Annotated in this window: 388 protein-coding genes, 7 tRNA genes and 1 pseudogene (2 of these 396 cut by a window edge); 245 read left to right on the top strand and 151 right to left on the bottom strand. The window is 57.6% G+C overall.

Annotated features, from left to right (window positions below):
- The 8 genes from porU to purB all read left to right on the top strand — a co-directional run.
- Positions 1–3045: the 3' portion of a type IX secretion system sortase PorU gene (gene porU, locus ACYVAC_RS06060; protein ID WP_461096703.1), read on the top strand. The gene continues 414 nt to the left of window position 1, outside the view; the window shows 3045 of its 3459 coding nt (coding positions 415–3459); the start codon falls outside the window, past its left edge; it ends in the stop codon at positions 3043–3045.
- 112 nt (positions 3046–3157) lie between these two features.
- A complete protein-coding gene (porV, locus tag ACYVAC_RS06055) occupies positions 3158–4357 on the top strand; it encodes a type IX secretion system outer membrane channel protein PorV (RefSeq protein WP_461096702.1) in 1200 nt (399 codons plus the stop codon).
- A 187-nt stretch (positions 4358–4544) separates the two neighbouring features.
- The gene (locus ACYVAC_RS06050) at positions 4545–5825 is read left to right on the top strand and encodes a M16 family metallopeptidase (protein ID WP_461096701.1); all 1281 of its coding nucleotides are present in this window, start codon (positions 4545–4547) and stop codon (positions 5823–5825) included.
- 147 nt (positions 5826–5972) lie between these two features.
- The gene (gene plsY, locus ACYVAC_RS06045; RefSeq protein ID WP_461096700.1) at positions 5973–6629 is read left to right on the top strand and encodes a glycerol-3-phosphate 1-O-acyltransferase PlsY; all 657 of its coding nucleotides are present in this window, start codon (positions 5973–5975) and stop codon (positions 6627–6629) included.
- A 191-nt stretch (positions 6630–6820) separates the two neighbouring features.
- On the top strand, positions 6821–8182 hold the full coding sequence (locus tag ACYVAC_RS06040; protein ID WP_461097008.1) for a dipeptidase: 1362 nt from the start codon (positions 6821–6823) through the stop codon (positions 8180–8182).
- 68 nt (positions 8183–8250) lie between these two features.
- Positions 8251–9648, top strand: a complete 1398-nt coding sequence (locus tag ACYVAC_RS06035) for a DUF1207 domain-containing protein (RefSeq protein ID WP_461096699.1) — start codon at positions 8251–8253, stop codon at positions 9646–9648.
- A 76-nt stretch (positions 9649–9724) separates the two neighbouring features.
- Positions 9725–10567: a sugar phosphate isomerase/epimerase family protein gene (locus tag ACYVAC_RS06030; RefSeq protein ID WP_461096698.1), complete on the top strand. Its 843-nt coding sequence runs from the start codon at positions 9725–9727 to the stop codon at positions 10565–10567.
- A gap of 42 nt (positions 10568–10609) precedes the next feature.
- Positions 10610–11950, top strand: coding sequence for an adenylosuccinate lyase (purB, locus tag ACYVAC_RS06025; protein WP_461096697.1), 1341 nt, complete (start codon positions 10610–10612; stop codon positions 11948–11950).
- Positions 11951–12039: 89 nt separating this feature from the next.
- On the opposite strand, the gene proC is transcribed toward purB, so the two are convergent.
- The 7 genes from proC to ACYVAC_RS05990 all read right to left on the bottom strand — a co-directional run bounded on the left by proC (position 12040) and on the right by ACYVAC_RS05990 (position 20039).
- The gene (proC, locus tag ACYVAC_RS06020; protein WP_461096696.1) at positions 12040–12843 is read right to left on the bottom strand and encodes a pyrroline-5-carboxylate reductase; all 804 of its coding nucleotides are present in this window, start codon (positions 12841–12843) and stop codon (positions 12040–12042) included.
- A 129-nt stretch (positions 12844–12972) separates the two neighbouring features.
- Entirely contained in the window at positions 12973–14100 is a 1128-nt protein-coding gene (locus tag ACYVAC_RS06015; protein WP_461096695.1) for a redoxin domain-containing protein, read from the bottom strand.
- Positions 14097–15608, bottom strand: a complete 1512-nt coding sequence (gatB, locus tag ACYVAC_RS06010; protein WP_461096694.1) for an Asp-tRNA(Asn)/Glu-tRNA(Gln) amidotransferase subunit GatB — start codon at positions 15606–15608, stop codon at positions 14097–14099. Before gatB ends, ACYVAC_RS06015 begins: the two co-directional genes overlap by 4 nt.
- A 65-nt stretch (positions 15609–15673) precedes the next feature.
- Positions 15674–16510: a phytoene/squalene synthase family protein gene (locus tag ACYVAC_RS06005; RefSeq protein ID WP_461096693.1), complete on the bottom strand. Its 837-nt coding sequence runs from the start codon at positions 16508–16510 to the stop codon at positions 15674–15676.
- 41 nt (positions 16511–16551) lie between these two features.
- A complete protein-coding gene (locus ACYVAC_RS06000; RefSeq protein ID WP_461096692.1) occupies positions 16552–18024 on the bottom strand; it encodes a phytoene desaturase family protein in 1473 nt (490 codons plus the stop codon).
- Positions 18025–18179: 155 nt separating this feature from the next.
- Positions 18180–18695, bottom strand: a complete 516-nt coding sequence (locus ACYVAC_RS05995; RefSeq protein WP_461096691.1) for an RNA polymerase sigma factor — start codon at positions 18693–18695, stop codon at positions 18180–18182.
- Between the two features lie 375 nt (positions 18696–19070).
- Positions 19071–20039 (bottom strand): KpsF/GutQ family sugar-phosphate isomerase, encoded by a 969-nt coding sequence (locus tag ACYVAC_RS05990; protein WP_461096690.1) that lies wholly within the window; start codon positions 20037–20039, stop codon positions 19071–19073.
- A gap of 107 nt (positions 20040–20146) precedes the next feature.
- Here ACYVAC_RS05990 and recQ point away from each other — a divergent pair, with 107 nt between their 5' ends.
- From recQ to ACYVAC_RS05975, 3 genes are all read left to right on the top strand, one after another.
- Complete coding sequence (gene recQ, locus ACYVAC_RS05985) at positions 20147–22354, top strand: DNA helicase RecQ (RefSeq protein WP_461096688.1); 2208 nt, start codon at positions 20147–20149, stop codon at positions 22352–22354.
- Between the two features lie 69 nt (positions 22355–22423).
- Positions 22424–23710, top strand: coding sequence for a phosphoribosylamine--glycine ligase (gene purD, locus ACYVAC_RS05980; RefSeq protein WP_461096686.1), 1287 nt, complete (start codon positions 22424–22426; stop codon positions 23708–23710).
- A gap of 97 nt (positions 23711–23807) precedes the next feature.
- Entirely contained in the window at positions 23808–25037 is a 1230-nt protein-coding gene (locus ACYVAC_RS05975) for a PSP1 domain-containing protein (protein ID WP_461096685.1), read from the top strand.
- Between the two features lie 40 nt (positions 25038–25077).
- Here ACYVAC_RS05975 and ACYVAC_RS05970 read toward each other — a convergent pair whose 3' ends face one another.
- From ACYVAC_RS05970 to ACYVAC_RS05960, 3 genes are all read right to left on the bottom strand, one after another.
- Positions 25078–25515: a hypothetical protein gene (locus tag ACYVAC_RS05970; protein ID WP_461096683.1), complete on the bottom strand. Its 438-nt coding sequence runs from the start codon at positions 25513–25515 to the stop codon at positions 25078–25080.
- A 65-nt stretch (positions 25516–25580) separates the two neighbouring features.
- Positions 25581–26438 carry a hypothetical protein gene (locus tag ACYVAC_RS05965; RefSeq protein ID WP_461096682.1) on the bottom strand — a complete coding sequence of 286 codons (858 nt, stop codon included), beginning with the start codon at positions 26436–26438 and terminating at the stop codon, positions 25581–25583.
- Positions 26439–26704: 266 nt separating this feature from the next.
- Positions 26705–27067, bottom strand: a complete 363-nt coding sequence (locus tag ACYVAC_RS05960; RefSeq protein WP_461096680.1) for a BlaI/MecI/CopY family transcriptional regulator — start codon at positions 27065–27067, stop codon at positions 26705–26707.
- Between the two features lie 111 nt (positions 27068–27178).
- Between ACYVAC_RS05960 and ACYVAC_RS05955 the strand changes: the two genes are divergently transcribed.
- Positions 27179–27658, top strand: coding sequence for a gliding motility lipoprotein GldH (locus ACYVAC_RS05955; RefSeq protein WP_461096678.1), 480 nt, complete (start codon positions 27179–27181; stop codon positions 27656–27658).
- Positions 27659–27666: 8 nt separating this feature from the next.
- Positions 27667–28305: a phosphatase PAP2 family protein gene (locus ACYVAC_RS05950; RefSeq protein WP_461096677.1), complete on the top strand. Its 639-nt coding sequence runs from the start codon at positions 27667–27669 to the stop codon at positions 28303–28305.
- Positions 28306–28338: 33 nt separating this feature from the next.
- Here ACYVAC_RS05950 and ACYVAC_RS05945 read toward each other — a convergent pair whose 3' ends face one another.
- Complete coding sequence (locus ACYVAC_RS05945; RefSeq protein WP_461096676.1) at positions 28339–28848, bottom strand: DUF4293 domain-containing protein; 510 nt, start codon at positions 28846–28848, stop codon at positions 28339–28341.
- A 54-nt stretch (positions 28849–28902) separates the two neighbouring features.
- Here ACYVAC_RS05945 and mnmC2 point away from each other — a divergent pair, with 54 nt between their 5' ends.
- The 19 genes from mnmC2 to ACYVAC_RS05850 all read left to right on the top strand — a co-directional run bounded on the left by mnmC2 (position 28903) and on the right by ACYVAC_RS05850 (position 48523).
- Positions 28903–29571, top strand: coding sequence for a tRNA (5-methylaminomethyl-2-thiouridine)(34)-methyltransferase MnmC2 (gene mnmC2 / locus ACYVAC_RS05940; RefSeq protein ID WP_461096675.1), 669 nt, complete (start codon positions 28903–28905; stop codon positions 29569–29571).
- A gap of 85 nt (positions 29572–29656) precedes the next feature.
- Positions 29657–30244, top strand: coding sequence for a thioredoxin family protein (locus ACYVAC_RS05935; protein WP_461096674.1), 588 nt, complete (start codon positions 29657–29659; stop codon positions 30242–30244).
- Between the two features lie 114 nt (positions 30245–30358).
- Positions 30359–32425: a M13 family metallopeptidase gene (locus tag ACYVAC_RS05930; RefSeq protein ID WP_461096673.1), complete on the top strand. Its 2067-nt coding sequence runs from the start codon at positions 30359–30361 to the stop codon at positions 32423–32425.
- A 104-nt stretch (positions 32426–32529) separates the two neighbouring features.
- Entirely contained in the window at positions 32530–33045 is a 516-nt protein-coding gene (locus ACYVAC_RS05925; RefSeq protein WP_461096672.1) for a hypothetical protein, read from the top strand.
- A 237-nt stretch (positions 33046–33282) separates the two neighbouring features.
- Positions 33283–33368: transfer RNA gene (locus ACYVAC_RS05920), tRNA-Tyr, on the top strand.
- A gap of 102 nt (positions 33369–33470) precedes the next feature.
- Positions 33471–33546, top strand: a tRNA-Gly gene (locus ACYVAC_RS05915).
- Between the two features lie 105 nt (positions 33547–33651).
- Positions 33652–33723, top strand: a tRNA-Thr gene (locus tag ACYVAC_RS05910).
- A gap of 159 nt (positions 33724–33882) precedes the next feature.
- Positions 33883–35070: an elongation factor Tu gene (gene tuf / locus ACYVAC_RS05905; RefSeq protein ID WP_461096671.1), complete on the top strand. Its 1188-nt coding sequence runs from the start codon at positions 33883–33885 to the stop codon at positions 35068–35070.
- A 131-nt stretch (positions 35071–35201) separates the two neighbouring features.
- Positions 35202–35275 (top strand) — tRNA-Trp (locus tag ACYVAC_RS05900).
- A gap of 15 nt (positions 35276–35290) precedes the next feature.
- Complete coding sequence (gene secE / locus ACYVAC_RS05895; protein ID WP_461096670.1) at positions 35291–35482, top strand: preprotein translocase subunit SecE; 192 nt, start codon at positions 35291–35293, stop codon at positions 35480–35482.
- Between the two features lie 76 nt (positions 35483–35558).
- A complete protein-coding gene (gene nusG / locus ACYVAC_RS05890; protein WP_461096669.1) occupies positions 35559–36119 on the top strand; it encodes a transcription termination/antitermination protein NusG in 561 nt (186 codons plus the stop codon).
- Between the two features lie 156 nt (positions 36120–36275).
- A complete protein-coding gene (rplK, locus tag ACYVAC_RS05885) occupies positions 36276–36719 on the top strand; it encodes a 50S ribosomal protein L11 (protein ID WP_461096668.1) in 444 nt (147 codons plus the stop codon).
- Positions 36720–36744: 25 nt separating this feature from the next.
- Positions 36745–37443 (top strand): 50S ribosomal protein L1, encoded by a 699-nt coding sequence (rplA, locus tag ACYVAC_RS05880; RefSeq protein WP_461096667.1) that lies wholly within the window; start codon positions 36745–36747, stop codon positions 37441–37443.
- Positions 37444–37446: 3 nt separating this feature from the next.
- Positions 37447–37980 (top strand): 50S ribosomal protein L10, encoded by a 534-nt coding sequence (gene rplJ, locus ACYVAC_RS05875; RefSeq protein ID WP_461096666.1) that lies wholly within the window; start codon positions 37447–37449, stop codon positions 37978–37980.
- Positions 37981–38038: 58 nt separating this feature from the next.
- Positions 38039–38425, top strand: a complete 387-nt coding sequence (gene rplL, locus ACYVAC_RS05870; RefSeq protein ID WP_461096665.1) for a 50S ribosomal protein L7/L12 — start codon at positions 38039–38041, stop codon at positions 38423–38425.
- 251 nt (positions 38426–38676) lie between these two features.
- Positions 38677–42546: a DNA-directed RNA polymerase subunit beta gene (gene rpoB / locus ACYVAC_RS05865; protein WP_461096664.1), complete on the top strand. Its 3870-nt coding sequence runs from the start codon at positions 38677–38679 to the stop codon at positions 42544–42546.
- Between the two features lie 118 nt (positions 42547–42664).
- On the top strand, positions 42665–47035 hold the full coding sequence (gene rpoC / locus ACYVAC_RS05860; protein ID WP_461096663.1) for a DNA-directed RNA polymerase subunit beta': 4371 nt from the start codon (positions 42665–42667) through the stop codon (positions 47033–47035).
- Between the two features lie 189 nt (positions 47036–47224).
- Positions 47225–48034: a transglutaminase domain-containing protein gene (locus tag ACYVAC_RS05855; RefSeq protein WP_461096662.1), complete on the top strand. Its 810-nt coding sequence runs from the start codon at positions 47225–47227 to the stop codon at positions 48032–48034.
- A gap of 48 nt (positions 48035–48082) precedes the next feature.
- Positions 48083–48523 carry a hypothetical protein gene (locus ACYVAC_RS05850; protein WP_461096661.1) on the top strand — a complete coding sequence of 147 codons (441 nt, stop codon included), beginning with the start codon at positions 48083–48085 and terminating at the stop codon, positions 48521–48523.
- Between the two features lie 69 nt (positions 48524–48592).
- Here the strand turns inward: ACYVAC_RS05850 and ACYVAC_RS05845 are convergent, their stop codons facing one another.
- A complete protein-coding gene (locus ACYVAC_RS05845; protein ID WP_461097007.1) occupies positions 48593–49531 on the bottom strand; it encodes a hypothetical protein in 939 nt (312 codons plus the stop codon).
- A gap of 336 nt (positions 49532–49867) precedes the next feature.
- On the opposite strand from ACYVAC_RS05845, the gene ACYVAC_RS05840 reads away from it, so the two are divergent.
- The 4 genes from ACYVAC_RS05840 to rpsJ all read left to right on the top strand — a co-directional run bounded on the left by ACYVAC_RS05840 (position 49868) and on the right by rpsJ (position 54417).
- The gene (locus ACYVAC_RS05840) at positions 49868–50689 is read left to right on the top strand and encodes an Fpg/Nei family DNA glycosylase (RefSeq protein ID WP_461096660.1); all 822 of its coding nucleotides are present in this window, start codon (positions 49868–49870) and stop codon (positions 50687–50689) included.
- 177 nt (positions 50690–50866) lie between these two features.
- Positions 50867–51556 carry a LexA family transcriptional regulator gene (locus ACYVAC_RS05835; RefSeq protein ID WP_461096659.1) on the top strand — a complete coding sequence of 230 codons (690 nt, stop codon included), beginning with the start codon at positions 50867–50869 and terminating at the stop codon, positions 51554–51556.
- A 326-nt stretch (positions 51557–51882) separates the two neighbouring features.
- Positions 51883–54000 carry an elongation factor G gene (gene fusA / locus ACYVAC_RS05830; protein ID WP_461096658.1) on the top strand — a complete coding sequence of 706 codons (2118 nt, stop codon included), beginning with the start codon at positions 51883–51885 and terminating at the stop codon, positions 53998–54000.
- A 111-nt stretch (positions 54001–54111) separates the two neighbouring features.
- Complete coding sequence (rpsJ, locus tag ACYVAC_RS05825) at positions 54112–54417, top strand: 30S ribosomal protein S10 (protein ID WP_077922220.1); 306 nt, start codon at positions 54112–54114, stop codon at positions 54415–54417.
- Positions 54418–54504: 87 nt separating this feature from the next.
- Here rpsJ and tsaB read toward each other — a convergent pair whose 3' ends face one another.
- The 4 genes from tsaB to rpmH form a co-directional block, all read right to left on the bottom strand.
- Positions 54505–55194 (bottom strand): tRNA (adenosine(37)-N6)-threonylcarbamoyltransferase complex dimerization subunit type 1 TsaB, encoded by a 690-nt coding sequence (gene tsaB / locus ACYVAC_RS05820; RefSeq protein WP_461096657.1) that lies wholly within the window; start codon positions 55192–55194, stop codon positions 54505–54507.
- Between the two features lie 33 nt (positions 55195–55227).
- Complete coding sequence (locus ACYVAC_RS05815) at positions 55228–56886, bottom strand: S41 family peptidase (protein WP_461096656.1); 1659 nt, start codon at positions 56884–56886, stop codon at positions 55228–55230.
- A gap of 82 nt (positions 56887–56968) precedes the next feature.
- Complete coding sequence (locus ACYVAC_RS05810) at positions 56969–57349, bottom strand: ribonuclease P protein component (protein WP_461096654.1); 381 nt, start codon at positions 57347–57349, stop codon at positions 56969–56971.
- Positions 57350–57430: 81 nt separating this feature from the next.
- A complete protein-coding gene (gene rpmH, locus ACYVAC_RS05805; RefSeq protein WP_077920829.1) occupies positions 57431–57598 on the bottom strand; it encodes a 50S ribosomal protein L34 in 168 nt (55 codons plus the stop codon).
- A 238-nt stretch (positions 57599–57836) separates the two neighbouring features.
- On the opposite strand from rpmH, the gene ACYVAC_RS05800 reads away from it, so the two are divergent.
- Together ACYVAC_RS05800 and ACYVAC_RS05795 are read left to right on the top strand one after the other, a co-directional pair.
- Positions 57837–59405, top strand: coding sequence for a M61 family metallopeptidase (locus tag ACYVAC_RS05800; RefSeq protein ID WP_461096653.1), 1569 nt, complete (start codon positions 57837–57839; stop codon positions 59403–59405).
- Between the two features lie 74 nt (positions 59406–59479).
- Complete coding sequence (locus ACYVAC_RS05795) at positions 59480–60973, top strand: amidase (RefSeq protein ID WP_461096652.1); 1494 nt, start codon at positions 59480–59482, stop codon at positions 60971–60973.
- 60 nt (positions 60974–61033) lie between these two features.
- Here the strand turns inward: ACYVAC_RS05795 and ACYVAC_RS05790 are convergent, their stop codons facing one another.
- On the bottom strand, positions 61034–61522 hold the full coding sequence (locus ACYVAC_RS05790; protein ID WP_461096651.1) for a sterol desaturase family protein: 489 nt from the start codon (positions 61520–61522) through the stop codon (positions 61034–61036).
- A gap of 231 nt (positions 61523–61753) precedes the next feature.
- Between ACYVAC_RS05790 and ACYVAC_RS05785 the strand changes: the two genes are divergently transcribed.
- Positions 61754–62422, top strand: a complete 669-nt coding sequence (locus ACYVAC_RS05785; RefSeq protein ID WP_461097006.1) for an AlbA family DNA-binding domain-containing protein — start codon at positions 61754–61756, stop codon at positions 62420–62422.
- Here ACYVAC_RS05785 and bioA read toward each other — a convergent pair.
- The 4 genes from bioA to ACYVAC_RS05765 form a co-directional block, all read right to left on the bottom strand.
- Positions 62419–63726: an adenosylmethionine--8-amino-7-oxononanoate transaminase gene (gene bioA / locus ACYVAC_RS05780; protein WP_461096650.1), complete on the bottom strand. Its 1308-nt coding sequence runs from the start codon at positions 63724–63726 to the stop codon at positions 62419–62421. The two genes, ACYVAC_RS05785 and bioA, sit on opposite strands and share 4 nt — an antisense overlap.
- Entirely contained in the window at positions 63692–64306 is a 615-nt protein-coding gene (gene bioD, locus ACYVAC_RS05775; protein WP_461096649.1) for a dethiobiotin synthase, read from the bottom strand. The genes bioA and bioD overlap by 35 nt, the downstream gene beginning before the upstream one ends.
- Before the next feature lie 14 nt (positions 64307–64320).
- Positions 64321–65466, bottom strand: coding sequence for an aminotransferase class I/II-fold pyridoxal phosphate-dependent enzyme (locus tag ACYVAC_RS05770; protein ID WP_461096648.1), 1146 nt, complete (start codon positions 65464–65466; stop codon positions 64321–64323).
- 175 nt (positions 65467–65641) lie between these two features.
- The gene (locus tag ACYVAC_RS05765) at positions 65642–66673 is read right to left on the bottom strand and encodes a quinone oxidoreductase family protein (RefSeq protein ID WP_461096647.1); all 1032 of its coding nucleotides are present in this window, start codon (positions 66671–66673) and stop codon (positions 65642–65644) included.
- A gap of 113 nt (positions 66674–66786) precedes the next feature.
- Between ACYVAC_RS05765 and ybeY the strand changes: the two genes are divergently transcribed.
- Entirely contained in the window at positions 66787–67227 is a 441-nt protein-coding gene (gene ybeY, locus ACYVAC_RS05760; protein ID WP_461096646.1) for an rRNA maturation RNase YbeY, read from the top strand.
- Here ybeY and ACYVAC_RS05755 read toward each other — a convergent pair.
- On the bottom strand, positions 67224–67982 hold the full coding sequence (locus tag ACYVAC_RS05755) for an SDR family NAD(P)-dependent oxidoreductase (RefSeq protein ID WP_461096645.1): 759 nt from the start codon (positions 67980–67982) through the stop codon (positions 67224–67226). The two genes, ybeY and ACYVAC_RS05755, sit on opposite strands and share 4 nt — an antisense overlap.
- Positions 67983–68541: 559 nt before the next feature.
- Here ACYVAC_RS05755 and rplC point away from each other — a divergent pair.
- The 30 genes from rplC (at position 68542) to carA (ending at position 85530) form a co-directional block, all read left to right on the top strand.
- Positions 68542–69162 (top strand): 50S ribosomal protein L3, encoded by a 621-nt coding sequence (gene rplC, locus ACYVAC_RS05750; protein WP_461097005.1) that lies wholly within the window; start codon positions 68542–68544, stop codon positions 69160–69162.
- A gap of 3 nt (positions 69163–69165) precedes the next feature.
- Positions 69166–69795: a 50S ribosomal protein L4 gene (rplD, locus tag ACYVAC_RS05745; protein ID WP_461096644.1), complete on the top strand. Its 630-nt coding sequence runs from the start codon at positions 69166–69168 to the stop codon at positions 69793–69795.
- A 4-nt stretch (positions 69796–69799) separates the two neighbouring features.
- Positions 69800–70087 (top strand): 50S ribosomal protein L23, encoded by a 288-nt coding sequence (gene rplW / locus ACYVAC_RS05740; RefSeq protein WP_461096643.1) that lies wholly within the window; start codon positions 69800–69802, stop codon positions 70085–70087.
- A 30-nt stretch (positions 70088–70117) separates the two neighbouring features.
- The gene (gene rplB / locus ACYVAC_RS05735) at positions 70118–70942 is read left to right on the top strand and encodes a 50S ribosomal protein L2 (RefSeq protein WP_461096642.1); all 825 of its coding nucleotides are present in this window, start codon (positions 70118–70120) and stop codon (positions 70940–70942) included.
- Between the two features lie 9 nt (positions 70943–70951).
- A complete protein-coding gene (gene rpsS, locus ACYVAC_RS05730) occupies positions 70952–71230 on the top strand; it encodes a 30S ribosomal protein S19 (RefSeq protein WP_461096641.1) in 279 nt (92 codons plus the stop codon).
- A gap of 103 nt (positions 71231–71333) precedes the next feature.
- Positions 71334–71726, top strand: coding sequence for a 50S ribosomal protein L22 (gene rplV / locus ACYVAC_RS05725; protein WP_461096640.1), 393 nt, complete (start codon positions 71334–71336; stop codon positions 71724–71726).
- Positions 71727–71731: 5 nt separating this feature from the next.
- Positions 71732–72625, top strand: coding sequence for a 30S ribosomal protein S3 (rpsC, locus tag ACYVAC_RS05720; RefSeq protein ID WP_461096639.1), 894 nt, complete (start codon positions 71732–71734; stop codon positions 72623–72625).
- Between the two features lie 92 nt (positions 72626–72717).
- Positions 72718–73149, top strand: a complete 432-nt coding sequence (gene rplP / locus ACYVAC_RS05715; protein ID WP_461096638.1) for a 50S ribosomal protein L16 — start codon at positions 72718–72720, stop codon at positions 73147–73149.
- A 21-nt stretch (positions 73150–73170) separates the two neighbouring features.
- On the top strand, positions 73171–73356 hold the full coding sequence (rpmC, locus tag ACYVAC_RS05710) for a 50S ribosomal protein L29 (RefSeq protein ID WP_461096637.1): 186 nt from the start codon (positions 73171–73173) through the stop codon (positions 73354–73356).
- A gap of 12 nt (positions 73357–73368) precedes the next feature.
- Positions 73369–73701 (top strand): 30S ribosomal protein S17, encoded by a 333-nt coding sequence (rpsQ, locus tag ACYVAC_RS05705; protein ID WP_461096636.1) that lies wholly within the window; start codon positions 73369–73371, stop codon positions 73699–73701.
- 3 nt (positions 73702–73704) lie between these two features.
- Positions 73705–74073: a 50S ribosomal protein L14 gene (rplN, locus tag ACYVAC_RS05700; protein ID WP_018618706.1), complete on the top strand. Its 369-nt coding sequence runs from the start codon at positions 73705–73707 to the stop codon at positions 74071–74073.
- 3 nt (positions 74074–74076) lie between these two features.
- Positions 74077–74430, top strand: a complete 354-nt coding sequence (rplX, locus tag ACYVAC_RS05695; protein WP_461096635.1) for a 50S ribosomal protein L24 — start codon at positions 74077–74079, stop codon at positions 74428–74430.
- Between the two features lie 21 nt (positions 74431–74451).
- Complete coding sequence (rplE, locus tag ACYVAC_RS05690) at positions 74452–75006, top strand: 50S ribosomal protein L5 (RefSeq protein WP_461096634.1); 555 nt, start codon at positions 74452–74454, stop codon at positions 75004–75006.
- Between the two features lie 12 nt (positions 75007–75018).
- Positions 75019–75288 (top strand): 30S ribosomal protein S14, encoded by a 270-nt coding sequence (gene rpsN, locus ACYVAC_RS05685; RefSeq protein WP_080238304.1) that lies wholly within the window; start codon positions 75019–75021, stop codon positions 75286–75288.
- A gap of 89 nt (positions 75289–75377) precedes the next feature.
- Positions 75378–75776, top strand: a complete 399-nt coding sequence (gene rpsH, locus ACYVAC_RS05680; RefSeq protein ID WP_461096633.1) for a 30S ribosomal protein S8 — start codon at positions 75378–75380, stop codon at positions 75774–75776.
- A gap of 13 nt (positions 75777–75789) precedes the next feature.
- The gene (rplF, locus tag ACYVAC_RS05675) at positions 75790–76347 is read left to right on the top strand and encodes a 50S ribosomal protein L6 (protein ID WP_461096632.1); all 558 of its coding nucleotides are present in this window, start codon (positions 75790–75792) and stop codon (positions 76345–76347) included.
- Between the two features lie 102 nt (positions 76348–76449).
- Positions 76450–76800, top strand: coding sequence for a 50S ribosomal protein L18 (rplR, locus tag ACYVAC_RS05670; protein ID WP_461096631.1), 351 nt, complete (start codon positions 76450–76452; stop codon positions 76798–76800).
- A 3-nt stretch (positions 76801–76803) separates the two neighbouring features.
- On the top strand, positions 76804–77322 hold the full coding sequence (gene rpsE, locus ACYVAC_RS05665; RefSeq protein ID WP_077133495.1) for a 30S ribosomal protein S5: 519 nt from the start codon (positions 76804–76806) through the stop codon (positions 77320–77322).
- Between the two features lie 18 nt (positions 77323–77340).
- Entirely contained in the window at positions 77341–77520 is a 180-nt protein-coding gene (rpmD, locus tag ACYVAC_RS05660) for a 50S ribosomal protein L30 (protein ID WP_461096630.1), read from the top strand.
- A gap of 96 nt (positions 77521–77616) precedes the next feature.
- Positions 77617–78093, top strand: coding sequence for a 50S ribosomal protein L15 (gene rplO / locus ACYVAC_RS05655; protein WP_461096629.1), 477 nt, complete (start codon positions 77617–77619; stop codon positions 78091–78093).
- Between the two features lie 30 nt (positions 78094–78123).
- Positions 78124–79443, top strand: coding sequence for a preprotein translocase subunit SecY (gene secY / locus ACYVAC_RS05650; RefSeq protein ID WP_461096628.1), 1320 nt, complete (start codon positions 78124–78126; stop codon positions 79441–79443).
- 7 nt (positions 79444–79450) lie between these two features.
- Complete coding sequence (gene map, locus ACYVAC_RS05645; protein ID WP_461096627.1) at positions 79451–80290, top strand: type I methionyl aminopeptidase; 840 nt, start codon at positions 79451–79453, stop codon at positions 80288–80290.
- A gap of 8 nt (positions 80291–80298) precedes the next feature.
- Positions 80299–80517, top strand: coding sequence for a translation initiation factor IF-1 (gene infA / locus ACYVAC_RS05640; protein ID WP_009284801.1), 219 nt, complete (start codon positions 80299–80301; stop codon positions 80515–80517).
- 77 nt (positions 80518–80594) lie between these two features.
- Positions 80595–80711 carry a 50S ribosomal protein L36 gene (gene rpmJ / locus ACYVAC_RS05635; protein WP_046577847.1) on the top strand — a complete coding sequence of 39 codons (117 nt, stop codon included), beginning with the start codon at positions 80595–80597 and terminating at the stop codon, positions 80709–80711.
- Between the two features lie 2 nt (positions 80712–80713).
- The gene (gene rpsM / locus ACYVAC_RS05630) at positions 80714–81091 is read left to right on the top strand and encodes a 30S ribosomal protein S13 (RefSeq protein ID WP_012930220.1); all 378 of its coding nucleotides are present in this window, start codon (positions 80714–80716) and stop codon (positions 81089–81091) included.
- A 107-nt stretch (positions 81092–81198) separates the two neighbouring features.
- Complete coding sequence (gene rpsK, locus ACYVAC_RS05625; protein ID WP_093827728.1) at positions 81199–81594, top strand: 30S ribosomal protein S11; 396 nt, start codon at positions 81199–81201, stop codon at positions 81592–81594.
- A gap of 96 nt (positions 81595–81690) precedes the next feature.
- Positions 81691–82296, top strand: a complete 606-nt coding sequence (gene rpsD, locus ACYVAC_RS05620; protein WP_461096626.1) for a 30S ribosomal protein S4 — start codon at positions 81691–81693, stop codon at positions 82294–82296.
- Positions 82297–82476: 180 nt separating this feature from the next.
- Entirely contained in the window at positions 82477–83466 is a 990-nt protein-coding gene (locus ACYVAC_RS05615) for a DNA-directed RNA polymerase subunit alpha (protein WP_461096625.1), read from the top strand.
- A gap of 77 nt (positions 83467–83543) precedes the next feature.
- Positions 83544–84332 (top strand): 50S ribosomal protein L17, encoded by a 789-nt coding sequence (rplQ, locus tag ACYVAC_RS05610; protein WP_461096624.1) that lies wholly within the window; start codon positions 83544–83546, stop codon positions 84330–84332.
- Between the two features lie 94 nt (positions 84333–84426).
- A complete protein-coding gene (gene carA / locus ACYVAC_RS05605) occupies positions 84427–85530 on the top strand; it encodes a glutamine-hydrolyzing carbamoyl-phosphate synthase small subunit (RefSeq protein WP_461096623.1) in 1104 nt (367 codons plus the stop codon).
- Positions 85531–85570: 40 nt separating this feature from the next.
- Here the strand turns inward: carA and ACYVAC_RS05600 are convergent, their stop codons facing one another.
- Both ACYVAC_RS05600 and ACYVAC_RS05595 read right to left on the bottom strand, forming a co-directional pair.
- Positions 85571–89509: an AAA domain-containing protein gene (locus tag ACYVAC_RS05600; protein WP_461096622.1), complete on the bottom strand. Its 3939-nt coding sequence runs from the start codon at positions 89507–89509 to the stop codon at positions 85571–85573.
- Between the two features lie 63 nt (positions 89510–89572).
- Positions 89573–90649 (bottom strand): TerC/Alx family metal homeostasis membrane protein, encoded by a 1077-nt coding sequence (locus ACYVAC_RS05595; protein ID WP_461096621.1) that lies wholly within the window; start codon positions 90647–90649, stop codon positions 89573–89575.
- A 149-nt stretch (positions 90650–90798) separates the two neighbouring features.
- On the opposite strand from ACYVAC_RS05595, the gene ACYVAC_RS05590 reads away from it, so the two are divergent.
- Positions 90799–91539, top strand: a complete 741-nt coding sequence (locus ACYVAC_RS05590; protein WP_461096620.1) for a glycosyltransferase family 2 protein — start codon at positions 90799–90801, stop codon at positions 91537–91539.
- Here the strand turns inward: ACYVAC_RS05590 and ACYVAC_RS05585 are convergent.
- Positions 91499–92701: a type III polyketide synthase gene (locus ACYVAC_RS05585; RefSeq protein WP_461096619.1), complete on the bottom strand. Its 1203-nt coding sequence runs from the start codon at positions 92699–92701 to the stop codon at positions 91499–91501. The two genes, ACYVAC_RS05590 and ACYVAC_RS05585, sit on opposite strands and share 41 nt — an antisense overlap.
- A 257-nt stretch (positions 92702–92958) precedes the next feature.
- Between ACYVAC_RS05585 and ACYVAC_RS05580 the strand changes: the two genes are divergently transcribed.
- The 3 genes from ACYVAC_RS05580 to ACYVAC_RS05570 all read left to right on the top strand — a co-directional run bounded on the left by ACYVAC_RS05580 (position 92959) and on the right by ACYVAC_RS05570 (position 93763).
- A tRNA-Gly gene (locus ACYVAC_RS05580) sits at positions 92959–93034 on the top strand.
- A 149-nt stretch (positions 93035–93183) separates the two neighbouring features.
- A complete protein-coding gene (locus ACYVAC_RS05575) occupies positions 93184–93510 on the top strand; it encodes a hypothetical protein (protein ID WP_461096618.1) in 327 nt (108 codons plus the stop codon).
- Positions 93511–93526: 16 nt separating this feature from the next.
- Positions 93527–93763, top strand: coding sequence for an HNH endonuclease signature motif containing protein (locus ACYVAC_RS05570; protein WP_461096617.1), 237 nt, complete (start codon positions 93527–93529; stop codon positions 93761–93763).
- 205 nt (positions 93764–93968) lie between these two features.
- On the opposite strand, the gene ACYVAC_RS05565 is transcribed toward ACYVAC_RS05570, so the two are convergent.
- The 3 genes from ACYVAC_RS05565 to ACYVAC_RS05555 form a co-directional block, all read right to left on the bottom strand.
- Complete coding sequence (locus tag ACYVAC_RS05565; protein WP_461096615.1) at positions 93969–95339, bottom strand: hypothetical protein; 1371 nt, start codon at positions 95337–95339, stop codon at positions 93969–93971.
- Positions 95336–96826: a cellulose synthase family protein gene (locus ACYVAC_RS05560; RefSeq protein ID WP_461096614.1), complete on the bottom strand. Its 1491-nt coding sequence runs from the start codon at positions 96824–96826 to the stop codon at positions 95336–95338. Before ACYVAC_RS05560 ends, ACYVAC_RS05565 begins: the two co-directional genes overlap by 4 nt.
- A gap of 114 nt (positions 96827–96940) precedes the next feature.
- The gene (locus tag ACYVAC_RS05555) at positions 96941–97624 is read right to left on the bottom strand and encodes a glycosyltransferase family 2 protein (RefSeq protein WP_461096613.1); all 684 of its coding nucleotides are present in this window, start codon (positions 97622–97624) and stop codon (positions 96941–96943) included.
- Positions 97625–97764: 140 nt separating this feature from the next.
- On the opposite strand from ACYVAC_RS05555, the gene ACYVAC_RS05550 reads away from it, so the two are divergent.
- From ACYVAC_RS05550 to ACYVAC_RS05530, 5 genes are all read left to right on the top strand, one after another.
- Entirely contained in the window at positions 97765–98589 is an 825-nt protein-coding gene (locus tag ACYVAC_RS05550) for a Rossmann-like and DUF2520 domain-containing protein (protein WP_461096612.1), read from the top strand.
- A 186-nt stretch (positions 98590–98775) separates the two neighbouring features.
- A complete protein-coding gene (locus ACYVAC_RS05545) occupies positions 98776–99228 on the top strand; it encodes an RNA polymerase sigma factor (protein ID WP_461096611.1) in 453 nt (150 codons plus the stop codon).
- Positions 99229–99267: 39 nt separating this feature from the next.
- The gene (locus ACYVAC_RS05540; protein WP_461096610.1) at positions 99268–99756 is read left to right on the top strand and encodes a hypothetical protein; all 489 of its coding nucleotides are present in this window, start codon (positions 99268–99270) and stop codon (positions 99754–99756) included.
- 74 nt (positions 99757–99830) lie between these two features.
- Entirely contained in the window at positions 99831–100850 is a 1020-nt protein-coding gene (locus ACYVAC_RS05535; RefSeq protein WP_461096609.1) for a WD40/YVTN/BNR-like repeat-containing protein, read from the top strand.
- 111 nt (positions 100851–100961) lie between these two features.
- Positions 100962–102074 (top strand): MORN repeat-containing protein, encoded by a 1113-nt coding sequence (locus tag ACYVAC_RS05530; protein ID WP_461096608.1) that lies wholly within the window; start codon positions 100962–100964, stop codon positions 102072–102074.
- 74 nt (positions 102075–102148) lie between these two features.
- Here the strand turns inward: ACYVAC_RS05530 and rocD are convergent, their stop codons facing one another.
- Positions 102149–103396: an ornithine--oxo-acid transaminase gene (gene rocD, locus ACYVAC_RS05525; RefSeq protein WP_461096607.1), complete on the bottom strand. Its 1248-nt coding sequence runs from the start codon at positions 103394–103396 to the stop codon at positions 102149–102151.
- Between the two features lie 111 nt (positions 103397–103507).
- Here rocD and ACYVAC_RS05520 point away from each other — a divergent pair, with 111 nt between their 5' ends.
- From ACYVAC_RS05520 to ACYVAC_RS05505, 4 genes are all read left to right on the top strand, one after another.
- Complete coding sequence (locus tag ACYVAC_RS05520) at positions 103508–103708, top strand: DUF5522 domain-containing protein (RefSeq protein WP_461096606.1); 201 nt, start codon at positions 103508–103510, stop codon at positions 103706–103708.
- 42 nt (positions 103709–103750) lie between these two features.
- Positions 103751–103990: a 50S ribosomal protein L28 gene (gene rpmB / locus ACYVAC_RS05515; RefSeq protein ID WP_461096605.1), complete on the top strand. Its 240-nt coding sequence runs from the start codon at positions 103751–103753 to the stop codon at positions 103988–103990.
- A gap of 157 nt (positions 103991–104147) precedes the next feature.
- Positions 104148–104867, top strand: a complete 720-nt coding sequence (locus ACYVAC_RS05510; RefSeq protein WP_461096603.1) for an RluA family pseudouridine synthase — start codon at positions 104148–104150, stop codon at positions 104865–104867.
- 59 nt (positions 104868–104926) lie between these two features.
- A complete protein-coding gene (locus ACYVAC_RS05505; protein WP_461096602.1) occupies positions 104927–105226 on the top strand; it encodes a Dabb family protein in 300 nt (99 codons plus the stop codon).
- Between the two features lie 79 nt (positions 105227–105305).
- On the opposite strand, the gene ACYVAC_RS05500 is transcribed toward ACYVAC_RS05505, so the two are convergent.
- Entirely contained in the window at positions 105306–105719 is a 414-nt protein-coding gene (locus ACYVAC_RS05500; protein WP_461096601.1) for an Ohr family peroxiredoxin, read from the bottom strand.
- Positions 105720–105984: 265 nt separating this feature from the next.
- On the opposite strand from ACYVAC_RS05500, the gene ACYVAC_RS05495 reads away from it, so the two are divergent.
- From ACYVAC_RS05495 to ACYVAC_RS05475, 5 genes are all read left to right on the top strand, one after another.
- Entirely contained in the window at positions 105985–107772 is a 1788-nt protein-coding gene (locus ACYVAC_RS05495) for a tetratricopeptide repeat protein (RefSeq protein ID WP_461096600.1), read from the top strand.
- Positions 107765–108607, top strand: a complete 843-nt coding sequence (locus ACYVAC_RS05490; protein WP_461096599.1) for a DUF4292 domain-containing protein — start codon at positions 107765–107767, stop codon at positions 108605–108607. The genes ACYVAC_RS05495 and ACYVAC_RS05490 overlap by 8 nt, the downstream gene beginning before the upstream one ends.
- 67 nt (positions 108608–108674) lie before the next feature.
- A complete protein-coding gene (locus tag ACYVAC_RS05485; RefSeq protein ID WP_461096598.1) occupies positions 108675–110108 on the top strand; it encodes a murein hydrolase activator EnvC family protein in 1434 nt (477 codons plus the stop codon).
- 155 nt (positions 110109–110263) lie between these two features.
- Positions 110264–111082 carry a 3-methyl-2-oxobutanoate hydroxymethyltransferase gene (panB, locus tag ACYVAC_RS05480; RefSeq protein ID WP_461096597.1) on the top strand — a complete coding sequence of 273 codons (819 nt, stop codon included), beginning with the start codon at positions 110264–110266 and terminating at the stop codon, positions 111080–111082.
- Positions 111083–111171: 89 nt separating this feature from the next.
- Positions 111172–111903: an RluA family pseudouridine synthase gene (locus ACYVAC_RS05475; RefSeq protein ID WP_461096595.1), complete on the top strand. Its 732-nt coding sequence runs from the start codon at positions 111172–111174 to the stop codon at positions 111901–111903.
- A 73-nt stretch (positions 111904–111976) separates the two neighbouring features.
- Here ACYVAC_RS05475 and ACYVAC_RS05470 read toward each other — a convergent pair whose 3' ends face one another.
- The 3 genes from ACYVAC_RS05470 to folK all read right to left on the bottom strand — a co-directional run bounded on the left by ACYVAC_RS05470 (position 111977) and on the right by folK (position 114370).
- Positions 111977–112171 carry a hypothetical protein gene (locus ACYVAC_RS05470; RefSeq protein ID WP_461096594.1) on the bottom strand — a complete coding sequence of 65 codons (195 nt, stop codon included), beginning with the start codon at positions 112169–112171 and terminating at the stop codon, positions 111977–111979.
- A 414-nt stretch (positions 112172–112585) separates the two neighbouring features.
- Positions 112586–113803 carry a pyridoxal phosphate-dependent aminotransferase gene (locus tag ACYVAC_RS05465; protein ID WP_461096593.1) on the bottom strand — a complete coding sequence of 406 codons (1218 nt, stop codon included), beginning with the start codon at positions 113801–113803 and terminating at the stop codon, positions 112586–112588.
- 57 nt (positions 113804–113860) lie between these two features.
- Positions 113861–114370, bottom strand: coding sequence for a 2-amino-4-hydroxy-6-hydroxymethyldihydropteridine diphosphokinase (folK, locus tag ACYVAC_RS05460; protein ID WP_461096592.1), 510 nt, complete (start codon positions 114368–114370; stop codon positions 113861–113863).
- A gap of 628 nt (positions 114371–114998) precedes the next feature.
- On the opposite strand from folK, the gene ACYVAC_RS05455 reads away from it, so the two are divergent.
- Positions 114999–116474, top strand: a complete 1476-nt coding sequence (locus ACYVAC_RS05455; protein ID WP_461096591.1) for a hypothetical protein — start codon at positions 114999–115001, stop codon at positions 116472–116474.
- 41 nt (positions 116475–116515) lie between these two features.
- On the opposite strand, the gene ACYVAC_RS05450 is transcribed toward ACYVAC_RS05455, so the two are convergent.
- Positions 116516–117517 carry a formylglycine-generating enzyme family protein gene (locus ACYVAC_RS05450; RefSeq protein ID WP_461096590.1) on the bottom strand — a complete coding sequence of 334 codons (1002 nt, stop codon included), beginning with the start codon at positions 117515–117517 and terminating at the stop codon, positions 116516–116518.
- Between the two features lie 127 nt (positions 117518–117644).
- Here ACYVAC_RS05450 and ACYVAC_RS05445 point away from each other — a divergent pair, with 127 nt between their 5' ends.
- Both ACYVAC_RS05445 and ACYVAC_RS05440 read left to right on the top strand, forming a co-directional pair.
- Positions 117645–119537 (top strand): ABC-F family ATP-binding cassette domain-containing protein, encoded by a 1893-nt coding sequence (locus tag ACYVAC_RS05445; RefSeq protein WP_461096589.1) that lies wholly within the window; start codon positions 117645–117647, stop codon positions 119535–119537.
- An 82-nt stretch (positions 119538–119619) separates the two neighbouring features.
- Entirely contained in the window at positions 119620–120258 is a 639-nt protein-coding gene (locus tag ACYVAC_RS05440) for a DedA family protein (RefSeq protein WP_461096588.1), read from the top strand.
- A 122-nt stretch (positions 120259–120380) separates the two neighbouring features.
- Here ACYVAC_RS05440 and ACYVAC_RS05435 read toward each other — a convergent pair whose 3' ends face one another.
- The 3 genes from ACYVAC_RS05435 to ACYVAC_RS05425 all read right to left on the bottom strand — a co-directional run bounded on the left by ACYVAC_RS05435 (position 120381) and on the right by ACYVAC_RS05425 (position 124782).
- The gene (locus tag ACYVAC_RS05435) at positions 120381–122816 is read right to left on the bottom strand and encodes a 3-hydroxyacyl-CoA dehydrogenase/enoyl-CoA hydratase family protein (protein ID WP_461096587.1); all 2436 of its coding nucleotides are present in this window, start codon (positions 122814–122816) and stop codon (positions 120381–120383) included.
- A gap of 81 nt (positions 122817–122897) precedes the next feature.
- Positions 122898–123368: a MarR family winged helix-turn-helix transcriptional regulator gene (locus ACYVAC_RS05430; protein WP_461096586.1), complete on the bottom strand. Its 471-nt coding sequence runs from the start codon at positions 123366–123368 to the stop codon at positions 122898–122900.
- A gap of 151 nt (positions 123369–123519) precedes the next feature.
- A complete protein-coding gene (locus ACYVAC_RS05425) occupies positions 123520–124782 on the bottom strand; it encodes a peroxiredoxin family protein (protein ID WP_461096584.1) in 1263 nt (420 codons plus the stop codon).
- A 190-nt stretch (positions 124783–124972) separates the two neighbouring features.
- Between ACYVAC_RS05425 and ACYVAC_RS05420 the strand changes: the two genes are divergently transcribed.
- The 3 genes from ACYVAC_RS05420 to ACYVAC_RS05410 all read left to right on the top strand — a co-directional run bounded on the left by ACYVAC_RS05420 (position 124973) and on the right by ACYVAC_RS05410 (position 128656).
- Entirely contained in the window at positions 124973–126070 is a 1098-nt protein-coding gene (locus tag ACYVAC_RS05420; protein WP_461096583.1) for a hypothetical protein, read from the top strand.
- A 61-nt stretch (positions 126071–126131) separates the two neighbouring features.
- Complete coding sequence (gene rsmH / locus ACYVAC_RS05415) at positions 126132–127037, top strand: 16S rRNA (cytosine(1402)-N(4))-methyltransferase RsmH (RefSeq protein WP_461096582.1); 906 nt, start codon at positions 126132–126134, stop codon at positions 127035–127037.
- Positions 127038–127114: 77 nt separating this feature from the next.
- On the top strand, positions 127115–128656 hold the full coding sequence (locus ACYVAC_RS05410; protein WP_461096581.1) for a YifB family Mg chelatase-like AAA ATPase: 1542 nt from the start codon (positions 127115–127117) through the stop codon (positions 128654–128656).
- A 162-nt stretch (positions 128657–128818) separates the two neighbouring features.
- Here the strand turns inward: ACYVAC_RS05410 and ACYVAC_RS05405 are convergent, their stop codons facing one another.
- Positions 128819–132877: a S8 family serine peptidase gene (locus ACYVAC_RS05405; RefSeq protein ID WP_461096580.1), complete on the bottom strand. Its 4059-nt coding sequence runs from the start codon at positions 132875–132877 to the stop codon at positions 128819–128821.
- A 284-nt stretch (positions 132878–133161) separates the two neighbouring features.
- On the opposite strand from ACYVAC_RS05405, the gene ACYVAC_RS05400 reads away from it, so the two are divergent.
- The 4 genes from ACYVAC_RS05400 (at position 133162) to ACYVAC_RS05385 (ending at position 137567) form a co-directional block, all read left to right on the top strand.
- Positions 133162–134598, top strand: coding sequence for a DUF1800 domain-containing protein (locus tag ACYVAC_RS05400; protein ID WP_461096579.1), 1437 nt, complete (start codon positions 133162–133164; stop codon positions 134596–134598).
- Positions 134599–134792: 194 nt separating this feature from the next.
- Positions 134793–136007, top strand: a complete 1215-nt coding sequence (locus tag ACYVAC_RS05395) for a DUF1501 domain-containing protein (RefSeq protein ID WP_461096578.1) — start codon at positions 134793–134795, stop codon at positions 136005–136007.
- Positions 136008–136251: 244 nt separating this feature from the next.
- Positions 136252–136737, top strand: coding sequence for a 5-(carboxyamino)imidazole ribonucleotide mutase (gene purE, locus ACYVAC_RS05390; protein ID WP_461096577.1), 486 nt, complete (start codon positions 136252–136254; stop codon positions 136735–136737).
- A gap of 11 nt (positions 136738–136748) precedes the next feature.
- Positions 136749–137567, top strand: a complete 819-nt coding sequence (locus ACYVAC_RS05385) for a LysM peptidoglycan-binding domain-containing protein (protein WP_461096576.1) — start codon at positions 136749–136751, stop codon at positions 137565–137567.
- A gap of 80 nt (positions 137568–137647) precedes the next feature.
- Here ACYVAC_RS05385 and ACYVAC_RS05380 read toward each other — a convergent pair whose 3' ends face one another.
- On the bottom strand, positions 137648–138439 hold the full coding sequence (locus ACYVAC_RS05380; RefSeq protein ID WP_461096575.1) for a DUF481 domain-containing protein: 792 nt from the start codon (positions 138437–138439) through the stop codon (positions 137648–137650).
- 184 nt (positions 138440–138623) lie between these two features.
- Here ACYVAC_RS05380 and ACYVAC_RS05375 point away from each other — a divergent pair, with 184 nt between their 5' ends.
- The 3 genes from ACYVAC_RS05375 (at position 138624) to ACYVAC_RS05365 (ending at position 142033) form a co-directional block, all read left to right on the top strand.
- On the top strand, positions 138624–139592 hold the full coding sequence (locus ACYVAC_RS05375; protein WP_461096574.1) for a Gfo/Idh/MocA family protein: 969 nt from the start codon (positions 138624–138626) through the stop codon (positions 139590–139592).
- 79 nt (positions 139593–139671) lie between these two features.
- Positions 139672–140835: an AIR synthase related protein gene (locus ACYVAC_RS05370; protein ID WP_461096573.1), complete on the top strand. Its 1164-nt coding sequence runs from the start codon at positions 139672–139674 to the stop codon at positions 140833–140835.
- A 58-nt stretch (positions 140836–140893) separates the two neighbouring features.
- Positions 140894–142033: a hypothetical protein gene (locus ACYVAC_RS05365; protein ID WP_461096572.1), complete on the top strand. Its 1140-nt coding sequence runs from the start codon at positions 140894–140896 to the stop codon at positions 142031–142033.
- 65 nt (positions 142034–142098) lie between these two features.
- On the opposite strand, the gene ACYVAC_RS05360 is transcribed toward ACYVAC_RS05365, so the two are convergent.
- From ACYVAC_RS05360 to ACYVAC_RS05345, 4 genes are all read right to left on the bottom strand, one after another.
- Positions 142099–145197 (bottom strand): efflux RND transporter permease subunit, encoded by a 3099-nt coding sequence (locus ACYVAC_RS05360; protein ID WP_461096571.1) that lies wholly within the window; start codon positions 145195–145197, stop codon positions 142099–142101.
- Between the two features lie 37 nt (positions 145198–145234).
- Entirely contained in the window at positions 145235–146290 is a 1056-nt protein-coding gene (locus tag ACYVAC_RS05355) for an efflux RND transporter periplasmic adaptor subunit (protein WP_461096570.1), read from the bottom strand.
- Between the two features lie 75 nt (positions 146291–146365).
- Positions 146366–147739 (bottom strand): TolC family protein, encoded by a 1374-nt coding sequence (locus ACYVAC_RS05350; RefSeq protein ID WP_461096569.1) that lies wholly within the window; start codon positions 147737–147739, stop codon positions 146366–146368.
- 49 nt (positions 147740–147788) lie between these two features.
- A complete protein-coding gene (locus tag ACYVAC_RS05345; RefSeq protein ID WP_461096568.1) occupies positions 147789–148409 on the bottom strand; it encodes a TetR/AcrR family transcriptional regulator in 621 nt (206 codons plus the stop codon).
- 147 nt (positions 148410–148556) lie between these two features.
- Here ACYVAC_RS05345 and ACYVAC_RS05340 point away from each other — a divergent pair, with 147 nt between their 5' ends.
- The 3 genes from ACYVAC_RS05340 (at position 148557) to ACYVAC_RS05330 (ending at position 152151) form a co-directional block, all read left to right on the top strand.
- Positions 148557–149189, top strand: coding sequence for a thioredoxin family protein (locus ACYVAC_RS05340; protein WP_461096566.1), 633 nt, complete (start codon positions 148557–148559; stop codon positions 149187–149189).
- Between the two features lie 53 nt (positions 149190–149242).
- Positions 149243–149785 carry a sll1863 family stress response protein gene (locus tag ACYVAC_RS05335; RefSeq protein ID WP_461096565.1) on the top strand — a complete coding sequence of 181 codons (543 nt, stop codon included), beginning with the start codon at positions 149243–149245 and terminating at the stop codon, positions 149783–149785.
- Positions 149786–150036: 251 nt separating this feature from the next.
- A complete protein-coding gene (locus ACYVAC_RS05330; RefSeq protein WP_461096564.1) occupies positions 150037–152151 on the top strand; it encodes a peptidylprolyl isomerase in 2115 nt (704 codons plus the stop codon).
- A 95-nt stretch (positions 152152–152246) separates the two neighbouring features.
- Here ACYVAC_RS05330 and ACYVAC_RS05325 read toward each other — a convergent pair whose 3' ends face one another.
- Positions 152247–152690, bottom strand: a complete 444-nt coding sequence (locus tag ACYVAC_RS05325; RefSeq protein WP_461096563.1) for a peptidylprolyl isomerase — start codon at positions 152688–152690, stop codon at positions 152247–152249.
- A gap of 341 nt (positions 152691–153031) precedes the next feature.
- On the opposite strand from ACYVAC_RS05325, the gene ACYVAC_RS05320 reads away from it, so the two are divergent.
- From ACYVAC_RS05320 to ACYVAC_RS05295, 6 genes are all read left to right on the top strand, one after another.
- A complete protein-coding gene (locus tag ACYVAC_RS05320) occupies positions 153032–156214 on the top strand; it encodes an efflux RND transporter permease subunit (protein ID WP_461096562.1) in 3183 nt (1060 codons plus the stop codon).
- Positions 156211–156531, top strand: coding sequence for a DUF952 domain-containing protein (locus ACYVAC_RS05315; protein ID WP_461096561.1), 321 nt, complete (start codon positions 156211–156213; stop codon positions 156529–156531). The genes ACYVAC_RS05320 and ACYVAC_RS05315 overlap by 4 nt, the downstream gene beginning before the upstream one ends.
- Positions 156532–156585: 54 nt before the next feature.
- Positions 156586–157686, top strand: coding sequence for an efflux RND transporter periplasmic adaptor subunit (locus tag ACYVAC_RS05310; protein WP_461096560.1), 1101 nt, complete (start codon positions 156586–156588; stop codon positions 157684–157686).
- Positions 157683–159161 (top strand): efflux transporter outer membrane subunit, encoded by a 1479-nt coding sequence (locus ACYVAC_RS05305; protein ID WP_461096559.1) that lies wholly within the window; start codon positions 157683–157685, stop codon positions 159159–159161. The genes ACYVAC_RS05310 and ACYVAC_RS05305 overlap by 4 nt, the downstream gene beginning before the upstream one ends.
- Positions 159162–159300: 139 nt before the next feature.
- The gene (locus ACYVAC_RS05300) at positions 159301–160371 is read left to right on the top strand and encodes a mannose-1-phosphate guanylyltransferase (protein WP_461096558.1); all 1071 of its coding nucleotides are present in this window, start codon (positions 159301–159303) and stop codon (positions 160369–160371) included.
- Positions 160372–160438: 67 nt separating this feature from the next.
- Positions 160439–160900 carry a hypothetical protein gene (locus ACYVAC_RS05295; protein ID WP_461096556.1) on the top strand — a complete coding sequence of 154 codons (462 nt, stop codon included), beginning with the start codon at positions 160439–160441 and terminating at the stop codon, positions 160898–160900.
- A gap of 96 nt (positions 160901–160996) precedes the next feature.
- Here the strand turns inward: ACYVAC_RS05295 and thiL are convergent, their stop codons facing one another.
- Both thiL and ACYVAC_RS05285 read right to left on the bottom strand, forming a co-directional pair.
- The gene (thiL, locus tag ACYVAC_RS05290; protein WP_461096554.1) at positions 160997–162025 is read right to left on the bottom strand and encodes a thiamine-phosphate kinase; all 1029 of its coding nucleotides are present in this window, start codon (positions 162023–162025) and stop codon (positions 160997–160999) included.
- An 83-nt stretch (positions 162026–162108) separates the two neighbouring features.
- Positions 162109–162558, bottom strand: a complete 450-nt coding sequence (locus tag ACYVAC_RS05285; RefSeq protein WP_461096553.1) for a hypothetical protein — start codon at positions 162556–162558, stop codon at positions 162109–162111.
- Between the two features lie 135 nt (positions 162559–162693).
- On the opposite strand from ACYVAC_RS05285, the gene ACYVAC_RS05280 reads away from it, so the two are divergent.
- From ACYVAC_RS05280 to ACYVAC_RS05270, 3 genes are all read left to right on the top strand, one after another.
- A complete protein-coding gene (locus ACYVAC_RS05280) occupies positions 162694–162915 on the top strand; it encodes a cytochrome b5 domain-containing protein (protein WP_461096552.1) in 222 nt (73 codons plus the stop codon).
- A 39-nt stretch (positions 162916–162954) separates the two neighbouring features.
- Positions 162955–163803, top strand: coding sequence for an N-acetylglucosamine kinase (locus ACYVAC_RS05275; RefSeq protein ID WP_461096551.1), 849 nt, complete (start codon positions 162955–162957; stop codon positions 163801–163803).
- Positions 163804–163932: 129 nt separating this feature from the next.
- Entirely contained in the window at positions 163933–165003 is a 1071-nt protein-coding gene (locus ACYVAC_RS05270) for a 2Fe-2S iron-sulfur cluster-binding protein (RefSeq protein ID WP_461096550.1), read from the top strand.
- An 87-nt stretch (positions 165004–165090) separates the two neighbouring features.
- Here the strand turns inward: ACYVAC_RS05270 and ACYVAC_RS05265 are convergent, their stop codons facing one another.
- The gene (locus ACYVAC_RS05265) at positions 165091–167262 is read right to left on the bottom strand and encodes a M56 family metallopeptidase (protein ID WP_461096548.1); all 2172 of its coding nucleotides are present in this window, start codon (positions 167260–167262) and stop codon (positions 165091–165093) included.
- On the bottom strand, positions 167249–167626 hold the full coding sequence (locus ACYVAC_RS05260) for a BlaI/MecI/CopY family transcriptional regulator (RefSeq protein WP_461096547.1): 378 nt from the start codon (positions 167624–167626) through the stop codon (positions 167249–167251). The genes ACYVAC_RS05265 and ACYVAC_RS05260 overlap by 14 nt, the downstream gene beginning before the upstream one ends.
- Positions 167627–167781: 155 nt before the next feature.
- Between ACYVAC_RS05260 and ACYVAC_RS05255 the strand changes: the two genes are divergently transcribed.
- From ACYVAC_RS05255 to ACYVAC_RS05220, 8 genes are all read left to right on the top strand, one after another.
- Positions 167782–169530 (top strand): M3 family oligoendopeptidase, encoded by a 1749-nt coding sequence (locus ACYVAC_RS05255; RefSeq protein WP_461096545.1) that lies wholly within the window; start codon positions 167782–167784, stop codon positions 169528–169530.
- Positions 169531–169700: 170 nt separating this feature from the next.
- On the top strand, positions 169701–169979 hold the full coding sequence (locus tag ACYVAC_RS05250) for a hypothetical protein (RefSeq protein ID WP_461096544.1): 279 nt from the start codon (positions 169701–169703) through the stop codon (positions 169977–169979).
- Between the two features lie 201 nt (positions 169980–170180).
- Positions 170181–171254, top strand: coding sequence for an NAD-dependent epimerase/dehydratase family protein (locus tag ACYVAC_RS05245; RefSeq protein ID WP_461096542.1), 1074 nt, complete (start codon positions 170181–170183; stop codon positions 171252–171254).
- 117 nt (positions 171255–171371) lie between these two features.
- Positions 171372–173039, top strand: coding sequence for a hypothetical protein (locus ACYVAC_RS05240; protein WP_461096541.1), 1668 nt, complete (start codon positions 171372–171374; stop codon positions 173037–173039).
- A gap of 21 nt (positions 173040–173060) precedes the next feature.
- Positions 173061–174008, top strand: coding sequence for a glycoside hydrolase family protein (locus tag ACYVAC_RS05235; protein ID WP_461096539.1), 948 nt, complete (start codon positions 173061–173063; stop codon positions 174006–174008).
- A gap of 143 nt (positions 174009–174151) precedes the next feature.
- Positions 174152–174976: a hypothetical protein gene (locus tag ACYVAC_RS05230; protein ID WP_461096538.1), complete on the top strand. Its 825-nt coding sequence runs from the start codon at positions 174152–174154 to the stop codon at positions 174974–174976.
- A 79-nt stretch (positions 174977–175055) separates the two neighbouring features.
- Positions 175056–176012: a glycosyltransferase family 2 protein gene (locus ACYVAC_RS05225; RefSeq protein WP_461096536.1), complete on the top strand. Its 957-nt coding sequence runs from the start codon at positions 175056–175058 to the stop codon at positions 176010–176012.
- A gap of 76 nt (positions 176013–176088) precedes the next feature.
- On the top strand, positions 176089–176859 hold the full coding sequence (locus ACYVAC_RS05220; RefSeq protein ID WP_461096535.1) for a glycosyltransferase family 2 protein: 771 nt from the start codon (positions 176089–176091) through the stop codon (positions 176857–176859).
- A gap of 95 nt (positions 176860–176954) precedes the next feature.
- Here ACYVAC_RS05220 and ACYVAC_RS05215 read toward each other — a convergent pair whose 3' ends face one another.
- The gene (locus ACYVAC_RS05215) at positions 176955–177476 is read right to left on the bottom strand and encodes a hypothetical protein (protein ID WP_461096534.1); all 522 of its coding nucleotides are present in this window, start codon (positions 177474–177476) and stop codon (positions 176955–176957) included.
- Between ACYVAC_RS05215 and ACYVAC_RS05210 the strand changes: the two genes are divergently transcribed.
- Both ACYVAC_RS05210 and ACYVAC_RS05205 read left to right on the top strand, forming a co-directional pair.
- On the top strand, positions 177461–178426 hold the full coding sequence (locus tag ACYVAC_RS05210; RefSeq protein WP_461096533.1) for a YheT family hydrolase: 966 nt from the start codon (positions 177461–177463) through the stop codon (positions 178424–178426). The genes ACYVAC_RS05215 and ACYVAC_RS05210 overlap by 16 nt on opposite strands.
- A 12-nt stretch (positions 178427–178438) precedes the next feature.
- On the top strand, positions 178439–179392 hold the full coding sequence (locus tag ACYVAC_RS05205) for a D-2-hydroxyacid dehydrogenase (protein WP_461096532.1): 954 nt from the start codon (positions 178439–178441) through the stop codon (positions 179390–179392).
- Here the strand turns inward: ACYVAC_RS05205 and ACYVAC_RS05200 are convergent.
- From ACYVAC_RS05200 to ACYVAC_RS05175, 6 genes are all read right to left on the bottom strand, one after another.
- The gene (locus ACYVAC_RS05200) at positions 179389–180267 is read right to left on the bottom strand and encodes a MerR family transcriptional regulator (RefSeq protein WP_461096531.1); all 879 of its coding nucleotides are present in this window, start codon (positions 180265–180267) and stop codon (positions 179389–179391) included. The two genes, ACYVAC_RS05205 and ACYVAC_RS05200, sit on opposite strands and share 4 nt — an antisense overlap.
- A 343-nt stretch (positions 180268–180610) precedes the next feature.
- Positions 180611–180686 (bottom strand) — tRNA-His (locus ACYVAC_RS05195).
- A 112-nt stretch (positions 180687–180798) separates the two neighbouring features.
- Positions 180799–181413, bottom strand: coding sequence for a superoxide dismutase (locus tag ACYVAC_RS05190; RefSeq protein WP_461096530.1), 615 nt, complete (start codon positions 181411–181413; stop codon positions 180799–180801).
- Between the two features lie 56 nt (positions 181414–181469).
- Positions 181470–181904: a nucleoside deaminase gene (locus tag ACYVAC_RS05185; protein ID WP_461096528.1), complete on the bottom strand. Its 435-nt coding sequence runs from the start codon at positions 181902–181904 to the stop codon at positions 181470–181472.
- A 44-nt stretch (positions 181905–181948) separates the two neighbouring features.
- On the bottom strand, positions 181949–186385 hold the full coding sequence (locus ACYVAC_RS05180) for an Ig-like domain-containing protein (RefSeq protein WP_461096527.1): 4437 nt from the start codon (positions 186383–186385) through the stop codon (positions 181949–181951).
- Positions 186386–186526: 141 nt separating this feature from the next.
- Positions 186527–189598: a glycoside hydrolase family 3 N-terminal domain-containing protein gene (locus ACYVAC_RS05175; RefSeq protein WP_461096526.1), complete on the bottom strand. Its 3072-nt coding sequence runs from the start codon at positions 189596–189598 to the stop codon at positions 186527–186529.
- Positions 189599–189840: 242 nt separating this feature from the next.
- Between ACYVAC_RS05175 and ACYVAC_RS05170 the strand changes: the two genes are divergently transcribed.
- Positions 189841–190341, top strand: coding sequence for a rhodanese-like domain-containing protein (locus tag ACYVAC_RS05170; RefSeq protein WP_461096525.1), 501 nt, complete (start codon positions 189841–189843; stop codon positions 190339–190341).
- A gap of 9 nt (positions 190342–190350) precedes the next feature.
- On the opposite strand, the gene ACYVAC_RS05165 is transcribed toward ACYVAC_RS05170, so the two are convergent.
- Both ACYVAC_RS05165 and ACYVAC_RS05160 read right to left on the bottom strand, forming a co-directional pair.
- Positions 190351–190596: a hypothetical protein gene (locus ACYVAC_RS05165; RefSeq protein WP_461096524.1), complete on the bottom strand. Its 246-nt coding sequence runs from the start codon at positions 190594–190596 to the stop codon at positions 190351–190353.
- 152 nt (positions 190597–190748) lie between these two features.
- Complete coding sequence (locus ACYVAC_RS05160; RefSeq protein WP_461096523.1) at positions 190749–191567, bottom strand: T9SS type A sorting domain-containing protein; 819 nt, start codon at positions 191565–191567, stop codon at positions 190749–190751.
- Between the two features lie 180 nt (positions 191568–191747).
- Here ACYVAC_RS05160 and ACYVAC_RS05155 point away from each other — a divergent pair, with 180 nt between their 5' ends.
- The 5 genes from ACYVAC_RS05155 (at position 191748) to ACYVAC_RS05135 (ending at position 197172) form a co-directional block, all read left to right on the top strand.
- Positions 191748–193622 (top strand): sensor histidine kinase, encoded by a 1875-nt coding sequence (locus ACYVAC_RS05155; protein ID WP_461096521.1) that lies wholly within the window; start codon positions 191748–191750, stop codon positions 193620–193622.
- Positions 193623–193682: 60 nt separating this feature from the next.
- Entirely contained in the window at positions 193683–194381 is a 699-nt protein-coding gene (locus tag ACYVAC_RS05150) for a response regulator transcription factor (RefSeq protein ID WP_461096520.1), read from the top strand.
- A 311-nt stretch (positions 194382–194692) separates the two neighbouring features.
- Positions 194693–195664 carry a porphobilinogen synthase gene (gene hemB, locus ACYVAC_RS05145; RefSeq protein WP_461096519.1) on the top strand — a complete coding sequence of 324 codons (972 nt, stop codon included), beginning with the start codon at positions 194693–194695 and terminating at the stop codon, positions 195662–195664.
- A complete protein-coding gene (locus ACYVAC_RS05140) occupies positions 195661–197007 on the top strand; it encodes a dihydroorotase (RefSeq protein WP_461096518.1) in 1347 nt (448 codons plus the stop codon). Before hemB ends, ACYVAC_RS05140 begins: the two co-directional genes overlap by 4 nt.
- Before the next feature lie 78 nt (positions 197008–197085).
- A tRNA-Leu gene (locus ACYVAC_RS05135) sits at positions 197086–197172 on the top strand.
- A gap of 126 nt (positions 197173–197298) precedes the next feature.
- Here the strand turns inward: ACYVAC_RS05135 and ACYVAC_RS05130 are convergent.
- Positions 197299–197661: a hypothetical protein gene (locus tag ACYVAC_RS05130; protein WP_461096517.1), complete on the bottom strand. Its 363-nt coding sequence runs from the start codon at positions 197659–197661 to the stop codon at positions 197299–197301.
- Between the two features lie 610 nt (positions 197662–198271).
- Here ACYVAC_RS05130 and ACYVAC_RS05125 point away from each other — a divergent pair.
- Together ACYVAC_RS05125 and ACYVAC_RS05120 are read left to right on the top strand one after the other, a co-directional pair.
- Positions 198272–200695 carry a TonB-dependent receptor gene (locus ACYVAC_RS05125; protein WP_461096516.1) on the top strand — a complete coding sequence of 808 codons (2424 nt, stop codon included), beginning with the start codon at positions 198272–198274 and terminating at the stop codon, positions 200693–200695.
- Between the two features lie 32 nt (positions 200696–200727).
- Positions 200728–201684 carry a DUF4249 domain-containing protein gene (locus ACYVAC_RS05120; RefSeq protein WP_461096515.1) on the top strand — a complete coding sequence of 319 codons (957 nt, stop codon included), beginning with the start codon at positions 200728–200730 and terminating at the stop codon, positions 201682–201684.
- A gap of 8 nt (positions 201685–201692) precedes the next feature.
- Here the strand turns inward: ACYVAC_RS05120 and ACYVAC_RS05115 are convergent, their stop codons facing one another.
- Positions 201693–202436 carry an FkbM family methyltransferase gene (locus ACYVAC_RS05115; RefSeq protein ID WP_461096514.1) on the bottom strand — a complete coding sequence of 248 codons (744 nt, stop codon included), beginning with the start codon at positions 202434–202436 and terminating at the stop codon, positions 201693–201695.
- A 216-nt stretch (positions 202437–202652) separates the two neighbouring features.
- Between ACYVAC_RS05115 and ACYVAC_RS05110 the strand changes: the two genes are divergently transcribed.
- The 21 genes from ACYVAC_RS05110 to ACYVAC_RS05010 all read left to right on the top strand — a co-directional run bounded on the left by ACYVAC_RS05110 (position 202653) and on the right by ACYVAC_RS05010 (position 223699).
- Complete coding sequence (locus ACYVAC_RS05110) at positions 202653–204161, top strand: UDP-N-acetylmuramoyl-L-alanyl-D-glutamate--2,6-diaminopimelate ligase (RefSeq protein ID WP_461096513.1); 1509 nt, start codon at positions 202653–202655, stop codon at positions 204159–204161.
- Positions 204162–204342: 181 nt separating this feature from the next.
- The gene (gene mraY / locus ACYVAC_RS05105) at positions 204343–205551 is read left to right on the top strand and encodes a phospho-N-acetylmuramoyl-pentapeptide-transferase (protein WP_461096512.1); all 1209 of its coding nucleotides are present in this window, start codon (positions 204343–204345) and stop codon (positions 205549–205551) included.
- 124 nt (positions 205552–205675) lie between these two features.
- A complete protein-coding gene (gene rplM, locus ACYVAC_RS05100) occupies positions 205676–206119 on the top strand; it encodes a 50S ribosomal protein L13 (RefSeq protein ID WP_461096511.1) in 444 nt (147 codons plus the stop codon).
- 10 nt (positions 206120–206129) lie between these two features.
- A complete protein-coding gene (gene rpsI / locus ACYVAC_RS05095) occupies positions 206130–206516 on the top strand; it encodes a 30S ribosomal protein S9 (RefSeq protein ID WP_461096510.1) in 387 nt (128 codons plus the stop codon).
- A gap of 159 nt (positions 206517–206675) precedes the next feature.
- Entirely contained in the window at positions 206676–207509 is an 834-nt protein-coding gene (rpsB, locus tag ACYVAC_RS05090) for a 30S ribosomal protein S2 (RefSeq protein WP_461096509.1), read from the top strand.
- Positions 207510–207718: 209 nt separating this feature from the next.
- A complete protein-coding gene (tsf, locus tag ACYVAC_RS05085; protein WP_461096508.1) occupies positions 207719–208552 on the top strand; it encodes a translation elongation factor Ts in 834 nt (277 codons plus the stop codon).
- A gap of 339 nt (positions 208553–208891) precedes the next feature.
- Positions 208892–209503: an RNA polymerase sigma factor gene (locus tag ACYVAC_RS05080; protein WP_461096507.1), complete on the top strand. Its 612-nt coding sequence runs from the start codon at positions 208892–208894 to the stop codon at positions 209501–209503.
- A gap of 3 nt (positions 209504–209506) precedes the next feature.
- Positions 209507–209704, top strand: a complete 198-nt coding sequence (locus ACYVAC_RS05075) for a hypothetical protein (protein ID WP_461096506.1) — start codon at positions 209507–209509, stop codon at positions 209702–209704.
- Positions 209705–209721: 17 nt separating this feature from the next.
- Positions 209722–210549 (top strand): mechanosensitive ion channel family protein, encoded by an 828-nt coding sequence (locus ACYVAC_RS05070; protein ID WP_461096505.1) that lies wholly within the window; start codon positions 209722–209724, stop codon positions 210547–210549.
- Between the two features lie 128 nt (positions 210550–210677).
- Positions 210678–211553 (top strand): DUF3078 domain-containing protein, encoded by an 876-nt coding sequence (locus tag ACYVAC_RS05065; protein WP_461096504.1) that lies wholly within the window; start codon positions 210678–210680, stop codon positions 211551–211553.
- 108 nt (positions 211554–211661) lie between these two features.
- Positions 211662–211994 (top strand): large-conductance mechanosensitive channel protein MscL, encoded by a 333-nt coding sequence (mscL, locus tag ACYVAC_RS05060; protein WP_461096503.1) that lies wholly within the window; start codon positions 211662–211664, stop codon positions 211992–211994.
- An 89-nt stretch (positions 211995–212083) separates the two neighbouring features.
- The gene (gene murD / locus ACYVAC_RS05055; RefSeq protein WP_461096502.1) at positions 212084–213454 is read left to right on the top strand and encodes a UDP-N-acetylmuramoyl-L-alanine--D-glutamate ligase; all 1371 of its coding nucleotides are present in this window, start codon (positions 212084–212086) and stop codon (positions 213452–213454) included.
- A gap of 21 nt (positions 213455–213475) precedes the next feature.
- On the top strand, positions 213476–214621 hold the full coding sequence (locus ACYVAC_RS05050) for an FtsW/RodA/SpoVE family cell cycle protein (protein ID WP_461096500.1): 1146 nt from the start codon (positions 213476–213478) through the stop codon (positions 214619–214621).
- Between the two features lie 50 nt (positions 214622–214671).
- Positions 214672–215763 (top strand): undecaprenyldiphospho-muramoylpentapeptide beta-N-acetylglucosaminyltransferase, encoded by a 1092-nt coding sequence (gene murG, locus ACYVAC_RS05045; RefSeq protein WP_461096499.1) that lies wholly within the window; start codon positions 214672–214674, stop codon positions 215761–215763.
- On the top strand, positions 215760–217163 hold the full coding sequence (murC, locus tag ACYVAC_RS05040; RefSeq protein WP_461096497.1) for a UDP-N-acetylmuramate--L-alanine ligase: 1404 nt from the start codon (positions 215760–215762) through the stop codon (positions 217161–217163). The genes murG and murC overlap by 4 nt, the downstream gene beginning before the upstream one ends.
- A 37-nt stretch (positions 217164–217200) precedes the next feature.
- Positions 217201–217977: a cell division protein FtsQ/DivIB gene (locus tag ACYVAC_RS05035; RefSeq protein ID WP_461096496.1), complete on the top strand. Its 777-nt coding sequence runs from the start codon at positions 217201–217203 to the stop codon at positions 217975–217977.
- A complete protein-coding gene (gene ftsA / locus ACYVAC_RS05030; RefSeq protein WP_461097004.1) occupies positions 217977–219389 on the top strand; it encodes a cell division protein FtsA in 1413 nt (470 codons plus the stop codon). Before ACYVAC_RS05035 ends, ftsA begins: the two co-directional genes overlap by 1 nt.
- Before the next feature lie 71 nt (positions 219390–219460).
- Positions 219461–220909 (top strand): cell division protein FtsZ, encoded by a 1449-nt coding sequence (gene ftsZ / locus ACYVAC_RS05025; protein ID WP_461096495.1) that lies wholly within the window; start codon positions 219461–219463, stop codon positions 220907–220909.
- 69 nt (positions 220910–220978) lie between these two features.
- Positions 220979–221686 carry a DNA alkylation repair protein gene (locus ACYVAC_RS05020; protein WP_461096494.1) on the top strand — a complete coding sequence of 236 codons (708 nt, stop codon included), beginning with the start codon at positions 220979–220981 and terminating at the stop codon, positions 221684–221686.
- Between the two features lie 105 nt (positions 221687–221791).
- Positions 221792–222634, top strand: coding sequence for an acetyl-CoA carboxylase, carboxyltransferase subunit beta (accD, locus tag ACYVAC_RS05015; RefSeq protein WP_461096493.1), 843 nt, complete (start codon positions 221792–221794; stop codon positions 222632–222634).
- Between the two features lie 87 nt (positions 222635–222721).
- A complete protein-coding gene (locus tag ACYVAC_RS05010) occupies positions 222722–223699 on the top strand; it encodes a radical SAM protein (protein ID WP_461096492.1) in 978 nt (325 codons plus the stop codon).
- Between the two features lie 4 nt (positions 223700–223703).
- On the opposite strand, the gene ACYVAC_RS05005 is transcribed toward ACYVAC_RS05010, so the two are convergent.
- Positions 223704–224825: a T9SS type A sorting domain-containing protein gene (locus tag ACYVAC_RS05005; RefSeq protein WP_461096491.1), complete on the bottom strand. Its 1122-nt coding sequence runs from the start codon at positions 224823–224825 to the stop codon at positions 223704–223706.
- A 112-nt stretch (positions 224826–224937) separates the two neighbouring features.
- Here ACYVAC_RS05005 and ACYVAC_RS05000 point away from each other — a divergent pair, with 112 nt between their 5' ends.
- A complete protein-coding gene (locus ACYVAC_RS05000) occupies positions 224938–225753 on the top strand; it encodes an enoyl-CoA hydratase-related protein (RefSeq protein ID WP_461096490.1) in 816 nt (271 codons plus the stop codon).
- A gap of 3 nt (positions 225754–225756) precedes the next feature.
- Here ACYVAC_RS05000 and ACYVAC_RS04995 read toward each other — a convergent pair whose 3' ends face one another.
- The 3 genes from ACYVAC_RS04995 to ACYVAC_RS04985 form a co-directional block, all read right to left on the bottom strand.
- On the bottom strand, positions 225757–226218 hold the full coding sequence (locus ACYVAC_RS04995; protein WP_461096489.1) for a nuclear transport factor 2 family protein: 462 nt from the start codon (positions 226216–226218) through the stop codon (positions 225757–225759).
- Positions 226218–226976, bottom strand: coding sequence for a putative periplasmic lipoprotein (locus ACYVAC_RS04990; RefSeq protein WP_461096488.1), 759 nt, complete (start codon positions 226974–226976; stop codon positions 226218–226220). The genes ACYVAC_RS04995 and ACYVAC_RS04990 overlap by 1 nt, the downstream gene beginning before the upstream one ends.
- A 109-nt stretch (positions 226977–227085) precedes the next feature.
- On the bottom strand, positions 227086–228561 hold the full coding sequence (locus tag ACYVAC_RS04985; RefSeq protein ID WP_461096487.1) for a xylulokinase: 1476 nt from the start codon (positions 228559–228561) through the stop codon (positions 227086–227088).
- Between the two features lie 237 nt (positions 228562–228798).
- Here ACYVAC_RS04985 and ACYVAC_RS04980 point away from each other — a divergent pair, with 237 nt between their 5' ends.
- On the top strand, positions 228799–229794 hold the full coding sequence (locus ACYVAC_RS04980; RefSeq protein WP_461096486.1) for a bifunctional heptose 7-phosphate kinase/heptose 1-phosphate adenyltransferase: 996 nt from the start codon (positions 228799–228801) through the stop codon (positions 229792–229794).
- An 87-nt stretch (positions 229795–229881) separates the two neighbouring features.
- On the opposite strand, the gene hemE is transcribed toward ACYVAC_RS04980, so the two are convergent.
- The 9 genes from hemE to ACYVAC_RS04935 form a co-directional block, all read right to left on the bottom strand.
- Positions 229882–230910, bottom strand: a complete 1029-nt coding sequence (gene hemE, locus ACYVAC_RS04975; protein WP_461096485.1) for a uroporphyrinogen decarboxylase — start codon at positions 230908–230910, stop codon at positions 229882–229884.
- Between the two features lie 57 nt (positions 230911–230967).
- The gene (locus tag ACYVAC_RS04970; protein ID WP_461096484.1) at positions 230968–231915 is read right to left on the bottom strand and encodes an FHA domain-containing protein; all 948 of its coding nucleotides are present in this window, start codon (positions 231913–231915) and stop codon (positions 230968–230970) included.
- A gap of 14 nt (positions 231916–231929) precedes the next feature.
- On the bottom strand, positions 231930–235898 hold the full coding sequence (locus ACYVAC_RS04965) for an FtsW/RodA/SpoVE family cell cycle protein (protein ID WP_461096483.1): 3969 nt from the start codon (positions 235896–235898) through the stop codon (positions 231930–231932).
- A gap of 23 nt (positions 235899–235921) precedes the next feature.
- Positions 235922–237238 carry a serine/threonine-protein kinase gene (locus ACYVAC_RS04960; RefSeq protein ID WP_461096482.1) on the bottom strand — a complete coding sequence of 439 codons (1317 nt, stop codon included), beginning with the start codon at positions 237236–237238 and terminating at the stop codon, positions 235922–235924.
- A 9-nt stretch (positions 237239–237247) separates the two neighbouring features.
- Positions 237248–238783: a serine/threonine-protein kinase gene (locus ACYVAC_RS04955; RefSeq protein WP_461096481.1), complete on the bottom strand. Its 1536-nt coding sequence runs from the start codon at positions 238781–238783 to the stop codon at positions 237248–237250.
- Positions 238780–240219: a PP2C family protein-serine/threonine phosphatase gene (locus tag ACYVAC_RS04950; protein WP_461096480.1), complete on the bottom strand. Its 1440-nt coding sequence runs from the start codon at positions 240217–240219 to the stop codon at positions 238780–238782. Before ACYVAC_RS04950 ends, ACYVAC_RS04955 begins: the two co-directional genes overlap by 4 nt.
- A gap of 140 nt (positions 240220–240359) precedes the next feature.
- Entirely contained in the window at positions 240360–241361 is a 1002-nt protein-coding gene (locus ACYVAC_RS04945) for an FHA domain-containing protein (RefSeq protein WP_461096479.1), read from the bottom strand.
- Between the two features lie 265 nt (positions 241362–241626).
- Positions 241627–242094: a hypothetical protein gene (locus tag ACYVAC_RS04940; RefSeq protein ID WP_461096477.1), complete on the bottom strand. Its 468-nt coding sequence runs from the start codon at positions 242092–242094 to the stop codon at positions 241627–241629.
- A gap of 88 nt (positions 242095–242182) precedes the next feature.
- Positions 242183–242752 (bottom strand): hypothetical protein, encoded by a 570-nt coding sequence (locus ACYVAC_RS04935; protein ID WP_461096475.1) that lies wholly within the window; start codon positions 242750–242752, stop codon positions 242183–242185.
- A 188-nt stretch (positions 242753–242940) separates the two neighbouring features.
- Here ACYVAC_RS04935 and ACYVAC_RS04930 point away from each other — a divergent pair, with 188 nt between their 5' ends.
- Complete coding sequence (locus tag ACYVAC_RS04930) at positions 242941–243807, top strand: SDR family NAD(P)-dependent oxidoreductase (RefSeq protein WP_461096474.1); 867 nt, start codon at positions 242941–242943, stop codon at positions 243805–243807.
- 56 nt (positions 243808–243863) lie between these two features.
- Here ACYVAC_RS04930 and ACYVAC_RS04925 read toward each other — a convergent pair whose 3' ends face one another.
- From ACYVAC_RS04925 to ACYVAC_RS04915, 3 genes are read right to left on the bottom strand one after another with little or no spacing between them, the layout of a single operon-like run.
- Positions 243864–244220 carry a hypothetical protein gene (locus ACYVAC_RS04925; protein WP_461096473.1) on the bottom strand — a complete coding sequence of 119 codons (357 nt, stop codon included), beginning with the start codon at positions 244218–244220 and terminating at the stop codon, positions 243864–243866.
- A gap of 32 nt (positions 244221–244252) precedes the next feature.
- Positions 244253–244597, bottom strand: a complete 345-nt coding sequence (locus ACYVAC_RS04920) for a hypothetical protein (protein ID WP_461096471.1) — start codon at positions 244595–244597, stop codon at positions 244253–244255.
- A gap of 22 nt (positions 244598–244619) precedes the next feature.
- Positions 244620–244958: a hypothetical protein gene (locus tag ACYVAC_RS04915; protein ID WP_461096470.1), complete on the bottom strand. Its 339-nt coding sequence runs from the start codon at positions 244956–244958 to the stop codon at positions 244620–244622.
- Between the two features lie 168 nt (positions 244959–245126).
- Here ACYVAC_RS04915 and arfB point away from each other — a divergent pair, with 168 nt between their 5' ends.
- Positions 245127–245531: an alternative ribosome rescue aminoacyl-tRNA hydrolase ArfB gene (gene arfB, locus ACYVAC_RS04910; protein ID WP_461096469.1), complete on the top strand. Its 405-nt coding sequence runs from the start codon at positions 245127–245129 to the stop codon at positions 245529–245531.
- 6 nt (positions 245532–245537) lie between these two features.
- Here the strand turns inward: arfB and ACYVAC_RS04905 are convergent, their stop codons facing one another.
- The 6 genes from ACYVAC_RS04905 to ACYVAC_RS04880 all read right to left on the bottom strand — a co-directional run bounded on the left by ACYVAC_RS04905 (position 245538) and on the right by ACYVAC_RS04880 (position 253732).
- Positions 245538–246230 carry a 3-keto-disaccharide hydrolase gene (locus ACYVAC_RS04905; protein ID WP_461096468.1) on the bottom strand — a complete coding sequence of 231 codons (693 nt, stop codon included), beginning with the start codon at positions 246228–246230 and terminating at the stop codon, positions 245538–245540.
- A gap of 96 nt (positions 246231–246326) precedes the next feature.
- A complete protein-coding gene (locus ACYVAC_RS04900; RefSeq protein ID WP_461096467.1) occupies positions 246327–247295 on the bottom strand; it encodes a hypothetical protein in 969 nt (322 codons plus the stop codon).
- 66 nt (positions 247296–247361) lie between these two features.
- Complete coding sequence (locus ACYVAC_RS04895) at positions 247362–250331, bottom strand: FAD-binding and (Fe-S)-binding domain-containing protein (protein ID WP_461096466.1); 2970 nt, start codon at positions 250329–250331, stop codon at positions 247362–247364.
- A gap of 62 nt (positions 250332–250393) precedes the next feature.
- Positions 250394–250759 (bottom strand): hypothetical protein, encoded by a 366-nt coding sequence (locus ACYVAC_RS04890; RefSeq protein ID WP_461096465.1) that lies wholly within the window; start codon positions 250757–250759, stop codon positions 250394–250396.
- A gap of 66 nt (positions 250760–250825) precedes the next feature.
- The gene (locus ACYVAC_RS04885) at positions 250826–251899 is read right to left on the bottom strand and encodes a DUF4097 family beta strand repeat-containing protein (protein ID WP_461096464.1); all 1074 of its coding nucleotides are present in this window, start codon (positions 251897–251899) and stop codon (positions 250826–250828) included.
- 66 nt (positions 251900–251965) lie between these two features.
- Positions 251966–253732, bottom strand: coding sequence for a S41 family peptidase (locus ACYVAC_RS04880; RefSeq protein WP_461096463.1), 1767 nt, complete (start codon positions 253730–253732; stop codon positions 251966–251968).
- Positions 253733–253890: 158 nt separating this feature from the next.
- Between ACYVAC_RS04880 and ACYVAC_RS04875 the strand changes: the two genes are divergently transcribed.
- Complete coding sequence (locus tag ACYVAC_RS04875; protein ID WP_461096462.1) at positions 253891–255078, top strand: DUF819 family protein; 1188 nt, start codon at positions 253891–253893, stop codon at positions 255076–255078.
- A gap of 130 nt (positions 255079–255208) precedes the next feature.
- Here the strand turns inward: ACYVAC_RS04875 and ACYVAC_RS04870 are convergent, their stop codons facing one another.
- Positions 255209–256264, bottom strand: a complete 1056-nt coding sequence (locus tag ACYVAC_RS04870; protein ID WP_461096460.1) for an OmpA family protein — start codon at positions 256262–256264, stop codon at positions 255209–255211.
- 290 nt (positions 256265–256554) lie between these two features.
- On the opposite strand from ACYVAC_RS04870, the gene ACYVAC_RS04865 reads away from it, so the two are divergent.
- On the top strand, positions 256555–258174 hold the full coding sequence (locus tag ACYVAC_RS04865) for a hydrolase (protein WP_461096459.1): 1620 nt from the start codon (positions 256555–256557) through the stop codon (positions 258172–258174).
- A gap of 94 nt (positions 258175–258268) precedes the next feature.
- On the opposite strand, the gene ACYVAC_RS04860 is transcribed toward ACYVAC_RS04865, so the two are convergent.
- On the bottom strand, positions 258269–259180 hold the full coding sequence (locus ACYVAC_RS04860; RefSeq protein WP_461096457.1) for a LysR family transcriptional regulator: 912 nt from the start codon (positions 259178–259180) through the stop codon (positions 258269–258271).
- A 144-nt stretch (positions 259181–259324) separates the two neighbouring features.
- On the opposite strand from ACYVAC_RS04860, the gene ACYVAC_RS04855 reads away from it, so the two are divergent.
- On the top strand, positions 259325–259939 hold the full coding sequence (locus ACYVAC_RS04855) for an NAD(P)H-dependent oxidoreductase (protein WP_461096456.1): 615 nt from the start codon (positions 259325–259327) through the stop codon (positions 259937–259939).
- Here ACYVAC_RS04855 and ACYVAC_RS04850 read toward each other — a convergent pair.
- From ACYVAC_RS04850 to ACYVAC_RS04840, 3 genes are all read right to left on the bottom strand, one after another.
- The gene (locus tag ACYVAC_RS04850) at positions 259891–261324 is read right to left on the bottom strand and encodes a hypothetical protein (RefSeq protein ID WP_461096455.1); all 1434 of its coding nucleotides are present in this window, start codon (positions 261322–261324) and stop codon (positions 259891–259893) included. The two genes, ACYVAC_RS04855 and ACYVAC_RS04850, sit on opposite strands and share 49 nt — an antisense overlap.
- A 133-nt stretch (positions 261325–261457) precedes the next feature.
- Entirely contained in the window at positions 261458–263143 is a 1686-nt protein-coding gene (locus tag ACYVAC_RS04845; RefSeq protein WP_461096454.1) for an ArnT family glycosyltransferase, read from the bottom strand.
- Positions 263144–263273: 130 nt separating this feature from the next.
- Entirely contained in the window at positions 263274–264020 is a 747-nt protein-coding gene (locus ACYVAC_RS04840) for a lysophospholipid acyltransferase family protein (RefSeq protein ID WP_461096453.1), read from the bottom strand.
- Between the two features lie 162 nt (positions 264021–264182).
- Between ACYVAC_RS04840 and ACYVAC_RS04835 the strand changes: the two genes are divergently transcribed.
- Together ACYVAC_RS04835 and ACYVAC_RS04830 are read left to right on the top strand one after the other, a co-directional pair.
- Entirely contained in the window at positions 264183–265160 is a 978-nt protein-coding gene (locus ACYVAC_RS04835; RefSeq protein WP_461096452.1) for an acyl-ACP desaturase, read from the top strand.
- A 365-nt stretch (positions 265161–265525) separates the two neighbouring features.
- Positions 265526–266365 (top strand): helix-turn-helix transcriptional regulator, encoded by an 840-nt coding sequence (locus ACYVAC_RS04830; protein WP_461096451.1) that lies wholly within the window; start codon positions 265526–265528, stop codon positions 266363–266365.
- Here ACYVAC_RS04830 and ACYVAC_RS04825 read toward each other — a convergent pair.
- Complete coding sequence (locus ACYVAC_RS04825; protein WP_461096450.1) at positions 266362–267042, bottom strand: hypothetical protein; 681 nt, start codon at positions 267040–267042, stop codon at positions 266362–266364. The two genes, ACYVAC_RS04830 and ACYVAC_RS04825, sit on opposite strands and share 4 nt — an antisense overlap.
- A gap of 156 nt (positions 267043–267198) precedes the next feature.
- Positions 267199–268563 carry an MATE family efflux transporter gene (locus tag ACYVAC_RS04820; RefSeq protein ID WP_461097003.1) on the bottom strand — a complete coding sequence of 455 codons (1365 nt, stop codon included), beginning with the start codon at positions 268561–268563 and terminating at the stop codon, positions 267199–267201.
- Between the two features lie 159 nt (positions 268564–268722).
- On the opposite strand from ACYVAC_RS04820, the gene ACYVAC_RS04815 reads away from it, so the two are divergent.
- Together ACYVAC_RS04815 and murA are read left to right on the top strand one after the other, a co-directional pair.
- Positions 268723–269487 carry a DUF4290 domain-containing protein gene (locus ACYVAC_RS04815; protein ID WP_461096449.1) on the top strand — a complete coding sequence of 255 codons (765 nt, stop codon included), beginning with the start codon at positions 268723–268725 and terminating at the stop codon, positions 269485–269487.
- Positions 269488–269580: 93 nt separating this feature from the next.
- A complete protein-coding gene (murA, locus tag ACYVAC_RS04810; RefSeq protein WP_461096448.1) occupies positions 269581–270888 on the top strand; it encodes a UDP-N-acetylglucosamine 1-carboxyvinyltransferase in 1308 nt (435 codons plus the stop codon).
- Positions 270889–270960: 72 nt separating this feature from the next.
- On the opposite strand, the gene ACYVAC_RS04805 is transcribed toward murA, so the two are convergent.
- Together ACYVAC_RS04805 and ACYVAC_RS04800 are read right to left on the bottom strand one after the other, a co-directional pair.
- Complete coding sequence (locus ACYVAC_RS04805) at positions 270961–272007, bottom strand: T9SS type A sorting domain-containing protein (protein WP_461096447.1); 1047 nt, start codon at positions 272005–272007, stop codon at positions 270961–270963.
- Positions 272008–272098: 91 nt separating this feature from the next.
- Positions 272099–273106: a lysylphosphatidylglycerol synthase transmembrane domain-containing protein gene (locus ACYVAC_RS04800; RefSeq protein ID WP_461096446.1), complete on the bottom strand. Its 1008-nt coding sequence runs from the start codon at positions 273104–273106 to the stop codon at positions 272099–272101.
- 254 nt (positions 273107–273360) lie between these two features.
- Between ACYVAC_RS04800 and ACYVAC_RS04795 the strand changes: the two genes are divergently transcribed.
- From ACYVAC_RS04795 to ACYVAC_RS04780, 4 genes are read left to right on the top strand one after another with little or no spacing between them, the layout of a single operon-like run.
- Complete coding sequence (locus ACYVAC_RS04795; RefSeq protein ID WP_461096445.1) at positions 273361–275448, top strand: DUF7657 domain-containing protein; 2088 nt, start codon at positions 273361–273363, stop codon at positions 275446–275448.
- Complete coding sequence (locus ACYVAC_RS04790) at positions 275445–276200, top strand: glycosyltransferase family 2 protein (protein WP_461096444.1); 756 nt, start codon at positions 275445–275447, stop codon at positions 276198–276200. The genes ACYVAC_RS04795 and ACYVAC_RS04790 overlap by 4 nt, the downstream gene beginning before the upstream one ends.
- A gap of 1 nt (position 276201) precedes the next feature.
- Positions 276202–276609 (top strand): DUF2304 domain-containing protein, encoded by a 408-nt coding sequence (locus ACYVAC_RS04785; protein WP_461096443.1) that lies wholly within the window; start codon positions 276202–276204, stop codon positions 276607–276609.
- On the top strand, positions 276609–277376 hold the full coding sequence (locus ACYVAC_RS04780; protein WP_461096442.1) for a glycosyltransferase family 2 protein: 768 nt from the start codon (positions 276609–276611) through the stop codon (positions 277374–277376). Before ACYVAC_RS04785 ends, ACYVAC_RS04780 begins: the two co-directional genes overlap by 1 nt.
- A gap of 1 nt (position 277377) precedes the next feature.
- On the opposite strand, the gene ACYVAC_RS04775 is transcribed toward ACYVAC_RS04780, so the two are convergent.
- Positions 277378–278268, bottom strand: a complete 891-nt coding sequence (locus tag ACYVAC_RS04775; protein WP_461096441.1) for an alpha-1,2-fucosyltransferase — start codon at positions 278266–278268, stop codon at positions 277378–277380.
- Positions 278269–278303: 35 nt separating this feature from the next.
- On the opposite strand from ACYVAC_RS04775, the gene ACYVAC_RS04770 reads away from it, so the two are divergent.
- The 5 genes from ACYVAC_RS04770 (at position 278304) to ACYVAC_RS04750 (ending at position 284210) form a co-directional block, all read left to right on the top strand.
- The gene (locus ACYVAC_RS04770; RefSeq protein ID WP_461096440.1) at positions 278304–279077 is read left to right on the top strand and encodes a DUF268 domain-containing protein; all 774 of its coding nucleotides are present in this window, start codon (positions 278304–278306) and stop codon (positions 279075–279077) included.
- 178 nt (positions 279078–279255) lie between these two features.
- The gene (locus ACYVAC_RS04765; RefSeq protein ID WP_461096439.1) at positions 279256–279903 is read left to right on the top strand and encodes a response regulator; all 648 of its coding nucleotides are present in this window, start codon (positions 279256–279258) and stop codon (positions 279901–279903) included.
- 58 nt (positions 279904–279961) lie between these two features.
- Positions 279962–281698 carry an ATP-binding protein gene (locus ACYVAC_RS04760; protein WP_461096438.1) on the top strand — a complete coding sequence of 579 codons (1737 nt, stop codon included), beginning with the start codon at positions 279962–279964 and terminating at the stop codon, positions 281696–281698.
- 27 nt (positions 281699–281725) lie between these two features.
- A complete protein-coding gene (locus ACYVAC_RS04755) occupies positions 281726–282883 on the top strand; it encodes a glycoside hydrolase family 26 protein (RefSeq protein WP_461096436.1) in 1158 nt (385 codons plus the stop codon).
- An 88-nt stretch (positions 282884–282971) separates the two neighbouring features.
- Positions 282972–284210: a glycosyltransferase family 9 protein gene (locus ACYVAC_RS04750; protein WP_461096435.1), complete on the top strand. Its 1239-nt coding sequence runs from the start codon at positions 282972–282974 to the stop codon at positions 284208–284210.
- Here ACYVAC_RS04750 and ACYVAC_RS04745 read toward each other — a convergent pair.
- The gene (locus tag ACYVAC_RS04745; protein ID WP_461096434.1) at positions 284177–285073 is read right to left on the bottom strand and encodes a nucleotide-diphospho-sugar transferase; all 897 of its coding nucleotides are present in this window, start codon (positions 285071–285073) and stop codon (positions 284177–284179) included. The genes ACYVAC_RS04750 and ACYVAC_RS04745 overlap by 34 nt on opposite strands.
- A 140-nt stretch (positions 285074–285213) precedes the next feature.
- On the bottom strand, positions 285214–285963 hold the full coding sequence (locus tag ACYVAC_RS04740; RefSeq protein ID WP_461096433.1) for a class I SAM-dependent methyltransferase: 750 nt from the start codon (positions 285961–285963) through the stop codon (positions 285214–285216).
- Between the two features lie 281 nt (positions 285964–286244).
- Between ACYVAC_RS04740 and gcvP the strand changes: the two genes are divergently transcribed.
- The gene (gene gcvP / locus ACYVAC_RS04735) at positions 286245–289148 is read left to right on the top strand and encodes an aminomethyl-transferring glycine dehydrogenase (protein WP_461096432.1); all 2904 of its coding nucleotides are present in this window, start codon (positions 286245–286247) and stop codon (positions 289146–289148) included.
- A gap of 75 nt (positions 289149–289223) precedes the next feature.
- On the opposite strand, the gene ACYVAC_RS04730 is transcribed toward gcvP, so the two are convergent.
- The 7 genes from ACYVAC_RS04730 to atpD all read right to left on the bottom strand — a co-directional run bounded on the left by ACYVAC_RS04730 (position 289224) and on the right by atpD (position 298182).
- Entirely contained in the window at positions 289224–291644 is a 2421-nt protein-coding gene (locus tag ACYVAC_RS04730; RefSeq protein ID WP_461096431.1) for a TonB-dependent receptor domain-containing protein, read from the bottom strand.
- Complete coding sequence (locus ACYVAC_RS04725; protein WP_461096430.1) at positions 291625–292977, bottom strand: HTTM domain-containing protein; 1353 nt, start codon at positions 292975–292977, stop codon at positions 291625–291627. The genes ACYVAC_RS04730 and ACYVAC_RS04725 overlap by 20 nt, the downstream gene beginning before the upstream one ends.
- 6 nt (positions 292978–292983) lie before the next feature.
- A complete protein-coding gene (locus tag ACYVAC_RS04720) occupies positions 292984–294141 on the bottom strand; it encodes an imelysin family protein (protein WP_461096429.1) in 1158 nt (385 codons plus the stop codon).
- Between the two features lie 86 nt (positions 294142–294227).
- The gene (locus ACYVAC_RS04715; protein WP_461096428.1) at positions 294228–295388 is read right to left on the bottom strand and encodes a DUF4856 domain-containing protein; all 1161 of its coding nucleotides are present in this window, start codon (positions 295386–295388) and stop codon (positions 294228–294230) included.
- 199 nt (positions 295389–295587) lie between these two features.
- On the bottom strand, positions 295588–295833 hold the full coding sequence (gene atpC, locus ACYVAC_RS04710; protein WP_461096427.1) for an ATP synthase F1 subunit epsilon: 246 nt from the start codon (positions 295831–295833) through the stop codon (positions 295588–295590).
- A gap of 11 nt (positions 295834–295844) precedes the next feature.
- On the bottom strand, positions 295845–296531 hold the full coding sequence (locus ACYVAC_RS04705) for a hypothetical protein (RefSeq protein WP_461096426.1): 687 nt from the start codon (positions 296529–296531) through the stop codon (positions 295845–295847).
- A gap of 127 nt (positions 296532–296658) precedes the next feature.
- The gene (atpD, locus tag ACYVAC_RS04700; RefSeq protein ID WP_461096425.1) at positions 296659–298182 is read right to left on the bottom strand and encodes a F0F1 ATP synthase subunit beta; all 1524 of its coding nucleotides are present in this window, start codon (positions 298180–298182) and stop codon (positions 296659–296661) included.
- 280 nt (positions 298183–298462) lie between these two features.
- Between atpD and malQ the strand changes: the two genes are divergently transcribed.
- The 3 genes from malQ (at position 298463) to ACYVAC_RS04685 (ending at position 304022) form a co-directional block, all read left to right on the top strand.
- Positions 298463–300040, top strand: a complete 1578-nt coding sequence (gene malQ, locus ACYVAC_RS04695) for a 4-alpha-glucanotransferase (RefSeq protein ID WP_461096424.1) — start codon at positions 298463–298465, stop codon at positions 300038–300040.
- A gap of 95 nt (positions 300041–300135) precedes the next feature.
- Complete coding sequence (locus tag ACYVAC_RS04690; protein WP_461096423.1) at positions 300136–303165, top strand: tetratricopeptide repeat protein; 3030 nt, start codon at positions 300136–300138, stop codon at positions 303163–303165.
- A 128-nt stretch (positions 303166–303293) separates the two neighbouring features.
- Positions 303294–304022: an ABC transporter ATP-binding protein gene (locus ACYVAC_RS04685; RefSeq protein WP_461096422.1), complete on the top strand. Its 729-nt coding sequence runs from the start codon at positions 303294–303296 to the stop codon at positions 304020–304022.
- Positions 304023–304097: 75 nt separating this feature from the next.
- Here the strand turns inward: ACYVAC_RS04685 and ACYVAC_RS04680 are convergent, their stop codons facing one another.
- Entirely contained in the window at positions 304098–307814 is a 3717-nt protein-coding gene (locus tag ACYVAC_RS04680; RefSeq protein ID WP_461096421.1) for a sensor histidine kinase, read from the bottom strand.
- A gap of 464 nt (positions 307815–308278) precedes the next feature.
- The gene (locus ACYVAC_RS04675) at positions 308279–311743 is read right to left on the bottom strand and encodes a pyruvate carboxylase (protein WP_461096420.1); all 3465 of its coding nucleotides are present in this window, start codon (positions 311741–311743) and stop codon (positions 308279–308281) included.
- A gap of 328 nt (positions 311744–312071) precedes the next feature.
- Between ACYVAC_RS04675 and ACYVAC_RS04670 the strand changes: the two genes are divergently transcribed.
- A complete protein-coding gene (locus ACYVAC_RS04670) occupies positions 312072–313007 on the top strand; it encodes a homoserine kinase (RefSeq protein WP_461096419.1) in 936 nt (311 codons plus the stop codon).
- On the opposite strand, the gene ACYVAC_RS04665 is transcribed toward ACYVAC_RS04670, so the two are convergent.
- Entirely contained in the window at positions 313004–314254 is a 1251-nt protein-coding gene (locus ACYVAC_RS04665) for a lytic transglycosylase domain-containing protein (RefSeq protein ID WP_461096418.1), read from the bottom strand. The genes ACYVAC_RS04670 and ACYVAC_RS04665 overlap by 4 nt on opposite strands.
- 254 nt (positions 314255–314508) lie before the next feature.
- Positions 314509–315180 carry a DUF6134 family protein gene (locus tag ACYVAC_RS04660; RefSeq protein WP_461096417.1) on the bottom strand — a complete coding sequence of 224 codons (672 nt, stop codon included), beginning with the start codon at positions 315178–315180 and terminating at the stop codon, positions 314509–314511.
- Between the two features lie 49 nt (positions 315181–315229).
- Between ACYVAC_RS04660 and ACYVAC_RS04655 the strand changes: the two genes are divergently transcribed.
- Positions 315230–317590 carry a glycoside hydrolase family 20 protein gene (locus ACYVAC_RS04655; protein ID WP_461096416.1) on the top strand — a complete coding sequence of 787 codons (2361 nt, stop codon included), beginning with the start codon at positions 315230–315232 and terminating at the stop codon, positions 317588–317590.
- A 15-nt stretch (positions 317591–317605) separates the two neighbouring features.
- Here the strand turns inward: ACYVAC_RS04655 and ubiG are convergent, their stop codons facing one another.
- A complete protein-coding gene (ubiG, locus tag ACYVAC_RS04650) occupies positions 317606–318379 on the bottom strand; it encodes a bifunctional 2-polyprenyl-6-hydroxyphenol methylase/3-demethylubiquinol 3-O-methyltransferase UbiG (protein WP_461096415.1) in 774 nt (257 codons plus the stop codon).
- A gap of 113 nt (positions 318380–318492) precedes the next feature.
- On the opposite strand from ubiG, the gene ACYVAC_RS04645 reads away from it, so the two are divergent.
- Together ACYVAC_RS04645 and ACYVAC_RS04640 are read left to right on the top strand one after the other, a co-directional pair.
- A complete protein-coding gene (locus ACYVAC_RS04645; protein ID WP_461096414.1) occupies positions 318493–319959 on the top strand; it encodes an APC family permease in 1467 nt (488 codons plus the stop codon).
- 73 nt (positions 319960–320032) lie between these two features.
- Positions 320033–321382: a peptidoglycan DD-metalloendopeptidase family protein gene (locus ACYVAC_RS04640; protein ID WP_461096413.1), complete on the top strand. Its 1350-nt coding sequence runs from the start codon at positions 320033–320035 to the stop codon at positions 321380–321382.
- 6 nt (positions 321383–321388) lie between these two features.
- On the opposite strand, the gene ACYVAC_RS04635 is transcribed toward ACYVAC_RS04640, so the two are convergent.
- The 4 genes from ACYVAC_RS04635 to atpA all read right to left on the bottom strand — a co-directional run bounded on the left by ACYVAC_RS04635 (position 321389) and on the right by atpA (position 325304).
- Entirely contained in the window at positions 321389–321736 is a 348-nt protein-coding gene (locus ACYVAC_RS04635; protein ID WP_461096412.1) for a hypothetical protein, read from the bottom strand.
- A 98-nt stretch (positions 321737–321834) separates the two neighbouring features.
- Positions 321835–322404: a DUF4136 domain-containing protein gene (locus ACYVAC_RS04630; protein WP_461096411.1), complete on the bottom strand. Its 570-nt coding sequence runs from the start codon at positions 322402–322404 to the stop codon at positions 321835–321837.
- A gap of 332 nt (positions 322405–322736) precedes the next feature.
- The gene (gene atpG / locus ACYVAC_RS04625; RefSeq protein ID WP_461096410.1) at positions 322737–323621 is read right to left on the bottom strand and encodes an ATP synthase F1 subunit gamma; all 885 of its coding nucleotides are present in this window, start codon (positions 323619–323621) and stop codon (positions 322737–322739) included.
- Between the two features lie 108 nt (positions 323622–323729).
- Positions 323730–325304, bottom strand: a complete 1575-nt coding sequence (gene atpA / locus ACYVAC_RS04620) for a F0F1 ATP synthase subunit alpha (protein WP_461096409.1) — start codon at positions 325302–325304, stop codon at positions 323730–323732.
- Positions 325305–325658: 354 nt separating this feature from the next.
- Here atpA and ACYVAC_RS04615 point away from each other — a divergent pair, with 354 nt between their 5' ends.
- From ACYVAC_RS04615 to ACYVAC_RS04605, 3 genes are all read left to right on the top strand, one after another.
- Positions 325659–326423, top strand: coding sequence for an FKBP-type peptidyl-prolyl cis-trans isomerase (locus tag ACYVAC_RS04615; RefSeq protein WP_461096408.1), 765 nt, complete (start codon positions 325659–325661; stop codon positions 326421–326423).
- 103 nt (positions 326424–326526) lie between these two features.
- The gene (locus ACYVAC_RS04610) at positions 326527–328602 is read left to right on the top strand and encodes a carboxy terminal-processing peptidase (RefSeq protein WP_461096407.1); all 2076 of its coding nucleotides are present in this window, start codon (positions 326527–326529) and stop codon (positions 328600–328602) included.
- A 54-nt stretch (positions 328603–328656) separates the two neighbouring features.
- Positions 328657–328896 (top strand): hypothetical protein, encoded by a 240-nt coding sequence (locus ACYVAC_RS04605; protein ID WP_461096406.1) that lies wholly within the window; start codon positions 328657–328659, stop codon positions 328894–328896.
- Between the two features lie 8 nt (positions 328897–328904).
- Here the strand turns inward: ACYVAC_RS04605 and ACYVAC_RS04600 are convergent, their stop codons facing one another.
- Positions 328905–330302, bottom strand: coding sequence for a vanadium-dependent haloperoxidase (locus tag ACYVAC_RS04600; RefSeq protein WP_461096405.1), 1398 nt, complete (start codon positions 330300–330302; stop codon positions 328905–328907).
- 165 nt (positions 330303–330467) lie between these two features.
- On the opposite strand from ACYVAC_RS04600, the gene dnaG reads away from it, so the two are divergent.
- Entirely contained in the window at positions 330468–332525 is a 2058-nt protein-coding gene (gene dnaG, locus ACYVAC_RS04595; protein ID WP_461096404.1) for a DNA primase, read from the top strand.
- Positions 332526–332730: 205 nt separating this feature from the next.
- Here dnaG and ACYVAC_RS04590 read toward each other — a convergent pair whose 3' ends face one another.
- Positions 332731–333135, bottom strand: coding sequence for a hypothetical protein (locus ACYVAC_RS04590; RefSeq protein WP_461096403.1), 405 nt, complete (start codon positions 333133–333135; stop codon positions 332731–332733).
- 243 nt (positions 333136–333378) lie between these two features.
- Between ACYVAC_RS04590 and ACYVAC_RS04585 the strand changes: the two genes are divergently transcribed.
- Complete coding sequence (locus tag ACYVAC_RS04585; RefSeq protein ID WP_461096402.1) at positions 333379–334074, top strand: LuxR C-terminal-related transcriptional regulator; 696 nt, start codon at positions 333379–333381, stop codon at positions 334072–334074.
- Positions 334075–334087: 13 nt separating this feature from the next.
- Here the strand turns inward: ACYVAC_RS04585 and ACYVAC_RS04580 are convergent, their stop codons facing one another.
- Positions 334088–335104, bottom strand: a complete 1017-nt coding sequence (locus ACYVAC_RS04580) for a LytTR family DNA-binding domain-containing protein (protein WP_461096401.1) — start codon at positions 335102–335104, stop codon at positions 334088–334090.
- 187 nt (positions 335105–335291) lie between these two features.
- On the opposite strand from ACYVAC_RS04580, the gene ACYVAC_RS04575 reads away from it, so the two are divergent.
- The 5 genes from ACYVAC_RS04575 to ACYVAC_RS04555 are packed head-to-tail and all read left to right on the top strand — an operon-like array spanning position 335292 to position 337229.
- Entirely contained in the window at positions 335292–335453 is a 162-nt protein-coding gene (locus tag ACYVAC_RS04575) for a hypothetical protein (protein ID WP_461096400.1), read from the top strand.
- Between the two features lie 52 nt (positions 335454–335505).
- Positions 335506–335667: a hypothetical protein gene (locus tag ACYVAC_RS04570; RefSeq protein WP_461096399.1), complete on the top strand. Its 162-nt coding sequence runs from the start codon at positions 335506–335508 to the stop codon at positions 335665–335667.
- A gap of 54 nt (positions 335668–335721) precedes the next feature.
- Positions 335722–335883 carry a hypothetical protein gene (locus ACYVAC_RS04565; RefSeq protein ID WP_461096398.1) on the top strand — a complete coding sequence of 54 codons (162 nt, stop codon included), beginning with the start codon at positions 335722–335724 and terminating at the stop codon, positions 335881–335883.
- Between the two features lie 52 nt (positions 335884–335935).
- Positions 335936–336097 (top strand): hypothetical protein, encoded by a 162-nt coding sequence (locus ACYVAC_RS04560; RefSeq protein WP_461096397.1) that lies wholly within the window; start codon positions 335936–335938, stop codon positions 336095–336097.
- A gap of 19 nt (positions 336098–336116) precedes the next feature.
- Positions 336117–337229, top strand: coding sequence for a hypothetical protein (locus ACYVAC_RS04555; protein ID WP_461096396.1), 1113 nt, complete (start codon positions 336117–336119; stop codon positions 337227–337229).
- Between the two features lie 79 nt (positions 337230–337308).
- On the opposite strand, the gene ACYVAC_RS04550 is transcribed toward ACYVAC_RS04555, so the two are convergent.
- The 3 genes from ACYVAC_RS04550 to ACYVAC_RS04540 form a co-directional block, all read right to left on the bottom strand.
- A complete protein-coding gene (locus tag ACYVAC_RS04550) occupies positions 337309–338871 on the bottom strand; it encodes an Rne/Rng family ribonuclease (RefSeq protein ID WP_461096395.1) in 1563 nt (520 codons plus the stop codon).
- A 366-nt stretch (positions 338872–339237) separates the two neighbouring features.
- A complete protein-coding gene (locus ACYVAC_RS04545) occupies positions 339238–340095 on the bottom strand; it encodes a tetratricopeptide repeat protein (RefSeq protein WP_461096394.1) in 858 nt (285 codons plus the stop codon).
- Between the two features lie 33 nt (positions 340096–340128).
- On the bottom strand, positions 340129–340431 hold the full coding sequence (locus ACYVAC_RS04540) for an HU family DNA-binding protein (protein ID WP_461096393.1): 303 nt from the start codon (positions 340429–340431) through the stop codon (positions 340129–340131).
- A 140-nt stretch (positions 340432–340571) separates the two neighbouring features.
- On the opposite strand from ACYVAC_RS04540, the gene mutY reads away from it, so the two are divergent.
- From mutY to gldE, 3 genes are all read left to right on the top strand, one after another.
- Positions 340572–341660 (top strand): A/G-specific adenine glycosylase, encoded by a 1089-nt coding sequence (mutY, locus tag ACYVAC_RS04535; protein ID WP_461096392.1) that lies wholly within the window; start codon positions 340572–340574, stop codon positions 341658–341660.
- A gap of 69 nt (positions 341661–341729) precedes the next feature.
- Positions 341730–342251 carry a single-stranded DNA-binding protein gene (locus ACYVAC_RS04530; RefSeq protein WP_461096391.1) on the top strand — a complete coding sequence of 174 codons (522 nt, stop codon included), beginning with the start codon at positions 341730–341732 and terminating at the stop codon, positions 342249–342251.
- A 36-nt stretch (positions 342252–342287) separates the two neighbouring features.
- Positions 342288–343628: a gliding motility-associated protein GldE gene (gldE, locus tag ACYVAC_RS04525; protein WP_461096390.1), complete on the top strand. Its 1341-nt coding sequence runs from the start codon at positions 342288–342290 to the stop codon at positions 343626–343628.
- A gap of 64 nt (positions 343629–343692) precedes the next feature.
- On the opposite strand, the gene ACYVAC_RS04520 is transcribed toward gldE, so the two are convergent.
- Positions 343693–344784 (bottom strand): LBF_2804 family protein, encoded by a 1092-nt coding sequence (locus ACYVAC_RS04520; RefSeq protein ID WP_461096389.1) that lies wholly within the window; start codon positions 344782–344784, stop codon positions 343693–343695.
- Between the two features lie 76 nt (positions 344785–344860).
- Here ACYVAC_RS04520 and ACYVAC_RS04515 point away from each other — a divergent pair, with 76 nt between their 5' ends.
- Positions 344861–345955, top strand: a complete 1095-nt coding sequence (locus ACYVAC_RS04515) for a DUF3500 domain-containing protein (RefSeq protein ID WP_461096388.1) — start codon at positions 344861–344863, stop codon at positions 345953–345955.
- A gap of 75 nt (positions 345956–346030) precedes the next feature.
- Positions 346031–347632, top strand: a complete 1602-nt coding sequence (locus ACYVAC_RS04510) for a S8 family peptidase (protein ID WP_461096387.1) — start codon at positions 346031–346033, stop codon at positions 347630–347632.
- Positions 347633–347719: 87 nt separating this feature from the next.
- Here ACYVAC_RS04510 and ACYVAC_RS04505 read toward each other — a convergent pair whose 3' ends face one another.
- From ACYVAC_RS04505 to ACYVAC_RS04490, 4 genes are all read right to left on the bottom strand, one after another.
- Positions 347720–349321: a lytic transglycosylase domain-containing protein gene (locus ACYVAC_RS04505; RefSeq protein WP_461096386.1), complete on the bottom strand. Its 1602-nt coding sequence runs from the start codon at positions 349319–349321 to the stop codon at positions 347720–347722.
- Between the two features lie 81 nt (positions 349322–349402).
- Entirely contained in the window at positions 349403–350839 is a 1437-nt protein-coding gene (gene gatA, locus ACYVAC_RS04500; RefSeq protein WP_461096385.1) for an Asp-tRNA(Asn)/Glu-tRNA(Gln) amidotransferase subunit GatA, read from the bottom strand.
- Between the two features lie 199 nt (positions 350840–351038).
- Positions 351039–351251 (bottom strand): Sec-independent protein translocase subunit TatA/TatB, encoded by a 213-nt coding sequence (locus ACYVAC_RS04495; RefSeq protein WP_461096384.1) that lies wholly within the window; start codon positions 351249–351251, stop codon positions 351039–351041.
- Between the two features lie 71 nt (positions 351252–351322).
- Positions 351323–351781: a YkvA family protein gene (locus ACYVAC_RS04490; RefSeq protein WP_461096383.1), complete on the bottom strand. Its 459-nt coding sequence runs from the start codon at positions 351779–351781 to the stop codon at positions 351323–351325.
- A gap of 229 nt (positions 351782–352010) precedes the next feature.
- On the opposite strand from ACYVAC_RS04490, the gene mdh reads away from it, so the two are divergent.
- The 4 genes and pseudogenes from mdh to ACYVAC_RS04470 all read left to right on the top strand — a co-directional run bounded on the left by mdh (position 352011) and on the right by ACYVAC_RS04470 (position 357533).
- Positions 352011–352952, top strand: a complete 942-nt coding sequence (mdh, locus tag ACYVAC_RS04485) for a malate dehydrogenase (RefSeq protein ID WP_461096382.1) — start codon at positions 352011–352013, stop codon at positions 352950–352952.
- A gap of 263 nt (positions 352953–353215) precedes the next feature.
- Positions 353216–354511: pseudogene (locus tag ACYVAC_RS04480) on the top strand (trypsin-like serine peptidase); the annotation flags it as partial.
- Positions 354512–354999: 488 nt separating this feature from the next.
- Positions 355000–356709, top strand: coding sequence for a putative Ig domain-containing protein (locus ACYVAC_RS04475; protein ID WP_461096381.1), 1710 nt, complete (start codon positions 355000–355002; stop codon positions 356707–356709).
- A gap of 164 nt (positions 356710–356873) precedes the next feature.
- Entirely contained in the window at positions 356874–357533 is a 660-nt protein-coding gene (locus tag ACYVAC_RS04470) for a hypothetical protein (RefSeq protein ID WP_461096380.1), read from the top strand.
- Between the two features lie 309 nt (positions 357534–357842).
- Here ACYVAC_RS04470 and ACYVAC_RS04465 read toward each other — a convergent pair whose 3' ends face one another.
- The 5 genes from ACYVAC_RS04465 to ACYVAC_RS04445 form a co-directional block, all read right to left on the bottom strand.
- On the bottom strand, positions 357843–360992 hold the full coding sequence (locus ACYVAC_RS04465; RefSeq protein WP_461096379.1) for an efflux RND transporter permease subunit: 3150 nt from the start codon (positions 360990–360992) through the stop codon (positions 357843–357845).
- A 104-nt stretch (positions 360993–361096) separates the two neighbouring features.
- The gene (locus ACYVAC_RS04460; RefSeq protein ID WP_461096378.1) at positions 361097–362167 is read right to left on the bottom strand and encodes an efflux RND transporter periplasmic adaptor subunit; all 1071 of its coding nucleotides are present in this window, start codon (positions 362165–362167) and stop codon (positions 361097–361099) included.
- A 13-nt stretch (positions 362168–362180) separates the two neighbouring features.
- Positions 362181–363545 carry a TolC family protein gene (locus tag ACYVAC_RS04455; protein ID WP_461096377.1) on the bottom strand — a complete coding sequence of 455 codons (1365 nt, stop codon included), beginning with the start codon at positions 363543–363545 and terminating at the stop codon, positions 362181–362183.
- A 33-nt stretch (positions 363546–363578) separates the two neighbouring features.
- Positions 363579–364211 carry a TetR/AcrR family transcriptional regulator gene (locus tag ACYVAC_RS04450; protein ID WP_461096376.1) on the bottom strand — a complete coding sequence of 211 codons (633 nt, stop codon included), beginning with the start codon at positions 364209–364211 and terminating at the stop codon, positions 363579–363581.
- 191 nt (positions 364212–364402) lie between these two features.
- The gene (locus ACYVAC_RS04445) at positions 364403–366889 is read right to left on the bottom strand and encodes a zinc-dependent metalloprotease (protein WP_461096375.1); all 2487 of its coding nucleotides are present in this window, start codon (positions 366887–366889) and stop codon (positions 364403–364405) included.
- 152 nt (positions 366890–367041) lie between these two features.
- Between ACYVAC_RS04445 and ACYVAC_RS04440 the strand changes: the two genes are divergently transcribed.
- On the top strand, positions 367042–368499 hold the full coding sequence (locus ACYVAC_RS04440; RefSeq protein WP_461096374.1) for a tetratricopeptide repeat protein: 1458 nt from the start codon (positions 367042–367044) through the stop codon (positions 368497–368499).
- 119 nt (positions 368500–368618) lie between these two features.
- On the opposite strand, the gene ACYVAC_RS04435 is transcribed toward ACYVAC_RS04440, so the two are convergent.
- From ACYVAC_RS04435 to ACYVAC_RS04420, 4 genes are all read right to left on the bottom strand, one after another.
- Positions 368619–370853, bottom strand: coding sequence for a S9 family peptidase (locus tag ACYVAC_RS04435; RefSeq protein WP_461096373.1), 2235 nt, complete (start codon positions 370851–370853; stop codon positions 368619–368621).
- Between the two features lie 80 nt (positions 370854–370933).
- On the bottom strand, positions 370934–372013 hold the full coding sequence (locus tag ACYVAC_RS04430) for a Gfo/Idh/MocA family protein (RefSeq protein WP_461096372.1): 1080 nt from the start codon (positions 372011–372013) through the stop codon (positions 370934–370936).
- Between the two features lie 92 nt (positions 372014–372105).
- Positions 372106–373137, bottom strand: a complete 1032-nt coding sequence (locus ACYVAC_RS04425) for a galactitol-1-phosphate 5-dehydrogenase (protein ID WP_461096371.1) — start codon at positions 373135–373137, stop codon at positions 372106–372108.
- Positions 373138–373173: 36 nt separating this feature from the next.
- Positions 373174–374766 (bottom strand): McrB family protein, encoded by a 1593-nt coding sequence (locus tag ACYVAC_RS04420; protein WP_461096370.1) that lies wholly within the window; start codon positions 374764–374766, stop codon positions 373174–373176.
- 178 nt (positions 374767–374944) lie between these two features.
- Here ACYVAC_RS04420 and ACYVAC_RS04415 point away from each other — a divergent pair, with 178 nt between their 5' ends.
- On the top strand, positions 374945–375814 hold the full coding sequence (locus ACYVAC_RS04415; RefSeq protein ID WP_461096369.1) for a hypothetical protein: 870 nt from the start codon (positions 374945–374947) through the stop codon (positions 375812–375814).
- 79 nt (positions 375815–375893) lie between these two features.
- Here the strand turns inward: ACYVAC_RS04415 and thrA are convergent, their stop codons facing one another.
- The 8 genes from thrA to ACYVAC_RS04375 form a co-directional block, all read right to left on the bottom strand.
- Positions 375894–378395: a bifunctional aspartate kinase/homoserine dehydrogenase I gene (thrA, locus tag ACYVAC_RS04410; protein ID WP_461096368.1), complete on the bottom strand. Its 2502-nt coding sequence runs from the start codon at positions 378393–378395 to the stop codon at positions 375894–375896.
- Positions 378396–378582: 187 nt separating this feature from the next.
- Complete coding sequence (locus ACYVAC_RS04405; protein ID WP_461096367.1) at positions 378583–379119, bottom strand: DUF4126 family protein; 537 nt, start codon at positions 379117–379119, stop codon at positions 378583–378585.
- Positions 379120–379268: 149 nt separating this feature from the next.
- Positions 379269–381533: a TonB-dependent receptor gene (locus tag ACYVAC_RS04400; RefSeq protein ID WP_461096366.1), complete on the bottom strand. Its 2265-nt coding sequence runs from the start codon at positions 381531–381533 to the stop codon at positions 379269–379271.
- A gap of 109 nt (positions 381534–381642) precedes the next feature.
- A complete protein-coding gene (locus ACYVAC_RS04395) occupies positions 381643–382914 on the bottom strand; it encodes a HupE/UreJ family protein (RefSeq protein ID WP_461096365.1) in 1272 nt (423 codons plus the stop codon).
- A 130-nt stretch (positions 382915–383044) separates the two neighbouring features.
- On the bottom strand, positions 383045–384196 hold the full coding sequence (locus ACYVAC_RS04390; protein ID WP_461096364.1) for a DUF3500 domain-containing protein: 1152 nt from the start codon (positions 384194–384196) through the stop codon (positions 383045–383047).
- Positions 384197–384326: 130 nt separating this feature from the next.
- Positions 384327–385025: a LytR/AlgR family response regulator transcription factor gene (locus ACYVAC_RS04385; RefSeq protein WP_461096363.1), complete on the bottom strand. Its 699-nt coding sequence runs from the start codon at positions 385023–385025 to the stop codon at positions 384327–384329.
- Positions 385025–386152: a sensor histidine kinase gene (locus ACYVAC_RS04380; protein ID WP_461096362.1), complete on the bottom strand. Its 1128-nt coding sequence runs from the start codon at positions 386150–386152 to the stop codon at positions 385025–385027. Before ACYVAC_RS04380 ends, ACYVAC_RS04385 begins: the two co-directional genes overlap by 1 nt.
- A 129-nt stretch (positions 386153–386281) precedes the next feature.
- A complete protein-coding gene (locus ACYVAC_RS04375; protein ID WP_461096361.1) occupies positions 386282–386680 on the bottom strand; it encodes a nuclear transport factor 2 family protein in 399 nt (132 codons plus the stop codon).
- Positions 386681–386842: 162 nt separating this feature from the next.
- On the opposite strand from ACYVAC_RS04375, the gene ACYVAC_RS04370 reads away from it, so the two are divergent.
- The 5 genes from ACYVAC_RS04370 (at position 386843) to sov (ending at position 398479) form a co-directional block, all read left to right on the top strand.
- On the top strand, positions 386843–387559 hold the full coding sequence (locus ACYVAC_RS04370) for a ferritin-like domain-containing protein (protein WP_461096360.1): 717 nt from the start codon (positions 386843–386845) through the stop codon (positions 387557–387559).
- Positions 387560–387573: 14 nt separating this feature from the next.
- Complete coding sequence (locus ACYVAC_RS04365) at positions 387574–388299, top strand: ferritin-like domain-containing protein (RefSeq protein ID WP_461096359.1); 726 nt, start codon at positions 387574–387576, stop codon at positions 388297–388299.
- 191 nt (positions 388300–388490) lie between these two features.
- A complete protein-coding gene (locus ACYVAC_RS04360; RefSeq protein WP_461096358.1) occupies positions 388491–389855 on the top strand; it encodes a neutral/alkaline non-lysosomal ceramidase N-terminal domain-containing protein in 1365 nt (454 codons plus the stop codon).
- A 128-nt stretch (positions 389856–389983) separates the two neighbouring features.
- The gene (gene ruvA, locus ACYVAC_RS04355) at positions 389984–390571 is read left to right on the top strand and encodes a Holliday junction branch migration protein RuvA (RefSeq protein ID WP_461096357.1); all 588 of its coding nucleotides are present in this window, start codon (positions 389984–389986) and stop codon (positions 390569–390571) included.
- A 315-nt stretch (positions 390572–390886) separates the two neighbouring features.
- Positions 390887–398479, top strand: a complete 7593-nt coding sequence (gene sov / locus ACYVAC_RS04350; protein ID WP_461096356.1) for a T9SS outer membrane translocon Sov/SprA — start codon at positions 390887–390889, stop codon at positions 398477–398479.
- A 42-nt stretch (positions 398480–398521) separates the two neighbouring features.
- Here sov and ACYVAC_RS04345 read toward each other — a convergent pair whose 3' ends face one another.
- Positions 398522–400393 carry a histidine kinase dimerization/phosphoacceptor domain -containing protein gene (locus tag ACYVAC_RS04345; protein ID WP_461096355.1) on the bottom strand — a complete coding sequence of 624 codons (1872 nt, stop codon included), beginning with the start codon at positions 400391–400393 and terminating at the stop codon, positions 398522–398524.
- 203 nt (positions 400394–400596) lie between these two features.
- Here ACYVAC_RS04345 and ACYVAC_RS04340 point away from each other — a divergent pair, with 203 nt between their 5' ends.
- The 7 genes from ACYVAC_RS04340 to ACYVAC_RS04310 all read left to right on the top strand — a co-directional run bounded on the left by ACYVAC_RS04340 (position 400597) and on the right by ACYVAC_RS04310 (position 405760).
- On the top strand, positions 400597–401661 hold the full coding sequence (locus ACYVAC_RS04340) for an aldo/keto reductase (RefSeq protein WP_461096354.1): 1065 nt from the start codon (positions 400597–400599) through the stop codon (positions 401659–401661).
- Positions 401662–401728: 67 nt separating this feature from the next.
- Entirely contained in the window at positions 401729–402109 is a 381-nt protein-coding gene (gene gcvH, locus ACYVAC_RS04335; RefSeq protein WP_461096353.1) for a glycine cleavage system protein GcvH, read from the top strand.
- Between the two features lie 135 nt (positions 402110–402244).
- Positions 402245–403531 carry a dihydroorotase gene (locus tag ACYVAC_RS04330; protein ID WP_461096352.1) on the top strand — a complete coding sequence of 429 codons (1287 nt, stop codon included), beginning with the start codon at positions 402245–402247 and terminating at the stop codon, positions 403529–403531.
- Positions 403528–404082, top strand: coding sequence for a DUF4199 domain-containing protein (locus ACYVAC_RS04325; RefSeq protein ID WP_461096351.1), 555 nt, complete (start codon positions 403528–403530; stop codon positions 404080–404082). The genes ACYVAC_RS04330 and ACYVAC_RS04325 overlap by 4 nt, the downstream gene beginning before the upstream one ends.
- Before the next feature lie 36 nt (positions 404083–404118).
- Positions 404119–404634, top strand: a complete 516-nt coding sequence (locus ACYVAC_RS04320) for a DUF4199 domain-containing protein (protein WP_461096350.1) — start codon at positions 404119–404121, stop codon at positions 404632–404634.
- Between the two features lie 44 nt (positions 404635–404678).
- Complete coding sequence (gldF, locus tag ACYVAC_RS04315) at positions 404679–405398, top strand: gliding motility-associated ABC transporter permease subunit GldF (RefSeq protein ID WP_461096349.1); 720 nt, start codon at positions 404679–404681, stop codon at positions 405396–405398.
- Positions 405399–405406: 8 nt separating this feature from the next.
- Positions 405407–405760 (top strand): VanZ family protein, encoded by a 354-nt coding sequence (locus ACYVAC_RS04310; RefSeq protein WP_461096348.1) that lies wholly within the window; start codon positions 405407–405409, stop codon positions 405758–405760.
- A 70-nt stretch (positions 405761–405830) separates the two neighbouring features.
- Here the strand turns inward: ACYVAC_RS04310 and ACYVAC_RS04305 are convergent, their stop codons facing one another.
- Positions 405831–407195, bottom strand: a complete 1365-nt coding sequence (locus ACYVAC_RS04305) for a tetratricopeptide repeat protein (RefSeq protein WP_461096347.1) — start codon at positions 407193–407195, stop codon at positions 405831–405833.
- Between the two features lie 328 nt (positions 407196–407523).
- On the opposite strand from ACYVAC_RS04305, the gene gnd reads away from it, so the two are divergent.
- Both gnd and ACYVAC_RS04295 read left to right on the top strand, forming a co-directional pair.
- A complete protein-coding gene (gnd, locus tag ACYVAC_RS04300) occupies positions 407524–408420 on the top strand; it encodes a phosphogluconate dehydrogenase (NAD(+)-dependent, decarboxylating) (protein ID WP_461096346.1) in 897 nt (298 codons plus the stop codon).
- Positions 408421–408653: 233 nt separating this feature from the next.
- Positions 408654–409721, top strand: coding sequence for a fatty acid desaturase family protein (locus ACYVAC_RS04295; RefSeq protein ID WP_461096345.1), 1068 nt, complete (start codon positions 408654–408656; stop codon positions 409719–409721).
- An 86-nt stretch (positions 409722–409807) separates the two neighbouring features.
- Here ACYVAC_RS04295 and ACYVAC_RS04290 read toward each other — a convergent pair whose 3' ends face one another.
- The gene (locus tag ACYVAC_RS04290; protein ID WP_461096344.1) at positions 409808–410704 is read right to left on the bottom strand and encodes a DNA/RNA non-specific endonuclease; all 897 of its coding nucleotides are present in this window, start codon (positions 410702–410704) and stop codon (positions 409808–409810) included.
- A gap of 106 nt (positions 410705–410810) precedes the next feature.
- On the opposite strand from ACYVAC_RS04290, the gene ACYVAC_RS04285 reads away from it, so the two are divergent.
- The 6 genes from ACYVAC_RS04285 to ACYVAC_RS04260 all read left to right on the top strand — a co-directional run bounded on the left by ACYVAC_RS04285 (position 410811) and on the right by ACYVAC_RS04260 (position 419865).
- Positions 410811–412844, top strand: a complete 2034-nt coding sequence (locus tag ACYVAC_RS04285) for a tetratricopeptide repeat protein (RefSeq protein WP_461096343.1) — start codon at positions 410811–410813, stop codon at positions 412842–412844.
- A 167-nt stretch (positions 412845–413011) separates the two neighbouring features.
- Entirely contained in the window at positions 413012–415201 is a 2190-nt protein-coding gene (locus ACYVAC_RS04280) for a bi-domain-containing oxidoreductase (RefSeq protein WP_461096342.1), read from the top strand.
- Positions 415198–416763: a heparinase II/III domain-containing protein gene (locus tag ACYVAC_RS04275; RefSeq protein WP_461096341.1), complete on the top strand. Its 1566-nt coding sequence runs from the start codon at positions 415198–415200 to the stop codon at positions 416761–416763. Before ACYVAC_RS04280 ends, ACYVAC_RS04275 begins: the two co-directional genes overlap by 4 nt.
- A complete protein-coding gene (locus ACYVAC_RS04270; RefSeq protein ID WP_461096340.1) occupies positions 416760–417977 on the top strand; it encodes a glycosyltransferase family 4 protein in 1218 nt (405 codons plus the stop codon). Before ACYVAC_RS04275 ends, ACYVAC_RS04270 begins: the two co-directional genes overlap by 4 nt.
- Positions 417974–418888, top strand: a complete 915-nt coding sequence (locus tag ACYVAC_RS04265) for an NAD-dependent epimerase/dehydratase family protein (RefSeq protein WP_461096339.1) — start codon at positions 417974–417976, stop codon at positions 418886–418888. Before ACYVAC_RS04270 ends, ACYVAC_RS04265 begins: the two co-directional genes overlap by 4 nt.
- Entirely contained in the window at positions 418885–419865 is a 981-nt protein-coding gene (locus ACYVAC_RS04260) for an MraY family glycosyltransferase (protein ID WP_461096338.1), read from the top strand. Before ACYVAC_RS04265 ends, ACYVAC_RS04260 begins: the two co-directional genes overlap by 4 nt.
- A gap of 87 nt (positions 419866–419952) precedes the next feature.
- On the opposite strand, the gene ACYVAC_RS04255 is transcribed toward ACYVAC_RS04260, so the two are convergent.
- Positions 419953–420381: a thioredoxin family protein gene (locus ACYVAC_RS04255; protein ID WP_461096337.1), complete on the bottom strand. Its 429-nt coding sequence runs from the start codon at positions 420379–420381 to the stop codon at positions 419953–419955.
- Between the two features lie 178 nt (positions 420382–420559).
- On the opposite strand from ACYVAC_RS04255, the gene yihA reads away from it, so the two are divergent.
- Positions 420560–421177, top strand: a complete 618-nt coding sequence (yihA, locus tag ACYVAC_RS04250; RefSeq protein ID WP_461096336.1) for a ribosome biogenesis GTP-binding protein YihA/YsxC — start codon at positions 420560–420562, stop codon at positions 421175–421177.
- A 102-nt stretch (positions 421178–421279) separates the two neighbouring features.
- Positions 421280–421735 carry a DUF5606 family protein gene (locus tag ACYVAC_RS04245; RefSeq protein ID WP_461096335.1) on the top strand — a complete coding sequence of 152 codons (456 nt, stop codon included), beginning with the start codon at positions 421280–421282 and terminating at the stop codon, positions 421733–421735.
- 176 nt (positions 421736–421911) lie between these two features.
- On the opposite strand, the gene pyk is transcribed toward ACYVAC_RS04245, so the two are convergent.
- Positions 421912–423348, bottom strand: coding sequence for a pyruvate kinase (gene pyk, locus ACYVAC_RS04240; RefSeq protein ID WP_461096334.1), 1437 nt, complete (start codon positions 423346–423348; stop codon positions 421912–421914).
- A 208-nt stretch (positions 423349–423556) separates the two neighbouring features.
- Positions 423557–424393 (bottom strand): DUF1206 domain-containing protein, encoded by an 837-nt coding sequence (locus tag ACYVAC_RS04235; RefSeq protein WP_461096333.1) that lies wholly within the window; start codon positions 424391–424393, stop codon positions 423557–423559.
- A 258-nt stretch (positions 424394–424651) separates the two neighbouring features.
- Here ACYVAC_RS04235 and ACYVAC_RS04230 point away from each other — a divergent pair, with 258 nt between their 5' ends.
- The 7 genes from ACYVAC_RS04230 (at position 424652) to ACYVAC_RS04200 (ending at position 434102) form a co-directional block, all read left to right on the top strand.
- Positions 424652–426553 (top strand): YgiQ family radical SAM protein, encoded by a 1902-nt coding sequence (locus tag ACYVAC_RS04230; protein ID WP_461096332.1) that lies wholly within the window; start codon positions 424652–424654, stop codon positions 426551–426553.
- A gap of 1002 nt (positions 426554–427555) precedes the next feature.
- A complete protein-coding gene (locus tag ACYVAC_RS04225; RefSeq protein ID WP_461096331.1) occupies positions 427556–428827 on the top strand; it encodes an HD domain-containing protein in 1272 nt (423 codons plus the stop codon).
- A 170-nt stretch (positions 428828–428997) separates the two neighbouring features.
- Positions 428998–430026 (top strand): UDP-3-O-(3-hydroxymyristoyl)glucosamine N-acyltransferase, encoded by a 1029-nt coding sequence (gene lpxD, locus ACYVAC_RS04220; RefSeq protein WP_461096330.1) that lies wholly within the window; start codon positions 428998–429000, stop codon positions 430024–430026.
- A gap of 112 nt (positions 430027–430138) precedes the next feature.
- Positions 430139–431533: a bifunctional UDP-3-O-[3-hydroxymyristoyl] N-acetylglucosamine deacetylase/3-hydroxyacyl-ACP dehydratase gene (locus ACYVAC_RS04215; protein WP_461096329.1), complete on the top strand. Its 1395-nt coding sequence runs from the start codon at positions 430139–430141 to the stop codon at positions 431531–431533.
- A 108-nt stretch (positions 431534–431641) separates the two neighbouring features.
- Positions 431642–432439, top strand: a complete 798-nt coding sequence (gene lpxA, locus ACYVAC_RS04210; RefSeq protein WP_461096328.1) for an acyl-ACP--UDP-N-acetylglucosamine O-acyltransferase — start codon at positions 431642–431644, stop codon at positions 432437–432439.
- A 106-nt stretch (positions 432440–432545) separates the two neighbouring features.
- Complete coding sequence (locus ACYVAC_RS04205; RefSeq protein ID WP_461096327.1) at positions 432546–433166, top strand: ABC transporter ATP-binding protein; 621 nt, start codon at positions 432546–432548, stop codon at positions 433164–433166.
- Positions 433167–433349: 183 nt separating this feature from the next.
- A complete protein-coding gene (locus tag ACYVAC_RS04200; protein ID WP_461096326.1) occupies positions 433350–434102 on the top strand; it encodes an SDR family NAD(P)-dependent oxidoreductase in 753 nt (250 codons plus the stop codon).
- Between the two features lie 123 nt (positions 434103–434225).
- Here ACYVAC_RS04200 and ACYVAC_RS04195 read toward each other — a convergent pair whose 3' ends face one another.
- Together ACYVAC_RS04195 and ACYVAC_RS04190 are read right to left on the bottom strand one after the other, a co-directional pair.
- Positions 434226–434546, bottom strand: a complete 321-nt coding sequence (locus ACYVAC_RS04195; protein ID WP_461096325.1) for a nucleotidyltransferase domain-containing protein — start codon at positions 434544–434546, stop codon at positions 434226–434228.
- Positions 434546–435022, bottom strand: a complete 477-nt coding sequence (locus tag ACYVAC_RS04190) for a nucleotidyltransferase substrate binding protein (protein ID WP_461096324.1) — start codon at positions 435020–435022, stop codon at positions 434546–434548. Before ACYVAC_RS04190 ends, ACYVAC_RS04195 begins: the two co-directional genes overlap by 1 nt.
- 543 nt (positions 435023–435565) lie before the next feature.
- Here ACYVAC_RS04190 and ACYVAC_RS04185 point away from each other — a divergent pair.
- The 9 genes from ACYVAC_RS04185 to ACYVAC_RS04145 all read left to right on the top strand — a co-directional run bounded on the left by ACYVAC_RS04185 (position 435566) and on the right by ACYVAC_RS04145 (position 448085).
- Positions 435566–435943 carry a MerC domain-containing protein gene (locus ACYVAC_RS04185; protein ID WP_461096323.1) on the top strand — a complete coding sequence of 126 codons (378 nt, stop codon included), beginning with the start codon at positions 435566–435568 and terminating at the stop codon, positions 435941–435943.
- 9 nt (positions 435944–435952) lie between these two features.
- A complete protein-coding gene (locus tag ACYVAC_RS04180; RefSeq protein WP_461096322.1) occupies positions 435953–436435 on the top strand; it encodes a hypothetical protein in 483 nt (160 codons plus the stop codon).
- A 26-nt stretch (positions 436436–436461) separates the two neighbouring features.
- Positions 436462–438930 carry a TonB-dependent siderophore receptor gene (locus ACYVAC_RS04175; protein WP_461096320.1) on the top strand — a complete coding sequence of 823 codons (2469 nt, stop codon included), beginning with the start codon at positions 436462–436464 and terminating at the stop codon, positions 438928–438930.
- 3 nt (positions 438931–438933) lie between these two features.
- The gene (locus tag ACYVAC_RS04170; RefSeq protein WP_461096319.1) at positions 438934–440382 is read left to right on the top strand and encodes an ABC transporter permease; all 1449 of its coding nucleotides are present in this window, start codon (positions 438934–438936) and stop codon (positions 440380–440382) included.
- Between the two features lies 1 nt (position 440383).
- Positions 440384–441736, top strand: a complete 1353-nt coding sequence (locus tag ACYVAC_RS04165; RefSeq protein ID WP_461096318.1) for a DUF3526 domain-containing protein — start codon at positions 440384–440386, stop codon at positions 441734–441736.
- Positions 441737–441751: 15 nt separating this feature from the next.
- The gene (locus tag ACYVAC_RS04160) at positions 441752–442453 is read left to right on the top strand and encodes an ABC transporter ATP-binding protein (protein WP_461096316.1); all 702 of its coding nucleotides are present in this window, start codon (positions 441752–441754) and stop codon (positions 442451–442453) included.
- A gap of 398 nt (positions 442454–442851) precedes the next feature.
- Positions 442852–444285: an alpha-L-fucosidase gene (locus ACYVAC_RS04155; protein ID WP_461096315.1), complete on the top strand. Its 1434-nt coding sequence runs from the start codon at positions 442852–442854 to the stop codon at positions 444283–444285.
- A 2-nt stretch (positions 444286–444287) separates the two neighbouring features.
- Positions 444288–446276, top strand: a complete 1989-nt coding sequence (locus ACYVAC_RS04150) for an SUMF1/EgtB/PvdO family nonheme iron enzyme (RefSeq protein WP_461096314.1) — start codon at positions 444288–444290, stop codon at positions 446274–446276.
- Between the two features lie 150 nt (positions 446277–446426).
- The gene (locus tag ACYVAC_RS04145; RefSeq protein ID WP_461096313.1) at positions 446427–448085 is read left to right on the top strand and encodes a beta-N-acetylhexosaminidase; all 1659 of its coding nucleotides are present in this window, start codon (positions 446427–446429) and stop codon (positions 448083–448085) included.
- 23 nt (positions 448086–448108) lie between these two features.
- Here the strand turns inward: ACYVAC_RS04145 and ACYVAC_RS04140 are convergent, their stop codons facing one another.
- From ACYVAC_RS04140 to ACYVAC_RS04125, 4 genes are all read right to left on the bottom strand, one after another.
- The gene (locus ACYVAC_RS04140; protein WP_461096312.1) at positions 448109–448813 is read right to left on the bottom strand and encodes a LytR/AlgR family response regulator transcription factor; all 705 of its coding nucleotides are present in this window, start codon (positions 448811–448813) and stop codon (positions 448109–448111) included.
- The gene (locus tag ACYVAC_RS04135) at positions 448810–449904 is read right to left on the bottom strand and encodes a sensor histidine kinase (RefSeq protein ID WP_461096311.1); all 1095 of its coding nucleotides are present in this window, start codon (positions 449902–449904) and stop codon (positions 448810–448812) included. The genes ACYVAC_RS04140 and ACYVAC_RS04135 overlap by 4 nt, the downstream gene beginning before the upstream one ends.
- 70 nt (positions 449905–449974) lie before the next feature.
- Positions 449975–450436: a GNAT family N-acetyltransferase gene (locus ACYVAC_RS04130; RefSeq protein WP_461096310.1), complete on the bottom strand. Its 462-nt coding sequence runs from the start codon at positions 450434–450436 to the stop codon at positions 449975–449977.
- Positions 450437–450443: 7 nt separating this feature from the next.
- Positions 450444–450968: a MarR family winged helix-turn-helix transcriptional regulator gene (locus tag ACYVAC_RS04125; protein WP_461096309.1), complete on the bottom strand. Its 525-nt coding sequence runs from the start codon at positions 450966–450968 to the stop codon at positions 450444–450446.
- Between the two features lie 243 nt (positions 450969–451211).
- On the opposite strand from ACYVAC_RS04125, the gene ahcY reads away from it, so the two are divergent.
- From ahcY to purQ, 5 genes are all read left to right on the top strand, one after another.
- Positions 451212–452522 carry an adenosylhomocysteinase gene (gene ahcY, locus ACYVAC_RS04120; protein ID WP_461096308.1) on the top strand — a complete coding sequence of 437 codons (1311 nt, stop codon included), beginning with the start codon at positions 451212–451214 and terminating at the stop codon, positions 452520–452522.
- A gap of 252 nt (positions 452523–452774) precedes the next feature.
- On the top strand, positions 452775–453893 hold the full coding sequence (locus tag ACYVAC_RS04115) for a hypothetical protein (RefSeq protein ID WP_461096307.1): 1119 nt from the start codon (positions 452775–452777) through the stop codon (positions 453891–453893).
- Positions 453894–453977: 84 nt separating this feature from the next.
- Complete coding sequence (locus tag ACYVAC_RS04110) at positions 453978–454721, top strand: 5'-nucleotidase C-terminal domain-containing protein (protein ID WP_461096306.1); 744 nt, start codon at positions 453978–453980, stop codon at positions 454719–454721.
- On the top strand, positions 454699–455625 hold the full coding sequence (locus ACYVAC_RS04105) for a bifunctional metallophosphatase/5'-nucleotidase (protein ID WP_461096305.1): 927 nt from the start codon (positions 454699–454701) through the stop codon (positions 455623–455625). Before ACYVAC_RS04110 ends, ACYVAC_RS04105 begins: the two co-directional genes overlap by 23 nt.
- A 120-nt stretch (positions 455626–455745) precedes the next feature.
- On the top strand, positions 455746–456432 hold the full coding sequence (gene purQ, locus ACYVAC_RS04100; protein WP_461096304.1) for a phosphoribosylformylglycinamidine synthase subunit PurQ: 687 nt from the start codon (positions 455746–455748) through the stop codon (positions 456430–456432).
- 96 nt (positions 456433–456528) lie between these two features.
- Here purQ and ACYVAC_RS04095 read toward each other — a convergent pair whose 3' ends face one another.
- Positions 456529–457620 (bottom strand): alkene reductase, encoded by a 1092-nt coding sequence (locus tag ACYVAC_RS04095; RefSeq protein WP_461096303.1) that lies wholly within the window; start codon positions 457618–457620, stop codon positions 456529–456531.
- Positions 457621–457717: 97 nt separating this feature from the next.
- Complete coding sequence (locus ACYVAC_RS04090; RefSeq protein ID WP_461096302.1) at positions 457718–457987, bottom strand: ArsR/SmtB family transcription factor; 270 nt, start codon at positions 457985–457987, stop codon at positions 457718–457720.
- Positions 457988–458274: 287 nt separating this feature from the next.
- On the opposite strand from ACYVAC_RS04090, the gene ACYVAC_RS04085 reads away from it, so the two are divergent.
- Positions 458275–460107, top strand: partial view of a M12 family metallo-peptidase gene (locus ACYVAC_RS04085; RefSeq protein WP_461096301.1) — the 5' portion only. The gene runs 1728 nt beyond the window's last position; only the first 1833 of its 3561 coding nucleotides appear in the window; the start codon lies at positions 458275–458277; its stop codon lies beyond the right edge, outside the window.

Raw genomic sequence — 460107 nt, 5'->3', positions numbered from 1 at the left:
CGCCGGTACACGCACCAGACCAACGTCTACAGCGATACAACGTTCTACTTTCTTACGGTGGGTACAACGGCTGGCCGGCGCGTAATTGACCAGGCAGCCGGGGCCACTGCGGCAACGCCTACCGTCACCACCTTTACCGATTACCAGTTCCACGAACTTGATACGCAGAAGCTGCCTTCGCTGGCGCCAAACCCGTCGCTGCAATCGGGGCGCGAATGGCTCGGCGAATTTATGTCGCTCGACACAACGCTGACAATCACCTTCGACACACCCGGGCTTGTTGCCGGCTCATCCGTACGGATGCGGTTGGGGGCCGTAGCCGGCGCGCGCAGCCCATCGCAGTTCGCAACGCTCATCAACGGGCAGCTGGTGGGTCGGCTGCCCATCCCCACCATCTCGGGCGCCCCCTACGATTTTCAGGCCATCAGCCGCACCGACACATTTCGGCTAGCGGCTGCAGGGGCGGGGAGCTCCGTACGCACCACCGTAACGTTTCAGGCCAATGGGCAGCAGGGCGCACAGGGGTATCTCGATTACCTGGGCGTCGAACTCAAGCGGAGTTTGCTGCAGACCGACCGTTTTTTATGGGTTCGCGGTCTACCGGCCGGACTGGCTGCCGTTGGGAGCGCGAATACAGCCCTGCGCATCTGGAACGTGACGAATCCGCTGGTGCCTGCCGGTCAGGCCTATAACCTGGTCACCAGCGAAGCGCGCTGGCAGGCCAGCCGCCCGGGCGACTACGTGCTGTTTACCGACGCGCAACTGCGTACACCTGTTTCTATACACACCGTTGCTAACCAGAATCTGCGGGCACAGCCTACACCGACGCTGTTGATTGTTACGCCGGCAGCATGGCAGAGCGAAGCCGACAGGCTGGCCGCTTTTCGACGGGCCAACGACGGGTTGGATGTGCTGGTAGTAACTACCCAGCAGGTTTACAATGAGTTTGGCAGCGGTCAGCCTGATCCGACCGCCATTCGCGATGCGGTTCGTTATTACTATCGGAAAGAGCCCGGACGACTGCAGTATGTGCTGCTGATGGGCGACGCCACGTTTGATTACCGCAACATCAAAAAACTTCTGAGTGCAGGTGAATTGGCCAATACGGTGCCGGTTTACGAGAGCCGCGAATCACTGCATACCATTTTCAGCTACTCATCCGACGATTATTTCGGGTTCATGGGCGACAGTGAAGGCGAATGGCCCGAAACCGACTACGGCGACTATAAGCTGGCGCTGGGCATTGGCCGACTGCCGGTAAAGCGTATCGACGAAGCGCGCGCCGTGGTCGATAAACTGATTCGGTACGCCACAGACCGCACCCTTCCCGGCGACTGGCAGACCAAAGTAATGCTGATTGCCGACGATGGTGATTTCAATACGCACATGGCCGATGCCAACGAGCTGGCCACCCAAATCGAAGCCCAGTCGCCGGCCTACCGACCCGAGCGAGCGTTTATGGACGCTTATCCGCAGGATGTAACGGCCAACGGGCAGAAGTCGCCGACGATGAACAGACTGATCAACCAGGCGGTGCAGGATGGGCGGCTAATCATCAACTACAACGGACACGGGGGCGTATCGGGTCTGGCCGATGAGCAGATTGTAACCGATCAGGATATTGTCAACTGGCGTAACCGGCGGATGCCCCTGTTCCTGACCGCTACCTGCCAGTTTGGACGCTACGACGATCCGAGTGTTAACTCAGGCGCCGAACTCGCGCTGTTAAACCAGCAGGGTGGGGCCATTGGGCTCATCACAACCACCCGACCGGTGTATGCCAACACAAACAAGCCCGTTAATCAGGCGTTCTACGAATCGGTTTTTACACCCATCAATGGGCGAATGCCCCGGTTGGGCGATGTGATGCGGTTTACGAAAAACCGAAGTCTGCAGGGACAGATCAACCGCAACTTTGCGCTGCTGGGCGACCCATCGATGCAACTGGCTTACCCGCAGGCGCAGATCATACTGACCCAGATCAACAAGCGTCCGGTATCGGCCAGTCGGATCGATACGTTGCGGGCGTTGCAGCCGGTTGAGCTGGTGGGTGAGGTGCAACAGCAACAGCAACGGCTGGGCACCTTTTCGGGCACGCTTCGGCTGGTCCTCTACGACAAAGCCGTTACCCAGACAACACTCGGCACAGAAAGTGCTAAGATGAGTTACCAGACCTTCGCCAATCCGCTCTATGCCGGTCAGGTGGCGGTGCAGAATGGTACGTTCGTGGCCCGGTTCACCATGCCGAAAGACATCGACTACAGCCGCATTGGCCCGGGCAGGTTATACGCCTACGCTATTCGGACCGACAGTTCGTTGCAGGCGCTGGGCAGTTACGAAGCCATTCGGATAGGCGGAAGTGTGGTTCCCGATACGGTGGATACCACGCCACCGACTGTGCAGATCAGTGTGGTGGGTGGCATACCCGAGGGCGATCAGGTACGGGTAGCCGGCCCGGATATTAGCGTACGGATTCGGCTGCGCGACAATCAGGGCATAACAATTGCCCGGTCTGCACTGGGACACGAACTGACGGCGCAGTTGAGCGGCCAGACACCGGTTATACTCAATGATTTGTATGTGGCAACGGGAACAAACGGGCAGGAAGGGGAGGTGCAGTACACGTTCCGGGCCGTGGCAACCGGTCGGTATAGCCTCCGGGTGAAAGCCTGGGACCTGAGCAATAATTCAGGGGAGGGGGCGTTGGGTTTAATAGTTTCAGAAAAGCCGGCCTTACAGCTTCAGGCAATTCAGGTAACGCCTAACCCAATTACCACACCGGCTGTGCTGACGGCCTCCCACAACCGAACGGGCGAGTCGCTCGACTGGGAGTTGGGCATCTACGACCTGACCGGGCGGCTGATGCATCGGCAAACCGGGGCCTGCAGTACCTGTTCCGAATCGGTAGCTGTGGGTAGCTGGGACGGCACTACCGACGCAGGCAGTGTCGCTACGAACGGGCTGTACGTTTATCGGCTACAGCTGCATGCTGTCAGCGACGGCTCGGTTGTCAGTCAGGGCGGGCGCCTGGTGCTGCTTCGCTAACAGGAGTTTATCAATAAGCTGTTTTTCTAATCTAACGAATCCTCGTACTTTTGGCCGTTCAGGGCTGCCTCATTCACTATCGGCAGTCGCTGTTGCTATCAACACATTCTGTATGAAGCGCAAATTTTTTCGTGTTCTACTGGGCGTTTGCAGTCCTGCTTTTCTGATCGCCACGGCTCAGGCACAAGTTAACCTCGCCGGACAAACGCTAAACGTTCCGACCGCTTCCGTTCCATTTCTGAACTTCACGCCCGATGCCCGCTCGGGTGGTCTGGGCGAGGCCGGGGTTGCCCTGGGCGATGCCGATGCCAACGCGATTTTCTGGAACCCCTCCAAGCTGGTGTTTGCCAAGCAGAGTAAAGGCGCTACCATTTCGTACACCCCCTGGCTGCGCGACCTGATCGGGGATATGTACTATACCAACCTGAGTGGCTACTCCAAAGTCGGCAAGAACGCCGTTCTCGGGGGCTCGCTGCTGTACTTCGACCTCGGTACCGTCAACTTTACTACGGCCAACGGTACGCAGGCCGGTACGTTCAACTCGCGGGAATATGCCGTTACGGCGTCGTACTCGCAGCGCCTGTCGCAAAACTTTTCGCTGGGCGTCAACCTGAAATACCTCAACTCGAGTCTGGCATCGGGTGCGTCGGCCTACGGGCTGAAACCGGCCGGTACAGCTGCTGCCGACATCAGTGCTTTCTACCGCAACGAAGTTCGCGATAACTCGACCGGTAAAGGGCTGGGCTGGGCGTTTGGCGGTATGATCTCCAACCTCGGTGGCCGGCTTAACTACGGTGGGCAGGAGCGGTACTTCATTCCCACCAACCTGCGGCTCGGAACAACCGTTACGTACTTCAGCGACCAGTACAACAAATTCAATTTCCTGGTCGATGCCAACAAGCTGATGGTACCAACGCCCAACATCCAGACTGTTAATGGCCAGCAGGTGAACGTAAACGCGAACAAAAACTATTTCAGTGCTGTGTTTGGCTCGTTTGCCGATGCGCCGGGTGGTTTCAGCGAAGAACTGAAAGAGTTTACCATCTCGACTGGTATCGAATACTGGTACAACGATCAGTTTGCTGTTCGGGCTGGCTATTTCAATGAATCGAACATCAAGGGTGGGCGTAAGTACGTGACTACCGGCCTGGGCCTGCGCGTACAGCAACGCTTTGGGGTCGATTTTTCGTACCTGCTCCCCGTAAAGCAGGGTAACCCCCTCGCCAATACCTTCCGTCTGTCGCTGGTACTGAACTTCCAGGGTGGCAGTGTTGGCGGGTCAGACACAGACGACAGCGAGTTCAGTAACTAAGCTATCAATACCCCATTCGGTCAATTGGGTAAATGAGCTGTAGATCGCCCGGCGGTCGACCCTCGTTTACCCAATTGCCATATCAGGTCTACTGCATTCATTGCCGGCGGGCCCTGCACCGGGCGTTTCGACTGAAACCAGTCTCCGGTCTTACGTAAGCTGTTCATATTTGCCGCCAAACTAAGCTATGATTCTCGACAGAACGCTGCCCCCTTCGTTTCAAACCATACAGGATGTTCGGCTTCCGGCACTCGAAGCCCACACGCTCGACAATGGCATTCCGCTTCACCTGATCAGTGTACCGCACCAGCCGGTGCTCCGGCTCGAATGCATTTTCGACGCCGGCACGTGGCAGGAAGCAGTGCCAGCCTCCGCTTTTTTTGCCATGAAAATGCTGAGTGAAGGCACGCCCGGCCGCTCGTCGGCACAGATCAGTGAGTACTTCGATCAGTACGGGGCATTTCTGGAACTGAACAGCGGGCCCGACCGGTCGAGCGTCGTGATCTACTGCCTGACCCGGTTTCTGCCGCAGGTACTGCCCCTGTTGCGCGAACTGATGACCGAACCCACTTTTCCGGGTAAAGAACTCGACGACCTGCGTAACATTACCTTGCAGAACCTCCGGATCAGCTACGAGAAAAACGCGTACGTGGCGGGCGTGCTTTTTCGGGAGAAACTGTACGGCGCTACGCATCCCTACGGCCGTAGCCAGCGCCCCGAGGCCGTAGAACAGCTGGGTCGGGAGGATGTGGTTAATTTTTACCAGCAGTCGATTCAGGGGCGTCCGTTTCGGATGCTGCTGGCCGGGCAGGCATCGCTTGGCGAGGTCGAACACATCAATGCGGTTTTCGGACAGTTGCCCCTCCGTGCCGATTCGACAGTTGATCCGGTCATTCCTGCGCTGCCAACGGATCTGTCGCCGGTGCTGGCCGAGAAGACCGATAGCATCCAGTCGTCGATCCGCGTAGGGCGCCGGCTGTTTACCCGCGCCCACCCCGACTTTTTCCGAATGCTCGTAACGAATGAAATTCTGGGCGGCTACTTCGGCTCGCGCCTGATGAAAAACATTCGGGAGGAGAAAGGATTCACCTACGGTATTTCCGCCAATATGCCATCACTCCGGCGCGATGGGTACTACCTGATTGGTACCGACGTGAATAAGGAGAACACGCAGCAAACGCTCGACGAGATTCGAAAGGAAATTCATATCCTGCAGACTACGCCGGTCGAGGCCGACGAACTCAGTACCGTTAAGAATTTTATGGCGGGTGAATTTGTGGGGTCGCTCAATACTCCCTTTGAGATTGCCGATCGCTACAAGGTGATTTTGCTGGATGGTTTGCCCGCTGATTTTCTGGAAACGTACATTCAGCATATCCGGTCGGTGACACCCGACGAGATCCAGGCAATGGCGCAGCGATACCTGGGCGACGATCAGTTGCAGGAGGTCGTTGTCGGTGGAAAATAGATACTAAAAGGGCCATACGATAATCTGATAAAGCCTACATAGTGAGTATAGTTGGCAGATGCCGGTTAAAGCCGTACTTTTATTGGCTATTAGCCGGTTTGTCCTGACAATCGGTTGATACAGCACCAGCTAACGACCTGAAAAACTATGAATGTCTTACTCATTATTGCTACGACTATACTGGCTTATCTGCTGGGATCTATCCCAACGGCAGTCTGGTACGGGTCGGGCTTTTTTGGTATCGATATCCGACAGCACGGCAGCGGTAATGCCGGTGCAACCAATACCTTCCGGGTATTGGGCAAACGGGCTGGTACGATCGTTATGCTGGTCGATGTGCTGAAAGGCTACACGGCCGCTATTCTCTCATCGCTGCTCTGGTATGCCGACGTTATTACAGACGGTGAGATTCTGACCTTCGAGATCGTCTTCGGCATTGTAGCGGTTATCGGTCACCTCTATCCCATTTTTGCCAACTTCCGGGGTGGCAAAGGAGTAGCCACGCTGCTGGGCATGGTACTGGCCATTCATCCAGAGATGGCACTGGTCTGCATCGGTATATTCCTGCTCGTGGTCATCGCGTCGCAGTACGTTTCGCTGGGGTCTATCCTGGCCGCGCTGGCCTTTCCGGTCCTGCTGCTGTTGCAGATATTCGGTCAGAAGGAAAGCCCGCTGCTCATCGTGTTTGGCTTCGCCATGTTCCTGATGGTTGTTTACACGCATCAGAAAAATATCGGCCGCTTGCTGCGCGGTCAGGAAAACCGCACCGTGTTGATTCGGCTGCGCCGGAAGCGAACCCCGTAATCGGCTACGTCGCCCGGTGTGGCGCATTGGCTAAGAATATGCCGGGCCTGTAGCGGCCCGCTCAACCAGACGTCCCGTCGTTACGCGAAAGTGCGTACCTTCGGGACGAACTTTTTTAGCGCCATCGGAGCCGGTCTGTACTAACCTGACCTGGTTTGCCGGAGGCTGTTCACCAACGAATGCTGCTATTCATGACGACTTACCTCGACGACAACAAACAACGCTTTCTGGGCGAACTGCTTGAACTGCTGCGTATTCCTTCTGTCTCGGCCGATTCGGCTTTTAGTGGGGACGTACGCCGGGCGGCCGAATTTGTCCGTGATAAACTGAGTGCGGCCGGACTCGACAAGGCTCAACTGTTCGAAACGGCCGGTCACCCGATCGTGTACGCCGAAAAAATCGTTGACCCGGCCCGGCCTACGGTGCTGGTGTATGGGCACTACGATGTGCAGCCCGCCGATCCGTACGAGCTCTGGCACACACCCCCGTTCGAGCCAACCATCCGCAACGAGCGCATTTACGCCCGGGGCGCCTGCGACGACAAAGGCCAGTTCTATATGCACGTCAAAGCCATCGAAATGATGCTGGCTACCGATGGGCTGCCCTGTAACGTGAAAGTAATGATCGAGGGCGAGGAAGAAGTCGGCTCCGATCACCTAGGCACGTTTGTGGCCGAACACCGCGCTATGCTCAAAGCCGACGTGATTCTGATTTCGGACACCAGCATTATCTCGAACGAAACACCCTCGCTCGAAACGGGGCTGCGCGGGCTGTCGTACGTCGAAGTAGAGGTAACGGGGCCTAACCGCGACCTGCACTCGGGCGTTTACGGCGGGGGCGTTCTCAACCCGGTCAATGCGCTTTGTGCCATGATTGCGTCCCTGCATGATGAGCAGGGGCGCATTACCATTCCCGGCTTTTACGACAGCGTGGCCGACCTGAGCGACGCCGAACGGGCCGAACTGGCCAAAGCACCCTTCAGCCTCGACGATTATAAACAGGATCTGGGTATTGCCGATGTAGCGGGCGAGGCCGGCTACTCGACCAATGAACGCACATCGATCCGCCCGACTCTCGACGTCAACGGCATCTGGGGCGGCTATATCGGCGAGGGTGCTAAAACCGTGTTGCCCTCCAAAGCGTCGGCCAAGATTAGCATGCGGCTGGTGCCGAACCAGACGCCCGATGAAATCACGGCCCTGTTCAGCAATCATTTCAAGTCGATTGCGCCCGCTGGCGTTACGGTTGAGGTACGGCCCCACCACGGCGGCTTCCCCTACGTGACACCCGTCGATTCGGTGGAGTTTGAAGCTGCCAGCAAAGCCTTTGAAGACGCGTGGGGTAAAAAGCCGATCCCGACACGGGGTGGGGGCAGTATTCCCATTGTGGCCCTGTTTGAAAAAGAACTCGGTATCAAGTCGATTCTGATGGGCTTCGGGCTGGATAGCGATGCCCTGCATTCGCCCAACGAAAGCTACGGGCTTTTCAATTACTATAAGGGTATCGAAACGATCCCATACTTTTTCCGCAACTACGCGGCCATGAAAGCGTAAGTGTTTGCCGGGTCTTCGGTCGGGTGCTCCGCCAGCGGGCATCCGATCATGGGCTCAAATCAATTCCTATGAAAAAAGCTTTATATACTTTGTTCGCGCTGGTTCAGGTAGCTACGGTGGCCGTAGCCCAACAGCCTAAAACCACCGCCCCCGCTGCCCGTACGCTGACGCCCGCCGAACAGAAGCAGAAGGAAAAGATTGAGCGCGAAGTACAGCGCGAGCGGCAGATTCGGGCCGAGTGGGCGCAGAAACAGCGCGAATACGAACTGAAACAGGCCGAAAAGGAACGGCAGAAACAGGCCAAAAAAGCCGCTAAGGAAGGCGCGGTTGTAAGTCCCCGTACGGCCCCCGAGCCAGCGCCACAGCCCACTACGCCCGCACCGGCAGCCGCAACGCCGTCACCGGTAGCACCGGCCCCGGTAGCACCGGCCCCGGTAGCCCCCGGTCCGTCGCGTCGGGAAGAGCGCGAACGACGGAAACGCGAGAAAGAAGCTGCTGCCCCCGCACCTGTGCCGGCTCCTGTGCCGGTCTCACCCCCCGCGGTCATGCCCGAACCGGTTACGGCTCCGGCGCCCGTCCGGGAAAAGCGTGTTCGGGAAAAAAAGCCCAGACCCGCACCCGTTGCTGCGACCGATTCGCTGGGTAATGTACTGGCAACTGATGCTACGTCCAGTGTGGTGCGTGGCCGGCGCGAGTTTTTGCCCAAAGGTCACCTGTTCGAGCCCATTCTGCTCGACCCGCTGGAGTCGCAGGTTTACGGCAGCGTGTTGCCCTCATACTACATCAATGGCGAGCGTTATGTTGGCAGCATTGTGCCCTTTGCCTTTGGTTTCAACAAGCCTTTTTACCGCCACACCTCAGAGCCGGGCCGGTCGGAAGAGATTGTGCTCGATGCAGGGTCGTTTACGCAGTTCGAAGTGTATTTCGATCAGGTGAAGCGTAGCCAGCGCCGGCAGATCATGAACACCGATTACAAGGTGAGCATTCAGTACAACCTGCGCCGGGGCGATAATAATTACCGGTTCCGGCTGTACCACCTCTCATCGCACCTGGGCGACGATTACCTGTTCCGTAATTCAATTACCGCTCCGTCGCCTAACTCGGTCAACTATGAGCTCATCGACGCGACCTACTCCCGCACCGTGCGCGACTGGCGCGTTTATGGCGGGCTGGGCATTGGGCTGCGTAAATCGGAAGAGCGCAAACGGCTAAGTGCCCAACTGGGGGCTTTCTATAAAAAGCCTTCGTTAAAGGCAGCCCGGCTCGTGGGCGGTGTCGACGTAAAGTTCTGGCAGCAAACCGATTTCCGTCCCGGCATCCACGGCGCTATTGGCGTCGAGGTGGGACGCACGGCCAACAACCTGACCTTTCTGGCCGAAACCTATTCGGGGTTCCGGCCATACAGCCAGTTTGAAAATCAAAACGTTTTCTGGCTGGGCGTTGGGGTTTACCTGAACCCCTTCTGATTAGAAACCGCCAGTCTGTGCCTTACAGCCACACGGGGATTATTCCCGTGTGGCTTTTTTTATTGGACGAAACAGTATGAAACGTCTGGCTTTGATGGCCCTGCTGGGGCTGCTGACTACCCACCTGCACGCACAACCGTTTGGGAAGCTGGTGCGCAAAACACCGGGCGTTGTGTCGTACACGTTCCGCGACAGCTTCGGCAAGGATGTGCCGGCCACGCTCGATAAGATCAAAGGCATGGGCCTGACCGACATCGAACTGTCGAACCTGTTTGGGCAGACGGCCCCGGCCATGCGCACGCTGCTCGATCAGCGCGGTATGCGGTGCAGCAGCTACGGCGTCAACTACGACGACATCGTTCAGAAACCCGATTCGGTACTGATGCGGGCAAAGGCGCTGGGCGCGCAGTACGTACGGGTTGCCTGGATTCCGCACGAAGGCGATTTATCCGTCGAGCGGGCCGATCAGGCCATCCGCGATTTCAACACGTTCGGGCAGCGAGCCAAAGCGCAGGGGCTGATGTTCTGCTACCACAACCATGGCTACGAGTTTCACCCGTATCAGCATGGTACCCTCTTCGACTACATAGTAGCGCAGACTAATCCAGACTATGTAAATTTTGAGATGGACATTGCCTGGACGTACCTGCCCGGTCAGAATCCGGCGGCATTGCTGGCCAAATACCCGAAGCGTTTCCGGCTGATGCACCTCAAAGACGTGAAAAAAGGCGTGGCCGGTAACGACAAGGGCAAGCTGGCCCCCGAAAACTCGATTGTTCTCGGCACAGGGCAGCTCGACATGCCGGCTATTCTGAAAGCGGCCCGGGCGGCTGGTGTCGACCACTTGTATATCGAAGACGAGAGCCCGGCCGCCGATACGCAGGTGCCGCAGAGTATTACCTATTTACGGCAGTTGTAGGCCAGCTTTCCGTACCTTTGCGGCTTGTTTACATCCCCGTCCATGGACTTATCAGCACTTACTGCCATTTCGCCGGTCGATGGCCGCTACCGCCGTCAGGTAGAGGCCCTGGCGCCGTACTTCTCCGAATTTGGTCTGATTCACTACCGGGTTCGCATCGAGATTGAGTATTTCATTGCGCTGTGCGAATGGCCGGTGCCGCAGCTGGCCGGTGTCACGCCCGACCTGTTTCCTGGCCTGCGGGCGCTTTACGAGCAGTTTTCAGAAGCCGATGCACTCCGCATCAAGGAAATCGAGAAAACGACCAACCACGACGTTAAAGCGGTCGAGTATTTTATCAAGGAGAAACTGGAGGGGTCGCCGGTGGCGCCTTTTCTCGAGTTTGTTCACTTCGGCCTGACATCGCAGGATATCAACAACACGGCTATTCCGCTTTTGCTGAGCGATGCCCTCGATACCGAAATCGAACCGCTTTACCGCGAGGTCTACGTGCGGCTGCAGGAACTGGCGGCCCAATGGGATGATGTGCCCATGCTGGCCCGTACGCACGGACAGCCGGCATCGCCCACGCGTCTGGGCAAAGAAATCCGGGTGTTTGTCGAACGGATCGAGAAACAGCTTCAGCTGCTGGCCGAGGTGCCTACCACCGCGAAGTTTGGCGGGGCAACCGGTAATTTCAACGCGCATGCCGTGGCTTACCCACACGAAGACTGGAAAGCCTTCGGTGATCAGTTTGTTGAGCGGCTGGGTATGATTCGGAGTCAGTTTACGACCCAGATCGAACACTACGACATGCTGGCCGCCCTGCTCGATGCCTACAAACGGCTTAACACGATCCTGATCGACCTTGACCGGGATGTGTGGACGTACGTGTCGATGAATTACTTCAAGCAGAAGCTGAAAGCGGGCGAAGTAGGCTCGTCGGCAATGCCGCATAAGGTCAACCCGATCGATTTCGAGAATTCAGAAGGGAATCTGGGTATCGCCAACGCGCTGTTTGAGCATTTGTCGGCCAAACTACCCATATCGCGACTCCAGCGCGACCTGACTGACTCAACGGTACTGCGCAGCATTGGCGTGCCGTTTGCCCATTCGGTTATTGCCTTACGATCGATGCTGAAAGGCCTCAGCAAGCTGGAATTGAACAAAGCAGCTATCGACGCCGATCTTGAAGACAACTGGGCCGTGGTAGCTGAAGGCATTCAGACAATCCTGCGTCGGGAGGGCTATCCCAAACCCTACGAAGCCCTGAAAGCGCTGACCCGTACGAACGAAAAAATAACGGCTGCAACCATTCAGACATTCATTCAGGAACTGAACGTGTCGGAAGCGGTGAAAGCCGAACTGCGCGCTATCACGCCATTTACATACACGGGCATGTAAGCGGTAGTCGGTTTACAGTTTTCAGTTGAACGGCCGGGCTGTTACCAGGCCAGCGGTGCCGTAAGCTGAACACTGTAAACCGACCCACATTACCCATTCGACAGTTCGGTAGCGCGTTGCTGGGCGGCTTTGATGCCGGTAACGAGGGTATCGGCCAGGGCACCCTGATCGAATGCACGAAGAGCGGCCTCGGTGGTGCCGCCTTTTGAGGCTACGGCCTTGATCAGTTCATCGAGCGATTTGTCGGCGGTATTGATCAGGTGATAGGAGCCCAGCATGGTTTGCTTCACCAGCAGCGCCGAAACCGAATCGCTGAAGCCCATTTGCCGGCCCGCGTCGATCATGGCTTTTACCACGTAGTAAAAATAAGCCGGGCCACTGCCACTTAGGGCCGTTACGGCGTCGAGCATACCCTCGTCTTCCAGGAATATAGACCGGCCCGTAGCGTTGATCAGGTTTTCGACCCGGCGCAGGTTGGCCATATCTACTTCGGGTGCGGCTGTAAAGCCCGTGATGCCCATGCCGAGCATAGCGGGGGTGTTGGGCATGGCCCGTACCACCAATTTGTGCTGCAGTTTGTCCTGAATCTGCGCGATCGGGATACCGGCCATGATCGACAGTACTACCTGATTGGGCTGCACCACATCGCGCAGGGCTTCGTGTACACTGTTGAAATCCTGTGGTTTTACCGACAGAATAATGAGATCGGTTTCGCCGACGTGCGGCCCGATCGTGTCGACCACCACACCGGCTTTTTCCTGTTTCAGACTTTCCGACCGGTCGGCGCTTTTTTCAATGAGCAGCAATTCCTCCTTCGAGACCAGTTCGTATTGCAGAAACGATTTGGCGAAAGCCATACCCATGTTTCCACAGCCAACGATTGCAATTTTCATAGTGTTTCCAGACAGTAATAAGCGTTTCGTGAAGGGCTGTTGATGAAAGGCCGGCGCCGATCGAACGGCACAAAAAAGGGTCAGGCTAGAAAGCCCGACCCGGCAAAACTACGAAAGTAAGGGAAGCCACTACTTCAGAATCTCGTCTAACTTCTGTTCGAGTGCATCGCCCCGCAGGTTCTTGGCAATAATTTTTCCTTCCTTGTCGAGCAGAAACGTGGCCGGTATGGCCTGTACGCCGTATTGCTGCGCAGCCATCGACTGCCAGAATTTCAGATCCGATACGTGGGTCCAGGGGAGGTTGTCGTTCCGAATGGCACGCTCCCATTCGGCTTTGGTACGATCGAGCGATACGCTGTAGATCGTGAAACCTTTGTCTTTGAATTTGTTGTACATCCGAACCACGTTGGGGTTTTCGGCGCGGCAGGGACCACACCAGCTGGCCCAGAAATCAACCAGCACGTATTTGCCCCGCAGCGACGATAGGGCCACGGGTGTTCCGGTGGTGTCGGTCAGCGAAATCTCGGGCGCCAGCGAGCCTACCATAACGCCTTTGATCCGGGCAACCCGGCCAATCAGGGCTTTCGCGTGCGGGCTGGAGGGGTTCTCCTTCTCGAACTTCTGGGCCAGCGTATCGTAGGTGGCAAAGTCGGTGTCGATGTTGATGAAGTTGAGTGCGAACAAGGATACGAGCGAGGTACCCATTTCCGGCAGCATCGCTTTTACCTTATCAACCACTTCCTGCTCGGCCTTCGTATAGTCGGCTTCGATCTGCGCAATCCGTTTGTTGTCTTTTTTCTCCGTAGCGGCTGCTATCTGTTTGTTCCAGGCGGCTACCCGGGTTTCCATGTCCGTTCGCAGGGTCATAAGCTTATCGTAGTAAGCCATGTTCTTCGATCCCGTTACGGCAGCTTTGCCCTGTTCGCCAGTTTTGGCGTTCATCCGGAACCCATCGGCCACAACGTTCAGGTTTTCGTTACCCTCCACGAGCAGGGCCATCTTCTGACCACCGCCTACGTTGAGCACCATTACCTCGCCACCATCGGCGACGTTGCTTTTAAGCGAAAACGTGTTGTCGGGTTTTACCTGAGCCGAGTCGATCTTACGGCTGGGCTGGTTGTTGGTTTCGAGGTAGACATAACTACCGGGCGTGGCCTTTTTCACCGTACCCGACACGGTGAACGGTTTAGTACCCTGCGCGAAGGTTGTGGTGGCCAGGGCCAGGGCAACGATCAGGCTTACTGCAACGTGTTTCATTTCGGCTGTAGAGCGGTTGCTACTAATTGATTGACCAGTTTGGGGTCGGCGGAGCCTTTCGACTTTTTCATGACCTCTCCAACAAACATGCCGAGCAGGTTCTTTTTGCCTTTTCGGTACTGCTCGACTTTGTCGGGCCATTCGGCCAGAACGCTCTCTACCAACGTTTGAAGCGCGTCGGTATTGCGATTCTGAATCAGACCATTGGCTGTAGCGAGCTCGAGCGGCCCCCGGTCGGGCTGAGCCTGCATCAGGCCAAATACCTGTTGGGCCGCTGTTTGGCTGACCGTGTCGGCCAGGATCAGTGATAGGAGGCTGGCCAGCTGGGCAGCCGTTACCGGAAACTGCCGATCGCGCAGGGTTTTCTCGGTAAGCTGCCCCTTCACCGGACCCATGAGCCAGTTCGATACGATCTTGTATGCGGCCGGACCGGCCTGGTCGGCGGGGAGTTGCCGGCACACGTCTTCGTAGTAGTCGGCCAGTTCTTTGGCATCGGTCAGGAGAGCCGCGTCATAATCGGGCAGCCCGTAGTGCGTGGTGAAGTACGCCAGCCGGGCAGCGGGCAGCATGGGCATCTGTGCTTCAATATCAGCCAGCCAGGCATCTGAAATTACCACGGGTGTCAGATCGGGGTCCGGAAAATACCGGTAGTCGTTCATCGTTTCTTTCTCACGCATGCCCGCGCTGAGTCCCGTGCCGGCGTCGAAGGTGCGGGTTTCCTGAATGATGCGACCCCCGGTTTCGGTCAGTTCGATCTGCCGCCGAACCTCGCTGTCGACAGCCCGCATGACATTACGGATGGAGTTCAGGTTCTTGACTTCGACTTTGGTGCCGAGGTAGGTAGCGCCAACAGGCCGTATCGAGACGTTGACATCGCAGCGCAGCGAGCCCTCTTCCATGTTGCCATCGCAGATACCCAGATAGCGTACCAGCCGGCGCACTTCGGTCAGGTACTGCCCGGCCTCGTCGGCCGTGCGGATGCTGGGCTCGGTAACCATCTCGATCAGGGGCGTACCAGCCCGATTATAGTCAAGCTGTGTGGTCCAGTCGCTGCCGTCGTGAATACTCTTGCCGGCGTCTTCTTCGAGGTGGATATGGTGCAGCTGAATAGCTGTCTGATACGATTCGCCGGTGACTGGGTCTTTGGCCGTGATGGGCACAGTGCCGCCTACACAGATTGGGTCTTTATCCTGCGACAGCTGATAGCCTTTGGGCAGATCCGGATAGAAATAATTTTTGCGCGCAAATACATTACGGCGAGTAATGGTGCTGCCGCAGGCCAGCCCCATCCGAACGGCAAACTCAACGGCCTGACGATTGGCTTTGGGCAGCGTACCGGGGTGTCCCAGCGTAATGACACTCACGTTGGTGTTGGGCTCGGCGCCAAAGGCGTTGGTGTCGGCCGCAAACATCTTGCTGCGGGTCAGCAACTGGCAGTGGACTTCTAAACCGATAACGGCTTCGTAGCGAGTCAAAACGTCGGGGGCAAGCGTGCTTTCGGTTACCATTGCGCTGAGTGAACGATTTGGCGCAAAGATAACGAAAACCGCCAAGCCGGGGCGCCGGACGGCTGTCAGATCACCCGCAGCCGATATTTAAGATAGGTTTGGGCCAGCAGGGCAATCTTCTGCGGGTTGGGTACCCGAATGCGTTCGTTGCTGATGGTTGTAGCCGACAGCCGTTTTATTTTCTTGAATAGCGTCAGGTAGTACGTGTAGGCCAGATGAACACCCATGCGCGCGCCGGCTGGCAGATTCAGAATGCCCTGGTAGGCATCGTCGAAGTCGTGCTGAATATCGGCTTCGATCTGCTGCTTGGCTTCGCGCCCGAATACCTTGAAATCAACACCGGGAAAGTAGGTACGGCCGCGGTCAACAAAATCGCTCTTCAGGTCGCGCAGGAAATTTACTTTCTGGAAGGCAGCCCCAAGCTTACGGGCGGGCTCGCGGAGGCTGTCGTAAGTACTGCAGTCGCCCTCACAGAACACCCGCAGACACATCAGCCCTACTACCTCGGCCGAGCCGTAGATGTATTCGTTATAGCCGCTATCGTCGTAGTCCTGTTTGTAAAGATCCATCTCCATGCTTTTCAAAAACGCTTCGATCAGCGGCCGGTCGATGTTATACTCGCGGACGACGAGCTGAAACGACTGTAGCACCGGATTCAGACTGATGCCCTCGTCAATGGCCTGGTACGTATCGTGTTTGAAACGTTCGAGCAGCGTTTTTTTGTCAAAATCGTGGAACGTATCGACGATCTCATCGGCATACCGAACAAACCCGTAGATCGCATAGATCGGCAGGTGATATTTCTGATCCAGTGTTTTGATGCCCAGCGTAAATGAGGTACTGTACCGCTCCGTAATTAGTTTACTACACTCAAGGGCGGTTTGGTTAAACAGGGCCATCATAGGCAACGAAATGGGAAAGAGTAAGGTAAAGGGTCTGTAAATTAAGCAAATTCTTTGGCAACCTCCTCAGCTACAACCAGGCCGGAGATGAGCGAAGGGGGCACTCCCGGGCCCGGTACCGTCAGCTGACCGGTGTAGAACAGATTGTTTATCCGTTTGTTCTTCAGGCCTGGTTTCAGCAGGGCCGTTTGCTTCAGCGTATTGGCCAGACCATAGGCATTGCCGCGGTAGGCATTGTAGTCCTGTTTGAAATCGCGGTGAGCGTAGCTGCGTTTGTAGATCACGTGGCTGCGGATTTCTGTACCCGTGTAGGCTTCGAGCCGATCCATCAGCAAATCGTAGTATCGTTCGCGGGTGGCCTCATCGTCGGTTAAATCGGGGGCTACCGGAATCAGCAGAAACAGGTTTTCGCAGCCTTCGGGTGCTACACTGGGGTCGGTTTTAGAAGGTGCCGATGCGTAGAACAGTGGTTTACTAGGCCAGCGGGGCGTTTCATAAATTTCCTGGGCGTGAAGCTTGAAGTCTTCATCAAAAAACAGGTTGTGGTGTTGGAGCCGGGGGACACGTTTGTTAACACCGAGGTAAAACAGCAGCGACGAGGGCGCCATCACGCGGCTTTTCCAGTAGGCATCGTCATAATTACGTGTTTCGGGCGTCAGCAGATTGGCTTCGACATGGTGATAGTCGGCACCGGCCACCACGACATCGGCTTCAAAGATACCATCGGCTGTCGCAACGCGCCGGGCCGTCTTGTCAACCATCTGAATGCTGGTAACCGACTGATTGTAAAGGATTTTAACGCCTTTCTCCTCGGCCAGGCTAACCATAGCCCGTACAATCTCGTGCATGCCACCCATTGGATACCAGGTGCCAAGGGCCATCTCGGCATAATTCATTAGGCTATACATGGCCGGCGTATTTTCGGGCGTAGCACCCAGAAACAGTACCGGAAATTCAATGATTTCGAGCAACCTGGGGTGTTTGAAGAATTTGCGGGCGTGGCTGGCAAACGATTGGAACACGTCGAGCCGGGTAACGTCGAGCAGCAGCTTAAGGCTCAGAAACTCCGTGACCGACCGGCTGGGCTTCCAGACGAACTTGTTCATGCCTACATCGTATTTATAGGCCGCCTGTTTCAGGAATTCGCGGAGCTTGGGGCCGCTGCCTGGCTCTATCTGTTCGAAAAGGGCTTCGAGTGGGGTCAGACCGGCTGGCAGATCAACGGCTTCATCAGGACCGAAAATAACGGTATAGGAGGGGTCAAGCCGGACGAGGTTGTAATAGTCGGCGGTTTTCTTGCCGAAGCGGGCAAAATACGTGTCGAACACGTCGGGCATCCAGTACCAGCTGGGCCCCATATCGAACGTGAATCCGTTTGCCTGAAATACGCGGGCCCGGCCACCCGGCATCGAATTTTTTTCAAGAATGGTTACGTCGTAACCTTTATCAGCGAGCGAAGTGGCCGCAGCAAGGCCGGCAAAACCGGCACCAATGACAAGTACGCGTTTGGGCATTACGGTTCAAAAAAAAGGTAGGTATCGCATAGGCAACCCCGTGACAAAGAAAAAAGTTGGACGGAAACCCATCCAACTTTTCGAACCTTCCTCTTTTTTAACCAAAAACTACTCAATCAATGCCGTTTAGACGGACGATTGAAAAAAAGTATCGCTTATGCGTTGTAATGAGCGTAAACTTTCAGTTGATCTTTCAGCTCTTTACGGGCAATGTGAATGCGGTTTTTAACGGTGCCGATGGGGATATCCAGCTTGGCAGCGATTTCGTGGTACTTGAAACCCCGGAAGTGCATCATAAACGGTGTCCGGTACGTGTCGTCCAGACCGTTAACAGCCCGGTTGATATCATCCTGGGCAAACGACGAATAAGCCAGGTTGTCGGTGCTGCTCTCCATCGAGTTGATGTAGTGCAGGTTGTCAGTCGTGTCGATAAACGTGTTCTTACGAACCATCCGCTGATAGTTGGTAATGAACGTGTTTTTCATGATCGTGTACAACCAGGCTTTCAGGTTCGTACCGTCAGTATATTTATCGCGGTTCGTAAACGCCTTCAGAAGGGTATCCTGCAGGAGGTCGTTTGCGTCTTCAACGTCTTTGGTGAGCCGGAGAGCGAACGGCCGCAGCGACTTGGAAACTTTACCGATGTGATAGGTGAATTCGAGCGCGGTCATGATCTATGTCTGTTTTTCTGTTGAATGCTGATGTCTGTTAATTGACAAAAAGCCGGCCAGCCTGATTCATCGCGCCCTGTGGGCCTATTTATTGGGTATAAATTGCTGAATACTAGACATTTGTTTTGTATTTCGGCCCGTGCCAGAAAAAAATGTGGCGCCTGTGTAGCTGGACGACTGTGGAAGATTTCCCCCATTGTGTGGAATGTGGGGTGTGGAAACTGTTTAAGATTCCACAAAAATCGTTAAACAAGATGGGCCAGCTCTACCCGGAAACACACAACTTCACCTTGTAAAAAGAAAAAAAAGGGCCCCGCGAGGCCCTATGTCGTCTTTTTGTGGTAATATGGATACAAAAAAGAATGGGTGTGACGTCTACAACAGGCCCTCCCGCAATAAATCGTGGAGATGCACAAACCCGTAAACCTCATTGGCATCGGCAACGATCAGCTGGGATATGTTTCGCTCCTGCATCAGCTGTAGAGCCGATACCGCATATTCGTCGGGGCCCACGCAAACAGGCGTAGGCGTCATGACATCGCGTGCACTCAGATTCAGGAAAGAATCGTGGTCGTAAGCCATACGCCGAATATCCCCGTCAGTAACAATGCCCAGTAGTTTCCGGTCGGCATCGACAACTGCGGTAGCACCCAGCCGCTTGGCCGAGATTTCGAATATCACTTCTTTCAGTGGTGTGTCGGGCGTTACCTGCGGGCACTGATTGTGCGGATACAGGTCAGCTACTTTCATGTAAAGCTTTTTACCCAGTGAGCCGCCGGGGTGATAGCGGGCAAAATCGTGGCGGGTAAAATCCCGCGCTTCGAGCAACGCCACAGCCAGCGCATCGCCAAGGGCCAGCGCTACAGTCGTACTGGTAGTTGGGGCCAGGTTGAGTGGATCAGCCTCGCAATCGCAGTAGGCGTGCAGAACGTAATGAGCGTGTCGGGCCAGATAAGACTCGCGATCGCTGACCATGGCTACGAGCGTAACCTGAACTCGTTTCAGCAGGGGGACCAGTACCTGAATTTCGGCCGTATTACCGCTTTTTGAAATGAGCAGCACCACATCGTTGGGCTGGATCATACCCAGGTCGCCGTGAATGGCGTCGGCGGCATGCATGAAAAGGGCGGGGGTGCCCGTCGAGTTCAGCGTTGCCACTATTTTCTGGCCAATAAGGGCGCTTTTGCCTACTCCGGTTATGACTACTCGGCCCGGCGTGGTCAGAATGGTTTCGACAACAGTATCGAACTGATCGTCCAGTAGGTCGACAGCCCTGCGAATGGCTTCGGCTTCGGCCAGCATAACAGACTGTGCCGTGGTTTTGGGATTTTTTAGTACTTTCAACGGTCGTTATCGCGATGAAGAATAGATTGCTCTGTATATTCGCTACCAGTAAAAGCAAAGATACAGCAAGTGATTCAGCGTAAAGTAACTTTTGTACGATTTGTAGAATGATGCAGGTTGATCAGACGGTCTACACGACCCTCAGGGAGCGCCTAAAAGAAATTTTTGGCTATAGTCAGTTTAGGGGGGATCAGGAAGCCATTATTCACAGTATCCTGGCCGGGCGAAATACGTTCGTCATCATGCCTACCGGAGCTGGCAAATCACTTTGTTATCAGCTGCCTGCTATTGTCAGCGAGGGTACAGCGGTTGTTATTTCGCCCCTCATTGCCCTGATGAAAAATCAGGTCGACCAACTCAATGCCTTCGGAATTAACGCCCAGTTTCTGAATTCGACCCTGTCGAAAACGGAAATGAACAAGGTAAAAAAAGATACGCTGAACGGCACGCTGAAGCTTCTGTACATTGCCCCGGAGTCGCTGACAAAGGAAGAAAATTTGGACTTTTTAAAGAAAGCCAACATTTCATTCGTTGCTATCGACGAAGCACACTGTATTTCGGAGTGGGGCCACGACTTCCGGCCTGAGTACCGCAAAATTCGGGGTATTGTCGACAACATCGGGCAACTGCCAGTTATCGCGCTTACGGCCACGGCTACACCCAAAGTGCAGCTCGATATTCAGAAAAACCTGAATATGGAGGAGGCCGACCTCTACAAAACGTCGTTCAACCGCAAGAATCTCTATTATGAGATCAAGCCCAAGGTCGACGCCAAGAAACAGCTCATCAAATTTGTCAAGCAAAACAAAGGGAAATCGGGAATCATCTACTGTTTAAGCCGCAAGACGGTTGAAGAAATTGCTGAACTGCTGACGGTCAACGATGTGAAGGCGCTGCCTTACCACGCGGGCCTCGATCCGCAGACGCGCATGAACAACCAGGACGCGTTTCTGAATGAGGACGTCGACGTAATCTGTGCCACCATTGCGTTTGGCATGGGTATCGACAAACCCGATGTTCGGTTTGTGATTCACTACGATGCGCCCAAGTCGCTCGAAGGCTATTATCAGGAAACCGGACGCGCCGGTCGCGATGGGCTGGAGGGCAACTGCGTGATGTTTTACAGCTACGACGATATCGTAAAGCTGGAGAAATTCAACAAAGACAAGCCCGTTACGGAGCGCGATAATGCCAAACACCTGCTGGGTGAGATGGTATCCTATGCCAACCTGGGCGTTTGCCGGCGCCGGCAGCTGCTGGGCTATTTTGGTGAGTTTATGGATAAGGACTGCGGTTTTTGTGATAACTGCACCAAGCCCACCGAGAAATTCAAGGTACAGCACGAAGTAGTACTGGCGCTGCAAACGGTACTGCAGACCGATCAGCGTTTCGATGTAAGTCACCTGAGCGATGTACTGACGGCCACGTCGAACCAGTACGTTACCAGTTACGAGCACAATCGGCTGGCCGTTTATGGCAAGGGACGCGAGTTCAACGAAACTGCCGAGTTCTGGTGTTCGCTGATTAAGCAGATCACCATCTACGGCTATCTGGAGAAGGATGTCGATAACTACGGTATCCTGAAACTGACGCAGCGGGGTATGAATTACATCGAAGATCCGTATCCGCTTTCGCTCGCCAAAGACCACGATTACAACCAGCAGATTGCCGACAAAGACGATGAAGATAAAGACTCGGCGCCTTCGTCGGGTGGTGTCGCCTACGACGAAGAGTTGCTGGGGCTGCTGAAAGCGCTTCGGAAAAAGATTGCCAGGGAGAAAAACCTCCCGCCCTACGTCATTTTCCAGGACCCATCCATGGAAGAGATGGCCACCACCTATCCCACAACACGGGAAGAGATGGCCCAAATCAACGGCGTGGGCATGGGCAAGGTGCAGAAGTTTGGCCGGCCTTTCATCGACCTGATTGCCAAATACGTCGACGATAACGAAATCGAAACGGCCAAGGATGTCGTTATCAAGTCAACCGTCAACAAGTCGAAAGTCAAGATTTACATTATCCAGCAGATCGACCGGAAGGTGGACCTCGACGAAATTGCCGAATCGAAGGGCTTGTCGATGGAGGATCTGATGGAAGAAATTGAGCATATCTGTTATTCCGGTACCCGGCTAAACCTCGATTACTATATCAATCAGGTGATGGATGAAGATCGGCAGGACGAGATTTTCGATTATTTCATGCGTGCCGAAACCGACAACATTGCTGTAGCCATGCAGCAGTTCGGGGGCGATGATTTTACCGAACAGGATCTGCGCCTGATGCGCATCAAGTTCCTGTCGGAAGTAGCAAACTAAGTCGGCTGCCAGCACCGGGCTCCAGCGTCCGGTTAATCCCTATAACGGCAGGTGACTAACCTTTCAACAATGAATATACTTTTACTAGGTTCAGGTGGTCGGGAACATGCATTTGCGTGGAAGCTGACGCAGAGTGCGTTGTGTAGTACATTGCTGGTAGCGCCGGGTAATGCCGGCACGGCACAGGTGGCTACCAATCTGCCCATCGCCTTTACCGATTTCCCCGCCGTGGCCGAGGCCATACGGGCCCACGCTATCGATCTGGTCATTGTTGGACCGGAAGAACCCCTCGTCAAAGGCATTGTCGACTTTCTGCGGCAGCAGCCCGGTTTCGGCGACCTGCCCATTGTAGGCCCTGATGCGATGGGTGCTCAGCTCGAAGGCAGTAAAGATTTTTCGAAGCAGTTCATGGTGCGCCACGGCATTCCGACGGCAGCCTCGCAAACCTTCACCGCCGACACGCTGACCGAAGGACTGGCTTATCTGGAGCACCAGTCACTACCTATTGTGCTGAAGGCCGATGGGCTGGCAGCTGGCAAAGGGGTGATTATTGCCGAAACGCTGGCCGATGCCCAGCACGCCCTCACTGACATGCTGAGCAATGGGCGGTTTGGTGACGCGGGCAGCAAAGTGGTTGTCGAGCAGTTCCTGCGTGGTATTGAGTTGTCGGTGTTTGTGCTGAGCGATGGAGTCAACTACAAGATTCTGCCCGAAGCCAAAGACTACAAGCGTATCGGCGAAGCCGACACAGGGCCCAATACGGGCGGTATGGGGGCCGTATCGCCGGTGGTATTTGCTAATGAAACCTTCCTGAAGAAGGTAGAAGAAAAAGTGGTGAAGCCAACGCTGGCCGGTTTGCAGCAGGACGGTATCGTGTACAAGGGTTTCATCTTTGTGGGCCTGATGAAGGTCAATGGCGAACCCTACGTTATCGAATACAATGCCCGCATGGGCGACCCTGAGACCGAAGTGGTTCTGCCGCGTATTCAGAGCGATTTTGCCGAACTGATGATGGCGGCTGCCACGGGTGAGCTTGATCGGGTAGAACTACAGGTGTCGCCCCAGACAGCCGTGACAACGGTAGTTGTATCGGGTGGATACCCCGACGCTTACGAAACGGGTAAAATCATTTCGGAACTCGAGCGTTTAGAAGACGTGACGGCGTTCCATGCCGGCACCAAAGCACAGGACGGTCAGATTCTGACCAATGGCGGACGGGTACTGGCCCTTACAGCACAGGCCAATTCGCTCGAAAATGCCATCCGAAAGTCGCAGGAAGCGGCCCGACGGGTGCAATTCGACGGAAAGCAATACCGGAAGGATATCGGGCTCGACCTGATCCGGTATTCCGATTAGAAAGGCGTTATAAAGTTGGAGAGGGACACGGTTGTCAGGTTGGCCCGGCCAGCCGCATACACCCGCATACCTATGCAACAAGACAACTATAGAAATTATGTCATGCAAATCGTGTGCAACCGGCGGGTGTGGAACCCAGCGTGGAGCAGCCGAGGGTCCGGGCGGGGAACCGCAGAAAACGACCACGGCGGGCTGCGGCAGTGGTGGATGCAGCACGGGCGGTTGCAATAAATTGAATTCGTTCGACTGGCTGAGCGATATCGCCATGCCGGGCGCCAAAAAATACGACGTTACCGAAGTTAAATTTAAAGGCGGCCGTAAAGAATACTATCGCAACGTCCATCAGCTCGATCTGACAACGGGCGACTATGTAGTGGTTGAAATGCAGTCGGGTTTCCACATTGGCGCCGTGTCGATGCAGGGCGAACTGGTTCGGCTGCAGGTGAAGAAACGGGGTATCAAGATCAATGACGATACTAAAGTGATTCATCGGCTGGCTACCCCCAAAGACATGGACCGGCATGAGCAGGCTGTGCTGCGCGACCTGCCGGCGCTTTACCGTACCCGCGAAATTGTTCGGGAGCTGAAGCTGAACATGAAACTCTCGGATGTGGAGTTTCAGTCTGACAACACGAAAGCAACGTTCTACTATTCGTCGGAAGAGCGGGTCGATTTTCGGGAGCTGATCAAAATGCTGGCTGGTGAGTTTAAAGCACGGATCGAAATGCGGCAGATCAGTCTGCGGCAGGAGGCCGGTCGACTGGGCGGCATCGGCTCGTGTGGCCGGGAACTGTGCTGTTCTACCTGGCTTACCGACTTTAAGAACATTGCCACCTCGGCGGCCCGCTATCAGAATCTGTCGCTCAATCCGGCTAAACTGTCGGGACAATGCGGGCGCCTGAAATGCTGTCTGAACTACGAACTCGACACCTATATGGACGCCCTGCGCGACATTCCGTCGGTCGAGAAGCCTCTGGAAACGCAGAAAGGCCGCGCCTGGCTGCAGAAAACAGATATTTTCCGCAAGCTGATGTGGTTTGGTTACAGTTCCGAAAGTACCTGGCACCCGCTGACGATTAGTCGCGTGCTTGAAATCCTGGAACTCAACAAACAGGGCATCATTCCCGAGTCATTCGATGTGCTGACACCAGTTGGCGACAAAGAGCCGGTGAAAGCCGCGGCTTTGAACTCCGACCTGCAAAAGCTGGATGCCAAGTATGCAACCCGCAGCAGCAGCAGCCGGAAGAAAAAGAAGAAACCAAAAGGGGGCAGCAGCGCACCTACCGCAGCCGGACCTGTCCGCCCGGTTACTAATGGAAAAGCCTAGCATCAATAAAGCCCGGTATCAACAACCGGGCTTTATTATGTCAGTGCAGTTCTGTTCGGGTTGTAATAAGCAGCAAACCCCGCCTGGCGTTGGGCCCATAGAGCGAGCTGGCCTTCTGGCCGTCGAGTTGGGTAATCGAAACCACACTGGCCTGGCGCAGTCGTTTCAGCTGCCGGGCGGTTGCAACCTGGCCATTGATCACATAAGTCGGCGTTCCCTTCACGCGTCGTCGCAGCCAGGCTGGTGCCGACCGGGCTACGGATGGATGCTGGGCGGGAAGTGTGCGAAAATTGGTGTCGAGTTGGGTTCCCGGCATGATAACCGGAGGCTGGGCCTGCTCATAGGCAGGTTGGGTAGGCTTACGAGGTTTGCCGGGCACCAGCGTATCAGCCGTTTGCGGAAGCCGGTCGGTTGGTGGGGTAGCGGGCGCGGCAAACAGCAGCCCCGGCAACAAAGTGAGAAACAGCAGACTTTTCATGCGTATCGTTCCGTATACAAGCTGTATGACTATTGGATTCGAAACTGCCAGCCCGGTTTAAGTGCCTAGAAATCGCCCGTGTAGAATGGGCTGAATACGTAGTAACTGGAGTCGCGCCGGGCTCGTTTGGGCTCCGTTTTAATCGATAGTACAAACCGAGGTATAACGGTATCAGTACGCATCCACTTGTAAAAGGGGCGTTCCTGCGTATAAACCCGAGCCACTTCCCGTACGTGAATCGATTCAACATCGGATGGGGTAGCAGGCAGGTTGTTGATATAGATCTCGGTCTGATTCCGGAATTCGTCGTACAGGCGCAGATGTTCCTGCCTGGTGCGCTCAACCAAAGCGTTTTTGTTGTGGAAAAACGTGGCTTCGAGCAGCTGGTTCATCGAGAACGCGTGCGAATCGCCCAGGGGGTGTGCCGAGAGGGCCGCAGCTCGTAAGAACGTGAAGAACCGATCCCGCACAGGGTGGGGCGGAACGGGCGTAGGCTGCGTCTCGATCAGAATCTGATACGGCTTGACGGCGCCATCGGTGGTAACTTGATTTTCCGACCGATGCATCACAAACAGTTCCCGCACCTGTTCGGGTCTGATGGCCTTCAACTGAGTCGTATCGATAAGCCGGGCGTTGACAAAAATTTCGGTGTCGAAGCCATGATCGGGCGACAGCATAAACCGGTCTTTAGCCAGATGCAGCAGCACTGGTTCGCCCTGCGTCGCTTCCCAGCCGTGGCGACTGTGTAGCAGGGTCATTTGCTGATACCAACCCTTCTGATCATTGAACTCGGCCGCCATAGCCCGGGTGGGACTGGTAGCCGGTAAATCGTTGGATGTACGCAACGTAAGCTCGTCTTCATAGGTCGTCTCCTGCCTGTTCTGACAGGCGAGCAACCCAAAACAGAGCAGCATAGTAGCCATACAGATCACGCAGCGCGCAAGGCGGGCGTTTGACCATGGTGCGGATAAAGGCGCTGGCAGATGCATGATACGAGACAGGGTAACCAGGGTTTCGTTAAGGAGTAGCTACAGATGCCCACGATAATAGGCTGGTGAAACGATGGCTCATAAGTCGTTCGGTTAAAAGCAGTCTATCGATCAGTGTTCGTATGCCGCTGATCGATAGTGTTGCCAGATCGGCCGGCCCGGCAGCAGTACCCTTCATAAGGCAGATCATTTCAGACGGCTTACTTTTTTTGCTCGATCAGCGCCAGAATTTCACGCAGTTCATCGGCCGAAATCTGCTCCTGCTCGGCAAAGTAGCTCACCAGATTTTTGTATGAATTGTCGAAGTAATCACCAACCACCTTGGTCAGTACAAACCGATTCTGATAGTATTGCTTGGTAACAATGGGGTAGTATTGATGGGTATTGCCAAAGGCCCGGTGGCCAACGTAGCCCTTTTCTTCCAGATTGCGGATAATGGTCGAGACCGTATTATAGTGCAACGGTGGGTTAGTGAAGTGGGGTACCATATCTTTCACGTAGGCCTCATCCAGCTTCCAGAGTACCTGCATGACTTCTTCTTCCTTGGCAGTCAGCTTTTCCATAGATCAAATGTAAAACGACTCGGACCGTTTTAGAACTAGTTTTCTAGTTTTTTGAGACTTGGCCCACACCGCCTGTCGTTGTAGCTTTGCAGCCTTGCTGAACAAATACGTATGAAACAAGTCGGTCTGGTACTGAGCCTGCTGGTGTGGCTGGCCGTTGGCTGCGACACCAACGTCGTTTATAAAGAATACACCGATATCGAAGACGGGAAATGGCCGGTGAGCTACGCGCCGTCGTTTACATTCGATATTACCGACGCGTCCATACCGTACAATCTCTATTACAACCTGCGCAATAGTCTCTCCTACGGATATTATAACCTGTATCTGACCCGCTACCTGCGCGATAGTCAGGGACGCGAAATCGAGTCCCGACTCGATGAACTGATTCTGATGGATCCCCGGACCGGTAAGCCAAATGGTGAAGGGCTGGGTGATTTGTTCGACCATCAGTTTCTGATCAAGCGCAACTACCGTTTTCCGAAACCGGGCCGCTATACAATGCAGATTCGGCAGTACATGCGGCAGGACCCGCTGCTTAATGTACTCAGTGTTGGCATTACCGTTGAGCGGGCAGCGCCGGCCAACTGATTGTTCCAATGCTGATTCATTTGATTCGGAAGAACTACCTGTTCTTTTTGCCCTACGCCGTACTGCTGGCTGTACTCGGTTACCTACAGCTTACGCACTCACAGGAGCAATTGATGCAGTGGGTAAACGTACGCAACAGCCCGGCGGCCGACGTGCTTTTCCCCTACGCGACGTACCTGGGCGACGGCGCCTTTTTCGTAGTCGTCAGTCTGATCCTGATGATCTACAGTCGGCCGGTGGGCATCATGAGCCTGGCTAGTTTTGCCCTGTCGTCGCTGGTATCGCTGTTTCTGAAGCAGGTGATGTACCCGCATTCGCTGCGTCCGCTCAAAATGCTCGAACACTCGACCTTCCAGTACCACCTCATAAAAGGGCTCGATATCCACAGTTACAACAGTTTTCCGTCGGGGCACACCACATCCGCCTTTGCCCTGTTCGGGTTACTGGCCTTTGTCGACAACCGTAAAGCCAGCGGGTGGATCTTCCTGCTTATTGCAGTCCTGACCGGTTACTCCCGGGTTTATTTATTTCAGCATTTTGTGGAAGATGCCTACGCCGGATCGCTCATTGGCACCGGCTCGTCGGTTGTGGTTTATCTGGCGTGGGAGCGCTGGGCTGCGGCCAAAAAAAACCGGCTGCTTCCGTAGAAACAGCCGGTCTGAACAACGCGACCGAACAGGCTATCGCAGCCGGTCGGAGCCGCGCACCAGTTTTTCGTCGCGTCGGATGAAGCGGTTGGCAAGCGCATTACAGGCCAGGGCCGCAATGATGGCGAAGAAGCCAAGCTGGTAGTCGCCCTGATCGGCCGGATTGCCGTAAGCTTTGGCAGTATAGAGCGTCCGATACAGGATAATACCCATAATTGCCGTCAGCAACAGGGCATTTACCGCGCAGAGGGCCGTCTGGGTCAGTCGATTGCGGTATTGAAAAATGGCGTAGAGCGCCAGAATGCCAACCAGCGCCAGTAACCCACCCAGATACCAGACTGGTGTAACCAGCGTGCTGGGGGCCATTGGCTGCGGCAGACCAGCCTGAGCCGCCACCGCTTGCTGCTGGGTAAACTCGAGTGCCGTCAGGCGGGCCACTTCCGAGGGCTGGCTGCCCATTTTTTCCCAGATCGGGGTCGACAGGGACACGCCGGTAGCTACCGTAATCAGAAACAAAAATATGGTTTGAACGCGTTGAATCATGAGCGCATTAACGAGTGATAAACGCGCAAAATTAGCCGAAAAATTGATAGAGTTATGAGTACAGGCGTTGAGGTGGTGATGACCGCCGATGGGTCGAACACGGTATTGAATCAGGCCCTGGGTAAAACCTACCATTCGGTCTATGGTGCCTGGCAGGAGTCGCAACGCGTCTACATCGAAATTGGCTTGCTGGAAGCCTTTGATCGGTTCACGGGGGCTATACGAATTCTGGAAATGGGATTTGGTACGGGGCTCAATGCCTTGCTGACACTGCGTGAAGCCGAACGTCGCAGTCGAACAATCCGATACGTAGGGCTCGATTCATTCCCGTTGCCGCTGGAACAGGCTCAACAACTTAACTACGATGGGTTGTTGCAAACCACGCAGCTGGCCGCGCTGCACGAAGCGCCCTGGGAAGTGCCGGTATCGGTTACGCCTTCGTTTACCCTGCAAAAACATGCCGTCAGGCTCGAAGCGTTTGCAACCACCGAGCAGTTCCACCTGATCTATTACGATGCCTTTGCCCCATCGTCTCAGCCGGAGTTGTGGGAGTCAGACATCTTTGAGAAGTTGGCCGGATTCTTGCTCCCGGGTGGTATGCTGACTACGTATTGCTCAAAGAGTTATGTGCAGCGGAATATGCGTAGTGCCGGTTTGGTAGTTGAGAAACACGACGGTCCGCATCACAAGCGCGATATACTCCGGGCCATCAGACCGGCCTGATACAAAGCTGGGTCAGCGTCTAATTTTACCGGCAGTTGAACGTTACTGAATAAATACTGCCTGTGACTTAACGCGCCAATACCGTATGAAACGCCTGTCCGTATTAACCCTCACACTTGCCCTGTTTGCGCTGTGCGCTTTTCGTCTGCCGACCCCCGTCAGTTCGGTGCCTGCGCCTGCCGAGCCTAAGCACATCAAATGGCTCACCATTCAACAGGCTTACGCCCTGACCCAGAAAGCGCCCCGTAAGTTTGTGATCGACGTGTACACCGACTGGTGCGGCTGGTGCAAACGCATGGATCGGGATACCTTTTCACAACCCGCCATTGTCGATTATGTCAATGCCAATTACTACCCGGTTCGGTTCAATGCCGAGCAAACGGGCGATGTCGTGTTGGGCAAACAAACCTTCAAATACGTTGGTGGAGGAGGGCGTGGGGTGCACGAACTGGCGGCTGCACTGCTCCGTAATCAGATGAGCTACCCGACCACCGTGTTCATGGACGAAAAGTTTCAGCTCATTCAGCCCATACCAGGTTACCTCGAGCCGCTTACTTTCCACCAGATCATCACGTATTTCGGGAGCGATAACCACCAGAAGGAGCCATTCGACAAATACAAGGCCGGAACCTATACCAAAGAATATCGGGCCGAATTATCGGCGGGAAAATGAAAATAACAGGCATTTGTTTCGGAACGCGGTCTTGTGGCCGCGTTTCTGCGTTTTAGCGAATCCTGTTAAAAACCGTAAATTTGACAGCGTAAGTAGCTAAACTCAATTACATACATGAATCAACAACTAACGCTGCTGGCAGCTCTGGCTCTTTCACTGGGCACGGGTACCGCAGAGGCTCACTGGATTGTTCGGCCCCCTAAAGCGGGCAAGCCAATGGTTACCGCGGGTCCCCGGAAGTTTATCGATCCCCAAAACATGGATATGTCGGTAAAACCGGGCGACGATTTTTACCAGTATGCCAATGGAAACTGGCTGAAACAGCACGCCATTCCGGCGTCGAAAACCTCGTGGGGTAGTTTCAATGAACTGCGTGACAAAAGTCTCGACGCCATGAAGTCGCTGCTCGAAGAGGCTAGTAAAACCCCCACGAAAGGACGGCTTTATCAGATGGTGGGCGATTTCTACGTGAGTGGTATGGATACGGCTACTATCGAGAAACGCGGTTTCGATCCTATCAAACCAGATCTGGCCCGTATCGAAAAAGTCAATAATAAACAGGCCTTCTTCGACGAACTGGCTTACCAGCGCACACAGGGCAACGGTATGTTGTTTGGTTTCGGCATCACGCAGGATCGCAAGAACGTTACTAAATACATGCCTTCGTTCGGGCAGGGGGGGACTACCTTACCCGACCGTGATTATTACCTTAAGAACGACGCCCGTAGTACCAAAATCCGTGATGCCTACGTCGACAACCTGACTAAAATGTTCGGCCTGATCGGCGAAGAGCCAACCCAGGCTTCGCAGGATGCTGATGTTGTGCTGCGGCTCGAAACCGCACTGGCCAAGGCGCAGATGTCGCGGGTCGAGATGCGCGATCCGTACAAGACCTACAACAAACTGACCATTGCCGGTTTCAACCAGCAAACACCCGGTATCAACTGGAATGACCAGCTGACCAAGTTTGGGGTGAAGAATCAGGACTCGGTACTGGTGCAAAACCCCGCGTTCTACCATTCGCTCGACAGCCTCATCACAGCAACGCCGATCGAAGACCTGCGCACCTACATGCGCTGGAACATACTGAAAGGCGCAGCCCCCTTCCTGAGCGATGCCTTTGTGAAACAGAATTTCGCATTCTCGCGGGTGCTGACGGGTCAGAAAGTGCAAACGCCCCGCTGGGAGCGCGTGAGTGGCCTGATCGATGGGACGCTGGGCGATCTGCTCGGGCAGCTCTACGTACAGACGTATTTCAAACCTGAAGCCAAACAGCGTATGCTGGGCCTGGTCGACAACCTGGAAGCGTCGTACAAAGAGCACATCAAAAACCTCGACTGGATGAGCGATGAAACCAAAAAACGGGCGCTCAACAAGCTTACGTCGTTTAAACGCAAAATCGGTTACCCCGATAAGTGGAAAAACTACGATGGCGTCACCATTGCCCGCAATGACTACTACGGCAATGTGAAATCGGCCAGCCGCTGGTCGTACAATTACATGCTTAACCGGCTGGGTAAGCCTGTCGATAAAACGGAGTGGAGCATGACTCCGCCCACAGTAAATGCCTATTACAGTCCTGTCAACAACGAGATTGCGTTTCCGGCTGCTATTCTGCAGTTTCCCTTCTTCGATTTCGACGCCGATGACGCTGTTAACTACGGGGGTATCGGCGCCGTAATTGGCCACGAAATGACCCACGGTTTCGACGATTCGGGGCGGCAATACGATGCTGATGGTACCCTGCGCGATTGGTGGACAAAGACAGACGCCGACAACTTCAAAAAACGCGCCGACCAGGTGAAAGAGCAATTCTTCGGCTTTAAAGTACTGGATTCGCTGAAAGTAAACGGTCAGCTGACACTGGGCGAGAATCTGGCCGATCTGGGTGGACTGGCTATTGCTTATGATGCGTTCAAGAAGACGCCCCAGGGCAAATCGAAAACCAAGATTGATGGTTTCACCCCCGACCAGCGTTTCTTCCTGTCATGGGCGCAGGTATGGCGTATCAACGTACTGCCCGAAACTCAGGCACAGCTCATTATGACCGATCCGCATGCACCGGGTATGTACCGCTGCAACGGGCCGCTCTCAAATATTGATGCCTGGTATCAGGCCTTCAATGTACAGCCTGACAACCGGATGTATAAAAAACCAGCCGACCGTATTCGGGTCTGGTAGTCAATCAGTATTGGTAGAGGAGAAGCCGCATCAGCACCAGCTGATGCGGCTTTTTTGTAATTTACAGGCGGTCTGGTCTATTGTATCAAACCCACGGACAAATCATGAACTCGTACACCCTTGTGTTGCTGGCTGGTCTAAGCATGCTGGCCTGCCAGTCTAAACCAAAACAGGAGTCGGCATCAGCCGCAGTTGCCGTTGACGATAGCGCTGCCAGTCTGTCTAAACGCCCCGGGCCCGACGCACCCCGATCAGCCGCCGACCGGTTGGTACGAGCACTGTACTTCGAACACAGCAAAAAAGAAAATCCCCTGCGCGAAACCCGGGATCGGGGGGTAGTCGATCAGTTTTTTGCGCCTGCCCTGGCCAATCATATCTGGGCTCGCCAGGGCAGAAGAGCAGCCGGCATCAATCCACTGCTGGGTGTATCCGATACGGATGTGAGTAAAATCTGGGTCGAGCCTGCAGCGGTCGGGGGCACCAGGGCTGTAGTGTATGTCACCTTCCAGAAGGCCGGTAAACCACAGGAAATCAAGGTCGAACTGGTGCGGATCGATCAAAGCCGCTGGCGGATTGCTGAACTGACCTATCCCGACGGCCGTCGCCTGAGTGAGTCATGATCGACGCAGCTGGATGAGATTTTTCAGACGCGGGTAAAACAATTTTATCTGCCATGAATGGCTTGACTGTCAAGTGCTTGACAAAATCAAAAGCGAAGTTTTTTGCCTATTGTGAGTGCTGTCGACGAGAATATTCTGAATTATTTTGAAAGCATGTGTTGACAACACCACGAAACTGTGTAATTTTGCAACTCCAAACCCGGCAGGGGGCGGGAATTGTTCATTGACAGTGCTTTTGGGGAGTTTCCAGAGTGGCCAAATGGATCAGACTGTAAATCTGCTGGCGTACGCCTTCGGAGGTTCGAATCCTCCACTCCCCACCAACTGGACGTTATAAAGTTTAAGCGTTAGCAGGTCAAAACGTAGCGAAAGGCGAGAGCCGGCCCTGCGACTGTGCAACGGTTTAACTATCTAACTCCGCTTTTGCGGAAGTAGCTCAATTGGTAGAGCGATAGCCTTCCAAGCTATAGGTTGCGGGTTCGAGACCCGTCTTCCGCTCCAAGGACTAAGTTGAAAAGTTGCATAGTTAACTGTTGTAGAGCCTTCAGCCTGCTGATGACAAACTGTACAGCCTGGTGACTGCAAGACTTTACAGCGTTCTTACAAGCCGTTATAGCTCAGCGGTAGAGCACTTCCTTGGTAAGGAAGAGGTCCGGGGTTCAAGTCCCCGTAACGGCTCAGGACTTCCGGTGTGAAGTCTTTTTGACGGGGCCGCCCGTGCGGTTTTTAAGCCAAAACGGTGTCATATTCTGTGAGAAGATGATATCGTCTGGCTTAATTTTATGTTCAGCGAGTTCATCCAAAAACAAAAACAGTTCACAATAGCGTTTTAAAAACATGGCAAAAGAGAATTTTGACCGCTCGAAACCGCACGTAAACATCGGTACGATTGGTCACGTTGACCACGGTAAAACGACGCTGACGGCTGCCATTACGAAAGTGCTGGCCGAAAAGGGTCTGGCCGCAATTCGGGACTTCTCCTCGATTGACAACGCCCCCGAAGAAAAAGAACGGGGTATCACCATCAATACATCGCACGTTGAGTACGCTACGGCTAACCGCCACTATGCGCACGTTGACTGCCCAGGCCACGCTGACTATGTGAAAAACATGGTAACGGGTGCCGCTCAAATGGATGGCGCTATCCTCGTGGTAGCTGCTACCGACGGACCAATGCCCCAGACGCGTGAGCACATCCTGCTCGCCCGCCAGGTAGGCGTTCCCCAGCTGGTTGTGTTCATGAACAAAGTCGATATGGTCGACGATCCTGAACTGCTGGAACTGGTTGAAATGGAAATCCGTGAACTGCTGAGCTTCTACAACTTCGACGGTGACAACATCCCTGTTATCCAGGGTTCGGCACTGGGTGGTCTGAACGGCGACGCTAAATGGGTTAAAACCATTGAAGATCTGATGGACAACGTGGATAGCTTTATCCCCCTTCCTCCCCGTCAGACCGACCTGCCATTCCTGATGCCTGTCGAGGACGTATTCTCGATCACGGGTCGTGGTACGGTTGCTACCGGCCGTATCGAGCGTGGTGTAATCAACTCGGGGGAACCTGTCGAAATCCTCGGTATGGGTGCTGAAAACCTGAAGTCGGTTGTAACCGGTGTTGAAATGTTCCGGAAAATTCTGGACCGTGGCGAAGCTGGTGACAACGTAGGTCTGCTGCTCCGTGGTATTGAGAAAACCGATATCCGTCGTGGTATGGTTATCTGTAAGCCTGGTTCGGTAACCCCGCACATGAAATTCAAAGCTGAGGTTTACGTACTGTCGAAAGAAGAAGGTGGCCGTCACACGCCGTTCTTCAACAAGTACCGCCCTCAGTTCTACTTCCGTACCACGGATGTAACGGGTGAGATCTCGCTGCCAGCCAACGTAGAGATGGTTATGCCAGGCGATAACATCACGATCGAAGTAAACCTGATCAACAAAATCGCCATGGAGAAAGGTCTCCGTTTCGCTATCCGCGAAGGTGGTCGCACCGTTGGTGCTGGTCAGGTAACGGAAATTCTCGACTAGTAAGTAGCTTAGAACAAGTGCATTTCTTAACGGAAATGCACTTGTTTTTTAAGATTATTTCGTACTTTTGCAGTCCGTTTCGGAAGCAACCGTTACGGACTTTTTTTAGGTAGTCGCACGACGCGTACCATACGGGTGTAGTTCAAGGGTAGAATAGCGGTCTCCAAAACCGTTGATGGGAGTTCGAATCTCTCCACCCGTGCCAATTCCTATTCTGACAATGGACAAGTTTATTTCGTTTCTGAAGGCCTCCTGGGAGGAAGTTCAGCACAACGTTACTTGGCCTAAATTCAGCGAACTGCAGTCCAGCTCGACACTGGTACTGGTAGCCTCGCTGATTTTTGCGCTGATGGTCGGGCTGATTGATGTTGTGTTCGAGAATGCGCTCAACGCCTTCTATCAGTCGTTTTAACTATGATGGAGGGGGCATGGACCATCGTCATACCGACTGATTGTCCGGCAGTCATCAATCATAATCATTTACCAATATGAGCGGCATACAGTGGTACGTCATTCGGGCCGTATCGGGGCAGGAGAAGAAAATCAAATCATACCTCGATAACGAAATTCTCCGGCAAAACCTGGACGAAGTTATTCCCCAGGTTCTGATTCCGGCTGAGAAGGTCTACGAAATGCGTAACGGTAAGAAGCGCGTTCGGGAGAAATCGTTTTTTCCGGGATATATTCTGATCTCCGCTGATCTCGGCAACAACCGGGCACTCGACATGATCCTGAACATGCCCGGTGTACTCGGCTTTCTCGGCAACTCACAGGTAGGCACGACATCGAAAGTACCCGTTCCTCTGCGCGAAGCAGAAGTACGGCGAATCCTGGGTAAAGCTGAAGAAGAAGCGCAGGAAATCGCGGCTCCAACGGTGGCTTATCTGAAAGGTGAATCAATCAAGGTTGTGGATGGGCCGTTTGGCGGTTTCATTGGCACAGTAGAAGAAGTTTTTGACGACCGGAAGAAACTGAACGTCGTTGTAAAAATATTTGGCCGGAATACTCCGGTAGAACTCAGTTACGCGCAAGTAGAAAAGGAAAACTAGCGGCAACGCTGGCTATCCACCCGGTCGGGCGTTCTATGCTTCCCTCAGAGGACAAACGACCAAACCAGCTTGGTTTATGGTGAATGAGTGCTCATTGCGGGTATGTGACTACCGGATGGGCAACCTGTAATCAGAAATCATAAATTAACCAGAACAATGGCAAAAGAAGTAGGTGGCTACGTAAAGCTCCAAGTCAAAGGCGGGCAGGCCAACCCCTCACCTCCAATCGGTCCGGCACTGGGTTCCAAGGGTTTGAATATCATGGAATTCTGCAAGCAGTTCAACGGCCGTACGCAGGACAAAATGGGTATGGTGTTGCCGGTTTTGATTACGTATTACAAGGATAAATCCTTTGATTTCGTCATCAAAACTCCGCCCGCGCCGATTCTGCTGATGGAAGCAGCTAAGCTGAAAGGCGGCTCTGCTCAACCAAACCGCAACAAAGTTGGCTCAGTAACGTGGGACCAAATCCGGACGATCGCGGAAACGAAGATGCCCGATTTGAACGCCTTCACGGTTGAGTCGGCAATGCGTCAGGTGGCCGGAACGGCCCGCAGCATGGGTATCACGGTGACGGGTGCTGCGCCCTTCGAGAACTAATAGACTTGCTGAGGCAAACACAGAGATGGCTAAGTTAACGAAAAAACAAAAAGAAGCACTGTCGAAGTATGACGCTGCTAAGGAATATTCGCTCGAACAGGCAGCTGGTATTCTGAAGGAGATCTCGTACACCAAATTCGATGCTTCTGTGGATATTGATGTTCGGTTGGGCGTCGATCCGCGTAAAGCCGACCAAATGGTACGGGGCGTTGCCACGCTGCCACATGGTACAGGTAAAACGGTTCGCGTTCTGGTGCTCTGCACGCCGGACAAGGAAAACGAAGCGAAAGAAGCTGGTGCTGACTTCGTAGGTCTGGACGATTACATTCAGAAGATTGAACAAGGCTGGACGGATGTCGACGTGATTATCACGATGCCAAACGTAATGGCCAAAGTTGGTCGTCTGGGTAAAGTACTGGGTCCTCGTGGGCTGATGCCAAACCCGAAATCGGGTACGGTAACGCCCGAAGTTGGCAAAGCTGTTCGTGAGGTGAAGGCTGGTAAAATCGACTTTAAAGTCGACAAAACCGGTATCATTCATACCAGCATTGGTAAAGTATCGTTCTCGCCCGAAAAGCTGGCCGAGAACGCGCAGGAAATTATCGCCACGCTGATGCGTCTAAAGCCTTCGTCGGCCAAGGGTACATACGTGAAGACGATTAACCTGTCGAGCACGATGAGTCCGGGAGTAACGATTGATAAAGGCACAGTAGCCGGAATTTAAGCCATGAAGCGCGAGGGCAAAGGAGCAATTATTGAGGAATTGACTGGTAAGTTTCAGTCGACTCCCTTCTTCTACATCACGGAAGCCAATGGCATGACGGTTGCTGAAACCAACAACCTCCGTCGGATGTGTTTTGAGCGGGGCATTGAGTACAAAGTGGTGAAGAATACCTTCATCAAAAAAGCACTCGAAACCCTCGATACGGATTATACGCCGTTCAACGATACGGTGCTGCAAGGCCAGTCGGCAGTGATGTTTCACGCCGAAAACGGTAAAGCACCGGCCCAATTGATTAAAGAATTCCGGAAGACCAGTGACAAACTCCAACTGAAAGGTGCGTCGATCGACAGCAGTCTCTTCATTGGAGCCGATCAACTCGATACCCTCATCGCGCTGAAGAGCCGCGAAGAACTCATCGGCGAGATCGTTGGTCTGCTGCAGTCGCCTGCCAAGAATGTTATCTCGGCACTCCAGGGCGGTGGCAACAAACTGGCCGGTATCCTCAAGACGCTGTCGGAGCGCGAGGAAGCCGCTTAATTTTCCTTCCGATAGGTTAATCTCAATCTTGTATCACAATCAAATTTAGAATACGACAATGGCAGATTTGAAAGCGTTCGCTGAGCAGCTTGTAAGCCTGACGGTTAAAGAAGTAAACGAACTGGCTACCATTCTGAAAGATGAGTATGGCATCGAGCCGGCTGCTGCAGCTCCGGTAATGGTTGCTGGTGGTGGCGCTGGCGCCGGTGATGGTGCTCCCGCTGCGGCTGAGAAAACGTCGTTCGACGTGATCCTGAAGTCGGCTGGTGCTGCTAAACTGGCTGTGGTGAAACTGGTTAAAGACCTGACCGGTCTGGGCCTGAAAGAAGCTAAAGAACTGGTTGACGGTGCTCCAAAACCAGTTAAAGAAGGCGTTGCCAAAGACGAAGCTGAATCGCTGCGCAAGCAACTCGAAGAAGCTGGTGCTGAAGTAGAAGTGAAGTAAGCAACTGCTCATTCACATACCGCTCTAAGCAGGAGAGGCCAGACATTATGTCTGGTCTTTTCCTGCTTAGAGATTTTTTGTCTATGCACTTGCAAAAGACAAACTTAATCTTATTGCCTTACGTTGTCTATTTACGCCCCTTGGGTTGGTTGACACCTGGGGTCTCGAATAGCCGCTTAGTTCGAGTGCTGTAGCAACGCTTCGCAACACACTCATTGAGAATCGGTTACGCAACTAAACGAAGTACAATCTTGGCTACAAACGCGAAAATCAGTACGCGCAAAAACTTTGCGACGATTCAGCCAGTGATTGGGTATCCCGACTTTCTGGATATTCAAGTAAAATCCTTCAAAGATTTTTTCCAGCTTGACACGCCTTCCAACCAACGGTCGGAAGAGGGGCTGTTCAAGGTTTTTCAGGAAAACTTCCCAATTTCTGATTCCCGCGAAAACTTCAAACTGGAGTTTATCGATTATTCGGTTGACCCACCGAAGTATTCAGTCGATGAATCGATCGACCGGGGACTTACCTATTCTGTACCGCTGAAAGCGAAACTGCGGCTCTCGAACAACGATCCTGACAACGAGGATTTTGAAACGATTGAGCAGGAAGTGTTTCTGGGCAACATCCCATATATGACCGAGAAAGGCTCGTTTGTCATTAACGGAGCCGAACGGGTGATTGTTTCGCAGCTTCACCGCTCGCCAGGTGTGTTCTTCTCAATGAGCAAACATACCAACGGTACCAAACTGTACTCAGCTCGGATCATCCCGTTCAAGGGGTCCTGGATTGAGTTCTCGACGGACGTCAACAACGTCATGTATGCATACATCGATCGGAAGAAGAAATTCCCCGTGACGACGTTGCTGCGTGCCATTGGTTTTGGCTCCGACAAAGATATTCTCGACCTGTTTGGTCTGTCGGAAGAGGTGCCCGCAACGGCTGCCAATCTGAAAAAAGCCATTGGTCGTCGGTTGGCTGCCCGGGTACTGCGCACCTGGACGGAAGACTTCGTCGATGAAGATACGGGCGAAGTTGTTTCGATCAGCCGGAACGAAGTATTGCTCGAGCGTGACTCGGCTATCTCCGTTGACGATATCGAAACCATTACGGAATCGGGCCAGAAGTCGGTCATCCTGCATAAGGAAGACATGAACATGGCCGATTACAACATCATTTATAATACCCTGCAGAAAGATAGCTCCAACTCTGAAAAAGAAGCGGTGGAGCAAATCTATCGGCAGCTGCGTAATGCTGATGCGCCCGATGAGCAGGCCGCCCGGGAAATTATCCAGAGCCTGTTCTTCTCCGACAAGCGTTACGACCTGGGTGACGTTGGCCGGTACCGGATCAACAAGAAGCTGGGTCTCGACATCTCGTCGGACATGAAAGTACTGACGACTGAGGACATTGTCTCGATCGTGAAGTACCTGATCGGTCTGATCAACTCGAAGGCCGTAGTCGATGATATTGACCACCTGAGCAACCGGCGGGTTCGTACCGTTGGTGAGCAGCTGTACGCGCAGTTCGGCGTAGGTCTGGCCCGTATGGCCCGGACTATCAAAGAACGGATGAACGTGCGGGACAACGAGGATTTTAAGCCCGTTGACCTGATTAATGCCCGTACATTGTCGTCGGTGATCAACTCGTTCTTCGGCACAAACCAGCTGTCGCAGTTCATGGACCAAACCAACCCGCTGGCCGAGGTGACGCACAAGCGTCGGATGTCGGCACTGGGACCCGGTGGTCTGTCGCGCGAGCGGGCGGGCTTCGAGGTTCGTGACGTTCACTACACCCACTACGGGCGTCTGTGTACGATTGAAACGCCTGAAGGACCGAACATTGGTCTGATTTCGTCGCTATGCGTATACGCCAAGATCAACAGCATGGGCTTTATCGAAACGCCGTACCGGGTTATTGAAAACGGGAAGGTATCGATGGATAAGCCGGTGATGTACCTGACGGCTGAAGAAGAAGATACGCACTACATTGCTCAGGCAAATGCCGGCGTCGACAAAAAGGGTAATTTTCAGGTTGACCGTCTGAAGGCTCGTTTCGAAGGCGACTTTCCGATGGCCGAGCCTGCGAACGTGACGTTCATGGACATTGCACCCAACCAGATTGTATCGGTGGCTGCGTCGATGATTCCGTTCCTCGAGCACGACGATGCCAACCGGGCCCTGATGGGTTCGAACATGCAGCGTCAGGCCGTACCACTGCTGCGCCCCGAAGCGCCTATCGTGGGTACGGGTCTGGAAGGACGTGTGGCTGTCGATTCACGGACGCTGGTCATTGCTGAAGCAGATGGCACCATCGAATTCGTTGATTCGACGAAGATCGTTGTCCGTTACAACCTCGATGACGACCAGATGGCCGTATCGTTCGACGAAGACCGGAAAACGTACAACCTGATTAAATTCCGCCGTACCAACCAGGATACGTGCATCAACATCAAGCCAACCGTCCTGAAAGGGCAGAAGGTGAAGAAAGGCGATGTGCTCTGCGAAGGGTACGCAACGCAGGCCGGCGAGCTGGCACTGGGTCGTAACATGAAGGTTGCCTTCATGCCCTGGCAGGGATACAACTTCGAGGATGCTATCGTGATCTCGGAGCGTGTTGTGCGGGAAGATATCTTTACCTCGATCCACATCGAAGAGTTTGAACTCGAAGTACGGGATACCAAACGGGGTGAAGAAGAACTGACCTCAGAAATTCCCAACGTTTCGGAAGAAACAGTTCGTAATCTCGATGAGAACGGTATCGTTCGTATTGGTACGGAAGTTAAGGAAGGCGATATCCTGATCGGTAAAATCACGCCGAAAGGGGAGAGTGACCCAACGCCGGAAGAAAAACTACTCCGCGCCATTTTCGGCGATAAGGCCGGTGACGTGAAAGATGCATCGAAGAAAGCACCACCGTCGCTTAAAGGCGTGGTTATCGATACCAAACTGTTTGCGCGGCCGGCCAAAGAAGACCGGGGTAAGCACAAAGAAGAGGTAAAGGTGCTGATGAAGAAGTACGGCCGGGAGCTGAACGACTTCCGTGCCCGGATGATCGAGAAAACGGTCGCCCTGCTCGAAGGCAAAACCAGCGCGGGTGTGAAGCACAAATTCGGCGACGAAATTGTGAGCAAGGGTGTCAAGTTCAACCGGAAGAACATTACGGAGAACCTGTTCCCTGACAAAAACAACTACCGCGACGAGAGCAGCTACGCCGTTCCGGAAGAAGCCAACCTCCTGTCGGATATCAGCCTCGAAAGCTGGACCGACGACGAGAAGGTAAACCAGATGGTTGTGTCGCTCGTGAAGAACTACAACAACCGTCGTAGCGAAATCACGGGTCGGTTCAAGCGGGAGCGCTTTACCCTCGAGGTGGGCGATGAATTGCCTGCAGGTATCGTTAAGCTGGCTAAAGTTTATATCGCCAAGAAGCGTAAGCTGAAAGTAGGGGATAAAATGGCTGGTCGCCACGGTAACAAAGGGGTTGTGGCCCGGATCGTACGGGACGAGGACATGCCCTTCCTGGAAGACGGAACGAAAGTCGACATCGTACTGAACCCGCTGGGCGTACCATCCCGGATGAACCTGGGTCAGATTTATGAGACCGTACTGGCATGGGCTGGCCAGAAACTGAACCGGAAATATGCGACGCCAATTTTTGACGGAGCGACGGAGCAGCAGGTTGCCGATGAGCTGAATGAAGCAGGTCTGCCTTCGTTTGGTCGTACGTACCTCTACAACGGTCTGACGGGCGAACGCTTTGACCAACCCGTAACGGTGGGTATCATCTACATGCTGAAACTGGGTCACCTGGTCGACGACAAGATGCACGCCCGTTCGATCGGTCCATACTCGCTCATCACGCAGCAGCCGCTGGGTGGTAAGGCGCAGTTCGGAGGTCAGCGGTTTGGCGAGATGGAAGTGTGGGCGCTCGAGGCTTTCGGGGCATCAAACATCCTGCAGGAAATCCTGACCGTTAAATCGGATGATGTAGTTGGCCGTGCCAAAGCGTATGAGGCTATCGTAAAAGGGGAGAACCTGCCGAAGCCGAACATTCCGGAGTCATTCAACGTACTGGTTCACGAGCTTCGTGGCCTGGCGCTTGAAATCACGTTAGAATAATAAAGTTTTCAGTTTACAGTTTTTCGTTTTCAGTTGGCGGGTGTAGGATTGGTACCGCACTTGTCAACTGAAAACTGTAAACAGAAAACTGTAGACTTCACTGTTAAATCTCCAACCAATGTCGTTCAAAAAGAACAAGAAACTCAACAGCGATTTTGCCAGCGTGACGATCAGTCTGGCGTCGCCGGAGTCTATTTTGGAGAGTTCCTACGGCGAGGTGACACAGCCGGAGACAATCAACTACCGGACTTACAAGCCGGAGATGGGTGGCTTATTCTGTGAGCGCATCTTCGGTCCTGTAAAAGACTGGGAGTGTCACTGCGGTAAGTATAAGCGGATTCGCTACAAGGGTATCATCTGCGACCGCTGTGGCGTGGAGGTTACCGAAAAGAAAGTCCGCCGGGAGCGTATGGGCCACATCGAACTGGTGGTGCCCGTAGCGCACATCTGGTATTTCCGCTCGCTGCCCAACAAAATCGGATATCTGCTCGGCCTTTCGACCAAGAAACTCGACCAGATCATTTATTACGAACGGTATATCGTTGTTCAGCCCGGTGTAAAGGCTGAAGACGGTATCAACCAGCTCGACTTTCTGACCGAAGACGAATACCTGGACATTATCGACAAACTGCCCAGCAGCAACCAGCATCTCGACGATAAGGACCCGAACAAATTCATCGCCAAGATGGGGGCCGAGGCACTGGAGATGCTTCTGTCGCGCGTGCAACTCGACGAGCTGTCGTACTCGCTGCGCCACGCTGCCGCTACTGACACGTCGCAACAACGGAAAGCCGAAGCGCTTAAACGCCTGAAAGTCGTAGAAGCGTTCCGGGAAGCCAATGGCCGCATCGAGAACCGTCCCGAGTGGATGATCATCAAGATGGTGCCGGTTATTCCGCCCGAACTGCGCCCGCTCGTCCCCCTCGACGGTGGCCGGTTTGCTACGTCTGACCTGAACGATCTGTACCGGCGCGTTATCATTCGGAACAACCGTCTGAAACGCCTGATCGAGATCAAAGCGCCCGAGGTAATTTTGCGTAACGAAAAGCGGATGCTTCAGGAGGCTGTTGACTCGCTGTTCGACAATTCGCGGAAAGTAAACGCTGTTCGTTCGGAAGGCAACCGCGCGCTGAAATCGCTGTCGGATATGCTGAAAGGGAAGCAGGGTCGTTTCCGGCAAAACCTGCTCGGTAAACGTGTCGACTATTCAGGTCGTTCGGTTATCGTGGTTGGTCCTGAACTGAAACTGCATGAGTGCGGTCTGCCGAAAGACATGGCCGCCGAGCTTTTCAAGCCGTTTGTGATTCGTAAGCTTATTGAGCGGGGAATTGTGAAAACGGTGAAATCGGCAAAGAAAATCGTAGACCGGAAAGATCCTGTTATCTGGGATATTCTGGAAAACGTACTGAAAGGACACCCTGTACTGCTCAACCGGGCTCCAACGCTGCACCGGTTAGGTATTCAGGCGTTCCAGCCCAAACTGATCGAAGGTAAAGCAATTCAGCTGCACCCCCTCGTCTGTACGGCTTTCAACGCTGACTTTGACGGTGACCAGATGGCTGTGCACGTACCACTGGGGCAGGAAGCTGTTCTGGAGGCTTCGCTGTTGATGCTGGCATCGCACAACATTCTTAACCCGGCCAACGGTGCGCCGATCACGGTACCGTCGCAGGACATGGTACTGGGTCTGTATTACGTAACGAAAGGGCGTAAGAGCATTCCGGAGTATCCGATTGCGGGTGAAGGCATGACCTTCTATGGTGCCGAAGAGGTAATCATCGGTATCAACGAAGGGAAAGTGTCGAAACACGCCAATATCAAGTGCCGGGTTCGCGTTCGGGACGAGAGTGGTGAACTGGTCTACAAGGTGATCGATACGGTTGCCGGCCGACTGCTGTTCAACCAGGCTGTTCCGGAAGAAGTAGGCTACATCAACGAACTGCTGACGAAGAAAAAGCTGCAGCAGATCATTGCCCTGATCTTTAAGATTTCGGGTGGTGCCCGTACGGCTCAGTTCCTCGACGAAATCAAAGAACTCGGGTTCCAGATGGCGTTCAAAGGTGGTCTGTCGATCGGCTTGAGCGACGTTATGATTCCGGAAGCTAAACAGGGACTCGTTGACGAAGCGAAAGCTGAGGTACAAAGTGTCTGGGATAACTACCTGATGGGTCTGATCACGGAGAACGAACGCTACAACCAGGTCATCGATATCTGGACGCGCGTGAACTCCCGGCTGACCGAGACGCTGATGAAGCAGCTCGAAGCCGATCAGGGTGGTTTCAACTCGATCTACATGATGATGCACTCGGGAGCCCGTGGTTCGCGTGAGCAGATTCGTCAGCTGGGCGGTATGCGGGGCCTGATGGCCAAGCCGCAGAAAAACCTCCAGGGGTCGGTTGGTGAGATTATCGAAAACCCGATTCTGTCGAACTTCAAAGAAGGGCTCGACGTACTCGAGTACTTTATCTCGACACACGGTGCCCGGAAAGGTCTGGCCGATACGGCGCTGAAAACGGCCGATGCCGGTTACCTGACCCGTCGTCTGCACGACGTAGCACAGGATGTAATCATCAGCGAAGACGACTGTGGTACGCTGCGCGGCCTGCAGGTGTCGGCTCTGAAAGATAACGAAGACATCGTCGAACCCCTGTCGGAACGGATTCTGGGCCGCACCACGGTACATGATATCTTTGATCCGCTCAAGAAAGATGAAGAAGGCAAACCACTGAAGCTGGTTGGTTCGGGTGAACTGATCACGGAAGAGATTGCCGCAGCGATCGACGAAACGAGCATCGAAACGGTTGAAATCCGGTCGGTACTGACCTGCGAATCGCGTCAGGGTGTCTGCGCCAAGTGTTATGGTCGCAACCTGGCTTCGGGCCGCATGGTCGACATCGGCGAAGCCGTGGGTGTGATTGCCTCGCAGTCGATTGGTGAGCCAGGTACTCAGCTTACCCTGCGTACGTTCCACGTGGGTGGTACGGCTTCGAACATTGCGGTCGACGCGTCGATCAAAGCTAAGTTCGACGGTCTGATCGAATTCGAAGAAATGCGTACGGTTGAGTCGGAAGACAACGAAGGAAACCCACAGACGGTTGTTATGGGCCGCTCGGGCGAAGTTCGGATCGTTAGCCCCGAAGACCGCAATATCGTATTCATCAGCAACAACGTTCCTTACGGCGCGTTCCTGCGAGTGAAAGACGGCGACATGGTGAAGAAAGGCGACGACATCTGCGCGTGGGATCCTTATAACGCCGTTATTCTGTCGGAGCTGACGGGTACACTGCACTTCGATGCGATCGAAGACGGTATCACCTATCGCGAAGAATTTGACGAACAGACGGGCTTCCAGGAGATGGTCATCATCGAGACCCGTGACAAGGCCAAAAACCCGGCTATCGTTGTTCAGGGCACCACAACGCTGTCGCTGCACCTGCAGGACACCGACGCAGGTGGTCTGCTTCAGAAGAGCTACAACCTGCCGGTTGGGTCGCGTCTGGTCGTCAAGGAAGGCCAAAAAATCAAAGCTGGTCAGCCGCTGGCGAAGATTCCCCGGAACGTGGGTAAAACCCGCGACATTACGGGTGGTCTGCCCCGCGTAACGGAACTGTTCGAAGCACGTAACCCGTCGAACCCGGCGGTTGTGAGCGAGATCGATGGCGTAGTTACGTACGGAACGATCAAACGGGGTAACCGGGAGATTTTCATCGAGTCGAAAGACGGCACGAAGAAAAAATACCTGGTACCGCTCTCGAAGTTCATCCTGGTACAGGACAACGACTTCGTACGGGCTGGTGCTCCCCTGTCTGACGGAGCCATTACGCCGAGCGACATTCTGGCCATCAAAGGCCCGACTGCTGTTCAGGAGTATCTGGTGAACGAGATTCAGGAAGTATACCGCCTGCAGGGTGTAAAAATCAACGACAAGCACATTGAAGCCATTGTGCGGCAAATGATGCAGAAAGTTGAGATCATCGATTCGGGCGATACCAACTTCCTCGAAGGTCAGGTAGTTGATAAGTGGGCGTTCCGCGAAGAAAACGACAAGATCCTCGACGCGAAAGTGGTTATGGACGCCGGTGATTCGCCAAACGTAAAACCAGGTCAGATTCTGACGAGCCGTCAGCTCCGCGACGAGAACTCGAGCCTGAAACGGCGCGACATGGCCCTGGTGCAAGTGCGCGATGCCATGGCTGCCGTATCGCAGCCAACGCTGATGGGTATCACGCAGTCGTCGCTGGGTACCGACAGCTTCATCTCGGCCGCTTCGTTCCAGGAAACGACGAAAGTACTGAGCGAAGCCTCGATCCGTGGCAAGCGTGACCACCTCGACGGTCTGAAAGAGAACGTTATCGTTGGTCACCTGATCCCGGCTGGTACGGGTATCCGCCGGTACCAGAGCGCGATCGTTGGTTCGAAGGAAGAGCTCGAAACCATTACCGAATCGCGTGAGCAGTTCACCAAAAGCAAGAAGAAAGCGCTGGCCTAGTCAGTGCTGGTACAAATACAAAAAAAGCCGCCCCGATCAACTCGGGGCGGCTTTTTTTGTTGAACGTGTGTAGAAGCCGACAGCTGTTGCCCAAACCTCGGTAAACCGAAAAGAGACACTGTTTATGGCTTGAATCCGGAACAAAAGACTTTATTTACCCCTTACGTAATCAAAATAACACGACAGGTTATGCAACTCGACGCTGGGTGCGAATTACAATTTACCGCACAGGAACCAACGCCCCTGATATTAATGCTTCGTCCACGCTCGGGAGCCGGGCAATGGATCGTACGGGAAGAATACACGATTACTCCTGCGGTGAACGTGACGGAATTTACCGACATGTATGGTAACCTGTGCCAACGGCTGGTAGCGCCAGAGGGTCCATTCTCGATTCAATTTGCGGCTACCGTTCAGACCGCCGATACTATTGATATAGAGCCGGGGGCGCCTTACTCGCCGGTTGAGGAGTTGCCGGATGATGTGCTGCACTATACGCTGCCAAGCCGATACTGCCAGTCGGATATGCTGAGCGAGCTGGCCAGCCAGATTACGCAGGAAGTTGCACCCGGGTACGATCAGGCGGAAGCAATCCGGGCCTGGATCAATACCAATATCCGCTATGAGTACGGCACCAGCAATGCCAGTACGTCAGCAGTAGATACGGCTGCACATCGGGTTGGGGTATGCCGCGATTTCACACATCTGGGTATCTCACTGTGCCGCGCGCTGAACATTCCGGCGCGTATGGTAGTCGGTTACCTGTATCAACTGGACCCGATGGACCTGCACGCCTGGTTTGAGGCATACGTTGGCGAACGGTGGTACACCTTCGACGCGACCCAGCGGGAACCCAAAGGAAACCGCATCACCGTTGCCTATGGGCGCGACGCAGCCGATGTGGCCTTCACTACGCAGTTTGGAGCCATGACCCTCGATACGATGCGGGTGTGGGTCAATGCTGTCGAGGAGGTTGCCTCAAAAAAAGATGCAGACTGAGGCAACGCTTTGTGGCCGAATCGAATCCTGATAAAAACTAAACGTCCCATGAACGCACGTCTGCTTTCGGTCGCTACTGGTCTGATGCTCAGTGTACTGACTGGGTGTCAGGAATCGAGTCCCGTTGATCCGCTTACGCTGGCAAAAACGGTGGCCGGTGATTACCAAACCAACGCCTACGCCGACCCGATCTGCGTCGCTGTGCCATCAGACAAAATGGCCCGCACCTCTGTCAGGGCCATCGGTGATAGCAGCATTACCGTTGTTTTTCGCCGTTTCTATCCTGCCGATCAATCATTCACGCTGTCGCCCATTCGGCTGACTCGCCAGGGAGAAGCTATTCAATTGTGGCAGGACAAACGTCTGGTTGGTACCTGGCAAAACGACCGGATCTTTACCGATAACGGTCGTGAGACACAAGCTAACGTACTGCGGCTAGTTAATCTGAAGGCTAGCACAGACAGCGTGTCGTTCATAGGCTATCGGTAACCACTGTGGCTCAAAAAAAGGGGCAACACCGTCTGGTGCTGCCCCTTTCAAGTATAGAATGAACGTTGCCTACCGAATGGCAAACTCTCCTGCACCAATGCGGAAACCTTCCGAATACAGTTCAACTGTGTATTTACCCGGTTTGTAGGGAATGCCGCGCGAGTAGAGTAACTCGACGTTTTGTCCGTTGCTGGTGTAATTAACTGTCTGTTTAGTCGTGTAAATGGTTTCGTTACCATCAACGCTAAACGTGCCGGAACCATTGGCCATGTCCGATACAACAGCCCCGTTGGGGTCCAGTACCCGAACAAACACTTCCTTAGGCTCTTCTTTTGTGAGGGGGTTATCGAGGAGCGTATAAACCAGCTTGATTTTATCAAGGCGCTTGGCTTTGTAAGCATCGTCCTCTTTAACCTTGCCCTTGGCGTTTACAGCGAAAACTTTGACATTCTGTGCTTTCAGTGCAGCCGCCCGGGTCACTTTTGTAGACAGTTCCTGGTTTTTCGTCGCGATGGTCGTTACCGAATCCGATAGTTTCTGCTTTTCGGTTTTCAAACCCGTATTTTCCTCGTCGAGTACTTTAACGTTCGTAGCGAGGGTCACGTTTTCGCGCTGTAGGTTGGCGATAAGCGTATCCTTTTCAACCAGGAAAGCTTCGTACTGCTTGATTTTGGCTTCGTATTTGGCCAGCGAAACGCGGTTGCCCCGACGAAGGGAGGCTTTATCCTCTTCCAGCTGGGCTTTTACTTTCTCAAGTTCACTGACATCGCCACCCAGCTTTTGTACTTCGGCAATTTTGGCATCCAATGCCGTAGAGATCGAATCAAGCTTGACGCGGGTTGTCGATATTTCTTCAACGCGCTCGGAAATAGTTACTTCCTGATTTTCGGCAACCTTCTTCTGATCAAAATACAGGTAACTCGAAACGCCTGCCAGTCCCGTCATAATGACGAGCGCAGCCAGCAGGGCGCCGTTTGTTTTTGATCGTTGGGGATTGTTATTCTCCATAGCAATTTTCCAGTTTAACGATTTAACATGCACTCTAAACGTGTAGCGGTTATTGCATTCAAAGGGGGAAAAGTTGTCGTAAAGTGAGCTATGGATGCGTAATTAGTAAGGCAGCACAGGCAGTACCCTAACGTATGTAGGCAAGGCGATATTGTACTGTAAAACGGCTGTCTGGTTTGGAAAGTTCAGAATTAAGCGCTTGACAGACAACAGATTCGCCCAAAGCGCGGTTCTGGTAACCTAAAAAAAGCTATAAAAAATACGTGTTTTAACCAGTGTGCAACCAGGTGAACAAGCCCCCCGAACGGGTCGTTATACAGGGAAACAAGCCCGTATATGCCTGAGTTACCCGAAGTCGAAATAAGACGTCAGTATCTGGAATCGACTGCCCTGTACCAACCGATTCAACACATTGAGGTCGAGGATAAAAAACTGCTGACAACCAGTTATACAGAATTGCAGAGCCGGTTGCAGGGCCGGCAGTTTACGGGCACCGAACGGGTTGGTAAAAACCTGTTTGTTTATACCGACGACCCAGCCGTGATTGTGCGGATGCACTTCGGAATGACGGGCGATCTGGAGTATTATCATTCGTCCGTCGACCGTCCACGCTTTGCCCGTATCGTTTTCGAGTTTGGCACCGGATTCAATCTGGGATTTTTATGCCCCCGCAAATTTGAACGTGTCGGACTTGTCGACTCTGTAGCTGGGTATCTGGCTTCGAAAAAAATTGGCGAGGATGGCCTGAAGATAGCGTTACCAACCCTGACTGATCGGCTACGGCGACGTAAGGTGGCGGTAAAACCAGCCCTGCTCGACCAGCAGGTGGTTGCCGGTTTGGGTAACTGGATCGTTGACGAGGTACTGTTTCAGGCCTTTGTGCATCCTGAGCAACGAACCAATACACTGACCGACGGCCAGATTAGCGCGATTCATAACGCTATACGGTTGGTACTGGAAACAGCCATCCGGCACGAAGCCACCTACCGTTTCTTTCCAACGTCATTTCTGATCCATGCTCGTGAGTGGGATACATCACCCCATGAGGCAACACAGGCCCATCGATATTGTCCGCGTTGCGGCACTGAAATAGCCCGCATGGTGGTAGGTGGGCGCACGACATACTATTGTCCGAAAGAGCAGGTTCTGCCTGTTTAAACAACCGGTTGATAACGAATGGACAAGATGCAGCAGGATTCGTTGGGAAATAGCCCGGTATGCGCAGAATAACTAGTAATTTGTTGTAGTTTTGACTTATTCTACCCAAAATATAATGCAGTTATACGATAGGACTGTAAGGCTTATTCGGTAGAAAGGGTAAACGACACTCATCCAATGAATAAAACGGTGGACATACAAAATCGGCTAAAGCTAGTTTTTGATGCGCTGGGCATTACCATTTATCAAATTGCCAAGGAATTAGGCGAGAATCCGTCCAAGTTTTACAACATACTGAACGGGCGCGCCAAGCCATCATACGATACCATGATGAGCTTGCTGACCTGCTATCCGCAGATTAGTGCTGATTACCTGATTCGGGGAAGTCTGCCTATTCTGAATGCGCCCGAGACCAATGCCACGATCCTCAGCGCCGACGATGATACTGTTGAGGTGCCTTTCGTGCCGGTTCGTTTCTACGCTACGTTCGTGGAAAGCTATGCTGACGGGGGGAGCACGCTGGAAACCGAGCCGTTTCGAGTACGGAAAGCCATAACCCGGAACTATCGTAACCCCGTAATCCTCGAGATTTCGGGCAACAGTATGAGCCCGCAACTGGCCCACGGCGCCAAGGTACTGGCGGTGCCGGTCAGTGAAAGCGACTGGGAGTACCAGTCGGGCGGTGTATATGCCGTCATGTATCGCGATTACTTTGTTGTGAAACGCATTCGCGACAATGAAATCATTACGCGTCGCTACCTGACGCTCCATTCCGATAATCCCAATGGCGGTAATGTAACCGTACCCGTGCAGGATATCCGGGGGCTCTGGAAAATCGTATCCATCGTCGAAGCACCGGTAGAATAAGCCTTGGGTGTACGAATTAGACACCAGCAACTGATGCCTGCTCATTCAAACAGGCTGCCAACGCGTGTCTGTTACCGACCAAGGTAGCGGGCACGCGTTGGTGTTTTTGCACCTTTTGGAGACTGGCTCCCCTGTAACTGCTCAAATAAGCCCGTTCAATCAGACAAAAAGAATAATTGGGCTGCCGCAAGAATATAGGAGACGGGTTTGTTTTCTGGTTGAGTTTCAGTAATTTTGCGTCCTGATTTGCGGGGGTGTCTGCCTGGCAGGCAAGCCGCTAAGAATCAATTGTTTTTGAAACGTATAACTCTCAGTATAACAAGCTAATGGCTCGCGATTTAAAGTTCACGAGAAACATCGGTATCGCTGCCCACATCGACGCGGGTAAGACGACCACTACCGAACGCATTCTGTATTACGCTGGCGTAAGTCACAAAATTGGCGAGGTACACGACGGCGCTGCTACCATGGACTGGATGGAGCAGGAGCAGGAGCGTGGTATCACGATTACTTCGGCTGCTACCACTGTCGACTGGACCTATCGCGAGCAGAAGTACCACATCAACATTATCGATACCCCGGGTCACGTTGACTTTACGGTTGAAGTAAACCGGTCGCTGCGCGTACTGGATGGTCTGGTGTTCCTCTTCAGTGCCGTTGACGGCGTAGAGCCGCAGTCGGAGACCAACTGGCGTCTGGCCAACAACTACAACGTAGCGCGTCTGGGCTTCGTTAACAAAATGGACCGGTCGGGTGCCGATTTCCTTAACGTGTGCAAGCAGGTGAAGGAAATGCTGGGCTCGTATGCAGTCCCCCTTCAGCTGCCAATCGGCGAAGAAGATAACTTCAAAGGCGTTGTTGACCTGGTTAACTTCCGCGGTATCGTCTGGAATGAGTCGGACAAAGGCATGACCTTCGAGGTTGTCCCCATCCCCGAAGACATGATGGATGAAGCAACCGAATGGCGCGAAAAGCTGCTGGAAGCGGTTGCTGAATTCGATGACAGCCTGATGGAAAAATACTTCGAAGATCCAACCTCGATCTCGGAAGATGAAATCCTGGCTGCCCTGCGTAAAGCTACGATCAGCATGAAGATCGTTCCGATGCTTTGCGGTTCGTCGTTCAAAAACAAAGGCGTTCAGACGATGCTCGATTACGTGATGGCCCTGCTGCCATCGCCCCTCGACAAAGAGAGCATCAAAGGTACCAATCCAAATACGGGCGAAGAAATCTCGCGGAAACCGTCGTCGGAAGAGCCATTCTCGGCCCTGGCCTTTAAAATTGCTACCGATCCCTACGTAGGTCGTCTGTGCTTCGTTCGTTCGTACTCGGGCGTACTGGAGTCGGGTTCATATATCCTCAACAACCGGTCGGGCAACAAAGAGCGTATCTCGCGTATCTTCCAGATGCACGCCAACAAGCAAAACCAGATCGAGCGTCTGGAAGCTGGTGACATCGGTGCCGTAGTCGGTTTCAAAGACATCAAGACGGGCGATACCCTGTCGGATGAGAAAAACCCGATCATTCTCGAATCGATGGTGTTCCCCGAGCCTGTTATCGGTTACGCTATCGAGCCTAAGAAAACGGCCGATCAGGACAACTTCTCGAAAGCCATTGGTAAGCTGATCGAAGAAGACCCAACCCTCAAAGTTGAGTCGAACGACGAAACCGGCCAAACCATCATCCGGGGTATGGGTGAGCTGCACCTTGAGATTATCATCGACCGGATGCGTCGTGAGTTCAAGGTTGAAGTGAACCAGGGTGCCCCCCAGGTAGCGTACAAAGAGAAGCTGACCAAAAACGTCGAACACCGCGAAGTTTACAAGAAACAGACGGGTGGTCGCGGTAAATTCGCCGACATCGTATTCGAACTCGGGCCCCGCTCGGAAGACGAAGCCGGTATTGTTCAACCTGGTCTTGACTTCGTAAACGGTATCGTTGGTGGTGTTATCCCCCGCGAATTCATCCCTGCTATCCAGAAAGGATTCGACGAGTCGCTGAAAAACGGCCCGCTTGCCGGCTTCCCGCTGGAAAGCATGAAAGTACGTCTGTTCCACGGTTCGTACCACGACGTTGACTCCGACTCGCTGTCGTTTGAAATGGCTGCCCGTCTGGGCTTCCGTGAAGCGGCTCGCCAGGCTGGTCCGAAACTGCTCGAACCGATCATGGCTGTTGAAGTACTGACGCCGGAAGAATACACCGGTCCAATCACGGGTGACCTCAACCGTCGCCGGGGTGTGATGAAAGGTATGGATACGAAAGCCGGTTCGCAGGTTATCAAGGCTGACGTTCCTCTGTCGGAGCTGTTCGGCTACGTAACTGATCTGCGCACGATGTCGTCGGGCCGGGCAACTGCCAACCTGACCTTCTCGCACTATGAAGTTGTTCCGCAGAACATCTCTGACGCCGTTGTGGCCAAAGAGAAGGGGAGCAGCCGAAACTAATTGCTATTGACATTGGGCGGTCGTTCTGCTGAACGGCTGCCCATTTTTTGTGTCCTGCCGGAGTAAATGGTTCTTTCGACAGCGATGTTTCACTTAACGAACCAAACCACAATGAGCCAAAAAATTCGCATTAAGCTGAAGTCGTTCGACCACATGCTGGTTGACAAATCGGCCGAGAAAATCGTGAAAGCGGTTAAGTCGACCGGTGCTATCGTTAGCGGGCCCATCCCCCTGCCAACCGATAAAGAAATCTACACGGTACTGCGCTCGCCCCACGTCAACAAAAAGGCACGGGAGCAGTTCCAGCTTTGCACCTACAAGCGCCTGGTTGATATCTACAGCAGCAGCGCGAAAACGGTTGACGCCCTGATGAAGCTCGAACTTCCCAGCGGTGTTGACGTTGAGATCAAAGTCTAACGATTACAGCGAAACGCAGAACGGCCGCCGGCTCGATACAGATTGTATCAGGCCGGCGGCCGTTTCGTTTGCATGAATTTGCCGAGCCTAGACAGCAGCCTTGCGGGGCTGAGTCGTCATGAAGTCTTTCAGGTAATAAGGTTCGAAGGTAGCCGGATCTTCAAACCGCCCGGCTCGGTAAGCCTCCCGGGCGAGTTGCCCGATGGTACGGGCCGAGGGTGTAATGAGTTGCCGTATGAAACGAGCATTCAGGTGGCTACCGACAACAGCTTCGCACTTGGCCGCGCCATCGCCGAAAAATACGACCGGCCCCTGGGCCAGCCATTGCCCGAATGACTGCTCATCGACAATGACAGCCGCTGTGGGCTGCAATTCGGCCCCGGCCGTGTCATAAATAGCGCAGTAAACCTCCATGCGTCGCGCATCGATCATCGGACATAAGCGCGTCTCCGGCATGTAGAAGGCACGTACCTGTTCGGCCATAGCCGTTAGTGTATTGACCGCCAGCAGCGGTTTGTCGAGCGCAAAGCAGAGCCCTTTAGCGGTCGACACGCCAATGCGCAGGCCAGTGTATGAACCGGGGCCCATCCCAACGGCAATCGCATCGAGCTGATCCAGCGAATGGCCCGTCTGAACCACCAGATCCTGCATGAGGGTAGTCAGCATGGCCGAGGAGGTGCGCTCAATGTATAGTTCATAACACCCCAGCAGTTGCTGGTCGCTATGAAGGGCAACCGAGCAAACCGTGGTGGAAGTGTCGAGAGACAGAATAAGCATAGCAACGACGTTGGCCATATCCAGCGGCCAACTTTATTTCTTTTTCAGAATAGACTGGTATCTGGGCATATCGCCAAAGAGGGTCAGCGCTGCCTTTAGTTCGGGGTCGCTGGCAAATGACGCTTCCTTTATGCCTTTTTGCAGATAATAGTGGCCGGCAATCTCTTCATCGAGCAGGGCCCGCACTTCGCCCTTAAATGTCATCAGGTCGGCGTCTTTGCTGTGCGACATTTTGGTCTTAAGCGATTTCAGCTGATCCTGAATTTGGTCGAAATACTTCTCTTTTTTGGCCGATGCTTCAAGTTCGCCCAGGTCTTTCTCGACCTGCGTCGTATAATCATACTCCTTATCGGCCACCCATTTTACGAAATCGGCATACTCGGCATCCGTGAGTTTGAAGTCGCGGGCCGGCTTGATCGTAGGGTGGTCATGATGGTATTTTACTGCGTAATCGAATATCAGCCCTTTACTGGTCAGGCTTTGGGCAATGGGGGCCGGCGCAGGGGCTTCGAGAACGATGTCGGGCAGTACGCCACCACCATCATACACCGTGCGCCCAGCCTTGGTTTTAAAGGCAGTCTGCAGTGAATCCGGAATTTTGCCGACGCTGCCATCGGGATTGCGGTGGCTGTAGTCGATTGCCTGGATGCAGCGTCCGCTCGGAATATAATACTTGGCGGTCGTAATTTTTAGCTTGGTGTTGAACGACAGTTCGCGCGTGGTCTGTACAAGGCCCTTGCCATAGGTCCGTTGTCCGATCAGCACGGCTCGGTCGTAGTCCTGCAAAACGCCCGATACGATTTCGGCGGCCGAGGCACTATGGCTGTTGGTCAGCACCACAATCGGGATGTCCAGGTCGACGGGCGCGTTGAGGGCCGTGTAGGTTTTGTTCCACTCCGTCACCTTGCCTTTGGTCGTTACGACTTCCGAGTCTTTTGGGATAAAAATGTTGCAGATATCGATGGCCATGTTGAGCAGCCCGCCGGGGTTCTCCCGCACATCGAGCACCAGCTTTTTCATGCCTTTGCCCTTCAATTCCTGCACCGCCGTTCGCACCTCACGCGAGGCCGTAGCGGTAAAGTCTTTCAGGTCGATATACCCCACGTCGGCCGACAGCATGCCGTAGTAAGGTACGTTGGTCATCTTCACCACATCGCGCATCACGGTTACGTCGACCGGATTGGCTACGCCGAATCGTTTTACCGTTAGCTTGACGCCTGTATTGGTTTGCCCTTTGATGAGTTTACCCGCATCGGCATCTTTGCGACTCTTCACGTCAACGCCGTCGACTTTAATGATTTCGTCGCCGATCTGCAGCCCCGATTTCTCAGCCGGTGTACCTTCATAGATCATCAGCACAATACTCTTGCCCTGCCGCTGACCGATGGCCGCTCCGATACCGTTGTAGCGGCCGGTGGTCATGGTCATGTAATCTTCAATCTCATCTTCCGCGTAGAAGTTGGTGTACGGATCGAGCGCCTTCAACATCGCATCGATGCTGGTCTTCACCATGCGGTTTGGGTTGATCTCGTCGACATAGTACATGTTCAGCTCTTTGAAGAGCGTCGCGTAAATGTCGAGGTTGCGGGCGATTTCGAAGAAGCGATCGTCGGTTTTAAACGAAAACAGACCAACCCCCCCGGCCACGAGCGCCGTTGTGGCCAGCAGCTTTACCCGGTTGCTGAGGTGCATAGGAGATAGTTTAAGGGTTGTGGTTTATAGCTTGTATGGCCGAGCGTTGTATAGCAACGTCTGTGCCGGTAAAGCGGTAGCCCTAGAGTTTCTTTAGGGCTAATTTCACGCCTTTTTCTATCTCTTCAAACGAAATTATCTGCTTGGCGGTATAGAGAAATGCAATCTGCGCGGGGAGGGGGCGCGTGCGACCTTCGGCGGTGAGCAACAGGTCTTTGTTGAGCCGATACGCTTCCCGAATGCGCCGACGAATCTGGTTACGGTCGACAGCGTGTTTGAACTGCCGTTTCGGTACCGTAATAACAATGGCGGGCAGGAGCGGGGTGGTATCTGGAGCGGGCAGGTAGAGGACCCTAAACGGAAAAAGGTAGAACGTCCCAACGGTCGCACTACCTTTTTTAAAAAGCTCACCCAGTATTTTTTTGCTGCAAAGCCGCTCCGATTTGGTGAAGGTTTGCTGCATAAAGTCTGATCAGTAGAAGTTGTGGATTGTGTAACCGTGTTCAGGTGCCAGTCAACCCGCGAACAACCCTCCGCCAGACGGCTACACTTTAAACCGTTCGCCTTTTTTCTCGTCAGAAACGGTCAGTTTCCAGCGGCCTTTGGCACGACGGCGGGCCAGCACCTGGCGGCCGTTAGCGGTAGACATCCGCTCGCGGAAGCCGTGCTTGTTTTTCCGCTTCCGGTTCGATGGTTGGTACGTTCTTTTCATGATCTATCTTGCCTAAAAACCCTTGGTTCCTAAATGAGTCCGCAAAGATAGGAGAACCCATGCGTTTTACCAAGCCCTGTTTGTGTTTTTGCTAACTGGTTGTTAGGGAATTGACTGAGCCCGGCTGTCAGACCCGACCTGATGCGTGCGTAAAACCAAGAATCGATGGGTTGGGAAACCCTTTGCCCGCGTCAACCGGTTACGCATACAACACGTACCCACCTCTAGTCAAGCCTATATGCACTACCGACTGTCTGCCGATCCCCTGCTGCCGCACTACATCGCCGTGGAGGCACAACTTGACAAGCTGACGCCCGGTGAGCGGGTCGAACTGCAGTTGCCAGCCTGGCGACCGGGGCGCTACGAACTGCAGTCATTTGCTAAAAATATCCAGCGCTTCAGTATCACCGACGAAACGGGGCAACCCGTACCATTTCGCAAAATAACCAAAGACCGGTGGCGGGTAGAGCCTGGTACAGCGCAGTCGCTGCTGATTCAGTACAACTATTACGCGTTGCTGCCCACCGCCTACCAGCTGAATGCCGGGAGTAGTTTCATCAGCGAGTCGCTGCTGTATGTCAATCCGGTCAACCTGTGTTTATATGCCGAAGGGCGTATCGACGAGCCCTGCAGTCTGACTCTGGCTATTCCGGCTGACTGGACGGTTGCCTGTGGCATGCCCCGGCGCGATGCAACCTCGGTGGTTTTGGAGGCCCGGGATTTCTACGAACTGGTCGATTGTCCGCTGATTGCTGCTCCATCGCTGCAGCAGCATAGCTACACGATTGGCGAAACCCGATTCCATGTCTGGTTGCAGGGGGGCCGTCGGAGCGATGGGGGGCTTACGTTCGACCCGGAACGGCTGGTACACGACTTCACCCGGTTTTCGGCGGTCCAACTGGCTCTGTTCAGCGAGTTTCCCGAAGCTGACTACCACTTCCTGACGCTGATTCTGCCGGTTGCCTACTACCACGGCGTCGAACATTGCAATTCGACTGTGCTGGTGCTGGGGCCAAACGATGAGGGCGAGGGGCTGTATCAGGATCTGCTGGGCGTATCGTCGCATGAGTTGTTCCATGCCTGGAATATTATCCGTATCCGTCCGGCCGAACTGTTACCTTACGATTTCACGAAGGAAAATTACTTTCAAACCTGTTTTGTGGCCGAAGGTGTAACCACCTATTACGGCGACCTGATGCTGCGTCGATCGGGCGTGTTCGACGACGAGGCTTACCTGAAAGAGCTGCAGGTGTTATTCAAGCGCCATTTTGATCTGAGTGGTCATGCATTTCAGTCGCTGACCGAATCGTCGTGGGATCTGTGGCTCGACGGATACGAGAAAGGTGTGCCGGAGCGTAAAGTATCGGTTTATCATAAAGGGGCTATTGCGGCCCTGCTGCTTGATCTGCGTATCCGGCAAAAGACGGCTCATGCCCGTTCGCTCGACGACGTGATGCGCCTGTTGTGGGAGCGCCATGGACGCCCCTTTATCGGCTACACCCTGGCTGACTATCGGGCCATAACTGAAGAAGTGGCGGGCGAACCGCTGGCCGATTACTTCGACCGATTCATAACGGGCAACGAATACCTGCTGGCTCCGCTTAACGAAGCACTGGCGTGGGTAGGGCTGCAGGTGGTTGACGAAACGTCGACGCTGGATCATCCCGGCGGTATTCGCCTGCTCGAACTGGGCGACGAAGCGGGGCGGGCCGAACGTGCCCGCTGGTTTGGCCAGGCGCTGACGGAGTTGGACCATACTGTGCTGATTGACGAGCAGAAAGATGGCACGAGCGTGTCGGCAAAGTAAAAAGCACCGACGAGGCCGCATTTGCATCTTTTGCGTAGCTTGGCAACACGTGTTTCCTAAACCCGTTTTTCGCTATGCAATTTTCTGACTATGTCCGGCACGATGCCACCGGATTGGCGGCTTTGGTTGCTGCCGGCGAGGTATCGCCTGCGGAGTTGCTCGATACGGCTATTGCCCGGGCCGAGGCCGTCAACCCTGCGCTCAACGCCATCGTTACTCCGCTCTATGATAAAGGGAAGGCCATGCTCGACCAGCTACCAGCCACGGGACCTTTTCGCGGGGTGCCTTACCTGCTCAAGGATCTGGAGCTGAATTGGGCGGGAACACCCCTTAAATCGGGCTGCCGGGGCTACGCTAACTATGTATCGACCATCGATAGCGAGGTTGTTGTGCGGCTGAAACAGGCCGGCGTTGTGCTGTTCGGTAAAACAAATACACCTGAATTTGGCCTTACACCCTACACCGAGTCGAAGCTATATGGGCCGGCCCGCAACCCCTGGAACCCAAACCATTCGCCGGGCGGGTCGAGTGGTGGGTCGGCGGTGGCCGTATCGGCGGGGATTGTGCCGGCAGCATCGGCATCAGATGGGGGCGGTTCTATCCGGATACCGGCTTCGTGCTGCGGCCTGTTTGGCCTGAAACCCTCTCGCGGCCGCATTACTCTTGGCCCGGGCTATGGCGAACTATGGAACGGGGCCGTGGTGGGCCACGCCGTTACGCGCAGCGTTCGCGATAGTGCCCGCCTGCTCGATGCGGTGGCAGGGCCCATGCCCGGTGATCCTTATTTCTTACCCGCCCCTGAGCGGCCCTTTGCCGACGAAGTGGGGCGGGAGCCCGGCAAACTGCGGATTGCATTCTCGACACAACACCTGATGCCGGCGCAGCAAACCGATTCTGCCTGTGTGAAAGCAGTTCGGGACGCGGCTACACTGCTCGAAAAACTCGGTCATACGGTGGAGGAAATGCCATTGCCGTACGAGAAGTCGCTGGTTACCGAAGCCTTCTTCGTCAATGTGCTGAGTGAAACGGCCGCCACCCTGCGGGAGCTGAGCGAATACCTGGGCCGCCCACTTCGGCGCGATGATGTAGAACTGAACACCTGGGCGCAGGCGCGGCTGGCCGACGGCCTGTCGGCCGCCGATGTGTCGTACCAGCAGCGACGCTGGAACACGCTGAACCGACTTATGGGGCAGCTGCATCAGACCTACGATCTGCTGCTGACCCCAACGCTGCCCCGGCCGCCCATTGCCATTGGAACGTTTCAGAACCGGGCATCAGAAGAGCGGCTGCTGAAACTGGTTGATACGCTGGGCGGGCTCAAATACCTGCACGGAACCCGAACCGTCAACGAACTGGCCGACCGCTCGCTGGGCTACATCTCTTATACGGTGATTGCCAACATGACCGGCCAGCCCTCTATGTCGGTACCATTGTACTGGTCGGAAGCCGGGTTGCCGATCGGGGTTATGTTCTCGGGCCGACTGGGCGACGAGGCTACGCTGTTCCAACTGGCGGGTCAGCTTGAGCAGGAACAGCCCTGGTTCGATAAGCGGCCGCCTGAGCTATAAAAAAAGCGGTCAGGACACACAAGGTATCCCGACCGCTCAAAAGGGTTGTCGCCGGTCTGACTAGGCTTTGACCGTTTCGGCTTCGGTGTCGGTTTCTGTTCGGCGCATCGGCTTGTCATAACGCTTGGGCGCGTAAAGAAACCCGAACGCTTCTGCACCTTCTTTCGAATGCACCTTATGGTGGACGTAGTGAGCGCGCATGATACGTTGCATGTAGCGACCACTGGTATCGATTTTCATGCGTACCCGGCGGTGAACGATGATGTCGTGAAAAATAAAGTAGAAGATCCCGTACAACGTAACGCCGGCGCCAATCCAGGCCAGAAACTGCAGTTCGGGAATCTGAACGCCGGCCAGAATCAGACCGATGGCTGTAAGGCTGAACACAACCGCAAATAGGTCGTTTACTTCAAAAAAACCTTTGTGATGGTTGTGATGATCGCGGTGCCAGCTCCATAAAAAACCATGCATCACGTACTTGTGTGTAAACCAGGCAACTCCTTCCATAAACAGAAAAGTACCCAGAACCAGAGCAATGTTTAGCAGCATTTTTGTGTTTCTTAAGAAGAAATAAAACAGCCGAAACCGGTTTCGGCTTCTTGAGCCAGATACGCCCAACCCGCCGTTTTCGCCCAATTGATTGTCACTCTACTAACGGAATGTTTTGTTGAAAAGTTGGCGCGAAAGCGGGTACTTTTTGGCGCAAAATAGAGAGCCGGGGCAATTAATTGCAAGTTTGTGGAAAACACGTATCTTTATCATCAGTCAGTACTCAACCAGATGAACCCATCGGTTATGGACTATCAGGCGCTCAAAAACCTGGTCAGACGGGGAGAGAGCAGTAGTTTGGAGTTTAAACTGAAGACCAATCACCCCGAGAAAATTATCCGGGGTATCGTCGCCTTCGCCAATACCCATGGCGGCACTATGCTGATCGGTGTGGCCGACGATAAGCGGATTCCGGGCCTCAAATACGCTGACGAAGACGAGTACCTGCTCGTCAGGGCGATCAACAAGTTTTGCTTTCCCCGCATCTCCTACTCCATCGATCGCGTTCAGATTGGCGATGAGCGCGAGGTGCTCGTAATTCGGGTGCCGCCCAGCCCAACCCGTCCGCACTACATTATTCCTGACCCGGCCGACCCCGACAACAAGAAGGCTTACGTTCGGGTGGGTGATAAATCGGTGCAGGCAAGCCGCGAAGTGCGCGAAATTTTGAAGGGGCAACAGGCCGAACGCTCGATTCGCTTCACTTACGGCGAGAAGGAACACAAGCTGATGCAGCATCTGGGCGAACACAGCAGCATCACGGTCGATCTGTTCGCGTCGATTGCCGGTATCTCCCGCAAGATTGCTTCACGAACGCTGGTACTGCTGGTATTGGCCCACGTGCTGGAGATCCATCCGAGCGATGTGATGGATCAGTACACCACGCGGGCCGTCCGTTAAAGCGTAGCCAGTAGGGCTTCGACCTGCTCGTAGGCATAGGCCAGCTGCTCGTCGGTGGTCGAGTAGGGAGGCATCATATACAGCACATTCCCAAGCGGCCGCATTAGTACGCCCCGATCCAGGAGAAACTGAAAGGCATAATCCCGAATACTGCTGAAATACGACGTTTGCTCTCCCGTATTCAAGTCAAATGCCAGCACAATGCCCCGTTGCCGCAGGTTGCTGACAGCCCGATTGCCGGCCAGCCGACTGGCAAAAGCGGCATGCTGCCGGCCAATCCGGTCAATAGCTGCCTGCGTCTCGGGTAGCAACAGCAAATCCATACTGGCCAGGGCGGCCGCGCAGGCCAGCGGATTGGCGGTGAAGGAGTGCCCATGAAAAAGCGTCTTCATCCGATTGTCCGATAAAAACGCGTCGTAGATCGCCGTCGTGCAGGTTGTTACCCCGAGGGCCATCGTGCCGCCCGTCAGGCCTTTCGACAGACACATCAGGTCGGCTTTTTCGGTCAGCCAATCCGACGCGAACCGGCGTCCCGTCCGGCCAAACCCCGTCATCACTTCGTCGGCGATGAGCAGGATACCCTTCTTCCGGGCCAGCCTGAACAGGGCATCGAGCACCTCGGGTTCATACATAATCATGCCACCCGATCCCTGAATCAGGGGTTCGACAATGAAAGCGGCAACCTCATCGGTGAAGAGGGCTTCGGCCTGAGCCAGTACGTCGGTTTCCTGACCGGCTACCGGCGCGGGCAGAAACGATACATCGAACAGGAAGGGGGCAAACGGGGCCGAGAAGGCACTTCGGCCCCCTACCGCCATGGCGCCAAAGGTATCGCCGTGGTAGGCGTTATCGAGGGCCACTACTTTCTGCCGCGGCTTACCCAGGTTATACCAGTACTGAAACGCCATTTTGAGGGCTACCTCTACTGCCGTCGATCCATTGTCGGAGTAGAAGACCCGTGCCTGGTTCGGGGGCAGAATAGCGAGCAGCCGTTCGGCCAGTTCGACGGCTGGCTGATGGGTGAAGTTGGCAAATATAACGTGCTCAAGCGTGCGGGCCTGCCGGGCCACACAGTCGGCAATGTGCGGGTGGGCATGACCGTGCAGGTTGACCCACCAGGAGGCAACCATGTCGAGGTACGTTCGGCCATCGGCACTGTGGAGTACCGATCCGCTCGCGCTGACGATCGGAATGGGCAGGGGCGCTGTCTGCATCTGGGTAAAGGGGTGCCAGATAACAGCCTGGTCGCGCTCGGCGAGCTGGTGCAGATCAGGCGAACTGACGGGCGTAATGGCTGATGACATCGGGCGAAAGTTGAGGCTCCTGCCCAATTCGACCAAGGCAGGGCAGGTTTGTGTAGGAAAGAATAACCGATTCGCTGGCGGGTACGGTAGGACCGTTAAAGATGATTCCCGCAATGGAAATTCCCCGGCTCTGGCAGGCTGCTACCGATAGGAGTGTATGGTTGATGCTGCCGAGGTAATTGCGCGATACCAGGACGACCGGTAGTTGCCAGCGCGCCACCAGATCGATATTTAGCTGCCGCTCGTTGAGTGGCACCATGAGCCCGCCTGCCAGTTCAACAACCAGCGCGTTGGATGTTTCGGGCAGCTGAATCTGGCTCAGGTCGATCGTGATGCCGTCGATAGCCGCAGCTGCGTGGGGTGACAGGGGTTGGGTAAGACGGTAGGCTTCGGTATGGAAGCGCGACACCGGATTCCGAACCAGCCGTTGAACCGAGTGCGTGTCCGAGTCGTCGAGGGCGCCTGATTGGATAGGTTTCCAGTAGTCGGCCTGCAGAGCCTCGGTCAGTACGGCCGAAACTACCGTTTTGCCAATTTCAGTGCCGATACCGGCTACAATGAGTCGATTGGGTAAAGACATGGGGTAAAATGAAATTAGAAGAAAGAGGGCTGTAATACAGCACAAAGTCGGTCTATCTGTTCATTCGTGTTGAAGGCGTGGAAGCAAATGCGAATACGTTCCTGCCTGATTGGCACCGTCGGACTCAGGATAGCCCGCAAATCGAGCCCGGCAGCCTGACCAGCAGCGGCCAGTTGGCGGGCCTGGTCATTCCCCGGCACCAGTAGACACTGAATGGGCGACTGACTATCGGTCCAGTGAGTGTGGGGGAGATGCCGACTACGCTGGGCGTGGAAATAAGCGAGTCGCTGGTGTAGGGTCTGCCGGGCATCGGGCAGTTTGGCCAGATAACGATGGGCTTCCCGGATGGCCAGCAGACTGTGCGGGGGCAAGGCTGTCGTGTAGATAAACGACCGGGCGAAATTGATGAGGTAGTCCCGCAGCACAGCCGACCCTGTCACCACGGCGCCGTGTACGCCCAGCCCTTTTCCAAAGGTGTGAACCCGGGCGAGCACCCGTTCCTGCAGGTTGAGGGCCACTACCCGGCCTTCGCCCCGGGGGCCGTACACGCCGGTTGCATGCGCTTCGTCGACAATAAGGCCGGCACCATAGCGGTCGCACAACTCGCACAGCGCTTCCAGGGGGGCAAAATCGCCATCCATCGAGTAAACGGATTCGACTGCTACGAAGCAATGGCCGATGGCAACCCGAAGCTTGCTCTCCAGGTCGTCGAGATCGTTGTGCCGGAAACGAATACGATCGGCATAGCTGAGTCGGGCGCCATCGATCATGCTGGCGTGAATCAGTTCGTCGGTCAGCAAGGTGTCGCCCCGCTGGGGCAGGCAGGCCATAAGCCCGATGTTGGCATCGTAGCCCGAGTTGAACAGCAACGACGCATCGCAGTGGTAGAACCGCGCCAGTTCCGCTTCGAGCGCGTCGGCCAGGTCGGTCTGGCCCGCCAGCAACCGCGATCCGGTTGCGCCGTTTGCATAGGCTTGTGTCTGAGTTGCCTGCTGGATGGTATCCGACAGAGTGCTGTCCTTCGCAAAGCCCAGGTAATCGTTGGAGCAGAAATCGACCAGCGTATTCCCGACCCGCAGCGACCGGAATGCATTAGCCTGCTGGCGTACCAGCAACCGGTCGGTGAGCGCGTCCAGTACGGTAGCAGATGATCTAATCATGGCTGCAAAGGTAAAGCACCACCCGGCACGAACAGACTTATCGTGGCATAGGGGGGCGCAAAATGTGCACAACCTCCTACTTATCCACAATTCGGTTGTGGATAAGTAGGAGGTTGTGTGAATGACCGTAAAATAAATTGACTGAGTGGTCCTGAATAGGCAAAACAATCTGTGGCTATTCCGGTTGGTCAGTTATTTTTAGAATAATCTTGCCAAACTGTTTTCCGCCGTCCATTCGGCGTAATGCCTGTTCCGCATCGGCCAGCGGCAGCACCGAATCGACAACCGGCACAAGTTTGTGCGTCTCTACAAACGCCAGCATATCGGCAAATTCCTGCTCGGTACCCATCGTCGAGCCGGTAATATCGAGTTGCTTGAAGAATACTTTGGGGGGAGCTATGTCGGTGATCATACCGGTAGTGCCGCCAAAGAAAGCGATGCGCCCGCCCGGCGCGGCCGCATCAATTAGTCTGGCAAAGCCTGGTCCACCGGCGCTGTCGATAATTACATCGAAATAGCCGGCCCGGCCCCCACCCGTTTCGGTCATAAGTTGTTTAAGCCAGTCAGTCTGTCGGTAATTGACGCCCCCGGTTGCGCCCATACGGCGGGCATTAGCCAGTTTATCATCAGAGCCCGACGTTACCCAGACCTCAGCCCCGGCCGCTACCGCAAATTGTAGCGCAAATAAAGCGGCTCCTCCGCCGATACCGGTAACCAATACCCGCTCGCCGGTATGGGGCCGTAGCCCGGCCCGGGTCATCAGGGCGCGCCAGGCCGTCAGTCCGGCCAGCGGCAGGGCCGCAGCCTGCTCAGCCGTGAGATGCGCAGGGCGGTGAGCGATATACCGCGCTGGTACGGCTACATACTCAGCGAACGTACCGTTGTCGGGCATACCCAGAATCCGGAAATCGGGCCCATAAAAGCGGGGGTTATCGCCCCAGTACTGCGAGCAGTTGATAAGCACGGCATCGCCAACCGCGATGGAATCGACATCGGCTCCTATGGCTTCGACGGTACCCGCCCCATCGGAGCCCAGAATAACCGGCAGTTTCATGCCCGGATAAAGACCCTGCTGTACGAATACATCGCGGTGGTTGAGGGCAGCCGCTTCCAGCCGGACCAAGACGTCGCCAGCACCCGGCGTAGGTTTAGGCGCATCGATCAGGCTGACAGGCTGATGCGTTTCCCGAAGTAGAATAGCTTTCATAGGGTATCTTTGCGCATTGATTAATTTATTTCGGTCGGGTGGAGACTTTGTCGCAACGGCATTAATAAATACCGAATGCGCATTCTCCCCGGCCCTACTTACCGCATACGCTGATGATCCGGTTTTTCAACGAAGACGTCGACTACAAACTGCCTGGTAAACAAGCCACCCGCCTATGGCTGACCCAACAAACCGGGCAGGAAGGCTATCGAGTAGGCGAACTCAATTACATTTTCTGCTCGGATGAGTATGTGCTGCAGGTTAACCGCGATTACCTGCAACACGATTATTATACCGATATCATCACGTTCGATCAGCGCGAAGCAGAAGACAAGCTGGAAGGCGATATCTTTATCAGCGTCGAACGCGTAGCCGACAATGCCGCCCAACTTGGCGTATCTGCTCAGCAGGAAATGCGTCGGGTACTGGCTCATGGGTTGTTACACCTGTGCGGTTATGGCGACAAGACCGATGAAGAGGCAGCTGCCATGCGTCGGAAAGAAGAAGAATGGATGGCGCAGTTTCCTACGACTAATGCCACCGATAAGGGTTAGCCGGCTGTGAACCCACCGTCGAGCTGCAGGGCCTGTCCTGTATAGAACGAGTTTTCCTCGGCGCAGAGCCAGCCAATAGCCTGGGCAATTTCATCAGGTTGCCCCAATCGGCCCATCGGAATCATCCGACGCATGCGATCTTCCATCCCCGGCGCCTGCTGAATCAGTTCATTGACCATGGCCGAGTAGGTATACACGGGGCAGATCGCATTAACCCGAATGCCCTGCCGGGCATATTCGAGTGCGGCCGTTTTGGTCAGCCCGATGACCGCATGTTTGGAGGCACTATAGGGAGCGCCCATCGGCATTCCCTTTACCCCGGCGATACTCGAAACATTAACGATACAGCCCCCGCCCTGCGTAAGCATCTGCCTGATCTGGTACTGCATCCCGTAGAAGATACTGCCCACGTTGATTGCCATCACCTGTTCGTAGTCCTGGGCCGACTGGTCGAGGAGTTTTCCATAAGCACCACCGACACCAGCGTTGTTGATGGCTATGTCGAGTCGGCCGAACTGTGCAACGGTTTGCTGTATGGCTGCTTCGAGCTGTGCTGGCTGAGCAACATCACAGGCAACAAAGAAAGCCCGATCGGTAAACGCCTGAATAAGGCCGACCGTTTCCTGGCCGCCAGCGGGGTCAATATCGGCGACGACTACGGCGGCCCCGTCCTGAGCAAATAGAAGAGCCGTTGCGCGTCCTATGCCCGAACCCGCCCCGGTAACAAACACTATTTTATTCTGAAAATTCGCCATAGTATGCGTGCATACGGTTATGGCGCAAACATACCGAAAAGAGCGAAGAATGGGCTGACCGTACCTATCTATTTGTGTCGCCCAAGTACCGACAGATCAAGTGGCTACCTGAACCAGGCAACAGAAAAGGCGCGCTTGCCCGGGGGCGTGGCGGGGGAGAAGCGCTTATCAAGTCGATTCTCTCCTGAACGCAGCCGATATTTTCCAAACTAAATCTGAAATTAATTTTCAGGTCTCACGGCAATTTCCTACTTTTGCACTCCCAAACTCGTACCCACGAGTGAGATGACATACGAGGGTGAAGGTCCGCTGCGGTCTATATAGGATCGGGTAGAAACCACACCTGACTTTTATACGGTAAGGCTCCTGTACGGGTAGCCTAATCGGTATTGAGGGTCAGGTGCAGCGCATCCGACCTTTTTTTGTGTCTTTGATGCCCTGATTGCTAAGCAGATATAGGATTCGTCTTATAGAATGCCTACCTTTGCGGCCCAATTCGGAGGGTCCGATGCGGAAAATGAGTACCTATTTTTCACCTGCTTACTTTAAACAAACACAAATGTCTGGTTTAATTGGCAAGAAAATCGGGATGACCAGCGTGTACAATGCGGACGGGCAGGCTCTGGCATGTACAGTGATTGAGACGGGTCCCTGTGTCGTAACCCAAGTTCGTAGCGTCGAGAAAGACGGCTACGCGGCTGTGCAGCTGGGTTTCGGCGAGAAAAAAGAAAAGCACACCAACAAGCCGGAAATGGGCCACTTCAAAAAAGCTGGTACCACGCCCAAGCGCAAACTCGTCGAGTTCAAAGAATTCGAGCAGGCGTTTAACCTGGGCGATACGCTGACGGCCGCTGACGTGTTTGGCGAAGGGGACTTCGTTGACGTTGTTGGCACGGCCAAAGGGCGTGGCTTCCAGGGCGTTGTGAAACGTCACGGATTCGGTGGGGTCGGCGGTCAAACGCACGGCCAGCACAACCGGGGTCGTCACCCAGGTTCGATCGGTGCCTGTTCCTTCCCATCGCGGGTATTCAAGGGGCTGCGCATGGCCGGCCGGATGGGCGGTAACCGCGTGAAAGTGCAAAACCTGCGCGTATTGCGGGTGATGGCTGAGCAGAACCTGCTCGTTGTAAGTGGTTCGATTCCAGGAGCCAAAAATTCATACGTTATCATCGAGAAATAGGCCATGGACGTAATCGTATATAACAGCAAGGGCGTCGACACAGGCAAAAAGGTCACGCTGCCGGAAGAGGTTTTCGGTATTGAGCCGAACCAGCACGCGATTTATCTCGACGTGAAACAATACCTGGCCAACCAGCGTCAGGGTACCCACAAAGCGAAAGAGCGCGCTGAAAATGCCCACTCGACCCGCAAACTGAAGAAGCAAAAAGGAACGGGTGGTGCCCGCGCCGGTAGTGCCAAATCGCCCGTATTCGTTGGTGGTGGTACAATCTTCGGCCCCCGTCCCCGCGATTATAGCTTCAAGCTGAACAAGAAAGTGAAATCGCTGGCCCGCAAATCGGCTCTCGCCGTGAAAGCACAGGCTGACAAGATTTCGGTAATTGATTCGATCACGCTCGAAGCACCCCGCACGAAAGATTACATCCAGTTTCTGAGCGATCTGAAACTGACCGGCCGCAAAACGCTGCTCATTCTGCCCGACGTAAACACCAACGTGGTACTGTCGAGCCGGAACGTACAAAAGGCAAAGGTTACCACCGCATCGCAGGTCAACACGTACGATCTGATGAATGCCGACCAACTGCTGATCAGCGAAGAAGCGCTGTCAACCATCCAAACGCTGTTCGACCGCTAATATCATGAACGTACTGAAACGACCAATCGTCACTGAAAAGATGACGGGCCTGAACAAGCAGGGGAAGTATGCTTTTGAGGTCGAACTTAAAGCCAACAAACTCGAAATCGGCAAAGCCATCGAGAAAATGTATGGCGTCAATGTAGCATCGGTGCATACGATGCGTGTCTACGGTAAAAACCGGAGCAAAAACATCAACGGACGCGTCGTAACGGGTAAGACCCCAACCACCAAGAAAGCAATCGTCACGGTGGCAGAAGGCGAAGTAATCGATATTTACGCTGACCTGTAAACCGGGCATTGCCCTACCAATTAATCAGTCATGGGAGTTAAAAAACTAAGACCAATAACGCCGGGTACGCGCTTTCGCGTAGCACCCGACTTTGCGGAAATAACCACCTCCAAGCCGGAAAAAAGCCTGCTGGAGCCCCTGAAGAGAACCGGTGGCCGGAACAACGAAGGCCACCGCACTATGCGCTACATTGGTGGAGGTCATAAGCGGCACTACCGCATTATTGACTTCAAGCGCGATAAAGTCGGCCAACCCGCCGAAGTTTTGACTGTAGAATACGATCCCAACCGTTCGGCCCGTATCTCACTGGTACAATACGCCGACGGTGAAAAGCGCTACATCATCGCCCCCCAGGGTATCACGGTAGGGCAAACGATCCAGTCGGGTGAAGGCTCGACGCCCGACGTTGGCAACGCACTGCCACTGGTATTCATGCCAATCGGTACGATCGTTCACAACATCGAGCTGGTACCTGGTAAAGGTGGTTCGATGGCCCGTTCGGCTGGTACGTACGCGCAGCTGGTAGGTCGTGAAGACAAGTACGCCATTCTGCGGATGCCTTCGGGCGAAACGCGTCGGGTACTGAGCGCCTGCATGGCAACGGTTGGTTCGGTATCGAACCCCGACCACATGAACGTTGTGATGGGTAAAGCTGGCCGGAACCGCTGGCTGGGCCGTCGTCCCCGCGTTCGTGCCGTTGTAATGAACCCTGTCGATCACCCGATGGGTGGTGGTGAAGGCCGGGCATCCGGTGGTCACCCCCGTTCGCGCAATGGCCAGTTTGCCAAAGGTCAGAAGACCCGTAACAAGAATAAGGCTTCTGAAAGCATGATTATTAGCCGACGCAAAAAGTAACAGACAGACATGGCACGTTCACTAAAAAAAGGCCCATATATTGATTTTCGCCTGGACAACAAAGTCCAGGTACAGAATGAATCGGGTCGTAAATCGGTCATCAAAACCTGGTCACGTCGGTCGATGATTTCGCCTGATTTCGTAGGCCACACGTTCGCTGTACACAACGGCAACAAGTTCATCCCGGTTTATGTCACGGAAAACATGGTAGGCCACAAACTCGGTGAGTTCTCGCCGACGCGCAACTTCCGGGGCCACACGGCTAAGAAAGACAAGGGCAAACGATAAACTGAAGTTGTAAGGGTAGCGCGTTGTAAGGTCAGCTGTTGGCTTTCGCACAACAAACTCTACAACGCTGAAACCATACGACTTTACAACTCACAATTCCAAAATGGAAGCAGTAGCAAGACTTAGAGATGTGCCCACGTCGCCCCGTAAGATGCGGCTGATCGCCGACCTGATTCGTGGTCAGCGGGTTAGCCGGGCATTGGGTCTCCTGAAATACCAGCCACAGGCGGGTGCCGCCGTATTGCAGAAAGTTCTGCTGTCGGCTGTCGCCAACTGGCAACAGAAAAACGAGAACGAGCGTATCGAAGACGCCGATCTTTTCGTCAAAACGATTTTCGTTGATGGCGGTCCAATGCTGAAACGGCTTCGTCCGGCCCCCCAGGGTCGTGGCCACCGGATTCGGAAACGGTCGAATCACATCACGATCGTGGTCGACAGTGCTGCTCAGGCTGCGCTGGCACCAGCCGAAGTAACAACCCCTGAAAACGAACAATAAGAGAAATGGGACAAAAAATTAATCCAGTTGGCCTGCGACTTGGTATTGTTCGGGGCTGGGAATCGAGCTGGTACGGTGGTAAGGAGTTTTCGGAGAAACTCGTTGAAGACGAAAAGATCCGGAAATACATCGCTGCCCGTATCCCCAAAGGCGCTATCGCCCGAGTGGTTATCGAGCGTACACTGAAGCGTGTAACCCTGACCATTCACACGGCCCGTCCAGGTATCGTCATTGGTAAAGGTGGTGGCGAAGTTGATAAGATTAAAGAAGAGTTGAAAAAGATCACGGGCAAAGATGTCCAGATCAACATCTTCGAGATCAAACGGCCTGAAATCGATGCCAAACTGGTTGGCGAAGCCATTGCTCAGCAGCTGCAGGCGCGGATTTCGTTCCGCCGGGCTATGAAGCAGGCAATTCAGTCGGCCATGCGGGTTGGTGCACAAGGTATCAAAGTGAAAGTATCGGGTCGTCTGGGTGGTGCTGAAATTGCCCGCTCGGAGCAGTACAAAGAAGGACGGGTTCCCCTCCATACGCTGCGTGCTGATATCGACTACGCGATCTCGGAAGCACAAACCGTCTATGGTAAAATCGGCATCAAGGTGTGGATTTTCAAAGGCGAAGTATACGGCAAGCGCGACCTGTCGCCAGCAGCCATGATGAGCCAGGCGCAGGCCGGCGAACGGGCTGCCGGTGCAAACGACCGCGGTGACCGTCGTGGCCCACGTGGCGACCGCGATGGTAACGATCGGGGTGGTCGGGGCCGTGGTGAGCGTGGTGCCAACGACCGGGGTGGTAACCGTGGCGGTGGCCAGGGTGGCAACCGGGGAGGTGGCCAGGGCGGCAATCGTGGCGGTGGCCAGGGCGGCAACCGTGGCGGTGGCGCAGGACCAAGACGATAAACTGACACGTTTGGGATTCGAGGTCAGGGCGTGGCCGGTTGATGCCGCCCGCCCAACTTTAACACGCCAAACGCCAAACGGATAACAGAGCTATGTTACAGCCAAAAAGAACCAAATTCCGCAAGATGCACAAAGGCCGGATTCCCGGTATTGCATCGCGCGGCCACGAAATAGCCTTCGGTACCTTCGGCATCAAGTCGCTGGAGCCGGGCCGGATTACCGCTCGCCAGATTGAAGCTGCCCGTATTTCGGTAACGCGGGCTATGAAGCGGGAAGGTCAAGTCTGGATTCGTATTTTCCCAGATAAGCCGATCACGAAAAAGCCAGCCGAAGTACGGATGGGTAAAGGTAAAGGTTCACCCGAATACTGGGTAGCCGTCGTAAAACCCGGCACGATTATGTTCGAAGCGACGGGTGTTGATCTGGCAACGGGTATGGAAGCCCTCCGGCTTGCCGCCCAGAAACTGCCAGTTCGGACGAAATTTGTTGTCCGGCGCGATTACCAGGAGCAAGGCGAGGAATAGAATCCCTAAGCGACGAACAAGATGAAAAAAGAAGATTTGAAAGGATTGTCGGCAGAAGCCCTGCGCACCGAAATCAGTGCCGAACAGGACCGCCTGCTGAAACTGAAGTTCGCTCATGCGGTATCGCCAATCGAGAACCCCATGCGCATTAGCGAGAGCCGCAAACGGATTGCTCGTCTGCACACGGAACTGACAGCTAAATCCTAATAAGACACGACGATGGAAGAGCAACAAGCATCAGCAGAACAGCCTCAGGCAACTGCTCCGGTTAGCACCCCCGCAACGGGCGCTGCAGCCGCCGAGCGGAATGCCCGCAAGGAACGGATCGGTCGGGTGACGAGCAATAAAATGCAGAAGACGATCACCGTTGCTATTGAGCGGAAAGTGAAACACCCGCTCTACGGTAAGTTTCAGAACAAGACGAAGAAACTGACGGTACACGACGAGAAAAACGAGTGCGGCATTGGCGACACGGTTCGCGTGATGGAAACCCGCCCGTTGAGCAAGAACAAGCGTTGGCGTTTAGTCGAAATCATCGAAAAAGCGAAGTAAGCCATGGTACAGCAAGAATCAAGATTAGGCGTAGCCGATAACAGTGGCGCGAAGGAAGTGCTGGTTATCCGCGTCCTGGGCGGTACGGGCAAACGGTATGCATCAGTCGGTGACAAGATTGTCGTGACGGTGAAACAAGCCCTCTCGTCCAGCAGCATGAAAAAGGGAACGGTTTCGAAAGCCGTTGTTGTTCGCACAAAGAAAGAAGTACGCCGGAAAGACGGATCGTACATCCGCTTTGAAGACAACGCAGCCGTTCTGCTCAACAACAACGATGAGCCGCGTGGCACCCGTATTTTCGGACCCGTTGCCCGCGAACTGCGCGAGAAACAGTTTATGAAGATCGTATCGCTAGCCCCGGAGGTACTGTAAGACATGGAGAAGAAAGTAACGCTTCCGAAACATAAATTCCACATCAAGAAAGGCGACACCGTCGTCGTCATTGGTGGAAACTCGAAAGGTCAGCGTGGCGTCGTGAAGGAAGTAATCGTGGAAAAAGATCGTGCTCGGGTAGAGGGCGTCGCCATGATCACCAAACACATGAAACCAACGGCCTCGAACCCGCAGGGTAGCCTGGAAAAAACGGAAGGTTCAGTCCACATCAGTAACCTGATGCTGGTTGACCCCGCCACCGGCGAACCCACCCGCACCGGCCGCAAGGCAAACGACAAGGGTAAAATGCAGCGCTTCTCGAAGAAGACGGGCAATTTCATCCCTGACGGCAAATAACTCTAAGACAGGTCTAAGAATATGGCAACGCCAAGACTTAAAGAAAAATATTTGAGCGAAGTCGTCCCGCAGTTGAAAGACAAGTTTCAGTACAAGTCGGTAATGCAAGTGCCGCGTCTGAGCAAGATTGTCATCAACAAGGGCATTGGAGCCGCCGTAGCCGACAAGAAACTTGTCGACGTAGGTGTAGAGGAGCTCACGACGATCACTGGCCAGAAAGCTGTTCCGACGCTGTCGAAAAAGGCCGTTTCGAACTTCAAACTGCGGGAGAAAATGCCCATCGGTGCGAAAGTGACCCTGCGCGGTGAAAAGATGTACGAATTCCTGGACCGGCTGACGACAGTGTCACTGCCCCGCGTTCGTGACTTCAAAGGCATCAGCGATAAAGGATTTGATGGTCGTGGCAACTACACCTTCGGCGTGCAGGAGCAAATCATCTTCCCCGAAATTAGCATCGATAAAGTAGCTCGGATCTCGGGTATGGACATCACGTTTGTGACGACTGCCAACACCGATACCGAGAGCTACGAATTGTTGAAAGCAATGGGTATGCCGTTCGCCAAGAGCGGCAAATAATAACCAACCGACATGGCAAAAGAATCAATCAAAGCGCGGGAGCGGAAACGTGAAGCAATGGTAGCCAAATACGCAGCCAAGCGGGCTGCCCTGAAGGCTGCTGGTGACTATATCGGTCTGGACAAACTGCCCAAAAATGCATCGCCTGTTCGCCTGCACAATCGCTGCAAGCTGACGGGACGCCCCCGGGGTTATATGCGCAAGTTTGGTATTTCGCGGGTAACGTTCCGTGAAATGGCATCAGCGGGTAAAATTCCTGGCGTAACCAAGTCAAGCTGGTAGTTTCCAGTCCATTTCAATTTGTAATTCAGTTTCCGTAATTTTGCGAACTTTCTTGGAAACAGGGGTTTGCAAGTAACGCAACGCTCAGAATGAATACAGATCCAATAGCAGACTTTCTGACACGCGTCAGAAACGCTATCCGGGCCAAGCACCGGGTTGTAGAAATCCCTGCTTCCAACATAAAGAAAGAAATTACCAAGGTATTGTACGACAAAGGGTACATCCAGAACTACAAGTTCGACGACAGCACCCCCCAAGGCAGTATCAAGATCGCGCTCAAATACAACCCGACCACCAAGCAGTCGGCTATTGTAGACCTGCAGCGGATCAGCCGTCCCGGCCTGCGCCAGTATCGCGGTGCCGATAACCTGCCCCGCATTTTCAACGGGCTGGGTGTAGCGATCATCTCGACTTCCAAAGGGGTAATGACCGACAAGGAAGCCAAGACGCTGAACGTCGGCGGTGAGGTATTGTGTTACGTATATTAAACCGAACTGAACGATGTCACGTATAGGTAAGAAACCCATCTCCCTCCCCACCAACGTTACGTTGTCGATTGACGACCAGAACGTGGTAACGGTGAAAGGGCCTAAAGGCACGCTGACCCAACCGATTGACCGCGACATTTCGGTAGCAGTCGAAGACGGTGTTATCCAGGTAACGCGCCCTACGGAGCAGAAACGCCATAAGGCGATGCACGGTCTGTACCGTGCGCTGGTGAATAACATGGTAACCGGTGTTAGCGAAGGCTTTAAACTGAACCTCGAAATCATCGGGGTAGGTTACAAAGCATCGGTAGCCAACAACGTACTTGAACTTCAGCTCGGTTACTCGCACAACGTTTACGTAGCAGTACCTGACGAAATCAAAGTTACGGCCGTAACCGAAAAAGGTCAGAACCCCAAAGTATACCTGGAAGGGTCAGACAAACAACTCCTGGGCGATGTAGCTGCCAAAATTCGGTCGCTGCGCAAAGTCGAGCCCTACAAAGGCAAAGGTATCCGGTTCGTTGGCGAAGAAGTTCGTCGGAAAGCTGGTAAATCTTCGTCGAAGAAATAGTTTTTGGCATACGGTTTCCAGATTATGCGCTGGCAGGCTGGAAATCGTATGCTGGAAACCAAACCTATCTTTTAAACGCCTATTTGGTCGGAATCAAATAACATGGCAACGAAACATTCAAGAAGACAGCGTATCAAGTTCGGTATCCGGGCAAAAGTATCGGGTACGGCTGAACGGCCACGGCTGTCTGTTTTTCGCTCTAACAAAGCAATCTACGCCCAACTCATCGACGACGTAGCCGGTGTAACGCTGGCGTCTGCCTCTTCGGTTGAACTGAAAAGTGAAGTAGAAGGCAACACCGTCGAAACGGCGAAGAAAGTCGGCCAGCGGCTGGCAGAAAAAGCACTTGCCAAGAGCATCGACGCTGTCGTGTTCGATCGCAATGGCTACTTGTACCACGGTAAAGTAAAAGCACTGGCCGATGCAGCCCGCGAGGGAGGCCTTAAGTTCTAAGCGATGAATACGAACGCAGCAAGACCTACAAAATATAACGAAGCCGACCTGAAAGAAAAGGTGGTGGCCATCAACCGCGTAGCGAAGGTGGTAAAAGGTGGTCGTCGATTCAGTTTTTCGGCTATCGTCGTTGTCGGTGACGGTAACGGTGTTGTCGGTTATGGGTTGGGCAAAGCCAATGAAGTGACGGACGCTATTGCCAAAGGGGTTGAAGATGCCAAGAAAAATCTGGTGCAGATTCCGCTCCTGAAGCGTACGGTTCCCCACGAGATGGAAGGTAAATTCAGCGGTGGCTTTGTTCTGCTGAAGCCAGCCGCTCCGGGTACGGGTCTGATTGCCGGTGGTGCTATGCGCGCCGTGCTGGAGTCGGCCGGTGTGCACGACATTCTGGCGAAATCGAAAGGTTCGTCGAACCCCCACAACGTAGTAAAAGCTACGCTGGATGCACTGCTGAAAATGCGTCTGCCCCACCAGGTAGCATTCCAGCGTCAGATCAGCGTTGCCAAAGTGTTCAACGGTTAATTGAAAAGAGCAACAGACATGGCACGAGTACGCATCACGCAGGTCACGAGCACGATCAAACGGCCGCAGACACAGAAAAACGCAATCAAGTCGTTAGGCTTGGGCAAAATCAACCGCAGCGTAGAGCGCGAATACAACGACTCGCTGAAAGGCGCCCTAACGAAGGTTGGGCACCTGGTGAAGGTTGAAGAAATTTAAGTATCTTTGCGATTCTTTTGGTTTCCCACGCAGCCGGACCGATAGGTTCTGGCTGTTCTGGGAGCTAAAAGAATCACTTTTTATAAAACAATTCCAATGAATCTAAGCAACCTTAGACCGGCAAAAGGTTCCGTCAGAGAGCGCAAGCGAGTCGGACGCGGGCAAGGCTCGGGGATGGGCGGTACGTCTACCCGTGGTCACAAAGGAGCGCAGTCGCGCTCAGGTTACAGCCGTAAACTGCACTTCGAAGGTGGTCAGATGCCTCTTCAGCGTCGTGTACCGAAGTTCGGCTTTAAAAACATCAACCGCGTCGAGTACAAACCCCTCAACCTGGATTCAATCCAGTCGCTGGTGGATGCTACCAATGCAACGGTTATCGATATGGAGTTTCTGCTCCAGCATGGCTTGGTGGCCAAGAAAGACCGCGTGAAAATTCTGAGCCGTGGCGAACTGACATCGGCTGTCGAAATTCACGCCCACGCTTTCTCGAGCAGCGCCAAAGAAGCTATCGAAAAAGCAGGTGGCAAAGCCATCGTCCCTGTTAACGAATCGAAAGAGGAAGCAGCGAACTAGTTGTGAGCACGGCATTGGCCGACCTATCTTATGAACCGACTCATCACCACGTTTAAGAATATTTTTGCAATTGACGAGTTGCGGAGTCGAATCCTCAACACGCTGTTGTTTATCACAGCGTTTCGACTCGGTTCGGCCATTGTGCTGCCGGGTGTTGATCCAAGCAAGCTGAATCTGAACCCACAGGGGTTACTTGGCCTGCTCGACACCTTTCTGGGGGGCGCTTTTAGCAAAGCGTCAATCTTTGCACTGGGTATCATGCCGTATATCTCGGCATCGATCGCCATTCAGCTGCTGACGCTGGCACTGCCTTACTTCCAGAAAATGCAGAAAGAAGGCGAAACCGGTCGTAAACGGTTGAATCAGATTACGCGGGTGCTGACGATCGGCGTTACGGCTGTACAGGCACTCACGTATATTCGGACAACCATTCCGGCCGAAGCGCTTTACATTGATCGCGGGCTGTTTACAGTATCATCGCTCTTTATTCTTACCTCGGGCACCATTTTCTGTATGTGGCTTGGTGAGCGGATTACAGATAAAGGCATTGGTAACGGTATCTCGATGATCATCATGATTGGTATCGTATCCCGGCTTCCGGGCGCCATCATCGGTGAACAACAGTCGCGCGGTACATCGGGGCTGCTCATTTTCGTACTGGAAATGGTAGCACTGTATTTCGTAATCATGGGTGCTGTCGTACTGACACAGGCTGTGCGTCGGATTCCAATTCAGTACGCCAAACAGGTTATCGGCAATAAGGTTGTAGGCGGCCAGCGGCAGTATCTGCCACTGAAGCTGAATGCCGCTGGCGTCATGCCAATCATCTTTGCTCAGGCACTGATGTTTATTCCGGGTTATGTTGCCCAACTCTTCGCCGACAAAAGTGATTTTGCCGCCGGCGTTCAGAATGCGTTCAGCACCTACACGTCGTGGCAATACAACATCCTGTTTGCTTTGCTTATTATCGTGTTTACGTTCTTCTACACGGCTATCTCGGTTAACCCGACACAGATTGCCGACGATATGAAGCGGAGTGGTGGCTTTATTCCTGGTGTTAAGCCCGGCATTCAGACATCTGACTACATCGGAACCGTACTTGACCGAATCACATTACCCGGCGCTGTTATGCTGGCAATTGTGGCGATCCTGCCGGCCATTGCCAACTTGCTTGGGATGACCAATGGTTTTGCCCAGTTCTTTGGCGGAACGTCGCTGTTGATCATGGTCGGTGTTGTACTAGACACGCTGCAACAGGTTGAAAGCTACCTGCTGATGCGCCGGTACGAAGGGCTGATGAAGTCAGGCCGTGTTCAGGGTCGTGCTAATGAAACGGCTGCAATTGCCTGATTGATTTATGGCTGGTTCGGATAAGAAAGAAAAGGTGATCTATGTCAGAAGCGATGAAGAAATCGATCTGATCAAGATCAGCGCCCAACTCCTGGGTAAGGCGCATGCCGAAGTAGCAAAGCTTATTCGGCCCGGCATTACAACGAAGGAACTTGATCGGGTTGCCGAAACGTTCATCAAGGATAATGGTGGCTCTCCTTCATTCCTTGGTTACAATCAGTTTCCGGCTTCCCTCTGTATCTCCGTAAACGACGTCGTTGTGCACGGATTCCCAAGTCGGTATGAGCTGCGTGATGGCGATATTATTTCCATCGACTGTGGTGTCAAACTAAACGGGTTTCACAGTGATAGCGCGTACACGTACCCCGTAGGCGCTGTTGCACCAGCCGTACGTCGGTTGTTGAGCCGAACCAAAGAATCGCTGTACATCGGTATAGAGAAAGCAGTAGAAGGCAACCGGGTAGGCGATATTGGTTACGCCATTCAAACCTACGCGGAAAAATTCGGCTACTCGGTTGTGCGCGAGCTGGTTGGACACGGGGTCGGTGAAAACCTGCACGAAGCTCCCGAAGTACCTAATTACGGTAAACGGGGGCAGGGACCCAAGTTGCAGGAAGGTATGATTCTGGCTATTGAGCCCATGATCAACTTCGGCAAAAAGGGCATTGTGCAGGAACGTGACGGCTGGACAATCCGGACAATCGACCGAAAACCGTCGGCCCACTTTGAGCATACGGTAGCGGTCAGGAAAGGGAAAGCGGAGATACTAACCACCTTCGATTACATTGAAGCGGTGACGGCCAACACGAGTCTCATGGTAGAAACTCAGGAACTGCTGGCAGCCTAAAAGCAAACATGGCAAAACAGAATTCAATTGAACAGGACGGTGTGATTTTAGAGGCATTATCGAATGCGATGTTCCGGGTCGAACTGGCTAACAAGCATGAAGTAATTGCTCACATCTCCGGCAAGATGCGGATGAACTACATCAAGATCCTGCCCGGAGACCGCGTAAAGCTGGAAATGTCGCCTTACGATCTGAGTAAGGCGCGTATTGTGTACCGGTACAAATAAGGGTTTACGGTTTACAGTTTTCGGTGTGTACTCGTACCACCGTTTACCGTAGACAATGAGCCGAAAACTGTAGAATCATGAAAGTTAAAGCGTCAATCAAGAAACGCAGCGAAGACTGCGTCGTGATCCGTCGGAAAGGGAAACTGTACGTGATCAACAAAAAGAATCCCCGTTACAAACAAAGACAAGGCTAAGCATGGCACGTATTGCAGGTGTTGATATTCCGGACAAGAAGCGTGGTGAAATCGCGCTGACCTACATCTTCGGCATTGGCCGTAGCCGGGCAAAGAAAATTCTGACGGACGCTGGTATCAGTGTTGACAAGAAAGCCAGTGAGTGGTCAGACGAAGAAGCAAGCGCCGTGCGTAATGCAATCTCGAATGAGTACAAGGTTGAAGGTCAGCTTCGTTCGGAAGTACAGTTGAGCATTAAACGTCTGATGGACATCGGTTGCTACCGGGGTCTGCGCCACCGGAAAGGTCTGCCTGTCCGTGGTCAGCACACCAAAAACAACTCGCGTACCCGGAAAGGCAAGCGCAAGACTGTTGCCAACAAGAAGAAAGTAACGAAATAATTAATCGGTCGCTCATGGCTATATGGCGTATTTGACGTGGCAACTGCCGTCTGGCGCTCGCTGCAAGTAATACCAACCGATAGCCTCTTGACGATTACCTACTAACAATGGCACAAGCGAAACGCAAAGACAAAGCGAAAAAACGGGTGGTAGTGGTTGAACCCGTTGGTCAGGTTCATATCCGGGCTACGTTCAACAACATTATCATCTCGATCACTAACATGAATGGCCAGGTTATTTCCTGGGCTTCTGCTGGTAAAATGGGCTTCCGTGGCTCGAAGAAAAACACACCGTATGCAGCTCAAACGGCTGCTTCGAACTGTGCAGCCGTTGCCCACGACCTGGGTATGCGGAAAGCAGAAGTGTTTGTAAAAGGCCCTGGATCAGGTCGCGAGTCAGCGATCCGTACCATTCAGAATTCGGGTATCGAGGTAACCACGATTCGTGACATTACCCCACTGCCCCACAACGGATGCCGGCCGCCGAAACGCCGTCGCGTCTAATGTTACTGCTGGTTTGCCAGCAGATTCCATGAATAAGGACAGGCGACATTAGGTTGTGTCTGTCCGATGTTTCACACTTATTCATTCCGCTAACGAATGGCACGTTACACAGGCCCCAAGGCCAGAATCTCGCGTAAGTTCGGTGAGCCCATCATGGGTCCGAGCAAGGCGCTTCAAAAAAAGAACTACGGACCGGGTATGCACGGCCGTGGTCGTAAACGGAAACAGTCCGAATACGCGCTTCAACTGCTGGAAAAGCAAAAAGTAAAATACACCTACGGTATTCTGGAGCGTCAGTTCCGGGCGCTGTTTCACCGGGCTCAGGTTCGGGAAGGTATCACGGGTGAGAACCTGCTGAAACTATGCGAAGCACGGCTGGACAACACCGTATACCGACTGGGTATCGCTTCGTCGCGCCGGGCTGCCCGTCAGCTCGTCGCTCACAAACACATTATCGTGGATGGTGAAGTGGTTAATATTCCTTCGTACTCGCTCAAACCTGGTCAGCTGATCGGCGTTCGTGAGAAATCGAAGTCGCTGGAAGCTGTTGCGTCAAGCCTTTCGGCCCGCAATACCAAGCGTTACAACTGGGTTGAATGGGACGGTCAGGAGATGACAGGTAAGTTCATCAGCTATCCTGAGCGTGACCAGATTCCCGAGAACTTCAACGAGCAGGCCATCGTCGAATTGTATTCGAAGTAATGAGGCTGGCAGAACTCCTACGGGTTCTGCCACCTTTATATAGTTTGCGGTTCAGAGTTGGTTTATTTTCGGTGGTGAGGTGCCATTGCGTAACTCAAAACCAATCGAAGCACTGAAAACCGCAAACGCAATTTCAGTCTTCACGCAAGGCAGAGAACTGCTGTAAACAATACGAAACGTATGTCAATTTTAGCGTTCCAAATGCCCGACAAAGTCGTCGTGGAGAAAGCCGACGACTTTCACGGGGTGTTTGAATTCAAACCCCTTGAAAAAGGATACGGTGTAACGATCGGTAATGCGCTTCGGCGTATTCTGCTCTCGTCGCTGGAGGGATACGCCATTACCAGCGTGAAAATCCCCGGCGTATTGCATGAGTTTTCCTCCATCGAGGGTGTCGTTGAAGACGTAACCGAGATCATCCTGAACCTAAAAATGGTTCGGTTCAAAAAGATCTCGGATATGGTCGACAACAAAATCACCGTCAACATCAAGAAGCAGTCGGTTCTGAAGGCTGGTGACATATCGAAGTTTTCGCCCTCGTTCGAAGTGCTGAATCCGGATCTGGAAATCTGCCACATCGATGATACCCGGGATCTGGAAATGGAGATTTTTGTGGAGAAAGGCCGGGGCTACGTCCCTGCCGATGAACCACGCGTAAACGAACTGCCGTTTGGTCACATCCCGATCGATGCTATCTACACGCCTATCAAGAACGTGAAGTATAGCGTTGAGAATACACGGGTTGAACAGAAAACGGACTATGAGCGCCTGTTGCTGGATATCGAAACCGATGGTTCCATTCACCCGGAAGAGGCACTAAAAGGCGCTGCCTATATTCTGATTCAGCACTTTATGCTGTTCTCAGACCAAACCATGACTTTCGAAACGGCCAAGCCCGAAGAAGAAAACGTGGTGGATGAAGAGGTACTGCATATGCGCAAACTGCTGAAAACGTCGCTGGCTGATCTCGATCTGTCAGTACGTGCCTACAACTGTCTCAAATCGGCCGACGTACGTACGCTGGGCGATCTGGTACGGCTGGAGATTTCAGACATGATGAAGTTCCGGAACTTCGGTAAGAAGTCGCTGACGGAACTTGAGCAACTGGTGGCCGAAAAGAACCTGACGTTCGGCATGGATGTGGCCAAATACAGATTAGACGAAGACTAAGCAAGTTTGTGAGTTGTAGTTTGTAGTTCGTTCAACCGGAACTGCCAGCTACAAACTACAAACCACTCACTAAGACCATGAGACACGGTAAAAAAGATAACCACCTGAGCCGTACGCATTCGCACCGCGAAGCGATGCTGCAAAATATGGCTTCGTCGCTCATCCTGCACAAGCGGATCGAGACGACCGTGGCTAAAGCCAAAGAACTGCGTAAGTTCGTTGAGCCCATTCTGACGCGGGCTAAAGAAGATAACAACCAAAACCGTCGGGTCGTGTTTCAGGCACTGACCGATAAAGAGACGGTAAAAGAACTGTTCGGTACGGTAGCTGATAAAATCGCCAATCGTCCAGGTGGTTATACCCGGATCATCAAGCTGGGCAACCGGCTGGGCGATAACGCAGAAACCTGCCTGATCGAGCTGGTCGATTTCAACGAACTGCTGATCGCGGCTGCTGCTGAAAAAGCATCGGCTACGACCAAAACGCGCCGGAGCCGCCGGGGTGGTAGCAAAGCTGCTACAACCGAAGCTGCCCCTGCTGCTGTCGCTGAAACGCCTGCTGCTGTTGCCGAGGCACCAGCCGCTACGGAAGAAGCACCGGCCGCTACAGCAGCTGGTGATGACCTGACGCTTATCGAAGGTATCGGTCCCAAAATCGCCGAACTGTTGAACAACGCCGGTATTACGACGTTTGCTCAACTGGCCGACGCACAGGACGAAACGGTTCAGCAAGTGCTGACCGAAGCGGGTCCCCGTTTCAACGTTCACGATGCCAGCACCTGGAACGAACAGGCGGCTCTGGCCCGTGATGGTAAGATGGATGAACTGAAAGAGCTGCAGGATCGTTTGAAAGGCGGTAAAGAATAGCCAGTCAGTGACTCAATCTACACGTCATACAAAAATGGGTTAGCCGGTTATCGGTTAGCCCTTTTTTTTAACCTTTTTGACCAACGCATCTTCCATGAAACACACACAGCAACCTGAAGCGCTACTTGTTTTACAGGACGGAACCGTTTATCGGGGACTGGCACTGGGGAAAATCGGAACCGCCGGTGGAGAAATCTGCTTCAACACAGGTATGACTGGTTACCAGGAAATTTACACCGACCCTTCCTACTACGGTCAGGTTATTATCAACACGACATCTCACATCGGAAACTATGGCGTGCTGAACAATGCCGAACAGGAGTCGGGCAGTGTAAAGATCCGGGGGATGGTTTGTAACTTCTTCTCGAACATTCATTCGCGTTACACGGCCGATGGGTCGCTGCAGGATTATTTCGAGCGGGCCAATATTGTCGGAATCCATGGTGTAGATACGCGTCAGCTGGTGCGTTATATTCGCTCAAAAGGGGTAATGAACTGCATCATTTCGTCTGAGATTCTGGATCCGGCTGTATTGCTGGCCAGGTTGCAGGAAGTACCCGATATGGACGGACTCGAACTGTCGTCGCAGGTGTGTACGCCGGTTGCTTACGAAGAAGGTGATCCTGAGTCGAAACTGCGGGTGGCTGTACTAGATCTGGGCGTGAAGCGTAGCATCCTGACCAACTTCACCGAACGGGGTGTGTTTTGTAAAGTATTTCCGGCCCGGACGAGCTTTGCTGACCTGGAAGCGTGGAAACCGAATGGCTACTTTATTGCCAACGGTCCTGGCGATCCGGCAGTTATGCCCTATGCCGTCGAAACGGTGAAGCAGGCACTGGATGCCGAGAAGCCGCTTTTTGGTATTTGCCTGGGCCACCAGATTCTGTCGCTGGCCAGCGGCATTTCAACCTACAAGATGCATAATGGGCACCGGGGCCTGAACCACCCGGTGAAAAACCTGATTACTGGCAAATGTGAGGTTACCTCGCAGAACCACGGTTTTGCTGTGCGGGCCGAAGAAGTACGTGACCACGCAAACGTCGAGCTGACGCACATCAACCTGAACGATAATACGATTGAAGGGATTCGCCGGAAGGATAAACCGGCTTTCTCGGTACAATATCACCCCGAATCATCGCCGGGGCCGCACGACTCACACTACCTGTTTGATCAGTTTGTGGGAACAATGCAAGAGTAAGCGAAAGGGGGCAGAACAATGGATGTTCTGCCCCCTTTTTTCATGTCGGTTCAGGGGTATCCTGCCAGAACTGACGACTCCAGACCCGTTGAAATGGCCAATGCCGCTGGTACAGCGCCAAGGGCAGATAAGCATGGGATTGTTTGGCGGGTTGACAATGATACTGTTCATCGTCGGTCAACACCAGTGAATGATACCCATTCTGCTGACGGACGGTCAGATCGGCGAAGGGCAACTCTGGTCGCCAGTCGGGATGGATACCGCTAAGCTGACGACTGAGCTGATACTGGCTCTGGCTTTGAACTGGGGGCTGCGGCTGAAACTGGCCATCGGAAACCTGACGGGCATAAGCCAGATAATCGCGTAGCCGGCGGGGCCCCTGCCCCGAAACGGTATCAACATTCAGCTGATCGGGCCACAAACTGGTGATTACGTAAATATGCTCGCGGGCGCGGGTAACGGCTACGTTGAGCCGGTTTTCGCCCCCTGTCATAGTAAGACTGCCAAACTGCATGGCGAGTCGACCGCGGGCGTCGGGGGCGTAGCCAACGGAGAAAACAATGATATCCCGTTCGTCACCCTGTACGTTCTCGATGTTTTTAACGAAAAGGGTAGGGATTGTCTGCCCCAAAGGCGTTTCATCGAGTAGATTCTGGATGAGTTGCTGCTGAGGATAGTTGAAGGTGACTACGCCAACCGAACGACCTGGCTTTTCGACGGCCAACTGTTCGAGAAGGCGGCAGACTGCTTCGGCTTCGATGGGGTTTGTCTGTTGCTCCCACAAGCCTTCGACCCGCTGGTAAGTAATGGCCGGTTCGTGGCTGTTGACAGTGGCGAAGTCGGGCAACAGCTGCAGCTTGTTCTGATAAAACAGTTGGTTCGAAAAGGTTATCAGATCAAGCGAGCGGCTGCGGTAATGCTCGGTCAGCCAACGCTGTGGCAGATGCCGGGTGGCCAATTCAAGCAAGGATTCTACATCGAGTTCGGGCGCTGGCTCCTCGTCAGCGCTAAGCTGGTCATCAACGTGGGTGCGGTACAAATCGCTGGGGCGCAATTGCTGGCTATCGCCGGTAATCACCAATTGCCGGGCCCGGTGAAAGGCTGGCAGACCGCTTTCGGCAAAACACTGCGATGCCTCATCGAAAATGACAAGGTCGAACAGCCCTTCACGGAGTGGAAACATGGCCGATACCGACTCCGGTGATGCCAGCCAGCAGGGCACCAGCTTGAACACATCATCGGCAAAGGCATCCATGAGTTTTCGTACGGGCCATACGCTTCGCTTCTTGGTAACCTGATGCTGCAGGTCGCGGTAGCTGGACAGATTTCCCAGTCGGTTATACGTGAGCCTGCGGTACGTTTGTTCGCGCAGGCGAACCAGTAAGATATCGCGACTTAGCTGTTGTTTCCGTTGCAGACTCTGCTGGAGCTGGCGTTCGGTTTGTTCCATACGAAGCGACGAAACACTCCGAAGTATCGGCGATTCGGCTTCAAGCTGAGTAAGCCAGGCCAGCCGTACCGTGTTTATGAACAACGTTGCCCATTGATCGGGTATACTGGTTTCCAGAGAATCGACCACCGCCTGCTGTTCGGGCGTAAAGCCACCTAGTATCCGATCCGCTTCAACGAGCAGATCAAAATCGGTGCGAAGGGTCTGCCGAAGCCACTGGGCCAGGGCTTCATCGGTCCAAAGTTCGGTCAGTTGTGAATCGGTCAGGTAAGGCTGAGCGGTATATACATCAACGACCTCCGTAGCCATTACTACTAATGTCTGGATGATCTGTCTGAAGCGGCTACAGGTCTGCCAGGCATCATCAGGCAATTGCGCGAGTACCGGCAGGTCGTCGATCCGATCGCGCACCTGAGTGAGGTACACAAGTTGTCGCAGGCCGTCGGGTGAGGGGAGGATCGGCAGGTGTTCGAACAGGACGGCCGTATCGCGCGTCAGGGCGTCGGCCAGTAGCGCTTTGTCGAGCCGCGTGGCCAGCACCTGCAAATCGGCTTCAGAGGCTGTCAAACCATTGCCGAGCAGCACCCGGTCGAGTTGGGCGACTCCGTTGCTGGTCAGGCGCCACCACTGCCAGGCAGCCCACGAAGCCCGGGCCTTTTGGGCTTCGGTAAGCAACAGGCGGAACGGGGGGCGGTCTATGGGAGCCAGTACCTGGTTCGGAAAGGGTTCGGTTTGGGCATTGGCCCAATCGGTAGCCTGCCGAAGCAGGATCGATTCGTCAGCCCTGTGTGCCGGGTGAGTGCGGTCGGCCAGCAGCCGGCGCAGGGCGGGCCAAAGTTGTTCGGCGTCGGGTCGGTCAAGCAGGGTTTGTAGGGCCGTTAACGACCATGCGGCCGCGTGCCATTGCTGCAGATCGGCCAGCAACAACGGTCGTAGCCCCAGGGCCTGGCACTGTTGCTGGGCGCCAACGGCCTGTTGGCGCCATTGCGTAATGATTTGATCGATGGAGGCCCGATCGGCGAGCGAGTATCCCTGGAACGACCGGCGCACGGCCCAGGGGTGGTTTGGGCCGAGTCGCTGCCGATACGCACCCAGGGCGGTAAGCTGTTCCGCAAACGAAGTAGCTGATGTTCCGTCGAACCAGTCTGCCAGGGCAGGCAGGGACAGTATGGGCTGATGAGGTGACGAGGTCAGGTAAAGCTCCTTGGGCGATACACCAAATCGGCTGCTGTCGAAAAGAGCCGTTCGGAATGCATCCAGAAACTGAACGGCTTCGTCGATCCGCTGACTTTCCTGATCGAAATCACGTTCGAGCAAAACGGCATCGAGCCCGTTGTTTAGTTGCCGATACGCATCCAGTCGATCGATCTGACTGGCCAATTGCTGATAGAGGGCCTGTCGATCGTTCTGAAAATCGTGAATCAACGCCAGAAAAGCGCCCATCCCTACAGCGTCGAGTCGTTGAAAGACAACGTCGAGGGCGGCCCGTTTCTGGCAGATCAGCAAGACACGCTTGCCGGCCGCTGCGGCATCGGCCATCAGGTTGGCGATCAGCTGCGACTTGCCCGTACCTGGCGGCCCCTGCACCACAAGCGACTGCCCGGCGCGTACAGCGCGGATAGCAGCCTCCTGGGGCGCATCGAGCGGAAGGGGTGTACGGAGTAGCTTTTCGGGCAACCAGGCCAAATTGTCGGTCTGGGCTGGTTCGTCCCGATGCAGGTGGCTGTCGGCATCATCAGTATCGGTGGCCAGGGCGAGCAGCCGATCGTAGTCGGGTACCAGATACGAACCGGCCTGCGGAAAAATGCCCAGTACCGCTTCGGACATCAATTTCAGCTCGCCCGTGCGTTCCAGCTGGTCGAGGCTGCGCAGGCTCTGACGGTCGAAAAACTGCAGGGTATTTGTGAACAGATCGGTGTTGAAATTCAACTCCAGCGGGCTGCTCTTCAACCACTCGTACAATTGCGTCCGGAACACAAGTGGATCGCGATCAAACTCGGCCAGGGTTTTCTCGGCCAGCTCATCAGGGAGCCTGACCTGATTAAACTGGCTGTAGGCAATCAGGAAGGTCGGATTGAGAAAGCCCAGTATGTCGCCCCGGCGCGTTAGCCGCCAGTTCTTGCCCTGCTGATCGATCGCTACCGGGAAGAACAGCAGGGGGGCATGTACGACAGAGCCGTCGAGAAACTTACCCCGCACAAATGGCCAGCCCACAAACAAATCTTCGGTACCCCGCTCATCGGTGATAAAGCGAGCGGTACGATCGATGCGCCGGAGCTTTCGGCTCAGTTCGTTGCTGCGCTCCTGTCGGGCGTCGAGTACCGCACACAGCGGAATGGAGGTCCGGCGCTCGAGCAGTCCTTCGATCAGGCTGAACGATGGCTTACCCAACACAAAGTCAGCGTCGTGCAGGTCGAGACACTGTGTGGCCGGCAAACTGCTTAATACGAGCGAGCGGTTGCGGCTGCTCAGGTTAGTCAGACGTCGGCGGTAGGCACGAAGAACGGAAGGCGAAACCGGTATATGCACAGTAATACAGAACAAAAGACAGAAGCCTGTGTCTGCCCGAACAGCCTGCCCTCACGCAGCTCGTCAGGGTTCAACTGGCTCCCGGGTCTCGGTTTTAGACTCCGGAATCAGCCACGAAGCCAGCACACTGGTGGCCAGAATAGCCACAATAATGTACAGCGAATAAACGGGTTTGAAGCCCAGATCGTGTAGCCAGGGTTCTGCCAGCATTTTGGCCCCGATAAACGTGAGCAGCACGGCGAGCCCTACTTTCAGGAACCGGAACTGGTCCATAATGCTGGCTAGGAAGAAAAACATCGACCGCAGCCCCATGATGGCAAACACGTTCGAGAAAAACACGATGTACGGGTCTTTGGTGATCGAGAAAATAGCGGGTATCGAGTCGACCGCAAACACCAGATCGGTAAACGCTACGACAATCACGATCAGAAACAGGGGTGTTACAAACAGCTTGTGATCGGATTTCCGGCGGACAAAAAAGTTGTCCGTCACGTTGCGGTGATACACGTTGAGGTACTTGCTGGCAAACTTGATAACCGGGTGGCTGCTCGGATCAATTTTCTCGTCTTCGTCTTTCTGGAAAAACAGTTGCAGACCCGTGTAAACGAGGAAAGCTCCGAACAGATACATGATCCACTCAAAGCGCTGGATCAGGGCCGAACCAATGAAGATAAAGAAGAATCGCAGGATGATGGCCCCCAGAATCCCCCAGACCAGAATTTTCTTGTAGTACCGTTCCCGAACGCCGAACGAGTTGAAAATCAGGATGAACACAAAAATATTATCGGCCGATAATGAATACTCGACCAGGTAGCCGGTGATGTATTCGAGTGCCATATTGGCCTGAAACTTGGCCAGACTGGCTTCGAAGTTGCCGGGGATCAGTGCAACATGCTCAGAGTAGGCTTTGCTGACTTCCTGCAGGCGCGCCATGGAATCGATACCGTGGACGAGGTAACCGAACTTCTGCAGAAAAAAGTAAAAGCCTACCGACAGCCCCACCCAGATTGCACTCCAGGTAGCAGCTTCCCTGAAAGTCACTACGTGGCTTTTGGTACGCGAAAACAGGCCCAGATCGACGGCCATGATCACCAGAACAAAGACGGCGAAGGATGCAAAAAATAACGTTTCGTTTGACATTGTCAGGCAGGGATTCACCCTGTCGTTTGGTATGCCGGAATGAGGGCTCGTGATAAAATAAACACAAATTTAAGGTCATTCGCTAGAAGCAGCCGCCATCGGCTGGTAAATAATTGGCATAATGAGGCTTAGGCATTAGTTTTGACCCCATGTTTAATGGCCAAAAAGTAATTGTTGTGATGCCCGCCTACCGGGCAGCACTTACCCTGGAACGGACGTACCGCGAAATTCCCTTCGATATTGTCGATGATGTAATTTTAGTCGATGACGCCAGTCCCGATAATACCTCCGAAGTTGCCCGTCAACTGGGTATCAAACACGTAATTCGCCACGACCGTAACAAAGGCTACGGGGGTAACCAGAAAACGTGTTATGCCAAAGCGCTCGAACTGGGCGGGCAAATCGTTGTGATGCTTCACCCCGATTACCAATACACCCCGTTGCTGCTGACAGCCATGATCTCGATTATCGGAAATGGCCTTTACCCGGTGGTATTTGCGTCGCGTATACTGGGCAAAGGAGCGCTGAAAGGTGGTATGCCACTCTATAAGTACGTGGCCAACCGGTTCCTGACGTTCACACAGAACCTGCTGATGAACCAGAAGCTCTCTGAATACCATACGGGATACCGGGCTTTTTCGGGTGACGTTCTGAAAAGCCTCGATTTCACGCATAATTCCGACGACTTCATCTTCGATAACGAAATGATCGCCCAGATTTTCTACAAGGGTTTCGAAATCGCCGAAGTAACCTGCCCCACAAAATACTTTGAGGAAGCGTCATCGATCAACTTCAAGCGGAGTTCGATTTACGGATTGGGTGTACTCAAAACGTCGCTTTACTACTTCCTTACGAAAATAGGACTGATGCACTGGAAGTTGCTGAAATAGCTGCTTCTTCGGGCCCGGCTTCGACGGTGGGCATCACAACCTCCAGAATCATTGATTCGAGGGTCAGGCCGGGGCCAAATGCACAACTGAACAGATTAGGCTGTTCAGCCCGGATGGTCAGGTCGCCACGGGCCAGATCATCCCAGATCTGTTTAAGCACAAACAGTACGGTGGCCGACGACATGTTGCCAAACTCGCGCAGTACGGCATAGGCATAGCGGTTGTCGGTTTGCGTCAGGCCCAGTTCTTCCTCAATTACTTCCAGAATGCGTCGTCCGCCAGGGTGCAGGGCATACAGGCCTATATCCTCCATGGCCAGACCACTCTGCTGCAGGAGTCGTTCCATAAGCGTACCGATACCCTCCTGAATGTGTCTTGGCACTTCGCCGGTCAGGGTCATTTCGAAGCCGAAATCACTCACGTGCCACGCCATTTCGGCTTTCCCGTCGGGGAGCAGATCGCAGTAGAACGAGCGCAGCCGGAACGACAGGTCGGGCCGGGGCTGGTTCTGAACCAGTACGGCAGCAGCGCCATCGGCGAAGAGGGCGTTGGCCAGTAAATGGTCGGTTCCGGTTTTCTTCTGGAAGTGAATCGTACACAACTCAATACAAACGACCAGCACCGTAGCATTGGCGTTGGCCCGGACAATCGAGTCGGCCATTTTCAGGCCATTGAAAGCCCCGTAGCAGCCCATGAAGTTGATGGCCAGCCGCTGGGTATGTTTGGGCAGCCCCAGCGCTTCGATGAGTTCGATGTCCGGTCCGGGAGCATATAGTCCCGTGCAGCTCACCGTGATAAGATGGGTAATGGTCTGCGGATTAAAATCCGGGTAGCTATCGAAGCAGGCCTCCACCGCTTTCAAAGCCAGGGGTACGGCTTCCTGCCGGTACAGTCCCATGCGCTGACTTACGGTTGGAAACGGTTCGAGCCCCTCAGTGTTTGGGTAAAAGGTGAATTCGCCCGGCTGTTTGGTATAGTCAGACAGGACTGAGTGGCGTTTGTCGATTCGGGTGAATCGGTACAGCGCAGACAGACGACGGCGGTCCCGGTCATCGAACTGGAGCAGATTGGCCATAAACTGGGCTGCCTGTTCCTGACTGGCCGAATAAGCGGGTACCGCCCGACCAATGGCGTTGACGTAGGCGTCGGTGCGTTGTGACATACGGAATAGGTTAGGGGGGCATTGGCTAGTGCATAATTAGCCTGGCCAATCACTTTCAACACAACTCGCTGTGCCCCGTAAAGTTCGGAAATAGGCCGAAGCGGCTCCTGAAAAAAAGTTGGTTCGATAAGGCTTTCAAAATGAGGGTATTGCTGCCTGATCGAAAAAAAAGTTGAGGTAGGTTCTTGACAAACGGGAATTAAGCCTTACTTTTGCATCACGATTCGCTGTCACAACGGCGTATCAAAATAAAAAACGCGAAAGTAGCTCAGCTGGTAGAGCGCGACCTTGCCAAGGTCGAGGTCGCGGGTTCGAACCCCGTCTTTCGCTCCACAGAAAAGGCACCGAGTAGCGGTGCTTTTTTTGTACGTACCTACAGCGTAGGAAGGTTGCCGGGATGGTGGAATCGGTAGACACGCCGGACTTTGTTCTTTGATATTCTCGGTTTTTTTCTGTGATTGGCGTGAATAACGTCAGTTCGTGTGGCACGCTATGTGTTCGATGCTTTATTTGAAGAGCACATGATTTCTACTTGTGAGGCTTCCTCCAGCATGGCTCAAGCAGCGGTAAAACTTGGTATGAATTACAAGACACTTTGTTTTCATGCAAAGCGACTCGGTTGTTTCAAGCCAAACCAATCTGGACGGGGTATCAGAAAAGCTCCATCCAAGGTGGCGGTTTCACTGAATGAGATTTTTGATGGATCGTATACAACCTATCAAACTCATAAACTGAAGCAAAGACTCCTGAAGGAAGGAGTGAAGCAACACCAGTGTGAATCGTGCGGCTTAGGGGAAATGGCTTTCTAAACCCATTCCGTTGGAGATGCACCACATCAATGGGATAAATACAGATAACTCGTTAGAGAATCTGAAATTACTTTGTCCTAGTTGCCATGCGTTAACAGAGAATTACCGTGCAAAGAATATCAGAAATTTGAGTGCCCGGTTGGAAACAGCCGGAGTAGAACCGCTTAAATTCGGGGAAACCTTATCAGTGATGATTGGCAATCCCGAGCCAAGCCTGCCAGCGAAAGCCGGTGCGGAAGGTGTAGAGACTTAATAGGCGGCACCTAACTTCTGCTTGCAGAATATGGTGAAGAGAAAGTCCAGACCACAAATCGTTGCGAAAGGCAACGAGCAGCGAAAGCTGTAGTTGGTAAGAAAATCCTGTGGGCTTTACGGCCCGTGCGGGTTCGACTCCCGCTCCTGGTACAAGGAATTTAGAATGCCCCGTTGCTATGATCGCAGCGGGGCATTTTTTGTCGTTATGAAGTCCGAACTGTCGAGCGGGATTCTGGACCCGTGGCCGATTGCTGCGGCTGGCGCCACTCCCAGCAGGCTAGTGCCAGTACCGGCAGATACTCGAGCGCCGTGAGCCACAGGTTTTCATGGTAAGGCTGCCGGGCGTAGGTGAAATAGGAGAGCGGCACGAGTACCGACCAGAGCAGTGGGTACCGGGCGTGCGTGAACACCGAAGCCGCTACCAGCGTGGTCAGATACCAGGGATGTACGGTGGTGGCCATCAGAAAGTACAACGTCAGACTGGCCAGCACCCGCCCTGAAACCGACAGCCGGAATGGCCAGAAAGCTAGGGCGAGTAAACCCAGCGTCGTGAGCAATGACAAGCCGACGCCAACCGTCTCGATCGTATTGTAGCCCCGGATCCAGTAGCCCACTGCCCGCACCAGGTAATAAAAGCTGGCGTTGAACTCGAATTTCTGGAAGTAGAGATCGAGGCTTGCGCCCATGTTCTGTAACAGCGCCATACTGGCAAACGGTGCGAAAAGAGCTAGCGTAAAGAGACCGGTCAGTCCGGCCAGCCAAAGCCCCCGTTTCCAACCGATTCCTGCCACGGCCAGCGGGAGCAGCATGAGCGGCAGCAGTTTGGTACCGATAGCCAGCGCCAGGGCCAGGGCCGCGAGCACCCACCGCTGCCGAAACGCGAGCCAGATTGCCAGCAGTGTAAAGCCAATCATAACCCCCTCAAAATGGATGTTGCCGGTAAGCTCGACAATGACAAGCGGGTTTAGCGCATACAGTAGGGCCAGGTTAGGCGAAAGGCCGCGCGCGCTGAGCAGGACTGTCAGCAGCCAGATTACGGCAATATCGCCCAGCAGAATGGGCAGCCGAAGCCCGATCAGGGCGGGCAACAGCGACTGCGGCAGTGGGCCGGGAGCCACCCAGCCGGCCAGCGCGAAAAAGGCCTGATTGACGGGTGGGTAAACGGTGTAGTAGTGGGGCGAGTTGAGCCGCTCGTATAAATATCGGCTCAGGCCGGTACGGATAGCGAGTGGTGTATCGACCAGCGCCGAAGGCAGGTACTGGTAAGGATTATAGCCATGCGCCAGTAATCGCCCATCCCAGATGAACCGAAACGCATCGTCGGAAAGGTTTGGTATAGCCCCTACCAGCAGCAGCCGAAACACGACGGCCGCGCCAAATAGCACCCAATCGGGCTGACGGTCGGAATCCGTTGCGTGTAGAGGATGTATGACACGACGGCAAAGCCAGTAATAGCCGGCGGTCAGCAGTCCGAAGAGGCCGATGAGGGGCCAGAACTGCGCACGCGGTACCCCATACGTCAGCCCGACATAGCCGGCTGCCGATACAAGCAGCCACGCAAACCGGCTTATCATGCCTGTACCGGTACGGCCCGGCGCCCGGCATGCAGCAGCGAATAGCCGAAGACCATACCAAACCCGACCATGAGCATGATGTGGAGAAAAAACATCCGGAAGTCGTGCACGTAGAACGCCAGCAGGAGCCCGCCGAAGAAATAAAGCATCAGGAGCCCTTCGACGAGGGTGAGCCAGCTAACCCGCCGACTGACGTATTTATTGGCATCCCACCGATCGCTGGCGGCCTTGACATTGAATTTGGGCGTCCGGACAAAGGGGGTTTTACGGCCGGCATAGCCCTCGATCACAGCGATGGTGTTATGCAGCGACAGGCCCATCATAAGCGACGAGTACATGGGGAAATACCAGATAATCTTGGCCTTGTTGCCCTGTTCGAAGAGAAAAAACGGAATGCCGTAGAACGTAATCAGTATGAGCAGATTAAGCTGAAACAGGTTGATCACGTAGAAAGCCCATTCCCATTCGGGATGCTGGTTGCGGATGTAGATCAGGGGTACACTCATTACGCCCAGAATAAGCACCAGGATGAACGTAGCACTGCTGAACAGGTGGAAAAACGCGTGGATCTTCATCGACAGCGATACGCCGGGCGTCCGCAGTACCTTGCGGAAGAGTTTCCGTGCACACTCGGCCGCGCCCTTCATCCAGCGGTACTGCTGTGATTTAAGGGCATTCATGGCTACCGGCAATTCGGCTGGCGAGCCGATGTCTTCGCGGTACACGAATTTCCAGCCCCGAAGCTGGGCACGGTAACTCAGATCGAGGTCTTCGGTCAGCGTATCGCTTTGCCAGCCACCTGCATCGGCAATGGCGGCTTTACGCCAGACACCCCCCGTACCGTTGAAATTGGCCAGGTAGCCCGATTCGTAACGGCCACTTTGTTCGATGGTAAAGTGCGCATTCAGCCCAAAGGCCTGCAGCTGGGTCATCAGCGAAAAGTCTTCGTTGAGGTGTTCCCAGCGCGTTTGCACAATACCTACCCGCGGGTCACTGAAATGGGGTACGGTTTTGAGCAGAAAGTCGGGGTCGGGTACGAAATCGGCGTCGAAAATGGCAATAAACTCCCCTTTGGCAAGCGTAAGACCATAGGCCAGTGCCCCCGCCTTAAAGCCTGTTCGTTCGGGCCGGCGGATGTGCTGGATTGGAACACCCATGCGTTGGTAGAACGCCACGCGGGAGGCAATGATGTCGACTGTTTCGTCGGTCGAATCGTCGAGCAGCTGGATGTCGAGCTTCTCGGCCGGGTAATGCAGTTTGGCCACCGCGTCGATCAGGCGTTCGACTACATACAGTTCGTTGTAGACCGGTAGCTGAACCGTAACGCGGGGGAGCTGCTCCTCGGTCAGGGTCGGCAGCGACGCGCTGATGCGTCGGCGTTGTCGGTTCGAGCGCAGGTAGCTAATTATCAGGCTTAGCTGACCACAGTTGTATAAAAACAGCAGAAGCAGAGCAAGACCGTATAAACAAAGTACAGCCAGTTCCATCAGGTTATCGATTGGTTGAGTAAGGTGCTAGGCCTTAAAGGGGAAGAATAGGCAATAGGTTTAAATTAGGCCCTAAAATCGACTTACTGACCAATCTGGCTGGCTACGACCCAACTACCAGTAGCGGAAGATGGTGGTGATGATTTTGTAGCCGGCCAGCACGGTGCCTTTTACGGTGCCCGATATTTTGGAAAAGCCGATGCGCCGGCGATAGCTCACCGGAACCTCCATGATACGTAACCGATTCCTGGCCGCTTTTAGTTGCATTTCCACTGTCCATCCGTACGTTTTATCCTGCATGTCGAGGGCCAGCAGCGACGAAAACCGAATGGCCCGAAACGGCCCAAGATCGGTATAATGGACCGCATACAGCCAGCGGAGCAGGGTAGTGGCTAGCCAGTTGCCAAACACCTGCTGGGGCGTCATCGAACCACGTTCGCGCTTACCGAGTGCCCGCGATCCGATCACCATATCGACCTCCCCCTTCAGGATTGGCTCGATCAGCTGAACCATCTCACCGGGGTAGTCGGAGTAATCGGCGTCGAGAAATACGGCTATAGCCGGCTGGGGCGACAGGCTGGCCGCGTAGGCAATACCCGTCAGACAGGCCCGCCCGTATCCCTGAATGGGTTCATTCAGTACGGTAGCTCCGGCCCGGGCGGCCTGCACCGCCGTCTGATCGTTGGAGTTGTTATTGACGACGATGATCTCGTCGACCAGGGTGGCTGGTATGTCGCGGACAACATGGCCCACGGAGTTTTCCTCGTTGAATGCGGGGATAATAACGACGATAGCCAAAAGGTGAATATTTCGGGGGAAAACGGGATTGTGTTTACTAAAGAACAGAACGGGGCAGAACGTTCCCGCCCGGGTACCCAACACGGCTATGGTTGCGGTGTTCGAGCCCCGAATCTGGCCAAAATGCTGTATACTTGTTCATGAACATATCGTTTATCGGCGCCGGCAATCTGGCCTGGCATCTGGCACCGGCGTTCGAATCGGCCGGGCATCATATCAGCGAAGTGTATAGCCGGCAGCCCCAGTCGGCCCGGCGGCTGATCAGTAACCTGTACGATGCCCGTCTGCACGACGAGTTGAATTTTGCCGGCAGCAATGCCGATTTGTTTGTACTGGCCGTTCCCGACGATGCCCTGCCTCAGGTATGCTCGCGGCTGGTACTGCCCGAAAATGCCATTGTGGTGCATACGTCAGGCAGCTGCTCACTCGATAAACTGCGCCACTGGCTGTCGATCTATAGCGATGTGCCGGTCCGGGCCGGTGTTTTTTATGCCCTGCAAACCTTCACGCGCGAACAGCCGCTGCTCGACTTTGCGGGTATTCCCCTGTGTCTGGAAGCCGGCGACGAACAGACGGAACAGGAACTGGTGCGGCTCGGTCAGGAGATCAGTCAGATTGTGTACCTCGTCAGTTCGTCGGAGCGACTGGTGCTGCATCTGGGGGCCGTGCTGGCCTGCAACTTTACGAACCATCTGCTGGCCCAGGCTTACGAACTGACAATGTCGAACGGGCTGGAGTTCGAGTTGTTGATACCGTTGATTCAGGAAACCATCCGGAAAGGATTGTCGGCCAGCGATCCGGCCGACGTCCAGACAGGACCGGCCCGGCGGGGCGATCTGTCGACGATTCAGGCGCACCTGACCCTGTTGGCCGGGCAGCCGCTGCTGGCGGATATTTATCGACTCATGACCGAAAGCATCCGGCAGCAGCGTTTGTTGCGGCAGGCCGAAGCCGGCGATTCGTGAGCGAATCAGCTGATACTGAAATTATCTGGCTGTTTTCTATTTATTCTGTCTGCAAAGGAGCGTATTTTTACTAATCGGTTGCCAAATCTGGTTGTCCGATCGCTGCAATGGGATAGTTTTTGCACGGGACGGGGCAGGGGCTTGCCCGCTTTGGCCGGCCCGTGCTGACGTAAGCATTCAGAATTTATGGAGTCATTAGAACATCGGGATAAGCTGGAGGTGTTGCCGGTTAAAGCATCGCCTGTAGACCAGATAGCGTTGTATGATCGTTATTCGGCCATGGCTTACGGAATTATTCTGCAGATTGTGCCACAGCCGGAATTGGCCCAGAAAATTCTGGTCGATTTGTTTACTGATCTCCTGCGCACCAGCCCTGACCTCAACGATTCGGGTCTTGGCTGCACCATTATTCGTATGGCCCGTCTTCGGTCGCTCGAAACCCGGCGCTCGGCAGATAGCGTGGCGGAGCGGAGTGGTACGTCGTTCTCGCCCACACAGGGCAACCTGCCCAAAGTTGTATTCAATCTTTCGTTCTGGCATGGCTGCCATCCAAACGAAATTGCCGAACGGCTTCAGATCTCGGGTAGTGATGTGATGAAGGCCATCCGGGAGTATATTAAATCGTTTCAAGCATCCTGACCCATGGCTCAACAGTCACAACAACAGCGGCATCAATACATGACAGAAGGCTTCCTGGAAGCGTATCTGATGGGCCTGACCACACAGCAGGAACGCGCCGAGGTCGAGCAACTCCTTGGGCAGGATACGGAGTTGCAACAGCAACTGGAGGAGCTGGAAACAGATATGGAGCAGTTTTTCATGCGCCACGCCGTTCCGCCCCCTCCCGGTCTGAAAAACGCCGTACTGCATCAGCTGAGCGGGAGCGAGATTCAGCCGTGGGCACCCGAAACCCAGGAGCGTCGTCGCCCGTCCGAACCCGAACCAACCGGGCCACACTATGTGCATGTCGATGTCGACGAAACGCACATTCGGGTGCATAAGTACTGGCGGCCCGCGTTTATTGCCGTGTTTGTGCTGTCGAAAATTTTCCTGATTCTGGGCCTGTATTATTATTTCAAAGCCAGCAGTCTCGAAAAGGAAATGCTTCGAATGCAGGCCGCGCCCGTGCAGCAGATGGCCCCGGCCCAACCGGCACCCGGGCAATAGTGATGTAGTCATGCCGTTTATTCGGCAGGTAATGGCTGGTCGTGCGCCAGTCCTGACCTCGATTTCTGGTTCGTATGCGGTTGGTTCGATTGCTTGTTTTAGTGGTACTGTGTTGGCCTGCTCACGCCCAGTGGCAGGCGCAGGCCGTTCGTACCGACGCCAGTTTTCGGGCGGTTAGTATGGCCGGGGCCGATGTGATCTGGATCGGTGGCACCAAGGGCACCTATGTCCGGTCGGCCGATGGGGGCAAAAGCTGGCAAACGGGCACAGTACCGGACGCCGGGACCTGCGATTTCCGCGACGTGCAGGCCATTGACGCGCAGACGGCTATTCTAATGAGCGCCGGCCCGGCCGAGCAGGATCAGGCGCGGATCTACAAAACAACCAATGGCGGTCAGACTTGGACGATGCAATACCAGACCAAACAGCCCGGAGTGTTTTTCGACGGACTCGATTTCTGGGATCGCGACCACGGGATTGTCTTCAGCGACCCGGTCGATGGCCGGTGGGTAATGCTGACCACGAGCGATGGCGGCACCAGCTGGCAGCCAGTGCCGGCTCAGGCGCTGCCGCCCATGTTGCCCGGCGAAGCCGCTTTTGCCGCCAGCGGTACCAGTCTGGTCGTACAGGGGAAACGAAGCGTCTGGATCGCATCCGGCGGAGGGCCCAGTGGGCGCGTGTTTCGCTCTACCGACCGGGGGCAGACCTGGACAGTAGCAACAACGCCACTGCCGGGGGGCGAAGCAACCGGCCTGTTCGGGCTGCGGTTTTTCAACGAAAAGACAGGTGTTGCCGTCGGCGGTAATTACAAACAGGAGCAGCAGGCAGGTCCCAACGCCATAATCACCCGCGATGGGGGACAGACATGGTCGTTGCTTACCGCCACGGAGCCCGCCGGCCTCAAAGAAGCCGTGGCGCTGCTGCCCGGCGATCGGCTGCTGGTAATAGGGCCATCGGGCTCGGGCATCTCGGCCGACCAGGGCCAGACCTGGCAGAAAATCGATGCCGACGGGCACCACGCCCTTGCCTGCGTGAAGGGTACCTGCTACGCCGTGGGCGCCCGGGGTAAGGTCAGTAAGCAAGTCTTTAAGTAAAGCCGATCCAGACAAATACGGGGGCCTGTGTCAATACGCAGGCCGGCATAAACTACGGCAGCCAGTTCTGTCGTTATGCAGGCGTGTTGACTGAAATAGCCCCGTTTGGTTATGCGTGTGAAATCGGTTTTAGTACTCTCCATTGTTTTAGGGCTGGCTCAGCTGGCCCCCGCTACGGCTCAGGTTCGGATACCGGGCACGTTTATCTGCAACTATACCGGGCATGGCACCGTACCCGAGGTGGTATGCTCACCCAACACGGTGTCCAACGGCCATGCTGAGCGCGTGGTCGACCGGATTCTGAAGCCCATCGGGCTCATGCGCAACTTTAAGATTATCGAGTGCTCCAACACCGACAACTGCTTTGCCACGGTGCTGAAAGGACAACGGTTCATTGTCTACGATGCCGCTTTCATGCAGGGCATCGAGGAGGAAACCGAAACCGACTGGTCGGCCATCAGTATTATGGCCCACGAGATCGGGCATCACCTGCAGGGCCACACTATCGACGGGCGCGGAGGACAGCCGCAGAAGGAAATCGAAGCCGATAGGTTTTCGGGCTTCGTACTGCACCAGCTTGGCGCATCGCTCGATGAGTCGGTGGTGGCGGTCGAGGCTCTGGGCGATGAACGCGCTACGCCTACCCACCCGGCCAAACCGGCCCGTATCGACGCCATCCGGAAAGGCTGGCTCGAAGCCGAAGCCATGTATCCGAAGAGCCGGGCTGGCAACAAGCCTGCCGTTGCTATTGCGCCCCGACCTGCGGCAAGCCCGGTGCTGGCCAGTCGGCCGGTGGCGTCACGGCCAGTGGTAGCCTCCCCGGCCCCCGGACGTATGCCCGCTGGTCGTGCAACGGTAGGCTGCGTTTCGGGCGACTGTCAGGATGGGAACGGTGTGTTTGTGTACCCTACTCGGGAACGTTACACCGGTGAGTTTGAAGACGGCGACAAACACGGCGAAGGCACCGAGTATTATGCCGATGGGCAGGTGAAGTACAAAGGGAATTTCCGCGATAACCTGCGAACGGATTATGGCATCTATTACTACCGCAACGGCGATCGGTATGAAGGCTGGTTCCAGAAAAACGTGCCGAACGGCAAAGGCATTTATCACTTCGCCAACGGCGATCGGCTGGTCGGGCTGTTCAGCAATGGCCAGCCGGCGGCTACCAATACGCTTTACATGGCCGATGGTACCAAAGTTAGTCTGAAAGGCAGCCGCTAGACCACAACGAAGGCAATAGCAAAAAGGGGGTAGCCACTGTGGCTACCCCCTTTTTGCTGGCAGAATACAGTTTATCAGAACGCCAGAATCGTTTCTTCGATAATATCGCAGGCCTGATGCATCTGCGTTTCGTTGATAACGAGCGGGGGGGCAAACCGGATCTTATCGCCGTGGGTTGGCTTGGTCAGTAACCCGTTGTCTTTCAGTTTAAGGCAAATCTCCCAGGCTGTCTCAGCACCCAGATCGGGACGCTCACTGATAACAATGGCGTTGAGCAGACCCCGGCCGCGCACCGATTTGACCGTGTCGGTTTTTTCGCTCAGGGCCGTCATACGGGCGCGGAAAATCTGGCCCATGGCCTCGGCATTCTCGGCCAGTTTTTCGTCTTCCACCACGCGCAGAGCTTCCATCGTGACCACACAGGCCAGCGGGTTACCGCCGTATGTGCTGCCGTGTTCGCCGGGCTTGATGGTCAGCATCACTTCATCGGAGGTCATTACGGCCGAGACCGGCATGGTGCCACCCGAGAGTGCTTTGCCCAGAATGAGCAGATCGGGCTTTACCTGTTCGTGGTCGCAGGCAACGCGCTTGCCCGTCCGGCCGATACCCGTCTGCACTTCGTCGGCAATGAACAGCACGTTGTATTTGGTACACAGATCCCGTACTCCGCGCAGGTAGCCCTCGTGCGGTACCACCACGCCTGCTTCGCCCTGAATGGGTTCTACCATGAAACCGGCAATATTGGGATCGCGCTTAAACGTGTCTTCGAGGGCATTGAGGTCGTCGTAGGGAATCACGATATAACCGGGCAGGAGCGGCCCAAAGTCGTTGGTGCTGCTGGGATCGGTCGACGACGAGATCGCGGCCAGGGTGCGGCCCCAGAAGTTACCGGCGGCATAAACGGTCTTGGCCTGATCCTGCTGAATGCCTTTCACTTTGTAGGCCCATTTCCGGGTTAATTTGAGAGCTGTTTCGCCCCCTTCGGCGCCCGAGTTCATGAGCAGTGCCTTGTCGTAGCCAAAGTACTCGCAGAGGAATTTTTCGCACAGCCCCGTCTTGTCGTTGTAGAACGCCCGTGAGGTCAGGGTAAGCTGCCGGGCCTGTTCGATCATGGCATTGATGATACGGGGGTGGCAGTGCCCCTGGCTGACGGCGCTGTAGGCCGACAGAAAGTCGAAATAGCGTTTATCGTCGACGTCCCACACAAAGATGCCCTCGCCCCGACTCAGAACGGCCGGGATAGGGTGGTAGTTGTGGGCACCGTACTTCCATTCGAGCTGCATAGCCTGTTCGGTGGCCGAAGAAGAGAGAATCGTATCCATAGCGAATCGGGAAAAAGGTAGTAAACAGGAAGTTGATGAAGAAGCAGCCGGCCCGGTGCAACCAAGTCGCACCGTAACCCGTTGTGCTCAAAAATACAGTGATTCGGGCAGATGCCCAAACCCGCTATGGCCACGCAATCCGACCCTGAACAACCAGCACTGACTCCTGAAGATTACTACTACACAGCCGAAGGATTTTTGGTGTTTACCGAAGCATACCACCGAAAACGGGGCTACTGTTGCCGAAACGGGTGTCGGCATTGCCCGTATGGTTTCAAAAAAAAGGGGGGCGGAGTTGCAGATAATGAATAATTTAGCCAAATTTGCGCCCTCATACGGAAAACGAGTACGGTAATGGCCAGAATTTGTCAAATCACAGGAAAGCGCACGCGGACGGGAAACAACGTATCGCACGCCAATAATAAAACCAAGCGTAAATTCTTCCCGAACCTGCAGAAAAAGCGGTTCTTCGTCGAATCAACCGGCGAATGGGTTACGCTGCGGGTGGCTACGTCGGCCATCAAGACCATCAACAAGAACGGGCTGGAAGCTACCCTTCAAAAGGCATACGAGCGCGGTACCCTCACGATCTAATCGAGGGGTATGCCTCCATGGCATCGAGCCTCTTCCAGCCGGAAGAGGCTTTTTGTATTTCGGTACGGTTTGGCTGGGGGCGGTATAGCGGTTGAATGGATATCCCCCGGCAGCCTAGACGTTACCGCAGACAGTTCTGGCTTTAAACACCATTTCCATGAAACTCAACTTTGAGGATCTCATCGTATTTGAAAACGATGATTACATACTCATCAATAAACCGCCCCACATTGCCTCGCTCGACGAACGAACCAACGACCGGTCGCAGAGCATTGTCCGGATGGCCAAGGCTTACCACGCCGATGCGCAGTTAGGTCACCGGCTCGACAAGGAAACGTCGGGTATTCTGGCCATTGCCAAGCACCCCGACGCCTACCGGCACTTGGCCATGCAGTTCGAGCACCGGGAGGTGACCAAGCGCTACCACGCCGTTACCAACGGCGTGCACGACTTCGACGGGATTTCGGTTTATCTGCCCATTTCGCCCATCAAAGACGGAACGGCCGTGCGGATCGACCGGGAGAAGGGCAAAGTGGCCGAAACCATTTTCAACACCCTGCACGCGTACCGTACCACTACCCTGGTCGAGTGTATGCCCGTAACGGGCCGGATGCACCAGATTCGGGTGCACCTGATGTGTTTGAAAGCGCCCATCGTCAACGACCCGACCTACGGCGGCAAGCCCGTCTTTCTGTCGGAGGTAAAGCGCAAATTCAACCTGAAGGAGGGCACCGAAGAGTTACCGCTGATTCATCGGGTTGCATTACACGCCCACTCGCTGACATTTGCCCTGCTCGACGGTACCGAACATACCTTCGAGGCTCCCTACCCGAAAGATTTTGGCGTGCTGGTGAAGCAATTGGAGAAGTTTTCCTGATCGGGTAGGCCGGTATTCGGTGTGCCTGCGTAGTTTGCAGCCCGTCTAACGTTACCGCTATGTTTGTACATACCGTATTTTTCTGGCTCAAGAGCCCCGAAAACCAGGCCGACCACGATGCCCTTCGGGCTGGCCTCCAGACGCTGACCAGTATCAGCGACATCACCACGATTTATATTGGCACGCCGGCCGAAACCCGCCGGCCGGTAATTGACCACAGCTACGATTTCTCGCTGACCCTGGTCTTCGCCGATCAGGCGGCCCACGATGCGTATCAGGTGCATCCCAAACACGAAGCCTTCGTGGCCAACTGCGCCCACCTCTGGGAACGTGTTCTGATCTACGATGCGATTGGCTAGCTGACGCTATGGTCCATAAGCAAACAAGCCGACCCCAGCTGGGGTCGGCTTGTTTGCTTAAAGCGGGATCGGCAACTGGCTAGACCAGTACATCGACCTGCATATCCATATTGCCTTTTACTGCTTTCGAGTAGGGACATACGGCGTGGGCGGTGTTGGCCAGGTTCTGCAGCTGCTCGTGCTCCATACCGGGGGCTTTCACCAGAATCCGGCCCGACAGCGACATGTTGTTGCCGTCTTTGTTGAGCGAGATGCTTACTTCAACCGCGTGTTGGGGCAGGATGATTTTCCGGCTTTCGGCAACCGCCATCAGCGCGCCGTTATAGCAGGCACTGTAGGCAGCCGCAAACAGCATTTCGGGGTTGGCTTTGCCGCCTTTGCCGTGCATTTCGACCGGCCGGTTCAGGTCCAGCTCCAGAATACCATCGAGCGATTTAACGTCACCTTCGCGTCCGCCGACATTGCTGACGGTGGCTGTATACAGCGTTTCCATTGTGTTTCGGGGTTATCAGTTTATGTGAGGCCGGGCTTGTACCGACGGGTTCTCCGGCCGGCCACCGACAGGTGTATAACTCAAAACGGGCCTTTTGTTCTCGAGTTGCGGCTGCATTTGGGGGCCATCCGACCGCCCGGCCCGCTGTTACCGACATTACACCAATTTGAACTACCTTTGTCTAAAGGCCTTAGGCTCAAAATAACCGCAATAGAACCGGATACGGGTCGTTTTGGTAGATACGCCACTCAATACGCTCAACCGCATGAACACGTGCTTTCGCTTTCTCGCTTGTAGGCCCCTGCTGGTTGGGCTGATCGGGTTAGGAATGGGTTGGATCGCTGGCTCACCGGCTGTGGCCCAGCGTCGGCGGGTGGCACAACCCGATACGGCTGTTGCACGCCATGCGCCCAACTCGACCACCCTGGCCAAAAACGAAGAAGAGCAGCTGTTTACCGATGGCATGCGGTTCATGATTACCGAGGAGCCCGTGAAAGCGGTGCCGCTGTTCGCCAAAATCCTTCAGAAAGATCCGGCCAACGCAGCAGCTCAGTATGCCACGGCCACTGCCATGCTCAAGATGAGCAAAACGGCTGAGGCACTGCCCTACGCCCTGAAAGCCCACAGTCTTGCCCCGGCCAACAAGTTCTACACGCTCCTGCTGGCCGAGTTGTATGTGAAACAGAAGCGCTATGGCGAGGCCGAAGACCTCTATGAGACGCTGGTGAAGAAAGGGGGCGATAATGCGGAGTATGGCATCGAACTGGCCGCTATCTATCTCTTCGACGAGAAGCCCGACAAGGCGCTCGATGCCTATAGCCGGGTCGAGCGCGAGCTGGGTATGAATGAGGAAATCAGTCGCCAGAAACAGCGGATATACCTCAAGCAGAACAAAATTGATAAAGCCATTGAAGAGGCCGAAAAGCTGGTGCTGTCGGCCCCCGGCGATCCCGATTATCTGCTCGAAGGGGCTGAGATGCTGATTGCCAACGATAGGCCCGATCAGGCAATGACCTGGATTGACCGGGCACTCAAGATTACGGCCGACCTGCCCCAGGCCCACGTGTTGCTGGCCGACATCTACCGGCGTAAAGGAGACAGTGCCCGCGTGAAATCGGAACTGGATCGGGTGCTGTCGAGCCCCAATCTGGAGCCTGCGCTGAAATCGCGCATTCTGTCGGGTTATGTGGGGCTGGTTGGAGAGAGCGCCAGTGGCCGGCAGGATGCACTGGTGCTGGCGCAGGATCTGGCCAAAAACAGCCCTACCGATCCGAAGGCTCAGGTGATGCTGGCCGATCTGCTCATGCAGCAGGGCCGGAAAGCCGATGCCCGCGATGCCTATAGCCAGGCGGCCCGGCTCGACGGGTCGGTGTATGAAGTATGGGGAGCCCTGCTTCAACTCGATGGCGAACTAAATCAGGTCGATAGTTTGCTGCTCCATTCGCAGCAGGCGCTGGAGGTGTTTCCGACGCAGGGGCTTTTCTGGTATTCCAATGGTTCGGCCAATCTCATCAAACGGCGTTACCAGCAGGCCGTCGATGCGTTCGAGGAGAGCCAGAAACTAATGGCGGCTACAGCCGACGCATCCCTGAAAAATGGTATCAACGCGCAGTTGGGTGATGCCTACAACGGGCTGGGCGATCATGCCAAATCCGACGAGGCCTACGAAGCCGTGCTGAAAGTTGATCCACTGAACGATCACGTACTCAACAACTACAGTTATTTCCTGTCGCTTCGTAAGGCTAACCTGCCGCGGGCGCAGCAACTGGCGCAGAAGCTGGTGGAGCGTCACCCAACCAATGGTACTTACCTGGATACGTATGCCTGGGTGCTGTATGTATCGAAGGAGTATGCAAAAGCCCGGCAGTACCTGGAAAAGGCGCTGGCCGACCCAGCCAATGTGAGTGGTACCATTCTGGAACACTATGGCGATACGCTCTACCGCCTGGGACAGCGTACGCAGGCTGTCGACGAATGGAAAAAGGCAAAAGCGAAAGGTGGCGCCAGTGCCGGTATCGACACGAAAATAGCCACTGGTAAACTCGATGACTAATTATCTGGCTATGTTGCTGCTGCTGGGCGGGCTGATCAGTCAGACCAGCTGTCGGCGGCAGGTTCCTGCTACTAATGCCCCCCGCGCCGATACGGTGGCGGTGCAGCCGCCCGCCCCGGTGTCGCGACCTGATTCGACGGTTGGCAGCCGTCCGGCCGGGCAACTGCCCGGTACGCTGGTAGCCCCGTTCGACTTTGCCTTTCTTACCACCAAATCGAAACTGTCGTTCAAGAGTCCGCAGCAGGAGGTCGATAATGCGAGCCTGAGCATACGGGTGCAGAAAGATAGTCTGATCTGGCTATCGGTCTCCAAACTGGGTATCGAAGGCGGCAGAACCCTGATCACACGTGATTCGGTAACGGTGATGAACCGGCTCAATCGGGAGTACTCGGTAGTCGATTTCGCTACGTTGAGTCGGCAGTTCAATATTCCGATCACGTTCGATCTGTTGCAGGCGCTGCTGGTCGATGGGCTTCCCTTTCCTCAGCAGCCAGCGCAGGTGGGCGCCGGGCAGGGCGATGGGCAACTGATTAGTCAGCAGACCGGGTCGTTGCGCGTCGACAGCTACATTGGCCGCCCGGATCGCAAGCTGAAGACGCTGACGATGACCGAATCGGCCACCGGCAATCGGCTTCAGATCGATTATACTGACTTTACGGCGTTGGCCAGTTACCTGTTTCCCTACAGCAGCCGGCTGGTGATCGATTACCGATCCCGCACCGACGGGCAACCGGCGCAGACGCAGCTGACCGTTACGCACAGTAAAGTCGAGTTGCTGACTACAAACCCCGGTTTCCCGTTTACCATTCCAACCACGTATAAACGCCGGCTCTAGGTAACTTTGGGCGGTCGTTGCCCAAAGGCCCACCTGTAACTGATTACCGAATCTGGTTTTGCTCCCTATGCTTGTTACCCATACCTACCCCTGTCGCTCTGGTCTGTACCGGCTTTCGCTTGTGCTGTTGCTGGTGGTGGCTGCGGGCCTGCCTGCGCTGGCGCAGATAACGCAGCGTAACCGGCAGATGCTGGAACGCGAGAAGCGGCAGAACATGGAAAAGATGGGGCAGATCAGAACCGTGCTCACCAAGACGGCCAATGAGAAGCAGGCCAGCCTGGGCCAGCTCAAAGCCCTGAACCAGCAGATCCAGGCCCAGTCGCAACAGATCGGGCTGCTCAGCCGTGATATCCAGCTGACCGAATCGGAGATAGCCGAACTCAGACAGGCCAGTAACGCCATCACGCGCGACCTTGATAAACTTAAAGCCGAATACGGTTCCATGATTTATGCGGCCGATAAACGTCGCCAGCAGGTCAATCCGCTTAGCTTTCTGTTTGCCTCCGACAGCTTCAACCAGCTGGTAGCCCGCTACCGGTATCTGCGGCAGTATTCCGAAGCGCGGCAGAGTCAGGTACGGCAGATGAATACCCTGCAGAGCGAACTGCAGAGTAAGCAGCAGATTACCCAGCGCAAACGCAAGCAGCAGCGGGGCACGCTGGTGGCAAAAGTCAAAGAAACCGAGAAGCTTGAAGGCCTGAAAGAAGAAAAAAATCAGGTCGTGAAAGAGTTGAGCCAGAAAGAAACCGAGCTACGCGCCGAACTGGCCGAAAGCCGCCGGTCGATTGGCCGGCTCGAAGCCATGATTACACGGCTGGTAGCGCGGGAAGCCCGGGAGCGGGCCGAGCGCGAAGCCCGTGAACGGGCTGCCCGGGCCGAGCGCGAACGCATAGCCCGCGCCGAAATCGCCCGCAAACTGGCCGAGCGCCGGAAGGCCGAAGAACAGGCTGCCGCGGCCGAAAAAGAAGGTCGTAAGCCCGATCCGGAGGTTATTGCCAAGATTGAAAAACCCATTGATGTAGAGCCACCGGCCCCCAAGCCCGACGAACGGCGCAACAACAACCTCAACAGCGAAGAAACGGCTTTGGCTTCATCGTTTACGGCCTCGCGCGCACGCCTGCCCTGGCCCGTTTCCAAAGGCTTCATATCCGACCATTTTGGCCGCCGTGCCCACGCCGTGCTCAAAGGTATCTACGTAGAGAACCAGGGAATCGATATTCAGACCAATGCTGGCGAAGGGGTGCGGGCGGTCTACGATGGTATTGTGCAGGACGTTGCCAATATGCCCGGCATGAACAATGTAGTCGCTATTCAGCACGGCACGTACTTTACCGTCTACGCCAAACTACGGAGCGTTAACGTGCACGTCGGGCAGCGCGTAAAAGCCCGTGAGTCGATTGGCGTTGTAGCCACCGACAAAAACGGCGTGTCGGAAATGCAGTTTCAGATCTGGAAGGAGTTTACCAAGCTGAACCCGGAGTCGTGGCTTTCGCCCCGATAGGACAGCGCTTCAGCGTCAGCGTACAATCGTGTCACGACCGGTCGTAGACCGTTGCGGTTGGTCTAGCCGCCGGGTTTGTCCTTACTCTTGTGAAACCCTGATTGACTGCACAACCACTCGATTCGATAACGACAAACCATCACAACCCACAGGAAATGTCTGTTCACAATGCCGATATCAAGCGTGTCACCACGCATACCATTCAGGAACTGAAAAATAAGGGCGAGAAAATTGCGGCCCTGACCGCTTACGATTATTCGATGGCCAGGGTGGTCGATGCGGCCGGGGTAGAAGTTATCCTGGTCGGCGATTCGGCATCTAACGTTATGGCCGGCCATGAGACGACACTGCCTATAACACTCGACCAGATGATCTACCACGCCAGTTCGGTGGTGAGGGCCGTTAAACGGGCGCTCGTGGTGGTCGATCTACCGTTTGGCTCCTACCAGGGCAACTCGACCGAAGCGCTGCGGTCGGCCATTCGGATCATGAAAGAGTCGGGGGCGCATGCCATCAAGCTCGAAGGCGGACAGGAAATTCGTGAGTCTATCGTCCGGATTTTAAGCGCAGGTGTACCCGTAATGGGGCATCTGGGTCTGACCCCCCAATCGATCTATAAGTTTGGTACCTACGCTGTTCGGGCTAAAGAAGAAGCCGAGGCTAACAAGCTGATGGCCGACGCCAGAATGCTCGAAGAGATTGGCTGCTTCGGCGTGGTACTTGAAAAAATTCCGGCGCTGCTCACCAGACAAGTATCGCAAAGCCTCACGATTCCAACCATTGGCATTGGGGCCGGTCCTGACGCCGATGGGCAGATTCTGGTGGTTCATGATCTGCTGGGCATCACCAACGAGTTTAAACCGCGCTTCCTGCGCCGGTACGCCGATCTGCATACCGTAATGACACAGGCGATCGCTCATTACGTCGATGACGTGAAAATCAGCGACTTCCCGAACGAGAAAGAAGCGTACTGAGTTAGAGCATAAAGAGAACAGACGCGAGAAGAAAGCCAGTAACGAGTTGTACCGGTTGCCTGGACTTTCCCTCTTGCATTGAGCGAGCAATGAAAAAAAAACCATATCAGGTTGTTTATGAAGACAACCACCTCCTGATCGTTAATAAAGATCCGGGTATTCTGGTGCAGGGCGACCGCACGGGCGACACGACGTTGCTCGATGTGCTGAAAGACTATATCAAGGAAAAATATGAGAAACCCGGCGAGGTTTTTCTGGGCCTGGTACACCGGCTCGACCGGCCCGTGAGCGGACTCGTGGTGTTTGCGCGTACGTCGAAAGCACTCGAACGCATGAACGAGATTTTCCGCAAACGCCAGGTGCAGAAAACCTACTGGGCAGTGGTTCGCCGGAAACCGCCCCGCGATGCCGATAAACTGGTGAACTGGCTGGTAAAGGATGAGCAGAAAAACCAGGTCACCGTGTACGACTACGAAGTACCGGGTTCGCAGAAAGCGGAACTGTCGTACCGGCTGCTGGGTCGTATAAACGAACATTTTCTGCTGGAAGTGAACCCTATTACGGGGCGGCCCCACCAAATCCGGTCGCAGCTGGCGCACATGGGTTGTCCAATTCGGGGCGACGTTAAATATGGCTACGATCGGGCCGTGGCCGACAAGAAAATTTACCTGCACGCGCGCCGGTTATATTTCGTGCATCCGGTGAAAAAAGAACCGCTGATCTGTAAGGCGGGCGTTCCGGTCGATCCGTTCTGGGAGGAGTTTCTGGAACTTGACGACGAAAATTACAAAGACAAAAACATGGATTACATTTTCGAGTAATCTGCAGATACAAACGCAGACGGGCCGATGTACACTGGTGTACATCGGCCCGTCTGCGTTTGTATAGATAGGGCTATACCCGGAAACTCTGTTCATCCAGCGAATGCTGGGTATCGGCTGAAGTAACGATGTCGGCCATCATTTGCTCAGCAATACGCTCGACCATTTGAATAGCACCCCGAAGCGCGCCGTATATGATGCAAAGCGGCAGGATGATGGGTAGAAAAAATACCCACTGAAAAATCATGTGCAGCCGGATGTTTTTCATTGGTTCGATTGGTAAATGATCAGGTTAAGTTAACGGATTGTCAGGTAAAGTGTAACAGTACTTCAATCAATTTTTTATTTGATGTACGGATAGTCAAAAATAAACTAGTTTATGTACAAAAACAAAAAATTATATAAAAAGCACGGCTAAAAACAGCGATAAAATCATCCTATATGGTACAGTAAATGTCACTCGTCTTTCTTGGAATATAGCAATTATTGTGCCAATAAATTATAAAACGGGCACAATGTGCTATATTCAGTAAATAATACGTATCAGTCAGTGCCTGCCCAGTCCGCTCATAATCAGCCGATAGCAACTTCGGCAGTATGGAAAGGGGGGCTGTAAACCCAAAAGGGGTAAGGCACACCCCGCTGGCATGCCTTACCCCTTTGTCAAACTGAAGTTAATCGCCTAGTGAAGCGTCGCTACGGCATCTTTGATCCGCTGAACGGCTTCGGCCAGCGACTCGTCGGATGCTGCGGTTGAAATACGCAGGCAGTTGGGGGCTCCAAAGCCTGATCCGGCTACGGTCGATACGTAGGCCGTATTGAGCAGCCACGATGCGAAGTCGTCAGAGTTGTTGATCGTGGTTGTGCCGTCCGTTTTGCCATAGTAGTAACTGATATCGGGAAAAGCGTAGAAGGCTCCCTCGGGCACATTGGTGCGGAAGTGGGGTACCTCCTGCAGCAGCTTCACCACCAGATCGCGCCGGCGCTGGTAGGCTTTTGCCATTTCCATACTGGGTTCCATCGGACCGGTCAGGGCCGCTACGGTTGCTTTTTGGGCAATCGAGTTGGTACCCGACGTTACCTGGCCCTGCAGTTTCTCGACCCCGTCGGCAATCCACTTGGCAGCACCGATGTAACCAATACGCCAGCCTGTCATGGCATACCCTTTGGCTACCCCGTTAACCGTAATCACACGATCGGCGATTTCGGGGATCGAGCCCATGCTGAAATGGCCCTCGGGGGTGAAGTTGATGTATTCGTAGATTTCGTCGGCCAGCACGTGGATGTTGGGATGGCGCGCCACGATTTCGCCAATAGCCCGCAGGTCGGCTTCCGAGTAAATCGAGCCGGTGGGGTTGTTGGGCGAAGCATACATCACAATCTTGGTGCGATCGGTGATGGCGGCTTCGAACTGCTCGGGCGTTACTTTAAAGTTGTTCTCGAACGAACCGTCGACAACTACCGCTTTGCCTTCGGCCAGCTTCACCATCTCCGAGTAACTGACCCAATAGGGCGAGAAGATGATGACCTCGTCGCCGGGGTTGACCAGTACCTGAATTACGTTTGCCAGCGAGTGCTTGGCACCCGTCGAGACCACGATATTCTCGGGTTTCCAGTCGATGTTGTTATCACGCTTGAACTTATCGGCGATGGCCTTGCGCAGGTCAGGATAACCGGCAACGGGTGAGTACCCGTGGAAGCCGTCGTCGATGGCTTTTTTAGCCGCTTCGCAAATGTGAGCGGGGGTTTTAAAGTCCGGCTCACCAACGCTCAGGCTAATTACTTTGTGGCCCTGTGCAGCCAGTTCACGGGCTTTTTTGGTCATCGCCAGCGTGGACGATTCTTCCAGCGCATTGATGCGGTCGGCTAACAGACTCACGGTATCGAGCGTGGCAGACATAATCGGTGGTGATTTTTAGGAAAATGATAACAAACTGACCGCAAAGGTACTACGTTTTCAGTGCGGGGGGCGTATTGTTGGTGAATTAAAAATCGTAACGGCTCCTGCATCAGGGCAACCCGCCAGCAGCTCGGCGGTGGTCTTGCCTAGTACGGGGTGGCGGTAATCGGGGGCGACATCTGCCAGCGGTACAAGCGTGAACCGGCGTTCGTGCAGATAGGGGTGAGGCAGGGTCAGGGTGGGCGTTTGCTGCACCAGGTCGTCGTAGTACAGCAGATCAATGTCGATGGTGCGGGCGCCCCAGTGTTCGTGGCGTATGCGCCCCAGTTCCTGCTCGATGGCCTGCATCTGTCCCAGCAGCACCTCCGCCGGTTGGGTTGTCTCAATGGCCACTACCTGATTCAGAAAAGCGGGCTGGTCGGTCAGGCCCCAGGGGGCCGTTTCGTAGATCGGCGAGAGCTGCCGGATGGTGCCGGCCCGTTTGGCCAGCCGCGCAACGGCCTGTTGCAGCGTGTGCGCCCGGTCGCCGAGATTGGCACCGAGGAGTAGGTAAGCCAAATGAATCATGGCGACAAAAATACGGCCATCCCGCTTGGAAATACCAGCGACGACCGGTGCCCAGGGCCCGACTGGTTCGATCAGGGTTGTCGATTACTGCAAGTCGGCCCGTGACGGCTTTGTGGCTAATTATACCAGGCGTGAAGAGTCAATCGCGTTAGGACAGGAATGTTGCCGATGAATCGTCGTTTTTCGGGTGGTTGCCAATCACGGTGGAACAGACGGGAATCAGGTATAATCAGTTGCCTGCCTGGCGCTTCTGGGTGCTGTAAAACAAAGCAAGCCCCTGAGGAGAGGCTTGCTTTGCTTTATGGGTGTGGTAGAAGTATAATGACTAGTCTGCACTAGCGCTGCCGTTTTTTTTTTACGAATCGGGTATGGATAGCTCTTTATACATGGATGGAATAAACGCGGCAGATTAACGGATTGTCGAGATAAACTCCAGCCCGGCGGTGAGGCCAAGACTGACTATGGTGCGGTATATATTGATGTTGCAAATCAACGGCACCAGCCCAGCTTACCCTAAATTTTTTGTGTGATTTCGCTTACTCACACATCAACGTATGTTACACGACCTATTATTTTTGAGGGAATGACTGTACCGTAACCTGTCTGCTATCCACTGAGTTGTGTACGAATGAAGATCGTAAATACCTGTCTGTCAGTTCTTTTTGTTATTGTTTGCCAACGTGTAGGTTACGCTGACCCCTTTCTGGTCTGGCCGGATGCCCCCAACGGCCGACTCTACCGCATCGATGTGGAAAAGGCGCTGCTGGAAGCCGAAACAAAAACTACGGCGTGGCAGACGTTGGGCAGTGTGCAGATGGATGCGTCGATACGCCGTGAGCTTCCACCCGCTGCCCGTGTTACCTGCCTGCCCGACAAAACAGAGGATGTCTGTTATTTTCTGGTCGACTGCACGCAACAGGTCTACCGCTTCGATAAACGAAGCCGCACCTTGAATCGGCTGGATAAAACCTATTACAGGGGCTATAACTGCTTCTCGGTGAAATTCATGCGGCAGGATACGATATTCAGTTTTGGTGGGTACGGCTTCTGGCATACCAACAACATTCTGTCTTATTACAAAGCCGCCGGTCGGGAATGGGAAAGCATAAATCCGTCGACCGACTCGCCCCAGTCGATTTACAGGGGTTTCAATGGCTATATCCGGAAGAGCGATCGTTTTTTTTCGGCGCTGAGCTACCGGCAGAACGACTCGGAGAACAAAGGCACATTTACGTATGCCGATAGTGTCTATGCCTACCTGTTTAAAGAAAAAACCTGGAAGCGTCTTGGTATCGTTACTCAGGCAGTAAAAAAATACCTGCCTGCCGATGTTTTTCAAAAAGCCAGCTGGTACCAGATCGACGATTACTTCGTACTGACATACTACACAACGCCCTTTACCCGATTCGTCATTGTCGATCCGGTAAAGAATGAGGTACGGGTTTGGGATGATACCAACAAGCTGCTGAAGAACGAGAACAGTGAGGAGGGCAGTAAGGGCGAAATGAGTTACGTATGGCAGGCTGACTTATTCTTTCGCTATGAGCCCACGGCTACAACGGGCAATGCTGTACAGCTAATCCGGTTTCCAATTGCCCGCTTATGGAAAAACGGTCGTTCGATTGGTCCGTTCTACGAGCCAGTTGGCAGCCGTAAGTATAACTGGGCATACCTGTCTGTGCTGGCCGGACTGCTGGTGCTGGGGGGAACGCTGGTTTGGTTCAGGAAGAGACAGACGGAAACTGTAGCCCCGGTCATACCGGATTCGCCGGTGCCTGTCCCACTTTATCCCGACAGCCTGACCGATAAGGAAAAGCAGCTGTTCGATGCACTGCTGCAGGCGGGGCCTTCGGAGGGGCTGACTACGCAGCGGATGAACGATATTCTGGATCTCAATGACAAGTCGCTCGACAACCAGCGCAAGATTCGGGCTGAGGTAATTAAGGGCCTGAATCTGAAGCTAAAGCTGCAATGGAACATTGCCGAAGCCGTTGAACGAATCCCGACGAAACTGGACCAGCGCATTTTCAACTACGTGCTGAACGAGCAGGTGCTCAGCCGGATTCAGAACAACGGGGATAATGCGCAGACTGAATCGGTGTAAAGGTCGGGCTGGCTGTCGGTTGGAGCCAACCCGGCCCGGTATCAGTAATCCTTGATGGGCTTGATGTCGTAATAGGCCCGGATGTCCGTTTCGGAGGGAGTCTTGACGGGCCGCACGATCCGGAACCCGCAAAACGACGCTGAAGTCATCCACCAGTCAGATTTCGGACTCTGGGGGTCGATCACTTTCCAGGCGGGCGACGAGGGCGTACGCGCGGCCGAGCGCAGCACAGCGGCTTCGTCGTCCCACGAGCCCCCGCGCACGGCGTTGGGGTAGAGCGTGGTGGTAGGTGCGTAGGGCTCTTTCACATTGCCACCGGCTTTTTGGGCGTAGTAGTCTTCGATGTACTGATCCTGCGTCCATTCCATCACGTTGCCGTGCATGTCGTAGAGGCCAAAGGGGTTCGGCTTCTTGGTGCCTACTTTTTTATAGCTGCCCCCGCTGTTGCCCGTAAAAACGGCATAGTCGCCTAGTTTAGCCGCATCGGCGCCGAACGAATAAGGCGTTTTGGTGCCTGCCCGGCAGGCGTATTCCCATTCGGCTTCGGTAGGCAGCCGGTAGAAAACGCCTGTTTTGGCGTAGAGCCAGGCGCAGAATTTAATGGCTGCATACTGGGTCATGTTGATGGCCGGGTAGCCCGCGCGCCCCATCCCGAACGACATATCGACGTAGGGCGGGCTGGGCCGCGAGGTGGCGTCGGTTCGGGCCAGGTTGGCATCGGGAGTTGGGTATTTGGCTGCCATCTCCTTTTCCATGTTTGTAAACGCAAACAAGTCGTAGAGGTCCCAGGTGACTTCGTACTTACCCATGTAAAAAGGCTCGATGGTGACCGTGTGCACGGGCCCCTCGTCGGCCTTGTGGCCTTTTTCGGTGGTCGGGCTGCCCATACTGAAGGTGCCGCCCGGGATGGCTACCAGGGCGTAGGTCTGGTTGCTACCCGGAATAGCCTGGGTGTACGATTTGGGGGCAGCCGGCGTCTGGGCATACAGGACCACGGGCAGCAGGGCAGGAAGGCAGGCGTTGAGTAGGGAAGCGAAGCGCATGAGGAGGTTAGCTAAAACAGATTTACAACCTAAAGGCAAAAGGCAGAACGATTTCCTTTGTTGTACCTTTGCAGCAAACCGATGAAGCAGTCAGACAACCCCACGGAAGGGTACCTGACGAGAGCCTATGAATTACCTTTCAGCCGAAAATTTAACGAAAACCTACGGCGACCGGACGCTGTTCCGAAACCTGACGTTTGGCATCAACCGGGGCGATAAAGTAGCGATTGTGGGCGCCAACGGCTCCGGAAAAACAACGTTGCTGACCATTCTGGCCGGGGCAATGCCCCCCGATGCGGGACTGGTGAGTCACCGCAAGGATATCAGCATCGGCTACCTCGATCAGCAACCCGACCTGAACGATGCCCTCACCGTGATGGAAGTGGTCCTGGCAGGCGAAAGTGCCCAGCTCGACGCCGTACGGGCCTATGAACTGGCGCTGGCCCACGACGATCATGACGCTCTCGAGCGGGCCATGACCGACATGGAAAAACTCGAAGCATGGGACTACGAAGCGCAGATTCGGCAGATGCTGGGCGAACTGGGCATCCAGGATGTGGAGCAGCGGGTTGGCTCGCTGTCGGGCGGCCAGCGCAAGCGGGTGGCCCTGGCGCGGGTGCTGATTCAGAACCCCGATCTGCTTATTCTCGACGAGCCCACCAACCACCTTGATCTGGAAGCGATCGAGTACCTCGAAAGTTTTCTGAATACCAACAACGGGACGCTGCTGATGGTCTCGCACGACCGGTATTTTTTGGATCGGGTCTGCAACCAGATTGCCGAACTCGACGGGGGGCAGCTGTATACCTACAAAGGCAACTACGCCTATTTTCTGGAGAAGAAAGATGAGCGCGAGCAGGCCGCGGCTTCTGAACTGGCCAAAGACCGCAACACGTTCCGGCGCGAGCTGGAGTGGATGCGCCGGCAGCCCAAGGCGCGCGGTACCAAGGCCCAGTACCGCATCGACGCGTTCGAGGATCTGAAAGAAAAAACGGCCGGTAAGCGCAACGATGGCGAACTCGATCTCAACCTGCGCATGAGCCGGCTGGGTAGCAAAATTCTCGAGGTCGAGAACCTGAGCAAGCGTTTCGGCGAGAAAATACTGCTCGATCATTTTACGTATACCTTCAAACGGTTCGACCGGGTGGGGCTGATCGGCAAAAACGGGATGGGCAAAACCACGCTCATGAACATGCTGACCGGGCAGCTGCGACCCGATTCAGGCAAAATCTCGACCGGCGGCACCGTAAAGTTTGGCTACTACACCCAGACCGAACTCGACCTGCCCGAATCGCAACGGGTGATCGATGTGGTGCAGGACGTGGCCGAGGTGATGAAACTGGCCAACGGCGATACCGTAACGGCTACTCAGCTGCTCAGCCGCTTTCTGTTCGACCGGGCCAAGCAGTACGACTATGTTGCCAAACTGAGCGGGGGCGAAAAAAGGCGGCTGCAACTGCTGCTGGTGCTGGTGCAGAATCCCAACTTCCTGATTCTGGATGAGCCGACCAACGACCTCGATATTACGACGCTGAACGTACTCGAAGATTTTCTACTCAGCTTCAGCGGCTGCGTACTCATCGTTACGCACGACCGGTACTTCATGGATCGGCTCGTCGACCACGTGTTTGTGCTGGAGGGAGAAGGAAAGGTGCGCGATTTTCCGGGCAACTACACCGACTACCGCGAGTGGCGCGACAGCAATCCGAAAGCAGGCGCCATCAAACGCGGAACTGAGCCTGCCCGGCCGGCGGCTGCCAAAGCACCGGTGGAGGCACCTGCCCCGGCTCCGGCGGCTGGTAGTGGCAAACGAAAGCTATCGTTTAAGGAGCAAAAAGAGTATGAAACGCTCGAGAAAGACATTGAGATGCTGGAAGCCCGTAAAGTAACGGTGGTAGGCCTGCTCAACGGCGGGGGCCACCACGAGGAGCTGATTGCCTGGTCGCGCGAGATCGAAACCATCGAACAGCAAATCGCGGATAAATCTGACCGCTGGCTCGAGCTGGCAGAATATGTATAATTAGCGGTTGAGTAGTTGAGTGATTGAGCGGAAAGGCTAATCAAGTCACTCAATCACTCAATCGCGCCATCACTCATTGCTCATGCACCAGATCGTCGATTTTTTTCAGTACCTGCTCAATTCTGAAGAGATTATCCGTACCGGCGGGCTGGTGCTGATAACACTAATCGTTTACGTCGAGAACGGCATTTTCTTCGGCTTTTTTCTGCCGGGCGATTATCTGTTGTTTCTGTCGGGGGTGTTTGCCGGTACCAAACTGCTGGCTGTGCCGCTCTGGCTGCTGTTGGCGTGCATTTTCGGGGCCGCCGTGCTGGGTTCGCTCACCGGTTATCTGTTTGGCTACTATTTCGGCGCACAGCTGCAGAATCGACCCGACTCCCTGTTTTTCAAGAAGCGCTACATCGACAATACCCGGGCAGCCTTCGAAAAGTACGGCAGCAGTGCCCTGATCGTAGCCCGGTTTCTGCCCGTGGTACGCACCTTCGCACCCATTCTGTCGGGACTGATTCACATGCGCTTTCAGCTCTTTATGCTCTATAACCTGCTGGGCGGAGCCATCTGGGTACTGGTGCTGGTCGGAGGTGGGTTTTTCTTTGGTGAGCGCTTCCCGGGCATCGTCGACTACGTACAGTGGATCATTGTGTTCTTCCTGGCGGTCACCACATTCACAGTGGTGAAGGGCTACCTCAACGCCCGCAAGGAGCAGGCCGGGGGGGTGTAGCGTAGCGTTCGATCGGCCAGACGAAGCCCAGGCACTTAACGCAGCTCACTTAAAAAAAAGGGGTTTCGGTATATCCTGACGATATACCGAAACCCCTTTTTTAGGATACTCTAAACTGAAAACTAGTTGCGCAGGGGCTTGCCGCCGGTGAGCAGGCTCTGGATACGTTCGAGCGTTTTCTTCTCGCCCGACAGCGACAGGAAGGCTTCGCGTTCCAGGTCGAGCAGGTATTTCTCAGAGACCAGCTGGGGTGAGCTGAGGTCGCCCCCGCAGATCACATAAGCCAGTTTGTCGGCAATTTTCAGATCATGGTCCGAGATGTAGCGGCCCATGCGCATAGCCGTGATGCCGGCTTTGAACAGCGCAATCCCGGTTTTGCCCTGTACCTTGATATCGGTACGGGGTTTGGGCTGCGTGTAACCGTTTTCGGCCAGTTCAATGGCGGCCTGTTTGGCTTCGGCCAGCAGGCGGCTGCGGTTCAGCACGATCTGGTCGGTGTTGCGCAGGTAGTTCATCTCCCGGGCTTCCTGCGCCGACGTCGACACCTTGGCGGTGGCGATGTTCATGAAGATGTTTTGCAGGATGTTTAGTTCCGGATCGCCCGACTGATACAGATCCGATGCGCGGGCAGCCATTTCTTTGGTACCGCCCCCGGCCGGAATCAGCCCTACGCCCACCTCGACAAGACCCATATAAGTTTCGGCGTGAGCCACGGCCCGGTCAGAATGCAGGACGGCTTCGCAGCCACCGCCCAGCGTCAGCGTGTGCGGAGCCACGATCACCGGAATCGACGAGTAGCGCAGCCGCATAATCAGGTTCTGAAACTGGGCAATCATCAGGTTCACCTCGTCGAACTCCTGCTCAACGGCATACATGAAGAGCGTGCCGAGGTTGGCCCCCGCCGAAAACGCTTCGGTCGAATCGTTGCCAACCACCAGCCCCCGGAAATCTTTCTCGGCCAGCGCTACTCCTTTCAGCAGAGCCTCCGAAACGCCGGGCCCGAACGTGTTCATCTTGCTTCGGAACTCCACGTTCAGAATGCCATCGCCCAGGTCGTAGATCGACGCATCCTTGTTTTTCCAGACTACGTTGTTGCTGAGGTTTTCAAGAATGGTGAAAGCCTCCGTGCCCGGAATGGTTTTGTACGATTTGGTCGGAATGTCGTAGTACTGCCGCTTGCTGCCTTCGACCCGGTAGAACGATTCGATACCTGCATCGAGCATGTCGTAGACCCACTGAGCGGGTTTCTGCCCCTGGGCTTCGATCAGGTCGATCCCTTTCCGAACGCCAATAGCGTCCCAGGTTTCGAACAGCCCCAGTTGCCAGCCGAAACCGGCCGTGATAGCGGCATCGATGCGGTATAGTTCGTCGGAGATTTCGGGAATCCGGTGCGTGGCATACTGGAAGCCATCGGCCAGTGTCCGGCGGTAAAACTCACCGGCTTTATCCTGACCTGCCACCAGCACCGGGAACCGCTTGCGCAGGTTGTCGATGGCTTTGGTGCCTTCGAGCGTGGCAAACTTGACCTTCTGCGACGGTTTGTAGTCGAACGTTTTCAGGTCGAGCGCCAGAATTTCGGTTTTGCCGCTGGCGTCTTTGGTCTTTTTGTAATAGCCCTGACCGGTCTTGTCGCCCAGCCACTTGTTGTCCATCAGTTTTTGCACCGAGGCTGGCAGCTCGAAGCTCGCCCGCGACTCGTCGTGCTCCATCCTGACCAGGTTGCTGGCCACGTTGACAGTGGTATCGAGGCCCACCACGTCTGACAGGCGGAACGTACCCGACTTGGGGCGACCCACCACCGGACCCGTCAGCTTGTCGACTTCTTCCACGGTCAGCCCCATGTCTTCGGCCACACGGATGGTCTGAATCAGCGACTGAATGCCGAGCCGGTTGGCAATGAAGCCGGGGGTATCTTTACAGAGTACGGTGGTTTTACCCAGATACAAATCACCGTATGTCATCAGAAAATCGATCACGGCCGGATCAGTGTCGGGGCCGGGAATCACTTCGAGCAGCCGCAGATACCGGGGCGGGTTGAAGAAGTGCGTGCCGCAGAAGTGGCGCCGGAAATCATCGCTGCGGCCCTCGGCCAGCAGGTGCATTGGAATGCCCGATGTGTTCGACGTAATCAGCGTACCCGGCTTGCGGAACTGCTCCACGCGCTCATACACCGACCGCTTGATGTCGAGCCGTTCCACCACGACTTCGATAACCCAGTCACAGGCTGCAATCTCCTTCAGATTGTCGTCGAAATTGCCCAGTTTTACCCGGTCGGCAAACTTGGGGCTGTAGAGCGAGGCCGGACTGGCCTTGAGCATGGTCTGGAACGCATCGTTGACAATGCGGTTACGCACGGCCGGCGACTCGGTGGTCAGACCCTTTGCCTGTTCAGCCGCGTTGGGTTCTTTCGGCACAATGTCCAGCAGCAGTACGTCGACACCAATGTTGGCGAAGTGCGCGGCAATACGCGAGCCCATAATGCCAGACCCCAGCACGGCAACGCGCCGGATTGTCCGGTTTTTGGTTTGTGTCCGGGGTTTTTCCAAAGTAGATTCCATAAGCTTAAGGATGAAGCAGCCCGCCGGGGCGGTACCATTTCGGGCGTTAGAACGTGGTTTTGAAACGAATAAGCAGGTAGGTCAGTCGAGCGGCAAGTCGACCGATTCGATGGTTTTGAGTTTAGCGTTTTCTTCCTCGACCAGTCGGTTGATGTCTTTGATGACCTCGAAGAAGGTCACCAGCTTGTCGAGCGGTATCTGTTCGCGAATCAGGTTGTTAAACTGAATCACACCGTCGCGGGCCATTTCCCGTTTTTCCCGGCCCGTTTCGGTCAGGTAAATCCGGACGAAGCGCTTGTCGTTGTCGTCGACTTCGCGCCGGATCAGTCCGCGCTCCTCGAGGCTTTTCAGCATCCGGACCAGCGAGCGGGGCTCCATGCCCAGCAGCGGCCCGATCTTGGTGGCGGGGGTGCCTTCTTCGAGGTCGATGTTTAACAGTACGTAGCCAATGGCCATCGTAATGTCGAACCGGGCCGCGTAGGTATTATACATCCGCGAGATGGCGTGCCAACCCCACTTGATGTGAAAGTCAACGGTCTTTTCCTTTTTCATAGCGGTGTCGTACTGTTCAGATTACGGGGTAAAAATAGATTATTTTCTGGATAATAGTATGCAAGCATACTATTTTTCTGGCCGGTAGGTAGCTAAAAAAAGCTTCGGCTCACTGAAGAACCGAAGCTTGTCTGCCTGACGCCGGGCTTTATCAGGGAGCACTTGGCTCGGCGAGCAGTTTGTCGATGAGCCGGTTGAATTCGTCGACGTACTGATCGTAGTAAACCCCGGTTCCGGGCCCCGAAAAGCCCGTGTGGATGTGCCGGACCTGCCCTTTTTTGTCGATAAAGAGCGTGGTCGGAAAGGCCACCACCGCGTTGAGGTCAGGGAGGGCTTTCGAGGCCTGTGCCTTGTCGTTGGTGCCCGCCAGCACGACTGGATAGTCGATCTGGAAGCGCTGTTTCATGCGCTCGATCTTGGGCCCTGACTCCGCCATGCTGGCCGAGCGTTCGAACGCCAGCCCCAGCACTTCGACGCCACGCGCCCGGTTTTTCTTGTACCAGGGACTCAGGAAGTTGGTTTCGTCCATGCAGTTCGGGCACCAGCTCCCCAGAATCTGCACCACCGTGACCTTGTTTTTAAAGCGCGGATCGGTCAGCGCCACCACCTGGCCAGTGGGCTCCGGAAAAGCGGCCCTGAACGTATTGACGCCGGGTTTCAGGTAGGTGAGTGTAGCGGGGTCGGGGAGCTTGGCGGCCGGGTCGAGCCGGGCTACCCACGATTCATAGCCCGAAACGCCGGACCAGAAACCACCTGTCAGGGTGTTGGCCGCTTTGTTATGGCGGGCTTTGAAGAGAAACAGGTGCGACCCGTCGAAACACGACAGAAACAGACTGTCACCCACCACATTGCCGTCGAGGTAGCGGTAGTCGCCGGTGGGGGTCAGAAAAGTGCCCGCCACCCGGTTGCCCGTCTGTTTGAACACGCCCACGGCATTCACGCTGTCGACCCGGCCGGTTTTGCTCTCAAACTGGGTAGCCCAGGTGCCGTTGACAGTAGCGGCCGTTGTCGGGCTGTCGGGAACGAAGCGGTACGTTGGGCCCAGGGTGGCCACGAAGGGGAGGGTCTGGTATTGTTGGGCCGTACGGCGCCGACGCCAGACACCCGTTAGCTGCTTGTCAGTGACTTTGGCCAGGAGTTCCGAATCGAAAAGCGCCATCGGAATCCGGATCGAATCGCCCGAAACCGTAGCCGCGTCCATCCGGAGTTTTTCGCTGCCATTGAGGGCAAACACCGTGTAGGTTTTCTGGCCGGCATCGGGCTGGATCGACAGGCCGAAGGGCAGATCGCCGGCGCGGGTTTTCAGAACGGCCCGGTAGGTACCGGGCGTAACCGTAGCCGGGGTCGACTGGCTGGAGCAGGCCAGCGGGAGCGTCAGCAGCGCAAGGGCCGCCAGAGCAACAGGTGTTTTCATAGGGCAAATGGCGAATAGCAGAGTAACGATGCCCCGGCTGGGTTAGTTTCGCGGGACTTTCAGGCCACAAAATAGGGCCCGGCGGTGACAAAAATTCGGGGGGGGGGCATTTATAGCCGATAGCATGGCCTTAGTTTTGCCGGGTTGGTCGTAGCCGGCTGGTCGGTCTGGCCAGGCATTCCTCTTTTTTATGCGTTTTTTCTACTTGTTATCGGGCTTGCTGGCCCTGTTAACCACGGCCGTTCAGGCCCAGTATCAGCTGCGTCCGGCTACCCTCGCCGATCGGCAGGAGCAAAGCCAGACGGGGGCTGTTCGCTTCTACGACTGGGACCGGAGCCCGTCGGTCATTGAGTTCATACCGGCGGGCACCACGGCTGTACAGGCTGTACCGGCTGCCGAAGTAACAGCGTTGCGGCTGGATAACGGGCCTGCTTACCGCGGCCTGACGATGCAGATTCCTTACTACAAAACCGAAGCGCTGTTGCCTGGTGAGTCGATGATTCACCATACCGATTCGACCGCTCTGCTGGCCGAACTGCTGCTCGACAGCCCGCTGGTACAGCTCTACCGATTCTCCGATGCCCGTACCAAAACCCGTTATGTGCTGGTCAAGAATGATTCGGTCGTATTGCTGCACAATATCGAGCTGCAGTTGATTCGGCGCGAAGGCATCTACAACTATACCGAACCAGCGTTCCGGCGCGAGCTGAAAGCCACGCTGACAGAGTGCCCCACCCTGAACACCGACCGGGTGCAGTACGGCGAAAAAAGCCTGATTGCGCTGTTGAGCGAGTACCTGCGGTTTTGCCGGGCAACGCCTAACACCCAGGTGCAGGCCCGCCCGTTCGCCCGGCCGCAGGTCGGCATCGGTCCGTCGGCCTATCTACTGGGTCGGGTCGATGACTACCGGGTCAGCGCCTACGTACTGTCGGTGCAGGTGCTGCTGCCCAAACGCTTTCATAACGTGTTTGTGCTGTTCGATGCCGGCCGGATTCGCTACGGCCTTGACCCATATACCTTTGCCGAACCGCTCGTTGGCCTGTTTGGCGGACGCTACATTGGTCGCGGGGCCATCCAGGGAAAAATCTACACGGGCATAACCCTGTCGACCGGGCTTTTCGATACAGGGGCGGGTATTAGCTACCGGAAGTGGCTGAGTGTAGAAGGGCGCTACCCCCTGGTGGCCCGGGCTCTCAATGGGTTTCGGTCGCCCATGTCGGCCTTCCTGACCGTACGGGCGCTGGTGCCCCTGTCCGGACGTTGGGCGGGAAGCCGGCCGGGTCAGTAACGTTTCGGCCGGGTTTCGTTAAGTTTGCACCAGCCCGGCCCTGATTTTGCCGGCTTTCTGAATGACTGATTATCACCAGCCCGTTATGCTCCAGGCCTGCATCGATGCCCTCGATCTGCAGCCGGGGGGCACCTATGTCGATATCACGTTTGGCGGAGGGGGCCACAGCCGCGCCATTCTCCAGCAACTCGAAGGGGGGCGCCTGTTTGGATTCGACCAGGATGCCGACGCCCGGGCCAACGCGCAGGCCATCGACGACAGCCGCCTGACCTTCGTAGCCTCCAATTTTCGTAATCTCAAACGTTACCTGCGGCTGTACCGGGTCGAGCAGGTCGACGGTATTCTGGCCGATCTGGGCATCTCGTCGCACCAGATCGACACGCCCGAGCGCGGCTTTTCGACCCGCTTCGACGCCGACCTCGATATGCGCATGAACCAGCAGGCCGACAAAACGGCCCGGCAGGTGGTCAATGAATACAGCGAAGCCGACCTGCACCGCATTCTGGGTATGTACGGCGAAATTACGAACGCCCGCACGGCGGCCAGTGCCCTGGTGTCGGCCCGTTCCAACCGGCCGCTCAACACCATCAACGATCTGAAGGCGGCCCTGCAGCGGTTTGCGCCCCGGGGCAAGGAAAACAAGTTTTTTGCCCAGGTTTTTCAGGCCCTGCGCATCGAAGTAAACGAGGAGCTGCAGGCGCTCGAGGAGTTTCTGGAGCAGGTGCCCAGTGTGCTGCGGCCCGGTGGGCGGCTGGTGGTGATGTCGTACCACTCACTCGAAGATCGGCTGGTGAAAAACTTTATCGCCAAGGGTAAATTTCAGGGTGAGGTGGAGAAAGACCTGTATGGCAACGAACTGAAGCCCCTGCGTGGCATTACCCGCAAACCCATCGAGGCTACGCCCGACGAGGTGGCCCGCAACCCCCGCGCCCGCAGCGCTAAACTGCGCATTGCCGAGAAGATTTAACCGCGTCCGTTTTTTGTTCAGGGTGGGTTCCGTAGCTTTGGTATCTGCCCTTTCAGGCGTTTCTACCGTAACCTGTTATGTTGTCTAAAACGTACGGCGCGGCCGTCTATGGCGTCAACGCCAGTCTGATTACCATTGAAGTTGTGGTGGCGCAGGGCCTCCATTTTCACCTCGTCGGATTACCCGACAGCGCCGTTAAGGAGAGCGAACAGCGGGTCGAAGCGTCGCTGAAGTTTTTCGGCTACCGCATGCCCCGCCAGAAAGTGGTGGTCAACCTGGCGCCCGCCGATATTCGCAAAGAAGGCTCGGCCTACGACCTGCCCATTGCGCTCTGCGTGTTGCAGGCGTCGGAGCAGATCACTACCCAGCGTAGCCTGGAGGAATACGTGATCATGGGCGAGCTGGCGCTCGATGGGGCGCTGCGTCCCATCAAGGGGGTGTTGCCCATTGCTATCGAAGCCCGAAAACGGGGGTACAAAGGTTTTGTGCTGCCGGTCGAGAATGCGCAGGAAGCGGCTATCGTCAACAACCTCGACATTATTGGCGTGTCGAGCATGCAGGAAGCCGTCGAGTTTTTCGAAGGCAAAAAAGTTATCGAACCACTGGTGAGCGACACGCGTGATCTGTTTACCAGCCAGATCAACGCCTACGATGTCGACTTCTCGCACGTACAGGGACAGGAAAACATTAAGCGGGCGCTGGAGATTGCGGCCGCTGGTGGCCATAATGTGATTATGATTGGCCCGCCGGGTGCTGGTAAAACCATGCTGGCAAAGCGTCTGCCGAGCATTTTGCCTCCGCTGACGCTGCAGGAAGCCCTCGAAACCACCAAGATTCATTCGGTAGCGGGCAAGCTGGGCAACCGCGCCACGCTGATGGCCACCCGCCCGTACCGGGCGCCCCACCACACTATTTCCGATGCCGCCCTGGTGGGTGGAGGCAGTTTTCCGCAGCCGGGCGAGATTTCGCTGGCCCACAACGGCGTGCTGTTTCTGGATGAGTTGCCCGAGTTTAAGCGGTCGGCGCTGGAGGTAATGCGACAACCGCTCGAAGACCGCAAAGTCAGTATTTCGCGGGCCAAATGGGCGGTCGAGTTTCCGGCCAGTTTTATGCTGATCGCCAGCATGAACCCCTGCCCCTGCGGCTACTACAATCACCCCGAAAAAGAGTGCGTGTGTGGGCCGGGGGTGGTGCAGAAATACCTCGCCAAAATCAGCGGCCCCCTGCTCGATCGCATCGACCTGCATGTGGAGGTCACGCCTGTTTCGTTCGACCAGATGACGGCCAACCGCCCGGCCGAATCGAGCGAGGTGATCCGGGAGCGGGTCATTCAGGCGCGGGAGCGGCAGACCGCGCGCTTTGCCGATCAGCCCGGTATTTATTCCAACGCCATGATGCCGTCGCAGATGGTCAAAGAAGTTTGCCAGATCAGTGATGCGGGCCGCGCCCTGCTGCGTAAGGCTATGGAGCGGCTGGGTCTATCGGCCCGTGCCTACGACCGCATTCTGAAAGTAGCCCGGACCGTTGCCGATCTGGCCGGCACCGATGATATTCAGATCGAACACCTCGCCGAAGCCATTCAGTACCGCAGCCTCGACCGCGAAAGCTGGGCAGGATGAGGGACAGTTTTTGGTTTTCGGTTTGGGGTTTACAGGTTGAGGCTGAAATTGATTGCTACTCCTGATAAAAGGGTCAGGCCTTCGCCATCTAATGGTATAGACAGCGAAGGCCTGACCCTTTTGAAAACTACAAACTGTAAACAGAAAAACTTCCTCCCTGCCTTACTGCTTCACCACCCGCCGGACCTGAATCTGGCGATTTTTGTTGTCGCCGACCACCAGCAGGTAGCTGCCGGCCGGCAGTCGGTTAAGGTCGAGGGTGGCACTGTAGGTGGTACCGCTACGGGTCAGTGAGGTCGACAGGAGCGGAATGCCCTGCTGGTTGACCACGCGTACGGCGGGCTGCTGCAGCGTGGCGCTCGTGCTCAGGCTAACCTCGACCTGACTGCTGACCGGGTTCGGATAAACCGACAGCGTTTCGGTAGCGGTCTGGGGTTCGGCCGCCAGAATCGCCAGATATACCTCATCGGAGGTTAGCTCACCACAGCCATTCACACTTCCTTTGACGGAATACCGGCCCGTCTGCGTAACGACGTAGGTCGAACTGGTGGCGCCTGCAATGGCTACGCCGTTGAGCAGCCACTGGGTATTGCCCGTGACGTTGGTTGAGAGTGTGAAGCCATTGGTGGTGATGGTTGGCGTAACGGCTGTACGAATTGTAACCGTGACCGCCGATGAGCTGACGGGCAGGCAGCTTCCGGCTACCTGCACCACGTAGCTGCCCGCCACGCTGGCCGCATAAGTGCTGGCCGTAGCGCCTGCAATGAGCTGGCCCCCGCGGTACCACTGGTAGGCTAGGTTCGGCCCTGTATTGGCGCGGAGCGTAACCGCGCCACCCTGACAGACGCTGGTCGATCCATCGGCGCTGATCACGGCTGTGGTACCCGTGCCCGCTATGGGCGTGACAGCGGTGCGCTGGGCCGAGGGGCAGTTGAGCGACCGAACCCGCAGGTCGTAGAAATAATACCAGGCTGCTTTGAGCGTGTCTACACCACCCGTGCTGTTGTTGAACAGCGATCCCTTGATACTGACTATGGGCTTGCCCTGCTGCGTGTTCAGGCGGTAGGGGAAACCGCTTACGCCCACGTTGCTCCGGAAAATCGATGCGCCCTCGGCGTACTCGATCGTGATTTTGTAGTCGCCCGCGGCCGGAATCGACAGGTTGAGCGGATAAACGGCTCCGGGGTCGTTGGGATCGTCGACGAGTTGACCGTTCGAGGTGGCGGTCAGGCTCTGGTTGCGCGTGGGCGTTACGTCGAGGGTTACGCTTGAAATGGCCGTTTCGTCGAACTTGCGCACCGTGAAAGTTAGTTTACCGGCGTTGCCAATATACAGGCGGGCACTTTCGATCAGCACGGGCACCGTAGTCGACACCAGCGGGGCCGGACCGAAGTTGCCGGCGTAGCTGCCACCCCCATAGACTGATTTGCTGACGGGCCCGATACCGCCGGAAAAATCGTTTAGTGTAGCGTAGAAGACACCGCTGCCGGGCAGCCTGGCCGACGTTCGGTTGCCGGCGGCAAGCAGGTTACCGCCCGTTGGGGCATCGTACCAGAACGCCGTTTCGCCACCGGCATTCACCAGCGATACCAGCGTGTCGCTACCGCAGCGGGTGGCCGAAAAAATACCGCTGGCCGGGGCGGGCGACGCGGTGCGGGTTACCGTCAGGCTGTTGTTGCCGGGGTTCTGATCGGCAGGCAGCGTGGCCGTGATCTGAAACTGATAGGTCTGGCCGGGCTGCAGCAACACCGTGGCTGGCAGTTGCAGACTCAGGCTGCGGTCGCGGAAGGCAGCCAGAGTGGGTACCGTGCCCGTCAGCGTGGCGACTTCGGTGTTGCTGGTGTCCAGAATTCGAACCGATACCGGAATGTTTTGCTGAACGGCCGTCCCATTGTTGCGCAGCTGCACCGTAACGGTGGTGCCGGTGCTGATTTGTCCGCAGAAACCCGCTGCCGGTGAGAGCAGGGCCGCAACGGCTACATCGTTGGCCGTTTGAACGACCTGAATCGTGTAGTCCTGTGTTTCGCCATTGCCATACGAGCCGCAGGCCGTTACCTGATCGGCACTGCTGGTTTCGGTAGCGACCACGCGCAGCCGGATAAACTGGCCGCTCTGCACCGTGGTGGGCACCGTAACCGAACCGGTAAACGTGGTTGGTCCATTCAGCACCGGGGAGGTGGTCAGCAACTCGCCGGCATCGTCGAAGTCGCCGTCCTGATTCCAGTCGGCGAAGGCTTTAACCACGGCGGGTTTTGCCGCTCCGCAGGTACCGGTTGTTACCACGAGCGGGAGTACCTGCCCGGCCTGGACGGTGGTGGTAGCCTGCTGGTTGTTGGTATAGCTGGTGCAGCCAGTGCTGCCGGTCTGGTCGATGCTGCCAAATTGCAGGCGGTCGATGCGGGTATCGGCGGTTGAGGTGGGGGCCGATGCGCAGTAGGCCGTGCCGCCGATACCACTCAGTACGAGCGCATAGTCCTGGCTGCTGGTCGTATTGCCCGTGAGTGTACCCTTGTGCGATACCGTGATGGTATAGGTCTGGCCCGGAATGGGGTTGCTGACGAGCACCTGCTCCACATTGTCACGAATGTTATCGCCCCGGGTGGCCGGGTTAGCCGGATTGCTGGGGTCGAGTATCCAGGGCTGTGTGGTGGCTGAACCCGTGCTGATACGCAGGTCGAGATCGTTGACGAGCCGAATTGTGCGGTCGTTCAGCGCCGAAGTAGCAATCCCGGCGGGGTCGGTCCAGGCAATGGTGCCCGTCAGTGGGCCCCGCCCCGAGGCCACTACGGTCAGGCTGTAGGTGGCTCCCTGCGCCAGGGTTAGCTCGCTCAACAGGTGATTCTGGCCTGTGTTGAGCAGTAGCTGGCCGGCGCGTTCCATGTTGAGCAGTCCCCAGCCAAACTTATAGTCGGGGCCGGGCGCCGGACCGGCTTCGTTGGCGGTGTGCAGGGCCACGGCTTTGAGTGTCGATGCCCGCATGAATTTGCCGCTGTTCCGCTGTCCGTAGAGTTCCTGCAGCAGCAGCAGCGAACCCGTGACATTGGGCGACGCCATCGACGTGCCGCTGTAGGTGACATAGGCACTGTCGGATTCGGAACTGCTCGACAGTACATTGACGCCTACACCTGAGAGGTCGGGCTTGATGCGGCCATCGTCGGTAGGTCCCCAGCTGCTGAAACTGGCGAGCGACACGTCGGCGGGCTGGTTGTAGCCATTAGGCAGTATACCCACTGCCGCAATCGACAGGATGTTTTTGCTGGTACTGTTGGTGGCTACCTGATCGTACCCATCCTGGCTGGAGCGGGGCGTGGTTACGGTTTTGGTGCCATTGGCGATATAATACGGTTGCCCGGCTCCCGGGCCATTGTCGCCATGGCTGTTTCCGGCCGACTTCACGATTAGGTAGTAAGGGGCGTTGTAGGCAATCTGGTCCCAGTTGCGGGCGCGCGAATCGTACAGGCCAAACTTATAATCTTCGGTCTGGCTAACGGTTGTATCGCCCCACCATTCCCATTTGGTGGTGGTGGTCCGGCTGTCGTTGAAGACCCAGCCCGCCTGTGTTCCGTAGGAGTGATTCGACAGGAGCAGGTTGGGTGCCGCCACGGTCATTTCCGACACATCGTTGCTGAAGTCGTAGGCGCGCAGGTTGGTGCCGTAGGCCATGCCCCGTACCGACGGATTTACCCCGGCCGCGATCAGCGTACCCGAGACGTGGCTGGCGTGCGAATCGAACGTGCTGGCATTATCGATCTGGGTGACCCGACTGGCCCCGGCGGTGTTTCTGAACTCGACGTGGGTACTGCGAACCTTACCGCCGTCCCAGATGCCCAGCTTGTCGGTGAGCGTGCTGCCCGAGAGCGACAGCCCCAGACTACCCCCGGCATAAAGCGCGTTGGTTTTGGTGGTAATGCCCGCCTGGAGGTTGCTGTAGGTGGTTTCGTAAAGCAGTTCGCCCCGCTCGGTAATGCCGCGCAGCATACGGACGGTGCCATCGCCCAGGCGTTCGATCAGGGGGCGCTTCAGCCGGATTGCTTCGGCCTGCGCCAGCTGGTAGTTGGCCTGTTCGAGTTGCGTCAGGGTTTTCTGGAGGGCAATCTGCTGGGTTTTCTGCTGATCGCTGTATTGATTGAGCGGGCGCGGCTGGGCCAGCGCGAAGGTAACGGAAAGCGCCAGCAGAGGGATAATCGACAGCCGGCGAAAGCGGAAGAAAAGATGTTGCATAAAGGCAGAGGGGCCCGCTCAAATCCGGGCGTCGAATATACGAAGCCCATACGACAAAACCGGGGCGATTCGTTGCGCCAGCCAGGGCCGTTTCCTGAGATTAACAGGCTTTTAATGAAGCGCGCCGGCCGAACGGGGTGGGTTGGGGGGCCGACCGCAGCCGCCCGGCTGGCAAGGGCGTGGGTAGACCGGAATCGACCTGATTATCACCGAAATTTAATGATGTGTCGTTAAACGATTCGGAACTTGTGTTGTCAAGCAAGCATAGCTAACCCGGAATCGGTATGGATACACAAACCCGACAGCAGCAGACCCGTTACCTCTTCAGCCGGGCCGCGTTTGGCGCTACACCCGCTCAACTGGCCGAGGCCAGCCGCCACCCGCTTCGTAAAACAATTCGACAGCTTTTTCAGGATAGTGCGTCGATGACCGACCTGCAGGTTGTCGAGCCCGGCCAGAACATAACGCGCGGGGCCCTCCGTAACCTGGTGCGCGACGGGCAGCTCGACCGCGACATGCTTAAGGAACGCATCCGGCAAAATGCTCAGAAAGTGCGCGACCTGAATCTGCAGTGGCTCGACCAGATGGCGGCCGGCCCGGGTGCGCTGCGCGAAAAAATGGCGCTGTTCTGGCACGGGCATTTTGCCTGCCGCACCATGGGGCAGAACCCGCTCTTCATGCAGCAGTACGCCAACACCATCCGGCGGCACGCGCTGAGCCGGTTCGGCGATCTGCTGATGGCCGTGTCGAAAGAGCCGGCGATGCTGCAGTTTCTGAACAATCAGCAAAACCGCAAAAATGCCCCCAACGAAAACTTCGCCCGGGAAGTGATGGAGCTTTTCACGCTGGGCCGGGGCAACTACGCCGAACACGATATCAAAGAAGCGGCCCGCGCCTTTACCGGCTGGCAGTTTACGCCCGATGGGCAGTTTGTGTTTCGGGAGCGTGTACACGATGCCGGCGACAAAACGGTTTTTGGCAAAACGGGTCCCTTCTCCGGCGAGGATGTCGTGGCCATGCTGCTCGAAAAGCCGCAGACGGCCCGCTTCATCACCAGCAAACTGTACCGCTTTTTTGTGAATGAAACCGAAGATCCGAAGCGGGTGGATGCGCTGGCCGGGCAGTTCTTTAAAAGCGGTTACGACATTACCGACCTGATGGAGACAATCTTCAATGCCGACTGGTTCTACGACCCGAGCAACGTGGGGGCCCACATCAAATCGCCGGTCGAGCTGCTGGCGGGGCTCCGGCATACGCTGGGTGTGACGTTCGACCAGCCGCAGCCGCAGATTTTCGTACAGCGTACCCTCGGGCAAACCTTGTTTTATCCGCCCAACGTGGCGGGCTGGCCCGGCGGTAAAAACTGGATCGACTCGTCGAGTCTGCTGTTTCGGATGCAGTTGCCCAACTATGTGCTGAAGGCCGCCGACGTGACGATCCGGCCGAAGGAAGACGGCGATGTCAACACCGAAGCGCTGGCCCGCAAAGGCGGCAACACCTTTCGTACGCAGGTCGACTGGGCGGGTTTCGAAGCGGCTTTTGCCAAAACGCCCGACGCCAGTCTGACCGACGCGCTGGCGGCTACGCTGCTGCCGCTGCCGCTGCGCGCCGAACAACGCCAGCTGATCGAGCAGCAGGCCCGATCGGCAACCACCCGTTCGGCCCGCATTCGCTCACTCACCGCATCGCTGATGAGCCTGCCCGAATATCAGCTTGGTTAGCAAGGGGTATCTGTGTCTAAAGAGTGAAAGAGCGAAAGAGTGTAAGAGCGACCGGGGTATTATCCATGGCAGGTCTTGTTCAGTTTTTCGTTTATGTCGTATCTCACTTGTATGCCAAAGCGGGTTTATGGAACGCTTCGCTCATTCACTCATTCGCTCTTTCACCCGTTCTCTCTCTCTTTACCAATTCATCCATGAACCGTAGAGACTTCCTCCTGCAGTCGGCGCTGACCACGGCCGGCGGGCTGCTTATCCCGAATTTTCTGAAAGCCTACGAACTGTCGGCCATGGGGCAACCCGTGGCGCCGTCGGGCAAAATACTGGTGATTGTGCAGTTGTCGGGCGGCAACGATGGCCTCAACACCGTGGTGCCCTACCGCAACGATATCTACTACCGCGAGCGGCCCACCATTGCCATCAAGCCCGATAAGGTGCTGCCCCTCACCGACGAAATTGGCCTGAATCCCGCCATGGGCGCGCTGCGGTCGCTGTACGACGAAGGGCTGATGACCGTTATCAACAACGTTGGCTATCCCAACCCCGACCGGTCGCACTTCCGGTCGATGGATATCTGGCAAACGGCCAGCGATTCCAGCCAGTACCTGAGCAACGGCTGGGTGGGGCGCTACCTCGATGCGGCCTGTGCCGGCAAGGCCCAGCAGCCCTACAAAACCATCGAAGTCGACGATACACTCAGTCTGGCCATGAAGGGCAAGACTCTCAACGGCATGGCCCTGCTCGACCCTAAAAAGCTGTACAACCAGACTCGTGGCCCACTGGTGACGGGTCTGAGCCACGAACCGGCCCACGACGATCACGAGTCGGTGGCTTACCTCTACAAAACCCTCGCCGAAACGGTGTCGTCGGCCGACTACGTGTTTGAGAAAGCCAAAGCCAGAAGCACCACCAGCCCGGCAGCGGCCTACCCCGATCACGAACTGGGCAACCGGCTCAAAACGGTGTCGCAGCTCATTCAGTCGGGCATCGACACCAGCGTCTACTACGTCTCGATCAGCGGGTTCGATACGCACATCAACCAGCCGGGTCAGCAGGACCGGTTGCTGGGGCAGTATGCCGACGCGGTGGGCGCGTTTATGACCGACCTGAAAGCCGCCGGCCGCCAGAACGACGTATTGCTGATGACGTTCTCGGAGTTTGGGCGCCGGGTAAAGCAAAATGCCAGCAACGGCACCGATCACGGCACGGCCAGCAATGTGTTTCTGATTGGTGGGGGGCTGCCGGGCCGGCGGGTGCTGAACGAAGCGCCCAACCTGAGCAACCTGACCGAAGGGGATCTGGCATACACCGTCGATTTTCGACAGATTTACGCGACGCTGCTCCGCGATTACCTGGGCGCCGACGACGTGGCCATCCTGGGCCGGCCCTTCGAGCCGCTCAGGCTGGTCTAGGTGCTGGCAGGCCAGCCGGTAGGGGATAAGGGCGCTATCGGCTGGCAACAGGATAAAAAATCGAATGGGGTCTCCCGAAGTGTGCCCGAATCTCTGTTATTTCGCAGGTTGTCACGCTCCGTGATCAATCAGGCCGAATCAGTGGGTTGCCCGTGGTTTGTTATCGACAGGTGAACCAGCTGCGAACCAGTGACGTAACTGTTCGCAAACCCGGCGCGGCTAACTACAAACAGCACCGTTGTCAATGGTAGGTATTATTATGGGGAGCCTTTCCGACCGCAAGGTTATGCAGGAGGCTGCCGATGTGTTGACCGTGCTCGGGGTAGCATGGGAAATGGATATTGTGTCGGCGCACCGCACGCCGGAAAAAATGGTCGACTATGCCAAAAGCGCCCGCGACCGGGGGCTGAAGGTAATTGTGGCCGGGGCCGGCGGGGCCGCTCACCTGCCTGGCATGGTGGCGTCGCTGACCACACTGCCCGTGATTGGGGTACCCGTCAAATCAAGCAATTCGATCGACGGCTGGGATTCGGTACTCTCGATTCTGCAGATGCCCGGTGGTGTGCCCGTGGCGACGATGGCGCTCGATGGAGCCCGCAATGCCGGTATTCTGGCCGCCCAGATCGTCGGTACCTTCGATGAGCGGGTGGCCGAAAATCTCCTCCGGTTCAAAGACGAGTTAAAAGAAAAAGTGGCCCAGATGAGCCGTCAGCTTACTGAATCGAACTAGACGCTCCACCCATGGAATCAGATAATCAATCGTCGAACAGCCGCCCAACGGGTAGCTCAAGCCTGCCGGCTATCACGCTGGTGGTGCTGGTTGGCTTAATTGCCGCCCTGCTGTATGTAGGCTTCGAATACATCTCGGACGATACCAATGGCTCTGACGAGCTGACCAATGTGGCCATCGACACCACGTCGCAGCAGCCCATGGCGCAGGAAGATCCGGATATGCTCATGGCTCCGCAGGAAACCGACACGTCGTCGCAGCCCGCCCCGGTCGATCTGTCGCAGGCAACGCCCCCGGCCGATGCGCCCGAAGCCAACGTGAAAGCCGAAGAAGTGGCCGAAGACAACCGGGAAACAACCGATGGAAAACCGTCGGCGTCGGAGCCCGCAGCCGCAGCGCCGGCCAAAAAAGCGGAAGAGCCAAAGAAGGAAGTAAAAAAGCCGGAGCCCGTCAAGGAAACCCCGAAAAAGGAAGATGCGCCCAAAGCCACCGTGGCCGAGAAGCCAGCCGTGAAAACGGGCGGGTCGACATCGACCCATACGGTGGGGGCCGGCGAAACATTCTACGGCGTGGCCAATCGCTACAACATGAAAGTAAGCACGCTGAAAGCGCTCAACCCCAATGTGTCGGAGAGCGATGTTAAGGCGGGTATTACCAAACTAAAAGTGAAGACCATGGCCGTGCATACGGTTGGCCCCGGCGATGTGCTGCGGGTGGTGGCGCAGAAATACGGCGTCAGCAAAGAAGCCATCATGCGGGCTAACAAGAAAGACAAAGACATAGCCACCCGGGGCGAAAAACTAATTATTCCGTATCCGGAAAAACAGTAGTCAGCGCTCCAGCATCAGTGCAACAGCCGCCCGGCGTAAGTGGGGCGGCTGTTGTGGTTCTATGCGATTGGTGGCGTCGGTTACTTGCGCTCGTAGGCCAGCCCGACCGTAAACCGCAAATCGTTGTTTTGCCGGCCTGGTACCACCAGGCTTTCGTAGGCATTGGCCAGACTCGTGCGCAGGCTGAGGGCCGTGTTGAGCTTCACCTGCAAACTCAGGGTTGCATTCCAGCGCACGTTGTACTGGCCGATGGCGGGCTGGTACAGCGCCGTGTGGGTCAGCGTCCAGCGATTGTCGCCAAACGTGTATTCGCCAAAGAGCCGGGTCGAGTTGCGGACGATGTTGATGGTTGGCAACTCGTAGAAATCGGTAAACTCCTGCATAAGCACGTTCGTAACCGACAGATACGCTTTTTTACGCTGCAGCAGCTTGTATCCCGCCCCACCGGCAATCGTCCAGCGGTTGTTGATCTGGCGGAGGTTGCTGCGCTCGTAGGAGCCGAAGGTCAAATAATAAAGCCGGCGCTCGGGGCGATAGGTGGCCCGCAGGTCGCCGAAGAGTTCGCGTTCGGCCAGCAAGCCACCCTGCCGGCCGTAGACAAACGAAGGATTGGTCGACAGACGAAACAGATTGCTGAGCGCATAGTCGATGGAACTGGCCAGCTGCAGCAGCTGCCGGTTTACGTTGCCGCTCGTAAAGGTACCATCGGCACTCAGCTTGTAGCGAACCACGTGGAGGGGTTTGGGCACGGTTACCGAGTCGGTGCGGGCCGGACCGGTGGCGGTTTTAACCGAGTCGGGCACCGAGGGACGGAGGGGGTCGGGCTGTTCCACAACCTGCGCCCGCAGGGTGGTAGCCGTTAGGGCAAGCAAACCGAAAAGAATACGTTGAGCCGTCTTTTTCACGAAGAAACGGATTGGTGATAGCCGCAACGTAGGAAAAAAAGCGCACATTCGTCGGATCGAGTCGCACCGCAACGGGGCCGGCCAGGGCGGTTATACTACCGGAATCGCTGGCGCCGACACCCCGATTGCAGAACTACTAACCAACCAAACCATGACACGCTGGGGCATTTTAGGACCGGGCAAAATCGCCCATAAGTTTGCGCAGGATCTGATGACCCTGCCCGATGCTGAACTCTATGCGGTAGCGTCGACGAGCCAGGCGCGCGCCGATGCGTTTGCCCAACAATACGGGGCTGCGCATGCCCTCGACAGCTACGAAGGCCTGCTGACCCTGCCCGATCTCGACGTGGTGTACGTGGCCACGCCACACGTGCTGCACCACCAGAATGCGCTCATGCTGCTCGATGCCGGTATTCCGGTGCTGGGCGAAAAACCGTTTGCCATGAACAGCGGGCAGGTGGCCGAAATGATCGGGCTGGCTCGGTCGAAACGCGTGTTTCTGATGGAAGCACTCTGGAGCCGGTTCATGCCCGTGCTGCGTAAAGCCAAAGCCCTGGCCCACGATGGCGCCATCGGTACCATTACGGGCGTACGCGCCGATTTTGGCTTCGCGGCTAATTTTCAGCCCGACGGGCGGCTGTTCAACAAGGAACTGGGCGGGGGCTCGCTGCTCGACATTGGTATTTACCCGCTGTTTTTCTCGTACCTGATGCTGGGCATGCCCCAGCAGCTGAAAGCCAGCGCTATCTTCGGCCAGACGGGCGTCGATGAGCAGTGTGGCATGGTACTGACCTACGCCAATGGTGAACTGGCTATGCTCGACAGTACCCTGCGCGCCAAAACCCCCTGCGAAGCCATTGTGCAGGGAACGGCGGGCCAGATTCGGGTGCATTCGCGCTGGCACGAAACCGAAGGACTCACGCTGGAACGCGACGGTCACGAACCCGAAACCTTCCGCGCCGACCGCGACACCAACGGGTATGATTACGAAGCCCAGCACGTGATGGACTGCCTTGCCCAGGGCCTGACCGAAAGCCCCGACTGGTCGCTGACCGACAGCCAGAACCTGATGACGCTGCTCGATATGGTGCGCCGGGAAATCGGCCTGACCTACGCCTGAGTTGGCTGACTACCCGGCATTTTGGGCCGATGGGCTGGATTCGTTCAGCCCGTCGGCCTTTTCTGTTTACCTTTGCGGCATGACCGACCGATACGCCCAGCGCGGAGTTTCCGCCAGCAAAGAAGACGTTCACAACGCCATTGCCCAGCTCGACAAGGGCTTGTTCCCGAAGGCTTTCTGCAAAATCGTGCCCGATACGCTCGCCGGCGACCCCGACTACTGCACCATCATGCACGCCGACGGCGCCGGTACCAAATCGTCGCTGGCGTATCTGTACTGGCGCGAAACCGGCGACATGAGCGTGTGGCGCGGCATTGCGCAGGACGCTATCGTGATGAACACCGACGATCTGATCTGCGTGGGGGCTACGGGCCCCATGCTGCTGTCGTCGACCATCGGCCGCAACAAGAATCTGATACCCGGCGAGGTCATTGCCGAACTCATCAACGGTACCGAAGCGGTGCTGCAGATGCTGCGCGACCACGGTATCGAAATCTACAGCACCGGGGGCGAAACGGCCGATGTGGGCGATCTGGTCCGGACGGTTATTGTCGACAGTACGGTGGTGGCCCGGATGCGTCGCGATCAGGTGATCAGCAACGACCGCATTCAGGCCGGTGATGTGGTGGTGGGACTGGCCTCGTTCGGGCAGGCGACCTACGAAACCACGTTTAACGGCGGTATGGGCAGCAACGGGCTGACTTCGGCCCGGCACGATGTGCTGGCGCATGACCTGGCCGACCGGTATCCCGAAAGCTTCGATCCCGGTATCGACCGGAGCCTGATCTATAGCGGGTCGCAGGCGCTGACAGCTCCTGTAGCTGGTACCGGTCTGACCGTTGGGCAACTGATTCTGTCGCCCACGCGCACGTACGCCCCCATTGCCCGGGTGCTGCTCGATGAACTCCGTCCGTACATCAACGGTATGGTGCACTGCTCGGGTGGCGCGCAGACCAAAGTGCTGCACTTCGTCGACAACGTACATGTCATCAAAGACAACCTGTTTCCCACGCCCCCCCTGTTTAGGCTTATCCAGGCCGAGAGCGGTACGAGCTGGCAGGAGATGTACAAAGTATTCAATATGGGCCACCGGCTGGAGGTCTATTTACCCGAAACCTACGCCCAGACCGTGATCGACATTGCGCAATCATTCGGGGTTGAAGCTCAGATTATTGGTCGTGTCGAGGCTTTTGCGGGTAAACAAGTTACGATCCAGGGCGAAAACGGAACATTTGTTTATTAAGTAGTTGACAGGTAGGTGGTTTTGGTTATAGATTGGGGCGCTTAACCAGCATCCCACCATGACTTTACGCTACACCATAGCCGCCCTGATGAGCGGCTTGCTCCCCTTTGTGGCCTCCGGGCAAAATTTAAACTTCAAAACCACGGCCCCCGCCTGGGCTGGCAACAATACCAGCAATAATTACACACAGATTGGAACTCCGGCCGTCGATGTGTCGGTGAGTATTGCGAGTGTTGGCGTACAGACCTTCACGCTGGGAACGCCAAAAGGGGTCAGCACCGGATTACAACTGGCCATCGACCTGCCCAACACAACCGACGAAAAGGTCATCACCATCACCTTCGCCCGCAGCGTAATCGGGCTGTCGTTCTCGATCTATGGTATCGACCAGACGGCGTCAGCGCAGGACCGGGTCAGTGTGATTGGCGAACTCAACGGTACGCCCGTGTCGCCCAGCCTGACTCCATCCGCATACGTGAGCGTAGCCGGCAATACGTTCACTGGCTCGGGCGACGATCCGGGCAGCAGCGCGTCGAACGTTGTTTTCGCCACGCACGTCAGCAAGGTCACGATTGTGTTTGGCAGTGGCGCGTCGGCGCCTGCCAACCCTGGCGCGCAGGGCGTTACGCTGGGCCACCTCAACTGGCAGGGGCCACTGCCGGTCGAGCTGATTTCGTTTACGGCCCGGCCTGTAGGCACGCAGGTGCAGCTCGACTGGGCCACGAGCTGGGAGCGCAATGCCGAAAGCTTCTCGGTGCAACGCAGTACCGATCTGGGTGAGTTTACGACGCTGGCCACCCTGCCGGCCGCCGGTACGGTGGAGGGCCGGCGCACCTACCGCTTCGTCGACGCCTTTCCGCTCGACGGCACGGGCTATTACCGGCTCCGACAGGTCGACTTCGACGGGCAGACAACCTATTCCAAACCCGTAGCGGCCAGCCTGACCGACCGGACGCCAGCGCTGGTCGTGCTCGAAAACCCCGTGGCGGCAACGGGTATCCGGGCCGCCGTTCGTAATCTGCCCGACGCCTGCTATCAGCTCATAACGCCCGCCGGCACCGAACTGCCACTCACAGCGGCCCAACAGCCCGACGCCAGCTGGCTGCTCACGGCGGCTCAGCCGGTACCGGCGGGTATGTACCTGCTCCGCGCCGATACCGGGCCCCAGCGGCTGGTGCAGCGATTGCTGATCCGGTAGCCGGCGCGGGCTGGTGTCGGCAGGGATTTATCGCTTATAAATGCCTGCCCACTGGTAAAAAAGTACTACGCTTCGGCGAACTCAGGAGCCTCATCGGCAATGGTTGGTTTGGGTGTTACGCGCGGGGGCAGCAGGCTGTAGAGTACCGGCGTCACAATGCGCGACAGTAACGTGCTCGACACCAGGCCGCCGATCAGTACCCACGCCAGGGGCGAATAAAGCGGATTCCCTTCCTGCGCCAGGGGCATCAGCCCGCCGATCGCCGTGAGCGAGGTCAGCACGATCGGAACGAACCGCACTTCGCCGGCTTCGCGGATGGCTTCGCCCACGCCCATGCCCCCTTCGCGCAGCTGGTTGGTAAAATCGACCAGCAGAATGGAGTTTTTGACCTCAATTCCGATCAGGGCGATGAGCCCGATGATGGCCACAAACGAGAAGGGGTTACTGCTCAGGTAGAGCGCCACGATGGCGCCGATAATGCCGAGCGGAATCACCGACAGCACGATCAGGGTGCTTTTCAGGGTGCCGAACTCCAGAATCAGCACGGCCATGAATCCAAAAACAGTAATCAGGATAATGGTACCGAGCCCGCCGAAGGACTCCTCGCGGCTTTCGAGCTCGCCGGCCGCTACGTAGCGGAAACCCGCCGGCATCCGCAGCTTGTCCAGCTGCTGCAGCACCTCGCCATATACATCGTCGACCAGGTAGCCCGTCCGGACAAAAGCGGTGATGCTTACGTACCGGTCCTTGTCGTAGTGGCGCACCTGATTGGTGCCCGTTTCGAACTGCAGATCGGCCACCTGCCGCAGCGGCACAGCCCCCCCCGTAACGGTATTCACGTAGAGCGTATTCAGGATGGATGGGTCGGTGATACGGCCTTTGGGCAGGGTCACGCTGATGGTGTAGTCGCTGGGGTCGTCGTCGTTGCCGCTGGCGGGCGGGTTGAAGGCTCCCACGTTGAGGCCCGCAATGGCCAGCCGGATGGTGCGGTTGATGTCGGCGATGGACAAACCCAGCAGGCCGGCTTTCTCCTTGTTGATGCGGATGCGGAGATCGGTTTTGCGGTTGGCCAGCGGGTTATTCACGTAGAGCGTACCGGGCGTTCTGGCCAGAACCGCTTCGACCCGGGCTGCCGTGGCCTGCAGCGAATCGAGGTTTTCGCCAAACAGCCGGATGGCAATGGGAGCTTCCTGCGTGGGGCCCTGTTCAAAGTCTTTTACCTCGATTTTTGCATTCGGAAACAAGGCAAAGAGCGAGCGGTAGTGATCGATTAGCGCGCGTTTGCCGGTGGGCTCCACGTCGTAGAGCTGCACAAAAAACTGGGCGAAATTGGTGGACTCGTTGCGCTGGATCACGTTGTAGTAGATCCGCGGATTGCCCCGCCCCACGTTGGTCGTGAAATGCCGGATGGCCCGATCTTGCCGGAGCTTACTTTCGACATAGCGCGCTACCCGGTTAGTTTCGTCGAGGCTGCTGCCCTCGGGCGTTTCAATATTGATTAGAAACTGCGGCTTCTCGGAGGCCGGAAACAGGGCGAACCCCAGCTGTCCCGCCAGCAGCAGGGCGCCCCCGAAAATGCCGGCGGCTACGAGCAGTGTGATGAGCCGGTGGCGCAGGGCCACGTCGAGCAGGCGGCTGTAGGTACCGCTGATGCCGCGTTTGAGCGCCCGCAGAAAAATGTTGCCGTCGGGATTATGGCTATGTTTGAGGAGTCGGCTTGACAGAAAAGGCACAATGGTCAGCGAAACGAGGAGCGAGGCCAGCACGGTGGTGATAACGGCCATCGGCAGCGACCGGATAAAATCGCCCGAACTCTCGGGCAGAAACAGCAGCGGCAGGAACGCCAGGATCAGCGTGGTGGTGCAGCCAATAACGGCCAGCGTGATTTGCCGGGTAGCGCGAATGGCGGCCTCGCGTTTGCCGTAGCCTTCGCGCAGGTAGCGCTCGATGTTCTCGACCACCACAATGCTGTCGTCGACCAGAATGCCGAGGGCCACAATAAGCCCCACAATGCTCAGCTGGTTGATGCTGTAGCCCAGCAGGTCGAGCAGCGACAGGCCGATGGCCAGCGACAGCGGGATGGAGATCATCACCACCAGAGCCGCCCGGAAACCGAGGGGCAGCAGGGTCAGCGAAACGAGCAGAATGGCAATGGCGAAGTCGGTGGCGAAACGCGACAGCCGCTTGTCGACACTGGCGGCCTGATCGAAATTCTTGACCAGTTTGATGTGGGGCGGCAGCGTTTTGGTAAACGACTCGATCACGGGGTTGATCTGCTGGCCCACCTTGCTGATGTTTTCGCCCAGCTTCTGACTGGCCGTCAGCAGTACCGACCGGTGCCCGTCGAGCCGGGTTATGTAGGTGGTTTCTTCGCGCGCCATGGCTACCTCGGCAATGTCGCCCAGCCGGATAATCTTCTGCCCGTTGGTCGATACAATGGTTTGCCGGATTTCGTCGAGCGACTGGTAGGCCCCGGCCGTTTTCACGTTGAACCGGCGCGTGCCGATCTGCAGGCTACCACCCGGAATAGTGGTGTTTTCGCCCTGAATGGCACCCAGCACCCGGTTGGCCGGAATACCCTCCTGCGCCATGCGGTCGATGTTGAGCGACACCCGCACAATACCATCGGGGTAACCCCAGTCGCGTACGTTTTTCAGGCTCTTCACTTTCTCGAGCTGTTTGCGCAGGCGGGTAGCGTAGCGCGCCAGTTCGGCATCCGACGCCACCTCCGACTGCAGCGCCAGCTGCACAATGCTCACGTCGGTGGGCGAGAACTTGTTGATCCGGACATCGAACACGTCGGCCGGCAGTTCGGCACGCAGGGCATTTACTTCCCGAACCACTTCCTGATACTTCTCATCAGGGTCCTGTCCGTACTGATACTGCAGCCGGAACACGGCCAGCCCGTCATCGACATTGGTAATAATGTGTTTGATGTTGTCGAGTTCGTTGAATCGTTTTTCGGCGGGCGTTACGACCAGGTCTTCCATCGAAATGGCGTCGGTGCCGGGGTAGATAACCGCCACGGCAAATTCGGGGGCCGTAAATTCGGGGTCTTCGCCCCGCGGCATGGTCAGCAGCGAGTTGATACCCAACGCGGCCACACCCAGAAAGAGCACCAGCATAAACTGCCAGTTCTTCACGGAAAATTCAGAGAGGTTCATAGAGAAACGGAGTTGAGCCCGCCGGCGGGCGGTCGTTTTACTGAAGCTGTACCGTTGCGTTTTCGGTCAGGAAGGCCGATCCGGCGGTGACCACTGTTTTCTGACCGGCCAGGCCACCCGTCAGCAGCACGTTGCTCCCATCGATGTAGCCAATCTGTACCGGCACTTTCCGGACATGCTTTTTATCGCTCGTGACCACATACACGAAACCGCTGTTTCCATTGCCCTCCACGATGGCCTCAACGGGTACTACCTCGTAGCTGCGCTGCTGGGCCGGCATCAGTGTGACCCGCGCAAACAGCCCCGGTGCCACCCTGGCCGCGCCCGGATTGAGTCGGACTTCGACCTCGTAAAGCTTATTGACGGGATCGGCGGCCTGAGCCAGTTCGCTAACGGTGCCCGTAAACGTTTTGCCGGGATACGCTTCCAGTTGTATGGTAGCCCGGTTGCCCAGCCGCAGCCGTACCCAGTCCTTATCAGAAACCCCCACCCGTACCACCCAGTCGTTGGGTCGGTTGCCCGAAACCAGGTAGACTGAGGCTCCGGGCGCCACAAACTCACCTTCATTGGCCACCCGGCGCGTTACCGTACCATCCACGGTTGCTCTGATCTGGGCGTAGTTGCGGTTAAACTGCGCGATGGTCAGGTTTTGCCGCGCCACGTTGGTGCCGGTGGTGGCGTTCTGCAGTTGCTCAAGCGTCGCGGCCGTGTCGGCGTAGAGCTTGTTGACGCGCCCCAGGTCGCGCTCGGCTTTCTCGCGGGCCAGCGTGGCCTGCATCACCTGCGCATTAATTTCGGTCAGATCGAGTGTGGCCAGCAGCTGCCCTTTCCGGACGGGCTGCCCTTCGTCGACATAAAGCTTGTTGATAATGCCGCCCACCTTGAACGACAGCCGCGCTTCCTGTGCCGACGAGATAAGGCCTGAAGCCACCACCGGCTCAGCGCGTACAACGGTACCGACAGTTGTCAGGGAAACGGGAATAACGGCTTCGTCGGCGGCCGCCGGCCGTTCGGCTGGCGTGTCGGTCGAGTGGCTGCACGAAGCCAGGAGGCCGATGGCGAGCAGCGCATGGAGGTAGTTGAAACGATTCATGGCAAAACAGTGATGGCGTAAAAGCATAAGGGAGTTGGTGCGGAGCCCCGGCGCGGGGCAGGCGTGGTGGCCGATTTAGTCGACGGCCAGCGCCCGGTCGAGGGCGGCCCGTTTCACCAGCACGTCGGTGCGGGCCAGCGATTGCTGCAGCTGGGCGGTGAGCCGGTCGTTCTGAAAACGCAGGTATTCGATCAGGAGCGCCTGCCCGTTGCGGTACTTGCTGTCGATCACGCGAAAGGTCTGGTCGGCGTTGACAACCCCCTGTTGGGTGGCGAGCAGACTCTGGTTGGCGGCCTGCAGGTCGTAGTAGGCCTGCACCACCTGCAGCCGGATCTGTTGCTGCACGTCGCTCATCCGGGTCTGTATCTGCTCGGTCTGAATTTTGGCCTGCTGAATTTTCGATCGTTTCTCGAATCCCCGGAACAGGTCCCACTGCAGGCCTACCTGCGCTACCACATACGCCTGGTTGCTGAAGGTGTAGCCAAAACCCTGAAAGCCGGCGTTGCCACCGATGTACAGGTTTGGAATCCGGGCGTTGGCTTCGTTGAGCCGCACGGCCGTTTGGGCCGCCCGCAGCGAACTGGTCAGCTGCGACAGTTCCTGCCGGTCGTGGAGGGCCGTTTCCTGCAGCGCGTCGAGCGTCGCGGCCGATTCGGGCAGCACCCGCGTCAGCATCGAGTCGACCTCGACAGGTGTCTGCAAATTGCGGTTGAGCAGAACGTTGAGGTATGCCCGGGCCGACTCCCGGTTTTTGGTTGCCATTGCCAGCTGCTGATCCACCTTCGACAGTTCGTAGCGGGCTGAGGTGACGGTTTCACGGGTGGCTACGTTGTTGCTGACGAGTTTTTCGTTGAGCCGGGCCAGTTCGCTCAGCACCCGGCGCCCGTTGTCGAGCAGCTGCTGGGCGTCTAGCGTTTGCAGATACTGGTAGTAGGCCGTGCTGATGGCGTAGCGAATCTCATTTTCGACCACCCGCCGGCGGGCTTCCTGTGCCGACAGCAACTGCTGCTGAATGAGGTAGTTGTACTGGATGTCGGTGTTGAAGAGGGCGTACTGTACCGTAAACTTGGTGTCGTGAAAGTCGTTGGGCGCCAGCAGCTGATTGACGTTGGGGATATTGGTGGGAAAGCGGTCGCTGCCGGTGAGCTGGTTGAGGGTGCGATAGGCCGGGTTGAGCAGGTCGCCCACCGGAAATTCGAGCCGGCGTCCCCCGGCGGCCAGCGAGTACGTGGGATTGAAGGCTAGGCGCGGATAAAACGCCGATCGGGCCTGATTGACCACTTCCTGAACCCGGCTCACATCGAGCGATTCCTGCCGTAGCGTCAGGTTGTTGGCCAGCCCGAGCCGGATGTAGCCGTCGAGCACCGTTGTACGGGGCGCTGGGTTGGCAGGCTGGGCCTGCACACGCCAGCTCAGCAGGATAAGCAGACTAGTGATAATGAGCTTCATGATGCCAGATCATTTAATGAACGTTGTTTAGTGAATGGGTAAAAAAATATCAGAGCCCTCGGCGGATGGTTTCGATGAAGAGCACAAAGGCCTGATTCATCTGCTGTTGCAGGTTGGCTTCGTCGAACATGGTCAATCGCTTACGCAGAAACAGGGCCGTATAGCCATGCACCGCGCTCCAGATCATCAGCGCAGCCGTGGTGGCATCCTGCGTTTTGAACAGACCGGCATCGATGCAGGACTGAACAAGGTCGACCAGCAGCTGGAAGGCCCGAAGCCCATCGTCCCAGGTTTCATCGCGGCAGGTCAGTGCTTCGATGGGCGCGGTCATGATAAACATCAGGTCAAACAGTTCAGGATTGCTGACGGCAAACCGGATGTATTCGGTGCCCATGGCAATGAGCCGCTCAAACGGATCGTCGACACTGGCCAGTGCGGGCTGCATCTGCTCGATCATGGCCCGAAAACCAGCCTGGTGCAGCGCAAACAGCAGGTCGTTCTTGTCTTTGTAGTATAAATAAATGGTTGCCGGACTGTATTCAATCTCATCGGCAATCGTTCGGATGCTTACCTTGTCGAAGCCATGGGCAATGAACAGGCGCTGAGCAGCCTCCAGGATCAGCCGGCGCATCTCCTCCCGTTCCCGCTCTTTTCGCTCTGTGATACCCATGGTGTCTATTTACTTAACGATGCAAACATACTGAACGGTGTTTAGTGAGTCAAGCGTTATGGCCAAAAAAAAGGGCAAGCTGTTTTTTTTTAGGGAGTTAGGGGTGTTGCACTAATCGTCGGCTCCTCTTTGTTATCTAAGTATAAAATGCAGGTATTACCAACCATGAGTGTTAACTGGAGTGTATTGCTGGTGTGGCTTGGCCTGGCCATTGGGTCGGTTCAGGCGCAACCGAACCGGGCCTATGCGCTGGGGGACATGGTGACCGATTTTACGCTCAAAAACGTGGATGGGCGCACCATAACCCTGGCCGACTATAAAGCGCAGAAAGGGCTGATCATTATTTTCAGCAGTAACCACTGTCCGTTTTCGCGCATCTACGAAGAGCGGGTGCAGTCGCTCAATGCGCGGTTTGGGCCACTGGGATACCCCGTGCTGGCCATCATGCCGAATGACCCCACGGCCTACGAAGATGATTCGTATGAGAACATGCAGCGCCGGGCGCGCGAACAAAACTTTGGTTATGCCTATGGGCTCGACGAACATCAGCTCACGGCCCGGCGCTTTGGGGTGATCCGGACACCTCAGGCATTTGTGCTCAAACAGACGGGTGGCCAGTTTGTGCTTGAGTACACCGGCGCTATCGACGATAGCCCGCAGGACCGCGCCGGGGTGCAGCGCCGGTATGTCGACGAGGCCGTCACGAGTTTGCTGGCGGGGCGGCCGGTAGCTTCGCCCATTACCAAGCCCATCGGTTGCGCCGTAATGTGGAAGCCCTGAGCTGGCACAGGCTTTGCAGACGTAATTTCTGTAAATCAAACTACACGCAAACAATGAATAAGCCCCAACTCGTTTTGACCCGCGTAAAGAATATAGCCGGAATGGTTATGGTTGTTGCCTCGCTGGCCCTGCTGCAGGCCTGTGGATCCGACGGTAAGAAAGAATCGCGCACGGAAGATGCGATGGAACAAACCGGCGACGCGATTGAAGCCGATACGAAAGAGGCTACTGCCGAAACCAAAGCTGATATGGAGGCTGCCGGCGACAAAATGGATGCTAAAGCCGAAGAAGCAAGCGCCGATTTCGAGCGGGAGCGTAAGGAAGCTGTGGCTAAAATGAACGTGCAGAAGGACAAACTGGACGCTAAAATCGCCGAAATGAAAGCCGATATCAACCGGCAGGGTGCTAAAGCCAAAGCTGAATCGAAAGAAAGCCTGGCCAAGCTGGAAGAAGAGCGGAAAGAACTGGGTAACGATATCGACAAGGCGCAGAATGCTACGGCGGCTGCTTGGAAAGACGTGAAAGCCGGTTTTAAGCAGGCCGGTAAAAACATCGGCGATGCGTTTGATCGCGCCGGCGACAAGCTGGACAACTAAACAACAGCCGGCATAAGGCTGGCTCGTCTGTTACCAAAACCGGTCTCTACAGGGGGCCGGTTTTTTTTGTGTACCGGGTGGGGTATTTTTTCTACAATGTGTTTCTGAATGACCTCAATTGGCCGGCCGGCCAAAAAAAAACAGAATATACCGCCGATCCATACAAACGCAGCGTGAGGGCGCCCGAATTGGCTTGTATTACAGCAGGAAAACCTGTTATTTTGCGGGCTAAATTGACTGTAAAAAGCGAAATGTCTGTCATTAACAAGATCAGAGAACGTTCAGGATTAGCCGTCGGCGTCATTGCCGTCAGTTTGATTCTGTTCATCGTAGGGGGAGACCTGCTCGGTGGCCGTAGTATGCTGTTTGGTGGAAACCAGCAGGAAGTAGGTGAAATAGCCGGCCAATCCATTGACGTTCAGGAGTTCAATGCCAAAGTTGATCAGCTGCGGGCGCAGTATGAGCAGCAGACGGGTCGGGCACCGGCAGAACAGGATATGGCGCAACTGCGCGAGCAGGCCTGGAATCAGCTCCTCTTCGATATTGCCTACCAGAAAGAATTCGACAAACTCGGTCTGAAAGTATCGCCCGAGGAACTGGTCGACATGGTACAGGGCAATAACATCAGCCCCGCCGTTCGGCAGGCGTTCACCAACCCCCAAACGGGTGTGTTCGACAAAAGCCAGATCATTAGCTACCTGAAAGGCCTCAAAAACCTGCCGCCACAGCAGCAGGCTGCCTGGGCGAGCTTCGAGCAGAACATCAGCCAGAGCCGCCTGCGCGACAAGTACGAAGGCCTGATGCGCCTGTCGAACTTCGCCACCACGGCCGAAGCCCAGAAAGAATACCAGGCGCAGAACACGAAAGCCAACATCAAGTTTCTCTTCGTGCCTTACTACGCCATCAACGATACGACGGTTAAAGTAACCGACTCGCAGCTGCAGGAGTACCTCGATAAGCACAAGGATGAGTATCCGGGTGTGAACAGCCGGTCGATCCAGTACGTGACGTTCTCGGTAGCGCCGTCGAAAGAAGACAGCGCCACACTTTACAACGAAATCAAAACCCTGGCGCGTGGGCTTGGTGCCGCAGCCAACGACTCGTCGTTTGCCCTGCAGAACAGCGACGTTCGGGTGCCGCTTTACATGACGGCCGGCGAAATGCCTGAACAGCTGCGGGCGTCGATCCCGACGTTTGCGCCGGGCGGTATCTACGGTCCATTCCGCGAAGGGAATACGTACTTCATCTACAAGTACGGCGGAACCCGTCGCGACACGAGCTTCACGGCCCGTGCCAGCCACATCCTGATTCGCCCAACGGCACAGACCGACTCGGCTAAAGCCGAAGCGCGTCGGCGGGCGCAGAGCATTCTGGAGCAGATTCAGGGTGGAGCCAGCTTCGAAGCCCTGGCCCAGACCAACAGCGCCGATGGTTCGGCCCAGCTGGGTGGCGACCTGGGGTACTTCAAAAACAATGGCCAGATGGTGAAGCCGTTTGAGTCGGCTGTGTTTGGTGCTTCATCGGCCGGTTTGATTCCGCGGCTAATCGAAACCGATTTCGGGTACCACATCATCAAGGTAACCGAGCCTAAAACGAACCAGCTCTACCGCATTGCCGCCATCGGCAAAACCATTGCGCCGAGCCAGGCTACGCGCGATGAGGCCCTGCGCAAAGCCGATCAGTTCGCGTCGGATGTGCACACCAAGGACGAGTTTGTTGCTAAAGTAAAAGAAGATAAATCGTTGGTAGTAGCCACGGCCGAGCGCATTTCGGAAGGCGCCAGCCAGGTAAACGCCCTGACCGATGCCCGTCAGCTGGTACGGTGGACGTTCGACGATAAAACGGATGTGAACGATGTATCGACTCCGTTTGAGATCGGCGACCAGTACGTGATTGCTGTACTGACCAACAAGACCGATAAAGACAAGGTGCAGGTGAGCGATTACCGCAACGAGCTGACCGCCAAAGTGCGCAACCAGCTGAAAGGCGAGCAGATCATCAGCAAACTGGGCAACGCGTCGGGCTCGCTCGAAAGCATCGCTCAGAAGTATGGTGCCGGTGCGCTGGTCGAAACGGCCGACGACGTGAATCTGGCCACGGGCTTCCTGCGCAGCGCCGGGGTCGATCCGGCTGCCCTGGGTCGCGCATTCGGTCTGAAAGCGGGTAAGCGCTCGAAACCGTTCGCCGGTGAAGCAGGTGTACTGATTCTGGAACCGACCAGCATCACCCCGGCTCCCGCTATTGCCGATTACAGCCTCTACAAAAACCAGATCCAGCAGAACAACAGCGCCCGGACTGGTTTCTACATCAACGAAGCCATCAAGGAAGCGGCCAAGGTTGAAGATAACCGCGCCCGGTTCTATTAATAGCCCGGTGATACGACGAACGAAAAAGCCCCGTCTGCAACAGACGGGGCTTTTTTATGCCCCATACAACGGGGCGGGGCATCGCGGAAAGCGCTCTAGGCTTCGTCTTCGATAACGGTGATGCTGTTGATCTTGTCGCCCTGACGAATCTGGTCGATGACATCCAGCCCTTCGACTACTTTACCGAATACGGTGTGGTTGCGGTCGAGGTGGGCCGTGTTCTGCCGGTTGTGGCAGATGAAGAACTGCGAACCGCCCGTGTTGCGACCCCGGTGAGCCATCGATAGTACCCCCCGATCGTGGTACTGATTGTTGCCGTCCAGTTCACACTCGATGGTGTAGCCGGGGCCACCCGCACCGGTGCCGGTAGGATCGCCACCCTGAATCATGAAGTTCGGGATAACGCGGTGAAACATAACCCCATCGTAGAATCCTTTCTGGGCAAGCGAGATAAAGTTGGCAACGGCTTTCGGCGCGTCCTTGTCGAAGAACTCGATCAGCATCGTTCCCTTATCGGTATTCATTTGTGCCTTTGGCATGACTAAACGGATTGTTGTTGTGGTACAAAATTACGACGAAAGAATAACTTCTGTCATCACCCCGGTTAGGAACCGCCGTACGCCTGGCTTTACACGGTGCCCGGCCTGCTTCGTAGGCTGGGCTGGCTGCTGTGGCGGGAGGAAAGTAATCCTTGAAATAAGTCAATTTTACATAGTGTAATTTTGGTTAATTTGCGACTCAATCACCTGTTTTAGCGTTCACTAACAGGTCTATCTCTGCCAAGCGCCTTTATTTAGTGCAATTGTACTCAGTCGGTTAGGTAAGGCTGAGTAAGATTACCCGGTTATTTTACTAAGCCTGCCGTTTTCGTTTTCAGCCCATGTGGATTGTTCGGTTAGCCCTCGAGAAAAAGTATACGATTGCCGTAATGGCGTTGCTGATTATACTGATGGGGGGGCTGTCGGTATCGCAGATGCCAACGGATATTTTCCCGCGCATCAACATCCCGGTCGTATCGGTGTTGTGGGGATATAATGGGCTGTCGACCAACGAAATGGAGAAGATGATCACCAACTTCTCCGAAACGTCGATTATCAACAACGTAAGCGACATCCAGCGTATCGAGTCGCAGACGTATAATGGTACCGCCGTACTGAAGATCTATTTCCAGCCGACGGTAAAGATCGAGGAAGCCATTGCCCAGGTAACGGCCATTTCGCAGACTATTCTGGTCAGGATGCCGCCCGGCACCCAGCCTCCGCTCATCGTACGCTACAACGCAACCGACGTGCCGGTGCTGCAGCTGGGCCTGTCGTCAGACAGTCTGACTGAGCCGCAGATTACCGACTATGCCCAGACGCGGGTACGCCCGCAGATTTCGACTGTGCCGGGTAGCCGGCTCTCCCAGGCTTTCGGGGGGAAAACCCGCCAGATCATGGTTGATCTGGAACCCGACCAGCTGGTGGCCTACAACGTGACGCCCGAAGAAGTGCTCAACGCGGTGGCTGCCCAAAACCTGACCCTGCCCAGCGGTACACTGCGGCTGGCCGAGCGCGAGTACAACGTGCGGCTCAACTCCAAGCCCGACGTCATTACCACGCTCAACGATATTCCCATCAAGATTCAGGCGGGCACCACGGTGCACATGCGCGACGTGGCCAACGTGCACGACGGAGCCGCTGTGCAGGCTAACATCGTCAAGCAGGACGGTAGTAAAGGGGTGCTCATGAGCATCGTGAAAACCGGTAATGCCTCAACCACCGAAATCGTCGACAAGATTCGCCAGCAGATTCTGCCCACGGTGCGGGCGGCTGCCCCGGCCAACCTGCGCATCCAGGAACTGTTCGACCAGTCGGTGTTTGTCCGGGCGTCGATCAAAGGAGTAGTTGTTGAAGGCCTTATTGCGGCCCTGCTGACGGCGGCCATGATTCTGCTCTTTCTGGGTAGCTGGCGCAGTACACTTATCGTGGCCATCTCGATCCCGCTGTCGATTATGTGTTCGCTGATCGTGCTATACCTGCTGGGCGAAACGCTGAACATTCAGACGCTGGGCGGACTGGCACTGGCTATCGGGATTCTGGTCGATGATGCCACCGTGACAATCGAGAACATTCACCGCAACGAAGAACTGGGTATGCCGCTGCGGCAGGCCATTCTGGAAGGTGCCCAGCAGATCGCAACGCCCACGCTGGTGTCTACCCTGACCATCTGTATTGTGTTTACGTCGGTGCTGTTTCTGGAAGGGCCGGCCCGGTTCCTGTTTGGGCCGCTGGCCGAAGCCGTGGTGTTTGCCATGCTGGCCTCGTATATACTGTCGCGGACGCTGGTGCCGGCCCTCGCCGATCTGATGCTGAAGGGCGAATCGCACAGCCATGATGAGGCCCACCCGGCCTCGGGTTTTGGCCGGGTCTACGCCCGGTTCAACCGCGGCTTCGACCGGTTTCAGGCCCGTTACCTCAACGCCCTTACCTGGACCCTCGACCACCGTCGTGTGGTGCTGCTGCTGTTTCTGGTTGTGGTGGGCTTCACGCTGGTGCTGGTGCCGTTTGTAGGCCGCGACTTTTTCCCCAGGGTCGATGCCGGTCAGCTTAAACTACACATGCGCGCTCCGGCCGGAACGCGGCTCGAAGCAACCGAACAGATTGCCGCCCGCACGGCCGAAATTGTGCGGGAGACGATTCCCGAGGCCGAAGTGGGCTCCATCATCAGCAATATCGGGCTGACCTCAGAGCGGTACAACTTTATTTTTACCGATAACTCGTCGGTGGGGGCGTCGGATGCCGAACTGTTGATTTCGCTGAACGAGGAGCGGTCGCAGCCTACCGATGTGTACATGCGCGAGCTGCGCAACCGCCTGCGCGACGAGATGCCCGACGTAACGTACTTTTTTCTGCCGGCCGACATTGTCAGTCAGATTCTGAACTTCGGGCTTACCTCGGCGATCGACGTGCAGGTGTCGGGCTTCGACCGGGCCAACAACCTGAAAGTAGCCCGGCAGATGCGCGAACGCGTAGCCCAGATTCCCGGCGCAGTCGATGTGCACCTGCACCAGGTTCTCGATGCGCCCGAACTGTTTCTGGACATCGACCGCGAGCGGGCGGGGCAGTTTGGGGTAACCGAGCAGCGTGTGGCCACCAACCTGAATATTTCACTGAGTGGCACCGGGCAGACCAAGCCTAACTTCTGGCCCGATCCGGTAACGGGCTTTCCGTACCTGATTGCTGTGCAGACGCCCCCCTATAAACTCGACTCGTACGAAAAGCTGCTGCGGACACCCGTAGTACCCACGGCCGCGGCTGGCGCGGCTCCTGTATCGCCCCAGCTGCTCAACAACATCACGACCGTACGGCGCACCACGGCGCCCATGATTATCAACCGGGTGAACACGCAGCCCAGCTACGACGTGTATGCATCGGTCGAGCGAACCGATCTGGGTTCGGTGGCCAAACAGCTCAACGCCCTGTCGGACGAGTTTAAAACGCAGCTCAAGCCGGGCAACGTCATTACCATTCGCGGGCAGGTGGCCAGCATGGAAAGCGCGTTCAGCCGGCTGGGTCTCGGGATCGTGTTTGCGGCTATTCTGGTCTACCTGCTGATGGTCGTCAACTTCCAGTCGTTCCGCTACCCGTTTATCATTATTACGGCCCTGCCGGGTGCGCTCTGCGGCATGGTCTGGATGCTTTTCCTGACTGGCACCACGTTCAGCATTCCATCGCTGATGGGCGCCATCATGAGCGTCGGTGTGGCCACGGCCAACAGTATCCTGCTGGTCAGCTTCGCCAAAGACCAGCTCCCGCTTTTCGGGGGTAATGCCTACGAGGCAGCCCTCGAGGCCGGCCGCACCCGACTCCGGCCCATTCTGATGACCGCCATCGCCATGATTATCGGGATGCTGCCCATGTCGCTGGGCCTGGGCGAAGGCGGGGAGCAGAACGCGCCACTGGGGCGCGCCGTAATTGGCGGGCTGCTGCTGGCTACCTTTACCACCCTGCTGTTTGTGCCCGTTGTGTTTAGTTACCTGGCCCGCAAAACAGCATCTACCCCAACCGAACCGCTCGCATGAGTCTGATCTATCACGTTGTGTCGGCCGCCGACTGGGCTCGTGCCGATGGGCAGCCCGCCTACGAAGCAGCCAGTCTGTCGACCGAAGGCTTCATTCACCTCGCCACTGCCCCGCAGGTCGCCGGGGTGCTGGGGCGCTACTACGCCGGGGTGACGGATCTGCTGCTGCTGCACGTCGACACCGACCGGCTGACGGCTGAGCTGCGCTACGAACCCGCCACCGACAATGCCCTGTTTCCGCATCTGTATGGCCCCCTCAACCGCGATGCTGTAATCGGGGTCGAGGCCATCACCGAGGCCCACCGGCAGCCAGTCTGACGTTTTTCTCGTTTCCGGTGCTGAACCGGCCACTTTCAATCTGCATACCAACCGATGAAATCGCTCAAGATTATTATCCCGCTCCTGCTGCTGATTGCGCTGTTTGTGGTAGCGGGCGTGCTGCCCCGGATGCGCAACGCGGAGGCTCTGAAAGCCGAAGCCAGTGCCGACAAGTCGCGCGAACCCGTTGTGAATGCCGTGCCCCTGAAACAGGGTTCCGACACAACGGGCCTGCTGCTGCCGGGCCAGATTCAGCCGTACCGGCAAACGCCCCTTTATGCCCGTACGCAGGGTTTTCTGCGCCGGTGGTACGTCGATATTGGCGCTAAAGTCACCAAAGGGCAGCTGCTGGCTGTGATCGACGCGCCCGAACTCGATCAGGATATTGCCCGGGCCAACGCCGATCTGCAGCTGGCGCAAACCAACGCCGAACGTCTGGAAAGCGTGAAGCTACCCGGTGCCGTGTCGCGGCAGGATATCGACACGCGGCAGTCGGCGGTGCGGGTGGCCCAGGCCAATCTGGCCCGGCTCAAAGCCCTGAAAGATCTGCAGCAGATTCGGGCGCCGTTCAACGGCATCGTCACAGCTCGTACCGCCGAAAACGGCATGCTGGTATCGCCCGGCGCCGGGCAGCCGCTCTTCACGGTGTCGGAACTGGGTATGCTCCGGGTATTTGTCGATGTGCCGCAGACCTACTACCGCTCGATTCGGGTCGGTATGCCGGCCACAGTAACGATTCCGGAACTGAAGAATCGTACGTTTGCCGGCCGGGTGGCCCGTACGTCGGGTACGCTGCGGAGCGATTCGCGCACGCTGCTCACCGAAGTATCGATTGCCAACCCTAACCAGGAGCTGCCTTCGGGGCTGTTCAGTCAGGTTAAGTTCGACATGATTGCTGCCAGCGGCCCCGTACTGATTCCGGCCAATGCGCTGCAGATGACGCCCGATGGTGCCCGGGTGGTCGTGGTCGATCAGGAAGGGCGGGTACGGTTTGTGCCGATCACGCTGGGGCGCGACTTCGGTACTACACTCGAAGCCTCGACCGGCCTGACAGGGCAGGAAATTGTGGTGACCAACCCAAACGACCGCCTGCACGATGGCCAGAAAGTCCGGCTTCGTAAACCCATCACTGCCAAAGCCGTAGCCAAGCGATGAAAAAACAAGTCATAGCCGGTCTATGGTGTATGTTGAGTAGTGGCGCGGCCCTGGCCCAGACGACGCCCATCAATGCGCCCGGTGGGGCTGTTACGGTGCAGCCCGGTGGCCTGCCGGCGGGATCGCCCGGGACCATCCAGCCCCAGGCAGCTACGGCCGGCCCAGCGGGTACACCCGTCCCGTCGGTGGGCAGCACAACACCCGCAGTAACGCTGAGTGGCTTCCGGCGATTCAGTGATCCGCTGCTCGACGGGCTTATCCAGTTGGGCCTCGACAACAGCCCCAACCTGAAGGCCGCCCTGAGCCGCATCGAAGAGTCACGGATTCGCGTGCGCACGGCTCAGTCGTTTCTGTCGCCTTCGCTGCGCAGTTCGGCCCTCATCACCACCCAAAGCCTGTCGGAGCGCCGGCCGCTGTCGATCCCAAACCAGGCCGATCTGCTGCCGCGTTTCCAGCTCAACACCTTCCAGCTGCTGCCCATCGACGCCAGTTACGAACTCGATCTGTTTAAACGAATCCGGAGTGGTATTGCCGTGGCCGACCTGCAGGCGCAGGCCAGCGATGCCGATTATCAGGGCTTCCGGCTAACACTGGCCGCCGACATTGCCCGGGTGTACCTGCTGATACGCGGCAACGATGCCGAGCAGGCCGTTTTCCGGCGCAACCTGCAATCGCGCGACAGTACGCTGGCCATTCTACGCGAACGGTTCCGGGTAGGGCTGACCAACCAGCTCGATGTGCAGCGGGCCGAAACTGATTACGCTGGTTTGCAGGTAACCCTTAAAGGCCTTTCGCGGGCGCGGCTCGAACTGGTCAACAGCCTGGCGCAGCTCTGCGCCCAGGACCCCGCCCAGTTCTCGGTGCCGGTGGGTACCCTGCCGGCCGAACTGCCGGCCTATCCGTACGCCACGGTGGCCGTAGAGCAAGTACAGCGCCGGCCCGACCTGTTGCAGTTTGTGCGCCAGAACCAGATCGCAGCGGCCCAGGTGGTGCTGCAGCAGGCCAGTACCCAGCCGCGCGTAACCCTGGTCGGTTCGGCCGGGGTGCTGTCAGGGCGCATCGGGCCGTGGTTTACCCCCAGCAGTGCGACCTACCTGGTAGGGGTCAATGCGTCGGTACCGCTCTATGAAGGGCACCGGGCCCGCCAGAACATTGCACTGGCCCTGCAGCAGACCCAGACCAGTCAGCAGGCCTACCAGCAGGCCATTCAGCTGGCCCAGCGCGATGCTGAAACGGCCCTCGACAACCAGACGCAGCTGCGCGAGCAGATTGCGCTGCAGCAGCAGACACTGGCGCTGGCCCGCCGAACCGAGCAGTACAACCGCGAACTGTACGTGCGTGGGCTGGCCACCTACCTCGAAGTGCTCGACGCGCAGCGCACCATTCTGACGGCCGAGCAGCAGCTGGCTCAGCTACGCAGTCAGGAAGCCCAGTATGCCGTGGCCCTGCTGCGGGCTGTGGGTGGTGATTATTAATGGGTTACCAGGTAGCGCCTGGTGGTAGCCCATCACCATTCAATCATTTAGGGAACAGCTGATCACCTTTTTGGTTGAATTGGGGTAAAGTTGCCTGACTTTTGCAGTATCGTTTCCACTAGCTACGATTCACTAATCTATGAACCATACCTATGTTATCATTATGGCCGGGGGCGTTGGCACCCGGTTCTGGCCGTTCAGCCGCACGAGCTACCCCAAACAGTTTCATGATGTACTGGGCACGGGCCGCACACTGCTTCAGCAAACAGCCGATCGCTTTGCCGGAATCTGTCCTCCCGAAAATATATACATCGTTACCAGTTCGCTCTACCGGGACCTCTGCCTCGAGCAACTGCCCCAACTGAGCAGCGATCAGGTCCTGTGCGAACCGGTTGCCCGCAACACGGCTCCCTGCGTGGCCTATGCCAGCTACAAAATCGCCGGCCGCGACCCCGAAGCCAACATCGTGGTGGCACCTGCCGATCACATTATTCTGAAAGAGGAAGCCTTCAAAGAAACCATCCAGATTGCCCTCGAGGCAACCCGGAAGGACGATATTCTGGTGACACTGGGCATTCAGCCCAGCCGCCCCGATACGGGGTACGGCTACATCCAGTACGTACCCGACAGCGATAAGGCTATTAAAAAGGTGAAAACCTTTACGGAGAAGCCGAACCTGGAGCTGGCCCGGCAGTTTGTCGAGAGTGGCGAGTTTGTCTGGAACGCGGGTATTTTTGTCTGGAACGTGCGGGCCATCCAGCAGGCCTTTGTGGCCCACCTGCCCGAGATCGCCGAAATTTTCGACGAAGGCGCTTCGCACTATTACACCGATGCAGAAGCCGGCTTTATCGACAAAGCCTATTCGCTCAGCAAAAGCATCTCCATCGACAACGGCGTGATGGAAAAAGCCGACAATGTCTACGTGGTGCTGAGCGACTTCGGCTGGTCGGACCTGGGTACCTGGAAATCGCTGTATGAAGTATCCGACAAAAACCACGACCTCAACGTTGTGGATGGGCATGTGCTGCTCTACGATACGAAGAATTGCATCATCAAGACGCCGAAAGATAAGCTGGTTGCCATCAACGGCCTGGACGGATTCATTGTGGCCGAGTACGATAACGTGCTTATGATCTGCCGCAAAGAAGACGAGCAGAAGGTGAAAGCCTTTGTGGCCGACGCCAAAGAGCGGGGCAACGAGTTTGTGTAGCCCCTCGCCGGCTTCTTGGTTTCTTCCTTGCCCCGGACTAATTTCCGGGGCAATTCGTTTTACCGCTGTGAAAGCAATCTTACCGCTGTTGCTGCTGGGCCTGGCCGGATGCAGTGACCCGAACCTGTCGGCCAGTACGGGGCCGGCTGACCCGCGCCTGACGGGTACCTGGCGCCTGTATGAACGGCGTTTCGTGAAAGACTCGGTTTATTCCGTCAGGATCGACACCATTACCCAGACCCGCGATACGAGCTTCGTCACGACCCGGCGCTACCGTGAATCGCCTGCGCAGACACTGACCTTCGACGCATCCGGCAGCCTGAAGGCCAGTGGCTCGGAGATGACCTACTATTATCCGATGCACAGCTTCCGGCTCGATACCACGTATCCCGATAGTCTGTTCGTGAATTTTTACATCACCTCGAACCGGGCCACCACCTTTTCGCGGCAACGGACCCTGTTCCGGGGCGATACGCTCCAGTTTCGGCCTGACCCCGATTCGTATTCCAAGTTTCTGAAGGTTCGCTAGCTGTCAGTCGATCCCATCGGTCAGCAAACAGCCGGCCCCGCACCAGCAGACGCCTGAGCGTCACGGATGCGGGGCCGGTTTCGTACGTACAGGCGGTTAGGGCGCGGCCTGCCAGCCCTGCGCCCGAATGGGTGTCTGCTGACCGGCTTTGGTCGACAGGATCACCTGCGATGGATCGGCGGTGAGGTAGCCGATGGCTGTGATGCGGGCGTTGCTGGCCAGTTTCTCGTAAACCTGCGGCCGTACGGTGAAGAGCAGTTCGTAGTCTTCGCCCCCGTTGAGGGCTGCCGTTACGGGGCTGATCTTGAACTCGTCGGCCGCGAGCAGGGTCTGATCATCGATCGGGATATTTTCGTCGAAGATAACCGCACCCGTGCCCGATTGCTGGCAGAGGTGCAGGAGTTCGGACGCCAGCCCATCCGAAATATCGATCATAGCCGTAGGCAACACGCCGAGGTCGCGCAGTTCGTGAACTATATCGGTGCGGGCATCGGGCCGCAGCTGACGCTGTACGAGGTAAGCCCGTTCTTCGGAGAGGCTGGGCTGCATGTTGGGGTCGGCCAGAAATACCTGTTTTTCGCGTTCGAGCAGCTGGAGGCCAAGGTAGGCCGCCCCCAGATCACCCGTTACGCAGATCACATCGTTGGCCTGGGCGGTGTTGCGGTACGTAATCAGTTCGCGGGGCACCTTACCCAATACCGACACGGAAATAATCAGTCCCGACCGCGACGACGACGTGTCGCCCCCCACGAGGTCGACGTTATAGGCCTCGCAGGCGGCCCGGATACCGTCGTACAGTTCGTCGACGGCTTCGACCGGAAACCGGCTGCTCAGACTTACGCCAACCGTTACCTGTACGGGCAGCCCGTTCATGGCTGCGATGTCCGACACGGCAAAGGTGATGGCTTTGTAGCCGAGGTGTTTGAGGGGTACGTAGGTCAGGTCGAAATGAATGCCTTCGACCAGCACATCGGTCGTCAGCAAACCGTAGTGCGCTTCATCCCAGGCGAAGACGGCCGCATCGTCGCCAATGCCGCGCACGGTTTCGGAATGAGTTGGGGTCGGGGTCGCCTGCCGAATCCGGTCGATCAGGCCAATTTCGCCCAGTGTGTTCAGATCAGTCATAAGAAAGTTGGCGGAGCGGGCACAAAAAAAGCCGTTCCGCTGTCGTACGGAACGGCCTGACGCGAAAAATGGTTTGCCGCCGGTTAGGGATTCGACAGGGTGTACTTGTTGGTGGTACCGCCCGTTTTCTGGCTGGTGGTGGTGCGGGTCAGCACCAGTTCGGTGTCGGAGAGGCTGTTGATCGTAAAGGTGATCGTACCGTTGGTACCGGTCGGGGCGGGCTGTAGCGCCGTCAGCGTTACCTGCTGGTCGGTTGGCAGCGAATACTGACCCACAAACGTGTTGCCGTCAAATTCGGTCAGCTTCACGGTTGGGGGCGAGCTGAGGTCGAGTTTAAAGTTCGAGTAGGTAGGCCGGATGTTGGTGGTTCCGCCCCGGGTATACACCGTACTGGTATTTTCTTCGACAATACGGGCCGTCCAGATTTTGGCGATGCGCTCCGAAACGGGGGGCGTTTTGCTCCCTCCACAGCTCATTAACAGCCCGACAAGCACCCACACCGACAAAAACGTAACGAATGAGGTCTTTCTCATGATTAAGCGTTGCATAAAAACAGAAGTGGCTAAAGTTACGCTAATTTTGTTGTCACCAGCAAATTCTGAACCGTCATTAAGAAGCGCCCTGTGTGACCGGTACCCATGCCTGATTTTTCACCCGATAGCCTGCCAATGTATAGCCGTTCGCAACTGGCCCTCCGGAATGGGGTCGACCGCGACGAAATCTGGTGTGCCTACGACGGGCTGATCTACGATGTGACCCGGTCGCGGCTCTGGCGCCAGGGAAAACACTACGAGCACTGGGCCGGGCAGGACCTGACCGCCGAACTGGCCGACGCCCCCCATGCCGACTGGGTGTTTGGCCGGTTTCCGGTTGTCGGGCGGGTAGGCTAGTGGCCAATAGTTCGTTGTCCGGTTTTTTCTCTACACGTTATGATTCTGATTGCCGATAGCGGCTCTACCAAAACCGACTGGCGTGGCACCCGGGCCGACGGGACGCCGTTTGTTTGCCATACCGACGGATTTAATCCGTATTACCAGACCACCGACCAGATGCGGGCTGCGCTGCAGAGCCAGTTGCTGCCGGCACTGCCCGACGAAGCGGTTACCGCCGTTTATTTTTACGGAGCGGGCTGCAGCGGCCCGGCCGTAAACAACCTCGTGGCCGATGCCGTGCGGTCGGTACTACCCAACCTGCAAACGGTGTCGGTCGAGAGCGATATGCTGGGGGCGGCCCGGGCGGCTGCCGGCCATCGCCCCGGTATTGTATGTATCCTCGGCACGGGGGCCAACGCCTGCTGCTACGACGGCGCGCAGATCAGCCGGGGTATTCTGTCGCTGGGGTTCTGGCTCGGCGATGAGGGGAGTGGGGGCTATCTGGGCAAAACGCTGGTGCGCGACGCGTTCCAGAACCGCCTGCCAGCCGATCTGGCAACGGTTTTTCAGGAACGCTACCAGCTCGACCGCCCAACCCTGCTCGACAATGCCTATAAAAAGCCGTTTCCGAACCGCTACTTTGCCGCCTTCACGCCCTTCCTGACCGAACACCTGGCGCACCCCTACGTGCAGGCGCTGGTGCGCGGTGCGTTTCAAACGTTTCTGACTACCTACATTCAGCCATTCCCGGAGTCGGCTACCTGGCCGGTTCACTTCGTTGGTTCGATCGCGCATTATTTCGAGCCGTTACTCGTTGACGCCGTCGAACAGATGGGGCTAACGATGGGTTGCGTAGTGAAAGCACCGGCTAGTCGACTGCTTGAGTACCATCAATCGGCGGCATGACGTACTTTTGTTTTTGAGTTGGTCGTTTGTCGTTCGTGGTTTGTCGTGTCTGACTGCCTTTTGGGTTTGCAGACAGAACGACAGGTACCAGGCCACAAGCTGTAAACCGACAGAACAATAAACACACGAATGGCAAATCGGTATTTTCTGAAAGTAAACCAGGTGATTCGGGAAACGCCCGACGCCGTGACGATAACCTTCTGGCATCCCATCAGCGAAGAAATTCGCTACCTGCCCGGCCAGTTTCTAACCTTTCTGCTCAACATCAACGGGCAGAAAATACGGCGTTCCTACTCCATGTCGTCGTCGCCCCATGTCGATGTATCGCTGGCCGTGTCGGTGAAGCGGGTACCGGGCGGGCTGGCGTCCAACTACCTCTGCGACCGCATCAAACCGGGCGATATTCTGGAAACGCTGGAGCCGATGGGCACCTTCACGCCGAAGCTGGACGGCCAGAATCGGCGGACACTGGTGCTGATCGGTGCGGGCAGCGGCATTACGCCCCTGTTCTCGATGGCTAAGTCGATGCTGCACGTCGAACCCAACACCCGGGTCTGGCTCATCTACGGCAACCGCAACCAGGAGTCGATTATCTACAAGGCGCACCTCGATGCCATGGAGAAAGCCTATGGCCCGGCGCGGTTTGCCGTAACGCACGTGCTGAGTCAGCCCTCGGCGGGCTGGACGGGCCTCGAAGGTCGTCTGAACCAGCACACCCTGACGAAGCTGTTCGACAGCATGCCGGCCGCCGAGCGGCAGTCGGTGAGCGTGTACCTGTGTGGGCCGGATGGCCTGATGGCCGAAGCCCGCTCGGCCATGACGCTGGTGGGTATCCCAGCCGATCGGGTCTATAAGGAAAGCTTTGCTACGGCACCCGTGCCGGTGGGCGACGTGATCAAAGAGCCGATGACCGACGACGACAGCGGCAGTCCCGAAGTGACGGTGCTGTATGAAGGCAGCGAATATAAGTTCGCCGTGGCACCGCACCAGACCATTCTGGAAGCTGCCCTCGATCTGGACATCGATCTGCCATACTCCTGCCAGGCGGGCATGTGTACCGCCTGTCTGGGTAAGTGCACGTCGGGAACGGTGAAACTCGATGAGGAAGATGGGCTGTCGGAGTCGGAGATCAAAGCCGGTTACGTGCTGACCTGCGTGGCGCACCCCGTAGGTCGCAACGTGGTAATCGAAATTGACTGACAACGCCCCGCGTTACTACACGAAGAAGCCCCGGCCTGCACAGGCCGGGGCTTTGTGTTTATCGGGCTTGCCGAACGGGGACCAGCCTTACCGACGGGGCATTGGCGCCGGAGCCGGAGCGGGCGCTGGTACCGGCCTGGGGCGGGGGGCTGGTTTTGGGCGGGGTGCCGGAGTGGCCAGCCCACGTACACGGGCGGGGCGTGTAACACTTCCGCGCAGTTCGCGTACGCGGGCCGGGGTATCGGGCCGTTCGATGGCTTCGGGTAGTTCCGGCTGCTCGGGTAGTTCCGGGCGTTCGGGTAGCTCGGGCGTCAGGGTTTCGATCAGGTCTGCGTGCTGGCCCATCTGCGTCGAAAGCTGGTTCAGCTGGTCCTCGATCGCCGTGGTTTCGGCCTGGAGTTTATCGAGTGGAGCGTGGAGTGCTTCGGCGCGCTGTCTGGTGGCTTCCGCCTGTTTGTCGATCGCTTCGGCTTGTTTTTCAATCCGTTCGATTTCGGGCTGAAGGGCATTCAGCTGCCTGTCAAGTTCGGCCGGTGTCATTTTTTTCTTATCGGCCCGCTGTAGCAGTTGGCTGTGTCTGGCAATAAGCGCGTCGCGCTGGGCCATCAGCTTATCCCGCTGCCAGTTATAGGCATCCTGACTGCGTTGCTCAGCGTCGATCGGAAACTGTAATTTTTGCATCTGCCGGTGCAGCGATTGCATGCGTAGCGAGTGCTGGTTGATAAGCCGGGTCAGGCTGTCCAGCTGCCGATGGTGATAGGCCCGTATGCGCAGCAGCGAATCGGACGAAGGGGTCAGACCGCCCAGACTGGCCATGGCGCCCTGAACAATACTGTCGTAGTTGACCTTTGCCAGGCCTTCCACCGTGCCATCGGGACTTAGCGGAATGTTGGTCAGGGCCGATGCAACGAGGTCGCGGTAATCGGCGGTAGCCAGTTCGCTGTCGGGCTCATCGAGATCGGCGGCCGTGCGCTCATCCATACTGTTATAACTTTCGATAATCGCCAGCAGCATGTCGCGGTTGGGCTGGCCAACGGCATCGAGCGACAGGGTACCGCTCATAATGTTGTCGAGCTGCTGTTGCAGCCTGGCCACTTCGGATTTAGCCAGTTTTTGCTTTTGCCAGGTTACGGCCGTAAGTCGACGCGCTTCGTCGAACTGAAACTCGATGCTATTGTCGGGGAGCGTGTAGCGGGTTTTGCGGATTTGGCTCGCTTTGGAAGCCGGTTGCTGCACCGCATAGACCGAGGCACTCACCAGCAGAAGCGTAGCCAGGGTCAGCCCGGCCAGACTACCGTTCGACACCGCCGACCGGGTTGGTACGCCCAGCATCCGCTGAACGCGGTGCAGCAGCGGCAGCCGGCGCGAAAAAAGTGCCATGGCGAGGGTAGGGGTAGGCCCGGCCTGTGCCACCCGAAACGATTCGACCCGGGCCAGGGCCTGCGCCAGCAGATGGCCGTTGCCACCGCAGGCCGCTATGGCCAGATCGTCGCAGCACAGCTCGCGCTCTTCACGTACCCGGGCCGACAGCCACCCCAGGGCCGGATGAAAGAAATAAAGCGTATCGATAACGGCCTGCAACAGGTTAATCGCGTAGTCGTGGCGCTTCACGTGGGCCAGTTCGTGGGCCAGCACCGCTTCCAGTTCCCGCTGGGTCAGCCCGGTAGCCAGCCCGGCCGGCACTAGGAGCAGGGGCTTCAGCACCCCGACCACCATGGGTACCATTACCTGCGTCGACTCGCGCACCCGCACCACCGCCCGAATCTGGAGCGTGGCGCGGAGCCGATCGGTCAGGTCGCCATACAGGGCCGATCGGGCCGGGCGGGCCTGCCGACTGACTCGTTGCAGGTAGAACCAGCCGCCCGCCAGGCGAAGGCCAGCGAGACTCAGGCCGATCAGGTAAGCCAGCACCAGTTCATTGAGGTGCGCGTACAGAAATAGCCAGCACTGGGCCGACCAGGCCGGCGACGTCAGTGTGGCGGCCACTGGCAGGGGCATCGCCGGCTGCGCAGTCAGGCTAACCGCCGGTGTCGTGGCAGCGGGTGCATAGTACCACGCAAACGTAACGGCCGACAGCAGTAGCTGGGCCAGCAGGGCCGACAGACCCAGCCGGTAGCGCAGGGCGCTCGACCGATGCCGCAGCAGGTGGAGCAGCACAGCTGCCGGCAGGGCTAGCGCAAAGCCCTGCCAGAGGGCATGAAGCAACGTCCAGCCGAGGGCCTCCGTTGCTGGTGTACGGAAAAAATCAGCGGTTATCATCGGTCTTGTTCAGTTGATTGAGGAGTTGCTGAATCTGGGTGATCTCGTCGGAAGAGGCTTTGTGCTGGCCCAGCAGTTGCATGACCAGTTTGGACGCCGAGCCCCGGAAGGCCGTTTCCACAAATCGGTCGACCAGATTCCGCTGCACGGCTTCTTCGCTGGCCAGTGCCGTGTACAGGTGCGTTTTGGTGCTGTCGTCGCGGGTGAGCAGCCCCTTCTCGTGCATGATCTGCATCAGCTTCAGGGCTGTTGTGTAGCCCAGGTCGCGGCTCTGACTTAGCTGTTCGTGCACCTGCCGCACGGTGCTGGGACCGTTGGCCCACAGGACCTGCAGTATTTCAAGTTCGGCGTCGGTTGGCTTCATGGGTATCTACGAATGATTTCGTAGTAAACATATACGATGTTTTTCGTAGATGCAAATCCTGAACAAAAAAGTTGTGTAGCGGCTTTTCGGAATGTAGTTTACGAAGCTGGTTTTACGGCTCCGGGCCGTAAAACCCGTAAACTCCTCCCCCCTGTATGGACACACGACACGTATTGACCCGCCCCGCCCGGCAGTTTATTGCCGAGTCGATCACGCTGACGAGCTGGGACGACGTAAAACCGTATTTCGACGAGTTGCTTCAACGCCCCATCGACAGTGTCGGCGCGCTGGAAACGTGGCTGCGCGACCGCAGCGAACTCGAATCGTATGTTTCGGAAGATTTTGCCTGGCGCTACATCCGCATGACCTGCAACACGGCCGATGAGGAGCTGGTGGCCCAGCTGAATGCCTTCATCGCCGATATTCAGCCCGCCATGACGGCCTACGGCAACGACCTCGACCTGAAAGCCGTAGCGAGCCCGTTTCTGGATCAGCTAACGGGCGAGGGCTACGCGGTGATGGTCCGGGGCATGAAACAGGCCATCGCCATTTTCCGCGAGGCCAACATTCCGCTGCAGACCGAGCTACAGACCGAAGAGCGAACATACGGCGCCATTGCCGGGGCCATGACCGTGCAGATCGACGGGCGCGAGCTGACGATGCCGCAGGCCACCGACCGGCTTGAGTCGACCAGCCGGGCCGTGCGCGAAGAAGCCTGGCGTAAAATGGCCGAACGACGCTATCAGGATCATGAAACGCTCGACGCGCTGTTTGATCGGCTGCGCGAGCTGCGGCATCAGGTGGCCCGTAACGCCGACTTTGCCAATTTTCGCGATTATATGTTTGCGGCCCTGGGCCGGTTCGACTACAGCCCGGTCGACTGCTTTGCCTTTCATAACTCGGTAGCCGTGGCCGTAGTGCCGCTGCTGACCAGACTGGCCACGGCGCGGCTGGACAAACTCCGCCAGGCCGATGCGTCGGTAACCAGTCTGCGCCCCTGGGATACCAAGGTCGATGTGGATGGGCGGCCCCCGCTCCGGCCGTTTGCCACCGGTGCCGACCTGATTCAGAAAACCATTACCTGCTTCGACCGGCTCGATGGCGATGGCCACTCGTCGGAACTGGGCGATTACCTGCGCACCATGCAGGCCATGGGCCACCTCGATCTCGAATCGCGGAAGGGTAAAGCGCCGGGCGGCTACAACTATCCGCTCGAGGAAATAGGCGTGCCCTTTATTTTCATGAACGCGACCGCCACGCTGCGCGACCTGGTTACGATGGTGCACGAGGGCGGGCACGCGGTGCATTCGTTTCTGACCCGCGACCTCCCGCTGAAAGCGTTCCGGAATCCGCCGATGGAAGTGGCCGAACTGGCGTCGATGAGCATGGAACTGCTGTCTATGGATCACTGGGATGTGTTTTTCGACAACCCTGACGAGTTGCGCCGGGCCAAACGGCAGCACCTGGAATCGATTATTGAGACGCTGCCCTGGGTAGCTACCATCGATAAGTTTCAGCACTGGGTCTACGAAAATCCGACCCATACCGATGCCGACCGGCGCGATAACTGGGTGCGGATCTACGACGAGTTTGCCGATCAGGTAACCGACTGGCAGGGGGTAGCGTACTATAAGGAATACTGGTGGCAGCGGCAACTGCACCTGTATGAAGTACCGTTCTACTACATCGAGTACGGCATTGCGCAGCTGGGCGCCATCGGGGTCTGGCGCAACTACCGGCGCAACGCCAGCGAAGGATTGGCGGGCTACAAACGGGCACTGCGTCTGGGCTATAAAGCGCCGATTCGGGCTATCTACGAAGCCGCCGGCGTACCATTCGACTTTTCGTCTGCCTACATTCGCGAACTAATGGATTTTGTCTGGGCCGAAATCGAACAGCTGTAGGTGTTGATGAATGGGGACCGACCCGGTTTTCGGGCGTAGCACCGCCGGCCGTTTCAGGTCGTCGACCGCTTTGGACTGGTGGGATGCAGCGAAAGAAAAAACTCGAAGTCCACGCCGTTCGCTATCGACTATTGACTAATTTTGCCAAATAAATCTGCAATCAGGTGACTATGAAACGCATATTCAGTGCTGGATTACTGGTCGGAGCGATGCTGTCGCTGGCGTCCTGTGATTATCAGAAATACAACACCATTCGGCAGGCTGATTACCGCGCGGGCGACTATGACAAAAACTACCGCGCCGGTGACGAGAATGTCTACGGAAAAGGAAAAGATTCGGCCGCTGTGCAGTCGACCTATAAATACACCCCCAACCCCGACCTCGAACAGCGGACGCAGAAAATTCGCGAAAAGCTGTTTGGTGCCGGTTCGGTTAACCAGGGCGCTTAAGCCCGGCGACCGGCCCCGCCGGGTTTGGGTACGGGTTTAGCTAAATCACACAGGCGACGCATCGGCTACGTAGACCGATGCGTCGCTTTTTGTTGGGCGGTATCTTGAACGTCATATTTTTTACGTTACTTTGTCGGCCCGAAAGGAGCTGAGTAATAGTACTTTTCGGGTAATAAAGCCGCCAAAAACAGCACAGACGCTATGAATATTGCATTAGTTACGGGGTCGGCCGGACTGATCGGCAGCGAGGCCGTTGCCTTTTTCGCCGATAAATTCGACCTCATCATTGGCATCGACAACAACATGCGCCAGTACTTCTTCGGCCCCGAGGGATCGACGGAGTGGAACCGCAACCGACTGGCATCGGCCTACGCCACCTACGAACACCACACGGCCGATATCCGCGAAGTTTCGCAACTCGAGCCTATTTTCGCCAAGTACGGTACCGATATCAAACTGGTGCTGCACACGGCCGCTCAGCCCTCCCACGACTGGGCCGCCCGCGAGCCCTTCACCGATTTCGGCGTCAATGCCGTTGGCACGCTGAACATGCTGGAGATGACCCGCCTGCACAGCCCCGAAGCCGTATTCATCTTCACCTCGACCAACAAAGTCTACGGCGACAATCCTAACTTCCTGCCGCTGATCGAAACCGATACCCGCTGGGAGATCGACCAGAACCATCCCTACTTCGAAAACGGGATCGACGAGTTCATGAGCCTCGACCACACCAAGCACTCGGTATTCGGAGCCTCGAAAGTAGCGGCCGACATCATGGTGCAGGAGTATGGCCGGTATTTCGGTATGAACACGGGCGTGTTCCGGGGTGGCTGCCTGACGGGGCCCAACCACTCGGGGGCACAGCTGCACGGCTTCCTGTCGTACCTGATGAAGTGCGCCATTACGGGCAACCAGTACACCATCTTCGGCTACAAAGGCAAGCAGGTGCGCGACAACATTCACAGCTGGGATCTGGTAAACATGTTCTGGCATTTCTACCAGAACCCCCGCCCGGGCGAAGTGTACAACGCGGGTGGTGGCCGTTATGCCAACTGCTCGATGCTGGAAGCCATTGCGCTGTGCGAAGAAATTTCGGGCAACAAGATGAACTACCAGTATTCGGAGACCAACCGCAGTGGCGACCACATCTGGTACATCTCGGACCTGACCAAGTTTAAGAATCATTACCCGGACTGGCACTGGACGTACGATCTGAAGGTGACCATGAGCCAGATCCACGACAGCATGGTAGCCCGGCTGGCGACGGTGAAATAAAAGGGACTATTGCCCGCGTGGCAATACGCTACTCATTATTACTATGCCGAACGGGTTGTTGAACAAACAATCCGTTCGGTTTATGCTTTTCCGGGCGGTCACGTCCGGTCTCTGTAGATGCCTCGTTTCGATACGTTTCCAACCCTGTACTGGCTGCCTGTCTACGCTCTTTGCTGGGTGTTGGTATGGCTGGCCGTACGGCCAGACACAACGGTACGGCTCTTTCTGGTGGCTACGCTGGGCCTGCTACTGCTGCTGCGACTGCCCTCCATCGTGTTCGATGCCGAAATCAATCCTGATGAAAGTCAGATGATTACGCAGGCAATGACCCTGCGCCACGACCCGGTTTATTTCCGGTCGGTCGATGGTACTACAGGCGGTCCGCTCGACAGTTATTTTCTCATTATTCCGAGTTTGCTCGGACTGCCGTTCGATTTTATAACGGCCCACCTGACGGCTTTTGGCCTGGTAGCGCTCTGTTTGCTGCTTCTGTTTCAGACCGCCCGGCGCTGGTTTGGCGACATTTCGGCCCGGCTGGCGCTGCTGCCGCTCGTTTTCATGCTGGGCCTAACCCAGAACGGCGATTTTCTGCACTACAACAGCGAACTGATTGCGCTGGCACTGCTGAGTGGCTGCTACCTGCTTTATGCCGCCCAACTCACCGAAAAGCGGCCCCTTGTGCTGCGGCTTGGTCTGATTGGTCTCATGCTGGGCATGGTTCCCTTCGGCAAACTGCAGGCGGTGCCGCTGGCGGCAGTGGTTGGTTTATTCGCAGGACTCGATGTGTTGACACGCCGGACCCTGACGATAGCCGAAAAAACGGGTCGTGTGCTGGCACTGGGGCTGGGGGCGCTGCTCTTCCCGCTGCTCGTGATAGGCCTGACCCGATCGGCCGGCGTTTACGACGATTTTATCCGATTTTACATCGAAGGCAATTTTCGATACGCCAGCAACACCAACCAACTCGACAGTCTGCTTAGCCTGCCCAACTTCTTTCGGAAAGGGTCGGAATTCGATTGGCTGGTGAAATTTGCGGGGCTGATCTGGCTGGCTGGCCTGCTGTTGCGGTTTCGTACCGCTAAACGCTCCATCGATCGGGAAGCCTGGAAAATAAATGGTTTTGTAGGGGGGCTACTGGTTGCTACCCTGTTTGCCATCACCCGTACCGGTTCTGAATACGTACATTACCTGTATTTCCTGACCGGTCCGATTCTGTTTGGGCTGGCCTACGGCTGGCAGCAGATCGAAGCTATTGAGCAACCCCGCCGGTGGATTGGTCTGGGAGCAACGGCCCTGTTTCTGACTTTGTTTGGCGTACAGGCCCTGTTGAACTACACGGCCGGCAAGCCACTCAACCCATACCCATCCGATGGGCAGGGGGGCTGGCGTATTCAGGCATCACCCGTGTCGACGCTCATTGGCAACTATGCCCGCCCCGGCGAGCCTCTGGTGGTATGGGGCTGGCGCTGCGATTATTATGTGCAGGCCCAGATGCCGCAGGGCGTAGCCGAGAACCACAGTATCCGCAGTGCGTTTGCCCACCCCATGCTGGCCGATTACCAGCGTCGCTACGTAGCCGATGTGAAACGATCGGTTCCCCCCGTGTTTGTCGATGCTGTTGGCAGCCAGAACCTCTGGATGACTGACCGGAAAACGCAGGGTCACGAAATGATAAAACCGCTCGGGCAGTTTGTAGCGGCTAACTATACGCTGGTGGGTATGGCCAACGATGCCCGCATTTACGTTCGAAACGATCGGCTGACCGCTCCGGCGACGGCCCAATAACGACTGAAAACCAAGTACCCCATGTGGACAAAAAAAGGACTCATTTACAAACCCGACGGCTCGCAGGCGTTTAGCCGGACACACGCGCAGGTGCCCTTTGGCTACCCGATGGGCGACAAGGTGCGCGTTTACTTCTCGACCCGCGATGAGAACATCTCGTCGGCCACCTCGTTTGTCGAACTCGATGCCAACGATTTGACGAAGGTGCTGTATGTGCACGATAAACCCTGCCTGACCAAAGGCGCCGTGGGCATGTTCGACGACAGCGGGGCCATGCCCTCGTGGTTTCTGCCCGTCGGCGATGAAATCTGGCTGTACTACACCGGTTGGAACAAAAGTGAAACGGCCAGCTACCGGCTTGGCATTGGTCTGGCCATCAGCCGCGACGGCGGGCTGACGTTCGAGCGTAAATACACGGGCCCGCTGCTCGACCGCTCGATCTACGACCAGGTCTGGATTGCTCAGCCCTGCGTGATGCGCGAAGAACAGCCCGATGGCAGCATCCGCTGGCGGATGTGGTACCTGTCGTGTACCAAAATCGAAGTGATCGACGGGCACCCCGAGCCGTTTTACGATGTGAAGTATGCCGAATCGACGGATGGTATGCACTGGGAGCGTACCGGGCACGTCTGCGTGGGGTACGATGACTTCACGGATGCCATTGGCCGGCCTACGGTCTACAAAGACGGCGATTTGTACAAAATGTATTTTTCGTACCGCAACGCCACCAACTACCGCACCGATGTGCAGCGAAGTTACCGCATCGGTTACGCCGAGTCGACGGATGGGATCAACTGGACCCGGAAAGACGAACTAGCGGGCATCGAACGGTCGGCAGAGGGCTGGGACTCACTGATGATGGACTATTGCCACATCTTCCGGCATCAGGACGAATGGGTTATGTTCTACAACGGCAACGGTTTTGGCGCGTCGGGTTTTGGCTATGCAACCCAGCCGGCCACAAACTAAGTCGCTTTTTTCTGGTTTGTATTTTAACCAGACTGACCCCTACTTTTGTGCTGTAGCCAACGGGCTTCGGACGTAGCGAGTTAGCTGGCCATGTATTACCTTGTAGCATCCCATCGGATGGTGCATTATTAATCAGTAGACCAATGAAAGAAGCAGCCAAGTATCTGATAAAAGTGGACGCTGAACTGAAAGACGGTCAGATCGTTCCCGAAATTCCCTACGAAGAGGTCATGCGGCTGGTCAACGAGCCGAATATCGTGATCGTGAAGACGGGTATTCCCGCCGAAAAACTGACGAAAGTAATCGAAGGCACCCGTGCCTGGGCCGCCAAAACGCCCCTGGCCGAAGGCCCCGACACGTTCGACAATAACCAGCACAAGCAACGGCTGCACATCGCCAAAATTCAGCAGGCTCCGCAGCTATTCCACGACCATACGTTCGATGCCATTCAGGACCTCGATCCGGAGTTTAAGCAAACGCTGCTGGATGTGTTCAACCCCATGCGGGGCTTCTGGAACAACCTGACCGGCAATCAGGAAGAATTCGGTATCCGCAAGGGCGAGCCGTATTTCCACCCCCAGGTAACGCACTACCCGCTGGGTGGCAGCTTCTTTGGCCGGCACTGGCACCCGCTCAACCCGCAGAAAGTGGGTATGATTCTGGCGCTGAACCAGTATGGTCGCGAGTACTCCTCGGGCGGTACGGGCTACGTCATCAACGACCACATCGTTGAAACGGAAGGCTATCAGGACATGGGCGATATGATTCTGTTCCGTTACGATCTGCCCCACTGGGTGAGTCCATCGAGCTTTGCCGACCGCTTCAGCTGGGATGACCCGGCCGGGCGGTGGGTATCGATTCTGCCGTTCTACAACCCCTGGGGTACGCCCGCCGATAAAGACGAGCCACAGGGCTGGAAAACTCAGATTCAGTCGGCCAAGAACGCAGCCTCGACGGCTAACGTATAAGTAAACGGCATGTTGCCCGCCGGTAGTGCTGCCTTCGTGGCCGGCTGCCGGCGGGCAACCGCCTGTAAATAAAGTGGCAATGCCCAAAGTCAGTGTTCTGATTATCACCTATAATCAGCATAAGTTTATCCGCAAGGCCATCGACAGCGCCCTGGAGCAACAGACAACGTTTCCGATCGAAATTCTGGTTGGTGATGATTTTTCGTCGGATGGTACGCGGGAAATTATTCAGGAATACGAACGGCAGCACCCGGGGCTGGTGATTGGCGTGCTGCACCCCCGTAACATGGGGAAAAACGGCGGCATCAACTTTCTGGAAACGCTGAAGCTGGCCAAAGGCGAGTATTACGCGCTGATGGACGGGGATGATTACTGGACCGACCCACTCAAGCTGCAGAAGCAGGCCGACTTTCTGGATGCTCACCCCGACTATTCGACGGTGTTCAATAACGCCCTGATCACCTACGAAGACGGAGCCCCCTCACACCTGCTCAACGCACCTGATACCAAAGACTCGTTTACCGTCGATGACCTGATCGGCGAAGACGAAATCTGGTTCATGGCCACGTCGAGCACCATGTATCGCAACAACATCAAGGAATACCCGGCCTGGTTCCGCGACTCATCGAGTGGCGACATTCCACGGCTGATTCTGAAAGCGAAGCTGGGCAAGATCGGCTACATTCCGGATGTGATGTCGGTATATCGGAAGAACCGGGCGGGCGCCAGCTTCCACGACAACGAGCGCGACGAGCTGTTTCTGCGCAACCGGATTCGGATGTACAGCGACATCAACCGCGAACTTGATTTCAAGTACAACCGCACGCTGCGCCGGAACATTGCCCGCTACTACCGCAAAATGCTCGATGCCAAACAGTACGAGCAGAGTTATTTCCGGCGGGCCCGGCTGGCGCTGAAGTACCTGTACATGGCCCAGCCCGAATGGCCAAAAACGAAAGAAGTGCTTTGGAACTACATACTGCCGAAGCCGATTACCAAACTGTACAGTACTATTCGGCTGCTGCCTCACCGGTAGCCGCTCAGGCCAGATGCCCGCTGACGGGCGCGGCAGATCCCTTTTTTTTACACCGAATTTTGTCGAACGTCGACCTATGAAGCTAAGCGTTGTTATACCCGCCTACAACGAAGAGGAATCGATTACACCCACGCTGCAGTCGTTGTATCAAACGCTGACCAAACACGGTATTCCGCACGAAATCTGCGTAACCAACGATAATTCGAAAGATGGTACGCTGCAGGTGCTGGAGCGGCTGGCGGCTACCGAAATTCCAACGCTGGTGCCTTTTACCAACCCGGGGCCCAATGGCTTTGGGTATGCCGTGCGCTACGGGCTCGAGCGCTTTTCGGGCGACTGCGTGGCGGTGTTTATGGCCGATATGTCGGACGATCCGGAAGACCTGGTCAAATACTACCGGAAAATGCAGGAAACCGATGTCGACGCCGTGTTCGGGTCGCGCTGGGAGCCGGGCGGTAAGGTGGTTGACTATCCCCCGCTCAAAAAATTCATCAACCGGATCGCCAACTTTATCGTCAGGGTTGTGATGGGTATCCGCTACAACGATACCACCAATGCCTTCAAACTCTACAAGCGCGAGACAATCGAAGGCATCAAACCGTTTTTGTCGCCCCATTTCAACCTCACGGTCGAACTGCCGCTGAAAGCCATTGTGCGGGGCTATACCTACGCCGTGGTGCCCAACAGCTGGACCAACCGGAAATACGGGGAATCGAAGCTGAAGATCAAGGAAATGGGGAGTCGGTACTTCTTTATCCTGATGTATTGCCTGATCGAGAAGTATTTCTCGCAGGGCGACTTCCGCAAGAAAACGGCCACCACGCCCGTCTCAACCGTCAGCCGGTAAGCGTCTGAGAAAACCGGTCTATGGCTTGGGTAGCCCGCCGGTAGCCCCGAACCGACTGGCTCCGGCAGCTGGGACATACCGGATCGCGGGCGGCATCAATGCCGGGCAAAAAGGCCCATTAGCCCCGGAATCTGATACAGCAGCAGGGTTTGAATAGCCGCCCAGAACGTGGCGCTGACAAACATGTGCAGGAACAGCTGGAGACGGCTAACGCGGAACGAAACGGCGATGGCCGTACCACCGATGGGGGTAAGAATAAGCGGAGTCAGGAATGCGATCCCGGGCAGGCCAAACCGGCGCCACACCCGAACCGCCAATCGGGTCCGGCGCGTGAAGCGTTTGGGCCGGCGCGGACGCAGTCGGTCGAGCAGCGCCTGCAGGGCCGTACCCGCATAGGTAACCACCACCACGCTCAGCATCATACCAAGCATGGTACTAAGGGCCGTTTGTACCCAGGGCAACCCCAGTGCGGCCCCCGTCAGTGGCCCACCCACAAATTTGAGGGTGCTGGCCAGTAAAACTGATAGGCATTTGCCAAATTGCATCTCGAGCGAATTGTCATGAAACAACGTGCCGACGCCGGTCGTTGTTCGGAATACGTATGCCACTGCTTCCATCGGCCTATCCGGGCCCGCCCCGACACCTGTATAATGGCCATCTGCAAACCATTATGCCCAGCCTGACCCGTCGGGTGACGGGGGTGGTGTACACCCGCGAGCGACTGACCCTGTCGGATGCCGATTTCGTCGACCTCGACTGGATCGTGGGCGGCCACGACCGGCTGGTTGTATTGACCCACGGCCTCGAAGGCGACAGCAACCGGCAGTATATGCGCGGTACGGCCCGTTTGTTTGCCGAACATGGCTACGACGTACTGGCCTGGAACTGCCGCTCCTGCAGCGGCACCATGAACCGGGCGTTCCGCCTGTATAACCACGGCGAGATTGGCGACATCGGTGAAGTAATCGACCACGCCATCCGGCTGCGAAGCTACAGGGAAATTGTTCTGGTCGGTTATAGTATGGGCGGGAACATTGTGCTGAAATACCTCGGCGTACAGGGCGAGCAGTTGCCGCCAGCCGTGAAGCGGGGTGTCGCCATCTCGGCGCCGGTCGATTTAGGGGCCAGTGCCCGGCTGCTCGACCGGCCCGGTAACCGGTTCTACCGCAATCGGTTTATGAAAAAACTGCTGCGGAAAATTCGCCAGAAAGCAGCTCTCTTTCCGGGGCGGCTCGATCTGGACAACCTGCGGCTGGTTCGCCAGTGGCGCGACTTCGACGATTATTTTTCGGCGCCTGTCAACGGCTACCGCGATGCCGACGATTTCTACGAGCAGGCATCAGCCGTTCGGTTCATGCCGGGGATTACCGTGCCGGTGCTCTTGCTGAATGCGCAGAACGATCCGCTGCTGTCGCCCGAGTGCTTTCCCGATGCACTGGCCCGAACCCATCCGGCTATTTACCTTGAGGCTCCGGCAACCGGGGGGCATGTTGGGTTTGCTGTTGCCCGCGACCTCTACACCTATGCCGAGCGCCGGGCACTGGCCTTTGCCCGTGATGGCTACTAACCAAGCTGACCCATGACGATCGTTTATCCCGACGCGTATACCCTTAACCCCGGCGACCTCGACTGGGCTCCCCTCCAGGCGCTGGGGGCTGTCACGCTCTACGACCGTACCCAGCCCCACGAGCTGCTCGACCGCCTGCGCGGTGCCGATGCCGTACTGGTCAACAAAGTGAAGCTGAACCGGGATACGCTTAGCCAGCTGCCCAACCTGCGCTACATTGGCGTTACGGCAACGGGTTACGATATCATTGACCTGGAAGCCGCCCGGGAACAGGGAATCGTGGTGACCAATGTGCGTGGCTACAGCTCCGATTCGGTGGCACAGCTTACGTTTGCGCTGCTGCTCGAACTGATGCTGCACGTTGGCCGGCACAACGCCAGCGTACAGGCTGGCGACTGGGTTCGCTCGGCCGATTTCAGCTATGCCCGAAGTCCGCTGATCGAACTGGCGGGTAAAACGCTGGGACTGGTGGGCTATGGCGACATTGGCCGCCGGGTGGCTGCCATCGGTCGGGCGTTTGGGATGACCGTGCTTGTCAACCGGCGTCAGGCGGGGGGCGAAACAGACGAGGAAATTACCCTGGTCGACCGGGAAACGGTGTTCAGCCAGAGCGATGTGATTTCGCTCCATTGCCCCGCTACGCCCGATACCATCGGCTTCGTCGACCAAGCTCTGTTGAGTCGGGTGAAACCGTCGGCAGTACTAATCAACACCAGTCGGGGTAGTCTGCTCAACGAGGCTGCGGTCGCTAAAGCGCTCAATACAGGAAAGCTGGCCGGGGCAGGGCTGGATGTACTGTCGGTAGAGCCGCCCCCGGCCGATAACCCGCTGTTGCAGGCTCGCAATTGTATACTAACTCCGCACATAGCCTGGGCCAGCCAGGAAGCCAGGGCCCGGTTGCTGCAGGCGGTAGCCAATAACCTGGCGGCTTTTCAGGCGGGCACACCTACCAACGTGGTGTCCTAGACGCTGGCAATCCGGATCAGGTCTTCGATCTGATTGATAACCGTGGCATTGTCGGGCAGTGTAATATCCTGCCCGACCACCTGATACCCTGTCAGCAGCAGGTGGGCATCCGGAAATGACCGTACCAGCTTATCGACGTACGGCTGTACCTCGTGGTTGGCCGGTGCCGATGTGAAGGCCGAGAAAATATAATCGGGCTGGTGGACTTTATAGGCAAACACGAGTTCTTCGAAGGGCAGATTCTGACCCAGATAGATCACTTTGTTCTGCCGCGCCTGAATCACGTAGTTGGCAAACAGCAGGCTGATTTCGTGTTGCTCACCTTCGGGCAGAAAGAGCATGTATTTTTTGCCATTACTTCCCTGCTGGTTCATCTGGCCGTCGATTGCCACGATGATTTTCTGACGAATAAGATTCGAGATAAAATGCTCCTGCGCGGGGCCTACCGAGCCGGTCAGCCAGAGCGTACCCAGCCGACTCAGGAAGGGATAAACAATCCGGATAATCGTGTTCTCAAACCCGAACTGCAGAATATTGGTGCTGACGATCTTATCGAACCGATCTTCGTCCAGGTCGATCATGGCAATGGTAAGCGCATGAATCTGATCGGGGTAATTCAGCTGCCGATCCGAAATCTTGATGACCTCGCTGTTCATCGAGTCGAGCGACATTTTCGAAATCTCCGAAATCTTGTAGCCGTGGTCTTTGAGCAGGGCAATGTTCAATACCAGTTTCAGATCCCGATCATCGTAGGTGCGGATGTTAGTGTCGGTTCGTTTTGGCGCAATAATGTTGTACCGTTGCTCCCAGATACGCAGGGTGTGGGCCTTAATGCCCGATAGCTGCTCCAGATCTTTAATCGAGTAATTGCTCATGGTCTTGTTGCGTCGAGGTGCACTGTCAGGCGTAAGGTTTGGCAACTACTTACACCGCTGACACTGTGCACAGTAAAACGACCAGCGAGCCAGGCATCAGACAAGTAAAGGGGATGCAACAAGGCTATGCAGTCGCTGTATGTATACCTGTCTAACAGCAAAAATCCTCAATTTGTTTAACGATTATGGAATATCATTAAACAAAGCGGCTTTTTTTGAGCAGGCTATCGATTCTGTCTGTTGTCGGCCACTGGCTACCACTATGCAGTACGGAGCGTTGGCTTAGAAGACTTAAAAGGCACAAAAAAACCCCCTCTTCTGGAGAGGGGGTTTTGCTATGAGAGGGTGAAAGACGGGGCTCGAACCCGCGACCTTCGGAACCACAATCCGACGCTCTAACCAACTGAGCTACAATCACCGTTTTGGGAATGCAAAGATAAGAATAAGTTGGCGAAAAGCGAAACGAAGCCGGCCGAATAATTTCGAGTTTTTTGCGAAAAAGCCGGCCGGCTGCGTTTAAATGCTTATTGCTTAGGCTTGTTTTGCTTCGGCATAACGGGCGTTGGCCGCGTTCCAGTCCACAACGTTGAAGTAAGCCGCGATGTAATCGGGACGCTTGTTCTGGTACTTGAGGTAGTAGGCATGTTCCCACACGTCGAGCCCGATCACGGGAAAACCTTTGGCTTCAACTACGTCCATCAGCGGGTTGTCCTGGTTAGGGGTCGACGTAACGGCGAGTTCGCCTTCGGGCGTTACGATGAGCCACGCCCAGCCCGAACCGAAGCGGGTTGTTGCTGCTTTCGTGAATTCGTCTTTGAAGGCATCAAACGAACCAAATTTAGCTGTGATGGCTTCGCCCAGTTCGCCGGTTGGCTGACCACCGCCGTTGCCCGACAGGGTATTCCAGAACAGGGTATGATTGTAGTGACCACCACCATTGTTGCGAACCGCAATGGGGGCCTGACTGATATTTTTGAGCAGTTCCTCGATGGATTTGTTCTCCAGCTCGGTACCCGCAATCGCGTTGTTGAGGTTGGTTACGTAGGCGTTATGATGCTTATCATGGTGGATTTCCATGGTTTGCTTATCAATATTCGGCTCGAGCGAATCGCTTGGGTAAGGTAGTGGGTCTAATACGAAGGCCATTGAGATTGGGAGTTAAATGGAAAATCGTTCGGTTGGTTTAACAAGAGGGGTTTACTTTATGTTCTTAAGCCCTTAAAAAACTTCGTCAGCAATTCCTGACTCGCGCTGGCCAGCATTCCGGTTTCCAGCCGGGTTTTTGGATGCAGCAGCGAAGGCGTTATGCGGCTGTAACCACGTTTGGGATCGGGCGCGCCAATCACCAGCCGGCCCAGCTGCGCCCAGTATAGGGCGCCGGCACACATCACGCAGGGCTCCAGGGTTACGTAGAGCGTGCAGTCGGTAAGGTATTTACCGCCCAGATACTGGGTAGCCGCCGTAATGGCCAGCATTTCGGCATGGGCCGTTACATCGCCCAGCCGCTCGGTCTGGTTACGACCCTTCCCGATAATGCGATTGTGACTGACCACCAGCGCGCCAACGGGAATTTCGCCATTGTCAGCGGCTTCTTCGGCCAGGGCCAGTGCCAGTTCCATAAAATACTCGTCGGGCATAAAGCAGAGGCCCCCGGCCCGCCGAGGCAGACCGGGGAGCCGGTTTATTGTTTGAGCAGGCGTCGAACCGTTTGTCGGTCGCCGACCTGAATGGTCAGGAAATAAACCCCGGCTGGTTGCTGACTCAGGTCCAGTTCCGTTTGTTTTTGCCGGGTTGTTCGGGAAAGGGCTGGTCGGCCGCTGGCGTCGATCAGGGTCAGCACAGCCGGATCGCGAACCAGAGCCGCGTCGATCCGAACGGTCAGCACCGTGGTGGTCGGTACCGGAAATACGGCTACAAGCGGGCCGAGGGCAGGGTCTTCCGTAGCCAGTACGGGCTGCACGGTAACGGTAGCCGTACCCGAGATCGGGCCGGTGCCGCAATTATTACCGACGTCGGTCAGTCGGTAGGTTGTGGTTTTAACAGGGCGCACTTCCAGCGCGTAGGGGCTGCTGGCGGCTGTTACCGAATAAGAGCGAAGACTGTCGGCGTAGCTCAGTGTCCAAGGGCCTTCCCCGCCAAAGGTAACGGTCAGCGTAGCGGGCATGCCCTCATACACCGCCTGGGTACCCGTCAGGGTAGCCGACGGCCGGGCGCGAATGGTGAGTACGGTGGGACTGTTGGCGCCGATGATACCGACGCCGGGGTTCGAGCCGTTGACCCGGATATAGTATTGTCCGGTGGTCAGGGTGGTGGGCAGCGCTGCCGTCACCACCGCGCCTGTACTGCCGTTGGGCGAAACCAACTGCCGTTTCGATGTGTCGGCCACGCTGATCAGCTCGGCCGTGAACAGATTGCCGTTGGTAAACTGCCCGCTCGTCGTAAAGGGTACAGCCAGCAATGTCCCGGCGCAGAGGGTTGCTGTAGCCACAGGGCTGGTCTGAATGGTGGGTACCACCACAGTAATGACCGCTGTGGCCGGATTTCCGGGCAGGCCGACGCCACAGCTGTTGGTCACCGAGATAACCTGATAGGTCGTGTTGCCCCGGGGCAGTACGCTGATGGTGGTGTCGTTTTTGAGACTGGTACCCGCATACCCGTCTGTCAGGGTGTAGCTAAAGGGGGGAGCACCCGTGAAGCTGAGTTTCAGCGGAGTGGTATTCCCGAGCCTCACATCGGTCGACCCGATCAGCGATAGTGTTGGTGCTACGTTGACAACGACGCGAATGGTCGACCGGGGGCTATAGCAACCGTTGGCACCGATCTGGTACACGTAGAAGGGGTCACCACCGGGCGTTACGTTGCTGTTCTGGGTGAGCGGGGTGGGGGCATCGGGGGTAATCCGGTTGTACGGGTCGATCCAGCGCAGACTGCCACCGGCTTCGGCCGTTGCCTGCAGCGGGGTCGCTTTATCGTTGATACAATAGGTCAGCAGCGATTTGGCTACGCTAGGCGCGGCTGTCGTATTGACGACTACGCGCAGGGTGGCTTTGCCGCCTTCGCAGCCGTTTACATTCTGACTGACCTGATAGGTCTGCGTACCCGTCTGGTTGATGGTTGGTACAGGCGTGTTGTTAAACGCGTTGCCATCGGGATTATACCAGCGCAGGTTCTGCCCGGCGGCCGTCAGCGGACCAACAGCCTGCTGGGGCTGATCCTGCTGAATCTGGCAATAGGTCAGATCGCTGACACCCGGTGCTGCGGGCAGGGGCTTGATTGTAACGACGAGCGATGCCCGGTCGAGGCTTTCGCAGCCATCGGTGGTTTGTGTAACGCGGTAGACCTGGTCGCCAACGGTAGTGGTAGGCGGTGTTGGCGCACCGGCAAGGGCATTACCTGAGGCATCGTACCACCGGATGTTGCTGCCCAGTGCCGTAAGCTGCTGCGAAGGACCATTGTTGCAGAAACCAATTGGGCTGACGCTGGGGGCACCGGGGGTTGGTTTGACCCGTACGGTAATCGATGCCCGGCCGGCCGATGATCCCAGACCCGATTCGCAGCCGTCGAGTGTCTGGCTTACGTAGTAGGTGTATGTGCGGGCGGTGCCGTTGGGTACGGCCGGGGGCGTATCGGTGCGCGTACCGCCCGAGGCATTTTCGCCAAACCAGTTCAGGGTAGCGCCCGTCGACGCGGTAGCCGCCAGGGTAGGAGCGCCGTAATTCTGGCAAAAATCCGCATTGCTGACCGAGGGCTTATCGGGAGTGGGTTTCACGCGCACATCGATGCCGGTTCGTTCGCTTTCGCAGCCGCTAACGGTTTGGGTAACGTAGTAGGTGGTGGTGCCGGCCGCGCCGGTCGAGGGCGTGGTGGCCACCGGGCTACCTGCACCGCCGGTTGCGTTGGTGTTGTACCAGAGCAGCGAAGCGCCCGTTGCGGAGAGGGGCGCGGCCGGTTCGCCAGTGCAGTAAGGGCCTGCCTGAGCGGCAGCTGGCTTGCCGGGAATGGCGTATACCGTAGCCGTGATGCTGGCGCGGTCGCCTTCACATCCATTGACGGTCTGGCTCACATAATAGGTCGACGAGCCCGTCGCATCGGTGGGTGGTACGGGGGGCGTGTTGCTGGCGGTGCCGCCGGTGGGGCTGGTGCCGTACCAGTTCAGGCTGCCGCCCGCCGAGGGACTAGCGCTGAGCGCGGTGGCGGTGCGGTTCTGGCAGAGCGAACCCGGAGCCGTTACCGACGGCAGACCGGGCTTGGGTTTCACCGTAACCGTAATGCCGGCGCGGGGGCCTTCGCAGCCATCGATGGTCTGGCTTACGTAGTAGGTCAGGGTACCGGCCGCGCTTGTATTGGGTACGGTTGGCGCGGTCGATGCACTGCCACCGGTGGGGCTGGTACCGTACCAGTTCAGGGTGCCATTGGCCGAAGGGGTAGCACTCAGGGCCGCAGCCGTCTGGGTGGGGCAGTAACTGGGGGCCGAAGCGACGGCCGGGCTGGCCGGCGTTGGTTTGATGGTTACCAGGATACTGGTTCGACCTGATTCACAGCCGTTGCGAATCTGGCTGACGTAGTAGGTTGCACTGGCCTGGTTACCGGGAACGGTAGCCGTAGTGGTGCTGGCACCCCCGGTCTGACTGGTGCCGTACCAAAGCAGGGTAGCGCCCGTTTCGGTCGAGGCCGTCAGGGGCTGTAATGATGAGCCCTGGCAAGCTGGCGTCGGTGGTGTGGCCGTTGGTGCCCCCGGCACGGTATTAACCGTAACGGCAATGCTGGCCCGGGGGCCCTCGCAGCCATTGAGCGCCTGACTGACGTAGTAAAGTGTCGAACCGGGGGTGGTGCTCTGGGGTACGGTTGCCGTGGTGGTGCTGGTACCTCCGGTCTGGCTGGTGCCGTACCAAAGCAGGGTAGCGCCGGTCGAGGGGGTAGCGTTGAGTGCCGAAGCGGGCTGACCCTGACACAGGCCAATGGGCGACGTGACGAAGGGGACACCCGGTGTTGTCTTTACCGTAACCGTAATGCCGGCGCGGGGGCTTTCGCAGCCATCCAGTGTCTGGCTCACGTAATAAGTCTGGGTGCCGGCTGTGCCGGTGCCGGGCACGGTTGCCGTGGTAGTGCTGGTACCCCCGGTCTGGCTGGTGCCATACCAGTTGAGCGTGGCGCCCGCTACGGCCGATGCCGACAGGGCCGACGCGGTTTGCCCAACGCAGTACTCGGGTGCCGTGGCCACCGCCGGCCGGGCTGGGGCTGGCTTGATGGTTACAGTTATGGCTGCCCGGGCCGTCGACACGCAGCTACCGACCGACTGGCCAACGTAATACGTGGCTGTGGCCTGATTATCGGGGACAGGGGCAGTTGTCGAAGGGGTACCGCCGGTCTGACTGGTGCCGTACCAGAGCAGGGTACCACCCGATGCTGGGGTGGCCGTGAGGGCGGGCAGGCCATTGCCCTGACAGGCGGGTGCCGGGTTACTGGCCGCAGGAGCGCCCGGCGTAGCCGTTACGACTACCGTCAGCGTAGCGCGGGTACTTTCGCAGCCATTGATCGACTGACTGACGTAGTAGGGTGTGCTGCCGGGTGAACTGGTCGATGGCGTGGGGGCGATCGACGAGGCCGTACCGCCGGTGGGCGCCGTGTACCAGTTAAGCGACGCTCCGCTGGCCGCTGATGCCGATAGCGGGGTGGCCGTGGCGTTCTGGCAATACGTGCGATCCGTAACGCCGGGCGCTGTAGGTACCGATGTTACGCTTACGGCGGCTGTATTGGTGCTGGTTCGGCTGGGCGAACTGGCAATAACGCGAATCTGATAGGTGGTGCCACTAGCGGTATTGCTCGGAATCGAACCGGTTATGGTCAGGGTGCTGGCCGTAACCGGTGTGGCGATCACCGTTCCAATCGAGATAGGGCTGGTCGGAAAGGCGCCCGTTGCATCGGACAACTGCGCTGTGAACGTATTGCCGGCTGCAAAAACGCCTGTTGTCGAAAACGGAATAGAAACGGATCGGCCGGCGCAGAGCGATGCCGGTGAGATAGTTCCCACCACGATACCCTGTGCCAGTGCGGTGCCGGCCACACCCAGACTACACAGTATCACCAAAAGCCAGCTGGAAAGGAAAGGTTTTTTCATGGGTTGGATTTACAGTCAAAACGGGGTGGCGACTCCACCACCAAGGCGTCACTATAGTATTTAACGGGTATAGAATGGAAATATACTCACAATAAAAATGCCACACGTTTCCGGTGGCATTTATTAGACATGGACTATAGGTTACTCCGGAATTACGGCGCTGTAAATCAGCTCGTGAATGCGCCGGCGCAGCTTGGTTGTGTTGATTGAGTTGTTGCCGGCAGTCGGGTAGATCCGGTTGGAGAGAAACACGAAAACCAGCTCCTCATCGGGGTCGACCCAGACCATGTTGCCGGTGAAGCCGGTATGGCCGAACGAGCGGGGCGATGCCGGCTGACCCAGATACACACTGGTCGTGCTTTCGGGGTTGGGCTTATCCCAGCCCAGGGCCCGGTGGCTTCGGTCGCTGAGAGTCTGGGTGAAATACGGCACCGTCATGGGCTGCAGAATGCGCTCGCCCCCGTACATGCCTTTCTGCAGGTTCATCTGAAGCAGGGTGGCAATATCGTGGGCGTTGCCAAACAAGCCTGCGTGGCCCGAGATACCCCCCTGAACGGCTGCCATCTGATCGTGTACCGTACCAACCAGTAGCTGATTGCGGTAATAGGTGTCCTGCTCGGTGGGCGCACAGTGCGGATTTTTCAGGCGTAACAGGGGCGTAAAGCCCAGCTGGTGCAGTCCCAGCCGCTTATACACATTGTCGCTGACGAATCGGTCGAGGGGCTGGCGGCTAACGCGCTCGACAATTTTCTGCAGCGTCAGGAAGTTCAGGTCGCTGTAGACGTAGGCAGGCTTGCCCGCTTCGTCGAGCTTACGCGACATCGGCGACTGAACCACCCACTTCCAGACGGAATCTTTCAGCATGGGGGTAGCCCAGAGCGTGGGGGCAATCTGCAGGGGGTGCAGACTGTCGCGGGTGGCGCTGTAATATTCGGTTTTGAGGCCTCCGCCGGGCGTGCGGGTGCGATCCCAGGTGGTAGGATAGTACGACACCATGCCCGACTGATGCCAGAGCAGATCGTAGAGGGTGATGTTCTGCTTGTTGGTGTTGCGCAGTTCGGGCAGGTAGGCAGAAGCCTTCTGGTTGAGGTCGATCTGCTTGCGGTCGTACAAAACCATCACGCTCTGCAACGTAGCCAGCACTTTGGTCAGCGAAGCCAGGTCGTAGAGAGTTTCGTCGGTAACGCGCTCGGCGGTAGGCGCGTAGGTCAGCTTGCCGAAGTTCTTGCTGTAGACAATCTTGCCCCGACGTGCCACCAGTATCTGGCAGCCCGGCACCACCCGGTCGCGCACAGCGTTGAGTGCCATCTGATCGATCTTGGCCAGCGTGGCCGATTTCATGCCTACGCTCTCGGGGGAGCCGGCCGACAACCGACCCTCCGGATTGAGCCGCTCGCCCAGCCCCATTTTCAGGTCGCCGGTCGATATGGGCAGCATGCCATTGGAGCCCAGTCCGCCGAAGAGCACCTGCGGCACAACACGCTGCATCTCGTCGAACTCCTGATACGCACACACCAGTGCATCGGCCGCCCCAAACTGCGACAGGCTGTAGGGCGAACCAAAGGCCGTAACAATCACTTTTTTGCCCCGCTGTTTCAGGCGACCGATCAAATCCAGCGACGCCTTGGTAATGCCGAACTTGCGGTATGCCGATTCGCTCATGCGGTGGAAACTAACCACCACGGTGTTGGCCGAATCGACTTCGGTCAGAATCTGCGTCAGGGACTGCTCGGTCAGGGCCTTATCGGGATAGGCCAGGGTCCGGAACGGCGCGTACTGGTTCAGTGTCTTCTGAAAAACTTCGCCCGGCTCGGCCCCGATGGCAATCGACGCCAGTTTCAGTGAATCGATGCGCGTGAGGGGCAGCAGGTTGTTGCGGTTGCTGACCACCGTTACCGACTGTTCGCACAATTCCTGCTTCAGCAACTGCGCTTCCGGCGAATTGAGATCGCTGGCCAGATTAGCCAGTGAAATGGGCTTGTACTGATGCAGTCCGGCCCAGTACTTGGCCTTCAGTATTTTCTTGACCTTGGCGTCGATGAAGTCCTGCGAAATGAGTCCCTGCTGAATCGCGTTCAGGATCGTCACCGTGGCTTCGTTGACATTTTCAGGATACAGCAGGATGTCGTTGCCGGCCATCAGCGCCCGCAGGTTCACGTCCATAGCTTTGCCGGACCGGTGCACGCCACCCATGTTGAGCGCATCGGTAAAGACCAGCCCCCGAAAGCCCAGCTCGTTTTTCAGCAGTTCGGTCACGATTTTTTCAGACAGCGTAGCGGCCAGAGCGGGCGTATTGTCCATAACCGGTACGTGAAGGTGGCCCGTTACGATACCCATCAGGCTATCGGCAATAAGCTTGCGGAACGGGTACAGGTCGACATCGCGCATCTGCTCCGACGAACGGCTGATGGTGGGCAGGCTGTTGTGCGAATCGATGTTGGTATCGCCGTGGCCGGGGAAGTGCTTGGCTGTGGCAATGACGTGGGTTTGCTGAAGCCCACGCATGTAGGCCGAGGCCTTAAGGGCTACGTTTTCTTTCGATTCGCCAAACGACCGCGCCCCGATAACCGGGTTCGACGGGTTGCTGTTGATGTCGGAAACGGGCGCAAAATTGATGTGGATACCGAGCCGCTGGCACTGCCGGCCAATTTCGGCCCCCATGCGGTAGATCAGCTGATTGTCGCGAATGGCGCCGAGGGCCATCTGCTTCGGAAAATCCATGGCGCTGTCGAGCCGCATGCCCAGTCCCCATTCGCCGTCGATGCCGATCAGCAGAGGTACTTTCGATTCGGCCTGGTAGCGGTTGGTGAGCATAGCCTGCCGATGCGGACCGCCCTGAAAAAAGATCAACCCGCCAATGTGGTTGGCCTGGATCAGGTGATCGATATACTGGTAATGCGATTCGTGCCGGTTGGAGAAGGTGGCCACCATGAAGAACTGGCCAATTTTCTGTTCGGGCGTCAGCGTCCTGAACACACTGTCGACCCAGTGATTACCACTGTCGTTCATGGTAAACACTTCGACTGGCTGAGCCGGCATGACGTGACGACGCAACGACGGCTTCAGTCGGCTAACGGGTAGTTTACCAATGCCAGCCGGTGGCAGTATCCGCGACAGCAGCCGGTGGCCGGGTCGGGTCAAACCAAACGCAGTAACTAAACTGACGGACAGCAGACCGATCAGAAAAACCGGTCGTAGGATGTTGTTCCGCATACGTACTCACAAAGGCAAACGGTAAGAAAAAGTACAGTCAGCGATCGATGGTTTAGTGCTAAACCATAAAAGTAGCCAAAGCCGGGCGCAATGCCTTGGTTGTGGTTGAATTGTACAATCGATTAACGAAAAAATAATGCCATTTCTGCACCTTGCTGCTGTCTTCGGTCCGAAACCGAACCCACGGGGGGCTTTTTTACGTATACTGAGCAGGTGGGCGGTTTAACCGTCTGACCCAGGCTATGCGTTATATCGGAATGATACTGAGTGTTTTGCTCGCTACGGCGGGGCCGTCTGCCGCCCAGACCAGCAGTCGGGCCTATGGGGTGATGCTCGAAACGTTGTACAAAAAAACGGTGCCGCTCGTCAGTGTCGGCGAACTGAAAAAGATGCCCGATGTGGTACTACTCGACACGAGAGCCCGGGCTGAGTACGACGTGAGTCACCTGCCCAACGCCCGTTGGGTTGGCTACGATGATTTTGACCTGAGTCGGGTGCGGGATATACCGAAAAATGCCCGGGTAGTGCTATACTGCTCGGTGGGGTACCGGAGCGAGCGGGTGGGCGAGAAGCTGCTGGCGGCTGGCTATCAGCACGTCCATAATCTGTATGGCAGCCTGTTCGAATGGGTCAATGAGGGGAACCCCATCGTGGATGGGGCGGGTAAGCCCACGCAACAGGTGCATGGCTATTCGCGCCTGTGGGGCATCTGGCTGAAACGGGGCGAGGTGGTCTACCCCTGAGCCGCTGATTTAGTAAGCCTGCGCGGGCCGAATGTAGCTAACCAGCAGCGAGAGGCCCCGGCCAACCAGGGTACTGCCCGCTTCCGTTACCGTCGACTGGTAGGTGCGGTTCGTTACCGGTGTTTTCAGCGAGCGGGCTGCCAGCCGGGCATGAATACGCTTGTGGGCGGCAAACACATTGTGTGGGTGCCCCATGGCTAACGACTGACTTACAGTACCGATCAGCACGAATCCAATGACGAAAAGCCGTTTCATAATCTGGTTGTTTAAGAACGAAACAAAGGTATAGGTTTTAGTTGGTATCTTGCAATACAAAGTACTGAAATTATTTTTATTTTGATACAAATGTATCTAACGGTAGGTTGTTCCGGCACATCGGGGTCGCTGATGTGCCGGAACGGATTCTATTAGTCGACAACGACTCGTTTGACTGCACCATCTTCGTTCTGGGTAACCGTCACGAAGTAAGCTCCCTGTGCTTTTTTGCCCAGCCCGATCTGGCCGACAAACTCCCCTGAAAAGTCTTTCAGGTCGCGTCGGGCCACTTCTTTGCCCTTAGGGTTGGTAACGATAATAGTTACATCGCCCTTGGCCGGCGCCGTGAAGCGGATGTTGAGCTGATCGCGGTCGGGATTGTTCGGGAAAGCATCCAGTCCGCGCACCGTTGAGGGCTTGGCGTTGGCCGAACGGGCCCAGTCTTCGAAGGGGCGCGCAAGCTGCCGGTCGAAGTCGAGGGGAATCTGGAGCCGCATCCGGCCGATCCGGTCGGCCAGCGAGTCGGCCCCGCGCCGGAGGTCATACTGCCAGCTGGTCGTATCGCCCGGGCGCTGCCGGCTGCCGTTTCCCCGCCATACATACACGTCGTTCTGGCGGTTGTTGGCTTTGGGGGCATTGCGTTCGCGCGTCACGCGCCGGTCTCCTTTCCCATCTTCAACGATAATGGTCATCTGCCGGGTGCGGGAGTCACCTTTGCGGGCCGCCTTCAGCGAGTCGACCAGCTTCGTAACCATCCGGTCGCGATCAGGATCGGTCATCCCATCGGTGCGGTAAACGCGTTCGATTTCCCGGACGCTGTTGCCGTCGCGGTCGATAACCCGTACGGTTACTTCTTCGGACTGAGGGCTTGCTTTTGGCGATGACTGCTGCGCCAATACGGGGGCAGTGGCCAGGGCTGGTAGCAGCAGGGCTGCAGCGAACCAGCGGGCCTGAACTATGTGTTTTTCCATGGGTAACAGGAGTTTACAAAAGAAGTAAAAAGCAGCAGAAATGGCCGTGGCGTCGGGCTGTTAAAGTTTGTTAAGAAGCCGGGCCGGGGCGTGTCGGGTTCGTAAATTTACCACCCGACCGGATGCTATCCCGGGTATAGATGCCGGAATTGACGGAAGGTTGCACACAGACCCAAAAAAATGTCGAGACAACGCATACGCTGGATCGTGGCGCTGATGGCGGTGGGGTTGCTGGGACTGGTAGGCCTGCAATCGTACTGGATTGGCAGTGCGCTCGAACTCCAGAAAAAACAGTTTGACTATAAGGTGACCGATGCCCTGCAGGAGGTGGTCAGAACGCTCGAAAGGCAGGAGATCCTGTACCTGACCCGGCAGCGAATCCGGGCGCGGGAGCACCAGAACGGGCTTATGGCGCTGGCCCGGAAAGGACAGCCCGATCAGCCGGCCGCGGTTGCCGCGACCCCGGTGCCCCGTAAAAATAAGGGTAGCCAGCTGGCTTCGCGGCCGGGCCCGCCCACCGATAACCCGGCTTCGACAACGCTTTACAATGCCTCGCCGGAGGGGGCTGTGGTGGTCCAGTCCGACGTGCTGCACCCGGTAGTACGCCCGCTGTCGGCCGAGCAGATGGCTGTTGTGGAAGCCTTCTTTCGGCAGCAGGACGAGCTGATGGCCATTGGCGACTGGCAGACACAGCTCCTGCAGCAACAGCAGTTCAACCAGTGGGTCGATGGGGTGCTGGCCACCGAACTGAACGTAATCAATGGGCAACTGGCGCAGCAGGCCAGCCGGCGCGACTCGGCGGCCCGGCAAATGCGCGAGCGGCTGCGGCAAATCGAACGACGCCGGAAAGCGCAGGCTGTTGATAAGGGCAGTCCGGCGCTGGCTGAGACCAAACCGGTTAGTTTCAGCACCAGCAAAACCGATGAGCAGGCGCGCATGATCAAGGACGTGCTGAAGGGACTGCTGCTGTCGGACCGGCCCATCGAAGACCGCATCAACCGGCTGGCGCTCGATACACTGCTGCACCAGACCCTCCAGGAACGCGGCATTGCCATTCCATTCGCTTTCGGGGTGCGTACCCGGTCGCGGCCGGCGTTTCTGTTTACGTCGGCCGGCATGGACACCGAGCACTTCAACGAAAGCGGATACCGGGCTGTGCTGTTTCCTAACAACATGACCGAAACGGGCAACTACGTGTATGTGTACTTCCCGACGCAGAAAGAGTTTATCCTGAGTCAGCTTGGCTTCACGGCGGTAGCGTCGGCGCTGCTGATTGCCGTTATCCTGGCCTGTTTCTACATCGCCATCAGCACCATTGTGCGGCAGAAAAACCTGGCCGATATCAAGAACGACTTTATCAACAACATGACCCACGAGCTTAAAACGCCGATTTCGACCATCTCGCTGGCCGTTGAGATGGCGCAGGAGCAGGTGCGGCAACAGGGCGCGGTCGACGATGCGGGGATGGGCGAACGACTGGGACGCTACATGGGTATCATCCGCGACGAAACGCGCCGGCTGGGCTCCCATGTGGAGAAGGTGCTGCAGATGGCGCTGCTCGACCGGGGCGAAATCAAACTGAAACTGTCGCCGGTCAACATTCATGATGTGATTGGCAAGGTGCTCAATACCATCGGGCTGCAGATTGAGCAGCGGGGGGGCGAAGTCGATCTGGTGTTCGATGCCGACCAGGAAGTTGTTGAGGCCGACGAACTGCACATCACCAACATTCTGTACAATCTGCTCGACAACGCCCTCAAGTACTCGCCCGACACGCCGGTAATCGGTATCCGGACGGCCAGTCTGCCGCAGGGAGTCAGTATCACTGTGACCGACCAGGGACTGGGTATGAGCAGTGAACAGCTTGGCCGTATATTCGAGAAATTCTACCGTGTACCAACCGGTAACCGCCACGACGTGAAAGGCTTCGGCCTGGGGCTCAGCTACGTCAAAAAAATGGTCGACGAACACCACGGCCAGATCCTGGTCGAAAGCCAGCCCGGCCAGGGAAGTTCATTCACGGTTGTTTTACCTTACAAAATTGTGGATGCGTGATTGAGCGATTGAGTGTTCAACAGCGCTCAATTGCCCAATTACGCATCCGCTCAATACGCTATGCCTACCATTCTGCTTGTTGAAGACGATCCTAACCTGGGCCAGCTGGTGCAGGAATTCCTGACCATGAAAGGCTACCAGACCGACCGGGTGACGGATGGGAATCAGGGCCTGCAAACGTTTATGGCGGGGCAGTACGACCTCTGCATTTTCGACGTGATGATGCCCAAAAAGGATGGCTTCACACTGGCCAAAGAAGTGAGAATGGCGGGGCGCGATGTACCCATTATTTTTCTCACGGCCAAGTCGATGCAGGAAGATGCCATTCAGGGCTTCCGGGCCGGGGCCGACGATTACGTAACCAAGCCGTTCAGTATGGAGGAGCTGCTGCTCCGCATTCAGGCCATTCTGCGTCGCTACCAGCGTGCCGGCGAGGCTGTACCCGAACCCTCGGTTTATCAGATCGGTACGTTCTCATTCGATTATCCGCGCCAGCTCCTGAGCCACTCGGCGGGTGGGAGTGAGCCGACGGTGCAGAAGCTGACCAGCAAGGAATCTGAGTTGCTGCGGTTGCTGGCTCAAAACCTCAACCAGCCCGTGAGCCGTAGTTTTGCCCTCAAGATGGTCTGGGGCGACGATTCCTATTTCAATGCCCGCAGCATGGACGTGTACGTGACCAAACTCCGCAAGTACCTCCGCGATGACGCAACGGTCCAGCTCGTCAACGTACACGGCGAAGGCTTCAAGCTCATTGTGTAGGTGGGGGAGGTTTCGGAGTTGGCGAGGTGCAGGGTCGGATAATTGTAACGCTGTCGGGTTACGGCGTTATACCGTTGGTTAGTTACAGCGTTGGCGGGTTGGCTGACATTAGCCTGGACAAGAAACGGCTGTAAAGTTGGTTCGGCGGAATAGCTGCATGTGGTGGTAACGGCCTCTCAATTGCCTCGTACAAAGGCCAGCCAATCGACAACGTCCCAACTCAATAACCCTACAACTCTATAACTACCCATACCCCCCACAACTTTACAACTATACACCCCTATAACTTTCCAACTTCCTACCTTTGTCGAATGGATATCATTCGTCGCCCGCGCCGAACCCGCACCTCTGCGGGACTGCGCGACATGGTGCAGGAAACTAACCTGTCTGTCTCCGATTTCATTCTGCCGATCTTCATCACCGAAGGGCAAAACGTTCGAACCGAAGTATCGTCGATGCCGGGCATTTATCGCCATTCGCTCGATCTGATTCTCGACGAAGTACAGTCGTGTATGGACCTCGGCATTCGGGCTTTCGACCTGTTTCCGAACATTGCCGAAGCCAAAAAAGATAAGTTCGCCACCGAGAGTTACAACCCCGACGGACTGTACCTGCGTACCATCCGGGCCATCAAAGACCGGTTTCCTGATGCTGTTGTGATGACCGACGTGGCAATGGACCCCTACAGCTCCGATGGGCACGATGGCATTGTCGAAAACGGCAAAATTCTAAACGATCCTACGCTCGAAGTGCTGGCTAAGATGGCCGTGGCGCAGGCGCAGGCCGGTGCCGATATGATTGGTCCGTCGGATATGATGGACGGCCGTGTTGGCTTCATCCGGCGCGCCCTCGATGCGGCCGGCTTCCACGATCTGGCGATCATGTCGTACTCGGCTAAGTACGCCAGTGCCTTCTACGGGCCGTTCCGCGATGCCCTCGATTCGGCCCCCAAATTCGGCGACAAAAAAACCTACCAGATGAATCCGGCCAACAGCCGTGAGGCACTGGTAGAAGCCCAGCTCGATCTGGACGAAGGAGCCGATTTCCTGATGGTGAAGCCGGCGCTGGCTTATCTGGACATCATTAAGCTGCTGCGCGATAACTTCGACCTGCCTATTGCCGCCTACAACGTCAGTGGTGAATATGCCATGATCAAGGCAGCCGCGCAAAACGGCTGGCTCGATGGCGAGCGCGCCATGATGGAATCGTTGCTGGCCATCAAACGCGCTGGTGCCAGTGTCATCTTAACGTACTTTGCCAAAGAAGCTGCCCGATTGCTATGACCCGACTGCTGATTCGTAACGCCCGACTTGTCAACGAGGGAACCATCACCGAAACCGATGTACTCATCGAGGACGGGCTCATTGCCCGGCTGGGCAACAGCCTGCCCGATGCGGGTGTGCACCAGATTATCGATGCGCAGGGGCAGTACCTGCTGCCGGGCGTTATCGACGACCAGGTTCACTTCCGTGAGCCCGGTCTGACCCACAAGGCAACCATTCATTCGGAGTCGCGGGCGGCTGTAGCCGGTGGCGTCACCTCGTACATGGAGATGCCCAACACGGTGCCCAACGCGCTGACGCAGGCACTGCTGGCCGATAAGTACGCGATTGCGGCCCGCAGGTCGATGGCCAACTATTCGTTTTTCATGGGAGCCTCCAACGATAACCTCGAGGAGGTGCTGCGCACCGATCCGCAGACCGTTTGTGGCATCAAGGTCTTCATGGGCTCATCGACGGGCAACATGCTTGTCGATAATGCGGAGGTGCTCAACAAGCTGTTTCAGCACAGCCCCATGCTCATTGCGACCCACTGCGAAGACGAGGCAACCATTCGGTCGGCCAGCGAACGCTGCCGCGCCGTTTATGGCGATTCGGCTACCGCCAGTCTGCACGCCCTGATCCGCAACGAGGAGGCCTGTCTGCGCTCATCGACGCTGGCCGTGAACCTGGCCAAACAGCACAACGCCCGGCTCCACGTGCTCCACATATCGACGGCCGATGAACTACCTCTGTTCGACAACAAAATACCGCTGCGCGAGAAGCGCATTACGGCCGAGGTGTGCGTACACCACCTCTGGTTCGATACGCGCGATTATGCCACCTATGGCAACCTGATCAAATGCAACCCGGCCATTAAGGCGCCCCATCACAAGGAAGTGTTGCTGTCGGCTCTGCTCGACGACCGGCTCGACATTATTGCCACCGACCACGCACCGCATACCTGGGAGGAGAAACAACAGTCGTACTGGAATGCCCCGTCGGGTTTGCCGCTGGTGCAGCACCCGCTGCTGATGATGCTCGATTTTGTGAAGCAGGGAAAGCTGCCTATCGAATCGGTGGTGCGAAAAATGAGTCACGCACCCGCCGATTGTTTTCAGATCGACCGGCGCGGCTACGTGCGCGAAGGCTACTGGGCCGATCTGGTGCTGGTCGATCCGGGACTGACGACTGAGGTCACACGCGAAGGGATTGAGTATCAATGTGGATGGTCTCCGCTGGAAGGGCATACGTTCAGTAGCCGGGTAACTCACACAATCGTGTCGGGCGAGCTGGTTTATGCCGAAGGGCGCTTCCTTACCGACCGCGCCGGACAACGGATGACCTTCGATCGCGAAAAAAAATAAAAAAAATTGCGTCCAGATCTTGCAAATGCGGTTTTACGGGCCTTACCTTTGCAATCCCAACACACGGGAAAGAGTGCTGCCGAAGTGGTGAAATTGGTAGACACGCACGTTTCAGGGGCGTGTGTCTTTACGGACATGCGAGTTCGAGTCTCGCCTTCGGCACCAGATAACAGTCGCAATTACTTGCGACTGTTTTTCGTTTATAGCGTTTCGGTTTTTTGAAAAGGCTCCGGCCGCAGCTCCCACATGGAGGCTGCTGCCGGAGCCTTTGTCAATGATAAAGCGAACTCGTTAGCTTACCAGAAAAGTAGTAGCATGCTTGAGTGTGCGCTCATTGCCGGTCTCAGGGTCGGTGTAGGATCGTTCGCCTACGTCGATTGTCAACGCTTTGCCATTGAGTTGTTTCGTATCTAACTCCTTACCCGCTTCGATAGGAATGCCGGCCAGCTCGAACAGGTGAACAATGCCGGGCATGCCGGCTGGTGATTGATAAAACCGCTGCGATACGTAGCCAGATTCGTTTTCAAAGCGAACCGCGAAAAACGGAATGCCTTTGTGCTCGCTTGTCCCTTCGTCAATACCCGTGATGTGCACTTGCTGTTGCCCATCGGGCAGCAGCCCTTTCTCACTTCCTTCTTCTACCAAAATTTTCATACCGTTGTATTTTTGTTGTATTATACACAACGGATGTATAGATTAATTGTTTGGCCGTATCAACGGTAGGAGAAGTAGGTTAAATCATTTTTGGTGGTGGGTTAGATAGTATCCGATCGATTCAGTATCGGAAATGATCTATGTGTGACTTGTAAGATAAAGTTACTTCAGACTATTTATACCGTATAAATAAGGTCATTGTGTAGTCGATGCGTAGACAGACCTCACGTACTCTTTCAGGTGGAAGTCGAGCCGGAGGCCATGTTGGCAAAGCAGCACAAGGTCAATCAGTAAGCAATAGGTTAGATAAAGGGTGTAGCATGGAACGTCCAAAAATTACAATCAGTCGGATAACAGAAACTGAGCTCAATTCTCCTGCCCCAGATAGTGCGCCAGATATCGCAGACCTTGCCTCAATCACGTATAAGCTTGCCGGCTAAATATCTCTGACAGGTGCTTTGCGGCACTAACCGAATGAAGTGTACTTTGTAACTAATTTATAGTAAAAATAATATGATATGTAAGTGTTGTTTTCATTTTTGTTGAAAAGTAGTTTAAATGTGACCATTGGCATATTTAGTGCAAGCTGGCTGGCAAATGCTGGTTAGTTATGCGCTTGGTAGTTTGGCTGTTACTTAGTTTGATCTGCTGGAGTCAGCGAGCTTTAGCTGATGGTCCGGTCAAAGGGGGCTCGATACAGGGGTATGTTCGTGAAGCCGGTACAGAAAGAGGTCTTTCCGGGGTGCACGTAGCCGTGAAAAACCGGAATGGGGTATTAACCGGTGCCGTGACTGACGAAAAAGGGTTTTATGCGGTGAGGGTGCCGGGACAGGATAGTCTGGCTGTTGTTTACTCGCTGGTTGGCTACCAGACGTTCACCTGTCAGGTGCGACCTATGCACCATTCAGCCGTCGATGTTAACTTAACACCCGGTCAAACACTGACCGGCGTTACTGTTTGTGCCAAATCGCTGCAGAGTGGCTTTCGGAGTGCCGACATGAGTCGGATTGAGTTGTCGATGGCACAACTGCGCAAGATGCCGGCTTTTCTGGGCGAGCGCGATGTATTACGGGTTTTACAACTCATGCCAGGCGTGCAGAAGGGTACCGAAGGTCAGACAGGACTGTATGTACGGGGGGGCGGGGCCGATCAGAATCTTATCATGCTCGACCAGGCCGTCGTTTACAATCCCAGTCATTTGTTTGGCTTTTTCTCACCCTTCAGCGGTGACGCCTTGAGCGGGGTCACGCTCACGAAAGGGGGCTTTCCAGCCCGTTATGGGGGCCGACTCTCATCAGTGCTGGATATGACACTGAAAGAAGGGAATTCCGACCGGCTGCATGGGGAAGCCGGCATTGGACTCATTGCCTCCCGGCTGACCCTGGATGGGCCACTGGTGAAGGGACGTTCTGGCAAGGCTGCTCCACTGACGTTTGCCTTGTCGGCTCGCCGGACGTATTACGATTTACTCATGAAGGGGTTGGCTCAGGCCGGCGTTTCGAACCCGCTCCCCGTCGATTATTATTTTTACGATGCCACGGGCAAGCTTAGTCTGACCATCAACGCCAGAAACAAGATTTTGCTTAGCGGGTACCTGGGCCGCGACCGCTTCGGAAGTCAGCAGGCCACTAATCACAATACCACAAACCTGACCTGGGGCAATGCCGTGGGAAGTCTGCAGTGGAACCAGCAGATCAGTTCGGTACTGACGGGAAATCTGGCTCTGCTCCTGAGCCACTATCGGCTCGACAATAATACCGACCAGGAAAGCACGGCAGGGACCAGTGATGTTTACTCGTTGCGGTACCGGTCAGGCATCCGTGACTACTCGCTGAAATATGACTTAGTATACAAGCCCGCTGCCGGCCATTTGCTGCGCCTGGGTTTACAAAGTACTGCTCACCGGTTCTCGCCCAGTGCGGCTGTAACCAGGCGTGGCGATGCGACGCAGGGAGCGCTTGCGCCACCCATCGATGCCCTGGAATCAGGGCTATACGTTGATGAGGGATGGCAGCCTTTCCGATGGCTTCAGCTAACGGGTGGCGTACGACTGAGTCACTACTGGCAGGGCTCGACTCAATACCGAAACTACGAACCGCGCCTATCGCTGGCGGTCACGGTATCTCCGACGCTGTCGCTGAAAACGGCCTACACAGGTATGAATCAATACGTGCACATGCTTTCGAGCAGTAGCATCGGTATGCCCAATGACCTGTGGGTGCCTTCGACCGCTCGGGTAGCGCCCCAGCAGGCCCGGCAGGTGGCAGTCGGGCTGGTCAAAAACCTTCCTCACGCCGGTCTTACCGTCACGCTTGAAGGCTACCACAAGTCAATGGAGCATGTCATCAGTTACCGTGAGGGAGCTGATTTTTCGCTCACAACGACGAGGGGTGGTTCGACTGGCACGAACTGGCAGGATAATGTAACGGCCGGCCGGGGATGGTCATACGGAATGGAAGCAATGGTACAAAAAAAGGCAGGCCGCTTTTCGGGCTGGGCAGGCTATACGCTGGCCTGGACACAATGGCAGTTTGCCGATATAAACGGCGGTAAGCCCTTTTACCCCCGTTATGACCGTCGGCACGATGTTTCATTAGTGGGTATATATGAATTAACGAAGAGCATAACGCTGTCGGGAACATGGGTATATGGAACAGGCAACGCCCTGACAATGCCGCAGACCCGTTATTCATCGTATCAGCTGACCAGTACCGATCCGTCAGGAGCATCGGCTGATGGTACCCCGGCGGGCTTGCAGAACTACCGGCTTATGATCGACTACGGGGGGCAGAAAAACAGTTTTCGGGCTGATGCGTACCACCGGCTGGATTTGGGCATTCAGTTTCGACAGCGCAGGAAGCGGACTGAGCGTAGCTGGCAGTTCAGTCTGTACAATGCGTACAACAGGCGTAATCTGTTTTTTTATCAGCTCGATGTGATCGCTCAGGGTAAGGATCAGCCTAATCGACTGGCGCTGGTTCGGTATTCCACATTTCCGGTTATCCCCTCCTTCAGTTATAGCATGCGTTTTTAGAGACTCATTTTGCCTGCTTTATACCGTAACTTATGAACTGTTGTTTACATCCATTGTCTGGCTACATTATGGCCGGCCTGTTGCTGCTGTCTGGCTGCGCTGGCCTAAAAGAAGAAGTAGATCCCTACCGGCTGCTGGGTAAGGAAAAAAAGCTGGTTGTCAATGGCTTGATCTCCCCGCAGGATCAGGTGCTGATGGTGAAAATTGATTACCCCCGTAGTATCGTCGACGGCGACACCACCGACACATGGTCATCGGCCGATTATGCCGAAATCGCCAACTCCGTTGTTACGCTTTCGACAAGTGGAAAAACGGTGCGGCTTGATTACGATGGCGATTCGTTCAGCATATCGGCTAGTCGTCTGCCCGTTATTGCCGGCAATACCTACCAGCTTCGCATTCAGACACCGGCAGGAAAGCAATTAGCGGCCAGTTGTGTGGTGCCTTATGCCGTAAAAACGATGCGTGTTCGGTTCGACTCCGTGGCTACACTGCAGAATGGTACCACGCTGAAGCGCTATTTCGTTACCTCCCACTGGACAAAGCCGGCCGTTACACCGGGCTATTATCAACTGGCAGGTCTGTTTAGATACACGCCAGGATGCCCTACCTGTGCCAGGGGAGCCGCTCCGGCTTCGGAACGAACCAATGCGCTCCAGTTTGACGATCTGGATGAGACCTTGCTCGAAAATAAGGGGGCTGCCGCGGCCGGCTTCGATTCGATGCCCGCTTACCTGGTCGATCAGGGGAAAAGCCCGGAACAGGCTGCTACTGGTCCGTTTCGGACAATCTACAAAGCAGCAACTGTGTCCGTCGATTTATTCAGCGTCGATGAAAACTATTTTCTGTATCAGTCGGCGGCTGTTCAGCAGATCAAAACCAAGGGAAACCCATTTGCCGAACCAGTTTCGCTACCCAGCAACATCAGTGGTGGGCTGGGCTGTTTCGGCGCTTATAACAAATCGACGGCGCTGGTAAAGTTGCTCTAAGCCCACTGTCAGTGATGCCGGACAAACAAAGCCGTGGTCCAGGAGAGGGCATGGCCTCCCACACGCTCTTTCTCGTAGAAATCGACCAGCCGCAGATCATGTTCGCGCAGCAACTGTATGATGGCCAGCGGGTCTGACTGCCCTTCGTAAAGCAGCGAAAAATTAAGCTCCAGCAATACCGCGCCAATCCGGCGCTGACGCAGGAGCTCAAGGCCACCCTGCAGCACGGGCATTTCAAACCCCTGTGTGTCGATCTTGAGCAGATCGATAGACGCGATGTCCTGTTCCTGGCAGAAGTGGTCGAGTGTATCGACGGGGACAGTTTCGATAGCCACCAGCGGCTCCTCGGCAAAAAGATTTTCTCCCCGGTCGGGGTTGACGGGCAGAAACGAACTCAGCTCCGACTGTTTGTAGTGTCTGAACTCCGCTGATCCCCGCGCAGCGCCCAGGGCCAGCGGATAGAGATGGGTGTTGGGGCCCAGCGACTGGCTGCTGAGCAACGAAAAGGGGTCGGAAGCCGGTTCGAACGCATGAATGGTGGGCCGGCTAAAACACCGTTGCAGTAAGGCAATCGTCTGTCCTTTGTTAGCACCCACATCCAGGCACAATGGCTCGCTCTGTCCAATCAGCAGGCGCAGGTCGCGGGTTAGCTCATGGCCGGTAATACGGCCTTTGAACTGGCGGCCTACAAAATAGCCGGTAGCCGCGATGGCTGATTTAATCATCTGTTTGAGTCGATTGCTGGTATCCATAAGTGATTGGGTTAGGGGAAGCCGGTCATGTTCCGGGATGGGCAACGGCCTTTGCTGCTTAGACGCATGGCGCCCAAAGGGGGTCATTTAAAACGGTTGAAATTATTCTGCACGCCCCGCAAAACTCCGTAGCAATCGACCCGGCAGATTAGGTAGTCCCGTGCCAAGACTGTTTTTTTGTAATGGAAAGACGGCCTTTGCCGTTTGTACGCTGGCATGCAACTACAAAACCTCCTCTACAAAATACCGCTACTGGCTACGGCCGGCAGTATGACAACCGATATCACGGGCCTGACCATGGACTCGCGACAGGCGGGTCCGGGCAGCTTGTTTGTTGCCGTTCGGGGTACCGTGACCGATGGGCACCGGTTCATCGAAACGGCCATCGCGCAGGGTGCATCGGCCATTCTGTGCGAAGAGTTACCCGCCAGCGCGTCGACGGCGACCGATACCGGAGTCACCTACGTGCAGGTACAGGACTCGGCCCGGACTATGGGACTGGTAGCCGCCAACTTTTACGAGCAACCGTCGCGGCAGCTCAAGCTGGTCGGCGTTACGGGTACCAACGGCAAAACATCGGTCGCTACCTTGCTTTTCCGGCTGTTTCGGGCGCTCGGCTACCGGTGTGGGCTGCTGTCGACGGTGCAGAATCAGATCGACGATACGGTTATTCCGGCCACCCACACCACCCCCGACGTTATCACGACCAATCAGCTGCTGACCCAGATGCTGGCCCACGGCTGTACGCACGTGTTTATGGAAGTGAGTTCACACGCCGTAGTGCAGGAGCGCATTGCCGGCCTGACGTTTGCGGGCGGGATTTTCACCAACATCACCCACGATCACCTCGATTTCCACGGTACGTTCGACAACTACATCAAGGCGAAAAAAGGATTTTTCGATCAGCTGCCGGCGCAGGCGTTCGCCCTGACCAATGTCGACGATAAGCGGGGGCTGGTCATGCTGCAGAATACGGCCGCCCGCCGGGAAAGCTATTCGCTGCAAACGCTGGCAACATTCAAAGGCAAAGTGCTGGCCGACAGTTTATTCGGGCTCAATATGCTGGTCGACGACCGGGAAGTCTGGTTTAAGCTGATTGGCCGCTTCAACGCCTACAACCTGCTGAGCGTATACGGGGCGGCTGTGCTGCTGGGCGAAGACCCGGCCGACGTGCTGACCCTACTGTCGGGCATTACGCCCCCACCGGGCCGGTTCGAGCAGGTAGTATCCGATACCCGCATTGTTGGCATCGTTGATTACGCACACACGCCCGACGCACTCCAGAACGTGCTCGACACTATCCGCGACATTCGCCATGCCGATGAGCAGGACCGAATGCCGCAGATTATTACGGTGGTTGGCTGTGGGGGAAACCGCGATGCTGCCAAGCGACCGATCATGGCCGAGATTGCCTGCCGACTGAGCGATCAGGTTATTCTGACGTCTGATAACCCGCGATTCGAAGACCCACTGATTATTCTGGAGCAGATGCAGGCCGGCGTGTCGCCCACCGACCAGCGCAAAACTACGGTGCTTGCCGATCGGCGTGCGGCTATCGAACGGGCCGTGTCGCTGGCAATGCCACACGATATCATTCTGGTAGCGGGCAAAGGCCACGAAACCTATCAGGATGTGCAGGGTATCAAAAGCGATTTCGACGACCGGGCCGTACTACGCAATGCCTTTTTGGCGAGCGAGCGTGCGAAACAGGGCGAGAGCGAATAATTTTGCTTCCCTACATACCCGTCAGTTGCTGAACCATAGGCTTTGCGCTTACCGGAACAACCGGTTGCGTGGGTAAGAACCAGCGCGCATGGCCCGGCTGACTTCGCTGGCTCACTGGTTTGCCACACAACAAGTTGCTTTTTTTTGCTCATCCACTCAGTCGCATTTTCTCTCTTTATCAATGCTATATTATTTATTCCAGTTTCTCGACGAACGCTACAACCTGCCCGGCGCCGGCGTATTCCAGTATATCTCGTTCCGGGCGTTGGGGGCGGTCGTTACCTCGCTGCTGATTGCGGCTATCTTCGGGCGTCGGATCATCGACACCCTGCGCAACCTGCAGATTGGCGAGTCGATTCGGGACCTGGGGCTGGAAGGGCAGCTGCAGAAACGGGGAACCCCCACCATGGGCGGCTTCATTATTCTGGCGTCGCTGCTGATCCCGTCGCTGCTGTTCGCCAAACTAACCAACGTGTACGTAGTGCTAGCGCTGGTGTCGACCGTCTGGACCGGCATGATCGGCTTTCTCGACGACTACATTAAGGTATTCAAGAAAAACAAAGAAGGGCTCGAAGGCCGCTTCAAGGTGGTGGGTCAGATTGGCCTTGGCCTGATTGTGGGGCTGACCCTGTACTATAATGATGCCGTCAAGATCCGGCGCTACGCCCCCCGGCTACTGAACACGTCCAACGTGCCTGATGTCTATACCGACATTAAATCGACGCTGACAACGGTACCGTTCCTGAAAAATAATGAGTTCGATTACAGCTCCTTATTATTTGGTTTTCTGCCCGACAGCTACACCTGGATCGTGTATGTACTGATCTGTATTTTCATCATCACGGCAGTCTCGAACGGGGCCAACATCACTGATGGAATCGACGGGCTGGCCGCCGGAACGTCGGTAATCATCGGCCTCACGGTGGGGGTGCTGGCCTACCTGTCGGGCAACAAGGTGTTCTCGCAGTATCTCAACATCATGTACATCCCCAACTCGGGCGAGCTGGTGATCTTCTGCGCGGCCTTCGTGGGCGCCTGTGTGGGCTTTCTGTGGTATAACTCCTATCCGGCTCAGGTCTTTATGGGCGATACGGGAAGCCTGATGCTGGGCGGTGTTATTGCGGTATTGTTTCTGGCGATCCGCAAAGAGCTGATGATTCCGATTATCTGCGGCATCTTTCTGGCCGAAAATATCTCGGTCATTATGCAGGTCACTTACTTTAAATACACCAAGCAGAAGTACGGCGAGGGCCGGCGAATTTTCCTGATGTCGCCCCTGCACCACCACTTTCAGAAGAAGGGCTACCATGAGGCAAAAATAGTGACCCGGTTCTGGATCGTGGGCATTATTCTGGCGGTTCTGGCCCTGGCAACCCTGAAGCTGCGGTAGCACTTATTCCGCTCACTGCCTTGTTTTTCAGACTGATACCACCTATATTTGCACTCCCGTTTCAGAGCGGGTGCGCCTTAGTGCGTATAAATTGGTAAAAATCAATTAATTAGTCTCCATAACAGTGAATACGCTCAGTTACAAAACCATCTCTGCCAACAAAGAAACGGTGCAGAAGGATTGGGTTGTGGTTGACGCACAGGGCGAAGTGCTCGGCCGGTTAGCCAGCCAGATCGCACGCCTGATTCGCGGCAAGCACAAAACCAACTTCACGCCCCACGTCGACTGCGGGGATAACGTGATCGTCATCAACGCCGAAAAGGTTCGCCTGACGGGTGCCAAGATGACCGACAAAGTCTACGTTCGCCACACGGGTTATCCCGGTGGACAGCGGTTCGCATCGCCCCGGCTGCTTCTTGAGAAGCACCCCGAGCGTATCATCGAACACGCCGTAAAGGGTATGTTGCCCAAGAATCGGCTCGGCCGCCGGCTGTACACCAACCTGTACGTTTATGCCGGTGAGCAGCACCCCCATGAGGCTCAGCAACCTACAGCCGTTAAATTCTAAGCACTGACGAATGGATCGTATTAACACCATCGGCCGCCGTAAAACTGCCATCTCCCGCATCTACATGTCGGCGGGCAGCGGGGCCATCACGGTAAACGGAAAAGATTACAAGCAATACTTCCCGACCGAAGTGCTGCAGATTATACTGAACCAGCCCTTCACCACCATCAACGGGGTCGATGGGTACGACGTTAAGGTAAACGTTCGTGGGGGTGGCGTAGCCGGTCAGGCCGAAGCAACCCGCATGGCTATTGCCCGCGCCCTGGTTGAGATGAATGCCGAGTTCCGGCCAGCCCTCAAGAAAGAAGGCTTCCTGACCCGGGATTCGCGTATGGTAGAACGGAAAAAATACGGTCGTCGGAAAGCCCGTCGGCGGTTCCAGTTCTCGAAGCGTTAATATCGGTTTTGGGTTTTCAGTATACGGTTTACGGGTAGTTTGTTCTGCTGTAAACCGAGCACCGAAAACAGTAAACCGCACTGCGTCCAGATTGCCCTTAGATGATGCCGACGGGCGGTGCTGCGTACTTTTTACCAATCTATTTTTCTTACCACGAAAATGGCACAGATCGAATATAAAGAACTCTTGGACGCTGGTGTGCACTTTGGCCACCTGACGCGCAAGTGGGATCCCCGGATGGCTCCGTATATCTTCATGGAGAAGAACGGCATCCACATTATTGACCTCAACAAAACGCAGGCTGCCCTCGAAGAAGCGTCGAACGCCCTCAAAGGTATCGTTCGCTCGGGCCGTAAAGTGATGTTTGTGGCTACGAAGAAACAGGCACAGGAGATCGTTTCGGAAGAAGCGCGTCGGCTGAAAATGCCCTACGTTACAGACCGCTGGCAGGGCGGGATGCTGACGAACTTCGCCACCATCCGGAAGTCGCTGAAAAAAATGCAGACGCTGGACAAAATGCTGAAAGACGAGGAGACCGTCAAGAGCATTGCCAAGCGCGAGCGTTTGACCAAGAGCCGCGATAAAGAGAAACTGGAGCGTGTACTGGGCGGCATCGCCGATCTGACCCGTCTGCCAGCTGCTCTGTTTGTTGTTGACGTAAAACGCGAGCATATCGCTGTCAAAGAAGCGCACCGCCTGGGTATCCCCGTGTTTGCCATGTGCGACACGAACTCGAACCCCGAAGAGGTAGACTTCGCCATTCCGGCCAACGATGATGCATACAAATCGATTTCGCTGATTACCCTCGCTATTGGTAAAGCCATTGAAGAGGGGCTGATGGAGCGCAAGCAGGATAAGGACGATCAGCGGATTCAGGAAGAAGAAGAAGCGAAACGCGCAGAAGACGTAGCCCAGGCGAAAGCTGAAGGTGAAGAGCAGCCTGTAGCCGTAACCGGCCCGGTTGCTATGTCGGAAGGCGAGAGCGAAGCATAATAAAAGTTGTCGAGTTGGGCAGTTATGGTGTTACCGGGTTATGTTTACCCGTACTACCGGGCGTCAGTTAGCCGTATAACCATGAAACTCACTCGCTTTACAACGTAGGAATAGCCCGTAGCCACTGCTATGGGCTATTCCATTTCGGCACATACGTTTCTGAGTACCAATCAATTTTTGGCAAAATTTAATCAAAACCACCTGTTACCATGGCAATTACTGCTGCTGATGTAAACAAACTTCGGCAAGAGACCGGAGCCGGCATGATGGACTGCAAAAAAGCCCTGACCGAAGCTGACGGCGATTTTGAGAAAGCAAAAGAAGTGCTCCGCAAACAGGGGCAAAAAATAGCCGACAAACGGGCCGACAACGCCACGGCTGAAGGCATTGTGCTGGCTCACGTAAGCGAAGACGGCAAAACCGGTCGCGTAATCGCGCTGGCCTGCGAAACGGAGCCCGTTTCGAAAGTTGCCGATTTCCAGAACCTGGCCATGACCGTGATGAGCACAGCCGTTGCTACCGGTGCCGCCGACAAGGCAACGCTGCTGGCTACGACCCAGGCCGACGGTCGCGCGCTGCAGGACCACATCACCGACCTGATGGGCAAAATCGGCGAAAAAATCGACGTAGCTGCCTACGAAATCGTGTCGGCCGATAAAGTGGTATCGTATATCCACTCGAACGGCAAACTGGGTGTACTGGTAGGGCTGGTCAACACCAGCGGTACCGACGTTACCGAAGTTGGTAAAGATGTGGCCATGCAGATTGCTGCCATGAAGCCTGTTGCCCTCGATAAGGATGGCGTTGATGCAACGATCGTTGAACGCGAAATCGAAATCGGTAAAGAGCAGGCTCGTCAGGAAGGCAAGCCCGAAGCGATGCTCGAAAAAATCGCGATGGGTAAGCTGAACAAATTCTACAAAGAGAACACGCTGCTCAATCAGGAGTTCGTGAAAGATAACTCGCTGACGATTGCCCAACTGCTCGACAAAACGAGCAAAGGGCTGACCGTATCGGCTTTCAAACGGGTAGCCATTGGCTAATCCTTTTTGTTCGACCTGATCAAAAGCGGCTGCACAGGGTGCAGCCGCTTTTTTTACAAACCAAAATCCAGACGGCAGCGATTAACGTAAAAAGGTTCGTAAGGGATTGCCTACAGTGGCGCAACACCCTACCGTCTTTCCAACACATTCAACTTCAGCCACATCGTTGCGTGGCACCCTGCGAAACAGGTCTGGTCGTCTGGCCATGATTCTGGCAAAAAGTCCGGCTACAGGCCGGACTTTTTGTTTATTGACTGATCCCTAAAAAAAATGAAGTACGACCATCGAAAATCGTTACTTTCGGTGATTTCGCTGTCCTAAGACCCGTTACCGTAACTGATGAAACATTACACGGACGAAGAATTGGTTCGCATGTTTATAGACACGCAGCAGAATACTTATTTCGAGCGTCTCTATGAACGGTATTGTGATAAGGTGTATCGCAAGTGTCTGTCTTTCACGAAAGACCCGATGCAGGCCGAAGACCTTACGCACGACATATTCCTGAAACTGGTCGTGAAACTGGGCAGTTTCAAGGAGCAGGCCCGCTTTTCGACCTGGCTTTACTCCATTACCTACAACTACTGTACGGACCACGTACGGTCGCCAGCCCGGCGCAACGAGATTTATATGGACGAAGGCTGGGAGCGACTCGATGTGGGCGAGCAGGAGGATAACCTGGAAGAGATTGCGGAAATGGAAGCGGTGCGGCTGAAGAAGGCACTCGAATACTTGGGTCCCGATGAACGTAGCCTGCTGCTGATGAAGTACCAGGATGATATCAGCCTGCGCGAACTCGCCGATATGAGCGGCATCACCGAGAGTGCGGTGAAAATGCGGCTCAAACGATCACGGGACAAACTCCGCAAATACTACCTGGAAACCGTTGTATTCTGGCTGTTGCTGGCCATCAAAACTGTTATGGCTACCCGCTGGCCCTTTCGCTGGTAATTTATGAATGAACAGGACAATCCTTTCAAGCACATCGAGTCGGACGCCGTTTGCCCGCCCGAGCTCAAAAAAGAACTTGTATCGGAGATCGATATCATCCGGAATGCCCTGAAAGTGGTCGAGGTGTATGCGCACGACATCTTTCCGGTATTTACCACCTTTTTAAGCGGCTTCGTACCCACACCTGATTCAGACAAATAGCCAACCGCACACCGCGAATGAACACCATCCCTAACCTTCAGGAAATCCTGATCAATATTGTTGTCGGTCTCACCAACCAGCTGGTCAATTTCGTTCCCCGACTCATCAGCGCCATCGTTATTCTGGTACTGGGTCTGCTGATCGCCAGGGTAGTACGTACCCTTGTTCAAACCCTGCTGAGCCGCATCGGGCTCGACAAGGTAGGTGAGAAGCTCAACGATATCGATCTGATCCGGAAGCTCAATACAGAAGTGAAGCTAAGCCGCATTCTGGCCCAGTTCCTGTATTTCTTTATCATCCTGATTTTTGCAACGGCTGCGGCCGAAATGCTTGGGGTGGCGGCTCTGACCGATCTGGTGCTTGGTGTCACCAACCTGATTCCCCGGCTGATTGTGGCAGGGCTGATGCTGGTGGTAGGACTACTGATTTCGGATGCCCTGAAAAAGATGGTCATCAGTATCTGCGATTCGTTCAATATCAGCGCCGGGCGCATGCTGGGTACCCTGATCTTCTTTTTCTTTCTGATCATTACCCTGATCAACGCCCTGGGGCAGGCGGGGCTCAATACGGAACTGCTGGAGTCGAGTTTCAATCTGATTATTGGCGGTATCATTTTTGCCTTCGCGTTTGGCTACGGGATAGCGTCGCGCGATGTGATGGCCAACATCCTGTCGTCGTTCTATTCGAAAAATAAATACCGGACGGGGCAAACCATTCAGATCGACGACGTGAAAGGAGAGATCATCCTGATCGACAGTACGTCGTTGACCCTGCGCACGGGCGACACGACTACCGTTATTCCGCTGCAGAGTTTACAGACCCGCAACGTAACCATCTTCAGCTAAGCGCGGGCGCCTTCTCGAGTAACCACCTGTTTTCTTGTACCTATATGAAAAAAACAAGCACACTGTTTGTTTGCTGGCTTTCTGTTGCCGTCGCATTTGGCCAGGAAGTGACTCCAGTAGTAAGTCAGTTGACTGATTCTGTTGCGGTTAGCCGCGATACAACCTACTGGCAACGCTCATTCACGGGAAGTTTGAATCTCAACCAGGCCTCGTTCAGCAACTGGGCTGGCGGAGGGGTCAACTCAGTTGCTATCGGCGGCATCGTCGATATGCGGGCGCTATATGAGAAAGCGCGCTGGTCGTGGGACAACACGGCCAACCTGCAGCTGGGCGCTGTTAACCAAGTCGGCACGTTCCGTAAATCGGCCGATCAGCTATTGATCAATTCGGTAGCGGGTTATGCCCTGGCCAAACACATCGATTTGTTCGGGTCGGCTACGTTCTCATCGTTTCTGGCCCCGGGCTATGAATACAACCGACAGGCGGCCGGGCAAAGTCCGCTCAAGGTGTCGGGCTTTCTGTCGCCGGGGCAGTTGACCTTTGCCTGGGGCATAGCCTATAAGCCCGGCGACTGGCTGTCGATCCGTCTGAGTCCGTTTGCTCCGCGCTTCACGTTTCTGGCCGATCAATCGGTGCGGTACCGGATCGGAGCCGACAACATAGTAACTCGCGATCCGCAGGCAACCACGTACGGCGTGGTAGCGGGTCAGAGCGTACGAACCGAGTGGGCCGCGCTGCAACTTCAGATTGCTCTGGCCCGTAAACTTGGCGAAAATGTGAGCGTGAGTGCCAAATACCAACTGTATGCCAACTACGCCACGCTCGACGCCATCGACCACCGCTTCGATTTCTTGCTGACCGCCCGGATCAGCCGCTTCATCAGCACCAATGTAGGACTGACTGCTTTGTTCGATAAAGACTTTTCGAATGCTTGGCAGGTGCAGCAGGTGCTGGGCATTGGACTTGGCTACAGCGTGAGTACGTTCCGTGATAAAAAAAAGTGAAAGAATAATTGGCGGCTGGTTGAATTTTTGTCATAATGGAGTGACATTGAGATATATACCCCGTCATAGTGCCATTACCAATCAATCAACCGTTTAACTTGTACAAACATGATTCGTGAATTCAGAAGTTTTATTGCCCAGGGCAATGTGCTCGATCTGGCTGTAGGTATCATTATCGGTGCCGCCTTCGGCAAAATCACAACCTCCCTCGTTGAAGACATCATCAACCCCGTACTCGGGCTTATCCTGGGCGGTGTCGATTTCAGTGAAATGAAAATCGTGCTGAAAGAAGCCGTGGGAACCACCCCCGAAGTGGCTATCCGCTATGGTAACTTTATCAATGTGCTCATCCAGTTCCTGGTTATTGCATGGGTTGTCTTCCTGATCGTGAAAGCAGCCAACCGGGCCCGCCTGTCGAGTTCGCTGGCCCCCAAAGAATAGGTTACCGGCAAAAAAATGCCCTAAAGCCCTCCGCAGCCGCGGGGGGCTTTTGTTTTATGCGTTATTTTGTCGGTTCAGATAAGTAGCGTATGGGTGCAAAAAAAATCGTTGTTCTGGGCGGAGGAGAAAGTGGCGTCGGGGCGGCCCGGCTGGCACAGGCAAACGGATACGACGTGTTTCTGTCGGACCGGGGTAACCTGAAAGAACAGTATCGCTTGGCGTTGCGCAGCGCCGGCATCGACTTCGAAGAGGGGCAGCATACCGAAGCGCGCATTATGGATGCCGATGAGGTAATCAAAAGCCCTGGTATTCCGGCCACGGTGCCGCTCGTGAAAGCCCTGCGCCAACAGGGTACCCCCGTTATCTCGGAAATTGAATTTGCCGCCCGCTACACCAACGCCAAACTGATCGGTATTACGGGCAGCAATGGCAAAACCACCACAACGCTGCTGACCTATCACCTGCTCAAAACGGCTGGTTTCAACGTGGGGCTGGCCGGCAATATCGGCGATAGCTTTGCCGAACAGGTGCTTGAAAACGACTTCGATTATTACGTACTGGAGTTGAGCAGTTTTCAGCTCGACGATTTATACGACACGCATCTGACGGTTCGGGTGCTGCTCAACATCACCCCGGATCATCTCGATCGCTACGACTATAATTTCCAGAACTACGTGGCGTCGAAGTTCCGGATTTTGCAACAGGCACGGCCAGACGACACCTTCATTTATTTCAGCGGAAGCGACCCCATCCGGACCGAACTGGCCCGGCATAGCTATCCACTCCGGCAGCTGACGGTATCGCTCGATGCGATACCGGAGCAGGGCGCCTGGCTGCAGGATGGGCAACTGCGGGCCGAAAGTAACGGACAGTCGTTATCGCTGGCACAAAGCGAAACGCCCCTGCGCGGACCGCATAATGCCATCAATATGCTGTCGGCAGTGCTGGCTGCCCAGGCAGTGGGCGTTCCCGCAGCGGGCATCGAAGCCGGGCTGCGCACCTTTGTCAATGCCGCCCATCGACTCGAACCCGTCGGTACAATCAAGGGGGTGCAGTTCGTCAACGATTCAAAAGCCACGAACGTCGATTCGGTTTTCTACGCTCTGTCGAGTATGACAGCGCCAACCGTCTGGATTGCGGGTGGGCAGGATAAAGGCAATGACTACAGCCAGCTCGACGAGCAGGTAAAACAGAAAGTGAAGGCCCTGATCTGCCTGGGCGTCGACAATCAGAAGCTGGTCGATTATTTCGGCGACCGCATACCGGTGATTTATCAAACCCGGCAGGTGACAGAAGCGGTGGCTAAAGGGCTCGAACTGGCCGCTGCCGGCGAGGTCGTGCTGTTGTCGCCTGCCTGTGCCAGTTTCGATTTATTTCAGAACTACGAAGATCGCGGCAATCAGTTCAGGGCGGCCGTGGCCAACCTGGCGCTAACCACCGATTCGGCAACCAACGTATAAACGGCCTGCGTGCCATTGGCTATGTTCTCGCTACCTAACCTCTTTCGAACCTACCTGAAGGGCGACCGCCAGATCTGGTGGATCGTGCTGTACCTGTCGATCATGAGCATTCTGGTGGTTTACAGCGCCATCAGTACGCGGGCGTTTCGGGAGCTGAATGGCGATACTGAAGCGTTTCTGTTTCAGCACGGCAGTCTGCTGCTGCTGGGGCTGGTCTGTATGTTCTACGCCCATCGGGCCAATTATATGGTCTACGCCCGACTGTCGCGCTATGGCATGTGGCTGGCCATTCCGCTGTTACTCTGGGCCTTTTTTAAGGGTACCGATGTAAACGGGGCCTCGCGCTGGGTCATGATTCCCATTCTGAACCGAACCTTTCAGCCGTCCGATCTGGCCAAGCTGGCGCTTTTATCGAATCTGGCAGCCATGCTGGCCAAGCGCCAGAAATTTATGGACGACCCCAGTGTACTGGTCAACATGATTCTCTGGATCGGCACCATCTGTTTTCTGATCATCCTGACCAGCACGTCTACGGCGCTCATGCTGGGGGCGACCTGCTTTCTGCTCATGTATATTGGCCGTGTGCCGGTGAAATACCTCACTATCATGGTCTGCGTGTGCGTGCTGTTTAGTGGTATCGGGTTGATTTTCGGGCAGCGCTTCGGCACAGCCAGCAACCGCGTCAAAAATTTCATGGATTCCGAGTCGATCGGGTTTCAGGTGCAGCAGTCCTACATCGCGCTGGCCAACGGTGGTCTGACCGGCACAGGGCCGGGCAATAGCCACCAGCGTAACGTACTGCCCTTCCCCTTTTCCGACTTTATTTTCGCCATCATCGTCGAAGAGTACGGCCTGCTGTTTGGCGGTATTCCGGTGGTACTGGCCTACCTGTGGTTTTTGTGGCGAGGCATAAAAACAATCGATAATACAACCCGGCCATTCGGTGGTTTGCTAGCCGCCGGGCTAACCTTCAGCCTCGTCTTTCAGGCGTTTGCCAGTATCTGTGTTGCCATTGGGCTGGCTCCCGTAACGGGGCAGCCGCTGCCCCTGCTCAGCATGGGGGGGACTTCTCTGGTGTTTACCGGACTGGCTTTCGGCATTGTCCTCAGCGTTAGCCGGGAACAGGTCGACGAACGGGCCATCACCGAACGGGCCCGAACCAGTTAACCGACCCTACAGGCAGCTAACCCGCGCTGGCTGTATCAAACCGATTTTGCATGAAGGTTATTATAAGTGGTGGTGGCACTGGTGGGCACATTTACCCGGCTATTGCCATTGCCAATGAACTGAAGGCCATTGACCCCCACACCGACGTCTTGTTCGTAGGCGCCGAAGGGAAAATGGAAATGGAAAAAGTACCCCGCGCCGGTTACCCCATTATCGGGTTGCCGGTTGTGGGCATTCAGCGGTCGCTGACACCCGCCAACCTGCTGTTTCCGGTCAAGCTGGCGCGCAGCCTGATGCGTGCACAGGCCATCGTGCGTGAGTTTCGCCCCGACGTAGCCGTGGGCGTAGGTGGCTACGCCAGTGGCCCATTGCTGCTGGCCGCTACCATGAAAGGAATTCCCACCCTGATTCAGGAACAAAACTCGTACGCAGGCCTTACCAACAAGGTCCTGGCACGCTGGGCCAGGCGCATCTGCGTGGCCTACCCGGGTATGGACGCGTTTTTCCCGGCCGACAAGATTCGCCTGACCGGGAATCCCGTTCGGAGTGATATTCAGCATGCCGACAGGCAGATCGATGCGGGTCGTCAGCTGTTCGGGCTGGCTGCCGACCGGCCAACGTTGCTGGTAATCGGCGGCAGCCAGGGGGCCCGAACCATCAACGAAAGTATGGAAGCCGGACTGGAACAGCTGGTAGCGGCTGGCATACAGGTAGTCTGGCAAACAGGGCCGGGCTTCATCGATCGCGCCCGGCAGGCAGTAGCCCGGCTGGGTACTCCGCTTATTCATCCGTTCGATTTCATCTACGAGATGGACAAAGCCTACGCCGTGGCCGATGCCGTGGTATCGCGGGCGGGGGCACTGTCGGTGTCGGAACTTTGTCTGGTCGGGCGTCCGGCTATACTGGTGCCGTTTCCACAGGCAGCCGAAGATCACCAGACCAAGAACGCACTGAGTCTGGTCGATCGGCAGGCCGCTTTGCTGGTGCGCGATCAGGCAGCCCGGCAGGAGCTGGTACCGGCGGCACTGGCGCTGCTGCAAAATAAACCGCAGCAACAGCAGCTTCGCACCGAAATTCTGACATTTGCAAAACCCAATGCCGCCCGCGACATCGCGAATGAGGTACGGAACCTGATATTATGACGCTCGATCGTTTCAACTACATCTATTTTCTCGGTATCGGTGGCATCGGCATGAGTGCGCTGGCCCGCTGGTTTGGCATCAATGGCTACGAAGTAGCCGGCTACGACCGCACGCCATCCGCCCTCACCAAGGCACTGGAGGCCGAGGGAATGGCTATTCATTTCGACGACGACATTGCCCGTATTCCGGCCCACTTTCGGGACAATCCCGACGAAACCCTGGTGATCTATACCCCGGCCATTCCGAAAACGCATACCGAATACCTGTATCTGATCGAAAACGGCTTTACGCTGCAGAAACGATCGCAGGTGCTGGGGCTGCTGGCCGGACAGATGAAAACGGTGGGCGTGGCCGGAACCCACGGCAAAACCACCACCTCGTCGATGGTGGCCCATATCCTGCGCGATGCCGGCGTGAACTGCGCTGCGTTTCTGGGTGGTATCACCAACAACTACGGAACCAACTTTCTGCTCAACGAACCCGCCGACGATCTGCGCTCGGTGGTGTGTGTGGTGGAGGCCGATGAGTTCGACCGGTCGTTTCTGACGCTCCATCCACAACTGGCCGTCGTTACGTCGACCGATGCCGACCACCTCGATATCTACGGAGCCCACGAGGCTGTGCTGGAATCGTTCGGTTTATTCGTTGGTCAGCTCGAACCGCTGCCCAACAGTGCTGAGCCGGCCGTGCTGTTTATGAAACAGGGACTGGCGCTGGCCGACAAGACAACGGCCGACGTGCAGACCTATTCGCTGAGCGAAGGGGCGTATCGGAGCCGGAATCTGCGCATCGAACAGGCCACGTTTGTTTTCGATCTGGTATACCCCGAGGGCGTTATCACCAATATTCCGTTGCTGCTACCCGGTTTCCACAACGTCGAAAATGCCGTGGCTGCCGGGGCGGTAGCGCTGACACTGGGTGTAGCACCCGACGCCATCCGATCGGCGCTGGCCAGCTATCGGGGGGTACGCCGGCGGTTTGAGTACGTGCTGAAAACCGATGCGGCAGTGCTGATCGATGATTACGCCCACCACCCGGCCGAAGTCGAAGCCTTTCTGAAATCGGTGAAAGCACTTTATCCCGAGCAGGAGCTGACGGTTATTTTCCAGCCCCACCTGTTCAGCCGGACCCGCGACTTTGCCGAAGGGTTTGCCAATAGCCTTTCGCTGGCCGACAATGTACTGCTGCTCGATATCTATCCCGCGCGTGAACTCCCCATCGAGGGTGTTACGTCTGATTTGATTTTTCGCGACATTCGGTCGAAAAAGAAACAGCGTTGCACCAAAGAAACGGTATTGGCCGTTGTGGCAGAAGCGAAGCCTCGTTTGCTGGTGACGGTAGGGGCAGGCGACATCGATCAGTTGTTACCGATACTGAAAGAGCAGTTGCAGAACCAATAGATAAAATTATTGACCGGACGGCTAAGCATATACACAGATGTTTTCTACCTTTAAATCAGTCAGAAAGTGGCTATTGGCCGCTGGCGGGCTTGCAGGCCTGTTCAGTCTGATTGCTTTTACGGAGATCCGGCACGGGCAAAAACATGTGCGTGACGTGCTTATTCGGCTGGATCAGGTTGACGGACAGCGGTTTCTGACGAGCCGGGATGTGATGGCTTACCTTACCCGCGATGGAGCTGATCCTATTTTGGGCAAAGCGTATGCCGACGTTAATTTCCGGCAGCTCGAACAGCGGTTAAAGCAACATGGTTTAATAAAAAATTGTCAGATATCCCGTGACCTGACGGGGGATCTGATCGTACGAATAGAACAGCCGAAACCATTGGCCCGGCTGGTGGGTCTCTCCAGTGAGGGGCCGCGCACCGTTGCGGGGCAATATATCAGCGAAGAAGGCCGGTTCTTTCCGGTATCGATGAATTACTCGGCCCGGGTTCCGGTGCTGAGTGGCGCTTACTTCGCCAGCAATCGATCGCTGGCCAGTGAACGCAACCGCCCACTGCTGGAGTTGCTTCAGCGTATTCAGAACGATCCGTTCTGGCGGGCGCAGATCGTTGAGTTATCCGTGGATCGGAACGGGGAAGTTGTGATGTGGCCGCAGATGGGACAGCATCAGATCGAACTGGGAACCCCCACAAACCTGGACGCTAAGTTCAGGAAGTTGACTTTGTTTTATACGAATGTGTTGCCCGTTAAAGGCTGGGATCGGTACCACCGGGTAAATGTTCAATACCGAAATCAAATAGTGTGCGAATGATGACGACGAACGTTGGCGATGATATAGTAGTCGGGCTTGACATTGGCAGCACTAAAGTGTGTGCGGTGGCAGGACGTCTGGTGCGCAATAACAAGAATCAGGAAACGCTCGAAGTGCTGGGTGTAGGCCGGACCAAGTTGATGGACGGGGTTACCAAGGGGAGCGTCGTGAACGTGAACAATACGGTCAACGCCATTCAGCGGGCGGTTGATGAAGTGGCCGCTCAGGCCAATATCAATGTAAATGAGGTCAATGTGAGCTTCAGTGGCTCGCACGTGACGTCGGTCAAAGCCGTTGGCAGCATTACCCGCTCATCGGCCGGCGACGAGGTGCAGAGTGAAGACATTACGCACCTGCTGAACGATATGTACCGAACGGCTATCCCGGCCGACAAGGAAATCATTCACGTGCTACCCATGGATTTTGTGGTCGATGGGGAGGTAAATATCGACCAGCCGGTTGGGCGTAATGGTGTGAAATTGGGTGCTGACTTTCAGATTATTACGGCGCAGGCTAATGCCGCCCGGAATGTGCGTAAGTGCATCTCGCGCAACAATCTGAAGCTCGATACCATGATGCTGTCGGTACTGGCATCAGGCCTGTCGGTGCTGACCGATGAAGAGAAGTATGCCGGTGTAGCGCTGATCGACATCGGGGGCGGTACAACTGAAGTGGCTATCTATTACCGCAATGTGCTGCGGCACGTGGCGGTATTCCCGTGGGCGGGCAACAGCCTGACCGCCGATATTCAGGTGGGCTGCAAGATCATGCCCGAGCAGGCCGAATTGCTGAAAAAGAAATTTGGCAGTGCCAGCCCTCAGGAGTTTAACCTCAACGAAGTTGTTGCGGTGCCGGGGCTGACGAACCGGAAGCCCAAAGACGTACTGCTGAAGAACGTAGCGATCATTATCGAAGACCGGGTGCGCGAAATAGCGGCCATGGTTCAGTCGGAAATCATGCGGTCGGGCTACGACGGCAAACTGCTGGGTGGCCTCGTGCTCACCGGCGGTACGGCCCTCATTCCCGGCATCGAAGCAATTTTTTCGCGGGTTGTTGGCGCCGAAGAAGTGCGGGTTGGCTATCCCGAGCATCTGGAGCCCAATGGTCGGGCCGATCTGGTTGGCGACCCCGCCTATGCAACAGCCGTTGGGCTGGTTTGGGCCGGTTACAAGACCATCGACCGTCGAATCTCGTTTATCAGCGATCCGGCGCGGACCGATTACATAGACAATACGACTGCCGGCCCCGTTCGTGGCCCACATACGCATGGTGGCTCGCACAACGGCCCTACGCCACCTGTGCAGCCTCCGCCAAAAGCGCCTGAAAAGGAGCAGCCGGCAGAAAGCTTTATGGACCGTGTTATTCGCATGTTTTGGCCGCCCAAAGGCAGTGCTTCGGATACGTACGAATGATCAACTGTTCTGATTTTAGGCGACTAGCATAGTTTTTGTCCAACACACATCAAGAAATTCCAGACCGGCAGATGGCGACCACAGGGTATAGATTTGAAAATACTGATAAGAGTCCACACATCATCAAGGTGATCGGCGTGGGCGGCATGGGGGGCAATGCCGTAAAACACATGCACGAGATTGGTATGAAAGACGTCGATTTCGCCGTCTGCAATACCGACCGGCAGGCCCTGCTGAGCAATCCGGTCGAACACCAGCTTCAGCTGGGCGATGGGCTGGGCGCGGGTACCGAAGCGAAAGCGGGTGAAGAAGCGGCCCGGGCCAGTATCGACGAAATCCGCAAACTGCTGGCAGCTCCAACCCGCATGGTGTTTATTACGGCGGGTATGGGGGGCGGAACCGGAACGGGAGCCGCACCGGTGGTAGCCGAAGTCGCCAAAGAAATGGGCCTGCTGACGGTAGCCGTCGTGACGGCACCTTACTGGTACGAGGGGACCGAGAAGAAAGAACAGGCCCTTGAAGGGATCGAAAAGCTAAAGAAAAGCTGCGATACGGTACTGGTGGTGCTGAACGACAAGTTGTCGGAACTGTACAGCGACCTGACCTGGCGCCAGGCCTACGCACACGCCGATGATGTGCTGGCCAACGCCGTACGAAGCATTGCCGAGATCATAACCACGCAGGGCGACATTAACGCGGACTTTGCCGACGTTAAGAAGGTGCTCGAAAAAGCGGGTCAGTCGGTAATGGGCTCGGCCGAAGCAGCCGGCGAAGACCGGGCTATCCGGGCCATCGAAACGGCACTGAACTCGCCCCTGCTCAATGACCACGATATTCAGGGGGCCAAACGGATCCTGCTCACGATCTCGTCGAGTGAAGAACACCCGATGTATGTTTGGGAGCAAACGGCCATTTCTGAACATGTAGCGAAGCGCATTCAGAGCGAAGCACGCATGGTGAAAGTGGGTGCTATCACCGATAAGATGCTGGGCGAAAAACTGCGCGTAACGATCATTGCGGCTGGCTTCGGCCCGACGAGCGATCTGAACGATAAACTCAAGAGTACCGTAATCATCGGCGACGACGACCAGGTTCAGGTAATTGAGGAAGAAATACCCGCCGAGCCGGAGCAACCCGAAGCAGCTGAGCCAGCGGTTGAAATTCCCGAACCACCGGCTCCGGTAACCGCCAGAGCCGAACCGGAGATGCCGCCGATCCGGACCAATGACAAACAGCTGACGCCCACCGATTATACAGGTTCGGCCACTGGTGTGGGCGAAACCACCCCGGGCCGGCTGGTGTACCCTTACGACGATGGCCGGCAGTCGCTGGTAGTCGAGCCAAACGACGAATTTGATGATGCCGACCTGATCCGTAAAACCATCGATGCCTTCATGCGGGGCAATGTGATGGATCTGGAGCGGCCTACGTTCGAACGAAACAAAAGTATCCTGTACGTCATTCCGTCGCTGCCCGATCACGAATACGTTCGGTCGAGCCTGAATGATCGGAACGATTAAATAGACTACCCTTGTAAAAAAGGCTTTCTCATCGGAAGCCTTTTTTTATGCCTGTCTGCCCCTAAACGTATGCAAAACGAACTGCGGGCGGCCCTGCTGGCCCGCCAACAACCCGAACGGGCCGTGCTGCTGGGCCGTTTTTTCAAGACCGGACCTGGGCAGTACGGCGCGGGAGATCAGTTTCTGGGGCTAACCATGCCCGAACAGCATGCGCTGGTGCGGCAGTACCGCGAGCTGGATCCGGCCGCTGTAGAAGCCCTGCTACAGGATCCGTACCACGAATGCCGCATGACGGGCTTGCTGATCTGGGTCGATCAGGTGAAACGCGGGAACGGAGCGTTGCGCGAAGACCGGATGACACGCTATCTGGCGCACCGGGCCTTCGTAAACAACTGGGATCTGGTGGATGTGAGCTGTCCGTATATAATGGGGCTGCCGCTGCTCACCGGCGACCGATCGGTATTGACCGGGCTGGCCCGTGAAACAGACCTGTGGGGCCCCCGTATCGCCCTCGTCACCACTCTGGCTTTCATCCGAAAAGGGCAGTTTGCCGATACCTTTGCGCTGGTCGAACAGCTTATGAACCACCCGCACGACCTGATTCATAAGGCCATGGGCTGGATGCTGCGCGAGGTGAGCAAACGGGAACCAGCCGCGCTGACCGAGTTTCTGCACGATTACCAGTTCCGGATACCCCGTACGACATTACGCTACGGCATCGAACGGCTATCGCCCGACGAGCGCCGGTACTATATGCGTCGCCGGGATCAGCTTTAAACGACAACCTACGGGCCGGTGCCAAACGGGTCAGGTTTCTTCGTACCTTTACGCCCCATTCTGAAGTCGGTTTTCACTGTCATCTGCTAACTGCCGTTATTTGCTATGTCCTGGTTCGTCCGAAAAGACAAGGGGATTCAAACGCCCACCGAAATGAAACGGGAAGCCCCCGATGGGCTGTGGTACCAGTGTCCGAATTGCAAAAAAGCCATGCATACCCGTGAGCACAAGCTCAATGCGTATACGTGTGTGCACTGCAACTACCACGAAAAAATCGGGTCGGATGCCTATTTCGCCGTGCTGTTCGACAATAACGAGTTCACCGAACTCGACGCCAATATGAAGTCGGGCGATCCGCTGAAGTTTGTTGACACCAAAGCGTATCCCGATCGGATCAAGGTTACGATGGCTAAAACAGGGCTGAACGACGCCGTTCGGACGGCACACGGCCTGATGCACGGCCAGCTCGTGACCATGGCGGTTATGGATTTTTCGTTTATCGGCGGATCGATGGGGTCGGTTGTGGGCGAAAAGATTGCCCGCGCCATCGACCACGCCATCGAAGCCCGCACGCCGTTTCTGATGATCTCGCGCTCGGGTGGTGCCCGCATGATGGAAGCAGGTTACTCGCTCATGCAAATGGCTAAAACATCGGCCAAACTGGCGCTGCTCGATAAAGCCAAACTACCCTACGTGTCGCTATTGACCGACCCGACCACGGGCGGGGTAACGGCATCGTATGCTATGCTGGGCGATTTCAACATTGCCGAGCCCGAAGCCCTGATCGGTTTCGCCGGGCCGCGGGTTATCCGCGAAACGATCGGTAAAGACCTGCCCAAGGGGTTTCAGAGCGCCGAGTTCGTACTCGAGCACGGTTTCCTCGATTTCATCGTCGACCGCAAAGATTTGAAAGATAAGCTGTCGAGTTTGTTCGGCATGCTGGCCTGATCTGCCGGGCTCGCTACCACCGGTGGCGGGCCCTTTTTTTGCCGGCTGGCTTTTCTCCCCTGTTCTGCCGCTTTGCCGGTTCTGCCCATGCGACTTGTTAGCCATCCGGTTCTGTGCAACTACTACGTCACGTATCGCTGTAACGCGAGTTGTGGTTTCTGCGATATCTGGGAGCGGCCATCCCCCTACGTTACGCTCGAAAATGCCCGGCAGAACCTCCGCGATCTGAAACGACTCGGTGTGCGGGTGGTCGATTTCACGGGGGGCGAGCCCCTGCTACACCGGCAACTGCCCGACTTGCTGCGTGAAGCCAAAGCACTGGGTTTGATTACCACCGTTACCACCAACGGGCTGCTTTATCCCAAGCAGGCCCACCAGCTGCGTGGTCTGGTCGATATGCTGCATTTCTCGCTCGACTCGCCGGTGGCCGAGGAGCACGACCAGTCGCGGGGCGTGCGGTGTTTCGATAAGGTCATAGAGTCGATTGGGGTGGCCCGCAGCCTGGGCGAACGCCCGGATATTCTCTTTACCGTTTTTGAACACAACATCGGACAGATTCAGGCGCTGTATGAGGAGATTTGCCAGCCCAACGAGCTGGTGCTGATTCTGAACCCGGTGTTCGAGTACAACGCCGTCGATACAGGGAGCCAGCTCTCGGCGGCATCGCTGCGCGAACTGACGCGCTGGGGCCGCCGGAAAAACGTGTACCTCAACGACGCCTTTGTGCAACTGCGGCTTGATGGCGGCAACCACATCGACAAGCCGGTGTGCCGGGCCGGCAGCACCACCATTGTAATTTCGCCCGAAAACAAACTGGTGCTGCCCTGCTACCACCTCGGTCTGCACGAACTGCCTATCGAAGGCGATCTCTACGGGTTGTACCAATCGGCGGCCGTGCAGGAGCTGGTGGCGCTCGAAGGGCGCCTGCCCGCCTGTGAGGGTTGTACCATCAACTGCTACATGCAGCCCTCGTTCGCGGTCGAGTTAAGTCGGTACTGGTGGAAAGCGCTGCCCAGTACGCTTAAGTACAACTGGATGAAAGGTACCTGGAAGCAGCTGCTCTAGCCCCTTATTTCTTCGCGACCTTTTCGGTCACAACCCGTTCGCCGGCCTGCGCCCGAATCAGATACGTACCGGCCGACAGACTGCCCATGTCGATACGCTGCTCGTGCCGGCGTGTGGCACCGGCCGAATGCCCTTCGTACAACAGGCGCCCGTTGCTGTCGAGCAGCTGAATACTGATGCGTACGCGCTCGCTGGTTTTCACCACCACCTGCATAGGGTCATCGACGGGGTTGGGGAAAACGGATAGCTGTAGCGCCCCATCGGCGTAGGCAGCCACGGCCGTTACCAGGTTGTCGGTGCTGGCGGGCTGGTAGGGCGGGAGGGGTGTAGGCGTCGTGCCTGGTATGTCGCGAACAATCAGCGGCACTTCCTGCAGGGTCTGGCTCAGCAAAACGCCGTTGCGGTATTCGCTTATCTGTAGGTCCAGTGTGTATAAGCCCTGCTCAACCGGGGCGTCCCAGGTTAGCTCACCCGTACGGGCATTAAGCGTAAAGGTACCCCGTTGGGTCAGGTCATTGGGGTACCTGTAGCCACCGAGTGGCCGTTGGCTGCAGTTTCCTGCAGCACTGTTGGTCAGGGGGACGGCCAGCCGGTAAGCCAGACTGTCACCATCGGCATCGGTGGCCCGGAACGATAACATGGCGCGCCGATTGAGGGGCAGGTCGAACGCGGTTTCGGGTAGGGCCAGCTGGGGCGTCTGGTTTGGCAGGGCATTGCTGGCCGTCAGGGTCGTTGTCAGGATGAGCGGCTGGTCGGTGACTGCCTGGGTGCTGTTGCGAATACCGGACCGGTTTGCCTGGGCGAGCGTCAGGGGGTAGGCACCCGGTCCGGCGTAGGTATGCTGAAACTGAAACAAGACTGTCCCCAGCGTTTTAGACGCATTGAGAAACGGCACACTCGTCCGGTCGACCAACTGAGTTTGACCGTCGCCCAGGCAGACCGAAATGGTTTTCATGTCGGCCAGCGCCGATGCGCCACTGATGGGGTCGGTGTACAGCGTGACCGTGATCGTGTAGGTAAGGGCCGATCCGGCAACGGGCTTTGCCTGTATGTAGCCACCCAATAGGTGCGTGGCATGGGTCCTAATTACAAACAGTAAAAGCGTAAGGCAGCCAGCGATTTTCATAACGATGAGCGGGGAGACGAGGTGTGTCTGCGTGAATAACTGGTCCGTTCAGGGTAATCGTGTGTGTGGTCATGCGTATTTCGTAAGCGGTATTTTATTGTACTTTCGGGCTATGCTTTACACAGCTCAACAAACAAACACACTGCCCGAAACGGGCTTCCGCTACCTGCTCGTATCGCTTGCCGATCACGTGCTGACAATCACGCTGAATCGGCCCGACAAGAAGAACGCCCTGCACCCGCCCCTGCTGGCCGAACTGGCGTTCGCGCTGGCGCACGCGCACCATAATCCGGCCGTTTGGCAGGTGGTGCTGGCTGCCACCGGCGATACCTTCTGCGCGGGTATGGACCTGAAAGCGCTGTCGGCGGGCTCCGGCGAGGAGGCCACGGTACCTGAGCCGGCCGGGCCCGTGCGGCTGGGCGAGCTGATGGCTGATCTGCACAAACCCTGCATCGCGCGGGTGCAGGGGCCTGTTTACGCGGGTGGTTTTCTGCTGGTAGGCGGGGCGACCTACGTGGTGGCGGCCGAGTCGGCTACGTTTACGCTGCCTGAAGTGAAGCGGGGCCTGTTTCCGTTTCAGGTGCTGGCGCTGTTGCTGGACATTATGCCGGCCCGCACGGCGCTCGACCTGTGTTTGCGCGCCCGCACCCTGACAGCCGCTGAGGCTCTGGCCGTTGGGCTGGCGACACAGGTGGTGTCGCCCGATGTACTCGACGAAGCGGTGCAGACGCTAACCCGCGAACTGAGCCAGTTTTCGCCCACGGCCATGCAGTTTGGGCTGCGGGCCGCGCAGGAACTGAAACGCCTGCCGTCGGATCAACAGCAGGCGTTTCTATACGATCAGTTTCAGCAGCTTCAGCAAACGCCCGACGCCCGGGAGGGTATGGCGGCTTTTGTTGAAAAACGGCCGCCCATCTGGCAGTCCTGAGTCTTAATTGCCCCGGCGTCGGGTATCGATAATGGTCAGGATTTGCCAGCGCCCGTCGAGCCGCACCAGCGTAAAGGCGTTGGCTCCCGAGTGGCTAAGCGCGCCGTTGTAGTAAAACGAGTAAGGTGTCCAGGCGGTGGCCAGATCGCCGTCGAGGTGAATCGTCATACCCGACAGCCGCTCGTCGAGTGCCCCCTTCGGCGCTTTACCCACCGAGCGGATAAAACCGCTGATCGGATCGTCGCTGACCGAGACGGCACCCTGCCGGTTGGCTACCGACTGCAGCCGGGCCTGGGGCGCAAACACGGTTTTGAGCCGGGTCGAATCGGCCGCTTTCATCGCGTCGAACAGGGTGGTGATCGCGGCCCTGACCGCGCTTTCGTCGGTGGCTGCCGACTGGGCCAGGGTAGGCAGGGCAGGCAGCAGGCTCAATAACAACAGGGTAGCGGGCAGGGACAGACGCATCAGAGGGGTAGTTTAATGTAGAAACCGTCGGGTTTGTTGAAGGGCCGGCTGATCGAGTACGAGCCATCGTATTGCATGACGACCGTACCAATTACCTCGTCGGCCGGCAGTACGTCGACATCGGAAGCCCAGAATTTGGTGTCGATGTGAAACTCGTCTTTAAAGTCTTTGTCGGTAGCGAGCGTGAGGTAGCTGCGGAATTTGAGGGGCGACTGATCGGCGCCGAAGGCGTAGCTGTTTACGGTTACCGGCTTCGTATGGTCCATAATTCGACTGCGCTGCGTTTTAACGGTTCGCTTTCTGTCGTCGAGTGGTACCGTCCCGTCGGGCACCAGAATAAACTGCGTTTTGGTGAGCGTCGTTTTCGGGGGCATAAACCCAACCGGCTCGGAGCGGCTGATTGTGCCATTGATGGACCCAATCAGGTAGCGGCTGTAAAGGCCGTGCGAAACGCCCGACATGGCCAGATTCACGTCCGACACGTCCTGCCAGTAGTCCAGCTTGGTGTTGCCGATAACCAGCGACGAGCGCTTCCAGTCGACATACAAGGGGCGGTCGAGTTTGTTGAGCAGCGTAACGTTCATGGTACCCCGCTCACTCGAGAAATTGTACCGGAGTGTGAGGGAATCGTTGTCGAGTACCAGCCCTTCTTTCTCGACGGGCTGTACGTTGTTGCCCCGCAGGGTAACGACCTGTACGGTACGGGTGCAGCTGCTGAGCATAACGGCGGCTACGACACCCAGTAGAAACGCTTTCATGGTTTTACGTTGACGGGATAGGTGAAACGGGATTGGGCCCACAGGCCAGGCTTTTCAACCGGCTCTGTGGGCCCAATCTACACAAAAAGTGAATTGGTCACTTGTTGCGTTACGGGAGCAGTGACAGCCAGTGCTGGTAGGCATCGTGGTAGGCCTGTTGCGCCCGCATGTCGGGTTCGATGGTGCGGGTTACGTGCAAACCGGCGAAGGCTTCGGTCGCGTTTTTGTAGTAGCCCAGCCCCAGGCCGGCTCCCCGTGCCGCCCCCTGCGCCCCGTCGGTATTGTATAGCTCGATAGAGGCACCGGTCAGGTTGGCCAGTGTATCGCGGAAAAGTGGACTCAGGAACATGTTGGCTTCACCGGCCCGGATGGTCTGCAGGCCGACACCCACCGATTCCATCACCTTGATACCGTAGTAGAGGGCAAACACGATGCCCTCCTGCGCGGCCCGGATCAGGTGGGGCAGGCCATGGCGCGTCAGCTGCAACCCGTGGAACGACGCGCCCAGGTCGGCATTGGCCAGTACCCGCTCGGCCCCGTTTCCGAAGGGCAGACAGGCCAGTCCGTCGGCACCGATGGGGGCTTCGTGGGCCAGGTTGTTCATGGCGTCGTAGCCAATCGAACGGCTCAGCACCTGGTTGCGTAGCCAGCTGTTGAGAATGCCGGTGCCGTTGACGCACAACAGCACCCCATAGCGCGGAGCGTCGGGCGTGTGGCTCACGTGCAGAAAGGTATTGACCCGCGACTGCGGATCGTAGCTGGCCTGATCGCTCACCCCGTAGACCACGCCCGATGTGCCCGCCGTGGCCGCAATCTGACCCGGCTCCAGTACGTTGAGCGACAGCGCATTGTTGGGCTGATCGCCGGCCCGGTACGTAACAGGCGTACCGGCTGCCAGGCCCAGCTCGGCTGCGGCCGTGCCGGTCAGTTCACCCTGCGGGGCAAACGTGGGCCGGATCGTGGGCATCAGCCCCGTATCGAACCCGAAATAATCGAATAGAAACTGGGCAGGCTGGTTGGCCTGGAAATCCCAGAATGCGCCTTCGGAGAGGCCCGATGCGGTCGTGACCACCTCGCCGGTCATGCGGGCCGCCAGGTAATCGCCGGGCAGCATAAAATGGGCGGCCTGTGCGTAAATAGCCGGCTCATGGGCTTTCACCCAGGCCAGTTTGGCGGCTGTGAAATTACCGGGTGAATTGAGCAGATGGGTCAGCACGCGCTCATGACCGAGCTCATCGAACGCCCGGTTGCCGAAGGGGACGGCGCGGCTGTCGCACCAGATAATCGACGGCCGCAACACGTTGAGCTGCGCATCCGTCACGACCAGGCCGTGCATCTGATACGAAATACCGATGGCTTTTACATCGGCGGGCTGCACACCGGCCTGGGCCAGTACGGCCTGGCTGGCCCGGCAGGCATTGAGCCACCAGTTTTCGGGCTGCTGCTCGGCAAACCCGGGCTGGGGCGACTCGATGGCCATTTCGGTTTCCGGAAAAAAGGCCGATGCTACGGCTTTTCCGCTGTCGGCTTCGACCAGACAGGCTTTTACCGACGAACTACCAAGGTCAAAACCAAGAAGATACATGGATGGTACGGGTTGATGACAGGAATAAGTGTCAAATGGACGACAAATATGCTAAACCGGCGCGACAATGCCGATACGGGTACGACACAAAGGCATTTATGGTCGCCGTTTACGCAGGCAAGCCGGCCAAAGGCGGAAATAGCCCCCGCTTTTCGTTTCTTTGCAGGCTAGTTAGGGAGTAGCGGAGAGGCCGGAAGCGGATGCTCTGATGCTCCGTCACACTTTCGCTCTTTATACATGAGTCCGGTACTGGATCTTACTATTGACGAGCTGTTTGCACAGTTCGATTCCCTGCGGGTGCTGATTATTGGCGATGTCATGCTCGACGCCTATGTGTGGGGGCGGGTCGAACGCATTTCGCCCGAAGCACCGGTACCGGTCGTTACGGTCGATCGGCGTGAGCAGCGGCTGGGGGGCGCAGGCAACGTACTGCTCAATGTGCAGGCATTGGGTGCCGAAGCTATTATCTGTTCGGTGATCGGCACCGACGCGCCCGGCGATCAGCTGCAGCAGGAGCTTTGCAACCGGGGCCTGCGCTGCGATGGGCTGATCCGGAGCGCCGACCGGATTACCACCATCAAAGAACGCATCATTGCCGGTTCGCAGCAGGTCGTTCGGGTCGATACAGAAACCGACCGGCTCATTACCGAGCAGGAACGCACGCAGCTCGTTGCCAAGGCCAAAGAGCTTATTCCGACCTGCCATGTGGTTATTTTTGAAGATTATGACAAGGGGGTGCTGAGCCGGGAAGCTATTGCCGAGATTACCGATTTTGCCAATGCCCGGCAGATTCCTACGGTAGTCGACCCCAAGAAGCGTAATTTCCTGGCCTACCAGAACACCACCCTGTTCAAACCCAATCTGAAAGAACTCCGGGAGGGGCTGAAGCTCGACTTCGATGTCGACAATGCGGCCGACTTTCAGGCGGCTGTCGATGGGCTCAAGGCGCAGCTCAATGTGGCCGGGGCACTGATTACGCTGTCGGAGCGGGGGGTCTACATCGATTTCAACGGGCAGCAGCTCAAACTGCCGGCCCACATCCGCAAAATTGCCGATGTGTCGGGCGCGGGCGATACCGTCATCAGCATTGCTGCCTGCTGTGTGGCCCTGCGGCAGTCGCCGGCTGTGATCGCCGGTCTGTCGAACCTGGGGGGCGGGCTGGTCTGCGAGTCGGTCGGTGTGGTGCCCATCGATAAAGAACAGCTCCGGCGCGAGGCTCTGCGGCTCAGCTAGTTCCAGCCGCGGCCAAAAAAAGAGGGGCCGGCCCATCCGATACGGTAGATCCGTCGGGTGGGCCGGCCCCGGCGTATAGGTGCCCGCTTACAGGCTCGACAGTTCTTTCACCGTATCGACAAAGCAGCGGGCCTTGTCGGGGTTGGTGTCGGGGTAGATACCGTGGCCCAGGTTGGCAATGTAATGCTGGTGGCCAAAGGCGCTGAGCATGGCCTGTACTTCGGTTTTGATACCCGCAAAATCAGCATAGAGCACGCAGGGGTCCAGATTGCCCTGCAGCACCTTGTTGGGTACCAGCGCGCGCGATTCGGCGGGGTCCATGTTCCAGTCGAGGCCCACCACCTGACAGTCGAGCTGGCCGATCTCATGACGGGCAAAGAAAGCGCCCTTGGCAAACACCGTTACGGGCACATCGGTAAGGGCGTCGCAGATTTGCTTAATGTACGGCAGCGAGAACGTCCGGTACTGCTCGGGCGAGAGGATGCCCGCCCACGAGTCGAACACCTGAATCAGATCGGCCCCGGCTGCGACCTGGGCTTTGAGGTACGAGATGGTGCTGTCGGTAATCTGCTGCAGTAGCGTGTGCGCAAAGGCGGGGTCGGTATAGAGCAGTTTCTTGGCCACCGAAAAGGTTTTGGAGCCCTTCCCTTCGGTCATGTAGCAGAAAATGGTGAAGGGCGCGCCGGCAAAGCCAATAAGGGGCACCCGGCCGTTCAGCTCTTTCTTGGTGAGCCGGATGGCATCGAGCACATAGCCCAGGTCCGTTTCGGCATCGGCCACGCGCAGCTGCGCCAGATCAGCGGTCGTGCGCACCGTTGTCGGGAAAACGGGCCCCCGGCTTTCGATCATTTCGTAGGGCAGGCCCATGGCTTCGGGCACCACCAGAATATCCGAAAAAATAATAGCGGCATCGACGTCGAAGGCATCGACCGGCTGAATGGTTACTTCGGCCGCCAGTTCGGGCGTTTTGGCGAGCGTGATAAAACTGCCAGCCTGCTCGCGCACGGCCCGGTACTGCGGCAATACGCGTCCGGCCTGCCGCATCATCCAGACCGGCACCCGCTCGGTCAGTTCACCCCGCGCGGTGCGGAGCAGCAAATCGTTTTGTAAGATCATGCCGCAAATATACCGCTTGGCCGGGTTTAGTTGCGGCTGCTGCGGGGGCAATCCGGTCTATACCAGTTCAAAAAGCAGCATCACGGCGCCCCCCAGTTCGATCTGATCGCCATGGTCCAGCGGATAACTCATACCGGCAATGTCGGCCCGCTCCATGGTATCGTTGGGGTGGAATACTTTGGTTTTGTTGCCGCTCGCCGGCAGGCCCCCCGCGTCGACAAGCAGGCTGTAGCGATGGCGTTTGGGGTCGTAAGCGATGTGGGCGTGGGCGCGGCTAACGGCACCGTTGACAGTTCCCCGTGCCGGGTCGAAGGCCGGGTCGTCGTCGTTCAGAATCACGATGTCGTTGTGGCGCACCCGTCCGGCCGTGGTCTGGGCCTGCTGCCCGCGCCCAATGCAGTAGCTGGTCTGGCGGCTGGGGTCGAGGGTGTAGGTGTCGTGTTCGGTCTGGCCAACCAGTGTAGTCAGGCGCGCCAGCTGCGGAGCGGCACCGGCCGCCCGGCGTCCTTCGATCTGCAGCCCCAGATTGCCGGATCGCACGCTGGTATCGGGCAGGGCGTCGGTATAGAACGTGTAGTCGAACTGCCAGTCGGGGGGAAGCTGGATATACTGATCGGCCAGCTGTCGGCTCAGTTCGCGCTGGAATTTGCCCGGCTGGGCCGCCCACAGCGCCACCCGGTACAGCTCGGTTTCGTCGGGCGCGGGTGCCAGAATGGCGAGCCGGAGCGCGATAGGCGCATTGTCGGGTTCGTTCTGATAGGGGTGCAGTGCGTCGAGTACAAACCGCAGCAGCCGTTCGCGCAGCTGACCCGCCGGGGGCAATCCAGCCGGGGGCAGTCCAGCCGGAGCGCCGGGCGCGGGCTGAGGAGCCGGGCTGGCCGGCGGCAATTCTCCCGCTGCGGGTAAAGGCTGTTCGGTCGCCGGCATGGGGCTATCAGACGGGGTAGGGGCCGGCTGTGCGGGGCCGAAACCAAAGGCTTGTTTGAGGGAGTCGAGTAGGCTCATACCTGTTGTTGGAATTAAAAACTACCGAGGTAACCACGCTGTTTGAGCAGGGGCGCCACCACCGTATTGGCCAGCCGAACGGCCTCGGCCGACGATTCGCCCAGTTCGATCCGGACGCTGACGACCGTGCGTGACTGCCCGTTTGGCGTTGGGGCAAAAAAGACGTACCAGCCATCGTTCTGCCGCACCCCCTGCACGATCCGTTCGGGTGTACCGGTCTTGCCGGCTACCCGCGCCACGCTGATTTTCGCGTTGCCGCCCGGGTTCGACTGCTCGATCATGAACGATTGCAGGAGCTGCGCGTTGGGGGCACTGCCCAGCCGTTTGCCGGCGACAACGGGGCGGGCCGCACCGCCCTGACTCAGCACATAGCGCGAGGGCTGCATAATGCCTCCGTTGGCAATGGCACCGGCCATCCGGGCCAGGGCCGCGGGTGTAGCCGTGAGCTGCCCCTGCCCCCAGGCCAGACCCGAAAACTCACTCTGGTAGCGTTTGGGATACGTCGAGGCCGTGTAATACAGCTTGCGCCGGACCACAAAGGCCGAGTCGCGCCAGTGGTCCCGGATGCGGGTTCGCTCGGCATCGGTATGGGTATCGGTAAACGCGTAGCCGCCAATATAGTCGACGTTCATACCCGTAGCCAGATAGAGGTTGGCCAGCTGATCGTCGAGTTTGGCGTCGTTGGCCGTTTTAATGAAATACACATTGCTCGACCGCACAATGGCTTTGCGCATATCGACAGTTTCGTTGCAGGGTTCCGATTCGCGGGCACCCCGCCGGATAATCTCGGCGCACGAGATGGTGTACTGCCGGCTGGCGGCCGTTGTGCCCAGCTTGTCGAAGGCCGCCATGGCCGTCAGAATTTTGGCCGTCGAGCCGGGGGCCGTCGGGTAGGTCATGCCCAGATCGCGCTCAGTGACCAGGTAAGGCAGCTTCAGCCGGTCGCGGTCGGGAAGCAACATAGCTTCGGGCGCGTCGAGGTTGGGCGTCGGGTACGTTGCCGACGCATGAATGTCGCCCGAAGCCGCATCGAGCACCACCACCGACAGGCGTTTATCCCGAAACTCAGATCGGGCCAGCGCCCGCTGAATGGCCACCTGCAGTTCGGCATTGAGGCTCAGGCGCAGGTCGCGGTTGCGGGCTTTGCGCTCGGCTACTTCGCGACTGTCGAGGCCGGCACGCAGGGCCGGGGCCAGTTCGCTGTAGTCGTATACCGACAGGGTGCGGGTTTGCTGCACCGCCGGGCTGAACCGGTCGGCGTGGTAGGCCAGCGTCACGAGCGCTGTTTTGCGGGGGCGGCTGTTGAAACCGCGCAGTTCGCTCAGGTGCGTAGCTTCGGCATAATAGCCATTGCTTTGCCCCCAGAACAGCTGGGTGTTCAGATCGCCGAGCCAGAAAAACAGGTCGTTGCCAAAGGGGTAATAGCGTTGCAGCCGTTTGCGGGTCAGCTGCTGCAGGTCGGCGTCGGCCAGTCCGCTCTGTCGAAGCTGGCGGGCCTGCTGCCGGATGCGGTCGGGTTCGCTGGTGGCCAGCAGCAAGCCATTGCGGTCGTAGATGGTGCCGGCGGCCAGCGCCCGGGTCAGTCGTTCGATGCGGGGATTATAGCTGTAAACGGGATCGCCGTTGCGCGTAACAACCCGCGCCGGTCGAACTACGTACTCGCGGCCCCGCCAGCTGATGATGGGCAGCAACTGCGCAATAAGCACGGCTACCCCCGCCAGAAAGCCAACGATGCCGGCCATCAGCACCACGTCGTAATGCTGTTGCAGGTACTCGCGCTGCGCCACCTGTCCCGGCCGGCTGGCCACGCTGAATACCGCCCCCATGGCCGTCAGGTTAACGATCAGCGAAATTTTTCCGTAGCTCAGAAACGGCACGCTGATACCGGTGAGCGGCAGTAGCCCGATGGAGCCACCCCCGATGATGAGAAACTGAATACCCGTAGCAATGGCAATACCCGACACCAAGAAAAAGCTGAAAGGCTGGCCGGCCCGGCGGGCGTGCAGAAACAGGCGGTGCAGCAGGATGCCCATCAGCAGAAAAACCGCAATGACCCCCAGCCCGCCCAGCTCTTCGCCCAGACTGGGCAGAATCATATCGGTGTGAGCCGCCGGAATGGCGTTGGCAAATCCTTTCCCGAGTCCCTGCCCCGACCAGCCGCCGGTGGCCAGCGCCCAGAAACCGTGGGCCAGGTGATCGCCCCCGTACACATCATTGTTCCAGGGGCTCAGCCACATGGCTTTGCGGTCGGCCAGCCGACTGCCCACAAAAGGCAGCCGGTCGCCGAAGGTAAACATGGCCATCACCAGCAGCAGCAGCACCGGCGCTTCGGTGAGCAGAGCCGCCCAGCCCAGGGCCGTGGCCGAGCGCGCCTGCCGTTTCCAGATCATGTACCCCACCAGCCCGGCCAGGCTCAGCAGCGTGGCCACCACGCCCGGCAGCAGCCAGAGCGCCAGCCCATAGCCCAGACCCGTAGCCAGTGTAAGGGGCAGGTTGCCCCGGGCAATGCTGTAGAACAGCAGAAACGTAAAGCAGACGACCAGCGCCGGCCCCATATCGCCCAGCAGCAGGTAGAGCAGCATGAGCAGGCCCGCTCCCAGAAAGGCGCCGATGCTAACCCCAAACCGCCAGCGCAGGTCGGGCAGCTGCCGGATATTCTGCTCGTTGGCGGCAAAGAAGCCGGCGAAAAACAACAGCAGCAGATACTTGGTGATTTCGCTTGGCTGGAATGTGAGCCCCCCCACCGACAGGTTGACGCGAACACCGCTGCCTTCGGGCCCCGAGCCCACCAGCAGCGTCAGGCCGGCCAGCCCCAGGGCCAGCACCAGCCAGGTCCAGCCCGACAGCCGCACCGCCGTTTGCCCTCCCCGCGTGAACAGCCAGTCGTAAGCGCGGGTGGCGTAGAAACGCCCCACGTTCAGCTGCGACACCACCGTCAGGCCCAGCAGGCCCAGCCCGATACCCTGGATGGTCTGGCTGGCATAAAGCGTGTCCTGCAGCGGGTCCTGAATGGCCAGCAAGGTCAGCACCGATAAGCCGGTGAGCAGCATCAAAATGGCCAGCAGCAGCGGATCGGCGCTGAACCGGCGCAGGTGCCACACGGTATCGACCAGCCAGAACGCCAGCAACAGACCCAGCACAATACCCCAGAACTGCCAGGTGTAGGTGCCCGGGCGCCGAACCATCAGCGCGTGGTCGGCCTTGAGCTGGCTGTAGACCACCGTGCCGATGAGCCGCAGCTGGTGCGGCCGGCCCGTGAAGGTGAAGGCAGGGTCGCCGGTCAGGTGGGCGGTGCCGCGCCGGCTGCCAAACTCCAGACCAGGCTTCAGCGGAACCACGCTGTAGCCGGCCCCCTCGATAAGGCCGGTAAACGAGAACGTTCCCTCGGCGTCGGTGCGGGCATACACAAACTGATCGCGCAGGGTATCGGGCTGGGCCGTAGCCGGGTGTCTGCGCAGCTGCACCAGCACGCCTTCCAGGGGATGCTCGTCGCGTAGCACCCGGCCGCTCAGCGTGGCCGATCCGCTGCCCCCGCTGACTGTGGCTGCGTAGGGTTTGGGGTTGTTCAGCTCGCGGTTGTACAGCAGCGAGTCGAAACCCATCTGCTGCCGCGAAAACCGAAGCCGGCTCTGAAAATCGGTACCGCCGATGCGGCTGCGCCAGGCGCGGGGTGCGTACAGCGCGAATGGCCGTTTGTTGAGCCCGCCCAAATTGTCGAGGGGAGGGTTGTGGCTCAGCTTAGCCGGCAGCGAATCGGCCAGCATGGCAATGTCGCCGGGATCGGTGTAGTAGTTGCCGGCGGTCAGCAGCTGCCGGACCGCAGCCGGACGTAGGCCCGGCGCCAGCAACAGGCTTTGCCCCGTACGGGCCGATTCGGTTGCCCGATCGAGGGCAGGCATCAGGTTGGTGTAAAGCCGGATGAAGAGCAGCAGCAGCATACCTGATGCAACCAATAAATACACACGTCCGGAGGATGAGGGCATGCCAGAGGGGAACAGAGAATGAATTAATGTAAAAGCCCGGTCGTGTCGGTAGACGCGCTGCTGTCGGGCGGGGCGGTCTGAGCGGGTGTGGGTTGGGGCTCGGGCTGCGTTGTGGGCGGCACAGCCACCGTGTCGGCCGTCACGTCCGCTGGTTCAGCCGGTTCCGTATCAACCGTGTCGCTGGCTTGGGCCGACGGTTGAAAGAACTGGGTCGAGTCGATAGGCGTCGCCGTCGAATCGGGCTGCACTACCGGCGGGGTATCGCGCCGGGTCTTGACGTAGAAAACGCCCCCGGCAATCAGCGCCACCACAATCAGCCCAACCACCAGGCCCAGCCAGGCCGGCATACCTCCCGCAGGAGTAGGCTCGTCGTAGCTTGCCCCATACACTGGTTCGGGCGCAGTGGGTGCCTGGTAAGCGGCTGGCGCCACCATCGTCTGCTGCACAGGCCGGGGGGCGGGTGGCGCCGGCCGGCCGGCGCCCCGGTTGGCCTGAAGTTCTTCAACGTTGGCCTGACCGAGCAGCAGCGCCAGGTCGGCGGTGTCGCTGAGCCGGCTGGCCGGGTCTTTGGTCAGCGACCAGGTCAGAAGCGTTTGCAGGCTGGGCGGTAGCGCCTGCCCCGGTGTGGGCGTCAGCGCGGGCGGCTCGGCGCGCAGCACCTGATCCATGAAGGCGGCAATGCCGGCATGGTCGGTCATGGCGAAGGGCACCCGTCCCGCCAGACATTCGTACAACACCACTCCCAGCGAGTAATAATCGGTGGCAACCGTTACCCCCCGTGGGTTGTCGAACTGCTCGGGCGAGGCATATTCGTAGGTCATCAGCGACTGCCCCGTCATGGTCTGGGTTTGCTCATGCAGCCGGGCCACCCCAAAATCGGTAAGCAGAAAGTGCAGTTCGCCACTGGCCAAGGTTCGGTACAGAATATTTTCGGGCTTGATGTCGCGGTGAATGATGCCCTGCGGATGAATGGCACCAAACGCTTCGGCCAGCTGAAGCCCCAGCCGGATGGTGGCCGGCACACTCAGGTGGCCCTGCTGCTGGAGCAGCGTGCGCAGGCTGCCGCCCTCGATCCAGTCCATAACGATAAACGGCATGGCCCGGTCGAGTTGTACCTCCCGCACCCGCACCACATTGGGATGCGCGATGCTGGTCATGATGTCGGCTTCGACCCGAAAGCGCCGGAGCGTTTCGGGGCTGGTATCGACGGTGAAGTGTTTGATCGCCACCAGGTCGCCCGAGGCTACGTGCCGGGCTTTAAGCACGCGGGCATTGCTGCGACCCAGTTCGCTGATGATTTCGTACCCCGGGAAGTGCGTGTTGACGCTGAGGGTTGGCATGAGTACTGGCTAATTTAAGGGCGACGCCGTGGCCATTGTGTCGATGGCGTCCGGTATCGCGGTGGAGCGGTAACTGGTTACGCGGCAGGTGAGCCGGGTGCCCCGGTCGCTGTTGGGCGCGGGCAGCGTTACCGACGCGTTGGGTGCTACATTGGCAAACCGCAGTGTCTCGTGTTTGTAGAGACCGCCTTTTTCTTTGTAATAGTTCACCTGCACGAGTACATACGTAAACGGCAGTTCGGTCGGGTTAGTCAGTTCGATCTTCGCATTTTTTATGCCGCCAAACAGGCCCACCTTGTAGTTGGCGACGCTGGCGCGCAGGGAGCGGGCAGCCAGTAGCCCCTGTTGCCGGCGCTGCAGCTGGGCCCGGGCCGAGTCGAGCCGCTGTCGGGCGTGCAGGGCTGCCGTGTCGGATTTGCCTGCGCTGCCGGTAACCAGCGGGGCCGGGCCGTCGGCGGGCGAATCGGCCGTTGTCGAGCGGTTGCCCGACCGCGTCAGAACCAGATAGCCGCCAGCCAGGCCCAGCAGGGCGATCCCGATGAAAACTGGCCATTGCCACGACGCCCGTTTCGGCACCGGCCGGTCGGCCAGGGGGGGGGCAGCCTGAACGGGCCGGGGGGCGGGGGCCGGCGCAGCCTGCGTACGGGCCGTGTCGGGAACGGCTACCGGTGGGGATGCCGTGGCGGCCCGCCCCGACTGCAGGTACTGGAGTTCGGCCTGTTTGAGCAGCCAGGTCAGTTCGTCGGGGTCGCTGAGTCGATCAGCCGGTTTTTTAGTCAGCAGCCGGTCGAGCAGGGTAGCAAAGCCATCCGTTGAGCGGCCGCCGGCCAGCGGGGGCAGGGCCGGGGGGGCGTCGGTCAGCACCTTGTTCATAAACGTAACAATGCCGGCATGGTCGGTCATGGCAAAGGGCACGCGCCCCGTCAGGCATTCGTAGAGCACCACCCCCAGCGAGTAGTAGTCGGTGGCGGGCCCCACGTGTTTGGGGTCGTTAAACTGCTCGGGCGAAGCATATTCGTAGGTCATCAGCGACTGCCCCGTCAGTGTGTTCGACTGTTCGTGCAGCCGGGCCACGCCAAAGTCGGTGAGCAGAAAATGCAGTTCACCACTCGCCAGCGGCCGATACAGAATATTTTCGGGCTTCACGTCGCGGTGAATGATACCCTGTTCATGGATAACCCGAAAGGCCGCGGCCATCTGCAGGCCCAGCCGCGTGGTGGTGGGCACGTCGAGCCCGTTCTGGGCCTTGATCAGCGTACTGAGGGTACCGCCTTCGATCAGCTCCATCACCAGATACGGTAATTCGGCTTCGAGCTGTACGTCGCGCACCCGCACAATATTGGGGTGGGCAATACTGGTCATGATGGCCGATTCGCGCTGAAACCGGCGGAGCGTTTCAGCATCGGTGTTGAGCGCGAAATGTTTGATGGCCACCAGATCGCCGGAGGCCAGATGCCGCGCTTTCAGAATGCGGGCGTTGCTGCGGCCCAGTTCGCTCAGGATTTCGTAGCCGGGAAACTGGGTATTGAATCGAACAGTAGTCATTGCGGACGGGAGGTGGGTGGCTGTGGCTGTACCGAAACCGTGATAAGCGTATTCAGGGCCGTATCGGCGCCGACCGATGCCCGTACGGGCTGATCGACCTGGCTGAAATAAACCCGGCGGAGCTGTAGCTGACCCGGGCGTGTTGTTTCGATGCCCGTCGAGAAACCCCGGATCACCAGGTTGGTTAGCGATGCCGTCGACAGGTTGCCGACGCGCAGCGCCAGGGCGGCAGCCGACGTATTGCCGGGGATGAGTACCGTAAGCGTCGAGTCGCCCAGCACCGACCGCAGCGAATCGTTGAGGGTGAGGGGTTTCCAGATGCGCACTGTATCGGCCGGCAGACGCAGTTGCCGATCGGGCGTACCAAAGGCCAGCTGCCGGAGCGAATCGAGCGGATCGGCGCCGGCAACGGGTAAGGCGCTGCCTGTGCTGTCGGGCGATACCGCCTGCACCTGATCGACCGGAGTGGGGTTCGACTGGTACCAGAACAGAGCGGCCAGTCCGCCCAGCAGCAGCAGCACCGCGCCGATCCAGAGCCCCGTGTGCCGCCCGGCTGTCGGTTTCGGCGGATCGGCGGCCACGGGTGGGGGCAGGGGCGTGGCGGGCATCGTCTCCGTTCGGGCGGGGGCTTTGCGGGCCGACTTTTCCCGGCGCTGCCCAATTACGGGTTCGGCCAGGGGTTGGCGGTCGGGCCGTTTGGCCATCAGGACCGTGATGTTGTCGTTGCCGCCCGCGGCATTGGCCAGCCGGATCAGTTCTGAAATCTGCTGGTCGATCGAGATCGATTGAGCCAGTACCGACCTGATCTGCTGCTGCGTCAGCATATCGGTCAGGCCATCGCTGCAGAGCAGCAGCTGGTCGCCCACCTGGAAGTCGGTTTCGCCCCAGTCCAGAAAATCCGGATCGTCGACGCGGTGCGGCATAGAGCCCACGTCGCGCAGGATTTCGTTCCGGCGTGGGTGGCGCATAGCGTCGGCTTCGCTGAGTTCGCGGGCATCTTCGCGCATGCCCACAATGGAGTGGTCAGCGGTCAGTTTATCGAGGCTCTGTTGCCGAAACCGGTACAGGCGCGTGTCGCCCACGTGCACGTAGTAGAGCGTATCGGTGGCAGTATCGGCCAGAACGGCCGTCAGCACGCAGCACATCTGGGCCAGGCGGGCGTCGGTCTGCCGCTCGGTATTGATCTGGTTATTGGCAAAGACGACGGCTTCGCGCAGCATCGAGAGCGGGTCACCAGTCGGGGTGGCCATATAGCGCTCGATAGCCCCTTTGGCAATGGCGGCCGCCCGGTCGCCCCCGGCATAGCCACCCACGCCGTCGATCACGACCAGCAGGGCGGTGGTGTCGGTCCAGAGTGGCTGGCAGATAAACGTATCCTGGTTATCCTGCCGGCGTTGGCCGACATCGGTGTGGCCGGCAATCAGTAAATCGGTCATGCTAAAAACGGGCGTTGGCAACGGAGAAGATAGACAGGGATTGGGTACGGGCTCAGCGCGGCAGCTCCCGGAAATGCCGAAAGACAAAAAACAGCACCACCCCCAGCAGTAACCCGGCCAGCAGTAGATCGATCATGGCGTCAGTAGTTGCGGTTAAAATGCAGGGTAACCATGCTGTTGAGCAGCAGCTGCGCCTGGTCGGGCAGCGGAAACCACTGCGGACTGGCGGGCTCGCTGCGCGGTATCAGCTGCTCGTCGACGCGCGTTTCGTTGCGGCTGAACGAGGCCACCTGAAACGACTGGCTGGCCTCGTCGAAGCGAATACGCGCGTGGGGATTCGAAACGTAGGCCGACTCAACAAGCAGGTAGTTCGGAAAATGCTGGTTGTCGGGTTCCTTGCGGGCCACCACGATTTCCCGGTCGACCATGCGATAACTCGACTCGCGGTTCAGTTCGGCGATGTAGTATCGGATGGTGGCCAGGCCCGTATCGAGGGAGCGGGGCAGCGGCTGAGCGGCTACCGGTACCGGGCCGCCCGATGGGGCGGGGGCGCTGGGCTGGCTAAAGCTGAACCGAACGCCGAACGCGCCCGGCTCCCGAAAGTCGATGTGCCGGAAGGCCTGCTGGTCGACATCGATTTTCTCGAAGCGGTTGGTTTGTTTCACCCGGCGCGTCACGTTCAGATTGTCGGGCAGGGCCTCGGCCGCCGGCCCACCAGGCAGCAGGCCCGTCAGGGCGCCAACCACCCGCACCTCGTCGGGTTCGATGGGGTCACCGGCAAATTCGCGCCCGGCGCCAAACTTGAAAAACCAGCCCGAGGCCACCGGCGAAATGCGCTGGTAGCCTGCCCGGTGGGCGTCGATCCGGGCGTTGAACGCCTGCACGGCTTCGTCGACAATGACGGGAAACGCATTCTGCCGCGCTTCGTAGGTGTCGGGGTGGAGCAGAATGAGGAAATGGGCGTTGAAGAGCATGCTGCTGCCCACCGACTCGCGACTAATCGACGCGTCGAAACTGGCGGCCAGCTCGTGCAGAATCTGGGTGTTGGAAACGGTTGCCGGCTGACTGGAATCAGTATGGTCGGGGGGCGGCAGAATCAGGTTGCTCAGCTTCTGAAGCCAACCGCCAGACGAAGTAGCCATGAACGAGGAACGTTAGTGAATGCATACGGACGAGGCCGATTATCGACATAACGGCCGATAGGCCCCAAACTGATACGGCCGATGCCCAAAAGGGACCGCCGGCCAATCCGGATCAGGTTAAAAGCATAACGGCATTGGGCCACCGGGTGTTTGCGCGGCCGTATTCGGTGCCGCGTGAGTCGGGGCGGGCCGGGTATGCACAAAAAGCCCCGCCGTGGTACCCGAAAAGGCACCACGGCGGGGCAGCAGACCGATCGGACAGTGATTAACCAAACAGTTCGTCCCAGATGCCTTTGGCTTTTACCTTGGCTTCTTCGATACGCTGGGCGGCTTCGGCCTTCAGCTCATCGAGTTTCACCTGGGCGGCTTCGAGCTGCACGGTGGCTTCGGCCTTCATGTCGTCGAATTTATCTTCGGCGGCATCGGCCAGTTCATCGGCTTTGGCTGCGGCAGCCGAGAACGCCGTTTCGGCCTGGGCCTGCAGGTTGGTGATGGTGTCGGCGGTCGAGGCTTTGGCGGCTTCGAACTTCTCGGCGGCTTTGGCTTTCAAACCATCGACGTCGATGTCTTTACCAACTTCCTGCGCTTTGGCAACCAGCTGGTCGCGCAGTTCATCGAACTGGGTCGAAACGGCATCGAGGTGCTGGCTGGCTTCGGCCTTAAACGCGTCGAATTTGTCGGCGGCTGCGGTTTTGGCGGCCTGCACATCGGTCAATTTGTTGTTGTTTTCCATGAGCTGGTGGTGTACGTAAACAGTTTACGCCGAAAAATGACCAGAAATAAGGCCAAAACAAAGCCCTGATCGGGTTTAGACGTCTGTCTTAGGTAAGGCGTCTGACAATCAGGTTGTTGACGAGTTCGAAAAGGCCGGCCGGCTTCAGGGTTCGCCAGTTCAGGATTTCGTCGAGCGTGCCCCCGTAGTTGATGTAATAATCGAGGTGGTACTTGTTCCATTCGCGCTCGACAAAGTCGGGGGCGCGTACAGCCGCAATCCAGCCATCTTCTACATCGTCGAACCACTCTTCGTAATAGCTGTCGTCGGAGCCGTGAAAATTCAGAATGTTTTCGCTGATGAGAATGAAGTATTTGATGCCCTCGTTGACGAGCGGGTCGATGACCTGTCGCTTCAGATACATGATGTCGTTATGAAGCGTGTCGTTCCATTCGCCAAATAGCTCGATCACCACAAACTGCCGGTCGTAGTTGGCAAACAGTAACTTACAATACAGCGTCTCGGAGCCAATTTCGTCCCAGAGTGGGTGAATATAGTAGCCGTAGATATCGTGCTCGTACTGCTGCATATTGTACTCCCGCTCGTGAAACGGTGACCGTTCGTCTTCCGCGGCCGAGTAATACTTCTCCCAGCCATAAAAGGGTTCGATATCCTGCATACGTTCCGGAACAGCCCGATAGGTTTGTGCAACTGTTCCCGATTGTATAACGCAGGGGCGAGCGCGTTTGTTGATGGGGTCAGGGGGAAGTTTGGCGGGTAGCCACCCCAACAGACGGCCTGGCGCAGCCGGGCTGATAAACCCGCCGAAACCGTGCGGATGCAGCCGCGAATGCGTAGGTTTAGGGTATGAACAAGCCACCCAACACCGTCCTGATTACCGGAGCCTCTACGGGCATTGGCTACGGCGCGGCCCGGCAGTTTGCCCGGCGCGGCTACCGTGTTTTTGCCGGCGTCCGCACCGTGGCCGACGCCGACCGGCTCCGCACCGAACTGGGGCCATCGGTCGAACCGCTGCTGCTCGATGTGACGAGCGAGGTGTCGGTGCAGGCGGCCGTACAGACCCTGACGTCGGCGCTGGCGGGCAGCGGTCTGGGCTACCTCATCAACAATGCCGGCGTGGCCATTGGCGGGCCCCTGCAGCATCAGCCGCTGGCGGTGATCGAGCAGCACCTGGCCGTCAATGTGCTGGGTGTTGTGCGAATCACGCAGGCCGTGCTGCCGCTGCTGGGGGCCGGGCCGAGCTCATCAGCCGCGCCTGATTCAACGCGGCCCGGCCTGACGCGGCTCGGCCGTATTCTGATGATCAGTTCGGTAAACGGGCAGGTGGCCATTCCGTTTATGGGGGCCTATGTGGCCTCGAAACACGCGCTCGAAGGGTTGTCGCACAGTTGGCGCCGGGAGCTGGCCCCGTTTGGCATTCGGGTAATCATTGTGGGGCCGGGGGCCGTGAAAACGCCCATCTGGGGGAAAGGCACCGATATCAGCCCGTACAGCCACACGCCGTATTACCCCGCTATGCAGCGGTTCATGAAGCGTGTGCGCGCGGCCGAAGCGGGTGGGCTCACGGCCGATGCCGTGGGCGAGCGGCTGGTGCAGATCGCCGAAGCGCCCCGACCCCGTATCCGGTATGCCCTGTTGCCGCAGCCGGTGGTGGGCTGGCTGATTCCGCGCCTGCCCAACCGCCTGCTCGACTGGGTGCTGGCCCGCATTTGAGGGAACAAAAAAAGCCCGCTGGTGCATACCAGCGGGCCAGTTGGTTGCCTGATTGGTCAGGTGGGCGTATTCGAGAGTTTGCCGGCCAGCGTATGCAGCGCAGCGGCCAGCCCCTGCAGGCGCGTAACCATATCGCCTTCCGAACCCACCGAGGTGCTCAGCTGGGTCACCTGGTCGGCCAGCTTGTTGAGCAGGGTTTCGAGCGCGCCGTGGTCCGCTTTTTCCGACTCGATCGTCTGTTTAAGCGTACCGAGCGACTGCGCAATGTCGCTCGTATTGCTTCCCTCGCGCAGCACGGCAATCCATTGGTCGATCACCGTACTATCCGGGAGCTGAGGTAATTCGGGATCGGTAGACCTGAACAGACTCATCGTCTGATCAAGCAATTCCGTCGATTCTTCGTGGTTAATCATGAACGAGTAGTCAGGGAGTGTATACGATCGGGTCAAAGGTGGCTGCTGAACGACCGCAGGGCACCCACCAGCTGTTTAAGCAGCGCTTCGTCGGTAGGCGCTACATTTGGCTCGTGCGAAACGGAGGCCGTATGGCTGGCCATGCTCAGCATCAGGTGACGTACCTGATCGGCATTGGGTTCGGGTTCTTTCAGCAGATCGCGCAGGGTGGCCATTTCGGCCCAGATACGCTCGGTACCTACGTCGCCCCGGAGGGCGTTCATCCAGCCCTCAAGCAACAGAACGCCCTGTTCAGCCGTGAGCGTAGTATGGTGTCCGTCGCCAAAAGCGCCAAGTGTGTCGTTGAGCATCCGATGCTCCAGCGTGTTGTCTTCCATTGTGTAGTGTGATTGGTGATGATTAGGCGCTCAGGCTGCGCAGCAGTTTCGACAGGCTTTCGAGTTTGCCGGTCCAGGTGCCCTCGGCGTTGGGCCCTTCGGCAGCGGTCTGGGCTTCGTCGGCCAGCGCCAGCAGGATGTTCTTTACCTGCCCGGCGTCGGGCTCCGGCTGTTGCAGCAGGTCGCGCAGCTGGCTCAGCTGGCCTTCTACCTGGCCCACATTGATGTCGCCCTGCAGGGCCATGAGCCAGCCGTCGATGAGGTTGACGCCCTGCGCCGGGTTCAGTGCAACGCCCTGATCGCCCCGCAGCAGGAGCAGTGTATCGTCGAGCATGCGCTCTTCCAGTATGTTCGTTCCCATGGGTGATAAAACAGTGTATGGCCTCTATTGGTCTTCAATAAACGCACCCGTTGACGGTTTGTTCATACCCCGTGGTGAAAGGGAGGGTGGGGTCTGGCAGCCCCGGGATTGACAATGGTTTGCCAGTAAACGCGTAGGTTTGTGGCGACGTTAACCCCCCGGCCCACTATGAAACTGCTCGATTTAAGCTCCGAGATTCGCTACCAGTTTGCCCGCAGTGGCGGAGCCGGTGGTCAGAACGTCAACAAGGTGGCTACCAAAGCCGAGCTGCGCTTCGACCTGCGCCAGTCAACCCTTCTGACCGACGAGCAGAAGGCGGTGCTGGAAACCCGGCTGGCCGGTAAACTAACGACCGACGGTGAGCTGGTGCTGACCCACCAGACCGAGCGCACGCAGCTGGCCAACCGCGAGAAGGTGACAACCAAGTTTTACCGGTTGCTTGAAAAAGCGTTTGAAACGCCCAAGGCCCGCCGGGCCACGCGTCCGTCGAAAGCCGCCGTGGCCGAACGGATTGCCGCCAAAAAGCGCAAGGGCGATGTGAAGGCAACCCGCCGGCGCGTCGATCCGGACTGAGGATGGCTACAACTCCCGGATGCGGATGTTGCGATACCAGACTTTCTCGTTGGGGCTGTGGTTCTGCAGGGCTATTTTGCCTTTGGCGTGAGGGGTGGCGTAGGCCCAGTCTTTAAACTTGCTTCCGGCCACGGCCGTCTTCCACGCGTCGGTCCCATACTGGTAGTCAACCACTTTCTTGCCGTTCAGGAAATGTTCGATGTGGTTGTTGTTAACCACAATCCGGCCTTTATTCCACTCGCCGGCGGGCTTGGTGGCGTTCAGGTCGGAGGGGGCCATCACATCATAGTTAGCGCCGGTCAGCTGCGAGGTTTTGAGTTTGTAGAGCTCGCCCTTGGCATCGAGGTAACCTTTGTCGTCGATCACCTGATACTCCGGACCCGACATGTAGGTGGTTTTCAGGTCGGGGCTGTCGATCACTTTATAGATCACCCCGCTGTTGCTGCCCTTTGGAATCTTAAACTCAAATTCGAGGTCGAAATTTTCGTACTCTTTGTCTGTAACCAGATCGCCCCCGGTCCCATCGGGCGTCAGGGTGCCGTTTTCGACGTTCCAGCCCACCACGCCATCTTTGTGGTAGCTGTGCCAGCCCGTAATGGTTTTGCCATCAAACAGGCTTGTCCATTTGTCTTTGGTCGTCATCGCGGCCGAAAGGGCCAGCACGCCGGCCAGCAGGCCCGGAATCAGAATTTTTTTCATGCGGTTTAGTCGGTTTGTACCGGCTAAAAGTAGCAAAAAAAGAACCGGCTCCGCAGGGGAGGCCGGTTCTTTCCTATTCAGTTGGTCGACTGCTGACTAGCTTGCCATGTCGCGGGCGGCCTGCGGGTCGTTGTATGTCCGGTCGAGGCCTTCGGTCGATTTTTCGTCCGAGCGGTCACCGTCGCTGATCATATCCTGCGCCTGCACGCTGCTCTCATCCATCAGTTCGCGGGGTAGGTCGCGGGTTTCCCTGGCTTCTTCGGGCCGCTCGCCGGGCTGAAAATCGGCGTTGTCTTTGGCATCGACATCGTAGGGATGGGCCGAATCGCCGGTGTCGGGCTTCTCCGACATACCTTCTTCATCGGGACCAGCACTCATGCCTTCGTATTGCGTGCCCGCCACGGCGGTATTTACCGTCGAGGTATATACGCGGTTGCTGAGCCGGAAGCCAATCTCATGCGAACGACCAGGCTGCTCGGGCTCCTGAATCTCGGGCGTTTCGGGTTTGGGTGTACCCGGCAGATCCGGAATTTCGGGGCCGGGTTCGGGCGAGCTGGGGGGCGTCGGCGGAATGGGCTGCGACGGATCGGGGGTAGGCGTTACGGGGCCGGGCGTACCGGGCGTTGGCGGAACCATATCGCCCCGCACTACAAACGAACTCGTCGGCACGCGGCTGCCATCGTCTTCGCTGGGCAGGCCCGTATCGACATCGCTACCCGCGTCGGGGTTGCCCGTCAGTTCGGCCTCGGCCTGTGGATTATCACCGACCTGTGCCATATCGACACCTTCCTGAGCATCGTCGGCCCGGATACCGGCCTCCGAGTTCTCGTAGGTCAGTCCGCTATTCTGATCACCGTTGAAGGCCCGTTCGTCGTCGTCGCTGTAGCGGTTGCGCAGCTGATCGTCGGCGATGTCGTCTTCGGTATCACCAATGGCCGTCAGTTTTCCGTCGACCAGTTTAACCATATTTGTTTCTCCCTGATCGGCGCCAAATTTGGTGTCGGCATTTTCGTTCGACACCATATCGGCCTGTTGGGCACCGTCGCTGAGTGATGAATTTTCCATTACCGTGTAGGGGTTTATGTTGCTTAGTCAAAACCCGCGGAAACGGAAAAGGTTTTGGCGGGCGGCTCAGCGCAGGGCGTCGAACAGGATTTCGGCGGGGTGCTGCGCATGGCGGTGCGTACCGTCTTTGATCTGATGCCGGCAGGAGGTGCCCGAAGCGGCAATCAGCACATCGTCGGCCGACTGCCGAACGGCCGGAAATAGGACCAGCTCGCCAATCTGCATCGACAACTCGTAGTGCTCGGTCTCATAGCCGAATGAGCCGGCCATACCGCAGCAACCCGACGGGATAACCGACACGCTGTACTGTGCCGGCAGGCTCAGAATCTGCTGCACGGGGGCCATGGTCGACAGGGCTTTCTGGTGGCAGTGCCCGTGCACGCGCACCTGCCGGGGCGCGTCGGTAAAGGCGCGGCTGTCGATGTGCCCGGCGTCGACTTCGCGGGCCAGCCATTCCTCAAACAGAAAGGTGTGTTTGGCCAGCGTCCGGGCGGCTTCTTTCTGGTCGGTCGGTACCAGATCGGGGTATTCGTCGCGGAACGTCAGGATAGCCGACGGTTCAAGGCCGATCAGCGGGGTGTCGGCCGACACCTGCCCGCTCAACTGCCCGACGTTGCGGATGGCAATGGCGCGGGCTTCGTCGACGAGGCCTTTCGAGAGGTAGGTGCGGCCGCTTTCGGCATGGTCGGGCAATAGCACCGTATAGCCCAGTCGCTCGAGCAGCTGAATGGCTTTCTGGCCCACCAGCACATCGTTGTAGTTCGTAAACTCGTCGACAAACAGATGAACGGCGCGTCCCGGCGTTGCGGCCGGCCGGGCGCTGGCGGGCCGGTTGCCGGCCCACTGCCGAAGGGTCTGCGAAGCCAGCGCCGGCATGGTGCGGTCGGGGTGAAACCCGACAAGCTTGTTGGCTACCCGGCGCAGGGCAGGCGTGTTGTAGAGCGCATTGTAGGCCCAGGGGGCCAGGCTCGCCAGTTTCATCAACCGCGTGAAATTGCCCACCAGCCGGGTGCGCAGCGGAATCCCCTGCTGCTGGTAGCGCTGCCGCGTGAACTCGGCTTTCATGCGGGTCATGTCGACGCTGCTGGGGCACTCCGACTGGCAGGCTTTGCACGACAGACACAGATCGAGCACACCGGCCACGGCCTCGTAGTCGTGATCGGTAGGGCGCCCGGTGTTGCTGTAAAAATGCCGGAGCATATTGGCCCGGGCGCGGGTGGTATCGTGTTCGCGCCGGGTGGCCATGTAACTGGGACACATGGTGCCGCCCGAGAGGGCTGTTTTGCGGCAGTCGCCCGAGCCGGAGCATTTTTCGGCCAGTTCGAGCAGCCCCCCGTCGCGCGAGAAGTCGAAGACGGTGGCGGGCTGCGGAATCTCGGCATCGGCAACTGACCGCAGCGACTCGTTCATGGGGGGCGTATCGACGACTTTGCCGGGGTTGAACGTGTTGGCGGGGTCCCAGAGCGCTTTCACGGCCTTGCACAGTTCGTAGTTCTCGGGGCCGAGCATATAAGCAATGCACTCGCCCCGCAGCCGGCCGTCGCCGTGTTCGCCCGAGAGCGAGCCGCCGTATTTTTTAACGAGCTGGGCCGTGTCCATCAGCAGCGCCCGGAAGGTGGTGCGCCCGGCCGACGATTTCAGGTCGATCAGAGGCAGCACGTGAATTTCGCCGGCCCCGGCATGGGCTGAGTATTCGAGTCGGAGACCGTGCTGCTCCCAGGCCATCCGGTCCAGCTCATCGATGTAGTCGGGCAGGTCTTCGACCGCTACCGCCGTGTCTTCGATCACGTTGGCGGGTTTGGCCCGGCCCGGAATGTTATACATGACACTGAGCCCCGCCTTGCGCAGCGCCCAGGGTTTTTTGGTGTCGTCGTCGAACAGTACCGGGTAGGCATAGCCCATATCCCGGTCGCGCAGGGCCTGCACAAACGCGTTGGCCCGCGCGGTCACAACCGACCGGCTCTCGTCGAAAAACTCGACCATCAGAATGGCTTTGGGATCGCCCTCCACAAAGTGCCGGTTCTTCAGCTGCTCGGTATTGGTTTTGGTCAGTTGCAGAATGTAATCGTCGACGAGCTCCGAGGCCGCACAACCGTGTTCGAGGGCCACCAGGTTGGCTTCGAGCGACTGCCGGATGGTGGTGAAGTGGGCGCAGACGAGGGCCGTTTCGGCCGGGGGCAGCGGCAGCAGGTTCAGCCTGGCTTCGGTGATAAAGCATAGCGTACCCTCCGAACCAGCCACCAGTGCGGCCAGGTTGAAGGTCGTCAGCTCGCCGGCGTCGGTCCAGGCGTTGGCGAGGGCGTCGAGGGCATAGCCCGTGTTCCGGCGCGCCACGCTGGCTTTGGGGTATCCATCCCGGATGTGCTGCCGGATGGTGGGGTCGGTGAGCCAGTCGCGAAACTGGGTGTAGAGTTTCTGCTCCAGGGGGCTGACTACGTTTTCGCCCCGGCACTTGGCGTCGAAACCCGCCCGGTCGAGCGGCCCAAAGGTGACTTCGGCCCCGTCGCTCAATACGGCCCGCACGTCGAGCAGGTGGTCGCGCGTGGTGCCCCAGATAATGGAGTGCAGCCCGCACGAATTATTGCCGATCATGCCGCCAATCATGGCCCGGCTGGCGGTCGAGGTTTCGGGGCCAAACAGCAGCCCGTGGGGTTTGAGGATGGCGTTCAGGTCATCGCGGATCACGCCCGGCTGCACCCGTACCCAGCGTTCGGCCGTGTTCAGTTCGCCGATGGCGCCAAAATGTTTGGAGATGTCGACCACGATACCGCTGCCCACTACCTGCCCGGCCAGCGACGTGCCGGCCGCGCGCGGAATCAGGCCCAGACCGTGCTGCCGGGCAAACCGCAGCAGCCGCTTGATATCGGCCACCGATTTAGGCAGGGCCACGGCAACGGGCATTTCCTGGTAGACCGACGCGTCGGTGGCGTAGAGCATCCGCTGGGCCGTGTGCGCCGGCGAGTCATCGAAATACAGGTCGCCCTCAAAGGCGGGGAGCAGACTGGCAAACGGAGCACGGGCGGCAAGACGGAACATAACGGAGACGGGCTAAAACGTCCGGCAAAGGTACGAAAAAGGCCGTCGGGTACAGGCAGCGGCTAGCGCCGGGGAGCATTGCCCCGGTCGAACGTGCGTTTGATCAGGCCGCCCAGAAAACTGCCGATCAGGGTCAGGATCATAGAGCCGTAGAGACCGAAGTTTTCCACGTCTCGGTCGGCAGGGCCATCCGGGGTGCCGAAAAACAGGGTATAGGTCAGCCACAGAAACGCCACCTGAATGAAAGCGAGTATCCAGCCCCGGCGGGGCTCCAGAAAACCCAGTCCGGCGGCCAGGGCGGGCGTCACGAAATAAGGTAGGTGGATGGTAGACGTGATTTTGATACACACCAGGATAAGTGCGCTACTCACGAGCGTCAGGCCGATGTGGCGGAGCAGCCGGGAGTCGGAAAACAGAGGATTGGCCATACGCAGCAGCGCCCGCCGGAGAACGGGCGGGCGCTGCAAACCTACAACACAGATCAATGGGACCGGTTAGTTGATGGAAACAGACCCCATGCTGGCCGAAATGTCGACGGGGATACCGCCCCCATTCAGCCGGCCCCGTACGCGGTTTTTCTCGATGTCGCCGTCGAAGCCGTTCAGGCGTTCGGGCATCTGTACGCGGTTGCCGCTCAGGTTCAGGGTCAGGCCCTGGTTGAGGGGCATTTTTACCCGTACGCTGCCCACGCTGGTATTCAGCCGCACGTATTTACCCAGTTTGCTCAGGCTTACGTCGACACTGCCGGCGCTGGTGCTGGCATCGACACTGCCGGCCACGTTGGCCAGCCGAACCGACCCGCCCGACGTGCCGGCTTTGATGTCGCCGTCGAGATTGGTGCCGCGTACGCTGCCCCCGCTGGTCTGCGCGTCGATATCGCCGGTCAGATCGAGGAGTTCGATGCTGCCGCCCGAGGTGTGCAGGCGCATATTGCCGCTCGAGGCTTTGGCGCTGATCGACCCGCCCGACGTTTGCAGGTCGAGCTGCCCCCCCGACCCGGTTTGCCGGCACCGGTCGAGGTTAATGCTGCCGCCCGAGGTCTGGCCCACGATATCGCCCTGCACATCGGTCAGGTTCAGGCTGCCGCCCGATGTTTTGAAGCGCTGTTTACCGCTCAGGCCGCTCAGGCTGATGCTGCCGCCCGAGGTGCGCAGATCGGTAGCTACGGCGCGGGGTGTGTAGACCTTGAAACTGATGCTGACCGAGCGTTTCCAGTCATTGTTGTTGTTGCGCCGTTTGGCAATGGCTACCAGCGTGCTGCCTTCCTTCTCGACCGAGATGTCGTAGTCGCGCAGGCGCTCGTCGAGCTCGGCTTTGCTGAGCTGGTTGCGGTCGTTTCCGTTGTTGGCGCGTACAAACACCTCAATGCGGGCGTCTTTGCCAGTGCCGCCTTCGACGGTCAGGCTGCCGCCCGATGTTTCGGCCCGAACGGCATTGATGGTGCCGGTAAAGGTTTTGGTCTGGTAAGGCGTGTCGCGTTCGTCGGCGCGGGGGCGAGCGGGCGTGTAGGCGCTCAGGGTGAGCGCGCTGGCCGTGGCCAGGGTCAGGAGGAAGGTTGAGCGGTTCATGCGATGATTAGCGTTTATAGCCAACAGATGCCGTGGCCCGGGCGTAGGTTGCATGGGCGCCCGGTTTTATTTCTGGGCCGACGAGCGGGGGCGGGGGCGCACCGGTTTGCCCGGCACGTCGATACTTAGTTTGGCCAGAGCCGCGTCGAGTACCGGGTCGCGGCCGGCCTGCACGTCGGTAACCGTGGGCCGCACCAGCAGATTGGGCTGAATGCCCTTGCCGTTCCATTCGGTACCGTCGGGGTAGGCGTCCCGTTTGGTACAGACGCGGGCCATAACGCCCCCCGGCAGCGCGAATACCAGCGGCTGCCCGGTGCTGCCGCCGGTAGGCTCACCAACGAGGGTGCCGCGCTGCATGGCGTCGAACATCACCGCGAAATCTTCGGCGGCCGAAAAGGTGCGGCTGCCGATCAGCACCGCCACGGGTTTGGTAAAGATTTTTTTGCCGTTGGCGGGCCAGGTGTTGTCTTCGCCGACAGATTCGAACAGGACCTGCTCGCCCCGCGCCCGGCGCAGCGGGCTGTAAATGCGCGATGAATACGACCCGGTTTTCATGGGCTTGTCGGTCAGGTAGCCCAGAATGTTCCAGCCGTAGCCACTGTCGCCCCCGCCGTTGAGCCGCACATCGAGAATCAGGCTATTAGTCTGGGCAATAGAGTCGAAGGCCGCCACAAAGCCGTCGAGGGCCTTGCTGTTTTCAAAGTTGTTGAGCTGCACGTAGGCAACGTTGCCGGGCAGCACCCGGAAGCGGAAAGCGGGCGTCGGGCTGAGTTTGCCGTAGCCGAAGCGGGGGAGCACTCGGCTGAAGGTCTTGCCCGTACCGTCGCGGAACACCAATGTCACTGGCCTGTCTTTGGGACCGTTCAGGAGCGCATACGTATAGGTCGACACATCGATGTTCTGGGGTGTTGAGCCGCTCTGGTAGGGCCGCACATACCGATCGGCGTAGGTTTTGGTGGGCAGGCCATCGATGCTGACCAGGACCAGCCCCGGCCGGATGCCCGTCTGGCGCAAACTGTCGGACAGTACGTCCTGCACCAGCACCTCGTTGCCCACCAGTACGCAGCGCAGGGGTGGCCGGCGTGCAACCGAATCGGCCAGCCGGGGGTCGGTGGGCCAGATGTCGGTATGGCCGTCGTGAAGCTGGGCGATAAACGATTCGAGTACGTGGTAATACGCTGCCGTGGTGGGAGCGGCCTGCACCTTCGGCAGGTAGTCGAGATACAGCTGGTCCCAGTCCAGGTCCGGCACGTGATCGAAATAGGCAAAGTTATACTTCGCTTCCGACCAGATTTTGGAGAGACCTGCCACCTTCTCGGCCTCGCTGAGCACCGGTTTGTAGGCGGTCTTGAGCGCGTCGGAGTTGAACACCCGACTGGCGGCTTTGACTTTTTGCAGCAGACCGCTGACCAGTGGTGTCTGCCGGACGGTGACGAAAGCGGAGTCCCGGAGTACGTGGGGGGCGTAAAATTGAGCGGATGCGCCCGATAGCGGAAAAGCCAGCGTTGTGGCTGCCGCGTCGGTTTTGCCCAGTTTAGCCTGAATCAGGGCCAGATCGTAGCTGATATCGCCTTTGCGCGCCCGCAGGTAGTTGTTGGTTTTGGCGAGGGCCTGAATATCGGGGCGGTGGTAATAGGTCAGGGCGTCGAGCAGTATCTGTTCGCCCCGGCGCAAACTGTCGGCGGGTGGCTGCCTGGCGTCGCCCACGATTTTGTCGGCCCGGTGGCGTTCGTTCTGAAGGTAGTCGTAGGCCTGTTGGGCCGTCAGGGCGGTTTGTGCCAGCACGCTCTGAGTACCCAGCAGCAGGCAGAGAAGCAGGAGTCGGAAGGGCATAGGTGGTAAAAAAGGGGGGCAATGCAGTTGGTCGGGTAAGGTACGCAACAGGAGCCCCGGATTCAAGCAAATGGTATGGGGCGGCCGGCCGCTGCAGCAAACGACTGTGCTGTCGGCGGGGGCATTTTTTTGGTATATTTCAACTCCCCCCTGACTGTATGCCGCTTCTCCAAGACCCACTGGCTATTCTGGCCCTGCTGATGGCTAATATTCTCGTGTCGGACCGCCTGACCCGGCTTCCCGTTTTTCGGCAGCTCGGCACCTCGCTCACCGTTATCATACTCACCGCCCTGACGGCCAATCTAGGTATCATCCCGGCGTCGACCAATGCCCCGCCCCTCTACGACGGCATCTTTACTTACCTGGCGCCTATTTCAATCTTTTACCTGCTCCTGACGGTGAATCTGCGCAGCCTGCGCCGGGCCGGGGCGCCCATGGTCATCAATTTTTTTATTGGCGCGGCCGGTACCATGCTGGGCGTGATTGCCGGGATGTGGGTCGTGGCCGGGCCGGCGGGGTTCGGCCCGCTCTACTACGCATTGGGGGGCATGTTTGCCGGCACCTATACGGGGGGCAGCAGCAACCTCAACGCCATTGCGCTGCATTATGGCGTCAACAAAGCCGGTAACCTCTACGCAGCCGCCATTGCTACCGATAATATCGTAACGGCCATCTGGATGGGGGTGACCCTGCTGCTGCCACCACTGCTGAACCGGTATTTTCCTCGCACACCGACCGTTACGGTCACAGCGGCCGATCGGGCGCAGCTCGATGCCGAGGCCGACGCGCAGGTCAGCGAGGTTGAAACCATGACCCCGACCGATCTGGCCCTGCTGATCGGGTTGGGCGTGCTGGCGCTGTTCGGGGCGGGGCTGGTGGCCAGCTGGATGCCGGCCATCCCGAAAATACTGGTGCTGACCACGCTGGCGTTACTGCTGGCGCAGTGGCCCCCGGTGCAGCGGCTGCGCGGTGTGCGGGTGGTGGGCATCTTTTGCATCTATCTCTTTCTGGCCGTGATCGGTGCTTACTGCGACATCGCGGCCCTGCTCAAAGACGGGCAGCTGGCGCTTACCATGGCCCTGTTTGTCGCCGTGTTGGTTACGGTACACACCATCGTTCAGTTCGGGGTGGGGGCGTTGCTGCGGCAGGACTGGGCCGTTGTGAGCGTGGCGTCGCAGGCATGCCTGGGCGGATCGGCGTCGTGCCTGGCCCTGACCAAAAGCCTGAAGCGTCCCGATCTGCACCTGCCCGGTATTCTGGCGGGGGCGCTGGGCAATGCCGTGGGCACTTACTGCGGCATTCTGGTGGCCGAGTACCTGCGCGGGGCCAGCTGGCTGGCGGGTTAGGGGTACTCGTTCCGGGCCCGTCAGGCTATTCGGCACAAACGAGTAACGGTTGTGCCGAATAGCCTGACGGGAAGTCTCGGCAAGCAGCCTGCCCGGTCGGGACGTTAAAATCGAGCGTACTGGCCACTGGTCAGCGCATGTACGTAATCTCGACCCGCCGGTTCTGGGCTCGCCCGGCTTCGGTGTCGTTGCTGACCAGCGGGCGCGACCCGCCGTAGCCTACCGTGTTCATGCGCGTGTCGGCCACGCCGTGGCGGTAGAGGTAGAACGCCACTACCCGGGCCCGCTGCTCCGACAGGGCCTGATTCAGGCGGGCATCGCCCACGTTGTCAGTGTGGCCGGCAATCTGAATAACCCAGCCAGGATGCTCGACCAGCGCCCGCGCCAGCTGGTCGAGTTCGGCGGTGGTACCGGGTAGTAGCCCATAGCTACTCTGTTCGAACTGCACCGACCGCAGCACGAGGGTTTCGCCGGGGGGCGTAGCTACAGTCGGGCTTGCCGGTGGCGTTGGCCTGGGTGGGTTGCTCACGGCCATCACGATGGTGGCTGTCGACGGGGGTGTGCTGACAGGTGGCACAGTCGCCCGTTTTTCGGGGCGGGTGGGGCGGACGGTAGCTGTCGCCGTACGCGATCGGGGCGGGGTGGGTACCGGCGGTTCGGGCCGTATGGGCCTGGGCGGGGCGGGTGGTGGTGGGGCCGTTTGCCGGAAATACTGCGCGGTAATGGGGGCCTGGGTGGTGCTGTTGGGCAGTTGCCAGAACAGATCGATCACCCCCCCCAGCATGTCGTTGAAATAATCGACCCGCAGGTCGTAGGCTTCGCCGGCTTTCAGAATAACGGCCCCTTTAAAATTGACCGAGTCGTGCAGCTGCCACGCGTCGATTACCAGGCGGTTGCCCACCCAGAGCCGGATGCCATCGTCGACTTTAGCGAAAAACACATAGGTACCGGTGGTGGGGGCCAGCAGCTTACCGGTCCAGCGAACGGAGTAGTACGACTGCGGCAGACCCGGTCCGGGCGTGCGCCCCCGCCAGTCGAAGTGCAGCGATGGGTCGGTGCGGGTCATCACGAGCTTCTCAAACTGGGTACCCGTGTAGTACTGCCCTTTTAGCCCCGGCTGCGCGCGCAACGGCATTTGCCCGGCGAGCTCGGTGGTTAGCAGCAGACAAAGGAAAAACGTACGCATGGGCGGTAGGGGATATGGCGCCTGAAAGATGCGTTTTTTAGGCGTGGGCTACCGCCAGAATCCGGTATGCGGTCCGGGCGAACCGATCAGCGGTCGACAGCCGGGATAAACCCAGCCAACGGACTGTGGGCTGCCACGAGCTGGTGTTGCCGATACGCTGCTGACGCGGTACCGGGCGGCCGAAACTACGCGTATCATAACAGTTTGGTAACATACTAAACAGTGGTAGCTTATACCGTTTAATCAACTTTGTGTCCAGTATATCGCATCACAACCAACCCCTCCAGCACATGCGTATCCGTCACCGGTTACTTTTCCCCTCGTTTACCCGGCTTGTTGCCGGCACCTGCATTACCGGCGCCCTGCTGTTCAGCTGTCAGCCAGCCGATGAATTCGTGGCCACGCCGGCATCGGCTGCCAGCAGCCGGGCCCGCGTTCAGGCCGTGGCGCTCACCGAAGGCTTCGAAGTGGGGGGCACCAGCCCCAAAACAGCCTATGACGTAGCCCCCACCGGCTCGGACAGTGGCGACAATGTAACGCTGCAGGCCAGAAACTGGAACCTGTACGACGCCCTGATTGCCAATAGCAGCGCCGACCGGAAAGCCGGCAGTTGGTCGGCCCGGGTGCGCAACACGGGTAAAGTGACCATGCTGTCCGACATTGCGACCGGTATCAGCACCGTTACCGTGAAGCACGCCCTCTACGGCACCGACGGCAGCAGCCAGTGGGGCCTCTGGTACTCGACCAACGGCGGCAGCAGCTGGACCCAGTCGGGCGCGGCCGTAACGTCGACCACCGCGCTCCAGACCCAGTCGTTTACGATCAACGTGGCTGGTGCCGTGCGCATCGAACTCCGCAAACTGTCGGGCGGTACCAACCGCATCAACCTCGACGATATTCAGATCACTGACCTCGGCGATGGCGGCACCACCCCGCCCCCGACCACCACGGGCAAAAAGTTTCTATTCGACGCCAGCCACCTCGAGAATGCGGGTAGCGCCGACTGGCAGATCGATGCCGACGGGACCGAAAACGTGACGATGTACACGGGTGGTACCACGGTTGAACTGATGGCCCAGCGCATTCCGACGGCTTCGTATACGGGTATCACGACCAGCACCCCCGAAACCTACTGGCGGGGTGGCCTTTCGGCCTGGGGAGTCGAGCTGGTCAAACGCGGTAATCTGGTCGAAACGCTGCCATCGGGCTCGGTTGTGACCTATGGCAACACCAGCAATCCGCAGGATTTGAGCAACTACGCGGTATTTGTGGTGGTCGAGCCCAACCGGCTGTTCTCGGCAGCCGAGAAAACGGCCATCCTGAATTTTGTCAATGCGGGTGGGGGGCTGATGATGGTGGCCGACCACACAGCCGCGACAACGGCCGGCACGGATGCCAATGGCTATAACCCGTCGGACCGCGACGGCGATGGCTACGACTCGCCCCGGGTCTGGAACGATCTGATGACCAACAATGGCATCAACAACAACAAACCCTTCGGCTTCACGGTCGACTTTGTCGATATCAGCGAGAAACCAACGGCCAATGTCTACACCGGCACCAACACCAACGCGCAGAAGGTACTCAACGGCATGGCTGGTGCGGCCACTAAACTGGCATTCTACAACGGGGCTACGGCCACGCTGGCACCCGCCAGCAATGCCACGGTGCAGGGTCTGTTCTGGCGCACGGGCAGTACCAACAACGGCAACACGGGCGTCATGGCGCTGCTGTCGACCTATGGCACCGGCCGCGTGGTATTCGTGGGCGACAGCTCGCCCTGCGACGACGGCACCGGCGATCCCAACGATAATCTGTTCAACGGCTGGTCGGGCGATGCACCCTCGGGCTACACGTCGCATCCGGCGCTGTTTCTGAATGCCTCGCTATGGCTGGCCAGGATTCAGTAACTATCAGCCACCCAAACGGGTAAGACGGGGGCGGTGCCGCAGGGTGCCGCCCCCGTCGTGTCGTTGATCAGAACGGATGAGGTCCTGCCACCGATCAGCGGGCCGCAAAACTGGCGTCGGACCGAAAAATCTGCTCGATACGGGCAATTTCGTCGGCGTAAATCGTCTTTTTCCGGGTGCCAAAGTACAGCGTATTCTCGATGGGCCGCTCGCCGGTCCAGACCAGCTGCACCTGACCGGTGTCGAGTTCGCGCCGGCAGAGAAAATCGGGTATAACGGCGAACCCGGCTGCGTTGCTGAGGCAGCGCACAATGGAACAGATATTCGGGACGATGTAATTGGGCCGGAAGTCGGGGTGCCGCCCGAAATTCAGGTGCCAGAATTTGCGCAGGTGCTCCATATCGGCCGCGGTGCTGTACCAGGTCTGGCCCCGTAGCCAGGCTTCGGCACCGGTCAGATCGCCGTTGGCCAGGAGCGCGTCCAGCTCGGTTGTATCGGTCTGTCCCCCGCCAATCAGTACGATACGCTCGGTCGAAAAGGGCTGGTAGGTCAGGTTGGGCTGACTGCCTTTGTGCGGGCTGATGATGAGGTCGAGCAGTCCCTTGTCGAGGTCGTGCTGCATATCCGAGTAATCGCCGAATTTGATAATCAGGTTGAAGGGCAGGGTGGCAATATGGGGTTCGAGCGTAAACTGAAACGTTTCGAAACACATACCGATGCTGATGGTGGCCCGGTCGCCCCGGGTGCTTTTGTGAAACTGCTGCTCGGCGGCCTCCAGTTTGCTGATGGGTTCCAGAATGTAATTATACAGCACCTTGCCCCGCTCGGTCGGTACCAGCCGCCGGGCCGACCGGTCGAACAGTTTGTAGCCGGTATGCGCTTCGAGCGAATTGAGGTGCAGGCTGACGCCCGGCTGCGAGATGTAAAGCGCCTGGGCAGCCGCCGTAAGTGAACCCGTTTCGTAAATCGCCTTAAAGGTGCGAAACCACTCCAGATTCGTGATCATGAGTATATAAGCAGGCTGATAGATAAATCAAATTTAACTTATTTTTCTGATAGACAGGCTGGTTCTACCTTTGTGCTAGCAATGCCCTAAGTGATTCAGCCTGAGCAGGCTATCGCTGATTTGGGGCAACAGGCAACGATACCCATGAGAAACATACTGATCATCAACGCCGGACAGTCATTCGCCCATTCCGGGGGCGCTTTCAACACAACCCTGACCGGGTGGACTCAGAACCTGCTGGCCACCCACCCCGATCTGGCGGTGCAGGTTACCCACGTCAGCCAAGCATACGACCCGGATGAGGAGGTCCGTAAGTTTGTCTGGGCCGATCTGATTATTTACCACACGCCCGTCTGGTGGTTTCAGTTGCCACACGGCTTCAAGACCTACCTCGACCGGGTGCTGACAGCCGGACATCAGCAGGGCCTTTACCACAGCGACGGACGCAGCCGCAGCAATCCCGCCATTAACTACGGCACGGGCGGTACATTACACGGTCGGCATTATCTGCTTACCACCAGCTGGAATGCACCGAGTGAAGCCTTTACGTTACCCGGCGAATTTTTCGGTGAACGATCAGTCGACGAGGGGGTTATGTTTGGCTTTCACCGCATGAACGCCTTTATCGGGCTCGCTCCGCTGCCCTCGTATCATTTCCACGATGTCGAAAAAAACGCCGATCTCGTCCGCGACAAGGCCGGGTATCAGGATCACCTGCAGCGGGTTCTGACGGAATGGCTGGCACCCGTACCCGCCTGACACCCGTTGCCTGTAAAAGCGAAGGCCCCCCGGATCAAGGATGGATCCGGGGGGCCTTCTGTCTGATATGGCCGTTGGTTTACCGGCGACCGTGAAAACCACCCCCGCCGTGGAAGCCGCCCCCGTACGAGCGCATGCCCCCATAGCCACCACCGCCCCACGGTTGCCCACCCCCCCCACAACCGGCTGGAGTAGCCGCCGAAGTTCGGGGCCGGGCGCGTGGGTACGGCAACCCGGGCGTTGGGCGCGTAGCCGTACGGGTGGTTATACGCGCGTGGGTTGGCCAGCCAGTTGGTATGGCCACCGCCGTAGTAGCCGTAGCCGCCCGGACGGTACACGCTGCCGATGCGGGCATACAGGTGCGGATACAGACCATAACCTCGGTTGTGAAACCAGGTTGAGAAGCCGATTGAGGGCAGGCCGTAGACGATCATGTTGCCGCCGGCACCGTAGTAAAAGCCTGTGCTGGCCCACCAGGCCGACGGATACCATATGGGCGAACCATACCAGTAGGGATATCCGGACCAGAATGAGTAGGGGTTCTGGTTGTAGTAAGGCGTGTTGACCCAGGCTGGATTAGGACTGATACCTGTGTTGTAGCCGTTGGCCTGCGCATAGGCCTGCCCCGCCTGCTGCAGTTCCTGTCTGGCCTGCGGGTCCTGATCGAGCGACCGCTGGTAGTCGGCCAGTTGCTGCTGCTGCCGGGCAGCCTGCTGATCGTGCAGATCGGCCAGTTGTTGGGTTATGCCGTCCGGATTGGCCTGGTAGGATCGACCCAGCGCGGCCGTTTCGTCGGGCTGGCGGGTCAGCAGTGACAACACATCGGGTAGGCCGATCAGCTGCCGGAAGGCATCCTGCGTGGGCCCATCGAGGGGCGCAATCAGGCGGGTAAAGCGGGCGTCGGCGTCCTGGTTGAGGTTATCGGACTGCACCAGATCATCGTGGTGGTGGCGATACAGCTTCCAGGCCGTAGGCTGCAGATCGGCGGGAAGTGAGCGCGTCAGTTGCTGCACCGTTTCTTCGTTGGCACCCGGGGCCAGGGCAGCGAGCTGATGCTGCATGACCGGAAACCGGGCCATATCGTAAAACCAGCCCTGTTTGGTTTGCCCGTACGGCTGGATCAGGTTGGTAAAGGCCTGTTGGGTAGCGGCCTGCTGGCGGGTCAGTTCGCCCAATACCCCGGGCTGCTGACTGGCCAGTAATACCGCGCGACGGACATCGTCGCGATAGGGAGCAATGGCCGAAACAAGCGTTGGGTTGGCATCGGTGGCCGCCATGGGAGCGGTCTGGGGCGTCTGAGCGCGTGTGAAGGGGCCAGTTGCGAACAATACGCCAAGGCCAAGTACAACGACTTTGGCAATTGGCAGGTTGATGAGCGCCTGCATGAGTGACACGTAGCTGAGTGAAACAATGACGCTGGCTGCTGGGCCCGGCGGCCAGCCTTATAAGCATAACACCCGCAGGTCGCAGAGCGTGTTGAGGATGGGTTAATCGTTGGTTAAAAATGCGCAGCAGGGGCTATCGGCCCACTTCGAGCAGCACGTAGGGTTTGGTAGCACTGGCCCGGGTGTCGTGGTTCAGAAATGCATAAGAGGGCTGGCTGATGTGGAAATACGGGAACACCGCCAGCCGCCGAACCCGGAAACCGCGCTGCACGAGTGAGTCGGCGTAGACTGCCGTGGTAAACACCGGCATGGGTTTCTGCGCCACCAGCTGCCGCAGGGTCGAGTCGGCATGGATGTACTGAGTGGGGCCGTGGAAGTCGAACTCATAGGTCCACGAGCTTTCGCCAAACGTTTCGGAGCCGTAGAGCAGCGTTTTCTGACCGGCCAGACCGGGCTGGGCATTGGCCAGTCGGGCGGCCATCATGCCGGCCTGGTACTGCACGAACGTACCGAACAAAAACAGGTTCATTACCACGGCCAGCACCAGCATGGCGCCCATCATGCGGCCCATCAGTGCCCGCAGGTCGGTACCCCGGAACAGCAGCAGTGTAAGCACCGTTATGACCACCACCCAGCCAATAGCCAGTGCCAGCCGGTCGGGCTCGACCAGCAGCAGCGACCAGACCAGCAGGCCCGCCAGCAGCAGCCCGATCACGGTTTGGCCGATGGTCCACCGGCGCAGCGCAGCCGGGGCCAGCCCCACCAGAAACTGCGCCGTCAGGATGGCGTAGAACGGGAAAAGCACGTTGAGGTAGTGCGGCAGCTGAAATTTCGACAGCGAGAACAGCACGAACGTGATCACGCCCGACCCCAGCGACACGTATTCGGGCAGGGGGTGCTGCCGCCGAACCAGCCGCGCAACGGCCTGCCCGATGCTGGCGTACAGCGGCAGCGACCAGGGCAGAAAGGCCCACAGCAGGGTGTGCAGAAAAAAGAACTTATCGCCATCGCCCTTGATGGGCCCGGTGTTAAAGAATCGGCCAAACTGACTGTCCCAGAAGAAAAACCGGATGCCCGAAATACCCCGCTCGCCGTAGGTAATCTTGTCGGGCTGGCTGTCGAACTGGAGATACAGGCAGTATAGCTCGGGCGTGGCAAACAGCAGCGACAGCACCACGGCGGCATACCAGCGGGGGCGCAGCAGCTCGCGCCAGTGGCCCGTCAGCAGCCAGTCGATCACGAGCCCCGAGCCAATCGGAATGAGCACGATGGGCCCCTTGGTCATCAGGGCGCAGCCGGTCAGCAGCGATCCCAGCCAGAGGTGCCAGCCCGGCCCGTTGCGGTAGAGTCGGTAAAAGTGGTAGGCCGCGCCGATAATGAGGCCCGTCAGGTAGGGCTCACCCCGCACATCGTTGTTCGACAGAATGGTGTGGAAGGCCGTTAGCAGCACCAGCGCAGCCACCTGCGCTACCAGCCGGCTATAGGCCAGCCGGGCAAAGCGGTAGGTATAGAACACCCCCGCCAGGTAAAACAGCAGGGCCGGAAATTTATAGCCAAACGCGTTGATGCCGAATAGGTTGTAGCTGGCTACCGTGACCCAGAATGGAAAGCGGGGCTTGTCGAGCCAGTCGAGGCCAAACACGTAGAGCCGAACCAGATCGTTCGACTCGGCCATGGTTTTGGTGATCGTTGCATACAGCCCATTGTCGGGTTCGATGATGGGGAGCAGCAGGCCGGTGGCATTGAGCGCCACGCCCACCGCCAGGAGGGCATAAAACAGGCGATTGGGCAGGGCAGCGGGAGAGGGTGACGCAATCATTCGGAAGCAGAACCGATCCTGCGGGCAGGAAACGGCATAGATTTTTACCCCAAAGGTCGGAAGAAACCGCGAATCGAGCGGAGCGCCGGCCATCTGGACCCGATATTTCTGCCCCGGGGGGCCAGGCCAATCAGGCAGGCAGGGGCTGCCCCAGCTCGGTTCGGATGGCGTTTTCGGCCTGCTGCACCACGGCTTCAGGGGTCTGTCCGGCCGGCTCAATGGCCGATAACACTGTCCAGGACAGCCGCGAAAACGACCGCAGCGGAAACAGACCGCTGGGCGTGAACGCGCCCGTGCCCCGAATCACGACGGGGACCACCAGGGCGCCCGGTGCCCGTTTGAGCAACACGCTCAGGCCGGCCGTGGCAAAGGGGCGCAGCTGCCCCGTGGCCGAGCGGGTTCCTTCCGGAAAAATCACCGCCGACAGGTTCTGCTGCTGAATAAGTTTACCCAGCCGGGCAATCTCCGAGATAGCCTGCTTGGAGTCTTTGCGGTTGATGAGGGCCGCGCCACTTTTGCGCAGGTTATAGGAGATGCCCGGAATACCATGGGCCAGCTCGATTTTCGACACGAACGTGGGTGTGTGGGGGCGCAAAAACCAGATGATGGGCGAAATATCGAACATGCTCTGGTGGTTGGCTACAAACACGATGGGCCGGTCGGTAGGTAGCGGCTGGGTCTGTATGAACCGCACCGTGGTGCCTGTAAGGTACCAGCCGCCCAGAATAGCGGCATTCATGTAATCGACGACTTTTTTGTGGGCCGGCCGCCCGAAGAGGTGAAACGCCAGAAACTGGAGGGCATGAAAAATCAGAAGCACCAGGCCGAAGTAGATCATGTACACAAGGCTCAGCACATAGTCGAGAAGTTTCTTCATGGGGCAGGCGGGGGGCGTCGTCGGTTGTTTGAAGCCCAAAAATAGAATACGCAGGCGATAGGTTCGCGATTAAAAGGCGGGGCGGGGGCACAAACCGGCCGGGTTTCGGCGTAACTTGCCACTTCATCTTTTTACCAACGTAGTTTCATCTCCTTCTCCCATATGGCTTTATCTGGCTCCCGCCTTGACGTGATGCGCTACGTCGGCGAGCAAATCGAGTCGCTGATCGGTGAGTACCTCAAACCCATCGAAACCAACTGGCAACCCTCCGACTTTCTGCCCGACAGCACGCGGGAGGATTTTCCGGAAGAAGTGCGGCTGTTTCGGGAAAGCGCCCGGGAGCTTTCCTACGATTATATGGCCGTGCTGGTCGGCGATACCATTACCGAAGAAGCCCTGCCTACCTACGAGTCGTGGCTGATGGACATGATCGGCGTCGATCAGGCCAACGCCAACGGCTGGACAGCCTGGATTCGGGGCTGGACGGCCGAAGAAAACCGCCACGGCGACCTGCTCAACAAGTTTCTGTACCTGTCGGGTCGGGTCAACATGCGGGCTATGGAAGTGTCGACGCAGTACCTGATTGCCGACGGGTTCGATATCGGCACCGGCACCGATCCGTACCGGAACTTCGTTTATACGTCGTTTCAGGAGCTGGCCACTAACGTGTCGCACCGCCGGACAGCCACGCTGGCCAAGCAGTCGGGCTGCCCCCAGCTGTCGAAAATCTGTGGCGTTATCGCATCCGACGAAATGCGCCACGCCAAAGCCTACAAGGCTTTTGTTGGCAAGATATTCGAAGTCGACCCGTCGGAAATGATGCTGGCCTTCGAGGATATGATGCGCAAGAAGATTGTGATGCCGGCTCACTTCCTGCGTGAAACGGGCGTGAAAATCGGCCAGACTTTCAGCCACTTCTCCGATGCTGCCCAGCGCCTGGGCGTGTACACGACCAACGACTATATCGACATTGCCGATTCGCTGCTGACCGACTGGAACATTGCCGACGTAACGGATCTGAACGATGCCGGGCAGCGTGCCCGCGATTACCTGATGGCACTGCCCGCCCGGCTGCGTCGGGTGGCCGAACGCACCAAAGTGCCGACGCTCGAATACCCGTTCACCTGGATCGCCGGCTAGTCGGTGCAATCGATGGCGGCTGGTCCCGGCCGGTGTGTTGGTCTGCCCGACCGTTGCACCGGCCGTTTTGTTGCGTACAAAAAAAATCTCCTGCCTGCATCGGCCTTGCGTCTGCAACCGATTCAGGCAGGAGATAAGCAGGTGGTGTGGATAAAAGCTAATGTTACCTGATAAAGTGCCATTAGCTAACAGACTGCGGGGCTTGTGGCCATGGATCAGCATGGCCTAACCGCTCTGCAAATTGCTCTCGATCGGCAGTTAAAACAATACGTAGGGTAGTGATAATAAAGTGACTAAAAACTTTTATGTAATTTCGACGATATGTAGGATACGGGTAGCGATGCCCCGCCTGACAACCTGTTTTTATGGCCGACCGAACCCACACCACTTTGGTAGATCAGGAAATCAAGCGACTTCGGGAGTTTCTGAAGGAGCTATACCCCGACCCGGACGCACTGACGCTTATGGTCTCGGCCGATGAGCAGGCCCGGGAACAGAAAGCGCTTCGGCAGAGTCTGCGCACGGAAGAGTTCTACCTGATTGTGGATCTGGTAAACCTGCGTATCGTCGAAGCGGCCGGCCTTGAGCAATTGGGTTACAACTCGGCAAGCTTTACGTTTCAGCAGTACCTGAACACCATTCCCAACCAGGGCATGCTGCAGCTCATTACGCTGCTGGGCAAGCAGAGTTTCCGGCTGTCCGATCAGGCCATGCTGAGTTTCATGAACCCCAAATTTATTGCCAACATCCCAATGACGTTTGCCGACGGGCGGGTCATGCTCGTGAAGCGCACCATCTCGACCTGGCAGTTTACGAGTGAGGGTGTGCTGACGGCTTACCTCTCGGAGTTTACCATCATGCATCCCTACAACAATGATCCGGTAAACCCGCGGTTTCTGAACCTGAATCCCAAGATCGAAGCGAAATTCAACAGCGAAGTGGCGCAGGTGTTTGCCAATCTGTCGGCCAAACTCAATCCGCTCTCCCACCAGGAGATCAACCTGCTGCGCCACTACGTCGAAGAAACTGACGGCGAGGTGACGACCAAACAAATGGCCGATCTGGCCGGCATCACAGCCAACACGGTGCGGACCCACAATCAGAATATCATGACGAAGGCTAAATCCATGTTTGGCGATTCGATGACGGCCAGAACCGCCCGCGAAGTAGCGTTTTTCCTCAAGAAGAGCGGCATGCTGGGTTAGGCCGTCTGCTGTTTGCCGGCGCCCAGCGGTTTGGGGGCAAGCGGCAGCCGCCAGTTGCTCAGCCATTGCTTTACCCTGTTTTTAGTCGCCCGGATCAGGTAGCGGTTCAGCAGTACGACGGTTGCCTGAAGCGGCAAATCGTCCAGTTCGATCACATAAATTTTCAGCAGGGCGTTGTCTTCACGAATGCTTTGCCGACAGTGTTCGCCCACCGGGCCGTGGTAGATCACGCGCTCCATGAGTTCCTGCTGAATCTGCTTGACGGCTTTGATAATCGAGCCCCCCACCAGAAAGGCTTTGCCCAGCAGCCGGGCATGCTTGTAGGCCTGCGTCAGCATCACCGTGTAGTAGATACGGCTTTCGCGGGCCGAGAGGTCGCGCCGTTTCCAGTTGGCCGTTAGTTCGAGCAGGTCATGCTCGGTTAGATTTTCGTCGTCGAGCAGGCGGTCCCGAATGCCATCGGTCAGGTAGCTGAAATACCGCAGCCGGTTCATCTCGCGGGTGTTCAGCATAAAACCGGCTACCGGAATGGGGCCCCGGTAAAACTGATAAACGATTGCGTTTTGCAGGTAATCGGCCGGTAGCTCATTGCCCGACAGGATGCGGTAATTCACCGCATAGCGTTGCAGCTCAGCCGGGTCACTGACCCGCTGGTAGTAAAAAGGAGACGTATTCATGGGCTGGGTGTGGATGATAAAACTACCCCTGAAGGTAGGGGTAAATACCGGTATTTTTACGGGGATTGGCCTACCCGAAATACCCTGTTTACTAAGCGGTGCCTACCCGTACAGCCCGGGCCGTCCGACTGGCCCGAGCGGCAGAGGAAGGTCTGTTTAGACCCGCTCCGGCAGCGCTACCCGACGCAGCCGACGGAAGAAGCGAACCGTGAGCAGCACGGCGGCTATGGTCAGGCCAACGAGCAGGCCCACCCACACACCAACGGCATCGAGGCCGGCCGGAAACGCCAGCACGTAACTAAGCGGCAGCGCCACCACCCAGTACGAAAACAGGGTGATAACCGTCGGGATGTTGACGTCTGACAGGCCCCGCAGACCACCCAGGGCAACAACCTGTACGCCGTCGGAGAGCTGGAAAAAACCCGCCATCACCATCAGCGATGCGGCAATCTCCATGACGGCCGGATTGTCGCGGATGTAGAGCGAAACGAGCCAGTGGTTGGCCGTCAGAAAAAGCAGGGCGGCCAGTGTCATCAGACTCAGCGAAAGCGCCAGGGCGGCAACGCCGGCCCGGAAAGCCCCCTCACGACTGCCCAGCCCCACGGCGGCTCCCACCCGGATAGCCGCAGCCGACGAGATACCCGTGGCCATCATGTACGTTACCGACGCCATGTTGATGGCAATCTGGTGGGCGGCCAGCCGATCGTCGCCGAGCCAGCCCACAATCACCACGGCGAGCGAAAACGTAGCCACCTCGAAGAAAAACGTAAGGCCCCCCGGAATACCCAGCCGCAGAATGGTGCGGATATCGTTGCCGATGGGCAGCCGCCGGAAAGCCGGCAGCAGATAAGCCTGAAACCGCGGCTGGCGGTATACATACACGAGCATGGCAATGGCCATAAATACCCGCGACAGCAGCGTGGCCAGCGCCGATCCCATCAGGCCGAGCGCCGGCACCGGCCCCATGCCGCTGATGAACACGTAGTTGAACAGGGCGTTGAGGACCAGCGCCGACAGCGTTATCAGCATGGCCACGCGGGGCTGGCGCAGGCCGTCGCAGAGCTGACGGGCGGCTACAAACAGGAGCAGCGGCAGCACCGACGCACTCAGGATTAGCATAAACTGCCGGGCCAGGCGCGTTACCTCGGGAGTCTGCCCAAACAGGTCGAAGAAGAAGGCGAGCACCACCGACAACCCACCCAGCACCACACTCATCAGCACGGCCGACCACAAACCCGCCCGAAACAGGCGGTTGATACCGGCCGCATCGTCGCGGCTGGCGGCCTGCGAGACCAGCGCGGCTACGACCGAGAGGCCACCCACGCCAATGCTCGACATCAGAAACGACAGCGAGGTGGCCAGGCCGGCGGCCCCCAGCGGTACGGCCCCTAACAGACGGCCTACAAACAGGTTGTCGGTAACGCCCATCAGCACCACGCCCAGCTGGGCAATCACGATGGGAACACTCAGGCGGAAGGTATCGGCCAGTTCGGGCCGGTACAGGCGTAGCAGTTGTTTCAGAGCAGCAGATGCCGATAGCGGCTGGTTGTAAGTTGCAAAGGTACGCGTTTCCGATGGTCCGGGCGCGGGCTGGCTGCCAACAGGCCCCGCCTGCCGTCTGCTGAATACTGCCTGATTGTTCGTACTTTTGTTTTCTTTATCAATAATCCCGCAAGGCCCTTGAAAGAATACGGCAGCAGTATCCAGAAACTGGTTGACAACATGGTCAACATCGACGATCGGGAGAAGCGTACCCGTTACGCCCATATCCTGATCGAGTTGATGCGGCAGATTCACCCCAACATGAAAGACGGGCAGGACTACTACAACAAGTTGTGGGATGACCTTTACATCATGTCGGGTTTCACGCTCGATGTCGACAGCCCCTATCCGCCCCCGTCGGAAGAAGCCCTCGGCAAGAAGCCCCAGCGGGTTCTTTACAATACCCACCACCTCAAGTTCAAACACTTCGGTCGTAATATCGACCTGCTGATTGCCAAGGCCGTAGCCCTCGAAGAGCCCGACGAGCGCCGGGCGTTCGTATCGTACCTGATCCGGCTCATGCGCACATTCTACCAGACCTGGAATAAAGAAGGGGTGGAAGAAGAAACCATCTATCAGAGTCTGATCGAACTCTCGAACGGCAAGCTTTACGACGATGTGAAGCTGGTTCGGGAGCAGGGCCTGGTAGAGTCGACCCCGCGCGAACGGGCCGGCGAGACCGCCCAGCCCCAGCGCATCAGCAGCACCGGCACGGGCATTCATAACCGCAACCCGGGCCGCCCCAACCGCAATCAGGGCGGGCAGGGCAACTTCGGCAACAACCGCAACCAGGGCCGGCCCAACCGCGACGGTGGTGCCCGCAACTTTGGCAATTCCAACAACGGCAACAACCGGAATCAGGGCGGCCCCAACAACCGCAACAACGACCGGCGCCGGCGATAATACCTCGTTTTGCGTACCCGCTGGTACGCACCGATGGCCGGCGCCCTACCAGCGCCGGCCCTGTCGATTAGTAAAAACCGGAAAACACAACCAATGGCATCTTTCCAAATTACGGGCGGCCGCAAGCTCAAGGGGGAACTAATCCCGCAGGGCGCCAAAAACGAAGCGCTCCAGATCCTCTGCGCGGTGCTGCTGACCAAAGAACCCGTCACGATTCATAACATTCCCAACATCCGGGATGTCAATCAGCTCATCGACCTGCTGGGCGACATGGGCGTGTGGGTAACCCGCATCGGCGAAGGCTCGTACCGTTTCCAGGCCTCCGACGTTAATCTCGACTACCTCGAAACCGATACCTACAAGCGTAAGGCTGCGGCCCTGCGGGGGTCGGTCATGCTGCTGGGACCCATGCTGGCCCGCTACAAAAAAGGCCGGATTCCGCGGCCTGGTGGCGATAAAATTGGCCGGCGCCGGCTCGACACCCACTTTCTGGGCTTCGAGAAACTGGGCGCGCAGTTCAACTACGATGCCAATGACGGCGGCTATTACCAGGTCGACGCCAGCAACCTGCGCGGCACCTACATGCTGCTCGACGAAGCATCAGTAACCGGAACAGCCAACGTGCTGATGGCGGCCGTAATGGCCGAGGGAACCACCCAGATCTATAATGCCGCCTGCGAACCCTACCTGCAGCAGCTGAGCAAAATGCTGAACCGTATGGGTGCCAACATCACCGGCGTGGGATCGAATCTGCTCACCATCGAAGGCGTAACCGAGCTGACCGGCACCGAGCACACCATGCTGCCCGATATGATCGAGATTGGCTCGTTTATCGGTATGGCGGCCATGACGCAGTCGGAGATTACCATTAAAAACTGCCAGATCCCGCAGCTCGGCATCATTCCCGATCAGTTCAAACGGCTCGGTATCCAGATGGAATTCCGGGGCGACGATATCTTTATTCCGGCGCAGGAACGCTACCAGATCGAGAGTTTCCTGGACGGCGGCATGATGACTGTGTCGGATGCACCCTGGCCGGGCTTTACACCCGATCTCCTCAGCATTGTACTCGTGACGGCCGTACAGGCGCAGGGTACGCTGCTGGTGCACCAGAAAATGTTTGAAAGCCGGCTGTTCTTCGTCGACAAACTCATCGACATGGGCGCTCAGATCATTCTCTGCGATCCGCACCGGGCCACGGTGGTCGGTCTCAACCGGCAGCTGCCGCTCAAAGGCATCCGCATGTCGTCGCCCGATATCCGGGCGGGGGTGGCACTGCTCATTGCGGCCATGTCGGCGCAGGGCACCAGCATCATCGACAACATTGAGCAGATCGATCGCGGGTATCAGCATATCGACACCCGGCTCAATGCCATCGGTGCCGAGATTATCCGGCTGTAAGAAGCCTCGACATCCGGCGTATAAACCGAACAGGCCCACCATTTGGCGGGCCTGTTCGGTTTATAGGAGTGTTTAATGCTGCACCACAATGCGCCGGGCCTGTACGCCCAGGGGCTCGGTGACCCGAAGCAGGTAGGTGCCGCTGGGCCAGCCGGCGGTCTGTACGCGGGCCTGACTGCTTTGGCTCGGCTGCCGGTACAGAACCCGCCCCTGCAGATCACTGATTTCAACCATGGCCGATGATTCGAGGCCTTCGAGCTGCAACTGCTCGTTGGCGGGTTGCCCGATCAGCAGCAGTTCGCCGTTGGTGCGCAGAATGGCCGATCGAATGGGCGAGTAGCGAAACGAGCCATCGGTGTCGGTCTGGCGCAGCCGGTAGTAGTTGATGCCGAGCCGGGGCGACTCGTCGGTGGCGTTGTAGAACTGGCGGGTCTGGGTGGTACCGCGCCCGTCGAGCTGTGCCACCGTTTCGAATGAACGGGCGTCGGCACTGCGCTGCAGTTCGAAGCGGGCGTTGTTGCGCTCACTACCCGTCGACCAGTTGGCAAATACCTGCCGCTGTACGGTCTTGACTGAAAATTCGATTAGCGAAACGGGCAGCGTAGTGGCCGTCACGGTGTATGTCGCCCGGGAGTAATTACCGCCGTTGGAGTCGAAGAAGAAGCCGAAGTTGCCCAGAATTTTCCAGTATACCTCCAGCGTATAGGTGCCGGGAGCCAGCCCGTTGGCCAGGTTGATGTTGGCGTTCGACAGGTTCCAGGTCTGGTTGCCGTTGGCATCGGTACTGGTATTCGATAAGTCCATCGTGACAAAGTCGCCCGGGGCAATACCCTGCAGGTACAGCCGATAGCTTAGCTGGGCTGTTGTTACAGCATCGCCGTTGGTGGCCGATGTACGGATTTCGGCGCCGTTCAGAAAAATGGAGGTGTTGGCAGTGCCGAGGTTACTGCCGTTGAAGCCGGGCAGGTTGTCGGTGTTATAGTTGCCGGCGCGGGCCACATTGCCGGCGGCATCGACATTGGTCGAAACCGATGTTTGAATAAGGCCAAACTCAGCCCGGACCGGCTGGGCCAGCAGACAGCCGAATAGCCCCAAAAATACAAGTACCAATGATTTCATACAGAAGCGCATAAAGGCCACGGGCCGGTGGTGGCCCTACGCATCTGTACTTACAAAAATTGATCAAAAGTGCACTTTTTGTAAAGAAAAATTACGAATTGGTATCAAATCGCCTGGCCGTTTGGGTATGGGGCTTCAGGACGACCGGGGCCAGCATAAAGCCAAGCCCGCCGATCAGCAGGGTAAGCACAAAGCCAACGGCGTGCAGGAAGGTGGCCAGCGTAACCGAATCCGGGGCCGATAGCCCGTAGAGCATCAGCACACGGCCGACCAGCAGGTGGTAAGTACCGATGCCGCCCTGCGTAGGCACAAGCACGCTGCCCAGCAGCGAAACGGTTTCGATGGTCAGCACCGACAGGATGGGCAGATCGCGGGTGGCGGGCAGGGCCCGCATCAGACAGTAGGTCATCAGCCAGGCCATGGCCTGGTTCATGATCGTGAGCACCACAAACAGCACCGGGTTGGGGAGCCGGCCCAGCGACTGCAGCCCCTGGTGCAGACCCCGGCTAAAGCCAACCACCCGCTGTACCACGGGGTGTTGCCAGCGGGGCTGGTCGAAATCGGTCAGGCGAGCCCACCAAAGCAGTGCCCCCGCACTGAGCAGCCCCGTACCCAACAGCCACCAGCCCGTTGTCGACGGCAGCCGAAGTGCGTAGCCGCCGAAGTACTGCTGTAGCCGCTCGAACTCGAGCACAACGGTAAGCGACACGACCCCCAGCAAAATCAGGAAGTCGAGTACCCGCTCGGCCAGTACAGCGCCCACCGCGTGCGAAAAGGCAACCCCGTCGGAGCGTTGCAGACTGGCGCACCGGGTCAGTTCGCCCGAGCCGGGAATAACCATGCCCATCAGTGTGCCCGTCAGCAGGGCAACGGTAACCCGAAGTGTGGTGGGTCGATAGCCCAGCGCCAGCAGGGGCTGCCGCGACCGCATGCCCCGCAACCCAAAGGTCAGCGCCGTGAGCAGACCCGTCAGCACGATCCAGCGGTAGTCGGCCAGGCCGAACTGCTGCCAGACGTGGGCCAGCGAGACGTTGCGCAGGGCGTAGGCCAGCAGCGCCAGCCCGAGGGCAAGGGGTAAGAAACGCTTAAAAAACGACATCGTTTGGGAGAAACCGATTGCTAAAGTAGGCATAAAAGCGGGCAGCCGGCACGGCACCCCGGCGGGCAGGCCCGCTGGCGGAGGTGAGCCCAAAACCGGCCCGGTTTTTGTCTGATGCCCAGCAAAGCCTTCGTCGTGCCCGAAACGCCCCGAAAAGGGGTTTGGTGGAGCGGCAGGAGGCCGTTATTTTTGACCATACATCCTGCTCGTACACTGTCCGCTGTCCCGGTCCGGGGCAAAACCTACCTAACCGTATGTCTAAGTCAAGCAAAAAGCGTACCCCACCACCCGTGCCCAAACCCAAAGTCGCGGTACCCGATGGAGTTGCTCAGCCATTGACCACATCTGATGCCGTTACACCCCCTGTTACACCCAACGGACCGGCCAGTCAGCCCGCTTTCGAACTGATCCGGTTCGACCGCCGGACCAAATGGTACCTGGGTATCGTGGCCGGCCTGTTTGTATTGCTGTCGCTGCTGAAAATCCACACGCTGTCGGTGGCCATGTGGAACCAGCTGATTCCCGACGGGTCCGACGCGCGTCGGGGGCTGCTGCGGGGCACGCCCCAGCAAATTCGGATGGATGAATACGCCGTGTGGGTACCGTCGACCCTGTCGAACGTAAACAAAGGGTATCCTACCGAAAACGAAACGCTGGGGGGCGAGAAGATTGCGCTAATGGGCGCGCCGGCCAAACATCCGCTGATGGTGTTCAAGCCGCTGCTGTGGGGGCACTTTTTTCTGGGAACCGAGCAGGCCATTGCCTGGCAAACCAACTTCAACTTTTTTGCCGTACTGTTCTTTCCGTTTCTGCTCTTCATGCTGCTGACGGGCAACAATTTCCTGCTGTCGGTATTTGGCAGTCTGTGGTTGTGGCTGTCGTCGGCCTCGCAGATGTGGAACGGAGGCTGCGACATGGCCATCGGACTCTTTTCGCTACTTTTCGTCAGCGGCATTTATATCCTGTTTGGCAAGCACCGCCTGGCGGGCAAGGTTGGCTGGGGGCTGCTGTTTGCGTGGGCGCTGTTCAGCTCGGTCATTCTGGTGTACCCACCGTTTCAGGTGCCGCTCGGCTATACCTTCCTGATTCTGTTTATTGCCTACTGCCTGCGCCACCGCGATCAGTTTACCTTCAATGCCGATCAGCTGACGGCCATCGGTATCGGTGCCGGTACGCTGGTGCTGGTTGGGCTGGCCTTCTACACGTCGTATCAGGATCTGAAACCGACCATCGACGCCATGGTCAATACTGTGTATCCCGGCCGCCGGTCGGAGTCGGGCGGAACGGGCTTCATCGCCAACTGGTATTCGGAGTATTACGCGTGGCTGATTACGCCCCAGCGCTATCCCAAAAGCTGGCTCAACATCTGCGAACTGTCGCACTACCTGACCTTCACGCCCGTGATTGCCGGCAGCCTGCTGCTGTATTTCGCCATCCGGCGCCGGGTCGACTGGATGCTGGCCCTGCTGGCGCTCTGGATTTTTGCCCAGCTGAGCTGGATCGAGTATGGCTGGCCCAAGTGGCTGGCCGAAGGCACGCTGATGAGCCTGAGCCCCACGCGCCGAACCCAGGTGCCGCTGGGCGTATCGGGCGTGATTCTGACCATTCTGTACCTGGCTTATCTGACCCGCAACGAACTGAAAACCACTATGCCGGTGCGGCTGCTGGCCATTGCCGGTGCGGCTGGCTTTGTGATCTACACGGCTTACGTCAACCTCAACGACACCGAGGGGCTGTTCCGGTCGTATCAGCTGTTTCTGCCGGTGCTGTTTTTTACATTCCTGAACATACTGCTGCTGGCCAACGTACACGTCAAATACCGGTCGGCGCTGTTTGCCGGCGCGGTGGTGCTGTATCTGTTGCCCAACCTCAAGTTCAACCCGGTGGCGGTGGGACTGGCGCCCATTACCCAGCACAGCCTGTATAAAACGGTGCAGGAAATCGACCAGCGCGATCCTGGCAAGCGGTGGGTGGTCTTTGGAAGCCAGTACATTTCGTATCTGGTGACGGCCACGGGGGTCAACCTGTTGTCGGGTGTAAAAACGCTGCCCGCCCGCAACATCATGAAGGTGCTCGATCCCGTTGCCAAACGCGATTCGGCCTACAACCGTTACGCCCACACCGTGTACCAGACGTATATCAACGGGCGCGACAGCGTGGTGATTCAGCAGAGTTTCGAAGACGGCTACGTGGTGGCCATGGACCCCTGCTCGCCCCGTTTCAACGAACTGAAGGTGAAGTACCTGATCTTCGACCGGGAGCCGCAGCCGGTTGAGGTGCGCTGCGCCAAACTCATCAGCAACATGGGGTCGATCCGGATTTACGAGCGTACCGACCAATGAACAGACCGGCTTCACCGCGCATCCTGATCGTTATTCCGTGCTATAACGAAGAAGCATCGATCCGGTCGGTGGTGGCCGAGGTGATGCTGGCGCGGCAGCAGACGGGCCTGGCCATCGATGCCCTGGTAGTCAACGACTGTTCGACCGATGGTACGCTGGCGTGCCTGCAGACCCTGCCCGAATGCCAGTACCTCAACCTGCCCGTGAACCTGGGTATTGGCGGGGCCATGCAGGCTGGCTATCGCTACGCTGTTCGACACAACTACGACATTGCAGTACAGCTCGATGGCGATGGCCAGCACCCGGCCGAGGAGCTGCCGAAGCTGCTGGCTCCCGTACTGGCCAACGAGGCCGACGTGGTGATCGGATCGCGGTTTCTGGAGAAAGCCGGCTTTCAGTCGACGGCGGTTCGGCGGCTGGGTATCGGTTATTTTCGGCGGCTCAACCGCTGGCTCATTGGCCAGACCGTATTCGACAGTACGTCGGGCTTTCGGGCCTTTAATCGCCGAACCCTGGCGATCGTCGACAAGTACTATCCCGACGAGTACCCCGAGCCCGAAGCCATTGTGCAGTTCGGGCTGCATCAGCTCCGGATTCGTGAGGTACCGGTGCAGATGCGGGAGCGGCAGGGGGGCGTGTCGTCGATCAACACGGGCCGGGCATTTTACTACATGCTCAAAGTAACGCTGGGCATTTTATTTGTCTATATCCGGCTTCGGGGTCGCCGAAACCGCCTGTTAACCGCCGGCTGACATGGAATCCATTCCGCTTACCATACAGGTCATCAGCATTCTGGGCGCGCTGCTGTTCATGCTGACCATTTTCCGGCTCATTATCCGGGGCAAGCTGCGCGAAGAGTATTCGATTATCTGGATCGTCTGTACGTTTATCCTGATCCTGTTTTCGGTCTGGCGCCGGGGGCTCGAGCAGGTGTCGGCACTGCTGGGCGTTTTCTACCCGCCCTCGCTTATCTTTCTGGGCGCGCTGTCGGCCATGCTGGTGTTTCTGGTGCACCTCTCGGTGGTGATTTCCCGGCTGCAGAACCAGATCAAAGACATGACCCACGAACTGGCTTACCTGCGGCAGGACATTGAGTTGCTGAAAGCGCAGCAGCGCCGGAATGAACGCGACCCCTCATTGCCAACCGAACCCATTGCCTGATGCAGCTACCGAGTCTGACGGTTATTACGCCCTCCTACAACCAGGGTAGCTTTATCGGGCAAACCGTGGAGTCGGTCCTGTCGCAGCAGTACCCGGGCCTCAGCTACCTGGTCATGGATGGCGGCTCGACCGACGATACGCTGGCTGTGCTGGCCCCCTACACCGACCGGCTCACGCTGGTATCGGAGCACGACCGGGGGCAGACCGACGCTATTAATAAGGGTCTGCACCGGGCCACCGGCGATATCGTATGCTGGCTCAACTCCGACGATTATTTGCTGCCCGGGGCGCTGCACACGGTGGGGGCTTATTTTGCCCGCAACCCCGGCGTTCAGTGGCTTACGGCCGACTGCCTGATTGTGGATGCGGCCGGGCAGGCTATTCAGCAGCCCATCCGGCACTACAAACGGGCGCTGCGGCAGCTGACGCCCGCGGCTTATCTGGGGGTTACCAATGCCGTGTGTCAGCCATCGACCTTCTGGCGCCGGTCGGTGCACGAGCGGGTAGGGTATCTGGATGAAACGCTGCACTATACGATGGATTATGACTTCTGGCTCCGGCTGTCGCGCGACAGCCGGCCGGCCGTGCTCGATGAGCCCGTATCGGCCTTTCGGATTCACGGCGCGTCGAAAGGCGGTAGCCAGTATACCGAGCAGTTTCGGGAAGACGAACAGACCATGGCCCGGTACACCCGCCCGGGGCTGGTGCGGTGGCTGCACCGGCAACACAATGCGCTGATCGTGGCGATGTACCGGCTGCTGAAATAAATCAGGGACGCAGGCGGAGCCAGCGTAGTGTGTTTACGCCGGCTTTCAGTGTGGCCATGTAGAGGGCATAGGCCGGATACAGAAGCCGGTAGGAGCGGGCCACGCGGGCCGGATCGGTGCCGGCCGGCAGCAGGGGCGTAAAGCCGGCTGCGTAGAGGTCGCGGGCGTAGTGCAGGGGGCGGGGCGATACCGCCGGGCCAAACCAGAGCGCCGGGCAATATACCCGCTTGTCGGGCGAAGGATTGAGCCAGGCCCCCCACCAGCTGAATGAGCTGTTGGCCATGATGTGGTGGTGGCAACGGCTCATCAGAAACAGATCGGCAATATCGGTCTGGCCCTCGATAAAACTGAACCGGTCGCCAATAAAGTGCTGCCGGCACCAGGGCAGATCGTCGGAGAACACCAGAAAACGGGTGTCGGCCGGAAACTGGTCAATGGCGGTCTCGTAATAGGCGAGGGGCTGGGGCGGGAAAGCCGGCTGGTGCCGCAGGTAGTCGCCCCGCCGAACGTGCAGACTGCAGGTGTTGTCCGTCAGCAGATGACCGTACGCCTGCTGCTGGGCCTGAACCAGCGCGGGCGCGGGCGTAAAATAATGGCGGACCAGATCGGCAGCTTCGGCGAAGAAACGTTCGCTCTGGAACGCACCCCGCAGGTCCCAGTTGCCCGAAGGCAGGTCGACGGGCGTATAGGCAAACCCGGGCTGGTGGTAAATCGACGGCCGATCGACGGTACCGGTTGGCAGGGGGTGGGCAAACGCATCGGCGTAGGACCAGGGCGGCAGCACAAAGGGCTGGCCATTGCGGTGGGCAACGCCGATGGTGGCCGCGATGCAAAACAACTGGTTGCCCAAACGACCCCAGGGGAGAGTTCCTAACTGGCTGAACGTAATCATCTTTTTTATACGCTGACTGCGGTCAGACTCAGACTATGCTTCGCAAAATTAATCGATTACTAGCGCAAAAAGTGCGCGAGGCCGGGCAGGCTGTGCAGGGCACCACGGCCTTCATGCGCGACTGGCAGGCCATTCGGCAACTGGTGCCGCAGCAGCCCGACTTCCCGATTGTCGATTACTATCCCGTTCTGACCGATCGCTACGTCGACAGTGGCCAGCTGGCCCACCATTATTTCGACCAGGATCTGCTGATGGCGCAGCGCATTTTTGCCAACAACCCGCAGCAGCACGTCGACATCGGTTCCCGCATCGATGGGTTCGTGGCCCACGTGGCGTCGTTTCGGCCAATCGAACTGTTCGACATCCGACCCCTGACCCGGCCGATCCCGAACGTGAGCTTCCGCCAGGTCGACTTTATGCAACTCCCCGATGAGCTGATCAACTACACCGATTCGATTAGTTCGCTGCACGTGATCGAGCATTTCGGGCTGGGCCGCTACGGCGATCCGCTCGACGCGCGGGGACATCTCAAAGCCCTCGACAACATCTACCGGGTGCTCAAACCGGGTGGCCGGTTCTATTTTTCGGTGCCCGTAAGCCAGCAGCAGGGCATCGTGTTCAACGCCCACCGCGTGTTTCGGGTCGACTATCTGGTGGCCCTGCTGGGTGAGCGTTATACCATCGACAACTTCTGGCTGATCGACGATACCAACACCCTGCGCCACAACGTTGATTACCGGTCGGCCGAGGCTGCCCGCAGTTTCGGCTGTACCTTTGGCTGCGGCCTCTTCGAGCTGGTCAAGCGTTGACCCCGGCCGGCCTCCGTACCGCTCGGCCGGCCCGATCAGCCTGCAAATCAGGCCGCAGAACTAGGGTTTCTCCTAACGTATTTTGGTTCGGTAAATCCTAGTTTTGCTCACTAATGTACCATTGATGCCAACGCTTTCTGTTGCTCCGGCCTGTACGGCTGGTTTATCCGCTGCTGCCATGATACGTGTTCTGATTGCCGACGACCACAACGTGTTTGTCGAAGGCATTGAGTCGCTGATCTCCGGATCGGCAGCCATTGAAGTGGTCCGACGCTGCTACGATGTGCCGGCTGTGATCGACGAGCTGGCGCAAACGCCGATCGACGTGGTGCTGCTGGATATTTCGTTTCCGCAGATCGAAGATGGTCTCCATCTGTGTGAGCATATAGCCCGCCATCACCCGGCTGCCAGCGTAGTGGCGCTGACCATGCACGATGATGCCAGCCTGATCAAGCGCATGGTAAAAAAAGGCGCGAAAGGATACCTGCTGAAAAATACTACCAAAACCGAACTGCTGCAGGCCATTGAGACGGTGGCGCAGGGCCGTACTTACTTCAACGAAACGGTCATGAACAGTCTGCTGCAGGAAAATCCGAAGAACCGTCGTCAGGCGGGCGGGGCCGGTCTTCGGCCCAATCTGACACCGCGCGAGTCGGACGTGTTGACCCGTATTGCACAGGGTATGACCACCCAGCAGATGGCCAATCAGCTGTTTGTGAGCGCCAAGGCGATCGAGTTTCACCGGAGCAGTCTGCTCATGAAGTTTGGGGTGCCCAACACGGCCCTGCTCATCAAGACAGCGATGGAAATGCAGCTGATCGACTAACGCTGAACAGAAGTCTGCTATGCGACAGCCGTGGAAAAGACAACGAACCGCCATACGCGTGTGGCTGGCCGCACTCCTGATGCTGGCAGGGCTGGGCACCCGGGCGCAAAATGCAGCCATCGACAGCGTGAAACGCCTGATTCAAACCGAAGCCCGGGCCGGCCATCCGCTGCGGGTGGCCCAGGCCAACGACGCGCTGGGCTGGCTCTACCAGCAGGGCTTTGGTTACAACAGCCATACCCTCGATGCGTATTTCGATGCGGTGGTGGCCTACGGCGAAGCCGGCGATTCGCTGGGGTACTACGATATGTACCTCAAAATCGGATCATACTACCTGCCCGATGCCTTCATGCATGCCAGCGCCCGATCGTACATAAGCCGGGCGCTCGGCTACTTTGGCCGAAGCGGCAACCGGCTCCGCGAGATCGACGCCCGCATTGCGCTGGCCAATATCGACGCCCGGCGTATGCCGATCCCGGCCCACGTACTGCCAACGCTGCGGGCCATCGAACAGATGAGCGTACGGGCAAACTACCGGCTGGCACAGGCCCGATCCTTGAACCTGATGGCCAGCGTGTACCTGCAACAGCAACAGTACGACTCGGCCTACACCGTAACCCGGCTGAGTCTTGCACTGGCGAATCGACTTCAGGTAACCTGGCTCATTGCGCTCAACCATTTCTACCTCGGCATCGTCGATCAGGCGCTCAACCGCCCCCGGGAGGCCATCCATTCGTTTGACCGTGGCCTGAAACTGGCCGAGCTGGACCGGAACCTGCCCATGACCCGGGACATAACGCGGCATACCGCCCAGAGTTATGCGCAGCTCCGCGATTACGAACACGCCTACGCCTTCATGCTGAAGCATCTGGACTATGTCAATCAGCTGTACCACTCCGAACAAATTCAGAGTATTCGGCTGCGCGACCTGAATACGCAGATCAAAACCCTGGCGGTAGAGAAACAGCTGGCCGAAGAGCAGAGTCGCCACCAGCACATGCTCAATACGGCGCTGGTAGCTTTCCTGATCATTAGTGTGCTGGGCGTTATGGCGCTGGTGTTTCTGCGCCGGCAGCAGAAACTGATTGCCCGGCAGCAGGCGGTGATTGCCCAGCAGCAGATTCATGACCTGGAACTGAAATCGCTCCGGGCCATGATCGAAGGGCAGGAGGGCGAACGCACCCGCATTGCCCGTGATCTGCACGACGGACTGGGCATTCAGCTATCGCGCATCAAGCTGTTTGTCGAGGCCCATCAGGAACTGCTGCCGGGCTCGGTGAAAGAACCACTCAACCAGTTTCTCGACGAAGCCTGCACCGAAACGCGGCTGATTTCGAGCAACCTGCGGCCCTATGCCCTCTCTACGTTTGGTCTGGTGCCGGCTCTGGAAGACCTGGTACAGAAGATGAACCTGGTGAACCAGACTGCCCTGACGATCGAGCACTACGGTCCCGACCCATCGCTCGATGATGAGGCTTCGGTGATGGTGTATCGGGTGGTGCAGGAACTCCTCAACAACGCGCTGAAACACGCTAGCGCCCAGCTCATTACGGTGCAGATCATGACCAACGACGAGACGACGCTGGTCAGCGTCGATGATGATGGCGTGGGGGGCGACTTCGACCAGCTGCCCAGCCGGGGCAACGGCATCGCCAACATCAACGCCCGCATTGCCTACCTCGGTGGGCAGGTGATGTGGCAGAGTAAACCCGGCCGCGGCACATCGGTCATGATTTCGCTGCCCACCCAGCGCCGAACCGCCGTTCCGCCGATCGAAGCAACCGTTACGGCCTGATTTTTATAGTATGCAACCGGATTGATTATGACGTACCGATGCCTGCTGGCCGTGTGGGCTGGCCTGTTCCTCCTGGCGCTTCTGCCCGCGCCCGGCCTGGCCCGCCCCCGACCCATCGATGCCCGGGCAACCCGCGAAACCCGGGCATTGTATCACAATCTGCACCGACTGGCCAGCAAACACATTCTGTTTGGCCATCAGCACGCCACCGAGTATGGCCACGGCTGGTCGGGCGAATCTGGCCGGTCGGATGTGAAGTCGGTTACGGGCACCCATCCGGCCGTGATCGGGCTCGATTTCAGCGGCCTGTCGGGCCGTTCGCCCGGGGCCATCGAACGCACCCGACAGGCGCTCCGCCAGCAGATCGTCGATACCTACAACCGGGGGGGCGTCAGCACGGTGGCGTGGCATTTTACCAACCCCGTAACGCCCCAGACCGGTTTCTACTGGAAAGACTCGGTATCGGCACCCGCCGTGGCCGATCTGATACCGGGCGGCTCGCACCACGCGCAATACAAAGCAATTCTGGACGGCATTGCCCAGCTGGCCAATTCGGTGCGTGGGGCCGATGGCAACCTGGCGCCGATGCTGTTTCGACCCTACCACGAACTCGACGGCGGCTGGTTCTGGTGGGGAAAGCCGCATTGCACGCGCGATGACTTTATCACGCTCTGGCGCTTCACGGTGGGCTACCTGCGCGATAAGGCACAAGTACACAACTTTATCTACGTTTTCTCGCCCGATTGCCTGTTCACGACCGAAGCGGGTTATCTGGATCGCTACCCCGGCGATGCGTGGGTCGATATGGTGGGGATGGACGATTACGCCGATTTTGGCCGCGATGGTCGGTATAACCTGACAGCCGGCGTTCAGAAACTCAGGATCGTGTCGGACTATGCCCGGAAAGCAGGAAAGCTGGCGGCTTTTACCGAAACCGGGCTCGAGTCGATTCCGGATACAAGCTGGTGGACCAACACGCTGCTGAAGTCGCTACGGGCCGAGCCGCTTCGGCTGTCGTACGTGCTGGTGTGGCGCAACGATGCCCGCAGTGCCACGCACTTTTACGCGCCCTTTCCGGGGCAGGTCAGTGTGCCCGATTTCATGGCTTTCTATCGCGATCCGTACACCTGGTTCGAAACCGATCTGCCCCGGCTGTACCGACGCCGGCGGCTGTTGTTGTTCTGACGATGAGAGGCAAAAAATAAGGGTGAACTCCGCTTTGTTGGCCGTCCCCAATATGGCGACACAAGCCGGGTGCTTTACTTTTGCGGCTATGATTCTGAAACAGGCGATTCGGTTCCTGAAAACAGCGCCCCTGCTGCGGCCGGTGCTGCTGGCCATCGACGGGCTGCTGTGGCTGACCGATACGCTGGCGCTGGTCGGCAACCGCCGGCAGCCGGGCGCCCGGCCGGGGCTGGTGGTACTCAAATTCGACGCCCTGGGCGATTACCTCATGCTGCGCCCGTACCTGCGGCACCTGAAAGAGCAGCCCGATTATCAGGCCTATTCGTTTTGTTTATGCGGCAATGTGGCGTTTCGGCAACTGGCCGAATTTGCCGACGCCGATCTGTTCGATTCGTTTATCTGGGTCGATATTTATAAACTGTCGACGAAACCGCTGTATCGGTGGCGCGTGGCGCGGCAGCTGCGTCGGCGGGGCTTTGCCGTGTCGCTGAATCCAACCTACAGCCGGGTGCTGGTACTCGACGATTTCCTGACGCGCGTGGCGGGGGCAGCTGTCCGACTAGGGGCTGTTGCCGATCAGACCAACAGTACGCCCGTCGAAGCGCGCTGGGGTAACCAGTATTTTACCCGGTTGCTGCCGACCACGCCGGCCATTGTGTTCGAGGCCGAACGAAACCGGCAGTTGTTTGGCGCGCTGCTGCAGACAGCCGTGCCGCTGTTGCCGCTGTCGCTGCCGGGTGGCCCCGAGCCCCGCGTGGCACTGCCGTCCACCTACGTGATTCTGTCACCGGGGGCCGGCGCGCCCGACAAAATCTGGCCCATGGCGCGCTTTGCCACCGTGCTGACCATGCTGAACGCCCTGCGCCCCGACCTTCCCGTGGTGGTTACGGGCACCCCGGCCGAAACGGCTCTGTACGACGAACTGAAAACGTACCTGCCCGCCGGGTTGCCGGTCGTGTCGCTGGTGGGGGCGCTGTCGCAGGCCGAGCTGATTACGGCCGTGGCCCGGGCCCGGCTGGTGCTGGCCAACGATTCGGGTATTGTGCACATGGCCGCTGCCGTTGGTACCCCCTGTCTGTCGCTTTCGGCGGGTAAGTCGCTGGTGCGGTGGCATCCCTACCCGGCGGGGCTGGCGCCCATGATTCAGCACGTATATCCGGCGTATTTCGACCGCTGGGCCGGACAGTTCGACCGTATTGCGCCCGATACTGCAGCCGAAGCGCCCGTACCGGTCGACAGCCTGGACACCGACCGGGTAGCCACCGCCCTGCGGCAGCTACTGCGCGATACGGATCAGCGTTTCAGCACGCCCAGTACGGTAAAGTAAACGGCTTCGAGCACACGCATATACCACGGTTGCTGGTGGATATGCGTAGCGTCGTACCAGTCGGCTTCGGTATTGATGGCGACCTGGTCGGGGTGGCGCAGGGGCTGATCGATGGGGCCGGCCACCATGTTGGCCAGCCAGCCGGGTTTACGTACGGTGTGGGTAGCGCCCAGGCCAAACCCGATGTTCTGAATCTGGTTGATGCGCGGCACAATCGACAAGCCGTTGTACCGGCGGATGGTGATCAGCCACTGGGTATCCCAGGTGTCGAGCCGGCCGGCCATAATTTCGCGGAGCAGCCACCGCACCCGGTTGTTGAAGTAAGGAGGCTTGAGCGCCACATGCCGGGCGTTTTCGGTGGGGTCGACGTTGTAATGCTGCCAGGCCCGGCGCCAGGTTGCCCAGCCCCAGATAGAGGCAAATCCCGAAAAGTAGTACGACGCCCCACCCGTCACGGGTCGCCCTGCCTGAAACGTAATGCCACTGATGTGCATGACCCGCTCGTCGGTGCGGTAGCGCTCGAGGAGTTCGGTGCAGTAGCCAAAAAACGTGGGTTCGGGCAGGCAGTCGTCCTCCAGAACGATCCCGGCCTCGACCTGCGCAAAGAACCAGTCGATCGCCGACGATACAGCCCGCCTGCAGCCTAGATTGGTTGGTCGAAACAGGGTCTCTACAGTGCAGGGCCAGTCGACCTGCTGCACGATGCGTCGGGTCTGCTCGCACAGATCAGCCTCGCCGGGCTTGTGTGCCCGGGGGCCATCGGCCGCCACAAACAGCTGCGCCGGGCGGGCCAGCCTGATCTGGTCGAATACCCGCTGGGTGGTGTCGGGACGGTTAAAAACGATGAGCAGAACGGGCGCCAAAGGAAATGGGGTGTTTGGGTTTGTTGTTTGGTCAGCAATGGTTTTTAGGGTACTGGATGGCCCTGCCGCGCGAAGGCAGTGGTCTGTAGGCAGCGGAGAGCAAGCCGCTAGCTGCGGCTTTGGGCCGCAACCATCCCTACCTAAACGAGCCGGCCAGCCTGCGTGCGCTGCTCGATAAGGGCTGCGTCGGCTACGGTTTTGCTGCGCAGGAAAAGCCGCAGCACCGACGCCAGACCAAAGCGGCCGGCTGCCACAAGCAGCGGAAAAACGCCCGGTACCAGACGTTTGCGGGTGAAAAGGTGGTAGTTGAGCAGGTTGTAGTAGTGCAGTCCCTGCTGTCGGCCCAGATACGCCAGCGTTTCGGGTCGGTAGAGCGATACGTGCTGCCCGTGGTGGGGCGCGTAGTACCACCAGTCGGTGACGGCCGGCGCGGGGGTGGGGCAGGGCTGCGTAGTAAAAAAAATGGAGTCGCTATAGGCCATGATCTTTTGCAGCTCCTCGGCCGGATTCACGAAATGCTCGAAGCACTCAAAGGCAGTAGCCAGTTCATACCGGCCCGGCGGTGCGTCGAAGCCGTTGGCCAGCAGGTTGGGCGCGTAGGGATCGGTGTTGTAGAAGTCGAAACCGGCATCGCGCATGTAGCGGGTCAACAGGCCGTAGCCCCCCGCATAATCGACAAACCGGCCCCGTCGGTCGAACAGAAAAAAAAGCAGCGCGATCGTCGACCGGCCCAGAATCTGGCACCGGCTGAGGGTACCCGTGTCAGTCGTTGTAAAGGCGCTCTGGTACGCTTCGTCGAGCCAGTAGGGTGTTTCGGTTTGTACCAGCCGGCAGGTTGGACATTCGTAATAGCCAACCGAATATTTGCTTAAAACTGTTGCCTTAAACAAAGGATTCGTCTCACTGGCACAGATGCGGCAGGTCATATCGAAGTGGTTGATCGTATCGGATGGCCGGAGCCATGCCGGAAGCCGGCCGACCCTGGGCCGGGTATCGGCAGCCAGCCGGTAAGCTGGGCCGGTCAGGCGAGCTGGTTCAAAAATAAAGCCAGTTTTGGACTAAAGCCCGGTTTATCCCAAAGTAGGGCTTGTTTTAAACCAGATCCGATGGCTGTAGCACCTTTTGACGTACCTTTGAGTTCTAAAAAAAACCAAGCGAGGGCCACCCCGGCATGAAACTGAATCTTCTCCCAACAGACGTATTTGAAGACCGACACCATGGTCAAACCGACGCGGCTCAGGCCGAGATGCTCCGGACCATTGGCGTAGGCAGTGTCGATGAACTGATCGATCAGACCGTTCCGGCTACCATCCGGTTGTCGGCTCCGCTGAACCTGCCCGCTCCCAAAACGGAGGCCCAGTTCCTGGCCGATTTCCGGAAGCTGGCCGCGCAGAATAAAGTGTTCAAGTCGTACATCGGTACCGGCTACTACGACACCATTACGCCCAACGTTATTCTGCGCAATATTCTTGAAAATCCGGCCTGGTACACGGCCTACACGCCTTATCAGGCCGAGATTGCGCAGGGGCGGCTCGAGGCTCTGCTGAACTTTCAGACTGTCGTGTCGGATCTGACCGGTATGGATCTGGCCAACGCATCGCTCCTCGACGAGGGAACGGCGGCTGCCGAAGCGATGAACATGCTGTTTGCTAACCGGCCCGCGAGTCGTAAAGGCGCCACCACGTTCTTCGTATCGGAACACTGCCACCCCCAGACCATCGACGTGATCAGGACCCGGGCTACGCCCATCGGGATTAGCGTGCTGGTGGGCGATCACCGGCAGGTCGACCTGACTACGGGGGCTGTGTTTGGTATGCTGCTGCAATACCCTGCCACAAACGGCGAGGTGTTCGATTATACCGACCTGATTGCATCGGCACACGAGCTGGGCATTACGGTGGCCGTTGCCGCCGATCTGCTGGCCCTGACGCTGCTGACCCCGCCGGGTGAAATGGGCGCCGACGTGGTAGTTGGGTCGGCCCAGCGCTTTGGTGTACCCATGGGCTTCGGTGGGCCGCATGCAGCCTTCTTTGCTACCAAAGATGCTTTCAAGCGGCAGATTCCCGGCCGCATCATCGGCGTCTCGCAGGATGCGGAGGGCAAGCCCGCCCTGCGGATGGCCCTCCAGACGCGTGAGCAGCACATCCGGCGCGAAAAAGCCACGTCGAACATCTGCACCGCCCAGGTACTGCTGGCCGTTATGGCGGGTAGCTACGCGGTGTACCACGGCCCGGCCCGCCTGCGTGCCATCAGCGAAAAAGTACATGGCCTGACCAAGGCGTTTGCCGTAGCCCTGCAACGGGCGGGCTTTACGGTTGTAACCGAACAGTATTTCGATACCGTTACGGTGCGGGTCGACGATGCCGAATCGCTCAAAAAATCGGCCCGGGCCGCGCAGATCAACCTGCTCTATCATGCCGACGATGAGCACGTCGGGGTTTCGTTCGACGAAACCAAGTCGCTCGACGATGTGGCCGAACTTCTGGCCATCTTTGGTGCCAAAGCCGACCTCGACTGCATTGCCGGTGACCTGGAAATCAGCTGGCCCGAGCGGCTCATCCGCCAGTCGGACTACCTGACGCACCCCGTTTTCAATACGCACCATACCGAGCACGAGATGCTGCGGTACCTGAAATCGCTCGAAGAGAAAGACCTCTCGCTGGTTCATTCGATGATTTCGCTGGGCAGCTGCACCATGAAGCTCAACGCAACGGCCGAGATGATTCCGGTTACGTGGCCTGAGTTTGGCAAGCTGCACCCCTTTGCGCCCAAAGAGCAGACCGCCGGCTACCAGCAGCTCTTTGCTGATCTCAACGACTGGCTCTGCGAGATTACGGGCTTTGCGGCTATGTCGCTCCAGCCCAACTCGGGGGCGCAGGGCGAATATGCTGGTCTGATGGTGATTCGGGCTTACCACGAAAGCCGGGGCGACCTGCACCGGAACGTGTCGCTCATTCCGCAATCGGCCCACGGCACCAACCCGGCCAGTGCCGTTATGGCGGGCATGAAAGTGGTGATTGTGAAGTGCGACGATCGGGGTAATATCGACGTAGCCGATCTGCGCGCCAAAGCCGAGCAGTATAGCAACGACCTGTCGTGCCTGATGGTAACTTACCCCTCGACACACGGCGTATTTGAAGAAAGTATCAAGGAAATCTGCGCCATCATTCACCAGCACGGTGGACAGGTGTATATGGATGGGGCCAACATGAACGCCCAGGTGGGCCTCACCTCGCCGGCAACCATCGGGGCCGACGTGTGTCACCTCAACCTGCACAAAACATTCTGCATTCCGCACGGCGGTGGCGGGCCGGGCATGGGCCCCATCGGCGTGGCTCCGCAGCTGGTACCGTTCCTGCCCGGCCATGCGCTGGTTAAAACGGGTGGTGAGCAGGCTATTCACGCGGTATCGGCAGCGCCCTACGGCTCGGCCAGTATCCTGACCATCTCTTACGCCTACATCGCGATGATGGGTGGCGAGGGGCTGACCAACGCGACCAAAAAGGCCATCCTGAACGCCAACTACATCAAGGCGCGGCTCGACGGGCATTACGAAACGCTGTATGCCGGCAGCAATGGCCGGGCGGCTCACGAAATGATCATCGACTGCCGGCCGTTTAAAACCGGCGCTGGTGTTGAGGTAGAGGATATCGCCAAACGGCTGATGGACTACGGGTTCCACGCGCCAACCGTGTCGTTCCCCGTGGCTGGTACCATGATGATCGAGCCGACTGAATCGGAATCGAAGGCCGAACTCGACCGTTTCTGCGACGCGATGATTGCCATCCGCGACGAAATCCGGGAGATAGAAGCCGGCACGGCCGACCGCACGCACAACGTGCTCAAATATGCCCCCCACACGGCTACGGTGGCGCTGGCCGACGAATGGACGCGTCCCTACAGCCGTCAGAAAGCCGTTTATCCGCTGCCTTACGTGCAGGCCCGCAAGTTCTGGCCAAGTGTTAGCCGTATCGACTCGGCTTACGGCGACCGGAACCTGGTGTGTGCCTGCGTGCCGACCGAGAGTTATGCCGATGAAGCGGCTGTTGAGGCCGGGCTCGAACAGCAGGCATAAGCGCTCCGCACGTTTTTGTAAAAAAAGCGGCAGCCCACCGGGCTGCCGCTTTTTTTACGGGTTGGGGTAATACGGTCAGATTTTCACCTGCAGGGTTACGTACAGGCTGCGCCCATCCGACGGCAGAATGCCGGGGCCGGGATAACCCGTGGCGCGCCGGGTGTAATAATACTGATTGGTGAGGTTGTTCAGGCTGCTTTCGAGCCGGTAGCGCTTGTACTGGTACGACAGACTGGCGTCGAGAATGGTGTAGGCCGGAATCAGGCCGATAACGGCCGACACGCCCCCGTCGCGGGCGTTGGTCGCATCCGAAAACTGATCCGACAGATACGTGTACTGAAGCGACGCTTTCAGGTTTTTATAGCCCAGCCGAACGCCGGTTTTCAGGTTCAAGGCCGGTACAAACTCAACCTGTTTGCCCACGACACCGGCAATGGCACTGCGCTTGTACGACGACTGGATCAGGGCCACGTTGGTAAATAGCACACCACTCAGGTCGGCGCTGGCGGGGTTCAGCAGACGCAGCAGATCGGCTTCGGCATATGATTCAAGACCGACAATAACCGCCTGACCAATGTTGCCCCGGCGTCTAAGCACCCGGTCGTTTTCGTCGGCAAACTGCACTTCGCCAATGCGGTTGTTGTAGTTCAGGTAAAAGGCGCTGATGTCGAAGTTGTAGAGCGTGGTCTGGTTGCTGCGGATGCCCAGGTCGAGCGAGTACCCTTTTTCGTCCTGCAGGTTCGGATCGATGACCGCCGAGGGGTTCGCCGTCCGCATATCGCTGAACGTGATGGACCGGTAGTTCTGCGAAAGGTTGCCGTAGATGTCGAGCGTGGCAACGGGCTTGTAGCTAATGCCCAGGCCGCCCAGCACAAACTGCCGGCCGTTGGTACGCACTTCGTTGATGCGGGTCGCGCTCAGGATATTGCCGGCCAGATCGCGCACTACGTTCCCGTAAAACCCGTCGGCCGTGGTATGGATATACTCGTAGCGCAGCCCGGGTGTGATCGACAGTTTCTCGCCCAGATACAGGATGTGCTCAGCGAAGACCGACGCGTTGCGGTTGGGGAAGCGGTAGTCGTTCAGAATGGCATTGTCGTCCTGCTGAAACGTGAAATTAGCGTCTTTGCCGGTACTGCCGAAGCCCTGCACACTGTGGTTGAAGCCGTGGTAATAGCGCGTACCGACCAGCAGCACGGCCTGCTGTTTGCCCAGGTAATAGCGCTTCAGATACCGGGCTTCGGCCCCCCAGTTCAGAAAGTCGCCCTTGATCAGGTCGCGTTCGCTGTTGTCGTCGATGGTGGCCACCCGGTTGGGCCGAAAGCCCACCGAATAGCGATAAGCGTTGAGACCGAAGACGCGCAGGTTAACGTCGCTGAGGGCGTTTATTTTGTGGTCGAGGTGCAGGGCCGGCATGGTCCAGTTTACTTTGAACCAGTTGCGTTCGCGGTTGCTTTGCCGCGGGTCGGCACGGAACATGGCGTCGGTAAGGCCACCCGGCTGCTGGGCCAGGTAACTGGTCTGGGTGAGGTCGAGGCCGAGCGTCGTGCGCTCCGAGAGCCGGTAGTCGACATCGGCGTAGAGGGTGTAATTGGTAAACTGGGTGTTGGGGCGCCAGCCGTTGCCGCGCTTGTACTGCACAAAGGTGTAGTAGCTAAGTTTGTTTTTGGTGCCGCTGGCGCTTGCGAAGCCGTTGTAGAAGCCGAATGAACCCACCGTTTGCCGGATGGTCAGCTCGAACGGACGATCGGCCACGGGTTTTTTCATGACGAAGTTGATGAGTCCGCCGAACTGGGTGCCATACTGCAGCGACGCAGCGCCCCGCACAATCTGGATGCGGCCCACGGCCTCGATGGGGGGCGTGTAATAACTTTCGGGATACCCCAGCGCGTCGGCGCTGATGTCGTAGCCGTTTTGCCGCACGTTGAAGTTCGACGAGCGGTTGGGGTCGAGCCCGCGCCCGCCAATGCTGAGTTGCAGGCCAGCGCCTTCGTTTTCCCAGATATTCAACCCCGCCACCCGGCTGTAAATCTGCCGCGCGTTATTGGTCGACAGGTTGGCCACCAACTGCTCCGGAATAATGACTTCCGACTTCTTTCCCTCGTAGATGCCCATGCTTTCGACGCCCCGCATGCGGGTAAACCCAAAGTCGGCCTGTTTGTCGGTGACCGTTACTTCGGTCAGGGTTTCGGTGCGGCTGGCCAGCAGCAGCAGCAGGGGGGCGGTCGTTTCGTCGAGTCGGCCGGTCAGGCGGGCAGCCTTGTAGTCGGGGTGGCTCGTCTGGATGGTAAACGAGCCGCCGGGCAGGTTGTCGAACCGAAACTGCCCCAGGCTGTCGGTCAGGGTTTGCCGGTTGCCGTTGTTGAGGTAAACAACACAGCCCCCCACGCCCAGCGTATCGGGGCGGGTGCCAACGCGCCCGGTCAGGGTGTACTGAGCCTGTGCCGATAACGCCAGTAGCCAGCTAAATAGAATACTAAAAACCGCGTATTTCATCTGAAAAAGGAGTAATCCATGTTTTGGGGGCCAGCGACTCTTTTTGCCGGGCCAGATCGACGGTGGGGTCGACGAGGGGCTGGCCCAGCCGGCCATTGAGCGCCACGTAGGAATCGACGTATACCTGTGGCTGCCTGAACCCCCGTTGGGCATAGGTGTCGCGCAGGTGGTGGGCATACTGTAGCAGCATATCGGGCTGTGTCGACATCATTTTTTCCTGCAGCGGAGTCAGAAACTCGTTGTTGTTGACAATCGTACGATGGCCTTGGTTGTCTTTCACCGTAAACTGGGCGTAGCCGGCTTTTTCCATCAGCATCACCCGCCACGAAAACCGGTAGCCCTGCTCGGTCCAGAATAATTCGCCCGGGTACAGCCAAGACCGAAAGGGCAGCAGTAGCTGTACGACGAAAAACAGGATCAGGCCACCCAGCACCAGTGGCTGCGTACCCGCCGGATAGGTATAGCGCCGGGGCGATGGCAGCAGGGCCTGCGCCGGTAGCGATAGCCCGTTGCTTACCCGCCGGATGATGGCTTCGTGAAAGCGGGCCGGAAAATAAATCAGGGCCGTTACGATCATGACGTACGGAAACATGCCGATTGGAAACAACAGCGCTGTCAGGCCGTGAAACACCACAACGGCTGCGTAGGCCCAGGGGCGCGTTTGCCGACGCCAGAGCAGAAAAGGAATGCTGAGGTCGTAGGCCGCTCCAAACCAGCTAAACGCGTAGTGTACCCATGCCTGGGTAAACAGCGGCCCCAGCACCGGCATATCGTTGCGGGCGGGCAGCCAGATGCGCAGGGGCAGGGCTTCCAGCAGCCAGTCGCTGTTGAGTTTGGCCAGTCCGGCAAAAACGTACAGAAAGGCCACCAGCACCCGAATCGCATCGACGCACCAGACCGGTACCTGCCCCGTCTGCCAGTCGGGCCGGCGCCAGGCGTCAACCGAGAAGCAACGGTTGGCGGGCAGCACGGTGAGCAGCAGCAGCAGCAGGCTGGTAAAATAGTAGTGGTTGAGGTAAGTGGTTTTGTCGATCAGCTCGATGTAGCTGAAGCTCAGAAAGAGCAGGATGCTGGCAGGCCGGTAGAACCAGCCCAGCGCTACCAGCACCGCCGACAGGCCGCAAACAGCAAAGAGCCCGTAGGTATACGGGCCCAATGGCTGTACGAAGTCGAAACCGTAGTAAGCGAAAAAAAAGCGGGGCCGGATATACAGCTCGTCGATCCAGCCCTTGCTCCAGAACCGCACGATACTAATGGCCAGCATCAGTCCGAATACGGCCCGGAATACCGCCAGTGGCGCAGCCGAGGTTGTTCGTCGAAAATAGTCTGGCATTGGGCGTTAATCCCCGTCGTTATCGGTGTAGGTGATGGTGATGCTCATAGCCGTGGTCATGTCCACTTTCAGCATCCGGACGGCTTTCTGCATTTCGGTGTACACCTGTACCACGGCCGCGTTGTTGGTGGCCAGTTCAGTGGCAAGAGGGCCTTTCAGGCTGTTCAGCTGCTGGCTGCTGGCGGTAAACTGCGCGTTGATGAGGTCGGCCAGGGCCGTACCGGTTTTGCTGTCTTTAGCGCCCAGTCCCGTGAGGTAGGTCTTCAGACTGGGGCCTTCGGTGCCGGTTGTCACGCCTTTGCCGTTGAAAAAGTCGATGTAGGCCTGATGGGCCGTGCGGGCCAGCGTCAGCGATAAGTCTTTTGCATAGAGCGCTTCAATCTTATCGGGAGCTATTACACCGTTGGTCATAGCGCCCGAGGGAATGCCGATTTTACCCGACCGGATAAACCGCTCATAGTGCATGACGTAGCCGTTGACCAGTTTGGACGTTGAGCAGCCGGCATCCAGACTGGTGCAGCCAATAAACTTATCGCGATAGCCACCGGTGGTCCAGTCGGTATAGACTTGCCCGAAGACAAGGTTCATCTGACCCGTCACCCGCTTCAGGTAGGCCAGGCGTTTGGCCGCATCGGCTGCCGTTGTGTAGCGGGCAAGAATAGCCTGATCGGTGGTGCCCAGCCCATTGATCAGGTAGTCGATGGCCGGGAAACCCTGGCGGGGGTAAGCCGCCGGTACATCGAGCGCGCCCGCACCAGCCGCTATGTACTCTTCGATACCGGTGGTGTTGGCGGGGTAGATGTTGAAAAAGTTGCGGAGCGTGTATTGCTCAGCGGGCCCTACGTCGAACAGTTCGACCTTCTGCCAGTCGGTGTACGCCCTGGCCCACGCCTGCCGGAACTCGGTCAGGGTGGTTTGGTTGGGACTGGCGGCAAACGCGTCGGACTTGGCCAGCATCGTGCCGAAGCTGGTTTTGAAGTTGGCGTAGGCCGGCAGAATAATGTTATCGGCCAGATTGGTCAGCATGGCTTTGCGGTCGGTCGAGGCCTGATCGCCGGGCTGCGGACTGGGGGTAATCTCGTTGGTACTGCCGGTTGAGCAGGCCCAGACCAGCAGGGTGGTTACCAGGGCCAGGCCGAGTGCGGTTCCGTTTTTCCGTTGCATAGGTTGTAAATGGCGCATTGGATGGCGCCGAAGTGCCATCCAATGCTGTTGGTGATACGAGAGTGACCGGTGACAGTCAGTAGTGTTTAGTTAGCAATGTTGAACTTGGTGCGAATAGCTGTGGCTGCCGCGTCGATCTTGGTATTGGTTAGCCCCCAGAACCCGTTGGGTGCCGAGTTAACCAGATTATTCAGCACGCCGTCCGAAAAAGCAGCGTCGGCACCGGCCAGCTTCGCATACCGCATACTGTAAATAAAGCCCAGTCCTTCGCCGATGGCGTGCGCGCGGGCGGCATCCGTAGCGCCGGTTTTCCATTTGGCCAGGTACCCCAGCGCCGAGTTGGCAATTGCCTTTTCCAGTTCCGTCCGGATCAGGGTAGCCTGCGCTTTCAGGGTGGCCATGTCGTTGTTGACAATGGCAGCCCGCCCTTTCAGCAGGGCCGGGTGCATCCGGGCAAAGCCGTCTTTGTTGTATTCCCACACATACGAGCCGATGAAACTCTCGCCCGACGACGTACTGGTGGCTTTGCTGCCGTAGCGGGCATTGGGCGTCAGCATACCGTAGAGCTCATCCCAGTTCTGCTCGAGCTGGGTGTAGTTTTTGCCCGCTACCAGCGTGGTATTGTCGGCCGACAGATTCTTGTCGCTCAGCAGCACATTGGCCATGTAGTCGAGCTGAAAGGCGCCGATAAGGCCTTTCTGGATGATCTGGGCCCATTCGATGCCCCGCTCGTCGACCAGATAGGTACCCAGCTTGCCCGCCTTGCCTTCGGCCGCTACGGCCGACAGCGATTTGCTGGCGTTGGCCATGGTCGTGAAATTAGCTTCTATGGCCTGGCGCTCCTGTTCGCCGTTGCTCAGCGAGGAGGCCGTTACGTTGCGCAGCTGCACCCCCGAGGTATTCAGTGAGGATAGCGTACCCGAGAATGGACTGTTGGTGTTGGCAAACATGTTTTTCAGCACCGCGGCATCGACCGGCGTACCCGCGCTCACATTTCCCGTATTGTAGGTGTTGATGGCCCGGAACATCAGCAGCCGATTGGCCCCGTTGGTCAGGTCAACCGTCGACGCGCCTTTATCGTCGACAAAAGGCGTAGTATAAGCCATCGTATCTGTCAGCGCCGTGTAGGCAATAGGCTTGCGCAGCTGGGGAGCGGCAGTATCCGGGTTATCGGTTGTGCAAGCCGTAAAAGCGAAAGCCGCCAGAGCAGCGGTGAGTGTGCGTGAAGCGAGGGTATACAGAGTCATCCGTTTTCCAGAACATTGTTTGCAGGGCAAAGGTAATGACTATTTAGACTGGTTATAAGCAATTGTTTGGAAATTTTCTAAATAGTCTGTGCACTGGCACTCGTACAGCTTCAATAGCTAGGTTCCTTTTTGGCCATTACACACAAAAGCGCCTGCGCTACCAGTGGGTAACGCAGGCGCTTCGCTATAGGCAAACTGGTTAGGCAATAACGGCTTCGGCCAGTACGAGTACATTGTTTTGCAGTACTTCCACAACACCGCCATCGACCGTAAATGTCTGCTGACCCGTTGCTGATTGAATCACGATCGGCCCGCGTGCCAGCGTGCTGACGAGCGGAGCGTGGTTGTTCAGGACCTGAAACTGACCCTCGCTACCCGGAAACGTGACGGCCGTTGCCTCGCCGGAAAAGACCTTACGGTCGGGGGTGATAATATCTAACGTCATAGCGAACTAGCTTACAAAGCTCCTTTTACAAAATTGAGGACGCTGCCGATCTGGCTTTTCACGGCGGGTTCGGCGGCTTTGGCGGTGAGCCCGCCCTGATTCAGTTTGGCTACGCTGCCCAGCGCGCTGCCAACGAGCGACTGCCCCGTGGAGGCTCCGCCACCCAGCACCGACATAGCACTGCCCAGCCCCGACAGGCCGCTGGTCAGTTGGCTGGCTTTACCGATCAGCGATCCGGTTGCCAGCAGGCCACTGAGCTGATTGGCGTTCGACGCCAGTTTGGCCAGGCCAACGGCTTTCTGCAACACACCTCCGCTCAGGCTACCCCCGGCAATGAGTGGCAACAGGGCTTTCAGTTTGCCTACCTGCGCCAGCACGTTGTCTTTAAACGTACCCTGGCTTTTCTGGGCACTGGCTTCCAGACTGGCGATGCCCGTTTGCAGCGCTTGGGCCGAAGCGACCTTATCGCCTTTGTTGAGCGCATCGACGGCCTGATCGAGGTGGCCATCAGCGACACTATCGGCTGGTGCGCCGGCATTGCTGACCGGCTTCACCTGCGTTGAGTCGTGTACGGCTCCCATCACCGAGGTGGCGGTGGTCGTACGGGGCATGGTCATCTGGGGCAGCTGCGCCCGAACAAGCGTGGTGCTTCCGAGCAACCCGGCGGCCAATGTAAACCCTGCTGCAACTAGTTTCATACGAATCCTGCTTAGATAATGTACGCTCCTTAGACGTGCGCGGGTGGTTTTGGTTTCGCCAGATACAGGGTACGGTTTCCAACGGGGCCGTGGCACCGCCAGAAACCGTATCGCCCGGCTAATCGATCTACTGACCGGCTTCTTTCATCATGCGTTCGCCTTTGGCAATCGCATCTTCAATGGTACCGACCAGGTTGAAAGCGGCTTCGGGCAGGTGATCGTATTTACCGTCGATGATTTCGTTGAATCCTTTGATGGTATCTTCGATCGGAACCAGTACGCCTTTCAGACCGGTGAACTGCTCAGCCACGAAGAAGGGCTGCGACAGGAAGCGCTGTACCCGACGGGCCCGGCTTACGACCAGCTTATCTTCTTCCGAGAGTTCTTCCAGACCCAGAATAGCGATGATGTCCTGCAGTTCTTTGTAGCGCTGCAGAATTTCTTTCACGCGCTGGGCCGTGTTGTAATGTTCGTCTCCGAGGATTTCGGCGGTCAGAATCCGCGAGGTCGAATCGAGGGGGTCAACGGCGGGGTAGATACCCAGCTCGGCGATTTTCCGGCTCAATACGGTGGTGGCGTCAAGGTGAGCGAAGGTCGTAGCCGGCGCCGGGTCAGTCAAGTCATCGGCAGGTACATAAACGGCCTGTACCGACGTAATCGAACCGCGCTTGGTCGAGGTGATCCGCTCCTGCATGATACCCATTTCGGTGGCCAGCGTGGGCTGGTACCCTACGGCCGACGGCATCCGGCCCAGCAGAGCCGATACCTCCGAACCCGCCTGGGTAAACCGGAAGATGTTGTCGACGAAGAACAGAATGTCGCGGCCGGCACCCTGGCCATCGCCATCCCGATAGTGCTCGGCAATGGTCAGACCCGACAGCGCTACCCGTGCCCGGGCTCCCGGCGGCTCGTTCATCTGGCCGAATACAAACGTTGCCTGACTCTTGGTCATCTCGTCCATATCCACTTTGCTCAGATCCCAGCCACCTTCTTCCATCGAGTGTTTGAAGGCGTCGCCGTATTTGATAATACCGGCTTCGATCATTTCGCGGAGCAGGTCATTCCCTTCGCGGGTCCGCTCACCCACACCGGCAAATACCGACAGACCGGCGTATGCTTTGGCGATGTTGTTGATGAGCTCCTGGATCAGTACGGTTTTACCCACACCGGCACCACCAAAGAGGCCGATTTTACCACCCTTGGCGTAGGGCTCCAGCAGGTCGATTACTTTAATACCCGTGAAGAGAACTTCGGTCGACGTGGCGAGGTCTTCGAATTTTGGCGCTTCCCGGTGAATGGGAAGACCACCTGAACTTTTAGGTTGCGGAATGCCGTCGATAGCTTCGCCAACGACGTTGAACAAACGGCCCCGGATGCCTTCACCGGTCGGCATGGTGATCTGCGTGCCGAGGTCGGTCACGGTCATGCCGCGATACAACCCTTCGGTCGAATCCATGGCGATGGTCCGAACGCGGTCTTCGCCGAGGTGCTGCTGGCATTCCAGAATTACCTGTTGCCCATTGGCTTTGGTCACTTTGAGGGCGTCCAGAATGGCGGGAATCCGCGAGCCTTCGCCCTCGAAACTCACGTCCACAACCGGCCCGATTATCTGCGTAATCTTACCCGTATTGACTGCCGTTTCCGTAATCATCTGTATGTGCTATTGCTGATTGAAAAGTTGCCCATTGTTTGGGACTGCAAAAGTAGGCGAAAAACCGCGCAAAGTAAAGCGCCCATTTTTGCATTTTACCCGTACCCGATATAGGGATTGGTTTGGCAGTAAGGTTTTTAGCAGTTCGGCAGAACAAAATCGGGCTGGGGCCGATTTGTACAAAAGCCAGTTGCCCCTTCGGCCGGGATTACCACCGATCGGGCAATTGCGGCCGATCGGGCCGGTCAAAAAAAAGTCCTCACTCCGTTATTTTCTTTTCATGCTGCAACAACGTTCAAGCGGTCTGCTTCTGCACATTACTTCGCTGCCATCGGCCCATGGCGTCGGCGATCTGGGTCCCGAGGCCTATCAGTTTGCCGACTTTCTGGCGGCCGCCGGTCAAACCTACTGGCAGATTCTGCCGCTTACCCCGGTCGACCCAGGCGCCGGCTTCTCGCCCTACAGCAGCCCCTCCGCCTTTGCCGGCAATACGCTGCTCATCAGTCTGGAGAAACTGCAGGAGGCTGGCTGGCTAACGGCCGACGATCTGGCCGTATTCAACGAACAGACCATCCACGACGTCAGTGTGAGCGAACCCGTTTCGGGCGAAACGCCCGATGGCGTGCTGGCCGGCCCGCTGGTGCTGGCCCCGTCGACCCTGCACGCGGCCTGGATTAAAAAACGCCCCCTGCTCGAGCGGGCCGCCGACCGGTTTCGGCACACAGCCTCGCCCAGCCAGCGTGCCGATTTCGAGCAGTTCTGCGAGCGGCAGGCGCACTGGCTCGACGATTACGCGCTCTTTACGGCCCTGCAGCAGCAAACGGGCGAACCGTTCTGGCTACGCTGGCCCGACGAACTGGTTCGGCGCAACCCCGACGCGCTGGCTTACCAGACCGAACTATTGGCCGACGCCATCGAATTGATCAAGATACAGCAGTACTTTTTCTTCGGGCAGTGGAACGAGTTGATCAGCTATTGTTACGCCCGTAAGATTCACCTGATCGGCGATATCCCGATCTACGTGCAGTTCAACAGCGCCGACGTGTGGGCCAACCCCACCATGTTCAAGCTCGACGAACACCTGCAGCCGTTATTTGTCGCCGGCGCTCCGCCCGATTATTTCAGCGAGTACGGCCAGCGCTGGGGGAACCCCATCTATGACTGGGCCGAACACGAACGCACCGAGTTTGCGTGGTGGAAACGCCGGATGCGGCACCAGATGTCGCTCTACAGCCTGACCCGGCTCGACCATTTTCTGGGCTTTGCCGTGTACTGGGAAATTCCGGCCAGCGAACCAACCGCCAAAGTAGGCGAGTGGGTGCAGGCGCCGATCGAAGCGTTTATGCACGCCATGTATCGCCAGTTTGTCAACCTCCCCATCATTGCCGAGGACTTGGGGGCCCGCACGGCCGATGTGCAGCCACATTTGCGTCATTACGGGATTCCGGGGATGCGGGTGGTGCAGTTTGGCTTCGGCGACGATTTGCCCACATCGTCGCACGCGGTGCATAACCATACCGAAAACTACGTTGTCTACTCCGGTACGCACGATAACAACACCACGCTAGGCTGGTATAACGAGTCGGATGAGGCCCACCGGACGCGGATCAATGCGTACCTGGGGATCGAGGTAACGGCCGATAACGTAGTCGATCAGGTGTGCCGGCTTACCCTGCAGTCGGTAGCCCGGCTGGCTATCATGCCCGTGCAGGACGTGCTGAAGCTCGACGAAACGCACCGTATGAACACGCCGGGGCTGGGCGGCCGGAGCTGGCAGTGGCGTATGCAGGCTGGCGCGCTGACGGGCGACGTGGCCGAACGGCTGCTGAAACTGACGAAGATGACGGGTCGGGCATAGCGGGCTGCGGCCTATCTTTGGCGCCCGGGGCGGGGTGGCTGCGTACCTGCGCAGTCAAACAGGCACTAACCCGCTACCCAGTGCGTTTTTTGACTATGTCATCTTTGTTTTTCTGGCGAGAATGGGACCGGGTCAGCCGGTTTATATACGTAAGCAGTTTGTTTGTTGTGGGTTGCAGCCTGCTGGCCCTGGTCGTGGCCTGGGCCGGCGGGCTCAGCAACGTGGTACGGTGGGATGTGCTGAGCGAACTGAGCGATGTGCCCGTCAGCCTGCATCAGTTTACCGACGGCCTGCTCGACTATTCGGTGGGGGGTAAGGCCTACGTTGTGTCTGAGCAGTTTATAGCGTCGGCCATGCAGCTTCGGCCCGGTGTGGCGACAGCGCTGCTCACGGGCGTCGGGCTGGCCTTTGTGCTTATCCTGAGCACCCTTACCCAATTCGACCGGCTGCGGTATCTGGTGGGTATGGGGGTACTGATTCTGGGGCTGGCTTTTTTCCGGTGGGAAATGCTCGAGGTGCCCGGTCTGGAGGGCAATACTCTGTTTCTGATTCTGACCTGCCTGTATGGCGGACTCAGCTATTACTTCCACGCGTTTCGGCCCGACTGGTCACTGCCGGTTCGGCTGATCGCGTTCGGGGGGCTTACGGCGCTGGTAGCGCTCGGACTGGGTGTGTCGACACCCGTACCGCAACCGGCGCTGGCACTCGTCAGCTACGGCATGCCGGTACTGCTGGCTATCAGCACTGGTTTCATTTTCTTTATTGCGGCCGAAATCGTGGCCGGACTGGTCTGGCTCACCTCGGTCAGCCGCGGGCCACAGGCTGTGTCGAACCGCCCCGACGGTCAGGCTGTAGGCACAACGCTGGGGATGCGTAACTTCCTCATCATTACGGGCCTCTACCTCGTCAACCTGGCGCTCGTCTGGCTGCGCAATACCAAACTAATCGAATGGGACGTGTTGGCGATCAGCCCGTTCGGGCTTTACCTGATCTCGGTGGTGGTAGGTATCTGGGGCTTTCGGCGGCTGGTTGAGCAGCAGGCGGTCGTGGCGTTCCGGCCAACGGGCGCCGTGCTGTATCTGGGGCTTACCCTGCTGACCACCCTGACCATCGCCTACGCGTTTGCCACGGCCAACGACCCGCTGGTCGAGCTGTTCGAGGATGTGATCGTGTATACGCACCTGGCCATGGGGCTGGTCTTTGTGGCTTATGTACTCATCAATTTCTGGCCTATTTTCCATCAGCACCTGGCCGTATACCGCGTGTTGTACAAGCCCAGACGCCTGGAGCTGAGTTTGTTTCGGGTCGTGGGTGTGGTGCTGATGGTGGTGCTGGTGGCCTCGGGCGGGCTGATTACGTTTCGGCAGGGCGTGGCCGGTTACTACAACGGTCTGGGCGATTACTACGTTGCGACGGGGCAGGCCACCTCGGGCAGCGCGTTTTACCAGCTGGCGCTGGAGCAGGAGTTCCAGAACCATAAGTCCAACTATGCGCTGGCCTCGCTGGCCCTGGCGCAGGACGATCAGGCTACGGCGGCTTTTTACTTCCAGCGGGCCATGCTCAAACAGCCCCATCCGCAGGACTACGTTGGGCTGAGTCAGAGCTACCTGCAAACCAATCTGTTCTTCGAAGCCGTGAAGGCGTTGCAGCAGGGAATCCGGGCGTTTCCGGGCAATGGTGAGTTGCAGAACAACCTGGGTTTTCTGTATGCCCGAACGAGTGTGGCCGATTCGGCTTATATCTACCTGAAGGCAGCCGCGGCCAATGCCGGTCGCTCCGAAGTGGCCGAAGCCAATCTGCTGGCGTTCTACGCTCGCCACCCCCTGGTGCTGAGTGCCGATTCGTCGCTGGTGCAGTCGATCGGGGCGTCGGACTACGAATCCTATCAGGCCAACGCGCTGGCGGTGCGGCTGCTCCTGCAAGCCGATACCACCCAGCCCGCCCGGCCCGGGTGGCTGGCTACGGCCCCGGCGGGCGAAGGGCTAAGCGTTGGCCGGTTTGCCAGCCTGTACAACTTTGCCCTGGCCAGTCACCAGCCCGATACGGCGCTGGCCACTGCGTTCCGGCAGCGCGAAGGCAATCCGCTCAATCAGGATTTTTCCGACGATCTGCTGCTGGCCCGTGCAGTGGCCGAATACAAAGCGCGTCAGCCGGCCACGGCGTTTGCGCTGCTCGATCAGCTGGCCGAGGGCGACAGCCGCAACGGCGCTGCCTACCGCTCGGTGGCGGGGCTCTGGCTGCTCGAACAGGGGTTCTACCAGCGGGCAGCCGATACCTTCGGCCAGAACCGCGATACGACCTCGATTTATTACCGGGCGGTGGCCCTCACCAAAGCCGGCGATCTGCCACTGGCTCAGTCGTACTGGGAAACGGCGGCCACCACCGATTCGGCAGTGGCCGGTCTGAAACGGGTGCTCTACAACGAGCGCCCGCCCCAGACCGATATCGAAAAAGCTATCTACGTAGCCTGGCGCCCCGACGATGCCAGTCGGGGTCGCTACTGGGAAACGATTGCCGACCCCAGTCTGAAGACGGTGGCGGGGGTGGCCCTTACCAACGATTACCTCGATGGATTGCAGTGGCGTAATGCCCAGCTGATGCTCTCGGGCATGCCCCGGGTGGGCGTGAGTCCGGTGGCGGTATCGCTGCGTAATGTGGCGGCCGTGCGGCTATCGGCGTTCCGGCGCAGCGTAGGTTCGGCCAGAACGATGGCTGTCGACTCCATTCTGCCGCAGCACCGGGCCGAAGCTGACTACTGGCTGGGGCAGGCCTACGACCGGACGCGGCAGCCCGCGCTGGCGCAGCCACTCTACGCCCGGGCGCTGGCACTGGCCCCCCTGAACGGACGATACGTGACGGCTATGGCAGAGCTGCTGCGCGCCCGGCGCCAGACCAGGCAGGCTTACGATCTGGTGCTGACGGCGCTGCCCTACAACGAAAATCGGCCCGAACTCCTCAAAACGTACATCAGCCTGTGCCTTGAGCAGGGCTTGCCCGATTATGCTACGGAGGCACTGGCCCGGTTGCAGGGGGCTACATCGCCCGCCGACTATCAGGCCTTTCTGGCGACTTATCAGCAAAAACTGGCTTCGATCGAAAAGAGTAAACAGAAGTTTCTCGAATAGCTTAGCTTTGAGTTATTCGATCATCGGCCTGATCCCTTCGATGGGTGTCTGGTGGAGTCGGCAGGGGCCGTGCCCCGTTTCATACCAACCGTTAACAGAACGACGCTCCGGGCGTTGCAGCGAGCTACATGAATATTATCGAAACCGACCAGGTTGCCAAACGCTACGTGATGGGGACGGAAGTGGTCGATGCCCTGAAGTCGATCACCATCCAGATCCGGAAGGGCGAATACGTAGCCTTTATGGGCCCGTCGGGGTCGGGCAAATCGACACTGATGAATATCGTGGGCTGTCTGGATACGCCAACCTCGGGACGATACGTGCTCAACAATCAGGACGTGAGCCGCATGGGCGAAAACGAACTGGCCGAAGTGCGCAATAAGGAAATCGGGTTTGTGTTTCAGACCTTCAACCTGCTACCCCGTCAGACTTCGCTCGAAAACGTGGCGCTGCCGCTGATCTATGCGGGCTATAGCAAAGCCGACCGTACTGAAAAAGCCATGCTGGCGCTCAAAAATGTGGGCCTCGAAAACCGCGCCGGCCACCGCCCCAACGAACTGTCGGGGGGGCAGCGTCAGCGTGTGGCCGTGGCCCGCGCGCTGGTCAACGACCCCAGCATTCTGCTCGCCGATGAACCAACGGGTAACCTCGATACAAAAACCTCCTACGAAATCATGGATCTGTTTGATCAGATCCACAGCAAGGGCAACACGGTTATCATGGTTACCCACGAAGAAGATATCGCTGAGTATGCTCACCGCATTGTGCGGCTTCGCGACGGGCTCATCGAAACCGACCGCGCCAATGCCAACGTTCGTAAGGCTAACCTGCTGATGCAGTCGGTGGCGGGCGCCTGAACGCCGGAGAAACACGAAACGCAACAGGGGGCCAATGGCCCCCTGTTGCGTTTCGTGCCGTTGTATAGCCGGGTATCAGTCTTGGGCGAGGGGGAGGGTTACGGTAAAGGTTGTGCCCTCGTGTTCGATACTGTCGACCTGAATGGTACCCCGATGCAGTTCGACAAACTGCCGCGTAATGGTCAGGCCCAGCCCCGTACCCTGAATGGTACTGGTATTGCTGGCGCGGAAAAACGCCTGAAAGAGCGTATGCACTTCGTGGGCCGGAATCCCAATGCCCTGATCGATAACCTTGATGACCAGACTATGGTCGGTAAAGATGAGGTGCAGGGTTGGTCCCGAATTGACCGAAAATTTGAAGGCATTAGACAGCAGATTGATCAGCACATGGTCGATCAGTTTTTCGTCGAGGCTGGCCGATGCCGGTGTGCCCTCGCAGATCAGCGAAACGGTGCGCCCGTCTGGCCGCTGACCGAAATGGGTACTGATCACACGCTGGCACAGCGCCAGCATATCGACTGGCTGGGGTGAAAACGAAATGCGGCCAGCCTCAATCCGGCTGATGGTCAGAATATCGGTGAGCAGCGTGGTAAACTGGTCGACAACGCGCTCAATGGTCGAGGTTTGCTTCTGAATCGCTGCCTGTACGGTGTCGAGGGGAAACTCGAGGTAAAGCTTGATCAGATCAATGCTGGTCTGAATGGTCGCCAGGGGGGTTCGGAACTCGTGCGAAACGGTCGATACGAACTGCGACTTGAGCTGATTGAGCTCCTGCTCGCGTTGCAGCGATTCTTTGAGCACAATTTCAGTTTGTTTCTGCGCCGTGATGTCGTTTACGATGCCGAAGTAGCGTATCGGGTTCTGTTGCTCATCGTGCATGATAAACGTCCGGGTTTCGAGCCAGCGAACCGAACTGTGCGAGCCTTTGACCCGGAACTGAACCGATATTTCGTGCCCCTGCCGGTAGCGCTCGAATTCCTTGACCACGTGGGGCCAGTCTTCGGGCACGATCGTGTTGAGGAACATCATTGTACCGCGCTGATCCTGGGGCGATTCGATACCAAACACCCGCTCGTAGGCTGAGTTGATGTAGAGCAGCTGGAAGGGGTCGGCCTGGTGAATCCAGAATACTTCATCGACGTTTTCGGCGATTTCACGAAACCGCTGTTCGCTTTCCCGCAGGGCTTCTTCGGCCAGTTTTCGGCTCGTTACGTCCCATACCACGCCGATGATCGAAGTCGGGTTGCCCAGCTCATCGAGCAGCCGAATGCCGCTGACTTCGATATAACGGCTGGAGCGGTCGGGCCGAATGATACGCAGCTCGTTGAAGATGCGGTCAGGTATCGGCTTACTGATATACTGGTTGACGAAATTGGTCCGTTCGTCGGGGTGCAGGATCTTGAGCAGCTCCGGGGTGGAGACATGATCAACGTCGAGGCCGTGGATATCGGCCGCCTGCTTGTCCCAGTACATAATCCCCGTTTTCAGGTCGAGTTCGTAGATACCCTGACCGGCGGCTTCGGTGGCCAGCTGCAGGCGCTGATTCAGTTTCCGCAGCTCAATCTCGGCCATTTCGCGATCGGTAATGTCGCGGGCCGAACCGTACACGACGCCATCGTAGGCAACGGCGTTCCACTCCACAAGCCGGTAAGCGCCATCTTTCCGGCGCATCCGGCTTACCTGGTTCCTGACCGACCGCTGGCTGATTACTTTGAGCAGTTTGTGGTATACGTACCCCTGCTCGTCGGGGTGCAGCAAATACAGAAACGGTATTCTGATCAGTTCTTCCTTCGGGTAGCCAAGCACCTTCAGAAACGAGTCGTTTACTTTCGACATGTTGCCCTGTAGGTCCGAAATACAGTGCATGTCCAGGGCACTGGAAAAGAACATTTCCAGTTCCCGGTTTTTTTCCTGCAGCTGCTGCTGGGTCGATTTAAGGTCGCTGATGTCGGTGGCGATACCGACCAGTCCGGTCGGGTATCCGTCCTGATCGCGCAGTACGCTGATAACCAGGATGGTGTTTAGCTGCCGGTCGTAAGGAGCCAGTACGGTACATTCAAAGCCGACGTGTCCTTCCGTACGCAACGCATCGCTGTAGATACTCAATGAATTTTCGACGGAGGGGTGCTGGCATATGGTCAGGCGCGGAACAGGCGACTGGGGGGTTGGCGGCAAAATTTCGACCGACTGACCAATAATCTCGTGCACGGGTTTGTTGAGCAGCATCCCCGTGGCCCGGTTGGCAGTTTTGATTACCCCATTGATGTCGGTCGAAACGATGGCCTGCCCGGCCGATTGTAGTACGGCTTCGTGCAGGGTCGAGAGCTGCCTGATTTCCCGGGCCCGCTGAAGTACACCTTCTTCGAGTTCTTGGGTATATTGTTTCAGTTGCGTGTCGATGGCCTGCTGATGCAGCGACACCGCCAGCTGATTGGCCAGTTCGGTGGCAATTTGTCGGTACTCGGTCGAGAAAGCATCGGGCTGGGCCGACACCAGCGTGATAACACCCAGGTGCTCCTGCCGGAACAGAACCGGCACAACCGCCAGTGACCGGAATGGCTGACCGGTCAGGCTAGGGTAATACTGAGGTTCGGTATTCGGCAGAAAAGAGGCTTCGGCAAGCGGCTGGGCAGCATCGACCAGCATCAGTTTTCCATCCTGTATCCGATCGGTTGGCACGGGATCCGGCTGCCCCGCATCGACCCTGAACAGGGTTGCCGCATCGCAGGGAATCAGCGAGTGGCAGTAGCGAAGCGTGGTCTGGCCGGGCGAGTAGGTATTGGCCGGATCGCTCAGCAGTGACTGATAAATGGCGTGCAGCCCTTCCAGTCGCTTGTAAGCCTGCTGAAGCAGCAGGTGTTGTTGCCGGCGCAGCAAAAAGTTGTTGATAAGGGTTGTAAACGTTTGCAGCAACGATACATCCTGCTGATCCCAGTTGCGATACTCCCGAATGGCGTAAAAGCCGATGAACCCCCGCGTGATGCCGTTTTGCTGCATCGGTACGGCAATCATCGAATGAATCTGCTGGGCGTCGGCTGTACGCCGTTCGGCAACGGCTTCGGGCGGCAGATGTTCTTTCGTAACGTGAATAAGTTTGCCCGTCGATAATTGCTGATGCGTCCATTTAAAATCGTCCAGCGAAAAATTCTGACTCAGGCTTTTTATCGATGGACTGCCGGGTGAGCACCACTCGTAAACACAGTCGCCGTGGGTACGCTCGTCGTTGTAAAGAAAAACAATGGCCCGGTGCGTATCGATATGCTCGGCAATCTGACCAAGCGACTCTTCGATAGCGGCATCGACGTTGGCCGAGTTGACCGCCAGTAGCCGCCCCGCCACGTCGGACACGATGGATTCCATATCGACCCGGCGCTGCAGCAGGCGCGAGAGCTGCATGGGTTCGCTGATGTCGTGCACGTTGATGAGCAACTGATCGCCCAGACACGAGATAACCACGTGCAGCCATTCGTCTTTGCCCAGCTTCCGGTTATGAATCATCCGATGCTTGGTTTCGCGCGAAACGGCAACCTGCATCATTTGCTCAAAAAAATCGGATTGCCTGGGAAAGCGGGTTCGGGTTGGCTGCCCCACCAGGTTGTCGATCGAGTGCCCAAGTAAGCCTGCCATGGTTTCATTGACCGATGTGCAGATGAAGTCGGTAATCGTATTGTTTTTGTCCAGAATGGGTTTGGCCAGTGCAAGACCCGGTTGGGCTGCGGGGGCCCAGTCGGGAACAGGCTGATCCCAGAAATTGGAAAAATTAAACATGGCAGACTCTAGCGAAGTCTTCATAGAGCTTGGGTCGGGTAACCTGAATAGGCCGATAAGTTGCTGATAAAGATGGCGTTGAGAAAGCAAGCTGGCAATAGCGGGTAACCAGGGGGGCTGGCAAAAGCCGTTCGATGTCACGGTCAGATTCGTGGATTTGCCGAGCGCATTCAGAGACTACAAATTGAAGGCCAAACTGATTAAAGTCGCGCTAATTATGGAGCAGCCGGGGCCTGTAATCTACTAGTGCGTAGACGGTTAGGCTAATGGATGGAATCGGGCCCATCTAATTCAGAAAGCTGGCTGGTGCAAAACGGCCAGAGCCGGGCGGAGGGGAGCGTTATAGGATGCGTCCCAGGTCAGCCACCGGCAACATGCGGTGAAGGTAGCTGCCGACGGGGCTGTCCGGTGGTATACGTGAGGAAACCGGTGGGAAACAGCCGGGCAGAAAGAAAAAAAAAGGGGAGGCCGAAGCCTCCCCGGTGCCGTTAGGCCAGTTCGAGCACACAGTCGTCCTGTTCGACAACGGTGCCTTCTTTCAAAATAACGTTGGCAACGGTACCTTCTTTCAGAGCCGATACGATGCTTTCCATTTTCATGGCTTCGATCACGAACAGCGCCTGATTTTTTTTGACCACGTCGCCTGCTTTTACCAGAATTTTCGTGAGCCGGCCCTGCAGTGGCGCACCAACGTCGGTTGCTTTTGCTACCTTGGCGTTCATCTGCTTTTCTACTTTCGAGGAGCGGTCGCGCACCTGAACCTGCCGGCTCTGGCCGTTCAGTTCAAACGTAATCGTGCGCATGCCAAACTCGTCGGGCTCCGACTTAAACAGTAGCCGGACCAGAATATTCTTGCCCTCTTCGATCCGGATCAGAATCTCCTCGTTTTCTTTGAGGCCGTAGAAGAAGGCCGGTGTCGGAATGACGCTTACATCGCCATACTGCTCGATGGCTTTGTAATAGTCGTCGTATACCTTCGGGTACATCTGATACGAAAGGTAGTCGAGGAAGCCATCGTTGAGCGGATACTTCGTGCGGAAAGCAGCGAAGTCGGCGTCGAAATCAATAGGCGCCAGGTGTTCGTTTGGCCGGCCCGTGAAGGGTTGCTCGCCCTTTAGCACCACCCGCTGCACATCGGCCGGGAAACCGCCCACTGGCTGCCCCAACTCGCCTTTGAAGAAGCCTTTTACCGATTCCGGAAACGACAATGAGTCGCCACGGGTCAGCACATCGTCGGCCGTCAGGTTATTGGCGGTCATGAAAATGGCCATATCGCCCACCACTTTAGAGGAAGGCGTTACTTTCACGATGTCGCCAAAGAGCTGATTGGCCAGCACGTAGTTTTTCTTGAGCGTCTCGAACTTGTCGCCCAGGCCGGTAGCAATGGCCTGCGGTTTCAGGTTGGAGTACTGGCCGCCGGGAATTTCGTTTTCGTAGACCTCGGCGCTGCCGGCTTTCATACCCGACTCGAAGGGGTAGTAGTACTCGCGCACGTCTTCCCAATAGTTGGAATAGGCATTGAGCGAGGACAGGTTGGTGGGGCATTCGCGCTCGTGGCCCTGCATCATGGCCACCACCGAGTTGAAGTTGGGCTGAGAGGTCAGCCCCGACAGGGCCCCCAGGGCACAGTCGACAATGTCGACATTGGCGTCGATGGCTTTGAGGTAGGTAGCTGCCTGAATGCCGGCCGTATCGTGGGTATGCAGGTGAATCGGAATCTGAACGGCCTGCTTCAGTTCGCGTACCAGCACGTCGGCCGCGTTGGGTTTGAGCAGCCCGGCCATATCTTTAATGCAGAGCAGATGCGCCCCTTCGTCTTCAAGCTGCCGCGCCAGATCGAGGTAGTACTGGAGGTTATACTTGTGGTTGCGGTCGGGGTTCAGCATATCGCCGGTGTAGCAGATGGCCGCTTCGCAGAGGGCGTCGGTCCGTTCGCGTACCGCCCGGATGCTTACTTTCATGGCCTCGACCCAGTTGAGGGAGTCGAAGATGCGGAACACATCGATGCCCGTTTCCCACGATTTCTCCACAAATTTCTCGATCAGGTTGTCGGGGTAAGCTGAGTAGCCGACCGCGTTGGAGCCACGGAAGAGCATCTGCAGCAGCATATTAGGCATAGCCTCGCGCAGGGCTTCGAGCCGCTTCCAGGGGCTTTCGTACAGAAACCGCATGGCTACATCGAAGGTAGCTCCGCCCCAGACTTCCATCGAAAACAGCTCGGGGTGGTTCTTGGCAAACCCTTCGGCTACTTTCTGCATATCCTGCGTCCGGACCCGGGTAGCCAGCAGCGACTGGTGCCCGTCGCGGAAGGTGGTGTCGGTGTAGAGGACGCTTTTCTGATCGTAGACCCACCGGCTGAACGCGTCGCGCCCCATGTCCTTGAGTCGATCGCGGTTGCCCGTTGGGTAGGCACTGTAGGTATCGAAGGGCGGAACGATGGGGGTTCTGAACAGCTTATCGTCTTTCTGGCGGGCCGCCCCCGGCTTCACTTCCGGATTACCATTGACAATAACGTCGGCGAGGTAGTTGAGCGCCCGGGTCGAGCGGTCCTGTGGTTTGCGGAAGTTGAACAGTTCGGGGTGAGTTTCGATAAACGATACCCGCGCTTCACCCCGCTGGAAAATGGGGTGACTGATTACGTTCAGCAAAAAGCCGATATTGGTCTTTACGCCCCGAATCCGGAATTCGAGCAGCGCCCGGGTCAGGCGCTGCGTGGCTCCCTTGAGGGTGCGGCCCCGCGCCGAGACCTTCACGATCATGGAATCGAAGTAGGGCGAGATTTTCATGCCCGCGTAGCTGCTGCCTTCGTCGAGCCGGATACCGAACCCGGCCGCGTTGCGGTAGGCCGTGATGGTGCCGAAGTCGGGTTTGAAGCCGTTGGCGGGATCTTCGGTGGTAATGCGGCACTGGATGGCGTAACCGTTGAGGGGCACCTCATCCTGATGACTGATGTAAATCCCGTTGTCGGAGAGCTGGTAGCCCATGGCAATCAGAATCTGCGTCCGCACAATATCGATACCCGTTACTTCTTCGGTAATGGTGTGCTCGACCTGAATCCGGGGGTTTACTTCGATAAAATAGATGTTCTCGTTTTTATCAACCAGAAACTCGACCGTACCTGCGTTGGAGTAATTAACGGCCCGGCCCAGTTGCAGGGCATAGTCGTAAAGCTTCTGCTTGGTGTCCTGCCGCAGTCCAAACGAGGGCGCTACTTCGACGACCTTCTGAAAACGCCGTTGCACCGAGCAGTCGCGCTCGTAGAGGTGAACGATGTTGCCGTGGGTATCGCCCAGCAGCTGTACCTCAATGTGTTTGGGTTCTTCGATAAACTTCTCCAGGAAGATCGTATCGTCGCCAAAGGCGTTTCGGGCTTCGTTTTTCGCTTCGGCAAACGCTTTGGCAAACTCGTCGGCCTGCCGTACTACCCGCATACCGCGTCCGCCCCCGCCCGCAGCGGCTTTCACCATGATTGGAAAGCCAATGCGTTCGGCCTCGGTCAGGGCAAACTCGGGCGACATATTTTCTTCGCGCGAGTCGGGAATGAGGGGCACGCCGGCTTTGGTCGCCAGGTTTTTGGCCCGTACCTTGTCGCCCAGCGCATCCATGGCTTCGGGCGATGGACCCACGAAAATGATGTTTTCATCGCGGCAACGCCGGGCCAGGGTCACGTTTTCCGACAGAAAACCGTAGCCGGGGTGAATCGCGTCGACCTGATGGCGTTTGGCCAGCAGAATAATTCCTTCTACATCGAGGTAAGGCTTCAGCGGATCTTCGTCGCGGCCAATCTGGTAGGCCTCGTCGGCCTTGTACCGGTGGAGCGAGTAGCGGTCTTCGTAGGTGTAAACGGCAACGGTCGTAATGCCTAGTTCGGTGGCGGCCCGCATGATGCGGATGGCAATTTCGCCCCGGTTGGCGACAAGCAGACGTTTGATCGGGCGGATGTAGTCCTTCATCTATACTGAACGAAAAAAGGAATGGGGAAGCTGGCGCAACGCATGGATACCTGCGTATGCCTGCCGTTGCAGCAGCCTGATTGGTTTTGGGGTAGCAAGTTTGCTGAAAATTTGCAATTGCGCCCAGTCTACCGTAGAATCATTGGTAAATACAGGCTTTTCGGGAAATATTGCATAAAAGCGCCGGTCTGGTTTGGGGCGGCTGGCCGGCTGGCGGGCGGTTCTGATGCGTCATTTAGCGGTGTTTCAGCCGTTTGTGTCGAATCGGGAGGTAGGTTTTCCAGCCCTAAATCAGTAAACTTGCAGCCCTCAAGTCGCTGTCCTGCCTGTGAAATCCATTCGTGTGTTTGCCCCTGCTACCGTAGCCAATGTGGCCTGCGGATTCGATATATTTGGTTTCGCCGTAGCCAGTCCTGGCGATGAAGTAACGCTGACGCTGACCGATACCCCCGGGGTCCGAATCACCGATATAACGGGTGACGAGGGGCGGCTGCCGCGCGAAGCCCACCGCAACACAGCGGGGATTGCCATCCAGACCTTCCTTAAACACATTGGCCGTACCGACCTTGGCGTCGACGTGGTGCTGCACAAACAGATGCCGCTGGGCAGTGGGCTGGGCTCCAGCGCGGCCAGTGCGGTTGCTGGTGTGTATGCCATCAACGAACTGCTCGACCGGCCGCTGGCTACCATCGACCTGCTGCCCTTCGCCATGGAAGGCGAACGGCTGGCCTGTGGCTCGGCCCATGCCGATAACGTTGCGCCGTCGTTGCTGGGGGGCTTTGTCGTTATCCGCAGCTACGCTCCGCTCGACGTTGTGCGGATCGATACGCCGGCATCGCTGGTCTGTACCATTGTTCACCCCGACATCGAGGTAAATACCAAAGACGCCCGGTTTATCCTCAAAAATGAGGTGTCGCTTAAAAACACCATCACCCAGATGGGTAATGTGGCCGGGTTGATTGCGGGGCTGATGACGCCCGATTATAACCTGATCAGCCGCTCACTTGTCGACGTAATCATTGAGCCGGTGCGCTCGATCCTGATTCCTGAATTTAACGAAGCAAAAAAAGCGGCTATCGATACGGGCGCGCTGGGATGCAGCATTTCAGGGTCGGGCCCGTCGATGTTTGCCCTGAGCCGCGATGTCGAAACGGCCGAACGCGTGGGGGCTGCCATGCAACAGGCGTTTCTGGCGGTAGGAATTCTGAGCGAAGCCTACGTTTCCGAAATCAACCAGCAGGGCCCCCGTGTACTGCCCGGCTAAAGTTGTTCCCAGTTCAGGCGCCAGCCTTGCAGTTGCCCCGGTACCGAAACGCCCGGCTGGTGGGGCAGCTCGGTTGCTATAAGCGACAGTTCAGTCGTCTGTCGTGTCTGCGCGCTGGTAAGCCGGTCCGTGCGCAGAAAAACGCGGCCACTCGGGTCGTGAATCAGTTCGACGTGTGCCTGAATCAGATCGCCCACCGCAAACTGCCGATCCTGCAGGGTAATGGCTTCGACCACCTGAAACATACAGAGCTGACCGACCTGCAGGCTGCCTTCGCTGAGGCAGCGGGTTTTGAGCTGCGTAATCCGGACCGGTGCCGCCGGTGCTACTGGAGCCGGTCGGGGCTCAACCAGCGGCTCGGGCACTCGCTGGGTACTGTCGATCAGAAAGGGCGTAGCCGCAACGTCGGCCAGTTGCCTTACCTCGCCGAGCATGGTCTCCCTGGCCAGGGGCGGGGTTGCGGGGCCGATGCGGAACGATGCCAGAATGTTGCTGCGCTCGGAGTCGGGCAGGGGCGGGGCGGTTGTCAGCGACGCCAGGGCTGTGGGCGTCAGCTGGGCGGTGTAGCGTTGCGGACGCGTAAACAGCTCTTTCAGCACCACGGCCTGATACAGATAGGTTTTGGTTTCGTTGGCTCGATAAGGGAGCGCCATGGGGTGCATACCCGGATACTGCCGGGTAAGCTGCTGAATGTAGTTGGGGCCGGCGTTGTAGGCGGTGGCTACCAGCATCCAGGACCCAAACTGGGCGTAGAGTTCGTTGAGGTAACGGCAGGCCGCATGCGTTGATTTGCGCAGGTCGAACCGATCGTCGCGCTGGCCCGATACAGTCAGGCCGAGGGTGCGGGCGGTGCCGGGCATAAGCTGCCAGAAGCCAGCCGCGCCCCGATGCGAAATGGCCTGATTGGAAGCCGCACTCTCAAGCAGGGGCAGAAAACGAAAGTCGACCGGGATGTGGTGCTCGCGTAAAATGGAATCGACAACGGGCAGTACCACGTCGGCCCGGCGTTTGATAGCCGCCAGTGTTTTGGCCAGGGCCGCCTGCCGGACCAGGGTCGATGCCCAGCGCGGGGCAATGGCCGGATGATCAGTCGGAACCGACTCTCCGCAGAAATCGACGGGTTGCTCTGTGCCGGATTCAGCAGCGGGCGTATTCAGCGCCAGAAAGGATTCGGATTGGGCCGAGGCCGGCAACACAGTCAATACAGTGCCGCTCAGCAGGGCGGCCGTCAACAGACGAATCAGCATAACAGGTTCGGTTACGATGGGTATGCGCACTATCCGTCTGGTTTCCCAAACGGCATTCGATACTCGTCGCGGCTCTCCTCCTGAATCTGATCTGCCCGTTTGCCTGCAGCCGCCTAAAACAACACGTATGTCTGGAAAAGCTGGGCATCTGCCGCCCCTGCGGGTGGGTGCCAACGGGGTAAAGCTAGTCGATCCAGCCCGTAAAACCAAACCGGCCTGCATCAAGGAGCTGGCTGTTAGGGGTTTGTGGGTGTCTAATCGAGACGTTTGATGATAAAATTTTTAAGCGAGTTATGCTTGACAACCTTCGTCAGGACGCCTTTTTCGTAGACATAATCGTCCTGCCGGTCGTCGAGGGTGGCTTTGTAGGTGCCCGGACCAGTGGGCGTGAAGGTGAAATAATCGCCAAAGTATTCGGCGTATATGCGCGAACGGCCCACTGGTTCGGCAAAATAAAGCGAAGAGATGGTGAAGTCGATGGGCGCGGTTTCGGTGGCCTGGTGCTGGTACTTATACTGGTTGGCCGTGATACTATAGCGGTCGCCCTGCCACTCGGTTTTCGAACTGTAGTTGCCCTTGTTGGTGTGCGCATCGACCGTCGAGCGCATTAGTTTTTTACCGACAAACTCGTTGATGACCTTGTAATAGACGGTAACGGTGTAGACCAGCAATTTGACCTTGACGTCGCTGATGAGTGTGTAGGTGGTTCGGTTGCCCGTCATGGGCTGCCGGACGGCAGTCATGGTGCCTACCCGGATACCGGCGATCTCGATGCTGTAGTGATGTGTTTCGGCGGGGGGAGTGGTCTGGGCCCGGGCTGCGGGGCTGGCCAGCGCCAGCAGCAGCAGGCCAGCTGCACAAACAAGGGGTAAGCGGGTCACCGCTGCCAGCGGTTTCAGGTTGGCTGTATAAGAACGAAAGGGCATGAAAAAAACAGCGTACTTTTGATGGATCAATTCGAGACGAACCCGATTCATGCAAACCCGATTCAGGCCGCTAGTTATCTTTTTTTTAGTTATAATCCATACCGGCTGGGCGCAGACCACCGACCGCTATCCGATCATTCCCCGCCCGGCCCAGCTGCAGGCCCGTACCGGCGAATTTTTGGTGAGCCGCACGACTACTGTGCTGGTACCACCGGGGCAAACGGCGCTCCGCAGCCTTGCCGACACGTTTGTGGCGCAGCTCAATCAGGCGGGGGGGCTGGGGCTGACCGTTCGGGTGGCTAACCGCATGGCTGTGCCCGGCAACATCATCCAGTTTATACCCGCTACCGATACGACGCTGGGTAAGGAAGGCTATCGGATCGATATTACCGACAAGCTCGTTACGATCGAAGCAGGCCAGGCCAACGGGTTTTTCTACGCGGTGCAGACCCTGCGGCAATTGCTGCCCGCAGCTGCGCTGGCCGATCGGCGCGCGGTGCCCGACAGTGGCCTGACGACCTGGTCGCTACCCGCCTGCCGCATCGAAGACCGGCCGCGCTACGTGTACCGAGGTATGAACCTCGATGTATGCCGCCACTTTTTTCCGGTGTCGTTTCTGAAAAAGTACATCGATTTGATGGCGCTGCACAAGATCAACACCTTCCACTGGCACCTGACCGACGATCAGGGCTGGCGTATCGAAATCAAGAAATACCCCAGGCTGACGCAGGTGGGCAGTGTTCGGCGCGAAACCTTGGTGGGGCACTACGATGACTACGATCCGCAGGTATTCGATGGCAAACCCTACAGCGGTTTCTACACGCAGGACGAAATCCGGGAGGTGGTTCGCTACGCGGCTGCCCGCTACGTAACGGTGGTACCAGAAATCGAAATGCCGGGCCACGCGCTGGCGGCTTTGACGGCTTATCCCGAACTGGGCTGTACGCCGGGCCCCTTTGCCGTGGCTACCAAGTGGGGCGTTTTCGATGATGTATTCTGCCCGACCGAAAAAACCTTTACGTTTCTGGAAAACGTGCTGACCGAAGTGATGGCGCTGTTTCCGGGCAAGTATATCCATATCGGGGGCGATGAGTGCCCCAAAACCGCCTGGCGTAACAGTGCGTTCTGCCAGAACCTGATGAAGCGCGAAGGGCTGAAAAACGAAAACGAGCTGCAGAGTTACTTCATCCGGCGTATCGACAAGTTTGTGACCGGTAAAGGCCGCCGGATTATCGGCTGGGACGAAATTCTGGAAGGGGGGCTGTCGCCCAATGCTACCGTAATGAGCTGGCGCGGTACCAAAGGGGGCCTCGACGCGGCCCGGCAGCACCACGACGTGGTCATGACGCCCGGTGCTTTCTGCTACCTGGACCACTACCAGGGCGACCCGGCGCAGGAGCCGACTGGCTTCGGCGGCTCGCTGCCCCTGGCGCAGGTGTACAGCTACAACCCAACGCCAACCGAACTGAGCGCAACCGACGCCACGCATATTCTGGGTGTACAGGGCAACGTCTGGACCGAGTATATTCCATCGGTCGAGCAGGCCGAATACATGATCTGGCCCCGGGCGGCTGCCCTGGCCGAAGTGGCCTGGAGCCCGCTGGCGCTTAAAAACTACGATGATTTCGCGCGTCGGCTGCCCGCCCTGTTCGGCCGGCTGACGAGCCTCCGTGTCAACGTTGCCCGCACTGTCTACGACGCGATTCCGGTCGGTAAGGCAACGGCCGATGGGCGCGTGTCGATCTCGCTGTTGCCCGAAACCCGGCCAGCGGGGGTAACCGACATTCGCTACACCACCGACGGAACCCCGCCCACCAATACGTCGATGCGCTACACGGGGCCAATCAGTATCGACCAGCCGTCGACCATTCGCACGGCCGCCTTTTCGGGCGATTTAGCGGTCAGTCGGCCGGATAAGGTGCAGAAGGATTTTCTGGTGTCGAAAGCAACGGGCAAGTCCTACACCCTGCAGTATCCGGCCACAACGGGCCGCCCCGATAAAAACCAGCCGCTCACCAATGGCGTAACCGTGGGCATGGGCGGCTACGAAGTGGTCGACATTGTGTCGTTTGCCGGCGATTTTGGGGCGACGGTCGATCTGGGTCAGGTGCAGCCGGTGCAGGGGGTTCGGGTGGGCTTTTTGAAATATACGGCCAAGAACATGTGTCTGCCCAGGCAGATCGAGGTGTCGGTGTCGGCCGATGGGCAGACCTTCACGCCCGTCAGCACGGTAAAAACCAACGCAGCCGAAAACGGCAAACGCGCCATTGTGCGGCTACCCGTCGATTTTGCGGCTACGTCGGCGCGGTACGTCCGGATTGTGGCCCGCAACGTAGGAACCGTGCCGGCCGGGATGCGTACGCCCGGCAAGGCGGCCCAATTGGCTGTCGATGAAATCGAGATTCGCTAATACCGGATGGGTGGGTCAGGCTTTGCGGGCCCACCCCATATAGCACAGACTGGTGTCGCGGCCTTCGCGCATGGTCATGCGTTCGCCCAGCTGCCGGAACGTCCACTGCCCGGTGGTGCGCCGGCGCAGGTACACGAGCGTGTTCAGGACGTTATAGCCCGCCACCATACCACGGGTCTGCTGGTTGTGCAACCCCACATCCTGGAAGAGTCGGTGCAGTTCGGCGGGCTTGATAAAGCGGTCGTAGCGGTGCTGATCGGGTTCCATAAAAGCCCACCGGGGCCAGTCCTGCGCAATCTTGATGAGAAAAAGCCAGCTGAGCCAGGTTCGGTTGATGGTGTCGTAGAGAAACAACCCGCCCGGTCGCAGTACCCGACTGATTTCGGCGATCACGGCCGGCAGATCGGTCACGTGTTCGAGCACATCGCAGCAGGAGACGACATCGAAACTGGCATCGGCAAAGGGCAGCCGCTCGCCGGCCCCGACGCGGTAGTCGATGCGCAGTTGTTGCTGATCGGCGTGGCGCTGCGCCGTGGCTACCGAGCTGGCCGACGGGTCGATGCCGGTAACCACGAAGCCCAGTTCGGCAAAGGCTTCGGCCAGTATGCCACCCCCGCTGCCCACATCGAGCAGCTGCAGCCCCGCCGGGTCGACGCCGGTTTCGTGCAGAACGCGTTTAAAGAAGCCCACCCGAGCCGGATTGACCGAGGTCTTCAGCATGTAGAATAACTGGTCGGGATTCCACCAGATGTCGTGGTCGGCGTCGTAAACGGTGTTGTTGGTGGTCATAGGCAGAAAGAAACAGCTGGCAAAGCTAGCACGGAGCGCCTACAGAATCTTGTCGTCAAAATTGGTTTTACGCCTAATCGCTTGCTTCTTGTACACTTCATCACCCACGAAACATGGCGGAAACACTACAAACCGACGAAAAAACCGAATTTAAACGGTCGCTGAGCCTGCTCGATTCAACCCTGATCGTATCGGGTTCGATGATTGGCTCCGGCGTCTTTATCGTATCGGCCGATATGGCCCGCAACCTGGGCGCGTCGGGCTGGCTCCTGGCGCTCTGGGTACTTACCGGCCTGCTGACGGTGGCTGCTGCCCTGAGCTATGGCGAACTGGCCGGCATGATGCCTAAAGCCGGTGGCCAGTACATCTATATCCAGCGGGCCTATAACCGGCTGGCGGGCTTTGTCTACGGCTGGACGGTTTTTGCCGTCATCCAGACCGGAACCATTGCGGCCGTGGCCGTGGCTTTTACAAAGTTTTCGGCCGTTTTCATGCCTGCCCTGGGCCCCGAAAATGTGCTGCTGGCCCTCGGCCCGATCAAGGTGACGCTGGGATCGCTCTACGCCATTGGCAGCGTGGTCTTGCTGACCTGGCTCAATAGCCGCGGGGTCGAGAGTGGCAAACACATTCAGAATCTGTTCACATCGGCCAAACTGATCGCGCTGCTCGGACTGATCGTGGTGGGTATAGCGCTGGGCCTCAACAGCGGACTGCTATCGGCTAACCTGACCAATGCCTGGGATGCCAGTACCACGACTACCGATGGTGTTACCCTGCCTCTGGCGGGTATGGCGCTTGTGCTGGCGTTCGGAACGTCGATGGTGGGGTCGCTGTTTTCGGCCGATGCCTGGAACAACGTAACGTTTATCGCGGGTGAGATTCGGAATCCCCGGCGCAACATCCCACTGGCGCTGTTTTTCGGCACCCTGATCGTGACTACCATTTATTTTCTGGCTAACGTTTCATACCTGTCGCTGCTGCCGCTCAAAGGGTCGCCTACTGCCGTCGATATCGTGGGGCGGGGCATCCAGTTTGCCGAAGCGGATCGGGTTGCCACAGCTGCCGTGTCGACCCTGTTTGGGAATGTGGCCGTAGCCATCATGGCCGTGCTGATCATGATTTCGACATTTGGCTGCAACAATGGCCTTATTCTGGCCGGTGCCCGGCTGTATTACGCTATGGCCAAAGATGGTTTGTTTCTGGAGCAGGCCGCACACCTCAACAAAAATGCAGTGCCGGAGCGGGCCCTGTGGCTGCAGTGTATCTGGGCATCTATTCTCTGCCTGTCGGGCAAGTACGGTGACCTGCTCGATTACTGTACGTTTGCGTCGCTTTGTTTTTACATCATCACGATTGCAGGCCTGTTCCGGCTCCGGCGCAAAGAGCCTGACACCGAACGACCATACCGTGCGTTTGGCTATCCGCTTGTGCCGGCCCTTTACATCGGTGCGGGGCTCGTGATCTGCCTGATTCTGCTCTATACCAAAACGTTCAACACCGGTATGGGGCTGCTCATTGCGGGGCTGGGCGTACCGATCTATTTCTTTACGACCCGGGGTCGGTCGAACCCTACGGCGTAGCTGGCCGGCCGTACAGGCGGTTTTCAGGCTTGCGCAAACCACAGAACCCTGTCCCTGCGTTTACTACGGTGTTATGAGAGTCAATTTACTAAACCGGTTAGCGCTGGTTGCGCTACTGGCTGCCTGCCTGGTATCATGCACAGGCCTGGGCCCCACCGCTACATTCTTCAAACCTACATCGCCCCACGATCAGTATGGGCAGTCGCTGAAAGAAGCCCGACTGGACAAAACGGCCATGGGTATCGACTGGCTGCGTGCCGCCGAACGCGCCATTCAGGATTCGGTAACGATCAATGTTCCCTACCGCGAGAGCGGCTACTTCAGTGCCAGCAAACCCATGGCCGTGGGCTACCGCCTGCGGGCACAGCGGGGCGACCGGTTTCTGGTAAAGGTGGAAACCGTGAGTCAGCAGCGGGCACAGGTGTTTATCGATGTATTTGCCCTGGACGAAGGCAACAAACCAGTGCTGGTTGCAGCCTCGAAAGCCGATACCAATGTGCTCAACTGGGAACCCCGCAAAAACCAGGCTTACCTCATCCGGGTGCAGCCCGAACTGTTGCGGTCCGGACACTTTACCATTGCCATTACGCGGGAGCCCGCCCTCAGCTTTCCCGTGCAGGGCAGTACCAGTAAGCAGATTGCCAGCTATTTCGGCGCCCCCCGCGAGGGTGGACGCCGGCGGCACGAAGGCGTAGATATTTTTGCGCCCCGGGGAACACCTCTGCTGGCCTGCGCCGATGGTACCATCAGCGGAGTTGGCACCAACCGACTTGGCGGCAACGTAGCCTACGTGGTCGACAACGAACGGGGCATTCGCATCTACTACGCCCACCTCGACCGCTGGAACGTAACCAACGGCCAGCGCGTCAGCCGGGGCGATACGGTTGGTTTTGTGGGCAACACCGGTAATGCCCGAACGCTGAGTCCGCACCTGCACTTCGGAATTTACAACAACGACGGTACGGCTACTGATCCGCTCCCTTTTATCCGCCTGGGACGCGGCCCGGCCCGGCAGCCGCTACTGTCGCCTGCGCGGCTGGGCGACTCGATCCGTGTAGCCGCTACCCGAACTTCGGTCCGCAAGGCGCCCGCCACGAGCGGTGCGGTGGTCGAGGAGTTGCCCAAACAGGCGGCTATGACCATTACGGGGGGCACTGACCTGTGGCTGCGGGTCGAAACACCGGGTGGGCACATTGGCTACGTCAATGCTGACGCCACCGAGCCTGTGGGGCGTCCGTTGCGACAGCTTACCCTAACCAGTTCGCGGCCGTTACTGGACCAGGCCAACGCTATGGCGGCACCGATCACTACCTTGCCTGCCGGAACAACGGTTTCGCTGCTGGCCAGCTATGGTGGTTTTCAGCTGGTACGGGCAGCGGGCCAGCAACCGGGCTGGATCAGCGCGCCCGTTCCGGGTCCCTAAGCTGACCTAAGGGTTTGTAACAGGCCAGCCCGACGCATCGAGTTCGACAGGAGCAGCGAGGCCCGGCTCGACATCGGCTGGCATTGGCGCCGTATCCGTGGGCGACAACAGGCGTCTGACGGGGGGAGCGTCGGTCGTAGGCAGCAGCTCGTCGGGGTTGCATTTCTCCAGCCGGTCCCGGAGGGTGTCAATCTGTCCTTTCTGTTCACTCAGATTCCGGCGCAACTCCAGCGTCTGATCGGCCAGGTGCTGATGTCGATTGTAAGCAACCCACAACAGCGCAACGATGCCCAGCAGTAGCACAAACACTACGGTGAGCAACGAATAGACTGTTTCCTGGCGGGCTGCGGGCATAATGAATATGTAATCATGCAAAGAAACAAAAACCACTGCGCATAGAAAAACCCCCGGACGGTTGAGCCCGGGGGTTTTTTTTATGGTCGCTGCACGACTTACCGAGCGGCACCGTAATCCTGACCGGCGCTTTCGGGGAAGTTTTTCATGATGCTGGTTACCGTTTCGCGGAATGCCTGATCGCGATCACGCTCCTTGTTGCGGTTGTTCAGCTGGCCGGTGGCCCAGCCCTGCCAGACGATGTCGTTGGTACGGGCATCCAGCACATTGATCACCACCCGGTTCTCTTCGTACTGACGCGAGTAAACGTTGTTGCCCATGCCGCCGTACCACCACGAATAAGGCGAATACATATTGTTCGACTGGATCTGCTGCCGGTCGCGCGAGTCCGTAAAGAAGCGAACGATCAGGTCAGCTTCACCCTGCTGCACGGGTTTGTAGCCCCGCGCCTGAAGCGATTGCTCGAGCGCATCGGCAATCCGGCGCTGGTTCAGGTTGCTGCCCACAATAGGGTCAGCGTTGCGCTGCCGGTCGGCCTCAATTCGATAAGTCGAAAATTGCCGAACGTTGACTTTGGGGTCGTAGTCGTATTTAACCGTGATAGCCGGGGCGCAGGACGCCAGCGTACCGACGATAAAGAGACTGCTGATTATGCGGTTGAGGTTCATGTTGAAACGCGTTGATTGGGTTTTTACGACTATCTAACGTATGGCTGGCCGTCGTTTGTATAGCTTACCCAAATAACGGTGAAAGCGTTGCATTGGTTCCGGTTTTTTAATGCATATCGGGGGCTTGAGCGATGCACAAGATGCTGATAATCAGCATGTTTAATATCTGGTTAAAACCACTGTGGCTCAGCCTGACATCCGAAGCATATGCAGGTCGCTCGGGAATCGCCGTTGCGGCATAAAAAATCCCGCCGGTCAGCTGATCAGCGGGATTTGATTCGTTCCTGCCACCATCGGAACAACCGGGGCAGGCTGGTATAAAAAGCAATGCATTAGGCACTGGCCAGCGCTTCGGCGCCACCCACGATCTCGAGAATCTCGGTCGTGATGGCGGCCTGACGGGTCCGGTTGTAGACCAGACGCAACTGTTTGAGCAGTTCGCCGGCGTTTTCGGTTGCTTTATCCATGGCCGTCATCCGCGCTCCATGTTCGGAGGCATTCGAATCGAGCACGGCTTTGTAAAGCTGAATTTTAAGCGTCTTCGGAATCAACTCCGTTACGATTTCTTCTTCCGAGGGCTCGAACGTGTAGTTGACTGCCGTAGCCGCGCCTTTGGGGGCTTCGGTTGCTACGATCGGCAGCATCTGCTCCGTCCGGACAATCTGCATGGCTGCGTTCTTGAACTCGTTATAAACGATATCGACCACATCATACAAACCACTCGAGAAGCCATCCATGGCTTCTTCGGCGGCTTTCCGAACGGTGCCGAAGTTCAGCGTGCCAAACACATCCATATGGTTGGTGTTGACCGCAAAGCCACGACGCTGAAAAGCTTCGGCTCCTTTTTTGCCGATGGCCATGATCTGTACGTTACCCTGGCGAGCCTGAGCACTGTACTTCTCGTTGATCAGGGTCAGGGCGGCTTTCACCACGTTTGTATTGAAGGCCCCGCAAAGCCCCCGATCCGACGTGATGACAATCAGCAGCACCCGATCGACAGACCGAGCCTGCTGGTAGGGGCTCTCCAGCGCGGTTTCAGCCCCGGCCGATACAGTGCCGAGCATCTGGCTCAGCTTCTGCGCGTACGGACGTAGCTGCGTAATGTTATCCTGAGCCCGGCGCAATTTAGCGGCCGCCACCATTTTCATGGCTTTGGTGATCTGCTGGGTTGAGTTAATAGACGCGATGCGGGCGCGTACTTCTTTCAGTGAGGCCATTGTCTGTTTACGGTTTTCAGTTTACGGTTTTCGGGCGACCATCAACTGAGGCAGCACTTGTCTGCACGCGCCAATGATTTTCTGAAAACCGTAAACCGTAAACTACTTTTAATATTGGGCCGACAGTTCAGCCGCTACCTTTTTCAGTGTAGCCGTTCCTTCGTCGGTCAGTTTGCCGGCGCGCAGTTCGTTCAGTACGTTGGGGTATTGAGCGCTCAGCACCATGCCGAACTCGCTTTCAAACGCTTTCACTTTGTTGACGGGCACTTTATCGAGCAGACCGTTGGTCGACGCGTAGATGATGGCTACCTGCTGCTCAACCGCTACGGGCGAGTACTGCGGTTGCTTCAGCATCTCCTGGTTCCGGCGCCCCCGTTCGATCGTCAGTTTGGTCGAAGCATCGAGGTCCGAACCAAATTTGGCGAAGGCTTCAAGTTCGCGGAACTGAGCCTGGTCGAGTTTCAGCGTACCGGCTACTTTCTTCATCGACTTGATCTGGGCGTTACCACCTACGCGCGATACCGAGATACCTACGTTGATGGCTGGCCGGATACCCGAGTTGAACAGGTTCGATTCGAGGAAGATCTGACCGTCGGTAATCGAGATTACGTTGGTTGGGATATAAGCCGAAACGTCGCCCGCCTGGGTTTCGATGATCGGCAGGGCCGTCAGCGAACCACCACCTTTGACCTTACCCGCCAGACTGGGGGGCAGATCGTTCATGTTTTTGGCGATATCGTCGTTGGCGTTGATTTTAGCAGCCCGTTCCAGCAGACGGCTGTGCAGGTAGAATACGTCGCCGGGGTAGGCTTCGCGTCCTGGTGGCCGGCGCAGCAGCAGCGATACTTCGCGGTAAGCTACCGCCTGTTTCGACAGATCGTCGTAGACAACCAGGGCCGGACGACCTGTGTCGCGGAAGAACTCGCCGATGGCCGCACCGGTGAAGGGGGCAAAGAACTGCATGGGCGAGGGGTCCGACGCGTTGGCGGCTACGATAACCGTGTACTCCATAGCACCGGCTTTGCGCAGCGTAGCTTCGACCTGTTTCACCGTCGACGCTTTCTGACCGCAGGCAACGTAGATACAGAATACGGGTTCTCCTTTGTCGAAGAATTCCTTCTGGTTGATGATCGTATCGATGGCGACAGCGGTTTTACCCGTTTGCCGGTCACCGATGATCAGCTCGCGCTGGCCGCGGCCGATGGGGATCATGGCGTCGATAGCCTTGATACCCGTTTGCAGCGGCTCGTTTACCGGCTGGCGGAAAATAACGCCCGGCGCTTTACGCTCCAGGGGCATGGCGAACAGCTCGCCCTGGATGGGACCCATTCCGTCGATCGGCAGACCCAGCGTGTTGACAACCCGGCCCAGAATACCGTCGCCAACGTTGACGTAGGCAATCTGGTCGGTCCGCTTCACGGTATCGCCTTCTTTGATCTCCGAATAGTCGCCGAGCAAAACGGCTCCGACGTTATCTTCTTCGAGGTTCAGCGCCATCGCCTGAAGGCCGTTCTCGAAGGTGAGCAATTCACCGGCCTGCACCTTCGAGAGGCCGTAGATACGCGCTACGCCGTCACCGATTTGCAGCACCGTACCGACTTCTTCGAGTTCAGCCTCGGTCTGGGTTCCGGCCAGTTGCTGGCGCAGGATGGCTGATATCTCGTCGGGTCTTACGGATTCCATATGTCTATGATGAAATTGAAACGATTGATTTTAGGCCGCAAAGGTACGATTAAAACTTGATAAAAACTTGTTACTCCCCTGGTATCAGGGACTGAAAGTTAGACTTTTCCGGGAAATTGCGCCCCAATGGTTCCTCCGTTCGTACGGCATCCCGACCAGTTGTCCGGCTTCTGCCCCCTATAGCCCCGTGTCTGTACTGAAAAACCCCGAAAAAGCAATAGATTTATACGGGGTTCGGGGCTCTGGCCAGGTATGATATATTTTCGTAAAAACTCATTCAGCCAAACTTTTCGTTTACCCGACTACGTTTTACCCCTGTACAAGTTTGTTAACATTCACCCGTTTCACATTCGCATGAAGTTCAACTCATGGCTGCTGGCCAGTATGGCATCTACTGTTCTGATGACTGGTACCGCAATGGCTCAGGCTAAAAAGCCTGCTCCCAAAAAACCAGTAGCCGCTCCTAAAGCTGCCCCTGCCACCTCGATGGCCGGTGGTCTTAAAACCTCGCAGGATTCGATCAGCTACAGCATTGGCGTATTTATGGCGCAGAACCTGAAACAGCAGGGTATGACCGATCTGAATCAGGCACTGCTGGCCCGGGGGCTGCAGGATGCCATGAGCGGCAAGCCTACCCAACTGACTCAGGAGCAGTGTGGTAATGTGCTCAACGCCTACGCCCAGAAGCAATACGCCATTCGGAACGCCGAAGGCATGAAGGTGGCCGCCGAAAATAAAAAGGCGGGCGACGCATTCCTGGCTCAGAATAAAACCAAGTCGGGTGTGGTTACAACGGCCAGCGGGCTGCAGTACAGCATTGAAAAAGCGGGTACGGGCGCTAAACCAACCGCTTCCGATCGGGTTAAGGTACATTACACCGGGCAGCTGCTCGACGGCAAGGTGTTCGACAGTTCGGTTGAACGCGGACAGCCCGCCGAATTTGGCGTGGGCGAGGTGATCAAGGGCTGGACCGAAGCGCTGCAGCTGATGCCGGTGGGATCAAAATGGAAACTATACATTCCGGCCGAACTGGCTTATGGCGACCGGGGTGCTGGTGCTGATATCAAACCCGGTTCGACACTGGTGTTCGATGTCGAGCTACTGGATATTATTAAGTAGTCACAACGTGTGAAGGAGCCAATCAGCATCCGTGCCAGCGCATTGCCAGAATGAGGTGGCACGGATGCCCGTTTACTTATTCGCCATTAACCGGTCAAAACTGATGAAGAAGTATCTGGTGACCCTGGTGCCCGTGCTGATGCTGAGTTTTCAGATGGACTCACCATCGGGCGGCACGCCTGTGCGTACGGTTCCTGTAACCTATGCCGAAGGTGATCTGAAACCGACTGTTTCGCAGGAAAAGGTGGAGACACTCGTCGCTAAACTGCTGACCACCTACCACTATCGGAAGGTAGCGCTCAACGACTCGCTGTCGGCGGTTGTCTGGGACAATTACCTTAAAGAGGTCGATGGCAGCAAGACCTACCTGCTGGCGTCGGATGTGGCTGCGTTTGAAAAATACCGCGATCAGATCGACGATGCGCTGGTCAATGGCGACCTGACCGCTCCGTACGAACTTTACAACGTTTTCCGGAAACGCTACCAGGAGCGCAGTGCCTTCATTCGGGAGCAGCTCAAGAAGCCGCTTTCGTTTACGACCGACGAAACGTTCAATACCGACCGGGAGAAGGCCGCCTGGCCCAAAACGGTTGAGGAACAAAACGAACTGTGGCGCAAGATTCTGAAAAACCAGGCGCTGGAACTGAAACTGGGCGATCGGAAAGACAGTGCCATCGTGGCGCTGATGACGCAACGCTACACCAACCTCGACAAGGCGATCAACCGCATCAAAAGCGTCGACGTGTTTCAGATGTATATGAACTCGTTTGCCGAAGCGCTCGATCCACATACCAACTACCTTTCGCCAACCAATGCCGACCGGTTCAATCAGGAGATGAGTCAGTCGCTGGAGGGTATTGGGGCCATGTTGCGTGAAGACGGCGACTACATCCGGATCACCGACGTACTACCCGGCGGTCCGGCTTTCAAGAGCAAGTTGCTGGTGAAAGACGACAAGATTGCCGGCGTAGCCCAGGGCGATAACGGCCCTATGGTGAACACGATGAACTGGCAGGTCGATGAAGTTGTGAAACTGATCAAGGGACCTAAAGGGACCGTGGTTCGCCTGCAGGTTATTTCGCCCAATGCCCTGGCCGGTGCTCCACCCAAAGAGATTCGGCTTGTTCGCGAAAAAATCAAGCTCGAAGAGCAGCGCGCCAAAAAAGAGGTTATCGAAGTAACCGACAATGGCAAAACGCTGAAGATCGGCGTTATCAATATCCCGATGTTCTACCGTGACTTCGAAGGCGCCCGCAAGCGGGAAGAAGGGTTCAGCAGCACCACCAGCGACGTGAAAAAGTTTGTGGAAGAACTGAAAGCCGAAAAAGTATCCGGTATCGTGATCGATCTGCGCGATAACGGGGGTGGTTCGCTAACCGAAGCCATCGATCTGACGGGCCTGTTTATTCCGAAAGGCCCCGTAGTGCAGGTGAAAGAATCGACCGGCGAAACCGAAGTTTATTCCGATAAGGATGGTGGTGCGGTAGCCTACGATGGTCCGATGGCCGTTCTGGTCAACCGGTTCAGCGCGTCGGCTTCGGAGATTTTCGCAGCAGCCATCCAGGACTACAAACGCGGAATCATCGTTGGTGGGCAAACTTATGGCAAAGGCACCGTTCAGACGCTGATCGATCTGAATCAGTGGCTGCCTAAGGAGCCCGAAAAAGTTGGTCAGGTGAAGATGACGATCCAGAAATTCTACCGCATCAACGGTAGCAGCACACAGCACCGGGGGGTAACGCCCGATGTGGAACTGCCGTCGGCTTTCTCGGCCGAAGAATACGGCGAAAGTTCGCAGCCAAGCGCTTTGCCCTGGGATCAGATCAACTCGACACGCTACGATCAGTCGCGGGCAATCGACGATAAAATCCTGACCCGGCTCCGGAACCGTTTCGATCAGCGGCTAAAATCGGATCCTGAATTAAAGCAACTGGCGCAGGACCTGTCTGATTTCAAGAAGGCAAAAGAAAACACCGTAGTTTCGCTTATGGAGTCGAAACGCCGTAAAGAGCGCGAAGATGCCGAGCGGAAGCGGTCGGCGGCTACGAAAGTGTCGCAGATGACGGCCCCGGTCGATGAAACGGGCACGGCGGCACCGGCGGCAGCCAAAAAGAAAAAAGATCCGTATCTGAACGAAGCGGGTCTGGTACTGGCCGACTACATCCTGGCCGTCAAATAAAGAGTTCTGGTATAAAACAGCCCGGTCTGAGAAGGCCGGGCTATTTTTTTTGTCATGTGGTATTTTCAAATCCGGCAGTCGGGCGTCGATTACGAACAGTACAGACAGCTACAGCAACTGGCCGAACTGACCGAGGTGGAACTCTTCAATGAGCCCTACGAAAACTGGTATCTGTTCAGTGTCGACAGAGACCAGTACCGCACCTTTGCCGATACCCTCGATCGGACGGGCATTGCGTATGAACTACGCAGTCACCGGCCTCAGCGGGATGAACTGCTGGCCATGATGCGCTAGAGCCATCGTTATTTCTTCCAGGCGAGTGCATTCACGTTGGCCCCAATCTTTTTGCCCTCGGCCAGCCCCGTTTCGTTATCCTGTTTGGTATGAATGGCACCGAAGAACCGCGAATCAGCTGATTCCTGTGCCGCTTCGGCAAACGAGCCGAACGTGCGAACTTTGAATTCCACGTTTCGTTTGGTGTCGGCCGCCCGGCCTACGTGTGAGTCATCGGTAAAAAAGAATTTAGGGCCATACAGATCCGTCAGCACCGCGGCCGCGGCCGACGATTGCGTAGCATGACCCGATGAGTAAGATGGGAACGGTGGAGCAGGCCAGAAGGGCACCCAGGTTGGGTCGATGGCCAGCCGCACGTAGGTGTAGGGGCGCATCAGGTTATAGGTGTACTTACAGCGCCAGCACAGCACAAACGCGTCGGAGACCGCAATGCCCGTACGCGCCAGCGTTTCGGCCGCTTTGGCCAGATCAGCGCCGGCTGTTTTGATGGCAATTCGGGCGATGTTGTAGGAATGGCCGGGCGGGGTAAAGGTCTCCCCCGGATTATCTGACCACCAGAGGGCAATTTCCTTTTCAGTCTGTGTCAGCACTTTGCCCTTGTCATAGACTGCTTTGTACTGCGCAAACGTTGCCGACTTGGTATCGGTTGAGAAGGGGAGAGGCTTTGGCATAGCCAGCGCATGGTTAGCTGACAGGAAGGTACGGTTCTTGCCCCAGTACGGCTGCATCGGAATCTGCTGGCCGTTTTCGGTGGGTTGCCACATGCCGGCGCCCGTTGGCACCACATACGACGCAGGGAAATTACGCGTATACCCTTCGTGTCCGCCGTCGGTCTTCGACCAGTCGAACAGGGCCAGGGCCACCGCCTGCCCGAATGCAGCCGAACGGACGTTAACGCTATCGTCGGTGGCCTTGAACTCCAGCCGCAGCGCATTTTCCAGCGAATCGATCAGCGCCTTGTTTGTGGCACTGGTAGTTGGAAACAGGTTTCGAAGTATGGTTGCTTCGGCCGCATTGGCGCTGATGGCCCAGTTGTAGGTGAGGTTAGGCGCTGGGGTTGGTAAGGTCTGCAGCCCCTGCAGCTGACCGGCCAGCGACTGATGATCGGCCATGCCCGGTACAACGGCTTCGTACAGGGCCAGACTCCCATAGCCAAACGCCCGGGCTGCCACGGGTGGTGTATAGCCGGCGGTGGTGCGTGTCAGTTTCAACTGCAGATCGGCCCATTTCAGGGCTACATCGGCTGCATACTGGCTGGTTGCATTACCCAGGGGTTCGGTAGGCTCAACGGAGTCTTTACGACAGGCCTGAAGGCTTACTAACAGGACCAGGCTTATACCCGTGAGCCAGCCTGTGGAGCGGAGGTGCCTGTCTGGTCGGAGAAAGACAAAAAAGCGTGTCTGCATAGGTAAGTCAGTTGATACGTACGGTCCGTGAAGGTGAGTTTGCTAGCACCACGTCGCAAAAATGTTGCCAGTCGACACCTGCTTTTATAGCCCCGGCCCGGGCTGTCTGGGAGGCTTACGCAAGTTTCGGCGTATCTTTGATAGACCGTACCAACCCTATAGTTTATGCGTATTCCTGAGGAGACTGTCGAGCGCATTCGTCAGGCCAGCGACATTATCGAAGTCGTAAATGATTTCGTTTCGCTTAAAAAGCGGGGGTCTAACTACATTGCCTGTTGCCCGTTTCACAACGAAAAGACACCTTCATTCAACGTCAACCCGGTTCGGCAGATCTACAAGTGCTTTGGGTGCGGAAAAGCAGGCGACTCGGTGCGGTTCGTGATGGATATCGAGAATATCGGTTACGGCGAAGCGCTGCGTTACCTGGCCAAAAAGTACGGTATCGAAATTGCCGAACAGGAGCAGACTCCTGAAGAGTTGCTTCGGCAAAATGAGCGTGAGAGTCTGCTGATTGCGCTGAATTTTGCCAAAACCTACTTTCAGGAATTGATCCAGCAGTCCGACGAAGGACAGAGCATTGGCCTGAGCTATTTTCGGGAACGTGGGTTTTCGGATCCGACTATGGCGGCTTTCGAACTGGGCTATAGCCTCGATCAGTGGGACGGCCTGCTGCAGGAAGGCCTGCGCCGGGGCTACACCCAGGAGATGCTCGAAAAAGCCGGCCTCGTTCTGATCAAGGACGGCGATCCGGGTGGCAAACGGAAAGTATTCGACCGGTTTCGGGGGCGGGTCATGTTCCCGATCCATAACGTGTCGGGGCGGGTCATTGCTTTCGGCGCCCGCATCCTAAAAACCGACAAAAACCAGCCTAAGTATCTCAACTCGCCCGAAACGGCCGTATACCACAAGAGTCAGGTACTATATGGCATTTTTCAGGCCAAGCAGTCGATCCGGCAGGAAGATGTCTGTTTGCTGACCGAAGGGTATACCGATGTGATCTCGCTCCACCAGGCGGGTATCCGAAATGTAGTGGCCTCGTCGGGTACATCGTTGACAACGGAGCAGATCAGGCTTATCAGTCGTTTTACGCAGAATGTAACGATCCTCTACGATGGCGATGCCGCAGGTATCAAAGCGGCTTTACGGGGGCTTGATATGGTACTGGAGGAGGGGCTCAATCTGCGGCTGTTGCTGTTGCCCGATGGGGAAGACCCTGACAGCTATGTGCACCGCGTTGGCTCAGACGCCTTCAAAGAATACATAAAGACCCACGCGCAGGATTTTGTCGACTTCAAAGCCAGTCGTCTGCTGCTGGAGGTAGCCAACGACCCGCTCAAACGTGCTGAGGCCATATCGGACGTATGTGCCAGTATTACCCGTATTCCGGACCCGCTGAAGCGGCAAACGCTGTCGCAACGGGTGGCGCAGGTATTTCAGGTAAGCGAACAGACGGTTATTACGGAAATCAACCGGCTGCTGCGCAAGCAACAGGAGCAGGCCGGCAAAGAAGCTACACGGCAGCAGAACCGACAAGCGCCGGGTGGTTCGCCCGCCGGCCCCGCCGACATGGCCTCTACAGACGCCATCAACGCGCTGTTGCACAGTGTCGATGGCGATGGGCCTCCCATCTTTCTGGATCCCGATGACAGTCCGCTGCCGGTTTCCGAAACGCGTCAGCCCCAGATTCGAACACCTATATCGTATCAGGAGGAAGAATGCATTCGCCTGTTGATCAATTATGGGGCCCGCGAACTGGAACCAGGTATTACGCTGTGCCAGTACGTGCTGAGCGAATTGCACGAGATCGACTTTCAGACTCCGCCTTACAACCTGATCCTGACGCTCTATCGCGAAGCTTATAGCCGCAATGAGATATTGGTAGCCGAGGATTTTCTGAGCCAGCGCATCAGTCGTGAGGACGCGATACAGCAGCAGGCAATCAACCTGACTACGCCCCGGTATGAGATTAGCGACGGCTGGATGAAACACGAAATCTTCGTGCCGTCGGAGCAGGAGATTGGCATACTGGCCGATGCGGCCTACCGGAATATTCTGCGTATCAAAAAAATACTGGCTGAACAGCGTATGGCCGAACTACAGCAGCGACTCCGCGATCGGTCGACCGGGCCGGATGAAGCTGACCGGCTCATGGTCGATTTTATGAACATGAAGCGGGTCGATATGGAGATATCGCGGCTATTGGGTACTGTGATCTCGGGTTAACTAATCGATTGCCAGCGTCCCTGTTCCGGCTCGTCTGTGTACTTAGGGTAGGCAAAATGGCTGAACTGCCAGTCTATTGGTAGCGCTCAATTGAGGGGTGGTATATTCTAGTGTCTGCGGTGTAGTAAAATTTTACTACGTTTGACCATAAAAAAAGCTCTCCGAAGACCGGAGAGCTTAACCTTTATAGAAGGGAGGGTGAACACTAAGCTTGTGCAACATTCTTCGTTGACACCGACATGACTGGTGTATTGGTTAACTGGGCGTCGATCTCACGGTTCAGTTCGGCCAGCAGCCGGGCGTGCGAGTGGATCTGGCTGGGTTTCGACGGCATTGCCGACCGGCCTTGTTTGTGCGTATTCATGTCCAGCAGCAGCGTCATTAATACATCACTCATGTGCTGACGCAGCGACATCAGCTGACGCAGTCTGGTGCGGTCGGCGCTGGCCTGCCGGCGGCCCAGCCGCTTCATTGTATCGATTAACTCATTCAGCTTTGCGTACCGCTTGTGGAACTCCTCTGTCGCTTCAACCCAATCCATGATCATATTCTGAACTTCGAGGGTAGATGCCTCGTAAGCTACCGATGATGATTGTTCCTGACCTTTCATACGATACGTTGCTTAAGCAGCTGCTGTTTGTTTCTGACGATCAAAAGTAGACCTTGTTATATAGGCAATCCAAGCTGGTTTGCGCGAAATCACCGTTTTTATGTGCGAAATCACCAAAATGCCGGATACGTTATGGGTGATTTCACGCATGAAAAGGGTGATTTCACACCGTACCAGTTGTACCCTAGTTCGTAAGCCCCGTAGTTTCGGAAGTTGAATGCGCTTTATATCATTGACCAGATCATGGACATGACAGCTGCTGGCAATGAGTCAGCTAAAAACTTTGCGATTCGGCGACGCGATTTTTCGATCCTGGTAGCCCAGTCCGAAGTTTTCAATTGTGAGGTATTGAGCCAACTCCTTAAAGAGCAGGGATACAATGTAGTTGGCCGGGCCGTTGAAATGGAAGACACGCTTCAGCAGATTCGGGTCAAACGACCGCAGTGTGTCATTCTGGAATCGGAAATATCAGGACGTCGCAGTTTCGATATAGTCGAAGAACTCGGCTCGTCTAATCAGCAGACCAAATTCATTCTATATACCAGCAAGCCGGATGTCAGAATGGTGGCTAAAGCCATGCAGATGGGCTTTTTCGGATTCCTTTACGCCAGCGATGGGCTTGATGAGTTATACCGTTGTTTCCAAACGGTCAGCAGCGGTGGATGTTACTACAGCCACGGTTTCATGACATTGTTGAAAAATTACGGTGTCGATATTATTTCCGATGAAACGAAAGAAGAACTCGGACGGCTGACAGATCGGGAGCGGCAGGTGCTACGGATGGTAGCGGACGGGAATACTGCCGGCGAAATTGCCGATAAGCTGGGTATCAGCTATCGCACAGCCATCAACCACAAGGCCCATATAGCAAAAAAGCTGGAACTAGGCAGCTCCAGACAATTGCCCCGTTACGGGATATCGGTTAAGAACTATCTGTAGCCTGGCTGGCCGATTAACTGGGAATCATTTCCAGCGAACTGGCTGTAGGGTTACTGCCACCTGGTTTGATACCCTGCAGCCATTCGCGAAACTCGTGCATTCGAGCCCGGGGTACAATGATCTCGTGTGAGTCTGGCGTGGATAAACGGACGATATATTTTCCGTTTTCCCAGTAAGCGAAGTTCAGGATTGCCTCCCGATTAACGATGTAGTCGCGCTTGATGCGGAAAAACTGCGTTGTGTCGAGTTCCGTCTCCAGTTCGTTCAGGGTTTTAGCCACCTGGTAGCGCCCTTTCGGCAACTCAGCATAATAAGCTCTTTCTTCAACAGTAAAGTAGAAGGCTTCGGTGGCTGGGAACGATATTTCACCAAGGGTATTCTTGCCTTTCAGGTGAATGACATTTTCGGGGCTGGTTGCCATAGCAGCTCCATTGATACTCAGCTGCGTGATTGCCTGAGCAATAAGCGCCGATTCTGATTCGGCTGCCTGCTGCGCTTTCTCCCGGGCGGCAAGGTAGTCTGACAGTAACGAGATATTGACCGATCCATACCCAATCATAAATACAGGTATGATGTATCGTAAATACATTTCTGTAGAGAACGTGCCGACGAGAAATGAAGTAACGTAGGTTGTCAACGAGTAATTCGGAAACTGTTCAAGCAAGAACCGTATCGTTTCTGTTACCGGATTAAAGACAAAAAAGGCAAGAAGGATTACGGGAAGCAATTGAAACTGGTATCTGAGGATTGCCTTCGGTGAAATAGTGATCGTGTCAATGGCAAGAAACTGATGCTGCTGGTTAAGCAAATTGAGCAGAATAACGACTGTTACCAATTCGGGTAAAATAATACTCCGAACAACCATACTCATGTATGGAACAATGCCACCAAAAGAAGTAAGTCGCTCTAATCGCACATTATACATATAGGACCAGGCAACCCCTTCCATGGTCAATGCAATCACCAGCAGAACCCCGATTCCGTAGACGGGATTCCGTAGATATTTTCTGGTCAACTGCACTGACGTCATACTGCTCATATCAATTATCAGGACTAAGTTACTAGTAATAATTGACTAATTCCTAACACATCAAGGAGTCTTTTTTGCGATTGATGCCCCCTGACGGCTGCTCTACCTTTGTAACATCAGAACGGCAAATCACAGCCTTCTGCGCTCAGAATCAGCCATCTTTTCATCTATAACGTCACCGGGTATCATGAAAAAGCAATTCGCCATCAAGACCGTTAATGCTGCAAAAAGTAACATCGTGTCGGCCGCCAAAAACGAAACGGCCAGCCTGCTCAAATTCCTCAAGCCTGCCGACTGCTGCCCAACAGCCGATTTCACCGGCCTGGTAAAGCCCTCCTTCTCTCTGTAAACACTCTATATCCACTTTCAATAGTTATCCGGTCGCTGACCAAACACGCCTTATGAAAAAGCAATTCGCCATCAAGACTATCAGTGCTGCTAAAACTAACATCGTATCGGCTGCCAAGAATGAAACGGCCAGCCTGCTCAAATTCCTCAAGCCTGCCGACTGCTGCCCAACAGCCGAGTTTACCGGCCTAGTAAAGCCCTCCTTCTCTCTGTAATCTATCTATTTCGACTTTTTACTTCCACTCAGGTCACCGACCTGACTCCCTCGTATGAAAAAGCAATTCGCCATCAAAACCGTCAGTGCTGCAAAAAGTAACATCGTGTCGGCCGCCAAAAACGAAACGGCCAGCCTGCTCAAATTCCTCAAGCCTGCCGACTGCTGCCCAACAGCCGATTTCACCGGCCTGGTAAAGCCCTCCTTCTCTCTGTAAACACTCTATATCCACTTTCAATAGTTATCCGGTCGCTGACCAAACACGCCTTATGAAAAAGCAATTCGCCATTAAGACTATCAGTGCTGCTAAAACTAACATCGTATCGGCTGCTAAGAATGAAACGGCCAGCCTGCTCAAATTCCTCAAGCCTGCTGACTGCTGCCCAACAGCCGATTTCACCGGCCTGGTAAAGCCAACCCTGTCGATTTAACTGTCAATTTCCTACTGCTATGTCTTCCGCTCTGCGTCTGTACAAAGAAGAACTTGCCCGCTGCCAGGCACATTTCGAGAAAGTCGATTTGAAGCAGGAAAGGGGATACCTCATGAAGTTCACCACCTTCTCGGCAAACGTGGAGAACATCATGCCTCGCATCCCGCGCAGTGAGCACGAAGCCCTATTTCGGGACCTCTTATTACAGCAGATTTTTACCACCTTCGATCATACGTGCCTGACGGCCGGTGATCTGGCAAAAATCGAAGGGGATGGACTGGCAAACCCTGGTGAGGGCGCACGAATCTATTGCACCTATCACCTTGGCTCTTACCGCATGCTGACAAGTGTGCTGTACCGGAAGGGAGTCGACTGCGTGTTGCTCGTTGGCAGCAATATGCACCAGAGTCAGGGCGATGATCTGACAGCACACATTGACGCGCTACGTCGGGAGCGGGGCCTCAACAACCTGTTTCGCATTGTGGATGCGGGGCACCCATCGGCGGCTCTGTCGGTGTTGCGGGAACTCAAGGCGGGGCGTTCGCTGATCGTGTATGTCGACGGAAGTCCTGAGACGGCCCCCGAGCCGGGCGATGAAGCTCAGTTTCTGTCGGTGCAGTTTGGTCAGCGGGAAGTACTTACCCGCAAAGGGGTCGGCTACTTATCACACGCTGCGGGAGTACCCATCGTTCCGGTGGTGAGTCATCGGGAGGCCGATTTTACCAACGTGCTGCAGTGCCTGGACACAATCCGGCCTGAAGCCGGCAGCGATCGGGAAGAGTACTGTCGGCAGGCGCTCCAGCAGCTTTACAACGGTTTCTGGGACGTGCTGAATCGGTATCCGTCGCAGTGGGAAGGGTGGAATTATATTCAGTCGTTTCTGAAACCCGAAGCGCCGGCCCAACATAAAACCCGTGGCTTGGTGACACGGCCTGTTTTCAACGTCGACCGATACTCACTCTGCGAACTGGAACAGGCATCGATTCTGTTCGACCGGCGACTGTACCAGACTTACGAGATTACTGATGATCTGCGTGACCTGCTGCTGAATATCAATACGGTCGATTCGGTACAGGGGCTTGTAGGCGATGAGATGTTTAATGAACTGATCGGTATGGAGGTTCTGTGCTAACCGTAATGCGTACATATAAAAAAAGGGGTCTCTACGGAGAACCCCTTTTTTTATGCCCGGAAGCGAAATCGGTTGTTCGTTACGACCCGCTCCCTGTTTCGATTACTTCGCCCGCTTTGTTGAAGAACTTGAAGTTCACAATACCGAGCGAACTGTCTTTGACGAGCTTAACCCACGTTTTGTATTTCATATACCATTGCATCTGTTTGGAATACAGGCCCTTGGTATAGTGCGCATACAGGAAAGGGTGCATGGCAATTGAAATACCCCGTTCGTTTTGCTTGGTAAGGATATAATCGAGATTGTTCTCGATGATGTCGGTAACCAGTACACTGGCCTGAATGGTGCCGGTGCCGCCACAGGTTGGGCAAACCTCCCGCGTGACGATATTCATTTCGGGCCGTACCCGCTGGCGGGTTATCTGCATCAGCCCAAATTTGGTCAGAGGTAGGATGGTAAACTTCGACCGGTCGGGTTTCATTTCGTCGCGCATGATGTCCTGCAGGAGCTTTTTGTTCTCTGCTTTTTTCATGTCGATGAAATCGACTACGATAATACCGCCCATATCGCGCAGCCGGAGCTGGCGGGCAATCTCTTTGGCTGCTTCGCGGTTGACGCTGATGGCAGTTGCTTCCTGATCTTCTTCGGAATTCGACTTATTGCCACTGTTCACGTCGATTACGTGCAGGGCTTCGGTGTGTTCGATAATCAGGTAGCCGCCACCCGGTAAACTCACCGATCGGCCAAACAATGATTTTAATTGTTTCTCGAGCCCCAGCGCTTCAAACACTTTGGTTTTGCCGGAGTGGAGTTTGACAATCTTCTCCTTATCAGGGGCAATGGTGTGAATAAACTGCCGGATCTCTTCGAACGATTCGCGGGTATCGACCGTGATGCTCTCGAAGGTTTCATTCAGCATATCGCGCAGAATAGACGAAGCCCGGTTCATCTCGCCCAGTACCCGGTCGCGGGGTTTGGCTTCCGAGAGCGCTTTGACAGCCTGCTCCCATTTGGCCAGCGAGTTCTGAAGGTCGCGGTCAAGTTCCTCAACGTCTTTATCCTGCGCAACGGTGCGTACGATAATGCCGAAGTTTTGCGGCTTGAGCGAGACCATTAGCCGCTGCAGTCGGGTACGTTCGGCCCGGTCGGTGATCTTTTTCGACAAGTTGACCCCGTCCGAAAAAGGAACCAGTACCAGATAGCGGCCGGCAATGGAAATGTCGCAGGAAAGGCGTGGACCTTTGGTTGAGATAGGTTCTTTCACTATCTGAACCAGAATCGGGGTATTTTTGGTCAGTACCTTATCGATCTTCCCGATCTTATCGATAGCCGGTTCGAGGGTTACCCCGTTGAGCCGACCCGTGGTGACGCGTTTAGCAATTACGTCTTTGACAAACTTGTTGAGCGAATTGATATTTGGGCCCAGGTCCTGATAATGCAGAAAACCATCCTTCTCATGCCCTACGTCGACAAATGCCGCGTTGAGGCCCGAGGATAGTTTCTTGACAGTTCCTAAATAAAGGTCGCCAACGGTGAAGCTGCTGTCTAACTCTTCTTCGTGATACTCCAGCAGTCTCTTGTTTTGCAAGAGTGCAATCCGATCACCTTTCTGAGTCGAACTGATAACTAATTCATTACTCACAAGATGAATGAACGGTTAGAATGGCTTTATAGAAAAAGAAAGAAGCCACGTTCGGACATAACAGACCGGCACGAGGCTTCCGTAAACAGGGCTTGGTATTCGGTGAGTTGGTTTCCGGCAAACTAGCCTCAGGCATTGCAACAGCCAGAAACTGCCCAACTAAATACCGATACCTATTTTTTCTTATGCCGGTTTTTTCTGAGCCGTTTCTTCCGCTTGTGGGTGGCAATCTTGTGCCGTTTCCGTTTCTTACCGCAAGGCATAGTGTAAACAGTGTTTAAGGTTTATAATATGTGTCGGCCGACCACCCGGTCTGGCCCAAAAGTCATGCACACCGAAGACACCTGTATTCGGTCGTACACGGTTTTACTTCAGCCGTTCTTCGTATTCCTGAACAGCGGCTAGTATTTGCGGGTCTTTCTCCTGCTTCTTTACGTCAGCCAGCACCTTACGGGCTTCCGCCTTCTGCCCGGCTTCGGCCAGGCTCACACCCAAGTAAAACTGAGCCTTACGGCTGCCCGGGTTATTCGTCAGGATTTGCCGGAACCGATCGATTGCCTTGCCATACTGGCCCGACCGCATCGACAGCATGCCGAGATTGAACAGGGCCAGTTCGTTGGTTGGATCCTGCGCCAGCACCGACCGAAGCATGGCAATGCCCTGCATTGGGTTGTCGGTATTGACGTAGGTCATGGCCATATTGGCCTTTGCTACCAGCCGGTTGGGATTGATAGCCAGTACTTTCTGATAGAAAGACCGGGTCTGTTCACCCAGAGAAGCCGTCTTTTGCTCGTCGACTGCAAAGGTATAGGCTTCGAAGTAGGCGTCACCTGCCCGGAGCAGATTAGGCTCCGTAGGCTGGCGATTGGCCAACAGGCCGGCATAGTGAGCCGCACTATCGTAACGGCTCACCTGCCTGAACTCTTCAATCAGCTGGAGGGCGGCTTTTTCCAGGTTGGCCGGGGTGGCCGTCAGGTAAGTCTGCCGCAGCTGATTCACGCGTTGTTGCTGTTGGGGCGTTATTGGCGCTTCATGAATTTCGGATCGGTCGGTGGCTGCCCCCGTCGTGACGCTACGCTGGCCAGACCCCGGTTCAACTCGTCCGCTGGAACTCGCCGAACTGAGTTGCTTTTCGGTATTGCGCACCACAACCTTCGGGCGGGTATACAACCCAACCGTGAGGGCCGAGGCCAGCACAATAACAAGCAACACGTATCTATTCATAAGGAGTCAATAACGGGCCCAACTGGTTCAGCCTTAAGCGGCTGCTACTTTGGCTTTTTCGCTGGTTTTCACCTGCTCAACAAACACCTTAGCCGGCTTGAAGCTAGGGATAAAGTGTTCGTCGATCACCATAGCGGTGTTCTGAGAAATGTTCCGAGCTACTTTCTTTGCTCTCTTTTTGTTGATGAAACTGCCGAACCCTCTAACGTAGATGTTCTCTCCCTCGGCCAATGAGTCTTTAACCACCGAAAAGAAGGTTTCGAGCGTGTTGGTCACTTCGGCCTTATCGATTCCGGTCTTATCGGCGATCTCTGCAATTACGTCTGCTTTCGTCACGACTTCTTAAACTTTAACGTTTACTGTGTTGTTGAAAATTCAGGTGTCAAAAATGAGACCGCAAAGGTAGGGCTTTTCGGTATATTTAAAAACTTCACCGCTGTCGTTTTCCTTCCAACGCTGCATTTCCCGTTTTTATTTTGGATTGGCAATCAGACGCTAACGCAACCAAAACCACCTTCGCCCCCACGCTCGAGCGCTGGTATGCGCGCCACAAGCGCGACCTGCCCTGGCGCCACACAACCGACCCGTATCGCATCTGGCTCTCGGAGGTTATTCTGCAGCAAACGCGTGTAGCGCAGGGGATGCCCTACTACCTGCGCTTCACAGAAGCGTATCCGACCGTGGCCGATATGGCCCGCGCCGATGAGCGCGATCTGCTGCGGTTGTGGCAGGGGCTGGGGTATTATTCCCGCGCCCGTAACCTGCACCAGACCGCCCGCTATATTAACGAACAGCTGAACGGACAGTTCCCTGACACCTTCGCGGATCTGCTCAAGCTAAAAGGGATCGGGGTCTATACGGCTGCGGCTATTGGCTCGTTTGCCTTTGGTGAGCGGGTACCGGTGGTCGACGGAAACGTGTACCGGGTGCTGGCGCGTGTGTTCGGCATTACCGATGATATTACGACCACTGGTGCCAGGAAAACATTTGCTGCGCTGGCTCATGAACTGATTCAGCCGGCTGCCGATCCGGCCACCTATAATCAGGCCATTATGGAGTTTGGGGCCATCCAGTGTACCCCCGTCTCTCCCGATTGTTTGTTGTGTCCGTTGCAGCAGGCCTGTGTGGCATTTCAAACCGGACGCCAGCAGCAGTTACCCGTAAAGGCACGGAAAGCACCGGTCCGCGAACGCTTTTTCAACTACCTTGTTTTTCGCCAGGGCAATCGCCTGGCGTTGCGCGAGCGCACAGGCCGCGACATCTGGCAAAATTTGCATGAATTCTGGTTGCAGGAAACCGACGAGCCGGCCGATAGCCTGCGGGCGCTGGTACTGCCCGAGCCGGTAGCTCAACTGGTGGCACAGGGCCGCCCGGCCGGACCGGCGGTGCCCGCCGTGCAACTGCTCTCGCACCAGCGCATACGGGCGATGTTTCACCTGATCGACCTGCCCGAGGGCTGGATCGGTACGCTGCCCGACGGCCTGAACTGGTTTTCGGCCGCCGAAATTAATCAGTTGCCAAAGCCCGTTCTGATCACCGGATATTGGTCGCAATTGTTTGGATAACTGCGTAACTTTCAGTACTTTTATTGAGCAAAACCCTTATTTCTAACGTAATAAAACAGCAAAAAGACTATGGCTGGTGTGAACAAAGTGATCTTACTCGGTAATCTGGGAAGCGACCCCGAAGTGCGCCATCTGGAAGGCGGATCAGTCGTGGCCCGGTTCAACATTGCGACCTCGGAGGCTTATACCAGCCGGACCGGTGAGCGGGTTGAGCAAACCGAGTGGCACCGGATTGAATTATGGGATAACCTCGCAAAAATTGCCGAGCAGTATCTCCGGAAAGGAAATCAGGTCTATATTGAAGGAAAAATTAAATCGGAGAGCTGGAAAGATAAAGATGGCGTCGAGAAAACGGGCATTCGTATTCGGGCAACGAGTATGACGCTGGTGGGCGGGCGGCCAAACGCGGGCGATGGATCGGACAACACCTACGATTCGCCGGCCGCACAGGCTCCGCAGCAGGCGCAGCCGGCAACGGCACCCCGGCCTCAGGCGGCTCCGGCGCCCCAGCCCGCTCCCCGTCAGCAAACAGCGCGTCGGGAGCCCGACCCGGTGTTTGAACCCAGTGGTGATGACGACCTTCCGTTCTGATTCACGGCTCCAGTGCTGAACCAATAGTAACGATACATGGACCCTGGTGATCCTCTTCCCCGACAGGTGCTCCCAGCCGTAGATGGCTGGGGCACCTATTTTGATTTATACGGCCCCTATGCGGCCCTCATCCTGTTGCTGATTACACTGGCCGGCCTGGTGTCGGCGTCGGAGGCTGCGTTCTTTTCGCTCTCCGCCGACGATCAGGCCCGTTGCCGCGACAGCAACGAACAGGGATATCAGCAAATCGCTACCCTGCTGCAACGACCCAAACGCCTGCTGGCGTCGCTCGTTATCTTCAATAATCTAGTCAACATTCTCATTGTTGTGATCGTCAGCTTTCTGACGTGGGAGTTTCTGCAGCGATCCAACAGTTCGATGTGGATACTGGCTGTGGTAACGCTGATCATAACGCTGGCGATTGTGCTGTTTGGCGAAATTGTTCCCAAAGCGTACGCCAGTCAGAATAACCTGCGCGTAGCCCGTCGAACGGCGTCGCTGGCATCGGCGGGGCTGCTGGTGTTCAAGCCGCTGGCTCTGCTGCTGGTCAACCTGAGCAATCAGGTCGACAAACGGATCGAACGCCGGGGCTATAAACTGTCGGCCGAAGAATTGAGCCAGGCCGTTGAACTGACCGGTGCCGAAGCCACTACCGAGGAGAAGGAGATTCTGAAGGGAATTGTCAATTTCAGCAACCTGACGGCCCGGCAGGTGATGCGTACCCGGCTGGACATTTCGGCGGTGAGCGACGAGTTGAGTTTCGGCGAACTGATCGAGCAAATCAACGCATCGGGCTATTCGCGGGTACCTGTCTATCACGAATCGCTCGATCGGATCGAAGGAATCGTTTACATCAAGGATTTACTGCCTCATATTCACCAGCATAGCGACTTCAGCTGGCAGTCGCTGCTGCGGCCGGTGTTTTTTATACCGGAGAACAAGAAAGTCGATGATTTGCTGCACGATTTCCAGAAAAAGCGCGTGCACATGGCCATCGTTGTCGACGAATATGGCGGTACGCGCGGACTGGTGACGCTTGAGGATATTATCGAAGAAATTTTCGGGGATATCAACGACGAATTTGATGACGAAACGCCGGAGGGCTATCAGCGCGAAGACGAGCGGACGGTGGTTTTTGAAGGCAAAATTCCCCTGACCGATGTATGCCGGGTGCTGAATGTCGACGCAACTACCTTCGAAACGATGCAGGGCGACAGCGAATCGCTCGGCGGGCTGCTCCTCGAACTGTTCGGGCGGCTGCCACAGGCGGGTGACCGGACAGAGTACGCGGGTTTCTCATTTCAGATTATCGATGCCGATGATAAGCGCATCAACTCGGTTCGGGTAATACGGTTGCCAAACGCTAATCCCGTATAAACTAAGACCAGCTTGCTTTTTCTATTGGAAGCCCGGCCCGCTGCCGGGCTTTTGTGTATGGCAGTTATACCCAGAGGCCCCGGCCGGCGGTGTAGTCGCGACTAAGTTGCCGGAGATCATCGATCGTATAGTGCGTGAGCGCCCGATGACTCAACGCCCGAAAGCGTTTTTTTTCAGTCCGGGTGAAGTGCCCGTCGATAAGCATGGCGAAAATCAGAATCCGCTCAAAACTCTGTTGCATATGGGGCGGAAGCTGGGCCATTTGATCGATAAAAGGAACCGAAGATGGTGGTATCTCAGACAGGCAAAAGCGGTCTGTAAAGGTTTCGGCCAGCAACAGATGGGCGTAATGGTGTTGCTGATCGGCCAGGCCGGCGTAGTGCAGCGCGTTAGGAATAAGGGACCGAAAGCTTTCATCATCGCGCCACTCCTCACGAAGCTCATTCACGAAACTGCGAACGGTCAATGGGGCCATAACCCGAATTTTGGTTTCGTGCATAATTTGCCAGCCTACGTAAGCCGACCAGGCGGCATACACCAGCGCCCCCGATACCCAAAGCAGACTGGTGGCCAGATACGGCTGCAGCCCCCAGACCAGACCCGCCACCAGCCCAAAAGCCCCCAGTAAATTAAGCCCGACGAACAGGTAGAGACCCCAGCGAGGCAAGGTTAGAAAAGGAGCCGGATCGAGCCGTAGCCAGGCATAACTCAGTTGGCGGGTCGATGCCTTTTTCATTTGCTGCAGGTGGTGACTGTACTGCGCATCGTAGGCATACGGGAAGTGGCAGATATGCATGATAGCCTTGGCCGCCAGGAGTGTAAGCGACAGAACTACGTGCAGCTGAATGTACAGTAGTAATAAGGCGTAGACGCCGACGAGCAGGGGAAGCGACACCCCAAGCGCCGGGAGAACCGTCGGTATAAAGAGCGAAGGCCAGAAAAATTGAGGGCCGTAAAAAAGAACTATTGTCAGTAAGCCAGCCAGCATGATCAGACCCCCCACCACTACCACCGTCCGCCGGATCAGTACCGATTCGCTTTCGTGCAGTACGAACGGCTCATCGGTCGGATGCGTCGTATCGAGCGCCCGGCGCAGATAACGCATCGCCAGGTGATCGAATGGTCCGGAATAGGGATGGGGAGGCCGATTGGACATGGTGGGTGGGGCCAGTGGACATAGTAACTCGTTTCTAACTAGCAGAAGGTGTTTGTTGTTGATTAAAAAAATTAGTATGCGCACAATCACATCCCGTGTTATCCTGATTATGAGCCTGTGGCTAATCCTGATCAGTGTTGTATCAGGACAGGCTCGTCGGCCGGCAGCCCCCACCCGGATCCGCAACGAAGTGCGCGAGCGGGTCGATGCATTTATCCGTCTGCTTACCCCAGCCCAGCGGCAGCAGGCGTTGTTCGGGTTCAACGACGAAGAGCGTTTCGATTGGCATTACGTGCCCCGCGCGCGCAAAGGGCTACCCTTGCGGGCCATGACACCGCCCCAGCGCGAAGCGGCTATGGCGCTGTTGAAGAGCAGCCTGAGTCAGGAAGGCTACGAACGGGCCGTCGGTATCATGGATCTGGAGAATGTGCTGCGGGTAATTGAGAAACGACCGGCCACCGACACGTACCGCGATCCGGGGCAGTACGCGTTTTCGATTTTTGGCGATCCAGCCGGCGCGGCTCCCTGGAGCTGGCGCGTTGACGGGCACCATCTATCGCTGCATTTCTTGCTGGTGACAACCAGCGATGGGGGAGGGCAGGTGCTGGCGCAGACACCCACGTTTTTTGGCAGTAATCCGGCCGAGGTACGGGTCGACGTGCCTCAGAAGAGCAAACAGATTCTGCGTGAGGAAACCGAGCAGGCCTTTGCGCTGCTGGCGTCGCTCGACGCGCCCCGGCGTAGTAAGGCAGTACTCGATGCAGTGGCTTACCCGGACATCGTAACCGGAAACCGGCGGCAGATATCGCTGGAACAGCAGGATGGTCTGCGCCTGGGCGATATGACCGATGCCCAGCGAAGGCTGTTCATGACGCTGCTACGCACGTACCTGAACCGGTATCCGATTACGCTGGCCAATCAGCAGCTGGCCAAACTGACAAAAACAGGCCTCGACGAGTTGCGGTTTGCCTGGGCCGGCGACCTGACTCCCGAACTGGGGGCTGGTAAAGGCTGGTACTACCGCATTCACGGACCAACGATTCTGATCGAATACGACAACACGCAGAATCAGGCTAATCATATTCACACGGTCGTGCGGGACTTGACCAATGATTTTGGCTTCGACGCCCTTCAGCAACACTACCAATCGACCGCACACGGGAAGCCCTGACAAAATTTTATGGATTTTTTCGGCCTTTAGCGGTTAGCCTGGACTTATTTTATCCAAATTTTTCGTTTTCCATTCATGAATAAAATCCTCCTATGGGCGTCGGCTGGTTTGCTCACCGCAACAACCGCAACGGCGCAGGAATCGCAGTGGTATCTGCGTGATAAAACCGACAGTACCGCCGGCATCAGTGTCGACCGTACTTATCGCGAATTACTGGCGGGGCGCAAACCCACACCCGTGGTTGTAGCCGTCATCGATGGGGGTATCGATACGGCCCACGTCGATCTGAAACGGGTGCTCTGGAACAATCCCCGCGAAATAGCCGGTAACGGCAAAGACGACGATAAGAACGGCTATGTCGATGATGTACACGGCTGGAATTTTATCGGAGGTAAAGACGGGCGGAATGTAAGCTACGAAACCGTGGAGATAACACGGATATACGTGAAGCTGAAGCCGCTGTATGAAGGTAAAGACCGCAAAACGCTGAAGCCGGCTCAGCAGAAAGAATACGATCTGTATCAGAAGGCCAAGGCTGACGTGGAGAAAAACCGTGCCCAGTACAAAGCACAGTACGAGGGTATTCAGGGCTTTTATACCCAGTATGCCGCAGCGGTCGATGCCATCAAAAAAGCGCTGAATGTGTCGAAGCTCGATACGGTCACGTTGGCGCGGGCGCTCGATACGCTGTCCGATGCGTCGCTCAAACGCCCGGTAGGCGGCATCTTGCGGGTGCTGCGTCAGCAGGGCGCGGCCGATGCCGATGTGATGAAAGACGAGCTGGGCAAGTACAACGAGCAGCTGAAAACCCGCGCCGAATACAACTACAATCCCGACTTTGAAACCCGGTCGATTGTAGGCGATAATCCCGATGATGTGAATCAGCGCGACTACGGCAATGCGGATATCAAAGGACCGGATGCCGATCACGGTACACACGTGGCTGGTATTATCGGCGCCGATCGGACCAACAATGCCGGCGTGCTGGGTATTGCCGATGCGGTTCAGATCATGGGTGTTCGGGCGGTTCCCAACGGCGACGAACGGGATAAAGATGTGGCCAATGCCATTCGCTACGCGGTCGATAATGGCGCGCAGATCATCAACATGAGCTTTGGTAAAGATTACTCGCCCCAGCGGAAGGCGGTTGAAGATGCCGAACGGTATGCGCTGGCCAAAGGCGTGTTGATGATACATGCAGCCGGCAACGACGGCAAAGACATCGATACCGCCATGAACTACCCGGCCCCCCGGTTCGAAGATGGGGGCGCTATTGCCAACGTGATCACGGTTGGCGCCAGCGCTGAGTCGGTAAGCCCCGAACTGGTGGCGAGTTTCTCAAACTATGGCAAACAGAACGTCGATGTTTTTGCCCCCGGTAAAGACATTTATTCAACTGTGCCCGGCAGTAAATATGAGAACAACAGTGGCACCAGCATGGCCTCGCCTGTCGTGGCCGGGGTGGCTGCCGTCCTGAAATCGTATTTCCCCCGCCTGACCTACGCCGATATCAAGCGTATCATCATGGCATCGGCTACGCCTTACAAAACAAGCGTTCGCCGGCCCGAGTCGGATAAGATGGTCGAGTTCAGCAGCCTCTCTAAAACGGGCGGTATCGTCAACCTCTATGAAGCGGTGAAACTGGCGCTGGCCGAAGAGAAAGCGAAAACGCGCTAAACGCCCGAATCAAGTTCAGAAACAGCAACGGGTTGCCCAATTGGGCAACCCGTTGCTGTTTCTGAACCGTATAGTTTTGTATGCCCGTCAGCCGACAATCAGTTTCTGACCGGGTTTGAGTGCATTGGTTTTGATGTTGTTCAGTTTTTTCAGCCGGTCAATGGTCAGGCCGTCGTAGCGCTGAGCAATGTTCCAGAGCGTGTCGCCCTCCTGCACACGGTGGTAGCGGGGCTTGTAGTGCTGTGTTCTGGCCACCACCTCCGCTTTTTTCTTTGCCTTGGGTGTACCCTGATCGGCCAGCCGCTCAGCGCGCGTTTCGGTCGACTCTTTCAGAATAACCAGCGTCTGACCGGGTTGCAGGGTGTTCGATCTAAGGTGGTTCCAGCGTTTTAGATCATACATGTCGACCCCGAACCGATCGGCAAGGTCGCCGAGGTTATCTTTCCGGCGCACGGTGTAGGTCTGTTTGCGGGGCTTGCGCAGCACAACTGTTTCTACGTCTTCTTCTGGTTCGTCGGCGGGTTCGGCAATGGCCAGTTTGGCGGCTACCGTGGCGGGTTTGTCGGCAGGTTGAGTGTCATCCAGCGGGGTAGCTTCAAGCGTCATGGCACTCAGGCCATTAACGCTCAGTTTGGACCAGTCGCGGGCCGAGTCGCCCCCGTAGCGTACGTTTTCGGCCGAAGCCATCAGCATGTGGTCCATAACAACCGGCATCCGGCCGGCTGAGTCCATGATGGCCCGGCGGTGTGCGCGGACATAGGGAATGTGCTGGCGGGGCACCCGTAGCGGGTAATGGTCGGTGTACTCGGGCAGAATGGCCGTTGTAATGGCCGGATTCATTTTCTGCAGCTCGGTGAGCGGCACGTTGCCGTGTTTGGCAAACGTTTCGAGGTTGAAATAACCGGAGATGTGAAGCGTATCGGTTGGGATCGGGTGCTGAAAATTTTCACCCACAATCCCATGTTCGGCCGCGTAGTTCAGTATGTAGGTGAAGGCCACAAACTGCGGCACGTAGCCCCGGGTTTCTTTGGGAAGTCCATCGTAGATCGTGTAGAACGTGGTGCCACCGGTTCGGCGCATGGCCCGCTTAACAGCGCCGGGGCCACAGTTATAGGCCGCCATAGCCAGTTCCCAGTCTTCGAAAATGTCGTACAGATCGCGCAGGTACTTACAGGCCGCTTCGGTAGCCTTTACCGGGTCCATCCGTTCATCGATATAATCATCCTGGTAGAGCCGCATGTCGCGGCCGGTGCCGGGCATGAACTGCCAGAGACCACCCGCCCCCGCGTGCGACACGGCGCGGGGATTCAGTGAAGACTCAACCACCGACAGGTATTTCAGTTCATCGGGCAGTCCATACTGCGCCAGCATTTTTTCGTAGAGCGGGAAAAAGAGGGGCATCCGCTCCAGCATGGTTTTGGTCGTGCTGGCCTTCCGGAAGGTAAAGTAATCGACGTAGGCCTGAACCGCTTTGTGGTAATTGAGCGGAATGTCTTTCTGAAGGATGGCCAGCCGTTGGCGAAGAAGGGTATCGGGAACAGTAGGCACCGCAGCCACGGTATCACGGCGAATCTGAGCGGTACTATCGGCTGTGGCCTGCTGGGCAGACGATGGTGTTGCGGTTACTAGCAGCAGGCCAAACAGGCTGCCGGCTCCCAGAAACCGCCACAAGTACTGGTTCAAACGCATGGACGTCGGGGTTTTCTGACTAGACTAGCAAGGTGGGTGAGACCCTGAATTTACTCTATACAACGGGTAAGGTTGCTGCCGCTACTGCAATAATCGGCCCACCCTGATCAGTTTGGCTTCCGAAAATGGGGGTGTCATCAGCTGCAGACCTATGGGCATGGCCGGTTTACCAGCCGATTCGGCATCGCTGCCGTTTGGTATGGAAACGGCCGGATAGCCTGTTACATTGGCTAATACCGTAAAAATATCGCCGAGGTACATCTGCAGGGGATCGCTCGTTTTTTCGCCCAGCCGGTAGGCAACGGTAGGGGCTGTGGGCGTCAGCAGCACGTCGTACTGACTGAAGAGCGTTTCCATCGCCTGCTGCACCAGCCGCCGGACACGCTGGGCTTTGGTATAATAGGCATCGTAGTAGCTTGCGCTCAGCACAAACGTACCCAGCAGAATCCGGCGCCGGACCTCGGCGCCAAAACCTTCGGTGCGGCTTTTCTTGTAGAGCGACAGTAGATCAGGGGTTGTGGCGCTGCGATAGCCGTACCGGACACCATCAAACCGCGACAGGTTTGACGACGCTTCGGCTGTGGTCAGGATGTAGTAGGTTGGGAGCAGGTACTTCAGCAGGGCAATATCGACCGGTTCGACCTGGTGTCCTGCCGCTCGCAGGGCATCGAGTTTATGCTGCGTGGCGGCCCGAACCGCCGGATCGACTCCTTCGCTTTCGACGCCGTCGCGCAGGTAGGCGATGCGCAGGGGAGTCGTCTGCCCGGCCGGACTGGGGGCGCTGTAGGCATCGACCGGCTGGCTCGATACCGTGCTGTCGAAGTCGTCGGGGCCGGCCATGATTTCGAGCAGCAGAGCGGCATCGTCGAGGTTGTTGGCAATGGGGCCAATGCAGTCGAACGACGACGCATAGGCAATCAGGCCCCAGCGGCTGATGCGGCCGTAGGTTGGCTTAAGCCCGACCACGCCACAGAAGGCTGCCGGCTGCCGCACCGATCCACCCGTATCGGAACCGATGCTGGCCAGGCACAGGCCCGCCTGTACGGCCACCGCCGAGCCGCCACTCGATCCGCCCGGCACCCGTGTTGGGTCGGCCGCGTTCAGGGCCGGGCCAAAGGCCGAATTCTCGTTCGAAGAGCCCATGGCAAACTCGTCGCAGTTTTGCCGGCCAATGATAATCACATCCTCGGCAAGTAGCCGCTCCACGGCCGTCGCCGTAAATTGAGCCGTGAAATTGTCCAGAATACGGCTCCCTGCGCGCAGCCCGTGGTCGGCGTAGCACAACACGTCTTTAATGCCGATAACCATACCCGCAAGCCGACCGGCTGTCCCGGCAGCCAGTCGCTGGTCGATCGCATCGGCGCGGCTCAGGCTCTCGTCGGCATACACCTCCGTAAACGCGTTGAGGTGGGTTTGTTCGGCAATGCGGGTGAGGTAGTGTTCAACCAGTTGGCGGCAGGAAATAGCCCCGCGCCGGAGGTCTGTCTGGATAGCAGCAAAAGAGCGGTAGTCGGTCAAAACAATCGAGGTTAACCCCGTTTGGCAACCGCAAACGGGATGGTGTAAACGAACCGGCAAGCGTAAGGCCGGTGGGCCAGCGATAGGGGGAAAGCTATTGCCCCCTGCCTGCCGCAAAGAACGGTATAAAACAAAAACGGACAAGCAGGCTGCTCCATTTTGGGGCAGCCTGCTTGTCCGTTTCTATGTGATTACCCGATTACTTCGAGTGTGTATCCGTCTCTTTGAGGCTATCTTCGATATTCTCGCGAACATCTTTGGTAGCATCCTTGAACTCGCGGATACCTTTACCCAGGCCCCGTGCCAGTTCAGGGATTTTCTTGGCACCGAACAACAGAAGCAGTGCTAAGAAAATGAAGATCATTTCCTGACCGCCCAAACCCATAATACCTAAAATGCTTGCAGAAATCATGACTTCTCGGATTTGAATGTATGCAAAAGTAAAAAACTACGCTGGACTACCCTATTAAAAGCGGGTGAAACTTAGCCGATTTTGATAACCCCGGCTCGGGGTGCTTCGTTGCGCTGGCTGCGCTCGTTTTCTTCCCAAAGTCTGAATTTCTCCAGATCATCTTTCATGCCGCTGAAGAGCCAGAGCATCAGGGCAATGTCGTCGGTAAGGCCCACAATGGGCAGAAAATCAGGCAGAATGTCGATTGGCGACACGAAGTAGATCAGTACGGCAATGACCCGGATGAGTGTTTTCCAGGGCAGCTGCCGGTATTCGCCGGAGGCATAGGCCCGCAGCAACCGGGTAACGATACTGAGCTGTTCGCGAAAGGCCGCGATGTTCTTGCCCGACAGGCCGCCACTCTTGTCGAGGGCTTCCCGAATTAACTGGTACAGACTACGGGTGTTACGTGCATACCGGACAGCGCCGATATTGGCCCGCTTGAAGAAAAGCGATGACAGGATACGGGTTACTAAACTTTTGTTTGCCATTGTGTAGTGATAAGCGTTAGCGGTTAGAGCCGGCTGGCGGGTAAAGGTTTAGCCAAAAGTCCCGTCTGTTGCCTGCCCTGACTGCCACACAACCATAACAAAAAAAAGAAGGAGTTGATCTATAAACTGAGCCAGGGGCCCCGAAGTTTCTCCCGCAGGCAGTTGGTTTGTCCCTGATGGGGGGCGTATTTTTGCCAGTACATGTCAACCCTTTAATTCCGAACACTGTATGAAAGTTACCGTAGTAGGAGCAGGAGCCGTTGGGGCCACCTGCGCCGATAATATTGCCCGGCGTGAATTGGCGCATGAAGTCGTGCTGCTGGATATCAAGGAAGGGATCAGCGAAGGGAAATCGCTCGATATGCTTCAGGCATCGACACTGCTCGACTGCGACGTTAAACTGACGGGCTCTACTAATGATTACGAAAAAACGGCGGGTTCGGATGTCGTTGTAATCACATCGGGCCTGCCGCGTAAGCCCGGCATGACCCGCGAAGACCTGATCGGCATCAATGCCGGCATCGTAAAAGGCGTTACCGAAAACATTCTGAAGCACTCGCCCGATGCCATTTTCGTGATTATTTCCAACCCTATGGATACGATGGCCTATCTGGCGCTGAAAGCGTCGGGCCTGCCCAAAAACCGCATCATCGGGCTGGGGGGCGCGCTCGATTCGGCCCGCTTTAAAACGTATCTGTCGCTGGCTCTCAACTGCTCGCCCAACGATATTCAGGCAACGGTAATCGGTGGGCATGGCGACACGACCATGATTCCGCTGACCCGCCTGGCTACAAAAGGGGGCGTTCCGGTGAGTGAGTTTCTGGACGAAGCGACCCTGAAAAAAGTAGCTGCTGATACCATGGTTGGGGGCGCCACCCTGACGGGCCTGATCGGTACGTCGGCTTGGTATGCACCGGGTGCCGCCGGTGCCATGATGGTCGAAAGCATTCTGCGCGATCAGAAACGGGTGATCCCCTCGTGCGTGCTGCTCGAAGGCGAATACGGCCAGTCGGATATCTGCCTGGGTGTACCCGTGGTGCTGGGCCGCAATGGCTGGGAAGAAATTATCGATTACAAATTGAACGAAGAGGAGCAGGCTGCTTTCAACAAATCGGCCGACGCCGTCCGGAACATGAACAATGTACTGAGCACGCTCAATATCGGTATCTAAGACGCTGGTCGATGTAACTGGCTTCCGCAACCCCTACCCGCTCATACATACTGAGCAGGTAGGGGTTTGTTGTAATTGCGTCTTTAGAAAGTTGCGGGCCGCAGACGGGCCCGCATGACCGATTACTAAATGTGCCTCCTTCTGATAAATTCAAAGGACGATCGTCGGGCAGATTGCCAGGCTTCGGACTACATTTAGCCGATCGAGTAGAACATACTATTATCCGGACCTGATCGCGTCGTATCAGCGCCCTAAACCAATCAATGCCTATGCAAACATTTACCTGGTATGTAAAACGAGTGTTCCTTGGGCTGTGTCTGTTGCTGATCGGGCTACCCGTTCAGGCTCAGGTCTATACCCGCCGACTAACGGGCGGGGCAACCTCCGCCGAACAGTACGGAATCAGCAACAAGGCAGCAAACCTGCCTGTTCGGCAGCTGACGGCAGTAAACACCAGCGCGCTGGCTGCCGACGATGAGCAGCGGGCCAAAAAGGGGCTGCCCGCCCGTGTTGGTGTCGATGTGGCGGCCAATGTCGATCTGCTGCCCAACGCTGCCCGGTCAACCCGCAACGGCGTACAGATAGCCCAGTATCAGCTCGAAATTCCGGGGGCGCTGGGCATCAGCGTCGTGTTCGACGGACTTCGGCTGGCCGAAGGGGCGCGTATGTTTGTCTACAGTGCCGATTATTCGCAGGTGATCGGGCCGATAACGGCGAGCCAGAACGGCGATCTGTTCTGGACGGATCTGCTCGAAGGGGCAGCCGCCATTGTTGAAGTACAGGAGCCATCGGCTGTTGCCGGCCAGAGCCGGGTGCATGTCGATAAACTGGTACAGTATTACCGGTTTGCCCCCCGGTTCGGGTTCGGTACCTCGCAGAGCTGTGAGCTCAACACGATCTGCTACCCCGACTATCAGCAGGAAGCCGACGGGGTGGCCATGATGCTGACCACCTACGCACCCTATACGTATGCCTGTACCGGGTCGATCGTTAACTCGACCAAACAGGATTTTCGGTCGTTTCTGCTAACGGCCTTCCACTGCTACGATTTTTCGGAAGATGGGGTGCATCAACCGGCCGAGCAGGCGGCTGCTGCCGGCACACAGTTTCGTTTCCACTGGGAGAGCCCAACCTGTTCGCCCACCAGCGCCGACAACGTGTACCTAACGCTGACGGGCGCCAATTTCCGGTCTGCCTACGCCAACTCCGATTTTTCACTGCTCGAGCTGACACAGCAGGTGCCCCCACAGGAAAACATCACTTACCTGGGCTGGGACCGCAACAACAGCCAGGCCAGCAGCCCGTTCGGTATCCATCATCCGTCGGCCGATATCAAGAAAATTTCGTTTAGCCCAAACACGACGTCCTACGTATCGGTGTCGCCGGGTGCATCCTACGTGGTGGGTTCGGGTACAACCCACCTGCAGGTTACCTGGGGAAATCTAGGGGTGACCGAAGGCGGATCGTCTGGATCGCCCCTGTTCAATAGCAGCCGGCGTATCATCGGGCAGCTGCACGGTGGCGGTTCGTATTGCTTTGCCCCAACGTCGCCCGACCAGTACGGCCGGATATTTACTTCCTGGACGGGTGGAGGCACATCGTCGACCCGGCTGAGCGACTGGCTCGATCCGTCGAATTCGGGTAATATGACGACCAATGGCATAAAACCACTGGTGTCGGGACCGGCTACGATCACCAGCTCGGATGTGTTTAGCCTTAATACCAGCAATATAGCGGCTACGTCGTGGGTGGTCACGGGTGGAAACGGAATTGTATCGCCCACGTCGGGCAGTGGTAATGCGGCTAACCTGACCGCACTGGCAGCCGGAAGCGGCCTGACCATCACGTTTACCATTGCCGCCGGACAGGCCTATCCGATCACATTCTCAAAAACGTTCGACGTTAACGCCCCCACTTCGGCCCCCACAGCGCCCACGCTGCCCAACCAGACAGCTACACAGGGAACACCCTTCAGCTATGTGGTGCCCGCCTTCAGTGGCACGGCACCCATCACGTACTCGGCCAGCGGGCTGCCGGCNCGGCAGGCATGGCCACGGGGACCTTTACCATCACCGTCAACGCGGCCCCGGTCAACAACGGGCCCTTTGCCATCACGGGCGTCAACACCCTCAATTGCCAGCCCGTCTCGGCCGGCAGCCGGCAGCTGACCTTCACGCCCCTTTACAGCGGCACCACGGGCCAGCCCATCAGCTTTGCGGTGGTCAACGAGACGGCGCCCACCACGACGGCTGGTCCCTACACGGTGCAGCTCTACACCGACAACCCGACGGTGACGCTGCGGGCCGAGCAGGCCGGCACGGTGAGCAGCTACAGCTACAACTGGCTGGCGGCCTGCAACACGCCCCCCCAGCCGCCCACGCCCACGGCCCCCACGGCGCCCACGCTGCCCAACCAGACGGCTGCCCAGGGAACACCCTTCAGCTATGTGGTGCCCGCCTTTAGTGGCACGGCGCCCATCACGTACTCGGCCAGCGGGCTGCCGGGGGGGCTGAGTTTCGACGCGCCCAGCCGCACCATCAGCGGCACGCCCACCACGGTACAGAGCAGTCTGGTGACCATCAACGCCACCAATTCGGCAGGCATGGCCACGGGGACCTTTACCATCACCGTCAACGCGGCCCCGGTCAACAACGGGCCCTTTGCCATCACGGGCGTCAACACCCTCAGCTGCCAGCCCGTCTCGGCCGGCAGCCGGCAGCTGACCTTCACGCCCCTCTACAGCGGCACCACGGGCCAGCCCATCAGCTTTGCGGTGGTCAACGAGACGGCGCCCACCACGACGGCTGGTCCCTACACGGTGCAGCTCTACACCGACAACCCGACAGTGACGCTGCGGGCCGAGCAGGCCGGCACGGTGAGCAGCTACAGCTACAACTGGCTGGCGGCCTGCAACACGCCCCCCCAGCCGCCCACGCCCACGGCCCCCACGGCGCCCACGCTGCCCAACCAGACAGCTACCCAGGCAACGCCCTTCAGCTATGTGGTGCCCGCCTTCAGTGGCACGGCGCCCATCACGTACTCGGCCAGCGGGCTGCCGGCGGGGCTGAGTTTCGATGCGCCCAGCCGCACCATCAGCGGCACGCCCACCACGGTACAGAGCAGTCTGGTGACCATCAACGCCACCAACTCGGCAGGCATGGCCACGGGGACCTTTACCATCACCGTCAACGCGGCCCCGGTCAACAACGGGCCCTTTGCCATCACGGGCGTCAACACCCTCAATTGCCAGCCCGTCTCGGCCGGCAGCCGGCAGCTGACCTTCACGCCCCTTTACAGCGGCACCACGGGCCAGCCCATCAGCTTTGCGGTGGTCAACGAGACGGCGCCCAGTACGGTGGCCGGTCCCTACACGGTGCAGCTCTACACCGACAACCCGACGGTGACGCTGCGGGCCGAGCAGGCCGGCACGGTGAGCAGCTACAGCTACAACTGGCTGGCAGTCTGCAACGCACCTGCCCGACTGGCAACGCCCGAACAGTACGAAACACTGACCGTGACCGTACTGAACAATCCGGTGACGACCGATGCACTGGAGGTACTGGTACGGGGTGCCGGCACCCAGCGGCTGCATCTGGAACTGCTCGACAGTCGGGGCCGCTTGCTGGGTGACACCCGGGTCGAGCAGGCACAGCCGGCCGAACGCATAAGCCTGTCAATGGAGCGCACGCCGGGCCTATACCTGCTACGCGTCAGTACGCCCACGCAGCAACAGGTGGTGAAGCTGCTCCGGCAGTAGCCAGTACCGCCCATTTGTAAACAGCAACGGAGCCATCTGGCTCCGTTGCTGTTTACGCACCTACCGTTCGCAAACAAATCGGCAATTATTCGGGGCGGAGCTTGCCTACATACCTGAACAAATGCGCACATTTGGCTTTTCCTAAACACCTCGTACACGTAACCATGAAAACCGTTATTCTGTCGGCAGGTCTATTGCTGACAACTGTTTCGCTGCGGGCCCAAACCCGCGAAATCTACACCAACCCCAACTTTGCCGGCCTGGCAAAAGAGCACAAAACGCTAGCCATCATGCCGTTCAAAACGATACTGCAGCTACGACCAAAAGAAGTGGAGAAAAACGGCGGGCCAGCGGGCGTGGCCGGGCTGGAAAAACGGGAAGGACTGGCGGTGCAAAGCGCGGTTCACTCGTATTTTCTGAAGCGTCGGGAGTCGAACGACCTCACCGTCGACGTGCAGGACGTGGGGCGCACCAACCTTTTGCTGGAGCGTAATGCCGTTACCTACGAAACCATGAGCAGCTTCACCCCCGAAGAACTGGCTAAAATGCTCAACGTTGACGGCATCGTGTCGGGCACGTTTGAAACCACGCAGCCCATGTCGAACGGAGCGGCCATTGCCATGTCGCTGGCGGTCGGGTTTGCCGGACCAACCAATACGGGCAAAACAACCATCAGTATCAACGACGGTAAAACGGGCGAACTGCTCTGGAAGTACGATAAAACGCTGTCGCGGGGTTTTGGCAGCAACACGTCTACGATTATCACCACCATTATGCGCAAGGCGTCGCGGCAGCTGCCCTACGACAAGGACTTCCGGGACTGATGCCTTCCGGGTCCAGATCTGAAAAAAAGCCCCGCCGGTATTGGCGGGGCTTTTTGGTTTCTGGGCAACTTAAACACATACGGGAACGCCTGTTCTGATGAACCCCCGGCGCCACCCTTCCGGATGAACGACAGGAGTGACAATGGCTAAGTAAAGCTAACGGGGCCGGGCGACAATGGATGGCCGGGTTTCGTTAAATTGTGATTAAAGCCGATGGTCGTTTGGCCTGTTGGCCAGCTGCTTAAAACAACGTGCGGCAGCCTGTTGAGGCTGCCGCACCGGTACGTATATATGGATTTATTCAGGTTGTTACACGTTCTCAGGATGCGATGTCACGGGCTTTGGTTTCTTGCCGGAGATGCGGTTCCAGAGCCGGCTCAGGCCGTTGAAGGCATTCTCGAACGTCAGGTAAACCGTGGGTACCAGTACCAGGGTCAGCAGCAGCGAACTGATCAGACCGCCGATAATTACCCAGGCCAGCCCGTTTTTCGATTCCGACCCGTCGCCCGTGGCCAGGGCCATGGGTAGCAGACCAATCGCCATGGCGATGGTGGTCATCAGAATCGGGCGAATCCGTTCGCGGCCGGCTTCGATCAGAGCCTCGACGGTGCTCTTGCCTTCTTCTTTCTGCGCGTTGGCAAAGTCGACGAGCAGAATGGCGTTTTTAGCCACCAGACCGATCAGCATGATCATACCCAGCATCACGAAGAACGAGATGGCTTCGCGGGCCAGTGCCAGCGCCAGGAAGGCGCCGATAATGGCCATCGGAATCGAGAACAGGACCACAAACGGCCGGAAATACGAGTTATAAAGCGCTACCATCAGCAGGTACACAAACGTGATGGCCAGCCCCAGGGCGATACCCAGACTACCGAATGCTTCCGACTGCCGCTCCAGATCGCCTTTCAGGGCGTAGGTGACACCACCGGGCAGCTGTTTCGTTTTCAGGATGTTGTCGATCTCAGTACCGACCGTACCGGTTGGCCGACCCACCACGTTAGCATTGACCGATAGTGACCCGACGCGGTTGTAACGCGTCAGCTGCGTTGCGCCGGTACCCAGGCTGAGGCCGGCAATCTGCGCCACTTCAACCAGCTGGCCGCGCGAATCGGGCACCGTCAGGTTACCCACGTCGTCTTTGCTCTGCCGGTTAAACTGATTCAGTTCGACCCGGATATCGTAGTCGCGGTTGGCAACGCGGTATTTGCTATCGGTATTGCCCGAGAAAGCCGTTTGCAGGGTAGCCCCCACGTTGGCTACCGAGACGCCATACTGCGCCATCTTCTGCCGGTCGAGGTTTACTTTCAGCTCCGGCTTCGGATCGTCGACTGACAGTTCTACGTCGGTGGTGCCGCTGACCGATTTAATAACCTCTTTCACCATAGCGGCCGCTTTCTCGAGGTCCTGCTGCGAGTTGCCCTGCAGCAGAATCTGGATAGGCGCTGCGTTGGCGCCACCCGTAATCCCGACTGGGGCCGATTTCACGTTGAGGCCCGGAATTTTCATGACCTGCGCTTTGGTCTGGGCCGCAAACTGCTCGATCGTGATGGTGCGCTCGGTTTTAGGAATAATCTTCACCGTAATCTCGGCCTTATGGTACGGGTTGGAGCCGAAGCCACCGCCCGACGCCGAGCTGGAGTAGCCCACGTTGCTGTTGACACTCAGCACCAGTGGGTTGGCCATCAGTTGTTTCTCCACCACCTGACAGATCCGGTTGGTTTCGGCCAGGCTGTTGAACGGTTCGCCCTCGATCTGAACGATAAATTCGCCCTGGTCGCTCTGCGGGAAAAAGGTGGTACCGATGAAGCCGCCACCCACCAGCGCAAACGACCCGATCAGCAGGGCAATGGCCGTGAGGTACACCCAGCGTTTGTGGAACAGCCCCCACTGCAGTAAACGGGCGTACCCATTCTTGAGCGAATCGAACTGACGCTCGAAGGCGGCCAGAAAGCGTTTACCCAGGCCCGGGCCGTTGAGGTCGGTTTCTTTCGCGAAGCGCGACGCCAGCAGGGGCGTAATCGTGAAGGAAACGATCAGCGACATCAGCGTTGAAAATACCACCACCAGCGAGAACTCGCGAATGATGTTGGCGATCAGGCCCTGTACGAAAACCAGCGGCAGGAATACCACCACGTCGACCATGGTGATGGCGAGGGCGGTGAAACCAATTTCGTTTCGGCCATCGAGCGAGGCCTGCCGACGGTCTTTGCCCATTTCGAGGTGACGGTAGATGTTTTCGAGGACCACAATCGAGTCATCGACCAGAATACCAACTACCAGCGACAGGGCCATCAGGGTCATCAGGTTGAGCGTAAAGCCCAGCAGATACATCGGCACGAATACCGAAATAATCGAGGCCGGTACCGATACCATCACGATAAAGGCATTCCGGATGCTGTGCAGGAAAAGCAGCATCACCAGGGCCACGAGTACCACGGCAAATTCAAGGTCGAAGATAACGCCCTCGGCCGACGCCAGGGTATAGGTCGACGAGTCGCTGGTGACTTCGAACTTCAGACCGACGTTGGCGTACTGTTTCTCAATACCGCCCAGAATGCCTTTGACTTGCTGGCTGATGGCTACGGCGTTGGCGTCGGTTTGCTTCTGAATGGCGATACCGACCGATTCGCGGCCGTTGATGCGGTTGATGTTCGAGGCATCGGCAATGCCATCGACCACCGTGGCCACGTCGCTCACCGTTACGTTGGTACCGTCGGGGGCACTTTTCAGGGCCGCGTTCCGAATCTGGTCGAGGTTGGTGAACTTACCCGACAGCCGGATGGCATACTGCGCTTTGTCGGTTTCGATGCGGCCGGTAGGGTAGTCGAGGTTGGCGGTGTTGATAGCCTGCGTGACCTGGGCCAGCGACAGGCCGTAGTTTTTGAGCTTGTTTGGGTCGACACCGATGCGGATTTCGCGTTTGCGCCCCCCCGTGAGCGACACCTGACCCACCCCGTCGACTTTGGTCAGCTGGGTTCGGATCTGATCGTCGACCAGATCGTAGAGTTTGGTAGCTTCGAGGTTGGCGCGTACCCCAATCCGCAGGACAGGAATATCGTCCGACGAGAATTTCTGCAGCGTGGGCGACTCAACCTCGTCAGGCAGCTGCGACAGAATGGCGTTCACCTTTCGTTGCGCATCCTGCAGGGCCTGGTTGGGGTCGGCGCTGGCCGTCAGTTCGAGCTGAATCGTCGACAGCCCTTCCTGGCTCGTCGAACTGATGTTTTTGAGGTTCTCGAGCGACGATACAGCATCTTCGATTTTCCGCGTCACGGAGTTTTCAACCTCGCCGGCCGCTGCGCCGGGGTAGGTGGTGAAGATGGTGACTACGGCCGCATCGAACTTGGGCAGCAGCGTGTAGTTGAGGCTTTTGTAGGATATATAGCCCAGTAGCCCCAGGATTGTAAACGCCACCACGACCAGCGTCGGGCGTTTAATGGCTATTTCTGTTACTGACATATCAGTTTATGGTTTGTGGTTTTCGGTTTACGGTGTTCAGTTCAGCGATTTACGCCAGCCATCAAGCGACAGCCACTGTAAACCGAAAACTGTAAACCATGTATCTACCGGCTGGCTGTTGCGTTGCTCACCGTTACTTTGGCACCGTCGCTGAGGTTCAGCTGGCCGTTCACTACAACGGGTTCGTCCTGTTGCAGGCCGCTCAGCACCTGGTACTGATCGCCGTTGTCGTAGCCGAGTTTGATTCGGCGCAGGCGGGCTGTGTTGTTTTGCACCACGTAGACACTGGCGCTATCGGTGCCGCCAACCAGCGCCCGGCGCGGAATAAACAGGCCGTTGATACCATTCTTAAGCACAAACTGCGCGTTGGCCAGCGTACCCGATTTGAGTGCATTTTTGCTGTTGTTGCTCAGGTAAACCTCAACCGGGTAGTTGTGCAGATCGTCGCCTTTGGGGCTGATGTAGTGTACCGATCCGGTGAAGGTGACACCGGGGAACGCCTGCGCCGTAACCAGAGCCCGATCGCCGATCTTGAGCTGATAAACAGCCTGCTCGGGCACGTTGACCACCAGTTTCAGCTGACTCATGTCGATGACCGAAGCCAGCACCGCGCCCACCTGTACGTATTCGCCGTTCTGCACTTTCTTATCGAATACAACTCCGCTGATGGGGGCCAGCACGGCCCCGTTGCCCAGCACGCGCTTCTGCTGTTTCAGGGCCAGAATGGCCGACTCATACTGGTCTTTATATTTCTGGTAGGCTTCCTGCGTAACGGCTCCGCCTTTCAGGAGCCGGTCGTAGCGCTCCATTTCGCGCCGGGCGTTGTCGAGGGCGGTCTGGTTGGTCTGCACCCCAATCTGCTGCACATCGTCCTGAATGTAGGCAACCTGCTGTCCTTTGCGGACGTAGCTGCCCAGCACCAGTTTGAAGTTCTGCAGTTTACCCCGCGTTTCGGCAATGATGTTTCCCTGGTTCTGGGCCTCAACCGTGCCCAGCAGCGAAAGCGACTGATCGACTTTCTGGAACGTAACCGGCTGCACCTGCACAACGGGTGTCGTCTGGAATGATGTGTCGGGTTTCTTGGTCTCGTCGATTGCCTTTTTGTTGCTGATCAGTCGGAAGGCAATCAGCCCGATCAGGGCCATAACACCGACGGCGATGAGAATTCGTTTCATGAGTGGCTCGTTATTATTTGGTCACGTAGTCGATGATGGTTCCCTGCGCGTTTTCGAAGTCGAGCCGGGCCTGATACAAACTGATTAATTTATTGGCAAGGTTGTTTTGGGCGGTGGTCAGCGCGTCTTTGGCGTCGATCAGCGTTACCGAGGTGGCAATCCCTTCTTTGTACTCCAACTCCGTTACCGACAGAATCCGGCGAGCCAGGGCAATGTTTTCGCGCTCGCGCTGGATATCGACCACCAGATTCTGGTAACTCACCTGCGCATTACCCAGGTTCAGCTGTGCCGACTCACGGGTCAGAATCTGCTGTAACCGGAGCGTTTCGAGCGTCAGCCGGTTTTCGCGGTCGCGGTAGGCGCGCTGGTTACCGTCGAAAATCGTCCAGTTCATAGTCAGCCCAACGGCCCCGCTCTGAAACCAGGGTAGCCCGTTATTGAGAAAATTAAACGTTTCGCGCTGGGCGTTGGTACCGTAGGTAGCGTAGAGGCCAAACGAAGGCAGGTAGCCCCGGTTGTTCGACAGGCGGTTCAGGTCCTGCAGCTGGGTGTTGAGCAGGAGCTGCTGAAAATCGGGCCGGCGCTCCACAAAACTGCCGTCGACACCGGGCAGCTGGGCTACTTCCTGCTCGTTTTCGATGGCCAGGGGCTGGATTTTCAGCAGTTCGCTCTGGGGCATACCCATCTGAAATTTAAGCCGGTTGATGGCCTGTTCGTAGTTACGGTCGGCCTGCTCGAGCTGCGACTGCAGGTTGTTGCGGTTAAGCTGAATGCGGCCGAAGTCGATTTCGCGGGTCGTGCCGTTCTGGAGCCGTACGCGCTCCTGCCGCAGCAGCGTATCGGACGAGGTCAGGTTGCGGACGATGAGCCGACGCTGCAGGTCGATCACCAGCGTCTGGTAATAAGCCTGCGCAATGTTATAGGCCACTGTCTGTTCCGCCTGCGCCGTTACAGACTGCTGTAGTTTGGTCGACAGCTTGGCGGCTTTCAGAGCCAGTCCCAGCGTGGGGTCGAACAGTTTCTGATCGACCCGGCCGGTCAGCGTGGTGTTGTACTTGGTACCAAACTTCACGGGAATAAACTCGCCGGCCGCACCCCCGAAAAACTGGGCCGGCAGCAGCTGCACGGGAATTTTGTAGTTGTCGATCACCGAGCCTGAAATGCCGATCTGGGGGAGGTTACGGCCAATGACCTGGAGGGTCTGCACATCGGAAATCTGCTCCTGTACCTTCGAGACCTTTACGTTCGGATTATTGGTGCGGCCGTAGGCGACGCACTGGGCCAGGGTGTAGCCGCCGTCGGTGGGGGCCAGCGGCTGGGCACCGGCCCGGGCGGCCATCAGGGCCGTAAGCAGCACCAAAAATAAACTCTTTTTCATGTGTATAGTGACTAGGAAACGTATTGAAAAGAACTAGTGTAAGCTGCGGATGAATCGGCGCACGGCGCGTTCGTAAAGGGCTTTGGGGTCGGTGAACAGATCGGCCATACGCTCGTCGTTCATGTCGCGCAGGTGGCGGGCGGCTTCTTCGGGCTTGATGTTGGCAATCAGGTTGATGTAGCCCAGCATCAGGCAAAACCAGTTGAAAACAATCTCGGGTACATCATTATGCGGCACCCCCAGATCAACAAAAACGCCTTCGAGCCGGCAGCGTACCTCGTGCATGTCGTCGCGCATCTTGTCGCGCTGCTGGGCCATGCGTTCGGGGTTGTGCATCAGCCGGAACACCTCGGGTTTGTCGACGGCAAACTCCCACTGTACCATGGCAATCCGGACGAGTTTGTCTTCGTGGTTCAAATCGAGCGCCATCACCTCATGGAAAGCCCGCTGTAGTTCCTCGTGACCTTCCCGCACGATGCTCAGCAGCACATCTTCCTTGTTTTCGAAGTGTTCATAGACAATCGGCGCGGTGTATTCGATGGCGTCGGCAATGCTTCGAATCGTGACGGCGTTCCAGTCTTTCTCACGAGCCAGCATGCGGGCCGCCGTCAGGATTCGTTCCCGAATTTCAGCCTTTTGCCGCAGTCGTCTTTCCGTTACTCCCATCTAAATCTAACCTGTTACAAAACTCCTAACAAAGGTAGATTTTATTAGTTTCGTCTAAATTCAAAAAAAGTGCCTTTATGATGAGCGGTTCTTGTAAATGAAGAAAGGCTACCCCAAAACCGTAGTCGGGATAGCCTTTGCAATATTTTACGTATGTTCCTGATATTTGAAAAATACAAAAATATAATAACTTAATTCCAGTCGCAGTCGGCGCCCAGCCAATCCTGACCCGGATCGATGGGGGCACCGTCGGGCGGGGTATTGGCCGGGGTCGTTACGAAGCGATCGGGATCGGTGCGGTACTGGCTGAGCACCCAGGTAAGGTAACTGGCCTGCTGGTTTTTAAGCGAAGCCAGATAGCCCCGTTCCATGGTTTGCAGCGCCTGATGTACGATGGCGCGCACACTGCCGTCGGCATCTTTACTGGCGGCCAGCCGAATCAGGGCGTCGACGTACAACCGCTCGTTTTGCCGGGCAATTTCGGTCTGGTAGGGCACTGTTGCCGTCAGCCCGGCGCGGATGGTTGCGTGGATGGTGTTGAGAACATCCATCAGGCCGGGCTGGCGGGCATCGAGGGCGTGCTGGCGAACGAGCCGGGCGCAGCGCTCGGGGTTGAGCAGCAGCCGCAGGGTCAGACCAGCCGCAGCTTCGGCGGGGGCCAGCGCGTCGAACGCCAGTCCGGTATGGCGTTTAAACACTTCGCGCGGATTGGGGTCGAAGCGGAACGGGCGGGGCGGTATCAGTTTCAGCACGGCTGCGGGCACGGCCAGAAAATCGGTTCCCAGGGTTTGCATAAGTACCTCAAGGGCCCGAAGCTGTTCAGTCGCCGATACGGTCGCCATCACCAGCTGCCCGTCGCCCCGCAGGGCATTGGTATAGTACTGGCCGGCTACCACCTTGGCAGCGGCTTCGACCTGGTAGCGGTGAAACATGTACATCGGCACCAGCACTTCTTCGAGCGTAGCCATGGGGGTACCGACCGGAATTTTGGCTTCGGTAAACTGGCTCAGCGCCAGCTGCCGCACGTTCATCACCCGGGTCAGTTCGTCAACGGCGTTGGCGCCGTTATCCCACAGGTGCGTAGCGGGATGCACCGAGCCTTCGGGGCGGGCGTCCTGATCGGTCAGAAACGACAGGCCGGCGGCCTGCATGCCGCTGATCAGTTTGCCGAGTTCCTGTTTCTCGCTGGTGCCGGCGGCAAACTGCTCGTAGCCATAGCGGATACTCCACTTGTCGTAGGCCCCGATACCGGTGGCATAGGCATCCGACAGATCGATGGCGGCTCCTTTGATCGTGGCGACCATGGTGGGGTAATCCATGACCGAGGCCCGGCCAAACGGTTTGCCGCCCTGCGTGCTGGCCAGGTAGTTATGGGGTAAGCCAAGGGTGTGGCCTACTTCGTGGGCGGCCAGCTGCCGGAGCCGCGCCAGCGACATGGTCAGCATCGGATCAGTAGCGCCGGCAGCCAGCGTGTCGGCGCCGAATGTACCGATCAGGCCCTGCGCAATGAGGTAGTCCTGCCGTACCCGTAGCGAGCCGAGCGTTACCTTGCCTTTCAGAATCTCGCCGGTGCGGGGGTCGATGATACTGGCGCCGTAGCTCCAGCCCCGGGTCGAGCGGTGTACCCACTGCACCAGGTTGTAGCGAATATCCATCGGGTCGGCATCGGCCGGCAGCAGCTTCACCTGAAACGCGTTTTTAAAGCCAGCCGCTTCGAATGCCTGATTCCACCAGGCCGTGCCTTCCATCAGCGCTGACCGGATGGGTTCGGGTGTGCCGGGGTCGAGGTAATAGACAATGGGCTTTACGGCTTCACTGACGGCCGCCGTGGGGTCTTTTTTCTCGAGCCGGTGCCGCGAAATATACCGTTTGGTGATGGGCTGGCCAACGGGCGACGCGTAGTCGAAAAACTCGATGCCGCCGTAGCCGATGCGCGGATCAAACAGGCGGGGTTTGTAGCTGCCCGGTCCCGAGAGCGGAGGCAGCTCCACAAATGAGTGGTGCTGGTGCATGGTCACGGCACCGGGCGTGGGCACCACCTCGCGCAGGTACGAGCCGGCGTTCTCGCCGGTCAGCGTAATAATGGTTTCGAATTCGGTATTCTGCGGAAACGCTTTGGTGCGGGGCATGTAGAGGGCGCTGCGGTTGGCGTCGAAGCGGTAGGTGCCCTGCCGGGTCTGTGTAATGGCCTGCACCGCGCCCACCGCGTCCTGCAGCAGAAAGGGGGTCAGATCCACCAGTACCCGGCCATCTTCCTCGGCCGCCACCTCAAAGCCGGCATGAACCGACTGCGCAAAGGATTCCTGCACGGCCCGGCGCTCGAGCGGATCCTGACTGAGGGCGCGGTAGGCGTAGTTAGGCTCGGTCAGAAGCACTTTGTTGCCGCTGCGCTGAAACAGCACCACATGCTCCTGACCGAGTCGGCCCCGGTCGAGTCCGATGTCGTTGGAGCCGATGCCCTGCGCCAGGGTAGGGTAGTAGAGCAGTTCGGTGTCGAACTTGTCGATCTCGAGCCAGATTTTGCCCTTGCGGGCATCCCAGTAATACGTCAGAAAGCCGGCGTTACGCACCATACCGGCCGTGAAGGTGGTGATGCTGGCGGGCGGGGCGGGGGTCTGGGCGTGCAGCAGGCCATGTAGCAACAGCAGCACAAGAAGGGCAGCTAAACGTCTGGTCATTGAAAAGGGGGTTGTATACGCCCCAATATACGGTCAAAATCACGTTGGACGCCAATTGCCTGCCCCCGCAGTCGGGCAGCGTTCGGGTGTGACTTGTTGTCTGGAATCAGGTCATATATCAGATTGAACCCAGGTTCATTTCATACCCATATATGAAACTATTTTTATCTTCACGGGTCGTGTGGCTGCTGTTGCTCTGGTCCCTGGCCAACCACCGTGTACTGGCGCAGCCAGCGGCCAATCTGACGCAGGCCATTCACTACATCAAGCTGGCCAGTACGCTGCGGGCCGTCAACAAACCCGAAAAGTCGGTCGATCTGCTGGTGCGTGCACTGCCCGTCACGCGTAAAGGCAGTCCGTACTGGACAGCCGTTGCCAATGAAACCATCGGGCTGGCTTACAACGATCTGCGCGATACCGACAAGGCGCTGTATTATCTTGAACTGGCCCGCACCCAATACGGCAAACTGAGTTTTGTGGCCAGCGGGTGGGGGGTCAACGAAGTGATCCGGGATATTTCCGGCAAAAACCTCTACGCCGGTATCCAGGTCAGCCTGTCGGGCGTACAGATCGCCATCTTCAAAACCAGCTACGAAAGCGATTTCTACGAGAAGGATATCCGGTCGGTTTTTTACATTCCGAATGGTGAAGCCGTCGCCGATGCCTCGCCCATGGGCCTCTCGACCCGGAATGCGCTGGCCATCGGCGTCGATTCCATCCGTCATTACAACATTCCCGACGAACGGGTATTCGTTATCATCAACAGCGACATACGGGATCGGGTAGCGCAGACGCCCGAAGCCCGCAAACGGCTGTACGAACAGGTGCAGCAGCTGCTGCCGGCGGGCCGGGCGTTTGCCATCGACACCACGATGACGACACGGCGCGAAGCTGAACTGTTTACGGTAGGGGCGATCAGCCGTAGCAGCTGGCCTACCACCTCGGCCCTGAATCTGGGCCCTTTTTCGACCACGGGGGGCTATATCGATCAGCCGTCGACGCAGGCACCCCGCGATTTCTTCGATATCCAGCTGGGTATTGGCATCCGCACGCTGACCGACCGGATCAATGCCCAGCAACCGGGCAGTATGAGCGCGTTCCGGCGCGAAGCCCAGCGGCAGGTGCAGGCACTGGTCGATTCGTCGCTGACACCCTGGTTGCTTCGGGCGCCCCAGGATCTGCGCAAACGCCGGATCGTGGCCATTGCGGGCGAACCCCTCGAAGCACTGGCGGCCTGCCTGTATGCCAACCGGGCCGGGCAAACCGCCGTGCCGATCACGGCGGGCGAGGTGAGCCGGTTTCGGCAAATGGCTCTTACCGATTATAGCCAGCTCATCCGCCCCGACCTGTCGGTTATTACCGACCCCATGGTGCGGGAAAAAGCCGATCGGCAATTGATGGCCATGCGCGAAAAACTGGATGAGAAGCAACTCATCGTGTCGGCCCTCTGGCTCGATGCCGTTGTGCGGGCCTACACGGTCAACTACGGCGTCCGGCAGTTCGTGTTTATCCGCAACGCCGATATCGGCTGGGTAACGGGCAAATTCCTCGAAACAATCAATTACGAATACGAATCGACCATTGCTAAAGGCGAATTTTACACGCGCTAGGCAACCCGCCCTCGTGTCGAGAGGCTGAGATCACCCCACAAAAAACGGCGCCCGCCGGCCAGATCCGGTAAAACCAGATCGAAGCCAGCGGGCGCCGTGTTGTATGGGTTAGTGATCGACTAGTTGGCCGTTTCGGTACGCAGGTGCCGGGCCAGGTAGTCGGTGTACTGCTGGTAAAGCAGCACGTAGCTGGCCGTGTTGTACGATACCCGGTGTGTACCCGGCGGATAAATGCGCAGGTCGGCATCCTTACCCGCGTCTTCGAGCGCCTTCATCAGCTGGAACGTGTTGCGCACGTGTACGTTCTCGTCCATGGTCGAGTGGGCCACAAACAGCTTGCCGGCCAGGTTTTTGGCGTAGCTCGTAACGGCACTGGCTTTGTATTTCTCGTTGTTTTCGGGCAGCAGGCCCATGTAGCGTTCGGTGTAGATGCTGTCGTAGAGCCGCCAGTCGGTAACGGGTGCGCCCACGAGCGACACCTGGAACACGCCCGGGTGGGTCAGCATGGTGTAGCTGCTCATGTAGCCGCCGTACGAGTGGCCGCGAATGGCCATCCGTTTGCCATCGACCCACGGCTGTTTGGCCAGCCACTGCGCCGTTTCGGCAAAATCCAGGCTTTCGTATTTGCCCAGCTGCTCATACACGATTTTTTCGAAGTCGCGGCCGTAGCTGCCCGTTCCCCGGTTGTTGACGCTGACCACCACGTAGCCCGTCTGGGCCAGCCACTGGTGCCAGCCGTTGGCGCTCCATTCGTTGTAGACCGACTGCGCACCCGGCCCGCCGTAGATATCCATGACGACCGGGTATTTTTTGGTCGGGTCGAAATCCAGCGGTTTGATAACCGAGATGTCGATTTTCTGGCCGTCGCTCGTGGTGAAGCTGGTTAGTTCTTTAGGCGCGTAGGCGTGGGTGGTCAGGTACTGCTTTACCCCGTTGTTGGTTTCGAGGGCCTTGATCAGCTTACCCGATACATCGCGCAGTTCGACCTGTGTGGGCAGCTGCACACTTGAATACTGGTCGATGAAATACTGCCCGTTGGGCGAGAAGTTGACCGTGTGCTTACCGGGCACCGTGGTGAGCCGGCGCTTGTTTTTGCCGTCGGTATCGATCACAAACAGCTGCCGCTCCAGCGGGGAGGCCTCTGTGGAGGTAAAGTAAACCTTGCGGGTTTTGGGGTCGATGTGGTGCACGTAGGTCACCTCCCAGTTGCCGGTCGTTACCTGGTTCAGCAGCTTGCCCGAATAATCGTAGCGGTACAGATGGGCGTAGCCATCGCGGTCCGACACCCAGTAGTACTCCTGCACCCCGGCGGGGAAATAAAGCAGGTGGTTGATGTTGGCGAAGAAGTCGAATACGTCGATCCATTTCGACGACTTTTCTTCCATAATCACCTTCGTATCGCCGGTGCGGCCATTGCCCATGTAGAGCTGCAGGTGATTCTGCTTGCGGTTGAGGTGGATGAGCGCCAGCTGCCCTTCCTGCGATGTCCAGTAGATACGGGGAATGTAGCCATCACCCAGTTCGACCTTCATCCACTGCTTTTTCTGGCCGGCCAGTTCGATCACACCAATCCGAACCGTCGGGTTTTTATCGCCCACCCGGGGGTAGGGCAGCGAGTCGTAGGTTTCGTCGAAGCCCGCGTAATCGGTGAGCCGGTAGATGGGCACCTGCCGCTCGTCGGACTGCCAGAACGCAATAAACTTGCTGTCGGGCGACCATTGCCAGGCCTGGGCCAGCCCAAACTCTTCTTCGTAGGCCCAGCCGAACCGCCCGTTGTAGAAGGCCGGCTTGGCATCGTTGGTTAGGCGCGTTTCCTGCTGGGTGGCAAAATCGAACACAAACAGATCGCCCCCGCGCTCGTAGCCCACCTTGCGGCCGTCGGGAGCCAGTTCGGCGGTCTGGGCGTCTTTGGCCACCAGCTTCAGACTTTTGTCGGCCACCGAATACACGTAGTAGTCCGAGATACCCGAGCGCCGGTAAACGGGTCGGAAATTGGCCTGGAACAAAATATTTTTCGAGTCTTTCGACCACTGAAACTCGTCGTAGGCAAAGGGCTTGTCGGTGCCGGGAAACCGGAGGCTGCTGCCGTCGAAGATAAGCGCTTCTTTCTGGTCTTTGGGCGACAGCGATTTGATGGTGCTTTCGCCGTCGATATACGAGAAGCGGGTGCCGCCGTCAATCCAGTTGACGTTGCGGGGGCCGTTGGAGCCGCCGAGCTGCCCACCGGCAAACAGCGCCTGTTGCAGGTTCTGATACCGTTGCTTGGTCTGGGCCTGACTCGACGGAGCCAGTACGCAGGCGGTCAGGCCCAGCACCAGTCCGGCGTAGACCCGGCCGAATGATGAAGTTTTCATGAAGTTGTTAACAGGTCTGAAAAGGTCAAAAGTACACAATCGGCCGGGAATCCGGGGGCGCGATTTGATGACCGGCTGGGCTAAAGCGAAACGGGCTGGCCAGTGCGCGACGATTCGTAGATGGCCTGAAACAGCGCTACTACCCGCCGGCCGTCGTGGCCCGTTACGAGGGGTGGGCGACCGGCGCGCAGGGCATCGCGGAATTCGGCAATCTGCAACCCGAAAAAGTACGTGGTGGCGTCGATCTGATTGAAGAAAGCCGTGTCGTCGGCCACAAACTGGGCCAGACGGGTTTCTTCGCCCGGCAGAGTCCAGGTATCGTTAACGGGGGGCTCGGCAATGCTCGACCGGCCGGCAATAAACATGGCGCCCCCGTCGGTCTGTACCCCCGCCGATGCGCCGTTCTGCCCGTGGATGTGCACTTTGCCGTAGAGACCCGGCTGCTGGCTGTTGCTCACGATAATGTTGCCCAGGGTGCCGTTTTTGAAGCGGACAATAGCCAGCGCCGTATCGTCGACTTCGATGTAGGGGTGGTTGATGTTCTGCCAGACGCCGAATACCGACTCGACTTCGCCCATGTACCACAGCAGCAGATCGAGCTGGTGGGGGGCCTGGTTGACCAGTACGCCCCCGCCTTCGCCCGCCCAGCTGCCCCGCCAGGGATCGCTGCGGTAGTAGGCTTCGTCGCGCCAGCCGTACATCTGTACCACGCCCAGTGCGGGCGTGCCCAGCTGCCCGGCGTCGATGGCGTGCCGGATACGCATACAGGGCGCGTAGAACCGGCGCTGACTGATCACGCCCAGCTGTCGCTGGTTGCGGTCGGCGGCTTCGATCATCGCGTCGCAGTCGGCCAGCGACGAGGCCAGCGGCTTCTCGACCAGCACGTGCGCGCCGGCGTCGAGGGCGGCCACGGTAGGGTCGCGGTGGGCCGGGTGGGGCGTGCAGACCAGACACAGGTCGACCTGCTCGCGGCTGACCATGGTAGTAATATCGGTGTAAGCCGGCAGGCCGTAGACCTGGGCGAAGGCTTCGGCTTTTGCCGCCGTGCGGCCATACACCGCCACCAGTTGCGTGTCGGGGGTTTGCAGTACAGCCTTGGCGTGCAGGTGGGCCACCTTACCGGGGCCAATAATCGCAATGCGGAGGGGAGCGTTTGACATATCCGGTAGAGTCGTTCGGGGGTATGTCTCTACTCATGATCGCCCGCCCGACCCGTTGACAGCCGGCGTCAGGTCGGGCCAGCGCAGCCGGTTCAGGGCTTCAGTACGACTTTGATGAGCCCTTTTTCGTGGGCATAGAGCCGGGCGAACCAGTCGGCGCCGTCGGCCAGCGGCACTTCGGCGCTCAGTATGGCGTCGACGTTGATACGGCCGGAGGCAATCAGCGCCAGGGCGGCTTCGTACTCGCCGTTGATCGCGCAGGAGCCCTGCAGCCGCAGCTGCTGCGTAACGATGGCCTGTAGCGGCACCTCGACGGTCGGACTCAGGTTGCCCACCAGCGTAACGGTAGCGCCTTTGCGCACGCAGTCGATGGCGGTTCGAACGGTTGGCCCCGCACCCACGACTTCAAACGATACATCGGCCCCGCGCCCGTGGGTAAGGGCTTTTACCTGCTCGCCCACGTTGCCGGTCCGGGCATTGATGGTGTGGGTAGCCCCCAACGTGCCGGCCAGCGCCAGCCGGTCGTCGTCGAGGTCGATGGCGACGATGGTGCCGCAGCCCGCCAGCTTTAGGGCCTGAATCACAAACAGGCCAATCATGCCGGCACCCACCACGGCGGCCGAATCGTTGAGCTGGATCGGGGTCAGCCCCACGGCGTGGAGCGCCACCGCCACCGGCTCAACCAGAGCCGCCTGCGTAAACGACACCGAATCGGGAATGGCGTAGAGAATATGCTGAGGCACGACGACAAATTCGGCGAAAGCCCCCTGCCGGCGAAACGTCGGGGTCGAAACGCCCACTACTTCGCGGCCATCGCTCAGATTATACTGCCCACGCCGGCTGTACCAGTCGTCGAGGGCATACACGGTCGAGTCGAAAGTGACCCGATCGCCCACCGACCAGCCCTGCACGCTGGCCCCAAGCTCGGCAATGATGCCACTGGCTTCGTGGCCCATCACGATGGGGGGCACCCGGCGGCCGGTGCTGCCGTCCATCCCGTGTACGTCGGAACCACAGATACCCACCGCCTGCACCCGAATCAGCACATCGGTTGGGCCGGGGGGTGGCACGGGCAGGTCCTGCAGGGCAAAGTGGTTGTAGTCGGTCAGAACGAGGGCTTTCATACGCGTTGCTGGGTAAGAGGGGATAGGCGGGTTGCATTACCGCTGGTAAACCCGTATAAAAGCGTCGGCAGGTACCTGTTCATACTCATGCTGCAGCAAATGCGGGTTGATTTCGTAGGTAGTGATCTCATCGACCGTATCCGGAATTTCGCCGAACAGGTTGTTGGTGGCCGAGGTGGTGTAGCGTTTGCGCACCCACACCAGGCGCTGGTCGGGTTCTTTGCCCCAGGCCGGGTTGTCGCCCAGCACCAGCTGAATGGTGGTCCAGTCGTTCACGAAATACTCCTGCAGCAGCGGAATAATCCGGTCGCGGAAGGCGTCGCAGAGATCAGCGTGGGTAGCCAGGTTGAGCAGGTACGCGTGACCAATGGCGTGGTCGCGGTCGAGCAGGTACTCGATGCGTTCATTGATGGTGCGTAGCAGTTGTGCCAGATCGACCCCATCGACCACGGGCAGCAGTGCCGGATCGGGGCGCAGTTCGCGGAACGAGAAGCGCCGGCGCAGGGCTAGGTCGAGCAGCGCAATAGACCGGTCGGCGGTGTTCATCGTAGCCACCACGTAGAGGTTGGCCGGCACGCCAAAGCGTTCCTGTGAATAGGGCAATGTCAGCCACAGCTCGTGGTCGGCACCCAGTCGCTTGTCGGTTTCGAGCAGCGTAATCAACTCGCCGAATACGCTGGCTACGTTGGCCCGGTTTATTTCGTCGATCAGCAGGAAGCAGGGCGGGGCCTTGCGCAGGCGCTGTCGCCGGTTGTCGGGGGTGTCGTTGAGGCAGTCGGCCAGGGTAGCGTAGCCCGCCTGCTGAATAGCCGACAGGCAGGCTTTGTAAAAGACGCCTTTACGGACTCTGTACGTTACCTGATTGCCCAGCACCTCGGGCCGGATGCCCTCCACAAACTCTTCGTAGCTGTAGGCCGGGTGAAACGTGATCAGACTGGCCTGCTGACCGGCCAGATAAGGTTGCAGCGCGTGGGTTTTGCCCGTGCCCGGCGGTCCGAAGAGAATCAGGTTGTGGGGCTGGCGCAGCGGCAGGCTGGTAGCACCGGCGTCGTACTCGGCACCGGGCTCTTCGGCTACCGAATCGCCGGGCTGCCAGTCGCCCAGGGTAGGGTCGCCGGCCAGCCGGATCAGCTCGCTTAGAAAGGCTTCGTCTTCGGCCGCCCGGTACACGTCGGGGTTGTGGCGGGCCGAATGGGGACCGCGTTTGGCCGTTTCGACCAGTTCGGGCAGGCAGTCGAGCCAGCCTTTCTGCACGGCTGGCTGGTATAACAGGTGCTGACTCGACTGCCCAATAATGGCGGCTACATAGCCCGACCGTTCGCTGACGCCGGCAAAGTCGATCTCCTCGAAGGCCGCCAGCTGCTCCTGCGCGCTCTTTTTGATGGTCAGCCAGAATTCGGGTTCGCCCCGGTGGGGTTTTACGAGCCGCAACGCCCAGAAAAAATTAACGTTGGCCGTAATGGCTTTCTGGTCTTTCCGAACCGTGAAGGCCAGGCGAGCATCGCCGTTGGGCAGGTTGACAATATCGATCAGTTCTTTCAGCAGGCCAAAAAAACGGCGAACCGCTTCGGGATGCCCAATGGCGCGAATCCGGTCGACGAGGGCCTGCTGCGGGGTATCGGTTAACACAGAATGGATACGGGAAAGGATTGGTTTGGTTCGATAATGGCCCGTTGCCGGTTAGGCTGGCCTGTTGCTTCGCACCGGTTGCCGGTGATGGGTACGTTGGCGAAGCTACAACTTTTCGGGCGGATGTGGGCCGTTGGCCATTGCCTTCAGCGTATATTTGTCTATACGCCAACGATTGATGAAAACCCGCCCGCTCTTCGTTTTACTACCCGTTCTGCTGCTCCTGCTCGTGGCCAGCTCCGGTTGCCGGCACGATACCGATGCCCAGCCCGATACCTGCCGGCTCGGCAGTACGACCGATCAGCTGATTGAAACAAGCGGCAAGCTGACCGACGAGGTGAGCCGGACTTTTACCTACGGTACGGCGGGCCTGAGCACCATGACCGAGGTGTCGACCAGCCAGCAGGCTCAGTTTACCGTTGAGCTATCGGGCGACCGGGCAACCCGGGCCGTCAGTGGTACGGACGTCATCGCGCTGACTTATGGCAACGCCACGCAGCCGACCAGCGCTACCTTTAGTCGGGGGGGCAAAAGCCAGTCAACCTTTACTATGGATTATAACGCGGGCGGGATGCTGACGCGCGTGGCCGAGGTGCGGCAGGTGCTGCCGGCCAACTCGCTCACCATTCAGCGGACATACACGTTTACCTACGATGCCGCGGGGAATCTGGTGAACGAGCGCGATGCGTTTACGCTGCGCGACGGGCTGACGCTGGAGCAGGAAACCGAGTTTACGCACGACACGCGGCCCTCTCCCTATACCCGCTTTGCCCACCGACCCCTGCTGACGGTGATGGCGCTCAGTCTGGGCGTCGAGACGCTGCCCGCCCGCTTCTGGCAGCTCCGTGCTCCTTCGGCCTACAAAGCCTACAACCTGACGGCTTCGGGCAGCCGCGCCAATCTCCGCGAGTCGACTTCCTACGTGATGACCTACGATGGCAGCGACCGCCTGACCAGCCAGGACCAGACGGCCCTGCTCTACCAGAGCAGCGTGCCGACACCCGTCACCAAAAAGAACCGGCAGGCGTTTCGTTATGTCTGCCCGTGAGCCGGCCATTACCGCTCCCGGCACAAAGAACAAAGCCCCGACCAGTGTCGGGGCTTTGTTCTTTGTGGATACAACAGGTCTATGCCAGATAGCTACCGATGCTGACGAGGTCGGCGAAGACGCCCGAAGCCGTTACTTCGGCGCCCGCCCCCGGCCCTTTTACCACCAGCGGCCGCTCCTTGTAGCGCTCAGTGGTAAACGACACGATGTTATCGGCACCGGTGAGCTGGAAGAACGGATGGTCGGGCCCCACCGAGCGCAGTTCGATCACGGCCTTGTCGTTTTCGAAGCTGGCCACGAAGCGCAGCTTTTTGCCGTCGGCCTGGGCCGTGGCGAGCAGGTTTTCGAAGTAAGCGTTGTTGCGGGCCAGTTCGTCGAAAAAGGCCGGCACGGTGGGCGCGTCGAGACACGACTGCGGCAGCAGCGTGCGGATGGTGACGTCTTCGGGTTCGAGCGCGAAACCGGCTTCGCGGGCCAGAATCAGGATTTTCCGGGCCACGTCCTGCCCACTCAGATCGTCGCGCGGGTCGGGTTCGGTATAGCCTTTTTCCTTGGCTTCGCGCACCACATCGGCAAAGGCCGGCAGCGACCCGTCGGGGCCGGGCTGGAAGGTGTTGAAAATAAACGACAGCGTACCCGACAGAATGGCTTCGATTTTCAGGAAACGGTCGCCGGCGGTCATCAGACCCTGCACCGTGTTGATAATGGGCAGGCCCGCGCCCACATTGGTCTCGTAGAGAAACTTGACCCCCCGGTTCAGGGCCGTGCGCTGCAGCCGGCGATACTCGGCATAGGGTCCCGAGTTAGCCACTTTGTTGGGCGTTACCACCGAAATGTTCGCGTCGAGCAGCGACTCGTAGAACTGCACTACCTCGCGGTCGGACGTACAGTCGATAAAGACGGAGTTCGGCAGGTTATAATCCTTGATCTTGTCGACGAAGGCGGGCAGCGATGTCGTTACCCCGTCGGTCAGTTGCCGTTCGCGCCAGTCCGTCAGGTCGATGCCTTTGGGGTCGAGGAGCATCTTGCGGGTGTTGGTCATCCCCACCACGCAGACTTTCAGCAGCTTCTCCGTACGCAGGTATTCGGCCTGCTTGGCAATCTGCTGCAACAGGGTCTTGCCAATCAGGCCCGTACCCACCAGATAGAGGTTCAGCACCCGGGCTTCCGACTGGAAGAAAATGTTGTGGAGGGCATTGAGTGCTTTCGAGAGGTTATTCTTGTTGATAACGACCGATATATTTATCTCCGACGAACCCTGGGCCACGGCGACGATGTTGACGCCATTTTTACCCAGTACCGAAAAGAGCTTGCCCGCAATACCCGACGATTTGCGCATGCCCTCGCCAACGGTGGCAATCACCGACAGGTCGCGCTCGATAGCGATGTTATCGATATGCCCCTGGGCAATTTCGGTGGCGAATTCGGCGTCGAGAATGGTCTTGACGTTTTCGGCGCCCCGCGGGTCGATGGCGAAACAGATCGAGTGTTCGGAGGAAGCCTGCGAGATCAGAATAACGCTGATCTTATGGGCGGCCAGTACGCCAAACAGCTTGGCCGACACGCCCGCCACGCCAATCATGCCCGCACCCTGCACGTTTACGAGGGCAATGTCGTCGATACTTGAGATGCCCGTAATGGTGTACTGCCGGCGCTCGGCCGTGCGGCTCACCACGGTGCCCTCGTGAGTGGGATTGAAGGTGTTGAGCACCCGCACCGGAATATTGCGCGCAAAGGCCGGCTGCAGACTGGGCGGATAAATTACCTTGGCGCCGAAGTGACTGAGTTCCATGGCTTCGGCGTAGGTAATGGTCGGGATATTGAAGGCGTTGGGCACCTTTCGCGGGTCGGCCGTCATCATGCCGTCGACATCGGTCCAGATGTCGATTACGCTGGCATTGAGGGCCGCGCCCAGAATGCTGGCCGTATAATCGGAGCCACCCCGACCCAGGGTCGTGGTTTCGTTTTTCTCGGTTGAGCCAATAAAGCCCGTTACCAGCTGAATGGGGTCGCCGGCGGCACTGCCGGTTTTGGCGTAATGCGCCTGAATCAGCCGGTTGGTAAGCGGGTAGTTGACTTCGGCCTGCCCGAATTGGGCATCGGTTTTTATGATCGTGCGGGCGTCGAGAAACTGGGCTGGTATGCCCCGGCTTTTCACGCATTCGGTAATGATGGTCGTCGACAGGCGCTCGCCGAAGCTGGTGATCAGGTCGAGCGTACGGGCCGACAGTTCGCGGATCAGCGATACGCCCCGCAGCAGATCTTCCAGTTCGTTGATAATGCCGCGCACGTGGGCAAACACCTTGCTCTGCTCCTTCACCGGAATCAGGGCTTTTACCACGTTGAAGTGCCGGTCTTCGATGCGCCGAACCAGCTCCATATAATCCACGCTGCCGCTGGTGGCCATCCGGCCAATCTCGATCAGCTGGTTGGTAACACCGCCCATCGCCGAAAACACCACCGTGATGGCGTTGCCCGGCTGCGTGTCGCTGCCCCGGCGCTGCTCGTCAATGATCTGAATAACCTGTTTAATGCTCTCGACCGAGCCAACGGACGTACCACCGAATTTAAGAATCTGCATCAGAAGGAATGAGCGAAAGAGCGAACGTGTGAACGAGTGGCTGCTCAGACCCTCTTCACAAACTAATCGGACGGACGTTGATGCGTGTAACGGAAGGGCAAAGATAAGGGTCGGCAACGGTTTACCGGCGGCCAGGAGCGCTTTTCAATGCACCTGTTCCAACGTCGGTCTGGCCACAGGCTGGCCACTACCCGTTTGCCGGCGCCGGGGCCGGGCCTGGCTGGGTAGCGAGCGGCTGGTTGGCAGCCTGCCGCACGGTCAGGTAGCCGGCACCGATGGCCAGCGCATCTTCGGCCAGTGCTGCGTATAGGGCAGGCATAGTCTGTTGGGTGGTCAGCCACCGGCGCAGGTAGAAGAAACCATAGCTGCCAACGGCCGCGCCCAGCACGCCCGCCAGTGCGCCGTAGCTGCGTTCGCGCGGGCGGGCGTCAAGCAGCGTGGCACCGGCCAGCGTGGCACCGGCCAGTGCCCCGGAACCAAGCCGGCCGAGGATGGCCGGAAAAGCGATTCGGTTGGGGGCTGCCGGCATCTTGTCGCCGATCAGTTCGCCAAGGGCAGCCGCCTTGAGCAGCGTGGCCGTCAGGGGCGCGTGCATAAAACGGAGCGTGCGGCTGCGCACGGAGGCTGCCGGGGTCGATGTCAGCTGATGGCTAACCAGGGCAGGCGCCATCATCGATCGCATGCCGGCGATAATGCCAATCTGAAAGGCGTGGCGGTAGGTCATACGGATAAGCGGGGCTATTGGTGAAACGGGCCGTGCTGGCCTAAAGCCATGGCTGAACGGCCGCGTGTGGTGTAAACACAACCGCAGCCTGTTTTGTGTGAACCCCTGTTTTGGGTACAGCGTCTGCCTACCCGGCGCCAATGGCCCGCTTACCAGCTATACATCAGGCTCAGCCGGGCGAAGAAGGGGGAGCCGGGCGTGAAATGAATTTCGCTGACGGGCGCGGCCTCGCCCTTCAGGCGGCTTTCGGTGTCGAACTGCGTTTCTTTCCAGCGCGTATTCAGCAGGTTCTGCACCGTCAGGCCCAGCGTGTAGGCACCGCGGGCATAGGAGGCCTGCAGGTCGGTCACGCAGTACCCCTGGGCCACCACCGTATTGGCTTCGTTGGCGGGGCGGTCGGCCATATAGCGGTAGCGCAGCGAGCCGCTGAAGCCCGCGCGGGGCTGCAGCGTGAGCCCGCCCGTCGACGTGAAAACGGGGGCCAGCGGCAGGTAGTTTTGGCCCGTTTCGGCATCCAGCGAACGCGGATTGGCGGTGTTTAGGTCCAGATCGGCAAACAGGGTCTGGGTGAGCTGGTAGCGAGCCGACAGGTCGAGGCCCATCCGGCGCGAGCGCCCGCTGGGTTCCACCACGCCTTCGTCGCCTACGTATACAAACTCCTGCTGCAGGTAGAGATACCAGGCCGCAGCGTTGACCAGCAGGCGCGGAAACGGTTTGGCAACCAGACCCAGGTCCGATCCGTAACCGCCGGGCAGAATTTGACGGCCGTTGCGGGCCGTGACAACCCGCGCATCGTTGGAGTGAAACCCTTTGCCCGTGTTCAGGTACAACTGCAGGCCGGGGCTGAGCGTGTAATAGAGATTGAGCTTTGGCGAAACGATGGCCTGACTGGCCCGGCGGGTTACGGGCAGGGCCGGAAGCTGATCGGTATACTGCGACCGGAACCAATCGACGCGCAGGCCGGCGTTGAGCGTGAGCCGGCTGGTGAGCGTCACGACCTCGTCGACGTAGAGGCCGGCATTGATTTCGTTGACCCGGCCATACTGCCGCCGGTCGAGTGTAAGGGTCTGGTCTTTGGTGTGCGCCAGTTCGGTGCCCTGCGTCAGGTCCTGCCGGTACTGGGCGCCCAGCGTGGTGGTCCAGTGGGTACGGCCCAGGCTGGTGTGGGTGGCGTAGCTGCCGTTGTAGCCGAACAGCTGCCGTTGTTCGCGCTGCCGGATCTGGTCGCCGTTGATCGAGTCGTTCAGGAAAAACGTGAAATTGGAGTAGAGTTCGAACCCGTAGTGGCTGTAAAAAAGCTGGTGCCTGATGGTATGGTTTGCCGGCGTTACCGTAGTGAGCCGGGCGTTCAGGTTGGTCCGGCTGGTGGTGCTGCCCTCGGTTGGGTCGATCGAGCCAAACCAGCCGATCTGCCCGGAAGCCACGGCGCGGTCGGGAATCTGGCCCGAATGGTGCCAGCGACTCTGAAACGTCGAGGCTGTCAGCGTCAGATTCGTCTGGTCGCCCAGGTGCCGGTGGTAGTTGCCCACCAGGTTGACGCGTTTGAAGTGCTGCGGGTTGTCGAAATAAGCGTCGCTGTAGGAATATTCACCCCCCACATAGGCCGACTGGGTGGCGGCCATGCGTCGGGGCAGCAGCGAAATACCCCCCACGGCCCGATACGTGTTGAACTGACCGGTCTCCAGCTTGACAAACGATCGGTCGAGCGTGGAGCGGGTCCGCAGGTTGGCCCAGCCCGCCGTGGCCAGATTGCCCTGCGCCGTAGTGTAGGGGCCCTTGCGAAAATCAACCCCATCGACCAGTTCCGGAATCACAAAATGCAGGTCGGCGTATCCCTGCCCGTGGGCGTGCGACACCATGTTGACCGGCATACCGTCGACACTGAGCCGGATATCGGTGCCGTGGTCGAGGTCGAAACCGCGCAGAAACAGCTGCTCGGCCTTACCGCCCCCCGCATGCTGCCCGATGAAGAGGCCAGGTACCAGCCGCAGAATTTCCTGGGAGTTGACGACGGGGCGCAGCCGGATGTCGATGGTGCCGATCAGCTGTTGATCGGCCGGGCGGAGGGCCGCTACCGTAACGGCACTCAGGCTGACCGGCGCAGCCAGCAGGCTATGCGACAGCCGGATGGTCTGGTCGTGTTCTACCGCAATTCGTTGCGTAAGAGTCGTGTAGCCGATGTGTGAAATGGCCAGTTGGTACAGGGCTGGGGCCAGCTGGTCGAACCGGTAGCGTCCGCGCTCGTCGGAGAAGGTGGTGTGGCCTGTTCCCGTCAGCTGGATCAGGGCACCCGGCAGCGGCTGGTGGGTCTGGGCGTCGGTAACGGTTCCGGCGAGGCTTCCCTGGTGGGCCAAAGCAGCCGACAGACTGGTCAGCAGCAGCCAGATCGTGGTGTGTAGACGGAAAAAAAACATAGCGATAAAATCGACTAATTCCGTCGACTTTGAGGATTCGGCAAAAATAGCGGGTTAGCGCTGCAAATGACAGCGACGAGCGCGATCAATCCGGCTGGCTGCGTACCGGTCAATGCCCGGCCGACGCAAGGCGCCCGCGCCAGGCTGCGCCCAGGGCCAGCAGCGCCAGTAGCGCCAGCGCATAGGGGGTGTACGCAACGGCCTGCTCGATACCGTGGGTCAGCGGGTTCGCCTGTCCGGTGCTCCGTTCGGTTAGCCAGGCCAGAGCCGCCAGACCGGCCAGCAGGGCTCCGCCCACCCGCAGATATCGGTAGCCTGTGGTACGGCTCAGCAGTATAAGCCAGGGAATGGTCAGGCCAATCACCATCAGCTGCATCAGTTCGATACCCAGGTTGAAGCCCAGCAGACTCAGCGCCAGATCGGCCGTATCGAGTTGCAGATTGACCAGTGTACTGGCGAAGGCCAGTCCATGAATCAGCCCGAATCCGGCGGCTACCCAGGCTTCGCGTCCGGCAAACAGCGGGCGTATGGCGTGTATGGCCGATACCAGGATCGACAGGGCGATCAGCAGTTCGACGGGTTGTGCCGGCAGCCTCACCCAGCCCAGCGTACCCAGCAGCAGGGTCAGCGAATGCCCGCCGGTGAAGGCCGTCACGATGATCCCCAGCCGCCGAAGGCCGTAGCGTACACCGCCGAAACGCCCCCACCGCCCGCCAGCCGCCAGCAGGGGGGCGGGCAGCAGCAGTACCAGCAGAAACAGCAGATGATCGGTACCATCGGCAATATGCTGCATACCCAGGCGCACCATGGCTTTGAAACCTGCCCAGCGACTGCCCGACGCGAGGTTGACGGGCAGGGGACGAATGCGGTTGTTCACAATGTCGAGCTGAATGGTGCCCAGGGGCTGATGGCCGGTCTCGACCACCTGGCCGCCGGCCCAGTCCTGCCGTACCGACACCAGAATGGTGTGGGTCATAACCTGATGCAGCACCACGTCGTAGCCAAACAAAAACTGCCGGACCTGTCCACCGGGCGGGGTCAGGTGAAGGTGAGCCGTCAGTTCGCGGTAGACGCCGTTGATCGGGTTTTGCGTTTCGACCACGGCCAGCCTGCCCACCGATACCGTCCACGGCGCACCGGTCATTGTCATCGGTCGAACATGGGCCCGCAGGTACGCCCGCAAGGCTGGCCCCAGCCGCTCGACGAGCCGGGCCGACGAATCGTTGACCGCATGGCCCCAGGCCGACTGCAGCTCGACCAGCGGAATCTGTAGTTCGGCATCGATGCCCGTTCGGTGGATATCGAGCAGCACGGCCGAATTGGGCATGGGGTGGGCCCGGCCGGCGTCGGGCCGGCCCAGGAGTAGCAGGAGCGCTAGCATAACCGTCGGCCAGGCGGGCACACGGCTGACAAAGGCAGGGAACTGATTCACGGGCAGGAGCGGGCAGGCTACAGTGAAAATAAGCGTTGCCCATTCCGGGTTTCGCCGGCAACGGGCAACACGACAATCGTTAGTTACCGCCGTAATCGGTCGTATGGTCGCGCCAGACCGAGTGGGGGTGGGGGGTGTTGCGGACAATGATGCCTCCCTGATAGGAAAACTCGATCCAGACACGGGGACCATCGATCCGTACATAGTCGTTCTGGGTGTTAACGGAGGTCGTTCCCGAGTAGGCCACATACGTATCGGCCAGCCCGGCCGTATAGGCCGTCAGCGTAGCGGCTGCCGTGGCTGCGTCGAGATCGTTTACGTAGAGTTTAATGGCGTTAAGCACCAGCGCCTGCTTGTCGCTGCTCAGCGAGCCTACCCGCAGGCCCACCTTGGTGGCCGGAAACTGACCGTCTTTTCCGGGACCCAGCACCAGGTCGGAAAACGTACCCGACTGTTTGGCGGTGGCTTGCTCGGTACTGCTAAGGCCCGTCAGGAGAGCGGCAAATGCAGCCCGTTCCTGCTCGAATGGCTGGTAGGACCGGTTGTTGGCCGTAACGGCGGCCGCCGGCTCAACACCCCGGAAAGCGGGCGTTACGCCACTGATGGCACCGGCGTTGAAGGTGTAGGGCTGGGTATAGTGGTGTCCCGTAAACAGAATCGACCAGAGTCCGGTGGTGCTGGGCGTTCCCAGAATCGACAGGTAGTAGTCGTCGGCACCGTAGTCAGAGCCGCCCCCAATGGTGTTCAGGTAATCATCGGCTACCAGATTGCCCAGCAGTTCGTCGTAGCCTTCATCGGTGGCACTCAGCGCCAGTACGGCCTGCATCATGGCGCGGAACGCCGTCAGCTGCGCTGTTGAAAGCGAGCCGAGGTTGATGCCGTTGCGGGCCGATAGGCCGGCGGGCAGGTTCGACCATTTCTGCGCGTTGGCTTTGGTATAGGTCAGCTGCGTGGTGGTCAGCTGCGTGCTGCTGAGGGTCGCTTTGAAGGCTTCGGTGAGCGCCACTACCTGCGCGATGCCCGTAGCCGACGGGCTGGCCGTGGTCGAGAGGGTGGCGGTAATGCTGGTCGTGGTGCCGCCCGTGCTGGTCGTGCCTGAGCCCGGGGTGGTGGTGCCGCCCGAACTGGAGCCGCTGGCGCTGACACCGCTCGACTGGCAGGCGCTGAACAGGCCAGCGGAGCTTAGACCGACCAGCAGCAGGTAGGCGGTCGTAGACAGGGAATGTTTCATGGTTTATATCCTTCGGTTTGTCTGGGAACCCGTGATTTTATCCCGTATACAGTCTGTTCCAGCCGTGCGTTGCCAGTCTGGGGTCAACAGGCCGAATGTTGTGGCCAATAGGCCAGTTAACAGATCTGTTTCAACCCGCGAAACGCTCCGTAAAGGCTTTCTCGAAGCTGCTGCCAACCGGCAGTTCGGCCTGGCCAATGCATACCATTTTGTTTCGGATCGACACAATCTTGTCGATGGCAATGATAAACGACCGGTGGATGCGCATGAAGTCGGTAGCCGGTAGTTTGTCGAGCATGGCCTTCATGGTGAGCCGCACCACCAGCGGGCGGCCGGTGGTGCGGTGAATTTTCAGGTAATTATCGAGGCCCTCGATGAACAGGATGTCGGCCGGTCGAACGGGGACCAGGCCATAATCGACCCGAACCAGAATCGGGTCGGGCGGGGGGGGCGTATCGGCGGGCTGAGGCATCCGGGCCTGCCAGCGCTGGTGCGCTCGCTGCACGGCTTTACTGAATCGGTCGAATGTAAACGGCTTCAGCAGGTAATCGGCAGCTTCGACTTCATAGCTCGCTACCGCAAACTCACTGTAAGCCGTTGTGAAAATGACCTGCGCCGAGGCCGGAACCGACCGGGCAAACGACAGACCCGATTCGCTGGGCATGTTGATGTCCAGAAAAATCAGGTCGATGGTCTGCTGGTCCAGAAACCGGTGGGCTTCGCTGGTGCGCGTGAACGTATGCAGCAGCGTAACGAGGTCGATGCGTTCGCAAAACGCCTGGATGATTTCCAGCGCCGGGCGTTCATCGTCGAGAGCGATTGCGTTCATCAGGATAAAGTCAGGTGTAGAACAACGTGAAAACGGGTGCCGGTGTCGTCGATGGTCAGCGTATGCGCACCGGGGTAGAGCAGTCGTAGCCGTTGCCGGGCGTTCTGCAGGCCAATACCGGTGGCCGACTCGATTGGACTAACGTGTACGATGTTGTTGACCACTTCCAGGTGCAGGCTGGCGCCCCGGATGGTCAGGTAAATCCGGATCAGGGATTCTTCGTCGGGGTTGACGCCGTATTTGAAGGCATTTTCGATCAGGGAAAACAGCAGCAGGGGCGCAATCAGCAGCTGGTGGGCCTCGCCCGTCAGCCGATAGTCGACCGTGACAGCCTCGCGCAGCCGGGCTTTCTGCAGGTCGATGTAGTTGCCGATGTAGTTGATCTCATTCTGCAGTAACACCGTGTCGGCGTGGGCGTCGTAGGTGGTGTAGCGCATAAACTCCGACAATTGCACAACCGTATCGGCCGTTCGGGGGTCCTGCCGCAGGGCCAGCGCGTAAATGCTGTTGAGCGTATTGAACAGAAAATGGGGCTGTATCTGCGCCCGCAGCTGCCGCAGTTCGGCCTGTAGCTGATCGGTTTCGACCTGCCGCAACCGGTTGGCGGTCTGAACCGAAAGGGAGAGCAGGGTGCTGATGCTGCCCAGCAGAAAAAAAAGCATGAGCTTAACGGGGAGCAGCAGCGTGCCGGGGGGCACATCGCCGGGTCGATGCGGAAAGCCGTTGTGCCGGTTGGCCGAATGATGACCAGCCGGCTTGTCGAGCATCATTTCCTCGATAAACAGCTGCCGGAACCAGGCTACCGGTGTCTGCGTACGGGGCGGCTTGAAGAAAGCCCACTGCTCGATCCGGTAGGGCAGATAAGCAGCTCCCAGCACACAACTCATGGCCACCACCAGATACAGCCTGTAGCGTTTGGCCAGAAACCAGCGGGGCACGAAATAGGTGTGGTTGACATACGTGAAAACCAGCAGAAAAACGTAGGCCAGCCCGTTCTGTATCAGGTGGTCGTGGGGTCTGAGCGGGTGCCAGCTAACCCCGCTGTAGCTAAAATAAAACAGCGGCAAGGCCAGCAGAAACAGCCCGATCAGCACCGTCTGGGCGCGGCTGTTGAACCAGGTTATCATACGCAGGTAGGAAAAGCACCAAAGCTAAGCCGGCAGCCCATGAGCCGGGCGCGGCCGGGGTCAACAACCCGAAAGAAGGGGTAAAGAGTCGGGCTGCGGTCAGTCGGGCTGCGGTCAGTCGGACTGCGGTCAGAACATACCGTTGTCATGGGCCGACTGATCGGGAACCAGCTGCAGCACATCCCAGTGTTCCACGATCCGGCCGCTGGCGTCGAACCGGAATATATCCATCCCCGCCCATTCGTCGGTGCCGCTGCCGTCGGGCCGGGGCCAGAACTGCTGGCAGTGCAACACCACCAGGTTTCCCTCAGCCACGGTGCGCTTCACCACCACCCGTTTGCCGGGATAGTCGCGGGTCATGCGCTCGAAATAGTCGATAAAACCCGCTTTGCCATCGGCCACAGTCGGGTTGTGCTGGGTATAGGTGTCGCCTGCGTAGCGGGCCATGGCATCGGCGGGCTCGTTCTGATTGAACATCCGGTCGTAGAAAGCGAGGGCCGTCTGGCGGTTAGCGTCGGGTGTCGACATAGGCAGTGTGCTGAGGGTAAGGTCAGGTAAGGTACAGAAAGCGGATGGCGTATTAAAAAAAAGTAAATCGGTTCAATCCATTTGCCTGAACCCGTCGTATGTAGTGTCAAGACCGGCAGCGCTGTGGCGTTTCGGCATCATAATCACTTAACTTTTTTTGCTATGAGCAAGCAACAGAACGAATCGGGCCTGTCGATGTTACCGGGTCAACTGGAGCCGGTAATGGTCGGTCGCCGGTTATTTCTGCGCTACGCAGGGGCCGTCACGGCTGGAGGGGCTTTACTGGCCGCCTGTAAAGGTGAAGATAATCCGGATACCATTATGGCAACGGTTGATCTGGGTACGGGCGACGTCGGGATTCTGAACTACGCCTACGCGCTGGAACAACTCGAAGCCGCTTTCTATACGCAGGTTATTGCCACGCCTTTCTCGGGCATGACGGCTGCCGAAACGCAACTGCTCACCGATATCCGCGATCATGAAGTGATCCACCGCGAATTTTTCAAAGCGGCTCTGGGTACCAATGCCATTGGTAGCCTGACGCCCAACTTTGCCGGTATCAACTTCAGCGATCGCAGCAGTGTACTGAATACCGCCAAAGCGTTTGAAGATCTGGGTGTATCGGCCTACAACGGTGCCGGCAACCTGATCAAAGATGCCAACTACCTGCTCATCGCCGGTAAGATCGTTTCGGTTGAGGCTCGCCACGCTGCGGCCATCCGCGATCTGCTGAGCCCCAAGTCGGGCAGCTTCGCCGGCGACGACATCGTGACCCCGGCCGACGGTCTGGACGCGGCCAGCAAGCCGGCCGCCGTACTGCCAACGGCTCAGAAATTTGTTAAAACGCCCATCAGCGGAGCTAACCTGCCCACCGCCTAATCTGACATACACGTATGAATCTGTTCAACATTATTGCCGATATCGAACAAATCGACGCCGATGCCAGCGAGCGGTATAGCTTTTATTCCCGTCGGAATCTGTTCAAAGCCGGGTCGCGCCTGGCAGCCGCTGCGCTGCCCACGATTGTAGCCGGTTCGCTCAACGAAGCCTTCGCTCAGTCGTCGGCTGCCGTCGACGTGCTGAAATACGCGCTGACGCTGGAGTACCTCGAAGATGAATTTTACCGCATCGGTCTGGGTACGGCCAACCTGATTCCGGCCGCCGACCAGGCTGTTTTCAGCCAGATCAGCAAACACGAAGCGGCTCACGTAGCCCTGCTGAAAGGCGCGCTGGGGGCTGCGGCTCCGGCCAAACCGACGTTCCAGTTCCCCACGGGTACCTTCACCAGCTACCAGACCTTCATGGCTACGGCCCGGGCGCTGGAAGACACCGGTGTAGCCGCCTACAAAGGACAGGCGGGTGCCCTGATCAACGATAAGGCTATTCTGCAAACAGCCCTTCGCATTCACTCGGTCGAAGCCCGCCACGCAGCGCAGGTGCGCCGGATGATGGGTATGAAAGGCTGGGTGTCCGACACCACGCAGACGTCGTTTACGCAGGCCGGCGTCAACCTGAAAACCCTGACGGGTAAATCGGACGACGCCATCCGCGAAGCCTTCGACGAACCGCTGACCATGGCTCAGGTACTGGCCATTGCCGGTCCGTTCATCAAAGCATAACATGGGTCGAAAGCGCCGGTACGGCCCCGTACCGGCAGGCTTTCTACCGCAATCATTATAGGGAGACCGGTCATCCGGTAGAGTGGCGAAAGGCGCTGGGATATTCCCGACGCCTTTTTTTTGTGGCTTTTCTGTCCGGTGGTTTTTTCGTTGCTTGCGCACCCGTTCAGGGGCCAAGACGTTGCTACTGCATGAAGGCTGTCCGTATCTTTTTTAACGTCCTGTTGGGACTGGTTGTGTTTATCCTGCTGTTTCTGGCCGTTAGTCTGGCTCCAGTCGACGATACGCCTTACCAGCAAATGCCCTACTACCACCAGACCAAAGCCCGGCTAAGCGCGCTGCCCGCCCCCCCGGCGCCTAAAACGGGTCTGCGGGCGGGCTGGGCCAAGGTCAACATTACCCCGCCCTACACCACACCAACCGGCGGCTACGGCGCCCGGCGCGGCAAGCACTGGCACGTGGTCAGCGACTCGGTCTACGCGCGGGCCGTGGTGCTCGATAATGGCAGCACCCGCGTGGCCGTAGTGGGCCTCGATCTGCTGATTACGCCCCCCACCTTGGTCGAAGCCCTTAAGAAGCGGCTCCCCGAAGTAGGGCTGCGCTGGGAAAACGTGTACATGGGTGCCATTCACTCCCACAACAGCCTGGGCGGCTGGGCACCGGGGCTGGTGGGCCAGCTCATTGCCGGTGGCTATAACGAGGATATTGTGACGCGCATAACCGAAGGCGTGCTAACGGCCATTCGGCAGGCGCAGGCCAGTCAGGCACCGGCGCAACTGGGCTATGCCGAGGTCGAAGCCGGCGACATGATCTACAACCGCATCCGCAACTCCGGCCCGACGGGACCCCTCGACAGCCGGCTTCGGCTGCTGCGGCTCCGGAAACAAACCGGGCAGTCGGCGCTGATCTGCTCGTTTTCGGGGCACGCCACACTCTTTGAAGACAGTATGAGCGATTACCTGAGCCGCGATTACCCTGGCTCGCTGGTCGACCGGTTGGAGCGGAAGGATGCCGACTTTGCCGTATTTCTGGCCGGGGCGGTGGGGAGCACAGGCCCCGAAGCGAAGGGCGAAACCGATTTTGCCGAAATTCGTAATTATGCCGGCACGCTGGCCACCCGCATCGAGCGCGTACTGCCCACCGTGCAGACCCACACCGACAGCACGCTGGCCATGCTGACACTGCCGCTGGGACTGCGCGAACCGCACCCGCGTATCATCGGCAACTGGCGCGTACGGCCCTGGCTGTTCTACGCCATCTACGGCGATTTTCCGTCGGACCTGAAAGCGCTGCGCATCGGCAACACGGTACTGCTCGGTACGCCCTGTGATTTCTCGGGCGAGCTGGCGGTCGAGCTAATGCCGCGGGCCACCCGGGATGGCGTGCGGCTGATGGTGACCAGTTTCGAGGGGGGCTACATCGGTTACGTGACGCCCGATCGCTACTATGACCGGCAGTCGTATGAAACCCGTGACATGAACTGGTTCGGGCCTTACAACGGCGATTATTTCAAGGAAATGATGGGCGGCCTGCTCGATCGGATTACCCGAAAATGAGGATTTTTCGGTATATTTACGGGTTATAACGAGGTCAAAAACACCTCTTTAACCGGCTTACGGCGTCGTGCGGCCACGTGGCTGTGCGGCAGTCGACAACCCTCCCAACGTCTTACTTTACGCGCTGAATGATTGCTTATCTGGATGGACTGCTGTCCTATAAAGAAACGACCTACGCTATTATCGATGTCAACGGTGTTGGCTATGGCGTACACATTTCGCTGCAAACCTACGCCACGCTGCCCGGCGGTGGCGACCGTATCAAACTCTTCATTCATCACCTGTTTCGGGAAGATGCCCAGCTGCTCTACGGCTTTGCGTCGGCCGATGAGAAATCGCTGTTTCTGGATCTGATCGGCGTATCGGGCGTAGGGCCTAATACGGCCCTGGGTATGCTGTCGGCTATGCAGCCGGCCGATCTGCGGCTGGCTATTCTGGGCGAAAACGTCCGGGCGGTGCAGGCTATTAAAGGCATCGGTGCCAAAACGGCGCAGCGCATCATTCTGGAACTGCGCGACAAAATGAAAAAATCAGGCGTGGTACCCGACGGCCCCACCTACCGCCAGCAGGCCGCCAACCCGGTGCGCGAAGAAGCACTGGCTGCCCTGATGGCGCTGGGCTTTCCCAAAGCCACGGCCGAAAAAAGCGTCGACGATGCCCTGCGGGCTACGCCCGATCTCAGTGTCGAGGATGTAATCCGGCAGGCCCTGCGCTAAGTCAGTTTCCGCGCCGGTTGGATTTCGGAGGTTCGGCCCGAACCCACCGGCGCGGTTAGTAAACCCACATGGCCCGTTGGCGGGCCGTTTCCAGTTTTATGTAGCTTTACGCCCGGCCTGCCTGTAACCAAAGTTGGGCCGAATGGTTTGTTGCGGCTGGAAAAAATAAAACGCACCCTAGACAATTGGCGCGGTTTTGGCCGTTAGAGTTGGGTGTGCACGGCGGCCCATTAGCAGAATCAGAAAGTACCATACATGGTGAACCCTTACTTCGTTGGCAACGTATTGACCTGTAATTGCTTTTCCGGTTGGAAAATGCCCTTGCTGTGCGTTGACAGGCGATGGCTGACCCTACTGCTCTGCCTGTCGGTAGGGGCGGGACTGGCGCTGGGCCAGACACCGGCCGCCCCGCGCCGGGCCGCTGGCCGGCGGCAGCAGGCCACGGCCGATTCGGCCCGGGCTGATGCCCGCCGACGCGCGCAGTTCCGGTCCGACTCGATCCGGCAGGCCAACCAGAACCGGGTCGACAGCCTGCGGGCGCTGCGCTCGGCCAATCGCCGGCCCACCGTCAACTGGCCCGACCGGCGGGCCACCCGCTTTTCGGAGCGTCCATCGAAATCACCGTTTATTCTGCGCGACCCTAAGGGTGTCTCGACCGACTTCCTGCTCAGCCCCGACGGGCGGGTGGGCGTAACGGAGCGCGTGCGGGCGGGCGTCTCGCTCTCGGGCGCACCCTTGCCGAATAGTGTACAGGGCCAGACGGCTACCACGGTTCCCGGCAGCAGTACGGTGCCGGGCGGATTGCCACCGGGTACCCTGCGCCCCGGCGAACCGCTGCCGGCGCTGGCCCTGCCGCCCTCGCAGTTCGGTCTGCCCTACCGACCCTCCGAAACCATTCCGCTGTCGACCTATAACGCGTTGCAGAACCAGCGGGTCGAGCAGAGTATCTGGCGCGAATACGGCGCCCGGGGCGACGGGCAGAGCGCCATCAGTGGGCGGGGCCTGTTTCCCAAACTTGAACTGCCGCCCCTCATCGACCGACTCTTCGGCGGCAGCCAGGTCGATTTCAAACCCAACGGGTTCGTGACGCTCGATTTCGGCTACCTCTACCAGTTTATCGACAATCCCGTGATCCCGGTGCGGCAGCGTCGCAACGGCAATTTTCTGTTCAACGAGCAGATCAGTCTGAACTTCAACGGTAAGATTGGGGAGAAGCTGGGCGTCCTGGCCAACTTCGATACCAAGGCCGCTTTCAACTTCGAGAATGCGCTGAAAGTAAACTACCGGCCGGGCGGTGGGCTGCCGGCTTTTGGGTCGGGGCAGGGGTTGCCCGGTGTACCAACGCTGCCGACGGCACCGGGCTTGCCGGGACTGCCGGGGGCCAACGGTACCCTGCCCGGTGGGGCGGGGGGCTTCCAGCCGCAGAACGAAAGCATTCTGCAAGGGCTCGAAGTAGGTAACATCAGCTGGGCCATCAACAGCCAGCTCATTCCGGGGGTGCAAAACCTGTTCGGGATCAAAACCCAGCTGCGCTTTGGCAAGCTCAACGCCACGGTGGTCGCGTCGCAGCAGCGCTCCCGCAAAAGCGAGATCGTGCTGCGTGGCGGAACCTCCAACCGGCCGTTTGAAATCCGCGCTGATCAGTACGACGAAAACCGCCACTTCTTCCTGTCGCAGTTTTTCCGGTCGATCTACGAGCGGTCGCTGAAAACGCTGCCGCAGGTAACCTCGGGCGTCAACGTAACGCGTGTGGAGGTCTACGTAACCAACCGCACCAACACCACCGAAACGCTGCGCAACATTGTGGGCTTTCAGGATCTGGGCGAAGGCAGTCCGTACAACACGACCAACGGAAACCTGCAGCCGGTTAACCCGCGCTCGCCGGCCGATAATACCGCCAATGGCCTCTATGGTAAGCTGACGGGCAATCCCGGCAGTCCGTTCCGGCAGGTCGACCAGACCTCCGAAGTACTCACCACGGCGTTTGGGCTGAGCAAGGGTACCGACTTCGATTTTCTGCGGGGCGCCAAACGCCTGACCGACCGCGACTTCAAGCTGCAGCCCGAACTGGGGTACATTTCGCTGACGACGGCGCTGCGCAACGATGAGGTGCTGGCCGTGGCCTACGAATACACCTATCAGGGGCGCAAGTATAAGGTGGGGGAGCTGACCGAAGATTACCAGGCCCGCCCCGCCGATGAGGTGCTGGTGCTGAAACTGCTGAAATCGGCCACGCTGCGCAACAACCTGCAGCTGCCGATGTGGAACCTGATGATGAAAAACATCTATTCCATCAACACGGCCCAGATCAGCCGGCAGGGCTTTCAGCTCCGCATTATCTACAAGGATGACCTGACCGGTATCGACAACCCCAACCTGCAGGAGGGGGCTCAACTCCAGAACAAACCGCTGGTACAGGTCTTCGGCATGGACCGGCTCAACCAGCAGCTCGATGCCCAGCCCGACGGTAACTTCGACTACGTCGAGAACGTGACCATCGACAGCCGGTTCGGCAAAATCATCTTCCCGGTGCTCGAACCGTTTGGGTCGTATCTGGAACGGCAGTTTCTGCCTGGCGAAGAAAGCCTGAAAGCCAAGTACGTCTTCAACCAGCTGTATCGGACCACGCTGGCCGATGCCGCCCAGCAGGCCGACAAAAACAAATTTTTCCTGAAAGGGGCCTTCCAGTCGGGCAACGGCGCCGAAGTGCAGCTGCCCTACGGTGTCAACGAGCAGTCGGTAACGGTGACGGCGGGCGGGGTGCCGCTCACGGCCGGAGCCGACTATGTGTTTGAAAGCCAGACCGGCCGCCTGCGTATTATCAACGAGAGCGTGACCAACTCGGGCCGTGAGGTGCGCATTGGCTACGAGCAGCCCGACCTGTTTCAGAACCAGATCCGAACGCTGCTGGGTACCCGGCTCGATTACGCCATCAACCGCGACATCAGCGTGGGGCTGACGGCCATGCACATGAAAGAAACGCCGGCCGGCTACCTGACCCGCGTGGCGCTGGGCAACGAGCCGGTCAACAACACCATGCTGGGCATCAACGCCACGCTGCGGAAAGATTTACCGGGCCTGACGCGCCTGCTCGATAAGCTGCCCAACGTGCAGACCAAAGAAATGTCGACCATTCAGGCATCGGGCGAGGTAGCGCAGCTGCTGCCCGGCACCAACCCCCGCGCCCGCAACGAAAGCTATCTCGATGATTTCGAAGCCGCCCGTACCATCTTCGACCTGACGCGGCAGCCGGTGCGGTGGCGCCTGGGCAGTACCCCACAGCAGTTTTCGCAGGGGTCGTTCCAGAACCCGCTGGAGTCGGCCTACAACCGCGCCCGCATCTCGGTCTACAGCGTCGACCCATCGCTCTACACGCCGGGGCAGGTGGGCGTAGCGTCCAACATCGACCCCGATGAGGTGAACCGTTACGCCTACGAGCGGTATTTTCTGCCGCAGGATCTGTTTCCCGGCCGGTCGGTGCGGGTCGTGAACCTGCCCGAAAGTATTCTCGACGTGTCGTATTTCCCGTCGGAGCGGGGGATGTACAACTACAACCCCAATCTACGCGCCGACGGTACGCTGAACAACAATCCCCGGCAGAACTTCGGCGCTGTTACGCGGGCCATCGCGTCGGACATCGACTTCGACAACGCCAACATCGAGAATATCACGTTCTGGCTCATGGACCCCTTCGTTAAGGGCGAAGCCGGCAAGATCCGCTGGAGCCAGGATCCCACCAAAAACACCAACAATACCAAGGGCGGTAAGCTGGTATTCAACCTCGGCGACGTGTCGGAAGACGTGATCAAAGACAGTCAGTACGAGTTTGAAAATGGCTTTCCGATCGATTCGACGGCCGATAACCGGCTCAACGGCGGCACCAACCGCACCGCCTGGGGCAAAGCACCCCGGCAGCAGTTTGTGACCAATGCGTTTCAGAGCGGAGGCCGCGACCAGCAGGACATCGGGCTCGACGGTCTCGACAGCCGCATCACCAAATCCGAGCAAACGTTTTTCTCGTCGTATCTGAGCACGGTGCGCGGCCGCGTGACCGATCCGCAGGCGTACTCAGCCATCGAAGCCGACCCCTCGGGCGATGACTTCAAGTTCTATCTGGGTGAGGAAGCCGACCGGGAACGTTATATCGTGGCCCGCTACAAATACTTCATGGGGATGGAAAACAACTCCCCCGAAAACACCACGACCAACCAGTTTCTGACCCCGGCGTCGACCACGCTGCCCGACATCGAAGACCTCAACACCGATAATACCATCAACGACAACGAAGCCTACTACGAATACGAAGTCGACCTGCGCGACGGCAAACTCGAAGTAGGGCAGGGCAACATCGTCGATAAAGTAGTGGTGCCGCCAGCCGTGTCGGGTGGGGTGCCGGTAACCTGGTACCAGTTCCGGATTCCGATTCGGGAGTACCTGCGTAAGGTGGGCAACATTAACGGTTTTAAGTCGATTCGTTTCATGCGGATGTACCTCACCGATTTCGAAGAGCCGGTGGTGCTGCGGTTTGCCCAGCTTCAGATGGAAGCCAACCAGTACCGCAAATACACCGGCGACCTGAACCAGCGGGGGCTGCAGGAAGTGCCCGAGCCCTACGACGCTCAGTTTACGGTGTCGACGGTGAACGTTGAAGAGAACAGCCAGCCGAACAATACCACCGCGGGAGGACAAACCGATGCCAAGTACGTGTACACGGTGCCGCCGGGCTACGTGCGCGACCGCGACTACACGCAGGTAAACACGGTCGAGCTGAACGAGCAGTCGATGCGGCTGAGCGTGACCAACCTGCGCGACGGCGATTCGCGGGGGGCGTTCCGCAACACCAACTTCGACCTGCAGTTCCGGAAAACGATCCAGATGTTTGTGCACATGCACAATCCGACCAATACCAGTGGGCAGGTGTCGGCGTTTGTGCGGCTGGGTACCGACTATACCGATAACTACTACGAAATCGAGATTCCGAACTTGGTGGCTACACCCGGTAACCTGCTGGGCAGCCCGAACGACGAGGCTTTCCGGCAGGCTGTCTGGCCCGAAGCGAACAACCTGAACCTGGCGATCGAAGAACTGATCAATCTGAAGGCCCAGCGCAACCTGAACCTGACCCGCCGGACGGCCCTGCCTTTCTCGGGGCGCTCGGCCGATGGGCGGTACGTGCTGACGGTGGTGGGCAACCCCGACCTGACGGCGGTGCAGTCGGTGATGATTGGTGTGCGCAACCCCAAATTGCCAAACGATGGCGAGCGGGCCGAGTCGTTTACGATCTGGGTGGATGAACTGCGGGCCAACGGCTACGATCAGCACGCCGGTACGGCCGCCATTGCGTCGGTCAACCTGAAACTGGCCGATCTGGCGACCATCACGGCCTCGGGCCGGATTCAGACCTACGGCTTCGGCGGGGTGCAGACCAAGATTGGCGAACGCGCCCGCGAAACCACCACCGAATACGGCATTTCGTCGGCCATCTCGGTCGACAAGCTGCTGCCGGCCAGCTGGGGGCTCCGGATTCCGCTCTACGTGAACTACGACCACCGCAACATCAACCCCCAGTTCGATCCGCTCGACCCCGATACTCCGCTCAAAACGTCGCTGATGACCAAGGCCGAGGGGATCGACCGCGACAATTACCGGATGCTGGTGCAGGACAATACCACTCGGCGCGGCTACAACCTCTCGAACGTCAGGAAGCTCAAGACCAACCCGACCGCTAAAGCGCACTTCTGGGATATCGAGAACCTGGCCTTTACCTACGCCTTCAACGATACCAAGCGCACCAACATTCTGACGCAGGAATACCTGCAGCAGCAGCAGCGGGGCGGCATTTCGTATACGTATAGCAGCCAGCCCAAAACGTTCGAGCCATTCCGTAACAAAGCGTCGTTCGAAGCGCCGTACCTGCGCTGGCTCAAGGATTTCAACCTGACGCCCCTGCCGTCGCTGGTGTCGATCCGGACCGACCTCGACCGCAGTTTCATTAAAACGCAGCTGCGCAGTTCCGACCTGACCACCAACGGTATTGCGCCCCAGTACGAAAAATATTTCCTGTTTAACCGCTACTACGACCTGACCTGGAACCTGACCCGCAGCCTGGTGCTGACCTACCACGCGCAGGCCAATGCCATTGTGGATGAACCCGCCGGCGATATCAACACCCAGGCCAAGAAAGATTCAGTCATGAACAGCCTCCGGCACTTCGGCCGGCTGAAGAACTACGTGCAGGATATCCGGGCCACCTACCGGCTGCCGCTCGACAAGATTCCGCTGCTCGACTGGATTGCGGCCGACGCGGTCTATGGCGTGGGCTACCAGTTCCAGGCCAACTCCTACGGTATTGCCGATACGCTCAACGTGCCGTTTGGCAACATTCTGCGCAACAACCGCGAGCGGGGCATTACCGGTCGCGTCGACCTGATCCGGCTGTATAACAAAATCCGGTACCTGCGCTTCGTGAATACGCCCGCGCCGGTGCGTAAGAACTTTGCCCGTAACCCCGGCGATATCGAAGAAATCGAACGGGGCGAAAGCAAAGTGCTCAAAAACTTCACGCGGGCGCTGCTAACCGTGCGCGGTATCAACTTCAGCTATACCGTGCAGGAGTCGACGGTGCTGCCGGGCTTCCTGCCCACGCCCCGCTTCTTTGGTCTCGACCGCAACAATGCCCCCGGCCTGGGGTTTGTGCTGGGCGGGCAGGACCGGGCCATTGCCTACAAAGCGGCCGATAAAGGCTGGCTCTCGCCCAGTACGGTGCAGAACACGGCCTTTCAGCAAACGCTGGCCCGTAACTTCAACGCCCGTACCACGCTGGAGCCCTTCCGCGATTTCCGGATGCAGGTCGAGTGGCGGCTGACCCGTTCGGATGCCTACCAGGAGTACTACCGCCCGGGTTCGATCGGGGGTGCCTTTGAAACGCAGTCGCCGGTGCGCAATGGCCAGTTCTCGATGTCGTTCTGGTCGTTCCGAACGGCGTTTATCGGCCTGCGGGGCGATAATACCTCGCCCATCTTCGACCGGTTCGAAGCCTACCGGCAGTTCTTCATCGACCGGCTTACCCTGGCCGATAGCGAGAAGAAAGGGGTGTATAACAAAACCTCGCAGGATGTGCTGATCCCAGCCTTCTTTGCTGCCTACAGCGGGCAGGACCCCACCAAAACCAAACTATCGCCGTTCTATAACTTCCCGCTGCCCAACTGGCGGGTCGACTACAACGGGCTGTCGGGGCTGGGCTTTATCCGCGACCGGTTCAGCGCATTCACCGTCACCCACAGCTACAACTCGACCTACAGCGTCGGCAATTTTATCTCGAACCTCGACTACGGGGCGGCTTTCGTGAATCTGTCGGTGCAGGGCTACCCCATGGCCGCAGCCGTCAACCAGTTGGGGCAGTACGTGCCGGTGTTTGCCATGAGTACCATCACCATGTCGGAGAAATTTGCGCCCATGATCGGTGTGCAGTTCCAGACCAAAAGCCGCGTCAGTGGCCGACTGGAGTACAACCAGAGCCGCGATGTGGCGCTGAACCTGTCGAACGCGCAGGTGGCCGAACTGACCAATAAAGATTTGACGGCCTCGGTGGGCTTTACGCGGCAGAACGTCCGGATTCCGTTTCGCATCAACGGCGCTTACAAAAAGCTTAAAAACGACCTGACGTTCTCGCTCAACCTGACCCTGCGCGATACCCGCGCCATTCAGCGTAAGCTCGATGCCGAGCAGACCGTTACGGCCGGCAACGTGAACTTCCAGCTCCGGCCGCAGCTCAGCTACATCGTGAGCCGCCGACTGAACGTGAATGTTTACTTCGACCGTACCTTCAACGATCCCCTCGTGTCGAACTCGTTCCGGCGGGCTACCACAGCGGGCGGGGTGCAGGTCAAGTTCAACCTCGCCGAATAGCACCCGTACCGGCCGCGCACTGCGGGCGTGGCCGGTACGGCATCAGGCTGCCTGCGCGGTGCCGGCGTAGCGTTGCCAGACCCGGTCGGCCGGAATGCGCAGTTCGACGCGGGTGCCCTGGCTGCCATCGACCGACAGGGTGCCGCCCAACTGCCGGCTCAGCGACACAATAAGCCGATGGCCGAACGAACGCGGCTGCGAACGCCACCGCTCCGGATCGACCCCGGGACCGTTATCCTGTACTATCAGCACGAGTGGACCCCGGTCGAAGGGGCTGGCCGAGCCATCGGTAGGGGGCATAAGCGATACGAGCAACGCGGGCTTGTCGACGCCCTGAAACGCGTACTTGAAAGCGTTGGTAAGCAGTTCGTTCAGAATCAGGCCGATGGGGATGGCAATGTCGACGTCGATTTCGTGGGGCGTTACGCGCAGGTCGAGGGCCAGCCGATCGGCACCGAAGCCAAACGACTGCATCAATTCATGGGTCAGGTCGGTGATATAGTCCTGCACCCCAATGCGGCTCACGTTGTCGGTCTGGTAAAGCCGATGGTGGATCAGCGTCATCGCTTCCACCCGGTGCTGCCCGTCGAGCACAGCCTGGGCCGCTCCCTTATCCTGCAACTGGCTCGACTGTAGCCGCAACAGGCTCGAGATCATACTCAGGTTGTTTTTTACACGGTGGTGCAGTTCGTGCATGAGCGTCGTCAGCTGGGTCGATTGCTCCCGGATCTGCACATTGTTGGCCGAGATAACCCGGTTGGTTTCGGCCAGCTGCGCATTGGTTTTCCGAATGAGCCGGTACTGCCAGCTGCTGATGGCCAGCAGCACAAGCAGCACCATGATGCCGGCCATCCCCACCCACAATTGCCGTTGCTGCTGCTGGTTGTCGGCGCGGAGTTGCGCGATCCGGGCCTGTTTCTGGACGGTCTGGTAGCGCGTTTCGACGTCGATGAGCTGCCTGCTTTTTTCGGCCGTAAACATACTGTCGCGCCAAACCACGTACTGCCGGTGGTACTGCAACGCCTGGCGGTAGTTGCCCTGCTGTTCGGCAGCGCGGGTCAGAATGTCGTAGCTCTCGCGCCGGATCGGGTAGGGGTCGCCCGAGTGCGCTGCCCGATCGAGGGCCTGCCGGGCGTAGGCCGCGGCTTCGGCCGGGCGACCGAGCAGCAGGAGCGTATTGGGCAGGTTGATGTAAACAAAAGTTTCGATCGACGGCTCGTGGGCCTGCTTCGCCCAGGCAAGACAGGCGCGAAAAGCCTGTTCCGACTCGGCCAGCCGGCCGGCGTTTTTGAGGGTAATGGCCCGGTTGAGTAGCAGCACGTAATAGGCAAAGTGATCCTGCAGCTTTTTGTAGAGGGCAAGGGCCTGCTGGCTGTAGGCCAGCGATTCGGCGCGCCTGTGCTGGCTGTCTTTGTAGTTGGCCAGGTTCGAGAGGGCATCGGCTTCGGCAACGGGGAGGTGATGGCGCCGGGCTTCGGCCAGACTCGCTTCGTAGTACTTGCCCCGGTTCACCTCGTCGCCCGCCCGCTCATACACTTGCCCGAGCATCAGCAGCAGGGTCGACACCTGGTCGTGGCGCCCGGCCTGCTGGTACAGGCGCAGCGACCGCTGAAAATGCGTCAGTGCCCTGGGAAACTGGCTCTGGCTTTTGGCCAGATACCCCAGCGATCGGTACACGCCCGCGATAAGCAGCGGCTGGTGGGTTCTTTCGGCGGTCGTCAGCGCCGATTGCAGCACCGAATCGGCGGTGGCGAAGCGGCCGAGATCGATCTGAGTGTCAGCAAACCGCCGGCTGGCTTTAATCTGACTGGTGTCGGGCAGTGTGGCAACCGAGTCGATAAACGTCCGACCCCACTGGGCCGACACTCCGGCACTGCTGGCCAGAACCAGCAGCAACGACAGATACAATTTCATGGCGAAAAAAGAGGGGTGGCAACAACAGGGAAAAGGGCCAGGCTGGCCGGAGCAGGAGCGGTGTGGGAAGACGGGCTAAAACTACCAATTTTATGGACAAAACACGTTTCGTATCTGGGCTGATTGTGAAGCGGATAGCCGTTGGCTGGTAACCATTTGGCCGGCCAGGACGTTGATTCGGGTGAACCTCAACCAAACTGTTCATGAATTACAGACCATTGGGAAACACCGGCGTGCTGGTATCGGAAATATGCCTGGGCACGATGACGTTCGGGGGCGAAGGCTACTGGAAGGCCATGGGCCAGTTGCAGCAGGATGCTGTAAACGACATTGTGAAGACCGCTCTCGACAGCGGCATCAATTTCATCGATACGGCCAATGTTTACTCATTCGGGCAGTCGGAAACCCTGCTGGGGCAGGCACTGCAGGGACTGGGTATCAGCCGCGACGATATCGTGCTGGCTACCAAGGTACGGGGCCGCATGGGCGACGGTAAGAATCAGGTCGGGCTGGGGCGGCTGCAGATCATGCAGCAGATCGAAGGCAGTCTCAAACGGCTCCAGACCGATCACATCGACCTCTACCAGATTCACGGCTTCGATCCGATGACGCCCCTCGAAGAAACCATGCGCGGCCTGGAAGATGTGGTGCGAAGCGGTAAGGTGCGCTACATCGGCTGCTCGAACCTGGCCGCCTGGCAGGTCATGAAAGCCAATGGCATTGCCGAAAAAAACGGCTGGACCCCGTTTTCCTCGACTCAGAACTACTACTCCATTGCCGGCCGCGATCTGGAAAACGAACTGGTGCCGATGGCCCACGATCAGCAGATGGCCATTCTGCCCTGGAGCCCCCTGGCGGGTGGTTTTCTGTCGGGCAAATACACCCGCAGCAATAAACCCGACGGAGAGTCGCGCCGGTTGGTATTCGATTTCCCGCCCGTCGATCAGGAAAAAGCCTACGACATCATCGAGGCTATCGAACCCATTGCCCAAGCGCATGGCGTGTCGGTAGCGCGCATTGCGCTGGCGTGGGTGCTGGCCCGGCCCGGCGTTACCAGCGTAATCATTGGTGCCAAAAACACCGATCAGCTCATCGATAACATCAAAGCCGTCGATATAAGCCTGACCACCGAACAGCTCGAACAGCTCGATGCCGTAAGCAGCCGGCCCAAACCGTATCCGCAGTGGATGATCGAGCGGCAGTCGGGCGACCGGCACGGCCCATATAATTTCAACCCCAACCCGCCGGGCAGCAGCACGGCCAACTAAAACCACAGGCCTTTGCAAATGCGGCCCGCTCTGCCGTATTTTGTGGCTATAAATCACGTACCCCGCAATGAATTTTCCCGCAGAACTGAAGTACACGCAGGATCACGAATGGATTCGGCTGGAAGCCGACGGCACAGCCGTTGTCGGCATCACTGATTTCGCGCAGCACGAGCTGGGCGACATCGTCTTCGTCGACGTTGCAACGGTTGGGCAGTCCCTCAGCAAAGGGGATGTGTTTGGGTCGGTAGAAGCCGTGAAAACGGTATCTGACCTGTTTCTGCCCCTCGATGGTGAAGTACTGGAAGTAAACAAAGGCGTTGAGAAAAGCCCCGAACTGGTCAACAGCGATCCCTACGGTGATGGCTGGATTATCCGGATGAAGCCCAGCAGCGACAGTCTGGACGACCTGCTGACGGTAGCGGCTTATCAGGAACTGGTTGGTGCCTGATCGACCGATTGCGTAATGAAAAAGGCTCCAGCCGGCAACCCGCCTGTGGAGCCTTTTTTTTAGATAGATCCGCCGTGCCTGCCGGCCCCGCCGGCCCGGGCCCACGGCTTATTGCAAACCGCCTGTTTCCTCTTCATGGACTTACTGATTCGCGCTGCCCGCCTGTTTGATTCGACGTCGCCCGCCCACGGCGAACCGATGGATATATGGATTGAGAATGGCCTTATTCGTCAACTGGGTCAGCACCTGGCCGTACCCGATGGGACGCGGGTGGTGGAGGCCGCCAACCTGTGTGTGTCGCCGGGCTGGGTCGATATGCGGGTAACGGCGCAGGACCCCGGCTACGAGCACAAAGAAGATCTGACGAGTGTGTGCCAGACCGCTGCCGCCGGGGGCTTTACCGATATTGTGCTGCTGCCCAACACCCTGCCGGTGGTCGATGCCAAGGGGCCGCTGGGCTACCTGCAGCGCATGAGCACCGGGCAGCCGGTACGCGTGCACGCCATGGCCGCTATTACCCGCAAGGCCGAAGGCATTGACTTTACCGACATGATCGACCTGCACCATGCCGGGGCAGTGGCTTTCTCCGACGGTACCCACCCGCTGCAACATCCCGACCTGCTGCTGAAAACGCTGCAGTACCTCAATCCGATTGGCGGACTGCTTATCAACCGGCCCGAAGAAACCAGCCTGAACCTGTACGGGCAGATGCACGAAGGTGTACAGAGCACACTGCTGGGGCTCAAAGGTATGCCCAGTCTGGCCGAAGAAATCAGGGTGGAGCGCGACCTGCGGCTGCTGGAATACGTACTGGGTGGTTCGGGCGAGAGCGATCGTCCGCTGCTTCACTTCGCTACGCTCTCCACGGCCCGTTCGGTCGAGCTGATCCGGCAGGCCAAAGCGCAGGGGCTACCCGTCAGCTGCGATGTGGCCGTGCATCAGCTGGTATTCGACGACAGCGCCATGGCCGGCTTCGATACCAACCTGAAAGTGAATCCGCCCTTCCGCTCGCCCGACGACAGGCAGGCGCTCTGGGCCGGTCTGGCCGATGGCACGATCGACGCCATTGTGTCGGACCACAGCCCGCAGGATGCCGAAAGCAAAAATCTGGAGTTCGATCAGGCCGAATTTGGTATGATCGGTCTCGAAACGGTTTTCGCGGCCGCCATCACCCACAACCAGGCGCTGCCACTGACTACCCTCATTGACCGGCTTACGGCCGGGCCCCGCCATATTCTGCGGCTGCCCCCCGTCCGGATGGCCGAAGGGGAGCCCGCCTGTCTGACGCTGTTCGACCCAACGGCTTCGTGGACGTACGCGCACACCCGGTCGAAATCCAAAAACTCACCTTTCCTGGGTCAGACACTCACGGGCCGCGTTATCGGTACGGTGGCTCAGGGACAGTACATCCCAACCGTATGAAGGCCATCCTGACGTATTTTAACCACCCCCTGCTGAAACTGCCCCTGCTGGCGGGTCTGCTGACGGGGGTGTTGTGCTTCGTGTACTTTCTGGCGCTCTATGCGCTGGGCATTCCGCCCCTGGGCAACATTCGGGTACTCGATTTCGGAATTCACATCATCATGATGGTAGCCACGGTCTGGTACTACCGCAAGTATGTGGGCCACGGTATGCTGCACCTCTGGGAAGGTATTACGATCTGCTACGTGCTCAACACAGTGGCCGCCCTGCTGACGGGCTGGCTTATTTATTTTTTCGTGACTCAGATTAGCCCCGATGTATTTGCCGAATACGTCGTTAATTCGAAAAAATTACTGCTCGAGGGCAAGAAGCAGCTGACCGATCAGTTTGGCCCCGAAACGTTTCAGGAGCAATGGAACAAAGTAAGCAACATGCAGCCCGGCGTGCTGCTGCCCGACGAGCTGACCAAGAAAACGGCGCTGGCCGTATTACCCGTGCTCATTGTTTCGCTTATCTTCCGCAAACAGGATTACGGCGTTTACCAGCAGTAGTACCAACCGAAAACCTATTCCTCGATAACCTGTACCATGACCGAACAACCTTCTACCGCACGTGTGGCCCTGAAATGGGGCGTTATGCTGGGCATCGCCCTGATGCTCATCACCCTGCTCATGTACCTGACCACGCCAACAGGCAACATCGGGTTTACCCTGCTCACCCTGGCTGTGATGGTGGCGTTTCTCTACCTGGGCATGAGCGAATACCGCCGGCTGAACGGGGGCTTCATGGCGTACGGCGAAGGCATGGGGCTCGGTGCGCTGCTCTCGGCCGTGGCCGGTATGCTATCGGCGGCCTTCACCACGTTCTATAACGTAGTGATCGACCCCGAGATACAGCAACGGTCCATCGAACTGGCCCGCGAGCAGCTCGAAAAACAGAACATGAGCGACGAACAGATCGATCAGGCTATGGAAATGGCCATGAAATTCCAGTCGCCCGGGTTCATGTTTGTAGCCGGTATCTTCGGTACCATCATTATGGGCGCTCTGCTGTCGCTGGTTGTGGCGGCCGTGCTGCGCAAAAACCGGCCGGTGTTCGAATAAACCGGCCGTCGATTCCTGACTGTTTCATTGACCCTGTTCTCGCTGTGCTCGCTATTTTCCGGAAAGAGATCAACCAGTTTTTCTCGTCGCCCATTGCCTACATCATCATGGCCGTTTTTCTGACGGCGCTGGGGTTGCTGCTCTGGGTGTTTCCGGATACCAGCGTGCTCGACGCGGGCTATGCTAATCTGACGACGTTTTTCAGTCTGACGCCCTACGTGCTGCTGTTTCTGGTGCCGGCCATCACCATGCGCGCCATTGCCGATGAGGTTCGGACCGGCACGCTCGAATGGTTGCTGACCAAGCCCGTTGGCGGCTGGAGCATTGTGGGGGGCAAGTTTCTGGCCTGCTGGTTGCTGGTGGCGCTTACGCTGCTGCCTACGCTGCTCTACTACGTCACGCTCTACACGCTGGGCTCACCCGTGGGAAATATCGACTCGGCGGGTGTATTTGGGGCATACATCGGGCTGCTGCTGCTGGCGGGCGTGTTCGTGGCGATCGGCCTGTTTGCGTCGGCTCTCAACGACAACCAGGTGGTTGCTTTCGTGCTGGGCGTGTTTTTCTGTTTCCTGCTCTACGCCGGCCTGGGAGCCGCGGGTGCGCTGCCACTGGGACGGGTGTCGTACTACCTGGCTTACCTGTCGCTCGATGAGCAGTACCGGGCGCTGGGGCGTGGTCTCGTCGACTCCCGCAATGTAGTGTACCTGCTGAGTCTGACGGCGTTTTTTCTCTGGCTCACCGTGCGCCGGCTCAGCCGCAACTAATCTTCTCCATGACGCTGAAATCGCTTCTGTACTACGCGGCTCTGGGCAGTACCATCGCCATTTTTATCGGCTGCTCCATTCCGGGCAAGCAGGTGCCAACCGTTTTTTCGGCCAGCGACAAGCTCACCCACGTATTTATTTTTGCGGTGTTTGGCGGGCTGTGGTATCTCAACGGCTACAAAGCGTGGCGCGTGCTGCTGGCCGGTATCGGCTACGGCATTCTGATTGAAATCTGGCAGGGCATTATGCCCATCAACCGATCCTTCGACCTCTACGATGCTCTGGCCGATTCGATTGGCACGGCGGCTGGTATTGGGGTGGCCATGTTGCTGGCCCGCTGGCTGCCCATCCGAACCGCCTGAAAACAGCTTGTGCCCGACCAGCGCAAATCCCTGAACGCTGATCGGGCACAAGCAACAAAACCATAAGCGATTACCGCATGGCCGTGGGGCGGGGCGTCGTATTGCACTTCAGGCCAATAATCTTGTAGGCCTGCGCGTAGCCCAGTTCACCCGACCGGCTCAGGTCGACGCAGCCCGCCGATTCTTCGCCCGTATCGAACCGGATAACACCGCGCAGGTAGTACGATTCGGCGTGGCGCGGGTTAAGCTTGATCGTGCTGTTGCAGTCGATCATCGATCCTTTCTGATCGCCCAGCGTTGAGCGCACCATGGCCCGAATGAAATACGCTTCGGCATTGGTTGGGTTCAGTTCAACGGCCCGGTTCAGGTCGAGCAGCGCCGACTTGCCTTCGCCCGCCGAGTTTTTCAGAATACCCCGCACCAGATACGCATCCGACCGGTCTTCGCTCAGCTCGGTAACCTTGTAGCGGTCCTGCACCACCGAGCCCAGCAGCGGTAGGGTACTCGATGTGATGAAATCACTGTAGTACGCTTTAGTCTGGATGCTGGTGTTGCCCATCTCGATCGACTTGTCGATGTCGGCTAGGGCCGGGCGAGCATTGCCAAGCCGGCTTTTGCAGAAACCCCGGCTGAAAAGCGCCTTGTGGTGCGTCGGATTGAGCTGGATGGTGTGGTCGAAATCGGCCAGTGCGCCCTGGTAATCGGCCGAACGGCTCTTCACCAGTCCCCGGCGGTAGTAGAGGTCGGCTTCATCTTTGTTGATCTCGATGGCGCGGTTGAAATCGCTTAAGGCATTTTTCAGGTCGTCGAGTTTGAACCGGGCGTAGCCGCGGCCGTCGAGAGCCTGCGAGCGGTTGGGCGACTTATCAACGACCAGCGAAAAATCGGCCAGCGCGCCTTTATAATCCTGCATCAGGGTTTTGCAGTTGCCGCGGGCCAGCAGCATGTTTATATCGTTGGGCGACAGCGAAACCGCTTTGTTGAAATCGCTCAGGGCACCGCCGTAGTAGTTGATCTGCTGGCGGCAGATACCCCGGTAGTAGTAAAGCAGCGGATCGTTGCCATTGAGCTCAATGGCGCGGTTGAAATCCTGCATCGCACCCCGGTAGTCTTCCTGCTTAGAGCGGTTCATGCCCCGGTACAGATATGCGTTGGGATCGGCGGAGTTCAGTTCCAGCGACTGGTCGAGGTCGAGATTGGCGCCCTGCAGATCGTTGAGACTGATTTTGGCCAGCGCGCGGTTGTAGTAGCTCGCGGCATTTTCGGGGTTCAGAATAATGGCTGTTGTGAACGACTGTAGCGCACCGGTGTAGTCTTTGGCCGCACTGCGCGTAACGCCCTCGTTGAAATAGTCGGCGGCCGTTTGTTGGGCCACGAGCGGAGTTGTAACCAGGGCAAACGCAAACGAGAGGAACGATAAAAAGTACTTATACATGTAGCTATTTTTATAGGTTGGGTTGATTGAGGGGATTTCGCGCCAAAACTAACGGATTGACCAGTAGGTCTGCGCTCCGCTCACGAAATAAGTATTAATGCTTAATAAAATATACATTGTCATATATCTAAAAAAATAACTAGCTGTTAATGAATACGTAAAAAGTCTTCTTTGTCACGAAAAAGTGAGACAGGTGGGAGCCGTGCCACCGGGCCCAATCCGGTCATTGGTTCGATACGCTGGCTCCGACACTGACAAAACAAGGGGGCTGTTGGCGGGTCGTCTCAGAAAAAATCGCCAATTTGAGGCCCTCTAACCATTGATCGTTATGCATATTGGATTCGTGGGCCTGGGTAAAATGGGGTTCAACCTCGTGGCCAACCTGGTCCGTCATGGGCACACCGTTGTCGGGTACGACATTAACCCCACGCTTGTTGAAGCGATTAAGACGCAGGGTGCGCAGGGGGTTTCGACACTGGAAGAGCTGTATCAGGCCCTGCCCGAAAAACGGGTGCTGTGGCTGATGATTCCGGCTGGTCCGCTTGTCGACACCGTTATCGAGCAGCTGCTGACCGTTATTCAGCCCGGCGATACGCTGATCGACGGCGGTAACTCACACTACAAGGACTCGATCCGGCGGCACGACTACCTCAAGGAAAAGGGTATCGGCTACCTCGACTGCGGTACGAGCGGTGGCATGAGCGGAGCGCTGCATGGCGCCTGCACCATGGTAGGGGGCGATCCCGACGTAATTGAGCCGCTACACAGCGTGTTCAACGAAATTTCGGTCGAGAACGGCTACCTCTACACGGGGCCTTCGGGGAGCGGTCACTTCGTCAAGATGGTACACAACGGTATCGAGTACGGCATGATGCAGTCGATTGCCGAAGGCTTCGAAGTATTGGAGAAAAGCGAATTTCCGCTTGATTTTGCGGCCGTGGCCAAAATGTGGAGCAACGGCTCGGTAATTCGCGGCTGGCTGATGGAGCTGACCGAAAACGCCTTCCGCAAAGACGCGAAACTGGACGAAATCAAAGGCCGGATGTTCTCGTCGGGCGAAGGCAAATGGACGCTGGAGGCTGCGCTCGACATGGGTGTGCCAACGCCGGTGATTGCGTTGTCGCTGCTGATGCGCTACCGGTCGCTGCAGGACGATACCTTCACGGGTAAGGTTGTCGCTGCGCTCCGTAATGAGTTTGGCGGCCACGCGGTCGAAAAAAAATAAGGCGTTTCTGACGTCTGGCGGTGGTTTCCGGGGTATTGGCTTACGATTAGATGAGTAACCGCCCCGGAAACCACCGCTTTTTGTTGGCGGGTGCCCCAACTTTATATACACCACCGGCCAATCTGCCGACTCTTTATGCGTTCTAGTTAAAGTAACTTGTGGGCAGGCACCTGAACTGCCGCTTCGATCGTAAAGACTTACCTAATCGTTTATCGCAACCACCGTACTGTTTCATGAAGACACTCGGCCTTATCAATGACCCCACCTTCACGGGGGGGAACTATACCCGGCTCGATCGATTTTTTCTGCGCTACATCAAAGACGAACGTGATCTGCCCTTTATTTACCTGACGCTGCAGATCACATTCACCCTGATTCCGCTGTCGGTGCTGTTGTTCATGCCCTTCATTACGGGCTGGATGTGGTGGGCCGTGGCCGCTGTACACTTTTTTATCAGCAACTTCCGCTTCAAAGGGCCGTTTGGGCTGATGCTTCACTGCACCAGTCATCGTCCGTTTTTCAAGCCCGAGTACGGCTGGATGAACAACTACCTGCCCTGGATTCTGGCGCCCTTTTTCGGCCACTCGCCCGAAACCTACTACAGCCACCACATTGGCATGCACCATCCCGAGAATAACCTCGAGGACGATGAGAGCAGCACCATGGCTTACCAACGCGACAGCTTCCGCAGCTTTCTGAGCTATTTTGGCCATTTCTTCGTGCTGGGCGTGTATGAACTGCTGGGTTACCTGCGCTGGAAAAACCGCAGCAAACTGGCCACCCGCGCCATGATTGGGGAGCTGATTTTTTTCGGCGCCTGCGTGGTGCTGTGCTTTGTGAACTGGCCCGCTACGGTTGCCGTGTTTATTCTGCCGATGTTCATCTATCGGCTAATTGCCATGCTGGGCAACTGGACCCAGCATGCTTTCGTGGATGGCAATGATCCGGGCAATGCCTATAAAAACAGCATCACCTGTATTAACGTCAACTACAACAAGAAGTGCTGGAACGATGGCTACCACATTAGCCACCACGTACGCCCGGCTATGCACTGGACCGAGCACCCCACCTTTTTTCAGAAAACAATCGATAAATACGCTCAGCATCAGGCCATTATTTTCGACGGGCTCGACTTTCTGCAGATTTTCTTCCTGCTGATGCGCGGGCGCTACGACCGGCTGGCCCAAAGCATGGTCAACGTCAACGGCACGTTTGCGTCCGAGCAGGAGGCTATCGACCTGCTGCGCCGGCGCACCCAGCGCATTCCGGTCGCGGTGGCCGAACCGGCCCTGCAACTCTAGCGAAACCAGTGCTTACAGAACGCCCTGTGACTTGTTCGGGAGCTGGCCAAAGCCAGTCCGGAGCCGATCACAGGGCGTTCTGGTTGTTAGATGCTGCCGTCGACCCGGGCTTCGAGCACACGTTGCACATCGGCAGGCACATTCGACAGGAAGTCGTAGCCAGTAAGCCGTTCGAGTTCGTCGACGCTGGTCAGGTAGGCCTGCCAGGGCTTGTCGGCGGTGGTGGGCACGTTGGGCATGGCTACGGCAATGACGCGGGTATTCGTCGAGATACGGTTTACGTCGTCGGTGCCGTTGGGAAGCACCACGATGATTTTCCAGAGCATGGCCGGCACCGTTATTTTACCGCCGGCGATGCTGGTAGCGGCTCCATTTTGCCCGGTACCGCCAGTGCCGTAAGTCCCCGCCACGATATAGGCTTCGTTGTTGGCCGCCAGGAGCTGCCGTTCGTATTCCTCCAGGTATTTCCAGACCTCGCGATTATGGCGCGGGGATTGTGGCACGATGTTGGTTAAATAAAACGTGGCCGCATTGTCTTCGGGCGAGCCGTCGCGGTCGTCGGATGGGCACAGATGGCCCCGGTCGAAACCGGTATTGGTATAGTCCGATGTGCGGGCCGCATACCAGCCGGAAGGCAGGAGCGGATCGGGCCGGAATTCGTTGGTCCGGGTGGCCGAGCCTTTCCAGGCCGCGCTGAGGTGCCAGCTGACCCAGTTGGTCAGGCCGCGCTGCCGGTTATACGACAGGGCGTAGGCCTGCCGCCGGATCAGGTAGTGCGTGGGCCCCTCGGGCATGGTGCCGGCGGGGTTGCCCAGCGCCATGTTATCGTCGCGGGTGGGCGGATAAACGGCTGGTGTACCCGCAACGGGGGGCTGCCCCGTGGGCACAATAGGCCGGCGGCATCCGTCGATACCCAGGCTGAGACTGAGCACCAGCAGCAGTATTTGCCAGTGACGGAACGAGTAGATTGATTTTGCTGCCATTGTTGATGAACTTTACCCTGCGAATCGTGTGCTAACGCGGTTTGTGGTTAACCAACCGAATCAGTAACACTGAGATTAACCTAAAATAGACGAGTTTTCTGCTGTTATGGCTAAAAAAAAGCAACCAGGCGGTAGTGCGCCCGATCGGCCCGGCACGGACCGACCGTCCCGTCCGGTTCCCTCCAAACCAACTCCTTCCGCAACGGTTCGACCGCCATCACCCCGTCCTATCGATACTCCGCAGCGCCCGCTGAGCCGACCCGTCGGTGCCGGTACGGAGTCAACAGGTTTGTCGGCTGGTCTGCCCATCGACACCCGTCCGGTAGTATGGTGGCCCGTGGCTGTCCTGGCTCTGTTGGGGGTGTTGCTCTATATGAACACGTTCGGCCATCAGTATGCTCTCGACGATATTGCGGCCGTAGAACAGAACTTGTTTGTCCGCAAAGGTATCGCCGGTATTCCGGATTTGATGCGCACCGAGTTCTGGCATTTCAGCAATATATCGCTGGGGTATTACCGGCCCCTGTCGCTGATCACGTTTGCGCTCGAGCAGGAGTATTTCGGCAGCGCACCGGGTATCAGTCATATTATCAATACCATTCTGTACGGTCTGACGGGGGCTGTAGTGGCCATACTGCTCCAGAAATGGCTACCTGGTCAGGTCATCATCGCTTTTCTCATTGGGCTGGTATTCGTAGCGCACCCCATCCATACCGAGATCGTTGCCAACATCAAGGGGCGCGATGAAATCCTCAGCTTTCTGTTTATTGCCCTGATGCTGCTGACCTACTGGCGTTACCTCGAAACCCGTCAGTGGGGCTGGATCGTGGGGGCCTGCCTGTCGCTCTACCTTGCTTTTCTGTCGAAGGAGTCGTCGATCGTGAGCCTGGGTCTGATTCCGGCCATGCAGTACTGGTTTGCCCGGCGCAACCTCTGGCAGTCGCTCATCAGCCTGTGGCCATTCCTGATCGTTGCCGCGCTGTTTTTTTACCAGAAAAAGGTCATGATCGGTACGCTGAGCGGAGCCCCCCCGGTCGACTGGGCCAACTACCCCTACGCTATCGAGAAAACGCAGAAATCGACGACATTTAAGTTTCTGATGTATTACCTGCGGCTGCTGATTGTGCCGCATCCGCTGGTCTATGACTATTCCTACAATATCATCCCGTCGGGCAGCAAGGGTGACCTGCTGACCTGGGCCGGCTTCATTACGCTGCTGGCCATGCTGTGGCTGACCTGGAAAGGCGCCGTAAAACGCACGCTCTGGGGCTTTGGTCTCTACTGGTTCTTTGTTACCATGGCGCCGGGGCTGGGCTTTATCTGGATTCGGGGCGGCATTTTTGCCGAACGCTTTATGTATGCCGCCGTGCTGGGTTTTGGCTTCATACTGGTCTGGGGACTGCAGAAGCTGCTGGTACGTCAGTCGGCCAACGCCCTTCCGGATGCCCCCGCCGTACAACCGGCATTGGCCCGCTACGGCCCGCTGCTAGGTCTGATGGTTGTTGTACTGGGTCTGTATTCGTTCAAGACCGTTACGCGCAACCGTGACTGGGAAAACAACTTCGTACTGTTCAACTCGGCCCTGCCGGCCGCCGAAAACAGCTGTCAGGTGCAGCGGCACGTGGCCAACGAGTGGATTCAGAAAGGGCTGAAAGACCGGGCTATCATGGATTCGGTGGCGCTGAAACTACCGAAGCTGAAACAGCCCGATTCGCTGCAGCGGGCGCGGCAGGTTATTGCCGACGCCGAAAAGCAGGCCAACACCCACGGCCGCTGGGCCCTAGACCACCTGCAGGAGTCGACCCGGATCTACCCGAACTTCGGCGAGGCTTACTTCTCGATGGCGTATGTGTTTCAGAAAATCATCCCGAACGTCGACTCGGCCAAGTATTACTACAAGCAAACGATTCGGGCGGCCAATGCCTACGCGCCGGCCTATAATAACCTGGGTGTGATTTACCAGACCGAAGGCTTTGCCAACAACGACCGGCGTAAGCTCGAACTGGCATCGTACTACTATAACCGGTCGATGGTTGTGAACCCGGCCTACGTAGACGGGCAGAACAACCGCGCCAACCTCGAAAAAGCAGTGGGTATCAACGTGCAGGTATTGCCCGATTCGATTCTGAACAAATACTAGACCCACCGGGTCTGACTGGCAAACGGCTCCATCACCAATCCGGCGATGGAGCCGTTTTTTTATGCAGACCGGATAGGCGACTTGGCTCAAAAATTGATCGGTAGTCAGTAGGGCCGCAGCCAGTTCTGACCTGATCAGGGCCGGGCGCGGCTACCGACTCCCGATCTGTGAAACAGCTTATCCAACATCTCCGTACGGGCGAGACCCAGCTGACCGATGTGCCTATGCCGCAGGTGGGGCGAGGGCAGGTGCTTATCCAGACCCGCCGGTCGCTCGTGTCGCTGGGCACCGAGCGGATGCTGGTCGAGTTTGGTAAAGCGAGTCTGCTGGCAAAAGCCCGGCAGCAGCCCGAACGGGTCAGACAGGTACTCGACAAGATGCAGGCCGACGGCGTTATGCCGACACTGGAGGCCGTATTTCGCAAACTCGATCAGCCGCTGCCACTGGGTTACTGCAATGTGGGCACGGTGCTGGCCGTTGGGGAGGGGGTTGCCGACCTCCGCCCCGGCGACCGCGTTGCATCGAACGGCGCCCACGCGCAGATCGTGTGTGTGCCGCGTAATCTGGTCGTAACCATTCCCGACGGGGTAAGCGACAATGCCGCTACGTTTACCGTGATTGGCGCCATCGGGCTGCAGGGCATCCGGTTGCTGGCGCCCACGCTCGGCGAAACCGTGGTGGTAATCGGGCTGGGGCTGATCGGGCTCCTGACGGCCGAACTGCTGCGGCTCAACGGCTGCCGCGTGATTGGGCTCGACCTCGACGAGCACAAGCTGGACCTGGCCCGGCAACGGGGTATCATAGCCCTCAACACAACCGACGGTACCGATGTGGTCAGCGCCGTGCTGGCCCTGACGGGTGGGATTGGTGCCGATGGCGTCGTGATAACGGCCGCAGCCAAAACCGATGAACTGATGGCCCAGGCCGCCCGCATGAGCCGAAAGCGGGGCCGGCTGGTGCTGATCGGCGTGGTGGGGCTGGCGCTTAACCGGGCCGATTTCTATGAAAAAGAACTGACCTTTCAGGTATCGTGCTCCTACGGGCCCGGCCGCTACGACGAGCGGTACGAGCAGCAGGGACACGACTACCCGCTGCCGTTTGTCCGCTGGACCGAAAACCGCAACTTTCAGGCGCTGCTGCAACTGATGGCCACCGGGCAGCTCGACCCAACGCCTTACATTACCGAGGTCGTGCCGCTGGCCGACTACGCCCGGATTTATGGAGGCATGGGGCAGCCAGACCGCCGGGGCGTTATTGCTTCGCTGCTGGCGTATCCCGAAACGGTTGATACCAGCAGGCAGCTCACCCTGCGCGAACCCCGCTATCAGGCCACTACGGCCACGGTCGGGTTTATCGGGGCGGGTAATTTTGCCGGAGCGGTGTTGCTGCCGGGGCTCAAAGCGGCCGGGGCCAACCTGCATACCATTGCCAGCAAAAGCGGGCTCAGTGCCACACTGCTGGCGGGTAAATACGGGGTGGCTCATACCACCACCGATTACCGAACCATCCTGGCCGACCCGACCATCGACCTGTGTGTGATCAGCACCCGCCACAATACCCACGCCCGGCTCACGATCGAAGCCCTGCGGGCGGGCAAACACGTATTTGTCGAGAAACCCCTGCTCATCGACGAGGCCGATCTGGCTCCCCTGATCGAAGCCCGGCAGGCTGCCGGCCGACTGGTGGCGGTGGGTTTCAACCGACGCTTTTCGCCCTACGTGCAGCAGATGAAAAAAATGCTGGGGGGCAGCCAGTCGGGGGCGGTGCCGATGAACGTGGTGGCTACCCTGAACGCGGGGGCCGTTCCGGCCGATTCGTGGGTGCATGATCGGTCTGTAGGCGGGGGGCGGCTGATGGGCGAAGCCTGCCACCTGATCGATCTGATTGCCTACCTGACCGGGAGTACGGTGGTGCAGGTGTGCGTCAATGCCATGGGTCCACACCCAACCGAAACCACCGATTCGGCGTCGGTACTGCTGCAGTTTGCAAATGGCGCCACCGGCGTGATCAACTACTTCGCCAACGGCCACAAGGCCTACGCCAAGGAGCGGGTAGAAGTGTATTCGCAGGGCCGCACGCTCGTGCTCGACAACTTCCGCAAGCTGTCGGGCTTCGGCTTTCGCGGCTTTTCGGGCCTGTCGGGCCGGCAGGACAAAGGCCATGAGCGGCAGCTGAAGCAGCTGGTAGCGCAGCTGCGCACTGGCCTGCCCGACCCGACGATGGCTTCGTTTGCCGAGTTAATCAACACTACGCAGGCAACACTGGCCCTGCTGCGCAGCCTGCGCGAACGGCGCTGGGTAACCGTGGCCGATATGGGCTGTTTGCAGGCCGAACCCTCCCAACCCGTATGGCTATGAAACAACTGGCACGGATCGGCCGCACCGTTCGGCACCTGCAGGCCCGGCAGGTGGTGTATCAACTGGTCAACCGGCTGCGTCGGCCGCACCGGCTGCGGCTGTTGCCCGGTGCCCCCAGGGTCTACCACCTGGCTGCGTTGCCGCCCGACAAGCCCGTAAGCCTGTTATCCGATGGTACCTTCTGCCTGCTGAATCAACCCGCTACGCGCCCCCTCGGCTGGAACGACGACCGCTACGGCAAACTCTGGACGTATACGCTCAATTATTTCGACTGTCTGAACCAGCCGGGGCTGCCGGTCGAAATCGGGCTGGCGCTGATGCGTAATTTTATGGCGCATACCACCCGCCACTCGGTTGGGATGGAACCCTATCCGATTTCACTGCGGGCCATCAACTGGATACGCTTTCTGAGTCTGCATCGCCTGACCGATGCCCCTGTCGAGGCTCACCTGTGGGCGCAGCTGCTGGTGCTGAGCCGCCGGCCCGAATACCACCTGGCCGGTAATCACCTGCTCGAAAACGGTTTCGCGCTGCTGGTGGGCGGCTTATTTTTTCAGCACCGCCGGTGGTTCGAACAAGGGCGCCGGCTCGTGGTCGACGAGCTGAACCAGCAGATGCTGGCCGACGGCGGGCACGACGAACGCAGCCCCATGTACCACCAGTTGCTGCTCGACCGGCTGCTCGATACGCTGGCCCTGCTGGCACCAAACCGCTGGGCCAGCGATCCGGCGCTGGTCGCGACATTGCGAAGCACGGCCGGGCGAATGCTTGGCTGGCTGCGGCAGATCACGTTTGCCGATGGCAGCATCCCACTCGTCAACGATGCGGCTCCTGGTCTGGCCCCCGATACGGCCGCGCTACTGGCCAAGGCGACCCGACTCGGCATTGCCTCCACGCCCACACCGCTGAGCGATTCGGGCTACCGGATGCTGCGCCGGCCGCGAGTCGAACTGCTGGCCGATGTAGGCCCGGTTGGTCCCGACCATCAGCCCGGTCATGCCCACGCCGATACCCTGTCGTTCATAGTGTATGTGGATAAGTCTCCGCTGTTTGTGGATAACGCCACATCGACCTACACGATCGGGCCGCGCCGGACGTGGGAGCGGAGTACGGCGGCCCATAACACGGTGGCGGTAGACGGTCAGGATTCGTCGGAGGTGTGGGCCGGCTTTCGGGTGGGTCGGCGGGCGCGGGTGCGGCTGCTGGTCGATACCGAGAACTGCCTGGTGGCCCGCCACAACGGCTACCGGCAGCTGGGCATTACCCACGAACGCGCCTGGCAGCTCAGCGACACGGCTATCACGATCCACGACCGGCTGCTGACGACCGGTAACGCCCCGGCCGAAGGAATCGCCCGCTTTTACATCCATCCCGATCAGCCCGTTCGGCAACAGGCCGGCGGGGTGCAGATTGGTCCTGTCTGGCTGCGTTTCGACGCGCCGACGCCCCTACAACTGCGGCTGGTGTCCGTCGAACTGGCTGATGGCTTCAACCGGTTGCGGCCGGCTACCTGTCTGGAAGTAACGTTTCGCGGAGAAGTAACAACGCTGCTTAGCCTATGACCATCTTATACCTGACCTTTTATTTCGAACCCGACCTGTGCGCCGGCTCCTTCCGGAATACGCCCCTCGTCGATGAACTGGCCCGTCAGCTGACCCCGGCCGATACGATCCATGTGGTGACGACGCAACCCAACCGCTACCAGTCGTTTCGGGCAACGGCGCCCGCGGTCGAAGACCGGAGCCCGGCCGGCGGGGCGCAGGTCTGGGTCGACCGGGTGGCGGTACCAGCCCACTCCAGCGGGTTGCTCGATCAGATTCGGTCGTTCCTGGTTTATTACCGGGCTGTTTACCGCCTGACGCGCGGTGGGCAGTATGACCGGGTAATCGCGTCATCGTCGCGCTTGTTCACGGCTTTTCTGGGTGCCCGCCTGGCCCGCCAGACGGGGGCGCTGCTACTGCTCGACATCCGCGACCTGTTTCGCGAGACCATTCTGGAAGTACTTACCAATCCGCTGCTTCGGCTGGTACTCCGACCGATACTGTGGGCGGTGGAGCAGTACACATTCGGGTATGCCTGGCACATCAATCTGGTGTCGGCCGGGTTCCGATCCTATTTCAACCGCTTCCGGCTGGCTTCCTACAGCTTTCATACAAACGGTATCGACGATGCATTTCTGCACATGCCGCCTACGCCCACCCGGCCGCCGGGTAACGTTCGTACCATTCTGTATGCGGGCAACATGGGCGAGGGGCAGGGCCTGCACCACATCGTGCCACAGGCCGCCCGGCGGCTGGGACCCGGCTACCGGTTTGTTCTGATCGGCGACGGGGGCGCGCGCGCCCGCCTGCTGGCCGCTGTCGACGCCGAAGGGGTAGCCAACGTCGACGTGCGGCCGCCCGTGGGCCGTACCGAGCTGATTGCCGCGTACCAGACCGCCGATTATCTTTTCGTGCACCTCAACGATCTTGATGCGTTTCGGCGGGTGCTGCCCTCAAAGCTGTTTGAGTACGGAGCTACCGACAAGCCAATACTGGCCGGGGTAGCCGGCTATGCGGCTCAGTTTGTCAAAGCCCAGTTGCCCAATACGCGGCTGTTTTCCCCCGGCGATGTAGCAGGCCTGGTGGAACAGGTGCAGCAAACGCCTTACCGCTGTTACCCCCGCACCGAGTTCGTGGCCCGGTTTCAGCGCAAAACCATCATGGCTGCGCTGGCCCGGCAGTTGCTTCGGCCACTCCGCTCCGATGTTGCTCACGTTCAACCGGCTACGGTATGACCATTCTGCTGACCGGCGCATCGGGCTTCCTGGGGGGCTACTTTTTCCGGGAACTATCGGCCGACCACGAGGTAGTAACGCTGGGACGCAGAGCTGTTGGCTCAGCCCATATTCACTGCGACCTGTCGTGGCAGACGCCGGTATTGCCGGGCATTGGCTACGATCTGGTTGTGCATGCCGCCGGCAAAGCCCACTCCGTGCCGCGCACCGACAGCGAACGGGCCGACTATGACCGGGTGAATGTGCAGGGGACCGAGCGGTTGCTGAAGGCCCTGGGTGGTCAGCCCCGCCTGCCGCAGGCACTGGTCTACATCAGCACGGTGCTGGTATATGGGCGCAGCACGGGCGAACTGCTCGATGAGGATACCCCTCTGGCAGCCCATGACGCCTACGGCCCCAGCAAGGTCAGGGCCGAGGAACTGGTACGCAATTGGGCCCGCCGGACGGGTGTGCGGCTCACCGTACTGCGTCTGCCGCTGGTGGCAGGCATTCCGCTCACCGGCAACCTGGCCTCTATGCAGCAGGCCATACAGCGGGGCTATTACGCCCGTATTGGCCAGGCGGAGGCCCGGCGCAGCATGGTCCGCGCCGACGATGTAGCCGCGGTGCTGGTGCGCGCTTCGGCCGAAGGGGGCATTTATCACCTGACCGATGGCTACCATCCGACGGTTCACGAACTGGAAGAGGCCCTGGCCCGGCAGGCAGGCCGTAGCCGCGTTCCGGTTATTCCCGCCAGACTGGCCCGGCGGGTGGCCCGCCTGGGCGACAGCATCAATGCCGTCGTCGGTCGTCGCTTTCCGCTCGACACCCCTGCCCTGACGCGCCTGACCAGTACCCTCACGTTTAGCGATGCCGCAGCCCGGCATCAGTTTCAATGGGCCCCCCGCCCCGTGCTCGATCTGTTCCGATGACTATGCTCTCTGCCTGGCTGTTGCTGCCGCTGCTCGTTGCGCTCGAATGGGGCTATATCGGACTGGCGCGCCGGCTTCGGCTCGTCGACCGGCCCAATGCCCGCAGTTCTCACGCCGAACCGACAGTGCGGGGCGGTGGGCTGATTATCGTACTGGCGGCTATGACTGCGGGGCTTACCGACCAGCAGCCGAGCCCGTGGTTCATGGGTGGACTGGGGCTCGTGGCCCTGATTAGTTTTGTCGATGACATCCGGCCGGTACCCAATCGCTACCGGCTGGCCGTGCAACTGCTGGCTGTGGTAGCGCTGCTTGTCCAGCTGGGGCTTGTACCCGTAGCCGGCTGGGTGTTGCTGCCGGTGCTGCTGGTTGGGGTAGGTACGCTGAACGCCTGCAATTTTATGGATGGCATCAATGGCATTACGGCGCTCTACAGCCTGGTTACCCTCAGTACGCTGTGGTGGCTCGGCAGACACGATAGCTATACGTCGGGGCTGCTGCCCGCTACGTTGATGGGCGTACTGGCGTTCAGCCTGTTTAACGTGCGCAGGAAAGCACTTTGCTTCGCGGGCGACGTGGGTAGTGTGTCGGTCGGGTTTATCATGCTCTATGCCCTGGGGCAGCTGATCCTGCGCGAAGGCTCGCTGCTGCCGGTGCTGCTGCTGGCGGTGTATGGTGTCGATAGCGTGCTGACCATTCTGCACCGAATGTGGCTGGGACAGAACATCTTTCAGGCGCACCGGATGCACCTGTTTCAGTGGCTGGTACATCGGCAGGGCTGGTCGCATCTGCGCGTGTCGGGGCTTTACGCACTCGTGCAGGGAGTCGTCAACAGTGTGGTGTACTGGGGACTCCGGGAGCCGGCCAGTACACAGACCTGGCTGGCCTTCGGTCTGCTGGCCGCGCTGGCAGTAACGTACTGCCTGACCAAAAAACGCCTGGCCGGCTCACCAGCAGACGCGCTTGTATCCGTCGGCTGAGCGGTCCGGGGTTGGTCAAGGGAGGGGGCCTAAAACAAAACCGCCGATCGGTGGGCCCGATCGGCGGTTTTACTGACGTTGGGCAAACTAGCGCACACTGCGACCAACGGCGATCAGATCTTCGGGCGACAGGGCCCCAACTACTTTTTTGAGTACCCGGCCATTGCCATCAATGTAGAGGAGGGTAGGGTAGGCTTCGAGCGGGTACACCTGCGACAGCGCTGGTCCCTCGCCTTTTTCCATGTCCATCTTCACGTTGATAAACTTGCTGTTGTACAGGTCACCTACGGCTTTCTGGGTAAATACCTTCTTCTGCAGCATTTTGCAGGGGCCGCACCAGCTGGCGTAGGCATCGAGGAAGATAATTTTCTTTTCGGCCTTCGCCTTCTTCAGAACATCTTTCCAGGCTGCATCCGTAAACTGAATGCCGCTGCCGCCTTCCGTTATGGAAGCACGGGTATTTACCGCTACGGCACTTATCAGGACCAAGGCCAGCAGCCAAATCACTTTTTTCATAAGGTATGCCGGGTATACCGGGGTTTTGTAGCGTTACTTGATCAGATAACGTATCAGCAGCCTGCTTTCGTTTCTGCCGATCAGCGGAGGGCCAAATTAGTATATGGGCTTACAAAACGCAAGCGTGGGCTTTCTGGTGATTCTTTCCGAACTTTGCCCCCTTTCTGTCACTCGTATCATGCCTGTTAAGCAAGCCGAATTTTTAGTCAGCAATTCCGATCCGGCCCTGTGCCCCAAGCCCGACCGGCCCGAATACGCCTTTATTGGCCGGTCCAATGTCGGTAAGTCGTCGCTGATCAATATGCTGACGGGCCGGTCGTCGCTGGCCAAAATATCGGGCAAACCCGGCAAGACCCAGCTGATCAACCATTTTATCATCGACAACGAGTGGTATCTGGTCGATTTGCCAGGCTACGGCTATGCACAGGTGGGTAAAGCCGAACGCGAGAAGTTTGCCGCCCTCATCGATGGCTACCTCACCACCCGGCCCAACCTGCTTTGTATTTTCGTGCTGGTCGACTCCCGCATTCCGCCCCAGAAAATCGACCTCGATTTTATGACCAACCTGGGTGAGCGCGGGCTGCCGTTCGTGATGGTCTTTACCAAGACCGAAAAGCTGGGCCCCAACAAGCTGCAGGCCACGCTCGACACGTACCGCCATACCATGCTGGAAACCTGGGACGAGATGCCGCAGTACTTTATCACATCGGCCGTTACGGCCGCCGGGCGCGAAGATATCCTGTCGTTTATTCAACCGCTGAACGGCGAATTCAAACGACCGGCCGGCCGACCGTAGTGGCCGGCGAAGCTCCGATGTGGTGGCGCCGTATCGAATCATTACCTCACAATAAAGGCAATACGCCGGCCAAAACGGGCGTTAGTGAATTACAAAGTCTCTATGGAAGCCTTAAAACAAATTGCCAACATTGCGGGTCAAAGCGGCCTGTTCCGGATTCTGAAACCCAGCCGGAATGGCGTTATCGTAGAAACCCTCGACGATAAGAAAACCAAGACCATGATGGGCCCCACCGCCCGTGTATCGGTCCTGAATGATATTTCGATTTACGTGGATACGGCTGAAGAGTCGATGCCGCTGGCCGATGTGCTGCTGGCCGTCAGCAACAAATACGGCGAAACGCTGCCCGTCGATTCGAAAAGCTCGGCCGACGAACAGGCTGATTTCATGGCCGAAGTGGTGCCCGATTACGACCGCGACCGGGTACGGCCGGCCGATATCAAGAAGCTGATCGTATGGTACGGTATCCTGCGTCAGCACGCTCCCGAGGTGTTCGAAAGCCAGCCCGCCACCGAAGGCGATGCGGCTGCCGACGCTCCGGCCGAAACCGAAGCATAAGGCCAACCGCCGGCCCGGCGGGGCCGTGCCGATACATTCATTTTTCAGTGAGAACGGAAAAGCCGCGATGACCATTGGTTTCGCGGCTTTTTTTTGATCGGGCGAAAAAAAGACGGTAGCCGAACGATGCCCGACTGGGGGCTTCCGGCTACCGTCTTTCTTTTCTGAACGCTTGTTTAGTCGACAGTGCTCAGCTTGACGGTGTTCGTCTTGCGGGCCTGGGTCAGCGGCATGCTCAGCGTGTTGATGAAGATGTCGCCCGATACCAGCCGCTTCTGGCTGATAAGGGTTTGCTTGATGCCCTCAACCGTTTGGTCGACAGTCAGTTCAGGATTGGCTTCGTACGGCATGGCCTGAACGCCCCAGTAGAGGCCCAGCGTATTGCGCAGCTGCGCATCGCCCGAGAATACCAGCAGATCGGCTTTGGGCCGGTGGTGCGACAGCCGAACGGCGGTATAGCCCGAGTTGGTGATGCCGATCACGGCTTTGGCATGTGTATCGCGGGCCAGCCGGCAGGCACTCATCACGACATTGTCGTTCAGGGCGTTTTCGCTGGGGTGTTCGTTGACCTGCGCGTGGTAGCGATAATAAATCGTATCGGTCGACGATTCTACCTGGCGGATCGTATTGGCCATGCTTTCAACGGCCAGGATGGGGTATTTACCCGAGGCTGTTTCGGCGCTGAGCATCACGGCGTCGGCGCCGTCCATGACCGAGTTGGCAATGTCGTTGATTTCAGCGCGGGTTGGTCGGGGTGCGTCGATCATGCTTTCCAGCATCTGCGTGGCTACAATGACGGGTTTGGCAGCCCGGTTGCACTTTTCCACCAGCATTTTCTGGATCATGGGTACTTCTTCGGCGGGCAATTCAACGCCGAGGTCGCCCCGGGCTACCATCAGCCCGTCGGTAGCGGCCACAATCTCATCGATGTTGACGATGGCTTCGGGCTTCTCGATTTTGGCGATTACGCGGCTCTTCTTGCCTTTCGACCGGATGTATTCTTTAATTTCAAGAATCTCCGATGCTTCCCGTACAAACGAGAGGGCAATCCACTCAACATCATTGGCCAGCCCGAACTCGAGGTCGGCCCAGTCTTTGTCGGTAACGGCCGGCATCGACACCTTGGTGTTGGGCAGGTTAACGCCTTTCTTCGACTTCATGGGACCGCCGTAGACGACTTCGGTTACGACGTCGGTGCCTTCGGTACGCAGTACGCGCACTTCCAGCTTGCCATCGTCCATCAGGATACGTTCGCCGGGATGCACGTCGCGGTACATGTCTTTGTAGGGTGTACTCACGCGCTGGGCCGTACCAAGAATATCGTCGTTGGTGAATGTCAGTTCGTTGCCGGCTTCAATCAGCACGCCATCTTTATTTTCGACGTTGCCGATCCGGATTTTTGGCCCCTGCAAATCCTGCAGAATGGCCAGGTTAAGGTTATGTTCAGCGTTGATTTCACGAATGCGGTCGAGCCGCATCTGGTGATCTTCGTGGGTACCGTGGGAGAAGTTGAGCCGGAAGACGTTCACTCCGGCTTTGGCCAGTGCCAGCAATTGTTCTTTCGTTTCGGAGGCCGGGCCTACCGTGGCCACGATCTTGGTTTTCTTAGACATGAGGGACGGGAAAAATTGGGCAAAAACGGCCAAGAGCCGGTGCAAAAATAACCGGTAGGGTAAATAAACAGTGGTGTTCACACAAAATTTACCGCGTCGGGCAAACGCGCGACGGGGGTTGGCGCTCCCGATCGATGCGCCGGCCGGACGCGTGCGGGGCAGGGCAGTCCGTTGGGCAGGGTCCCCGAGCAGGCAACGGCCCGGCGCGCTACTCGGTTGTTCTGACGGGAAAGTAGCGTGCCATGGCCACCATGAAGAGCGCCATCATCAGGAACCCACCGGCTGCGGTTAGCTGCAATCCCCAGCCGCCCGGTAGTGCCTGCAGCGCCTTGATCAGGTCATCCATGTTCTTAATCCAGTTGGGGTTTTTGGCCAGGGCGCCTTTGATGAAGTACCAGCCCGTACCGCACAGGGTGATGCCGACGGTGAGGAAACCCACCAATCCAAACACCCGCAGCAGGACTTTCCAGACGGGCGACACCCCATCGAGTTCCAGGCTTTTATACACCTTGCCCGATAGGCCCTTGTAAACCTGCAGCGCCCCCCAGATCAGAAAAATGGCGCCGGCCCCGATAATGAGCCAGTGTCCGTGCTCGAGTTGCAGGAGTTTAGCGGCCCAGATCTGTTTCTGTTTGTCGTTGCCGCTGCCCTGTCCCAGCAGCAGTTTCAGGGCCGTAAAACCCAGGCTGCCGTAGGTGATGGCGCTCAGTATATAATTGAGCCGATACAACCAGCCACCCGGTCCAGTGCCTTTTTTGTAGGGGTCGTTCCAGATTTCGAACAGCCGCCATAGCGTATGACCAGCGAGCGCAATCACGATCAGCACCAGCAGTAGCTTACCAATCAGCGTAGTGGTCAGCTGCTCGAGCACTTCTTTGCGGTTGGGGTCGCTACCCCGTGAGCCGAGGGCAAACTGGGTAGTGAAAACGGCGATAGAGCCGTAGAAAATTGCTTTGGTGAGGTAACTGCCCCGGGCCAGCCACTCGATACTTTGCAGGGAACGTTGTTTTACCTTGTCGCTGACAGCCATACTGTTCTGGTGCATAGTGAATCCGGATCGATGCCTGTCTCAATGTCCTGAAAACCTAACCCCATAGTACAGGCCGAAGTTATGAATCGACCGTTTGTTGACAGCTTTATCCATCAGATCGGTTCAGATTCAGGGGGTTGGCCAGGCCACAGAATGGTTGTTGCCAAATGGCGGGTGGTGGGAGGCAACGCGCCCGGCAACCCGTAATTTGGTGGCCGTCATTGAATTATTTCGTAAATTCGATGTTTTCCAGACAGCTAAGCGTACGTACTCATGATTGAAAGACCCATCACAGACTGGTTGCCCTTGACGATGAAAGAAGTCGAAAAGCGGGGCTGGGATGAAGTGGACATTATACTGGTGTCGGGCGATGCCTATGTCGACCATCCGGCGTTTGGCACGGCTGTGATTGGCCGCATCATGGAAAGCGAAGGCTTCCGGGTGGCTATCATTGCCCAGCCCAACTGGAAAGACGATCTCCGCGACTTCAAAAAATTCGGCCGGCCCAGGTATTTCTTCGGCGTAACGGCGGGCTGCATGGACTCGATGGTGAACCACTACACGGCTAACAAACGCCTGCGGTCTAACGACTCCTATACGCCTGGTGGCGAAGCCGGTTTCCGCCCCGATTATGCCACCACGGTGTATTCGCGGATTCTGAAAGAGCTGTATCCCGATGTACCGGTGTTGCTGGGTGGTATCGAAGCCTCCCTGCGCCGGGTGACCCACTACGATTACTGGCAGGATCGCCTGATGCCGTCGATTCTGGTCGATGCCGGAGCTGACATGCTGGTATATGGTATGGGCGAGCAGCCGTTGCGCGAGATTTTGAAACTGGCCCGCAAAGGGGTGCCTTTTTCGTCGATGCGCAACGTAAACCAGGTAGCGTTTCTGCACGAAGACAACCCGGAAGAGCTGCGCGACTATAACAACTGGGAAACCGTTGAACTGGCCAGCCACGAGGTGTGTCTGGAAGATAAGATCAAGTATGCGGCCAACTTCAAGATCGTTGAGGTGGAGTCGAACAAGTGGCAGGCCAACCGCATCACGCAGCGCATAGGCGATAAGGTGCTGGTGATCAACCCGCCCTTCAAGACGATGGATGAGGCCGAGATCGACAAGTCGTTCGACCTGCCCTATACGCGGCTGCCGCACCCCAAATACAAGAAGCGGGGCACCATCCCGGCCTACGAAATGATCAAGTTCTCGGTCAACATGCACCGGGGCTGTTTCGGCGGCTGTAGCTTCTGCACGATTTCGGCCCACCAGGGCAAATTCATCGCGTCGCGCAGCGAAGCATCGGTGCTGAAAGAAGTCGATGAAATTACCAAACACCCCGAGTTCAAGGGGTATATCTCGGACCTGGGTGGCCCGTCGGCCAACATGTACAAGATGAAGGGCAAAGACGAGTCGATCTGTGCCCGCTGCCAGAGCCCGAGCTGTATCCACCCAGTTATCTGCTCGAACCTCGACACCTCGCATAAGCCGCTGACCAATCTCTACCGCAAGGTGGATGAGAACCCGGCGATCAAGAAAGCCTTTGTTGGGTCGGGGGTGCGCTACGATCTGCTCGTCGACGATTTCAACAAGAACAACCAGGATGGCAACCACGACGAGTACATGGAGCAGCTGATTACGCGTCATGTCTCGGGCCGGCTCAAGGTAGCGCCGGAACATACCTCCGACGATACGCTGCGGGTGATGCGGAAGCCATCGTTCAAATATTTCAGGACCTTTAAGAAGAAGTACGACGATATCTCGGAAAAGCACAACCTGCGCCAGCCGCTGATTCCGTACTTCATCTCGTCGCACCCCGGTTGCGAGGAGCAGGATATGGCCAACCTGGCGGCCGAAACCAAAGACCTTGGTTTCCAGCTCGAGCAGGTACAGGATTTCACGCCGACGCCCATGACCGTGGCCGAGGTAATCTACTACTCGGGGGTGCATCCCTACACGCTGAAGCCGGTCAAAACCGCCAAAACGCGCGATGAGAAGCTGGCCCAGAACAATTACTTTTTCTGGTATAAGCCTGAATACAAAAACTGGATTCGCAATCGCCTGACCAAGCTCAATCGGCCCGACCTGGTGGAGCGGCTATTGGGAAGCAACAAAAAGGAAGGAACGGGCTCCGGCAAGAAAACGCATGCCCGGCCCTATACGCGGAAGAAATACTAACCCCCCCCGGTTTTCCGATAAAGCAAAAAAGCTCCGTATCAGTCGATACGGAGCTTTTTTGTGGGCCAGCCAGGGCTCGAACCTGGGACTTACTGATTCACTTTCCTCTGGTTTCCCAAAGTAGTTGGACTATCTCATCACCCTCGTCTGCCCACCTCAATGGGCCACCGTTAGGGCGGGGGGCGTTAGTAGAAGCGTATCGGTCGGTTTCCTCACTTCTTAGTCTCTGCACCTTCCAGGCTACTGTTACAACCATTCGCCTGACTTGGCTCAGGATTACCATCAGCATACACCAATCCGGGTATCTGGTAAGGCTTCCCTGAATTAACCCCCTGCTCATCCAGCGATTTCTCGCGGGAGGCACCAGCGACAATTCGTTGCACATTGTGAAATGATAACTCAGGATTGTGTTCTTCTGCATGACAGTTCGAACATAACAATAGGCACTTCGACGCTTCTTCGATTATCGAACTCCATTTTTTGTTAGACAAAATACGCGAGTCCAGTTTAAAGGCTTTCTGGTACGAATCGATATGGTGAAAATGCAGGGCAGCTACGTTTGTACAGTACCCACAGCGAATGCATTTACCCCCGAACAACTGGATGAGCTTGACTTTACGGTCAAGTGATCGGATTGTCTGAGAATGGTATGTATTCGTTTGGGCTTTTACACGATGATAGTGGTCTCGCTGTTTGCATGTGTTGCCACAGTACTTTTGCTTCTGGCCACTAATCGGAACCTGACAAACTACGCACAATCGGCTCATAGACATTTAGTTACGATGTCTATAAAGCATACCGTTTATCAAATCTCACAATGTCAAAGAACTATACTTCGATGAGTCAGGCACTCTAACCAACTGAGTTACAAGCCCATTGCTGTCTGATTGCTCAGGTTCAGCAGGACAAATTTAGGCATTTTTCAGACAGGAACGCACGAAGACTTAAATTTTCAGGGCCGGGGCTGTTCGGGCGTCGGAAGCCGGGGGGTATCTTTGCCTTATGGCAGTCCCCAACAAAAAGAAGATTCTCAACGATCCGGTCTATGGGTTTATCACCATTCCGACCGAGCTGTTGTTCGATCTGGTCGAACACCCGTACTTCCAGCGGCTCCGGCGCATCCGGCAGATGGGGCTGGCCGATTACATCTACCCCGGTGCGCTGCATACCCGCTTTCACCATGCGCTGGGCGCCATGCACCTGATGGGGCAGGCCATGCAGACCCTGCAGAGCAAAGGCCACCGCATCAGCGATCAGGAATGCGAGGCTGCCCAGATCGCCATTCTGCTGCACGATGTGGGCCACGGGCCGTTTTCGCACGTGCTCGAATCGTCGCTGCTCAAGGGGGTGGCTCACGAAACCATCTCGCTGCTGCTCATGAAAGACCTTGACCAGCAGTTCGACGGGCGGCTGGAGCTGGCCATCCGGATGTTCGAAGGAACGTACGAACGGCGGTTTTTTCATCAGCTGGTATCGAGTCAGCTCGATATGGACCGGATGGATTACCTCAACCGTGATGGGTATTATACGGGAGTTGCCGAAGGCGCTATCGGGGCCGAACGCATCATCAAAATGCTGGATCTGGTCGATGATGAGCTGGTGGTCGAAGCAAAGGGTGTACTGAGCGTCGAGAATTTTCTGAATGCCCGCCGGCTCATGTACTGGCAGGTGTATCTGCACAAAACGTCGATCTGCTGCGAGATGATGCTGGTGCAGATTCTGCGTCGGGCGCGTTTTCTGGTGCAGCAGGGCGACACCGCCCACTGGGGTAACCTGTTTGCGCCCCCGGCCTTTCTGCTGCTGTTGCAGGAAACCATTCCGCTGGCCCAGTTTACCGGCGATCCGAAATACCTCCGGGCATTTACCCAACTCGACGACTACGACATCTGGTCGTGTGTGAAGCAGTGGGTACAGCATCCCGACTTTATTCTGTCGACCCTGTGCCGGATGCTGCTCGACCGGCAGCTGTTCAAGATCATGCTGTCGACCGAACCGTTTTCGGGTGAGTTGCTGGCCGAGATCGAGGGGCAGTTACGCCGGTCCGGTCTCGATGATGAAGCCCTGTCGTACTTTATGGTAGAAGGGCAGGCCACTAACGCGGCTTACCTGCCCACTCAGGAGCGCATCGGCATCAAGCTCCGGTCGGGGCAGGTAATCGACATTGCCGATGCGTCCGACCTGTCGAACATTCAGGTACTGACCAACATTGTCCGGCGGTATTATGTCTGCTGGGCCCGCGACCTGGCAACGATTGGCCCTCCGGTTCGCGTATAGGCTATCGGCAACGGGTCTGAAGGCCCGGTCTGTCTTCGGATCGGCAATTGCCCGAACCCGAATCGCGGCTATTAAAAGCCGTGCACCCCAATAAAGTGCAATTTGTTGCCTACCTTAGCGGCCAAAATATCCGGTAGTGCCGGGTAGCTTGCGAAGGCCATCAACTATATATGGAGTTTACTGTCAAGCAAATTGCTGCATTGCTAGGGGGCGACGTCGAAGGCGACGAAACGCTGCCAATCAGGAATATTGCAAAAATTGAAGAAGGCCGGGCCGGCGATATCTCGTTTCTGGCCAATCTCAAATACGAACCCTTTCTCTACACTACGGGGGCGTCGGCGGTCATTGTCAATCGCACCTTCAGCCCCCAAAAGGCCGTTGCTGCTACGCTGATCCGCGTCGACAATTCGTATTCTGCGTTTACCAGCCTGCTCGAAGAATACCACAAAGCCATCAGCTACGCCCGCACCGGGGTTGAAGAGCCGTCGTATGTCGGGGCCGGCAGTGCGATTGGCGAGGGTATTTACCGGGGAGCCTTTTCGTACATAGGCCGCAACTGCCGGCTGGGCCGTAACGTGAAGATCTACCCGCATGCCTACGTGGGCGATAACGTGCAGATCGGCGACAACACCATTGTGCATGCCGGGGCGCGGATTCTCAACAACTCGGTGATCGGAGAGTTTTGCGTGATTCACGGTAATGCCGTGATCGGGGGTGAAGGCTTCGGGTTTGCCCCACAGGCCGATGGTACCTACAAAACTATCCCGCAGCTGGGCAACGTTATTATCGAAGACTACGTGAACATTGGCTCCGGCACCACCATCGACTGCGCCACCATGGGGTCGACGATTATCCGGCGGGGGGCCAAGCTCGACAACCTGATTCAGATTGGGCATAACGTAGAGATTGGCCGTAACACCGTGATTGCCGCGCAGACCGGCGTTTCGGGCTCGACCAAGATCGGGGCCAACTGCGTAATCGGCGGGCAGGTCGGCTTTGCCGGACACCTGACCATTGCCGATGGTACGCGGGTGGGCGCTCAGTCGGGAGTCGGCAAAAACGTAACTGAAACCGGTACCGCCATCAACAGCTCACCCGCTTTTGGTCTTAAAGAAAGTATGCGTTCGCTGGCGGTATTCCGCAAACTGCCTGACCTCGACCGGCGGCTGACTGAGCTTGAAAAGAAAACCAATACCTAGTGTACGGCAGGCTGTTTTCAGTTTATAGCGGTCGTCACACGATGGTCGTTCCAACGATGGGCTTACAACCGTAAACTGTATACTGCAGACCGACCACTGAAGAACCAACCGAATGAATACAAAACAACAGACGATTCGAAAGTCCATTTCCGTGTCGGGCGTTGGGCTGCATACGGGCGTTATGGCCACCATGACGTTTTTGCCGGCCCCTACCAACCACGGCTATAAATTTCAGCGCGTCGATCTGCCGGGCCAGCCCATCGTCGATGCCGACGTCGATAACGTGGTCGACCTGTCGCGGGGAACGACCATCGAGCAGAGTGGAGCCCGTATCCATACCGTCGAGCACACGCTGGCGGCTCTGGTGGGACTACAGCTCGACAACGTGCTGATTCAGCTCGATGGGCCCGAACCGCCGATCATGGATGGCTCGTCGATCCAGTTCATCAACGCCCTGCGCGAAGCAGGTATCGAGGAACAGAACGCGCAGCGCAACTACTTCGAGGTCAGCGAATACGTTCATTACATCAACCCCGAGAAAGATATCGAGCTGGCCGCCCTGCCGCTCAACGACTACCGCCTGACGGTGATGGTCGACTATAACTCGCGGGTAATCAGCAGCCAGCACGCCTACCTGAACGACATCAGTCAGTTTCCCGAGCAAATTGCCAGCTGCCGCACGTTTGTGTTTCTGCACGAACTCGAAGCGCTTTACAAGCAGAACCTCATAAAGGGGGGCGACCTCACCAACGCCATCGTTATCGTCGACCGCGAGGTGAAGGATGGCGAGCTGGACTATCTGGCCGATCTGCTGAAAAAACCGAAGGTGAGCGTCAACAAAAACGACGGTATCCTGAACAACCTGGAGCTGCACTACCCCAACGAGATGGCCCGCCATAAGCTGCTCGACGTGGTTGGCGATCTGGCCCTGATTGGCCGGCCCATTAAAGCCCAGATTCTGGCGGCCCGCCCCGGCCATGCGGCCAACGTGGCGTTTGCCAAGAAAATAAAAAAACTGATCCAGAAAAACGCAGCCAATCAGGTTCCGAAATACGACCCGACACAGCCCCCCGTGCTCGACATCAACCGCATTTCGCAGCTGCTGCCCCACCGCTACCCCTTCCAGATGATCGACAAGATCATTGCCCTGGATGAGAACAGCGTGGTTGGGATCAAGAATGTGACCATGAACGAGCCCTTCTTCCCGGGCCATTTTCCGGGCAATCCGGTCATGCCGGGGGTGATGCAGCTGGAAGCCATGGCGCAAACGGGCGGTATTCTGGTGCTGAGCACCGTACCCGACCCCGAAAATTACTGGCCTTTCCTGGTTGGTATCGAGAACTGCCGGTTCCGGCGCAACGTTTTGCCGGGCGATACGGTCATCTTCCGGTGTGAGTTCACGACACCTATGAAACGGGGTATCGTGAAGATGCAGGGGCGGGGTTACGTAGCCAATCAGCTGGTCTGCGAAGCCGACATGATCGCCAGTCTGGTTAAGAAAAAATAGTTTACAGTTCGTGGTTCGTCGGTTGGGGTTGGTAGTTCATCCGGTGTCATCGGTTTACGGCACGCACTACAAACGACAAACCACGAACGACAAACGCTCCGAACAACAATGATTCAGCCATTAGCCTATATCCATCCGGAAGCGAAAATCGCGCAGAATGTGGTGGTAGAGCCGTTTGCCATCATCCACAAAGATGTTGAGATCGCCGAAGGGACCTGGATCGGGTCGCACGCGGTTATCAACGAGGGTGCCCGGATTGGCCGTAACTGCAAAATATATCCCGGGGCGGTGATTTCGTCGACCCCGCAGGATCTGAAGTTTAAGAACGAGTACACGCGGACATTTATCGGCGACGGCACGACCATTCGGGAGTATGCTACCATCAGCCGGGGTACCGAAGAGCACTGGAAAACCGAAATCGGTACCAACTGCCTGGTTATGGCCTATGCCCACATTGCCCACGATTGTCGCATCGGTAATAACTGTCTGGTTATCAATAATGTGCAGATGGGTGGCCACGTACACATGGGCGACTGGGCCATCATTGGCGGATCGAGCTCGGTGCACCAGTGGGTGAAGATCGGTGCCCACGCCATGATTTCGGGCGGGTCGCTGGTGCGTAAAGACGTGCCCCCCTTCACCAAAGCCGCCCGCGAGCCGCTCTCCTACACGGGCATTAACTCGATCGGGCTGCGTCGGCGCGGCTTCGAAAATGATCAGATCAATCAGATTCAGGAAATCTACCGCTACATCTACCTTCGGGGCCTCAACAACGCTGACGCCCTGACGCAGATTGAACTCGAACTGCCGCCGTCTGACGAGCGCGACGAGATTGTGAACTTCATCCGGTCGTCGGAGCGGGGTATCATGAAAGGCCCGGCTTCGAGCGGTGGCGACAGAGAGTAAGGTATTTTACTGTATTCGGTATGGTGTTTACGGTAATGAATGCACACGGGCAGCCACCAGGCAATAGACCGCTGTAAACTGTATACCGAATACCGTACTACACCATATGCAGATTAAAGCCGAACAGCTGGGGAAAAAATACCGCCGGGAGTGGATCGTACGCCGGGTCGACCTGACGCTGCGGGCGGGTGAGAGCTATACGTTTGTGGGGCCCAACGGCAGCGGCAAATCGACGCTGCTGCAACTGCTGGCGGGCAACCTGCCCCATACCGAAGGCACCATCACCTACACCCGGGCAGGACGCGTGGTCGAGCCCGACAACTGGTTTCGACTGGTAAGCGTGGCGGCTCCGTACCTGGAGCTGATCGAAGAAATGACGCTGGCTGAGTTGCTTACTTTTCACCAGACCTTCAAGCCATTCCGGCCGGGTCTGCATGTCGATGAGGTGATTGACCGCCTGCGACTGCCCCACGCGCGGCATAAGGAAATCAAGTACTACTCGTCGGGTATGAAGCAGCGGGTGAAGCTGGGCCTGGCCTTCTTTGCCGATGCCCCCGTTGTCATTCTCGACGAGCCCACGGCCAACCTCGACCGGCAGGGCGCGGCCTGGTATCACGAACAGGTACAGCAGCTAGGCCCGGATCAGCTATTACTCATAGGCTCCAACCAGCCCGATGAATACGATTTCTGTCCCAACGTGATGGACGTGATGCGGTGGAAACAGTAGCGACACCTCCGGTTCTGAACAGTCAGGCGCCCGATCAATACGATCGGGCGCTTTTTTGTCGGGCCGGGCTTGGCGTACAGCACTAGTCGGGTCGGCAGGAACCGGAACTCTCCCCTGATTCGATAGACTTATTCATAACCATTGCCGAAGCACCGTGTTCTATTGCTGAAAACAACGCGAAGTATGGAACATTCACTGGCAGGTAAAACAGCGCTGGTTACAGGCGCAGCGTCGGGTATTGGCAAGGCCGTTGCACTTCTTTACGCCCAACACGGCGCCAACGTACTGGTTTCGGATCTGGATGCCGAAAAGGGGCAGGTCGTGGTGGAACAGATCAAGGGAATGGACGTGCAGAGCCATTTCGTACTGGCCGATGTAAGTGACCCCGCCGAGAGTGAACGGCTCGTCAACGAGGTAGTAAACCGGTATGGCCGGCTCGATATCGTCTGCAACAACGCCGGTATCGGGGGTGAGCAGAACAAAACAGGCGATTACAGCCTGGAGAGCTGGCAAAAGGTCATTAACGTAAACCTGAATGCCGTTTTCTACGGCATGAAATACCAGCTCACCCAGATGATGAAGCAGGGGGGCGGCACCATTGTAAACATGGCCTCGATACTGGGACAGGTCGGTACGCAGCTGTCGCCGGCTTACGTGGCTGCCAAGCACGCCGTGGTAGGTCTCACCAAAGCGTCGGCTCTCGAATATGCCGCGCACAACATCCGCATCAACGCCGTGGGGCCGGCCTACATCGACACCCCGCTGCTGTCGGTGCTGCCCGACGACGCCCGGCAGGGGCTGATTGCGCTGCACCCGATCGGGCGGCTGGGCAAATCGGAAGAAGTGGCCGAACTGGTCATCTGGCTCTCGTCGCCCAAAGCCTCGTTTGTCACCGGAGCCTATTACCCCATCGACGGAGGCTATCTGGCGCAGTAGTCGGCAAATAGAGTTAGCTAGAACGAGCAGGTCCATGGGCCTGCTCGTTGTGTTTGGTTGGCTACGGGCAGCAGATGCCGTTTTCGATCCTGTACTCCCCTCTGTTCGTTTCGCCAGAATTGGTTAGTACGATGGGGCAACGGATTCATAAAAAACGGTACCGACTCGCGCTATGTGCTCTTTCAGGTCTGTATGTTGAATGTAATGGTCGATCGAAACGTCGATTTTGTAAGGCAGCAGCAAATCATCAATTTCATTCTCAATGCGGTATAAAATTGACATGGTCAGCGTAGAGCCTTCCAGGCAGAGGTCGATGTCAGACCCCGTACGAAAGTTGCCTTTAGCTCGTGAACCATACAGGATAGCCCGGTCAATCTGAGGGTAGCGCTTAAATACCCGCTGTAGTGCCCTTACCGCACTATCGGGCAATCCAGAAGTCATCATCAGAATAAGCCTGTTTGTGTACCCGTCTTTTTCTGTTCCATAACGTTTTGGAAATGGAGAAACGCAGGATGATAGAAATCCAAGATATGGAGAAAAATCTCGTCGGCCGTAGCCTGGTTGTAGGTGTGCGAGGTTTTGTTTCTGCTGGCGATCATGGCCATCCAGACTTCGCCATTGTCAAGTAGCCCGGTAGAAAAAGCTTCTCGGGTTGCGTCTCTGGATCCGTATATAGGCGTTGTCCCTCTGTCCATGAGAAAGTCCTTCATAACGTTCCAGGCCAGTTCATGGGTGTATTCAAACCGCTGAATAAGGCCTTCCTTTATGAGTTCGTCCGCATCGTCGAATAGGTCTTCCTGCAAAACGTCGTTTCTATAATACGTTGCCTTTATGCGGGTTACGGCCTGATCGAGTTTGGCAAACGCTCTGTTATAATTGGCAAATCGCTGTTGCCAGCGGATATCCTGATGAGCATCCATAACTAGGGTTCTTATGTTTCGGCGTTGACTGCTTCAGAACGCGTTGGGATATGGGCATAACTGGCAGGTCAGTATCCAGCAAAAATACGGTTCGTAAACCGCAACCCACTGACTAGCCGAATTTTTGCTCTTTATGTCAGACGTACAGGCAACGTACGCCAAATTTTAGACAGTATTTTGTGCCCTTTGTGAACGGGTTACTACGAGGCTGCTTGCTCGGTGATAAATCCTTCTACCTATCTGGCTCGCCCGGCAAAACAAACAAAGTAGCCGAGCCCGTCACCTGGCTGTTATTGCCAAAAGCCTCGTTTGTTACCGGCGCCTAGTACCCCATCGACGGAGGCTATCTGGCGCAGTAGTCGGCAAATAGAGTCAGCTAGAACGAGCAGGCCCATGGGCCTGCTCGTTGTGTTTGGTGCTGATTCGCCAGCGCTGGCTCAGTTTACCCTACCGGCCGAATGTTCGATACAGCGCATTGCTCGTCTCGACTGATTAGTTATATTTGCAACATTGTTGCATAAAAGCCTCGTCACAGTCTATTCCATGAAGCTACTTTTCCCTGCCCGCTACGCCGACTATGTGGGTATCACGGGCTCAGTTTTGTGCCTGATCCACTGCCTTATCACGCCAATACTAGTCCTTACGTCCACCCTGTTGAACCACGACACGCTGCGAGTCGGCCTTGTCAGTCTCGATTACGTGTTCATCGGCGTCAACATACTGGCCGTCTGGTCGGCGTCGCGCCACACCTCCCCCGCCATTGGCTGGGCACTCTGGGCGTTCCTGGCCCTGTTCAGTGCAGCCCTGCTGGCCGAGTCGTACCACCCCCTGTTTGCCTACCTGGCCTACGCGGCATCGCTGGGCCTGGTGATTGCCCACCTGGCCAACATCCGCTATTGTCGCAGTCATCACCGCCATTAGGTTTATCCCATGCCCATTTATGCCCTTTCCAGCCCAGCCTGTATCTGTATAGCTGGTGGCCTGCTGGCAGGTCTGTTGAGTTGTTCGTCGGCCACCGACGCCAGTCGTGACCCGCTGCTCATCGAAGCGGCCCAGTTTCACCAGCAGGCAACGGCAATCCAGGCGCTCGTCGAGCCCCGGATCGAGCAGATCGACTCGATTCGGCAGGTGTTACAGGCCCGGCAGACGCCGGCAGCAGTCGCCCGGATCGCCACGCTCGACAGCCTGAAACAAGCGTTCGAGAGCTGGGAAGAAAACCTGGTGGAAGTACCGGGCATGCCGCACAACCACACCCATGAAGCGGACCCGGGCAGGCAGACGCATCACCACCACCATGCCGATGCGACGCTGAAAGACCTGCCCGCCGGACATATGCGTGACCTGCAGCGCGAAATGCTCAACAACATCCGGCAGATTCAGGCCCGGCTGGATGCCGTCACCAAAGCCGACTAGCGCTTCTCTTGCTGAACACAACCTATATGAAACAGTTATTTACCATCCTATTGATTATCAGTTCGTTTTCCGCACAGGCACAAGCCATTACGGGAACCGTGCTCGACGCCCAGACCGGGAGCCCAGTAGCGGGGGCTACCGTAAAGCTCCTCAGTGCCAATGCAGGAACCACCACCGACAGCACGGGGAAATTTGCGCTCGATGCGCCGGCTACGGGTACGTTGCAGGTTTCGTTTATCGGTTTCAAAACCACCACAGCAAAGGTTCGCGAGCGTTTTTTTACAATTGAACTTGTACCCGAAGTGGCAGAGCTTCAGACCGTCGAGGTGGTGGGGCGCGTGGCCAGAGACTATAATAGCGACTACTCCTTTTCGGCCACGAAGATTGCCGCGCTCAACAAGGATGTTCCCCAGTCGATCGGCACCGTAACAAAAGAGCTGATGGCCGACCGGCAGGCCTTTCAGCTGGCCGATGCCGTGAAGATTGTCAGTGGCGTAACGCCATCGAGCTTTTACAACCAGTACGCCATTCGGGGCATCAGCCAGAACGAAGAAGGCCAGATTATCAATGGCATGCGTACCCGGCAATATTATTTTCTGCAGCCACTGACCACCAATATCGAGCGGGTCGAGGTACTCAAAGGACCTGCCAGTGCGTCGTTTTCGTCGGTCGATCCGGGGGGGAGCATCAACCTGGTGACCAAAAAACCACTGGCCGTTAATCGGAAAGAAGTAAGCCTGAGCGCGGGCAGTTTCAGTACCCTGCGAGGCACGCTCGATTTTACGGGGCCGCTGAATGCCAGCAAAACCCTGCTCTATCGCGTCAACGGAGCCTATCAGGAAGCCCGTAGCTACCGCGATCTGGTGCGTAATAATGCCCTACTGGTATCGCCTTCGTTTTCCTACATTCCCAACCCCAAAACGGCTCTCAACGCCGAGCTGATTCTGAGCCGGGCCAGCGGTAACCTCGACCGGGGCCAGCCTATTTTCGGGGCCGTGGCGGGTCAGACCAATCTCAACAGTACACCCATCGGCCTGAACCTGGGGGCCAGCAACGATTTTTTTAACGCGAATGAACTGATCGTCACGGGCAACCTGGCCCACAAGTTTACCGACCGGATCAGCGCCAGCGTGACCTATATGAAGCAGACCTGGCAGGAAGATTTGCAGGAACACCGTACCACCAATGCGTTTCCGGTTGACCTGACCAATAAGCCAGTCACGTCGCTGGCCGCCATGCAGTTTGTGCAGCGGAAGCAGTTCTGGACTGTCGACAACCTGAACGCGTACGTCAATTTTAACGTCAGCACCGGCCCAGCCACGCACGATCTGCTGGTGGGCTACGACCTGTCGGACTGGCAGAAACGGAAAGGGGGCGGTCAGAACGCGGCCCGGGGTTTTCTGCTGCGGGATGGTTCTGTTGCGGGTTCGTTTGTGCTGGCCAACGCAGCCAATTACCAGACCGTTACAGCAGGGGGTGTCACGCTGCCCCGGCCTAACGTGCCTTATTTCGACCTGACTAACCCCAGCTACACCATTCGTAACATCAATGACTACGTACTGAACGCCCGCACACCCCTCCCGGCAGCACTCACCACCACCAACGCCGTTTATGTGCAGGAGCAACTCCGCTGGAACAAACTCCGGCTGTTGCTGGGGTTGCGCTACGAGTCGTTTCGGGACATCACCAACTACCAGTCGCCCGGCGAATCGTCGTTTACTAAAGCCGCCCTACTGCCCCGCCTGGGTCTGACGTATTCGCTCACGCCTAACCTGAACCTCTACGGCACGTACCTGGAAGGGTTTCAGGGGCAGTCGAACACCGTGTCCCTTTTGCCGAACACAAGCAGTTTTTTCAGCACCGCCAAATCGGCCAACCTGTTCGAGCCGCTGCGGAGCGACCTGAAAGAAATCGGGGTTAAAGCGCAGGTACTGGGCGGTCGCGCCAGTCTCAACGCAGCCGTGTACGAGATCAACCAGCGCAACCTGCTACTCAACGCCAACCTGCCCGCTTTTCCCGACTCGCTGGTAACACGCGGGGCCGAACGCAGCCGCGGTTTCGAGATGGATGTAGCCGGGTATTTGCTCCCCAACTGGCAAATCAATGCCTCGTACAGCTACATCGACGCTGTGATTGTAAGCGATAACGAAGCCAGTCTGGTGGGGGCCCGCAAGCAGAATACACCCCGCCACAGTGGTAACCTCTGGACGCGCTACAACTTCACGCCCAATTCGGCGCTGAGCGATCTGGGCATTGGGCTGGGTATGCAGTATAGCGGCAGCAAAATTCCGTGGTTCTCCCGTGCCTTCGAGGTGCCAGCCTACACGCTGTTCGACATGGCCCTGTATTATACCCCCGCCAAAAGCAACGTCCAGGTGGCTCTCAACATCAATAACCTGACCAACCGCACTCACTGGGTGGGGGCTCAGAACTATCTGCGGCTATTCCCCGGTGCTCCACGCAGTACGATGCTGACCCTGACTTACCGCTTCTAACGCATGACGCTTCGAATTGAACGACTCATTGCCCGCCATGTTTGGGTGACGACCTTTGCCAACCGGGCCGTTGCCGGGCTGCTCATCGGCATGGGCCTCCTGCTGCTTTATGCCGCCATAACGGGGTGGGTCACCTTTCGGCAGCAGAACGAAACCGGCCAGAAGTACCAGCAACGGGCCCGGCAAGACTGGCTGAGCAACCCCGACAAACACCCGCACCGCATGGCGCACTACGGCCACTTTGCGTTCCGGCCCAAAGCCCCGCTGAGTGTGTTCGATTTCGGGATGGAGAGTTTTCTGGGCAACACCATTTATCTGGAAGCGCACAAACAAAACAGCACCAACTTTTCGGAGGCCGGCTTTTCGACGGGCCTGCTCCGGTTTGGCGAAATCAGCATGGCCATGGTGTTGCAATTGCTGGTACCGCTGCTGCTGTTTTTTGTGGGTTTCGGCACGGTAGCCACCGACCGCGAAACGGGCACGTTGAAACTCCTGCTGAGTCAGGGGGTAAGCTGGTGGCAGTTACTGGTTGGCAAGAGCCTGGGGCTGATGGCCGTCATGCTCACGCTGTTTCTGCCCGCGATGGTCATCACGGCTCTGCTCTCGCTGGGTTTGCAGACAGACGGTATTAGCCTCGATCAGACCATCCGGCTGGTACTCCTGCTGGGAGTGTACTTTCTGTACCTGTCGTTTTTCTGTGTCATTGCCGTGCTGGTATCGGCGCGGAGCCAAACGGCCAAAACGGCCCTCGTGTCGCTTATTGGCCTTTGGCTGATGCTCACCCTGGTACTGCCCAGAGCCTCGCAGGCGCTGGGGTCATACCTGTACCCGGCCCCTTCGAAGACAACGTTTCTGGCCGACATTCAGGCCGACGTGCTACGGGAAGGCGACAGTCATAATCCCGGCGATCCCCATTACCGAGGCTTCCGGGATTCGGTGCTGACTGCCTACGGCGTGGATTCGGTGGGGCAGCTGCCTGTCAATTACAGCGGGCTGGTGATGGCCGAGGGTGAAAAAATAAGCGCCCGCCTGTATAACACCCATTTTAACCGGTTGCTGGCGATTTATGAGCAACAAAACCGGTTTACCAAAGCCGTATCGTTTATCAATCCGTATCTGGCCATTCGGAATCTGTCGATGGCGCTGGCCGGTTCCGACTTCGCTACGTATGTCGATTTTCAGCGCCAGGCCGAACAGTACCGGTATGGCATGGCGCAAACCATGAATGACCTGCAGATTCGGCTGATCAGCAATGCTAAACCAGCCCCTGGCAGTAAGCCGCTCCGGATCGACCATACGCACTGGGAAGAAATGCCAGATTTTAGCTACCAGTCGCCCCACCTGGCAAGTGTACTGGGCCACGAAGTGGTTTCGCTGCTGGCCTTTGTTTTCTGGTTGGTGCTCCTCCTGGTGCTGATCTGGCGATTATCCAATACACTAACCGTTGTCTGACATGAGCCGTTTGGCTTTTACTCACTTTATCCGGGCGGGCAGCACCCGTATTGGGCTCGCTCTGCTGCTGGCCATCGGCATCATCTCACTGCTGGTGGGCAGGCAGTTCGCCCAACGGCAACAACAGGCTGTTGCCGACGTGGTGCAGGTACAGCGCACTGACTTTCCCCGGCAGGCAGCTGTACACCACGACGATCTGGGGTTGTTGCTCTACTACCTGAAATTTGCGGTTGTCAACCAGATGCCCCCGCTGACGGCCCTGGCAATCGGGCAGCGCGACGTCAATCCGTCGGTACAAAGCGTGACGATCCGGGCGCTGGAAGGCCAGAAGTACGACGCCGACCTGACCAATCCTGCCAATCTGCTGCTGGGTAACGTCGATCTGAGCTTTGTGCTGATCTACCTGGTGCCGCTGCTGATCATTGCCTTTACGTATGCCCTTATTTCTGATGAGAAGGAAACCGGCACCTGGGCGATGGTTGCCGTTCAGAGCCGGCATCTGCTGGGTTTTGTAGGGCGGCTTTTCCTGATTCGGCTACTGGTGCTGCTGGCCCTGCTGCTGGTCCTGGGCGTACTGGCCGTTGGCCTGCTGGCAATTCCGCTGGATGGTGCGTCAGGGCTTTTTCTGGGTACGGCGGTGGGGTATACGCTGTTCTGGTTCAGCATTTGTTTCTGGGTCGTGTCGCTGCAGCGCCGTTCCAGCACCAATGCCATGCTGTTGCTGGATATCTGGCTGCTGCTGCTCGTGGTGCTGCCTGCGGGTATCAATACGTTTCTCATAGCCCGTTATCCGGTTCCTGAAGCGCAGGCAACTACGCTGGCGCAGCGGAAGGGCTATCACGAAAAATGGGATCTGGACAAGATGGCCACGCTCACAAAATTCTACAGCCATTACCCGCAGTTCAGGCAGATACCCGTTGCCGCCACCACCACCGACTGGCGGTGGTACTACGCCATGCAACAGCTGGGCGACGACGAATCGGCCGGGTTGGCTGGCAAACTGAAACAAAAGCTACAGCAGCGCGAACAGGCCAGCCTCGCTGTGGCCCGGTTTATTCCATCGCTGCATACCCAGCTTCAACTGGGCGAACTGGCCCACTCCGGGCTGGGTAATCAGCTTCGTTTTCTGGATTACGTAACCCGCTTCCACGAAGCGCGTCGCCTGTATTTTTACCCCAAAATTTTCACGAATGCCCCGGTGTCGGCCGAGCAATGGGCGGCTATCGAAGTCGACACGTTTGTCGATTCGACACCGGTGAGCCCGGCTGCCGTGCTGGCTCCGCTCTTGCTGTACAGTGCGCTCTTTCTGGGATTGGGCTGGTTCCAGCTCCGCCGAACACTTTATCAACTGTAAACGCCGACAAACCCTATGCTGCAGGCTATTCAACTGACCAAACAGTACGCGCCGGGTCAGTCTCCCTCGCTGAACGCCCTGAATTTAACCGTTCGGTCTGGCGAAATCTATTGTTTGCTGGGCCAGAATGGGGCGGGCAAAACCACGACAATCAACCTGTTTCTGGGCTTTCTACAACCCACCGCCGGGCAGGCGCTCATCAATGGTCTGACCGTGGCCGGGCACCCACAGGAAACGAAGCGACTGCTGGCTTACCTGCCCGAAACGGTTATGTTGTACCCGACGCTGACGGGGCTGGAAAACCTCGACTTTTTCGCTCAGCTGGCCGGCTTTCGTCACACAGTCGATGAGCTACGTGCCCTGTTGAGCCACGCCGGTCTGCAGGCCGAGGCCCATGGCAAACGGGTCGGTACCTACTCGAAGGGTATGCGTCAGAAAGTGGGTATCGCCATCGCGCTGGCCAAGCAAGCCAAAGCGCTGCTGCTCGACGAACCCACGAGCGGTCTCGACCCTAAAGCCAGCAATGAGTTCTCAGAGATTCTGACGAGCCTGGCTCAATCAGGTACCGCCATTCTGATGGCTACGCACGATATTTTTCGGGCGCGCGAAGTCGGTACACGCATCGGGATTATGCGGGCCGGTCACTTGGTCGAATCGCTGGATGCCCGCGACCTGACCGCCAATGAACTGGAAGCCATCTATCTGCAAACTGTGTGAGCGTATAAACCGAACGATCCGACTGCCCGATACGCATCAACCGGAAGGTTGTCATGCAGCTACTGTAACCGGCGAACACGTCGTCGGGCCGGGGCTGATTGTGCTGCGGCCGATCGGGCGGCTGGACAAATCGGACGAAGTAGCCGAGCCCGTCACCTGGCTGTTATTGCCAAAAGCCTCGTTTGTTACCGGGGCCTGTTACCCCATCGACGGAAACTCGTGATACGTACGGCATCGATGAACGCGCGGATCAGCGCAATGGAAACGCAAGCGGGGCACGGCACACTTCGTTTAGCATCATACAAAGAAGGAATTAGGATAAACGAGCCAATTGCCGAACGATCGGGCAGGGATACGCATCAACGCCTACTTTTGTGGGTCTAATCGTTCCTATATCCATGACTTACCGTACCGGGCTTACCGGGGCACTGCTCGCCCTGTCGCTGGTGGCTACCGCCCAGCAGCACTCCGAACAAAACCACAAAAACTACGTCTGGCCAACGGATGCAGCCGTCAAGCAGAAGCTGGGCGACTGGCAGGCCAAAAAATTCGGACTGCTCATGCACTGGGGCACCTATAGCGAACGGGGCATTGTGGAATCGTGGTCGCTCTGCCCCGAAGACGAGGGCTGGTGCGAACGCAAAGGCCCGACGGCCGGCAACTGGTACGAATACAAAAAAGGCTACGAAGCGCTGCAGACGACCTTCAACCCGGTCAAGTTCAACCCGGAGCGCTGGGCCGAGGCCGCCAAAGGGGCGGGGATGAAGTACATGATCTTCACTACCAAGCACCACGACGGGTTCTGTATGTTCGATACCAAACAGACCGACTACAAGATCACCGACACTAAAACCCCCTTTTCGAGTAACCCCCGCAGCAACGTAACGAAAGAGATTCTGGGCGCTTTCCGCCAGCAGGACTTCATGGTCGGCACCTACTTCTCCAAACCCGACTGGCACGTCGACTCGTACTGGTGGCCGTATTTCCCGCCCAAAGACCGCAACGTCAACTACGACCCCAAAAAGTATCCGAAGCTGTGGCAGCAGTTCAGCGACTTCACTTATAACCAGATCGAAGAGCTGATGACCGGTTACGGTAAGGTCGATATTTTGTGGCTCGACGGGGGCTGGGTTCGCCCCGCCAGCACCATCGATTCGAGCATCAGCTGGCAGCGCACCATTCCCTACAGTCAGGATATCAACATGGCGCGCATTGCGGCTATGGGGCGTAAAAACCAGCCCGGCCTGCTCGTGGTCGACCGGACGGTATCGGGCGAGTTTGAGAACTACGTGACCCCCGAGCAGCAGATTCCCGACCACTATATGCCCATTCCGTGGGAAACCTGCCTGACCATGGGCGATAGCTGGTCGTATATTCCAAAAGAGAATTTCAAGCCCGCTCGCAAACTGGTGCAGCTGCTGGTCGACGTGGTGGCCAAAAACGGGAATATGCTCCTAAACATCGCCCCCGGTCCCGATGGCGAATGGCACGAGGAAGCCTACACGCGGCTGAACGAAATCGGCGCCTGGATGCGGGTCAACAGCGAGTCGATCTACAACACCAAACCGCTGGCACCCTACCGGCAGGGGCAGTGGGCCTTCACCGAGAGTGCTACGGCGGCTTATGCTACGTATTTGCCCGCCGAAACCGAACAGCAGCTGCCCGAGCGGGTAAGCCTGCCGATGGGCAAAACCGGTAAGACCGTGACCCTGCTGGGCGTAAAGCAGCCGCTCAAGGTAACGAAGACGAGCACCGGCGTCACCGTACAGATTCCGGCCAGCGTGCGCAAACAACTGGCCGGTCAGCCGGCGTGGGTATTTAAGCTGGCCTGACGATGCGTATCGGACTGCTATTGCTGTTGAGTATCGGGAGCCGGCTGACCATGGGGCAGCCGGCTCCTTCGGTTGCGATAAAACTGGTCGACGTGCCGGCCGGGCGGTTCCACATGGGATCGGAGCGCGACGGCGAAGATGCCGACGAGCAACCTATTCACCGGGTACGGCTGACGGCCGGTTTCCGGATGAGTGCCACCGAGATCACCAACGCGCAGTACGAAGCCTTCGACCCGGGCCACCGGGCCCTGCGCGGCAAGCGGGGGTTCTCGACCGGCGACGATGAGGCCGTTGTGTTTGTGACCTATGCCAACGCGGTGGCCTTCTGCCAGTGGCTGAGCCAGCAGGCAGGTAAACCCTACCGGCTGCCCACCGAAGCGGAGTGGGAATATGCCTGCCGGGCGGGTACCGTAACCGATTTCAGCACGGGCAGTAGTTTGCCCGCCCGGTATCAGAAAAGCCAGAAGACCGACCGCGACCCCGTTGTGGTACCGCTCACCGTAGGGCAGTCGCCGGCCAACGCGTTTGGGCTGTTCGATATGCACGGCAACGTAGAGGAATGGTGCGCCGACTGGTACGGGCCCTACGCAGCAGGCGAGCAGACCGATCCGGCCGGCCGGGTCAGTGGCCTGTATCGGGTTACGCGCGGGGGCAGCCACGGTACGCCGGTACGGTACCTGCGTTCGGCCAACCGCTCGGCCATGCTGCCCGACGACCGGAGCTGGCTGGTGGGGTTCCGGGTGGTGCAGGCTGGCTCTGTAACCGGTCCGCGTTTGCCGGCCGAGTCGCCAACGGCCGTCATGCAGCAAGTGCGCCAACAGCCGGCTGTTTGGAAACCGATCGGCAAACCCGTGTTTATGCCGCCCATTCGCTATGTCAACAAGCCCGACTGCGACGCCGGGGTGCCGTTTTATGCCCACAACCACAGCCCAGCGCTCACATGGTGCGCCAACGGCGATTTGCTGGCGGCCTGGTTTTCGACCAACGAAGAGTCGGGTCGCGAAATGGCCATTCTGGCCAGCCGGCTGCGGGCCGGTCAGTCGGCCTGGGACGCCCCATCGACGTTTTTTCGGGTGCCCGACCGCAACCTGACCGGTACGGCCCTGTTCAACGATGGCCACGGCACACTGTACCACCTGAACGGACTCGAAACCGACGGCGACTGGCAGAATCTGGCCATGGTGGCCCGCGAGAGCCATGACAATGGCGCTACCTGGTCGGCACCACGGCTGGCCGATCCGGAGCATCAGCCGCGTAATCAGGTCATTACGGGTTTGTTTCAAACGCGCGAAGGCTGGCTCGTTCAGCCCGCCGATGCCCAGGCGGGCCCGACGGGAGGCACGGCCATTCACATCAGTAAAGACAAGGGACAGACCTGGACGAATCCGTATACCGGCACCGACACACCCCGGTTTCAGGGGGGTCAAACGGGGGGGCTGATCGCGGGGATCCACGCGGGCGTGGTGCAGCTGCGCGACGGCAGCCTGCTGGCGCTGGGCCGCAACGACGACATTGCCGGTCCCGACGGTGCCCTGCGCATGCCTATGAGCCGCTCGACCGATATGGGCAAAAGCTGGACCTACGAGCCGTCGCCCTTTCCGCCCGTCTGGAACGGACAGCGGCTGGTGCTGATCCGGCTCAATGAGGGGCCGCTGCTGCTGGTTTCGTTTACGCACCACCCCGATCAGCCCGCCGACCGCGAGCAGGGGATGCTGTTCACGACCCGGGCGGGTCAGTCGGTGCGGGGCTATGGTATGTATGCGGCTCTTTCCTTCGACGAGGGCCGGACGTGGCCGGTGCGCCGGCTGCTGACCGACGGCGTTGAGCGTTACCTGAACGGGGGGGCCTGGACGGGGGCGTTCCAGATGGATGCCACCCACGCTGAACCTAAAGGCTATCTGTCGATCACGCAGACGCCCGACAATCTCATTCACCTCATCAGCAGCAGCCAGCACTACCGGTTCAACCTGGCGTGGCTTCGGGGGGAGTGATGAGGGGAGTTATAAAGTTATGGCGTTGTCATGTTGTAGAGTTGGTGGGTTGGCGGGCAATGGTACTTGTCGGTTGTAGGATAGTATCATTTGGTGGTAACCGCTGAAATGACGACTATTGTAAAAAAATTTAAAAACCCTTTTCTGTTCATGAAATACGTCCTTACCTGTCTGGTTGGTTTGTTGCTGGTATTGCCCCGGCTGCAGGCCCAGACCCCCGCGCTGATTCCGCAGCCAACCCAGTTCGATGCGCAGAAAGGCGTTTTCACGCTGCCCGCCAAACCGGTTATTGCCGTTACGGGCAGTAACGAGGTTCGCGGCATTGCGCAGATGCTGGCCGATCAGTTGGCCAAAGCCACGGGCTACAAGCCGGTGGTAACGGTGGGCAATGCCACCAAAGGCATACTGTTCGTGACCAGCACCGATGCCAGCCTGGGTAAAGAGGGGTACAAGCTGACGGTATCGCCCACGCAGGTGGTGCTGACGGCGGCCCAGCCGCAGGGCTTTTTCTACGGCGTGCAGACGATCATGCAGCTGCTGCCCCCCGCCGTATTCAGTGCCTCGAAAGTGGCCAATGTTGCCTGGACCATGCCGGCCTGCACCATCGCCGACCAACCCCGTTACAGCTACCGGGGCTCCATGCTCGACTGTGGCCGGCAGTTCTATCCCGTGTCGTTTATCAAGAAATACATCGACCTGCTGGCACTGCACAAAATCAACACCTTTCACTGGCACCTGACCGAAGATCAGGGCTGGCGCATCGAGATCAAAAAGTACCCTAAGCTTACTCAGCTGGCGTCGATCCGGCCCAAATCGATGATCGGCCACTACTCCGATAAAACCTACGACGACAAGCCTTACGGCGGGTTCTATACCCAGGACGATATTCGCGAGGTGGTTAAGTACGCCCAGAAACGCTACATCACCATCGTACCCGAAATCGAAATGCCGGGTCACTCGGTCGCCGTGCTGTCGGTGTATCCTGAGCTGGGCGCCAACCCCGACCGCATGCTGCCCGTAGGAAGCATCTGGGGGGTGTATGATCAGGTGCTGTTTCCGCGCGAAGAAACCTTCACCTTCCTGGAAAACGTGCTGACCGAAGTAATGGACCTTTTTCCGGGTCAGTATATCCACATCGGGGGCGATGAGTGTCCTAAAATCGAGTGGAAGCAGAGCAAGTTCTGCCAGGACCTGATGAAGAAGGAAGGCCTGAAGGATGAGCACGAACTGCAGAGCTATTTTATCCGGCGCATCGACAAGTTCGTGACCAGCAAAGGCCGCCGGATCATCGGCTGGGATGAAATTCTGGAAGGCGGACTGTCGCCCAACGCTACCGTTATGAGCTGGCGGGGCGTATCGGGGGGCATTGCGGCCGCCCGGCAGAACCACGATGTCGTGATGACCCCGACCACGTACTGCTACCTCGATTATTACCAGGTCGATCCGAAGAAAGAAACTGTACCCGTGGCCATTGGTGGTTTCCTGCCACTGGAAAAAGTGTACGGCTTCAACCCGTCCGTAACCGACAGCCTCACCGCCGATCAGGCTAAGCACGTGCTGGGTGTACAGGGCAACGTCTGGACCGAATACATGCCGACCTCGGCTTACGTCGAGTACATGGTGTTTCCGCGGCTGATCGCCATTGCCGAAACCGCCTGGACCCCGCAGGTCAATAAAAATATGGAGTCGTTTAAGAAGCGGCTCGACACGCACAACAAGCGGCTCGACTACCTGAACGTTAACTACTACGGTGCGCCAATCAACAAAACTTTCGAGTACCAGATGCCCCGGCAGACGGCTAAAAAATAATCGGTACCGGCCAGCGCCCGTACTTATGGATTAGCTGGCCGGTACCGCTCAAAAAAAGCGCTTTCGTAGCTAATGCCGATCGGTATCGACTGGCCGGCCAGTTGAATGATCTTATTCCGGACGGCCTCGATCCGGCGCAGGGGTACGATAAACGAGCGGTGCACCCGCACGAAATCGGCGTCGGGAAGTTTTTGCAGCAGGGCTTTCATCGTCAGGCGGGCCACAATGGGGTGGCCGGTCTGGCGATGAATTTTTATATAATCGTCGAGACCTTCCACGTACAGGATATCGTCCAGCGGAACCTGATACAGCTTGTAGTCGGCCCGGATGTACAGGAACGGGTCGGGCACCCCATCGTCGGCCCGGTTTTGCCAGTGCAGTTGCTCCCGGGCCTTGTCGACTGCCTGCCGGAACCGGTCGGGCGTGAAGGGCTTCAGCAGGTAATCGACCGCGCTGAGGTCGAACCCCGTCACGGCATATTCGGCGTAGGCCGTCGTGAAAATCACCAGTGCTTTCTGCGGAATGGCCTTGTAGAAGTCGATACCCGTCATGGCGGGCATGTTGATGTCCAGAAACAGCAGGTCGATGGGTTCATGCGCCAGAAACGCCAGCGCTTCGTCGGGGCGGGTAAACGTTTTCAGCAGGTCGATGCCCGGTAGATGCCCGCAGAAGTACGTGATGATACGGAGGGCGGGGGGCTCGTCGTCGATGGCAATGGCGCGGATCATAGCAGATGCAGGTGTAAATCGACCGTAAACGCGTCGGGCTGGTCCTGAATGGTCAGCCGGTGGCGGTCGGGGTAGAGGAGTTGCAGCCGGGTGCGGGTGTTGTTCAGGCCGATACCGCCCACGTTTTCGTCGGACAAGGTCAGCCGCAGCTTTTTGTTGAACACCAGCAGGTGCAGCTCGCCGGCCTGTAGCCGCACGCTTACCGTAATGATCGACTCGGTGGCGGGGTTGACCCCGTACTTAAATGCATTTTCGACAAAGGAAATCAGAAGCATGGGCGCAATACGCAGCCCGGCCGCCGATCCCTCCACCGTGTACTGCACCGTGGCTGTGTCGTCGAGCCGGAGCCGCTGCAGGTCGATGTACTGCCCGATGTAGTCGAGTTCGCGCGCGAGCGGCACCCAGTCGCTCCCCGAATCGCGCGTTACGTAGCGCATAAACGACGACAGCTTGATGAGTGCGTCGGGCGTACGGACCGAGCCTTCGATGGCCAGCGCGTAGATACTGTTGAGCGTATTGAACAGAAAATGGGGGTTGATCTGGGCTTTCAGAAACGACAGTTCGGTTGCCATACGCTGCTGCTCGGTTTCGCGCCACCGCGCATTGATGGCCAGCGACAGGGTAACGAATATGCCCACCAGAAAGAGAAACAGCGCGTGGCTCAACTCGAAGCCGTAGTACGGCTTACCGGCGGGCGCGTTCGGTGGAAAACCGGTCGGGTGGGGGGGCGGCAGGGCGTCCGGCGCCGGAAAGGCGGGACGCGGTGGCGCCGGGTAATGCCCAAACCCGAAGCGGTCGCGCGCGGTCATCACGCCCATAATCACCACAAACCCCACCACCAGGCAAAGCCCGTAGCGCCCGTAGCGCTGCTCGAAATAGAGCCGCGGAATCAGCCGGTAGTAGTGGATGTAGAAGAAAACGAGCATCAGCCCGTAGCCAAGCAGGTTGGTGCGCTGGTGCGGATCGTGTCCGATCTGGGCCAGCTGACCGAACCCGTCGGGTGCAAAAACATAAGGCAGCATCAGAAACGCCACCGCGCCCAGCACATGCCGGGCAAGCTGGGTGGGGCGGTTCAGGGTGCGTGGTATCATCGTGACTTAAACCTACGAAACCCCGCCGGCCCTCCCAAGTCCGTAGCGGTCAGCAGGCCGATTGTGCCGGCTAAAACGTGATTTCCATCCGAATGTCGGCGCGGGCGTAGGGTGTTGGTACGCTCGCTACCTCCCGAAACCCGACACGACGGTAGAGCGCCAGCGCCGGGGCCAGCCGCCGGTTCGATTCGAGCCAGAGCGTCGGCACGCCCAGCTGCCGCACGTAGTCGATGGCGGCCAGGCACAACTGCTGGCCTACCCCCTGCCCCCGCACAGCGGGCGAAACGGTCATTTTGGCCAGCTCGAAGCCCGTTTCGCCCATATTCACAACCGCCACGCATCCCACAATGGCATCGTCAAGCCGGGCCAGAAAAATCTGGCCGTTGTTGGGCAGAATGTATACGTCGGGGTGATCGAGCTGTTCGATGTCGTGGGGCTCCAGGGTAAAATACTGCTCGATCCAGGCCGTGTTGAGCGCTTTGAAGGCGGGCTGGTAACGGGCTTCATACGGGATGATAGTAACGGTCGGCATAAGGGGATCAGGAGTTGGTAGACGCTGATGAATCGGGCTGACCAACCGGACCCTGCCGGGCCAGCTGGTCCTGCACGCGGTCGAAAAAACTGCGCTCGGCCAGCTGAGCCTCCATGTCGCCCAGCGAAAGCAGCAGGTTATGCGTTTGCCGGGCAATCATGTCGCGGTTGACGGCGATGAAGGCATCCCAGAGCGGCTGGAGCGTGGGCAGCAGGGCCTGTCCGGCTTCGCTGAGGCACAGCAGCCGCTTGCGTCCATCCTGCTCCGACCGGGCCGATACCACGAGCCCGCGCTTTTCGAGTTCGTTGGTAATCTGAATCACGGCCGGGTGCGACACGCCCAGCTGGCCCGCAATCGCCGTAACAGCTACCGGTCCCTGCCGGGCCAGCAGCATAAAGACCGTGGCCCAGCGTACGTCGAAGTCGACCCCAAAGGCGCGGTAGGTAGCCGTAACGGCCTGCCAGTAGGTATCGCTCAAACGCCGGAGCCGGCTGGCCAGGGCCAGTTCGGCCAGTTCAGCCATAAAATCCATAACTAGGTAAGGGATTACGTAAGTGCTTACATAAATAGCCGATTGCCCGAAAAAAAGCAAACGGCCGGCCAGAAAAAAGGGCGGTAACGCACCCTGACGCATGCCAGCGTGGGCAAAACGCGTACTTTATACCAAACGGTTAGCGTTTCTAGGCGGGATACTTTAATTTTGTACTTTACTAAGAAATCAAGCCTTTGCCGTACAGTTGCTTACGACTGGGCATCACGTTTCACGAATCAACCAATGCAAACCTCCACGTACGTACCTTACAAGGTTAAAGACATCGCCCTGGCCGACTGGGGTCGCAAAGAAATCCGGCTTGCCGAAGCCGAAATGCCGGGTCTGATGGCCCTGCGTGAGGAGTTCGGCCCATCGAAGCCGCTGCAGGGTGCCCGCATCGCCGGTTGCCTGCACATGACGATTCAGACCGCCGTACTGATTGAGACGCTGGTCGAACTGGGTGCTGATGTAACCTGGTCGTCGTGCAACATTTTCTCGACGCAGGATCATGCCGCAGCTGCCATTGCAGCCGCCGGTATTCCGGTCTACGCCTGGAAAGGCATGAATGAAGAAGAATTCAACTGGTGTATCGAGCAGACGCTGTTCTTCGGCGAAGACCGCCAGCCCCTCAATATGATCCTCGACGACGGTGGCGACCTCACCAACATGGTGTTCGACGTGTATCCCGAGCTGATCCAGGGTATCAAAGGCCTGTCGGAAGAAACCACTACGGGTGTGCACCGGCTGTATGAGCGGATGAAGAACGGTACGTTGCACCTGCCCGCTATCAACGTCAACGATTCGGTAACGAAGTCGAAATTCGACAACAAATACGGCTGCCGCGAGTCGCTGGTTGATGCCATCCGGCGCGCCACCGACCTGATGATGGCCGGTAAAGTGGCCGTTGTGGCTGGCTATGGCGACGTAGGTAAAGGCTCGGCTGAGTCGCTGCGGGGCGTGGGTTGCCGCGTGCTGGTGACCGAAATCGACCCCATCTGCGCCCTGCAGGCTGCTATGGACGGCTACGAAGTGGTACCGATGGATGAGGCTGCTACCCGCGCCAACATCTTCGTAACGGCCACCGGTAACGTCAACATTATTAAGGAGCGGCACTTCAAAGCCATGAAAGACAAGGCCGTTGTCTGCAACATCGGTCACTTCGACAACGAAATCGACATGGCGTGGCTCAACAGCGCCTATGGCAGCACCAAGAGCCAGATCAAACCCCAGGTCGACATGTACGAGATCGACGGTAAGGAAATCATCGTGCTGGCCGAAGGCCGGCTCGTGAACCTGGGTTGCGCCATGGGCCACCCCTCGTTTGTGATGTCGTGCTCGTTCTCGAACCAGACGCTGGCACAGCTCGAACTGTGGGCCAACTCGGAGAAGTACGAAAACAAAGTGTACGTACTGCCCAAGAAGCTCGACGAGAAGGTAGCTGCGCTGCACCTGGCCCACGTGGGTGCCAAACTGGAGCCGCTGGAGCAGGAGCAGGCCGACTACATCGGCGTAACGGTCGACGGTCCGTTCAAATCGGAAATGTACCGCTACTAGGGTATTGTTTCCACTGGTCTGCTGAGACCGGTACAGGGCGCGGCTTCGGAAACGGAGCCGCGCTTTTTTTATTTGTTGACGGGCGGACCCGTTTCGCCGGGGCAGGGCCGGCAGGGGTACAGAAACTACTCAAGGTGCTGATCGTCAGCTTTATTTATTCCTCGGGAAAGGGTTGTTTAAAACCGCTGGTTTCTTCATTTTTGACCAGACAAAACCACCCGGCCCCGGTCCGGTCTTTAGCCCTGTTCTGCCATGCGTACGCTGCCGACACTACTGATGCTGTTGCTGATGGGGCAGGCCGTTGTGGGTCAGCCGCCAATCGATACGCTGCACTGGAGCGCCAGCCGGCGGCTGCGGCTGAGCGATTTTCACGGCCCGGCGCAGCGTGGCCTGGGCGGCTCCGAATTTCATTACCAGCTGGGCTACGACATGCGGCCGCTGCTGCTGGGCACCCAGCCCGCCGTTGAAGCCTACTGCCTGATGTTCCGCAACCTGTCGTGGGTGTCCGAAACGGCGCGCAACGACCGGACGCTGGTGTATAATCAGGTGCTGTTCGATCTGGTAGAGATTCACGCCCGGCGCATGAAAGCGCAGCTGATTGGCCTGCGGCCCGACCGGCGGTTTAAAGAGCAGGCCACCCGCATCGAATACCTGACCAATGCCGAGCTGGGCCGCGAAGTAAGCCAGTTTCGGGCCGAGACGGGCGGGGGCGATGAGGCCGGGCCGCTGCGCGAGTGGCAGCTGCGGATAGCCCAGCGGCTGAGCCAACAGCCCGCCCTGAAAACCGTTTACCGGCAGTCGGCCGTGGGCTACGGCCTGGTGGCTGGCGGGGGCGTGGCGCTGCCCGTTGGCGCGCTGGCGCAAACCATGCGGCCGGCCGCCGGCCTGAGCTACGGCGTCGATCTGGCGTATCGGCGTACGATGCTGCTGGCCAGTATGGGCCTCTACCAGGCTTCGCTGCAGCAGTCATTTACCGAACAGACCCACACCTGGGATACCGGTATGGGTGTTCGGTCGACCCTGCTCGAAGTGGCACTCGGGCGCACCCTGAGCCATACCGCCCGGCAGCGGCTGGTACCGTATGTGGGGTACCGGCGCTTCGGTATGCAGGCTCGCGATCGGACCGACGAGCGTTACAAAGGCTATACCTATACCAGCCACAGCCCGGTGGTGGGTGTGCTGCTCGATCTGAAACTGGGCGACAACAGCCATCGCCCCGACCGCATCGACGACCGCTTCTGGTTTGTGCGGACAAAAGTCAGTTACAGCCCCCTGCTGACGAGCGAGGCCCTGTCGGGTGGTTTTCTGAACCTGCAGGTAAGCCTGGGCGGCTTCGGGCAACTCCGGCGCGTCTGTTACGAACCCCGCTGACCGGCCCCGGCAACGGGTAGGGCGGTCCAATGTAGCGCCCGGCCGCTGGTAGATTGGCCATACTTTCCGAACTTGCCGGTATCTATGAAAACTTACATCTATGGGTTGGCGCTGCTGACGCTGGCAGCCTGCCAGCCCGGGGGCTACCACCTGACCAACCGAACCGCCACGCGCATCGGGGTCGACTCGCTCGCGGCCCCGGCCGATAGCGGGGTGGCGCGTTTTCTGACGCCCTACCGGCAGGGTCTCGAGCGCACCATGAACGAAGTGCTGACCCGCACCACGGGCCGCATCGAAAAAGGGCAGCCCGACGGACCACTCAACGATCTGCTGACCGATGCCCTGCTGGCCCAGGCCAGTCAGCGCTACGGCAAAGCCATCGACTGCTCGCACCTGAACTACGGCGGTATCCGCAACAACCTGCCCGAAGGACCCATCACCACCGGCTCCATCTTCGAGGTGATGCCCTTCGACAATCAGCTTGTCGTGATGACGCTGAAAGGGACTATGCTCCAGCAACTGCTCGATCATTTTGCCAATGGCAACAAACTCGTGGTGGGCGGCCTGCGGGCTAAAATTCAGGACGGCCACGCCACGGCGGTGCAGTTTACCAATGGCCGTACCCTGCAGCCCGACCAAACCTACACCGTAGCCCTGAGCGATTACATTGCCGACGGGGGCGACAACGCCAATTTTCTGAAAAACGCCGTTCGGCGCGAAAACATCAACTACCTCATCCGCGATGCCCTGATCGACTATTTCCGGCAGCAGGGCAAATCCGGTCAACCCATAAACCCCGTTTCCGATGGACGCATCAGCCTCAACTAGACGCCAGTTTCTGAAACTGCTGGGTACGGCCGCCGTGATCGGATCGGCTACCCCGTCGCTGCTGGCTGGCAGCGACCGCCGTGGTCCCACCAAACTGACCATTCTGCACACCAACGATGTGCACAGCCGGCTCGACCCGTTTCCAATGGATGGCAGCCGCAACGCCGGCCGGGGCGGCATTGCCCGCCGGGCCACCCTGCTACGCCAGATTCGGGCACAGGAGAAAAACGTGCTGCTGTTCGATGCGGGCGATATGTTTCAGGGAACGCCCTACTTCAACCTCTACAAAGGCGAGCCCGAAATTCTGGCCATGAACCAGCTCGGCTACGATGCCGGTACCATCGGTAACCACGACTTCGACGGGGGAATCGACAATATGGTGACTCAGTTCAACAAAGCGAAATTCCCGCTCCTGATTGCCAACTACGATTTTAAAAACACGGTGCTCGATGGCCATACACAGCCTTACCACGTGTTTGAGAAAGATGGTATCCGGGTAGGCGTGTTTGGGCTGGGCATCAAACCCGACGGGCTCATTCCGAAAGATGCCTACCGCGAGACGGTGTACCTCGACCCCATCGAGATGGCTACCGATCAGGCCGCCCGGCTCCGTACCGAGAAAAAATGCGATTACGTGGTGTGCCTGTCGCACCTGGGGTTCAAGTACCAGGAGCCCACCGTGTCGGATACGGTGCTGGCGGCCCAAACCCGCCATATCGACCTCATCATTGGGGGGCATACCCACACCTTCCTCGATGCGCCGGTGGCTGTAAACAACCTCGATGGTACGCCCGTCTGGATCAATCAGGTGGGGTTTGCCGGCATCAACCTGGGCCGTATCGATCTGTCGTTCGAACGCGGCAAGGCATCGTTGACCGGCAAATCGGTCGAGGTAAAGGCCTGATTTCGTACCTTTGTCCGATAGCGAAAGAAAGAACGAGCGACCGAGTGAGGCCAATGCAGCTACTCGTTTGCTCCTTGCCAATCTCTTTCGCGCATTCACTCTTTCATTCTTTCGCTCTTTATGAAATTTGGCGTTGTTGTTTTCCCCGGCTCCAACTGCGATCAGGACGCAGTCGACACGCTGACCCTGATGGATCAGGAGGTTGTCAAACTCTGGCACAAAGACCACGATCTGCAGGGCTGCGATTTCATTCTGCTGCCCGGTGGCTTCTCCTACGGTGATTACCTGCGCACCGGCGCTGTGGCCCGCTTCTCGCCCATCATGAACGAGGTGATTGCCCACGCCAACCGGGGTGGCTACCTGATGGGTATCTGCAACGGCTTCCAGATTCTGGCCGAGGCCCGGCTGGTACCGGGTGTGCTGCTGCAGAACAACAGCCAGAAATACGTCTGCAAAAATATTTACCTGACCCCGCAGTCGCCCGACGCGCTGCTGACGGCCGGGCTCGATAAACCGGCTTACAAAATACCCATCGCCCACGGCGACGGCCGCTATTTTGCCGATGCCGACACGCTGAAAGCGCTGAACGACAACAACCAGGTGCTGTTCCGCTACTGCGATGAGAACGGCGTCGTTACCGACGAAGCGAACCCCAACGGCAGCCTCGAAAACATTGCCGGGGTGTGTAACCTCCAGAAGAATGTATTTGGCATGATGCCCCACCCCGAGCGGGCATCGGACCCCATGCTGGGCAATACCGACGGCCGGCTCATTCTGGAGCAGGTGCTGAAAGCCGTGCTGGCCTAAGCCACCGAGAGCCGAGATCAGTACCCGATATACTATAAACGCGCAGGGCGCTATGTCACCGGTGACATAGCGCCCTGCGCGTTTGAAATTAGGTAATTACGCGGGCTGCGCTTCCAGCGCCGGGTAGTCGATATAACCGGCGGGGCCGGGCGTATAGAGCGTATTGGGGTCCATCTCGTTCAGCGGAGCCCCGGTTTTAAAGCGCTCGACCAGGTCGGGGTTGGCAATAAACGGCCGGCCAAAGGCCACCAGATCGGCCGCGCCACTGGCGAGGTCGGCTTCGGCGCGGGCCACGTCGTAGCCACCGCTCCGGATCAGTGTGCCGGTGAACGCCTGCCGGATACCATCGATGATGGCGGGATCGACAACGGGGGCGCCCATCGATGCGTGATCGACCAGGTGCAGATACACTACATAGTCGTTGAGTTGCGGCACCAGATAAGCGTACACCGCATCATCGACGGGGCCCGACGCCATATCGTTGAGCACACCCCGGGGCGACAGCCGGATACCGGTGCGGTCTTTACCGATGGCTGCCGACACCTCCTTAGCGATATCGAGTACGAAGCGGGCGCGGTTCTCGGCCGAGCCGCCATACTGGTCGGTGCGCTGGTTGGTGGCCGAGCGCAGGAACTGCTCGAGCAGGTAGCCGTTGGCCGCGTGGATTTCGACACCGTCGAAATCGGCACTGATGGCATTCCGGGCCGCCGTCACGTATTCCTGAATGGCCGCTTCGACTTCGGCGGTGGTTAGTTCGCGGGGGGTGGGGTAGTCCTGCATGCCCGCTTCGTCGGTATAGATCTGACCGGCAGCCTGAACGGGCGACGGGGCCACAATTTCACCACCTTCGTGCATGTTGATGGGGTGACCGATGCGGCCACTGTGCATGATCTGCACGAAAATACGACCGCCCGCTGCGTGTACGGCGTCGGTAACCTGCCGCCAGCCCGCCAGCTGTTCGGCGTTGTACAGGCCCGGTACGCGGGCATAGCCGTTGCCGTTGGGCGAGGGGGCCGTGCCCTCAGTAATGATAAGGCCAGCCGTAGCCCGCTGGGCGTAATAGGTAACCATAATGTCAGACACCCGGTGGTCGGCGGTGCCGCGGCTGCGCGTCAGCGGAGCCATCACTATGTGGTTGGAAAGCGTCAGGTTGCCCAGCCGGGCTTCTGAGAAAAGCGTAGTTGCCATAGCGCGTGTGGGCCAACCGCAGTTGGCCTGATCGTGATTAGTACCAACCACCAACACGCTAAAACATCGAAAAGTTTAAATGTTTGTGCTGAGACACTCAGCCCAGTTTCTCGATAAACCCCGACAGCTTGTGGATCGAGGGCTTATTGAGGGTCAGGCAAAGACTGCGCCCCTCTTTCTGGGCGTTGACCAGGCCGCTCTCGGTGAGCAGCTTTACATGGTGCGAGACGCAGGGCTGGGAGAGACCAGTCATCTCCTGCACATCGGAGCAGGTCAGGCTACCCCGCTCGGAGAGGGCCATCAGAATCGACAGCCGATACTTGTCGGCAATGGCACTCGTGGCTTTTTCGATGAACTGCTTTTCCATACGTAACCTCCGTCGCATGATAAGGTGTCAGCAAATTTAACGAAATTCGGCCAGTTTAGGTGCCCGGTTGCGCGGCTCCGGCCCGCACGGCCCGGCTGGCGGCAACTGGCAGGTGACCGAATGGCCCGCACCAGCCCCCATATAATCAGCTGACCGATCGGATCGGTCAGGATGAGGTTTGCCCCGATGCTATGGCGCGCTTGTACCGCAGATTGCTTACCGTTTTTATAAGCCTGTTTCCTCTGCTTGCGCCGGGGCAAACCACCGACCGGCCCTGTTATACCGATATGCAGGCGCTAAGCCCTGCCGTGCGGCAACTGATGCAGACACTCCCTGCCGATACCATGCGGAGCCGCGCGCGGCTGGCTGCTACCGACCGGCTCGAATGCCGCGTGGCGGTCGATGTCGACAACGCGCTGTTTCGCCAGTATGACGGGAACGCCGATCAGATCCGGCACGAGGTGTATCAGGCCTTTGGGCGTGTATCGGCCATCTTCGAGCGCGAAATCAACGTGCGGCTGGTGGTTACCCAGATCCGAATCTGGGAAGGCGCCGATCCATACCCCACCACCGGCCCCGATATCCGGCTCGACCACCTCTACGCGCTGAACAACTGGTGGTCGAACAACCGGCGGGGCAGTTACGATGTGGTTGTTGGCTACTCGACCAGCTTCGTGGGGGGGCAGGCCTTTCTGGGCGGTCCGCAGATGGCCTCAGCGGGCGTGGTGGGGGTGCAGCCCCACGCGTTCAGTGTGGCGCTGACGGCCCACGAACTGGGCCACTCGTTTGGCTCGGCCCACACCCACGACTGCGGCTGGCCGGGTGGACCCATCGATCGCTGTGCTACGCTCGAAGGCAACTGTGCGCCCGGCACCGAGCGTAACGAATGGCAGACGGAAGTAGGTACCCTGATGAGCTACTGCCAGCGTGTGCTGTCGTTTCATCCCCTCTGTCGGGAAGTGATGCGCCGGGTGGCCGAAAACAGTGGGCTGACCCCGGCGCTGACCGTACCCGACGTGCCGGTGGTGAGTCGGGCGCTGGCCGGCCCCAACCGGCCCGACCTATACCTGGTCTGGTCGCCGGTGCTGCGCGCCACATCGTATCGGGTGCAGGTTGGCACCGACAGCAGTTTCAGCCAGCCGCTGATCGACTCAACGATGGCGCTGCCCATCTACCAGCTGGCACAGCCCGTCGATGCCAACCGGGTTTATTACTGGCGGACCTGTGGCATCAACACCCCGGCGGGGGCGGGTGGCTGGTCGGCCGTAGGGCGGTTTCAGCTGAGTGTACCGGCGGGCTTGTCGCCCCTGCTGATTCGCCGGCCCGACTACGGGAATCTAAACGAAACGACCGGGCTGCTGTCGTGGTATCCGGCCACCAGTCCGGTCGGGCTGTATGAAGTGCAGCTGGCCGAATCGGGCAACCTGGCCAGCCTGAGCAATGCCCTGCTGCTTCGAACCAGTACGCCCTTCCTGTCGATCGACGTACCCGACGTTCTGTTGAGCCGCATCGATGCCGATGTGTACTGGCGGGTGCGGGTCGGTACAGCGCAGGGCGTTGGCCCCTGGTCGGCGGTTAGCTGGTTCAGACGCGCGCCCAAAGCCCGGGTGGTGTGGCCTCTGAACCAGCGCGACTACACGGGTTCGATACCGCTAGCCTGGCCCATCGGGCAGGCCGCTCCGCTTACCTCGACCGTCGAATTGTCGACTACGACGGCCTACGATAAAAACGTGCGCCGAAAAACGCTGGTGCAAAACGAAGCCGGGGGCCCGATCGCCGGGCTGGGAATCACGGTTTTCGATTCGCTGATCGACAACCAGACGTACTACTACCGGATCCGGCAAACGTCTCCCGATGGAACCGGTCCCTACACCTATGGCAGTTTCACGACCGGCTCTGAACGAACGGCCTGGCAGCACCTCAACGCGGGCAACAGTCCGCTGCCGGCGTCGGGGTTGCGCCAGGTGCTGCCCCAGCCCGATGGCAGTTTGTGGGTGGCCGCAACCTGGGGGCTATACAACCGGCTGGCCGATGGCCGCACTTGGCGAACCTACACAACCAAAACAACGGGTGGCCAGCTAACGGGCGCAGTCAGTGCCATGGCCGTCGATCGGGCGGGC

The organism is Spirosoma luteolum (assembly GCF_054778875.1).
The sequence above is the reverse complement of the archived record's forward strand: the minus strand, read 5'-3'. Positions and strand labels throughout refer to the sequence as shown.

What these genes read in the sequence shown, in the direction of transcription:
- lpxD (WP_461096330.1), top strand. Translation starts at nt 428,998, where the DNA reads ATGGAGTTTACTGTCAAGCAAATTGCTGCATTGCTAGGGGGCGACGTC.
- purD (WP_461096686.1), top strand. Translation starts at nt 22,424, where the DNA reads ATGAATATACTTTTACTAGGTTCAGGTGGTCGGGAACATGCATTTGCG.
- recQ (WP_461096688.1), top strand. Translation starts at nt 20,147, where the DNA reads ATGATGCAGGTTGATCAGACGGTCTACACGACCCTCAGGGAGCGCCTA.
- ACYVAC_RS04380 (WP_461096362.1), bottom strand. Translation starts at nt 386,152, where the DNA reads ATGATAACCTGGTTCAACAGCCGCGCCCAGACGGTGCTGATCGGGCTG.
- ACYVAC_RS04560 (WP_461096397.1), top strand. Translation starts at nt 335,936, where the DNA reads ATGAAAAAGCAATTCGCCATTAAGACTATCAGTGCTGCTAAAACTAAC.
- ACYVAC_RS04835 (WP_461096452.1), top strand. Translation starts at nt 264,183, where the DNA reads ATGGCTTTATCTGGCTCCCGCCTTGACGTGATGCGCTACGTCGGCGAG.
- ACYVAC_RS05190 (WP_461096530.1), bottom strand. Translation starts at nt 181,413, where the DNA reads ATGGCCTTCGTATTAGACCCACTACCTTACCCAAGCGATTCGCTCGAG.
- rpsB (WP_461096509.1), top strand. Translation starts at nt 206,676, where the DNA reads ATGGCACAGATCGAATATAAAGAACTCTTGGACGCTGGTGTGCACTTT.
- ACYVAC_RS05590 (WP_461096620.1), top strand. Translation starts at nt 90,799, where the DNA reads ATGTTTAATGGCCAAAAAGTAATTGTTGTGATGCCCGCCTACCGGGCA.
- ACYVAC_RS05960 (WP_461096680.1), bottom strand. Translation starts at nt 27,067, where the DNA reads ATGGAAAAGCTGACTGCCAAGGAAGAAGAAGTCATGCAGGTACTCTGG.
- plsY (WP_461096700.1), top strand. Translation starts at nt 5,973, where the DNA reads ATGAATGTCTTACTCATTATTGCTACGACTATACTGGCTTATCTGCTG.
- dnaG (WP_461096404.1), top strand. Translation starts at nt 330,468, where the DNA reads ATGCGTATTCCTGAGGAGACTGTCGAGCGCATTCGTCAGGCCAGCGAC.
- ACYVAC_RS05425 (WP_461096584.1), bottom strand. Translation starts at nt 124,782, where the DNA reads ATGAAAACACCTGTTGCTCTGGCGGCCCTTGCGCTGCTGACGCTCCCG.
- ACYVAC_RS04295 (WP_461096345.1), top strand. Translation starts at nt 408,654, where the DNA reads ATGAAGACACTCGGCCTTATCAATGACCCCACCTTCACGGGGGGGAAC.
- sov (WP_461096356.1), top strand. Translation starts at nt 390,887, where the DNA reads ATGCCCTTGCTGTGCGTTGACAGGCGATGGCTGACCCTACTGCTCTGC.
- ACYVAC_RS05795 (WP_461096652.1), top strand. Translation starts at nt 59,480, where the DNA reads ATGCAATTTTCTGACTATGTCCGGCACGATGCCACCGGATTGGCGGCT.
- ACYVAC_RS05435 (WP_461096587.1), bottom strand. Translation starts at nt 122,816, where the DNA reads ATGGAATCTACTTTGGAAAAACCCCGGACACAAACCAAAAACCGGACA.
- rpsH (WP_461096633.1), top strand. Translation starts at nt 75,378, where the DNA reads ATGAATACAGATCCAATAGCAGACTTTCTGACACGCGTCAGAAACGCT.
- rplC (WP_461097005.1), top strand. Translation starts at nt 68,542, where the DNA reads ATGTCTGGTTTAATTGGCAAGAAAATCGGGATGACCAGCGTGTACAAT.
- ACYVAC_RS05935 (WP_461096674.1), top strand. Translation starts at nt 29,657, where the DNA reads ATGAAACGCCTGTCCGTATTAACCCTCACACTTGCCCTGTTTGCGCTG.
- ACYVAC_RS04265 (WP_461096339.1), top strand. Translation starts at nt 417,974, where the DNA reads ATGACCATTCTGCTGACCGGCGCATCGGGCTTCCTGGGGGGCTACTTT.
- ACYVAC_RS04775 (WP_461096441.1), bottom strand. Translation starts at nt 278,268, where the DNA reads ATGATTACGTTCAGCCAGTTAGGAACTCTCCCCTGGGGTCGTTTGGGC.
- ACYVAC_RS05035 (WP_461096496.1), top strand. Translation starts at nt 217,201, where the DNA reads ATGTTTTCTACCTTTAAATCAGTCAGAAAGTGGCTATTGGCCGCTGGC.
- mnmC2 (WP_461096675.1), top strand. Translation starts at nt 28,903, where the DNA reads ATGAGTACAGGCGTTGAGGTGGTGATGACCGCCGATGGGTCGAACACG.
- ACYVAC_RS05455 (WP_461096591.1), top strand. Translation starts at nt 114,999, where the DNA reads ATGAAGATCGTAAATACCTGTCTGTCAGTTCTTTTTGTTATTGTTTGC.
- ACYVAC_RS05250 (WP_461096544.1), top strand. Translation starts at nt 169,701, where the DNA reads ATGAAACGCATATTCAGTGCTGGATTACTGGTCGGAGCGATGCTGTCG.
- ACYVAC_RS04755 (WP_461096436.1), top strand. Translation starts at nt 281,726, where the DNA reads ATGACGTACCGATGCCTGCTGGCCGTGTGGGCTGGCCTGTTCCTCCTG.
- ACYVAC_RS04825 (WP_461096450.1), bottom strand. Translation starts at nt 267,042, where the DNA reads ATGAATACGTCTCCTTTTTACTACCAGCGGGTCAGTGACCCGGCTGAG.
- ACYVAC_RS04095 (WP_461096303.1), bottom strand. Translation starts at nt 457,620, where the DNA reads ATGGCAACTACGCTTTTCTCAGAAGCCCGGCTGGGCAACCTGACGCTT.
- ACYVAC_RS04555 (WP_461096396.1), top strand. Translation starts at nt 336,117, where the DNA reads ATGTCTTCCGCTCTGCGTCTGTACAAAGAAGAACTTGCCCGCTGCCAG.
- rpmC (WP_461096637.1), top strand. Translation starts at nt 73,171, where the DNA reads ATGAAAAAAGAAGATTTGAAAGGATTGTCGGCAGAAGCCCTGCGCACC.
- ACYVAC_RS05360 (WP_461096571.1), bottom strand. Translation starts at nt 145,197, where the DNA reads ATGAACCTCTCTGAATTTTCCGTGAAGAACTGGCAGTTTATGCTGGTG.
- ACYVAC_RS05225 (WP_461096536.1), top strand. Translation starts at nt 175,056, where the DNA reads ATGCCCAAAGTCAGTGTTCTGATTATCACCTATAATCAGCATAAGTTT.
- ACYVAC_RS05350 (WP_461096569.1), bottom strand. Translation starts at nt 147,739, where the DNA reads ATGAAGCTCATTATCACTAGTCTGCTTATCCTGCTGAGCTGGCGTGTG.
- ACYVAC_RS04510 (WP_461096387.1), top strand. Translation starts at nt 346,031, where the DNA reads ATGAATAAAATCCTCCTATGGGCGTCGGCTGGTTTGCTCACCGCAACA.
- ACYVAC_RS04230 (WP_461096332.1), top strand. Translation starts at nt 424,652, where the DNA reads ATGATTGAAAGACCCATCACAGACTGGTTGCCCTTGACGATGAAAGAA.
- secE (WP_461096670.1), top strand. Translation starts at nt 35,291, where the DNA reads ATGGACAAGTTTATTTCGTTTCTGAAGGCCTCCTGGGAGGAAGTTCAG.
- ACYVAC_RS04580 (WP_461096401.1), bottom strand. Translation starts at nt 335,104, where the DNA reads ATGACGTCAGTGCAGTTGACCAGAAAATATCTACGGAATCCCGTCTAC.
- rplL (WP_461096665.1), top strand. Translation starts at nt 38,039, where the DNA reads ATGGCAGATTTGAAAGCGTTCGCTGAGCAGCTTGTAAGCCTGACGGTT.
- ACYVAC_RS04965 (WP_461096483.1), bottom strand. Translation starts at nt 235,898, where the DNA reads ATGCCCTCATCCTCCGGACGTGTGTATTTATTGGTTGCATCAGGTATG.
- ACYVAC_RS04715 (WP_461096428.1), bottom strand. Translation starts at nt 295,388, where the DNA reads ATGACTCTGTATACCCTCGCTTCACGCACACTCACCGCTGCTCTGGCG.
- ACYVAC_RS05950 (WP_461096677.1), top strand. Translation starts at nt 27,667, where the DNA reads ATGCTGATTCATTTGATTCGGAAGAACTACCTGTTCTTTTTGCCCTAC.
- ACYVAC_RS04795 (WP_461096445.1), top strand. Translation starts at nt 273,361, where the DNA reads ATGTCTAAGTCAAGCAAAAAGCGTACCCCACCACCCGTGCCCAAACCC.
- ACYVAC_RS04155 (WP_461096315.1), top strand. Translation starts at nt 442,852, where the DNA reads ATGACTTACCGTACCGGGCTTACCGGGGCACTGCTCGCCCTGTCGCTG.
- rpsN (WP_080238304.1), top strand. Translation starts at nt 75,019, where the DNA reads ATGGCAAAAGAATCAATCAAAGCGCGGGAGCGGAAACGTGAAGCAATG.
- ACYVAC_RS04180 (WP_461096322.1), top strand. Translation starts at nt 435,953, where the DNA reads ATGCCCATTTATGCCCTTTCCAGCCCAGCCTGTATCTGTATAGCTGGT.
- rpsI (WP_461096510.1), top strand. Translation starts at nt 206,130, where the DNA reads ATGGATCGTATTAACACCATCGGCCGCCGTAAAACTGCCATCTCCCGC.
- gatB (WP_461096694.1), bottom strand. Translation starts at nt 15,608, where the DNA reads ATGGTAACCGAAAGCACGCTTGCCCCCGACGTTTTGACTCGCTACGAA.
- ACYVAC_RS04600 (WP_461096405.1), bottom strand. Translation starts at nt 330,302, where the DNA reads ATGCAGACACGCTTTTTTGTCTTTCTCCGACCAGACAGGCACCTCCGC.
- murA (WP_461096448.1), top strand. Translation starts at nt 269,581, where the DNA reads ATGGCATCTTTCCAAATTACGGGCGGCCGCAAGCTCAAGGGGGAACTA.
- ACYVAC_RS05615 (WP_461096625.1), top strand. Translation starts at nt 82,477, where the DNA reads ATGTCAATTTTAGCGTTCCAAATGCCCGACAAAGTCGTCGTGGAGAAA.
- ACYVAC_RS04860 (WP_461096457.1), bottom strand. Translation starts at nt 259,180, where the DNA reads ATGATCACGAATCTGGAGTGGTTTCGCACCTTTAAGGCGATTTACGAA.
- ACYVAC_RS04200 (WP_461096326.1), top strand. Translation starts at nt 433,350, where the DNA reads ATGGAACATTCACTGGCAGGTAAAACAGCGCTGGTTACAGGCGCAGCG.
- ACYVAC_RS04925 (WP_461096473.1), bottom strand. Translation starts at nt 244,220, where the DNA reads ATGATTAACCACGAAGAATCGACGGAATTGCTTGATCAGACGATGAGT.
- rplR (WP_461096631.1), top strand. Translation starts at nt 76,450, where the DNA reads ATGGCAACGAAACATTCAAGAAGACAGCGTATCAAGTTCGGTATCCGG.
- rpsC (WP_461096639.1), top strand. Translation starts at nt 71,732, where the DNA reads ATGGGACAAAAAATTAATCCAGTTGGCCTGCGACTTGGTATTGTTCGG.
- ACYVAC_RS05340 (WP_461096566.1), top strand. Translation starts at nt 148,557, where the DNA reads ATGCAGGTATTACCAACCATGAGTGTTAACTGGAGTGTATTGCTGGTG.
- rpmD (WP_461096630.1), top strand. Translation starts at nt 77,341, where the DNA reads ATGGCACGAGTACGCATCACGCAGGTCACGAGCACGATCAAACGGCCG.
- ACYVAC_RS04515 (WP_461096388.1), top strand. Translation starts at nt 344,861, where the DNA reads ATGCGCACAATCACATCCCGTGTTATCCTGATTATGAGCCTGTGGCTA.
- ACYVAC_RS05125 (WP_461096516.1), top strand. Translation starts at nt 198,272, where the DNA reads ATGCGCTTGGTAGTTTGGCTGTTACTTAGTTTGATCTGCTGGAGTCAG.
- panB (WP_461096597.1), top strand. Translation starts at nt 110,264, where the DNA reads ATGTCTGTTCACAATGCCGATATCAAGCGTGTCACCACGCATACCATT.
- ACYVAC_RS04610 (WP_461096407.1), top strand. Translation starts at nt 326,527, where the DNA reads ATGAAGAAGTATCTGGTGACCCTGGTGCCCGTGCTGATGCTGAGTTTT.
- ACYVAC_RS04235 (WP_461096333.1), bottom strand. Translation starts at nt 424,393, where the DNA reads ATGCACCAGAACAGTATGGCTGTCAGCGACAAGGTAAAACAACGTTCC.
- rpoC (WP_461096663.1), top strand. Translation starts at nt 42,665, where the DNA reads ATGTCGTTCAAAAAGAACAAGAAACTCAACAGCGATTTTGCCAGCGTG.
- ACYVAC_RS04725 (WP_461096430.1), bottom strand. Translation starts at nt 292,977, where the DNA reads ATGCCAGACTATTTTCGACGAACAACCTCGGCTGCGCCACTGGCGGTA.
- ACYVAC_RS05385 (WP_461096576.1), top strand. Translation starts at nt 136,749, where the DNA reads ATGGAATCAGATAATCAATCGTCGAACAGCCGCCCAACGGGTAGCTCA.
- ACYVAC_RS04765 (WP_461096439.1), top strand. Translation starts at nt 279,256, where the DNA reads ATGATACGTGTTCTGATTGCCGACGACCACAACGTGTTTGTCGAAGGC.
- malQ (WP_461096424.1), top strand. Translation starts at nt 298,463, where the DNA reads ATGCTGCAACAACGTTCAAGCGGTCTGCTTCTGCACATTACTTCGCTG.
- ACYVAC_RS05450 (WP_461096590.1), bottom strand. Translation starts at nt 117,517, where the DNA reads ATGCGCTTCGCTTCCCTACTCAACGCCTGCCTTCCTGCCCTGCTGCCC.
- ybeY (WP_461096646.1), top strand. Translation starts at nt 66,787, where the DNA reads ATGATCCGGTTTTTCAACGAAGACGTCGACTACAAACTGCCTGGTAAA.
- ACYVAC_RS04890 (WP_461096465.1), bottom strand. Translation starts at nt 250,759, where the DNA reads ATGGCCAATCCTCTGTTTTCCGACTCCCGGCTGCTCCGCCACATCGGC.
- ACYVAC_RS04190 (WP_461096324.1), bottom strand. Translation starts at nt 435,022, where the DNA reads ATGGATGCTCATCAGGATATCCGCTGGCAACAGCGATTTGCCAATTAT.
- ACYVAC_RS04360 (WP_461096358.1), top strand. Translation starts at nt 388,491, where the DNA reads ATGAAGGCTGTCCGTATCTTTTTTAACGTCCTGTTGGGACTGGTTGTG.
- rplK (WP_461096668.1), top strand. Translation starts at nt 36,276, where the DNA reads ATGGCAAAAGAAGTAGGTGGCTACGTAAAGCTCCAAGTCAAAGGCGGG.
- ACYVAC_RS04750 (WP_461096435.1), top strand. Translation starts at nt 282,972, where the DNA reads ATGATTCTGAAACAGGCGATTCGGTTCCTGAAAACAGCGCCCCTGCTG.
- ACYVAC_RS05070 (WP_461096505.1), top strand. Translation starts at nt 209,722, where the DNA reads ATGAACACCATCCCTAACCTTCAGGAAATCCTGATCAATATTGTTGTC.
- ACYVAC_RS04970 (WP_461096484.1), bottom strand. Translation starts at nt 231,915, where the DNA reads ATGAGCCTACTCGACTCCCTCAAACAAGCCTTTGGTTTCGGCCCCGCA.
- ACYVAC_RS04780 (WP_461096442.1), top strand. Translation starts at nt 276,609, where the DNA reads ATGCAGCTACCGAGTCTGACGGTTATTACGCCCTCCTACAACCAGGGT.
- tuf (WP_461096671.1), top strand. Translation starts at nt 33,883, where the DNA reads ATGGCAAAAGAGAATTTTGACCGCTCGAAACCGCACGTAAACATCGGT.
- ACYVAC_RS04875 (WP_461096462.1), top strand. Translation starts at nt 253,891, where the DNA reads ATGCCGCTTCTCCAAGACCCACTGGCTATTCTGGCCCTGCTGATGGCT.
- ACYVAC_RS05815 (WP_461096656.1), bottom strand. Translation starts at nt 56,886, where the DNA reads ATGCACCTCAGCAACCGGGTAAAGCTGCTGGCCACAACGGCGCTCGTG.
- ACYVAC_RS05235 (WP_461096539.1), top strand. Translation starts at nt 173,061, where the DNA reads ATGTGGACAAAAAAAGGACTCATTTACAAACCCGACGGCTCGCAGGCG.
- ACYVAC_RS05535 (WP_461096609.1), top strand. Translation starts at nt 99,831, where the DNA reads ATGCGGTTGGTTCGATTGCTTGTTTTAGTGGTACTGTGTTGGCCTGCT.
- ACYVAC_RS05130 (WP_461096517.1), bottom strand. Translation starts at nt 197,661, where the DNA reads ATGAAAATTTTGGTAGAAGAAGGAAGTGAGAAAGGGCTGCTGCCCGAT.
- ACYVAC_RS04900 (WP_461096467.1), bottom strand. Translation starts at nt 247,295, where the DNA reads ATGGAAAATTCATCACTCAGCGACGGTGCCCAACAGGCCGATATGGTG.
- porV (WP_461096702.1), top strand. Translation starts at nt 3,158, where the DNA reads ATGAAGCGCAAATTTTTTCGTGTTCTACTGGGCGTTTGCAGTCCTGCT.
- ACYVAC_RS05220 (WP_461096535.1), top strand. Translation starts at nt 176,089, where the DNA reads ATGAAGCTAAGCGTTGTTATACCCGCCTACAACGAAGAGGAATCGATT.
- ACYVAC_RS04430 (WP_461096372.1), bottom strand. Translation starts at nt 372,013, where the DNA reads ATGTCAAACGCTCCCCTCCGCATTGCGATTATTGGCCCCGGTAAGGTG.
- ACYVAC_RS04115 (WP_461096307.1), top strand. Translation starts at nt 452,775, where the DNA reads ATGCGTACGCTGCCGACACTACTGATGCTGTTGCTGATGGGGCAGGCC.
- murD (WP_461096502.1), top strand. Translation starts at nt 212,084, where the DNA reads ATGGGTGCAAAAAAAATCGTTGTTCTGGGCGGAGGAGAAAGTGGCGTC.
- rsmH (WP_461096582.1), top strand. Translation starts at nt 126,132, where the DNA reads ATGACTGATTATCACCAGCCCGTTATGCTCCAGGCCTGCATCGATGCC.
- ACYVAC_RS04340 (WP_461096354.1), top strand. Translation starts at nt 400,597, where the DNA reads ATGAATTACAGACCATTGGGAAACACCGGCGTGCTGGTATCGGAAATA.
- ACYVAC_RS05595 (WP_461096621.1), bottom strand. Translation starts at nt 90,649, where the DNA reads ATGTCAAACGAAACGTTATTTTTTGCATCCTTCGCCGTCTTTGTTCTG.
- ACYVAC_RS05465 (WP_461096593.1), bottom strand. Translation starts at nt 113,803, where the DNA reads ATGTCTGCCACGCTCGATACCGTGAGTCTGTTAGCCGACCGCATCAAT.
- ACYVAC_RS05965 (WP_461096682.1), bottom strand. Translation starts at nt 26,438, where the DNA reads ATGGCTACTATGCTGCTCTGTTTTGGGTTGCTCGCCTGTCAGAACAGG.
- ruvA (WP_461096357.1), top strand. Translation starts at nt 389,984, where the DNA reads ATGATTGCTTATCTGGATGGACTGCTGTCCTATAAAGAAACGACCTAC.
- ACYVAC_RS05270 (WP_461096550.1), top strand. Translation starts at nt 163,933, where the DNA reads ATGGCAAATCGGTATTTTCTGAAAGTAAACCAGGTGATTCGGGAAACG.
- ACYVAC_RS04125 (WP_461096309.1), bottom strand. Translation starts at nt 450,968, where the DNA reads ATGGATTTTATGGCTGAACTGGCCGAACTGGCCCTGGCCAGCCGGCTC.
- ACYVAC_RS04435 (WP_461096373.1), bottom strand. Translation starts at nt 370,853, where the DNA reads ATGAAAACTTCATCATTCGGCCGGGTCTACGCCGGACTGGTGCTGGGC.
- hemB (WP_461096519.1), top strand. Translation starts at nt 194,693, where the DNA reads ATGGATATCATTCGTCGCCCGCGCCGAACCCGCACCTCTGCGGGACTG.
- ACYVAC_RS04830 (WP_461096451.1), top strand. Translation starts at nt 265,526, where the DNA reads ATGGCCGACCGAACCCACACCACTTTGGTAGATCAGGAAATCAAGCGA.
- ACYVAC_RS05995 (WP_461096691.1), bottom strand. Translation starts at nt 18,695, where the DNA reads ATGACCGCGCTCGAATTCACCTATCACATCGGTAAAGTTTCCAAGTCG.
- ACYVAC_RS04885 (WP_461096464.1), bottom strand. Translation starts at nt 251,899, where the DNA reads ATGAACCGCTCAACCTTCCTCCTGACCCTGGCCACGGCCAGCGCGCTC.
- ACYVAC_RS06030 (WP_461096698.1), top strand. Translation starts at nt 9,725, where the DNA reads ATGAAACGTCTGGCTTTGATGGCCCTGCTGGGGCTGCTGACTACCCAC.
- ACYVAC_RS04690 (WP_461096423.1), top strand. Translation starts at nt 300,136, where the DNA reads ATGTCATCTTTGTTTTTCTGGCGAGAATGGGACCGGGTCAGCCGGTTT.
- ACYVAC_RS05955 (WP_461096678.1), top strand. Translation starts at nt 27,179, where the DNA reads ATGAAACAAGTCGGTCTGGTACTGAGCCTGCTGGTGTGGCTGGCCGTT.
- ACYVAC_RS04905 (WP_461096468.1), bottom strand. Translation starts at nt 246,230, where the DNA reads ATGAAAAAAATTCTGATTCCGGGCCTGCTGGCCGGCGTGCTGGCCCTT.
- ACYVAC_RS04495 (WP_461096384.1), bottom strand. Translation starts at nt 351,251, where the DNA reads ATGATTTCTGCAAGCATTTTAGGTATTATGGGTTTGGGCGGTCAGGAA.
- ACYVAC_RS04530 (WP_461096391.1), top strand. Translation starts at nt 341,730, where the DNA reads ATGGCTGGTGTGAACAAAGTGATCTTACTCGGTAATCTGGGAAGCGAC.
- ACYVAC_RS04330 (WP_461096352.1), top strand. Translation starts at nt 402,245, where the DNA reads ATGGACTTACTGATTCGCGCTGCCCGCCTGTTTGATTCGACGTCGCCC.
- ACYVAC_RS04660 (WP_461096417.1), bottom strand. Translation starts at nt 315,180, where the DNA reads ATGCCCTTTCGTTCTTATACAGCCAACCTGAAACCGCTGGCAGCGGTG.
- gldE (WP_461096390.1), top strand. Translation starts at nt 342,288, where the DNA reads ATGGACCCTGGTGATCCTCTTCCCCGACAGGTGCTCCCAGCCGTAGAT.
- ACYVAC_RS04920 (WP_461096471.1), bottom strand. Translation starts at nt 244,597, where the DNA reads ATGGAAGACAACACGCTGGAGCATCGGATGCTCAACGACACACTTGGC.
- ACYVAC_RS05835 (WP_461096659.1), top strand. Translation starts at nt 50,867, where the DNA reads ATGAATAAAACGGTGGACATACAAAATCGGCTAAAGCTAGTTTTTGAT.
- ACYVAC_RS04915 (WP_461096470.1), bottom strand. Translation starts at nt 244,958, where the DNA reads ATGGGAACGAACATACTGGAAGAGCGCATGCTCGACGATACACTGCTC.
- ACYVAC_RS06040 (WP_461097008.1), top strand. Translation starts at nt 6,821, where the DNA reads ATGACGACTTACCTCGACGACAACAAACAACGCTTTCTGGGCGAACTG.
- nusG (WP_461096669.1), top strand. Translation starts at nt 35,559, where the DNA reads ATGAGCGGCATACAGTGGTACGTCATTCGGGCCGTATCGGGGCAGGAG.
- rplE (WP_461096634.1), top strand. Translation starts at nt 74,452, where the DNA reads ATGGCAACGCCAAGACTTAAAGAAAAATATTTGAGCGAAGTCGTCCCG.
- ACYVAC_RS04460 (WP_461096378.1), bottom strand. Translation starts at nt 362,167, where the DNA reads ATGAAACGAATTCTCATCGCCGTCGGTGTTATGGCCCTGATCGGGCTG.
- ACYVAC_RS05430 (WP_461096586.1), bottom strand. Translation starts at nt 123,368, where the DNA reads ATGAAAAAGGAAAAGACCGTTGACTTTCACATCAAGTGGGGTTGGCAC.
- ACYVAC_RS04505 (WP_461096386.1), bottom strand. Translation starts at nt 349,321, where the DNA reads ATGCGTTTGAACCAGTACTTGTGGCGGTTTCTGGGAGCCGGCAGCCTG.
- ACYVAC_RS04170 (WP_461096319.1), top strand. Translation starts at nt 438,934, where the DNA reads ATGACGCTTCGAATTGAACGACTCATTGCCCGCCATGTTTGGGTGACG.
- ftsA (WP_461097004.1), top strand. Translation starts at nt 217,977, where the DNA reads ATGACGACGAACGTTGGCGATGATATAGTAGTCGGGCTTGACATTGGC.
- ACYVAC_RS05365 (WP_461096572.1), top strand. Translation starts at nt 140,894, where the DNA reads ATGACTTTACGCTACACCATAGCCGCCCTGATGAGCGGCTTGCTCCCC.
- ACYVAC_RS04605 (WP_461096406.1), top strand. Translation starts at nt 328,657, where the DNA reads ATGTGGTATTTTCAAATCCGGCAGTCGGGCGTCGATTACGAACAGTAC.
- ACYVAC_RS04450 (WP_461096376.1), bottom strand. Translation starts at nt 364,211, where the DNA reads ATGGGAGTAACGGAAAGACGACTGCGGCAAAAGGCTGAAATTCGGGAA.
- ACYVAC_RS05850 (WP_461096661.1), top strand. Translation starts at nt 48,083, where the DNA reads ATGAACGCACGTCTGCTTTCGGTCGCTACTGGTCTGATGCTCAGTGTA.
- ACYVAC_RS04245 (WP_461096335.1), top strand. Translation starts at nt 421,280, where the DNA reads ATGGAAGCCTTAAAACAAATTGCCAACATTGCGGGTCAAAGCGGCCTG.
- ACYVAC_RS04160 (WP_461096316.1), top strand. Translation starts at nt 441,752, where the DNA reads ATGCTGCAGGCTATTCAACTGACCAAACAGTACGCGCCGGGTCAGTCT.
- ACYVAC_RS04370 (WP_461096360.1), top strand. Translation starts at nt 386,843, where the DNA reads ATGAGCAAGCAACAGAACGAATCGGGCCTGTCGATGTTACCGGGTCAA.
- ACYVAC_RS05370 (WP_461096573.1), top strand. Translation starts at nt 139,672, where the DNA reads ATGACCGACCGATACGCCCAGCGCGGAGTTTCCGCCAGCAAAGAAGAC.
- ACYVAC_RS05925 (WP_461096672.1), top strand. Translation starts at nt 32,530, where the DNA reads ATGAACTCGTACACCCTTGTGTTGCTGGCTGGTCTAAGCATGCTGGCC.
- rplB (WP_461096642.1), top strand. Translation starts at nt 70,118, where the DNA reads ATGGGAGTTAAAAAACTAAGACCAATAACGCCGGGTACGCGCTTTCGC.
- ACYVAC_RS04990 (WP_461096488.1), bottom strand. Translation starts at nt 226,976, where the DNA reads ATGAAAGCGTTTCTACTGGGTGTCGTAGCCGCCGTTATGCTCAGCAGC.
- ACYVAC_RS04930 (WP_461096474.1), top strand. Translation starts at nt 242,941, where the DNA reads ATGAACAAGCCACCCAACACCGTCCTGATTACCGGAGCCTCTACGGGC.
- ACYVAC_RS05490 (WP_461096599.1), top strand. Translation starts at nt 107,765, where the DNA reads ATGACTAATTATCTGGCTATGTTGCTGCTGCTGGGCGGGCTGATCAGT.
- ACYVAC_RS05845 (WP_461097007.1), bottom strand. Translation starts at nt 49,531, where the DNA reads ATGGAGAATAACAATCCCCAACGATCAAAAACAAACGGCGCCCTGCTG.
- infA (WP_009284801.1), top strand. Translation starts at nt 80,299, where the DNA reads ATGGCAAAACAGAATTCAATTGAACAGGACGGTGTGATTTTAGAGGCA.
- ACYVAC_RS04615 (WP_461096408.1), top strand. Translation starts at nt 325,659, where the DNA reads ATGAAGTTCAACTCATGGCTGCTGGCCAGTATGGCATCTACTGTTCTG.
- ACYVAC_RS05010 (WP_461096492.1), top strand. Translation starts at nt 222,722, where the DNA reads ATGCGACTTGTTAGCCATCCGGTTCTGTGCAACTACTACGTCACGTAT.
- ACYVAC_RS05180 (WP_461096527.1), bottom strand. Translation starts at nt 186,385, where the DNA reads ATGAAAAAACCTTTCCTTTCCAGCTGGCTTTTGGTGATACTGTGTAGT.
- ACYVAC_RS04275 (WP_461096341.1), top strand. Translation starts at nt 415,198, where the DNA reads ATGAAACAACTGGCACGGATCGGCCGCACCGTTCGGCACCTGCAGGCC.
- ACYVAC_RS05115 (WP_461096514.1), bottom strand. Translation starts at nt 202,436, where the DNA reads ATGGATACCAGCAATCGACTCAAACAGATGATTAAATCAGCCATCGCG.
- ACYVAC_RS04865 (WP_461096459.1), top strand. Translation starts at nt 256,555, where the DNA reads ATGCGTATCCGTCACCGGTTACTTTTCCCCTCGTTTACCCGGCTTGTT.
- ACYVAC_RS04640 (WP_461096413.1), top strand. Translation starts at nt 320,033, where the DNA reads ATGAGAGTCAATTTACTAAACCGGTTAGCGCTGGTTGCGCTACTGGCT.
- rpsK (WP_093827728.1), top strand. Translation starts at nt 81,199, where the DNA reads ATGGCACAAGCGAAACGCAAAGACAAAGCGAAAAAACGGGTGGTAGTG.
- ACYVAC_RS04630 (WP_461096411.1), bottom strand. Translation starts at nt 322,404, where the DNA reads ATGAACCTCAACCGCATAATCAGCAGTCTCTTTATCGTCGGTACGCTG.
- rplQ (WP_461096624.1), top strand. Translation starts at nt 83,544, where the DNA reads ATGAGACACGGTAAAAAAGATAACCACCTGAGCCGTACGCATTCGCAC.
- ACYVAC_RS04150 (WP_461096314.1), top strand. Translation starts at nt 444,288, where the DNA reads ATGCGTATCGGACTGCTATTGCTGTTGAGTATCGGGAGCCGGCTGACC.
- ACYVAC_RS05355 (WP_461096570.1), bottom strand. Translation starts at nt 146,290, where the DNA reads ATGAATCGTTTCAACTACCTCCATGCGCTGCTCGCCATCGGCCTCCTG.
- mscL (WP_461096503.1), top strand. Translation starts at nt 211,662, where the DNA reads ATGATTCGTGAATTCAGAAGTTTTATTGCCCAGGGCAATGTGCTCGAT.
- ACYVAC_RS05310 (WP_461096560.1), top strand. Translation starts at nt 156,586, where the DNA reads ATGAAATCGCTCAAGATTATTATCCCGCTCCTGCTGCTGATTGCGCTG.
- tsaB (WP_461096657.1), bottom strand. Translation starts at nt 55,194, where the DNA reads ATGCTTATTCTGTCTCTCGACACTTCCACCACGGTTTGCTCGGTTGCC.
- ACYVAC_RS04305 (WP_461096347.1), bottom strand. Translation starts at nt 407,195, where the DNA reads ATGTATAAGTACTTTTTATCGTTCCTCTCGTTTGCGTTTGCCCTGGTT.
- ACYVAC_RS05020 (WP_461096494.1), top strand. Translation starts at nt 220,979, where the DNA reads ATGCAAAACGAACTGCGGGCGGCCCTGCTGGCCCGCCAACAACCCGAA.
- ACYVAC_RS04415 (WP_461096369.1), top strand. Translation starts at nt 374,945, where the DNA reads ATGAAAACCCGCCCGCTCTTCGTTTTACTACCCGTTCTGCTGCTCCTG.
- ACYVAC_RS04145 (WP_461096313.1), top strand. Translation starts at nt 446,427, where the DNA reads ATGAAATACGTCCTTACCTGTCTGGTTGGTTTGTTGCTGGTATTGCCC.
- ACYVAC_RS04850 (WP_461096455.1), bottom strand. Translation starts at nt 261,324, where the DNA reads ATGCAGGCGCTCATCAACCTGCCAATTGCCAAAGTCGTTGTACTTGGC.
- accD (WP_461096493.1), top strand. Translation starts at nt 221,792, where the DNA reads ATGTCCTGGTTCGTCCGAAAAGACAAGGGGATTCAAACGCCCACCGAA.
- ACYVAC_RS04895 (WP_461096466.1), bottom strand. Translation starts at nt 250,331, where the DNA reads ATGTTCCGTCTTGCCGCCCGTGCTCCGTTTGCCAGTCTGCTCCCCGCC.
- ACYVAC_RS05255 (WP_461096545.1), top strand. Translation starts at nt 167,782, where the DNA reads ATGGACACACGACACGTATTGACCCGCCCCGCCCGGCAGTTTATTGCC.
- ACYVAC_RS04805 (WP_461096447.1), bottom strand. Translation starts at nt 272,007, where the DNA reads ATGAAATCATTGGTACTTGTATTTTTGGGGCTATTCGGCTGTCTGCTG.
- ACYVAC_RS04880 (WP_461096463.1), bottom strand. Translation starts at nt 253,732, where the DNA reads ATGCCCTTCCGACTCCTGCTTCTCTGCCTGCTGCTGGGTACTCAGAGC.
- ACYVAC_RS04165 (WP_461096318.1), top strand. Translation starts at nt 440,384, where the DNA reads ATGAGCCGTTTGGCTTTTACTCACTTTATCCGGGCGGGCAGCACCCGT.
- ACYVAC_RS04730 (WP_461096431.1), bottom strand. Translation starts at nt 291,644, where the DNA reads ATGAAATACGCGGTTTTTAGTATTCTATTTAGCTGGCTACTGGCGTTA.
- ACYVAC_RS05305 (WP_461096559.1), top strand. Translation starts at nt 157,683, where the DNA reads ATGAAAAAACAAGTCATAGCCGGTCTATGGTGTATGTTGAGTAGTGGC.
- ACYVAC_RS05545 (WP_461096611.1), top strand. Translation starts at nt 98,776, where the DNA reads ATGGAGTCATTAGAACATCGGGATAAGCTGGAGGTGTTGCCGGTTAAA.
- rpsM (WP_012930220.1), top strand. Translation starts at nt 80,714, where the DNA reads ATGGCACGTATTGCAGGTGTTGATATTCCGGACAAGAAGCGTGGTGAA.
- ACYVAC_RS04270 (WP_461096340.1), top strand. Translation starts at nt 416,760, where the DNA reads ATGACCATCTTATACCTGACCTTTTATTTCGAACCCGACCTGTGCGCC.
- ACYVAC_RS05530 (WP_461096608.1), top strand. Translation starts at nt 100,962, where the DNA reads ATGCGTGTGAAATCGGTTTTAGTACTCTCCATTGTTTTAGGGCTGGCT.
- yihA (WP_461096336.1), top strand. Translation starts at nt 420,560, where the DNA reads ATGCCTGTTAAGCAAGCCGAATTTTTAGTCAGCAATTCCGATCCGGCC.
- rplN (WP_018618706.1), top strand. Translation starts at nt 73,705, where the DNA reads ATGGTACAGCAAGAATCAAGATTAGGCGTAGCCGATAACAGTGGCGCG.
- ACYVAC_RS04870 (WP_461096460.1), bottom strand. Translation starts at nt 256,264, where the DNA reads ATGCGTACGTTTTTCCTTTGTCTGCTGCTAACCACCGAGCTCGCCGGG.
- ACYVAC_RS05080 (WP_461096507.1), top strand. Translation starts at nt 208,892, where the DNA reads ATGAAACATTACACGGACGAAGAATTGGTTCGCATGTTTATAGACACG.
- rplO (WP_461096629.1), top strand. Translation starts at nt 77,617, where the DNA reads ATGAATCTAAGCAACCTTAGACCGGCAAAAGGTTCCGTCAGAGAGCGC.
- ACYVAC_RS04375 (WP_461096361.1), bottom strand. Translation starts at nt 386,680, where the DNA reads ATGTCGACACCCGACGCTAACCGCCAGACGGCCCTCGCTTTCTACGAC.
- rpmJ (WP_046577847.1), top strand. Translation starts at nt 80,595, where the DNA reads ATGAAAGTTAAAGCGTCAATCAAGAAACGCAGCGAAGACTGCGTCGTG.
- rplP (WP_461096638.1), top strand. Translation starts at nt 72,718, where the DNA reads ATGTTACAGCCAAAAAGAACCAAATTCCGCAAGATGCACAAAGGCCGG.
- ACYVAC_RS05275 (WP_461096551.1), top strand. Translation starts at nt 162,955, where the DNA reads ATGATTCTGATTGCCGATAGCGGCTCTACCAAAACCGACTGGCGTGGC.
- ACYVAC_RS04320 (WP_461096350.1), top strand. Translation starts at nt 404,119, where the DNA reads ATGACCGAACAACCTTCTACCGCACGTGTGGCCCTGAAATGGGGCGTT.
- carA (WP_461096623.1), top strand. Translation starts at nt 84,427, where the DNA reads ATGAAACACACACAGCAACCTGAAGCGCTACTTGTTTTACAGGACGGA.
- rpsE (WP_077133495.1), top strand. Translation starts at nt 76,804, where the DNA reads ATGAATACGAACGCAGCAAGACCTACAAAATATAACGAAGCCGACCTG.
- rpmH (WP_077920829.1), bottom strand. Translation starts at nt 57,598, where the DNA reads ATGAAAAGAACGTACCAACCATCGAACCGGAAGCGGAAAAACAAGCAC.
- ACYVAC_RS05120 (WP_461096515.1), top strand. Translation starts at nt 200,728, where the DNA reads ATGAACTGTTGTTTACATCCATTGTCTGGCTACATTATGGCCGGCCTG.
- ACYVAC_RS05800 (WP_461096653.1), top strand. Translation starts at nt 57,837, where the DNA reads ATGCACTACCGACTGTCTGCCGATCCCCTGCTGCCGCACTACATCGCC.
- ACYVAC_RS05770 (WP_461096648.1), bottom strand. Translation starts at nt 65,466, where the DNA reads ATGATTAGATCATCTGCTACCGTACTGGACGCGCTCACCGACCGGTTG.
- ACYVAC_RS04225 (WP_461096331.1), top strand. Translation starts at nt 427,556, where the DNA reads ATGGCAGTCCCCAACAAAAAGAAGATTCTCAACGATCCGGTCTATGGG.
- ACYVAC_RS04290 (WP_461096344.1), bottom strand. Translation starts at nt 410,704, where the DNA reads ATGGCAGCAAAATCAATCTACTCGTTCCGTCACTGGCAAATACTGCTG.
- ACYVAC_RS04135 (WP_461096311.1), bottom strand. Translation starts at nt 449,904, where the DNA reads ATGATACCACGCACCCTGAACCGCCCCACCCAGCTTGCCCGGCATGTG.
- folK (WP_461096592.1), bottom strand. Translation starts at nt 114,370, where the DNA reads ATGATTCATTTGGCTTACCTACTCCTCGGTGCCAATCTCGGCGACCGG.
- ACYVAC_RS05765 (WP_461096647.1), bottom strand. Translation starts at nt 66,673, where the DNA reads ATGAAAGCTATTCTACTTCGGGAAACGCATCAGCCTGTCAGCCTGATC.
- ACYVAC_RS04980 (WP_461096486.1), top strand. Translation starts at nt 228,799, where the DNA reads ATGAGTCCGGTACTGGATCTTACTATTGACGAGCTGTTTGCACAGTTC.
- ACYVAC_RS04675 (WP_461096420.1), bottom strand. Translation starts at nt 311,743, where the DNA reads ATGAAGGACTACATCCGCCCGATCAAACGTCTGCTTGTCGCCAACCGG.
- ACYVAC_RS05205 (WP_461096532.1), top strand. Translation starts at nt 178,439, where the DNA reads ATGACGATCGTTTATCCCGACGCGTATACCCTTAACCCCGGCGACCTC.
- ACYVAC_RS05405 (WP_461096580.1), bottom strand. Translation starts at nt 132,877, where the DNA reads ATGCAACATCTTTTCTTCCGCTTTCGCCGGCTGTCGATTATCCCTCTG.
- murG (WP_461096499.1), top strand. Translation starts at nt 214,672, where the DNA reads ATGAAGGTTATTATAAGTGGTGGTGGCACTGGTGGGCACATTTACCCG.
- ACYVAC_RS05855 (WP_461096662.1), top strand. Translation starts at nt 47,225, where the DNA reads ATGCAACTCGACGCTGGGTGCGAATTACAATTTACCGCACAGGAACCA.
- ACYVAC_RS05200 (WP_461096531.1), bottom strand. Translation starts at nt 180,267, where the DNA reads ATGAGCAATTACTCGATTAAAGATCTGGAGCAGCTATCGGGCATTAAG.
- ACYVAC_RS04140 (WP_461096312.1), bottom strand. Translation starts at nt 448,813, where the DNA reads ATGATCCGCGCCATTGCCATCGACGACGAGCCCCCCGCCCTCCGTATC.
- ACYVAC_RS04955 (WP_461096481.1), bottom strand. Translation starts at nt 238,783, where the DNA reads ATGACTACTGTTCGATTCAATACCCAGTTTCCCGGCTACGAAATCCTG.
- ACYVAC_RS04260 (WP_461096338.1), top strand. Translation starts at nt 418,885, where the DNA reads ATGACTATGCTCTCTGCCTGGCTGTTGCTGCCGCTGCTCGTTGCGCTC.
- ACYVAC_RS04770 (WP_461096440.1), top strand. Translation starts at nt 278,304, where the DNA reads ATGCTTCGCAAAATTAATCGATTACTAGCGCAAAAAGTGCGCGAGGCC.
- thiL (WP_461096554.1), bottom strand. Translation starts at nt 162,025, where the DNA reads ATGACTGATCTGAACACACTGGGCGAAATTGGCCTGATCGACCGGATT.
- ACYVAC_RS05375 (WP_461096574.1), top strand. Translation starts at nt 138,624, where the DNA reads ATGACACGCTGGGGCATTTTAGGACCGGGCAAAATCGCCCATAAGTTT.
- tsf (WP_461096508.1), top strand. Translation starts at nt 207,719, where the DNA reads ATGGCAATTACTGCTGCTGATGTAAACAAACTTCGGCAAGAGACCGGA.
- ACYVAC_RS04995 (WP_461096489.1), bottom strand. Translation starts at nt 226,218, where the DNA reads ATGCGTCTGTCCCTGCCCGCTACCCTGTTGTTATTGAGCCTGCTGCCT.
- rpsD (WP_461096626.1), top strand. Translation starts at nt 81,691, where the DNA reads ATGGCACGTTACACAGGCCCCAAGGCCAGAATCTCGCGTAAGTTCGGT.
- purB (WP_461096697.1), top strand. Translation starts at nt 10,610, where the DNA reads ATGGACTTATCAGCACTTACTGCCATTTCGCCGGTCGATGGCCGCTAC.
- ACYVAC_RS05445 (WP_461096589.1), top strand. Translation starts at nt 117,645, where the DNA reads ATGAATTACCTTTCAGCCGAAAATTTAACGAAAACCTACGGCGACCGG.
- ACYVAC_RS05075 (WP_461096506.1), top strand. Translation starts at nt 209,507, where the DNA reads ATGAATGAACAGGACAATCCTTTCAAGCACATCGAGTCGGACGCCGTT.
- rplW (WP_461096643.1), top strand. Translation starts at nt 69,800, where the DNA reads ATGAACGTACTGAAACGACCAATCGTCACTGAAAAGATGACGGGCCTG.
- ACYVAC_RS05550 (WP_461096612.1), top strand. Translation starts at nt 97,765, where the DNA reads ATGAACATATCGTTTATCGGCGCCGGCAATCTGGCCTGGCATCTGGCA.
- ACYVAC_RS04195 (WP_461096325.1), bottom strand. Translation starts at nt 434,546, where the DNA reads ATGATGACTTCTGGATTGCCCGATAGTGCGGTAAGGGCACTACAGCGG.
- gcvH (WP_461096353.1), top strand. Translation starts at nt 401,729, where the DNA reads ATGAATTTTCCCGCAGAACTGAAGTACACGCAGGATCACGAATGGATT.
- ACYVAC_RS05400 (WP_461096579.1), top strand. Translation starts at nt 133,162, where the DNA reads ATGGATACACAAACCCGACAGCAGCAGACCCGTTACCTCTTCAGCCGG.
- rplD (WP_461096644.1), top strand. Translation starts at nt 69,166, where the DNA reads ATGGACGTAATCGTATATAACAGCAAGGGCGTCGACACAGGCAAAAAG.
- ACYVAC_RS04790 (WP_461096444.1), top strand. Translation starts at nt 275,445, where the DNA reads ATGAACAGACCGGCTTCACCGCGCATCCTGATCGTTATTCCGTGCTAT.
- map (WP_461096627.1), top strand. Translation starts at nt 79,451, where the DNA reads ATGGCTGGTTCGGATAAGAAAGAAAAGGTGATCTATGTCAGAAGCGAT.
- ACYVAC_RS05050 (WP_461096500.1), top strand. Translation starts at nt 213,476, where the DNA reads ATGTTCTCGCTACCTAACCTCTTTCGAACCTACCTGAAGGGCGACCGC.
- rpmB (WP_461096605.1), top strand. Translation starts at nt 103,751, where the DNA reads ATGGCCAGAATTTGTCAAATCACAGGAAAGCGCACGCGGACGGGAAAC.
- rocD (WP_461096607.1), bottom strand. Translation starts at nt 103,396, where the DNA reads ATGGATACGATTCTCTCTTCTTCGGCCACCGAACAGGCTATGCAGCTC.
- thrA (WP_461096368.1), bottom strand. Translation starts at nt 378,395, where the DNA reads ATGCAGATTCTTAAATTCGGTGGTACGTCCGTTGGCTCGGTCGAGAGC.
- ACYVAC_RS06015 (WP_461096695.1), bottom strand. Translation starts at nt 14,100, where the DNA reads ATGAAACACGTTGCAGTAAGCCTGATCGTTGCCCTGGCCCTGGCCACC.
- ACYVAC_RS05320 (WP_461096562.1), top strand. Translation starts at nt 153,032, where the DNA reads ATGTGGATTGTTCGGTTAGCCCTCGAGAAAAAGTATACGATTGCCGTA.
- ACYVAC_RS05160 (WP_461096523.1), bottom strand. Translation starts at nt 191,567, where the DNA reads ATGGAAAAACACATAGTTCAGGCCCGCTGGTTCGCTGCAGCCCTGCTG.
- ahcY (WP_461096308.1), top strand. Translation starts at nt 451,212, where the DNA reads ATGCAAACCTCCACGTACGTACCTTACAAGGTTAAAGACATCGCCCTG.
- ACYVAC_RS05810 (WP_461096654.1), bottom strand. Translation starts at nt 57,349, where the DNA reads ATGCAGCAAACCTTCACCAAATCGGAGCGGCTTTGCAGCAAAAAAATA.
- ACYVAC_RS04685 (WP_461096422.1), top strand. Translation starts at nt 303,294, where the DNA reads ATGAATATTATCGAAACCGACCAGGTTGCCAAACGCTACGTGATGGGG.
- ACYVAC_RS04645 (WP_461096414.1), top strand. Translation starts at nt 318,493, where the DNA reads ATGGCGGAAACACTACAAACCGACGAAAAAACCGAATTTAAACGGTCG.
- ACYVAC_RS05945 (WP_461096676.1), bottom strand. Translation starts at nt 28,848, where the DNA reads ATGATTCAACGCGTTCAAACCATATTTTTGTTTCTGATTACGGTAGCT.
- ACYVAC_RS05930 (WP_461096673.1), top strand. Translation starts at nt 30,359, where the DNA reads ATGAATCAACAACTAACGCTGCTGGCAGCTCTGGCTCTTTCACTGGGC.
- ACYVAC_RS04575 (WP_461096400.1), top strand. Translation starts at nt 335,292, where the DNA reads ATGAAAAAGCAATTCGCCATCAAGACCGTTAATGCTGCAAAAAGTAAC.
- mraY (WP_461096512.1), top strand. Translation starts at nt 204,343, where the DNA reads ATGCTATATTATTTATTCCAGTTTCTCGACGAACGCTACAACCTGCCC.
- ACYVAC_RS05245 (WP_461096542.1), top strand. Translation starts at nt 170,181, where the DNA reads ATGAATATTGCATTAGTTACGGGGTCGGCCGGACTGATCGGCAGCGAG.
- ACYVAC_RS04285 (WP_461096343.1), top strand. Translation starts at nt 410,811, where the DNA reads ATGGCTAAAAAAAAGCAACCAGGCGGTAGTGCGCCCGATCGGCCCGGC.
- ACYVAC_RS04680 (WP_461096421.1), bottom strand. Translation starts at nt 307,814, where the DNA reads ATGAAGACTTCGCTAGAGTCTGCCATGTTTAATTTTTCCAATTTCTGG.
- ACYVAC_RS04310 (WP_461096348.1), top strand. Translation starts at nt 405,407, where the DNA reads ATGACGCTGAAATCGCTTCTGTACTACGCGGCTCTGGGCAGTACCATC.
- atpC (WP_461096427.1), bottom strand. Translation starts at nt 295,833, where the DNA reads ATGACGTTAGATATTATCACCCCCGACCGTAAGGTCTTTTCCGGCGAG.
- ACYVAC_RS04185 (WP_461096323.1), top strand. Translation starts at nt 435,566, where the DNA reads ATGAAGCTACTTTTCCCTGCCCGCTACGCCGACTATGTGGGTATCACG.
- ACYVAC_RS04590 (WP_461096403.1), bottom strand. Translation starts at nt 333,135, where the DNA reads ATGAAAGGTCAGGAACAATCATCATCGGTAGCTTACGAGGCATCTACC.
- atpD (WP_461096425.1), bottom strand. Translation starts at nt 298,182, where the DNA reads ATGATTACGGAAACGGCAGTCAATACGGGTAAGATTACGCAGATAATC.
- ACYVAC_RS05410 (WP_461096581.1), top strand. Translation starts at nt 127,115, where the DNA reads ATGTTGTCTAAAACGTACGGCGCGGCCGTCTATGGCGTCAACGCCAGT.
- ACYVAC_RS04845 (WP_461096454.1), bottom strand. Translation starts at nt 263,143, where the DNA reads ATGATTGCGTCACCCTCTCCCGCTGCCCTGCCCAATCGCCTGTTTTAT.
- ACYVAC_RS05165 (WP_461096524.1), bottom strand. Translation starts at nt 190,596, where the DNA reads ATGAAACGGCTTTTCGTCATTGGATTCGTGCTGATCGGTACTGTAAGT.
- ACYVAC_RS04655 (WP_461096416.1), top strand. Translation starts at nt 315,230, where the DNA reads ATGCAAACCCGATTCAGGCCGCTAGTTATCTTTTTTTTAGTTATAATC.
- ACYVAC_RS04455 (WP_461096377.1), bottom strand. Translation starts at nt 363,545, where the DNA reads ATGAAAAAGAGTTTATTTTTGGTGCTGCTTACGGCCCTGATGGCCGCC.
- ACYVAC_RS05325 (WP_461096563.1), bottom strand. Translation starts at nt 152,690, where the DNA reads ATGCCAAAGGCACAAATGAATACCGATAAGGGAACGATGCTGATCGAG.
- ACYVAC_RS05300 (WP_461096558.1), top strand. Translation starts at nt 159,301, where the DNA reads ATGAACCATACCTATGTTATCATTATGGCCGGGGGCGTTGGCACCCGG.
- ACYVAC_RS06005 (WP_461096693.1), bottom strand. Translation starts at nt 16,510, where the DNA reads ATGATGGCCCTGTTTAACCAAACCGCCCTTGAGTGTAGTAAACTAATT.
- ACYVAC_RS04950 (WP_461096480.1), bottom strand. Translation starts at nt 240,219, where the DNA reads ATGACCGATTTACTGATTGCCGGCCACACCGATGTCGGCCAACGCCGG.
- ACYVAC_RS04110 (WP_461096306.1), top strand. Translation starts at nt 453,978, where the DNA reads ATGAAAACTTACATCTATGGGTTGGCGCTGCTGACGCTGGCAGCCTGC.
- rpsQ (WP_461096636.1), top strand. Translation starts at nt 73,369, where the DNA reads ATGGAAGAGCAACAAGCATCAGCAGAACAGCCTCAGGCAACTGCTCCG.
- ACYVAC_RS04385 (WP_461096363.1), bottom strand. Translation starts at nt 385,025, where the DNA reads ATGAACGCAATCGCTCTCGACGATGAACGCCCGGCGCTGGAAATCATC.
- ACYVAC_RS04960 (WP_461096482.1), bottom strand. Translation starts at nt 237,238, where the DNA reads ATGCCAACCCTCAGCGTCAACACGCACTTCCCGGGGTACGAAATCATC.
- rplJ (WP_461096666.1), top strand. Translation starts at nt 37,447, where the DNA reads ATGAAGCGCGAGGGCAAAGGAGCAATTATTGAGGAATTGACTGGTAAG.
- ACYVAC_RS05500 (WP_461096601.1), bottom strand. Translation starts at nt 105,719, where the DNA reads ATGGAAACGCTGTATACAGCCACCGTCAGCAATGTCGGCGGACGCGAA.
- lpxA (WP_461096328.1), top strand. Translation starts at nt 431,642, where the DNA reads ATGATTCAGCCATTAGCCTATATCCATCCGGAAGCGAAAATCGCGCAG.
- gcvP (WP_461096432.1), top strand. Translation starts at nt 286,245, where the DNA reads ATGAAACTGAATCTTCTCCCAACAGACGTATTTGAAGACCGACACCAT.
- ACYVAC_RS04565 (WP_461096398.1), top strand. Translation starts at nt 335,722, where the DNA reads ATGAAAAAGCAATTCGCCATCAAAACCGTCAGTGCTGCAAAAAGTAAC.
- ACYVAC_RS05230 (WP_461096538.1), top strand. Translation starts at nt 174,152, where the DNA reads ATGAAAGAAGCAGCCAAGTATCTGATAAAAGTGGACGCTGAACTGAAA.
- ACYVAC_RS06050 (WP_461096701.1), top strand. Translation starts at nt 4,545, where the DNA reads ATGATTCTCGACAGAACGCTGCCCCCTTCGTTTCAAACCATACAGGAT.
- ACYVAC_RS05585 (WP_461096619.1), bottom strand. Translation starts at nt 92,701, where the DNA reads ATGTCACAACGCACCGACGCCTACGTCAACGCCATTGGTCGGGCGGTA.
- purQ (WP_461096304.1), top strand. Translation starts at nt 455,746, where the DNA reads ATGAAATTTGGCGTTGTTGTTTTCCCCGGCTCCAACTGCGATCAGGAC.
- rplA (WP_461096667.1), top strand. Translation starts at nt 36,745, where the DNA reads ATGGCTAAGTTAACGAAAAAACAAAAAGAAGCACTGTCGAAGTATGAC.
- ACYVAC_RS04395 (WP_461096365.1), bottom strand. Translation starts at nt 382,914, where the DNA reads ATGCTAGCGCTCCTGCTACTCCTGGGCCGGCCCGACGCCGGCCGGGCC.
- ACYVAC_RS04365 (WP_461096359.1), top strand. Translation starts at nt 387,574, where the DNA reads ATGAATCTGTTCAACATTATTGCCGATATCGAACAAATCGACGCCGAT.
- ubiG (WP_461096415.1), bottom strand. Translation starts at nt 318,379, where the DNA reads ATGACCACCAACAACACCGTTTACGACGCCGACCACGACATCTGGTGG.
- ACYVAC_RS05785 (WP_461097006.1), top strand. Translation starts at nt 61,754, where the DNA reads ATGAACCCATCGGTTATGGACTATCAGGCGCTCAAAAACCTGGTCAGA.
- ftsZ (WP_461096495.1), top strand. Translation starts at nt 219,461, where the DNA reads ATGGCGACCACAGGGTATAGATTTGAAAATACTGATAAGAGTCCACAC.
- ACYVAC_RS05155 (WP_461096521.1), top strand. Translation starts at nt 191,748, where the DNA reads ATGTCGAGACAACGCATACGCTGGATCGTGGCGCTGATGGCGGTGGGG.
- ACYVAC_RS06000 (WP_461096692.1), bottom strand. Translation starts at nt 18,024, where the DNA reads ATGCCCAAACGCGTACTTGTCATTGGTGCCGGTTTTGCCGGCCTTGCT.
- ACYVAC_RS06035 (WP_461096699.1), top strand. Translation starts at nt 8,251, where the DNA reads ATGAAAAAAGCTTTATATACTTTGTTCGCGCTGGTTCAGGTAGCTACG.
- proC (WP_461096696.1), bottom strand. Translation starts at nt 12,843, where the DNA reads ATGAAAATTGCAATCGTTGGCTGTGGAAACATGGGTATGGCTTTCGCC.
- fusA (WP_461096658.1), top strand. Translation starts at nt 51,883, where the DNA reads ATGGCTCGCGATTTAAAGTTCACGAGAAACATCGGTATCGCTGCCCAC.
- ACYVAC_RS04490 (WP_461096383.1), bottom strand. Translation starts at nt 351,781, where the DNA reads ATGGCAAACAAAAGTTTAGTAACCCGTATCCTGTCATCGCTTTTCTTC.
- ACYVAC_RS05570 (WP_461096617.1), top strand. Translation starts at nt 93,527, where the DNA reads ATGCACCACATCAATGGGATAAATACAGATAACTCGTTAGAGAATCTG.
- ACYVAC_RS04935 (WP_461096475.1), bottom strand. Translation starts at nt 242,752, where the DNA reads ATGCAGGATATCGAACCCTTTTATGGCTGGGAGAAGTATTACTCGGCC.
- ACYVAC_RS04800 (WP_461096446.1), bottom strand. Translation starts at nt 273,106, where the DNA reads ATGTCGTTTTTTAAGCGTTTCTTACCCCTTGCCCTCGGGCTGGCGCTG.
- ACYVAC_RS05110 (WP_461096513.1), top strand. Translation starts at nt 202,653, where the DNA reads ATGCAACTACAAAACCTCCTCTACAAAATACCGCTACTGGCTACGGCC.
- ACYVAC_RS04255 (WP_461096337.1), bottom strand. Translation starts at nt 420,381, where the DNA reads ATGAAAAAAGTGATTTGGCTGCTGGCCTTGGTCCTGATAAGTGCCGTA.
- ACYVAC_RS05280 (WP_461096552.1), top strand. Translation starts at nt 162,694, where the DNA reads ATGTATAGCCGTTCGCAACTGGCCCTCCGGAATGGGGTCGACCGCGAC.
- ACYVAC_RS04570 (WP_461096399.1), top strand. Translation starts at nt 335,506, where the DNA reads ATGAAAAAGCAATTCGCCATCAAGACTATCAGTGCTGCTAAAACTAAC.
- ACYVAC_RS04215 (WP_461096329.1), top strand. Translation starts at nt 430,139, where the DNA reads ATGAATACAAAACAACAGACGATTCGAAAGTCCATTTCCGTGTCGGGC.
- ACYVAC_RS05395 (WP_461096578.1), top strand. Translation starts at nt 134,793, where the DNA reads ATGAACCGTAGAGACTTCCTCCTGCAGTCGGCGCTGACCACGGCCGGC.
- hemE (WP_461096485.1), bottom strand. Translation starts at nt 230,910, where the DNA reads ATGATCTTACAAAACGATTTGCTGCTCCGCACCGCGCGGGGTGAACTG.
- ACYVAC_RS04090 (WP_461096302.1), bottom strand. Translation starts at nt 457,987, where the DNA reads ATGGAAAAGCAGTTCATCGAAAAAGCCACGAGTGCCATTGCCGACAAG.
- ACYVAC_RS05560 (WP_461096614.1), bottom strand. Translation starts at nt 96,826, where the DNA reads ATGGAACTGGCTGTACTTTGTTTATACGGTCTTGCTCTGCTTCTGCTG.
- arfB (WP_461096469.1), top strand. Translation starts at nt 245,127, where the DNA reads ATGAAACTGCTCGATTTAAGCTCCGAGATTCGCTACCAGTTTGCCCGC.
- ACYVAC_RS05420 (WP_461096583.1), top strand. Translation starts at nt 124,973, where the DNA reads ATGCGTTTTTTCTACTTGTTATCGGGCTTGCTGGCCCTGTTAACCACG.
- ACYVAC_RS05345 (WP_461096568.1), bottom strand. Translation starts at nt 148,409, where the DNA reads ATGGGTATCACAGAGCGAAAAGAGCGGGAACGGGAGGAGATGCGCCGG.
- ACYVAC_RS04400 (WP_461096366.1), bottom strand. Translation starts at nt 381,533, where the DNA reads ATGTTTTTTTTCCGTCTACACACCACGATCTGGCTGCTGCTGACCAGT.
- ACYVAC_RS05170 (WP_461096525.1), top strand. Translation starts at nt 189,841, where the DNA reads ATGCGTTATATCGGAATGATACTGAGTGTTTTGCTCGCTACGGCGGGG.
- ACYVAC_RS05175 (WP_461096526.1), bottom strand. Translation starts at nt 189,598, where the DNA reads ATGCGGAACAACATCCTACGACCGGTTTTTCTGATCGGTCTGCTGTCC.
- ACYVAC_RS04325 (WP_461096351.1), top strand. Translation starts at nt 403,528, where the DNA reads ATGAAGGCCATCCTGACGTATTTTAACCACCCCCTGCTGAAACTGCCC.
- ACYVAC_RS05495 (WP_461096600.1), top strand. Translation starts at nt 105,985, where the DNA reads ATGAACACGTGCTTTCGCTTTCTCGCTTGTAGGCCCCTGCTGGTTGGG.
- ACYVAC_RS05470 (WP_461096594.1), bottom strand. Translation starts at nt 112,171, where the DNA reads ATGAAAAACATCCGGCTGCACATGATTTTTCAGTGGGTATTTTTTCTA.
- purE (WP_461096577.1), top strand. Translation starts at nt 136,252, where the DNA reads ATGGTAGGTATTATTATGGGGAGCCTTTCCGACCGCAAGGTTATGCAG.
- ACYVAC_RS04390 (WP_461096364.1), bottom strand. Translation starts at nt 384,196, where the DNA reads ATGAAACATTCCCTGTCTACGACCGCCTACCTGCTGCTGGTCGGTCTA.
- ACYVAC_RS04475 (WP_461096381.1), top strand. Translation starts at nt 355,000, where the DNA reads ATGGCCACGGGGACCTTTACCATCACCGTCAACGCGGCCCCGGTCAAC.
- ACYVAC_RS05975 (WP_461096685.1), top strand. Translation starts at nt 23,808, where the DNA reads ATGTCATGCAAATCGTGTGCAACCGGCGGGTGTGGAACCCAGCGTGGA.
- ACYVAC_RS04175 (WP_461096320.1), top strand. Translation starts at nt 436,462, where the DNA reads ATGAAACAGTTATTTACCATCCTATTGATTATCAGTTCGTTTTCCGCA.
- ACYVAC_RS04785 (WP_461096443.1), top strand. Translation starts at nt 276,202, where the DNA reads ATGGAATCCATTCCGCTTACCATACAGGTCATCAGCATTCTGGGCGCG.
- rplF (WP_461096632.1), top strand. Translation starts at nt 75,790, where the DNA reads ATGTCACGTATAGGTAAGAAACCCATCTCCCTCCCCACCAACGTTACG.
- ACYVAC_RS04840 (WP_461096453.1), bottom strand. Translation starts at nt 264,020, where the DNA reads ATGAAGAAACTTCTCGACTATGTGCTGAGCCTTGTGTACATGATCTAC.
- ACYVAC_RS04445 (WP_461096375.1), bottom strand. Translation starts at nt 366,889, where the DNA reads ATGACCAGACGTTTAGCTGCCCTTCTTGTGCTGCTGTTGCTACATGGC.
- mdh (WP_461096382.1), top strand. Translation starts at nt 352,011, where the DNA reads ATGAAAGTTACCGTAGTAGGAGCAGGAGCCGTTGGGGCCACCTGCGCC.
- ACYVAC_RS05005 (WP_461096491.1), bottom strand. Translation starts at nt 224,825, where the DNA reads ATGAAAATCGCTGGCTGCCTTACGCTTTTACTGTTTGTAATTAGGACC.
- ACYVAC_RS05185 (WP_461096528.1), bottom strand. Translation starts at nt 181,904, where the DNA reads ATGCCCGACGAGTATTTTATGGAACTGGCACTGGCCCTGGCCGAAGAA.
- ACYVAC_RS04345 (WP_461096355.1), bottom strand. Translation starts at nt 400,393, where the DNA reads ATGAAATTGTATCTGTCGTTGCTGCTGGTTCTGGCCAGCAGTGCCGGA.
- atpA (WP_461096409.1), bottom strand. Translation starts at nt 325,304, where the DNA reads ATGGAATCCGTAAGACCCGACGAGATATCAGCCATCCTGCGCCAGCAA.
- ACYVAC_RS05475 (WP_461096595.1), top strand. Translation starts at nt 111,172, where the DNA reads ATGAAAAAAAAACCATATCAGGTTGTTTATGAAGACAACCACCTCCTG.
- ACYVAC_RS05335 (WP_461096565.1), top strand. Translation starts at nt 149,243, where the DNA reads ATGAATAAGCCCCAACTCGTTTTGACCCGCGTAAAGAATATAGCCGGA.
- ACYVAC_RS04705 (WP_461096426.1), bottom strand. Translation starts at nt 296,531, where the DNA reads ATGAAACTAGTTGCAGCAGGGTTTACATTGGCCGCCGGGTTGCTCGGA.
- ACYVAC_RS05000 (WP_461096490.1), top strand. Translation starts at nt 224,938, where the DNA reads ATGCTTTACACAGCTCAACAAACAAACACACTGCCCGAAACGGGCTTC.
- ACYVAC_RS05790 (WP_461096651.1), bottom strand. Translation starts at nt 61,522, where the DNA reads ATGCTGCTAAACATTGCTCTGGTTCTGGGTACTTTTCTGTTTATGGAA.
- ACYVAC_RS05510 (WP_461096603.1), top strand. Translation starts at nt 104,148, where the DNA reads ATGAAACTCAACTTTGAGGATCTCATCGTATTTGAAAACGATGATTAC.
- ACYVAC_RS05315 (WP_461096561.1), top strand. Translation starts at nt 156,211, where the DNA reads ATGAGTCTGATCTATCACGTTGTGTCGGCCGCCGACTGGGCTCGTGCC.
- ACYVAC_RS05505 (WP_461096602.1), top strand. Translation starts at nt 104,927, where the DNA reads ATGTTTGTACATACCGTATTTTTCTGGCTCAAGAGCCCCGAAAACCAG.
- secY (WP_461096628.1), top strand. Translation starts at nt 78,124, where the DNA reads ATGAACCGACTCATCACCACGTTTAAGAATATTTTTGCAATTGACGAG.
- ACYVAC_RS05330 (WP_461096564.1), top strand. Translation starts at nt 150,037, where the DNA reads ATGTCTGTCATTAACAAGATCAGAGAACGTTCAGGATTAGCCGTCGGC.
- ACYVAC_RS05485 (WP_461096598.1), top strand. Translation starts at nt 108,675, where the DNA reads ATGCTTGTTACCCATACCTACCCCTGTCGCTCTGGTCTGTACCGGCTT.
- ACYVAC_RS05755 (WP_461096645.1), bottom strand. Translation starts at nt 67,982, where the DNA reads ATGGCGAATTTTCAGAATAAAATAGTGTTTGTTACCGGGGCGGGTTCG.
- ACYVAC_RS04545 (WP_461096394.1), bottom strand. Translation starts at nt 340,095, where the DNA reads ATGAATAGATACGTGTTGCTTGTTATTGTGCTGGCCTCGGCCCTCACG.
- ACYVAC_RS04665 (WP_461096418.1), bottom strand. Translation starts at nt 314,254, where the DNA reads ATGCTGATTCGTCTGTTGACGGCCGCCCTGCTGAGCGGCACTGTATTG.
- ACYVAC_RS05840 (WP_461096660.1), top strand. Translation starts at nt 49,868, where the DNA reads ATGCCTGAGTTACCCGAAGTCGAAATAAGACGTCAGTATCTGGAATCG.
- rplV (WP_461096640.1), top strand. Translation starts at nt 71,334, where the DNA reads ATGGAAGCAGTAGCAAGACTTAGAGATGTGCCCACGTCGCCCCGTAAG.
- ACYVAC_RS04940 (WP_461096477.1), bottom strand. Translation starts at nt 242,094, where the DNA reads ATGGAAAACAACAACAAATTGACCGATGTGCAGGCCGCCAAAACCGCA.
- ACYVAC_RS04405 (WP_461096367.1), bottom strand. Translation starts at nt 379,119, where the DNA reads ATGACCTACCGCCACGCCTTTCAGATTGGCATTATCGCCGGCATGCGA.
- pyk (WP_461096334.1), bottom strand. Translation starts at nt 423,348, where the DNA reads ATGTCTAAGAAAACCAAGATCGTGGCCACGGTAGGCCCGGCCTCCGAA.
- ACYVAC_RS04105 (WP_461096305.1), top strand. Translation starts at nt 454,699, where the DNA reads ATGGACGCATCAGCCTCAACTAGACGCCAGTTTCTGAAACTGCTGGGT.
- ACYVAC_RS04635 (WP_461096412.1), bottom strand. Translation starts at nt 321,736, where the DNA reads ATGCCCGCAGCCCGCCAGGAAACAGTCTATTCGTTGCTCACCGTAGTG.
- ACYVAC_RS04470 (WP_461096380.1), top strand. Translation starts at nt 356,874, where the DNA reads ATGAAAACCGTTATTCTGTCGGCAGGTCTATTGCTGACAACTGTTTCG.
- ACYVAC_RS05440 (WP_461096588.1), top strand. Translation starts at nt 119,620, where the DNA reads ATGCACCAGATCGTCGATTTTTTTCAGTACCTGCTCAATTCTGAAGAG.
- ACYVAC_RS05520 (WP_461096606.1), top strand. Translation starts at nt 103,508, where the DNA reads ATGCCCAAACCCGCTATGGCCACGCAATCCGACCCTGAACAACCAGCA.
- ACYVAC_RS04585 (WP_461096402.1), top strand. Translation starts at nt 333,379, where the DNA reads ATGGACATGACAGCTGCTGGCAATGAGTCAGCTAAAAACTTTGCGATT.
- ACYVAC_RS05210 (WP_461096533.1), top strand. Translation starts at nt 177,461, where the DNA reads ATGCCACTGCTTCCATCGGCCTATCCGGGCCCGCCCCGACACCTGTAT.
- ACYVAC_RS04465 (WP_461096379.1), bottom strand. Translation starts at nt 360,992, where the DNA reads ATGTCAGTAACAGAAATAGCCATTAAACGCCCGACGCTGGTCGTGGTG.
- ACYVAC_RS04985 (WP_461096487.1), bottom strand. Translation starts at nt 228,561, where the DNA reads ATGTATCTTCTTGGTTTTGACCTTGGTAGTTCGTCGGTAAAAGCCTGT.
- ACYVAC_RS05215 (WP_461096534.1), bottom strand. Translation starts at nt 177,476, where the DNA reads ATGGAAGCAGTGGCATACGTATTCCGAACAACGACCGGCGTCGGCACG.
- rpsS (WP_461096641.1), top strand. Translation starts at nt 70,952, where the DNA reads ATGGCACGTTCACTAAAAAAAGGCCCATATATTGATTTTCGCCTGGAC.
- ACYVAC_RS05970 (WP_461096683.1), bottom strand. Translation starts at nt 25,515, where the DNA reads ATGAAAAGTCTGCTGTTTCTCACTTTGTTGCCGGGGCTGCTGTTTGCC.
- ACYVAC_RS04205 (WP_461096327.1), top strand. Translation starts at nt 432,546, where the DNA reads ATGCAGATTAAAGCCGAACAGCTGGGGAAAAAATACCGCCGGGAGTGG.
- ACYVAC_RS05565 (WP_461096615.1), bottom strand. Translation starts at nt 95,339, where the DNA reads ATGATAAGCCGGTTTGCGTGGCTGCTTGTATCGGCAGCCGGCTATGTC.
- ACYVAC_RS05265 (WP_461096548.1), bottom strand. Translation starts at nt 167,262, where the DNA reads ATGATAACCGCTGATTTTTTCCGTACACCAGCAACGGAGGCCCTCGGC.
- ACYVAC_RS05285 (WP_461096553.1), bottom strand. Translation starts at nt 162,558, where the DNA reads ATGAGAAAGACCTCATTCGTTACGTTTTTGTCGGTGTGGGTGCTTGTC.
- ACYVAC_RS04520 (WP_461096389.1), bottom strand. Translation starts at nt 344,784, where the DNA reads ATGTCCAATCGGCCTCCCCATCCCTATTCCGGACCATTCGATCACCTG.
- ACYVAC_RS05540 (WP_461096610.1), top strand. Translation starts at nt 99,268, where the DNA reads ATGACAGAAGGCTTCCTGGAAGCGTATCTGATGGGCCTGACCACACAG.
- ACYVAC_RS04440 (WP_461096374.1), top strand. Translation starts at nt 367,042, where the DNA reads ATGAAACTATTTTTATCTTCACGGGTCGTGTGGCTGCTGTTGCTCTGG.
- ACYVAC_RS05260 (WP_461096547.1), bottom strand. Translation starts at nt 167,626, where the DNA reads ATGAAGCCAACCGACGCCGAACTTGAAATACTGCAGGTCCTGTGGGCC.
- bioD (WP_461096649.1), bottom strand. Translation starts at nt 64,306, where the DNA reads ATGTCTTTACCCAATCGACTCATTGTAGCCGGTATCGGCACTGAAATT.
- ACYVAC_RS04720 (WP_461096429.1), bottom strand. Translation starts at nt 294,141, where the DNA reads ATGCAACGGAAAAACGGAACCGCACTCGGCCTGGCCCTGGTAACCACC.
- ACYVAC_RS05150 (WP_461096520.1), top strand. Translation starts at nt 193,683, where the DNA reads ATGCCTACCATTCTGCTTGTTGAAGACGATCCTAACCTGGGCCAGCTG.
- murC (WP_461096497.1), top strand. Translation starts at nt 215,760, where the DNA reads ATGACGCTCGATCGTTTCAACTACATCTATTTTCTCGGTATCGGTGGC.
- atpG (WP_461096410.1), bottom strand. Translation starts at nt 323,621, where the DNA reads ATGGCCTCACTGAAAGAAGTACGCGCCCGCATCGCGTCTATTAACTCA.
- ACYVAC_RS04855 (WP_461096456.1), top strand. Translation starts at nt 259,325, where the DNA reads ATGAGAAACATACTGATCATCAACGCCGGACAGTCATTCGCCCATTCC.
- ACYVAC_RS04130 (WP_461096310.1), bottom strand. Translation starts at nt 450,436, where the DNA reads ATGCCGACCGTTACTATCATCCCGTATGAAGCCCGTTACCAGCCCGCC.
- rpsJ (WP_077922220.1), top strand. Translation starts at nt 54,112, where the DNA reads ATGAGCCAAAAAATTCGCATTAAGCTGAAGTCGTTCGACCACATGCTG.
- gnd (WP_461096346.1), top strand. Translation starts at nt 407,524, where the DNA reads ATGCATATTGGATTCGTGGGCCTGGGTAAAATGGGGTTCAACCTCGTG.
- bioA (WP_461096650.1), bottom strand. Translation starts at nt 63,726, where the DNA reads ATGTCATCAGCCATTACGCCCGTCAGTTCGCCTGATCTGCACCAGCTC.
- ACYVAC_RS04425 (WP_461096371.1), bottom strand. Translation starts at nt 373,137, where the DNA reads ATGAAAGCCCTCGTTCTGACCGACTACAACCACTTTGCCCTGCAGGAC.
- ACYVAC_RS05140 (WP_461096518.1), top strand. Translation starts at nt 195,661, where the DNA reads ATGACCCGACTGCTGATTCGTAACGCCCGACTTGTCAACGAGGGAACC.
- ACYVAC_RS05240 (WP_461096541.1), top strand. Translation starts at nt 171,372, where the DNA reads ATGCCTCGTTTCGATACGTTTCCAACCCTGTACTGGCTGCCTGTCTAC.
- ACYVAC_RS04945 (WP_461096479.1), bottom strand. Translation starts at nt 241,361, where the DNA reads ATGGCTACTTCGTCTGGCGGTTGGCTTCAGAAGCTGAGCAACCTGATT.
- rplX (WP_461096635.1), top strand. Translation starts at nt 74,077, where the DNA reads ATGGAGAAGAAAGTAACGCTTCCGAAACATAAATTCCACATCAAGAAA.